General features: G+C 49.5%; 483 protein-coding genes, 1 tRNA gene and 6 pseudogenes (2 of these 490 only partly in view). 75 read left to right on the top strand and 415 right to left on the bottom strand.

The features are described 5' to 3' along the window. The 7 genes from metH to NYE33_RS21035 form a co-directional block, all read right to left on the bottom strand. Positions 1-3140, bottom strand: the 5' portion of a protein-coding gene (gene metH, locus NYE33_RS21065) for a methionine synthase (RefSeq protein ID WP_371916260.1). 238 nt of this gene lie to the left of the window's left edge; 3140 of the gene's 3378 nt are visible here — the first part of the coding sequence; the start codon lies at positions 3138-3140; the stop codon falls past the left edge of the window. Between the two features lie 178 nt (positions 3141-3318). Further along, entirely contained in the window at positions 3319-3741 is a 423-nt protein-coding gene (locus NYE33_RS21060; protein WP_341067378.1) for a FixH family protein, read from the bottom strand. A gap of 256 nt (positions 3742-3997) precedes the next feature. Further along, a complete protein-coding gene (gene ltrA, locus NYE33_RS21055; RefSeq protein WP_081969805.1) occupies positions 3998-5389 on the bottom strand; it encodes a group II intron reverse transcriptase/maturase in 1392 nt (463 codons plus the stop codon). Positions 5390-5848: 459 nt separating this feature from the next. Then, entirely contained in the window at positions 5849-6634 is a 786-nt protein-coding gene (locus NYE33_RS21050) for an HAD family hydrolase (RefSeq protein ID WP_341067377.1), read from the bottom strand. A 34-nt stretch (positions 6635-6668) separates the two neighbouring features. Beyond that, positions 6669-7196 carry a hypothetical protein gene (locus tag NYE33_RS21045; protein WP_042137873.1) on the bottom strand — a complete coding sequence of 176 codons (528 nt, stop codon included), beginning with the start codon at positions 7194-7196 and terminating at the stop codon, positions 6669-6671. A gap of 47 nt (positions 7197-7243) precedes the next feature. Continuing rightward, entirely contained in the window at positions 7244-7453 is a 210-nt protein-coding gene (locus NYE33_RS21040) for a DUF896 domain-containing protein (RefSeq protein WP_336101788.1), read from the bottom strand. Between the two features lie 110 nt (positions 7454-7563). Continuing rightward, complete coding sequence (locus NYE33_RS21035) at positions 7564-7977, bottom strand: LysM peptidoglycan-binding domain-containing protein (protein ID WP_042137878.1); 414 nt, start codon at positions 7975-7977, stop codon at positions 7564-7566. A 196-nt stretch (positions 7978-8173) separates the two neighbouring features. Here NYE33_RS21035 and lexA point away from each other — a divergent pair, with 196 nt between their 5' ends. Together lexA and NYE33_RS21025 are read left to right on the top strand one after the other, a co-directional pair. Then, complete coding sequence (lexA, locus tag NYE33_RS21030; RefSeq protein WP_039299199.1) at positions 8174-8800, top strand: transcriptional repressor LexA; 627 nt, start codon at positions 8174-8176, stop codon at positions 8798-8800. Positions 8801-8994: 194 nt separating this feature from the next. After that, positions 8995-9333: a L,D-transpeptidase gene (locus NYE33_RS21025; RefSeq protein WP_039299202.1), complete on the top strand. Its 339-nt coding sequence runs from the start codon at positions 8995-8997 to the stop codon at positions 9331-9333. Between the two features lie 86 nt (positions 9334-9419). Here NYE33_RS21025 and NYE33_RS21020 read toward each other — a convergent pair whose 3' ends face one another. From NYE33_RS21020 to NYE33_RS20995, 6 genes are all read right to left on the bottom strand, one after another. Continuing rightward, positions 9420-9977 carry a hypothetical protein gene (locus NYE33_RS21020; RefSeq protein WP_042137880.1) on the bottom strand — a complete coding sequence of 186 codons (558 nt, stop codon included), beginning with the start codon at positions 9975-9977 and terminating at the stop codon, positions 9420-9422. 188 nt (positions 9978-10165) lie between these two features. Continuing rightward, positions 10166-10387: a hypothetical protein gene (locus NYE33_RS21015; RefSeq protein ID WP_144026006.1), complete on the bottom strand. Its 222-nt coding sequence runs from the start codon at positions 10385-10387 to the stop codon at positions 10166-10168. Positions 10388-10467: 80 nt separating this feature from the next. Continuing rightward, entirely contained in the window at positions 10468-10653 is a 186-nt protein-coding gene (locus NYE33_RS21010; protein ID WP_039299211.1) for a hypothetical protein, read from the bottom strand. Between the two features lie 53 nt (positions 10654-10706). Beyond that, positions 10707-10931, bottom strand: a complete 225-nt coding sequence (locus NYE33_RS21005; RefSeq protein WP_305954185.1) for a hypothetical protein — start codon at positions 10929-10931, stop codon at positions 10707-10709. Between the two features lie 104 nt (positions 10932-11035). After that, complete coding sequence (locus tag NYE33_RS21000) at positions 11036-11395, bottom strand: hypothetical protein (RefSeq protein ID WP_341067375.1); 360 nt, start codon at positions 11393-11395, stop codon at positions 11036-11038. 15 nt (positions 11396-11410) lie between these two features. After that, on the bottom strand, positions 11411-11587 hold the full coding sequence (locus NYE33_RS20995; RefSeq protein ID WP_156118654.1) for a hypothetical protein: 177 nt from the start codon (positions 11585-11587) through the stop codon (positions 11411-11413). A gap of 1138 nt (positions 11588-12725) precedes the next feature. Between NYE33_RS20995 and NYE33_RS20990 the strand changes: the two genes are divergently transcribed. Next, on the top strand, positions 12726-13070 hold the full coding sequence (locus tag NYE33_RS20990; RefSeq protein ID WP_042137886.1) for a hypothetical protein: 345 nt from the start codon (positions 12726-12728) through the stop codon (positions 13068-13070). 322 nt (positions 13071-13392) lie between these two features. On the opposite strand, the gene NYE33_RS20985 is transcribed toward NYE33_RS20990, so the two are convergent. The 19 genes from NYE33_RS20985 to mutS all read right to left on the bottom strand — a co-directional run bounded on the left by NYE33_RS20985 (position 13393) and on the right by mutS (position 34634). Next, the gene (locus NYE33_RS20985; RefSeq protein ID WP_076243004.1) at positions 13393-13896 is read right to left on the bottom strand and encodes a hypothetical protein; all 504 of its coding nucleotides are present in this window, start codon (positions 13894-13896) and stop codon (positions 13393-13395) included. A gap of 367 nt (positions 13897-14263) precedes the next feature. Then, positions 14264-14494: a M15 family metallopeptidase gene (locus NYE33_RS20980; RefSeq protein ID WP_341067372.1), complete on the bottom strand. Its 231-nt coding sequence runs from the start codon at positions 14492-14494 to the stop codon at positions 14264-14266. Between the two features lie 2 nt (positions 14495-14496). Continuing rightward, complete coding sequence (locus NYE33_RS20975) at positions 14497-14640, bottom strand: hypothetical protein (RefSeq protein ID WP_197072940.1); 144 nt, start codon at positions 14638-14640, stop codon at positions 14497-14499. A gap of 147 nt (positions 14641-14787) precedes the next feature. Beyond that, on the bottom strand, positions 14788-15120 hold the full coding sequence (locus NYE33_RS20970; RefSeq protein WP_341067370.1) for a hypothetical protein: 333 nt from the start codon (positions 15118-15120) through the stop codon (positions 14788-14790). A gap of 148 nt (positions 15121-15268) precedes the next feature. Beyond that, positions 15269-15781 (bottom strand): hypothetical protein, encoded by a 513-nt coding sequence (locus NYE33_RS20965; RefSeq protein ID WP_042137893.1) that lies wholly within the window; start codon positions 15779-15781, stop codon positions 15269-15271. Between the two features lie 342 nt (positions 15782-16123). Next, a complete protein-coding gene (gene glnA, locus NYE33_RS20960; protein WP_039299225.1) occupies positions 16124-17452 on the bottom strand; it encodes a type I glutamate--ammonia ligase in 1329 nt (442 codons plus the stop codon). Between the two features lie 29 nt (positions 17453-17481). Continuing rightward, positions 17482-17892, bottom strand: coding sequence for a MerR family transcriptional regulator (locus NYE33_RS20955; RefSeq protein WP_019910684.1), 411 nt, complete (start codon positions 17890-17892; stop codon positions 17482-17484). A 278-nt stretch (positions 17893-18170) separates the two neighbouring features. After that, a complete protein-coding gene (locus tag NYE33_RS20950; RefSeq protein ID WP_341067367.1) occupies positions 18171-18707 on the bottom strand; it encodes an AAA family ATPase in 537 nt (178 codons plus the stop codon). Positions 18708-19056: 349 nt separating this feature from the next. Beyond that, positions 19057-20310 carry a methionine gamma-lyase family protein gene (locus tag NYE33_RS20945; protein WP_042137898.1) on the bottom strand — a complete coding sequence of 418 codons (1254 nt, stop codon included), beginning with the start codon at positions 20308-20310 and terminating at the stop codon, positions 19057-19059. A 178-nt stretch (positions 20311-20488) separates the two neighbouring features. Continuing rightward, entirely contained in the window at positions 20489-21778 is a 1290-nt protein-coding gene (gene hflX / locus NYE33_RS20940) for a GTPase HflX (protein WP_341067365.1), read from the bottom strand. A 35-nt stretch (positions 21779-21813) separates the two neighbouring features. Beyond that, complete coding sequence (locus NYE33_RS20935; RefSeq protein WP_042137900.1) at positions 21814-22785, bottom strand: AAA family ATPase; 972 nt, start codon at positions 22783-22785, stop codon at positions 21814-21816. 90 nt (positions 22786-22875) lie between these two features. Beyond that, a complete protein-coding gene (locus tag NYE33_RS20930) occupies positions 22876-23532 on the bottom strand; it encodes a YdcF family protein (protein ID WP_042137901.1) in 657 nt (218 codons plus the stop codon). Positions 23533-23534: 2 nt separating this feature from the next. After that, positions 23535-24089: a DUF402 domain-containing protein gene (locus NYE33_RS20925; RefSeq protein ID WP_039299253.1), complete on the bottom strand. Its 555-nt coding sequence runs from the start codon at positions 24087-24089 to the stop codon at positions 23535-23537. Positions 24090-24267: 178 nt separating this feature from the next. Further along, complete coding sequence (locus tag NYE33_RS20920) at positions 24268-26925, bottom strand: PBP1A family penicillin-binding protein (protein WP_341067363.1); 2658 nt, start codon at positions 26923-26925, stop codon at positions 24268-24270. Positions 26926-27064: 139 nt separating this feature from the next. Continuing rightward, a complete protein-coding gene (hfq, locus tag NYE33_RS20915) occupies positions 27065-27304 on the bottom strand; it encodes an RNA chaperone Hfq (protein ID WP_039299258.1) in 240 nt (79 codons plus the stop codon). A gap of 586 nt (positions 27305-27890) precedes the next feature. Continuing rightward, positions 27891-28847: a tRNA (adenosine(37)-N6)-dimethylallyltransferase MiaA gene (miaA, locus tag NYE33_RS20910; protein WP_042137906.1), complete on the bottom strand. Its 957-nt coding sequence runs from the start codon at positions 28845-28847 to the stop codon at positions 27891-27893. Further along, positions 28831-29616, bottom strand: coding sequence for a class I SAM-dependent methyltransferase (locus NYE33_RS20905; protein ID WP_042137908.1), 786 nt, complete (start codon positions 29614-29616; stop codon positions 28831-28833). The genes miaA and NYE33_RS20905 overlap by 17 nt, the downstream gene beginning before the upstream one ends. Before the next feature lie 42 nt (positions 29617-29658). Continuing rightward, positions 29659-31785, bottom strand: a complete 2127-nt coding sequence (gene mutL / locus NYE33_RS20900) for a DNA mismatch repair endonuclease MutL (protein WP_341067361.1) — start codon at positions 31783-31785, stop codon at positions 29659-29661. 107 nt (positions 31786-31892) lie between these two features. Beyond that, complete coding sequence (gene mutS / locus NYE33_RS20895; protein WP_042137914.1) at positions 31893-34634, bottom strand: DNA mismatch repair protein MutS; 2742 nt, start codon at positions 34632-34634, stop codon at positions 31893-31895. Positions 34635-34848: 214 nt separating this feature from the next. On the opposite strand from mutS, the gene NYE33_RS20890 reads away from it, so the two are divergent. After that, entirely contained in the window at positions 34849-35370 is a 522-nt protein-coding gene (locus tag NYE33_RS20890) for a hypothetical protein (RefSeq protein ID WP_042137916.1), read from the top strand. 376 nt (positions 35371-35746) lie between these two features. On the opposite strand, the gene NYE33_RS20885 is transcribed toward NYE33_RS20890, so the two are convergent. The 7 genes from NYE33_RS20885 to NYE33_RS20855 all read right to left on the bottom strand — a co-directional run bounded on the left by NYE33_RS20885 (position 35747) and on the right by NYE33_RS20855 (position 43526). After that, positions 35747-37357: a putative amidoligase domain-containing protein gene (locus NYE33_RS20885; protein ID WP_083705279.1), complete on the bottom strand. Its 1611-nt coding sequence runs from the start codon at positions 37355-37357 to the stop codon at positions 35747-35749. Between the two features lie 214 nt (positions 37358-37571). Further along, on the bottom strand, positions 37572-38129 hold the full coding sequence (locus NYE33_RS20880; protein WP_039310097.1) for an outer spore coat protein CotE: 558 nt from the start codon (positions 38127-38129) through the stop codon (positions 37572-37574). A gap of 245 nt (positions 38130-38374) precedes the next feature. Continuing rightward, positions 38375-39457, bottom strand: coding sequence for an HD-GYP domain-containing protein (locus NYE33_RS20875; RefSeq protein WP_231575150.1), 1083 nt, complete (start codon positions 39455-39457; stop codon positions 38375-38377). Between the two features lie 155 nt (positions 39458-39612). After that, positions 39613-40602, bottom strand: a complete 990-nt coding sequence (locus NYE33_RS20870) for an aromatic acid exporter family protein (protein WP_076242991.1) — start codon at positions 40600-40602, stop codon at positions 39613-39615. Between the two features lie 94 nt (positions 40603-40696). After that, the gene (locus tag NYE33_RS20865) at positions 40697-41449 is read right to left on the bottom strand and encodes an ABC transporter permease (protein ID WP_445669818.1); all 753 of its coding nucleotides are present in this window, start codon (positions 41447-41449) and stop codon (positions 40697-40699) included. Between the two features lie 80 nt (positions 41450-41529). Next, positions 41530-42309 carry an ABC transporter ATP-binding protein gene (locus NYE33_RS20860; RefSeq protein ID WP_341067356.1) on the bottom strand — a complete coding sequence of 260 codons (780 nt, stop codon included), beginning with the start codon at positions 42307-42309 and terminating at the stop codon, positions 41530-41532. A 209-nt stretch (positions 42310-42518) separates the two neighbouring features. Continuing rightward, on the bottom strand, positions 42519-43526 hold the full coding sequence (locus tag NYE33_RS20855; RefSeq protein ID WP_341067355.1) for an ABC transporter substrate-binding protein: 1008 nt from the start codon (positions 43524-43526) through the stop codon (positions 42519-42521). 411 nt (positions 43527-43937) lie between these two features. Here NYE33_RS20855 and NYE33_RS20850 point away from each other — a divergent pair, with 411 nt between their 5' ends. Further along, complete coding sequence (locus NYE33_RS20850; protein ID WP_340944982.1) at positions 43938-45674, top strand: alpha-amylase family glycosyl hydrolase; 1737 nt, start codon at positions 43938-43940, stop codon at positions 45672-45674. Here NYE33_RS20850 and NYE33_RS20845 read toward each other — a convergent pair. Further along, positions 45649-46317, bottom strand: coding sequence for a hypothetical protein (locus NYE33_RS20845; RefSeq protein ID WP_340944980.1), 669 nt, complete (start codon positions 46315-46317; stop codon positions 45649-45651). The two genes, NYE33_RS20850 and NYE33_RS20845, sit on opposite strands and share 26 nt — an antisense overlap. A 181-nt stretch (positions 46318-46498) precedes the next feature. Here NYE33_RS20845 and NYE33_RS20840 point away from each other — a divergent pair, with 181 nt between their 5' ends. Beyond that, positions 46499-46738 (top strand): hypothetical protein, encoded by a 240-nt coding sequence (locus tag NYE33_RS20840; RefSeq protein WP_039310083.1) that lies wholly within the window; start codon positions 46499-46501, stop codon positions 46736-46738. A gap of 146 nt (positions 46739-46884) precedes the next feature. Here the strand turns inward: NYE33_RS20840 and NYE33_RS20835 are convergent, their stop codons facing one another. Beyond that, positions 46885-47076, bottom strand: a complete 192-nt coding sequence (locus NYE33_RS20835; RefSeq protein ID WP_336101796.1) for a hypothetical protein — start codon at positions 47074-47076, stop codon at positions 46885-46887. Between the two features lie 274 nt (positions 47077-47350). Between NYE33_RS20835 and NYE33_RS20830 the strand changes: the two genes are divergently transcribed. Continuing rightward, positions 47351-47977 carry an FMN-dependent NADH-azoreductase gene (locus NYE33_RS20830; RefSeq protein ID WP_039310081.1) on the top strand — a complete coding sequence of 209 codons (627 nt, stop codon included), beginning with the start codon at positions 47351-47353 and terminating at the stop codon, positions 47975-47977. Positions 47978-48171: 194 nt separating this feature from the next. Here the strand turns inward: NYE33_RS20830 and rsgA are convergent, their stop codons facing one another. The 4 genes from rsgA to NYE33_RS20810 form a co-directional block, all read right to left on the bottom strand. Continuing rightward, positions 48172-49263 carry a ribosome small subunit-dependent GTPase A gene (gene rsgA, locus NYE33_RS20825; RefSeq protein ID WP_341067353.1) on the bottom strand — a complete coding sequence of 364 codons (1092 nt, stop codon included), beginning with the start codon at positions 49261-49263 and terminating at the stop codon, positions 48172-48174. 758 nt (positions 49264-50021) lie between these two features. Further along, positions 50022-50693 carry an HAD family hydrolase gene (locus tag NYE33_RS20820; protein WP_341067351.1) on the bottom strand — a complete coding sequence of 224 codons (672 nt, stop codon included), beginning with the start codon at positions 50691-50693 and terminating at the stop codon, positions 50022-50024. 153 nt (positions 50694-50846) lie between these two features. Further along, positions 50847-51305 carry a DUF3939 domain-containing protein gene (locus NYE33_RS20815; RefSeq protein WP_039304638.1) on the bottom strand — a complete coding sequence of 153 codons (459 nt, stop codon included), beginning with the start codon at positions 51303-51305 and terminating at the stop codon, positions 50847-50849. Between the two features lie 120 nt (positions 51306-51425). Next, positions 51426-52022, bottom strand: a complete 597-nt coding sequence (locus tag NYE33_RS20810; protein WP_039304641.1) for a DUF2087 domain-containing protein — start codon at positions 52020-52022, stop codon at positions 51426-51428. Positions 52023-52241: 219 nt separating this feature from the next. Between NYE33_RS20810 and NYE33_RS20805 the strand changes: the two genes are divergently transcribed. Continuing rightward, on the top strand, positions 52242-53225 hold the full coding sequence (locus NYE33_RS20805) for a YpdA family putative bacillithiol disulfide reductase (RefSeq protein WP_039304643.1): 984 nt from the start codon (positions 52242-52244) through the stop codon (positions 53223-53225). A gap of 20 nt (positions 53226-53245) precedes the next feature. Further along, positions 53246-53689, top strand: coding sequence for a DUF441 domain-containing protein (locus NYE33_RS20800; protein ID WP_042236951.1), 444 nt, complete (start codon positions 53246-53248; stop codon positions 53687-53689). Positions 53690-53800: 111 nt separating this feature from the next. Here the strand turns inward: NYE33_RS20800 and NYE33_RS20795 are convergent, their stop codons facing one another. Then, positions 53801-55549, bottom strand: a complete 1749-nt coding sequence (locus NYE33_RS20795) for an ABC transporter ATP-binding protein (protein ID WP_336101770.1) — start codon at positions 55547-55549, stop codon at positions 53801-53803. Between the two features lie 120 nt (positions 55550-55669). Here NYE33_RS20795 and NYE33_RS20790 point away from each other — a divergent pair, with 120 nt between their 5' ends. Next, the gene (locus NYE33_RS20790; RefSeq protein ID WP_039304650.1) at positions 55670-56185 is read left to right on the top strand and encodes a hypothetical protein; all 516 of its coding nucleotides are present in this window, start codon (positions 55670-55672) and stop codon (positions 56183-56185) included. A 128-nt stretch (positions 56186-56313) separates the two neighbouring features. Here NYE33_RS20790 and NYE33_RS20785 read toward each other — a convergent pair whose 3' ends face one another. Further along, entirely contained in the window at positions 56314-56631 is a 318-nt protein-coding gene (locus tag NYE33_RS20785) for a HesB/YadR/YfhF family protein (protein ID WP_042137938.1), read from the bottom strand. A gap of 522 nt (positions 56632-57153) precedes the next feature. Here NYE33_RS20785 and NYE33_RS20780 point away from each other — a divergent pair. From NYE33_RS20780 to NYE33_RS20770, 3 genes are all read left to right on the top strand, one after another. Then, positions 57154-58902 (top strand): ABC transporter ATP-binding protein, encoded by a 1749-nt coding sequence (locus tag NYE33_RS20780; protein WP_042137940.1) that lies wholly within the window; start codon positions 57154-57156, stop codon positions 58900-58902. A gap of 66 nt (positions 58903-58968) precedes the next feature. Continuing rightward, complete coding sequence (locus NYE33_RS20775) at positions 58969-61065, top strand: ABC transporter ATP-binding protein (RefSeq protein ID WP_341067349.1); 2097 nt, start codon at positions 58969-58971, stop codon at positions 61063-61065. A 141-nt stretch (positions 61066-61206) separates the two neighbouring features. Continuing rightward, complete coding sequence (locus tag NYE33_RS20770; RefSeq protein ID WP_341067348.1) at positions 61207-62463, top strand: winged helix-turn-helix domain-containing protein; 1257 nt, start codon at positions 61207-61209, stop codon at positions 62461-62463. 86 nt (positions 62464-62549) lie between these two features. Here NYE33_RS20770 and NYE33_RS20765 read toward each other — a convergent pair whose 3' ends face one another. The 5 genes from NYE33_RS20765 to NYE33_RS20745 form a co-directional block, all read right to left on the bottom strand. Beyond that, complete coding sequence (locus tag NYE33_RS20765; RefSeq protein WP_042137943.1) at positions 62550-63014, bottom strand: hypothetical protein; 465 nt, start codon at positions 63012-63014, stop codon at positions 62550-62552. 83 nt (positions 63015-63097) lie between these two features. After that, a complete protein-coding gene (locus NYE33_RS20760; RefSeq protein WP_336101766.1) occupies positions 63098-63808 on the bottom strand; it encodes a hypothetical protein in 711 nt (236 codons plus the stop codon). Beyond that, positions 63805-64773: an ATP-binding cassette domain-containing protein gene (locus NYE33_RS20755; RefSeq protein WP_076242980.1), complete on the bottom strand. Its 969-nt coding sequence runs from the start codon at positions 64771-64773 to the stop codon at positions 63805-63807. The genes NYE33_RS20760 and NYE33_RS20755 overlap by 4 nt, the downstream gene beginning before the upstream one ends. A gap of 213 nt (positions 64774-64986) precedes the next feature. Next, positions 64987-65334, bottom strand: a complete 348-nt coding sequence (locus NYE33_RS20750) for a four-helix bundle copper-binding protein (RefSeq protein WP_039304665.1) — start codon at positions 65332-65334, stop codon at positions 64987-64989. Positions 65335-65427: 93 nt separating this feature from the next. After that, a complete protein-coding gene (locus NYE33_RS20745) occupies positions 65428-66438 on the bottom strand; it encodes a CobW family GTP-binding protein (protein WP_076242979.1) in 1011 nt (336 codons plus the stop codon). Positions 66439-66619: 181 nt separating this feature from the next. On the opposite strand from NYE33_RS20745, the gene NYE33_RS20740 reads away from it, so the two are divergent. From NYE33_RS20740 to NYE33_RS20720, 5 genes are all read left to right on the top strand, one after another. Continuing rightward, positions 66620-67135 carry a MogA/MoaB family molybdenum cofactor biosynthesis protein gene (locus NYE33_RS20740; protein WP_076242978.1) on the top strand — a complete coding sequence of 172 codons (516 nt, stop codon included), beginning with the start codon at positions 66620-66622 and terminating at the stop codon, positions 67133-67135. Positions 67136-67685: 550 nt separating this feature from the next. After that, on the top strand, positions 67686-68714 hold the full coding sequence (locus NYE33_RS20735) for an ArsR/SmtB family transcription factor (RefSeq protein WP_341067346.1): 1029 nt from the start codon (positions 67686-67688) through the stop codon (positions 68712-68714). A 31-nt stretch (positions 68715-68745) separates the two neighbouring features. Beyond that, the gene (locus NYE33_RS20730; protein ID WP_341067345.1) at positions 68746-69543 is read left to right on the top strand and encodes an ABC transporter permease; all 798 of its coding nucleotides are present in this window, start codon (positions 68746-68748) and stop codon (positions 69541-69543) included. 30 nt (positions 69544-69573) lie between these two features. Continuing rightward, positions 69574-70587: an ABC transporter ATP-binding protein gene (locus tag NYE33_RS20725; RefSeq protein WP_076243174.1), complete on the top strand. Its 1014-nt coding sequence runs from the start codon at positions 69574-69576 to the stop codon at positions 70585-70587. 17 nt (positions 70588-70604) lie between these two features. Beyond that, a complete protein-coding gene (locus NYE33_RS20720) occupies positions 70605-71402 on the top strand; it encodes an ABC transporter permease (protein ID WP_341067344.1) in 798 nt (265 codons plus the stop codon). Between the two features lie 299 nt (positions 71403-71701). On the opposite strand, the gene NYE33_RS20715 is transcribed toward NYE33_RS20720, so the two are convergent. The 10 genes from NYE33_RS20715 to NYE33_RS20670 form a co-directional block, all read right to left on the bottom strand. Continuing rightward, a complete protein-coding gene (locus NYE33_RS20715) occupies positions 71702-71902 on the bottom strand; it encodes a hypothetical protein (RefSeq protein WP_341067343.1) in 201 nt (66 codons plus the stop codon). Beyond that, entirely contained in the window at positions 71817-72011 is a 195-nt protein-coding gene (locus tag NYE33_RS20710) for a hypothetical protein (protein WP_341067340.1), read from the bottom strand. The genes NYE33_RS20715 and NYE33_RS20710 overlap by 86 nt, the downstream gene beginning before the upstream one ends. Positions 72012-72044: 33 nt before the next feature. Next, positions 72045-72401, bottom strand: coding sequence for a NifB/NifX family molybdenum-iron cluster-binding protein (locus tag NYE33_RS20705; protein ID WP_341067338.1), 357 nt, complete (start codon positions 72399-72401; stop codon positions 72045-72047). Between the two features lie 353 nt (positions 72402-72754). Then, positions 72755-73276 carry a hypothetical protein gene (locus NYE33_RS20700; protein ID WP_341067337.1) on the bottom strand — a complete coding sequence of 174 codons (522 nt, stop codon included), beginning with the start codon at positions 73274-73276 and terminating at the stop codon, positions 72755-72757. 127 nt (positions 73277-73403) lie between these two features. Continuing rightward, positions 73404-74003, bottom strand: a complete 600-nt coding sequence (locus tag NYE33_RS20695) for a DUF1349 domain-containing protein (protein WP_341067335.1) — start codon at positions 74001-74003, stop codon at positions 73404-73406. Next, positions 74003-75211, bottom strand: coding sequence for an MFS transporter (locus NYE33_RS20690; RefSeq protein WP_341067333.1), 1209 nt, complete (start codon positions 75209-75211; stop codon positions 74003-74005). The genes NYE33_RS20695 and NYE33_RS20690 overlap by 1 nt, the downstream gene beginning before the upstream one ends. Positions 75212-75222: 11 nt before the next feature. Further along, positions 75223-76248, bottom strand: a complete 1026-nt coding sequence (locus NYE33_RS20685; RefSeq protein ID WP_341067330.1) for an ROK family protein — start codon at positions 76246-76248, stop codon at positions 75223-75225. Positions 76249-76401: 153 nt separating this feature from the next. After that, entirely contained in the window at positions 76402-78708 is a 2307-nt protein-coding gene (locus NYE33_RS20680; RefSeq protein ID WP_341067328.1) for a thiamine pyrophosphate-dependent enzyme, read from the bottom strand. 26 nt (positions 78709-78734) lie between these two features. Next, positions 78735-79745, bottom strand: a complete 1011-nt coding sequence (locus NYE33_RS20675) for a 2-oxoacid:acceptor oxidoreductase family protein (RefSeq protein WP_042137960.1) — start codon at positions 79743-79745, stop codon at positions 78735-78737. A 512-nt stretch (positions 79746-80257) separates the two neighbouring features. Next, positions 80258-80452 carry a helix-turn-helix domain-containing protein gene (locus NYE33_RS20670; RefSeq protein ID WP_341067326.1) on the bottom strand — a complete coding sequence of 65 codons (195 nt, stop codon included), beginning with the start codon at positions 80450-80452 and terminating at the stop codon, positions 80258-80260. A 215-nt stretch (positions 80453-80667) separates the two neighbouring features. Here NYE33_RS20670 and NYE33_RS36555 point away from each other — a divergent pair, with 215 nt between their 5' ends. After that, positions 80668-80901 carry a helix-turn-helix domain-containing protein gene (locus NYE33_RS36555; RefSeq protein WP_144026003.1) on the top strand — a complete coding sequence of 78 codons (234 nt, stop codon included), beginning with the start codon at positions 80668-80670 and terminating at the stop codon, positions 80899-80901. A 207-nt stretch (positions 80902-81108) separates the two neighbouring features. Here NYE33_RS36555 and NYE33_RS20665 read toward each other — a convergent pair whose 3' ends face one another. From NYE33_RS20665 to NYE33_RS20630, 8 genes are all read right to left on the bottom strand, one after another. Beyond that, on the bottom strand, positions 81109-81507 hold the full coding sequence (locus NYE33_RS20665; RefSeq protein ID WP_076242969.1) for a LytTR family transcriptional regulator DNA-binding domain-containing protein: 399 nt from the start codon (positions 81505-81507) through the stop codon (positions 81109-81111). A gap of 17 nt (positions 81508-81524) precedes the next feature. After that, positions 81525-81668 carry an AgrD family cyclic lactone autoinducer peptide gene (locus NYE33_RS20660; protein ID WP_144026002.1) on the bottom strand — a complete coding sequence of 48 codons (144 nt, stop codon included), beginning with the start codon at positions 81666-81668 and terminating at the stop codon, positions 81525-81527. Next, the gene (locus tag NYE33_RS20655; protein WP_076242968.1) at positions 81665-82192 is read right to left on the bottom strand and encodes an accessory gene regulator ArgB-like protein; all 528 of its coding nucleotides are present in this window, start codon (positions 82190-82192) and stop codon (positions 81665-81667) included. Before NYE33_RS20655 ends, NYE33_RS20660 begins: the two co-directional genes overlap by 4 nt. After that, positions 82189-82818, bottom strand: coding sequence for a hypothetical protein (locus tag NYE33_RS20650; RefSeq protein ID WP_076242967.1), 630 nt, complete (start codon positions 82816-82818; stop codon positions 82189-82191). The genes NYE33_RS20655 and NYE33_RS20650 overlap by 4 nt, the downstream gene beginning before the upstream one ends. 112 nt (positions 82819-82930) lie before the next feature. Then, positions 82931-83176 (bottom strand): DUF7667 family protein, encoded by a 246-nt coding sequence (locus NYE33_RS20645; protein ID WP_076242966.1) that lies wholly within the window; start codon positions 83174-83176, stop codon positions 82931-82933. Positions 83177-83293: 117 nt separating this feature from the next. Beyond that, positions 83294-83671, bottom strand: coding sequence for a hypothetical protein (locus NYE33_RS20640; protein WP_076242965.1), 378 nt, complete (start codon positions 83669-83671; stop codon positions 83294-83296). A 38-nt stretch (positions 83672-83709) separates the two neighbouring features. Next, entirely contained in the window at positions 83710-83907 is a 198-nt protein-coding gene (locus NYE33_RS20635) for a hypothetical protein (RefSeq protein ID WP_076242964.1), read from the bottom strand. A gap of 30 nt (positions 83908-83937) precedes the next feature. After that, on the bottom strand, positions 83938-84108 hold the full coding sequence (locus NYE33_RS20630; RefSeq protein WP_179093446.1) for a hypothetical protein: 171 nt from the start codon (positions 84106-84108) through the stop codon (positions 83938-83940). Between the two features lie 139 nt (positions 84109-84247). Here NYE33_RS20630 and NYE33_RS20625 point away from each other — a divergent pair, with 139 nt between their 5' ends. Continuing rightward, positions 84248-84418, top strand: coding sequence for a hypothetical protein (locus tag NYE33_RS20625; RefSeq protein ID WP_179093445.1), 171 nt, complete (start codon positions 84248-84250; stop codon positions 84416-84418). 17 nt (positions 84419-84435) lie between these two features. On the opposite strand, the gene NYE33_RS20620 is transcribed toward NYE33_RS20625, so the two are convergent. From NYE33_RS20620 to NYE33_RS20610, 3 genes are read right to left on the bottom strand one after another with little or no spacing between them, the layout of a single operon-like run. Further along, a complete protein-coding gene (locus NYE33_RS20620) occupies positions 84436-84915 on the bottom strand; it encodes a hypothetical protein (RefSeq protein ID WP_076242963.1) in 480 nt (159 codons plus the stop codon). A 14-nt stretch (positions 84916-84929) separates the two neighbouring features. Then, the gene (locus NYE33_RS20615) at positions 84930-85229 is read right to left on the bottom strand and encodes a hypothetical protein (protein ID WP_076242962.1); all 300 of its coding nucleotides are present in this window, start codon (positions 85227-85229) and stop codon (positions 84930-84932) included. Further along, positions 85222-85419, bottom strand: a complete 198-nt coding sequence (locus NYE33_RS20610; protein ID WP_076242961.1) for a hypothetical protein — start codon at positions 85417-85419, stop codon at positions 85222-85224. The genes NYE33_RS20615 and NYE33_RS20610 overlap by 8 nt, the downstream gene beginning before the upstream one ends. A gap of 157 nt (positions 85420-85576) precedes the next feature. On the opposite strand from NYE33_RS20610, the gene NYE33_RS20605 reads away from it, so the two are divergent. Continuing rightward, a complete protein-coding gene (locus tag NYE33_RS20605; RefSeq protein ID WP_076242960.1) occupies positions 85577-86083 on the top strand; it encodes a hypothetical protein in 507 nt (168 codons plus the stop codon). Positions 86084-86237: 154 nt separating this feature from the next. Further along, positions 86238-87101 carry an ATP-dependent DNA ligase gene (locus NYE33_RS20600; RefSeq protein ID WP_341067320.1) on the top strand — a complete coding sequence of 288 codons (864 nt, stop codon included), beginning with the start codon at positions 86238-86240 and terminating at the stop codon, positions 87099-87101. 356 nt (positions 87102-87457) lie between these two features. On the opposite strand, the gene NYE33_RS20595 is transcribed toward NYE33_RS20600, so the two are convergent. The 8 genes from NYE33_RS20595 to NYE33_RS20560 all read right to left on the bottom strand — a co-directional run bounded on the left by NYE33_RS20595 (position 87458) and on the right by NYE33_RS20560 (position 92046). Beyond that, positions 87458-87661, bottom strand: coding sequence for a hypothetical protein (locus NYE33_RS20595; RefSeq protein ID WP_341067318.1), 204 nt, complete (start codon positions 87659-87661; stop codon positions 87458-87460). Between the two features lie 152 nt (positions 87662-87813). Continuing rightward, entirely contained in the window at positions 87814-88680 is an 867-nt protein-coding gene (locus NYE33_RS20590) for a DUF3037 domain-containing protein (RefSeq protein WP_341067316.1), read from the bottom strand. Then, positions 88650-89636 (bottom strand): HipA family kinase, encoded by a 987-nt coding sequence (locus NYE33_RS20585; RefSeq protein ID WP_341067314.1) that lies wholly within the window; start codon positions 89634-89636, stop codon positions 88650-88652. Before NYE33_RS20585 ends, NYE33_RS20590 begins: the two co-directional genes overlap by 31 nt. A 165-nt stretch (positions 89637-89801) precedes the next feature. Continuing rightward, positions 89802-90017 carry a phage holin gene (locus tag NYE33_RS20580; protein ID WP_341067311.1) on the bottom strand — a complete coding sequence of 72 codons (216 nt, stop codon included), beginning with the start codon at positions 90015-90017 and terminating at the stop codon, positions 89802-89804. A gap of 2 nt (positions 90018-90019) precedes the next feature. Continuing rightward, on the bottom strand, positions 90020-90820 hold the full coding sequence (locus NYE33_RS20575; RefSeq protein ID WP_341067307.1) for a M15 family metallopeptidase: 801 nt from the start codon (positions 90818-90820) through the stop codon (positions 90020-90022). Then, on the bottom strand, positions 90807-91244 hold the full coding sequence (locus NYE33_RS20570) for a phage holin family protein (RefSeq protein WP_341067305.1): 438 nt from the start codon (positions 91242-91244) through the stop codon (positions 90807-90809). The genes NYE33_RS20575 and NYE33_RS20570 overlap by 14 nt, the downstream gene beginning before the upstream one ends. A 24-nt stretch (positions 91245-91268) precedes the next feature. Then, positions 91269-91475, bottom strand: a complete 207-nt coding sequence (locus tag NYE33_RS20565) for a hypothetical protein (RefSeq protein ID WP_341067303.1) — start codon at positions 91473-91475, stop codon at positions 91269-91271. 400 nt (positions 91476-91875) lie between these two features. Next, complete coding sequence (locus NYE33_RS20560) at positions 91876-92046, bottom strand: hypothetical protein (RefSeq protein ID WP_341067300.1); 171 nt, start codon at positions 92044-92046, stop codon at positions 91876-91878. 171 nt (positions 92047-92217) lie between these two features. Here NYE33_RS20560 and NYE33_RS20555 point away from each other — a divergent pair, with 171 nt between their 5' ends. Further along, on the top strand, positions 92218-92751 hold the full coding sequence (locus tag NYE33_RS20555) for a hypothetical protein (protein WP_341067298.1): 534 nt from the start codon (positions 92218-92220) through the stop codon (positions 92749-92751). A 77-nt stretch (positions 92752-92828) separates the two neighbouring features. Here NYE33_RS20555 and NYE33_RS20550 read toward each other — a convergent pair whose 3' ends face one another. From NYE33_RS20550 to NYE33_RS20315, 48 genes are all read right to left on the bottom strand, one after another. Then, positions 92829-93410 (bottom strand): hypothetical protein, encoded by a 582-nt coding sequence (locus NYE33_RS20550; protein WP_341067296.1) that lies wholly within the window; start codon positions 93408-93410, stop codon positions 92829-92831. A gap of 73 nt (positions 93411-93483) precedes the next feature. Beyond that, complete coding sequence (locus tag NYE33_RS20545) at positions 93484-95643, bottom strand: phage tail protein (protein ID WP_341067293.1); 2160 nt, start codon at positions 95641-95643, stop codon at positions 93484-93486. Between the two features lie 105 nt (positions 95644-95748). After that, complete coding sequence (locus NYE33_RS20540; protein WP_341067291.1) at positions 95749-95889, bottom strand: CD1375 family protein; 141 nt, start codon at positions 95887-95889, stop codon at positions 95749-95751. A 58-nt stretch (positions 95890-95947) separates the two neighbouring features. Beyond that, a complete protein-coding gene (locus NYE33_RS20535; protein ID WP_197074358.1) occupies positions 95948-96055 on the bottom strand; it encodes a CD1375 family protein in 108 nt (35 codons plus the stop codon). Then, positions 96055-96567 (bottom strand): XkdW family protein, encoded by a 513-nt coding sequence (locus tag NYE33_RS20530; protein WP_341067287.1) that lies wholly within the window; start codon positions 96565-96567, stop codon positions 96055-96057. The genes NYE33_RS20535 and NYE33_RS20530 overlap by 1 nt, the downstream gene beginning before the upstream one ends. 4 nt (positions 96568-96571) lie before the next feature. Next, positions 96572-99979, bottom strand: a complete 3408-nt coding sequence (locus NYE33_RS20525) for a hypothetical protein (RefSeq protein WP_341067283.1) — start codon at positions 99977-99979, stop codon at positions 96572-96574. Positions 99980-99993: 14 nt separating this feature from the next. Then, a complete protein-coding gene (locus NYE33_RS20520) occupies positions 99994-100797 on the bottom strand; it encodes a phage tail domain-containing protein (protein WP_341067281.1) in 804 nt (267 codons plus the stop codon). Then, complete coding sequence (locus tag NYE33_RS20515) at positions 100798-106077, bottom strand: phage tail tape measure protein (RefSeq protein WP_341067278.1); 5280 nt, start codon at positions 106075-106077, stop codon at positions 100798-100800. It lies immediately after the preceding gene. A gap of 109 nt (positions 106078-106186) precedes the next feature. Continuing rightward, complete coding sequence (locus tag NYE33_RS20510; RefSeq protein WP_341067275.1) at positions 106187-106498, bottom strand: hypothetical protein; 312 nt, start codon at positions 106496-106498, stop codon at positions 106187-106189. Further along, positions 106461-106811: a hypothetical protein gene (locus NYE33_RS20505; RefSeq protein WP_341067273.1), complete on the bottom strand. Its 351-nt coding sequence runs from the start codon at positions 106809-106811 to the stop codon at positions 106461-106463. The genes NYE33_RS20510 and NYE33_RS20505 overlap by 38 nt, the downstream gene beginning before the upstream one ends. Positions 106812-106883: 72 nt before the next feature. Then, the gene (locus NYE33_RS20500; protein ID WP_341067271.1) at positions 106884-107666 is read right to left on the bottom strand and encodes a hypothetical protein; all 783 of its coding nucleotides are present in this window, start codon (positions 107664-107666) and stop codon (positions 106884-106886) included. Between the two features lie 42 nt (positions 107667-107708). Continuing rightward, positions 107709-107897, bottom strand: a complete 189-nt coding sequence (locus NYE33_RS20495; protein WP_341067269.1) for a hypothetical protein — start codon at positions 107895-107897, stop codon at positions 107709-107711. A 66-nt stretch (positions 107898-107963) separates the two neighbouring features. Then, positions 107964-108398 (bottom strand): hypothetical protein, encoded by a 435-nt coding sequence (locus NYE33_RS20490; RefSeq protein WP_341067266.1) that lies wholly within the window; start codon positions 108396-108398, stop codon positions 107964-107966. Next, positions 108395-108973 (bottom strand): hypothetical protein, encoded by a 579-nt coding sequence (locus NYE33_RS20485; protein WP_341067264.1) that lies wholly within the window; start codon positions 108971-108973, stop codon positions 108395-108397. Before NYE33_RS20485 ends, NYE33_RS20490 begins: the two co-directional genes overlap by 4 nt. Then, positions 108970-109299 carry a hypothetical protein gene (locus tag NYE33_RS20480; protein WP_341067262.1) on the bottom strand — a complete coding sequence of 110 codons (330 nt, stop codon included), beginning with the start codon at positions 109297-109299 and terminating at the stop codon, positions 108970-108972. The genes NYE33_RS20485 and NYE33_RS20480 overlap by 4 nt, the downstream gene beginning before the upstream one ends. Before the next feature lie 255 nt (positions 109300-109554). After that, positions 109555-110118, bottom strand: a complete 564-nt coding sequence (locus NYE33_RS20475; RefSeq protein ID WP_341067259.1) for a hypothetical protein — start codon at positions 110116-110118, stop codon at positions 109555-109557. Beyond that, the gene (locus NYE33_RS20470; protein ID WP_341067256.1) at positions 110115-110408 is read right to left on the bottom strand and encodes a hypothetical protein; all 294 of its coding nucleotides are present in this window, start codon (positions 110406-110408) and stop codon (positions 110115-110117) included. Before NYE33_RS20470 ends, NYE33_RS20475 begins: the two co-directional genes overlap by 4 nt. 53 nt (positions 110409-110461) lie before the next feature. Beyond that, on the bottom strand, positions 110462-111463 hold the full coding sequence (locus NYE33_RS20465) for a hypothetical protein (protein ID WP_341067254.1): 1002 nt from the start codon (positions 111461-111463) through the stop codon (positions 110462-110464). A 3-nt stretch (positions 111464-111466) separates the two neighbouring features. Then, positions 111467-112516, bottom strand: coding sequence for a 3-oxoacyl-ACP reductase (locus NYE33_RS20460; RefSeq protein ID WP_341067252.1), 1050 nt, complete (start codon positions 112514-112516; stop codon positions 111467-111469). Between the two features lie 41 nt (positions 112517-112557). Further along, the gene (locus tag NYE33_RS20455; protein ID WP_341067250.1) at positions 112558-113895 is read right to left on the bottom strand and encodes a phage portal protein; all 1338 of its coding nucleotides are present in this window, start codon (positions 113893-113895) and stop codon (positions 112558-112560) included. A gap of 52 nt (positions 113896-113947) precedes the next feature. Continuing rightward, positions 113948-114154 carry a hypothetical protein gene (locus tag NYE33_RS20450; protein WP_341067247.1) on the bottom strand — a complete coding sequence of 69 codons (207 nt, stop codon included), beginning with the start codon at positions 114152-114154 and terminating at the stop codon, positions 113948-113950. Positions 114155-114580: 426 nt separating this feature from the next. Next, positions 114581-114985: a hypothetical protein gene (locus NYE33_RS20445; RefSeq protein WP_341067245.1), complete on the bottom strand. Its 405-nt coding sequence runs from the start codon at positions 114983-114985 to the stop codon at positions 114581-114583. Then, positions 114982-115548 carry a hypothetical protein gene (locus NYE33_RS20440; protein ID WP_341067244.1) on the bottom strand — a complete coding sequence of 189 codons (567 nt, stop codon included), beginning with the start codon at positions 115546-115548 and terminating at the stop codon, positions 114982-114984. The genes NYE33_RS20445 and NYE33_RS20440 overlap by 4 nt, the downstream gene beginning before the upstream one ends. A 115-nt stretch (positions 115549-115663) precedes the next feature. Next, positions 115664-116212: a hypothetical protein gene (locus NYE33_RS20435; RefSeq protein WP_341067241.1), complete on the bottom strand. Its 549-nt coding sequence runs from the start codon at positions 116210-116212 to the stop codon at positions 115664-115666. 72 nt (positions 116213-116284) lie between these two features. Then, complete coding sequence (locus tag NYE33_RS20430) at positions 116285-116938, bottom strand: DUF4145 domain-containing protein (RefSeq protein WP_341067238.1); 654 nt, start codon at positions 116936-116938, stop codon at positions 116285-116287. Positions 116939-117043: 105 nt separating this feature from the next. Beyond that, a complete protein-coding gene (locus tag NYE33_RS20425) occupies positions 117044-118465 on the bottom strand; it encodes a DEAD/DEAH box helicase family protein (protein ID WP_341067235.1) in 1422 nt (473 codons plus the stop codon). Then, entirely contained in the window at positions 118458-119189 is a 732-nt protein-coding gene (terS, locus tag NYE33_RS20420; protein WP_341067233.1) for a phage terminase small subunit, read from the bottom strand. Before terS ends, NYE33_RS20425 begins: the two co-directional genes overlap by 8 nt. 262 nt (positions 119190-119451) lie before the next feature. Beyond that, on the bottom strand, positions 119452-120003 hold the full coding sequence (locus tag NYE33_RS20415; RefSeq protein ID WP_341067231.1) for a tyrosine-type recombinase/integrase: 552 nt from the start codon (positions 120001-120003) through the stop codon (positions 119452-119454). A gap of 84 nt (positions 120004-120087) precedes the next feature. Further along, positions 120088-120420 carry a hypothetical protein gene (locus NYE33_RS20410; RefSeq protein WP_341067229.1) on the bottom strand — a complete coding sequence of 111 codons (333 nt, stop codon included), beginning with the start codon at positions 120418-120420 and terminating at the stop codon, positions 120088-120090. Between the two features lie 235 nt (positions 120421-120655). Next, on the bottom strand, positions 120656-120877 hold the full coding sequence (locus tag NYE33_RS20405) for a hypothetical protein (protein WP_341067225.1): 222 nt from the start codon (positions 120875-120877) through the stop codon (positions 120656-120658). Positions 120878-121307: 430 nt separating this feature from the next. Beyond that, the gene (locus tag NYE33_RS20400; protein ID WP_341067223.1) at positions 121308-121589 is read right to left on the bottom strand and encodes a hypothetical protein; all 282 of its coding nucleotides are present in this window, start codon (positions 121587-121589) and stop codon (positions 121308-121310) included. A gap of 12 nt (positions 121590-121601) precedes the next feature. Further along, positions 121602-122261, bottom strand: coding sequence for a hypothetical protein (locus NYE33_RS20395; protein ID WP_341067220.1), 660 nt, complete (start codon positions 122259-122261; stop codon positions 121602-121604). 24 nt (positions 122262-122285) lie between these two features. Beyond that, positions 122286-122447: a hypothetical protein gene (locus NYE33_RS20390; RefSeq protein ID WP_341067218.1), complete on the bottom strand. Its 162-nt coding sequence runs from the start codon at positions 122445-122447 to the stop codon at positions 122286-122288. Between the two features lie 18 nt (positions 122448-122465). After that, the gene (locus tag NYE33_RS20385) at positions 122466-122816 is read right to left on the bottom strand and encodes a hypothetical protein (protein WP_341067215.1); all 351 of its coding nucleotides are present in this window, start codon (positions 122814-122816) and stop codon (positions 122466-122468) included. Continuing rightward, positions 122788-123141 (bottom strand): hypothetical protein, encoded by a 354-nt coding sequence (locus NYE33_RS20380; protein ID WP_076242910.1) that lies wholly within the window; start codon positions 123139-123141, stop codon positions 122788-122790. The genes NYE33_RS20385 and NYE33_RS20380 overlap by 29 nt, the downstream gene beginning before the upstream one ends. Positions 123142-123213: 72 nt before the next feature. Continuing rightward, positions 123214-123495, bottom strand: coding sequence for a hypothetical protein (locus tag NYE33_RS20375; protein ID WP_341067212.1), 282 nt, complete (start codon positions 123493-123495; stop codon positions 123214-123216). 15 nt (positions 123496-123510) lie between these two features. Beyond that, positions 123511-123936 carry a YopX family protein gene (locus tag NYE33_RS20370; protein ID WP_341067210.1) on the bottom strand — a complete coding sequence of 142 codons (426 nt, stop codon included), beginning with the start codon at positions 123934-123936 and terminating at the stop codon, positions 123511-123513. A 457-nt stretch (positions 123937-124393) separates the two neighbouring features. Further along, positions 124394-124585: a hypothetical protein gene (locus tag NYE33_RS20365; RefSeq protein ID WP_341067208.1), complete on the bottom strand. Its 192-nt coding sequence runs from the start codon at positions 124583-124585 to the stop codon at positions 124394-124396. After that, a complete protein-coding gene (locus NYE33_RS20360; protein ID WP_341067207.1) occupies positions 124582-124770 on the bottom strand; it encodes a hypothetical protein in 189 nt (62 codons plus the stop codon). The genes NYE33_RS20365 and NYE33_RS20360 overlap by 4 nt, the downstream gene beginning before the upstream one ends. Next, positions 124760-125140, bottom strand: coding sequence for a hypothetical protein (locus NYE33_RS20355; RefSeq protein ID WP_341067205.1), 381 nt, complete (start codon positions 125138-125140; stop codon positions 124760-124762). The genes NYE33_RS20360 and NYE33_RS20355 overlap by 11 nt, the downstream gene beginning before the upstream one ends. After that, the gene (locus NYE33_RS20350) at positions 125137-125532 is read right to left on the bottom strand and encodes a hypothetical protein (RefSeq protein WP_341067204.1); all 396 of its coding nucleotides are present in this window, start codon (positions 125530-125532) and stop codon (positions 125137-125139) included. Before NYE33_RS20350 ends, NYE33_RS20355 begins: the two co-directional genes overlap by 4 nt. A 37-nt stretch (positions 125533-125569) precedes the next feature. Next, entirely contained in the window at positions 125570-125950 is a 381-nt protein-coding gene (locus NYE33_RS20345) for a hypothetical protein (protein ID WP_341067202.1), read from the bottom strand. 72 nt (positions 125951-126022) lie between these two features. Next, on the bottom strand, positions 126023-126253 hold the full coding sequence (locus NYE33_RS20340) for a hypothetical protein (protein WP_341067201.1): 231 nt from the start codon (positions 126251-126253) through the stop codon (positions 126023-126025). Further along, entirely contained in the window at positions 126250-126885 is a 636-nt protein-coding gene (locus NYE33_RS20335; protein ID WP_256703769.1) for a hypothetical protein, read from the bottom strand. Before NYE33_RS20335 ends, NYE33_RS20340 begins: the two co-directional genes overlap by 4 nt. A gap of 60 nt (positions 126886-126945) precedes the next feature. After that, a complete protein-coding gene (locus NYE33_RS20330) occupies positions 126946-127692 on the bottom strand; it encodes a hypothetical protein (RefSeq protein ID WP_341067200.1) in 747 nt (248 codons plus the stop codon). Between the two features lie 56 nt (positions 127693-127748). After that, positions 127749-128342, bottom strand: coding sequence for a sigma-70 family RNA polymerase sigma factor (locus NYE33_RS20325; protein WP_076242900.1), 594 nt, complete (start codon positions 128340-128342; stop codon positions 127749-127751). Between the two features lie 12 nt (positions 128343-128354). After that, the gene (locus tag NYE33_RS20320) at positions 128355-129032 is read right to left on the bottom strand and encodes an HNH endonuclease (RefSeq protein ID WP_341067198.1); all 678 of its coding nucleotides are present in this window, start codon (positions 129030-129032) and stop codon (positions 128355-128357) included. A 72-nt stretch (positions 129033-129104) separates the two neighbouring features. Beyond that, positions 129105-129278, bottom strand: a complete 174-nt coding sequence (locus tag NYE33_RS20315; RefSeq protein ID WP_156118609.1) for a hypothetical protein — start codon at positions 129276-129278, stop codon at positions 129105-129107. 167 nt (positions 129279-129445) lie between these two features. On the opposite strand from NYE33_RS20315, the gene NYE33_RS20310 reads away from it, so the two are divergent. Further along, complete coding sequence (locus tag NYE33_RS20310) at positions 129446-129652, top strand: helix-turn-helix domain-containing protein (protein ID WP_063779799.1); 207 nt, start codon at positions 129446-129448, stop codon at positions 129650-129652. A 26-nt stretch (positions 129653-129678) separates the two neighbouring features. Here the strand turns inward: NYE33_RS20310 and NYE33_RS20305 are convergent, their stop codons facing one another. The 13 genes from NYE33_RS20305 to NYE33_RS20245 form a co-directional block, all read right to left on the bottom strand. Then, positions 129679-131601 carry a DNA cytosine methyltransferase gene (locus NYE33_RS20305; protein ID WP_341067196.1) on the bottom strand — a complete coding sequence of 641 codons (1923 nt, stop codon included), beginning with the start codon at positions 131599-131601 and terminating at the stop codon, positions 129679-129681. Next, positions 131598-131771: a hypothetical protein gene (locus NYE33_RS20300; protein ID WP_179093439.1), complete on the bottom strand. Its 174-nt coding sequence runs from the start codon at positions 131769-131771 to the stop codon at positions 131598-131600. The genes NYE33_RS20305 and NYE33_RS20300 overlap by 4 nt, the downstream gene beginning before the upstream one ends. Positions 131772-131826: 55 nt before the next feature. Next, positions 131827-132372, bottom strand: a complete 546-nt coding sequence (locus tag NYE33_RS20295) for a hypothetical protein (RefSeq protein ID WP_042136358.1) — start codon at positions 132370-132372, stop codon at positions 131827-131829. Between the two features lie 2 nt (positions 132373-132374). Next, complete coding sequence (gene dnaN / locus NYE33_RS20290; protein ID WP_076242895.1) at positions 132375-133478, bottom strand: DNA polymerase III subunit beta; 1104 nt, start codon at positions 133476-133478, stop codon at positions 132375-132377. 2 nt (positions 133479-133480) lie between these two features. Further along, entirely contained in the window at positions 133481-134458 is a 978-nt protein-coding gene (locus NYE33_RS20285) for an ATP-binding protein (protein WP_076242894.1), read from the bottom strand. Further along, complete coding sequence (locus tag NYE33_RS20280) at positions 134458-135498, bottom strand: replication protein (RefSeq protein ID WP_076242893.1); 1041 nt, start codon at positions 135496-135498, stop codon at positions 134458-134460. The genes NYE33_RS20285 and NYE33_RS20280 overlap by 1 nt, the downstream gene beginning before the upstream one ends. A gap of 80 nt (positions 135499-135578) precedes the next feature. Then, positions 135579-135941 (bottom strand): hypothetical protein, encoded by a 363-nt coding sequence (locus tag NYE33_RS20275; RefSeq protein ID WP_076242892.1) that lies wholly within the window; start codon positions 135939-135941, stop codon positions 135579-135581. Positions 135942-135943: 2 nt separating this feature from the next. Then, positions 135944-136093, bottom strand: coding sequence for a hypothetical protein (locus NYE33_RS20270; protein ID WP_179093438.1), 150 nt, complete (start codon positions 136091-136093; stop codon positions 135944-135946). Continuing rightward, entirely contained in the window at positions 136090-136533 is a 444-nt protein-coding gene (locus tag NYE33_RS20265; protein ID WP_076242891.1) for an ORF6C domain-containing protein, read from the bottom strand. Before NYE33_RS20265 ends, NYE33_RS20270 begins: the two co-directional genes overlap by 4 nt. After that, entirely contained in the window at positions 136520-137653 is a 1134-nt protein-coding gene (locus NYE33_RS20260; RefSeq protein WP_076242890.1) for a ParB N-terminal domain-containing protein, read from the bottom strand. The genes NYE33_RS20265 and NYE33_RS20260 overlap by 14 nt, the downstream gene beginning before the upstream one ends. Positions 137654-137668: 15 nt before the next feature. Beyond that, positions 137669-137875, bottom strand: a complete 207-nt coding sequence (locus NYE33_RS20255) for a hypothetical protein (RefSeq protein ID WP_076242889.1) — start codon at positions 137873-137875, stop codon at positions 137669-137671. A 61-nt stretch (positions 137876-137936) separates the two neighbouring features. Next, positions 137937-138134: a helix-turn-helix domain-containing protein gene (locus NYE33_RS20250; protein WP_076242888.1), complete on the bottom strand. Its 198-nt coding sequence runs from the start codon at positions 138132-138134 to the stop codon at positions 137937-137939. Positions 138135-138149: 15 nt separating this feature from the next. Further along, complete coding sequence (locus NYE33_RS20245; protein ID WP_076242887.1) at positions 138150-138431, bottom strand: helix-turn-helix transcriptional regulator; 282 nt, start codon at positions 138429-138431, stop codon at positions 138150-138152. Between the two features lie 150 nt (positions 138432-138581). On the opposite strand from NYE33_RS20245, the gene NYE33_RS20240 reads away from it, so the two are divergent. Both NYE33_RS20240 and NYE33_RS20235 read left to right on the top strand, forming a co-directional pair. After that, positions 138582-139247 carry a helix-turn-helix domain-containing protein gene (locus NYE33_RS20240; RefSeq protein ID WP_083705271.1) on the top strand — a complete coding sequence of 222 codons (666 nt, stop codon included), beginning with the start codon at positions 138582-138584 and terminating at the stop codon, positions 139245-139247. A 31-nt stretch (positions 139248-139278) separates the two neighbouring features. Next, entirely contained in the window at positions 139279-140481 is a 1203-nt protein-coding gene (locus tag NYE33_RS20235) for a tyrosine-type recombinase/integrase (RefSeq protein WP_341067188.1), read from the top strand. Positions 140482-140647: 166 nt separating this feature from the next. Here NYE33_RS20235 and NYE33_RS20230 read toward each other — a convergent pair whose 3' ends face one another. The 13 genes from NYE33_RS20230 to NYE33_RS20170 all read right to left on the bottom strand — a co-directional run bounded on the left by NYE33_RS20230 (position 140648) and on the right by NYE33_RS20170 (position 155556). Beyond that, positions 140648-141877, bottom strand: coding sequence for a glycosyl hydrolase family 8 (locus NYE33_RS20230; RefSeq protein WP_076242885.1), 1230 nt, complete (start codon positions 141875-141877; stop codon positions 140648-140650). A 400-nt stretch (positions 141878-142277) separates the two neighbouring features. Then, positions 142278-143729: a nicotinate phosphoribosyltransferase gene (locus tag NYE33_RS20225; RefSeq protein WP_076242884.1), complete on the bottom strand. Its 1452-nt coding sequence runs from the start codon at positions 143727-143729 to the stop codon at positions 142278-142280. Between the two features lie 125 nt (positions 143730-143854). Next, entirely contained in the window at positions 143855-144397 is a 543-nt protein-coding gene (locus NYE33_RS20220; RefSeq protein WP_042137965.1) for a cysteine hydrolase family protein, read from the bottom strand. 48 nt (positions 144398-144445) lie between these two features. Beyond that, complete coding sequence (locus NYE33_RS20215; RefSeq protein ID WP_039304691.1) at positions 144446-145216, bottom strand: NUDIX domain-containing protein; 771 nt, start codon at positions 145214-145216, stop codon at positions 144446-144448. 136 nt (positions 145217-145352) lie between these two features. Continuing rightward, positions 145353-145805 (bottom strand): RicAFT regulatory complex protein RicA family protein, encoded by a 453-nt coding sequence (locus NYE33_RS20210; protein WP_039304693.1) that lies wholly within the window; start codon positions 145803-145805, stop codon positions 145353-145355. Between the two features lie 24 nt (positions 145806-145829). Further along, positions 145830-147413, bottom strand: a complete 1584-nt coding sequence (miaB, locus tag NYE33_RS20205; RefSeq protein ID WP_042137967.1) for a tRNA (N6-isopentenyl adenosine(37)-C2)-methylthiotransferase MiaB — start codon at positions 147411-147413, stop codon at positions 145830-145832. Positions 147414-147648: 235 nt separating this feature from the next. Continuing rightward, a complete protein-coding gene (locus NYE33_RS20200) occupies positions 147649-148032 on the bottom strand; it encodes a cytidine deaminase (protein ID WP_042137969.1) in 384 nt (127 codons plus the stop codon). 171 nt (positions 148033-148203) lie between these two features. Then, positions 148204-149202: a BclA C-terminal domain-containing protein gene (locus NYE33_RS20195; protein ID WP_081970042.1), complete on the bottom strand. Its 999-nt coding sequence runs from the start codon at positions 149200-149202 to the stop codon at positions 148204-148206. Between the two features lie 236 nt (positions 149203-149438). Continuing rightward, the gene (locus NYE33_RS20190; protein ID WP_076242881.1) at positions 149439-150533 is read right to left on the bottom strand and encodes an NADH:flavin oxidoreductase; all 1095 of its coding nucleotides are present in this window, start codon (positions 150531-150533) and stop codon (positions 149439-149441) included. Between the two features lie 171 nt (positions 150534-150704). Then, positions 150705-151550: a rhamnulose-1-phosphate aldolase gene (gene rhaD / locus NYE33_RS20185; RefSeq protein WP_340944928.1), complete on the bottom strand. Its 846-nt coding sequence runs from the start codon at positions 151548-151550 to the stop codon at positions 150705-150707. A gap of 72 nt (positions 151551-151622) precedes the next feature. Continuing rightward, positions 151623-152879: an L-rhamnose isomerase gene (gene rhaA / locus NYE33_RS20180; RefSeq protein ID WP_341067187.1), complete on the bottom strand. Its 1257-nt coding sequence runs from the start codon at positions 152877-152879 to the stop codon at positions 151623-151625. Positions 152880-152899: 20 nt separating this feature from the next. Then, complete coding sequence (gene rhaB, locus NYE33_RS20175; RefSeq protein WP_341067185.1) at positions 152900-154375, bottom strand: rhamnulokinase; 1476 nt, start codon at positions 154373-154375, stop codon at positions 152900-152902. Positions 154376-154404: 29 nt separating this feature from the next. Continuing rightward, on the bottom strand, positions 154405-155556 hold the full coding sequence (locus NYE33_RS20170; RefSeq protein WP_039294619.1) for an iron-containing alcohol dehydrogenase: 1152 nt from the start codon (positions 155554-155556) through the stop codon (positions 154405-154407). Positions 155557-155924: 368 nt separating this feature from the next. Between NYE33_RS20170 and NYE33_RS20165 the strand changes: the two genes are divergently transcribed. Next, complete coding sequence (locus NYE33_RS20165; protein ID WP_042137981.1) at positions 155925-156680, top strand: DeoR/GlpR family DNA-binding transcription regulator; 756 nt, start codon at positions 155925-155927, stop codon at positions 156678-156680. A gap of 216 nt (positions 156681-156896) precedes the next feature. Beyond that, positions 156897-157952 carry an ankyrin repeat domain-containing protein gene (locus NYE33_RS20160; protein WP_340944923.1) on the top strand — a complete coding sequence of 352 codons (1056 nt, stop codon included), beginning with the start codon at positions 156897-156899 and terminating at the stop codon, positions 157950-157952. Between the two features lie 20 nt (positions 157953-157972). Here the strand turns inward: NYE33_RS20160 and NYE33_RS20155 are convergent, their stop codons facing one another. The 4 genes from NYE33_RS20155 to zwf form a co-directional block, all read right to left on the bottom strand. Next, positions 157973-159241 (bottom strand): L-cysteine desulfidase family protein, encoded by a 1269-nt coding sequence (locus tag NYE33_RS20155; RefSeq protein WP_341067183.1) that lies wholly within the window; start codon positions 159239-159241, stop codon positions 157973-157975. Between the two features lie 162 nt (positions 159242-159403). Continuing rightward, a complete protein-coding gene (locus NYE33_RS20150; protein WP_039294632.1) occupies positions 159404-159610 on the bottom strand; it encodes a hypothetical protein in 207 nt (68 codons plus the stop codon). A 224-nt stretch (positions 159611-159834) separates the two neighbouring features. Then, the gene (gene gnd / locus NYE33_RS20145) at positions 159835-160728 is read right to left on the bottom strand and encodes a phosphogluconate dehydrogenase (NAD(+)-dependent, decarboxylating) (RefSeq protein WP_076242877.1); all 894 of its coding nucleotides are present in this window, start codon (positions 160726-160728) and stop codon (positions 159835-159837) included. A 45-nt stretch (positions 160729-160773) separates the two neighbouring features. Further along, positions 160774-162312 carry a glucose-6-phosphate dehydrogenase gene (gene zwf, locus NYE33_RS20140; RefSeq protein WP_341067179.1) on the bottom strand — a complete coding sequence of 513 codons (1539 nt, stop codon included), beginning with the start codon at positions 162310-162312 and terminating at the stop codon, positions 160774-160776. Between the two features lie 198 nt (positions 162313-162510). On the opposite strand from zwf, the gene NYE33_RS20135 reads away from it, so the two are divergent. After that, entirely contained in the window at positions 162511-162825 is a 315-nt protein-coding gene (locus tag NYE33_RS20135) for a winged helix-turn-helix transcriptional regulator (RefSeq protein ID WP_042137990.1), read from the top strand. A gap of 90 nt (positions 162826-162915) precedes the next feature. On the opposite strand, the gene NYE33_RS20130 is transcribed toward NYE33_RS20135, so the two are convergent. The 4 genes from NYE33_RS20130 to NYE33_RS20115 all read right to left on the bottom strand — a co-directional run bounded on the left by NYE33_RS20130 (position 162916) and on the right by NYE33_RS20115 (position 167253). After that, positions 162916-164145, bottom strand: a complete 1230-nt coding sequence (locus NYE33_RS20130) for an MFS transporter (protein ID WP_042137992.1) — start codon at positions 164143-164145, stop codon at positions 162916-162918. A 134-nt stretch (positions 164146-164279) separates the two neighbouring features. After that, positions 164280-164510, bottom strand: coding sequence for a hypothetical protein (locus tag NYE33_RS20125; protein WP_231575152.1), 231 nt, complete (start codon positions 164508-164510; stop codon positions 164280-164282). A 6-nt stretch (positions 164511-164516) separates the two neighbouring features. Next, entirely contained in the window at positions 164517-165698 is a 1182-nt protein-coding gene (locus NYE33_RS20120) for a Ger(x)C family spore germination protein (protein ID WP_341067176.1), read from the bottom strand. 46 nt (positions 165699-165744) lie between these two features. Continuing rightward, complete coding sequence (locus NYE33_RS20115) at positions 165745-167253, bottom strand: spore germination protein (protein ID WP_076246842.1); 1509 nt, start codon at positions 167251-167253, stop codon at positions 165745-165747. 183 nt (positions 167254-167436) lie between these two features. Between NYE33_RS20115 and NYE33_RS20110 the strand changes: the two genes are divergently transcribed. Further along, positions 167437-168537, top strand: a complete 1101-nt coding sequence (locus NYE33_RS20110) for a GerAB/ArcD/ProY family transporter (RefSeq protein ID WP_336103800.1) — start codon at positions 167437-167439, stop codon at positions 168535-168537. A gap of 9 nt (positions 168538-168546) precedes the next feature. Here NYE33_RS20110 and NYE33_RS20105 read toward each other — a convergent pair whose 3' ends face one another. Then, entirely contained in the window at positions 168547-170154 is a 1608-nt protein-coding gene (locus NYE33_RS20105) for a glycoside hydrolase family 43 protein (protein ID WP_341067175.1), read from the bottom strand. Between the two features lie 162 nt (positions 170155-170316). Between NYE33_RS20105 and NYE33_RS20100 the strand changes: the two genes are divergently transcribed. From NYE33_RS20100 to NYE33_RS20085, 4 genes are all read left to right on the top strand, one after another. Then, complete coding sequence (locus NYE33_RS20100; RefSeq protein ID WP_341067172.1) at positions 170317-171177, top strand: AraC family transcriptional regulator; 861 nt, start codon at positions 170317-170319, stop codon at positions 171175-171177. 102 nt (positions 171178-171279) lie between these two features. Next, on the top strand, positions 171280-172386 hold the full coding sequence (locus NYE33_RS20095) for a glycoside hydrolase family 88 protein (protein WP_042138003.1): 1107 nt from the start codon (positions 171280-171282) through the stop codon (positions 172384-172386). 316 nt (positions 172387-172702) lie between these two features. Next, positions 172703-173173 (top strand): DinB family protein, encoded by a 471-nt coding sequence (locus NYE33_RS20090; protein WP_336103796.1) that lies wholly within the window; start codon positions 172703-172705, stop codon positions 173171-173173. Between the two features lie 202 nt (positions 173174-173375). Next, positions 173376-173567 (top strand): hypothetical protein, encoded by a 192-nt coding sequence (locus NYE33_RS20085; protein WP_336103795.1) that lies wholly within the window; start codon positions 173376-173378, stop codon positions 173565-173567. 193 nt (positions 173568-173760) lie between these two features. Here the strand turns inward: NYE33_RS20085 and NYE33_RS20080 are convergent, their stop codons facing one another. The 3 genes from NYE33_RS20080 to NYE33_RS20070 form a co-directional block, all read right to left on the bottom strand. After that, positions 173761-173922, bottom strand: coding sequence for a hypothetical protein (locus NYE33_RS20080; protein WP_341067167.1), 162 nt, complete (start codon positions 173920-173922; stop codon positions 173761-173763). A gap of 286 nt (positions 173923-174208) precedes the next feature. After that, a complete protein-coding gene (locus NYE33_RS20075) occupies positions 174209-174346 on the bottom strand; it encodes a restriction endonuclease (RefSeq protein WP_445669785.1) in 138 nt (45 codons plus the stop codon). A 23-nt stretch (positions 174347-174369) separates the two neighbouring features. Then, positions 174370-175455 (bottom strand): L-dopachrome tautomerase-related protein, encoded by a 1086-nt coding sequence (locus NYE33_RS20070; protein ID WP_341068714.1) that lies wholly within the window; start codon positions 175453-175455, stop codon positions 174370-174372. Positions 175456-175745: 290 nt separating this feature from the next. On the opposite strand from NYE33_RS20070, the gene NYE33_RS20065 reads away from it, so the two are divergent. The 5 genes from NYE33_RS20065 to NYE33_RS20045 are packed head-to-tail and all read left to right on the top strand — an operon-like array spanning position 175746 to position 178060. Then, the gene (locus tag NYE33_RS20065) at positions 175746-175988 is read left to right on the top strand and encodes a hypothetical protein (RefSeq protein WP_042138009.1); all 243 of its coding nucleotides are present in this window, start codon (positions 175746-175748) and stop codon (positions 175986-175988) included. Between the two features lie 12 nt (positions 175989-176000). After that, entirely contained in the window at positions 176001-176387 is a 387-nt protein-coding gene (locus tag NYE33_RS20060) for a spore coat protein (RefSeq protein WP_341067165.1), read from the top strand. Further along, positions 176384-177520: a zinc-dependent alcohol dehydrogenase gene (locus NYE33_RS20055; protein ID WP_341067162.1), complete on the top strand. Its 1137-nt coding sequence runs from the start codon at positions 176384-176386 to the stop codon at positions 177518-177520. Before NYE33_RS20060 ends, NYE33_RS20055 begins: the two co-directional genes overlap by 4 nt. 31 nt (positions 177521-177551) lie before the next feature. Next, positions 177552-177752 carry a hypothetical protein gene (locus NYE33_RS20050; RefSeq protein ID WP_042138015.1) on the top strand — a complete coding sequence of 67 codons (201 nt, stop codon included), beginning with the start codon at positions 177552-177554 and terminating at the stop codon, positions 177750-177752. A gap of 11 nt (positions 177753-177763) precedes the next feature. After that, positions 177764-178060, top strand: a complete 297-nt coding sequence (locus NYE33_RS20045; RefSeq protein ID WP_042138017.1) for a spore coat protein — start codon at positions 177764-177766, stop codon at positions 178058-178060. Positions 178061-178228: 168 nt separating this feature from the next. Here NYE33_RS20045 and NYE33_RS20040 read toward each other — a convergent pair. The 4 genes and pseudogenes from NYE33_RS20040 to NYE33_RS20020 form a co-directional block, all read right to left on the bottom strand. Continuing rightward, positions 178229-178525, bottom strand: a pseudogene (locus tag NYE33_RS20040) (TetR/AcrR family transcriptional regulator); the annotation flags it as partial. A gap of 189 nt (positions 178526-178714) precedes the next feature. Continuing rightward, positions 178715-180125, bottom strand: a pseudogene (locus NYE33_RS36550) (IS1182 family transposase). A gap of 338 nt (positions 180126-180463) precedes the next feature. Beyond that, entirely contained in the window at positions 180464-181645 is a 1182-nt protein-coding gene (locus NYE33_RS20025; protein WP_341067154.1) for a YhgE/Pip domain-containing protein, read from the bottom strand. A 16-nt stretch (positions 181646-181661) separates the two neighbouring features. Further along, positions 181662-182441: a nuclear transport factor 2 family protein gene (locus NYE33_RS20020; RefSeq protein ID WP_341067151.1), complete on the bottom strand. Its 780-nt coding sequence runs from the start codon at positions 182439-182441 to the stop codon at positions 181662-181664. A 252-nt stretch (positions 182442-182693) separates the two neighbouring features. Here NYE33_RS20020 and NYE33_RS20015 point away from each other — a divergent pair, with 252 nt between their 5' ends. Continuing rightward, positions 182694-183299 (top strand): TetR/AcrR family transcriptional regulator, encoded by a 606-nt coding sequence (locus NYE33_RS20015; protein ID WP_042138025.1) that lies wholly within the window; start codon positions 182694-182696, stop codon positions 183297-183299. On the opposite strand, the gene NYE33_RS20010 is transcribed toward NYE33_RS20015, so the two are convergent. The 3 genes and pseudogenes from NYE33_RS20010 to NYE33_RS20000 form a co-directional block, all read right to left on the bottom strand. Beyond that, positions 183267-183428, bottom strand: a complete 162-nt coding sequence (locus NYE33_RS20010) for a hypothetical protein (RefSeq protein ID WP_341067148.1) — start codon at positions 183426-183428, stop codon at positions 183267-183269. The genes NYE33_RS20015 and NYE33_RS20010 overlap by 33 nt on opposite strands. 6 nt (positions 183429-183434) lie before the next feature. Further along, positions 183435-183840 (bottom strand): annotated as a pseudogene (locus NYE33_RS20005) (VOC family protein). Between the two features lie 144 nt (positions 183841-183984). Further along, the gene (locus NYE33_RS20000) at positions 183985-186102 is read right to left on the bottom strand and encodes a glycoside hydrolase family 52 protein (protein ID WP_042138027.1); all 2118 of its coding nucleotides are present in this window, start codon (positions 186100-186102) and stop codon (positions 183985-183987) included. A 175-nt stretch (positions 186103-186277) separates the two neighbouring features. Here NYE33_RS20000 and NYE33_RS19995 point away from each other — a divergent pair, with 175 nt between their 5' ends. Next, the gene (locus NYE33_RS19995) at positions 186278-187243 is read left to right on the top strand and encodes an AraC family transcriptional regulator (RefSeq protein WP_341067145.1); all 966 of its coding nucleotides are present in this window, start codon (positions 186278-186280) and stop codon (positions 187241-187243) included. Next, positions 187240-187593 carry a cupin domain-containing protein gene (locus NYE33_RS19990; RefSeq protein WP_042138030.1) on the top strand — a complete coding sequence of 118 codons (354 nt, stop codon included), beginning with the start codon at positions 187240-187242 and terminating at the stop codon, positions 187591-187593. The genes NYE33_RS19995 and NYE33_RS19990 overlap by 4 nt, the downstream gene beginning before the upstream one ends. Positions 187594-188062: 469 nt before the next feature. On the opposite strand, the gene NYE33_RS19985 is transcribed toward NYE33_RS19990, so the two are convergent. The 6 genes from NYE33_RS19985 to NYE33_RS19960 all read right to left on the bottom strand — a co-directional run bounded on the left by NYE33_RS19985 (position 188063) and on the right by NYE33_RS19960 (position 196258). Continuing rightward, positions 188063-188893 carry a carbohydrate ABC transporter permease gene (locus NYE33_RS19985; RefSeq protein ID WP_042141275.1) on the bottom strand — a complete coding sequence of 277 codons (831 nt, stop codon included), beginning with the start codon at positions 188891-188893 and terminating at the stop codon, positions 188063-188065. 7 nt (positions 188894-188900) lie between these two features. Then, on the bottom strand, positions 188901-189839 hold the full coding sequence (locus NYE33_RS19980; protein WP_341067142.1) for a carbohydrate ABC transporter permease: 939 nt from the start codon (positions 189837-189839) through the stop codon (positions 188901-188903). A gap of 83 nt (positions 189840-189922) precedes the next feature. Beyond that, positions 189923-191275, bottom strand: a complete 1353-nt coding sequence (locus tag NYE33_RS19975; protein ID WP_042141276.1) for an ABC transporter substrate-binding protein — start codon at positions 191273-191275, stop codon at positions 189923-189925. Between the two features lie 224 nt (positions 191276-191499). Further along, a complete protein-coding gene (locus NYE33_RS19970) occupies positions 191500-192828 on the bottom strand; it encodes an ABC transporter substrate-binding protein (RefSeq protein WP_256703984.1) in 1329 nt (442 codons plus the stop codon). A 38-nt stretch (positions 192829-192866) separates the two neighbouring features. Continuing rightward, positions 192867-194636, bottom strand: coding sequence for a cache domain-containing sensor histidine kinase (locus NYE33_RS19965; RefSeq protein ID WP_231575156.1), 1770 nt, complete (start codon positions 194634-194636; stop codon positions 192867-192869). Between the two features lie 23 nt (positions 194637-194659). After that, positions 194660-196258, bottom strand: coding sequence for a response regulator (locus tag NYE33_RS19960; RefSeq protein ID WP_042138034.1), 1599 nt, complete (start codon positions 196256-196258; stop codon positions 194660-194662). A 271-nt stretch (positions 196259-196529) separates the two neighbouring features. Between NYE33_RS19960 and NYE33_RS19955 the strand changes: the two genes are divergently transcribed. The 3 genes from NYE33_RS19955 (at position 196530) to NYE33_RS19945 (ending at position 198623) form a co-directional block, all read left to right on the top strand. Next, positions 196530-196874, top strand: coding sequence for a helix-turn-helix domain-containing protein (locus NYE33_RS19955; RefSeq protein ID WP_336099944.1), 345 nt, complete (start codon positions 196530-196532; stop codon positions 196872-196874). Positions 196875-196991: 117 nt separating this feature from the next. After that, positions 196992-197744, top strand: coding sequence for a YdcF family protein (locus NYE33_RS19950; RefSeq protein ID WP_336099943.1), 753 nt, complete (start codon positions 196992-196994; stop codon positions 197742-197744). 75 nt (positions 197745-197819) lie between these two features. Next, complete coding sequence (locus NYE33_RS19945; RefSeq protein WP_144026164.1) at positions 197820-198623, top strand: aminoglycoside phosphotransferase family protein; 804 nt, start codon at positions 197820-197822, stop codon at positions 198621-198623. A 63-nt stretch (positions 198624-198686) separates the two neighbouring features. Here the strand turns inward: NYE33_RS19945 and ybaK are convergent, their stop codons facing one another. The 4 genes from ybaK to NYE33_RS19925 all read right to left on the bottom strand — a co-directional run bounded on the left by ybaK (position 198687) and on the right by NYE33_RS19925 (position 202951). After that, positions 198687-199163 carry a Cys-tRNA(Pro) deacylase gene (gene ybaK, locus NYE33_RS19940; RefSeq protein WP_336099940.1) on the bottom strand — a complete coding sequence of 159 codons (477 nt, stop codon included), beginning with the start codon at positions 199161-199163 and terminating at the stop codon, positions 198687-198689. An 86-nt stretch (positions 199164-199249) separates the two neighbouring features. After that, entirely contained in the window at positions 199250-199501 is a 252-nt protein-coding gene (locus NYE33_RS19935) for a YolD-like family protein (RefSeq protein WP_039294685.1), read from the bottom strand. 144 nt (positions 199502-199645) lie between these two features. Beyond that, the gene (gene aspA, locus NYE33_RS19930; protein WP_341067134.1) at positions 199646-201070 is read right to left on the bottom strand and encodes an aspartate ammonia-lyase; all 1425 of its coding nucleotides are present in this window, start codon (positions 201068-201070) and stop codon (positions 199646-199648) included. A gap of 207 nt (positions 201071-201277) precedes the next feature. Then, positions 201278-202951: a hypothetical protein gene (locus NYE33_RS19925; RefSeq protein ID WP_341067132.1), complete on the bottom strand. Its 1674-nt coding sequence runs from the start codon at positions 202949-202951 to the stop codon at positions 201278-201280. Between the two features lie 297 nt (positions 202952-203248). On the opposite strand from NYE33_RS19925, the gene kduI reads away from it, so the two are divergent. From kduI to kduD, 3 genes are all read left to right on the top strand, one after another. Continuing rightward, entirely contained in the window at positions 203249-204082 is an 834-nt protein-coding gene (gene kduI / locus NYE33_RS19920) for a 5-dehydro-4-deoxy-D-glucuronate isomerase (RefSeq protein ID WP_039294695.1), read from the top strand. A 34-nt stretch (positions 204083-204116) separates the two neighbouring features. Further along, positions 204117-204872, top strand: a complete 756-nt coding sequence (locus tag NYE33_RS19915) for a DeoR/GlpR family DNA-binding transcription regulator (RefSeq protein ID WP_039294698.1) — start codon at positions 204117-204119, stop codon at positions 204870-204872. Between the two features lie 66 nt (positions 204873-204938). Then, complete coding sequence (kduD, locus tag NYE33_RS19910; protein ID WP_042138045.1) at positions 204939-205694, top strand: 2-dehydro-3-deoxy-D-gluconate 5-dehydrogenase KduD; 756 nt, start codon at positions 204939-204941, stop codon at positions 205692-205694. A gap of 212 nt (positions 205695-205906) precedes the next feature. Here kduD and NYE33_RS19905 read toward each other — a convergent pair whose 3' ends face one another. Together NYE33_RS19905 and NYE33_RS19900 are read right to left on the bottom strand one after the other, a co-directional pair. After that, the gene (locus tag NYE33_RS19905) at positions 205907-206425 is read right to left on the bottom strand and encodes a hypothetical protein (protein WP_341067129.1); all 519 of its coding nucleotides are present in this window, start codon (positions 206423-206425) and stop codon (positions 205907-205909) included. After that, entirely contained in the window at positions 206425-206850 is a 426-nt protein-coding gene (locus NYE33_RS19900) for a hypothetical protein (protein ID WP_341067126.1), read from the bottom strand. Before NYE33_RS19900 ends, NYE33_RS19905 begins: the two co-directional genes overlap by 1 nt. Before the next feature lie 152 nt (positions 206851-207002). Between NYE33_RS19900 and NYE33_RS19895 the strand changes: the two genes are divergently transcribed. After that, a complete protein-coding gene (locus NYE33_RS19895) occupies positions 207003-207632 on the top strand; it encodes an NUDIX hydrolase (protein ID WP_341067123.1) in 630 nt (209 codons plus the stop codon). 255 nt (positions 207633-207887) lie between these two features. On the opposite strand, the gene NYE33_RS19890 is transcribed toward NYE33_RS19895, so the two are convergent. Next, positions 207888-209966 (bottom strand): beta-galactosidase, encoded by a 2079-nt coding sequence (locus NYE33_RS19890; protein ID WP_341067120.1) that lies wholly within the window; start codon positions 209964-209966, stop codon positions 207888-207890. 188 nt (positions 209967-210154) lie between these two features. On the opposite strand from NYE33_RS19890, the gene NYE33_RS19885 reads away from it, so the two are divergent. Continuing rightward, positions 210155-211021, top strand: a complete 867-nt coding sequence (locus NYE33_RS19885) for an AraC family transcriptional regulator (RefSeq protein WP_081970044.1) — start codon at positions 210155-210157, stop codon at positions 211019-211021. 149 nt (positions 211022-211170) lie between these two features. On the opposite strand, the gene NYE33_RS19880 is transcribed toward NYE33_RS19885, so the two are convergent. The 3 genes from NYE33_RS19880 to NYE33_RS19870 all read right to left on the bottom strand — a co-directional run bounded on the left by NYE33_RS19880 (position 211171) and on the right by NYE33_RS19870 (position 215744). Beyond that, positions 211171-211746, bottom strand: a complete 576-nt coding sequence (locus NYE33_RS19880) for a histidine phosphatase family protein (protein WP_341067117.1) — start codon at positions 211744-211746, stop codon at positions 211171-211173. A gap of 522 nt (positions 211747-212268) precedes the next feature. Next, positions 212269-214008 (bottom strand): ABC transporter ATP-binding protein, encoded by a 1740-nt coding sequence (locus NYE33_RS19875; protein ID WP_341067114.1) that lies wholly within the window; start codon positions 214006-214008, stop codon positions 212269-212271. Then, positions 214005-215744, bottom strand: coding sequence for an ABC transporter ATP-binding protein (locus tag NYE33_RS19870; RefSeq protein ID WP_341067110.1), 1740 nt, complete (start codon positions 215742-215744; stop codon positions 214005-214007). Before NYE33_RS19870 ends, NYE33_RS19875 begins: the two co-directional genes overlap by 4 nt. Before the next feature lie 170 nt (positions 215745-215914). On the opposite strand from NYE33_RS19870, the gene NYE33_RS19865 reads away from it, so the two are divergent. Continuing rightward, positions 215915-216784 carry a LysR family transcriptional regulator gene (locus NYE33_RS19865; protein ID WP_042138060.1) on the top strand — a complete coding sequence of 290 codons (870 nt, stop codon included), beginning with the start codon at positions 215915-215917 and terminating at the stop codon, positions 216782-216784. A gap of 417 nt (positions 216785-217201) precedes the next feature. Beyond that, a complete protein-coding gene (locus NYE33_RS19860; RefSeq protein WP_042138062.1) occupies positions 217202-217708 on the top strand; it encodes a hypothetical protein in 507 nt (168 codons plus the stop codon). 82 nt (positions 217709-217790) lie between these two features. Here the strand turns inward: NYE33_RS19860 and htpG are convergent, their stop codons facing one another. Beyond that, positions 217791-219674, bottom strand: coding sequence for a molecular chaperone HtpG (gene htpG, locus NYE33_RS19855; protein WP_042138064.1), 1884 nt, complete (start codon positions 219672-219674; stop codon positions 217791-217793). 224 nt (positions 219675-219898) lie between these two features. Between htpG and NYE33_RS19850 the strand changes: the two genes are divergently transcribed. Next, positions 219899-220351, top strand: coding sequence for an AraC family transcriptional regulator (locus NYE33_RS19850; RefSeq protein ID WP_042138066.1), 453 nt, complete (start codon positions 219899-219901; stop codon positions 220349-220351). A gap of 1 nt (position 220352) precedes the next feature. Here NYE33_RS19850 and NYE33_RS19845 read toward each other — a convergent pair whose 3' ends face one another. Beyond that, positions 220353-221039 (bottom strand): MBL fold metallo-hydrolase, encoded by a 687-nt coding sequence (locus tag NYE33_RS19845; protein WP_076246892.1) that lies wholly within the window; start codon positions 221037-221039, stop codon positions 220353-220355. 60 nt (positions 221040-221099) lie between these two features. Further along, positions 221100-221996, bottom strand: a complete 897-nt coding sequence (locus NYE33_RS19840; RefSeq protein WP_076246895.1) for a LysR family transcriptional regulator — start codon at positions 221994-221996, stop codon at positions 221100-221102. Positions 221997-222115: 119 nt separating this feature from the next. Here NYE33_RS19840 and dapA (NYE33_RS19835) point away from each other — a divergent pair, with 119 nt between their 5' ends. Further along, entirely contained in the window at positions 222116-222991 is an 876-nt protein-coding gene (gene dapA / locus NYE33_RS19835) for a 4-hydroxy-tetrahydrodipicolinate synthase (RefSeq protein ID WP_042138071.1), read from the top strand. A 548-nt stretch (positions 222992-223539) separates the two neighbouring features. On the opposite strand, the gene NYE33_RS19830 is transcribed toward dapA (NYE33_RS19835), so the two are convergent. The 20 genes from NYE33_RS19830 to sleB form a co-directional block, all read right to left on the bottom strand. After that, positions 223540-225123, bottom strand: coding sequence for a DEAD/DEAH box helicase (locus NYE33_RS19830; protein WP_076246897.1), 1584 nt, complete (start codon positions 225121-225123; stop codon positions 223540-223542). Between the two features lie 173 nt (positions 225124-225296). Then, positions 225297-228245 carry an EAL domain-containing protein gene (locus NYE33_RS19825; RefSeq protein WP_340944835.1) on the bottom strand — a complete coding sequence of 983 codons (2949 nt, stop codon included), beginning with the start codon at positions 228243-228245 and terminating at the stop codon, positions 225297-225299. A 195-nt stretch (positions 228246-228440) separates the two neighbouring features. Then, the gene (gene pduL / locus NYE33_RS19820) at positions 228441-229013 is read right to left on the bottom strand and encodes a phosphate propanoyltransferase (protein WP_039294751.1); all 573 of its coding nucleotides are present in this window, start codon (positions 229011-229013) and stop codon (positions 228441-228443) included. 154 nt (positions 229014-229167) lie between these two features. After that, entirely contained in the window at positions 229168-230157 is a 990-nt protein-coding gene (locus NYE33_RS19815) for a dipeptidase (protein ID WP_340944833.1), read from the bottom strand. 221 nt (positions 230158-230378) lie between these two features. Continuing rightward, positions 230379-230639, bottom strand: a complete 261-nt coding sequence (locus NYE33_RS19810) for a stage V sporulation protein S (RefSeq protein WP_019910496.1) — start codon at positions 230637-230639, stop codon at positions 230379-230381. A 202-nt stretch (positions 230640-230841) separates the two neighbouring features. Further along, complete coding sequence (locus NYE33_RS19805; protein ID WP_039294761.1) at positions 230842-231636, bottom strand: TIGR00282 family metallophosphoesterase; 795 nt, start codon at positions 231634-231636, stop codon at positions 230842-230844. A gap of 262 nt (positions 231637-231898) precedes the next feature. Then, positions 231899-233440, bottom strand: a complete 1542-nt coding sequence (gene rny / locus NYE33_RS19800) for a ribonuclease Y (protein WP_039294762.1) — start codon at positions 233438-233440, stop codon at positions 231899-231901. Positions 233441-233748: 308 nt separating this feature from the next. Next, positions 233749-234483 (bottom strand): regulatory protein RecX, encoded by a 735-nt coding sequence (locus tag NYE33_RS19795; RefSeq protein WP_042138074.1) that lies wholly within the window; start codon positions 234481-234483, stop codon positions 233749-233751. Positions 234484-234617: 134 nt separating this feature from the next. Beyond that, positions 234618-235682: a recombinase RecA gene (gene recA, locus NYE33_RS19790; RefSeq protein ID WP_042138075.1), complete on the bottom strand. Its 1065-nt coding sequence runs from the start codon at positions 235680-235682 to the stop codon at positions 234618-234620. A gap of 285 nt (positions 235683-235967) precedes the next feature. Beyond that, positions 235968-237257, bottom strand: a complete 1290-nt coding sequence (locus tag NYE33_RS19785; RefSeq protein WP_042138077.1) for a competence/damage-inducible protein A — start codon at positions 237255-237257, stop codon at positions 235968-235970. A 64-nt stretch (positions 237258-237321) separates the two neighbouring features. Next, on the bottom strand, positions 237322-237909 hold the full coding sequence (pgsA, locus tag NYE33_RS19780; RefSeq protein WP_039294770.1) for a CDP-diacylglycerol--glycerol-3-phosphate 3-phosphatidyltransferase: 588 nt from the start codon (positions 237907-237909) through the stop codon (positions 237322-237324). Between the two features lie 150 nt (positions 237910-238059). After that, positions 238060-238551, bottom strand: a complete 492-nt coding sequence (locus NYE33_RS19775) for a YajQ family cyclic di-GMP-binding protein (RefSeq protein WP_042138080.1) — start codon at positions 238549-238551, stop codon at positions 238060-238062. A gap of 235 nt (positions 238552-238786) precedes the next feature. Beyond that, entirely contained in the window at positions 238787-238948 is a 162-nt protein-coding gene (locus NYE33_RS19770; RefSeq protein ID WP_167347618.1) for a hypothetical protein, read from the bottom strand. 83 nt (positions 238949-239031) lie between these two features. Beyond that, the gene (locus NYE33_RS19765) at positions 239032-239991 is read right to left on the bottom strand and encodes a RodZ domain-containing protein (RefSeq protein ID WP_042138082.1); all 960 of its coding nucleotides are present in this window, start codon (positions 239989-239991) and stop codon (positions 239032-239034) included. Positions 239992-240020: 29 nt separating this feature from the next. Further along, positions 240021-240788, bottom strand: a complete 768-nt coding sequence (locus tag NYE33_RS19760) for a DUF3388 domain-containing protein (protein ID WP_042138084.1) — start codon at positions 240786-240788, stop codon at positions 240021-240023. 147 nt (positions 240789-240935) lie between these two features. Continuing rightward, positions 240936-241196 (bottom strand): DUF3243 domain-containing protein, encoded by a 261-nt coding sequence (locus NYE33_RS19755; RefSeq protein WP_036692667.1) that lies wholly within the window; start codon positions 241194-241196, stop codon positions 240936-240938. A 115-nt stretch (positions 241197-241311) separates the two neighbouring features. After that, the gene (gene ymfI / locus NYE33_RS19750; RefSeq protein WP_042138087.1) at positions 241312-242079 is read right to left on the bottom strand and encodes an elongation factor P 5-aminopentanone reductase; all 768 of its coding nucleotides are present in this window, start codon (positions 242077-242079) and stop codon (positions 241312-241314) included. Then, the gene (gene yfmH / locus NYE33_RS19745; protein ID WP_042138089.1) at positions 242079-243359 is read right to left on the bottom strand and encodes an EF-P 5-aminopentanol modification-associated protein YfmH; all 1281 of its coding nucleotides are present in this window, start codon (positions 243357-243359) and stop codon (positions 242079-242081) included. Before yfmH ends, ymfI begins: the two co-directional genes overlap by 1 nt. A gap of 2 nt (positions 243360-243361) precedes the next feature. Further along, positions 243362-244642: an EF-P 5-aminopentanol modification-associated protein YfmF gene (gene yfmF, locus NYE33_RS19740; protein WP_341067103.1), complete on the bottom strand. Its 1281-nt coding sequence runs from the start codon at positions 244640-244642 to the stop codon at positions 243362-243364. Positions 244643-244826: 184 nt separating this feature from the next. Then, positions 244827-245693, bottom strand: a complete 867-nt coding sequence (sleB, locus tag NYE33_RS19735; protein WP_042138092.1) for a spore cortex-lytic enzyme — start codon at positions 245691-245693, stop codon at positions 244827-244829. Positions 245694-245839: 146 nt separating this feature from the next. Between sleB and NYE33_RS19730 the strand changes: the two genes are divergently transcribed. After that, complete coding sequence (locus tag NYE33_RS19730) at positions 245840-247843, top strand: AraC family transcriptional regulator (protein WP_341067100.1); 2004 nt, start codon at positions 245840-245842, stop codon at positions 247841-247843. Positions 247844-247917: 74 nt separating this feature from the next. On the opposite strand, the gene NYE33_RS19725 is transcribed toward NYE33_RS19730, so the two are convergent. From NYE33_RS19725 to NYE33_RS19330, 80 genes are all read right to left on the bottom strand, one after another. Continuing rightward, entirely contained in the window at positions 247918-250593 is a 2676-nt protein-coding gene (locus tag NYE33_RS19725; protein WP_341067097.1) for an FtsK/SpoIIIE family DNA translocase, read from the bottom strand. 94 nt (positions 250594-250687) lie between these two features. Beyond that, entirely contained in the window at positions 250688-250903 is a 216-nt protein-coding gene (locus NYE33_RS19720; RefSeq protein ID WP_042138098.1) for a YlzJ-like family protein, read from the bottom strand. Next, positions 250900-251634 (bottom strand): ClpP family protease, encoded by a 735-nt coding sequence (locus NYE33_RS19715; RefSeq protein WP_231575430.1) that lies wholly within the window; start codon positions 251632-251634, stop codon positions 250900-250902. The genes NYE33_RS19720 and NYE33_RS19715 overlap by 4 nt, the downstream gene beginning before the upstream one ends. A gap of 178 nt (positions 251635-251812) precedes the next feature. Further along, positions 251813-252832: an anti sigma factor C-terminal domain-containing protein gene (locus tag NYE33_RS19710; protein ID WP_340944820.1), complete on the bottom strand. Its 1020-nt coding sequence runs from the start codon at positions 252830-252832 to the stop codon at positions 251813-251815. After that, the gene (locus NYE33_RS19705; protein WP_231575157.1) at positions 252829-253326 is read right to left on the bottom strand and encodes an RNA polymerase sigma factor; all 498 of its coding nucleotides are present in this window, start codon (positions 253324-253326) and stop codon (positions 252829-252831) included. The genes NYE33_RS19710 and NYE33_RS19705 overlap by 4 nt, the downstream gene beginning before the upstream one ends. A 165-nt stretch (positions 253327-253491) precedes the next feature. Beyond that, the gene (locus tag NYE33_RS19700; RefSeq protein WP_039294807.1) at positions 253492-255171 is read right to left on the bottom strand and encodes a ribonuclease J; all 1680 of its coding nucleotides are present in this window, start codon (positions 255169-255171) and stop codon (positions 253492-253494) included. Between the two features lie 576 nt (positions 255172-255747). Continuing rightward, positions 255748-256623 (bottom strand): 4-hydroxy-tetrahydrodipicolinate synthase, encoded by an 876-nt coding sequence (gene dapA, locus NYE33_RS19695; protein WP_341067094.1) that lies wholly within the window; start codon positions 256621-256623, stop codon positions 255748-255750. Between the two features lie 16 nt (positions 256624-256639). Then, positions 256640-257860: an aspartate kinase gene (gene dapG / locus NYE33_RS19690; protein ID WP_039294812.1), complete on the bottom strand. Its 1221-nt coding sequence runs from the start codon at positions 257858-257860 to the stop codon at positions 256640-256642. A 135-nt stretch (positions 257861-257995) separates the two neighbouring features. Continuing rightward, positions 257996-258895, bottom strand: a complete 900-nt coding sequence (gene dpsA / locus NYE33_RS19685; protein ID WP_076246915.1) for a dipicolinate synthase subunit DpsA — start codon at positions 258893-258895, stop codon at positions 257996-257998. Positions 258896-259029: 134 nt separating this feature from the next. Then, positions 259030-259626 (bottom strand): dipicolinate synthase subunit B, encoded by a 597-nt coding sequence (locus NYE33_RS19680; protein WP_039294817.1) that lies wholly within the window; start codon positions 259624-259626, stop codon positions 259030-259032. Further along, on the bottom strand, positions 259627-260523 hold the full coding sequence (gene dpsA / locus NYE33_RS19675) for a dipicolinate synthase subunit DpsA (RefSeq protein WP_042138106.1): 897 nt from the start codon (positions 260521-260523) through the stop codon (positions 259627-259629). Positions 260524-260949: 426 nt separating this feature from the next. After that, positions 260950-261396: a dUTP diphosphatase gene (gene dut, locus NYE33_RS19670; protein ID WP_179093590.1), complete on the bottom strand. Its 447-nt coding sequence runs from the start codon at positions 261394-261396 to the stop codon at positions 260950-260952. Then, complete coding sequence (locus NYE33_RS19665) at positions 261374-262639, bottom strand: M16 family metallopeptidase (RefSeq protein WP_042138111.1); 1266 nt, start codon at positions 262637-262639, stop codon at positions 261374-261376. Before NYE33_RS19665 ends, dut begins: the two co-directional genes overlap by 23 nt. Positions 262640-262718: 79 nt before the next feature. Next, positions 262719-263705: a polysaccharide deacetylase family protein gene (locus NYE33_RS19660; RefSeq protein WP_042138112.1), complete on the bottom strand. Its 987-nt coding sequence runs from the start codon at positions 263703-263705 to the stop codon at positions 262719-262721. Positions 263706-263962: 257 nt separating this feature from the next. After that, positions 263963-266065, bottom strand: a complete 2103-nt coding sequence (pnp, locus tag NYE33_RS19655) for a polyribonucleotide nucleotidyltransferase (RefSeq protein ID WP_039294832.1) — start codon at positions 266063-266065, stop codon at positions 263963-263965. A gap of 222 nt (positions 266066-266287) precedes the next feature. Then, a complete protein-coding gene (gene rpsO, locus NYE33_RS19650) occupies positions 266288-266557 on the bottom strand; it encodes a 30S ribosomal protein S15 (RefSeq protein WP_019910460.1) in 270 nt (89 codons plus the stop codon). A 150-nt stretch (positions 266558-266707) separates the two neighbouring features. Then, positions 266708-267655, bottom strand: a complete 948-nt coding sequence (locus NYE33_RS19645; RefSeq protein WP_042138114.1) for a bifunctional riboflavin kinase/FAD synthetase — start codon at positions 267653-267655, stop codon at positions 266708-266710. Between the two features lie 37 nt (positions 267656-267692). Further along, positions 267693-268607 carry a tRNA pseudouridine(55) synthase TruB gene (truB, locus tag NYE33_RS19640; protein WP_336103215.1) on the bottom strand — a complete coding sequence of 305 codons (915 nt, stop codon included), beginning with the start codon at positions 268605-268607 and terminating at the stop codon, positions 267693-267695. Further along, complete coding sequence (locus tag NYE33_RS19635; RefSeq protein WP_039294842.1) at positions 268604-269584, bottom strand: DHH family phosphoesterase; 981 nt, start codon at positions 269582-269584, stop codon at positions 268604-268606. The genes truB and NYE33_RS19635 overlap by 4 nt, the downstream gene beginning before the upstream one ends. A 27-nt stretch (positions 269585-269611) precedes the next feature. Beyond that, positions 269612-269959 carry a 30S ribosome-binding factor RbfA gene (rbfA, locus tag NYE33_RS19630; RefSeq protein ID WP_039294844.1) on the bottom strand — a complete coding sequence of 116 codons (348 nt, stop codon included), beginning with the start codon at positions 269957-269959 and terminating at the stop codon, positions 269612-269614. A gap of 18 nt (positions 269960-269977) precedes the next feature. Beyond that, entirely contained in the window at positions 269978-272713 is a 2736-nt protein-coding gene (gene infB, locus NYE33_RS19625) for a translation initiation factor IF-2 (protein ID WP_341068711.1), read from the bottom strand. Then, the gene (locus NYE33_RS19620; RefSeq protein ID WP_039295273.1) at positions 272706-273029 is read right to left on the bottom strand and encodes a YlxQ family RNA-binding protein; all 324 of its coding nucleotides are present in this window, start codon (positions 273027-273029) and stop codon (positions 272706-272708) included. Before NYE33_RS19620 ends, infB begins: the two co-directional genes overlap by 8 nt. Beyond that, entirely contained in the window at positions 273022-273330 is a 309-nt protein-coding gene (gene rnpM, locus NYE33_RS19615) for an RNase P modulator RnpM (protein WP_036692616.1), read from the bottom strand. The genes NYE33_RS19620 and rnpM overlap by 8 nt, the downstream gene beginning before the upstream one ends. 30 nt (positions 273331-273360) lie before the next feature. Beyond that, positions 273361-274458 carry a transcription termination factor NusA gene (nusA, locus tag NYE33_RS19610; RefSeq protein WP_039295270.1) on the bottom strand — a complete coding sequence of 366 codons (1098 nt, stop codon included), beginning with the start codon at positions 274456-274458 and terminating at the stop codon, positions 273361-273363. Between the two features lie 26 nt (positions 274459-274484). Continuing rightward, entirely contained in the window at positions 274485-274952 is a 468-nt protein-coding gene (gene rimP / locus NYE33_RS19605; protein ID WP_039295269.1) for a ribosome maturation factor RimP, read from the bottom strand. Between the two features lie 180 nt (positions 274953-275132). After that, complete coding sequence (locus tag NYE33_RS19600; RefSeq protein WP_042138119.1) at positions 275133-279458, bottom strand: PolC-type DNA polymerase III; 4326 nt, start codon at positions 279456-279458, stop codon at positions 275133-275135. A 160-nt stretch (positions 279459-279618) separates the two neighbouring features. After that, positions 279619-281067: a proline--tRNA ligase gene (gene proS / locus NYE33_RS19595; RefSeq protein ID WP_042138120.1), complete on the bottom strand. Its 1449-nt coding sequence runs from the start codon at positions 281065-281067 to the stop codon at positions 279619-279621. Positions 281068-281166: 99 nt separating this feature from the next. Then, positions 281167-282441, bottom strand: coding sequence for an RIP metalloprotease RseP (gene rseP / locus NYE33_RS19590; RefSeq protein ID WP_042138122.1), 1275 nt, complete (start codon positions 282439-282441; stop codon positions 281167-281169). Between the two features lie 150 nt (positions 282442-282591). Next, positions 282592-283731 (bottom strand): 1-deoxy-D-xylulose-5-phosphate reductoisomerase, encoded by a 1140-nt coding sequence (locus NYE33_RS19585; RefSeq protein ID WP_042138124.1) that lies wholly within the window; start codon positions 283729-283731, stop codon positions 282592-282594. A 22-nt stretch (positions 283732-283753) separates the two neighbouring features. Beyond that, on the bottom strand, positions 283754-284557 hold the full coding sequence (locus tag NYE33_RS19580; protein WP_042138125.1) for a phosphatidate cytidylyltransferase: 804 nt from the start codon (positions 284555-284557) through the stop codon (positions 283754-283756). Positions 284558-284578: 21 nt separating this feature from the next. Then, a complete protein-coding gene (locus NYE33_RS19575) occupies positions 284579-285346 on the bottom strand; it encodes an isoprenyl transferase (RefSeq protein ID WP_039295253.1) in 768 nt (255 codons plus the stop codon). A gap of 78 nt (positions 285347-285424) precedes the next feature. Continuing rightward, positions 285425-285979 carry a ribosome recycling factor gene (frr, locus tag NYE33_RS19570; RefSeq protein WP_039295250.1) on the bottom strand — a complete coding sequence of 185 codons (555 nt, stop codon included), beginning with the start codon at positions 285977-285979 and terminating at the stop codon, positions 285425-285427. Beyond that, positions 285979-286707, bottom strand: coding sequence for a UMP kinase (gene pyrH, locus NYE33_RS19565; RefSeq protein WP_039295247.1), 729 nt, complete (start codon positions 286705-286707; stop codon positions 285979-285981). Before pyrH ends, frr begins: the two co-directional genes overlap by 1 nt. Before the next feature lie 107 nt (positions 286708-286814). Next, positions 286815-287465, bottom strand: coding sequence for a translation elongation factor Ts (gene tsf, locus NYE33_RS19560; protein WP_039295244.1), 651 nt, complete (start codon positions 287463-287465; stop codon positions 286815-286817). Positions 287466-287602: 137 nt separating this feature from the next. Further along, positions 287603-288304 (bottom strand): 30S ribosomal protein S2, encoded by a 702-nt coding sequence (gene rpsB, locus NYE33_RS19555; protein WP_036692565.1) that lies wholly within the window; start codon positions 288302-288304, stop codon positions 287603-287605. Positions 288305-288501: 197 nt separating this feature from the next. After that, entirely contained in the window at positions 288502-289137 is a 636-nt protein-coding gene (locus NYE33_RS19550) for a hypothetical protein (protein WP_042138128.1), read from the bottom strand. After that, positions 289134-289712 (bottom strand): hypothetical protein, encoded by a 579-nt coding sequence (locus tag NYE33_RS19545; RefSeq protein ID WP_341067091.1) that lies wholly within the window; start codon positions 289710-289712, stop codon positions 289134-289136. Before NYE33_RS19545 ends, NYE33_RS19550 begins: the two co-directional genes overlap by 4 nt. Before the next feature lie 62 nt (positions 289713-289774). Continuing rightward, positions 289775-290083: a hypothetical protein gene (locus NYE33_RS19540; RefSeq protein ID WP_042138131.1), complete on the bottom strand. Its 309-nt coding sequence runs from the start codon at positions 290081-290083 to the stop codon at positions 289775-289777. 66 nt (positions 290084-290149) lie between these two features. Then, the gene (locus NYE33_RS19535) at positions 290150-291553 is read right to left on the bottom strand and encodes a DUF342 domain-containing protein (protein WP_042138132.1); all 1404 of its coding nucleotides are present in this window, start codon (positions 291551-291553) and stop codon (positions 290150-290152) included. 30 nt (positions 291554-291583) lie between these two features. Beyond that, positions 291584-292372, bottom strand: coding sequence for a FliA/WhiG family RNA polymerase sigma factor (locus NYE33_RS19530; protein ID WP_042138136.1), 789 nt, complete (start codon positions 292370-292372; stop codon positions 291584-291586). Positions 292373-292449: 77 nt separating this feature from the next. After that, the gene (locus NYE33_RS19525) at positions 292450-292866 is read right to left on the bottom strand and encodes a hypothetical protein (protein WP_042138137.1); all 417 of its coding nucleotides are present in this window, start codon (positions 292864-292866) and stop codon (positions 292450-292452) included. A 2-nt stretch (positions 292867-292868) separates the two neighbouring features. Then, on the bottom strand, positions 292869-293366 hold the full coding sequence (locus NYE33_RS19520; RefSeq protein ID WP_042138138.1) for a chemotaxis protein CheD: 498 nt from the start codon (positions 293364-293366) through the stop codon (positions 292869-292871). Further along, positions 293359-293952: a chemotaxis protein CheC gene (locus tag NYE33_RS19515; RefSeq protein WP_216626453.1), complete on the bottom strand. Its 594-nt coding sequence runs from the start codon at positions 293950-293952 to the stop codon at positions 293359-293361. The genes NYE33_RS19520 and NYE33_RS19515 overlap by 8 nt, the downstream gene beginning before the upstream one ends. Positions 293953-293988: 36 nt before the next feature. After that, positions 293989-294450, bottom strand: coding sequence for a chemotaxis protein CheW (locus NYE33_RS19510; RefSeq protein WP_039295214.1), 462 nt, complete (start codon positions 294448-294450; stop codon positions 293989-293991). 27 nt (positions 294451-294477) lie between these two features. Further along, positions 294478-296562 carry a chemotaxis protein CheA gene (locus NYE33_RS19505; RefSeq protein WP_042138141.1) on the bottom strand — a complete coding sequence of 695 codons (2085 nt, stop codon included), beginning with the start codon at positions 296560-296562 and terminating at the stop codon, positions 294478-294480. A gap of 34 nt (positions 296563-296596) precedes the next feature. Next, positions 296597-298012 carry a protein-glutamate methylesterase/protein-glutamine glutaminase gene (locus NYE33_RS19500; RefSeq protein ID WP_341067086.1) on the bottom strand — a complete coding sequence of 472 codons (1416 nt, stop codon included), beginning with the start codon at positions 298010-298012 and terminating at the stop codon, positions 296597-296599. 35 nt (positions 298013-298047) lie between these two features. Continuing rightward, on the bottom strand, positions 298048-298929 hold the full coding sequence (locus tag NYE33_RS19495; RefSeq protein ID WP_341067083.1) for a MinD/ParA family protein: 882 nt from the start codon (positions 298927-298929) through the stop codon (positions 298048-298050). After that, complete coding sequence (flhF, locus tag NYE33_RS19490) at positions 298926-300338, bottom strand: flagellar biosynthesis protein FlhF (RefSeq protein ID WP_336103209.1); 1413 nt, start codon at positions 300336-300338, stop codon at positions 298926-298928. Before flhF ends, NYE33_RS19495 begins: the two co-directional genes overlap by 4 nt. After that, positions 300335-302317: a flagellar biosynthesis protein FlhA gene (gene flhA / locus NYE33_RS19485; protein WP_371916295.1), complete on the bottom strand. Its 1983-nt coding sequence runs from the start codon at positions 302315-302317 to the stop codon at positions 300335-300337. Before flhA ends, flhF begins: the two co-directional genes overlap by 4 nt. Before the next feature lie 71 nt (positions 302318-302388). Next, complete coding sequence (flhB, locus tag NYE33_RS19480) at positions 302389-303483, bottom strand: flagellar biosynthesis protein FlhB (RefSeq protein WP_039295197.1); 1095 nt, start codon at positions 303481-303483, stop codon at positions 302389-302391. A 22-nt stretch (positions 303484-303505) separates the two neighbouring features. After that, on the bottom strand, positions 303506-304297 hold the full coding sequence (gene fliR / locus NYE33_RS19475) for a flagellar biosynthetic protein FliR (RefSeq protein WP_039295194.1): 792 nt from the start codon (positions 304295-304297) through the stop codon (positions 303506-303508). A 4-nt stretch (positions 304298-304301) separates the two neighbouring features. After that, entirely contained in the window at positions 304302-304571 is a 270-nt protein-coding gene (gene fliQ / locus NYE33_RS19470) for a flagellar biosynthesis protein FliQ (RefSeq protein WP_036692523.1), read from the bottom strand. 22 nt (positions 304572-304593) lie between these two features. Next, the gene (fliP, locus tag NYE33_RS19465; protein WP_039295192.1) at positions 304594-305358 is read right to left on the bottom strand and encodes a flagellar type III secretion system pore protein FliP; all 765 of its coding nucleotides are present in this window, start codon (positions 305356-305358) and stop codon (positions 304594-304596) included. Next, entirely contained in the window at positions 305355-305885 is a 531-nt protein-coding gene (locus NYE33_RS19460; protein WP_039295189.1) for a flagellar biosynthetic protein FliO, read from the bottom strand. Before NYE33_RS19460 ends, fliP begins: the two co-directional genes overlap by 4 nt. Positions 305886-305894: 9 nt before the next feature. Beyond that, positions 305895-306260, bottom strand: coding sequence for a response regulator (locus tag NYE33_RS19455; RefSeq protein ID WP_019910416.1), 366 nt, complete (start codon positions 306258-306260; stop codon positions 305895-305897). Positions 306261-306286: 26 nt separating this feature from the next. Next, positions 306287-307597, bottom strand: a complete 1311-nt coding sequence (fliY, locus tag NYE33_RS19450; protein ID WP_042138148.1) for a flagellar motor switch phosphatase FliY — start codon at positions 307595-307597, stop codon at positions 306287-306289. Beyond that, complete coding sequence (gene fliM, locus NYE33_RS19445) at positions 307587-308585, bottom strand: flagellar motor switch protein FliM (RefSeq protein WP_042138150.1); 999 nt, start codon at positions 308583-308585, stop codon at positions 307587-307589. The genes fliY and fliM overlap by 11 nt, the downstream gene beginning before the upstream one ends. Positions 308586-308625: 40 nt before the next feature. Further along, a complete protein-coding gene (locus tag NYE33_RS19440) occupies positions 308626-309093 on the bottom strand; it encodes a flagellar basal body-associated FliL family protein (RefSeq protein ID WP_039295180.1) in 468 nt (155 codons plus the stop codon). After that, a complete protein-coding gene (locus NYE33_RS19435; RefSeq protein ID WP_039295177.1) occupies positions 309090-309314 on the bottom strand; it encodes a flagellar FlbD family protein in 225 nt (74 codons plus the stop codon). Before NYE33_RS19435 ends, NYE33_RS19440 begins: the two co-directional genes overlap by 4 nt. Before the next feature lie 122 nt (positions 309315-309436). Then, positions 309437-310255, bottom strand: coding sequence for a flagellar basal body rod protein FlgG (gene flgG / locus NYE33_RS19430; protein WP_076246937.1), 819 nt, complete (start codon positions 310253-310255; stop codon positions 309437-309439). A 124-nt stretch (positions 310256-310379) separates the two neighbouring features. Continuing rightward, positions 310380-310763 (bottom strand): TIGR02530 family flagellar biosynthesis protein, encoded by a 384-nt coding sequence (locus NYE33_RS19425; protein WP_039295171.1) that lies wholly within the window; start codon positions 310761-310763, stop codon positions 310380-310382. Continuing rightward, positions 310760-311245 (bottom strand): flagellar hook assembly protein FlgD, encoded by a 486-nt coding sequence (gene flgD, locus NYE33_RS19420; protein ID WP_341067077.1) that lies wholly within the window; start codon positions 311243-311245, stop codon positions 310760-310762. The genes NYE33_RS19425 and flgD overlap by 4 nt, the downstream gene beginning before the upstream one ends. A 26-nt stretch (positions 311246-311271) precedes the next feature. Next, a complete protein-coding gene (locus NYE33_RS19415; protein ID WP_341067074.1) occupies positions 311272-312732 on the bottom strand; it encodes a flagellar hook-length control protein FliK in 1461 nt (486 codons plus the stop codon). Between the two features lie 22 nt (positions 312733-312754). Beyond that, positions 312755-313711 carry a magnesium transporter MgtE N-terminal domain-containing protein gene (locus tag NYE33_RS19410; protein ID WP_231575158.1) on the bottom strand — a complete coding sequence of 319 codons (957 nt, stop codon included), beginning with the start codon at positions 313709-313711 and terminating at the stop codon, positions 312755-312757. A gap of 18 nt (positions 313712-313729) precedes the next feature. Then, entirely contained in the window at positions 313730-314173 is a 444-nt protein-coding gene (fliJ, locus tag NYE33_RS19405) for a flagellar export protein FliJ (RefSeq protein WP_039295167.1), read from the bottom strand. A gap of 6 nt (positions 314174-314179) precedes the next feature. Next, entirely contained in the window at positions 314180-315493 is a 1314-nt protein-coding gene (fliI, locus tag NYE33_RS19400) for a flagellar protein export ATPase FliI (protein WP_042141293.1), read from the bottom strand. Then, positions 315486-316334 (bottom strand): FliH/SctL family protein, encoded by an 849-nt coding sequence (locus tag NYE33_RS19395; protein ID WP_042138157.1) that lies wholly within the window; start codon positions 316332-316334, stop codon positions 315486-315488. The genes fliI and NYE33_RS19395 overlap by 8 nt, the downstream gene beginning before the upstream one ends. Next, positions 316327-317343, bottom strand: a complete 1017-nt coding sequence (fliG, locus tag NYE33_RS19390) for a flagellar motor switch protein FliG (protein ID WP_042138160.1) — start codon at positions 317341-317343, stop codon at positions 316327-316329. Before fliG ends, NYE33_RS19395 begins: the two co-directional genes overlap by 8 nt. Before the next feature lie 4 nt (positions 317344-317347). Further along, positions 317348-318937, bottom strand: a complete 1590-nt coding sequence (gene fliF, locus NYE33_RS19385; RefSeq protein WP_042138161.1) for a flagellar basal-body MS-ring/collar protein FliF — start codon at positions 318935-318937, stop codon at positions 317348-317350. 34 nt (positions 318938-318971) lie between these two features. Continuing rightward, a complete protein-coding gene (fliE, locus tag NYE33_RS19380; RefSeq protein WP_039295158.1) occupies positions 318972-319280 on the bottom strand; it encodes a flagellar hook-basal body complex protein FliE in 309 nt (102 codons plus the stop codon). Positions 319281-319304: 24 nt separating this feature from the next. Then, positions 319305-319751 carry a flagellar basal body rod protein FlgC gene (gene flgC, locus NYE33_RS19375; RefSeq protein WP_042138162.1) on the bottom strand — a complete coding sequence of 149 codons (447 nt, stop codon included), beginning with the start codon at positions 319749-319751 and terminating at the stop codon, positions 319305-319307. A gap of 6 nt (positions 319752-319757) precedes the next feature. Then, entirely contained in the window at positions 319758-320165 is a 408-nt protein-coding gene (gene flgB, locus NYE33_RS19370; protein WP_042138163.1) for a flagellar basal body rod protein FlgB, read from the bottom strand. 375 nt (positions 320166-320540) lie between these two features. After that, positions 320541-321941: an ATP-dependent protease ATPase subunit HslU gene (hslU, locus tag NYE33_RS19365; protein ID WP_042138164.1), complete on the bottom strand. Its 1401-nt coding sequence runs from the start codon at positions 321939-321941 to the stop codon at positions 320541-320543. A 33-nt stretch (positions 321942-321974) separates the two neighbouring features. Further along, complete coding sequence (hslV, locus tag NYE33_RS19360; RefSeq protein ID WP_039295147.1) at positions 321975-322517, bottom strand: ATP-dependent protease subunit HslV; 543 nt, start codon at positions 322515-322517, stop codon at positions 321975-321977. Positions 322518-322662: 145 nt separating this feature from the next. Next, positions 322663-324042, bottom strand: a complete 1380-nt coding sequence (gene trmFO, locus NYE33_RS19355) for an FADH(2)-oxidizing methylenetetrahydrofolate--tRNA-(uracil(54)-C(5))-methyltransferase TrmFO (protein WP_042138167.1) — start codon at positions 324040-324042, stop codon at positions 322663-322665. Between the two features lie 23 nt (positions 324043-324065). Then, positions 324066-326162 (bottom strand): type I DNA topoisomerase, encoded by a 2097-nt coding sequence (topA, locus tag NYE33_RS19350; RefSeq protein WP_341067071.1) that lies wholly within the window; start codon positions 326160-326162, stop codon positions 324066-324068. A 99-nt stretch (positions 326163-326261) separates the two neighbouring features. Beyond that, positions 326262-327380, bottom strand: coding sequence for a DNA-processing protein DprA (gene dprA, locus NYE33_RS19345; RefSeq protein WP_341067069.1), 1119 nt, complete (start codon positions 327378-327380; stop codon positions 326262-326264). A gap of 183 nt (positions 327381-327563) precedes the next feature. Further along, entirely contained in the window at positions 327564-328493 is a 930-nt protein-coding gene (sucD, locus tag NYE33_RS19340) for a succinate--CoA ligase subunit alpha (protein ID WP_341067067.1), read from the bottom strand. A 35-nt stretch (positions 328494-328528) separates the two neighbouring features. Further along, complete coding sequence (gene sucC, locus NYE33_RS19335) at positions 328529-329686, bottom strand: ADP-forming succinate--CoA ligase subunit beta (RefSeq protein WP_039295138.1); 1158 nt, start codon at positions 329684-329686, stop codon at positions 328529-328531. Between the two features lie 358 nt (positions 329687-330044). Then, the gene (locus NYE33_RS19330) at positions 330045-330512 is read right to left on the bottom strand and encodes a MarR family winged helix-turn-helix transcriptional regulator (RefSeq protein ID WP_042138172.1); all 468 of its coding nucleotides are present in this window, start codon (positions 330510-330512) and stop codon (positions 330045-330047) included. Positions 330513-330660: 148 nt separating this feature from the next. On the opposite strand from NYE33_RS19330, the gene NYE33_RS19325 reads away from it, so the two are divergent. Next, on the top strand, positions 330661-331089 hold the full coding sequence (locus NYE33_RS19325) for an organic hydroperoxide resistance protein (RefSeq protein WP_039295134.1): 429 nt from the start codon (positions 330661-330663) through the stop codon (positions 331087-331089). Between the two features lie 403 nt (positions 331090-331492). On the opposite strand, the gene NYE33_RS19320 is transcribed toward NYE33_RS19325, so the two are convergent. The 11 genes from NYE33_RS19320 to NYE33_RS19270 all read right to left on the bottom strand — a co-directional run bounded on the left by NYE33_RS19320 (position 331493) and on the right by NYE33_RS19270 (position 341356). Beyond that, entirely contained in the window at positions 331493-333223 is a 1731-nt protein-coding gene (locus NYE33_RS19320; RefSeq protein ID WP_341067065.1) for a YifB family Mg chelatase-like AAA ATPase, read from the bottom strand. Positions 333224-333436: 213 nt separating this feature from the next. After that, positions 333437-333946: a metallophosphoesterase gene (locus NYE33_RS19315; protein WP_042138178.1), complete on the bottom strand. Its 510-nt coding sequence runs from the start codon at positions 333944-333946 to the stop codon at positions 333437-333439. 35 nt (positions 333947-333981) lie between these two features. After that, positions 333982-334200 carry a hypothetical protein gene (locus NYE33_RS19310; RefSeq protein ID WP_156118658.1) on the bottom strand — a complete coding sequence of 73 codons (219 nt, stop codon included), beginning with the start codon at positions 334198-334200 and terminating at the stop codon, positions 333982-333984. Between the two features lie 328 nt (positions 334201-334528). Beyond that, positions 334529-334915, bottom strand: a complete 387-nt coding sequence (locus NYE33_RS19305) for a YraN family protein (protein WP_042138181.1) — start codon at positions 334913-334915, stop codon at positions 334529-334531. Next, positions 334912-335214, bottom strand: a complete 303-nt coding sequence (locus NYE33_RS19300; protein WP_042138182.1) for an EscU/YscU/HrcU family type III secretion system export apparatus switch protein — start codon at positions 335212-335214, stop codon at positions 334912-334914. Before NYE33_RS19300 ends, NYE33_RS19305 begins: the two co-directional genes overlap by 4 nt. Next, positions 335211-337415, bottom strand: coding sequence for a DNA ligase (locus NYE33_RS19295; RefSeq protein WP_341067062.1), 2205 nt, complete (start codon positions 337413-337415; stop codon positions 335211-335213). Before NYE33_RS19295 ends, NYE33_RS19300 begins: the two co-directional genes overlap by 4 nt. Before the next feature lie 68 nt (positions 337416-337483). Then, the gene (locus NYE33_RS19290; protein WP_340948925.1) at positions 337484-338095 is read right to left on the bottom strand and encodes a ribonuclease HII; all 612 of its coding nucleotides are present in this window, start codon (positions 338093-338095) and stop codon (positions 337484-337486) included. Between the two features lie 637 nt (positions 338096-338732). Next, positions 338733-339593: a ribosome biogenesis GTPase YlqF gene (ylqF, locus tag NYE33_RS19285; protein ID WP_039309356.1), complete on the bottom strand. Its 861-nt coding sequence runs from the start codon at positions 339591-339593 to the stop codon at positions 338733-338735. A 29-nt stretch (positions 339594-339622) separates the two neighbouring features. After that, positions 339623-340243 (bottom strand): signal peptidase I, encoded by a 621-nt coding sequence (gene lepB / locus NYE33_RS19280; protein ID WP_076246963.1) that lies wholly within the window; start codon positions 340241-340243, stop codon positions 339623-339625. A gap of 205 nt (positions 340244-340448) precedes the next feature. Continuing rightward, a complete protein-coding gene (gene rplS / locus NYE33_RS19275; RefSeq protein WP_039309361.1) occupies positions 340449-340793 on the bottom strand; it encodes a 50S ribosomal protein L19 in 345 nt (114 codons plus the stop codon). Positions 340794-341035: 242 nt separating this feature from the next. Beyond that, entirely contained in the window at positions 341036-341356 is a 321-nt protein-coding gene (locus tag NYE33_RS19270) for a hypothetical protein (protein ID WP_156118659.1), read from the bottom strand. A gap of 254 nt (positions 341357-341610) precedes the next feature. On the opposite strand from NYE33_RS19270, the gene NYE33_RS19265 reads away from it, so the two are divergent. Then, positions 341611-342561, top strand: a complete 951-nt coding sequence (locus tag NYE33_RS19265) for a hypothetical protein (RefSeq protein ID WP_076246966.1) — start codon at positions 341611-341613, stop codon at positions 342559-342561. Between the two features lie 52 nt (positions 342562-342613). Here the strand turns inward: NYE33_RS19265 and NYE33_RS19260 are convergent, their stop codons facing one another. Then, a complete protein-coding gene (locus tag NYE33_RS19260) occupies positions 342614-342871 on the bottom strand; it encodes a hypothetical protein (protein WP_341067061.1) in 258 nt (85 codons plus the stop codon). A gap of 229 nt (positions 342872-343100) precedes the next feature. Between NYE33_RS19260 and NYE33_RS19255 the strand changes: the two genes are divergently transcribed. Next, a complete protein-coding gene (locus tag NYE33_RS19255) occupies positions 343101-343295 on the top strand; it encodes a hypothetical protein (RefSeq protein ID WP_039309369.1) in 195 nt (64 codons plus the stop codon). 67 nt (positions 343296-343362) lie between these two features. Here the strand turns inward: NYE33_RS19255 and NYE33_RS19250 are convergent. The 9 genes from NYE33_RS19250 to NYE33_RS19210 form a co-directional block, all read right to left on the bottom strand. Continuing rightward, positions 343363-343441 (bottom strand) — tRNA-Pro (locus tag NYE33_RS19250). Positions 343442-344365: 924 nt separating this feature from the next. Next, complete coding sequence (gene trmD, locus NYE33_RS19245; protein WP_340948923.1) at positions 344366-345154, bottom strand: tRNA (guanosine(37)-N1)-methyltransferase TrmD; 789 nt, start codon at positions 345152-345154, stop codon at positions 344366-344368. After that, entirely contained in the window at positions 345154-345678 is a 525-nt protein-coding gene (gene rimM / locus NYE33_RS19240; RefSeq protein ID WP_039309371.1) for a ribosome maturation factor RimM, read from the bottom strand. The genes trmD and rimM overlap by 1 nt, the downstream gene beginning before the upstream one ends. Before the next feature lie 93 nt (positions 345679-345771). Continuing rightward, positions 345772-346002: a KH domain-containing protein gene (locus NYE33_RS19235; RefSeq protein WP_019910364.1), complete on the bottom strand. Its 231-nt coding sequence runs from the start codon at positions 346000-346002 to the stop codon at positions 345772-345774. 22 nt (positions 346003-346024) lie between these two features. Further along, positions 346025-346297, bottom strand: a complete 273-nt coding sequence (gene rpsP, locus NYE33_RS19230) for a 30S ribosomal protein S16 (protein ID WP_019910363.1) — start codon at positions 346295-346297, stop codon at positions 346025-346027. Between the two features lie 409 nt (positions 346298-346706). Next, positions 346707-348095: a signal recognition particle protein gene (ffh, locus tag NYE33_RS19225; protein ID WP_042138192.1), complete on the bottom strand. Its 1389-nt coding sequence runs from the start codon at positions 348093-348095 to the stop codon at positions 346707-346709. Between the two features lie 21 nt (positions 348096-348116). Beyond that, a complete protein-coding gene (locus NYE33_RS19220; RefSeq protein ID WP_039309377.1) occupies positions 348117-348473 on the bottom strand; it encodes a putative DNA-binding protein in 357 nt (118 codons plus the stop codon). A gap of 148 nt (positions 348474-348621) precedes the next feature. Next, on the bottom strand, positions 348622-349269 hold the full coding sequence (gene trhA, locus NYE33_RS19215) for a PAQR family membrane homeostasis protein TrhA (protein ID WP_039309379.1): 648 nt from the start codon (positions 349267-349269) through the stop codon (positions 348622-348624). A 93-nt stretch (positions 349270-349362) separates the two neighbouring features. Next, a complete protein-coding gene (locus tag NYE33_RS19210) occupies positions 349363-350880 on the bottom strand; it encodes a carboxypeptidase M32 (RefSeq protein WP_341067060.1) in 1518 nt (505 codons plus the stop codon). A gap of 276 nt (positions 350881-351156) precedes the next feature. Between NYE33_RS19210 and NYE33_RS19205 the strand changes: the two genes are divergently transcribed. The 3 genes from NYE33_RS19205 to NYE33_RS19195 all read left to right on the top strand — a co-directional run bounded on the left by NYE33_RS19205 (position 351157) and on the right by NYE33_RS19195 (position 352705). Further along, complete coding sequence (locus tag NYE33_RS19205; protein ID WP_039309384.1) at positions 351157-351735, top strand: beta-class carbonic anhydrase; 579 nt, start codon at positions 351157-351159, stop codon at positions 351733-351735. Positions 351736-351992: 257 nt separating this feature from the next. Continuing rightward, positions 351993-352418: a membrane protein gene (locus tag NYE33_RS19200; RefSeq protein ID WP_039309423.1), complete on the top strand. Its 426-nt coding sequence runs from the start codon at positions 351993-351995 to the stop codon at positions 352416-352418. Further along, positions 352418-352705: a YxcD family protein gene (locus NYE33_RS19195; RefSeq protein ID WP_039309385.1), complete on the top strand. Its 288-nt coding sequence runs from the start codon at positions 352418-352420 to the stop codon at positions 352703-352705. The genes NYE33_RS19200 and NYE33_RS19195 overlap by 1 nt, the downstream gene beginning before the upstream one ends. A gap of 151 nt (positions 352706-352856) precedes the next feature. Here the strand turns inward: NYE33_RS19195 and NYE33_RS19190 are convergent, their stop codons facing one another. The 3 genes from NYE33_RS19190 to NYE33_RS19180 all read right to left on the bottom strand — a co-directional run bounded on the left by NYE33_RS19190 (position 352857) and on the right by NYE33_RS19180 (position 354587). Next, entirely contained in the window at positions 352857-353027 is a 171-nt protein-coding gene (locus NYE33_RS19190) for a hypothetical protein (protein WP_341067058.1), read from the bottom strand. A gap of 165 nt (positions 353028-353192) precedes the next feature. Next, positions 353193-353546, bottom strand: coding sequence for a hypothetical protein (locus NYE33_RS19185; RefSeq protein ID WP_042138203.1), 354 nt, complete (start codon positions 353544-353546; stop codon positions 353193-353195). Between the two features lie 201 nt (positions 353547-353747). Further along, positions 353748-354587: a DegV family protein gene (locus NYE33_RS19180; protein WP_042138205.1), complete on the bottom strand. Its 840-nt coding sequence runs from the start codon at positions 354585-354587 to the stop codon at positions 353748-353750. Positions 354588-354827: 240 nt separating this feature from the next. Between NYE33_RS19180 and NYE33_RS19175 the strand changes: the two genes are divergently transcribed. Further along, on the top strand, positions 354828-355058 hold the full coding sequence (locus NYE33_RS19175; RefSeq protein WP_341067055.1) for a hypothetical protein: 231 nt from the start codon (positions 354828-354830) through the stop codon (positions 355056-355058). Positions 355059-355179: 121 nt separating this feature from the next. On the opposite strand, the gene NYE33_RS19170 is transcribed toward NYE33_RS19175, so the two are convergent. Next, positions 355180-356163 (bottom strand): aldo/keto reductase, encoded by a 984-nt coding sequence (locus NYE33_RS19170; protein ID WP_042138209.1) that lies wholly within the window; start codon positions 356161-356163, stop codon positions 355180-355182. Between the two features lie 86 nt (positions 356164-356249). Beyond that, positions 356250-357110, bottom strand: a complete 861-nt coding sequence (locus tag NYE33_RS19165) for an aminoglycoside phosphotransferase family protein (protein WP_042138211.1) — start codon at positions 357108-357110, stop codon at positions 356250-356252. Between the two features lie 153 nt (positions 357111-357263). Between NYE33_RS19165 and NYE33_RS19160 the strand changes: the two genes are divergently transcribed. Next, complete coding sequence (locus NYE33_RS19160; RefSeq protein WP_341067052.1) at positions 357264-358073, top strand: alpha/beta fold hydrolase; 810 nt, start codon at positions 357264-357266, stop codon at positions 358071-358073. Positions 358074-358193: 120 nt separating this feature from the next. Here the strand turns inward: NYE33_RS19160 and NYE33_RS19155 are convergent, their stop codons facing one another. Further along, complete coding sequence (locus tag NYE33_RS19155; RefSeq protein ID WP_341067050.1) at positions 358194-358880, bottom strand: metal-dependent hydrolase; 687 nt, start codon at positions 358878-358880, stop codon at positions 358194-358196. A 206-nt stretch (positions 358881-359086) separates the two neighbouring features. On the opposite strand from NYE33_RS19155, the gene NYE33_RS19150 reads away from it, so the two are divergent. Next, on the top strand, positions 359087-359875 hold the full coding sequence (locus NYE33_RS19150; RefSeq protein ID WP_042138217.1) for a PaaX family transcriptional regulator C-terminal domain-containing protein: 789 nt from the start codon (positions 359087-359089) through the stop codon (positions 359873-359875). Positions 359876-359942: 67 nt separating this feature from the next. On the opposite strand, the gene NYE33_RS19145 is transcribed toward NYE33_RS19150, so the two are convergent. The 26 genes and pseudogenes from NYE33_RS19145 to NYE33_RS19020 all read right to left on the bottom strand — a co-directional run bounded on the left by NYE33_RS19145 (position 359943) and on the right by NYE33_RS19020 (position 386616). Continuing rightward, positions 359943-362048 (bottom strand): thioredoxin domain-containing protein, encoded by a 2106-nt coding sequence (locus NYE33_RS19145; protein ID WP_042138219.1) that lies wholly within the window; start codon positions 362046-362048, stop codon positions 359943-359945. 200 nt (positions 362049-362248) lie between these two features. Further along, complete coding sequence (locus NYE33_RS19140; RefSeq protein ID WP_042138221.1) at positions 362249-362662, bottom strand: hypothetical protein; 414 nt, start codon at positions 362660-362662, stop codon at positions 362249-362251. 58 nt (positions 362663-362720) lie between these two features. Beyond that, positions 362721-363128 (bottom strand): hypothetical protein, encoded by a 408-nt coding sequence (locus NYE33_RS19135; protein ID WP_341067047.1) that lies wholly within the window; start codon positions 363126-363128, stop codon positions 362721-362723. Between the two features lie 585 nt (positions 363129-363713). Next, positions 363714-363899: pseudogene (locus NYE33_RS19130) on the bottom strand (DUF255 domain-containing protein); the annotation flags it as partial. Between the two features lie 995 nt (positions 363900-364894). Next, positions 364895-365096: pseudogene (locus tag NYE33_RS19125) on the bottom strand (DUF255 domain-containing protein); the annotation flags it as partial. A gap of 32 nt (positions 365097-365128) precedes the next feature. Next, complete coding sequence (locus NYE33_RS19120; RefSeq protein ID WP_341067045.1) at positions 365129-365332, bottom strand: hypothetical protein; 204 nt, start codon at positions 365330-365332, stop codon at positions 365129-365131. Positions 365333-365627: 295 nt separating this feature from the next. Further along, entirely contained in the window at positions 365628-367586 is a 1959-nt protein-coding gene (locus tag NYE33_RS19115) for a carbohydrate-binding protein (protein ID WP_081970047.1), read from the bottom strand. A gap of 71 nt (positions 367587-367657) precedes the next feature. Further along, entirely contained in the window at positions 367658-368668 is a 1011-nt protein-coding gene (locus tag NYE33_RS19110) for a glycoside hydrolase family 130 protein (protein WP_341067041.1), read from the bottom strand. 56 nt (positions 368669-368724) lie between these two features. Further along, the gene (locus tag NYE33_RS19105) at positions 368725-369561 is read right to left on the bottom strand and encodes a carbohydrate ABC transporter permease (protein ID WP_052421923.1); all 837 of its coding nucleotides are present in this window, start codon (positions 369559-369561) and stop codon (positions 368725-368727) included. Positions 369562-369574: 13 nt separating this feature from the next. Further along, positions 369575-370477 (bottom strand): carbohydrate ABC transporter permease, encoded by a 903-nt coding sequence (locus NYE33_RS19100; protein ID WP_341067038.1) that lies wholly within the window; start codon positions 370475-370477, stop codon positions 369575-369577. Between the two features lie 105 nt (positions 370478-370582). After that, positions 370583-371971: an ABC transporter substrate-binding protein gene (locus NYE33_RS19095; protein WP_042138230.1), complete on the bottom strand. Its 1389-nt coding sequence runs from the start codon at positions 371969-371971 to the stop codon at positions 370583-370585. Between the two features lie 201 nt (positions 371972-372172). Continuing rightward, entirely contained in the window at positions 372173-373807 is a 1635-nt protein-coding gene (locus NYE33_RS19090) for a response regulator (RefSeq protein ID WP_336101817.1), read from the bottom strand. Continuing rightward, complete coding sequence (locus tag NYE33_RS19085) at positions 373808-375616, bottom strand: cache domain-containing sensor histidine kinase (RefSeq protein WP_341067037.1); 1809 nt, start codon at positions 375614-375616, stop codon at positions 373808-373810. It abuts the gene before it with no gap. Positions 375617-376015: 399 nt separating this feature from the next. After that, a complete protein-coding gene (locus NYE33_RS19080) occupies positions 376016-377077 on the bottom strand; it encodes a DUF1648 domain-containing protein (RefSeq protein ID WP_341067035.1) in 1062 nt (353 codons plus the stop codon). Positions 377078-377103: 26 nt separating this feature from the next. Further along, entirely contained in the window at positions 377104-377793 is a 690-nt protein-coding gene (locus NYE33_RS19075) for a hypothetical protein (RefSeq protein ID WP_341067033.1), read from the bottom strand. A 26-nt stretch (positions 377794-377819) separates the two neighbouring features. Further along, the gene (locus tag NYE33_RS19070) at positions 377820-378080 is read right to left on the bottom strand and encodes a helix-turn-helix domain-containing protein (protein WP_336101820.1); all 261 of its coding nucleotides are present in this window, start codon (positions 378078-378080) and stop codon (positions 377820-377822) included. A 735-nt stretch (positions 378081-378815) separates the two neighbouring features. Further along, positions 378816-379553 (bottom strand): metallophosphoesterase family protein, encoded by a 738-nt coding sequence (locus tag NYE33_RS19065; protein ID WP_042138241.1) that lies wholly within the window; start codon positions 379551-379553, stop codon positions 378816-378818. A gap of 418 nt (positions 379554-379971) precedes the next feature. After that, a complete protein-coding gene (locus NYE33_RS19060) occupies positions 379972-380604 on the bottom strand; it encodes a serine hydrolase domain-containing protein (RefSeq protein WP_341067031.1) in 633 nt (210 codons plus the stop codon). Beyond that, on the bottom strand, positions 380597-380941 hold the full coding sequence (locus tag NYE33_RS19055; RefSeq protein WP_042138245.1) for a serine hydrolase domain-containing protein: 345 nt from the start codon (positions 380939-380941) through the stop codon (positions 380597-380599). The genes NYE33_RS19060 and NYE33_RS19055 overlap by 8 nt, the downstream gene beginning before the upstream one ends. A 972-nt stretch (positions 380942-381913) precedes the next feature. Next, positions 381914-382387 (bottom strand): hypothetical protein, encoded by a 474-nt coding sequence (locus NYE33_RS19050; protein WP_341067029.1) that lies wholly within the window; start codon positions 382385-382387, stop codon positions 381914-381916. An 823-nt stretch (positions 382388-383210) separates the two neighbouring features. Beyond that, positions 383211-383427: pseudogene (locus NYE33_RS19045) on the bottom strand (IS5/IS1182 family transposase); the annotation flags it as partial. Further along, the gene (locus tag NYE33_RS19040; protein ID WP_083705408.1) at positions 383409-383768 is read right to left on the bottom strand and encodes an NUDIX hydrolase; all 360 of its coding nucleotides are present in this window, start codon (positions 383766-383768) and stop codon (positions 383409-383411) included. The gene NYE33_RS19040 and the pseudogene NYE33_RS19045, both read right to left, overlap by 19 nt. Before the next feature lie 68 nt (positions 383769-383836). Beyond that, on the bottom strand, positions 383837-384364 hold the full coding sequence (locus tag NYE33_RS19035) for a hypothetical protein (RefSeq protein WP_076243214.1): 528 nt from the start codon (positions 384362-384364) through the stop codon (positions 383837-383839). Between the two features lie 279 nt (positions 384365-384643). Then, positions 384644-385615: a MerR family transcriptional regulator gene (locus NYE33_RS19030; protein ID WP_336101825.1), complete on the bottom strand. Its 972-nt coding sequence runs from the start codon at positions 385613-385615 to the stop codon at positions 384644-384646. Positions 385616-385934: 319 nt separating this feature from the next. Continuing rightward, on the bottom strand, positions 385935-386171 hold the full coding sequence (locus tag NYE33_RS19025) for a hypothetical protein (RefSeq protein ID WP_341067025.1): 237 nt from the start codon (positions 386169-386171) through the stop codon (positions 385935-385937). 154 nt (positions 386172-386325) lie between these two features. Beyond that, positions 386326-386616 carry a DUF6809 family protein gene (locus NYE33_RS19020; protein WP_341067023.1) on the bottom strand — a complete coding sequence of 97 codons (291 nt, stop codon included), beginning with the start codon at positions 386614-386616 and terminating at the stop codon, positions 386326-386328. Between the two features lie 113 nt (positions 386617-386729). Between NYE33_RS19020 and NYE33_RS19015 the strand changes: the two genes are divergently transcribed. Further along, the gene (locus NYE33_RS19015) at positions 386730-386948 is read left to right on the top strand and encodes a helix-turn-helix domain-containing protein (protein ID WP_042138254.1); all 219 of its coding nucleotides are present in this window, start codon (positions 386730-386732) and stop codon (positions 386946-386948) included. Positions 386949-387036: 88 nt separating this feature from the next. On the opposite strand, the gene ltrA (NYE33_RS19010) is transcribed toward NYE33_RS19015, so the two are convergent. Further along, positions 387037-388428, bottom strand: a complete 1392-nt coding sequence (ltrA, locus tag NYE33_RS19010; protein WP_081969805.1) for a group II intron reverse transcriptase/maturase — start codon at positions 388426-388428, stop codon at positions 387037-387039. A gap of 474 nt (positions 388429-388902) precedes the next feature. On the opposite strand from ltrA (NYE33_RS19010), the gene NYE33_RS19005 reads away from it, so the two are divergent. Next, on the top strand, positions 388903-389658 hold the full coding sequence (locus NYE33_RS19005) for an AMP-binding enzyme (protein ID WP_341067020.1): 756 nt from the start codon (positions 388903-388905) through the stop codon (positions 389656-389658). Between the two features lie 56 nt (positions 389659-389714). On the opposite strand, the gene NYE33_RS19000 is transcribed toward NYE33_RS19005, so the two are convergent. The 7 genes from NYE33_RS19000 to NYE33_RS18970 all read right to left on the bottom strand — a co-directional run bounded on the left by NYE33_RS19000 (position 389715) and on the right by NYE33_RS18970 (position 399585). Beyond that, positions 389715-392291 (bottom strand): glycosyl hydrolase, encoded by a 2577-nt coding sequence (locus NYE33_RS19000; protein WP_341067017.1) that lies wholly within the window; start codon positions 392289-392291, stop codon positions 389715-389717. Positions 392292-392488: 197 nt separating this feature from the next. After that, positions 392489-393340, bottom strand: coding sequence for a MurR/RpiR family transcriptional regulator (locus NYE33_RS18995; RefSeq protein ID WP_341067015.1), 852 nt, complete (start codon positions 393338-393340; stop codon positions 392489-392491). A 61-nt stretch (positions 393341-393401) separates the two neighbouring features. Continuing rightward, the gene (locus tag NYE33_RS18990; RefSeq protein WP_341067013.1) at positions 393402-394463 is read right to left on the bottom strand and encodes a DUF871 domain-containing protein; all 1062 of its coding nucleotides are present in this window, start codon (positions 394461-394463) and stop codon (positions 393402-393404) included. Positions 394464-394482: 19 nt separating this feature from the next. Beyond that, entirely contained in the window at positions 394483-395901 is a 1419-nt protein-coding gene (locus tag NYE33_RS18985) for a PTS transporter subunit EIIC (RefSeq protein WP_042138260.1), read from the bottom strand. A 26-nt stretch (positions 395902-395927) separates the two neighbouring features. After that, positions 395928-396815 (bottom strand): N-acetylmuramic acid 6-phosphate etherase, encoded by an 888-nt coding sequence (gene murQ / locus NYE33_RS18980; protein ID WP_042138263.1) that lies wholly within the window; start codon positions 396813-396815, stop codon positions 395928-395930. A gap of 375 nt (positions 396816-397190) precedes the next feature. Further along, positions 397191-398348 carry a copper amine oxidase N-terminal domain-containing protein gene (locus NYE33_RS18975; protein WP_341067011.1) on the bottom strand — a complete coding sequence of 386 codons (1158 nt, stop codon included), beginning with the start codon at positions 398346-398348 and terminating at the stop codon, positions 397191-397193. A 127-nt stretch (positions 398349-398475) separates the two neighbouring features. Further along, positions 398476-399585 carry a Gfo/Idh/MocA family protein gene (locus NYE33_RS18970; protein WP_341067009.1) on the bottom strand — a complete coding sequence of 370 codons (1110 nt, stop codon included), beginning with the start codon at positions 399583-399585 and terminating at the stop codon, positions 398476-398478. Positions 399586-399713: 128 nt separating this feature from the next. Between NYE33_RS18970 and NYE33_RS18965 the strand changes: the two genes are divergently transcribed. Continuing rightward, the gene (locus tag NYE33_RS18965; RefSeq protein WP_042138270.1) at positions 399714-400100 is read left to right on the top strand and encodes a winged helix-turn-helix transcriptional regulator; all 387 of its coding nucleotides are present in this window, start codon (positions 399714-399716) and stop codon (positions 400098-400100) included. An 87-nt stretch (positions 400101-400187) separates the two neighbouring features. Here the strand turns inward: NYE33_RS18965 and NYE33_RS18960 are convergent, their stop codons facing one another. From NYE33_RS18960 to NYE33_RS18945, 4 genes are all read right to left on the bottom strand, one after another. Beyond that, positions 400188-400547, bottom strand: coding sequence for a hypothetical protein (locus NYE33_RS18960; RefSeq protein WP_042138272.1), 360 nt, complete (start codon positions 400545-400547; stop codon positions 400188-400190). Between the two features lie 229 nt (positions 400548-400776). Continuing rightward, positions 400777-401694 (bottom strand): hypothetical protein, encoded by a 918-nt coding sequence (locus tag NYE33_RS18955; protein WP_042138275.1) that lies wholly within the window; start codon positions 401692-401694, stop codon positions 400777-400779. 41 nt (positions 401695-401735) lie between these two features. Further along, positions 401736-402749 carry a phosphotransferase enzyme family protein gene (locus NYE33_RS18950; protein ID WP_042138276.1) on the bottom strand — a complete coding sequence of 338 codons (1014 nt, stop codon included), beginning with the start codon at positions 402747-402749 and terminating at the stop codon, positions 401736-401738. 24 nt (positions 402750-402773) lie between these two features. Further along, positions 402774-403181, bottom strand: coding sequence for a hypothetical protein (locus NYE33_RS18945; RefSeq protein ID WP_341067007.1), 408 nt, complete (start codon positions 403179-403181; stop codon positions 402774-402776). A gap of 93 nt (positions 403182-403274) precedes the next feature. Here NYE33_RS18945 and NYE33_RS18940 point away from each other — a divergent pair, with 93 nt between their 5' ends. After that, complete coding sequence (locus NYE33_RS18940) at positions 403275-403799, top strand: GNAT family N-acetyltransferase (RefSeq protein ID WP_341067005.1); 525 nt, start codon at positions 403275-403277, stop codon at positions 403797-403799. A 64-nt stretch (positions 403800-403863) separates the two neighbouring features. Here the strand turns inward: NYE33_RS18940 and NYE33_RS18935 are convergent, their stop codons facing one another. The 9 genes from NYE33_RS18935 to NYE33_RS18895 form a co-directional block, all read right to left on the bottom strand. Beyond that, positions 403864-404232 carry a MerR family transcriptional regulator gene (locus tag NYE33_RS18935; RefSeq protein WP_171716163.1) on the bottom strand — a complete coding sequence of 123 codons (369 nt, stop codon included), beginning with the start codon at positions 404230-404232 and terminating at the stop codon, positions 403864-403866. 422 nt (positions 404233-404654) lie between these two features. After that, positions 404655-405440, bottom strand: coding sequence for a hypothetical protein (locus tag NYE33_RS18930; RefSeq protein WP_336101832.1), 786 nt, complete (start codon positions 405438-405440; stop codon positions 404655-404657). Between the two features lie 311 nt (positions 405441-405751). Further along, on the bottom strand, positions 405752-405928 hold the full coding sequence (locus NYE33_RS18925) for a hypothetical protein (RefSeq protein WP_341067003.1): 177 nt from the start codon (positions 405926-405928) through the stop codon (positions 405752-405754). 56 nt (positions 405929-405984) lie between these two features. Then, positions 405985-406086 (bottom strand): HAD hydrolase-like protein, encoded by a 102-nt coding sequence (locus NYE33_RS18920; RefSeq protein ID WP_341067001.1) that lies wholly within the window; start codon positions 406084-406086, stop codon positions 405985-405987. Positions 406087-406096: 10 nt separating this feature from the next. Next, entirely contained in the window at positions 406097-406720 is a 624-nt protein-coding gene (locus tag NYE33_RS18915) for a class I SAM-dependent methyltransferase (protein ID WP_341066999.1), read from the bottom strand. Between the two features lie 21 nt (positions 406721-406741). Beyond that, positions 406742-407374, bottom strand: coding sequence for a pyridoxamine 5'-phosphate oxidase family protein (locus NYE33_RS18910; protein ID WP_341066996.1), 633 nt, complete (start codon positions 407372-407374; stop codon positions 406742-406744). Positions 407375-407440: 66 nt separating this feature from the next. Further along, entirely contained in the window at positions 407441-407833 is a 393-nt protein-coding gene (locus NYE33_RS18905) for a VOC family protein (RefSeq protein ID WP_042138287.1), read from the bottom strand. Positions 407834-407879: 46 nt separating this feature from the next. Then, entirely contained in the window at positions 407880-408344 is a 465-nt protein-coding gene (locus NYE33_RS18900; protein WP_042138290.1) for a GNAT family N-acetyltransferase, read from the bottom strand. After that, entirely contained in the window at positions 408335-408802 is a 468-nt protein-coding gene (locus NYE33_RS18895; RefSeq protein ID WP_042138291.1) for a hypothetical protein, read from the bottom strand. Before NYE33_RS18895 ends, NYE33_RS18900 begins: the two co-directional genes overlap by 10 nt. Positions 408803-409004: 202 nt before the next feature. On the opposite strand from NYE33_RS18895, the gene NYE33_RS18890 reads away from it, so the two are divergent. Then, positions 409005-409376: an iron chaperone gene (locus tag NYE33_RS18890; protein ID WP_076243224.1), complete on the top strand. Its 372-nt coding sequence runs from the start codon at positions 409005-409007 to the stop codon at positions 409374-409376. An 80-nt stretch (positions 409377-409456) separates the two neighbouring features. Here NYE33_RS18890 and NYE33_RS18885 read toward each other — a convergent pair whose 3' ends face one another. The 14 genes from NYE33_RS18885 to NYE33_RS18820 all read right to left on the bottom strand — a co-directional run bounded on the left by NYE33_RS18885 (position 409457) and on the right by NYE33_RS18820 (position 421652). Next, positions 409457-409954, bottom strand: a complete 498-nt coding sequence (locus NYE33_RS18885; protein WP_042138293.1) for a YcxB family protein — start codon at positions 409952-409954, stop codon at positions 409457-409459. Positions 409955-410052: 98 nt separating this feature from the next. Further along, positions 410053-411174: a PTS transporter subunit EIIC gene (locus tag NYE33_RS18880; RefSeq protein ID WP_341066994.1), complete on the bottom strand. Its 1122-nt coding sequence runs from the start codon at positions 411172-411174 to the stop codon at positions 410053-410055. A gap of 115 nt (positions 411175-411289) precedes the next feature. Further along, positions 411290-412846, bottom strand: coding sequence for an ABC-F family ATP-binding cassette domain-containing protein (locus tag NYE33_RS18875; RefSeq protein ID WP_042138297.1), 1557 nt, complete (start codon positions 412844-412846; stop codon positions 411290-411292). Positions 412847-413007: 161 nt separating this feature from the next. Then, positions 413008-413919 carry an aminoglycoside phosphotransferase family protein gene (locus NYE33_RS18870; protein ID WP_042138299.1) on the bottom strand — a complete coding sequence of 304 codons (912 nt, stop codon included), beginning with the start codon at positions 413917-413919 and terminating at the stop codon, positions 413008-413010. A 170-nt stretch (positions 413920-414089) separates the two neighbouring features. Further along, entirely contained in the window at positions 414090-414332 is a 243-nt protein-coding gene (locus NYE33_RS18865) for a hypothetical protein (protein WP_042138301.1), read from the bottom strand. Between the two features lie 143 nt (positions 414333-414475). Continuing rightward, positions 414476-415264, bottom strand: coding sequence for an energy-coupling factor transporter transmembrane component T family protein (locus NYE33_RS18860; protein WP_042138303.1), 789 nt, complete (start codon positions 415262-415264; stop codon positions 414476-414478). After that, positions 415254-416114, bottom strand: a complete 861-nt coding sequence (locus NYE33_RS18855) for an ATP-binding cassette domain-containing protein (RefSeq protein ID WP_341066991.1) — start codon at positions 416112-416114, stop codon at positions 415254-415256. The genes NYE33_RS18860 and NYE33_RS18855 overlap by 11 nt, the downstream gene beginning before the upstream one ends. Further along, positions 416099-416899 carry an ATP-binding cassette domain-containing protein gene (locus NYE33_RS18850; RefSeq protein ID WP_341066990.1) on the bottom strand — a complete coding sequence of 267 codons (801 nt, stop codon included), beginning with the start codon at positions 416897-416899 and terminating at the stop codon, positions 416099-416101. Before NYE33_RS18850 ends, NYE33_RS18855 begins: the two co-directional genes overlap by 16 nt. Further along, entirely contained in the window at positions 416886-417722 is an 837-nt protein-coding gene (locus NYE33_RS18845) for an SDR family NAD(P)-dependent oxidoreductase (protein ID WP_341066987.1), read from the bottom strand. The genes NYE33_RS18850 and NYE33_RS18845 overlap by 14 nt, the downstream gene beginning before the upstream one ends. Beyond that, the gene (locus NYE33_RS18840) at positions 417719-418072 is read right to left on the bottom strand and encodes a MaoC/PaaZ C-terminal domain-containing protein (protein WP_341066985.1); all 354 of its coding nucleotides are present in this window, start codon (positions 418070-418072) and stop codon (positions 417719-417721) included. The genes NYE33_RS18845 and NYE33_RS18840 overlap by 4 nt, the downstream gene beginning before the upstream one ends. Position 418073: 1 nt before the next feature. After that, positions 418074-418448 (bottom strand): FAS1-like dehydratase domain-containing protein, encoded by a 375-nt coding sequence (locus NYE33_RS18835; RefSeq protein WP_042138311.1) that lies wholly within the window; start codon positions 418446-418448, stop codon positions 418074-418076. After that, positions 418445-419596, bottom strand: a complete 1152-nt coding sequence (locus tag NYE33_RS18830; RefSeq protein WP_341068707.1) for a thiolase family protein — start codon at positions 419594-419596, stop codon at positions 418445-418447. Before NYE33_RS18830 ends, NYE33_RS18835 begins: the two co-directional genes overlap by 4 nt. 5 nt (positions 419597-419601) lie before the next feature. Beyond that, positions 419602-421092, bottom strand: a complete 1491-nt coding sequence (locus tag NYE33_RS18825; RefSeq protein WP_341066984.1) for a class I adenylate-forming enzyme family protein — start codon at positions 421090-421092, stop codon at positions 419602-419604. An 8-nt stretch (positions 421093-421100) separates the two neighbouring features. Further along, on the bottom strand, positions 421101-421652 hold the full coding sequence (locus tag NYE33_RS18820) for a biotin transporter BioY (RefSeq protein ID WP_042138316.1): 552 nt from the start codon (positions 421650-421652) through the stop codon (positions 421101-421103). A gap of 221 nt (positions 421653-421873) precedes the next feature. Here NYE33_RS18820 and NYE33_RS18815 point away from each other — a divergent pair, with 221 nt between their 5' ends. Continuing rightward, positions 421874-422851, top strand: a complete 978-nt coding sequence (locus NYE33_RS18815) for a biotin--[acetyl-CoA-carboxylase] ligase (RefSeq protein WP_341066982.1) — start codon at positions 421874-421876, stop codon at positions 422849-422851. Between the two features lie 49 nt (positions 422852-422900). On the opposite strand, the gene NYE33_RS18810 is transcribed toward NYE33_RS18815, so the two are convergent. Together NYE33_RS18810 and NYE33_RS18805 are read right to left on the bottom strand one after the other, a co-directional pair. Further along, complete coding sequence (locus NYE33_RS18810; protein ID WP_042138320.1) at positions 422901-423425, bottom strand: GNAT family N-acetyltransferase; 525 nt, start codon at positions 423423-423425, stop codon at positions 422901-422903. 132 nt (positions 423426-423557) lie between these two features. Beyond that, positions 423558-424442, bottom strand: coding sequence for a LysR family transcriptional regulator (locus NYE33_RS18805; protein ID WP_042138322.1), 885 nt, complete (start codon positions 424440-424442; stop codon positions 423558-423560). Positions 424443-424592: 150 nt separating this feature from the next. Between NYE33_RS18805 and NYE33_RS18800 the strand changes: the two genes are divergently transcribed. Further along, positions 424593-425180 (top strand): LysE family translocator, encoded by a 588-nt coding sequence (locus NYE33_RS18800; protein ID WP_042138323.1) that lies wholly within the window; start codon positions 424593-424595, stop codon positions 425178-425180. On the opposite strand, the gene NYE33_RS18795 is transcribed toward NYE33_RS18800, so the two are convergent. The 10 genes from NYE33_RS18795 to NYE33_RS18750 all read right to left on the bottom strand — a co-directional run bounded on the left by NYE33_RS18795 (position 425177) and on the right by NYE33_RS18750 (position 432541). Beyond that, entirely contained in the window at positions 425177-425713 is a 537-nt protein-coding gene (locus NYE33_RS18795; protein WP_341066980.1) for a hypothetical protein, read from the bottom strand. The genes NYE33_RS18800 and NYE33_RS18795 overlap by 4 nt on opposite strands. 29 nt (positions 425714-425742) lie before the next feature. After that, positions 425743-426240: a hypothetical protein gene (locus tag NYE33_RS18790; protein ID WP_341066979.1), complete on the bottom strand. Its 498-nt coding sequence runs from the start codon at positions 426238-426240 to the stop codon at positions 425743-425745. Between the two features lie 509 nt (positions 426241-426749). After that, complete coding sequence (locus NYE33_RS18785; RefSeq protein WP_076243237.1) at positions 426750-427562, bottom strand: ABC transporter permease; 813 nt, start codon at positions 427560-427562, stop codon at positions 426750-426752. Next, positions 427559-428590: an ATP-binding cassette domain-containing protein gene (locus tag NYE33_RS18780; protein WP_076243238.1), complete on the bottom strand. Its 1032-nt coding sequence runs from the start codon at positions 428588-428590 to the stop codon at positions 427559-427561. Before NYE33_RS18780 ends, NYE33_RS18785 begins: the two co-directional genes overlap by 4 nt. Before the next feature lie 181 nt (positions 428591-428771). After that, the gene (locus NYE33_RS18775; protein WP_341066975.1) at positions 428772-429296 is read right to left on the bottom strand and encodes a hypothetical protein; all 525 of its coding nucleotides are present in this window, start codon (positions 429294-429296) and stop codon (positions 428772-428774) included. A 22-nt stretch (positions 429297-429318) separates the two neighbouring features. Next, complete coding sequence (locus NYE33_RS18770; RefSeq protein ID WP_076243240.1) at positions 429319-429846, bottom strand: hypothetical protein; 528 nt, start codon at positions 429844-429846, stop codon at positions 429319-429321. Positions 429847-429888: 42 nt separating this feature from the next. Continuing rightward, positions 429889-430470 (bottom strand): hypothetical protein, encoded by a 582-nt coding sequence (locus tag NYE33_RS18765; protein ID WP_341066973.1) that lies wholly within the window; start codon positions 430468-430470, stop codon positions 429889-429891. Next, positions 430442-430762: a hypothetical protein gene (locus NYE33_RS18760; RefSeq protein WP_341066971.1), complete on the bottom strand. Its 321-nt coding sequence runs from the start codon at positions 430760-430762 to the stop codon at positions 430442-430444. The genes NYE33_RS18765 and NYE33_RS18760 overlap by 29 nt, the downstream gene beginning before the upstream one ends. A gap of 167 nt (positions 430763-430929) precedes the next feature. Next, positions 430930-431550 carry an immunity protein Imm33 domain-containing protein gene (locus NYE33_RS18755; RefSeq protein WP_340944629.1) on the bottom strand — a complete coding sequence of 207 codons (621 nt, stop codon included), beginning with the start codon at positions 431548-431550 and terminating at the stop codon, positions 430930-430932. A gap of 109 nt (positions 431551-431659) precedes the next feature. Next, entirely contained in the window at positions 431660-432541 is an 882-nt protein-coding gene (locus NYE33_RS18750) for an AraC family transcriptional regulator (RefSeq protein ID WP_042138339.1), read from the bottom strand. 217 nt (positions 432542-432758) lie between these two features. Between NYE33_RS18750 and NYE33_RS18745 the strand changes: the two genes are divergently transcribed. Then, a complete protein-coding gene (locus NYE33_RS18745) occupies positions 432759-433292 on the top strand; it encodes a CDP-alcohol phosphatidyltransferase family protein (protein WP_341066968.1) in 534 nt (177 codons plus the stop codon). Between the two features lie 95 nt (positions 433293-433387). Here NYE33_RS18745 and NYE33_RS18740 read toward each other — a convergent pair whose 3' ends face one another. From NYE33_RS18740 to NYE33_RS18710, 7 genes are all read right to left on the bottom strand, one after another. Then, on the bottom strand, positions 433388-433912 hold the full coding sequence (locus tag NYE33_RS18740) for a DNA topology modulation protein (RefSeq protein WP_076243244.1): 525 nt from the start codon (positions 433910-433912) through the stop codon (positions 433388-433390). Between the two features lie 38 nt (positions 433913-433950). Beyond that, a complete protein-coding gene (locus tag NYE33_RS18735) occupies positions 433951-434694 on the bottom strand; it encodes an N-acetylmuramoyl-L-alanine amidase family protein (protein WP_042138343.1) in 744 nt (247 codons plus the stop codon). A 178-nt stretch (positions 434695-434872) separates the two neighbouring features. Continuing rightward, on the bottom strand, positions 434873-435226 hold the full coding sequence (locus NYE33_RS18730; RefSeq protein WP_341066966.1) for a DMT family transporter: 354 nt from the start codon (positions 435224-435226) through the stop codon (positions 434873-434875). Positions 435227-435229: 3 nt separating this feature from the next. After that, on the bottom strand, positions 435230-435553 hold the full coding sequence (locus NYE33_RS18725) for a DMT family transporter (protein WP_042138348.1): 324 nt from the start codon (positions 435551-435553) through the stop codon (positions 435230-435232). Between the two features lie 12 nt (positions 435554-435565). Further along, positions 435566-436099 (bottom strand): TetR/AcrR family transcriptional regulator, encoded by a 534-nt coding sequence (locus NYE33_RS18720; RefSeq protein ID WP_341066964.1) that lies wholly within the window; start codon positions 436097-436099, stop codon positions 435566-435568. Between the two features lie 856 nt (positions 436100-436955). After that, positions 436956-438086, bottom strand: a complete 1131-nt coding sequence (locus NYE33_RS18715) for an SGNH/GDSL hydrolase family protein (RefSeq protein WP_341066962.1) — start codon at positions 438084-438086, stop codon at positions 436956-436958. After that, entirely contained in the window at positions 438083-438337 is a 255-nt protein-coding gene (locus tag NYE33_RS18710; RefSeq protein ID WP_039293813.1) for a hypothetical protein, read from the bottom strand. The genes NYE33_RS18715 and NYE33_RS18710 overlap by 4 nt, the downstream gene beginning before the upstream one ends. A gap of 241 nt (positions 438338-438578) precedes the next feature. On the opposite strand from NYE33_RS18710, the gene NYE33_RS18705 reads away from it, so the two are divergent. Continuing rightward, on the top strand, positions 438579-440390 hold the full coding sequence (locus NYE33_RS18705; RefSeq protein WP_256703794.1) for an LTA synthase family protein: 1812 nt from the start codon (positions 438579-438581) through the stop codon (positions 440388-440390). A 75-nt stretch (positions 440391-440465) separates the two neighbouring features. Here the strand turns inward: NYE33_RS18705 and NYE33_RS18700 are convergent, their stop codons facing one another. Continuing rightward, a complete protein-coding gene (locus NYE33_RS18700; protein ID WP_052421929.1) occupies positions 440466-441341 on the bottom strand; it encodes an alpha/beta fold hydrolase in 876 nt (291 codons plus the stop codon). Between the two features lie 119 nt (positions 441342-441460). Next, positions 441461-441835, bottom strand: a complete 375-nt coding sequence (locus tag NYE33_RS18695) for a MerR family transcriptional regulator (protein WP_042138356.1) — start codon at positions 441833-441835, stop codon at positions 441461-441463. A 172-nt stretch (positions 441836-442007) separates the two neighbouring features. On the opposite strand from NYE33_RS18695, the gene NYE33_RS18690 reads away from it, so the two are divergent. Continuing rightward, positions 442008-442949, top strand: coding sequence for an SDR family oxidoreductase (locus NYE33_RS18690; protein ID WP_341066959.1), 942 nt, complete (start codon positions 442008-442010; stop codon positions 442947-442949). A 65-nt stretch (positions 442950-443014) separates the two neighbouring features. Then, positions 443015-443812, top strand: a complete 798-nt coding sequence (locus NYE33_RS18685; protein WP_042138359.1) for a lipase family protein — start codon at positions 443015-443017, stop codon at positions 443810-443812. Positions 443813-443841: 29 nt separating this feature from the next. Here the strand turns inward: NYE33_RS18685 and NYE33_RS18680 are convergent, their stop codons facing one another. The 13 genes from NYE33_RS18680 to NYE33_RS18620 form a co-directional block, all read right to left on the bottom strand. After that, positions 443842-445113 carry an ABC transporter substrate-binding protein gene (locus NYE33_RS18680; RefSeq protein ID WP_341066958.1) on the bottom strand — a complete coding sequence of 424 codons (1272 nt, stop codon included), beginning with the start codon at positions 445111-445113 and terminating at the stop codon, positions 443842-443844. Between the two features lie 78 nt (positions 445114-445191). Further along, positions 445192-446793 carry a response regulator gene (locus NYE33_RS18675; protein ID WP_336101847.1) on the bottom strand — a complete coding sequence of 534 codons (1602 nt, stop codon included), beginning with the start codon at positions 446791-446793 and terminating at the stop codon, positions 445192-445194. A 1-nt stretch (position 446794) separates the two neighbouring features. Continuing rightward, the gene (locus tag NYE33_RS18670; RefSeq protein ID WP_179093470.1) at positions 446795-448594 is read right to left on the bottom strand and encodes a cache domain-containing sensor histidine kinase; all 1800 of its coding nucleotides are present in this window, start codon (positions 448592-448594) and stop codon (positions 446795-446797) included. A 92-nt stretch (positions 448595-448686) separates the two neighbouring features. Further along, entirely contained in the window at positions 448687-449499 is an 813-nt protein-coding gene (locus NYE33_RS18665) for a carbohydrate ABC transporter permease (protein ID WP_042138366.1), read from the bottom strand. A gap of 13 nt (positions 449500-449512) precedes the next feature. Beyond that, complete coding sequence (locus NYE33_RS18660) at positions 449513-450436, bottom strand: carbohydrate ABC transporter permease (RefSeq protein ID WP_341066955.1); 924 nt, start codon at positions 450434-450436, stop codon at positions 449513-449515. 99 nt (positions 450437-450535) lie between these two features. After that, entirely contained in the window at positions 450536-451843 is a 1308-nt protein-coding gene (locus NYE33_RS18655; protein ID WP_341066953.1) for an ABC transporter substrate-binding protein, read from the bottom strand. Positions 451844-452419: 576 nt separating this feature from the next. Next, positions 452420-454063, bottom strand: a complete 1644-nt coding sequence (locus NYE33_RS18650) for a family 16 glycoside hydrolase (protein WP_341066952.1) — start codon at positions 454061-454063, stop codon at positions 452420-452422. Positions 454064-454201: 138 nt separating this feature from the next. After that, positions 454202-455971, bottom strand: a complete 1770-nt coding sequence (locus NYE33_RS18645; protein ID WP_341066951.1) for a glycoside hydrolase family 2 protein — start codon at positions 455969-455971, stop codon at positions 454202-454204. Between the two features lie 212 nt (positions 455972-456183). Continuing rightward, positions 456184-457125: an ArsR/SmtB family transcription factor gene (locus NYE33_RS18640; protein WP_341066950.1), complete on the bottom strand. Its 942-nt coding sequence runs from the start codon at positions 457123-457125 to the stop codon at positions 456184-456186. Between the two features lie 237 nt (positions 457126-457362). After that, positions 457363-458103 carry an MOSC domain-containing protein gene (locus tag NYE33_RS18635; protein WP_341066948.1) on the bottom strand — a complete coding sequence of 247 codons (741 nt, stop codon included), beginning with the start codon at positions 458101-458103 and terminating at the stop codon, positions 457363-457365. Positions 458104-458123: 20 nt separating this feature from the next. After that, a complete protein-coding gene (locus NYE33_RS18630) occupies positions 458124-458759 on the bottom strand; it encodes a hypothetical protein (RefSeq protein WP_341066945.1) in 636 nt (211 codons plus the stop codon). A 133-nt stretch (positions 458760-458892) separates the two neighbouring features. After that, complete coding sequence (locus NYE33_RS18625; protein WP_340944593.1) at positions 458893-460830, bottom strand: ABC transporter permease; 1938 nt, start codon at positions 460828-460830, stop codon at positions 458893-458895. Then, on the bottom strand, positions 460827-461373 hold the 3' portion of the coding sequence (locus tag NYE33_RS18620; protein WP_042138379.1) for an ABC transporter ATP-binding protein. Its footprint extends 209 nt past the window's final position; 547 of the gene's 756 nt are visible here — the last part of the coding sequence; its start codon lies beyond the right edge, outside the window; it ends in the stop codon at positions 460827-460829. The genes NYE33_RS18625 and NYE33_RS18620 overlap by 4 nt, the downstream gene beginning before the upstream one ends.

Here is a 461373-nt window from a genome sequence, read left to right as displayed (position 1 = left end):
TCCGGGAACCCCCAGGTATCCCGCATCATATGGTGAACGCGTTCAGCCAGGCCTTCTGCCACCTCCAGCGCTACTGCCTGCAGGGCATGGGAACGGAGATAATCTCCCCGGTCCTTAAGCTCCGTGGACAATTCACGTACACCATGGCCGGCGGTTACGACCAGGAACCCGACGTAATCCATAACCCCGCTGTCCACCGGCTTCAGGAAGTCGGCGAGGCAGAGATACGGCTCAACGTTTTGCCGCGGGAAGGTAAAGGTATGCAGCACATTGGCAGCATTCTGCGGGTCATAGATCAGGATATCATTCCCGCTCGACTGGGCCGGGAAGAACTGATACATGGCATGTGGAACAATGGTACCTTCCAGCATCGCCTGATGCAGAATATCGTCTACGGTTTCTTTCAATTCCACTGTACGCGCATCTCCCGCTGCCAGCTGCGCTTCCACGGAACCACGCAGCCCCAGATGATGACCGAGCAGCATCTGCATGTTCACATAAGGAATAATATGTCCAAGCGGATAATTGCGCAGGACATGACGTTCCAGATCCGGCGGGGAAAACACAGGGGCATCGGCTGAAATCTTGGAGCGGACGGCACGCGTCAGCTCGGGAAGCGGCTGCTGAGGAGCTACAGCAACGGCAGCCTCTGCCTCTTGGCGTACCTCTTCCTCAATCTTGCCCCGCTCCAGCGGATTCATCAGCCGGTTGGCGATATCCAGGCCGTCCATGGCATCCTTGGCGTATAGTACCAGGCCGTCATATTCAGGGCGGATACGGGTCTTGGTGAACTTGCGGGTTAATGCCGCACCGCCGACCATAATCGGCACATCGATACCGGCAGCGCGCAGATCCTGCGCCGTCAGTACCATCTGCTGCGCCGACTTCACCAGGAGGCCGGATAATCCGATGGCGTCAGCTTTTTCCTTGCGGAAGGCTTCAATTATATTCTCTGGCGGAACCTTTATCCCCAGATTGACGATCTCGTAACCATTATTGGAGAGGATAATCTCCACAAGGTTTTTGCCGATATCATGCACATCGCCCTTAACGGTTGCGAGCATAATTCTTCCTTTAACCGAGGTCTCATCCTTCTTCATAAACTGCTCCAGATGACCGACCGAGGCCTTCATCACTTCAGCGCTTTGCAGCACTTCGGCGACAATCAATTCATTGTTGTTGAACAATCTGCCGACTTCCGACATCCCCGCCATCAGCGGACCATTAATAATCTCAAGCGGACCGGATAACTTCAGTGCTTCGTCCAGGTCTGGAATGAGCCCTTCCTTGGTTCCCTCAACGACATACGAGGCGAGACGTTCTTCCAGCGAGAGATTGGAGATCTTCTCCTTCTTCTCGACCTTCTTCTCCCGGAAAGCCGCTACGAACGCAGACAAAGTATCGTCATTCGTATTATAAATCAGCTGTTCGGCAAGCTTGCGTTCTTCTTCCGGAATGGAGGCATAACGCTCCACCTTTTCGGTATTCACAATCGCATAATCCAGCCCGGCTTTGGTGCACTCATAGAGAAATACCGAGTTCAGCACTTCACGACCCGCTTCCGGCAGTCCAAACGATACATTGCTTATGCCCAGAATCGTATGAACGGAAGGCAAAGCTTCCTTGATCAGGCGGATACCGTCAATCGTCTCTTTTGCAGAACCGATATATTGCTCGTCCCCAGTTCCGACAGGGAATACAAGGGTATCAAAGATCAGATCTTCAGCGGCCAGCCCGTATTTGTTCACCAACAGATCGTATGAACGTCTGGCAACCTCCAGCTTGTCCTTAGCCAGGATCGCCTGCCCGGTTTCATCAATTGTGCCCACAACGATCGCAGCACCGTATTTATGAATCAGCGGAGTCACTAGCTCGAATTTCTCTTCACCATCTTCAAGGTTAATGGAGTTAATAATCGCCTTCCCCTGGCAATATTGCAAGGCCAGATCAATCACCTTCGGATCGGTGGTATCGATCATCAGCGGGACTTTGACCTTCTTCACTACCAGCTCGAGGAAACGTTTGATATCCTCCGTCTCATCACGGTCAGGGTCCTGCACGCAGACGTCAATGACCTGCGCTCCGCTCTTCACCTGTGCGCGGGCAATCTCTGAAGCTTCCTCATACTTGCCTTCGACAATCAGCCGTTTGAACTTCCGCGATCCCAGCACGTTGGTCCGTTCACCGACCATATAAGGACGGTTATCACTCTCAATGTACACAGGCTCTATGCCGGAGAGCGCTGGCGGATGAATGCCATCCAGCCCGCGCGGCGGATATGCCGACAGGGCTTCGGCCATCGCCCGGATATGATCCGGGGTTGTGCCGCAGCAGCCGCCGGCAATGTTCAGCCAGCCCTTCTCGGCGAAGCCGGCAAGCTTGCGGGCAAGTGAATCCGGAGATTCATGGTAGTTGCCGTTCTCGTCCGGAAGCCCGGCATTCGGATAGCAGCTTACCGCTGCTGAAGAAATGGCCGACAGCGAACGGATATGATCGCGCATGAATTCCGGTCCGGTCGCACAGTTTAATCCGACAGAGATCGGCTTAAGATGCTCCAGCGAAATGTAGAAGGCCTCGATGTTCTGCCCCGCAAGCGTAGTCCCCATCGGTTCGATGGTACCTGAGATCATCACCGGCAGTGTAATTCCGCTTTTCTCGAAGGCATTGTGGATGCCTATACTTCCGGCCTTCACATTCAGCGTGTCTTGGGAAGTCTCCAGCAGCAGGGCATCTACCTTGCCATCGATCAACGCGACCGCCTGCTCCTCATAGCTGTCCACAAGCTCCTGGAATGTTACTCCTCCGGTTACAGAGAGTGTCTTGGTTGTCGGTCCCATTGCCCCTATAACGTACCTTGGGCGCTCAGGTGTATCATATTTATCTGCGGCATTACGCGCCAGTCTGGCAGCCTCCAGGTTAATCTCCCGGGCCCGCTGCGGGATATCATATTCTGCAAGCACCACAGAGGTGGCGCCGAATGTGTTGGTCTCAATCAGATCCGCACCGGCTTCCAGATATTTCTCATGAATATCCTGAATCACCTCCGGCCGGGTAAGCACCAGCATTTCATTACAGCCATCTAGTTCATCCCCGCCGAAATCCTCGCCGGTAAGCGGCACCTGTTGAATCATCGTGCCCATGGCTCCGTCTAGTATCAATATGCGTTGCTGCAAGCTTTCTGCAAGTGTGAATTTGGCCACTTTCAATCCCCCCAGTAAAACATTAGAGTAAGTTTAGCAGAATAAAGGGAATTCGGAAAGCCTTCCTTTCCACCCTGCATTATTTGTATTGACAGTATAGCTACAGCTTACAAGCTCATCATGGCTGTACCGTGAGTTCTTTAGACGGCATAGAGTGCTGCGTCCGGGCAGTCACATGGGAAGTGACCGTATAGCTGCCGGCTTGCTCAAATGTACGTTCACTTATATAAGCTCCTTCTCCGTCACTTACCCCTTTCAGCTGAGTGCTCTTGCCTGGCTCTGCATTATCTACAATTTCGAAGATCACTTCTTTGGCGTCCTCAACAACTTCTCCGTCCTGACTAATGACTGCTTTAAAAATCACCTTGTCGTTAACGGATATTTCCTCCGGACTCCAGCTTAGCTCTACCTTAATAGGTACCATTGAGGAATCAGCAGCTGCATGCATATACATATCCTCTTCATTATTCCCTGCACAGCCGGCAAGCGTCATACCCATGACAATGCAAATGAGACCTCTAAGTATCTTTGGCTTAATCATCTGGAGCCCTCCCGGTTCATCGATAGATTCATCTTCATGTTAACAACGAAAGTCAGATTGCTTTCTTCCTTATTATACACATTTTATTCAACTTGTCGGAAATAAGCTTCGTTAACCGCCCTATCACATGAGAATAGTCATATACATGAACTACATTTGTCCAAATCCTCGCAGGGAATCGAGTAGGAGGGGGCGGCAAGCCCCCGTCCTCTCACACCACCGTACATGCGGGTCCGCATACGGCGGTTCCAAAAGGTTAACAAAGTTCCAGATAGCGTGAAAGTAAACTCTTCAGCCCTTTTGCTTCCCAATAGGAAGTCGAAAGGGCGTTATTCGTGTTCCGGGACATTTCCCACGCGCCTCGCCGCGAGTTGGCCATCTTAAAACAAGCCCACTTTGGAACCCCGAGTGCTCGAAGCTCGCGGATTCGTGTACGTACTCGTTTCCACTGTTTCCACAGACACATTCGAAGTCTCCTCCGAATCCACTGGTCCAGTGTTTGGAAGTGTGTCTTCGCCGAGGCTAGACGGAAATAACCGAGCCAACCCATCAGATAGCGGTTCAGTCGGTAAATCCTTTCTTCCATGGAAATGGACCAGGTACGTTTCGTTAGCTCTCGAATTCTCCCTTTAAAAGCTGCGAGACTCTTCGGAGCAATCCGAATCGTTGCCTGTTTCTGGCTCAGGAAACTGAATCCTAAGAACTTTCGGTGCCAAGGTCTCGCTACCGCACTTTTCTCCCCGTTTACTTTCAGTTTTAGCTTTCCTTCTACAAACCGACTTACCGATTCCATGACACGCTCGCCTGCTCGTTTACTCGCCACAAAGATATTACAGTCGTCCGCGTAGCGTACGAATCGCAAACCTCGCCCGGTCAGTTCCTTGTCCAGATCATCCAATAGAATGTTTGCTAGAAGCGGACTAAGCGGACCGCCTTGTGGCGTTCCCTCCCGGCTACGCTCCCATTTTCCATCCACCATAACTCCGGCGTTTAAGTAAGCACGGATTAGCGTCAGCACTCTTTTGTCCTCCACTTTCCGCGCCACTCTTGCCATTAGCATGTCGTGGTTTACCTTGTCAAAGAATTTCTCCAGATCCAAATCCACGACCCATCTGAGGCCGCCTTGGATATATCTTTGGGCTTGTTTAACGGCGTCATGCGCGCTCTTCCCCGGCCGAAAGCCGTAGCTGTACCACGAGAATTGTGCGTCAAAGATCGGGTTCATGACTTGTAAAAGTGCTTGCTGGAGGAAACGGTCCATCACAGTCGGGATGCCTAGCTGCCGTACACCGCCTCCAGGTTTGGGGATTTCCACCCGTTTGACTGGCGCAGGTCTGTAAGTTCCCGTCAGAAGTTCAGTTTTCACCGATGTCCAGTGCGTATTCAGGTAAACTTGTAGATTCGCTACCGTTACACCGTCCACACCGGGCGCTCCTCCATTTTGCACCACTCGTTTGTAAGCGAGTCGAAGGTTATCTCCTTTGAGCATTTGCTCCAGCAAGTTGTTCTGGTCTTCGCGAGAGGAAGGGACGACTTGTGCCGACGAAGAACTCGGCGCTCCGGCATACCCTGACGGCTTCACCGCTTCTCTTTGCCGCAAGCTCCCTTGCGAGATATTCTGCTGTCGTTGCTCTTCATGCGAACGCATCGCTTTCCTCTCTCCTTTCGGTTCAGCCCTTCCGTAAATTGTTGCAACAGCTTACGTACTATGGCTTCTGCTGACTCCTGCCAGTTCAGCGCAGCCTCTCAGCTACGGTTACAAGTTTTTTTTCTTGCTTATCTGACAGGTCTCCCCAGATAAGAACGTCATCTGTCTGCCCGCGACCACTGGAGTATACCGCGCCAGCCCTTGGCGGCTTTGGATTTCGTCATGTTTAGGTGACTCATCCGACTGACACAGCCTCAAATCCAGTTCGTGTACCTTGGCCCGTGCTTTTGCCTCCGGCTTCCTTCAGATTCCACCTCACGGTGGACACCCTTGCCCTTGGCTAACGGTAGGCGCTCGCCAGCCCCCGTTCGGGACTTTCACCCTAAAGATGACGCCCATGCTGGGCGTACTATCAAAAAAGCCAATATCCTATAAGGATACCGGCTTCATCTAATTCAGTTATAGGGAGTGTACCAATGGCAGAAGCTCCGAAAGATGGCTGATCTGATAATCCGGAGTAATGTCCGGGTCAGGAGTCTTGGCCGTCCGGTTGATCCAGACCGTCGTTAGACCTGCGGCCAATCCTCCGAGAATATCAGTCGTAAGCTTATCTCCGACCATGACCCCCTGCTCAGGCGTAATATCCAGCAGTCCGAGGGCATACTCGAAGATTGTCTTGTCCGGTTTCCCTTTACCGAAGCTTCCAGAAATGACAATATGGTCAAAATACGGAATAAGCTCAGGTACACCATCAAGCTTCTCCTGCTGAAGTGCAGGACAGCCATTCGTCAACAGCAGCAGCTTCACCTTGCCGCGCAGCTCATCCAGCACCTGAAGCGTCTCTTCATATATATAAGGACGGCTGCGGCGCTCAGCGGCGAACTTGGCCGCGAGGCGTTCCGCCAGCGCTTCATCGTCCACTCCAAGAGAGGCAAGGCCGCGGCGCCAGGATTCGGTGCGGTAGGCCGGAGCAAGCTGTTCCAGCTGCCGGAATTCCGGCTGGTCTCCAGCTGTGAAGTTAGCCCATAGTGCCTCAAAAGGATTAATCCCGATCAGCTTCGTGAACGGAAAAGTCTCGTAAGACTCATAAAGCGCACGCGCTTCTCTGCGCACCGCCTGTTCAAGCTCCTGCGGATCAATAGAATCCCCTGCAGCCTCAGAGGCGTAGCGGAATGCTTCTTCCACACTTCGATCATCCCATAGCAATGTATCGTCAAGGTCAAATAGTACGGCGGTAATCGGCATTTCGTTCTCCCACTCCCTATGCTGGTCTATCTTACTATTCGTGCACTACTTCAATGTTGTTGTTCTTGCCGAATTGTTCCAGGCGCGCAGCCATAGCGGCGGTGTCATACCGGTTAATCAGCTTGGAGAAAATCCACTGCTTGCGCTTGCCTTTATACTTAATGGTAACTACACTGCGCGACAAGGTAATCTTCTCGATTTCAGCTGCTGGCAAAAAGCGTTCACGGTTGTATTTAATAGTAGACAGACGGGCGCGTTCCACCTTAAGGAACGGACGGCGGAAGAATAGCAGCGCGGCAAGCAGGAAGTACAGCACTACCCCCAGCCAGTTGGCCAGTATTCCGCTTCCTTTCGCTTCATCAATGGAACCGACTACCCAGAACATAATGCCAAGCAACAGCAATACGACAGGGAATACAATATTCCGGCCTTTGAAAATATCGGTGCTCTTTGCAGCAGCTTTAGAGCTCGTTGCATAAATCGTCTCTTTTCCCTGCTTCTTTCTTTGCTGATTGATTTGCTTGGTGTTGCGTTGAACCATTCTTTCCCAAGAACGGGCCATGTTAGTTCCCCCTAGTCATCCTGTATTATCTATGAAAAGGCCGCAGACTAAGCTTTACGTCCGTCGTTGCCTTCTTCATGCTCCGGATTATCCACAATCTCAATGGTATCAAGCTGGGCCCGGAAATTGCTGCGGATATTGCCCAGATAAATCTCGCGGAGTTTGGCGCGTTCTGCCAATTCTTCCTCATTCAGGCCGCTTTCCTTATGTTTGCGTGCCAATTCATTGATGCGTGCGACCAATTCGTCAATATTCAATACTTTCCCCTCCCCTATAAATTCATTCTAACTTTGCCATGAGAAAAAGAGCTTGTCAAGGTCTACCCCCTGAAAGCTCTCTTAGTCGAACACCATTATGCTTCTTCCGGTTAATATACCGGCACGGACAGTATATCTCCTGCCTTAATTCCACTGTCCTTCAGACCATTTGACTTCTTGATTCCTTCTATATATACAGCAGTCCTCATATCATCCGGTTTATTCTTGAGGGCAATGCTCCACAAGGTGTCTCCGCGTTCAACTACGATCCGTTTCTCAGGCTTCATTAAAGTGACAGAACCAGCGAACACATTACCGACTACTGTAAATCCGGAGATCGTGAGTAATAGTATCAGAGATATCTTGATAAAGCTGACCTGGCGGAATATTGAGGTAAGTACAGACAGCAGGCGAAGGGTCTTGTCTCTGAATTGTGCCAATGGATTATGGGGTAATGGATTACCGGGAGCGGACACCTTGATATCCTCATTGTAGATACTATTGTAGGTACTGTATTTTAACATAAATATCGTCCTCCAAACACTTGTTCTTACTTTCGAAAATAATATAACACGAACATGTGTTTTGATCAATAGTTTTTTCGAACAACTGTTCCCTTTATTTTTCAGACTATAATTCTCACAATTTAGAACTTATGTTTGTACGAACGGCAGTTCTATGTTATAATTTTCCCAAACATAGTATATGGGGTTGATTCCGATGTCAAAGATTTCGAGTCGCCAGCTGGCGATCCTGGAATTTATACGTAACGAAGTCCGCAGCAAGGGTTATCCTCCGTCCGTTCGGGAAATTGGCGAAGCTGTTGGCCTGGCCTCCAGTTCTACAGTGCACGGTCATCTGGACCGGCTTGAGAAGAAAGGCCTGATCCGGCGCGATCCTACGAAGCCGCGTGCAATTGAACTGCTCGGCCAGGAAGATTCAGAGAATGTACATCAATTCGTCCAGACGGTTACCCGTATCCCTGTAATTGGCAAGGTTACTGCTGGTGTTCCTATTACCGCTACAGAGAATATTGAGGATTACTTCCCGCTTCCTACTCATTACGTAGGGGATAACAAGGTATTCATGCTTTCTGTACTCGGCGACAGCATGGTTGATGCCGGTATTATGAACGGCGATTATGTTATTGTCCGCCAACAGCAAACCGCTGACAATGGTGACATCGTTGTTGCGATGACTGAAGAAGATGAAGCAACCGTTAAGACCTTTTACAAAGAACGTGATCATATCCGGCTGCAGCCGGAGAACCCGGCTTACGAGCCTCTCCGCCTTAACCGCGTTACTATTTTGGGCAGAGTCATTGGATTATTCCGCGATATCCATTAATCTTTCTCCTCCATAATCAGGCTGCTCCGCATCACGCGAAGCAGCCTTTTTCCTCTTTAGATCCTGTTACGCTTGCCCAAAATGCCAAAAAACCAACATAGGAACATTTGTTCCTATGTTGGTTTTTTGGCATTTTTTACTCCGAACCGCTTTAGCTATCCGCACATATCCTGTTACAAAGGAGTGCTGATCCCATGCCCAACTATCGAATTATTGTCGACCTTTCACAGCGCATGCTTTATCTGCTTGATAATGACACCGTAACCAGAGGATTTCCTGTCGGCATTGGCCGGATGCTGACCGTCTCGCCGGTAGGCGAGTACACGATCATTAACAAGCAGCCCAACCCGGGCGGACCGTTCGGAGCCTTCTGGATGGGCCTGTCCAAGCCACATTATGGAATTCACGGAACCAATGACCCTTCCTCCATCGGCCACATGGTCTCCCACGGCTGTATCCGCATGTATAACCAGGATGTGGTCGCGTTGGCTGCTATCATTCCCATTGGCACCCGTGTAACCATCAGGGAGTAGCTACAGTCATGCAGCCGCCTATAAATTTCTATATTGAACACAAGAACCCCTCTGACGGGTTTTGACCAAAGGGGTTCTTCACAGCATTATTGCACAGTTTGCTCATAACCAAGCTCGTCCAGAATATATTCAGCCAGACTCCACTGTTCCGCAGGTGAGTCTTTGCTTTTTTTGGCGTAGACCAATGCACTCTTGGTAACTTTCTCGATCAGCCTGCGTCCCTGCTCTTTGGTGATGGACACTTCCATCCCGGAGCGGCCCACCACCTCAGACAGACAAAAGAACGCAATCCGCATCGCGTAATTGTCTCTGCTGAGGAAATAGAACAAATGAGGCACGTTCTTGAGCAGACGGTCAACCCAGTTCGTAATCTCCCGAACCTGATAGACTTCCCGGCGATCCTGCTCATACCCATTGAATATAATTATGATTTTGCCCCGTAGCCGCTTCTTCTCATATTTCTTAAATTCACGCAAATAGCTCTCCAGCCGTCCCTTCTCCACATCTTCTCTGGAGACATTCAGCACGGTGGATCCGGCTGCATCCCATTTTGAACTTTCTTCCATCACCGGATCTGCGTTAACAGACAGTGTACTATCCTGTATTTCCGGCAGTCCCAAACGCTGGCGTAATTGATCGTCCATTCTTCACACCTTCCTGTATCAAGCTCTTGTGCAGCTTGTTCACCATGTTATCCTGATATGTAGCTGTTCCTCAAGCCTCATACTCTTCATCGATTAATTATACTCTGAGCCTCCCACACTCTCAATCGCACGCCAAAAAGACATCCGCAAGGATGTCTTTGAGTGGATTCATATCCTTTGCCTACTGACTACAACACGCTGCGCAACAACCGGATAGCAATAGTATTTAAACGAATTGCTTCACGGATGGATGCTCTGGCAGCCAGCAATTCTCTTCTGGCACGTGAACCGCTTGGAAATCTGCGCAGGTTCTCATTAATTTCCTCAAGTCTTTCCAGCAGGATTGCTCTTTGTGCGAGCAGAGCATTAATTGCTCTGCGGATTCTGTTTCGTTCTCTTTGCGTCATCATTACACCTCTTTTACGTTTTATAGTATAAGAAATGCAAAGATTGGCTTCGGAGACTGTGTGATTTGGCAGTAATATTATAATTAGCTTTCTTTGACTTTGATGGAGATAATATTTACAGGATTAAGATACTTGCCTCCTGCTGGAATCCAGCCTGTCAAACCACCGGATGTCAGATAGGTTCTGGCTTCTGCCGCCGATTCAAACACAGATTCAAGCTCTTCAATTTGCCCATTCACATACTGAAGCTCAAAAATAACTTTACTCACTTGCGACCACCTCCTCAGCTTCTAATTCGTTACCCCGAAGCGTTTACCTGCTTTTACTTCTTGGGCAGCCTTACCCGGAACTCAAATTCGTCACGTCTATAGGTCATTCCGGCCAGCAATACATACTCCGGCGTCCATTTCTGTACAGGTCCGGCGTAATCAGCTATAACATGCGGTTTACCCTCGATCAGCTGAACGACATAGACCTTCACCTGGGCAAGTGCCGCCGCGAATATATCAGCATCACTTGAAAGAACTTTATACGCAGTATTCAACATCTTTCCTCCTTAGTGCACACGCAAGAATGATAAGGATTCATAGAGCACACAAATCAGTTCAATTATACCGGGTTCTGGAACAAAATGTATACCCTATTTAGAGCTTAGAGTTTGATGAAAATGATCTTAAACAGCCCGAGGTATTTGCGCTTTGCCTTAATATCACCGATAAATGTCTTACCGTCTTGAATATCAGGTATGCTGAAGGTGGAGAACAGAATGTGATTTTCCCGGATTGTAAACGATTCGACCATAGGCTGAGCGACCATACTGGTAATTCCTCCAGCTAGCCCTCCCCCCAGTGTTTCCTCCAGATGATTCACCGCGTATTCTCCAAAGTCCTCTTTGCCCGGATTCATGACTGCTAGTAAAACCAGTACTACTATAATTACGAAAGACAGTTTCGCCGCTGTTTTCTTGCGGGCTCTGGATTCAGGCTGCGGAGCATCATATCGTGGGTTCATGTTTATTCCCTCCAGCTATAATATTTCTTGAATCGTGAACACTAACGGACTCACAATAAACCTGCAGATTATAACCAGTACATCAACCGGCCCGCTTATCCCCACATCCATTCCGCTCCAGTCCGGACTACCTGCTACCGGTGAATCCAGCCCATATTGCTCTATAATCCGTTCCCTGGTTTCAGTTGACATGCCAGTTCCTTCTGCAGCTCCAGCCTGAGAACAAATTAGCGTTAATAATAGGATCATTGCAATAATACTTACATATTTATTTCTCATTTCATACCCCTATGTATCTTATTTATTAAAAAGGAAATACCGGCACCGCAACAACCACGGCCAGTATCAGCTGTAACAGCAATAGTCCCCAAGCCCAAACCCTCTAAACACATGCTTCACTTCAGCCTATCCTTAGTCATAAAAGTGATTCTCAGGGTAAGCACCTGCAAAGGGTTCCTTTAGTGTGTATATGATCTAGTATATAGGACATGGTACATTATGTAAAATAAACCATCCGGCTAACCATTGGGATGTAGATAAAATAACCCGTCAGCCATTAGTCCGGTGAGTCGCTTTAATTCAATAGCTCTATTAAATATCTATTATCCTAAATGAAAATTTTGTATTTTATGTGTATTTTGTAAAAAAAGGATTGAAATATATTCTCATATATTTATAATAATTACCAGATATATGAAGGGAGACATCACAAGATTGTCCACTAGAGATACTCTTCCCCTCATGTCTTACATTGAAATTGACCGTAGACTATATCCACGACCTATTCACACCTTAAGACAGAGATCGACCAGAAACCCTAAAAGCATTTCTCGTATTCTTAATTCGTTATATGATAGCAATTACATCACCGTGGGTGATTTGATGAAAGCTTCATTGGCTGAATTGCGTTGCTTAAGGAATTTTGGCGTCACGGGGCAAATGATTGTCGTCGAGTTGTTAGAGGCCCATACCAAACAGTTGTCTGAGATTTCCCGCTAAGGACCTTTTAAAGGTTCTTTTTTTATTATCTCTTTTCTCCAGCTTAATCTGCGCTGTTCCCGCAACAATTAATCCTACGATTATTAGCACAATGCCTTTTCTATTTTTCAAATAATGCTCTTAAGTTATTTTCATTCCGCTTCAAGCTCCGATCATTTAGTCCTAGGCAATTACAACCATTTTAATACATTTTATTATTTTTCGACCTATTTATATACCTTCTTACATAATACCGCATTTCAAATCATCCTTACTACTCATATACATTATTATCCATTAGGGGTATTGTTTTTCATGCAACTAAATACTTTTTTGGGAAGATTATCTATTCATGAAAAGGAAATTGCTTATTGGACTTTTAACTATTGCCGCATGTTTTACGGTAGGATCGACATCATTTGCTGCTGAAGCTCCATCTTCTACTCTTAGCTCTTCAACTTCAATTTCTCCAAATGCTGTAATAAAACCAATTGACGAGACTCAGGCTATTGTTAGAATGCAAGTAGGCGAAACTATATGGTTGACTGGCTATAATTTTTGGTATATTAATTATGACGGATCCATTGAAATAATACCGGCTGAAGGAAAGTTTACTGCCTTACATCCTGGAACCAGTACAGTCGCAGCTGACTTTGGGAATGGTATTACATTTTATTATATTATCTTAGTTAACTAAGTCTTGACGATGCTCAAGAAATGATAATTCTGTCATCCAAACCGACAATTATTAATTCAAAAAATAACCCGTCAGGCATAAGCCGGCGGGTTATTTTTTGTATGCTCTGAATTTAACAAAAAACACAGTTTTTCGAATAATTCCTATACATGAATGAACCATCCTTCTTCCCGCTCCCCTCTATTTCTAAAAGTATGTAATAAAAAGACGCCCAAATCGCTCCAAGACCAAACTTAAAACACCCTTAAAGCAGTTTAATGTGATAAATGAATTTTTAATAGAAATGCACCTCAAAAAATTCCGAGGTGCATCCATGTTAGATTTAAAAACTTATGTTGTAATGAGCAAAATTCAGATGATACTGCGTCATTGCAGTGAAGTTGGGATTATCTACGACCACATATATTGTTGCTCCAGGCGGAAGCAAAACATTACTAAACGATTGCGCTTCAGCAGTTCCTGCCTTTCCTGTGTAAAGTGGGCCCAGTTCAGCGAGACCATTATTGTAATTAATAATTATACCCGCTCTTGTAGGACCGTTACCACTAAATCCTCCCACATGAACACCAATTCTTTTGAGATTTGTTGTTGTATTTGTCCACTTAAACCAATCTTGATCGGTAGCACTTTGGATGAACAAATCATATATCGCACCACCGTATTCATTCGGTGTAATGGTAAGTGCATTCTCTCTACTATCACCAATTCCAACAACGTAAGGAGTGATTTCGGCCGCTGAAATGTTTTCTTCAGCAAATGCGGAAGCCGATGGGATCATTACTACAGCTGAGATAAGAAGAACAGAAAGAAACTTTTTGATTTTCACAATTCTTCCGCCTTTCCAACTATTGTTAACCGGCCGATTACACTTAAATAATACATCTTTACCTTTTGCTATTATATAGTCCATAAGTTGTCAATTTTTATAATATTCTACCGATATTTTATGTCTATTGTTGTTGAATTATGAACAAACCCCTCCATTCCTGTCATGTGGATTTTTACATGCATATTAATGTAGGGACAAAGCCTCGATATTCAAAGGGGAGCATGAGCTTTAGATGCACTGAGTAGGAAAAGTCCCCTGGCCTATAAACAAAAAAACTGGCGCTCAGAGCGCCAAGGGCTGAAGAACTTGTTTCAAACGCTTACCAAACTTGTATGAGGCGTATAAAGCTTTCACTTGAGACTGACTATTTACAACTGGTCCCGCCTTTGGCGTTGGTTACGATCTGCCCGGGATTCGTACGGTCCTGCGCGTATAATGCATCCTGCTCCGAGATAGTCCGCAGCCCCTGAGTAATGACTATATTGACTCTCCGGGCGTAGCAGCGCTCGATCAGCGCCACTGTAGCCGTCACCCAGGACCGTATGCAGCCCAGCCACGACAAGGATTTAAGCTTTACCTGTTCAAGCGTCAGCATCTTTATAGCCCCCCCTCTTTGACGGCCGGGAAGATCATAAACAGATCCTGCCGCCGGGTATACATGAGATACGTCAGGATCAGCAGGCCCAGGGTTGTGCCGGTTTGAGCTACGGCCAAGGCTGTGGACTTCAACGCAGCATACACCGCTGAATCACCGGAACCGTGTGTGGAATTACAAAAAAAAGCGCGGCTATAAGCAGCAGCGCACAGATGAATGAAATCCCATATGCATGTGCGATTGAAAAGGCAACCCTGCGGGATGCCTGCGCCAGCTCCATTTCTCTTTTTGTGCTAGGGCAATAGACGTTTGAACAATACTCCACACGGTTGTCCTACCCTATCCTCATCATTTCCGCTATTGGCGGAATGATCTGCCTTTAATCGCTGCAGTACTTCAAGAGTTGGCTGCGTAAAAGCTGCCCGTTCTTTGTCCAGGATATCCTGCAGGCGGTCATTGTCCTCCAGGGCACGATCCAGCATCGCACGCGGAACCAACTCGCCTTTTGAGACAGCCCGCCACTGAATATAAGCAAATATGATAAACAAGAACAGTAAGACAACCGACAGCCCACACTTTTCAACCAGTGGCAGCAGCTCTTGTATTGTGGATACCTCTGTGCCCATCCCCCGCTCCCCTTTCCTCTCTCTAATGTAAAAGCCCCCGGATCGACTCCGAGGGCAAAATAAAAACGCCTTCGCAGGCGCTCTCATCCATTCCATATTCTAAAAAATAAGCACCTCTTAAATTCAAGAGGCGCTTGCACTATAACCGTTAAAAAGTGTAGGCTGCAAAATTAAGATGGTACGAAGGAGGTGTTGTTAAATTAGGAGCATCAACTACTAAGTATACTGTGGCTCCAGGTGGGACAAAAATATTTCCCAAGACTTGAGTATTTGTAGTGTTTGCCTTATCAGAATAATACAAATCAGTCTCACCGAAACCGTTGTTATAATTGATTTTGAAGCCCGCTCTGATAGGGCCATTTCCACTATAACCACCTATATTAGCAGCAACCCTCCTAAAACTTGAAGATGTATTGGTCCACTTAAACCAATCTTTCTCGGAAGCGTCTTGTATAAAAAGGTCATAAATAACACCACCGGTGGCCACATCAACCCCATTACTTAGCACAAGCGATATTGCAGATGCCTGAGAATCACCAATACCTATAAGAAATGGTGTTACCTCAGCGGCATTTGCATTGGATTCTGCAAAAGCTGATGCCGAAGGTATCATAAGAACAGCTGAGACAAGAAGTGCAGATAGAATCTTTTTAAATTTCAATGATCTTCCGCCTTTCGATAATTTCGTTAATCGGCCGATTACAAAGTTAATATTATCCTTTTATATGTTTATTTTCCATGGTTCATTAGAATCCATTTTTTATCACAAATATGTAATTTATTGATAATTTAAAATGCCGAAATATGACTATTTTTGATATATAATGTCATTTCGTTTACAACCACTCTGCAAACAGCTACATGAAATCTATCCTCGAATAATTCCCACTATTTATTTGTGGGCATTTTGTGGGCACCACCATTAATTTAAGCAACCCCCACCACCCTCACGCCCACAAACAAAAAAGCCCCCGGCGCTTAGAGCGCCAAGGGCTGCTGTATCCTAGTAAAGCGTCATGTACTGATCTCTTTCCCATTCGTGAACCTGGGTCCGGTAAATATCCCATTCAATTTCTTTAAGTTCGTAGAAGTGGGCCAGCGCATGTTCACCCAGAGCTTCGGTAATAACATGGCTGCGGATCATTTCGTTGAGGGCTTCCTTCAGATCGGACGGCAAGCTTGGGATGCCTTCTTCAATCCGCTCTTCCTCAGACATCACATAGATGTTACGGTCGATTGGAGCCGGAAGATCAAGCTGGCGTTTGATTCCATCCAGACCTGCCTTCAACATTACAGCAAGTGCAAGGTAAGGGTTAGCTGCCGGGTCCGGGTTACGGACTTCAACGCGTGTACTGAGCCCTCTGGAAGCGGGAATACGGATCATCGGGCTGCGGTTGCTCGCAGACCAGGCCACGTAGCAAGGAGCTTCATAACCAGGCACCAGACGTTTGTATGAGTTGACAGTCGGGTTAGTGATCGCAGCAAAAGCACGTGCGTGCTTCAGAATCCCTGCCATGTAATAACGGGCTGTTTTACTCAGACCCAGTGTGTCACTTTCGTCATAAAACATGTTCTCGTTGCCTTTGAACAAGGATTGGTGTGCGTGCATACCGGATCCGTTCATGCCAAATAGCGGCTTAGGCATAAAAGTAGCATGCAGGCCGTGCTGACGGGCTACCGTCTTCACGACAAGCTTGAAGGTTTGAATCTGGTCCGCTGCCTTGATAGCATCGGCGTATTTGAAGTCAATTTCATGCTGGCCGGAAGCCACTTCATGGTGGGAGGCTTCCACTTCAAAGCCCATTTCTTCAAGCGTCAGTACGATTTCGCGGCGGCAGTTCTCCCCAAGATCCATCGGCGCCAAATCGAAATATCCGCCCTGATCGTTCAGTTCAGTGGTCGGGTTACCCTTCTCATCTGTTCTGAACAGGAAGAATTCAGGTTCAGGTCCAACGTTCATAGCAGTAAAGCCCATTTCTTCAGCTTCGAGCAGACAACGTTTGAGGATACCGCGCGGATCTCCGGCAAACGGTGTTCCGTCTGGCATATACACATCACAAATCAGACGTGCAACACGACTATCCGTCACCCAAGGGAAAATCACCCAAGTGCTAAGATCCGGATACAGGTACATATCGGATTCTTCGATCCGGACATAACCTTCGATGGAGGAACCGTCGAACATCATTTTGTTGTCGAGTGCCTTTTCCAGCTGACTTACGGGAATTTCCACATTTTTGATTGTTCCGAGCAGATCGGTAAATTGCAGGCGAATAAACCGGACGTTCTCGTCCTTGGCAATACGCAGAATATCCTCTTTAGAAAAGCTCACTTTACCCTCTCCCTTTCAAAATCTCTATGTTATTTATTAAAAAACCGGGATAGCTCGCCTTGGATTAGAGACACTTGTCCCGGTCTTTTACCGGAAACCAGTTCCTGCTTAAGCAGACGGTGAAGCTGTGAATCGGATAACTCTCTACGCCGAACCTCTGTATCAGGGGTAATGACTGTAGCTTCTTCGGATTCCTTCGAGACAGGATTCATCACCTGCTTAATGCCGGCAATATTAACACCCTTCTCAATCAATGCCTTGATCTCTAGCAGACGTTCAACATCATTAAAGGAGAACAAACGCTGGTTGCCGGATGTGCGCGCGGGTACGATCAGACTGTGCTGTTCATAATAACGAATTTGTCTGGCAGATAGATCGGTTAACTTCATTACGATTCCTATAGGGAATAATGCCATATTTCTGCGGATTTCATCACCCATGACTCATCCAACCTTCCAATGATCTTTTTCTCATCTCATTGTACATTTCCTTATATGGCGTGTCAATGGTATGTGAGTTTTTCTCACAAGATTTCTTTAAGCCAATGAGAGATTAAGTGAACAAAGTGTCAGCTACATGGGACCTGGCTTCCCGCAGTATATCACATAGATCAATCCTCAAGCAAAAGTTCCGTACTGGAAAACAGTTTCGCTCAAACGCGCATCATGCACGACTCCAACTTTTCAGAAACTCCTTATTCAAAAGAAAATGTGACTGGCTAACCTTCAATCACCAGCTCCCCTTCTCCTGCCGGGGTCTCAAATCCGCTCAAAAAACGGGTCAGGATCTCTTCCGTGATTGGAAAAGCGGCATTAGCATCAAAACGCCCGCTCCGGATCTGAAGCCTCCGGCGCAATTCGTCCGGATGGACTTTTAAATGGATCAGTGCCCATACGCCTCCATAACGCTCAATCAGTTGTTTATATTCATTCCGCTTCTGCCGCTGCCAAAAGCTGAAATCGATAACGACATGACGCTTCGCCTGAATCAGCTTCACCAGTTCCCCCCGCAGCCTGATTTCCGATTGTTCCTTAAAGGATTCATAAGCCTGCTCCGGATAATCTACACCAAAACGGCCATGTGTACTCCAAATATCCTCATCGATCGAGAGCCGGACGAATCCCGCTTTCTCCAGCTTCAGCGCAAAGGTTGTTTTCCCCGAGCCAGCCACACCGCACATCATCACTATAACGGGAGCTTCGCTCACATTGTTTTGTTGCGTTAAATATTCTATCGCTGCCGCTTCATTCAGCATAGACTTCATCTCCTCTTCACTTTGAGCATAGGGGAACGCTTCTCCTTAAACTACGTAGATATAGTATAAAACTACTACGGGGTGACTTCTATGAACCAGAATAATCTCATTTGTAAAGCTTGCGGAAATAACACTTTTGCTGAAGGAAAACTGTAGGGCTACGCTAATGTAAGGCCTGTAAATAACTACTTTTCTTTTGGTTCGAAGCTTACATTGACAATTTGCAAAAGATGCGGCGAAGTGGCTTCTATGAAAGTAGACAAATTTGAGAAATTCTAATTCAATCCACCAATGCAAATAACCGGACAGCCATCTGCTGAGTGTCCGGTCAATGTAAGTTCACAATTAATTAAAGTAAATTGCGCTCTCTCATGCTTTGCAGGGCCATTAGTACCCCGTACTTTACATGGGAATAAGTTAATCCGCCCTGCATATACCCGATATACGGTGCCCGGATCGGCGCATCCGCAGATAACTCCAGACTGCCGCCCTGAATGAACGTCCCTGCCGCCATAATGACCGGATGCTCATAACCAGGCATATCCCATGGCTCGGGAACAACGTGGCTGTCTACTGCCGCTGCACGCTGAATTCCCTGCACGAAAGCAATCAGATGCTCAGGTCCGTCAAAAGCTACTGCCTGGATCAGATCCGTCCGCGGCTCATCCCAGGCAGGCTTGGTCGTAAACCCGCAGCGCTGGAATACAGCGGAAGCGAAAATACTGCCCTTCACAGCCTGCCCTACGGTATGCGGAGCCATGAAGAGCCCCTGATACAGTCCGCGCGTCGTCCCCAGCATGGCACCGACTTCTCCGCCTATCCCGGGAGCAGTCAAGCGGTATGCGGCCAATTCCACCAGATCTGCCCGGCCGCAGATATACCCGCCTGTCTCGGCAATTCCGCCGCCAGGATTCTTAATCAATGAACCGGCAACGAGGTCAGCGCCAACCTGAGGGGGCTCCAGAGTCTCGGTGAACTCTCCGTAGCAGTTGTCTACGAATACAATTACATCAGGCTTTAGCGCTTTTACCTTCGCTACCATCTCACCAATCTCAGCAACAGTGAAGGAAGAACGCCAATCATAACCGCGGGAACGCTGGATTCCTATGACCTTAGTTTTATCGTTTACCGCTATTGCAACCTCGTCCCAGTCAATTTTACCGTCAGCCGTCAGTGCAGTCTCGCGGTAGCCGATGCCAAAGTCCGCCAGAGAGCCTGTCCCGTCGCCGGCCTTGCCAACTACCTTATGCAGTGTATCGTAGGGGCGTCCTGTAATGTATAGAAGCTCGTCTCCGGGACGAAGCACACCAAAGAGCGCCGTAGATATCGTATGAGTGCCAGAAGCGAAATGCGGGCGTACGAGCGCCGCCTCGGCGCCGAATACTTCAGCATAGACCAGATCCAGTACCTCACGCCCCCGGTCATTGTAGGCATATCCCGTAGACCCGGCAAAATGAAAATCACTGACATGCTGGCGCTGAAAGGCTTCAATGACCTTCCACTGATTATGATCTACAATTTTATCCAGCCGCTTAACGGCAACTTCAATTTCAAGCTCTGCAGCTTCCGCTGCCTGTAATAGATCCTCTGCAAATACTGCCATTTCCCCTCAATCTCTCCTTACCCTACTTTTACTTGTCAAAGCTGAACACATCTACGCGATTCCAAGAGGAACGGTGTGCGTTTCAGCGAGAAACCCCGCACAGCAGCGCCTGCCCCGAATGATACGAAGCAGAACTGAGGCTGTGCGGGGACTTGTAATGCCTGTACCTATCTTGCACTTATTGCGGTTCGATAAACTCAGCAAGCTTGTAGCTCCATTTATCGTAGTCCTCTTTATTCAGACGAACATTATAGAGTACGTCATTCCCGTCATAATTCTGCTCAAGTACTTCTCCAACCCGGTAGAGCAGTGATGACAGGTCTCCCCGGTCCCCGGGAATCCGGAAGATAAGGGTGTCCCCGGCCAGTTCATCGCTGATAATCCCCGTAATCCTGGTCAGGTCATCCTGATTAAAAGCACTGATCTTCAGGAAGCCCGGACCTGTAGGAAGCATTTCCAGCTGCTCCGGCTGGCACAGATCGGTTTTGTTGAACAAGACGATCTGAGGCTTTCCTGCGGCTCCCAGATCCTGCAGAATAGACTGGACAACATCCATCTGCTCTTCACGCATCGGCGAAGAGGAATCAACGACATGCAGCACCAGATTCGCTTCATTCACTTCCTCCAGTGTAGCCCGGAAGGAGGCTACCAGATCATGCGGCAGGTTCTGAATGAACCCTACAGTATCTGTAAGGACAACTTCTTTACCCCCAGGTAGCTGGAGCACGCGTGAAGTCGGGTCGAGGGTCGCAAACAGCTGGTTCTCAATATAGACATCCGCATCTGTAAGCTGCTTCAGCAGCGTGGATTTGCCGGCGTTGGTATAGCCAACAAGTGCCACCTGTACAGCGCCGCTCTTACGGCGGCGTTCACGGTGCAGCTCACGCGTCTTGACGACCTCATCAAGCTGGCGTTTCAGCTCGGTAATCCGGTCGCGGATATGACGGCGGTCAGTCTCCAGCTTGCTCTCCCCTGGACCTCTCGTACCAATCCCGCCGCCGAGCCGCGACAGATTCTTGCCGTGTCCGGACAGACGCGGAAGCAGATAGGAGAGCTGCGCCAGCTCTACCTGAATGATGCCTTCCCGGGTTTTTGCCCGGCCGGCAAAAATATCAAGGATCAGCTGGGTCCGGTCAATAATCTTCAGATCCAGAGACTCCTCCAGATTCCGTACCTGTGCTCCGGACAGCTCCTGGTCGAAGATCACCGTATTGGCACCCAGTCCGTCAGCGGCCATCCGCAGCTCTTCTACCTTTCCCTTACCGATGAACCATTTGGAATCCGGGGTTTCCTTGTTCTGCCGGATGACATCGAGCACCTCCACTCCGGCCGTTTCAGCCAGCTGGACCAGCTCCTGGAGTGAAAGCTCGGGATCAATGCCCGTGCGTTTGATTTTGTCCGTGACAAGACTGACGAGTATTGCCCGGTCCTGAACATTTGTTTGGGTATCATGTGTGGTGATTGCCATTAATTAAGTGCTCCTTATCTGTATGCATTCATATCTTACAATTTGAAATCCTCCGTCCGCAGGGTCATCAGCTCCTGCTTGCCGGGACTTGTGCTTTCATACTGATTCAGCAGCCGTACCGCCTGCGAGCGCACCGCCTTCTCAATACTGTTGCGCACGTACCTTGCGTTGCTGAAGGCATGCAGACTTTCTGTTTTTTCAAGCAGTAAAGCCTGCTTAAGTTTGAGTATGGCCTGCGGCATCAGAATATAATCGCGTTCTTTGGCCATTAGCTCGGCAATCTGCAGCAGCTGGTCAATCGTATAGTCAGGAAATTCCACCTGAATCGGAAACCGTGAGGGCAGACCGGGGTTGCTCATCAGAAAATAGTCGATTTCTCCGGAATAACCGGCCAGAATCAGCACAAATTGGCTCCGGTGATCCTCCATGGATTTCACCAGTGTGTCGATGGCCTCCTTGCCGAAATCCTTATCTCCCCCACGGGCCAGACTATAGGCCTCATCGATAAAAAGAATGCCGCCCAACGCCTTTTTCACCAGATCCCGCGTCTTCTGTGCAGTATGCCCGATGTATTCGCCCACCAGATCGGCCCGTTCCACTTCAATGAGATGGCCTTTGCTGAGCACACCCATCCGCTGGAACAGCTTCGCAACAATACGTGCTACGGTTGTTTTGCCTGTGCCGGGATTTCCCTTGAAGACCATATGATAGGCCTGGCCCCCGCTGGCGAGGCCGGCTTCACTGCGCATCTGCGCTACCTGCAGCAGGGCATATATCTCAAAAACTAGCTCTTTGATATTATCCAGACCTACTAACGCGTCCAGTTCCCGGCTGAGTTCCTGGAACAGTCCGCTGTGACTGTGATTTTTGGAGGGGGCCGGTCCGCTGGCACTGTCTGCGGGTGAGCTGGCCACCGGCGCCGGATCCTGATTCCTCAGCACAATATTGATCTGCCGTGACGGTCTTCCTTCATCCCGTCCACTTGCCGCCGCTACATGTCCGTTCACCTTGTTCACCTCATTATACAGGGCTGACTTGCTCTAAACAGTCTATTCCGGTACAGGGGGTGTTATTAGCAGTTTCCGAAATTAGCAGATTTATAAAGATAACTGCTGCATTTTCCATTTGGTATAGGCCAGAATTTCGCGTGTCTTGTACTTGAACATCGACATGACCTCAGACTCCGTAACCCCAAGCTCCGGGTTCGTGAACTTAAGCTCACGTGCAATCTCCAGCGCACGGCGGCCATGGAAATCATGCGTAATGATAACCGCAGAAGACAAGCCCTCCTGCTGCATGACAGCCTTACTGAACAGAAGATTCTCATAGGTGCTGGTAGACTGATTCTCCAGATAGATCACATCCTCCGGAACACCATGTGCCGCCAGATACCTCTTCATTCCTTCGGCTTCAGTATACTTGTAATCGGGGTGATCCAGACCTCCGGAAACCACAAAATGGGTGAATACTCCTGAACGATAGAGCTCAAGCGCATAATCCAGCCGCTCCCTCAGACCCGGACTGGGTTCATCCCCCCACATCGACATGCCCAGAATTACACCTGCATCCGCTTTCACCATAGGCGCGGTTGTTTCTGCACTGTTAATTCTGTTAAATGCCACAGCGCACCAGATCAGTCCGGCAACGATAATCAGTATCAGTGCAGCCCACAATATGCGCTTCATACGGTAGTGGCGCTTCCGGGTGACTCTGCGAATGGGAGATGATCCTCTTTGATAGACATACCATTCCATTATTATTTCCTCCTGAACTCTCCGTGATGAAACAATTCGGCACGGTGCTTCAGTGAAAGGGAGAAATAAGGGAAGGCATGAGCATCGATACTGCGCAGTATCGTATTCGCTGTAGACCAGGCTAAATTATAGTCACTGTCTGTAATATCATCCCGTTCCAGCGCTTCCTCCAGCTCATCCTCATCCAGCAAGAACACTTCACCGTTCCACAGCACCACAACATCCAGGTACAAATCATCAAACCAGGGAACCCCTTGGTCTGTTACTCCCTGAACCTTGCAGGTGTCGATATACCATTGTACAATATTCTGCCGTTCGTCAAACATGGCCGTCACAATATAGTGGCTGTCTTTGGGAAAATACTGCAGCCATGAATACCCTTTGTCCGCAATGCGGTATGTATGCCTGCCATAGCTCTTCCACAGCGGCTCCTTCAACCCGTAAATGGTATACAGTGTAATGTAACCGCTGAATTCCCGGGTTTCCACATAGCGGCAGGCAAAATGGCGGCGCGTAATCCGGCGCCAGTTGGCCCGGTCTCCGAATTTACGTTTCATATGAATAACCCTCTCAGATAATGGTGCCTTCAGCTTAACACATTTCGCTTAGACACTCAAAATATCACTGTGATCCCAGTCACCAGAAAACCCCGGCAGCCGGGAATTCTGCAACATGCAGAGCTCCCCGGGCTGCCGGGGTCAAATGGTTCCATGAATTTTATTAAACTACTGCTATCTACTGCGTAGTATTAACACCTTCTACAAAACCGGCATTCGGATCGCTGCCCGGATCTGTAGCGGGATCCGTTACAGGTTCGCCAGTAGTCGCGGTTGCTTCCGGAGCCGGCGTAGGCAGCGGTGTGCTTTGCACTGGAGGCGGTGTTATTTCAGGCGGAGGTGTTACTGTTCCGCCGTTATTGCCGCTGCCTCCATTGCCATTGCCATTGCCGTTGCCGTTGCCGTTACCGTTACCATTTCCGTTTCCGTTACCATTACCATTTCCGTTACCATTTCCGTTGTTGCCGGAGCCGTCATCACCCGGAATACCGCCGTTTCCGGGGTTGCCGCCGTTGCCAGTGTCATCCGTAGGCAGGTTCGGATCGAGTGTTGGTTCAGGTTCCGGCGTTTGCAGTTCATCCTGCACGGACACCGTTACGATATCCGAAGGCTCACTTTCCACATCAAGCTCCGGATAATAAGCTCTTACATAATATTCATAAGACAGTCCCGGCATCGCACTTATATCACCGACACTAGCAGTGCTCGTGTTAAGGAGCTGAGTAAAATCTGCTTCTGAGGTTTCCCGGCGGTATATGCGGTAGTCCACACCTGCAGCTTCAACCGGATTCCAGCTCAGGTTGACCGTCATGGTCGAGGCATCATAAGCCGCCTGCAGACCGGTTACAACCGGAGTCGCCTCAGGTGTCGGTGTAGCTTCAACCTCTGCCGAGCCTTTGGGAACCGGGAACGATTTGGCAGGAACGCCTTCCAGCGCTTCCTCCATGACCTTGCCCCAGAATGCTGCCGCGAGCGGACTGCTGTTCTTGAGCAGATGTTTCTTGCTCGGCTTGTCATAGCCCATCCAGACGGCTGCTGTCCATTCCGGTGTATAGCCGACGAACCAGACATCGCGGTTAGAGCTGATTCCTTCGTAGCCGCTCTGGGTGGTTCCTGTCTTACCGGCTACCGGACGGTTAATTCTCGCTTTTTTACCCGTGCCATCCTGTACGACCTTCTGCATCATCTCAGTCATCTGATAAGCCGTGTCCTCACTCATCACCCGTTCAGCGGTGGTATTGGCCTTGTAGACCGTCTTGTCATCGCTGTCGGCAATCGACTTAATGGAGTAGGCATCCCGCAGCTCTCCGCCATTGGCAAATGCGCTGTAGGCCTGGGCCATCTCCAGTGTATTGGTCCCTTCACTCATCCCGCCGAGGGCAAGCGACAGGTTCTTGTCTTCATCCTTCAGATTGATGCCAAGCTTCTTGGCGAACTGGAAGCCGGTGTTCACACCGATCTCATTCAGCAGCCATACCGCCGGAATATTCTCTGATTTCGTCAAGGCATCCGCCATGCTGATCGTTGTCGAATAGCCATGCAGATTGTTCGGGCAATATTTGCCGAAGCACTGCTTCTCATTGCTCAGTCTCGAATCATTCGTGAATTTGCCGGATTCCAGTGCTGGTGCGTACGCAACCAGCGGTTTGAACGCTGAACCCGGAGAACGCCGGCTGCCGTCAACGCGGCTGTAGCCTTTTTTCTCATAATTGCGACCGCCCATCAGCGCCACAATACTGCCGTTCTCCTGGTTGATGATCGTCATCGAACCCTGCACCAGCTCATCGTCCACGCTTTTCTCGAAATTATCACTGTCGGCAAAAGCATCCTCAATGGTCTCCTGGGCATGCTTATCCATCGTTGTATAGATTTTGTAACCGCCGATATTCAGATCATCTTCGGTAAGCCCGAATTTATCCTCAGCCTCGTCAATAGCATAATCAATGAAAGCCTGGTAACGCTGCTTGCTACTCTCAGGTGGCGTATAATTATAGTCAACAGCCTTTGCCTCATCCATCTGTTCCTTCGTGATCTCTTTCTGATCATACATAAGCTGCAGCACAACCGAGCGGCGTTCCTTGGACAGCTCTGGATTACGCAGCGGATTATAGCGGGAAGGCCCCTTCGGCATGGCAGCCAGAGTAGCGATTTGCCACAGCTCCAGCTTGTTCAAATTACTCTCACCGAAATAACGGATAGAGGCGGCCTTGATACCGTAAATGGTTCCCCCAAAAGGTATCCGGTTCAAATACATTGTGATAATTTCTTCTTTGGTATGCTTATTCTCCAGCGCAACAGCAATCGAAACCTCTGTCGCTTTGCGGAAGAAGGTCTTATCCCGGGTCAGGAAGATATTCTTCGCAAGCTGCTGGGTGATGGTGCTTCCGCCTTCAACCATGCTGCGTGCCGCAATATCCTTCACCGCCGCCCGTCCGATGGACCAGATATCTACACCTTTGTGATCGAAGAACCTTTTATCCTCGGTAGCTACAAAAGCGGTGATCAGCATCTTGGGAAGATCCTCGTATTCCACCGGATCACTTTTCTCCAGAGCGAGCTCTCCGATCAGATTCGCATTCCGGTCAAAAATCTGCGTAGGGGGATTCACCGTCAATTTACCCTGGTTCTCCTCCAGCAGCTTCTGCCCGTTCAGCATAATGAACAAATAGCCGCCCAGCGCACAAAAAATCGCCAGTGCCGTTGCAAAAAACAAACTCCACAATACACGTTTCTTGGTTAGAAATTTCTTCTTTTTCTTTGGTTTCCCTTTGGAATTCGGCGTACTGCTACCTCTGTTTCTATTGCCGCCATTCCTGGTTAGTTGGTCTCTGGACATGTTGCCTCCTGACTCCCTTAGCGGAAAAATCATGAATTATGGTCACGAATGAAAAGAACAACCTTCACAGGTTGCTCTCTCGCACTCTCTATTCAAACGATTGATAAACAAAAAGGTTTCGCTTCAAGGCTGTAAAATCTTAAATCTCGTTATTATTGTCCTGCATCAGCGATACGCTGCGCTGTGGTGTAAACGTGGAAATCGCATGCTTGTACACCATCTGCTGGCGCCCGTCGCTGTCGATGACAATCGTAAAGTTGTCGAAGGCTTTGATAATTCCCCGGATTTGGAAACCGTTAGTCAAATATACTGTAGCAGGGATATTCTCTTTGCGCAGCTGGTTCAAGAACGTATCTTGGATGTTAATGGACTTGTTCATATGACGTACCCCCAATGGTTCAATTAGATTGTTCGTAAGTATATTCAACACCTTAGAGAAACTTTCCTGCTATTATACCATGTATTCTGCAAGCACAGCAATGTAATAAAACAGGCTGAGATATGGTATGTAAAACGTTAACACATGGATGAAATCAGCTCATTTATAAAACCCTTTGAAAGTTAATAAAAGATAAACCCTGATTTTTCAGTTGTTTTTTCTCCCAATCCCCTTTAGTTGAAATGGTTATATTTATGGTTCCCTCCACTACATATTAAATCTTCGGAGCCCTTCCGGTCAATCTCAATAGCTCCAGTATCTGCTGCGGCCCCGCTTCAACAGGTTTATCCGGCACAACAATATCCTCTGAATCAGCAGTGACGCGGGAAGCTTCCGCATAGTCACTCTGGGCAGCTGCTCTGATCGAGCTTTTAACATTTGGTCCCCCCGGTTATCAGTACATTCGGCAAAAAGAGGCATGAAGCGGGATGTAAAAAGATGCTTCGGTAAAGCGCGAATACGCTTTGGAAGCATCCTACAATGTTCGTGCAGCAACCAATGGATTTAATGGGTATAACCTCAAGAGTTATATTGAATTTGCAAAGGTTTGCGCAATTTTATGCTGAATTATTGCGAAAATCTCATTATAGTCCGGACTCTCCTCCACGTCGATCCATTGAATTTCCTTCATGTGGCGAAACCAGGATAACTGTCTTTTGGCAAAACGGCGGGTATCGCGCTTCAGCAGGATCACAGCTTCCTCAAGCGTTGTCTCTCCCTCCAGATAGGCGGCAATCTCTTTGTAGCCCAGTCCCTGCATAGATACAAGGCTTCTGCTGTAGCCGCGCTCAAGCAGTCCCTGAACTTCAGCCACAAGTCCTTCCGCCAGCATCTGATCAATCCGTTCTTCAATACGTTTATATAGTATTTTACGGTCCATAGTCAGCCCTATGAGGCACAACTCATAAGGGGACTCCTTCTTTTGCCCTGAAAGAGAATCGGAAAGCGGAATGTTAGTCTGATGATAGATTTCCAGCGCGCGGATAATTCTTCTCCGGTCATTGGGATGCAGCCGTTCCGCACTGGCCGGATCTACCGCCGCCAGCCGGGCATGCAGCGCTTCCGCCCCATGCTCTTCAGCGTAAGCATCCTGCTCGCTGCGGAAGGCCTCATCCGCCACCGCCTCGGAGAAGCGGAATCCGTAGCACAGGGACTCAATATACAGTCCCGTCCCGCCGACAATAAAAGGCAGCCTGCCCCTGCTGCTGATCTCTTCGATGAGCCGGGTACCCTGCTCCTGAAATTCTGCGGTGGAATAGGCATCAAGCGGATCATGAATATCAATCAGATGATGGGGAATCCCCTTCATCTCAGCTTCGGTGATCTTCGCCGTGCCGATATCCATACCACGGTAGACCTGCATGGAATCCCCGGATATAATCTCGGCACCGAAAGCCCCGGCCAGCTCCAGACTCAGCCTGGTCTTCCCTACGGCGGTCGGACCGAGCAGCACGAGTACCTTGCGTTTAGTCTCTGTTGTCAATGGTGATCACCCCGTACGATGTTTTGGCGCTTGCTCTCAGCAGCTCCGTGAAGCCCAGGCGGGCAAACTCCCCGCTCAGCGCCTTCTCTTTCAGCACAACGGTCTTGCGTGCAACCCTGACCGCCTCAGCCACACTCTCCGCCGACAATGCGGCGGGATTAGCGAACTTACGCAGCGGGGAGATCGCCGCCGAATCCGTCAGCGGTACCCGGAACATGGGGTCGAAATAAACAATATCGACACTGTTGTCCGGCTGAGCCTTCAAATACTCCAGATGATCACCCCGCTGGACATTGATGCGTCGCAGGGCTTCATTCACCTTAATCTGGCCTGAAACATATTGGCTCATCCCTTCCAGCAGCAGCGCATACAGCGGCAGGGAGCTCTCCAGCGCCGTAACCCGGGAATGCTCACCTCCGGTGACGGCAAACAGCAGCGAGTCTCCCCCGAGACCTGCCGTACAATCCAGCACACTGTCGCCGGGCAGCATGCCCGCTGCATCAATCAGGGGGTCTGATTCGCCTCTAATGATCCGTTTCGCACGGACAAACCCCATGCTGGGATGGAACTCCATAGGCGGCATCTCCGGCGTTATCAGCCGGACCGCCTCCTGCAGAACGACCAGGACCTGCTCGTCCCCATATTGATCCACAAGCTTCGCCATGGATAACTTGGCACGGGGCGCATAGAGACAACCGGTGCGCTCAGCCAGAGTCCTGGCCCGGTCTACAATTTCCGGTATCGGGTTAAAGCCCGTGGTTATAATCATGTTGCCTCCGATCTTGCTCTCTTCAAATGTACAGTACTGCCACTACATCACGCGCTTAAACAGCTTCTCCAGATCATAGGAAGAAAAGGAGACGACTATCGGCCGTCCATGCGGGCAGGTATAAGGCTGGCGGCAGGCCGCTAGCCGGGAGAGCAGCGATTCCACTTCCAGCTCTGTGAGCTTCTGGTTAGCCTTGATCGAGGCTTTGCAGGAGCAGAGAATAGAGGATTTCTCGCGCAGCTTGGCGAGGTCAATGGACCGTTCGCTCAGCACCCACTCCGCCATCTCCTCGATGACCGCCTTCTCGTCACCTTCCGGGAACCAGTACGGCAAGGAACGGACCAGGAAAGTCTGTCCGCCGAAATGCTCAAGAAATACTCCCGCCTGCTGGAACCAGTGCAGCCGTTCGCTGAGCTGTCTGCTCTCCGAAGGCGTGAATTCCAGCGTGATCGGCAGCAGCAGCTCCTGCGATGCGTCTTCCGGCTTGCCGAATTTCTCATAGTAGAATTCATAATTCACCCGTTCATGCGCAGCGTGCTGGTCAATCAGATACAGACCGCTGTCATTCTGGGCGATAATATACGTTCCGTGATGCTGGCCGATATAATTCAGCTCGGGAAATTGCGGGAGTCCTGTGTCTTCGCTTCCGGCAGGAGCAACCGCAGGGGCGTATAACTCCTCTGCGGTTGGCATTTGTCCCCGGTCAGCCGCAGCTGCCTGCGGGCGGTAGCTGTCGCGCGGACGGGATGACGGCTGTGCTGCGGTCCCGTTCCGGTAAGGTGCAGGCGGCATGGTACCGCCGCCGTAAGCTGCAGCCGTCTCCCTGGTCTGAGACTGCGGCGGCAGAGAATTGCCGCCGCTTGGATAACGCTGCGGAGCCCCGGCAGCGGCCCCACCGCCGAACAGCGGAGCACTGCTGCCGGTTAGCGGGGCTGCGCCGCCGGGAAACGGAGCAACATTGTTCCCTCCCGGACGCGGCTGGCTGCTGCCTCCCTGCAGAGCATCAGCAGGCATCCCTTGGCCGGGACCGCGGCCAGCGGAAGCATCTGCAGGGTTAGATGGCTCAGCACCTTGCTGCGGAGCTCCCGGAACCGCCCCTTTGGAAAAGGCGAACTGCTCCTGAATGAAGGAGCTGCTATTCTTGCCCCCGATAATTTCCTTGGTTGGACGTGGTATCAGGCTCTGTCCCATGAGCAGGCTGCGGATCTGCTGCTCCACGAATGCATACAGCTCGGTCTCCTTGCTGAAACGGACCTCCAGCTTAGCCGGATGCACGTTGACATCGACCAGTGACGGATGCATGTCGAGCTGCAGCACCAGCAGCGGATAACGGTTAATCGGCAGCAGCGTATGATACGCACGCATGATCGCGGCATTCAGTCCGTTGCTGCGGATATAGCGTCCGCCGACAATCGTCGTTACGGCATTACGGTTCGAACGCGTCCATTCCGGACGGCTGATATAACCGGAGATCTTATAATCCGGGTCTTCAGCCGCGACCGGCAGCATCGCCTTGGCGGCGGAGGTGCCGTACACGGCGGCAATAACCTGCAGCAGATCGCCGTTGCCCAGCGTATGCAGCAGCTGATTGCTGTTATGCTGCAAGGTGAATGAGATATCCGGATGTGCCAGCGCCATGCGGTACATCGCATCCGAAATATGGCCCAGCTCCGTCTGGATGCTCTTCATATACTTCAGCCGTGCCGGGGTATTATAGAACAATTCCCGTACGGTGAGATCACTTCCCCGGCCGGAAGGCGCATCCTCACTCAGGATCAGCTTCCCGCCCTCAATCTCCAGCAGCCGTCCCTTCCCGTCATCACCGCTGGCAGTCAGCAGGGTTAGCTTCGATACCGCCGCGATACTCGGCAGTGCCTCCCCCCGGAACCCGAGGCTGGTGATCAGGAACAGATCACGGCCGTTGGCGATTTTGCTCGTTGCATGGCGGTAAAAGGCCGTCTCGCAATCCTCCGGCTCTATGCCGGAGCCATTATCCTTGACGCGGATGCTTTGCAGTCCGCCCTCTTCCACAGAGACTTCGATACGTGTGCTTCCCGCATCAATCGCGTTCTCCACAAGCTCTTTCACTACAGATGCAGGACGCTCCACTACCTCTCCGGCAGCAATCTGGTTGGCAATATGCTCGTCCAGCACATGAATCTTGGCCATATTCGTTCACCCCGCAATTTATAAATAATGTAGCTGCAAACTCATATTGATGTCTGAATAAGCCCGGTAAAATCTTAATTAGCCCACTCGCTTATATACTCTCAGGCTTATAGCTCCCTGGCCTTCATCTTCAGTTCATTAAGCAGACCCATCGCCTGCAGCGGTGTCATATTCATCAGATCCGCACCCTGTACAGCTGAGATCAGCTCTTTCAGGAGCGGATTTTCTTTGGCTGCCGGTGCTGCGACCCCGCCTTTGCGGTTCTTGCGGGGCTCGTCCTCACCAAATATAGAGAGCTGTACAACCTCATTGTCCTCTTCCTCCGCAGGGGAAGCAAGTGTAACAGCTGCTTCCTGCTGAGCCGCAGCCATGGAAACCACAGCCCGGTTCTCCTGAATCACAGGTCCGGAACGGTCATTATAGTCCGTACCGTAGTTCAGCGGCACGCTGCCCGGTGGAGATGCCTGTTCGATGCTCTGAAGCAGGCCGTACGCGCGGTCGATGATACCTTCCGGCAGTCCGGCCAGTCTCGCACAGTAAATCCCGTAGCTGCTGTCCGCCGCTCCCGGCACAAGCTTGCGCAGGAAGTTGACCTTGTCCCCGCTCTCCTGCACCGCCATGGAATAGTTGCGGAGTCCGCTCAGACTCTGCTCCAGATGAGCCAGCTCATGGAAATGCGTCGATACCAGCGCCTTGCAGGCGATAGTATCATGCACGTATTCAATCACCGCCTGGGCGATCGCCATACCTTCACTGGTCGAGGTCCCCCGGCCCAGCTCGTCAATGATGATCAGGCTGCGGGCCGTAGCCTTTTCGGTCATGACCTGGATATCGGCCATCTCCACCATGAAGGTACTCTGGCCGCCGATCAGGTCATCCGCTGCTCCGATCCGCGTGAAGATGCGGTCAATCAGCGGAACCTCAGCACTGGATGCCGGCACGAAGCAGCCGATCTGGGCCATGATGCAGATTAGCGCAACCTGGCGCATGTACGTGCTTTTGCCTGCCATATTCGGTCCGGTAATCAGCAGGATATTGCCCTCATCCTTGCTGAGCGTGCTGCCGTTCGCAATAAACGCGGAATCCTTCAGCACTGCCTCAACCACCGGATGGCGCCCGCCTTCGAGTCGCAGGTCATAGCTGTCGGACAGCTTAGGCTTCACGAAACGGTGCTCTGCACTAACCGCCGCGAGACATTGATACACATCAATCTCGGCTACCTTCTCAGCAAGCGCCTGCAGCCGGGGAACCTGGGCGCTAATCCGCTCGCGCAGCTCGGTAAACAGGCTGTACTCCAGGTCTGTCATTTTGTCCTGGGCCTCCAGGATCAGCGCTTCCTTCTCCTTCAGCTCCGGGGTAACATAACGCTCGGCATTGGCCAGCGTCTGTTTCCGTTCATATCTGCCTTCCGGAAGTGCAGACAGATTGGAGCGGGTAATTTCAATATAATAGCCGAAGATTTTGTTATAGCCGATCTTCAGGGATTTGATGCCCGTCGCCTGGCGTTCCTTCGCTTCCAGCTCGGCAATCCAGCGTTTGCCGCTGCTGCTGGCTTCACGCAGCTCGTCCAGCCGCTCATGATATCCGCCGCGGATAATTCCGCCGTCACGGACAGATACCGGAGCATCCTCAACAATGGCCCGTTCGATATCCTCGCGGAGCTCTGCGCACTCATCCATGGACGTGCCGATCTCCCGCAGGGTGGCCGAACCGGATGTCAGGCACATCTCCTTCAGCGCCGGAATCTGCGCCAGCGACAGCTTCAGGGCGTTCATATCCCGACCGTTGGCGCTGCCGAAGGCAATCCGTCCGACGAGCCGCTCCAGATCATAGATTTCTTTCAGTGCGCCGCGCAAATCCTCACGGACGATAAACTGGTTATACAAATAGTCGACAGCTTCGAGGCGGCGTTCAATCGGCGCACGCTGCAGAAGCGGCTTGTCGATCCGGCGGCGCAGCAGACGCCCGCCCATCGAGGTTTCGGTGCGGTCGAGTAGCCAGAGCAGCGAGCCTTTTTTGGAGCGCTCCCTTACGGTTTCGGTCAGCTCCAGATTGCGCCGGGTGAACGGATCAAGAATCATATAATTTCCGGGCTCGTAGGGGGAAATCTGGGTTAGCTGCCCAAGTGACCGGCGCTGGGTCTCGCTGAAATAAGAGATCAGCAGCGCCAGACAGCGGCCGCGTTCCTTCTCCAGCCGTACCCATGCCGCTTCGCCGAACTGGCGGCGGGCCAGTCCTTCCTCCTGCTTGTCCCACGGTGTATAAACTACTGGCTTAGCCAGCAGGGAGGCTTCACTGCGCAGCTGCTCCAGGAGCGCCTCGTCCCCGATAATCTCTGCCGGCTCATAGATGCCGATCTCATCCCGCAGCCATTCGGTGCTGGAGAGTACAGAGGTGACATACAGCTCACCTGTTGTTAAATCGCAGGCAGCCAGTGCCGTCATTCCATCTTCCTCAGTCACACAGACGAGGTAATTGTTGCTTTTGTCCGTTATAATTTTGCCGTCCATCACGGTGCCCGGTGTAACTACGCGGACGATATCGCGGCGGACCATCCCTTTGGTCACCGCAGGATCATCGAGCTGCTCGCAGATAGCGACCTTGTAGCCTTTCTCGATCAGGCGCTGTATGTACCCCTCGGCAGCATGATGCGGCACTCCGCACATTGGAATCTTTTCGCCGACCCCGCCATCACGGCCTGTTAGTGTAATCTCTAGCTCCTTCGAGGCAAGCAAGGCATCCTCAAAGAACATTTCATAGAAATCGCCCAGACGAAAGAAAAGGAAAGCGTCTTTTGCCCCTTCCTTCACTTTTAAATACTGCTGAATCATCGGCGTATAGTTTGCCATCGTCTACCTCCATGCCTACTTCATACTGTTCTCTATTATAGCAGAAACTTCCCTCTCAAAGTTACCCGCTGCCTCTTCCGGTCTCCTGCTAAAACCTGGTGTGCAGATTTTCCGGCGGCTGGCAGCAGCTTTTATCCCGGTAATAAAGCATTTATTCTATATTATGATCTATGCAATCGGCTGTACACTCTCTCTTATGTAAGGAGGAATAATCGTGATAAGTAAGCTCAATAAGGCTGACCGCTTCCCGCTGATGACAATGCTGCACAAAGACCCTATACTTCATATGTTTATTGTCGGGATGTGGAGAATTGCGGGTTCGAACGGGATTTCATGGAGCTGTGGGGGGGAGATGGATGAACCGGCCCGGACGGATCAAAGCGGTAATGCTGCCGTTCTATGGAAGCTTTTTTCCGTATGCGGAGGTTCTTTTGACGTGGAAGGGTTCGCGGAGCTGGTGAGAAAGAGCGGGAAGTCCGAAATGCTCTCGGGTTCATCACACGTACTGCGGGAGTTCGGCCAAGTGCCGGACTGCCAAGGTTTAGCCACAGAGGTGGTTGCCCGCTTATGCGCTGATGTGCTGATGTGCTGGAAGAGGGCAAGACGGATGAATCTGCAAAAAGCTGGGGTTCACCGATATCGGCACCTGGTCCGTGCTGTACAAATAGGAAACCGGAGCCCACTCTTTGAGAAGGGTAGTCCTTCCTGTTTAAGAGGCCGCTATAAAGCGGAATGATAGTGGAGTTTATAAAGCCGTGATCCAGTGAATCCCCAAAATCCTGCACATTATACAACATTTCGCTCATCATTGCGGTCTCAATCCAAAATTGTTGTAGAAAAGGCAGTATTTCGCCTTCTCCTTACAGCCTAGAGGGATGAATTCCTGTATTTCATACAACAATCTTCCGCACAGACAGCTATTTGGGAATCAACGTTGCATAATGTACAACATTTTAAGTCTGACAGTGCTAACTAAATAAGTCTCCAAGCTACCAGCATCGATTCAGGTGTGGATGTGACGTATTCTGCTGGACCCGCAGCGATTGTCCGGTAACTGAATAGACCGCTTCTCGCTAAAAGAAAACAGACAGCCGCCGTTATACAGACAGCTTCTATTGAAAAGTATCTTCCGGCCCGGCCGGGCGCGCCCCGGAGACTGACGGGGCGCTGCCGCACCACAAGCCGCGGATATCACGCGACTCATCCCAGGTCTGCTGCGCGGCTATAGAGCGCAGCAGAGGATCTATGTAGCTGGCGGCGGCTGCGTAGCCGCCCAGCGCGCGAAGCTGCGCCTCCAGGGGAGGCCAGGCTTCGCGGAGCGGTTGCTTGTCGCCGCTGTAGAAGGCGGCATGCAGCTTCTCCCGGTCGAGCGGACGCAGCGGCAGCTCTTCATAATGGCTCACGATCAGGTGAGCCAGGCAGACCGCGCCTTTGGCGATGACCGGGGACACCAGGAAGCTCGGCAGTGTCCGGTATTCGAAGCCGCCATGCGGCTGCCGCCGGAAATCGCCGAGCACGCCATAGCGGGGACGCCGGGCCGCAGCCCGGACGTCCTCGAGCAGCAGCATGGGCAGCGCGAGATAGTTGTCGAGCGCACGCAGCAGCGGCGCGCACAGCGTCACGCCGCTGAAGTGCAGGTGGCCGCCTAGGGCCCAGCCCCGCAGCGGCATGCCTCCCGCCCGCCAGCGGAGCGAGCGGTCGGCGATGAGCCGGTCCGCCTCGCGCGCGGCGGACATCAGCTGCGCCAGCAGCGCGCGCGGTTCCCCGCGCGGCGCAGGGCGCAGCTCCGCCACCGGGAACACGCCGCGCGTTCCCGGGGGTCCGGCGTCGCAGCCCGCGGCGCCGTCCATGGGCAGGTACCGCGACGCCGGCACGACGCGGCCCGTGGACTCCCGGAGCAGCAGGAACTCCGGGTCCATACCCATAAGCAGCCCGGCACGGCCTGGCTGCTCAAGGGCAAGGGAACGGGCCAGCTCCCGCGAGGCTGCACGGTACGGCTCAGGCAGCGGCTTGCCGGGAACCGGCATCAACGGAGTAATGCCCGTCACCACATAACGCCGCCCGCCCATGGCCCGCAGCTCCACCTCGCCGCTATCCAGCCCCAGGCTGTAAAGCGCCCGGACCGCCGTTACACGGACTGCTCCAGCCACCCCGCGCATCTCACTTACGCCACCCGCTCCGCCATAGCTGTTCCCGCTATTACCTCTGGCACCCGTTCCCTCATAGCTGTTCTCGTCACGCCCTTCAATTTCCGCTCCGCCATAACTGTTCCCGCTATCACTTCCGGCACCCGTTCCACCATAACCGCGCTCACCATACTCAGCAGCGCCTGCTACACCAGTACCATTCCCGCCATCCCTGCCGCCACCCGCTCCTGCTCCATTAACCCTGTTCCCGCTCGCGCCAGCACCCGCTCCGCCATACCCGCCCTCTCCTATCACCGGCCCCAAAAAAGCAGCATTCATAGCCGCCCCTGCACCCAGAGGCTGGCACTCCAGCACAGCCAGATTGAAAATAACCACCCGGTAGTGCTGCCTGTAACTTGCGGGGTCTTGTCCATGGGAATATGTATGACTCTCTCTTGCATCCTTCCGCCGTGCTGGTCTGCCTATAGCCCCGGGGTCCGCTTCAATCCCGCAGCGGCGGAGTCTGCGCATAATCTGCTCCGGTGCCAGCTGAAGGAATAAGTTAAGCCCTTCGTTCATCCTTATGCCACCGCCCATCCGAAATTCTTCATGCCGCGCCTACAGCTGCATCATCCTTCATAACCGGATAGCCCGCCCTTCTGCAGTACGCAGACGAAGCTTTTGGTGCTGAAACCTAACCCCAAAATATTTTAAAAAAAAGAGGGCATTCGCCCTCTACGCCGCTGCCCTCTCATCATATAATGGATCATAACCCAACACAGTAACAGAAAGGCAGCGGCGTATTCCTTCCTTACAGCTCATCATCCAGGGCGTCAGGGTCCAGATCATCGTAATCAAAACTCTCGCCGTCAAAATCATAATCCTTGTCTTCCAGATCATCACTCTGATCGCTGACATACACGCGGACCTTGGTCTCAGCCACCAGCTCCGCCTCGAACTCCCGTTCCACCCGGAGCGTCACACTGCCGCCGCCCGGCGATACCCCGGCTTCCACACAATTGGGTTCCTGCGTTGCCTCCGCAGAGACCTGTGCCGTGGAAGCACGGTGTCTCGGGTCCAGATACGACAATGGAATAAGCTCCACATAGGAGACCGTTTCCTTGGCAACCTCGGTCTGCTTGTTTTTGTCGTACGAGTACCAGATGTTCACATCATAAGTACCGATTACTTCGATTCCGTTCCCGGCGGCAACCGCTTCGTACTGGTGGTTGATAATCCAAGCCCCCAGAATACTAGTCGGATGATGTGGCGGAGTCACGGTATGGGTTGCGGTAGAGAACTTACGACCTTTGCCGCAAATTGCCTTCGTAATGATCTCCCTTGTTTGACGTTTATGGCTTAATGACATCTTTGAACCTCCTCCATACAATCATTCACTATCAAGTGTATGCACGTTCTGGGCATTTGTTGATTGTTAGAGTAGAAATAAATTTGGGTAAGCCCTCATGAGAGTCTAATTAAGCCTCCTGCTTCATTTTATTGCTGAAATTAGCCAGTTATGAGTCCCGCTTCCGAAAAAAACAAAAGGCAGCCCTTCCCCAAAATATGGGGAACCGCTACCTTTTTTTCGTTTTACGATATTGCACCCTGTGCTTATTGCGGAATTACACGCACAATCCCCAATTGCCTGTGACGGCTCAGATCAATGAAATCGTCATCGATATTCACCAGGGGACGCAGCGGATCATGGGCAAGAATCATGATGATTTTGCCGATTCGTCCGTCTGTGAGCAGTACCTCATTGCCGATCATCGATTGCATCAGCTTGTTGATGAACACACTGCAGATATAAGGGTCCAGCTTGCCGTAGACATTATCGTCCATCTGCCTGAGCACCTCATACAAAGGGGCGGCCGTGCGGTAGAAGCGGTCTGAGGTCATCGCATGAAAAATATCCGCCACAGCGACAATTTTGCTGAAATCGGTAATCCGGTGCCCCAGCACCCCGAAGGGGTAACCGCTGCCGTCCATCCGTTCATGATGCTGCAGCGCAACAAGCGCCTGCATGTGAGTGGTGCCCACGGTATCCCGGATCATTTCATATCCAAAGGTGGTATGCTTCTTCATCAGCGCATATTCTTCCTCACTCAGCGGACCGGGTTTGGCGAGAATTTCAGCCGGAATCATAATTTTGCCGATATCATGAAGAGTCGCTGCGATGGTCAGCATGCTTAGCTCGTCCGGCTTCAGCTTCAGCCATTTGCCTAGCAGCGTGGAGATAATACCAACCGCAACATTATGCCTGTATGTATAATCATCCTTGGACTGCAGTGCAGCCAATATTCCGTAGAAATCGTTCTTCTCACTTACCTGCTGGATAAAAGGAATGACTTCATTTCTGAGCTCTATCATCGGCAGCCTTTTGGTCTTGGTATAGCGGAGCTGGTCAAAAATGCTCTCCATCGCTGCTGTGCAGTCATCCACGGCCAGCTGATAGAATGCCGCATTGTCCAGCTGAAGCACATCATGCGGCTCCAGGAGGATCTTGTGCTGGGAGATCAGCCGGATATGTTCCCCGCTTAATAAGGTCATCGCCGGCAGAACAAACACACCGCTATGATTAAAAAGGTTGGCTGCAAGCTGTTTGCCGATATATTGTTCATTGCTGTTGTTCATGTTCCTCACCTGCCAGTGCAGCCGTCCACCGGAGTGAACCGCTGCTGTAATTGGAAGCATCGCGGCCTCATCTACAATCTTATCCTGAAATGTGTTTCTCTGTCCCGAACAGAAAATGAACATAACTATAGAGATAAGCTCACTTTAAGTGCTTATATATCTTATCGTTAATTCACACCGTAATGTTAATACCTGAGACATATTTACCTTCCTGCTCAAGCATTTCCCTTTGCGGGCAGCTTGTCCTTCACCGGCCTTGGATCGACCGGACTTTTATAGCGTTTGGCAATTTTGAGATAGAGCGCAAGCTCCCGGCATAACTGCAGAATAGCGGAGCGGATCTCGAATACCTCACGGGAATCCGGGAGCTCCATCTGCTGAAACTCCTGCTGCAGATCATCCAGCAGCTTCTCGGTCCGGCCCGTATATTCCTCAGCCAGCACATCGCCGCTAAGCTGATCGAACAGCTCCGCAACCATATCACCATGCGGCAGCTGGCGGTATACCTGAGAGAGAAGCTGCATCATATTCTGGATTGACTCCAGCTGCTCCTTGCGCATGTAGAAGTACACATTCCAGGCTTCATCCGGATGGATCACATGATTCTCCATCTCCCTTGAAGCCGCGGTCAGACCCTTCTGCACCGCTTCACCGGCTCCGATCAGTTCCTTTCCGTCCCATACATAAGCGGGATCACGCAGGGTTCTGGCAATCTGCCGGAAGATAACCGAGAAATAGCCGTCCACCTCTTTGCGGATACCGGCAATCATGTCTCCGGTCTGCGGCATATAGATGAAGTTGACGAGTCCGGCCGAACCCAGGCCGATAATCAGCAGCTCAATCTGCTGCAGCAGGATGTGAACGGTAATGTCAGCTTGTCCAAAAACACGGAACACAATAACGGAGCTGGTGACAATCCCCTCTTTGAAGCCGGATTTGACGATAAGCGGGAAGCCGAACAGTACATAAAGTCCAAGAACCCAATAATGAAAGCCCAGGGTGAAAAAGAGAATACAGCCCAAAAAGAGTCCCACCAGCGAGGCGAAGAAGCGTGCCGTGATCGTGCGGAGACTCCTTTTGCGCGTTGTTTCCACCCCGAGAATGGCCAGCAGTCCCGCGCTTTGCGCATTGGGAATACCTGCGGCGGCTGCCAGCAGAATGGACAGCAGAGTTGCAGCCGCCGTTTTGATAATACGAAATCCCATGTTAATACCTCTCCTACAAAGTTCAGCTTCAATATTCAGGTAAAGATATAGTCATGGTACAAGATTTTGCCGGGAGACACAATATTACATTATTCTACCTCCGCGACAATAACAGCTTCTCCACATATACAACAAGCTGATACATGGCTGTAGCCACCGCGGCGATGATAAGCAGACTGGACATGACGAGCGTGAAATTGAATACCTGAAAGCCATAGATAATCAGATAACCCAGCCCCGATTTGGCTACCAGAAATTCCCCTACAATGACTCCGACCCAGGACATCCCGACATTCACCTTCAGCGTGGAGACCACCGTAGGGAAGGACGCCGGAAGAATCACCTTGTTAAATTCCTGTACTCTGGAAGCGCCGAATGAACGGACAACCTTAACCAGATTCGGGTCCACACTGCAAAAGCTGTTGTACACCACCAGAGTGGTAATAATCACCGTAATGGATAACGTGGTGACCACAATCGCGGTGAACCCTGCGCCGAACATAACAATGAAGATCGGACCCAGCGCCACCTTCGGCATACTGTTGAAGACGACCATATAAGGATCAAGTACGGCAGACAGAAAAGGCGACCACCAGATGATCACAGCCAGCAGCGTCCCAAGCAGGGTTCCGAGAATAAAGCCGACTACTGTCTCTCCTACAGTCATCCCCAGATGCGGCCAAAGACTGCCGCTGACCATGTCATCCCAAATTTGCTGGAACACTTTCGTCGGGTAGCTGAAGAGCAGTTCATCAATCCAGCCCAGCCTGGCCCCCGCTTCCCAGAGCACAAAGAACAGGATCAGGATACTGCTTCTTACGATCAGAACCTGAGTCTTGCGGCGCAGCTTCTTCTTCCTGTAGTCCGCATGCTTTTGTTCCAGCCAAAGTGCACGGGATGCCGCCACTTCTGCGGGCAATTCCGTCTTCACACGCCTTCCCTCCCTGCCAGCTCCATTTCCTTCCACACTTCATGAAAAAGCTCCGCGAATCCGGGCAAGTCCCGCGCATACAGCGGCGGGGTACTGCGGATGGCTTCCGGAACCTGAAAAATCCTGCGGATCCTTCCCGGATTCCGCTGGAGCAGAATGACCCGGCTGCTGACGGCGATTGCCTCAGACAGGTCGTGAGTAACCAGAATAGCCGTTGTTCCCCGGCGCATCAGCGTCTCCGAGACCAGATCCTCCAGCTGCAGCTTAATCTGGTAATCCAGCGCGGAGAACGGTTCATCCAGCAGCAGCAGGCCGGGATCTGTCGCCAGCGTCCGCACCAGAGCGACGCGCTGGCGCATTCCGCCCGAGAGCTGAGCCGGAAAGGCAAGCTCCTTGCCCGCAAGCCCCATATCGGCCAGCAGCTGCAGGGTTTTGCTGCGCGACGCTTCATCCAGCCTTCCGGTCAGCTCCAGGCCAAGCAGTGCATTATCCTGAATGCTCCTCCAGGGAAACAGATAATCCTGCTGCAGCATATAGCCTACTTCAGGAGACGGCCCAGCCGCAGAGCGTCCGCTGAGCAGAACTTCGCCCCGCGAGGGCCGCAGCAGCCCGGCAATGATCGACAGCAGCGTCGTCTTGCCGCAGCCGCTGGGCCCGACGAGGCTGACGAACTCACCCTGGCCCACGCTGAGATTGAAATCCTCGATCGCAAGCGAAGCCTCGCGGTCTCCCAGATAGGCGTGCGTGATTTCCTTCAACTCCACTACTGGAAGCATATCAGCCCTCCTAAAAGTTTGTGAGCATTACTTCTCACGATTCTGCATCGAACAAACTAGCTTCGTAAGCATCAACTTAGTTTTGCGTAAAAATCACATCTTCGATTCTTCTCTGCAGCAAAACTAGCTTCGGAAGCATCAACTTAGTTTGTGAGCATTACTTCACACGATTTTGCTTCGAACAAACTAGCTCCGGAAGCATCACAACCCTACTTAATGCTGCTCTCCGCTTTTTCAGCAAAAGTGTTATCAACAATCTTACCCGAAGGGACACGTTCCTTCAGCTCACCGGCGTTGTCGATCACATCAAGCAGATTGTTCCATTCTTTATCATCAATAACCGGGTTTACCGCATAAGTGTCCTGTTCTTTATAGCGGCTGATGGCGGAGACGACAATATTACGGTCCGTTTTATCAAAATAAGGCATAACCGCATCAGCGATTTCTTCCGCGCTATGATCCTTCACCCACAATTGTGCACGCTGGATGGCATTGGTGAATTTCTGCACTGTGTCTTTGTTTTTGCTGATGTAGCTCTCCTTGCACATGAACACGGTATACGGGAGATAACCGCTCTCTACGCCAAATGAAGCGACAACCTGGCCCCTTCCTTCACTCTCGAAGATCGATGCCTGCGGTTCAAACAGCTGTACATAATCCCCTGTCCCGGAAGCAAAAGCACCGGCAATATTGGCAAAGTCAATATTCTGAATCAGCGTCAAGTCCTTAGCAGTGTCAATCCCCTTGTTCAGCAGAGTAAATGCGCCGGCCATTTGCGGCATGCCGCCTTGCCTTTGGCCCAGGAAAGTTGACCCTTTGACTTTGTCCCATGTGAAAGTACTGTCCGGTGTACGTGCAAATAAGAATGTTCCATCCCGCTGCGTGAGCTGGGCAAAATTAATCACAGGGTCATCCGCCCCCTGCTGATATACATAAATCGAAGTTTCCGAACCGACAAGCGCTACATCTATAGCTCCGGAGAGCAGTGCCGTCATCGTTTTATCCCCGCCCGGTATGGTCTGCAGCTCCACATCCAGCCCTTCATCCTTGAAGAAATTCTGGGACAACGCCACATACTCCGGCGCATAGAACACGGAGCGGGTAACCTCACCGATCTTCACCTTCACTACAGCCGAATCACCGCCACACCCGGCGAGTACTGTGAAACACGTGACAATCATCATGAGCGACAATGACAGTTTTTTCTTGAGATTCATCTTCATTCTCCTTTCTTCCCGGGTCTTTCGCCCTTGCTCTATGCATATGCGGTTGCCCGCCGAAAGGTTAAAGACCTGTATTGCTATCGTTTGCACAAAAAATCCGCGTTATCTAAAGCGATTTGAATATTTTTTCGGCAGTTTTTTCGGATAAGGATTAATCCAATGCTCATATCAGACAATAAAACAGACTAAATCAAAGAATTTAAGCGATAAATCCAGATTTCTATGGTCAAGACCGATCCTATGGATGTTTATCACAATATTCAGCTTGTGCAAACGTTTTACCAAAAGTGGAATTTCCAATAAGATGTAACAATAAAGCGCTTACGAATTTACATATTTTAATGAAGCAAAATATCCTGAATGCCTGAAAGGAGTTTTAATTCTATGTCTCGTTCTTCATCAGTTATGCTAACAACCCGTATACTGCATGCCTTAGCAATCACTGGTCTGGCTGCGGTGCTGCTGGCCGGTTGCAGCAGTACTGAGAGCACAGGCGGAAATCATGCTGCGGGTGTCTCATCGTCACAACCTTCCTCCCCCGTTCACAGTACAGAACCGCAATCAGGGGCAGGGATACAGAACAACAGCGCTGTACAACCTGGCGCTAATCCGAAGGCAGCTGTAGACGAGCAGCCTTCCACCGTATTTTATGAAATATTCGTCCGCTCCTTCTACGATTCAGACGGGGATGGTATCGGTGATCTGCAGGGGATCACGGAGAAACTGGATTATTTGAATGACGGCGACCCGGGGACCCATGAGGATCTCGGTGTAGGAGGAATATGGCTGATGCCGGTTAATCCCTCGCCCAGCTATCACGGGTATGATGTAACCGATTACCGGAGCATTAATCCGGACTATGGAACACTCGAAGATATGCAGACACTGATCAAGGAGGCACATAAACGGGGCATCAAGGTAATTATGGATCTGGTGGTGAACCATACGTCCAAGGCTCATCCCTGGTTTGTGGATTCAGCCAGGAATCCAGGCAGCCCATACCGCAGCTGGTATATCTGGGCCGAAGATCAGAACCGCCCGGTCAGTGGAACCAGTGCTGCCGGCAGCGGCAGTCCGTGGCATGCTCTGCGGGGAAGCCATTATATGGGGACTTTCTGGGAGGGAATGCCTGATCTCAACTTCGATAATCCTGAGGTCCGCCGGGAAATGAAGAGCATCGGAACCTATTGGCTGGAACAAGGCGTCGACGGGTTCCGTCTGGATGCTGCAAAGCATATTTATGAGGATCTTCTTTCGGACAAAAGTACGGCGACAACAGCCAAGAATGTAGCCTGGTGGCAGGAATTCCGCACAGCCATGAACGAGGTGAATCCGCAGGCTTATATCGTGGGTGAGGTCTGGGAGAATTCCGCTGTATCCGTAGGGGCCTATCTAGATCAGGCCTTCAATTCCGGATTTAACTTCGGGCTTGCTGAAACGCTGGTCCATTCGGCTCAAACGGAGAAGGACAGCGGAGCCGCGTTCACCCTGGAACGGACATACAAACTGTATTCTCAAATCTCAGGCGGTGCTTTCACAGATGCGATTTTCCTGACCAATCATGATCAGAACAGGGTCATGAGCCAGCTTGAGAATCAGCCAGATCATGCCGCAATGGCGGCAGCAATGCTGCTGACCCTGCCGGGTAATCCATTTATCTATTATGGGGAAGAGATCGGACTGCTGGGTGTGAAGCCGGATGAAGGCATCCGTGAGCCCATGAAATGGACGCCGGACGGAGGGGATACAGGTCAGACTTCGTGGGAGCCGGGCAGCAATAACGCTGCGAATCCCGGGGCCGATGTAGAGAGCCAGCAAAAGCGCAGGGATTCACTGCTGGTGCGCTACCGCGAGCTTATTCAGCTGCGGGAAGAGGTGCCGGCCCTGCGAGACGGGGACATACGTGATTACCCTTCCGGGAACGGGGGAATTATGGCTTATGAACGGATAACCGCCGGACAGCAGGTCCTTGTTATTCATAACTTAACGGGATCGGCACAGACGATGCAGCTTCATAGCGGAACTGGAGGCATTACATACGCTGGTATCCTCCGGTCAGTTGGCGGCAAGGCTGCACTCGGCAGCGGCGGACTCACGCTTCCTGCTTACACAACAGTTATTCTGGAGTACAAATCGGAGTAGAATGCATGACCCACTCATAAAAGGCGCAGCACAGCTCCGCCTTCGTGAGCGGGGCGGCGATCAGATAGTCCCGCGCGGGCTCGGCGCTCATCCGCAGGAGCCAGCCGCCAGAAGCGTTCTCAAAATATGAAGCCTGCTGAAGGCTCCAGCCGCTGCCGGCACGGGAGCATAACCGCAGTTCTCCGGTCATTTCCGGGCCTAACATAACCTTGGCCAGTTCAGTTGAACTGGCCAAATCACCTGTCTCCTCCCCCAGGTACTCAGCCAGCATACACAAACTGCAGGACCCTGCTTGTTGTTTAATCTCCTCATACCTGCTTCTGGACAGGAAGAGTGCCGGAACAGACACCATGCGGGTCTCTGCATATTCAAAGCAATTAAAAAGATAATAACAGGCCCGCTTCATCTCACTTGGCTCCTTCAATTCATAACCGAAGGGGTCTTCTTCCAGTATACCGGTAACAACTATTTTATCTTTATGTATTTGCATGCATACATCCTGCGAAGATTCGCCTTCCATGTACTTCACCCTGCATATTCCAACTGCACCAGAGACGGTCTGCAGAATATCCGCCACCACTTTACGCTCTGTTTCACCGGGGAACAGAAACTGTGCTAAACAGATTACATCTTGAGTTTTCACATCCATATATCCTTCCCTATTCCCATAAATCTGAAATTTATTGTCAATGAGTGGCTTTCAAAAAACGGTAAAACTATAAAACTTGCAATCTTTATGTTATCATAAGCTAATTTTAAGGTAAAATTAAGAAATGCAGGGTAAGATCAATACCATGAAATACTTTTAGCGAGGTGATTTCAAAATGAGAATGCTCATCACATTTCAGAACAAGCTTGTACCAGTATATTTCACAACAGAAAACAAACAGCCTACCCAAAAAGTACTTCGACTGCTTAACAGCACACTGGAGCTCAAAATTCAAAAGGGAAAAAACGCCCTGCAGAAATGTTTGAATTCTCTGATCAGTATCGAAATTAAAGGCTCAGAAGCTATATTGCACAGTTATAGTGAAAATGATTCACTGGCTTTATCCCTCTATTAATAGAGGGATATTTTTTTGCCGGAATAAATGCATGATGCATGATACAGCCCCGGAGAACTCCATACAAAAAAGCACACGCCTGCAGTCCAGGAATGTGCCCTCTTTATATAATGCGTGTTATCTGTATGATCGGGGTATGCTTTGCCTCAGCCAATCCTGAGATTCCGTTTCTCTTCTTTCTCGGCCTTTTGAATCCGCAGCTTGAACAACTTCACCAGGTTGCGCCGGGTATGCTCTTCGTGACAGTTGTCCAATTTCTTAATTATGAAACGGTCAATGGACATGTCAATCGCTCCTTTGGAATGGGATCGGAATCCCGTTGTAGAGTAGGAAATCATTTCCTTGTCTCCTTGTAACACCTATATAACCGGGTCCCAGATGGCTTAAACCAGCCAATATCACTGCGGCAAATAGCTGCGAAATTAGTCTTACTACATATTGACGGTTCTTCTGCGATTGGATTCCTTCAACAGGAGATATGGTATCTGTGCAAAAAACAGCCTGTTTGTGTCGGCAAAATAAAAATTTTATCCGACGGATATTTACAAACAATTTATTAAATGCTATATTATCTATAGTTAATATTAAATATATATTTAAGGAGAAATCATAATGTCTAATGTCCTGTTTATCAAAGCAAATAACCGCCCAGCCGAGCAATCTGTAAGTGTTCAGCTCTATAATGAGTTCCTGGCGAGCTACAAAGAATCTCATCCGCAGGATGAAGTTACTGAACTGGATTTGTTCGCTGAACAACTTCCTTACTACGATAACACGCTGATCACTGGCGTATACAAAGCAGCACAAGGCTTCGAGGCAACTCCTGAAGAAGCTGCCGGCGCCGCTCTTGTTAAGAAATATCTGGACCAGTTCCTGGCCGCTGACAAAGTGGTATTCGCCTTCCCGCTCTGGAACATGACTGTTCCGGCTGTACTGCACACTTATATCGATTACCTGAACCAGGCCGGCACAACCTTCAAGTACACTGCTGAAGGTCCTGTAGGATTGTTGACAGGCAAAAAAGCAGCTGTACTGAACGCCAGAGGCGGCGTGTACTCCGAAGGCCCGGCAGCAAGTGCTGAAATGGCTGTTAACTTCATCATGGGTAACTTGAACTTCTGGGGCTTCAAGGAAACTACACAAGTTATCGTTGAAGGACACAACCAGAACCCGCAGAAATCCGCTGAAATTATCGCTACCGGTCTGCAACTGGCAAAAACTGCAGCTGCATCGTTCTAATCCGCCAGCGTTAAAAGTCCGGTTTCACCTTTAGAGCTCCGCACTTTTATCAGGCATCTGCTGTAACATCAACCGGACTTTTATTTATATATAGTTCCGCCGGTGCATCCTCCGGGAAACCGCCGGACCCTACAGGAAAAAGCCCTGCAGCTGCTATGGTCAGCTGCAGGGCTTTTTTTGTGCTCCGGAGAGTCTTAATACTCTTCCAATACCCGCTGCCAGCTGTTGCTTTTGGCACGCGGAGGTGTGCTTTTGGAGGAGGCAGCTACGGTTTTGCGCTTCTGCTTCACTTCTTTGCTGTTCTGGAACTGCAGTTCCTTCTGCGTCTTGCGGTAATTGAGCAGCCGTTTCTCATCCAGTACACCGCTTGCTACTGCCTCAAGCACCGCGCAGCCTTCCTCCCGAACATGGCTGCAATCACTGAAGCGGCAATCTGCCGCGAGCGAGCTGATGTCACCGAAGGCCAGATCCAGGCCTCCCTCATCTTCCCACAGCTGCAGCTCACGCATCCCCGGCGTATCCACAATGATGCCGCCGTCCGGCAGGACAAACAGCTCACGGTGTGTGGTCGTATGCCGCCCGCGGCTATCCCCTTCCCGGATATCCTGGGTTAGCTGCAGATTCTGTCCGCTGAGCCAGTTGACCATCGTTGATTTACCGCAGCCGGAGGAACCGGTCAGGGCCACGGTCTGACCGCGGCCGATATAAGGCAGCAGCTCCTCCCGCCCATCGCCGAGCAGCGCGCTGACCGCATGTACAGCTACCCCGGGAGCCGCCCGCTGCATCTCGGCAATTTTATCCGCCGCATCGGCACAGAGATCTGCCTTGGTCAGCAGAATCACCGGATTCGCCCCGCTGTTCCAGGCCATAATCAGATAACGCTCCATCCGCCGTACATTGAAATCATCGTTCAAGGCGCTGACCAGGAACAGGGTATCGACGTTGGAGGCAACGATTTGTTCCTCTTGCGTCACCCCTGCCACCTTGCGCGAAATTACGCTGCGGCGGGGCAGGACGCCATGAATCACGGCATGCTCACCGCCGTCCTGCATGGCCAGAGCCACCCAGTCGCCAACCGCCGGATAATCACCGGACCCTGTCAAGGTATGTCTGAGCTTGCCGGATAACTCTCCCCAGATCTCGCCCGTGCTTGCGATGACCCGGTACTTGCTGCCGAAATCACCGACAATCCGGCCCGGCTCAAGTACCCTGGCCTCGAGCTGCTTCAGCTTCTCTGTCCACTTATTTTTCCATTCTTCATTCCAGCCATACTGTTCTATATTCATTCAATTCCTCCTGGTTTGTTGTTGTTTATGCTGAATATAAGAGTTAACTTAAAGCTCATTCGTCACTGCGGAGAAGATTTGGGCTTCCGGCCGCTGTTGTCCCCAGATTTCTTGATTTAAACCGCTGTTAGCGGTAGAAATCCGGTGACAAAGGCGGACGCTATCGCTCCTACAGCTCCAAATTTCCCCTCCGATCCTTTGTACTTTGTGTTTTATCTTTTATCCAGCTTGTTTGCTTTGCTTACCCTCTTAATCATTCACGTGTATTTCCGGGAGTTTGTACCCCTTCCAATCCTTTTAGCACAGCAGCATCTTTTACAGCGTGCAGCATATAATGGCTACTGTTTCAACAAAAAAACCGCCGGAACCCAAAGGTTCCGGCGGCGGAATCCAAACCAAAAGCTGAAGCACTCCCCTCGAACAAAGAAAGCTGCCTCAGGTTTCTGTGCGTGTCGCAGACCAGGATATATTCAAGCGCATGAATATACATCTGGCTATGCACGCAAAAAAGCCGCCGGAACCGATACGGTTCCCGGCGGCTCTAAAAGGCATGTTAGAGCTTACCTGCTAAGCTGGGAATCTTATTCCACAGCCGCTGTTCCCGGAAGACACGTATCCACAACAGTTGCAACTGATCCTGATAACACGGTATAAACTGTCATTTGACATCGTCTCCTTCCGAACTAATATGCTGTTATGATAAACGCGCTGCCAGCTGTTTGTCAACAGGCACTCTTGAATTTTTTAACAAAATCTAATTAAATAATGCCTTCAAGCTCATTCAGCTCATGAATGGTGGCAATCGGCTGCACGTTCAGCGACTCATCCCAGGCATGGTTACGCTTCAGCCAGATGGTATCCATTCCGGCCCGGACTGCCCCCCAGATATCATTCACCGGATGGTCTCCTATGAACAGGGTCTGGTCTGCGGTTGAACCCAGGCGTTCCAAGGCCAGCCGGTAAATCTGCGGGTCCGGTTTGCTGATTCCGACTTCACCGGAAATTACGATGGTACGGAAATAGGGACGCAGGCCGAGCAGATCAATTTTGCCGTATTGAATATCCCTGCTGCCATTCGTTACCAGTCCCAGCGGATAGCCGCGGCCTTGGCAATATTCCAGTGTCTCCACTGCATGCTTCATGATTGCCCCGTGGTGTATATAGGTTTCGTCGTAGTATTTCCGGATGTCCTCTGCCGACCGCACTGTCTGCCAAGGGAGAACCTCGCTTAGTTCTGCAAAAAAGCCATCCTTATCACGGTAGCCGTCAGCATCTCTGATTATCATATCTGCAACCACCCGGCCGGCTTCATCCTCATTCAGGTGTCCGAGGAAATCCTGTACAAATTTCATACTGAAGCTGCGGAAGGTCTGATCACGGTCCATCAGCGTATTGTCGAGGTCAAACAGTAAGGCTTGTACTTCCTTCATTCTTTCGTTCCCCTTATTTCATCAATTTCAATGATTCCTACACCAGAAATTCATTGTACTATGCACCGGGGAACAAAGAAAAGACCATTCTGTTAAGAAGAACAAACGTTCTTTCACAGGATGGCCTCTATTTTCAGATCAGGTCCGGGACGCTTAAGATTCAAAATGCTCTGCGCGATGCGTAAGCATCATTTCCTCTTCCGTAATGTAAAGCGGGAACGGCGGCGTTTCCTTGAGATAACGTTCCGTGGAGAGCAGCCGGTAATGAACTTCTGGCAGCCAGGCATCTTCAAGCAGCGGGAGCTTGCCCGTGTCACTGATATAGTTATCTACAGCCGACTGCACCATGTCGAGATAATACGGTACCAGCTTGTCAGCTTCCTCAAAGATTTCAAAGGTTTCGCGGGACATATAGAACTTCTGTTGCGGGACCCCGCCCAAATATCGTTTAAGCCGGTTTAGATCAATACTTTTATCTTCCATAATCAGAGCAGTGCGGTTAATCGGCGCAGGCATATCTTCTTCAAATTGCCTAACAGCCTGCTTGATCTGCGGCAAGGTAACGGTGAGATGAACAGACGGCATATTTTTTTTGGCGCGTTTGAATATCATACTGAAAGTCTCCTTTCGAAGTTTATGTCGGATAACGCTTACAATTCCATTTTATTCGTTATTCAAACATTTAATCAGCAGATTCGAACTTGTCACACAAAATCCCCATTTATTAGATCATTATTTGACATTTTCCCAGTGAGTCCACAACTCGGGCGGATTCAGCTCATACTTCTCGTTCTCCCGGTACATGAATTGATGCATAATGAACTCCCGGCGGATCGTCGCATAATCCTCGTGAAACGGCTTGATGAATTCATTGATCTCTTTTTCGGAATAGACTACACCCGGCTCCAGCTTCTCCACCATATACTGCAGGGCGATCAGCTTCTTCTTATACTGTGCGGGAATCTGCCGCAGGCGTCCGTCCTTGGCAAAAAAATTACGCAGCACCGATTCCTTCAGGCTGCTCTCCGGCGACTCTTCCTCCATCTCTTCCACCCCCTTGGCAAAAATAAATTTCAGCGAGGCCTCTGAGCCTGCCTGAATAAACTCAGGATTCAGCTTGAAATATACGGTATTCTTGTCTCTGCGCTCCATGATCAGCGCAGCTTCACGCAGTTTGGCGGCATGATGGGTAACAGTGGGCTGTGACAGGTTCAGCTTCTCGGCCAGCGCATGCCCGTGAACCTCGCCTTTGGACAAAAGCAGCAGAATCCGCAGCCGGGTCGGATCGGACAACGCTTTATGGTAAGCAACAATTTTATCTAACTGCATCGGAACACACTCCTATAGACATTTGAACATTCATAAACTCTGTTGTATGAAAATACATACCTTATCTGCTGCATTGCGTTTAGATATATATCTAATTATATACCTTTTTCAACGTTTGAGCAATGCTCTTGTTACTGGAAACACCGGGGAATGGCAAAAATCTAAAATATAAGGTACCATTTACTGAAAAGAATACTTACCCGAAAGGATGCAGCTATTATGAAAGACGTAATTATTATCGGTGCGGGTCCCTGCGGACTGTCTGCAGCTATAGAATGCCAGCGCCAGGGGCTCTCCAGCCTGATCATTGAAAAGAATTTTATTGTCCATTCTATCTACCTGTATCCGACGAATATGCAGTTCTTCAGTACAACCCCGCTGCTTGAAATCGGAGATGTGCCCTTCACCTCCCCGAACGACAAGCCATACCGCCATGAAGCCCTGGTCTATTACCGCCGCGCTGCCGCGCAGCATGGCCTCGACATCGCCGCCTATGAGGAGGCACTGTCCGTTCTGCCGCAGGAGGATGGCAGCTTCATCGTACATACACGCAACAAGCGCGGAGAAGAGCAGCACCATAGCGCCGCGAATGTAGTCATTTCAACCGGTTATTTCGACCAGCCGAATATGATCGGGATTCCCGGGGAAGAGCTATCCAAAGTAACCCATTATTTCGGTGAAGCCCATCCGTATTCCGGCATGAAGGTTGCCGTCATCGGGGGAAGCAACTCGGCGGTTGATGCCGCTCTGGAGCTCATCCGGGTCGGTGCCAAGGTGGATATGGTCTACCGTGGAAGCAGTATTTCGGAGAATATTAAGCCATGGGTGCGTCCGATTTTTGAGAGCATGGTCCAGAAAGGGAACATTACTCTTCATCTGGAGTCACGGGTAACGGAAATCACCCCGTCTTCTGCAGTGGTCACGGCAGGCAGCGGGGAGACCCGCATCCTTGATAATGACTTCGTCCTTGCCATGACCGGCTTCCGTCCGAGCAGAACCCTGTTATCCTCGGCAGGTGTGCTGATGGATGATTCCCTCGATAAACCTGCCTTCAATCCTTCTACGATGGAGAGCAATATTCCCGGTATCTATGTCGCAGGCGTTATCGCGTCCGGACGGAACGCCAATGAGGTATTCATCGAGAGCGGTCGGGGGCACGGCAAACTGATTGCCGATCATATTATGAGCAAAAGGCTTTCTTAGAGAAGGAGTGCTTCTAAGCTATGGATATGACCTCGTTACTGCTGCTGGGTCTCGCGGCACTGGGGATTATCAGCAGCAATTCTCCGGTCACGATTGCCATGGTCGTTCTGCTGCTGATCCGGGTGCTGGGCCTGCAGCAGGCTTTTCCCTGGCTGGAGAAATACGGGCTTACCGTTGGCATCATCATCCTCACCATCGGAGTGATGACACCGCTGGCCAGCGGTAAAATCTCGCTGCAGACGATCGGGCAATCGTTCCTGCACTGGAAATCGCTGGCCGCAATCGGAATCGGGATTCTCGTTGCCTATCTCGGCGGACGCGGCGCGGTGCTTATGGGCAGCCAGCCGACCATTGTGGCCGGGCTGCTGATTGGAACCGTCATCGGCGTCGCTTTTTTCAAAGGCGTTCCGGTTGGTCCGCTGATTGCGGCAGGTATCCTGTCGCTGCTGATTGGACGGATCTGAACCCCGCCGCAAGGATGAAACAGGCTGCATCTTCACCTAATCGGGTGAGTATGCAGCCTGTTTGTTGTCCTGCCTAATAAGTTGACGCCCTGCTGGCGCTTGGAGACCCTGTTAACCATCCAGCCGCTGCACATTGAACAAGCGTGCATAGCTGCCCTCCAGCGCCATCAGCTGTTCATGGGTTCCGCGTTCAGTAACGGCCCCGTTCTCCAGCACAACAATCTGATCGGCATAGGTTATGGTAGACAGTCTGTGAGCCACAATCAGTGTGGTCCGTTCTGAGGAGAGGGCCTGCAGCGACTGCTGAATCAGATGCTCTGATTCAAGATCCAGCGCCGAGGTGGCTTCGTCCAGAATCAGCACTTTGGGGTCCTTCAGGAATACCCGCGCTATCGCCACTCTCTGCTTCTGGCCTCCGGACAGCTTCACTCCGCGCTCTCCCACCTCCGTATCATAGCCTTCCGGCAGCTGCATGATGAAATCATGCGCATTAGCTGACACCGCCGCTGCAATGACCTCCTGCTCCCCTGCCTGCGGATTGCCGAACAGAATATTATCCCGCACGGAGCCGCTGAACAGGAAGTTATCCTGCAGCACCATACCCACTGCCTTGCGCAGACTCTCCTGGGTCAGCCCTCTGATATCCTGCCCGTCCATCCGCAGGCTGCCTTCACTGATATCGTAGAACCGCGGAATCAGGCTGATCAGCGAGGACTTCCCGCCCCCGCTCATCCCGACAAAAGCCACCGTCTGCCCCGGAGCAATACGCAGATTAATATCGCGCAGCACCCACTCGTTCTCATCGTTATACTTGAACCATACTCCGCTGAATTCAATCTCTCCTGCAGGTGCCAGCAGCGGCTTCGCCCCCGGGGCGTCTACAATATCATAAGGCTCGTTCATCAGCTCCATCACCCGCTCCAGCGAAGCAGAAGCCTGGGTCAGCACAGTCGAGGAATTAATCAGCCGGCGGAGCGGTGCATACATGCGGTCCAGGTACCCGAAGAAAGCTACGAAGGTCCCCAGAGTCAGATTACCCTGGATCACCTGATATCCCCCGTATCCAATGACGAGCAGCGGCGCGATATCCGTCAAGGTGTTGATAATCGCGAAGGTAAAAGCGTTCCAGCGCGTTTGCGCCATCGCTTTTTCCAGAAATCGGCCGTTAATGTCCTTGAACTGCTGCTGGTCCACCCGTTCCATGGTGAAGCTGCGGATCACCGCAATCCCCTGAATCCGTTCATGCAGATAGCCCTGAATAACCGCGAGAGCCTGGGACCGGTCCTTGGTGAGCACCTTAAGCCGCTTATAGAGGGTATTCACAGCAATGCCGTACAACGGCAGAATCGCAATGGAGACCAGCGCCAGCACCGGATTCAGGTAGAACATGAACCCTAGTGCAAAGAGCAGGGTGAACATGTCCAGCCAGACGTTCATCATTCCGACCTCAACCAGATTCTTCGACTGCTCCACATCGTTAATAAATCTGGAGATCGCCTCGCCCACTTTGGTATTCTGGTAATAACGCAGCGACAGGCGCTGCATATGTCCATACAGCTTATTGCGCATATCGAAGAGTATCTTACTTGTAATCAGCTGGGCAAAATACTGGCGGTAATACTCTACCGGACCTCTGATAATCACGAACAGCACAAATGCGCCGCTGAGCACGATCATCAGCTTGGACACCCGGTCAGCAATGGTTAACGCAGGATTGCCCAGCAGATCATCTACTACATACTTCAAAATCATCGGCAGCGTCAGCGGAATACTGAATTTGATCATCCCGATAATTAATGTGAGCACTATCCATTTCATGTAAGGCCGTACGAAGGTATAATAAGATTTCCATTGTTTCACAGCCTCTTACGCCCTTTCCCGTTAATTGGTTTACCCGGACACTGTTGACATTTGCGCTCCGCAGTGTTTTTATAATTTTATTAGTTACGATCGCAGTACCTGAAATCCAGGAGGATAATGATGCCCAGACAATTTGTGACGGAAGCCGTCATGATGGCGATTTACGGCCAGCTTCTCGCACCGCGGAGCCCTGTAGAATATATAGTGCCTTACACTACTATTATGGAATTGTACGAACTACGGGACAGTGATGAGCCGGTGATGAGCCACGCTGACGATGACCAGCATGTGAAGCTGAGAATCCGCGAGCTGATCAACTATTTCGAGGAACCGCTTAATTCCAAGAAGATCAACCGCTGTCTCAATGTCCCGTGGGCCAAAAGCTCCGGCATTCTGCTCGGCGGACAGGCGCAGATTACCATCATCAACAGCCTCGACAACGCTTCCTACGGGGAAACCTTTGATCCAATCGAGACGGAGCTGCTGCTGGCCTCCCAGCGTGAGCAGGTACCGATTCTCACCGACCAATTCGAGCTGATTCAGCGTATCATCGAAGGCGGAGTGCCGGTGCAGGTGTTTGATATTGATGATTTCGAGTTCGCGATGGAAGAAGAAACATTCCGCAGCTCACCCTGAAGCCGCAGCAGCTGATGTAGGCAGAATGCCTATCCGCTATGCGTTCTCACGTAAAATCCCTTGCCACTTGGCAAGGGATTTTGACATCTTTCACCGTAACGGGGCCTGCACCATTCCTCACTTCCGGGTTATTCCTTTACGCCTCCGGCGACCGGCACAGGCTCATACTTATACTCGATATCATCCTCAGCCTCCGAATAGACAATCGACAGGCTATACCCCTCCATGTACCACAGATCCTGCTCTTCCATATAGAAAATAAGGCTTCCCTGCTCAAACTGAACAGCGGGACGGCCCGGCGGTTCTGTAGCGATTCCCAGCGAGAATCCGGGATGCAGTCCGCCCCCTGAGCTATACCGGGGAAACAAACGGACATACGCTCCATTCTGGAGGCTCAGCTCTCTCTTGAACCAGGCGGCAGCTTCCGTGCTAATTAACATGTTCATCTCTCCACTCCTCCCGCATATCTCAAGTCTACTGACAAAACACAATACTCCAAATGACTTAAGTATATTTTATCATACAGCTTATTCGCAATTTGTTCAAAATTACATTTGACAATCCTTGAAGGGGGATGATAAACTCGGAACATAACGAAGCGTCTTCAAGTTATTACCAAATCAAAGAAAGGGTGAGCGCGGTGTTTACTATTGTTCCAGCATATTTCCTAACTATTGTCGGCAAATCCACACAACTGAATACCGAAGCAGCCCGAGTAATGGATAATTCCTGAGTATCATGCGTGTTACGCGTACCGTATGAATTCAGGCTAAGCAATTCTCTTCCATGTCTCTGTGCTGCGACAAGCACCGTGGACATGATAGTCGTAAATGACAGGCGTATCATCCGTTTTCGGATGGTACGCTTTTTTGCATGCTTTGAGAGAGTTATCCATTGTCCTGAAGCTTCATAATATCCTTACCCAAGCCGGCAAACAACATTCTCAACACGAAAGGAAGGGATTTCCCTTGTTCTCCGTTCTCCGCGATCTCGGCTGGTTCTTCCGCCGGGAAAAAAGGCGCTATGCTATAGGCCTTATACTGCTAATTGTGGTAGGTGTGCTTGAATTGCTGCCTCCCCGTCTCCTCGGTAACGCCATCGACGATATTGTCAGCGGCTCCATTACTGCAGGTTCACTAATGAAATATATAGGCATGATCGTGCTCATGCTGCTGGTAATTTACTGGATCACCTACATATGGATGCACAAGCTGTTCGGAGGTTCAAACCTGGTGGAGCGCCTGCTGCGCTCGCGCTTCATGAATCATCTCATGACGATGACACCGGCCTTCTTCGAGCGCAACCGCACCGGTGATCTGATGGCCCGGGCCACCAATGATATCCGTGCGGTATCAGCTACCGTAGGCTTTGGTATGCTGACCCTCGTCGATTCGACAGTCTATCTGACAGTAGTGCTGTTCGCCATGGGGTTCCTGGTCAGCTGGAAGCTGACACTTGCCGCAGTTATCCCGCTTCCGCTAATCGCGATAGCTATGGTCTTCTACGGCAAAGCCATTCACGACCGCTACAGTCTGGCGCAGGATGCTTTCGGTGACATGAATGATCAGGTGCTCGAATCCGTATCCGGTATCCGCGTTATCCGTGCCTATGTGCAGGAACGCCAGGATGAGAAGCGTTTCTCTGATATCACCGAAGATGTATACCGCAAGAATATGGCCGTAGCCCGGGTCGATGCCTTCTTCGAGCCGACGATCCGCTTTTGCGTAGGCCTCAGTTATATTATTGCACTGACCTACGGAATCTATCTGGTCTTCCGCAATCAGATCACTCTTGGAGACCTTGTCTCCTTCAATATGTATCTCGGCATGATCGTCTGGCCGATGTTCGCCATCGGCGAGCTGATTAACATTATGCAGCGCGGCGGCGCCTCGCTGGAGCGGATCGATGAGACACTGCATGCCATACCTGATGTGCAGGATGTTCCTCATCCAACCCCGGTAGAACATCCGTCATCTATTGAACTGAAGGATGTGACCTTCCGCTATCCGACCTCAACCATCGACAACCTGAGTGGAGTCAGCCTTTCCTTGTCGCAGGGCCAGACACTCGGTGTGGTCGGACGGACCGGCAGCGGCAAATCGACCCTGCTGAAGCAGCTGCTGCATGAATATCCGACCGGCCAGGGTGAGATATTGATCTCAGGTGTTCCGATCGGGCAGATTGCCCTGGATCAGCTGCACAGCTGGATGGGGTATGTCCCGCAGGAACAGATTCTGTTCTCCAAATCGGTACGCGAGAACATACAGTTCGGCCATTCGGGAGCCAGCGATGAGCTCATTATGCAGGCTATAACGGCTGCAGCATTCCAAAATGATCTCGGCACCTTGTCCGACGGGCTCGACACGATGGTTGGCGAACGCGGTGTCTCCCTGTCCGGAGGACAGAAGCAGCGGGTCTCGATCTCCAGAGCCTTCATCTCTAATCCGGATATTCTGATTCTGGATGATGCATTGTCTGCTGTTGACGCGAGGACAGAAGCCAAGATCATCGAGAACATCCGTGAAGAGCGCAGCGGTAAAACCACGCTCATCTCCACCCACCGCCTCTCGGCTATTGAACACGCCGATCTGATCGTCGTGCTTGACGGAGGACATATTACGGAGCGGGGTACCCACCAGGAGCTGCTTGAATTGAACGGCTGGTACCGTGAGCAGTTCGACCGTCAGCAGGTTGAGAATAACCTGACGAATGAATAACCCAAAAACAAGTTATAACGTGCATCATATCTATTATAATGTTCTGAAATATAGGAGGTGTCACCGTTGACACAGAGTACAGGCAAACGTCTGCTGCAGTACGCACTGACTGCCAAAAAAACATTCATAGCAGCCCTTCTGCTCCTCACCATCGGGGTAGCGGCTGAGCTGGCGGGGCCTTTCATCGCCAAGAGTATGATTGACAATCACCTGCTCGCGATTGAGAAGCCTTATTTCGAGACTGCTTCGCCTGAAGATGCTGCTGAATATAACAACAACTATTACAAGCGCGGTGACCGGTTTGCCGCAGATGAAGTCAAAGGCCGGGAAATCCGCCTGCTTCAGGCTGGCAGAAGCTTCTATTTCATTAATGAAGCTGTAGCCCAGACCGAAGGCGAACGGAGTTTCTCGGACGGGAACCTGCGTATCCAATATGGCGATCAGGCAACGGTCTATCCGGCCGTCAGACTGTCGGCTGATGACCTGTTTTCATTTTACAAACCGGAGTTCCCCGGGATTTATAAACTAGTCGCTCTATACGCCATGTTCCTCGTTATCTCCATAATTGCGGAGTTCGGCAAAACCTACTGGCTGCAATCATCAGCCAACCAGGTCATCCGCAAGCTGCGGACGGACGTGTATGCGCATATCCAGCGCCTCCCGGTGCATTTCTTCGATAATCTGCCTGCAGGCAAGGTGGTGTCCCGGGTCACCAATGATACGGAAGCGGTCAAGGATCTGTTCATTGCTGTATTGTCCAACTTCGCAACAGGGATTATTAATATTACGGGTGTATATGTTGCCCTCTTCCTATTGGACGTGAAGCTGGGTCTTGTCAGCTTGTTCATCGTGCCGATTATCATTGTCTGGATTGTGCTCTACCGCAAGATTGCAACGAAATACAATACGATCATCCGCTCACGCCTTAGTGAGATCAATGCCATTATCAATGAATCCATTCAAGGGATGTCCATTATCCGGATCTTCCGCCGCCAGAAGCAGAGTAGTGCGGAATTCGAACAGCTGAATGATGATTATCTGAAATACCAGAACAAAATGCTTAACCTGAATGCCTTCACGTCCCACAACCTGGTGAACTCCCTGCGCAGTCTCTCCTTCGTGCTCGTGCTGTGGTACTTCGGCTTCGGCAGTCTTGACGGTTCAACCTTCGTCTCTCTGGGCGTCCTTTACGCCTTCGTCGATGTACTGGGACGGATGTTCCAGCCGATTACAGGGATGGTCAACCAGCTGGCGAACCTCGACAGCTCGATGGTATCCGCAGGGCGCGTCTTCACCCTGATGGATGAGCCTGGAGAGCCGGTAACCGACGGTTCGATGCCGCGTTATAAAGGTGATGTTGTCTTCAAGGATGTATCCTTCGCCTACAAAAAAGACTTCGTCCTGCGCGATATCTCCTTCGAGGCGCGTCCGGGCGAGACTGTCGCTCTGGTCGGTCATACCGGCTCGGGCAAAAGCTCGATCATCAATCTGCTGTTCCGCTTCTATGATCCGCAAGCCGGAAGCATCACTATTGACGGCCAGGAGGTTAAGGATCTGCCGAAACAGTGGCTGCGCAGCCATATGGGCATTGTGCTGCAGGACCCTTACCTCTTCACCGGAACGATTGCCTCGAATGTCAGTCTCGGGGATGAGCGCATCAGCCGGGAACGTGTAGAGCGTGCCTTGCGTGAAGTAGGGGCTGACAAATTGCTGTCCCATCTGCCGCAAGGCTTCGACGAACCGGTAATTGAGAAAGGCAGCACATTGTCCGCCGGCCAGCGGCAGCTGATCTCCTTCGCCAGAGCGTTATCGTTCGATCCGGCGATCCTGATTCTGGATGAAGCGACCTCCAACATCGATACCGAAACGGAGAGCATCATCCAGCAGGCGCTGGAGGTGCTGAAGAAGGGCCGGACTACATTCATCATTGCCCACCGGCTGTCCACCATCCGCAGCGCAGACCAGATTCTGGTGCTGCACCGGGGTGAGATTGTTGAACGGGGCAGCCATGATGAGCTGATGGCACTTGGCGGACGTTACTTCCGCATGTATCAGCTTCAGCTGGGTGCCGGTGCCGGTAACGGTGCGGAGGCACCGGCCTCAGGCGCTGTCTCCTCTTCTACTTCCGCTGCCGGACTGCGTCCGTCACTGGAGCAGATTTAATCTTTGAGGATCAGCCAGCCTCTCTGCTGTTAACAAACCCTCCTGATGCTGTAGAAGCTTCAGGGGGGTTCTTTCGCTTGAGTTCAGAACATTTGTTCCGTATAATGGAAAGCAATACATACGGATGGGGTGAAGGACTTGATGACCTATAGTCTGAGCAAGCGGCAAGCCCGGCTGTTCCTGCTGCGTCACCAGCGGCTGGTCACGGGAGGACTGAAGGAGGGCAAGATGAGCATCCACGAGTTCGTCCGCCACGTGGGCTGTATCCAATATGATCCGCTCAGCATCGCCGGACATAATCATGAGCTTGTGCTACAGGCCAGACTCCCGGGATTCCGGCCGGAAATGGCCACGGAGCTGCTCTATAAGGACAGGCTGCTGATTGACGGCTGGGACAAGAATATGTCGATCTACTGCACAGAGGACTGGCCTTATTTCCAGAGGCGCAGAGAAGCCGCCGCCAGGCATCAGGACAATGAAGCTATGGCTGCCATGGTCACCCATGTCCGTGAGGAGCTGAACTCGCGGGGTCCGCTCTCTTCGCTCGATCTGGAGAGCAAAGAGAAGATCGACTGGTCCTGGGCTCCGGCGAGACTATCCCGGGCAGCGATGGAGAGCATGTATTTCTGGGGAGAGCTCTCTATTCACCACCGGGTGCATACCCGCCGTTATTATGATTTTACGGCTAAGCTGCTGCCGGCCGGACTGCTCAGTGCAAGCGATCCGAATGTAACTATGGATCAGCACCATGACTGGTATGTACTGAGACGGATCGGCAGCATCGGTCTGCAATGGAACAAATCCGGGGACGGCTGGCTCGGAATCTCCGGCCTTAAGAGCAAGGAGCGGACAGCAGCCGTGCAGCGCCTGCTGCTAAGCGATAAGCTCCGCGAGGTACGGGTCGAGGGCATCAAGCTTCCGCTGTATATGCGGACAATAGATGCTCCCGAGCTGGAAGCGGTACTGCAGCTGGAAGACGCCGCTGATACAGGCACTGGCACACAAGAGATTACATTCGCAGCGGCGCTGGCTCCGCTCGACAACCTGCTGTGGGACAGAGAGCTGATCCGCCAGCTGTTTGGCTTCCATTACCGCTGGGAGGTATACAAGCCGGTGCTTGAGCGGGAATACGGTTACTATGTACTTCCCCTTCTATATGGCGACCGCTTTATCGCCCGGCTTGAACCGGTGATGGATAAGAAGAGCGGAATTCTTACCATTGTCCGCTGGTGGTGGGAAACCGGAGAATCGCTTGTTCCGGGCATGCTTCCCGCGCTCGTCAAGGCTCTTACTTCACTTGCCCGATCAACCGGAGCATCCGGTATCCGGTTTGCGCCGGAAACTGTCCAGTCCTGCGGGCTGCAGGAGCTGGAATCCGCGCTGTCCTCTCCACAATAACCGCACAACGTAAAGAGACTCCTCTTATCCGCAGGGTTTATCTGCGTAAAGAGTGAGTCTCTTTGGTATGAACTGATAGGATGGCGTTACTTGATATGCTCTTCTTCAAGACCCAGCTTGCTGTACATTTCTGTACAATAGCCCTGCAGCTTAATCTCCAATCTGCTTGCCTTGTTCTTAAACCGCTTCAATTCGCGGATCATATGGGCCCGTCCCGCCGGAGTGAACGTTTCTTGAATCCGTTCCTTGAAATAATCATGGACAATGTGGTTGCGTTCTTTCCATACTGCCTGAAGCTGGCTCGTTTCTTCCTCCGAGAATGGAAAGTGATGCTGGATTTCTTTGATGAGCTGGCCGAGTGAATTGCTAAGCTTGCGTTGATACAATTCTGATATCTCTGCATCGGTTGGCGTTTTGCCCTGTGACAGCTTGGTCAGCAGCAGCAGATTGGTCAATTGCTGCTCCAGCGCCTGGCAATAATAAACGGCCAGCCCGAAATAAGCAAATAGCTCTTTGGATTGTTCACTCTCCGGTACTTGTGTATCCTTCATCTTTCCTCCCGTTCCTGATCTGTTTATTTGAGCTGTATAGATTGAAACTTTAACTGTAAATCTTCAAGTTCAAAGGATAGAGCTCATGTTATTTTGTTATAGTCCATGCGGCCGGAGCGGTAAATGTAGAATCCGGTCAGCAATATTATGTATACGAGCGCGTGGGCATAGGCGCCAAGCAGGGTCGGCACCGGCAGCGTATCCGCATTCATCATTGCATCCATCACCGGAAATACGGGCGGCAGCAGCACCGGGACAACGGGTCCGGGCACCAGCTCAGCAACCTTGCTGGCGCTGATGGACAAAATGATGGTGATCAGCATCAAGCCGGCGGCGTAGCTGGTTCTGGACACCCACGAGGACTGCAGGTACAGGGAGACCGCAATACCCAACATCCCAAGTAGAGCATGTCCGGTAAAAGCAAGCAGGATCCGGTCCAGCCCGGCCGGTTCATTGAAACTCCCGGTCAACACCGGGTAGATGACAATGAAGAGGTCCAGCAGCAAAGTGAGCAGACCCAATGTAAGTATACCGCCGAGACTGTAGCGGCGGGCACTGCGGAGCTGGACGATAACCACCTGCTTCTGTACCGCATGCTCATGATTCAGAAAGCTTAACCCCAGCCAGCAGCAGGCTACAAATAGAAAGACTGCCGTAGCGGAGTAGCTGTTCATTACAGGATTAGGCTTATAGGAATACAAAATTAACACGGCTATAATAATGCCGGCAACCGGACCGAAATACCGCTGGGAGACACTGTAGCTGCGCAAAAAATATCCGATGAGAGCCTTCACCCGCGTCCACTCCCGTTCTCTTCCTTCGGGTCCATCCACTCTGTTATACCGCTTAAGCCCCCGAGACGTTCAACCGAAACAATTGAACCTCCTGCGGCAAGAATCTGCTGCAGGCAAGTATCCGACATCTTCTGCTCTACAGTCAATCCTGTACAGGCTGCACCTGCAGAATCCGGCACTTGCAGCATATGGAGCACACCAGGCAACGCCATTACCGCTTGTTGTTCCACTGGCGGAAGGTCTGTGTAGACGATATGTACTGACGGCACCGTCCGCAGGTTCTCTGCTCCATGGATTGTCCGGATAATCCGCCCTTCCTGCAGCACATACACGGCATCCGCCAGAGCTTCTACGGTCTGGGGCTCGTGCACGGAGAAGACCAGTGCCGTCCCTTCCGACTTCAGCTCCTGCAGCAGTTCGGTCAGCGTATGCTGCGCCGGAAGATCCAGCCCGGACATAGGCTCGTCCAGCAGCAGAAGCTGCGGACGGATCAGCAGGCTCTGGATCAGATTGACCTTCTGCAGCATGCCCTTGGAGAAGCCTGCCAAAGGGTGGCTGCGGGACGCTCCCAGCTTAAAGATATCCAGAAGTTCGCTCACCCGCGATACCGCTGCCGCCCGGGAGAGCCCGGCAATACAGCCCATGTCGTGCAGATAATCTTCTGCTGTTAATTTCAGTCCCGGAAACGCTTCGGGCGCATAACCCGTAGTCAGCCCTTGACGGCCGTATGTAAGTTCACCGGAGGACAGCCTCAGCAGTCCCGCGAGAATGGAGAGCAGTGTACTCTTGCCGGAGCCGTTCCGGCCGATGAGCGCCGTGGCCGTGCCAGGGCGGACAATCATTGATATTTCATGAAGAACCGGGCGGCCTCCATACCGCTTGGCTCCCCGGGTGAGTGTAATAAGCGGCGGTGCATCCGCCGCATCTTCCGGCCTATTAATTCTGTCTGTACTCTGAAGGAACATCCGCTTAAAGCCTCCATCAATTTACTTTAGGACACAGGCCGCATGGAATCACAGCCAAAGTTCTCTATTTACTACATTCGCCGGAAGTCTCCTTTTCTCCTGTTGGATTTCGCAGATTACTGAATATCGGATACAAAAAAGCCAGACAGGTGCAGAATGATTCCCGCACCTGTCTGGCCCCTGCTTTTATATAAGGAAGTGCTTAAATCTGTATTATGCGTATACCTCAACAGCTCCGCTTACCAGTCTGCAGGCCATTGCCGCACTGCGGCAGGCATCGATGCATTTCTGGCAGTGTATATGCTCATGTCTGCTGCTCGCATCCGCACAGCGCTCACAGATATCAGCACATAACCGGAGAATCTCCACCACGAACGGGCTCTGCCGGGTCATTGCCTGGATTGCGAAAGAACACATGTCAGCACATTCGCGGTCAAGCTGGATAGTCTCCCTTAGTGCTGCCAAATCATATTCTTTCAGGCTTGAGACATAGCTATAGTTACAGGCATCCATACATTTCATACAAGCATCAATGCATTCCTGATATTGAATTCGGGTCATAGCCTTAAACCTCCTGCAATTATTATAGGGTATGCCTATGTATTAACCTGCAAGAAAAGGAACGAACCAATCCCCCGGCTTCAGGGGAAGGTATTACAGGCTTCTTTTGACGGCAGCCGGTCTTGCCAGCAGACGTTTCTCCAACCGCAGAAGTTCCGTGCGCAGTTCGCTGGAGGAGAAATGTTCACCGATAAATACGGCAACATCAGGCACTTCGCCCTGGGGGGTGATTTTCATGAAATCAGCTTCCCGGTATGCATACTGAAACAGAAACCGGCTGGAGGTATCGTTAAAGGATACAATTCCCTTAGCCCGGTACACATCACGCGGCAAGTCCTTAACAAACCGTTCGAAGGCCTCGCTGTTCACGGAATTCTTGAAATAATGCGTGTACGCCATCACATGATCATGCGAGGCATGCATCTGCCTGGCATCTCCATCCTGTTCACTATGCTCATTCTCTTCTGTTACACCACGTTCTTCCGAATAGACTCCACCGATATTGCCGAGCAGGGCATCCGGCTCCAGCTCACAGCGTACAGCGGGCATTATCTCTGCATACGCATTCCATTTGCGCAGCACAACCATGATCTCTTCAGCCTCTTCAGCACTGATCCGGTCTGTCTTATTCAGAATAAGCACGGATGCGCAGCGGATCTGCTCCTGCATGAGGCGGTAGGTAGCCCCCTGCTGGGAACGGTACAGCTCCAGGAGATGGGCGGCATCGACCACAGTAATCAGGCCTTTAAGCTCCACCTGCTGATACAGTGAGGTTTCAGTAACCGCATCGACAATCTCCAGCGGATTAGCTGCGCCTGTCGCTTCAATGACGACTACATCCGGTGATTCTTTTTTGACCAGAGTGGTCAGTTCTGTACTTAAATCTCCCCTGCTTGTGCAGCAGATACACCCGCCCAGCATCTCGGCCATCGGCACAGACTGCTCTACCAGCAGACCATCCAGATTAACCTCGCCAAGCTCGTTCATGATGACCGCCGGCCGGAGCCCTTGCGTCTTCCAGTGCTCCAGCAGCCGCTGCAGTAATGTAGTCTTGCCGCTGCCGAGAAATCCCGACAATATATAAACTGGTAATGACTGTTCCAAGTTCAATCGCTCCCCGCAAAAATCAGTTATGGTAGCGAGTGTACTACAATGACCGCCTCTGTGCAAGACACAGGCCCCCTCCGGCGCTTCTGCCTGTCCGGCACGAACTTGTCTTTGCTTCCTTCATCCCCTATCATGGGGGTTATAAAGCGTTCATTACAGACAAAAGGAGCTGGTTCGCATGACATCCGTAGAAGAACACCGGCGTGAAGCCCCCGATTCAGTAGCTTGTTATATCATTACGGTCTCGGACACCCGGACCCTGGAGACGGACACCGGCGGGCCGCTGATCCAGAATATGCTGGAGGAAGCGGGCTACACTGTTACCGGCCGCACGATCGTCAAGGATGATTATGAGGATATCCGTGAACTGGTCTACAAAAGCTCCGTCCATTCCGGCATTGAAGCCGTACTGCTGACTGGAGGGACAGGCATTTCACCCCGCGATACGACTTATGAGGCGGTTGCTTCACTGCTTGACAAATCGCTTCCGGGTTTCGGGGAGATTTTCCGGCTGCTTAGCTTCACGGAAGATATCGGCTCTGCCGCCATGCTTAGCCGGGCTATTGCCGGCACGATCGGCAGTACGGCAGTATTCTCGATGCCCGGCTCCACCGGTGCAATCAAGCTTGCCATGGAGCGGCTGATTCTTCCCGAACTGCGCCATGTGATGCGCGAGATCTACAAGCGTTCCTGATCTAGGGTACAGGATAGTCATACACCCAATTTCCGGTAATATGGACAAATGAACAAGCAGGCCCCTGTACTACGCGTATACTGGCATAAGTCCAATCGCGAAAGAGCTGAATGTAATGAGAAATTGTCCAAAATGCCCTGTTCAAACGGTTACAGACCCTACAGAGGTCGTATATGAAGATTACTATCACCCCCAGGTAGTCCAGGTAGTCCACCATGTTGAAGTGGTCCGGCGCCATGTGTTCCGGTCCCGCAGCATATCTACACTTATTCCGTCCTGGATGAAATGTGCGGTATTTCCGGAATTAGCACGGCAGAAGAAGATAGAACTCCCTCCCCGCTTATACTTTACCGTTAACAGCAGAAGGCAAACCTGCCAACCGCGTCTCTAATGAGGCGCGCGCTGGCAGGTTTGCCTTTTTTGAGCTGCCCTCAAATGACATTGACAACTTCTGGAGTTGTAATTATACTATTGAACACTTTACGCGAAAGTGGTTTTTGATTAACCATATGGTTAACCGGAAAGGAAAGAGATGAGCTCACTCCAACGATTGCAACGCAAGATCAAAACCGTTGTCTGCCCCTATCACGAAATGCTGTGCAGCCTGCATGTGCTCCATCAGCCGGAGCATCACCCCAAACGCCTGCACTGGGCTAAGGAACTGTTAAGCAGAATGTCCCCTTCCCTTGTGGAGGGAATACAGGCGATCGGGAGGCTGTCCGACAGCTGGACGGGCCTCACGCTTATGGACCGCCTTGGCTCTTTCTCCTCCAGCCAGGAAGGCATCCGGGTGCTTAAGGCGCTGCCGGACACTGAGCTTATTCATGTGATGCTGAACGGCAGGATATCACTGGGTACGATTCTGGAATGGCAGCATGGACTGCCGCCGGGGCACGGCAAACCTGTAACTCCGCCGGATGAACCTGCCCGCTACCTGCTGCAGCATCTGGAGTCTGTACGCAACCTGCTGATCACCACCCTGGAGGATTACGAACAGGAATACTTCCGCAAGGAGTGGGAGTATATTCAGCCTTGGATCCATACCGCAGCGGCACAGTTTCAGGAAGCAGCCTCACGCTCTGCGGAGAAAGCGCTGAATTCGCTGCATCCCCGGCTGCAGGCCGCCGATGGGACCATTACTGCACAGAAAGCGTTCACCTATCATTTTGAATATGAACAATTGCAGCAGATCTTTGTGCTATCCTCCACCTTCATTTTCCCCCATCTGCTGATCGATTGGACCGGGGACAAGGGAAGGCTTATGCTGCCGCTTGCTGTTGATATTCCCGGGCTGGCCTTCAATGAAGCGCCGCCGGAAGATCTGCTGCGCCAGTTCAGGGGGCTCGGCGATGCAACGCGCCTGCGCATGCTTAAGCTGCTCTGGCAGGCTCCGCACTGCACGAAGCAGCTCGCTCCGGTGCTTGGCATCTCGGAGGCTGCCGTATCGAAGCAGCTTAAGCTGCTCAGCGAAGCCGGACTCGTCACTTCGGAGCGCAAGGGAAATTATTTGTTTTACTCCAGCAGCAAGGAGGCGTTTGACAGCCTGATTGTTCTTCAGCGGCAGTATTTTGAACAATGAGTCTGATTCCCGAGTAAGGAGATGTCCGCCCGTGTGGCAAACCGCCATTGCAACCGCTGTAAGAAACCAGAGGTCCAACCTCAGAGCGTTTCCCTGGAATTTCACCCTGGGTCACATTATTGAAGGAGCCTATCTCGTCCTGGTCGCCTATTTCTCGTATGTTTATTTGATTCAAGGGGATTTGGATGACAAATTCGCCCTTTATACCGGAACAAATAACTATCTCGCATTTGCCATCATCGGCGGCACTTTGAATATTTTTTGCGTCAGCATGATGATGAATGTCTCCAGGTCACTAATCACCGAATGGAGGGAAGGCACTCTTGAGGCGCTGCTGCTCTCTCCTTCCAGCAGGAACGGCTATTTCCTCGGAACGGCCGTGCAGCAATTTTACCACAGCGGGTTAATCCTGGCGGCTGTTCTCGCTTTCGGCATTCTGGCCGGCTTGCGGCTTCCAGCTCCCCATCTGCTGTCTGTGTTGGCCGGAGCCTTCCTCTTTATCCTGTCTACCTATGCAATGGCACTGGTGATGGGCAGTGTGATGCTGCTTACACGTGATACATACATCGTGCAGAATACGTTGTTCACCGTAATGACCCTGCTCTGCGGCTTCCAGTTCCCGCGCCAGTATCTGCCAAGGTTCCTGCAGATGGCGGCGGAGGTCTTCCCGCTTACCACTTCGCTCCAGCTACTGCGCGGTGCACTGCTGACCGGGGAGACGGTATCTTTGACGGACCTCCTGCCTGCACTGCTGCTTAGTCTGGTCTATATTACTGTAGGGTTATGGTGCATCTCCAGGGTGGAACGACGTTTATTCGAGCAATTCTAAATAAGGGAGGCTGATGTCCAAGTGATCCGCATGAATGAGGTTACCAAAATCTATCAGACCAAAAACAGGCTTGGCCTGTTCCGCTCTGAAATTAAGCTTCATACCGCTGTCAAGGCACTGTCGCTAACCATTGAACCGGGTGAGGTTGTCGGACTGCTCGGCCTGAACGGAGCAGGCAAAACCACAACCATCCGCATGCTCTCCACCTTGCTCGATCCGACTTCGGGGAGTATAGAGGTGGATGGCCTCTCTATGGATGATAATCGGAAAGCTATCCAATCGAAGGTGAACATGATTCCCGGCGGTGAACGGATGCTGTACTGGCGGCTAACCGGCAGGGAGAACCTGGAGTATTTCGGCAGGCTGTATGGACTCAGCAGCCTGGCAATCCGCCGGGAAAGCAGCAGGCTGCTGGAGGAGGTCGGACTGGCTGAAGCGGCTGACCAGCCGGTCGAGCAGTACTCCAAAGGGATGAAGCAGCGGCTGCAGATTGCCCGCGGATTAATCAATGATCCGGCTTACTTATTCTTAGATGAACCTACACTGGGGCTGGATGCACCCATTGCACGGCAGCTGCGCGGAACGGTACGGAAGCTCTCCAAGGAACAAGGCAAAGGCATTCTGCTGACCAGCCATTATCTGCAGGAGGTTGAAGAGCTGTGTGACCGGGTGTATATCCTGCGCCGCGGCGAGCTGCTGCTCTGCGACAAACCGGAGGCTATCGTCTCGCAGATTGCCGGTTCGCAGACCGCGCATCTGGATGTAAGCGGATGGGACGAGTGCCTCCGGCCGTTGCTGCTTGCTCATCTGGGAGCACTGGGTCATCCGGCGAAGCTAGCGGGCGGGCAACACGCTGCCGGACTAATCTCTTCCAGCCCGGAAGAAGCCTATCGAATTTCTGTACAAACTCCCCAAGCGGACAGGCTCATTACAGAGCTGCTTCCCTGGGTGAGTGATCACGGTCTGCACATCCACAGCTTTTCCTGCGAAAAGCCCACCTTGGAGGATGCTATTATACTCCTCTCCGAAGAGCGGGCCTCATGAGACCCTGCGGCCTATGGATGACAATTGCCGCTGAACTTAAGAAGCAGCACAGAAACCGCCGGAAGGGACGGGCTACCTTCTTCTCCCTGCTCTTCTGGCCTATCATCAGCTTCTTGACCTCTTATTACACGATGAAGCCCTACCGGACCGGGGAAGGCTCTGTGTTATCACGGATCATCCCGGACGAACGTATCCCGTTGTTTTTGCTGAGCGGCTACTTAGTATTCCAGCTGTTCTGGACGGTGGTGGAAGCGGCCTGGATTTTTGAGCAGGAACGCAAGGACGGTACTGTTGAGACCGTCTTCCTCACTCCGGCATCCAAAATAGCCTTCCTGTATGGACGCTCCCTCTATTCCTTATTGCATGGAATATGGATGTTCGCGGCCTTCTCCATTCTGACGTTTGTGTTTGTTTCAGATACCGCTTCAGTTAATTGGACGGCGCTAACCCTTGCTCTGCTGCTGATTATAATTGCCGCTATCATCTGGGGGGCAATGCTGAGCGCGGTGTCGCTGTTCTCCCGGGAATCCTCATTTCTCTATTATATTTTTCAGACTCCTATGGAGCTGTTCGGGGGAGTCCGTATTCCTCCAGCCGTCTTCCCGGCCTGGGCAACGGGGCTGTCCGCCCTGTTCCCCGTGACATACAGTCTGATCCTTGTACGCGGAGCATTGTACGGCACTACCGGCCGGACCTGGTGGCTGGCGCTGACCGTTCTGGTGGCGGGCAGTCTTCTGCTTGCCGGATGCACCCGGTATATCCTGTACCGCGCTGAGCGCCATGCCCGCCTGAAGGGTAACTGGAGCATGTTCTAGACAAGATCCCCCCGCAAAGGGGGGCTTTAACTTCGAGGATGATCCAGGAACTTTACGGGGATCCCCAAACATAATAAGTCTTCACTTTCCGGTAGAAACGGCTACGCGTCCTTAAGAGGGTAGCCGTTTTCACCGAGTAATATAAGGAATCGGCTTCTGAGGAGGAATGAGATTCCGCTACTTGGCCAAATCTGCAGGAATTTGGGTGACTGAGATTCCCTTAAGCGTCTTGAAATGCCTCATTTCAAGCTCTTTAGAACAAGTTAAAGGATTCTCAGTCCGCTTCAACATCTAAGACCTTACAGGGAAATCGGACGGGAATCCGAATATTGACCTGAGCCATAGCTCGATAACCGCCTTTTGACCAAATTCAACATAGCCATTTCAAAAAACTGAGCCCTGACCGAATGGTTATCACGCAATGAATCCAGCACTGTAGGTATGTATTCGCCCCTCAGCGTATTGGTGGAATCGCTTTTGGGAGCACAGCCGAATTGCATGACCTTGTAGCCTGCCACCCAACAGCGCAGTACTGATATTGGAAGTGATTGTCGACTTGCCGATTCCTCCTTTGCCGTAAATTGCGATCTGCTTCAACTTCTTAGTCATGTCCGACACTCCTTTGATGTAATATGCAATCATTCACTGCAGAATAGCACCCCTGCCTGAGCGGAGAAAATGCACCAGACGCTTCAGCGCCTGTTCAATCGGAGCCTCGACCGCCATAGCCTGAATTCCCCGCTCGTAGAGCAGCGCTCTCGCTCCCGGTCCAATGTGGCTGACCAGGACAATACTGCAGTCTGCGAGGAGGGCGGCGGTATTCTGCAGCGAATGCGTGTCATGGCCTGCTGCTTCCGCTTGCCGGTCATAACTCCGGTCCTCTATAATGCTGTAACTTCCCTCCGGCTCCATCCTATAGATCAGGAACCGGTCACATCGCCCAAAATGCTGATTGATGTGGATGCCGTCCACACTTCCGATAGCAATCTTCCACGTCACTCCCATCTCCTCCTAATCTGCGATACACAAAGAGGCCAAACCGCTCACCTCCCAGGTGTATGGTTTGACCTCCGGATTGTGGTCCAGTCGGCCCAATCTCAGCAGATGCTGCGCTATACTCTTGGTGTATGCTTCCTGCTTAAGGCTGTGATGCAGTCATTGCTTTGTTGTGAACTTGTTCACATAGGTATATAAAAGAAAAGGCCGGCACCCCACCCGCTTACGGATGTTGAGACCGGCCTTCGGTGAACCGCTCGGCTAATTAAACAAATACCAATTGAATTACTTTGTATTAAAATACCTAACCGCTGCCTAAAGATCAATCCCCTGAATGGTGAATATTGTGTGATCTTTTAATGGGCGTGTGTACCCAGGTGCTCCAGAAGTCCGCTAAACAGGTCCTTTACCTTCTTCGAATACTTCCCCTTCTCTTTACCCATGGAGGTATACACCAGAGAAGTATTGTCCTTGTTATAGACCTCTGTTCTCGCCCCGGACGTCTCCGCCAGCTCTATACCGCCGTACCAATCCGTAATCCGGCTCACCCGCTCAGGGCGGCTGGTGAATACATGCAGCGTGATATTCTGCGCGGGCTGGTTGTTGATCAGGTACTGATAGCTTGTATTTCCGCGGTTGTCTTCGGTGAACTTCTCATCGGTCAGCGCAAGCTGTTCAATGGCAAAACCCCGCCGCATCGCCTTGCGGAACCGGCCGTCCAGCCCTTTTCCCTGCGAGTAAGCCAGCATTGACCCGTCCTGATACGCTTGCATCGTATAGCTTCCCGCTTCCTTCTTGTTCTGCTCCCCGGAGCAGCCTGCGAGCAGTGTTCCTGCAGTCAATACCGCAGCCAGCATACCTGCTAATCGGCGCTTCATAACTATTCCCCCTTCACAAACACTCAGATTCTTCCTGTTGGGTATAGGATGGCTGAGTACGTGAAAAGTATGCAAAGAGCCGATTGTCTTACCGCAAATTGCTGGAATGATTCCGTGCACCGGGAGATTAACGTACTGGCGGGTCCGTATGCACATCGGTATCAGGAGCTGAAGCAGCCCACCGTGTGAAGGTTACCTGAAATCCCGGCCGGGTTGGAGCACACAGGAAGGGTCCTGCCTGCTTACCGGTCACATACGGAAAACGGGCGACCCGGATCGTCCTCCAGGGATGATTCTCCGTTCTGGCTCTGAGGATTACGGCATCCTTCATCCGCGAAGCCCGGAGGGTGATCACCTCATCCGTCCATTCCGGAACAGGTGACAGCGACCAGTCGGAGTAGCCATCGGTCACAACGGCGCCCACATGCGGAATACCATCATTCAGCTCAATACCGGCTTTGATCCAGACTTCCTCACTATACCACAGCATAATGCCTGCCTGATCATACAGCTCTGTGAACCCGTCCAGCGAAAAGCTGACCTCTATAGCTTCCGCATCCCCCCAGGGTGCGAGCAAGGCGTGCCCATTGTCATGCTGGAAGCCGTACATCGTTTTTTGCCAATAATCACTGCCTTCTGCAGCTTCCGCCACAAGTGCTCCTGCTACAACTCTGCTGGACACCGGTTCGTTACTCCATGCTCCATCCTGCCACGCTACTATTCTCATTACAGGCTCACCTCTTCTTTCCGTTTTTTCATCATACTGTTGATCTGCTCAGAGCTTAGAATCATAACAATAATATACCCGATCATCACCAGCGGAAGAATCATAAAGCTGCTGCGCGCTGCCACCCAGCCCAGAAGCGGGGGCAGAAAAGCTCCGCCGGTATAGGCCAGAGCCATCTGATAGCCCATAATCTTCTGGGAGTTCGCTTGTCCGAACCGGGCCGGTGTCTCATGCAGCATACAGGGAAAGATCGGTGCCGATCCCAATCCAATCAGAATAAATGCAACCAGTGAAAAGACCGCCGGAAGCGGTAAAGCCAGCACCAGCGCACCCAGCATGGATATAACCAGACCGCCGCGGATGAGCTCCTTGTTGCTGAACCGGAAGGTAATAAACCCGGTAATCAGCCGCCCGGCCGTAATTCCGCCGTAATACAATGACACCCAGCCAGCAGCAGTTGCTGCTGAGACACCCTTGACATTAACCAGATAGCTGCTGCCCCAGAGTCCTACCGTGGCTTCCACTCCACAATAGAACAGGAAGGTAATCATCGCCAGCTTCACGCCTTTGATCCGCAGCACATTGCCGGAAGCAGCCTCCGCTGCCATTACCGTCTCTGGCTCATTCCTGACGTTCTCAGCCTGCGGACTGCTGCTCTTGCCTGCCCTTTTCCATAACGGCAGACTGATAAACAGCAGCACCACAAGCGCAAACTGGATCATGCTGACAGTAAAGTATCCCGTTCTCCAGGAATCGCCGCCTGCGATATAACGCGACATAATGATCGGTCCGAGCATTGCCCCGATGCCCCAGAAGCAGTGCAGCCAGCTCATATGATGCGCCTTATAGTGGGTAGCCACATAATTGTTCAGCCCTGTATCGATAGAACCGGCACCCAGCCCCAGCGGCAAGGCCAGCACAGCCACCCAAATTACAGAAGAAGAGTAAGAGAAGCCGAGCAAGGCCAGAGCCGTCACAGCCACGCTGATAAAAGTAACCATCCCCGTACCCAGCCGTTTCAGCACGGCACTGCTGGCTAAACTAGAAATAATCGTCCCCGCGACTACAATCATGGAGAGCAGCCCCGCCGTCTCAACCGGCGCCCCATAATCCAGCCTCATGATCGGCCAAGCCGCTCCCAGCATGGAGTCCGGCAGACCTAAGCTGATAAATGCCATATAAATAATGATCAAGAATACCGTTGCCATCTCTTCCCCGCCTAACCTTCTATTTTCGTTAAATACAGTCTTTGTTCCAAAGTGCCCAGCGTCTGCACAATCATGCCCTGAATATAGTCAGCAGCGAAATCGTCTGACATTCTCACCCTTGGAATTGCAGGATAAGGCAGCGAGGCGCTGCATTTCTTCTCCACGGATAGAAGATGCTCTTCCTTCAGGAAGCTGCCGTACAGCACAACAATATCCGGATTCAGCACACTGCTGACAGCAGCCGCCAGCCTAGCAATCGCATCCGTAAGTGCCTCAAAAGAAGCAATCAGTCCGCCATCTCCCCAGGCAATGCCGAGCGGAATGTTGGCTACCTCTCCGGCGAAGCCGCGTTTCCCCTTATACAGCTTGCCTCCTATAAATATGCCGGCTCCCGGAGCGAAGCGGTCCGGAAAATACAAATAGACAACTGAAGCTGTCTCCTCCTTCATCCTTCGGCAATAGCCAATCACGGCAGCGTTGACATCGTTCTCGATCACAACAGGTTTGCCGTACCGCTGCCGGAAATGCTCTGCCACCGGAACACCGCGCAAGGCTTTGTAATCGGATACAACCATTAGGCCTTCTACTTCCGCACCAGGCAGGCCCAGCCCGATAGCCTGTATCAGGGGGTACATCTGCAGCGAGCTGTCAATCACCGCTTCAAAGGCCGCCAGATCGACGCCTGAGACCGCTGTATTATCCTCAAACAGTGTACGTCCGGTCAGCGTAACAACCGTTCTGTGAATGTAGATCACATCCTGCTCTTCATGCGTGAACAGAATCAGCGCCAGGGCATACTCGTCATTGTATATGTATTGCTGTGCAGGCCTCCCTCCGCTGGAGGACACCTGTGCTCCAGCCAGCACCTCATTCTGCGCTTCCAATAGCTGCAGTACAGTGCCCACTGTAACGACACTAAGGCCGCTAACTCCGGCAATCTGCCGTTTGGTTGCCTGCCCGTGTTCCTTCAGCACCTGCCGCACCAGGTTCATATTCACTTCGCGAATGACTAACGCATTGCCGCCAATCTTCTGCATCTGCTTTCACCTCGTTATAATAATACTTTAATAAAGTATTTTAATAAATGGTTATTTTGAAAAAAATTATTGAAATGTTGAAATAGCCCGGCAGAGAATCTCTGCCGGGCGGGAATGAATGATGGCTAATTATAGTGGTGCTTAGGTTAAGCCTTACAAATCAGGATGCTCATGTTTCGCTTTGAGACGGCTCCAGCGGCGCTGTACCTCATTCTCGAAGCTGCGCAGCGCAGGCTCGTTCTCCGGCTTCAGCAGATGGCGGGTTTTGCCCATAGTCTTCAGCCAGGCGGAGACTTCGATCCGTTTCTCCTTGTCTTCCGGGTTATACGTAATGTAGGTCATGCCCTGCTCTACTTCATAGAGCGGGAAGAAGCAGGACTCAACAGCCAGGGAGACGATATCTGTTCCGTCTTTGTCTTCACTCATCCAGTTGAGCGGGCAGGCGATCAGGATCTTGCCGTAGACGAGACCTTCATTCTGAGCATACCACTGAGCCTTCGCAGCCTTCTTCAGCAGATCCTGAGGATAAGCTTCACAGCCGGTGAAGACATAAGGAATATTGGTCGCAGCCATAATCTGCGCAGTATCCTTATGCTGGGTCAGCTTGCCCTGCTGGGTTTTGCCGATGCTCGAAGTTGAAGTACGGTGTCCAAGCGGTGTGGAATAAGACTGCTGTGCACCTGTATTCATATAGCCTTCGTTATCGTATTCCACGATGATCATCTTGTGGCCGCGCAGTGCAGCGCCGATCGCCGGACCCATACCAATGTCCATACCGCCGTCACCCGTTACCATAACGAAGGTGAAGTCATCCTGCAGCCCCAGGCCGTCCAGCTCGCCGCGGCGTTTGCGTTCCCAGAACATTTCGACCACACCGGACAGTGTAGCTGCACCGTTCTGGAAGAGGTTGTGGATGAACGTTGATTTATGTGACGAATAAGGATAGCCGGTAGTTGTAACCATGGCACAGCCGGTGTGATACAGCGCTACGATATCCCCTTCAATCCCTTTGAAGAACAGCTCAAGGCCTGAGAAAATACCACAGCCCGGACATGCACCATGTCCCGGAGACAAGCGTCTTGGCTTCTTCATCAGGGAGCGGATCGGCGGAATCTTCACGGCCAGCTTACCAGTTTCTTCATTCTTATTCACCGTAATCAGGCCGGTCTTCAACAGATCAAAGTTCATCGGCTTCAGCAGACGCTTCGGCGCATTCTCCGGCGCTCCCGGATTGTGGCCGTAGTAATCAAACGGCACTTCTACGCGGTCTGCTACCACGGCATCCATTGCGAGCTGGAAGAAATGATGGCCGTCTTCAGCATAGAAGTCTTTACCGCCCAGTCCGTAGATACGGCTGATTACCTTAGTGGTCGTGTTGCCGTACGTGAACAATGCAGCCTTGATTTCGTTAACCATGTTGCCGCCGTGTCCGCCGACGGAATCCGCACGGTCACCGACAGTGATGGCTTTGACGTTCTTCAGCGCTTCAGCAATCTGCTTCTGCGGGAAGGGGCGGATCATGTTCGGGGAGATGGCACCCGCTTTAATTCCTTGCAGACGCAGCTGGTCGACCACATCCTTGATAATCTCCGAAGCGGAGTTCATCAGGAATACGGCCACATCGGCATCCTCCATCCGGTACTGCTCGATCATCGGATAATGCCGGCCTGTCAGTACAGCGAATTCCGCTGCGATCTCTTCAAACACTTCACCGGCATTGTACATGGCTACCGACTGCTGATAACGGTTGTTGATATAATCCGGTTCATTCATATAAGGACCTACAGTAACAGGGTTATTGCGGTCCAGCGTATCGGTGAAGCCAACTGGCGGCTGCTCGCCTACGAACTTGTGAACATCCTCGCGGTGGGCAAAAGCCTGCACACGGCGCTTCTGGTGAGAAGTGAAATAACCGTCAGAAGCAACCATTACCGGAAGGCGGACCTTGGCATGCTCCGCAAGCTTCAATGCCATCAGGTTCATGTCGTAGACGGACTGCGGATCACGGCACATCAGGATCGGCCAGCCGGTGTTCAGGGCGAAATACAAATCGGAATGGTCACCGTGAATATTCAGCGGACCCGAGATCGAACGGCAGATCAGGTTCATGACCATAGGCATCCGCGTACCTGCTTGTACAGGCAGCTGCTCCAGCATGAACATATACCCTTGCGCACTGGTAGCATTGAACACGCGGCCGCCTGCTGTGGAAGCGCCGTAACAGATCCCGGCGGAGCTGTGCTCACCATCGGAAGGCACCAGCATAATATCATGCTGTCCGCTGGCTTTCATGGTATCGAGGAACTGGGCAACCTCCGTCGACGGGGAGATCGGGAAATACCCCATAACATGATAGTTAATCTGATGGGCGGCATAAGCAGCCATTTCATTGCCGGATTCATATAGGAATTTCTGCTCCACTTTGGCGGAGCCTACTTCTTTTTCATAATCAATAGCCACAATTCATTCCACCTTTCTTCCGAAATTTAGACTTGAGTAACCAGATCAAACGTATGCTTCACGGTATGGCTGTCTGCATAGCCTTCCTTCTCCCGGGTGCTGGAGAGCGCCGAGGTCGGGCAGGCGCCGATGCATTTCAGGCAGCCTTTGCAGTATTGATAGTCAATGCCGAGCAGGAACATCTGCGAACGGCCCTTGCGGTCCAACCGCTCTTCCCAGACGAAGCATTGATCCGGACATACCGTGTCACACTGTGCACAATTGATACAGGACTCATTCTCATACACCGGAAGCATACCGGAACGGGAGATGCTGAGGTTCTTCAGGAAACTGCCGCCCGGGTTCGTGATGGTGCCGCCTATCGGCTGAGTCTCGTAGCCGAGAGCGGAAATATCGGAGCGGACATACACCGGCATGCTGTCACCGGCAGCGAGCTCGAAATGCATGAATTTCACTTCATTATAACCACGGTCAAAGGTCGTAATGGCCGACTGGACCGCCTGCGGATATTTCTTGCCGAGCGATTTCTCAATAACGCCCTTCATAATATCGGTATCCAGGAACGGACAGAGCCGGAACAGCGCGCCTAGCATCGCCATATTCACGCGGTTCTTCTCTTTCAGTGCGATGCTGGTGGCATCGATTACTGCAATCGTACCGGCCTTCATCTTCAGCAGTTCTTTGAGTTCTTCCGGCGTCTTGGCCGAGTTCACAAGAACGGTACTGTGTTCATGAATTCCGCTGGTTACGTTAACGGTCTTGGCAAGCGCTTCGTGAAAAACACCGACAACATGCGGACGCTCTACCGGGGAGGTATCACGGATATGAGTGTCCATATCGCAGAAACGGATATGAGCTTTAACCGCCGACCCCTTCTTCTCCGAACCATACGATGAAAAACTGACGCCATTGAGTCCTGCGCCGACTACACCCGCTTCCGCGAGCATTTTACCGGCAAGGTTCGCTCCCAGGCCCCCAATAGATTCGAGACGAATCTCAAAGAAGCCGAGCTCATTTACTTTTGGCAATTGTACCACCGACATAACCCCTTTCTTAGTGTCAAGAAGAATAACATCCTTTTGACTTTTTCAACGATTGTAACTTGAAATTGCAAGCCGCGAAGTGACATATCTTGCATTATCCACGCTTTGGGAATCACAATTCTTTATGGATTTCAATGGATTTCTTTATACGCGACAGCGCGGCGTTACTTCAATAGAAGGTAATCTGCCATAAAAACGACAAATTGTGAAAATTGTGTGTAATTCCGCGTTTTCCCAAGGATGATGTGGAACCAATGTCACCCTTAATTTAGCAATAAAATTAAAAATTAAGATGTTAAATTTGTCACAGATTTCATGGGTAAAGCACAGTATCAGCAACATCGTCAATGATCTTTATTCCTTTTAAACACTGTATTTATTGTATCGATTACGTATCAATAACATTGTTAAAAAATTGATAATTCGAATATTATTTTTGCTCCTTGTGGGGAGGATGTGGGGAACTAAATAAAAGGCCTTGAGATAATTATCTCAAGGCCTTTTATTTAGTTCCAATTAATTTCATCTAATGAAACATTATATAATATTGAAAAAGAGGTGGCCAATATCAGCCCAACTGAAAAAGGATGTTTTTCAAAAGCCTTAATGTCTGCCACTTGTATTCCAGTTTTTTGGGCAACAAGATCCACTGACAGGTTGCGCTGTTCTCTCAGTTCTTTCAATTCTAATTTTATCCCCATCTCGTTCCCTCTCTCTATGTATGTTTAAAATATCCAATCGCAAAAAGTATTGCAGTATGTGTTAATATTACAATGTAAAATTTCTAATGCATTCTTGAAGGGGAACGTCTGCCAGGGCGTCCCCCTTCTTTGCGTCTAATGCTTTTTGTTATTACTTATGATATAATTCGCTCGAACATCGTCTCCTTTCTTTGACATTCTAATTGGAGGTTGTTATGGCGCACCTTATACAAGGGATGTGCCTACTGCCAAATATCCGTGAGTCTTCTGGGGTAACTCAATCTGAGTTAACTAAAAATTTAAAGAAACTATACGGTGTTTCCATTTCAGTCAGCCATTTATCACGTATGGAAAGAGGCGAACGGCCTATGACAACGTTACAGAAACGAGCTATATGCTTAGCGCTTAACTGTACTGAGGCTGATTTGTATGATTGGAAACTGCAGTAGGACGGAGTGATATCTGCTCCCCCATGTTAAAACTCTCCATAACACGCAACAACACGACTGGTCAATACCCATTCAACTTGCGAATATATTTATATTAAAACCCATATTGTGTATTTTGTATATTGCAAATGGCTGGACAGATTGTATAGGAGAACGTGTGTATTTTGCTTTACATTTTATGAATATTGTGGTAATAAAAAAGAGCCTTTAATAAAGGCTCTCGCTCGTTGTAATTATTATATTAGGGTTGACTAACATCAAACTTTCTGCAACCTCTTTATAACGATATCCAGCAATCATGCAGCGCTTTGACTTACTTGTAAAGTTCTTTTCAAAGAAAGCAATTTTCAAGGTTTTATCAAGCACCGTTATTTTATTTAAGTTCACGCAGTTGCTTCTATCTGCTATTCCAAATCTATATCCGCTATTATTTAAAGCCTTATTCCAATACTTCAATGTTCCTACCATAAAGAAGACATCCTCCGCAGTATGAACAGCCACTTTATCTGAACTCATTTCAAAGTTCAACATCAATACATTATCAGCATCTATGTTGATCAGGCCAGATTCTCCCTCTGGATCACGAGTTACGGAGAGTTTCAGCATACCTACCACCTACTTCTCTAATTTAACAACTCATCAGGCACGTCCCCGTTATACACGTACCACGCGCTCGCAGTACTTACTGTAGATAAAGCTACGACTCCAAGTAGAGCCGCTGCGTTCATCAATAATAATCGTTTTGCATTTACCATAATTTTTTTCATTTGTTGTCACCTCCCTTCATGTGAATCAGCGAGATGCCCTGTGCAAAGAATGTCGCGCTGAGAACTGATGAAACCAATAAAAAATTAGTTGATACGATTATCAGAGAGACAACTTTTAAGAATGGATAGAATTTTCTGGGTATCCGCGATTGTCTCTCAATTTTCGATGGAGCAAATAATGCCACGAGTATAAAACTTACGATCCCTAATGTCACGATAGTCCAGTATCCGAAATTGGCAAGGGATATTGCAGTTATTAATATTGTCGAAAACACGATGCATTTCAATCCTGATTGCATGTGATACCCACCAGAAACCTGTCGTAGTAAAGGGAACGCCACAAGTGCTATTGCTACTTCAACTGTCTTCCCTGTAAAAATTGAGAACAGTAACGATAGAGAGATTATCATTGACGCGTTTATAATGATTGATAAAGCATACTTCATAACGGCAATAGATACTGTACTGTCAGGAGCGCCCTTCTTTATTCCTTGAGCGATCCTCAAGGAGAGAAAATCTATCATCTTTCCTTCTCCTTCTTTATTGCATAGTAAGTAAAGAAGATAAATGCAATCGACACTGATATAACATCAGTCAACGTGTTGCCTTTATATAGAAGCCATACTGTTAGTAAAAGCGCACTACCAATAAGTGTGTACACATAAATTGCTTCGCGTTTTAACCTCAACTTTTCAAAATCAAATGTAAATCCTCCGCCAAACATATAAAATAGATAAGCTCCACCAATACCAATCACACTACTCATAGCCTGCAGTAAGTACCCTTTTTCGGGATGTAATGCTAATTCATTTACAGATAAATATCCAAATGATAATTGGACTAATGCGACTTGCAGGAGCACGTAAGCAAAATACCCCATGACAGAAATAACAGCCGACCAGATCAGCGGTATACGCATCACGATTGTAAATAATAAGATGTACAATAAAATATTAATCAATGGCACAATTTCGGTTAATTGTAGATCCTCTCTGAAAATGAAGCTTTGCAAATCCATTAGCAGTATGATGAATAATGCAGGAAAAATAATTTCCGTTGGTTTGAATCTAAATAAAGCGCAAATGATACAATAAATAGCTACAAACTCTAAGGTTGAGAAAAAAACAAAACTTACAGGTTCCCACGACACGACACAACACCGCCTGACATAATTTTCATTCAATAGGTTAATTATATATCTGGTCCTGGTATAGCGTATACAACTTATTTACTACGATATAGGCCTATCAGGCGGCGTTCTTTCAATGTTTCTTAGTGACCTTCCCGGTAAGTTGTAATTCCTCAATCTGAGCACATATTTCGTGATGTAATCCCACGTCATTAGTCTCAGAAGCAATTACAGAAAAATGCTTAAGTCTTGCCCAATCCCAGCAGTACAGAGCATTTGCTTGATGGCAAATATCCATCTCCAATTTTTCCGAATTCTTCAGTGGCCGATTTTTTTGAATAGTCCATAACTCTGCCATTCGTTCATGAGCATATAACATTATCTATCACTCCTATGCATTGAGGACGCGCGCAGCCCTCGTATGACGGATTCCGCGACCATATTGCTCAAGGTTTCGACCAGTCCCGCAACCGGTCCGAGGCGCTCTCAGCGCTCATCAGGCGGATTCATCGATACTCTCTATTGCCTCACCTATGGTGTCATAGTAATACGTCAAGCATTCCGGGTTTGCGGCATACGGCAAGGGTGGCTCAATTCGGTATCCAAATGGATCTCCCGAGCCAACTCTTTTAAGTACCTGGATTTTACGTCCCTTATGCTCCAGCACTGTTGCCCAATCCCTGCTGTCCACACTCTGCTTATATACAAGGTCCAGAGCAGATAAGACATTTTCAATTCGCCGAAGTTTTGCAAATGGCGACTGATCACCGGTGATGGTTGCTCTAATTATCCCGACCGCAGTTGGGTAACGGTATCCATCCCCTTCTTCAATTATCATTTCCGCATATCGCTGGACCTCTTCTTGACGGCTCATAAGCTTCACTTCCTCCTTTAGAGGGGCCGTAGCCCATGTTATTTGCTTATTTCCTCATCAGCGCATCTTGCTGCAAGTTGGTTGGTGGTGAGTGTTTCCTTAGCATTATCGTAGTTGTACCAAACGTAGGCATCCACCTTTACGAAAGTCACACCATTTGGTGTTTCATACTGGTGTACATCATCTTCCATCAATAAACTCCGATATTGGCCGCGAATCTTCATTCTTTTGTCCATCCCTTATCCCTCCCGCGTATGCCCGCCGGCTTAGATTTTATGTGGATCTATTGAGATCACTGCAGAGTAACCGGGTTCGTTTTCGTAGTCACGTTCTGCGTTAAATAATGCTTCCAGCTGCGTTTTACCACGGCGAGTTATTTCCAGATACGGTGCATTCATGAAATGAACTTCAAATTCGTATTCGTTCTCTTCATCCAATCTCTTCACGCTCCTTTAAGGTTGCCTTGTTGATAAATCTAATTTAACATGCTTTTAAATGCTTGTAAATAGGTGATTTATAATATTGCTAAATATTTTTAAATGCTGTAAAATTCATTAGGACAAGGAGTGTGATTTCATGGCTGGAAGACCACCGAAAGCCGAAGGTGAAAAGAAAATTCGTGAGGCCATCTACTTTGAACCTGAATTGTTGGAATGGTTACGCGAAGAAGCCGACCGCGAGAAATGCACGGTCAGCGTAATTGTTAATAGAATAACTGCAGAAAAACGTGGAACCCCGCCAGTATAATCACTGACGGGGCTTTGTTATTTAAAATGATCTTTTAATGTCATTCCCAGCTCGGCAGTATACTGGGTCAACCGCAGGCTTATCTCTGTACGCATAACGTCACGGGTAAGACCGAACCTCTCCTGTCGTCCCCGGCAAAAGATTTTATGATAAACCAAGAATTCTTCCTGTTCATCCGGCACGACTTTTATGTTCCGCTGCTTCAGTTCCTTTTTCAGCTGATACGTATCCTGTGTGATCCGGCGCTGTATGCTCTGTCCAGCCATTAAATAGGCCCTCTTCAGTATGCTGCCAGAGAGCTCAATCTCCCGGAGGCTTTTATCGACCATAGTCTCGATATATGGCAGTAATATGAGGTCACGCACCATTGTCCGCTCCTCTACGGTAAGCATCTTGTTACCGGCCCCCTCCGCTTTAATCTCCTGCTCGTATTGATCCACATGTTCAGTCGAAACCATCTTAGTTTTCCATCGCTCATTCCCGTCCAATTTACTCATTATGTAAAGCCCCCTCAATGATACAACCAGTAATCTATGTTAGTACTGCGCCCTGGGCTCTGCGTGCCTCCTTGCGGCGTTGTGTCGTATGGTACATGCCGTTCCCACCCCTCAATAATTTCGGCTGTCTCGATTGGTTTGGTTGGGTCCCATGATATATAGTTCTCTGCAGCCAGCACTTTAAAACCCTTGATTATATCTGCAGGTCTGCGCCCGCTTAGGTTTCCAAGCTCCCGGATTGTAGGCATGCGCCGGAAATGATATCGATATTGGGCGATGATCCGCAGCAGCTTGCGCGGGGTATCATCAAGCATGTCGCCGCTCCTGCACAGGCTGCCACGATAAGATACTGGCCGCAAGGAATACGCGCGGCGCACTGGTAGTGAGACACGTAGCCCGGATACGGCCGTTGCGGATGCCGTTCACTTCAATCTTCCGCTGCGTAATCTTGCCCGCTTTGTCCAGGTATATAATTTCAATGGTTTGGCCGATGCTCATCTTCATGGATGATCGCCTCCGTAAAATAAGAACATTTGTTTGTATTATAACCGTACCTGCAATTTTTAAGCAATGGAAATAACTGAAACAACGTATAAAGGAAGTGCTTAAGGAAAGAGTAATATAAATAAATAAATAAATAGCAGATAGGTGTGATTTAAATATGCATTTAATTGGTGAAAAATCTATTCAAGGGGACAGTAACATTTCAATTGATCTGCCTCAAAACGAAACAATCGACCGTAAACTTAGAATCTCAGCATTTGGAGAGTTAAAGTCAGGTGAAATAACTCGCTACCTAATCTTAAGGATCAACAAAATTGATAAAGGTTATTATAGTTATGTAGATGTTGGCGGTGACGAACGAGAGGGCGAATGGGGGCATAAACAAGATGAAGTTAAAGATAGAGGTATATATGTTGGACGAAACGGCGGATATTTAGGTCGTTTTGACGCATCATTTACACTCGATTACACCCTCGCGGTTAATTCAAAATCAAAAAGAATTGTGGGCAATGGTACATCCACTTTTGGAGACATTGGCAATAGAACTTATGGTTGTCAAAGTCATGGATTTCTAGAATCCCGTGAACCTATACCTCTTAAAAACATTGAATTAATTTTCTCTGGTGGGATTGCTACATGGACATGTAGGATCTATGCATATTAAAGCCCATGTGTAAGAATTTGCAAAATAACATTATATAAATAGCAGAGGTAAATATTCATCCCGTCAACTAATCATGGTTGACGTTTTTTTTTGCCCAAGACTTACCTGCCCCCTCACCTTCCACTGGGATTTATAATTAGGTAGAGGTGAAACTATGTTTATAAGTCCTATGCTGCTGCAAACGGCTCCCGGGCCGTTTTCGCACAGCGATTATATATATGAGCCAAAGATAGACGGCCACCGGCTACCCTACTCTCAACAGGCCGGGAGGGTCCGTTTGTACACTCGTCATAACAATGACTGCACCCTGCAATACCCCGAGCTGCAGCTACCGTTTGATGACGACATTATTCTGGACGGGGAAGTTGCCTGTGTAGATCCGGCAACGGGTGTATCTGATTTCGAGTCGGTTATGAGCAGGTTCCAGGCCCGCCGGCCAGAAAAGATAAAGCAACTCACCATCACCCTACCAGCTTATTACGCCATCTTTGACATCCTACATTACAAAGGTCAGGACCTCACAGGACTGCCTCTGCTACGCCGGAAGGAGATACTTGCAGGATTATCCCTCCCCTCTTCCAATTTCGGCATTGTGCCTTATGTAGAAGGTGCAGGTGAAGCGTTATATGAACAGATTAAGTTGCGGAGTATGGAGGGAGTAGTCGCTAAACGGAAGAATAGTGTGTACGAGATTGGACGGCGCAGTAAAGCATGGCAAAAGGTGATTAACTGGACATATGCAGAGGTGTATATCACAGGTTATCGTAAACAGGAATTTGGGTGGCTCGCCGCTGTGCCGTCCGGTACGTCCGGTAAACTTCGTCCGGCTGGGATAATTGAGTTTGGTGCATCCCCGCTCCACAAGCAAGCATTCCGGGGAGTGGCCGGCCAACTCGTTACCGGGGAGGATAAGGAGTTCGTACACCTGGAGCCCTGCCTGCGGGCACGGGTACGAATGAGGAACTGGACAAAATCCGGAATGCTGCGGAGCCCAGTATTTACGGAGTTTATCGTATAAACAAAAAAGCCCGCCGACCAGTTAAGGTTGACGGGCTTTTTGCCGATGCTTTCGGACTGCACGCTTCGGTGCTTCCGATCCGTGTAACATTACAGTATCATAATTCTCACCTTATGTATGTGACGATATGGAAAATTTTCCTGAACTTAAAGAAATTCCTCGCTAATACTAAAAATATGTACTGTATTTTACTTTTCAGCATAGAATAAGCAAGTAAATGATTGATTTAGTAGTATATATTTTATCATCAAAACCAATTATAATTAATGATGTATTTCCATTCAAGACCAACGCCAATTGGCCCTGAATGGCACGAAATACGTTCAGGCTATAGTAACAGTCGATATCTCTGTAGCCTAATTATCGTTTTTATTGTTTTGAGAATCCATTTCACCTACAGTGGTAGTTGTGGATTCTTCTTTTTTTGTGACTTTGACTTTACGTAGAGCAATCAATAAATAACAATATTTAGTGATTGAGTCTATTGAAAAATCATGTAACTTTATTGCGACATCCCAATGGCGGTATAACCATTGTATTAACTGATCTATATGAGTCATTATAATCACCTCCTTTCATAACTTAGAATCTATCATCGTTTCACTCTCCTTCATTTTACTCACACTCATTAAATATATGCCTTATAGTAGGATTTAATTCCAACATAAAAAAGCCCACCATTAATAATCGGTGGGCTAAAAATTGTTGTAAATTAGATTACTTCCTCCAGAAGATGCGCCTCATGTTCTATCTTATTACATAATGTTTGAACTTTCCTTTGATCATCTAAATCCATTCCGAACACTCTTTCTTCATTATTGTTAAAATAATTAATTAAATCAATAGTCTCGTTCTTCTCGTGCAAAGCTGATTTCCTATACATTAAGTAAACTTTCGCATCATCTTTTACATTTTCAATTAAAAATTTCGTTTTAGCAAACCATTCGGTATTTTTAGAAGAATTTTTTATCTCGGGAGTTGCTTGCATATAGTTCCAAACTCCATTTTTGAAGCCAAAATCAACATTTATCTTTAATGGTAAGTCAGGAAAAGGGTATATGCCAATGTCCTGCTTAACTTTAACGTTCAGAAACTGATTATCTTCAAATATTTTTCTGGCAACGTGCTTCACATTTAATTCTTTGTCACTTATTGGATAGAACTTTTCACCTACATATGAACTAAACAAGGCCTTAAACAACCCATAAATATCACTACTTAATGCAAAGGTCGGTTCAGAAAGTTTCATTTTTTTATTATCAAAAAAAGATTTTAATTCCATGAGAAAATTCGAACTGTGTGGTGATGAAATATTTAGTGTTCCAACAGATCCATCCAAAGTATTAAGACATTCCTTCAAATAATAATCCAGTATATCCCTAAAAGATTTATAAGTCGATTCATCGGATTTCGTTCTTATTAAAGGCCTTACTTTAGGGGAGGTCTCCTCCAACAAAAAGTAATTTAATATATTTTCATGTATTACAGAATGAACAATCACACCTACATTCACAACTTCTCCAGATAATTCGTCCGGAGAGTAACGGACTATACTGTACCAGCAAGCCTGTCTTTCCATTGAAGTTGACCTCCTCTAAAATTTGTAAATGCTTGAGCATCAGCTAATGATTGAATATAACTTCTCATTAACATTTTCTGATTTATTAAAAAATGTTTATACAGGCCAATCTGAGCTGCTTTGTCAACAAACCACGCATCCGGAACATTGCTAAACCAATGGTCTAGGAGATCCTCGTTTATAGCTTCTATTTTAGAGACCACTCTTTGGAACGAGTGAACGTCTATTCTTTCTAACTTACAGTTCTCTTCTATCGACTTAAATACTTCGCCTAAACCACTCAATAATCCTTTATACGGAAAGTGACGAATATAATTAAGATAAAATTCGTAATACTCTTGAGTATATGCCGCCGCTTTAAGCTTAGCCATTTTTTCTGTGTGCCATACTGGCCCGAAAAAAGCATGACCATGATCAATACAAAATAATTTTCTCCCTTGAGGAGATTGTGCTACTATAAGGTTTCCGGTGTTGTTGTATCTGTCAAGATTTGAGATCAAGAGATCAAGCGCAATAATATTCGCTGCGTCTTCAGGATTGCATACACTTGAGAAGTGTCTCTTCCAACTCCGGTTTATGTATGGTTTCCCCATTTGTTTAAGCATTTCATAGTTTTCTAATAAATTCTCTTCTTTTTCCGGAACTTCTTTTGAGGCAAAAAATTCCCCTTCAGTAAATCTGTGAACAAATCTAAGTGAAGGTCCGTTTTCAAGTAGAGTTTTATCTAATTCAGCAACAGCAGATAACGGCACAGGAGCTTCCAGATAATCAGCTATTTGATATGCGATAATCTCATTTAGAAAAGAGCAGTTCAGTTTAACTTTCTTTCCTTCAATGATTGTGTCTTCGGTTTTTAAAATATATCGTTCATTTTTATCACTTAGAACCAATGCCGGTTGACTTATACCTTCACCAAGGTATTTCAAAAAAGAACTTACCTGGATTTTATCTACCACCAAGACCCCTCCGAAAACTCAGATGGTAAATATTCTATGTTATTTCACAAAAATGTACAATCGTTTTCTAAGAATATTGATAGATTAATAGCGCATCCTCTTTAATTGTGTCGAAAATAGTCAAATTGGAACAACCCACCAGCCGAAGCCAGTGGGCAGATGGATCTACTCCTTATCTGTGTACCCCTTACCTGCCTCCGGATTGCTCACAATCCCCAGGACCACCAGCACGCCCAGAACCGCATTGACAGCCACGGCAACTTGATCGTATTTGTCTGAAGTAAACTCCACACCGAAGATTACCCCCACTGTCTGCACACCCAGCAGTAGGGCTGCCGTCAAGGACACCCACAACCCATAGTTACGCCATTTGCTTTTCATGATTATTTCACCTCAGAATTAAAGTTTTTGAAAAATGAAATCAGAGATTTATTTGCCAGCCCTAAATTCACCAACATTGTGATTACATTAAGTTCAAGCTTGGACTTGTCAGCCGAGGTAGTAATGATCCCAGCATCCTTGGCTGCCTGTATGGCTTTCTCGTAATCTTTGGCATATGTTTCCTTGCCTGAGATGTTAAGACGCTTCTCCAGGGCTGCTATGCGTCCATCTTGCTTTGTGATAATGTCCTCCAGCTCCACGATCTTGTTCATATCCGCTCCTGCCTCCTCCACATATTTGTCTATTTTCGCTATTGCCTTTACCATAGCTGTTTCAGTTGGCTTCTGGCCTGCCCGCAGTGCCGCCAATGTTAGTCCAAATGTAAACTGAAAATGCGGATAGTCCTTAAAACTGGTCCAATCCCCACCCCACTCGAAACCGAGTGACTTGCCCTCTTGCACTACCTCCTGCCAGTCTGCTACCTTGTCACCATCTCCGTCCCGAGACATGTCCCATGAAACACTGGAACCGTCCGGCAGCAGCAGTGCGAAATCAATCGCCAGCCCGTAATTATGATAGCTGTAACCACCCCGGGCATTGGTGACGATGGCCCCTGGCTTTGTCCGCCCCTGCGCATACAGGGCGTCCTGCTCTGCGATAGTCCGCAGCCCCTGAGTAATCAGGATTGGAACACCGCATGCATAGCAGCGATCAACCAGCGCAGTAGCAGCAATTAATACAATAGGATGCAGCCCAACAAGCCGGGTCTTTGATTTAAGTTTTACCTGTTCAAGCGTCAACATCGTTTTGTTTCGCCTCCTCTTTCTTGCCGCCTGCCTTACTCTCAAGGACAGCGACAGCATCCCTCAGCACTGGCGGCATAGGTACGCCCATCTTCCCAGCATTTTCGATAATGCTCAGCAATTCATTAGCCATATAAAAAAACACTACTGCATCCCGCAAGTAGTGCATGTCTCCTAACACCATATCAATTACATGTGCCACGGTAATAAACATGAAAATAGAAATCTTTTTGGCTACGCCGATATAGCCCTTCATGCTTCGTAGCTCTCCATTGATCCAGGCGGCAGCCCATCCGGTTACAAAATCAACAATGACTAAAACAAGCAGCGCTTGTAACATAACGGTCCACCCTCCCCATAAGTAGCCTACAGTTGCCCCAGCAGCTGCAGACACAGCTTTTACGATGTGAGCCTTATCATCCATACTCCCCCTGCATCTCCTTTCTCTCTATGGTGATTCTTCTGTCTTTTCTGGTTCTGTATCTTCCTTCGGCTGCATTGCGGCCAGCATGTCGCCAACTGTATGATCAACCTGCTGTAGGATTTCTTGTTGTCTACCTGGGAAAAAGCTCAGAACCGATATAATTGAATCAACAAGCTCTTCTGCTGGTCTGGTGAGATCGATCGATAATTCCACTTTTTTTACAACTACCAATATGTTTCCTCCTTTCAGACAAGAGTAAAAGCCCCTCCAGTGAATTGGAGAGGCTTTCTTATATCTATAGTTTAGTTGATTGCGGATGCTGTAGTACTACGGGAATTCAGAAGTTGACTTCTCTGTTTATTAGAACTGGTGTTCCAAAGGAAAAACCTCCCATTCTGTCGAAACATAGTCTCAGGAAGGAGGTTGATTTATGTCAGAAATATTTAATTGTCCACGTTGTAATGTAAAGACTTACTACAAACACGAAGACCCTATACTGCTTCCGCGTTTAGTGAAAGCCAATGATGGAAATGGTCTAGCCACAGACATCCAACACGGGCTGGCAGTCTGGGCTATGGTTTGTGACACGTGTAAGCATGTTGATTTTACATTAATTCTAGGAAATGAGGATTTAAATATCTGATGAAACGCTGCCGGTAGCTGAGATAGTTCCTGATACAGTTCCTTTATTTAGAACAGATCCAAAGGTCTTCCTCTGAAAATCAAGAAATTGCTGTTGCTCTCGTCTCTTAGCTTCAGCAATTTCCTCCCTCACAATCTCCCTGATCCGTTGCTCTTCCATTCTTAATTCCTCCTATGAACAAAATAAGCCCCTCCACAGGAGAGACCTTCTTAGTTAAAGGATATAGTTGTTTATATACTGTAGTACTACGGTTTATTGGATATCATTTACTTTAACTAATAATGGCGCAATAATGATGAAGTAGATCATATATGTAAATGAGGTGTTTTGTTGATTGCATACCACATAGATAGATTAGGCAGTCTTAAAGCAGGCGAAACAATTAGGTTAAGGGACGTTAGTCTTAACCCAAGTATACTGAAAGATATTTTGGATCAAAGATATCCTTCCGGCTTGTCTATGCACGGAGATAAATATTATGCAACCCAAGCAAATGAAGGCGAACTTCAGGATATTCTGACAGAAAACATTTATGAGTATGAGAGAAGGCTACATTACCCAAATCTTCCGTCTCGTTTTCAGTCCTTTTTCGCATCAGAAACAATTGAAACAGCTATGTTCTGGGTTTCAAGAATAGGATTACATAATTATAATCTGTGGGAGGTTGAATTTTCGGAAGATAAGTATGTGAAGTTGGATGCCGCGTGGTTAGGGATTGACAAGAACAATCTATCATTCCCTGTTGCTGCTTATTTTTCGGAGAAATACTGGAGTGGAGTGGCAAGCGAAAATCCCCAATGGGAGTTACTAATACAACCTCCGGTAAGAATTATTAGAATAGTTAAGTCTTCTCAAAACATTTAAAATAAACACACTCCAATCGATTCGTAAAATCAATTGGAGTGTGTAGTTTCTTTAAAACTTGTTAGGCTTACAAATCATCATGGCTTTGTTGCATCTATCTGTTTTTGTAATTCACTTATTCTATTTTCTGCCGCATCAATTAAAGCCTGTTGTTGTGCTATCTTTTTCTTTTCTTCATCTATTTTTTTCTCATTAATCTCAACGCCAAGTGTATGGGTAGGATCTTTTACTAACTCTTCTTTGGCATTTGCAAGAGCCGCTTCAAGCGTTGGAAGGATTGATGTTTGAGATAGAGTTATATTGGATTTGTAAGTTGCGATATTATTTTTAAGCACGGTAATTTCAGACTTTGATTTTTCAATATCCTGAGTGTTAGGATACTCAAATTCAGGCACACTTAAGTCTTTTCCAGCTTGTTCTGACATAATAATCTTCTTCCCTTCTACAGTTAAACTTGCGCCGGCTGCATCAGCTACCGCTTTCACTGGAGCATACGCTGATCCTTTAATGATCACAGCGTCCGAAATCTTCTTGCCCCCCTTTTCAATTGCGAATAAGCCTTGGACCTTCTGACCAATGAGTCCCACAGAATCCGCGAAGACTGTAGCCCCGCCAAAAAGTAATGCACCAACGATAACGCCAGATATGAATTTTTTCAAAGATACCCGCTCCTTTGTTAAATATTTCTATCCTTATTATCATCGGCACTTTACTTTTATTCAATAGACTTGTTTAGACAGTATGAACATGGGCTGGAACTCCTGCCCATGTAACATATCCTCCACCAACGATTGACAATTGAGTTCCAATGGGTATTCCGCAATTATATGGTCCCGCACTGGTCGTAGTTGTACCTATTGGGACTTTGGAATTTATGTTAAACTGCAAATTGGATATTTGATCAGAAAGACCTACAATCCCACTCATTGCAATTCCTTCAACACTCGCATTATAAAATCTTACATTTCCGTTCATTGCTATAATGGGCGCGTATAAGTTCATGTAACTAGGTACATCGATATAAAAACCATCCCCAATCCCGTATACTCCGCCCTTGTAACTTCCAGATTCATCGAAGTATTCTGTACCCGCTACACCATATTTCCCGCTCGGGGAGATTGAGACGCGTATTCTACCGTTGCCATCCACAGACCTAAAACTCGAATAATCCATTTCTACGCGCTGCCCGCTGGCTGCGGTACGAATTAATGCTCCTGTGATTGTCCCTCCCGAAAATATACCACCTTGGGTGTAAAGGTCTCCAGATGAACTAACAGTAAACTTCCCACTTCCAACATTAATAGATGAACCGATAATAGCTCCTCCACCAAACGTAGAGTTATTTATAACTGCACTGTTAGCAGTCAATTTATTAGCTACCACATTCCCGGCCATATCCACACGAAATGGTGCTTCGTTAAAATTAGAATGTCCTGCAGATAATCCATTATGGTTGATTTGTGTAATGGAATTACCGCTTCCAATAGTCAAGGATTCAAAATTCCCGATCTGCCCGATAATCCGTTCTCCCAAAACACCATCCGCTGTTATTGCCCCCCGTATCGTATTCCAACCATCCGTTGAAATACCTATCCCTGCTGATGTAAGGCGGACCTGACGCAAATGATTGTTCTTGTCGCGGGCTAAGATACCGCCGTCTTCTGGATAGATCAATTCTGTTTTTGAGTTATTAATATCAGCTATGACTTGCTTTGCCACCGCTTCAAACAATTCAGTTCGGATGCGGCCATTGGAATACAGATTGTCTACAAGCTTTTTACTCTTATCCAAATCAGCAATAATATCATCCATGTCTTTGACTTCAACATTAGATAGTACCGCCTGAGCATGCTTTTCTTTTGTATACGGATATTCCGTCAATTCCATAATCCGAGCCTTGAGATTAACTAATTCGATGTCTGGGTCATAGCAATAGGCGGTATCACCGAGATCCGGTTTCACCGCATTTCTTCTGATCTTGTAAAGGTCAGCACTGTCTGCTGTGACTTCAAAACTTGGGATTTCTTTTTCCCTGAGTGTCTTTCTTGCAGCCTCTAAGAGATCGGCTACTGATTCAATATCCTGTTCAATTATTTCCCCATCAAAGTACGGAACCGAATTACTCCCCCAGCTCGCGGCATATGGAGAGATAAGATAATTGACTTGCAGAATACCATTAACAATTGCCCCTGGTACAGCCCCCAGCAGTGTTCTCTCTTCGTTGGTGAGGATCGATGCAGGTTGACCTATCCACGTTCTACCGTCCTTCATTTGGCAAAACAGGCGTGTCACAAGCGATGAAGCATCATCTTTAAATTGATCGGAGACAATGTTTTTCTGTATACGATATTGCATGCCTTCATCTTTACCGATTTGCTTTTTGAGGTGAATGACAAAGTTATCCGCTTCGATCTCACATCCGTACAATTCAATGACCTTATTTAGCGCCTGAAGGCAGTTCCCCTGTCCGAAATCCTTAACATCAGAAAGATCAAACGTATCATCAATCGAAAACGTAAACCGTCCACCGCTTGCAGCAGAGATGAGATTTGTAAGTTGTGAAATATGCACGCCATATGCTTCGGCAATGTACGAAGAGTATGGAAACTTGAAATCGGTAAGCTTGAAAATTACGTGCGTACACATGACGGACGCTGTGAGCTTTCGATCTTCCCGCACCCGGGATCGGCTGTTAATTACATAGAACTGGCCGCGCTCATCTTTAACGTGGCCTTTGATTAATATCTTTTCAAGATAGTCCCTTGAATTCATTGGGACCAGAAAAGAAATCTCGTTATCAGAGTTGATTCGGCGTTTTCTGGTAATGTCATAAGATCTGACTAAGGCCCCGGTTGCCACCAGATTTTTATCGTAAGATTCTAAGAAATCCAACTTCTAACCTCCTTATTAGCCAAGGAAAATATTCCTTAACAAAAAATAGCCCCCGAAACAGCTCCGAGGGCAAAATAAAAACGCCTCTATGGGCGCCAACAATATCTATTCTATAGGCAATGGATTGCCGCTCTCATCCAGATCAGATGCGGCCAGATAGGACTTAACTTCCGGCTGCAGTTTGACCGGCACTTGACCGAAGGTCTTCAATCCTTTGATAATCAGCAGCGCATAGATAACAGACATGGTATCACCTCCCCTCATAAGGCGTAGGCCACCGGACACCAGCAGCCGGGCCAACCAGTTACGCATTGTCAGCCAGGAGTGCCTGGACCTCATCACGGATCACAGTCGGCACTTGTTCAATCGTCTTAAGCCCTTTACGGATCAGGCTTGCATAAACTTGCGGCATTATACGTCACCCCCAATCAGGGGCAGTACCAGCTCGTACAGATCCACAAGGGCCAGCTGCGCGCTGGTTGCCTCATCCTGGGCGGATAGCAATTGCTCAAAGGTATCTGTTAAGGCCATTTGAGTTTGTGCCAGCTCCTCGCGGACCTGCTCGATTTCCGTCAGCTGCGGCGGCGTGTTGGCTTCTGCCTCCTGGTAGGCTTCCCAGGCTGCTTGCAGCTCTGCTTCCGTGGGCTGCGGCTCGTCCAGCTTCCACACTGCGATATACGGCCCACGCTCTACAAGGTCGTAATCCTCGCCCTCTATCAGCAGGTTATAGTCGATGCCGTAACGGTAGTGTATGCCCTCTATGGGTTCCTCGCCCTCTTCTGGTGGCTTGATCTCGTAGCGAACGCGGCCTTTGTCTTCGGCTCCTTCGTGCAGAACAGGTTCAGGGCCGTTATCCTGCACTCTGAAATCCTGCATTGGATCAGCGCCCGGGTATAGATGCATGACTGCAAGTGCTATATTCATATCTTTAACCTCCCGATACACAAATGATTTCAAGTCTGCTATATGGATCTCCTGCGACTACAGATGTGGCAGAGTTACAGTAAACATCGACATAAACTGTTTCTCCAGACGCGAGATAAATCAGTATGTTGCCTTCTACAGGCAAATCAGCAGCTAATGTAGATCGTGCGAACCCGATATCTCTTACGGCTCCACTACTATGGATTGCCCTTAAATAACATGCGGAACCAACTGCTACCGATTGCATTAAAAGACGGGATCTCACAATACGCCATCCAGGTTTAGCTGCTGTATATATTCCTGTCGCTGTATTATATTCAGACAAATTGTCTGCTGGATCTGCGTCAAAGAGGACTTTGGTAAACGTAGACGATGCAATTGTTTGGTTTGATCCTGCTCGATACGCCCACACTGTTGATCTTTGACTAGCTGTGTTATCTCCCCATGGGTTAATAACACCATTAAGTTGTGTTTGCACTTCAGTCATATCTACTCTCAGATTGTCTGCTTTAGCCTCAATATAATCATCTGCAAAATCCTGTCGGTCATTTTCCTGCCGCAGTTCTGCGGTGCTCTGCACCAGATCGGATACCACACCGCTTAAGCCCGTTCGCCAAGTTGCCGCAGTCTCAGTAACACTGGCGGTTAGGGCGTACTTGTCTAGCATCGAATACGTAACATAATATTCGGCCTCTGAATCATAATTAGCAGCTGCAATATATGCTCGTCCATTACCATAAGCCAGATAGTCAACCACCTGCCAAATGTGTGTGTCCTTATCTACACCTTTATAAATCTCAAGGATTCGATCCACTTTATGTTTTAAATAGGACGAGGTATACCCTAATAAGTTTAGGTCGTAATACCCGGGGGTCTGTGAGACTTGTGGATATGCCCTCTCCCTCAAGATTAGCCCCGTTTCCACATTGACCTGATTGTTGCCCGGATGCAGCGTAATACTGCCCTCAGCGTTTGGGATAACAACCGGAGCAGCCGCAGAACCCAGGGCGTAATCCAGTGTGTACGGCTGCCAGAATACTGTTATAGGAGCCTGCGCTGTTGGTACAATAGTAACTGCTCCAGTGTTACTGGTTGCTCCGATAACTACCCAGGTCTTTGTACCAGATCCATTATATGGAGTACCAAAGGTTCCATTGTTCATGCAGTACCCATAAAAATACGCCTTTACCTCAGACACGCTTGGAATGTAGTCCGCACCCCACCCCGAATCAACGTTTGATACTGACACATGAAATTCTCTCCTGTTTGAAGCCGCTGTAAAATATGCCTGATTTGCTGCTCCCATTTCATTTACAGGAGTTATTAAGGTTCTTCCAAATTTCATAGCAATAAAGGCGTAATCCCTAATCATTTGTGGCAGAAGCTCTGTTATATACAAGACCTTTGCGTTTCCTGGTGCATTAGAAACGTATTCCCAAGGTAACGCCCCTGATAAGACCATCTTCTTAATACGTTCCTCGTACACCCACTCTGTGCCAGCACTATACACAGAGTCTCTTACCCCTCCAACTTCTCCGAGAGTGACCGGAAGAATTACAGTTTGCGGCTCCGCAGAAGTGAATGGAGTAGCTATGCTGCCGAGTTCAAGTTTCCAGTTTTTAAATGTGAAGGTGCCTGCAACTGTATTGGCGAAATAAATGCGCATTTTATATATGTTCTCTGGCACTGGGGATGAGACAACCGTCCCTCCGGCGGTAGCATTTAGAGATTGACCTGATTGGTCACCCGCATCATTAATCCAGTTACCATCTGCATACCCCCCATTACCAATGGGATCAATAGAGAACACATAGGTCTGACCTGGGACGACTGGTATATCTATAAACGATGCGTCATAGGTAAATGCTGTAGTTAGAACTACGTCATAGGGGCCTCTTACTTGTATCCTACTGCTCTGTGATCCACTTATCACTCCTGGTAACAGGTTTCGCCCCTGCTTTGTAATGGCTACACCCTGTACATGCTGTTTGCCGTCTACATAAGGAAAATAGGCATCTATAGCTTCACCCGTTATCGTCGTACCGATGGAGGCATACTCAGAGGCCGTTACCTCATACAAACGAACCTCGTCATAATAGACCGTGCTTGCCCCGCCACTACCGTAACCCAGAAGAATGCTTGTTGTGTCGCCAACAAGTGTATTACTTTGAGGTATTTTAACGTAAACAAATTGCCAGCTTCCATTTGCAGATACAATGGGATTGTTTGCATACCTCGATGTGACTGTATCGTACAATGCTATCGCAGGGAATCCTCCAGAGTAAGCTTCAATGTACATCCAGCATCCGAGGAGGTATTGCTTTGCTTTATCCAGTGTGAAATTCAGGGGTCTCATGACATAACTACCACTAGATGTTCCAGCAACCATTTTAAAAGATGAAGACCCCGAGCGCTTCTGTGTCGTACTTAAAACTGGGGCCGCACCTTGCAGTGTCCATCCAGCTAGACTTTCGCATCCGCCCGCTGTTCCGAGCAAATTCACCAGCGTCCGCCCATTTACTGTCAGGTCCAACTCACTACCGTTAGCGTCTGCTGTAACCACGGATAGGCCCGGTCCCAGGGTTTGAGTAAGATCTACACGGCCAAGGCTGGTTTTGATAGTAGCAATGTCTGTCTTGTCAGCTGCAGCCATCAGCCCTGGTGCATTAGTTGTGGCTACTGGAATCGGGTCAGATCCTCCAGTTAAATGGCTGCTGGCATGTGCGCCAGGTGTGGCCGTCCCAGTAGCCGTTACCGTGAGCTTCTTGGTCGTTGGATTAGAGGTAACGGTGATCCCTGTTCCTGCTTCAATTGTTACGGTATCGCCTGTATTGCTTGCAGTAATGTCGTTCACCATGGAAAAGGCATTCTGATTAGCCTGAGCGCCTGTAGCAATTCCGGACAGCTTAGTCTTTTCAGCCGTGGAATAGTCCTCTGTGCTAAGCTGCTTGCCGGTGACCTTGTCCACCTTGCCGTTCCAGGTGGTACGCTCTGCGGCCGTGATATGCACTGTTGTATCGTCCACATGTGTCCTCGTAGCCTCCAGGGTTATCGCTGGTGCGGTTAACGCGTTGGACTTGCCGGTGATTCCCCTGATCAAAGTGAACAGACTGGAGAACAGCGCCGTAATGGTCCCGGTCAGGCTGGGAGCCACACTATCCGTTGCTGTCCGATTACCTATTACAGTATCCGTGGCGCTGTTATCCCCGCCAGCTCCAGCTGAAATCCCGGCCAGCTTAGTCTTCTCAGCTGCGGTAGTATGGATGCTACCGTCTGCTATATGGCTGGCTGATGTTGCAATGGCAATATCATGCGCATCTAATGTTGATTCGATATCCGCGTAATTGTCGTTGTGCTTATTAAGGTTTGCTATGTCGAGTTCTTTGTTGATTGTTCTTCGATTAAATGCCAAAACGATTCCTCCTGTCAATAGAGATATTTGTACCTGAATACGAATGCAAGATTAAACGATAATGAAGTTCCATTTGCAGTAAATACGGTGTTCCCAGGTTTGAGTTTAAAGAAAACAGCATTGCTCCTTGAATATGCACTCTGCCCATTGAGGAAAACAGTACATTCATCTGGATCACAATTAATTTCCCATACATCTGAAGCGCTGCTCGTGCCGTATAGTATTAGTGTTGATGCTCCATCGGAAAGACTAAAATTAGAGAACGCTCCGCTGATTCGAATGATCGGAAAAGCCTGAACGCTGCCCTCATTTCGAATAACGATGCTTTGACCGCTTGCGCTGATCCACATTGCATAATCGCTATACGAATACCCATGCCCATATTCTAATCCCTGTCCATACTCCCGAACGGTTGTATCCTGACTCGAATCAGGATATGGATTGTTCATTTTGATAGGTATTGTAACCTCTCCATCAAATATCAACTTTGTGATATCCATTGTTCCAGCGTATCGACCTATAAATCTCTTTCCTGGATGATCCTCAAAGGTAAATACAATATCCCCTTTTTGAATGTTAAAAAGAGCCGCTACAAGAGCGACTCTCCTTTGATAATCCAATGTCGGATCGTCAGCCATTATAATGCACTCAAGGTTGAATGGTCTGGGTCCGTAGGTACTGCCAAAATCTAAGGCACCGTCACGATCAGCCAGTTCTACTGTGTTATCCTTTGTCGGGGGCAGAACAGGGATATTGTGAGATTTCAGCCCCAGTCCGATACTTTCAAACGTTACACCATCTGCTGTTGCTGTAATCAATTATTTCGCCCCCGATCTGGATTGCGACCTCCGCACGAAATTATCCCTTTCAGTCCAATAAACCTTTGCTACGGCGTCGTCTGTAATATAAGTATCTCCTGAGAATGTTACGCTGGTGCTGCTTACCTGCTGCGGATTTGAACCTCCTGACGCTGCTGGCATAGAAAAACTTGGCATAGAGAAATCAATTGAAGGCATTTTAAAGTTAAGCATTCTAAAAAGGTTGTCCTGCTGCCGGTCATTGATGTACATCTCTCCGACTCTTGCATTGACTGTTGTTTCTTCACCGCGCCGCGCTCCTCGGACTACGCCACCATCATGAAATGTCTGAAGTTTTCCAGTGTCTTTAATTACGCCGTATTTCTGCCGTAACTCCTCATTACGTGCAGCCAATCTTTCCATTTCGGCTGTATTCTTTGCTGCTTTGGCTGCGTCCCAGGCATCCTTATTTGAGTTGTATTCAATTAAGTCTGCGTCCTTCTGACTTACACCTGTTGATGCCGCCAGTGTCACAGATCCGCTCACAGTAGGCGACAGCGTGGTAATTGCACTCATCTTGGATTGATAGTCTGAAATGAACTGATCTAACTGACTCAGGATCTCCGCGTTCTTCTCGGACTCCTTCAGCACTTGGATGTTCTTCAGAACCTCAGCACGGTTTGCTGTGTCAGATGAAAAGCTTTCGAAAGCCGATATCAGATCCTCATAGTGAGATTTAGCCGTTTCGATATCCTTATCATAGGCTGTCTTCTTTGCGTCCTTCTCGTCCTGGAGGGCTTGCTTCTGTTCTTCAAGGCTTCGTTTCGCTAACTCCCGTTCATGATCCAATTGCAGTTTTTCAATGTCCTTCTGGACCTGCACTCGTTCGGCAATCCCGTCCGGGCCAATCGCCGAAGCCAGCAGTGCTAACCGCGCTTGTTTCTCTGCTAAGGCACTCTCATAATCTTGATCCTCATTAAGTTCCTGTTGCTTACTTAGCAGATCATCAATCGCTTGAATCTCAGCGTCCTTTCCCGCAAGATATGCATCGCGCTCCACTTCTATTGCTTTCACTGCTGCGTCGCGTGTTGCTTCAATTTTGGATTTATAAGTAGATGCTAGAGTTTCAACCGACTTTGTTTCATCTTCAATTAGTTTCTGCCTGAGGGCGTATACCTGTTCATCAGCCTCCAGACGTTGATCTGTGCCTGCACGATACATTGACTGCACTTTCAGCCACTCTTGTAATTCCTGCGCTGTAGTGACCTCTCCCATGGCTTTACGATGGTTCAGGTCCTTCTGAAAATCTGAGTATCCTTGTTCGATCAGCGCCTTCTTTTGAGCATAGATGCTCTGTTCCAGTGAAAAACTTTGTTCTGCTGATCTGTTTTTGTCTGCGTACATTCGTTCATACGCCAGCAGCTCCATAGAGATAATGTCTCTCTTACTCTTCCCAGCCAACTCCATCTTAATGGATTCTTTGTCGATCCAATTAGATGAGTTTGTATAGCGAAGTTCGTTATACTGTTTGGTCAGATCGTATACCTGCTTATCTGCTTCGGCTTTCTGCTCCGCTGTTAAGTAAGTTTTCTTAGCTTCCTTGGTGTAAAAATCAAGCGAAGCTTTGACCATTTCGACTTCTTGGAGGTTCGCCTGACGCATGCGTTCGGTCTTCTTCTCCAGGTTGGCCACATCTTCGGTGTACCGGGCATCACTAAGAGCAACAACATCCCGGCTCCACTGTTTCATAGCATCTTTATCTTCGGCTAGGTATGCAGCATGCCGTTTCTTCAGTCGCTCATAGCCTGCAATTTGTTGGTCAATGGTCCAATTCTGGCGTTCGGCAATGTACTTAAAGTTGTCTAAGTCTTCTGCATAAGTCTCCTTACGCGCATCACTTGCGGCTTTGGCTGCTTTATCGGCACCTGAGGAACCATCTTTGCTTTTTTTGCTACTGTCGGCATTCACGCCAAATTTAGGATCTTGATACATACTTCCAAGAGCCGCTATCTTATCGTCATACACTTTAGCTGTCGCATCGTAATCATCGATAATCGTCTGAATTTCTGCCTCCGCTGCTGCCTGTGCAATACCAGCGTCTTTAAATTGGCTTTTGAAGTATTTAAGATCATCACCGGTAGTAGTTACATCGCTCCCGGTTATAGCTCTACTTCCATTCAGTTGAGCTTTTAGCTGAGCCAGACTCTTGATGGCATCCGCTTCAATCTTGTATGCTCCGAGTCTTTCGTCAGTAGCGACTTTCGTGTTAAAGGCGGATGCTTTCTCTGAATTCAAATCATCGATTGCTTTCTGAATCTTCATTTTACGGAGATTATTTACCGCGCCCGTTTCGAATGCCCAGCCGTCAGCCGTCTTATATATTGCTGATGCAAGTTCCGGATATTTATTGATCAGATCAGTAGCGTTAGAAGCATTTAGAGACTGTCCTTCTGCCAGATCATGTAATACGCCGTTCAGTTCTGAAACGGTTTGGCTATTCCCTTTAACTGTCGATTCCCATTCTTCTTGTGCCTTAATAAGAGTTTTGACTTCATCAGAGACTTCTTCGGTTGCAGCACTGGCAGTATCTGCGGAATCAGCAAAGCTTTCCATAGAATCCGCAGAGTCAGCTGCTGCAGTTGCTAGCCTACTATTTGCTGCTGCACCATCAGAAGTGACACCATTAAGAGCATCAAGAGCCTTTTGGCTGGCTAGAATCTTCTGTTCTTCCTGAGATAACTCGGTCCCAAGATTAATCATTTCTCGGCCCCACGCTTCACGTAAGGTCTGTACCGTTTTACCCATTGCCTTATCGACTATACTTAGATCCCTTTCTGATGCATTGTTGATAGCGTCATTGGTCGACTTCATCTCCGCTTCAAGTGAGGATTTCCGTTTCATTGCAGCATCAAGGTTGGCTTGTTCCACGATTCTAATGCTTTCGGAATATCGATTCTTCCATTCTTCGATTATTTCAATATCCAATTCCTTGGCTTTACCTAGTTCGTCCCATTGTGAGACCAGCCCGGGCATAGTTGCACTAAGTCGATCCATCACATTAATCAATTCGGATTTCGCAGCATAAACCTCTTTGTCAGATCTTGTATTGTCATCAACGATTGCCTTCAACTCATCGTATCGGGCCACCAATTCAGCCGTTTGTCGATTCTGTTGCATGGTTTCATCACTTACTTCGCTTTGCTTACCCTTGTAATACGCCCATGCAGTTGTAGCGACCCCGATGGCAAGTGCTATCCCTGTCAAAGCAGCGCCCAAGGGCGTTGCAATAAATGCCTTTTGTGAGACGTTAGCTGCATCGGTGGCAACCTTCATACCGAGCATTGCCTTGGCCGCTCCTGCTACACCTGTTGCTAAGGAAACAAGGGTTTGTCCTGTTAGGATTCTCGCACCGGTGTTTAGAACTGTGATTGCTCCACCGAGTAAGAGAATACTAGTCACAGTATTCTTGATCGGTGCTGGGAGGTTATTGAAGCCATCTAAAAGGATGGTTGCTTCGTGTACGATTAGTTTCAATCCTCCCAGCAACCCGCTTTCGCCAATAGAAACAATCAGTTCATCCCATGAGGCGCGTAGTTGCTCAGATTGCTTTGTTAACGTACCCATTGTCAGTGTATTTTCACGTTGCGCTGATCCGAAAGACTCCTCAGATACTTTTGCCACATCTACTACTTTGCTGTAATTGTTCATCAGTGCAATAAAACGGGATGCTTGATCACCGCGAGCAATAGCCTGCGTCACTTCATTACGTTCCACGTCCGAGAGATTATCCCATTGTGCTGCGATTTTACTGAGCAGTTCCGGGAAGTCCATCATTTCGCCGTCCGCTTGTTTCATTACGCCTACATACTTCTCCAGTTTGTCAATTGCAATGGGTCTGCTTGCATAACTGATAAAAGACTTAATGGCATTCCCAGCTACCGCGCCACTAAATCCAGCTTGGTTGAGTACAGTCAGGTAACCGATGAGTTCATCAATATCAACACCGGCATTCTTGGCTGTAGCGCCTACACGGTTAATCCCCTCCAGCAGCTTCTTGGAGGTCGTTGGGAAGTTATTGGATACTTCATTGAGTCGATCGAGCAGCCGTTCAGCATCTTCTGCGGCCATTCCATAGTTGAGAATCGCTCCGGTCATTAATTCTTGAGCCTGGGATGCGCTTTGGAAGGATTGTTCAACGTTCTTTGCCATAAGTGCCGTTCTTGCCAATTGTTCCGTCTGCTTCTCATCGAATCCGTTCTGAGCAATTAGCGTATAGACACCAGCCACTTCACGGAGTGCATACCCATATTCTTTTGCACTGGTGATCATGGAGTCTTTTACATAGTCAACATCTGCCGATGTACCCATGACTCGTTGTACGTTAACCAACTCATACTCAAAGTCTTTAAGGAGACTGATTGCCTCTGTAGCGCCTCGCGTAAAGGCGTAGTACAAAGTACCAGTCATTGCGAATTGTGCCGCCGTACCCGTAATTCCGTTGATTTGGGACTGTGTTTGGGTCAAGGATCTGCGAATGCGTTGTTCTTCCTGTAGTGCCTTCTCTCGGACCTGCGCTTCTTTACGCTCTCTTGACTGTAAAGCGTTGAGCCAGAACTTCTCATAACTTGCTGCGTTCTTTCTAGCTTCTGCACTTTCCTTTGCAGCGAGTTGAGCCGCTTTCTGTTCCCGGCTCCGAAGTGCTTTAAGCCAGAACGCCTCATAATCAGCCGCATTCTTTTTGGCTTGTTGGCTTTCTTTCTCGGCCATTTGCGCAAGTTTCTGCCGAATAGCCTGTTCCTGCATCAATACGCGTTCGCGAGTGTTATCTGTTGTTGTAGACGAAGACGTCCCGGTTGTTGTCTTCAGTGCGCTTGCAGTAGCCCTGTTTTGTAGAATTTCCATACGCTTTTGATGTTCTCGCTCTTGCTGCTCAATAGCGTCATACCTCTTACGAATGATCGCTTCTTGCGCGGCAAGTTTAGCATCAACCATTTTATTGGCTTGTTCTAGCTGACTCTTCTTCGTTTGAATCAATTCGGTCTGGGCCGTCCGTTGCTTTATCAGCGCTGCAGACTCTTCCATGATCTTTTTTCGCCGCTCATCCGATGTTAACGCAAGTTTATTTGATGCCGCAGCCAAAGCGCTGTAATTCTTCGTGGTGACTGATATTTCAGAGTTTAATATTTTAAATGTCTCGGCGTTTGCCTTTGCTCCCTGGTCAATTGCTTTAAATGCTGGGATCATTTTAGATGTATCAAGACTGATACGTGCTCCAACGACATCCCTATTTGTATCTGCCAATGTATTTTCACCCCTTATAATGGTTCAGGAAAATTTTCCTTACCGCTGAAATAGGTCTGCATACAGAAAAAGAGGTCCCCGGCATAGTGCGGAGACCTCTGTGTTTTTATTAAAGATAGATACCGAGATCAGAGAGATGCGTGGCCTTCTTCGGTTTCTTTTCGATTTCTCCGCCATGAAGGGCGATCTGAAATTCTTGATTCCTCTTCCTAATTCGCTTAAGTGCATAAATTTTTGGGAAAGTCATGTTCTCCCATTCACTGTCCGGAACGCCTAAGGTTACACACAAGGCCCAAGCATCAAGCAGTGACTGTTCTCGGACTTCATCCGTCCCTTCGCTCGCGCTATCTTCTTCGGCGTCCGGATCTGGTGGGAATGACTCCTCATAGAAATCGGGTGATGATTTTTTCCAACTCCTCAATTCCTTGCTCGTCTACCCGTTCGTATTCTTCTTCAGACAAGCCTCCGTCTAGGACAATGTTGAATGCCTGACGGTATGCCGCTTCCACAGCCGGCCAATCCAATTCAGGACCGGATTCGCTTCCAGTCCATTTCTCTCGACCGATTGATTCGGAGAACTTATATGGAGCATCCTTCATGATCTTACGAACCTGTTTGATCGATCCGATGGTTCCGATCTTCACGTTCTTGATCAGTTCTGGATGTTCTTTTGTCGCCGCCGCAAGCGTCACTTCACTTCCGATATTCAGTGTTTCATCAATTTGTTTCTCCAAGGCTTAGCCCTCCTAAAAATAGATAATCCCCCGCCATTTACAGCGAGGGATCTCTTACATATAAACATAAAATTAACCAACGAAAATAATAGTAGCAGCTTTTCCTTCCGGATTATCTGGAGTGACTTCAGCATCCAGAACCTCAAGATTGATAGTGCTAGTACTTGGAGTTTTCCGCGCAGCGCCAGCGTTTAGCGTCCCGCCACCGATAGCTTTATACACCGTTAATTGCACCTGAACCGGCTTGCCGGTGCGATCATTAATCAATTCGAATCTGTGAATGAACTTAAATGGTTTAGGACGCCGAGTTCCTTTGAAATCACTGGATGTTCCTTGTTTGGACCATTTGTATGTCACAATCACATTTTTGTTTTGATTGCCTGATGCAGATGTGATTACACCATCAGATGTGATTGAATACTGTTCAATTGTTGGCGTTGATGCTACTCTTTCGAGTTTAGTCAAAACCCCGTCAATCGATTTAAGGTAAACCTCATCACTTTCCGCAACGAAAGTGCCACCATACAATTCTATTCCTTGAATAGCATAGCCAGTCGAAGAAAGGATTCCTTCTTCGTTCTCATCGACTTCCATAGGACCTGTTTTCGTCTCTGCCCCTTGTGAAATCTCGGCGATAACCGGAGAAAAGCGCGGCAGTTCGATCGTAAGAACATCCTGCAGATCCTGCGCGGTCAAGTGAAATGCATAACCGGACTGACCTCCAAAAACCTTTGTCCATGAAAACTGTGGAGAAAACATCACGCTGTTGATTTTTTCATCAATGTATCTGAGAGCCCCGTCCAGTTCTCTCATCCAAATCTTACCGACTCCATCAAATACTAATGGCTCTTGCATTCGTTTATCCCTCCCTGGGTAATAAAAAAGGAACTGATCAGCTTATTTGATCAGTTCCCATAAACGCAAATCAATTTCAGCAATGCGTTTGTATTCATCTGTTTTTTCGTAACCTTCAACCGGCATTGCACCTCGATCCATCAACCCCAATTTCTTAGCCAGCGAAACCTTTTCTTTCACTAATTTCTCGACTTCGGAAAGTTCTTTCGTGAGTTCGGGCTTATCGGTCATCGATACACCTCATTTCTCATATTTCTTCACTTATACTTTATAATGTCGTTTATCCGGTAGCCCTGCTTAATTCATACGGATATAATCGACATCGAAGATCCCCTTATACCCTTTGACTCCAGAAATCCCTGTAGCAAAATCGCCATCATATGCCATTACGCATAAAAATGAGTGAAACCCCTGTTTGACGATTCTTTTATCATGCAGGAGTTTAAATGATTGCTCAAACATCAATTTGGCATCGTAACTGGACTTGGCGTAAAAGTCCATGCAAAATTTCCCCTGAAATACTAAGGGGTTCCGTCCGTATTGCCCAGGCATAATATACAGGCATACATGCGGAACGGTATCCCTTGATATCGTGATCTCAGGCTCTACGCCCTTTGTATAGCACTTAATGACTTCTTGGGGTGTCGGTGTGAGAGTAAGCCCCAACAACGCCATAAACTCCCCGTCAGATGTATGTGTGCTCTGGACAGCATCGATCAGTTTTAGGCTCATTGATTATCCTCCAGAAAGTATCGGTGGTACGGAAAATTTTCGATTACTTCAGCAATGCCTTGAAGGATTCGGTTTCGGTTGGACTGTATTGCGATACGTAGAAAATAGGTAGGCGGTGTTGGCTTGAACTTCGGATCAACATCCCCGCGTTCTGCCAACTCCTCCAAATCAACCCCAGCATAGCCACCACCCGAGAAACGCATCGTGCCATCAATGCTTTTGTAATTACCTTGTCCGCGACCGACAACCACTTTACTGCTCCGGGATCTCAACCGGTTCCAGGCATCGGAATTCATATAGGTCACCAGACCAGGGTTTTGTGAAGCATCGGCCATAAGAGAGCCTTTACCGAACTGCTCCAGCCATGCTTGCCAGTAGTCCGCTGTTATGTCTCCGGTAATCATCTGGTTAGCAAGCACAAACATGTTCATTTCGATCTTGTCTCTCACGGCTGGATAGTACCGTATACCACCCTTGGCGGTCAGCAGTACCAGCTTAGTGAGTCCGGTAATCTCAACAGCCAGCTTGCTTTCGAGATCCTTAGTCGCCCTAACAGCATCGTATCCGGTGATCATCGTCTATCCTCCGATAACTGAACCTGATATAGTCCCGGAAACTGGATATCATCTACAGCATCCACTTGATACGGACGACCATTGAGCACGATCCGATCCGGCGACATTAGAGAAGTATCATCCGGTCTCCGAACATCGACCGTCCGCTGCAGTCGTAGCAGGTGCGTTGAGGTAGCAAGTAAACCTGGGTCTTGCTGGCGGAGTTGCGCCGTTACGTATTGCGCAAATGCATTGACCTCTGTCGCAATGTCTTGGAAGTCGGGGTCTCCAATGGGATTGTAATGATCATCATACTCCTGGCTATAACGCTGAACTTGCACAATCATGTTTGTCTTCACCATCCCGCAGTATTTATCACGGTCCGGCGTAGGCCGGATGGAACAGACAAGAAACGTTTCTCCCGTCTCAATCAAAGCTCCTGGGAGGACGGACGATTCAGGAGCAAAACGTCCAATGTAATCCGACTCTCTCCCGAACTGAGAAGATCCGCTTGCTCCGCGAGACAATATAACCGCCTCCGGCACTCCATTCACTGTGCAGGGCGTGTGCCGGTGTGCGAATTCATGGAACATTCTTCTCACCTACCTGAAGGAACGATGCTGATACTCAGACAGCAGATCCGCTATCTCAGGAGTGATCATATCGTTCCCGAAGTATTCAATTGTGGAATCAACGTCTTTTCTCATTTTCACGTTTGAGTTAGAACTGCTGGATAGTTGAGCGATAAGCAAGCCGCAAGCCGCCTTTACCTTATCCGGGATGGGGTCCCATCCGCTGGTATAGGTAACCTCTAACTCTGCGTAAGGCGCTCCAAACGGAGAACCGCCGCAAAACACCGCACCGATTTCTTTATCCACGTCCAAGGCGCTCAGGTCTGCATCCGCAAACCCTGGAGCACCGAAGAAGTTATCACCGGTAATGCCGTATGCAGCTCTGCCCTTTACTGCCGTAACATCCTTGACAGGGTAATATGACAGGTGTCCTCGCTGGTCCGTCAGAGGTATGCGTTCTGAATAGGTTGTAACGCCGATCTCACGCTTACAACGTCCGTCTATGATGGCCGAAGCCCTAATGATTAATGGGGTGGTCAGCGCCACTCCTGCGGGAACGTAGTCGGTGTCGGTTGTCGCAAGGTATTGACTCATTCAATGTATCCGCCATTTTCAAGTTCCTCGGCGATTCCTTCCTGTACATCAGCTTTTCCATCAACAAAATTAACGATCTTAGACCCAATGAAAAGAGTGTGCGGACCTGTCTTCTGGCTGTCAGTTCCCTTGAGAGTAACGCCTTTGAGATTAAACACCTCTATCTGAGAATCGTTTTGCTCAGGTGTTCCAGAAGCATCAGGATCACCATCGTTAATCTCTGGCGCTGATTCTTCACTCAGTTTAACTTCATCCGTACCTTCACCTGTCGTTTCTTCTTTCTTTTTCATATCTTCGCCTCCTTATGTTTGCAGGGCGACTAACGCCGCCCTGCATCCGTTCACTAAGCTACTGCGGTAATTGTAGGGCGTTCAATGGTGCCATAGGCATGAGCATAACCAGGACCCTTAGCGACAGGAGCTCCGTATTTAATGGCAACATATTTTTCCTGAAGGTCTGTAACGGTGCCCATTTGGAACAAGTAGATGCCTTTTTCGCCTACATAGTGATATTCGATCATTGACTCAGTTACAATTGCGACGCCGTAGTCTGTATTAGCAGCTGTCGTTGCATTTACAGCCGATGGCATGAAAGGCTCAGGAATAATAGGCAACAGTCCCGCAGCAGTCATTACCGCCAGAACTTCAAGACCGGCCACAGTAGTCTTCTTCAGATTGCTGATTTGTGTGTTGTTGTTACCAGCAAGACGCTCTTCTTCCTCCAGGTAATGATGTGCAATTGGATGGATATAGATGGCTGATGGAAGCAATTCGTAAAGCTCACTGGCAATCATCGCCGCAACCTTAGCGCGTATAGCAGAAACAATTGATCCGGCAGCGCCAACGGTGAATGTGTTTGTGATCTGTTTAGGAATGCCCATGTATTGAAGCGTAGTTGGGACTGCAAGCGAGGTGTCAGTTCCTCTCCACAAAGTACGTCCGTGATGCAATGCAACGCCGTTCAACATATCATTCAAGTCTTTAGCCTTCAGTTCTGGGAAATTGGCTTGTTGCTGCCCAAGAATGACATCATAGTGACCAAAGTTCACTTGGTTGGTGATGGCTTTGATCTTCAATCCGTGAGGCGTGCGCGGATTGCTGGTTGCAGTCGCGGAAGGGTTTCGAGGATCAACCGATGCTCCGCCATTAATTGTGTTTTGCTCGTAATACGTAGAAATATCTCCTGTTGCCGGTACGTACTGCATACGTCCATCCAGAACCGATGTGCGGCGAAGTGCGTCTGTAATCTCACGTTGGAAATCATCGACGATAATCGCACCTGGTCCTTGGAATTGCGTTGCTGCTGCAACATCGATGGAATGCGCTTGGCCTACTCTGCTGTTCATTAATTACACACTCTCCTTTTCAAATTGCGCTTTGGCTTGGAATTTAAGTCTCATAGATTCGGAAGACGGCAGGTTTAGGGCATCGACAGAAGCGCAAAACGTCTTATAATCTGTCGCGCTATTTTCTTCTGTCTTTCCATATTTAGAAAGAAGATTAGCAGCAGAGACAGTCTTGCGTTCAGGTTCTGGAGGTGTTACGGTTGTCTTGCCAGCCTTCAAATCAGCGAGTTCTTTTTCGAGCGCTGTCGTTTTGTCCTGTGCGGCCTTGAGATCGGCTGCCGCTTGTTCTTCGACTGTTTTTTGTGCAGCCTCTTCCTTGGCTGCTTTCATATTTGTTAGATCGGATTTAATTGAGCCGACCTCTGTTACTACATTTTGGACACTGGCTGTGATGGTTGACATACTTTCGGCCAACGACTTCAATCCATCTTCCATTGCTTTGATTTGTTCTGGTGTCATTTCGACATCCTCCTTGATATATTTATTATTTTTTGCTGCAAAACTCGTTGATTTATAGGCAGCAGCGTCTGCGAACAAAATCGCCGCACCAGTACCACAGAATTCCAATACATCAAGCACGTTTTCCATATCGGCGGCGTTTTGCACTGATGCTTCCATTTCAAGCGATGCGCCGAACTGGTATTCAGACCAGTTGTATTCAGCCGCAAGGCCGTTGTAATAACGAATGGTCGCCACGACATCCGGGAAGTCCTTGCCGTAGATGTAGCCTTCCACCCATGCACAACCATCCATAGAACGGTAAGCCTTATCGATCACGGCCACCTTAAAACGCGGTTCATGGTCGGACATCCCTGCGGCGTAGTCGATGTTAAGCGCCATTCCCACGAATGTTTGAAGATATTGATCACAGACGCTTGAAGAAATGCGGATGAGCTTACCACCCGCCCCTGAAGGCGAACCGTCACTCGGCTGATCAACCGTGAATAATACGCATTTGAATGGCACCTTATTGGGGTGACTTCCGGCAGCATCAGAAAGTTTGAAATCCTGGACGCGCATTTTCGAATTACTCATTTTCAATGTCTTTAGCATTATTGGTTCTCACCTCCCTTCAGGGCAAAATAAAAACACCGTTACATTTCTTCGGTGTTTGGGTCTTCCTTATTCGGTTCGACTTCTGGAGGCTCTGGCGGTGGCGCTTTAGCAGCTGCGAATTCTTCCTGTGTTAGATTGATATCAATTACTCCCAACTTACTCGGCTGTAACAGCACTTCGCCATGCTGGTTAGGAAGTGCTTTCTTACCTTGCTTGTCTCTTACCTCATCCGGCGTGATGGTTCTTCGATCCAGATATATTGCGTCAATGTCCGCCTGAGTCTTTAAATCCTTTAAGGACGTAGCATATAGGAATTTAAACTCTATTACGCCACCCATTTTAAAAATGCCATCAATGATGTGATTGTTTATGTGCTCAACGATGTTCTCTGCAATGGATTGCACCGTGGCTTCCGTGTCATCGTCTTCGCTTTCCGCCGTGGTCCGATTAACATCCTTGGTCTGCCCCAGTTTCTTAGGAGAAACGCCGAATGATATTGCTATAATTTCAATGAGGAATCGCTGCCACTCAAGGAATAACGACTTATCATCTGTAGCACCTAAGTTAAGGACAGATGGATTGAACCCGCTGATAATAGGTATGATGCCCTTCCCTTGAACCTCTGAATTCCAGTAGGTCCGAAAGGCTTTTGCGTCAACACTGTTGCCGTCTTTTCCTGTTCCGAGGTTAAGTATTTTGTTAAGGATCGTGTTCTTTGTCTGATTTCCAGCAGTTTTATGGGATGAAACAAAGTTCTCCGCTGATTCCCATACGGTTTCTAATGGCGAAAGGCCAAAAGGAGTACTTGTTCTTGGATTCATTCGGATATACATCATTTCAGATGCCGTAAGGTGTACATATTGCCCGTTAATCCTCTGGGCAAATCGATATGAGTCAGGCTTCCCGTCCCATTGCGGGTAAAGATCAATAGAGAATGCATCCACTGGATACATACGGAATGGCCGAAGTGGATCTCCTGCCTTCAATATCTCTGAGCTACCGGCACTGCATACCAACATATCTTCAACCACTTGTTCCAACCAGGACCGGAATGAGTCTCCTGAATTGGGTTTTAGTAGTGACCGCTCAATGAGCTTGCATATGTCCTTATACTTTTCAGTATCATTCTCGTCAATGGCAGCTACTGACCAATTAAGTTTTGTAATGCCATCCTTGAGAACATTGATTGCTCTGCGAGGGATTGGAGATTCGCTCAATAACCTGAGATTTGTCGGTGTTCGCTTAACTGCAGGCTGATTATTTCCATTCCTACTTAAGTAGCCCCAAGATTGTGCATAATTTTCAGTTTGGCGATCCGGCTCATTCTTCGTTCGACCAGCTTCCAGCCAAGTAATAATTCGCTGCCTTACCCCCAAGGTGTTACCTCCTTTCCTTGCAGACTTCTATGCATTAAGAATATCATCTGTTTTATACAGTATCGCTACGGATTTTTGCTTGTACGCATGCATATGCATCTACGTAACACACAGCCATAAGGCACTCAGGAGGAAGGCTCTCGAATTCACCCTTTGCATATACTTCTTCAACATTGAGATTGTGTTCTCGGAACGCCGCATCTCTTTTCTCTCTCCATTGATTGATAGCGAACTGAACAAACTCAGCAGTTTCATTCATGATTCTCACCTCACTGATTAATGGTAGATATATTCGATGTTTGTCTTGTGGTCAGGTGCGATTTGTATTGGTACGCTAAAGTAATTTGATGCTTGATCATTCATCCCCGATGGACAAGTCTCAATTGGAATTTCCGTTATCAGGTTCTCAAATACTTCAGGCCGCATCTTAATCATTTTAAGAACGGGCACTCTTGGGATTCTGCTTGACATGTGATTAACCCACGTTTGAAAATCCTTCACTTGGCCTGACTTTAAATCTAAATCCGTCCATAATCGACCTTTTTCATTTGTACAACTCATGGGCAACATTCCTCCAGACATAAAAATAGAAGGCAGGAAAAGTTTCCTGACCTTCTTCGTTTATACTTCTATGCTTGAAATATATCATCTGTTTAGTTTCGTTTTACTGCGGTAATCTTAAAATTCACAGCCAATCACTATAGCTTCCAGAGGTTTTTTTTCTCGACAATTTTATCAATCTATACAGACGAGAAAGATTTAAACCAAAACTAAAATCTGATATCTCTTCATCTTTATCAAAGTGAGCAACCGGTTCATTAAAAGTGCTATCAGTTTCAACGATGAAAAAGTCATCTTCAAGATAGTATTCATCGGCATCTGTATACACCCTAATCTCCATTCGACCAACAACAGCAATATCATTACTATTTTTTTTCTTAAAATAATATGCGTCGACAATTTTACCATTGGAAATTGATCTTCCAAGTAATCTCGAATACTGTAATGGATTAACTTTTTCCCAATTCGCCTTTTTATCTTTTGTCCAGTTAATTAGCATCTCCACAAAATCTTCAATAGTTTCGTTCATCGAATCTTCCCCCTAATTTCTTCAACATGTTCATCAAGTTCCCTATTTATATATATTTTCAGTCTATACAACTCATCTGATAAAGTTTCATGTAATTTGCTATGTGTACCAAATATGCCTTTTATTTTTGTAAACCATGTTTTCTCCATGCTTTCGGTATTCATAAGTTTAACAGTCTTAAATATCTTTTTTATTATTTTCCTGGTGCTTTTAGTAAAAAATTTATTATACATTTCAATATCATAAAGGGTTTGTTTAATTAGATTAAAATCAATTTTATTATCTAGATTAATTAGGGCTATTGAGGTATCAAGAGATTTGACAATAGAAGACTTGGTCTTTTTAAAGTTAGTTTTATAAACATCATCTATTAAACCTTCACGAATTTTTTTAGTGGTTGAACTGATCATTATCGCAAAAAGAAATGATAAAAACCCTAACACGGTGCCACCGACAGTTATCCAAAAACCCCATACTTGATATATCTCATCCGACATGTAATAACCACCACTTCTTTTTTTTGCAATCAAAACTACTCTAAATGAACAGTAAAATATCTTCAATTAAAATTTGAGTTTGATAATCTATAACCATATTCTTAGGGTCTCTTATTGTAACACTACCAACAATAGACATTACAATGACTAATAAACTCTTTTTATAATATTTTATGATTACTTATTCTCGAAACATTTGGGGAATTCCAGTTTCAAACTCCACTTTATCATAGTCCATTCCAAGTTCTTTTCTCAATTCAGTGTAATCTTTGACTGCTATTTTTATAAACTTTTCAATAAGTTCTAATTGAAGTGGTCCAACTTTTGAAGAATACTTTGCCCAAGCATCAATTAACTCCGTAGATGCAAAAGCCATATTATCAAATAGCAATTTTTCAGTAAATTCTTTAGTTAGAAAAGGATGATCCTTGATGCTACCTAAAGAGATAGTATTTTTTGGAGAATTCCTCATTGTATCTTTATAAATATGACCTCTTGCAATAATCAAAGCATATAGTGGACTGTATAACTTATGTAATCTTTCTAGACTGAGTTTCCTCTTTTCTCTGTGTGGTTCCACAAAAAAATGAAGAACGATAAAGATAACAACTGCAACCGATGCCGAAATTAAGGCATTAACTATTTGAATAGGCAACTGATTCAAATTTAACCCCCAAACCTTTTCTTTAGTTTTATTATTTAAACTCCACTTTAATTGTACTGTTTCCAATACTAGGAGACACTCCATTTAAATATCTTTAGTAGATCACAAATCTCTAAGAATCCTGGGTATTGCTGTTCGTTAAGAATCTCTCTTTTCGATTGCATCTCTAGCTCCTTGAGGTAGTTCCTTAAAAAAGGTCTCAATCTGTTTAGGTTGTGTGACCATCGCATCGACTATAAAATTCAGCAAGCTAAAGAGTCTTGCTGAAATCTCAGTATTGTCGATTAAATCTAATTGCCCGGGATGAACGGCATTGTTTCCGGTCACTCGGACTATATCAAGCGACTTTTGAATTCTCACATCTAGTCCGCCTTTTACCAGTTTAGCTATATCGTCATTAATATTCTTACCATCTCCACCTAAATGTTGACAAAGGTGCTGAAGTGCCAATCTCAAGAGCGCAGCAGATGCTCTTGGCGATTTTGCGAAAACTTCTCTTGCCTCAAAATAGATTAGTCTTATTTCCTCTGGCATATCTTCTGATGGTAACGGAATTCCAGAGGAATCCGGCTGAACCATTCTACCTTTTATCCAAATATGGTATCTTCCACATGATTCGCAAGTGGAAGAATTAATTTCTTCGACAACTTCGGCCTGTAACTTATCGGTTTTAAGAAAACATACGTCGCCACTCTTATATAGATACACATTACTCCAATTTTGTTGAGATAGCGTGTTGCAATACGGGCAAGTAAATCTTACCAGGTGTACCTCTGGTACAATGTAATTCATTATTTGTTCATCCTTTCGCATGTCCATATATATAAATATACGATAACTTCAAAGATAAAACTGTATTATTTTTCTTGTTCAAACAGATATCATAATTATTTTTCTTTATCCAAATGCAAAACCAGTATCCGTCTGTACGTCGGCGAAAGCCAACACCAGTCCGTCAGCTCTATCCGGTGATTGCAGCCCTCTCTTCTTCATATCCTCTTTTCGCTCCAGATAGATCCTACCATTACTCCCCATTCGCCACTTGCGGCTTGTCAGCTGCGTAACCAGTTTTTCATCATCCGGCAGTTCGAACACTCCTGGAACGCCGAGCATAAAGTTACTCATATTTTCTTCTAACAGCTCCTTAATTTGGCCCCACATCTCAGAACCGAGATTTCCGTAGTGCTCATCCTCTGCCGATGATCCATTATTCACACCGATGATTGTGTATCCAAGATCCTTTTCGATGTTTATTTCATTTAATCTGTCTGTCACTCCTCCCCCAAGGCCAGTGTCATCAACTCTGATTTCAACTTCTTTGACTCCTGGGTGCTCAGATTTCACGTCATCAACAAGCCTTAGCACCCATCCTGTAGTGGTCATAGTATCTTGCTTATGATGAAAATGATGCCTAACTACCTTGCCACCTACCTGACCGTATATATTTGTTTCGTCATCCCCAAAACGTGCAACGTCTACGCCGACAGTAAGTTTTGACCCTTTAGCCTCAATACGGACTTCGTTCTTAGCGAACTCCGCTGCTTCCAGGGCAATGAAGGTATCCGATTCTCCGCGAGGAAACTCACCTTCAACACGCACGCGCCATACATCAGAGCCTTCGCCGTATTTACGCTTGAGCATGGCGATGTTCTCTTTGCTCGTCCTGGGGCTGTTTAAGCAGGAGACCTTACGTGTCTTATAATCTGCGCGGTCTCTGTTATGGGAATCGTAGAACACTCCGCTTGTGCGTGTTGGGTTACCGCACATTAGCAGCTTATTATATGGACCTGACAATGTACCAAGGATGGCCTCCATGATCCTGTCTTCTACGCCAGACGCTTCGTCTACAATGAACAACATGTAGTCCTCATGGAAGCCCTGCATGTTCTCCGGTTTAGTTGCGGTCCGTGCTGTCGCAAACCAACGCTCTTCATAATTCCGCATGTAAACCTTTGTCTTCGTCCATTTGAGTATGACCTTTAGTATTGGACTCTTATCCTGCCATTTGCTGATTTCAGCCCACAGAACGTCATGCAACTGCTGCCGTGTTGGAGCCGTACATACTACCTTCGGAAACGGAAAACAAGACAGGAACCAAAGCGCAATCGCCGCCTCAACTCCTGTCTTGCCCACTCCCTGCCCTGATCGTACTGAAACGCGCGGATCACTAGCTATGTCCATTAATACTTCTGCTTGCCATTCGTCTGGCGTGAAATTAAGCATCTCCTTGCAGAACAATACGGGATTCTTCCTGTACTCTGGTATTCGCTTCTTGAAGGCATTGTGACGGCGTTTTGTATTTGGTGTTTCTTTAGCCATTGTCTTCCACCGCCTTAACCCAATCTTCAATCACATCATCGTCCGTATCTCCTCCACCATTTTTCAGGTTTTCGATTTCGATACGTTTCTTCTCAATCTCGACTTTCATTCGTTCCAACTTCAATCGCCGTTCGTCTTTTTCCGGCGCAATCTCAATGAACTGCTTTATCGCCGATCTGAGCTCCTTCATGACGGTAGCCTCTGCTTTGATGGCGCTGTTATGTTTGTCCCAGGCTTGTTGATACTCCCATTCTTGCTCGGTTCCAAACATGCCGGGCTTTTTCTTGGTCAGTACCTTTGTGATATCCTTTTGATCTTTAACAAAGGTGATGCGCCGGCCCCAAATTAGCCGTTGATACAGACTGATCACGTTTTCCCAGAGCATATCTGCCGGACTCATGGTTTCCACAATTTCGCGGATCTCCATGAACTCAGGATCTTGGGGCATGAACTTACTGAAAAAACCGTGCTTTAGTGCTTTTTGATTTCCTTCAGGCCCACCCTTTCCACCTTTGTTCCCCTTTGCATTTTGATTGCCCTTCTTAGCTCCTCGCGGTCTGCCTGATGCCGGTATTTCATCCCACTTATCGGCGCTTTTCCACCTACGGACCATCGATGGATTGATCCCCAGTTCTGCGGCAATTTCGCTCAACTTCTTCTGCCTTCCACTCTTCAGCCATATCTTCAGCGCCTTTTCACGATCTGGGCTTTTCTCTCTTGTCAACTAACTTCACCTCGGCCTTACTACGTATTTGAGTTGGACCCTCTTTTGAAAGGTCTAAATTGGTCAAACGTTACTAATGAAAATAAGCCTCAGATTGAACTCAGGCTTGGGCTGCTTGCTGTATTCTACTAATATTTGTTAATTGAATTCACTTTAATATATATTGTATGTCATTCGTAAAGTGCGGATTTTCCTTGATGTGATTTGTTTTGTTCTTCATTCCCTCAAATGAATTCATCATGACCCCATTGTAGTTCATTCGTTAGAGCTCAAAGTCCTCTAAAGCATCGTCTAGGGTGTCCTGTAGTAGCCCTACATACCTCAGAGTCACCTTTTCCTCCGAATGATTGAAGTGATCCATTAGTAACGCTATGTCCTTCGTTTCGAGGTACAATCTGTAACCGAATGTCTTTCTCATGGAGTGAGTACCTATCTCTTCAAGATTAAGCTCTTTGGCAGCGCCTCTAATGATTTTGTACGCCATGTTTGGTGTGATTGGATATGCTTTACCTCTTTTACGCTTCCTGCTGGGAAACAGATATTCAAAATCGGCTTTATCCTTAACATAAGAATCTAGAGCTTTGCGGAGCGATTTTCGAATCAGCACACTCTTAACTTTCTTGGTCTTTTTTTCGGTAATCGTTATGTGTGTCCCCTTTACATCTCGGACTGTAAGAGGAAGAATGTCTGAAATGCGGAAGCCGGTGTTAATTCCAACAAAGAACATGATGAAGTCACGGATGTTCTTGAAATATAGGTATTTCTTCATAGCATCGAGTTTTTGGGGGTCTCGTATTGGTTGTACAAATTTCATTTCATCACCTCCATTTTAGAGTTAAGGAAAGGTTTCCTGAGCAAAAGAAAAGGCCATCCGGATTATGGATGGCTTTGAATCAACCTATGCTTTTTGAATTGTGATTTTACATCTACCGTGATCTGAAGGTCTTGCCTTAATAGGATCATTGTATCTGGTTATTGAAGCAGCAATGATATAATGCCCCTGCGATACAACTTCATCGTCACTTTCTTCAATGATGTGGACTATTGGAGAGACAGCCATATTACCAATCTCATCGATGCTAATATTCACGAAGTCTTCATCATCTATTGTGTACGACTTTGAATCAGAACTAATATGAACATCCACCTGAGACCAACCATTGTTCTTTAAATATTCAAGGATATTAACTCTGTCATCTGACGGTAGTTGCCAGGATTGATGATTCGTCATTTTCACATTCACCTCCTACACCTATTATACAGTGTATGGAAGATAAATCCTGCTATGGTTTGACAACGACTGTAGTCAAAGTCTTCCACAAAAATCCTACAAGATCCTCACCTTCTACGGATTCAATGATTCCTTCAGAATTAATAAGCAGCCAGCCTTCACCCCAGGCTCTTAATTCAAACGTCTCTCCGTAATAGGATAATAAGTCTATAAGGGCTGCTGTTGATATAAGAGGTCAGCACTCCTTATAGAAAGCGATCACCTTGCCGCCATCATAAATCGCATTTAAATCATCAGGACTGTCTTCTGCTTCAACGACCCATTCTCTGTCCGGCTGTTCTTTGATGAAAAAATATTCTCCTGCAGAGAAGTCGTAGAATTCAAATATTTTATCGAGCACCATTGGATCTGTCGCTTGTACCTCTGCGATAGTAACTCTCTCTCGTGGAAACCTCAAAAATAACCCCTCCCATATCTGATATAAGAGTATTCGTCATATCAGATTCATATCCTTCCTACTTAAGGCTCAGGTATTCAAACATAAAAACAGCCGATGGTGTTCAGGCCTCCGGCTTCTCAGGCCATCTCCTTCACACATACCCCCTAGGCGGGTCATCGACTGTTTTTATGATGTCCAGAACTTATTGGCGCGTCTGGACGGATTCGCTCTCGATCCATATCTTTAGCCGCTGAGATCACGGTTGCCCAGGAGGTGTCGGGTATGAGCTGCGGTGTGATATGCCCGTCACAGATTACCGCAACCAGATATGGAGTAGTACGGAAGCTCTCGCCTCGGTATCTTTATTATATTTGGGGTGTTGTGCTGCTACGCTACGGAATTTACGCCTTATTATGTTGTTGGGCAAAAAAAATACCGCTCCAGGTATCTACCCTTCGCGGTTGATGAAGTGTCCTAATCCTTCTTTTTTATACTTTTGTCCCCATAATTGATTATTAAAACATCGAATTGCACTATTAAGCGCTTCTTCACTATATATCATACCAACTAATGAAGAACGCATCTTCGCCCTAAAGTCGAGCAGTTTCTTCGCATGGTCGAACCCACCCATCAAACAATATCTCCATGCTTCTTCGACTGTAACGGTGTAAGACTTTACAAGTTCCTCTATTTCTTTTCTCATATAAGATGGTACATCGATTAATTCCATACCATTACCTCCTTACACATCCCGATTATTTAGTTGTCTTAATCCGATTTCGCCTTCTTTATTCCGTCCCCGCCCGTAATCGATCGTTACATAATCCAGCGTGCCGTTAAACAGCAGTGTATTTGTAAGGGAAGCGATGACTCGGCGGCGTTTCTCAGCGAATGTTGTAGCCTCTATACTATAGAGAGCCTCAGTGTAGCCCGCTCTCATATATTTAACGGCATCCTTGTACTTGACTTCCTTATCTCCAACGAAAAGCAGTTCAACAATCTTATGCTCATGTATGTTGGGAATGTTATTACTAGCATGAATAATTGCCTCTACTACAAATTTGTATATCTTGTAATTGGCTTGCCGTGTCTCTCGTGCAATCATTACATTCTCCGGGATGTTAGATATAAGATCATTTGTGCTGAGACGTTTGACTGCCCCACCCATTCCAGTTAAGTCGAAATCATCCAGGCCATCCGCCCATTTTCTCTTTTGAGCATCTTCATAACTTTTCTTCAGCCTATTGAATGTCCTGAAATTCTTCAGCAGCCATTTTGTTTTTCTAATATCCTCTTCATCTGGGTTTTCGAAGAACTGAACTTGATAGATTCTCGATATTTCTACGAGATCATCCTTTGGATCAAAATCACTTTCTACTGATGGTGACACATCGATTATCATTGGCATAACCTCCTTGCGGTTATCTTACATATTTACGATTAGTATAGAGTGGATTTCATACGTAGTTACTACGGATAATTGCGCTTCGGTTATGCCGTAGGCTTCCATGCCCCGGCGTCTGCATTCATCGGGATCTTTGTCGAGCAGATCATAATCGTCAATCATTGTAGAGTTGTTGTTTTGCATGGCTCTTTCCTCCTTGGTTTATTGCTGCAGTACGTATATTTTGCCGCCGATAATCAGTTTGGTTGAAATGCCCTCCTTTTCCTCCATGATTAGAGCTGCCACCCTTATACGCCTATACTTTGGTTTCTTCACTTTGATTTCTGCCGGCTCATCTTTGATTTTCCATACTTCTCTGGCTACCTCCATAGGATCTCGGACCTTCTGCCAGCCAAGCCCGTTCAGGTTCACCTTCCCCCGGGAATTTACTTTGATTAGCTTCGGCGTCCCGTCCCGACTGTTCCGACTGCTGTACACCACTCCGTCCCGGCTTACGCTGTATCCCGGATAGTTAGGGATGGGTTTAAGTGGAGGGAGGATTGGTGTTGGCATTATCTGTTTCCTCTCCTGGTAGGTTGATGGGTGCCCAATGTGTAACGTTGTAAACTCGGTTACCGCCAAATCTGTGCCATCCGTAACCAGGACTGTCTAATAATTTAGCGCGCTGGGCAAGTTGCGGTCCGTTTTCGCTGATAACCAAATGCGTTACATGGCTTTCTATGCCCCTGTCGTACTCGTCATACTTGATCCATGGAATAATTGGTTTGGATTCAGCAGCCAGCAGTACCATTGCTATGTCCAATGCTTCCCGCAGCATGGTGTAACGCTCATGTGGATAGTTGCAATTGATTGTGTGGATTGCTTCTTCATTTGTCATAGGTTTGTTGTTCCTTTCTTTATGGGGAGCCAGATGGCTATTAAACCTTCACCCGGCCCCCGCTGCGCTGGGTTATTCGGTCGCGTCTCGATGGCCTTCAGCCGTAAACTCGAATATTTCTTCCTCCCACTCGTAACCACCATCATCTTCATCGACGGGAACCGGATAAACGGTTCTTTCCACACGAGCGAGTATGACTCTCTCACTTAGGTCTATCGAAAACTCTCCTTCGTTCTGTACATAATCTTTCTGGGCTTCAACATACAGGACGTATTCGATCAGGCACTCATCGTAATTCCCTGAACATACCAATCCATCCTCACTGTCGTAAACAATCCAAATCCCGTCCTTCATATCCTCTTCTCCCCCTTATACCTCTACCAAATTCGGAAATTCATAACTGCAGCCTACTATCTCAAGTTTTAAAACGCCTGTATCCTCATCGAGATATTGCCAAAGAGGAAACGTCATTCCCTTGCACAGCACAGATTCCGTTTTAATTGTCTTGGCCCCATACCTCGCATTTTTTTCACCCCAGTCAATTCTGTAGAGCCTTTCCCCGTTCCGAACAAGGTCACCTTCATAACTTTGCTTTCCGTTCTTGTCCTTAAGGCCCACACGCCGGAGAAGAATGAATTCCGGATCATATCCAGCTAGATTTAACAGAGGCTCATAGTCTTCCTCACGCTCGGCCACATTCACCCGAATGCCATCAGGGAAGAATTTGATGTCACGTACTGCCCGGACTCTCTTCCGGCGTATGTCCCAGGCTTTGAACATCGGCGCTTCGCTCATGTGTATCCTCTCCCTTTGGGGTCTCTGCCCCCTTATAAGTTAAGTACCAGACCTTATACGGCCTCCGCTTCGCTGAGCTGTTCAGTCGATATGGAGGCCTGACGGCCGTTATAAGACAGTTACGACTCAATCACGTAAATAACGTTATCGCACTTCTCATTCAACTTTTTTGCCACACCTTCGGCTATCTTCTTCGTTTTATATTCTTTGGCCTCATGTCTTCTGTTTGTCGTGCAAGGAAATCTTTCTCCATGATGTGTATATGTTTTCCCCAAAAAATAATTACCATCTACATATATATAAAAAGGCATTTTATCCTCCAAGGTTACAGCCCTTCGGCTATGGTTTAGCGCGTCAGCGCCATCGTATCGACCGAATCCGCTTAGGCATTGCCGAGGGCCGCATCAAGGTTGTGTTGTATCTCTTCCCTTGTGAGTGTCATTGGTTATCTCCTTCCTCAAACTTGTACATTCAAGTTCTCCATTTGCTCTATTGCTTTTCCTAAGCCTTCCAATTTCTCGAAATTATCTTTTGCTTCAGCGATTTGTTTGTCTCTTACTTGGTCGGCAATCAGTAAGCGCAAATCATTGTAGCTGTCCTTGAGCTTATCCAAGGTCTCAATCGCATCTTTTAATTTCACTAGTTTCATGAGCTGCCCTCCTTGGGTGCTGGGGTAGACTCTATACGGCCTCCGGCTGTCGCCTGGGTGATTGCGAACGGATCGAAGGCCTTCGGCAAAAGCAACCCTTTACGTGCCTCAACTTCTCTTTTGTTCTCTTCCGTCCGAAAGTAGAATTGTGGTCGGTAACCCCTGAAGAACGGTTCACGCTTCATGATCGGCCTCCTTGGTGGATGTGGGTGCTGGGGTATCTGGGTATAGGGTGGATAACGTTTGGTCAATTAAATCATTCCGCAACTTAATAGTTCCGTTGTAATACTTCGCTTGATCCTCGTTTTCTGTTATCTTTTTTATCCGTTCAAGTGTCCATCTTAGTTGTTGTTCCCGGTCCTCTGCTGCGTCAGCTCGAGATTCGTAATCAACATCGAATAACTTGTCATTTATCGTCTTTTGAGCAATATACTTATGCATGTAATATTCCAGGGCTTTCACCAATTCTTGTGTTTGCTCGCCAGTCACTGGAACAATGGCTCCTGGTCTGCACATCTCCATATCCTTTTGCCAGTCCCTCGGTGTTTGTGTCATTGGGCTTCCTCCCCCTCCCTATTTATTTTCTCGATGACAACAAAGTCGCTTTTGTCGAAATGTAGTGCTGCTGCTGGCTCGTAATCTCCGGCTTTCCAATCAGTTTCAAAGCGGTTGCGATCATCATTGTAACTTCCGAAAAAATCATCTTGCTCTATCCAGTAAATAAGCTCCTTGAATTTTTCATCGTCGTTATCGTCCCATCCATATACACTGTAGGTATTTGGACTGTAATCCCATTCTGCTCCAACAACCTCAGTGTTGTTCAGATTACGAAACGCTTCAGCCATTTTCTCTAACACTTCAGTCGATGGATGATTCGAATCATAGCTAGCTTTAATTTCGTCAGCACTTTTACTCGAAGTATTGAATCTCAGTTTATAGATTTCCATGGTTATATCCTCCCTTAGTGGGAGAGGAGGGTTACTCCTACTCCCTTAATGATCTGGTCCGGCCCCCGGCTACGCCTGGGTTTATGCTGTCGGACGATGGCCTGACGGCCTCATGCAATACTTCTCGCGTGATAAACTCACTCACTCTATCCAGTTCAACTTTTTCTAAGACAACAAGATCAAACATATCAGCGGCGTGAAATTGGATAATTTCATTCGTGAATTCTCTGACCATTTCAGCAAATTCTTCAGGTCCGACATATGAACTCTCCCAATATTCGTATTCCGCCCAATCTGTCACATCTTCTGGTTTAATTGTGAACTGCTTGACCTTGCTAGTTTTAAGCTGTGGTAACCTCTGTTCGCAGCATGTGCAGTGCGATCTTTGTGTGACGTAGTTAACGGTTATTTCGCTCATTCTTCGCCCCCTGTAGTGTGATATATGCCGCCTCTGCCCTCTCTCGGGGGCAACTTGTTGTCTGTACCTGTGTCATGGCTGTGTCTCCCCTTCCTCAAGTGCGGATTTTGCAATGTGATAAAATGGATTTGGTTCTGCTGCTTTAATTTTCTCCAGCGCCTCCCGTTGCCGGGCTATGGTCTGTAGTGCCTCTTCTAGAACAACCAGCAAGCTCGTGAGTTCTTCTACTGTCATAAATGTAATATCCGTGGGCGATAAACCCTCGTACCGCCCCTTTAACTCTTGTATCCGTTCTGGTGTCATAGCACCTTACCTCCATGCCGCTGCGGCCGAGTAGCATTGTAGGCCATCTTCTCCCGGATCGCCTGCTCTAGATCAATTTCATAACGACCGCAAGCGTCAAATACGCGGATTACGATATCAGCCAGCTCGGAAGGTATGCCGCATGGTTTCCAGTAAGGTGTATGTTGCGCAGTTGAAATTGCCTTATGACCTGTGTCTTTATCCTTTGCTTCGAACCACATTTCTGTTGGCGCAGTTCCGTTACGATAATCTTCCAGCGCCTCTGATGCCTCTGAGTGGATAAGAGCAATAATCTCCCCGAAGCTCCGGTCCTCGTCCCACCAGCCCTTATCTACTGCATTACTATGAGCATCTTGAACAAGATAATTGATTGTTCCAGGAGCGTAATAGACCAATTTATCTTTTTGAAACCCGTTTGCGTAGCCCTCACCAAATGCCAGAGCCAAGATGCAAACTGTTTCGGCATCGCCGTATTTATGAAGGGTTTCTTGAGGAACCCCCACTACGCCAAGCTTATCTACCATTTCCGGCGTTACATCAACCAAAATATACGCATCATCTCCGCCCTGTTGATCCACAACTTCCAGGCTGTTCAAAACATCCAATATCGCTTGCTTTTTTTCATTACTCATTACTTTTCAGCTCCTTTATTAGGGGGCGATTTACGCCCCGACTTATCTCAGAATCAATAATTAAGAGAAACTTGCTTCTGGTTCTTTATCAGGTTTAATTTCATCGCCTTCAGAATCAGAATCAAGGATTAGCTTCGTCCCATTTTGGTTGAGTTTCATTAGGAGTATTGAAAACTCATCCAAGTATCTTAGTGAATTAATATCGTGAATTGAATTGCGTTCGATTGTCCATTTTCCTTTGTCGAATTCAGGCCATGTGTGAATTCGAATTTCGAAGTTCATTTTCTTGTCATGCTCACATTCAAAAACCAATACTGCATGTTTTACACTGCTCCAAGACCGTTCTTCGTTAAATTCAACTTCAAAACGTACATCCACATATTCGTAAGATGGCGGTCCGTCTTCGTAACAAACCTCAAGATCATCGGTTTCAACGTTGTGCTCTACGTATTTCTTCCAACGTTCAAACAAATCAGTTACTTTGATAGTTTCCATTTCTTCTGGAATCATTAAATCCTTGAAGTTTTCCAGCATCTTTTTGTTCTCAAGCGCCGAACTTTTCAGCACATCCACTAAAACAGAATCAAGCTTAGTGATGTATTCGCTATAATCGTAATTTTCCAAATAAGGAATCATTACGGATTTAACTTGCTTTTCGATGACCTTTGTTACATCGCCATAAGAACCGAGCAGATCCTTAAGAGCGTTCTTGATTCCGTTTTCTAATTGTTCTGCAATCAGTTTCTCGATCGTCCCGTCCTCAAGTTTCTTAGTGATAACGTCTTTGATGCTGTTTTCCAACGACATATAATTCGCTCCTTTTGATTGTGATTTAACGTTGTTATCCGAATTAAACTGACCCATTATTGAGCAATTTGAATGTATTTCAGTGCAATCCTATTTTTGTATTGGCCTATAGTATTCGCTGATACTCCTACCGCTTTTCCTATCTCACGATGTAAGTAACCGTCCATCATCATTCTTACAGTCTCTTGCTCCACCGGAGTCAGAGCACAAATGAACTGATTAACCGCAAGCTCCGTATCATCTTCTTCATCTGCGATTGTTTCCGCCAATCCAAGCTCAGTTCCATCCTTGAATTTGATCATTCGATCTAACCTTGTGATTGATTTGGGTTGCAAGCCTGAATGAAACGGGATGTGAATTAATTGTGCTCTGGTTTCCAGGTATCTAAGAATGAAGCCTTTAATATATGGATAGGCAAACGTTGAAAACTTCTTAGCCGATGTTTTGCCGGGGTCGAATCTGTCATAAGCCATCAATAATCCAATGGTTCCCTCGCTGACTAAATCGTCCGGATCAATGCCTTGGAATCTCAAGTGTCCGAATTTCTTCGCAACCTCATGAACCATCTTATAGTGATTCTGGTAGCACTCCTCTTTTGTACCAAGCTGAGGATGGCTATCCCTTATTCGTTTTGTTGGAAGCTTCTTCAATGTTGTACCTCCTTAGTCCTCGAACCGTTCACCGTAGCTATAGACCGGTGCAGGCTCTGCTGCTCTTCCCAATGCATCTGCCATCATACTGGCGAATATCGCCATGTCCTTATCCTCGAAAGACTGCAGTAAGCGTATTTCAGTTGCTTTGAGATTTCGTCCGGCTGCTGCTGAGAGCAAATCAACAACTGGTTTAATTTGATTCTGTCGTTCCTGTTTCTCGTGCTCTTTCTGCTGTAGAGCATTTTGCTTGTGGTTGAATTCTTCCCAGTCTTTTTCGTCAAAGTAAAAATGATCTCCATATTTCTCACGGTATACTGAAATCCAATATTGAAGGAGTTCATCGGTCGTTTGGATCTTGTCATGACAGGGCCAGCAGACTCTGAGGCCGTTTGTCTTGACTCCCCGACCCTTCCGGCCTCTAGGCCACACGTGGTGTGTAGTAGAGGATGCCGCAGTCTTACAGCACGGGCATATTTCACCTTGCTCTGCAATGAGCTCAGCAATTACTTCATCTGTAAAATCACACCGATCTTTCGAACTCTTTCCTGATTTGTGATGAGCAAGGAGATCCTTCTTCCATTCTGGAACTTCCTTCTTAGCCTTGGATTTATTTGACCCCAGACTGCTATAGCTCTTTTTCTCCTTAACTTCCTTGACCGGTTTCCAAAATGTCTGATGCTCTCCCATGCTCTTTTACACCTCCTATATTTCTATTTTAGGGCTATAACAATGTTGTTCCGCCGCGCTGTTACTACGGTTTCAATAAATTCCCTCCAAATAGCCAGCCTGTTCCAGCGTTTGATAATGCCGTTCGCGCTCAGCTGCGGTGAAATGAATTGGTAAGACGGTGTGAGCAGCATAAAATGCAATTGCTTCTCTGATTTCCTGCGGCTGATCGTCAAGTTCCGATAAATCAAGTTTCTTTTTAGTCAAAGCATTCACTCCCCTGCACCTAAGGAAAATTTTCCTCATGAATTTTATTCGTTATCGCATTTCGTATATTTGTCTGTAACTCAATAATATACGATATCGAATAATAGGTCAATGGATCTTGCGGAAAAATATTCGTTATCGTATACTCGCTATAAGAGGTGATATATTTGAAGAAAGTACGCCCTAAACTAAATGAGCTGCTAAAAGAACGTGATATGACTCAAATGCAACTGTCTGAAAAATCCGGCGTTCCTCAAGGATCACTGAGCCGGTTTGATAAGAACTCAAGACACGAGGCAAGTCATTTATTCTCTATATCAGAAGCTTTGGGAGTATCAATTGAAGATTTGTTTGATAAGGAGCAAGAGGAATAAATCCTCTATGCTCCTTTTTTTACTGATCAGTGAATAAGTGCAATTTCTTGTTTCAGTTCAGGTTGTACCCACACTAGATTCCAACTCATCTCAAAACTCACGCCATGCTCTGACATTACCATTGCCATGAGGATTACATTTGCCATCCCCTCTGCAGCATCCGGGGGAACGGCATTGCCCACATACTCTCTTGCCTTAGCATCGCTGCAACCGTCAATCTGAAACGGCCTACCGTCAAGCAAGTATTTCGGAAACCCTTGCAGACCGACCGCCAACTCATACGTTGTAAACGGCCTGTGCCAAGTCCCATCCACAGAAATGATCATCATTACACAACGCTCGTTATATTCCGGTATTCGCGGATCTGCAATAGCTGCATTACCGGAATGCACGTCTCCAGAACCTGTTACTGTAGTGCCCGTTTCATCCCACTTTTGTACACCATAAGATCCTGATCTCGGCTTGCATCCCAGTCTCGGATCATTAATCGATGCCGCGCCGCATTGAACGTCTGTCTGCCCAAGGACTGTATTTGCTGCTTCATCCCAGTCTTCCACTCGGAATGTTCCGGGATAGCGTTGACTCCTTGTATTCAGCCTCGGGTCTGCTACAGATGAAGCGGAATTCATTATCCTGGCTGCGCCTCTGACCGTCTTAGAGGTCTTATCCCAGTCCTGCACTCCATACACATCCACTCTGTTGTAATCACCATCGTAGTGATCCCCAGGGGTACGAGGATCGGCGATAGCTAATGCTCCACTACCAAATCTTGTTCCTGTTACGCAAGGGGCTGGTTCATCGCATCGCACAATCCGATAAACTCCGGGATGCCTTCCCTCTCGATCGTTGAGCCTTGGATCACCTACAGATAGTGCTCCATTGTTGGGACGCGCTGCGCCGGTTACTGTCGGGCTCACCTCATCATATTTTGACACACGGTATATAGTTGGGTGCGTGCCGTTCTTGAAGCCCGTTCTTGGGTCGTTTACCGCCGACAGGCCGTTACTCCTACCAACACCCGCGCCGCCCGTTACTGTTCTCCCTGGCTTATCCCATTCATCAACTGCCCATGCTCCGGCACGGGGTTCGTGTTCGAGCCTGTACTTTTCAAACTCAATGCCTTCAAGATCTCGCCAATCACCACCAGCCGGGATAAAGGCTAACCGTTCCCATGTCTTCCGCTGAAGCATTGGGAGGCGATTCATTGGTCCTCCGTTTACTTCATCCCCAGGCATCGGCAGGTGTCCTATTACATCACCGATAGTTTTCAAAGGCTTAACCTCTGGCTTATACACAAAGGCCGGCATGCGCTTCTCATTTCTGGCTATAAGCAAGTACCGCTTGCGATGTTGCCCTAATCCGCCGATTTCTCCGCAGTCGTGAGTTTCATCATTGACCGCATATCCGTATTTGATGAGAGTGTCCTTGATCTTTTTGAGGATGTGCTTCCCTCTCGTCATAATGCGCGGAACATTTTCAAGTAAGAACAGCGCAGGAAGTTCGCCGCCGTAATCCCGGCAGGCCCGCAAGGAGAGATCGATTCCTCGAATTGTTAAGAGATTCAGCGCCTGATACTTTTTGCTGCTGGCTGACTTCTCCGGGAGCAAACCACTGAACCCTTTACAAGGTGGTGAAGTGAAAATAACATCCGGAACTTCTTCGCCAAAAGCTTTCCAGATATCCCAAGCTTCCGCCTCATGCCAAACTGCTGGAGGCTCATCTACTCCGTGGAAATCAAGATATTGCTGTCGATTGAACAAATCCATTTGAACAGCCCTGCCTCCTGTAATCTGTTCGTAATTTCGGCAAACTATGGGATCGGAATCGATGCTGCATAGGCTGCGGAAGTGAGCGACTTTGTTCATGTACTCAGCTCTGGCCCCCTTGAACCCGAGCGCTCCCCCACCGATACCTCCGAATAAGTACGCTGCTGTATATTCTGTCTTCACTTGATCACCTCGGGTTCCGGTGTGGTCAATACATTCTCGTTAAGCACCAGCTGCAGTTGATTCGGATCATTATCAGCAGCCTTCAACTGCTCCATTTTCCATACTATCCGGGACAATTCACTCTTATCGTGCTCGTCCAGATATCTTTCAACATCTTGATTTATGAGCATTATGGATTCTTGATTAGGCATACCCTTCATGTTTACTCTTCCTTTCTCACGGTTATCACACATGCTTATCTCCGATCAGAACCGATAGCGTTGCAACATCTTTCGTCTCATGAACCCTATAGGGAAGTAATATGAGGTTTCGATCAGCAAAGTAGATCGGCGTCATAGGACCGTTAGTTGACACTGGTTCCGTATCATTGGTCATTTTCATATACTGTTCATTTACATAAGCGAAATGATCAGGGAACTGAATGACTCTAGCTTGAAGTTTATTTCCGAGATCCTTGATAAACGGGGCGACTTCGCCCTGTTCATTCTGTTTTTCTGGGATATAAATCTTCTCGAAGCTAATAGGCTTTTGTTTTTCGGTATCCTGGATCTGTCCGGCAAAGCAAGTTAATGTTTCTCCCTTCTCAGGTATTTTTAAAAAGATAGAGAAAAGCGCTATTAAGACTTCGGATGGTACTTCTTCTACTCTCAACAAGAAGTGTCGGTTCGTAATGAAATGTTGTTTCTCTTCCCGTGACCAGATCAAACTTCCACTCTTACCGGATGCTTTTATCTGTTTTGAAATTTCTTTCAAGTTTAGTCCGTTATTCATTCCTATACCTCCGTCCGGTAGGGTAATACAATACGATAATTACGTTCATCATCTGTTCCTCTAAACACGATGGGAGAGAACTTTCCTGTAAAAGTAATTGATATTTCATTTGTATTAATAGACTTCACTGCTTCCAAGACATATTTGCAGTTGAATGCAGTTGCGAAGGATTCTCCTTGAATTTCCAGAATGTCGATAAGTCGATTGGCTTTACCAACGCCTGACACATTTGCTTTAAGTTCAAGCATTTTCCCTACTGCCATTCTCACCATCTTGGTTTTGTCCACTTCCGCGATAATCCAAACAGCCTCTAATGCATCTAAAAACTGTTCTCTCTCCACCTTAACCTCAGATAGAATATTGTTAGGAATCAATCTATCCACATCTGGATATGCTCCCTCTAACACTCGTGAATAAAAAACAAATTTCGAAGTGTTCACGATTAATTTGGAATCAACAAGACGGATTGAAATGCGTTCTTTGGGTTCGATTATTTTCGTTAGTTCTTTCATAGTTTTTGCTCCAACTACAACCTGCATGTCCTGCAAGTTTTCTATGGTTCGAACAGATGATGAAAGCTTATGCCGGTTCGTACCGGTTACAGTGATTGTGTCTTCGTGAAATTTAAATCTCAGGCCCATTAGGATAGGGGTGGCCTCTTCAGTGGAAGCAGCATACTCTGTTTCCTCCACCAACCGGATGAGGGTTTCTCCTTCAATTTCAACAGTAGGTCCAGGTTGTTCGTTGATAAACTCCGGATATTCCTCGAAATCTAAGCTAGGAAGATCATAATCTCCACTTTTGCTTGTTATCTTGGTCTGCATGCGTTCCGATTCAATATCAATGACGCCTTTCATCTTTTTCACAATTTCAGCTATTCTCTTTCCGGGCATCGTGATCGTACCTGGTTCAATGAGTTGATAATCATCATCCGCAATTTTCGTTTGGAGGAATTGCACCCCATCACCGCCAGTAATGAAAAGACCTTCCGGTGTTGCTTGGATTAACACTTCCGACAAAATAGGAACGATATTTTTGGATGATATAAATTTCGTAGCCTGTTCAATCGGATTAGCTAAAATATGTTTATCAATTGATATTTTCATGTCTATCCTCCTGTGTTATGAGAATTGTCTCTACGGCGATTACGTCCGCCAACATGCAGCACTTCAACAAAAGGTTCAATCCGTTCAAATATACGTTCAACCTTCTTCTCGTTTTGACGCGGGTCCATAACCTTAGCATCCTTGACGTTTAATAAGTGTTGCTTTAATTCCTTCATTGATAAATTAGATGTGTAGATTGTAACTAACCTTTCCATGCGGCGCTGGAGGATAGGTCCAAGTATTTCGTCCCTTGTCCAAATAGTTAAGGCCTCCGCTCCGATATCATCCAAGATGAGCACGGTCACGTTCTGTAGCGCCTCTAGCTTTGACAGAACCGTTTCCGTCTTTGAACTAATCGCGTCCTTTGCCTCGGCCATAAAGTCCGGTACATAGACCATAGCAACGTCTATTCCCTGAGATGCCAGTTCTTGTGCAATCGCCCCGACAATCATGCTCTTCCCAACTCCGAACTGACCATGGAGATAAATGCCACGCTTAGTCTTTCCGGCTTTATAATTTGCACAGAATTCCATGCATTTTGTGATTGCTTTCACTCTGTACCCATCCGGTTCGATATCTTCAAAAGTTGCATTCACAATATGTTCTGGTATGAAATGGCTTTTGATCTTCTCCGTAACCTTCTGACGTTTCTCGTAGGAGAGAAGCAATGGGCATTTCTGGAGCCTAAAAATTAAGCCTTTGCCGTCCTTCGGATTCTCTTCTACAACGCTGCAATGCCCTATGTGGTCGTTCTGACATGATGATAATCCCTGACATGTCTTACAGTTATCCGAGACTGCGATATGCCGCGAAATTGATCCGTAATTTGTGGGGTGAGTCAACATGTCGGTTCGCCCAGGAAATTTTTCCTTTATGCGAATCACTTCCGGATGTTCCTCAAGTTTTTTCATTACTTGAGCTTGGAATTCTGCGAATCCTTTCGGAATTAATTTCTTAAGTTCATCGCCCATGCTTTCCATCAAGCCTCAACTCCGCGTTTGGCTTTTAGTTTCTCAAGTGTCTTACGATACTCATCTTGGCTGATTTCAGGAACGCTTTCCTCATGCGCTACCGTATTGGAAGACTTGTCCTCTTGCTTGGCAAGCAGTCCATAAATTGCTCCTTCGCAGTAACCCAGGCTTTTGATTGAGTCTTTTTTATGCTTGGGCTTGAATTTGTCGAATGATTGATTGATACCGTCAAGAGCTATTGTCAAGGGCACTCCATCGGCAATGAGTTCGCTTATGAATGCCTCATCCTTGATGGTAATAATCAGCCCACTACCTTTACGATCGAGGTAACGACTTGAAACTGTATTACGATACTCTAATTCAGCAGCTTTCCGGTTGGAGTCGGAATCCCCGGCAGGAACGGCATCCTGGCTAACTGGTTTAATTTCGTTTTGAGATTCTTGATTCATGATTGAGCCCTCCTTTAAACAACAACTATTACTACTGTCTTTAATATTGTTTTTAAAAGAACTGTCTTTAGAGACCTCCTCCGCCTTAGAGCCGCAAGGGTTTGAAGCACCTTCAACTTCATCTTTTGTGAAGTTTTCTTCTTCAATAACTTCATCTTTTGTGAAGTCAGGGTTCACATTTTGTGAAGTTTCATCTTCTTGTTCTGGTTCTGAAAAGTTCACGTTTTGTGAAGTTTTTCGTTTCAAATTCAGATGGATAAGCGCATTAAAACGTTCAGATTCCCAGCCCACGACAGGGGTAATTTGCCAAAGATCGTAGTCCTTATTTATAGAAAATAGCTTTTCTTTCCTGTCCCAATTGATTACATTCGCGTTCTCCAGATGCTTAAGTTCACTTTTAATGTGGGTCGCCGGTACTCCGCAAATCTCAAAATCTTTTAATTTCGATATGTGTGCTACTTTGAGATTGCATCCATAGGACATCCTCCAGACGAACAGCAGGATGTCCTTCTGACGCTTCGTGAAGTTCCGGCGTATCAGTTCATTTATTAAATCATTGGCAAGCCTGACATAGCCCTTCTCTGGCTGCGTGTCCGCCAATCACCTCACCTCTCCTGCCGAACCAGTTGACCGTATAAAAAGGCTGTGATACGATAAATTAAATATATTTTGATTTGATTTTAAATGGCCGCGTCCCTCAACGTGGTCATTTTTATTTCAATACCTTCGATTAACGCCTCTAATTCTCTCGCTGCATCTCTCAGTTGCCCACTAGCTTGATCGATTAAATTTGGAACATCTCCAATAACACGAATAAATTTACGCAAAGATCTGATGCGAATCTCTATGCTGCGCTTGCGAAAAAGTGCGTCTATGATTTCGGTTTCAGACGGATTGAGATCCAAACGAACAAGGTCAACTCGAAGCGATCCGTCATTCAGGCTATCATGCAAGATTGCCACTGCTTCAAAATGAAACTCTGCTTGTTGTGTCATTTCAAACTGCTCGCCTAAGGCGATAACGGGGATGCTAAATTCTTGCATCTCTACGCCTCCCTAGTTTGTAAAAAAATCTCCAGGATATTAATTTCCCGATCTATTTCGGCAGATTGCAATCCTCGCCCAATAAAGTTTTGAAGTTGATTCATTCTCTTCCATGCATCATGGCGCTGTTTCAGGCGTTCATCCGTCATCACATGTAGTCCTCCGGTTGAAATTTCTGGACAAATTCAATTGCGTCCTCGAAATCAATTCGCCGAAGATGACTATATTTGGCTACACTGAACTGTTCTTTCAATTTACTCCATATTGTTCGCCGATATTTTCCGACCATTTCTTTAAATTTCATGTCCGAGTCTTTAAACCGGTGTTTGGTCAGCTCATTTGATCTCAATCTGACTACTGCCTGCATCTGATCACATTCAGCATCGATCAGCGTAACGCTATCGCGAACCTCCTGAACCATGATCTGGCATTCTTCAAATTTTTCACTTACATCAAGTTTCATTTCTTGGATATTCTCATGCATTTGCTTCATTTCTTCAAACATCATCCGCACAGCAGCGCCTTGCGCTTCAGATTGCTTCAACTGGTTTTCCAGCATAGCCAATGTATTACCTTGATTAATTAATGACATCTGCCTCTACCACCCTTCTGCCGTTTACAGCCGGCCGCATTTGATCGATAAATGTTTGAAGCATGTCCAGGCTCTCGTTAAAGCGCTTTTTCTCACTGCTCGATGCCGAAGCTACGGACCCAAGGTTTAGAGTAGTAACAGCTGCCTTCTGCAGGAACTGCTTCACATGGATACTTAACTGAACTGTGTTCGAATCCGCCTCATAACGCAGCTTCTTTAACTGAGCCATTTTCTGTTGTTCATCCAGATCCTCAGGTTGCTGAAGTTTCAACGTCTCCAGTTCCTCTTGAATTCTTTTATAACCGGCATTAAGATCACGCACTTTCTGAGATTCTGCTTCAATATCCTTTTTCCACTTCACGTCACGCGCTTTAAGTGCCGCCTGAGCTTCTTTGTCCTTCTGAGCAATAAATACCTCATTCTCTTCTTGCTGTCGCTCTATGGCGGCGTTAACCGCCTCTTCGAGTTGATCAGCAGGTATAAAGTCCTTGTATTGCTTTCTAAGGTTCTCTTTCTCCTTCTCTGCGGCCTCAGCTCGAGCATTTGCTTCCGCAGCAGCCTTTTCAGCTGCTTCCATACGTTCCTTGGTTTGAGTAAAAGCTTTATGAGTGCTGATAAGTCCGGCATCAAGCTCTTGGATGATTTCAGCCGTAGCATGTTCGGCAATGAATTTTGCCTTATCGTAATTACGGCCACTGCCAAATCCGGCTTGTTCAGCGACAATATCCCTGACTTGGCCTTTTTCTCCCTCAGGCAAATTTTCCTTATCGGGTGCAGTCATTCGTTCCTTGGCCTTGATCCGTTCTAACTCTTCAATTTTTTTCCCGTAAGCGATTCGCTCCGAAAAAGTAAAATCCCGACGATGCTCATTCTCGCTGATTTCCAGTTGTAAATGATGGGCATAATTACGCACATCCATTACGTTCACTGCCACCTCTTGTCTCCTCAGGTGCTGATGCGCTCTCAACCGCCGTTCTCCGGCAATTAATTGATAATCTGATGTTACGACAATGGGATTGATTAAACCGTTCTCTGCAATGTCCTGGGCCAGTTCTTCGATGCCTGAAAAGTCTTGCCGGATACGATCCGTTACTTTGATCTTGCTGATATCAATGAGCAAGCTAATTCCCCTTTCCTAAAGTACTGGTAAGCAATAACTCTCCAAGCGGTTAAGTGTCACTCTTTGAGGCTTAGCCTCACGATGCTGAAGCATTGTCTTTAGCTCCAGCGTTTTCGCCCGAGCAAGACCGGCTTCTCTCAAAGCGACTTTGTCTCCCTCTGCCAACCCTGCGGCTACTACTCTTGATAGAGCTTCATAAGCAATCTGTAAATCTTGTTTCAATCGAATTCTCCTTTCGGGTATAAAACTCTATGTTTTGGTCATTATTGCTTATGGGGGATATTTAAGAGCTGCAACTGGCCTTCTCTTGCTTCTCTATCCAATCAATTAAAGTTGATTTTTGTATCCGACGAACTTTGCGAACTTTGATGCTTGGAATATCCCCCTCTTTACACCAGCGATAAACAGTGTTCCGAGTAACCCCTAAGTAATCAGCTACCTGTTCGGGCGTGCAAATTTCTGGTAAATCTTCAGATCGCATTTCAAATCCCCACCTCTAATTATTTTTAGAGTTTTGTTCAAAAAAAAGGATATCGCTGAGATTACATTCTAAAAAGTCAACAATCAGCACTAATTGACGCAATCTCATTTCTTCAGGTTTCAATTCCATTTTGGCATACGTGCTTGGGTGTACATCAAGTAGTTCCGCAAGATCTTGTTTACTTTTGAAACGCTTTACCCTCCACTCTCTTAAGGTTTTTTTGTTGTCTATCCCTCCGTTTAAATTGATGTCCGCAATCTTACTCGATTCATTTGCGGTTTCAGTATTTATATGCATTCTGCCTACCTCCCTCCGCTAACCAAATCGTATTCTAAATTTATTTAGATGTCAACGCTAAATTACAATACATCTAATAATAATTAGATTTTTTGTGGAATAATTAGATTTTACATGGTATGATAAATAAAAAACAATGAGGTATGAAACGTGAAAACAATAGCTTTCGCCACTAATCTAACAAAGTTTAGAGAAGCTCGGGGTTTATCTAAATCGGAATTAGGTCGGAGAATCGGAGTTTCCGATGTTTCTATCGGATATTGGGAATCAGGAAAAAGTGAACCTAAAATGGGTTCGGTGCAACAACTGGCAGATGCTTTAGGAGTAACTTTGGAGGAGCTTGTATATGAGTCTTCTGAAAAGTCTATTGATTTACCAGTAAACGCTATTAAAATCAAACCTAAATCCCACCTAATACCTTTATATGGATCTATTGCTGCGGGACTACCTCTTGAAATGCTGCCTGTTGAAGAATACATAGAAGTCCCTGAAGAAATCGGAAAAAACCATCCTGATGCCTTTTTACTAAAAGTGAATGGAGATAGCATGAACCGTATTATCCCAAATGGGGCATACGCATTAATAAGTCCTTCATCTGTAGAAAACATTTCCAATGGAGATGTAGTTGTAATTCAAGTAAACGGTTATGATGCTACACTAAAAAGATTTTATCGCCTACAAAATACAGTTGTTCTTGAACCTGATAGCTATAACCCTGATTTTGTTGCTCAGAACTTTACTGGTCCTGATTTGGAAAGTTTAAGGATCGTGGGGAAAATGGTTTGGTATATGTCTCCTCCTAATACCAAATATTAATTATTATTTATTTGAAAGGAGGTGAAATTAAATGGCTAGAAAACCAAAAGAACCTTTAAAGTATCCAGGTGTTCGAGAGAAAGATGGAAGATTCACCTATCGCTACAGCATCCCTGGAACCAGTAAAACAGGGAGAAAGCAAAAGGAGACACCTAGTTTCCCTACAGCCAAACAAGCATACGAAGCCGGTATTCGCATTAAAGCTGAATTGCTTAACGGCGTGTACTTCGAAGAAAAAAACATATTATTTGATGATTTTGCTACTGAGTGGCTTACTATGTACGCAGCACCAGGAAAAGTAAAGAATTCTACTGTCGACATCCGAAGATGGGAGTTAAAAAAATGTTCGTCTTATTTTGGTAATAAGAAGATAGGTGATATCACAAAATTAGACTATCAAAAGATGCTTGATGACCAGAAAAACAAAGGTGCTGCGAAGAATACAATATCCCTATTAAACACAACTTGTAGAATGCTCTTTAAAAAGGCGGTTGATTTAGGGATAATTAAAAACAACCCTACTAATGGTGCTGAGCTTCCAGCGTACACATTGACTGTAGAAGATTTAGAAAACAAAACCGAATTACCTCATTATCTTGAAAGAGACGAATTATCCAAGCTCTTAACTATTATTAAGATTCAGGGGGAATTGCAAGATTACAACCTTTTCTTTTTACTAGCGTATACGGGTATGCGAATAGGCGAATTGGCAGCATTAAAAACAAAAGATATTAATAAAGTCGAAGGTTTTATTTCCATTACCAAAACAATTTACATGAAGGGCAGTGCTACTGAATTTTCCCTCAACACACCGAAGACTAAATCATCTCACCGCGAAGTTGAAATTACGCCTAATGTTTTGTCTGTATTGGAAAATCAATTAGCTTGGCGCAATGAATTCAAAATGTCTCGCAGAAAAGAATATTACGATAAAGACGATTTTGTGTTTGTGAACAACAAAAACTTGCCAGGCTACCCTTTGAATATAATTTCGGTTGGCAAAAGATTTAAAGATTACTTGGAACTCGCAAAGCTTCCCTCGAACTTATCACCCCATAGTTTACGTCATACTCATGTTTCATTATTGGCTGAAATTGGAATAGATATTGAGACAATCCAGGAGAGATTAGGCCATAGCAACGCTGCGGTTACTAGGCGAATTTACTTACATGTGACTAAGAAAAGAAAGAAAGATGCCCCTATAAAATTCGATCTATTCATGAACAGAATATAATTGTGGGGAATCTGTGGGTAAAATGATAAATCTCCCTTATTCTATAAGGTGAATTTATCACAGATTTCATGATAAATGTCACAGGCGCCCATTATGAAAAAAGACGAAACCCGTGATCAGTGATCATCAGGATTTCGTCTTTGGATCATATCAAGAATAAAAACGTTTAGTAAGTCCACCAGTTGCCGGACATCACGATCATGGAGAACAGCTTGATGCTGTCTTCATAATAATCCTCTGCCGCGCTGCCTGACGTATGGCTCCAGAGTGAATTCAGCCAGCTCTGGTTCCCTGATGAGGTCATTGCGCTTACACCGAACGGTGCATAGAACGCACCGCTGTTGTAGCTGCCAAAGGTGGTTCCGTTCAGCTTGTAGCCGTCCTTGATGTTGCCCGGAGTACTGCTTACCTTGGTCTTGATCCAGCTGTTTAACTGATTCAGCTGTGACAAGGCGCGGTTATCGCCTGTGAGCAAATAATCGGTGGTAATCCGCCATGGTGTGCGGCATGAGTTGTAGTTATAATGGCCGTCGTTAGCATCCTCCAGAAAATTCGCTGCGGCCGGTTTGTAGGTATTGCTCGAGTAGACTACGAAATCCGGCAGCAGGCCAGTGGTAGAGCTATAACCGGTATAGAGGCTGTTAATAATCGTATAGGTCTTATCCGTTACATTCTGCCAGCGCGCATCCCCGGTAGCGGACTGGAAGGCCTTCAAATGGCTGAGCATGAAATCGGAAGGACGGGTTGCTGTATTGTATGAACCGCTGTTCGCCCAGTCCCCCAGGCGGATGGTCCACTGGGTCTGATTGATCTCATTATCCATGATTGCATTAATGATGCTGGTTGCTGCCTGCAAATAGTTAACTGATCCCGTGCTTCCCCATTGTCTGTGAGCCAGCAGCAGCGAGTACGCAATATCCATATCACCGTCCGTTGCGGAATCCTCGCCTTCGATATTCTGGAAGCTGCTGTTCTGTTTCCAGGACATCAGATAAGGATTGATGGAGCTTGGATGTGCTGTGTAATAATTGTAGAGTCCATTATAGTACGTCTGCGCATTGGTGTCGTAACCGGCCATCAGGACAGTGAACAGCATGCCGTAGCCATGCGCTTCGGAGACGGTCTCCCCGTCTGAATTATATTTGACATAATATTTGCCTGTCCCGGCCGGTTTGAGATAAGCGCCTTTCCAGGCATCCCATTTAGTCTTAACCGCATTATCCATAACCGTCTGTGTGACATTATTCGGTTTGATGGTTCCGGCCGTATAAGTCGTATGCTGCGGGAACGGTTTGTTCACTGCGGCGAAAGCGGACCCGGCAGGCAGGATAAAGAGCGCCAGACAAAGAAGCATCAGACTTTTCCAGTGCAGCTTGCGTTTCCCTTGCTTATTCATAACGCATTCACTCCTCATGATTTGGTGGATATGGCTTCGAATCCATTGCAATCACAAACGAACTGCCGTAGGAAAAGTTCACCCCCTCACATAGAGTATCCGCCTAACTGTCGCCGGGCTAAAGTTAAAGCGCTTTAACTTTAGCCCCAAAAAAATAATTATTCCTGTAAAAATTGTATTTAAGAACATATTTAATATATTATTCCAGAGAGTTCGTGTCAATGAGCATATGGTCCTGCGTATTACATGTCTATGAAGATATACGCAGGGGGCAGGGGGATGAGCCTGCCTGTCTTCTGCCCTTCTGTCCTCGCCCCGGCAAAAAGCCCTCCCGGTCGTGGATTATCCACCAACTGGGAGGGCTAAGTATTAATAAGTCTATGCTTCTGTGGCGATCAGGCTAGTCCACATCAGGCATCATATGCTCCGCAATCAGCTGCTGCTTGCGGTTCCACAGCTGCTCGCTGAGATTCACGCGGAATACTTCAGGGTTCAGCTTACGCAGGTACTCCGGCCAGAACAAATCAAGCTGCTCCTGATGGTAGCGGCGGATCTCGTTCAGATCCGGCAGCTGATAGACCTGGAAGCCGTTCACCACAATCGGCTCCAGCATCGGCAGCGCCTCGTAGTGCTCCACATGTTTTCTCATATACGGATGCAGCGGATTGAACAGCTTGAGCCGGACACCGTTACGCGGCGCCTCTTCCCCGGAGAAGCTGATGTAATCCGCCAAAGCTTTGCCGTTCTGCCCGATAATGCGGTAAACGGCCTTTTTGCCGGGAGTCGATACCTTCTCGGGATTGGAGGAAATCTTGATTGTTGGAATCATCTCTCCGCTTGGAGATTCAATCTCGACCAGCTTGTAGACTCCGCCCAGAGAAGGCTGATCGGAAGCTGTAATCAGCTGGGTTCCAACCCCCCAAGTATCAATAGCCGCGCCTTGCGACTTCAAGTTCATGATCGTGTTCTCATCCAGGTCATTGGAGGCAACGATCTTCACATACTGCAGGCCGGCTTCATCAAGCATTTGCCGGGCTTTGCGGGACAGATAGGCCAAGTCACCGCTGTCGAGCCGGATGCCGTTCATCCGTTTGCCCTGCGCCTCCAGCTTCTTGGCAGTATTTATTGCATTCGGCACACCGCTGCGCAGGGTATCGAAGGTATCGACTAGCAGGGTAACGCCGTCCGGCATGACTCTGGCGTAAGCGTCGAAGGCTTCCTGTTCGCTCGGGAAGCTCTGCACCCAGGAATGGGCATGGGTGCCCTTCGTAGGAATGCCGAACATTTTGCCGGCCAGCATGTTGGAGGTCGCATGGAAGCCACCCACATACGCTGCACGGGCTCCCCATACGGCCGCATCTGCTTCCTGCGCACGCCGCGTCCCGAATTCAAGCAGCGTATCATTCGGAGCCACCTGCTTGATCCGGGAGGCCTTGGTCGCAATCAGCGTCTGGTAGTTCATGAAGTTCAGGATGGCTGTCTCCACCAGCTGAGCCTCCATAATCGTGCCTTCCACGCGGATCAGCGGCTCATCCGGGAAGACAAGCGCGCCTTCCTTCATCGAATGAATGCTGCCCTGGAAATGGAACTGCAGCAGCTCCTCCAGAAACGCCGGGGCATAATTCTCCTCCTGCTCCGACAAGTAGCGGATATCATCCTCTGTAAACCGCAGTTCAGCGATATACTGGGCGATCCGCTCCAGGCCTGCAAATACCGCGAACCCGTTGCCGAACGGCAGCTTGCGGAAATAAGCTTCAAACACAGCCCGGCGTTTGTGTGTGCCGTTAACCCAATGGGCGTACATCATATTAATCTGATATTTGTCTGTATGTAGAGCAAGTTCTCTCCTCAAGTCCTCATCTCCTAATAGTTGCACTGCTGTAGCGGGATCTGCAGTTGCTGTTGTGTTATATAATCCAAATTTCCCCTTCGTTCCTTACAGCTTTTGATATTATCTACGTTCAATTATATTTTTATCTATGTGGAAGCGACCACCTTCGCTCCGAGGCTGCCCCGGAAATGTCCCAGCGCCCAAGTGTGGCCGTCCGGGTTGAAGCTGGCTACCGCATCCTCGTGAACAATAATGCTGAATCCCAGATTGTACGCATCTACTGCCGTATGCAGCACACAGATATCCGTACATACTCCGATCAGGTGCAGCTCGGTAATGCCGCGTTCACGCAGCTTCAGCGCCAGATCCGTGCCGCTAAAAGCGCTGTAACGGGTTTTGTCCATCCAATAGATGGCTTCGCGGTTCGCTTCGTATACGGCCTTCAGGCTGCCGTAGAGCTCACGCCCCTGACTGCCCCGCAGATTATGCGGCGGGAATAACTTACTCTCCGGATGATATGGATCATCTGCTTCATGCAAATCTACAGCCATCACAACATAATCCCCGCTCTGCACGAACTGTTCCGTGAGCTGGCTAACCCTTGGTGCAATGTCGATACCGGGCTGCCCAACCGGCAGACTTCCGTCAATGAAATCATTGGTGAAATCAATTACGATGAGTGCTCTCATAAGCAGACCGCCTCCTAAAAGTGTTGTGAGCTTAAGCTTTCCTGCAGCTTAGGTATAAATCGATAATAAAGGTTCATGGTCCGTGAACATATAGAGCTGTGCCGGACGCTGGGAGTATTGATTGGAGCTGAGCGGATTGCCCGCTTCATCACTTACTTCCTTTAATATACCCTGCCGGCTGCGTGTTGACGTAATTTTACGGATAAAATTCGGTTCTTTGAATTCAGGCACGACCGTCTGGATCACCTGATACAGCTCACTCAGTGTGAAATGGCGCGGCAGAAACTGCCGTGCAATCGTAGTCTGCAGCATTTGCTGCTGAATCCGCAGATAAGCATCGGTAATAATATCATGGTGGTCAAAAGCCAGCTCCAGCTCCTCCAGCGCTTCCTGCAGGGTGAACAGGCCAACCTCACCTGCATCATCAGAGGCCTGCCGCTGCTCCAGCATCCACTCCTCGACCAGTGCAAAAAACGCATGGCTGATGATCCAGCCGCGCGGATCGCGCCCCGGCTTGCTGTAGACACCGAGATATTCCAAATGGCCGCCGTCTACGCCGGTCTCTTCCTTCAGCTCGCGCGTAGCCGCATCATAGATCGATTCATCTTCCTGGCAAAAGCCGCCCGGCAAGGCCCACATGCCTGCATAGGGCCATTTCTTGCGCCGGATCAGCATAACTTTCAGCTCCCGCAGCGGGAGTGTCTTCGTGACCGTCTTCCGTTCGCGTTTGGTCAGCGTAAACATGACAATATCCGCCGGAACGCCGTCCGGAGTGCGGTATTTTTTGGCGTTATAGGTTTGTTCCACGTTCTCGCTCACTTTAGATCATCCTTTGCCGCAGCTATATTTGCTGTTCGTATCTTTTAATGTACCAAACCTGTCCTCTTAAAATCAACCGCAGTTCGCGCTATATATGAAAAAGGGACGGATTCTCATCCGCCCCGGGGGTATTCAATTAGTCACCGCAAGTGGATGGAGGCGCTTCTGTGCCTGCTTCCACATTGATTTTGTCCGAGACGGTATCCCTGATGACGGAGATGACCAGCTGCAGCAGGTAGTTAATGTCGCTCTGGCTCTGCTGGAACTCATTCACGACCGGAATACTGTCGATTTCATCCTGCAGCACTTCGATTTCCTGTTCAATCTTGGCGACCATTGCCTGATTCTTGAAGCTCTCAAAGGCCACAATCTCCTTCTGCTTCTTCTTAATGGTAGCTATCAAACCCTGCACACGATCGTGATTCAGAATCTTCTGCTCGGCCTGCTGGAAATGCCGGACCTCTTCACTGGTGGAGATGAGTGTAGCCAGCTCCTTCGCTTTGCCCATAATATCCTCTCTTACGATTAAATCACGGGTGTTGTGGGTCTGCATGCCGTATTCATTCAAACGCGCTTCTTCCTGGCTCATTCTTCTCGCCCCATTTCTCTATAATTAGACGACTGCTGCGGCTTCCGCCAGATAGTCCCCTTTGATGTACCATGTCTTCGTACTGGTAATTCTCACCTGCACCATCGTGCCGATCAGTGACGGCGGGCCTTCGAAATGCACCAGCTTGCTGTCACGGGTACGTCCGGCGAGTACATTGACGTTGTTCTTGCTCTCGCCTTCCACCAGCACCTCGACCAGCTTGCCGAGCATCCGCTCGTTCCCCAGCCGGCTCTGCTCTTTGATCAGATCGTTCAGACGCTGCAGGCGTGCGCTCTTGACCTCTGCCGGAACGTTATCTTCCATTGCAGCAGCCGGAGTACCTTCACGCGGAGAATAAATGAAGGTATATGCCATATCATACCCTACTTCGCGCACCAGCGACAGTGTCTCCTCGAACTGAGCTTCAGTTTCACCGGGGAATCCGACGATAATATCTGTAGTCAGCACCGCATCCGGCACACCTGCTTTGATCTTGCGGACCAGCTCCAGATAAGCTTCACGGGTATATTTGCGGCTCATCCGCTTCAGTACTGCTGTGCTTCCCGACTGCACCGGCAGGTGAATATGCTCCACTAGATTACCGCCTTTGCCGAGCACATGAATCAATTTATCGTCAAAATCACGGGGATGCGACGTCATGAAGCGGATACGCGGAATATCGATCCCCCGCATGTCGTCCATCAGGTCCCCGAATGTATAGTCTATGTCCGTAAAATCCTTCCCGTAGGCGTTTACATTCTGCCCCAGCAGCGTAACTTCCTTGAACCCCTGGCGGGCCAGCTCGCGGACTTCGGCAATGACATCTTCAGGACGCCGGCTGCGCTCCTTGCCCCGTGTAAACGGCACAATGCAGTATGTACAGAACTTGTCACAGCCGTACATAATATTCACCCAGGCGCGCAAACCCTCTCTTTTCTTCGGCAGATTCTCAATAATGTCGCCTTCCTTGGACCAGACCTCGATCACAAGCTCCCTGCTGAACACCGCTTCCTTAATCAGCTCCGGCAACCGGTGGATATTATGCGTACCAAAAATCATATCCACGAAACCATACCGGTTCATGATCCGGTTAACAACGCCTTCTTCCTGGGACATGCAGCCGCAGATCCCGAGCAGCAGCCCCGGCTTCTCCAGCTTGAGCGATTTGAGATGGCCCAGCTCTCCGAACACCTTATCTTCCGCATTCTCGCGGATTGCACATGTATTTAATAGAATAAGATCAGCATCTCTGCGGTCATCAGCCGGCCGGTAACCCAGTTGCTCCAGCATACCCTTCATCGTTTCGGTATCATGCTCATTCATTTGGCAGCCGTAGGTGGTGATATGATAGGTTTTGCCTTGGCCGAAATCCTCCATCTCCGGCGGAATCTCGAAATGGTAGAGCACCTCGATCTCTTCCTTGCCGCGGCGCTTGCCTTCCCTGTAATCGGGCTGGCTGTTTATCTGAACGTTTCTTCCTTTTATGCGATAGGTGGTCTTGCCCTCTTGCTCACTTATCACTTTAGCATCGGTAAAATCAAAATACTTGGAGTAATCCTTGCCCTTGGTGGAGTTGAAGTCCGCTGAGTTCCGGTTCTCCTTCGTCATCAGATTTACACTTCCTTTATAAGTAATTCATGAATTCAGATACACCCGCAATCAATTCAAAATTATATCACAGATAAGGATAATCTAACCATCTAATCCATTGATCCGATTCAGCCTTTTGTACAAAAATTCTGGATTTGGGCCGGCAGGATGAGGAAAATGTGCTATGCGAAAAAATTTCCTGAATGACAAAAAAAAGCCCGCGACAAGGCAGAGCTTTTCCTGAATCTTACGTTTAATGATGCGGCATAAGCTCTTGGATACTGTACTTCTCCACTCCATTTCCTGTTTGCACCAGAACCTGAATATCCGGCGCATAACGTACCAGCATCTCCCGGCAATTGCCGCATGGAGGAAGCAGAATCCCTCCCTCGCTTTGCGTTCTGGTTGCAACGATGGTCTCGAATTCCCGTTCCCCTGCCGTAATCGCAGCACCGATGGCAATAAACTCTGCACAGGAGCCATGAATGGAATAGAGATTCACTCCTGTATATACTTTGCCATTAACGCAGCGTACTGCTGCACCTACCGTGTGACGTTCATTCACTTCATCAAAGTTGCGGTCTATTACCTTAATGGCTTCCTGGATCAGTTCCAGATCTCTCTGCTCAACTTGCATTGTATTAGTCTCCTTATGTATCAATTTCACTCACTTCCTTATAATACTAAATATTCTTAATATTTCATCGAAGAATATCACTGCATCCTTCCATTCTATCCACAGCAATAAGCCCGGCCCAAGCTTATGGTTCCGGACTTATTCATTAAACACTGCTTGCCATAACCGGGCTCAGCCTCCAAGCCTATAGATCAGAATCGATGCATTGGAGTTGATCTGTGTTCCTCCAGCTAAGGTCTGCAATGTGACTGCTGCGGCACTGGAATGGTTCCTTAAAGTGATTACATCACCAGTGACTGCAGAGATAATCACCATACCCGGATTAGGCTGGGTTCCCGCTCCTGAACCGTAGACGCTGCCTCCTACTGGAGCACCATTCAGATACAAAGTGAACTGATTCGCTTCAACTGCATTGACAATGAAGATTACCGCATAATCTCCGGAATTCTCCACGTTAATAGCGGCTGTATTAGGGGTATGGCTGAAGCCGACAAGACTCTCATTGCTGTCAAAAGTAACATCCGCTTCGGTCGCGACACTCTGGGCACCTGTGTTGAAAATATAGGCATAGGACGATGAAACACTGCCTGTGGCTCCAGTAGCACCCGGTAATCCCGTCGCGCCTGTACCCCCTGTCAACCCTATAGCACCCGTCAACCCCGTAGCACCGATAGTCCCTGGCAATCCTGTAGCTCCTGTAGCTCCTGTAGCACCCGTAAACCCTGTAGCTCCCGTAGCTCCTGTAGCTCCCGGTAATCCCGTAGCACCCGTCAACCCCGTAGCTCCGGTTGCGCCAGTGATCCCTCCCCCGGTTTCACCCAGTAACTCCTGGGATACCAGCCGGTGTGCGGTCACCAGCTGTCCTGCGGCATTTTTGCCCCATACGGACACCTGGGCTTCGGGTTCTGCGCTTCCTGTTGTGCTGAACACAAACTCGAATGCGTCCAGATCCGCAAAGTAATCCCTGGTGATCACCTGAAACGGTCCGACACTTAATTCTTCTTGCACATACAAGGTACGGAATCCAATCAGGCTGTAGCCCAAGATAAGAACATCGAATTCTTCGGTTGTATTGCGGCCGTCTATTTTGACCGTTACCGATTGAGTCGGGCGGGCACCTGTGCTGTTTACCACATTGTTCTCGATAGGTCCCGTCGATAGAATCGCCATATCTCACTCTCCTTCTTCTGAATTTACAAAGGTCCTCCTTATAGCAATATTCGAGAGAAAGGTAAGGGTGCTCGGACAATGGCATTATTTCAGGAAATTGGACAGGAGTACAGCTTAATGGGGCTAATCTGCGCAAAAAACACCCGATGCGGATGGACATTAGCGGATAAACACGAGGTTCGCCGCAATTCCCAATACATCAGGTGTTCTAGCTCAAACTATATTAGTTAGTATTCTTAGTATAATGTCTTGGTTGCGTCGGAGGTGAAATGAATGATCTCACCAATTCTGCCAGCCTGCACTTTAGCAGCCCATGCCGGATCGCTGATCAGGGCTCTGCCTACCGCAACAAGATCGAACTCTGCCTTGTCCAGCCGCTCCAGCAGAAGGTCAATATTATCTTCCTGATTCTTCTCGGTTACCGGGCTGGGAAAAGCACTGTCGAGTCCTACAGAGCCTACCGTGATCGTTGGTTTGCCGGTTATCTTCTTCGTCCAGCCTGCCAGATTAAGATCAGACCCTTCGAACTCCGGCTGCCAGAAACGCCGGGTGGAGCAGTGGAAGATATCCACACCCGCATTGCTGAGCGGTGTCAGGAAGCGGGCCAGATCTTCAGGCGTCTCCACAAGTCTGGCGTCATAATGGCCGCCCTTCCACTGCGAGAAGCGGAGCACAATCGGGAAGTCCGGTCCTACCGCACGGCGGCAGGCATCGATCACTTCAACCGCAAAGGTGGTCCGTGCCTCAAGATCACCGCCATATTCGTCGTTACGGCGGTTAGTCTTCTCCCAGAAGAACTGGTCGATCAGATAACCGTGGGCCCCGTGTAATTCAATGCCGTCGAAGCCAATGGCCTTGGCATCTTTGGCCGCCTTGGCAAAGGCGCTGACAATCCCCTGGATTTCATTCTTGGTCATCGGCTCGGTAACTTGCTCTCCGGCCAGATTAAGCCCTGAAGGACCGATAGGAAGCGCTGAAGCATTAGGCAATTCACCGATGCTCCGGGCCATGCCGACATGCCACAGCTGCGGAATAATCTTGCCTCCGGCAGCATGCACTTCCTTGACTACCTGCGCCCATCCCTCCAGAGAGGCTTCGCCGTGGATATTCGGAATATCCGGGTGGCTGACCGCCGCCGGATGATCGATAGCTGTTCCTTCGGTAATGATCAGACCGACGCCGCCTTCCGCCCGGCGGCGGTAATAAGCCGCTACCTCCGGACTAGCCACGCCTCCCGGAGATTGCACCCGTGTCATCGGTGCCATTACTACACGGTTGGTCAGGGACAGGCCCCCTCCCTCAAAGGGTTCAAACAATTTATCGGTATTCATGATCGGCCTCCATTTCATACTTTGATTACTTTAAGTAAGTATAGTATGACTGTTCTCAGCGGCAAATGCAAATGAACTAGCACCGGAATATGCCAAAAAGCCGGAAACTAGCAGCCATGCTGCATTGTCCGGCTTTCGTAGCATTCTCAAGACTTCATGATCCTAATTAACCTACAGCTCCAGAACGCCGGCTTTCGGAGTTACACGGAATGCTGCGGCCAGATCAGCCAGCTGCTGATCCGTGATTTTCTGTTTGATTTCACGTCCGCCGATCAGGTTGTAGACAATTGCCGCTTTTTCAATGGTTTCTACCAGACCGAAGGTAGCATCCATGGTAGCGCCCGTAACAAAGATACCGTGCTGCGGCCAAATCACCACACGATAGTCTTTCATTTTATCCGCAGTAGCCCGGCCGATATCACTGCTGCCCGGAACCATCCAAGGAATGACACTGACGCCATCCGGGAAGACAACCAGACATTCTGTGCACATTTCCCACAGCGTCTTGGTGAACTTCAGTTCATCCAGATCATGGGTAAAGGTCATGGCAATCACATTCGTTGCATGGGTATGCAGCACGATGCGGTGCGAAGGATCTACCTTCAGCCGTTCAATATGGCTCATGAAGTGGGAAGCAAGCTCACTGGTCGGTACTGCACCATTCCGCAGACCCCACAGAACCTCTACACTCTCACCGCTGTCACTGACACGCAGCACACCTAGGTTGGCTTCCGGGTCCTTAATGACATTACGGAAGTATTTGCCGGAGCCGGTTACGATGAAGTATTTGCCGGACAGCTCAGTTACAGGGAAGGTAAGGGCGATTGTACGCAGCGGCTCGCGGATGTTAATATACTTGGCTACTTCTTCTTCATCCAGCAGATAACTGACGTTGCCTCCGTTCAGCTCATCCCAGCCCAGGGACCACATGTGGTGGGTGATTTCGGACATTTCCCGGATAAACGGTGCTTCAACGCCGGCGATATAACCTTTGGATTCTACTACTGAAGTACTCATATGTTATCTCTCCTCTATATGCACGTATAAGTGCGTGGATACTTGTCATTCGGTAATTACAAAAGTGCTAATCTATCTTGCAGCCAGTACTTCCTGCTCGTAGCTCTTCACTTCAGCCAGCCATTGCTCCCGGACCGGAGTGTCCTGTGATGCGCAGTAGTAATCCCAGACTGCGCCGAACGGATAGGACTTGAATTCTTCTACCAGCGCGAGGCGTGAAGTATAGTCACCTGCCAGTTCAATGGCGCGAAGCTCCTCAACCGGCTCCAGCATTGCGCGCAGCAAAGCCTTAATGGTGTTGCGCGTACCGATTACCCAAGCTGCGAGATGATTGATGCTGCCGTCGAAGAAATCAAGGCCGATGTTCGTACGCGGCAGCAAATCTCCGCGAACCAGTTCACGGGCGATTTCCAGCAGCTCATCGTCCATCGTGACGACATGATCGCTGTCCCAGCGTACCGGTCTGCTGACATGCAGCAGCAGCTGTTCGCTGAACATCAGGATCGAGCTAAGCTTATTGGAGATCACTTCAGTCGGATGGAAATGTCCGGCATCGAGGCAGATCGCTTTGCCGCGGGTCAGGCCATAACCCATGTAGAATTCATGTGATCCGACAACATAGCTCTCAGAACCAATCCCGAACAGCTTGCTCTCAAGTGCATCAATATTGTACTGCGGATCAATTTCCTCACTGAAAATATCATCCAGAGATTCCTTAAGACGCACACGCGGTGCCAGGCGGTCAACCGGAGTATCCTTGTAGCCGTCCGGTACCCAGAAATTCGTTACACAGGGCTGTCCCAGCTCGCGGCCGAAATACTCGGCAATCCGGCGGGAAGCCTTGCAGTGTTTGATCCAGAAATTGCGGATTTCGTCATTGGCATGACTCAGGGTGAATCCCTCAGCAGCCTTAGGATGCGAGAAACAGGTTGGATTGAAATCCAATCCCAGTCCCTGCTCTTTCGCCCACTCTACCCAGCTTGCGAAGTGGCGCGGTTCCAGCTCATCGAGATCGACCTGTTCGTCCGTATCAGCATAGATTGCATGCAGATTGACTTTATGTTTACCCGGAATCAGCGACAGGGCTTTCTCCAAATCCTTGCGCAGCTCATCCGGTGTGCCGGCACGTCCGGGATAGCTGCCGGTTACAGCAATCCCGCCGCTGAGCTCTTTGTCTTTGAACAGGAATCCTTGAACATCATCGCCTTGCCAGCAATGCACTGAAATTTTGATCTTCGCAAGCTTCTCCAGCACCTCATCTACGTTAATTCCATGGGCTGCATATAATTTTTTGGCTTCGTTATAGCTGTTTGTGATGCTCTGATCCATGTCGTTGCCTCCTAAAAGTTTTATATATTCTCATTCGTACTTGCCGCAGAATGGAGCTCATCCCAGCGGGCCAGCAGCTGATTCAGCCGGGGAACCGGCCGCGGCAGATACGACTTGATTGCAAAGGAAGTGCCGACGACGTCCCGGGCTTCATGGATGTCGGCCATACGGCCTGACTGAATCATCTGTACGGCCAGGTTGCCCAGTGCCGTTGATTCTGTCGGGCCTGCCAGTACTTCTCTGCCGATAATATCGGCGGTCAACTGACACAGCAGTTCATTATTGGCGCCGCCGCCGACGATCTGCAGAACTTCGATCTCTTGGCCTGTAAGGCCTTCAAGCTCGGCCAGATAGCTGCGGTAGGATAGGGCCAGACTGTCAAAGATACAACGGGCTAATTCACCCGGCGTCTCTGGAACAGGCTGGCCGCTCTCCGCGCAGGCCTGGCGAATTTCTTCTATCATATGGTCCGGATTCAGGAAACGCGGGTGGTTGCATGGAATCAGGCTGCGGAAGCCTTCGCTGCCCGCGGCCATTGACGCCAGCTCAGCGAAGCTGTATCTTCCCCCATCCAGTCTCCGTACTTCCTGGATCAGCCAAAGGCCCATAATGTTCTTCAGGAAACGGTAGGTGCCGTATGCTCCCCACTCGTTCGTATAATTGGCTGCCAGAGCTTTGCTGTCATTAATCGGGTGATCCAGCTCCACCCCGAGCAGTGACCAGGTGCCGCTGCTGATGTAAGCTGAGGATCTGCCTTGCTGCGCAGGCACGCCGAGCACGGCCGAAGCCGTATCATGCGTGGCGGCACAGATTAGGCGGCACTGCGGCAGATCATGCTGCTGCACCAGCTCTGCCGTAATGAAGCCGAGATCTTCTCCCGGCTCCGTAAGCGGTGCGAACTGCTCTCTGCGGAGATGCAGGAAGGACAGCAGCTCCGGATCAAAGTCACGGGTGGCAAGGTTCAGCAGCTGCATCGTGGAGGCATTGGTCACCTCGTTGATTTTGCGGCCGCTGAGTCTATAGTAGAGATAATCCGGCACCATCAGAATCTGATCGGCCGCTTCCAGCTCTACCCGGTCATGCGCATACAGCTGATACAGTGTATTGAAGCTCAGCTGCTGAATCCCTGTCTTGGCGTAAACCTTCTCAGGGGAGAGCAGCCTGCCGACTTCCTCCATAACCCCATCAGTGCGGCGGTCACGGTAGGCGTATACTTCCCTGATCCGCTTGCCTTCCGCATCCAGCAGTACATAATCCACGGCCCAGGTATCAATCCCGAGTGTACATTCAGTAATTCCCGCGGTTTTCGCTTGATGAAGACCGCTGATAATTTCATTAAACAAATACTCAATGTCCCAGAAGCAGGAGCCCTCCTGCTCGGTGAATCCATTGCTGAATCGGTGAAGCTCCTCCAGCTTGAGACTCCCGTCCACGAGGGTTCCGAGTACAAGCCGCCCGCTGGAGGCGCCGATATCGACGGCGATATGATTGTTCATAGGGAATCTCCTTATCTATAGAAGGTAAATTACAGAATTTTGCGGAACAAGGCAATAACCTCTTCTTTGGTAGGAATGAACGGGTTGCCCGGTGCGCAGGCATCCTTCATCGCATTCTCAGCCAGCAGATCCAAATCTACTTCATCTACACCAAGTTCAGACAGTTTGGCCGGAATGCCAACTTCCTTGGACAGGGCTTTGATCGATTCGATGACAAAATCCGCGCATTCCTTGTCGCTTTTGCCTTGTACCTGCAGTCCGATCGCTTTGGCAATCGCTCTGAATTTCTCAGGCACGTATTTGGCATTCTCTTCTTCCACATATGGCAGCAGCATCGCATTACAGACGCCATGCGGCAGATCATACACGCCGCCGAGCTGATGCGCCATGGCATGCACATAACCAAGTCCGGCATTGTTGAAGGCCAGGCCTCCCAGGAAGATCGCATACACCATCTGCTCACGTGCTTCAATATCATGTCCGTCTGTTACGGTCCGGGCCAGGTTGCCAAATATCAGTTCAACAGCAGCCAGAGCAGTAGCATCAGTTACAGGGTAAGCACCCGGAGTGACCAGAGCTTCGATCGCATGCGTCAATGCATCCATACCTGTAGCCGCTGTAAGTGCAGCAGGCTTGTCGACCATCAGTTCAGGATCATTCACCGAAATGGTGGCGATACTGTTCTTGTCGACCATTACCATCTTGATCTTGCGTTCTTCATCCGTAATGACATAGTTAATTGTAACTTCACTTGAGGTTCCTGCAGTAGTGTTCACGGCTACGATCGGCAAGGATTTGTTCTTGGACTTGTGAACGCCTTCATAGTCGGCAATGTACCCGCCGTTGGTCGCTACAATCCCGATTGCCTTCGCTGTATCCTGAGGCGAACCGCCGCCGATAGAGATCAGATAGTCGCATTCATGATCATTCAGGAAATCAACGCCGTCATGGACGTTTTTGCAGGTCGGGTTCGGTTTCACTTCATCATATACCACATAGTTAATTCCCGCTTCATCCAGCACAGCCAGCAGCTTGCCGGCGATTCCGCTCTTCGTCAGGAACTTATCCGTAACCACGAGCGCTTTCTTCAGGTTCAGTTCTTGAATATAGGGAGCGATTTCCTTCAGACAGCCCTTACCCATAATGTTGATAGACGGAACATAATAGACATGAGTACTCATTGCTTGACCAGCCTCCCAGGCAAATTAGTATAGAACGATTACAGAAAGCTAAGTATCTCCACTGATAGTAGGATGTACATTCTGGCTGTGGCGCCTCAGGCTGGTCACTGAGGTTAAGCAGCAGACCGGCTCCGGCGCTTCCGTTGGGAACCGGCATACGCTTTCAAAGGGATTATTAGCACCCTCATCGTATCGCCGATAATCTTTGTTGTCAACAAATAAAATATTAATTATGTTGTTTTTATTTGTTTAATGTCTGTTTTACAAAGATTATATTAGAATAAATGTTGTTTTTCTTAAATTCATTGTACAACACAGAAATAACGGTCTATATTTAAATATAAGAAGCTACCGGAAAGGTGATACCTATGCTTGCTGCCGAAAGACGCAAAAAAATAATAGATCTTGTCCATCAGGATAAACGTGTGCTTGTGTCTGATTTGAGCCGGATGTTCGAGGTCACAGAGGAAACGATACGCAGAGATCTGGAGAAGCTGGAGAAGGACGGAATTGTCAGCCGCACCTACGGCGGAGCCATGCTGAACAGACATACCAATGAAGATCTGCCGTTCCTGACCCGGGGGGCGCTCAATACGGATATCAAACGCAATATTGCGATCAAAGCACTCAATCTGATTAACGACGGGGATACGCTTATGGTGGACCCCAGTTCCACCTCGTTTGAATTCCTTAAGCTGCTGGGCAATAAAAGCAATCTGACAATCATCACGAATTCGATCAACATTCTGCATGAATTCGCGAATTCCAGCCTGAACATTATTTCCACCGGGGGTTCGCTGCGCCACCGCTCCCTGTCGCTGGTCGGCCCTGTAGCCCACGACACCACCCAGCGCTATAATGTGGATATCGCAGTGATCAGCTGTAAAGGCATTGATATGGAGCACGGAGTTACCGATTCCAATGAACCAGAATGCGAGCTGAAGAAATATATGCTGCGCCAGGCGGAAAAGGTAGTGCTGCTGGCCGACCATACCAAGTTTGACAAAACCGCCTTCGCCAAGCTGGTCGAGCTGAGCCGGATCGATGTGCTGATTACCGACCGCAAACCTTCGGATACATGGCTTAAGCTGCTGTCTGGGAAGAATGTGGAAGTGTTATATTAAGTAGACCTGGCGCAGGAATCAACAGACCAGTCCCCTATATAAGTGTATAAATGCAAAAGGCAAACCTTCTCTTCCCGGATTCGGGATCAGAAGCTTTGCCTTTTTGCATACTCTCCGTTACATTGCAGTCTATTCCTGACTCTATTGGAATTCACTTCCCCTATATGATAAACTTGCAGAAATTATCTGCTATTCATAAAGGAGCGGAAAAATGCTATGGGGAAAAAGAAGCAAACCTTACCCGCCGATTTTGGCGAGCGGGTCAAAACGAATGATATCGCAGCGCTCAAGGCCATCTTTGAGGAGTGCGAATGGGATGCCCGCGGGGGCTACAGCAAAGGAACCGCGCTCAGCTTCCGGCAAATCCCGGATGAGCTGGTCCGCTGGCTTGTAGAGCAGGGTGCCGACATCAACGCCCGGGACAAATATGAGCACACCCCGCTGCACTCCCAGGCTGCAACCTGGTCCGGAAATATCCCGTTACTGCTGGAATTAGGCGCGGACCCGGATGCCCTGGATTATCAGAATGAGACACCGCTGCACGCAGCGGCAGGTTATTACCGGACCCGGGCCATACAGGACCTGGTCGCCCATGGTGCAAACATCCATGCGGAGAATAAACGGAAACAAACACCGCTTGCTAAGGGATTATCCCAATGCCGGAATATCGATATTGCCCACATGGTGGAAATCTCAAAAATCCTGCTGGATGCCGGAGCCGCAATCACACCGGAGATGAAGGATTCCGTGCAGCGGATCGGCAAGGATCTGGAATTCGTCAGAGCCAGCCACAGTAACGATGAGCTGGATCAAAAAGCATCCGCACTGCTGGAGCTGTACCGGCTATTCGATGTCGAGCCTGTAGCGAAACAGGTGAAGCACGATGGAACCTCCCCCATCAAGGCTGCTACAGCGGCATGGTCCGCCCAGCATCAGGAGCTCTGGGATTACCTTGTCCCTGCTTCAGGGCACGCGCAAACTGTACAGGGAGAGGTTATCCGCATCACCGGACGGGTCTCTCATGAAATCCTGAATAACGGCGGAGGCAACTGGGATGACAATTTCCGTAAAATGCTGGATGCCCTTATCCGGCATCTGGGCACAGGTACACCGTTATCTCCTGCCCTCCTCCAGGAGGCAGCTTCATTAACCAATAGGCTGCGTAAGGGTTCCGGCTACGATGAACCGGCAAAATTAAGTGAACTGGCAGTGCAGTGGGTACTGGCCAATCCTCAGCCTGTCTCTATGGAACAACCGGATTATACCCGTTAAGTTTAATATATACGGACGTATTACGATACCGCTCCTTTGGAGAGCATAATGTTCAGGATGGCCTGGTCGGTTGCCGCAAGCCCTTCCTGGACCAGTGTCTCCATATTCTTGATTGTATCTTCAACCTTCTCAAAGATTACCCCGTCATTCAAACTGGCTGAAATGTCGTTCATCGCCAGTGTTGCGGATTGGATTGCCGCGTTCGTGGCGGTTGAGATTTTGAGCGCGCAGGTCGGTTTCGCACCATCGCAGATCATTCCGGAAGTAGAAGCAATAGTGTTCTGGATGGAGCGCTTGATCTGCTCCAGCGTGCCGCCCATCAGGTAGACAATACCGCTCCCTGCCCCTACTCCGCCGGCAATTCCCGATCCGCACAGCGGGGACAGACGGCCGATATAATGCTTGACATGAATGGTAATCAGATTGCTGAGCGCCATCGCTCTTGCCAGTGTCTCCTCATCTTTGCCGAGGAGCTCTGCAAGGGCAATTACCGGCATCGTGCAGGCAATGCCCTGATTTCCGCTTCCCGCAGTGGTCATGACAGGCATGGCGCTGCCGTCCATCCGCGCATCGGAGGCCGCTGCCGTCGCGGCAATAATCCGGTTCGCCACATCATTACCGAACAGATTGACAGCCGACTGCTGGCTCATCTTCCTGCCCACCTGCAGGCCATACTCTCCGCGCAGCCCCTCATCCGAAATCGCCTTATTCATCCGCGCTCCTTCCAGCAGAAACCGCAGCTCAGAGAAATCCGCAGTCTGGATGAACTCATATATTTCTTCTAATGAAACCGAATATACCTCCGGGTCCAGCGTGTCTGACTCCTCGCAATCCGCCTTGTCTATCCCCTGCTCCAGCTTAACGCCGTCTTTGGACAGGAATACTACATTCGTATGCTCTTTGGCTACAATTGCAGTCGCTGTATGATTCAAGCTGCATACCCTGGCTTCAATATACAATTTCTCAGGGGTATCCTTCAGTTCCACATAGAGCAGCTTCTGCTCGATCATCGCATTAGCCTTCGCCAGCTCTTCGGGAGTAAGTCCGGAGAGAATCTCCAGCTTGCGGTGAGAACGGCGGATCACTGCACCCAAGGCTGCCGCTATCGGCAGACCGGTCTGCCCGGTGCCCGGAATCCCTACACCCATCGCATTCTTCACAATATTCCCGCTGAGGAACAGCTGAATCGAAGTAATCTCTCCCTCAACCTGTTCAGCCGCCAAAGAGACTGCATAGGCAACCGCAATCGGCTCGGTGCAGCCTTCTGCCGGAACAATTTCTTTTATCAATACTTCCAGTAGGTTAACCATACGCGAATCACCATTCCTCTATCTCTCTCTATATAACTATTCCTATATAGTACCTCAGATTGATAGCCTGGGGGAATCCCCGTTATTAACCATTAACCAGCGGGTCACTTCATTTCCATCCGGCTGAAATCGTGAATTCTTTTATTTCCCAAGTAACAACCCGAGTTTTCCCAGCCGCTTCAGCCCTTCAGTACAGGCCCATCCCCCCGCACCTGCCAGAATAGCATTATGAAAAATCTTCAGTGCTAGTGAATACGTCATGCTGCCAATGACAATTTCAACTGCAATAAACCGGATGATATCACCCTTAGTGATCAGATACACTGTAAATTCCTGATTACGAGACACTGGTTCATCCCCCGTCTGCTTCGTGTTTCTGTACCTATATGCTCCGTGCGGGTTGTCTAATTCCGGATGCCGCAGGGTTGAGCCGCTATCAGCCGGCTGCCTCCGACTCAAAGACACTGCCCGGCCACCAAAAAAGCAGCAAATACCCTAAGGATTTGCTGCTCTTCACACTGCTATTATCTTATAGAACCAGAGTCAGGCAACTGCCGCCCCTGCCGCTTCCTTTACTTCGCTTCCACAGCATGGCCGCCGAATTCATTACGCAGCGCAGCAACTACTTTGCCGGTGAAGGTATCGGTCTCCAGCGACCGGTAGCGCATCAGCAGCGCCATGGCGATAACCGGCGTAGCCGCCTGCAGATCAAATGCGGTCTCCAGCGTCCATCTGCCTTCCCCGGAGGAATGCATGATTCCCTTGATCTCATCCAGCTTGGCATCCTTGGAGAAGGCGCGTTCAATCAGTTCCATCAGCCAGGAGCGGACGACCGAGCCGTTATTCCAGACGCGGGCCACCTGCTCGAAGTCGAAGTCATAGCCGCTTTTCTCCAGCACCTCAAAGCCCTCACCGATGGCAGCCATCATGCCGTACTCAATCCCGTTGTGGACCATCTTCAGGAAGTGTCCGCTGCCGGATTTGCCGGCATACAGGTACCCCTTCTCGACCGAAGTATCGCGGAAAATCGGCTCGACGACCGCCCACGCTTCCTCATCTCCGCCGATCATATAACAAGCGCCATTGCGTGCGCCTTCCATCCCTCCTGAGGTTCCGGCATCCATGAAATAAATCCCGTGGGCGCTAAGCTCATCGTGACGGCGGATCGACTCCTTATAATGAGAATTCCCGGCTTCGATGATGATATCGCCCTCCGACAACAGCGGCGTCAGTTCTGAGATCACCGAATCCACAAAGGTGTGCGGGACCATGATCCAGAGAATACGCGGCGATTCCAGCTTGCCTGTAAGCTCCGCCAGACTTCCCGCACCGGCAGCTCCTTTCGATTCCAGCTCCTGCACCGCAGCGGCATTCACATCATAAGCCACGACTTCGTGTGCGTGCTCCAATAGATTCTGGCCGAGATTGAAGCCCATTTTGCCTAGTCCAATTAAACCGACTTTCATTGCAAATCCCTCCGAATGTTATAGATTAGATGATTATGCCGCCGCTCACGCACCAGGCCGGACGGCTTCCGGATTCAGCTCCTGTGTCTGGCGGACCCCGGAATGCTCCACAGCCTCCGGTTCATCAAGCCACCAGTGATGCTCTCCAAGGAGTTCATCAGCAGCCTGGGGTCCAAAGGAACCGGCTGGATACAGATGAAGCGGAAGCGTCCCTTCTGCTGTTGCTTCGATTATAGGCTGAACCCACTGCCAGGACAACTCAACTTCATCCCAATGGGCAAAGAAGGTGGCATCTCCGAGTAAAGCATCATAAATCAGGTTCTCATAGGCTTCCGGCAGATCGGGGTTGCCCGACTCATGCTTAATGCTGACCGGCTCGAGCTGTCCGTGCTGGCGCGGATTTTTGGTATTCAAGGTAAGGGAGATCCCTTCGTTCGGGCCAATATCAATCACCAGCAGGTTAGGGTCCAGGGCAAGCTTGCTTCTGTTCTTATTATGCAAATCATTAAACGGCTCTTTGAATTCTATAACAATCCGCGTCGATTTCTCCTTCATGCGTTTGCCGGTGCGGATATAGAAAGGCACGTCCTTCCAAAGCGGGTCATCAATCCACAGCCGGGCGGCGATGTAGGTCTCATTCTGTGAAGAGGCCTCTATGCCGGGTTCAGCCGTATAAGCGGGAACCTGCTGCCCGCGCAGCTCACCCGCTGCATACTGGCCGCGTACCACATGCTGCGTCACTTCCTCACGGAGCAATGGCCGTACCGAACGGATCACATGGCGCTTCTTGCTGCGGACATCTTCCGGGGTGCTGCCTTTGGGCAATTGCATGGCCATCATCATAAGCAGCTGCAGCATGTGGTTCTGGAACATATCGCGCAGCGCGCCAGCCTTGTCATAATACCCTGCCCGCTCTTCCACACCGACCGTTTCACTGGCCGTAATCTGCACGCTCTCGATATACCGGTTCTGCCACAATGCCCGCAGTACAGGATTGGAATATTTCAGCACCTCAAGGTTCTGCACCATCGGTTTGCCGAGGAAGTGGTCAATCCGGAAGATCTCTTCCTCCTTAAAAGCAGCGTTCAGGCTTTCATTAAGCACCCGTGCCGACTGCAGATCCCGTCCGAACGGTTTCTCGATAATCAGCCGCTTCCATCCCTTCGTGTCACCAAGTCCGCTGAAGTTAATGTTACGGGCAATCTCACCGAAGAATTCAGGTCCGACAGATAGATAGAACATCCGGTTCTGCGGAAGTCCCAGCTCTTCCTCACGGCGCTGCACATGGCCCAGCAGCTTCACATAATCTTCGGGGCGTCCGACATCCAGCACGCTATATTCAAAAGCCAGCAGGAAATTCTGCAGCTCTGCTGAATCCTCAACCGGACGCCGCGAAAAGGTGCGCAGTGAATCCAGCACCTGATGCTGGAAGGTTTCATTCGACAGCTCTCTTCTGCCGAGGCCAATGACTGAGAGAGGACCAGAAAGCTTGCCATCCTTGAACAGGTTATATAGGGCGGGGTATATTTTGCGTTTGGCCAAATCCCCGGTTGCGCCAAATAGTACGAATGATGATGATTCCACTTTCATTCCTCCCGTAATTATCAAATGTTTATGTGGTTACTTATTATTACTCACAAACTTTATAACACTCATCATACGACTGCAGAATCCATTCGTCAACCTCATTTCGACATTTACGAAAAGTACTTATTTTCACGCACTTTTCACTATGTTATAGTAAGGTGGATATTAATAATAACTTTATAAGGTGGAATCCGCATGACACAGGAGCTTAAGCCCTTGCTCGCCAAAGTCGAGCATGTCCATCATATCATCGGCAAGAAGTGGGTGAATCTGATCATCCATGTGTTAATGGAGGGCACCAAACGGTTCAGTGAGCTGCACACGGTCATCCCCGATCTAAGCAAACGTATGCTCAACGAGCGCCTGAAGGAGCTTGAAGAATGCGGCCTGATCAGCCGCGAGGTCATTCCTGACCGACCGGTACGGACGGAATATTCGCTCACTGCCAAGGGGCAGGAGCTGGGTACGGCGCTCCTGCCCGTCGAGGCATGGGCGATGAAATGGCTGTAATGCCGCTGCCCTGAACACGCTAAACAGCAGATCTCCGGGAAGAAGACCTGCTGTTGTTAGCTTTTATAGTATAAATTAAGCCTCTCAGAATCAGGACACCAGTGTCTTCTCTCCGTCTGCTCCGCTGCCTGCCCGTACATACTTAGTGTTGAAATAGAGCAGCACGACATTGGATCCCAGCAGTGAGGCGGCCGCAAAGCACCAGATGAAGGCATACCCGAGATTCTTGGCCATGATCCCCAGGATCAGCGTAATCAGGAACCCGGCGAGTGATTTGAGTGCTGACAGTCCGGAGGAGAAGGTCGCCCGCTTGGCCCCGGGAATGAAATCCTGTACCCAGACACCTGAAGAAGACATATCCATCCCGAGCCCGAATTCAAACAGCACCAGACCGGCAATAAATACAGCCTTATGCGGAAACAATCCAACCAGCAGCAGTCCGAGTGCAGAGATTACAGTTCCGCAGACGATGATCCGGACGGCAGCAACCTCTTTTTTGGCCAGATAGGAGACCAGGAAGCTCGATACACTGATTACTCCCATGAACAGAATCAGAAGGACCCCGAGGGCACTGACCGGAAATTCCAGCTCATTCACCCCATATACCTGCCAGGACAACAGAAAGGCCAGCAAGGCGGTATGTGTCAGGATGCTGCGCAGAAGAATAAACCGCATCTCTGTGCTGCGGGCGAAATCGGCCGAGCTGGCATAGATCTCCCTGAGGATGCTGCTCTGCGTTCTGCTTCCGTAGTTGTCGCTGAAGCTGAGCCAGGTATAAATGCCCAGGCCTACCGCCAGCACGCCGGCAATTGCCACCGGAAGAACATAATGAACGCTGCTGCTCACCGTACCCAGCAATGCGCCGACGATGGCAAATGCCGAGACAAACCCGCTGATGCGGGGCAGGGCAATTTTTTTATAATCCGGCATTCCCAGCTCTTCCAGCTGATCAATGTACCAGGCCTGGGGAGAATCCGAGATCATCGCTACACCCAAAGACATCACTATGGAGGCGAGGATGAATAAAGCGAGACCCTCAGCAGCAGCAAAAAACCAAAGTCCCGCTCCCCACACTATGAACCCGGCCGCCGTCATGCGCTTTCTCCCATAGATGTCGGACAGATTCCCGCTCGGATAATCAAAGACAGCCATGGACAGTGAAGAAACGGCAAACACGATACTGATCTGAAAGGCATCCACGCCGCGCAAGCTCATCAAAATGATAAAAACCGCGCCATAGAGCTTATCAGCCACATTATACCCCGACAATATGACGCCCAGAAATACACTGTATTTCCGTTGAAGCTGATTGTTCTCCACTTTGCATCCCGCCTTTCACCTCGCTGATATTCCAGCCCGAGTTAATTATTGGGATTATATTATAATTGTTACCTTTTCAAAGTGAATTTTTGCACAGCTGGGCGGTCCTCTCATCCCGCTCCCGGGTCAACGGGTTAGAACCATGATGCCACGAGATCATTGATCGGCTTGTAGATGACTATAATGAGCAGCAGCGGGCTTGGGACCTGAATCCGCAGCAGTGTGCAGATCGTCGCCGCCAATCCGCCAATCCAGAGTACGCCGTAAACCATAAGATCACGCCGCTTAGCCCTGCCCTTCAGGGAGGGCAAATCCGCCGCAATACAGCCTGCGGCTATAATGACAAACAACAGCACCAGCAACATACAGGCTCACTCCTTGATATCGTCAAGAAAAGAATTGTCTATCGTACCGATCCGGTTGATTGTCACACTGGCATCGTAATGAATAGGCAGCGTTTTGAGGTAGCCTTCCTTGTTCTGCTCCAGCAGCTTGGCCCAAATTCGGGGGTAGGACCGGTAAATGGATTGGCCGAAGCCAAAAATATCAGCATTAAAGCGTTCGTTGACCTTCTCAACCGATCGCCTCATCCGCTCAATAATCCGGTCCTCCGATTCCTCCTCCAACTGTCTAATCTTGTTCTCCGAATCCAGCTTGCCGGAACCCTCTACTTCCTCCACATTGCTTACAGCTTCGACCTTCAGATAAATATGCGGCTCTCCGCCGATGATTTTCACTTTGCGCCTGGTTGTAGTCGACAGTGCCTCGATGATTACCAGGCTTCCGTTATCTTTGTCTTTGATGTGCCCTGTATTTTTGCTTACGTTATCAATAACATAGTTGTATCCTACAATCTCGTTGTCATCCAGCCAGCCAAGCATTTTCGCCCTTTTGAATACAGCCACCCCATTATAGCTAAGCCTTGCACGCGGAATGGTTTGTTCAATATTTATTTTCTCACCGCCTGCCTCGGGACTTCCCTGCACTTCTACTCCGGTCAACACCGGATTCTCTCCCTCGCAGAGCGCATCCTCTATGAATTTGTCCAGTGTAACCGCAGCTGTCTTGGCGGAGACCTTATAGGACTTGTCCAGTGCGTTGAATAATTTATTCGCCGGCAGCCTGTCCAGGGGCGTCAGGACTTTGAGCACATTCTCTGCGGTCGTATTCCGCGCCACAAGCATGAAGAAGTCCATACGCGGCTCGCGGCTTCTTTTGAGCACATCCAGCGTTTCACCGAGCCCTTCACGAGCCAGCTCTTCTCCGATAACGAGTACACGGATATGCCCCAGATAAGGCGAACGCGAACTGACCAGATTGAACTTGCGGAGCGATTCATAGATCGTCGGCACTGTAAAATCATAGGTGACTACCGGAACCCCGCCTGCCCCTGAACCCCCGGCCCCCTGTGATGTAATCGAAGACGGAATGACGACCTGCATCGATACCTTGTAGCCCGACTCGGCTTTATCCAGCCCCAGAGCCAGCACAAAAGCCAGTTCATTTAACTCCTTCCGTTCCCAGCAGCCGCTGAGCAGCATCGGAAGCAGCAATAGGGGAATGCATGCGGTCAAGACTTTCCTGATTCTTGTATACATATTAAGGTTCCTCACGCTTGGAAGTGTTCATCCGCTGCAGATTCTGCGTTTTATTCTCCTTCGGCCTTGTCTTCAGCAGCGGCCAGGGAAGCCTGAAGATGGAATCCTTAAGGTCTGCCGCCCTGAAGGGGCCAATCGGACTCATGTAAGGAACGCCGAAGGAACGCAGGCTGACCAGATGCAGCACCAGCAGGAACACTCCGCACAAAATTCCGTACAGCCCCATGAACCCGGCGAGTCCAATCAGGGCAAACCGGATAATTCTCGCGGCAATGGCCATCCCTGCTTCGGGAATGACAAAGCTTGAGATCGCTGTGATCGACACAATGATAACCATAGCCGAGGAGATGAAGCCTGCTGCAACCGCCGCTTGCCCGATGACCAGCGTGCCGACGATAGAGACAGCCTGACCGACATTCTTGGGAATTCTCACACCTGCTTCGCGCAGGATTTCATAGGTGAATTCCATCAGCAGCGCCTCGATAAAAGCCGGAAACGGCACTGTTTCCCGCTGGGCCGCAAGACTGATTACCAGATTGGTCGGGATCATCTCCTGATGATAGGTTGTAATGGCTACATAGAACGCAGGCGCAAACAAGGTAACAAAGAAGGCCAGGAACCGTACGCACCGCAGCAACGTGGAGATATCCGCCCGCTGATAGTAATCTTCCGCCGACTGAAAAAACGATACAAAAATCGTAGGCGCCAGCAGTACAAAAGGCGTCCCGTCAACCAGGATTGCCACCTTCCCCTCCAATATCCCTGCAGCAATGGTGTCGGGACGGTCACTGTTATAAATCGTGGGAAAAGGCGTCGCCGCCGTATCCTGAATGAACTCTTCGATATAGCCGCTCTCCAGGATACTGTCCGTATCAATGCTGTTCAGGCGCCGCTTAACCTCCTGCACCAGCTCTTCATTCGCGATGTGGCTGAGATACATAATCGACACACTGGTCTGCGTCACGCGGCCGATCTGGATGGTTTCCAGCCACAGCTGGCTATCTTTGATTTTGCGGCGGATTAAAGCAGTGTTCGTTCTGAGATTCTCTGTGAAGCCTTCCATGGGTCCCCGGACCACAGATTGCGAGATTGGTTCACTCACGTTGCGGTCTTCCCAGCCGGGCAGTCCGATCCGCAGCGCTGAAGCGCTCCCCTCCACCATGAGCATCACATTCCCGGATAACAAATCGTGAACGAAATTCTTATAGTCATGGATCACAGTAAGATCGCCGGCCATAAGCACGCGTTTTCTCAGCATCTCAATTTTGCCGTCAGGAACCAGTTCTTCCAGCAGACCGGAAACCCTGCCCTCCTGGAGCGAGTACAGAATTGAGTTATGCAGCAGCTGTGTATCTATCAGACCATCGATATAAAAAATAGCAAGCTCCGTACGTTCCCCCAGCTGCAGACGTTTCCGCACCAGATCTGAGCTTTGCCCAAGCAGTTTGTACAATTGATCATCATTGTCTTCCAGCCGGCAGGATAACTCACCGTTAACCGCATCTTTCAATGTCGTTCCCCTCCACTTCCCTATCCATTCACTCTGTTGTAGTTTGGTAGCACCGCTTGATAATTATTCCTGAATCGTTGCCAGCGCTTGAAACACATAATTCTGGAAGGAGATGCCATACTAAGATGGTTTCCGGGAAGATATAACCTGCGGGCTATAGTAAGGTGTAAATGGAGGGTAGACATGAGTATTGAAAAAGACCGGATCAGTACGGCGCAGATGGTAATCCTCGGACTTTTCACTTTTATTGGGGATATGGCCCTGGTCTACCCGGCAGCCATGACTGCTGTAGCTCATCAGGATGCCTGGATTGCTGCCCTGATCAGCATTCCGCCGGGAATCGCATTGGTCTTCCTGTTCGTCACTGTTGCGAATATAAATCCGGACAAAAACATTATTGAGCTCAGCCAGCAGATTCTGGGGAAGTGGATTGGCAGTGCGGTAGGCGTATATTATCTGTTCTTCTTCATCATCGCGGCCTCTACCTATGTCAGAGAGATCGAGGACTTCATGTGTACTCAGATCTATGAGGGAACTCCGGGCGGTGTCATCCGGTTCATGAGTATTGTTATACTTGTCTACGGGCTGCGTCTGGGCCTTGAGACGGTCGGCAGAGCGGCTCAGGTGTTTTTTCCGCTGTTCGCTTTATTCCTCGTTTGCCTGATGGTGCTCTTATTTCCGCAGGTCCAGCTGGAGCGAGTCCAGCCCATTCTGAATACGCCTTTTCCGGATATGCTGCATGCTGTCTTGTTCGGCGTGTTTTATCCGTTTGGGGAATTATGTGTATTTTTCATGGTCTATCCCTACACCCGCAAGAGCCGTAAGATCAACCGGGATATCTTCCTTGCCCTCATCCTTGGGGCGCTGGGTCTGAATCTGATTCTGTTCCTCTCTTTAACCGTTCTCGGCGTCTATTTCTCAGAGCATAATTTCTATGCAGCCTATATCCTGGCCCAGAAGATTAATATAGCCAACTTTCTGCAGCGTCTTGAAGCACTGATGGCTACGGCCTGGATTATCACAACCTATTTCAAAACAGCACTCTACTTCTATGCCTTCGTTCTCGGGACCGCCCAGCTATTCAAATTAAAAAGCCACCGTCCGCTGATCTTCCCTGTGGCCTTCCTGATCTACGGACTCTCCCAGCTCATCGCCAAGAACATTATATTCTATGTAAAAGAGATCCCGGACTACTGGGTAGACTGGGATCTCACGCTTTCGCTCGTACTTCCGCTGATAATGCTGATCGTATATAAAGTGAGACAGCGCGCGGCTGCCTCATAAGCTGTATAGCTATAGGCTATGCCCGCCTGAGAAGTCCAGTCCTGTATACTCGAAGTAGTCAAAATACGCCGCCTTCGCCTGCTGGTCCAGATCCTGGGCGCAGATTCCGGCATAAGAGCCGGTGAAGCCCAGCTTGCCGCCATGCTCATCCGAGAGGGTGCCGAAATCAAGCGGCGTACACATCGCCGTCCAGACCTCCCCGTCCGGTGAAGCGTAGAACATAATATCTCTGCCGTTAATCTCTGCCTTCAAAAAGTAACGTTCCCAGTCCTTCACCGAAATCTGCATGGAGGAAATTTCCCCATATTTGCCAGCCTGACACATTACGACTCCTAAAGCTACCCCTCTGAGTTCATCCGCCGTTACACGCAGATAATAGTAGTCCTTGTCATCGTAGTAGAGCACCAGTCCGGCCATCTGCATGAAGCTGTCCGGCTTGAATTCCAGGCAGGTAGTTACGGTGCAGGCAAAATGCTGAATCGGCCTCCCGATCAGACTCTGGTCAAACAGCGATGCCAGGGATTCCCGGCCGCGCAGCCGCAAGAAGCCGGGACGCTCCTGCAGGCTTACCCACGACTCCTCGAACGGCACGCGCAGACTCTGGTAAGGATAACCCAGCACGTGGCCGTCAAAATTATCGCGCTCCGGCAAGGCATCAAACGGATGCGAGGGAAGCTCCGGCGCTTCGGTCCGCAAAGCCGGCAGCTTCCCGCCATGCGCCAGGCGCAGCCAGCCGTCCTCGGTCCAGACGCAGTGCTGGATCGCCGTCTCCCGGCCCAGCGGATTCAGCTTGCCCGTACCCGGGATCGGGCGGGTGCACAGATGAGCCATATACCATTCCCCGGACTGCGTCTCCACCAGTGAGCCGTGCCCTGCCTGCTGGAAGGCATAGGTCAGATCATGAGCCGTAGTCATGACCGGGTAATCCGGATCGGTCTCATAAGGTCCGGTTAGGCTGCGGCTGCGGGCCATCGTGACCATATGATTCACTCCGGTGCCCCCTTCAGCAACCAGCAGATAGTAGTAATCTCCGCGCTTGTACAATTGCGGGCCTTCCGTTACACCTGTCGGAGTCCCCTTGTATATTTCATGAATAGGGCCGGTCAGCCTGCCGCTTTCATGGTCATACTCCTGCATCACGATGCCGGAGAAATTGCTGTGATTCTGCCGGAAATCCCAGCGCATATTCAGCAGCCATTTGCGTCCGCCCGTGTCATGAAACAGGAACGGGTCGAACCCGCTGCCGTTCAGCCGCACCGGCGGGCTCCAGGGCCCTTCAAGACTGGTAGCCGTAATCAGGTAGTTATGCAGATCCTTATACACACTGGAGCGGGACTTCACATCCGTAAACAGCAGATAGTACAAGCCGTTGTCATAGGATAGTGCCGGCGCCCAGATGGAGCCGGAGCTTCCGTTGCCGCGCAGGTCCACCTGAGACGTCTCGGTCAGCACACGGGTAAGCATATGCCAGTGCACCAGATCACGGGAATGATGAATCTCTACACCGGGGAACCATTCGAAGGTTGAGGTTGCGATATAATAATCATCGCCCACCCTAAGGAAAGACGGATCGGGATGAAAGCCGGTCAGCACCGGATTGACAATGGTTGGAGCCATAAATGTTACCCCCTGGTTAATGTAAGTTACAGATTGGATTGCACCGATTGGATTCTTAGAAGAACCCCTGTTTTTATTGTAGCGCCCGGGAGAACAGAAAGTTATAATGGGTTATAATAAAATGTTTGTATTTTGTCATGTTGGAGGCGTCAGCAAAGCGTTATGAAACAGCTATTCGAACCTGTTCTGTTTGCGAACCGGCAGTCTCTGATCTGGGACTACCGCATCTATACCGACGATCATTACAAGGGATATTACCACTGGCACCAGTGCTGTGAAATCATGTTCGTGCACGGCGGACAGGGCAGCATTGTGGTCAATCAGCAGATGTATGATATCCGGCCGGGCATGCTGTTTTTTTTCCAGCCGTATCAGCTGCACCGGATCTATTCCGAAGTTTCACCTGAGTGTCCATTCGTACGCACGATCTTCTATCTAGACCCCCATATTGCCGAGAATCTGCTGCAGGGCTTCAGCAAGCGCAAAGCGGTCTTCTCTGCTCTCTGGCAGGGGAGCAACCCGTATTGCGGCTTTGATCTCGGGAACCGGATTGAAACCATAGAATGGTTCTACCAGAATTACAATGAATTAAGGATGAAATCGTCTGAGGAAGACCCTGAGGATATCTCGATGCTGCTCCTGCAGCTGCTCAGTTGTCTCGGAACAGGCGAGCAATCGATGATCCATACCGGAGAACGCCGGAATCTCCGCTATTCGGAGCAGATCATGAACTGGATTGAGGCTCATTATCAGGAAGAGGTTAATCTGGATCAGCTTGCGGAGGAGACTCATCTGTCGAAATCCTATGTATCGCGGATCTTCCATCAGGAGACAGGCGGCCGGCTGGTTGACTATCTCACCGCCCGGCGGCTTAAGCAGGCCTGCCGGCTGCTCGGAACGACCGATATGCCTGTGGAGCAGATCGGCATTGCCGTCGGATTCCCGAACGCCTCCTATTTCAATCAGCTGTTCAAGCGGGTCCTCGGGACCACTCCGCTGAAATACCGGAAAGGGAACATGTAGATAAATGACAATATAACGATATTTCTTCATATCAAAGTGCAACTTTCCATAATCATAGGACGCTATACTGAGGCCATATTCTAATTAATGGAGGCATCAGTGATGAGTACAGCATATTGGCAGGAAGTTATGAACCGGCTGGATACGAAGGTTACGCGGATGATAGAGCAGATCGGCGGAAAATGTCCGCATTTCGCCGGAGAAGACGGTAAGTTCGATGATATCGCCTCCGACTGGTGGACGACCGGCTTCTGGCCGGGGATGCTCTGGATTATGCATGATATGACCGGCAAGGACCACTATAAGAATGCGGCCTGGCACTGGGATGAGACGCTGGAGCAATGGTTCGTTAAGCCGACCGTGGAGCTGCATCATGATGTTGGTTTTCAGTTCCTGCCTACAGCCGTAATCAAGAACGTTCTGACCGGGGACGAGGATGGCCTGCGCCGGGGCCTTGAGGCCGCTAACTTCCTGGCCGCACGCTATAATCCGGTTGGCAGGTTCATCCGCGCCTGGAATGAGGACAAACACGGCTGGGTAATCATTGACTGCATGCTGAACATCTCCCTGCTGTTCTGGGCAAGCAAGGTGACTGGCGATCCGCGCTATAGACATATTGCGGTCAGCCACGCGGAGACTGCGATGCAGTATGGTGTGCGTGAGGATGGATCGACCAAGCATATCCTCTCCTTCGATGCCGAGACTGGCGCATATATCGAGAATTTCGGCGGCCAGGGCTATTCCGCAGAATCCTGCTGGAGCCGGGGAGCAGCCTGGGGACTGTACGGATTCATTAATACTTACCGCCACACCGGGGATGAACGTTTCCTGAATACCGCGAAGCGGATTGCCCATTATTTCATCTCCGCCCTTCCGGAGGATCATGTGCCGTACTGGGACTTCCGGCTGGCAGACGACAAGCGGATGTTCCGAGACAGCTCCGCCGCATCGATCGCTGCCTCAGGCTTGCTGGAGCTGGCTGCCATCGTGCCGCTAGGCGAGAAAAGCCTCTACGCAAATGCCGCGGAGCGGATTCTGCGTTCACTGACCGAGAACTATGCCACCTGGGACCAGCCGGAGCATGAAGCGATTCTGCTGCATGGTACAGGCAGCGGCGACTCCTTCATCGATGTATCGCTGATCTACGGCGACTATTACTATGTCGAAGCCGTCGCCAAGCTGAACGGCTGGAAGCACCGTATTTTCTAGTCTGCGTATTGGATAACAACAAACAGCGGGCCCCCGCATGCTGGGGGACCCGTTGTTTGTTGTTTAGGATGCGCAGCAGAACAACCTGCTCACTCTGTCTGGCAATTGGACTTCAACGCAATTCTTTCGGAGGTTAACTCAGCTTTAACTGCTGCGTCCAATACGCTCCGATAAATTAGCACCATTACTGTGCCGTATGCGTCCACGCTCCAGTAATCTCGAACTGTGACGTAATGTTTAAACAAAATTGCTTTCTTTTATTCGAACATTCATTCGTATATAATTATTTAAACACCAACTAAAGGAGACTAAATTAGTGAACTCAATTGATTTAATTCTTTTAAATTTCAATGAAGTACGAAGAAGAAGTATTAAAGTTTGGACATCTATTCCTCAAGAAAAACTAATATGGAAACCGGACAACGAAGCAATGACTTGTATAGAGATGATTAGGCATGTTCTAGAAAGCGAATATTATTATCATCTCGCTATCCATAATCGAGGCAGTCTGGAGGTATTTGATTCTCCTTTCGAAAAACAACCTTTTTCTACCGTCAATGCGGAATTGAAATTTGCAGAACCATTTAGAAATCACTTCTTAGAATCTATTAAGTTATTTTCTGAAGAAGATTTAACAAGCATTAAAATTGATCGTTCTGATTCAGGTTATATAAGAAGTTTGGGTGACATGTTGCTAAGAGTCGCATATCATGAATCAGTCCATACCGGCCAATTGCTGGATTACTTAAGAACGGCAAACATTCCAAGAGTACGTGTTTGGGATTAATCTATCTCACAGGTGTAATCATTAAGGTGATACGCCTTTTCTTTTTTTAGTTACTACGCATTTTGCGTCTACTCTGCCTTTGGGAGAGAAGGGCTGCATCCCCTCTCTGTCCCTGCATCTTCGTACTGCGCAATACATAATCATTTTGTGTTAAACTTAATTTGGATATATTTAGCAATCCATTTTAGGAGGAATGAATGAGATGAGAAAAGTTACCCAAAAAGACTTAATAATTGTTTCTTTGATATTTGGAATAAGCATTGTACTAGGTAGTCTTCAAGTAATTTATTCATCTTTGGTATCTGTTAGATTGTTAAGTGTTATCTCAATAATTTCTCTTTCTTTTGCTGTTGGTTTTCTTATAAGAGAATTATTTATATTAAAAGAAAAATAAGCTCATTCGCATTTTGCGTCAACCGTGGATCAAATCGGTCTTTGAAATTAAAGTGTTGGTAGCATCAGACAAAAGCCCTCTCCTTTTTAGTTCTTAACCGTATCATTCTTCAAAGAGTCGTTTGAGTATGGAAGAGATACACCGGTCTGTAATGGCTTCCAGACGTTTAAGTTGCTGATGGTAGACCTGAGTGTCATAAACATCGGTATAATTTATTAAATCCTTGATTTGTTCTTGCTTCAAAACAACGAATGTCGCTCTTCTTTAATTGCGTCAATCTTTGTGCTTTTTTCACCAGACGCTGGGCAATACTTAATAATTCCCCCATTCCACTTGCCCCTGTTCTTCTTTCCAATGACTTCCAGACTCTGCTTCAGAATATTTCAATTTGAATGAGTTCAAATTATGAATGAGTTCCTTATATAAACAATTTGATTAGTCAGGAAAAGGATACAGTATGATCAAAATTCCTGATTTTGAATTATACATATATCTGATGGGTATCACCGGGATCGTCATGCTTTTGAAAAAAACAGGCTATAGCATGCGACTTCCGTCTCATATCATAGCCTATTTTCTCTTGATAAATAACACATCAAATCTAGGGATTTCAAAGTACCTGGCAAAGGGTTAGTCCTCTGTTATACCACTTCGATGTTGTTATCCTTCTGAATAATGAGATCCACCCCATAATCTCCAGCAGCTTTGGTTACTTCAGCCTTATACATTTGCGCCCGGAATAGATGACCTAAGTATTTCTCAAATTGAACACCTTCCACCTTGTCAATGTCAGAAATATTTACTAAATGGTAGGAGCAGGTCGTTCGTCTATTTTCATACGGAGTAAACTATAAGGCTTCTGCCGCAGGTCATTTCCATAATGAAATCTTGCCTGTCGATTTAATTGGTTCACGATGAAATATAAGTATTGATCTGGACCAATAGAAAAAGTATCCGGCCATAAAATTCTCGGATCATGTGCGATGGTTTCCATTATTCCATTCAGAAATATCTTTCGAATACTATTGTTTTCATAGTCTCCAGCGTAAACGTTTCCTTTTGCATCGGTGATCATTCCATCTGAAGCACCTTTTTCTCCCCAATACTTCACGTAGTACTGTAGATTCGTATCCGGTATCGTTCGGTCTCTTAGGGCTTCCGTTGAAATCGAGTACAGCTGACGACTGGAGAGAGGACAAAAATACAACATCTTGCCGTCCGGGGAAATCGCTATGCCATCGGATGCCAATCTAAAGGGTGAGGTAGATCCGTCTTTGTTTCGATTCATCAGGATTTCACCTTCAACTTTTGGTAAGAGACAGAGATCGGGCGAAGTTGAAATTGCTCCGTTTAACCGTCTCCAGGCATAACCGGTTTCTAAATCAACGACAATAATAGCACCTGGTCCTCGGGAAGACGAATCCGTTATATAAGCATAACCTGCTTTACCTACACGAAAATCAAATCGGACATCATTCAGATAAGTGGTCGGCAGGACAACATCTTCCGTAAATGTATATACACTTCTTATGGTATTTGAGTTTAAATCTACAGCGACTAACTTTGCTCCCCCTTTGATGGGTTCTGAGAAATTAGGAGCTCCTGTATCCAAAACCCAAAGCGTACCATTTCCATCAGCAACGACACTTTGGACACTAATGAAAGACGTCGAGATATCGAATGGGCTTACCACATTAGCGTCTAAACTAGGATAAGGCTGTAATGTATCACAAACGATTTCAGCCACCGTAAATTTAACGTCGTCCCCCCATTTCGGAAAGCAAATGAAAATACGCCCGGTTTCAGAAACAGCAACGCCTGTAGGCATGGCTCCGTAAAATAAAAATACCGCCTCAAACTTACCGAAATAATTTTCACTTGGTAACATCACTTGTATAAAATCCTCCTCCACAGGTTCGAGCTGCTATCACCTATTTATATGACTGAATGTGGTTCAAGTGCCTGGATAATTAAATATTTTCACGGAATTCCCCAAAGCTTCGGATTTGAATATCACGTGCGAATAAGTTGACAAAGTGTTTTTACTTTGCTGTCTGAAGGAAGCGAGCGTGCGATGAGTTTGCTGCTGCAATATGGATTTCCGGCAATTAATTTTAGTATAAAATCCGATGCGTCGGAAAATCTAACGTTGAAGAATAAGGAGGTGATCTTATCTCAATGAATACGCCAACACTAGCGCCGCACGAATCGATGGAACTTCATGAAGCCTTAAACTTTAAAACGCTCTGCCTCGCTAAGTCAAAACTTATGCAAGGCTTGGTCTTTGACCAAGAGCTGAAAGCGTTAATGCAGAAAGACGTAATTCAATCCATACAACAGATCTCCGAGCTGCAAACAATCTATGCAAGAGCTCCTTTCCAAGCACCTGTTCCGAATAGCCCGACACCTATCACACATTAAAGGGGAACGCCAATGAATGCCGATTATTTAGACCCGATTAATTCACTAAATATGCCGGAAATGGCAGACATGACTTTTGCAATGGACTTCCTTCTTCGTGCCAAGGAAGGTGTACGAAATATGTCCATCGCCCTAACGGAAGCGGCTACTCCGGATGTAAGAGCGCTGCTGCACAATCATCTTAAGCAGGGGATTGCAATGCACCAGGAAATTACAGAGCTCATGATTCGTAAAAAATGGTTCCATCCTTACGAGCTTAACGAACAGTACCAACTAGACCAACTTTCAGCGAATAACACGGTGATGATCGGGCAGATGAATTTGTTCCCGGATGATACGTCACGTAAAGGGATGTTTGACCGTACCCCAGATGAACATATTGGAGGACATAGAGCATGAAGGCTGTAACGTACCAAGGGATTAAAAATGTCGTGGTCAAAGAGGTACCGGATCCGAAGATTGAGAAACCGGACGATATGATCGTAAAGATCACCAGTACCGCTATTTGCGGTTCTGACCTTCACCTTATTCACGGGATGATCCCTAACCTTCAGGAGAACTATGTCATCGGGCATGAACCGATGGGGATCGTAGAAGAAGTAGGCCCCGGCGTGACAAAGGTTAAGAAGGGCGATCGTGTGATTATCCCGTTTAACATCGCGTGCGGAGAATGCTTTTTTTGCAAAAATCATCTTGAAAGCCAATGTGACAACTCAAATGAACACGGGGATATGGGCGCATATTTTGGCTACTCCGGAACGACCGGCGGATACCCTGGAGGGCAAGCCGAATATTTACGGGTTCCGTTTGCAAATTTTACCCACTTCAAAATTCCCGAAAGCTGCGAACAACCGGACGAGAAGCTAAGCTTGATCGCTGATGCCATGACGACGGCGTTCTGGAGCGTAGATAATGCCGGCGTAAAAAATGGAGATACAGTCATCGTGCTTGGCTGCGGTCCGGTTGGACTTCTGGCCCAGAAATTCTGCTGGCTGAAAGGAGCAAAGCGGGTCATTGCCGTCGACTATGTCGATTATCGCTTACAGCATGCGAAGCGAACGAACAATGTGGAAATCGTAAACTTCGAACAGGATAAGAATATCGGCAACACTCTCAAGGAAATGACCAAAGGCGGCGCCGATGTCGTAATTGATGCTGTAGGAATGGACGGCAAGATGAGCGATCTCGAATTTCTAGCCAGCGGTTTGAAACTGCAGGGCGGCACTATGAGCGCATTTATCATTGCATCTCAGGCTATCCGCAAAGGCGGAACCATCCAAGTCACTGGAGTATACGGTGGGCGCTATAACGGATTCCCGCTCGGCGATATCATGCAGCGCAACGTGAATATCCGTTCCGGACAAGCTCCGGTCATTCACTACATGCCGTATATGTACGAGTTGGTTACTTCGGGCAAAGTTGACCCTGGAGACATTGTTACGCACGTCATTCCGCTCAGCGAGGCCAAGCGCGGCTATGAAGTGTTCGATACGAAAATGGACGATTGCATCAAAGTCGTCTTAAAGCCTTGAATATGGAGAGATATATGGGAGGACAGTCCAAATGAATTCCAATTATGCTTTGCATGAGATGCTGGAGGTTCATGAGATAGCTGCGTTCAAGACCGTTTGCTTGACCAAATCCAAAACTATGCAAGCTCTGGTAACCGACCCGGAGCTCTTACAAATTTTGCAGCAAGATGTGCAATTATCACAGCAGCAGCTTCAGGAGCTCGGTGGAGTTCTGTCTAAAGTGAACCTATAGGAGATGATAGCATGAACCCAATCTTAGAACACATGACAGGGCTTCATACGTTAACCGACGACGTGATCGCAATGGATTTTCTGATGAACGCAAAGAGCGGGGTCAGAAACTACGCTATGGCCGTGACCGAATGTGCCACCCCAGAAATCAAGCAAATTTTGATGAAACAGCTCGACGAAGCCATAGACTCCTATGAAAAAATATCAATCTACATGATAGAGCGGAACCTTTACCATCCTTACCATATTCCAGAGCAAATTCAACTCGATCTGAATAATATTCAGACCGCTATGAACATTCCGTCCTGACACCGTATTCGTCCCCGACAAAACGCGCAAAACCACTATGGTTCAGGCGCGTTTTTTGATTTAAGCCGAAGACATTAGACTCTGTGAATCTCTGTTCTCTCGTCTACCCTTCTCTATTGGTATTCTTATGTTGCCAATCAATTGTGATTTTAATATACTCAATCCCCCTTATGAGATGGTTTGCAAAATATGAACGATTTCCCCCTCCATATTGGAGTTGTCTATCATCTTCAGGTATTCGGGTTTTAGCAATTGATACTGCTTCATGTGGTGGTAATCCATAATTGCTTGTTTCAAGGTGATATCATACTGAATCGAAAATGATGGCTCGATAAAGCGCCGCAGCACAGCGTCATCTTGAACCATAAATAATACGGCATTCAATCTGTTGAAAATCTGTTGCTCCATTCCGGATTCAAAAAAAGCTTGTAAGTTTTTATTCCGATTGTTCAGGGCAACTGACAGATTTCCGACATCTATAGCCGTGAGTTTCTTGACGGGAGTGTTCTTCATGGCTGAGTTCCAGAAGAACGTTGCTTAGAGGCCTCAACGCGGAATATCGCTTTAAGGGACTGTCCCAAAAGTAGTTTTTCTACGAGTAGAGGCAAATCCTTCTCATTTTCAAAACCGTTCAAAAGAGCAACAATTCTCCCGTCACTGGAGAATTGTTGCTCTTTGTTTTTGGTCATTTGCAGCTTGCTTCAATAGAATGTGCGCAAGCGAAAGCCAACCGACCTCAAGCGTCACTTTTTCCATGCCGCATCGCCAAAAGCGCCGGAAGCCCCGGTTATTCTTCAGTTGTCCAAATACACTTTCCGGTTCCGTCATTCGGCGTACAGCCAGAGCATAGCCTTCCTCGCTTCGCAGGATGTCCCGAGCCTGCTTCTGGTACCGCAGCCTCTCCAGACTGACAACCACTTCCCGATTTCCTGCAGCCTTGGTGCAGCGTTCCTTCAACGGACAGCCTTCGCAGCCTTCGCAGCTTTGGCTTCGGTAATGACGTTTCCGAATTTCATATCCACTCTCTAAGAGTTCCATACTTTCTTTGCGAAAATGCAGCATGCGTCCGGTGGGACAGGTCCACCTGTCTTCGGCTTCGTCGTACGTCCAGTTCTCAATCTTTCCGACATTCTCTTTCCAAGCTTTGCTCTTTTCTTTGTGGTAGCTGCCGTATTTTACGACCGCCTGAATCTATTCCTTTTCCAGGTAGGCGTAGTTTTCTTCACTGCCGTAGCCTGCATCCGCAATCACCGTTCTGGGAAGTTCCCAGGATCTGCCGCGCCTTTTCCATATGTGGCTGTAAACAACGGGTGTCCGTCGGTCTCGGGTGTAGACTGTAGGCTAAAATAAATTGGTTTTCCGTTCCTATTTGTATCCGCATGAAAGTCGCATCCGGGTCGGTCTTGCTGAAACTGTTCCGGTCCCCTAGCAGCTTTTGGTAGTGTTCGTACTTTAGTAATCGGGGCAGTAAATCCTTCCGAAGCTTCCAAACGGCTTTTTTCAGGGGTTTATCTTTGGGTTTGTCCAGGAGCTTAGACTCCAGCCCCCGGGTCAGGGTTTCCAGCTTCTCACTATTCATCTCGTAAGATTCACCGAGCTCGGTGAGGTCCTTTCCCTGGAACTCCTGTTCTTCTTGGTGCTCTGCCACTTGCCGTCCACAAAATAATGCCCCAGAGACACATATTTTTCGTCAGCCAGAAACTGAAGCACGGCGGTAAATACCGTTTCGAGGACATTTCTCATCCGCTGGGAACGGAAGCGATTAAGAGTGTGAAAGTCGGGTCGCTGCCGTCCGGCCAGCCACATGAAGGGAATGTTCTCCCGTACCGCTTTGGCGATTTGGCGAGACGAAACTATTCGCTGAGTGTAAGCGAAGATAATGACTTTGGTGAGCATTTTAGGGTCGTAGCTGTCACGGCCGCCACCAGGATAGGCATCGTCAAAGATGGAGTCGTCCAGTCGATTGACGGCTGTGTTAACGAGCGCGATCGAGGTGATGTTCCGGAATGTCTTCTTCCAGATCCATTGGCAAACAAAGTTGGTCCATGGTATATTGAATATACAAAAGAAACCTCTCCTTTGAAATGGTTGGTCGCACTTCCATTTTACCAAAGAAAGGTTTCTTTTTTTATGATTTTTAGAAGGATTGTCGTATATTTCCCGCTTAAACAGCGGAGAGGACGGACTGATTGTGGAAAAGCGGTAGCGGTCGCCTTGGTCTCCGGATTTTCACCGCTAAGGGAAATGAAAAAAATCTGGAGAGCACAGCGATTGGAACAACGGTCCGTTCGCGCAGCGTCCTCACCTAGCGCAACCGTCTATCCGACTCTAAAAACAATGGGCGTCCCAGCCATATCTTGGCTTTTGGGACAGCCCCTTTCATCGGTTATGAGTAGGCCGCATTTATCGCGGCGCCTCTTTCTTCTGCTCTGGTTTTCGTGAACCCTTAAAGGTAGATGAAAGTAAGACCAACAGGCTGCCAAATGCGATCCAGATTAAGACGAATGTTGGATGATTCATACTCAGGCCTTGTCCAAAGAACAACAACTCTCGTAGCCCATCAACCATGAAGCGCATCGGCAGCCATGACAGTATCCAATCACGGTAAAACAGAGATAATAACTCTGGCGCGAAACTAAGGAGTGGAGCACCGAAGAACAGCAACAACACAAAAATAATCATGCCTTTTAACCCAATCCAGGAGAAAACAGCAGCTATCATGAGGAAAAATGCTAAATAAGCAATTGCCAAGAATAAAGCGGTATCCGTGAAATGAGGAGTGTGTACGCCCCATCTTCCAGCAAACCAAGTGAAGCTAAAGCCAGCTGCCAAAGCAATGATTGCTCCCCAAAGGAATTGGACTATATTCGCCCAAAGCCGATCATTACGATTGACGTAATTTTGTTTATTTTTGACAAGCAAGAAAATTACGTTTCCGATTAGACAGGCCATCCACAAAGGTTGTAACATCAAAACCGGTGAATTCCCGTTTGCACTATGCGTACCGGTTGCATTCACATTGATGATTTCGCTAACGATTGGCGAAGCTAAAGCAGCGGCTTGTTTTGTCGAGAGCATAGCGCCCTTCTGATCAATAGCTTCTAATAGCTCAGCACACAGCTTCTTATTTATAGCATCAACCGCGTGGTTTAGCATTTGCCCTGCCACACTAGATGCCGATGCATTCATACCTTGGTTGATATACATCTGCATCCGGGGTGAAGAAGGGTCCAGCGTCATAAGCGATGCCTGCCTCTCGCTGAAATCCTTGGGAATCACCAATGCAGCGTAATAGTCTTGGTTATCGAGTCCTGACTTCGCTTCCACTTCACTACCAACTTCGATCCATTTGATCGCCGAATTTCCATCCGAATTTGCCAAGATTTCTGACTGAATATCAGACACTATCGTCTCGCCTATATTTACTTTTGGAGCCGTTAAGCCTTGATCCTCATTCACAATGGCAATAGGCAAGTTATGTGGAGCAGGATTGATGCTAGGAATCATAGCCAGACTAAAAATGAAGATGACTGCAATAACGATAATGGGTAATGTAACTATTAGTTTGTTTTTTAATAAGCTCATTTGTTTTCATCTAATCTCAAAATCTACTGTTCGAATTCTTTCGTTTTTCCACAGGCAATATGGCCTCGATTACGTCCCAATGCTCGGCGATTTTCCCGTCCTCAACACGGAACAAATCGTAGAAAGCAGTAGGTTCACCATCAAATAGACCTTCACTCGCCGTAAGCACAAAATCGCCTTGTCCGATAACCTGATGAACCTGAGTATATTGAAACTCAATATTCTTCTCCTTAAGACCCTGCAATGCAGCACCGAGGCCGGAAAGGCCATCTGCAATATGTGGACTATGCTGAATGTATTGATCTCCGGCAAAGTAAGAGGTAAGCAGGTCCGGGTTCTTCCCAAGCAGTATATTCTCGACATAGCTTTTGACAACTACTTTGTTCGCATCAGTCTTGTCGATATCCTTAATCATGACCGGTCCGTCAATCATCGTATGATGACTTGGTGTCTTTTCCACCCGATCTTGCAGATTGTCCCAATGTTCAACGATCAGTCCATTCTCAAAACGGAAAATATCAAAGCCAATTTTAGGTCCAAAAAAATCATATTCGGAATGAAGGGCAACATAATCTCCATCGGCTAAAATGCGCTTAATGCTCACCTTTGTACCTATCTCCTTTAAATGATCAAGTGCACCAAGCATGGCTGCACGGCCATTGGATAAGGCAAGGTTGTGCTGAACATATTGATCCGGATGAATGTAATTCGTAATCGCCTTGGGATTACCGCTCTCTAAACTTTCCAGCACTGCTTTAGCCTTTATAACTAACTCATTTTGATTGTTTAATGTCATTAGAATATCCTCCTTATTATCTCAACAGTTACCTTACTAGGCCTAACAATAAATGGTATTCACCTCTTTCAGTCACGAGTTTATAGGCATTAGATAAATAATGAACGTTATGTTGTTTATTTATCTTTCGCTCATTATAATTAAGATGAACTTTACGTTCAATATTCAATATTTTTTGTTTTGAGGGATAACATACAATTCATATCACTTTGTCGCTTAACGACTCTAATTTAATATAGGAGAGCGAAAATAATGAACAAGAAAACCGATCTAAGAATACTGCGCACTAAACAATCGATTCGAATGGCGTTTATTGCGCTTATTCAAGAAAAGGGATATGAAGCAATAACAATCCAGGATATTGCCGATCGGGCTATGATCAATCGAAACACCTTTTATCTCCATTACGAAAATAAACCTGACTTATTAAATACCTATATGGATGAGTTATTGGGCGAATTAAAAAATGCAGTCATTCTTTGTCCAATCAGCATGAATCCTTACAATATTTCTGTACTCGAGACAATCATGCAAACTATACTGGAACACATTTCGCATAACACCTCTTTTTACTACGCCATGCTAATTGAAGAGAATAGAATCTATCCGTTCCGCGCAAAAATGGAGAAAATCATTAAAGATAAACTAAATGAGGGGTGGAATCCGACAGCGGCAAATTTCTCTTTAGTGCTGTCCAAGGATTTGCTGTTCGAATACCTTGTATCGTCTTTCATGGGGATTATCATTTGGTGGGTTAAAAACGATCTGTCTATTCCTGCGGGTGAAGTTGCTTCTCAGTTCAGCAGACTCGTTGCCTATGGACATTTAAAAGCTGCCGGCATCGCCTTCGAGGAATAAAGTAAAGTTGCTCTGCTCGGCGACAATCGATGACCCTTCTTTTAACGACTTTGTACCGGAGAGCCAGTGGTGGACCAATGATACTGAGAGGCCAAATCGCTCAAAGCCTATCTGCGTTTCGGCTGACATGATTAATCAATGCCTGCCGCTAAACCGTTTAATCGCTTCCTCGGTCACCGGCTCGAAGAGGTTTACCAGGTTGCCGTCGGGATCACGGAACAGCATAGAACGGTTTTCCCCACGGCATCGTGGTCGGTTCTTTTACCCAATCATAGACAATTGGCTTCAAGCGTGCGTATTCGGCTTCGACATCGTCGACGCGGAACTTGATGATGACAGTGTGATTGCTCGCTGCCACTACGGAACCCGCGCCGAATAGCTGCGCCGTTTGGGAGTGGCCGATTGCCAGGGTACATGCCGGCATAACGAGTTCGGCAAAAACAGGCGCGGGGTGCACCGCCGAAACACACAGGACTTTTTCATAGAACTCGGCGAGACGATTCACATCGTCGGTAATGATGCGTACAGAAGCAAAATTCACAAAATACCCTCCTTCCTATACTCCTTTATGTTTACATACCCGATAATAAAACAACGCTACTGACAGCCTTATGTCAGTAGCGTTCTAAAATTTTTCGGGCTTCCTCACGAATCTTATTCCGGAATGATTCAGGCTCCAATACGATTACACCCGCTGCTCCTCCAGCCACAAGACCGCCGTCACTCCGCGCGGATAATATTTGCTGCCGGTGATCTCGCCGGAGATAATCTGGTCGCTCCAGCTCCAGATCGAGAGCTGCGGATGCGTAAGCCAGGTTACATGTGCCGAATCGGCTGCATGGCCTTTGTCCTCCCACTCCAGACCAAGAATTTGTCTGGCGATGAACTGGCACAGATAAATCTTGCTCAGCCAGCTGTTATTGCTGGTGGAGGAGATTTTCCAGCCGCCGTCTTCGAACAGGCACACCCCTTCAACTAGCACGGCCTGCAGATGCGTGTCTAGCGCCGCGATGTATTCGCCGAACCGCCCCCCGCGCTCCAAAGCTTCCTTGCAGCCGGTGAAGTAAGGGAAAACGAGGCCTTCAATCGCCGGAATAATCTTCGAGTCATTGCCTTCTCCGATTACCGCCGGGATATAGCCGCCCTCGGTAACACTGCCCACAATGGTTGCTGCGCAGAGCTCTGCCTGTCTGCCGGCAGTCTGTGACAGCTCCGTATTGCCGTTATCGCGGAAGATCTTCTCCATCGCCAAATACGCTGCCCAGCATTTACCCGCAAGGTAAATATTGTTGCGCGCCTGGCCCAGTGACACATCCAGACTGTCGTACGTAGTAATCTCCGCGCCGCCCATTGTCCGCGAGCTGTCGAGGGCCATCACACCGTTTCGTTTCGCCGGGTCCGGATGATCCCGGTTCAGCATACTCTGCAGGCAGCTCTCCAGTACTGTAAGGTTGCGTTCCATCCAGCTGAGGTCACCTGTATGCTCCAGATATACCGCCGCAGTAAGAATCCAGTTCACCAGCTGCTCATGGGTCATATGCGAGAAGCAACCGTCGATGCCGTACAGCTCATATGAGGAATACCCTGGACGCGAGACGGCATTGGCTACCCCCATATCATGGGTGAAGCTGAGCCCGCCCGGATATTCGGCCACGTCTCCCGGGAAACGGACAGTATCCACATAGCTGTACCGGTCCACGAACATATCCAGCTCATTGCGTACGGTCCACGGATTCATCTTCAGCTCATAGAATAGCTGATCCACCGTAAGATCGAATGTGTTCATCATCCGGTATTCGCCTTCGTTCACGACCCAGAACGGCTGGGCTTTGTACTCCAGCAGCTCGGTTGAGCCATAATAACTGCGGATGGCATGTGCCAGCATAAATGTCTGGTCTTCGCTGAGCCCTGTTCCTTCCAGCATGGAGTTAGCCTGCACTGCCTGCTGCTTCAGCTGATCGAAATGGGACAGCGCATATTCCGCTACCGCCTCTACATTACTGTAATAGCGGTTATAGTAATAACCGGCGTCCATTCCCGAGGTTACATAGCCGGACCGGTGGAAGCAGACTGCGAACCGGTAGACCTTGCGCTCTCCTGCGGGCACATCCATAACCAGAGCTCCAACCTGGCCCAGTCCGAAGGTCCAGTTCTCCTCCAGCTCCGTTGTCAGAATATCCTCCATGGTGAAATGCATAGCGGACTTGACACTCCCCTGTTCCGCTGCTATCGCCAGGAACCGCCCCTGGCCGACACCGGTCAGCTCTGCCTGGCTGCCCTCAAAGCGTCTCAAAGCGTTATACGGATCATTCCCCTGGAAGCCGAAGAAGGCCCGGCGGACAGAATCGCCCGAAGTATTGTCAACCTCCAGCTCTACCAATACCGCAGGCAGCAGCACTTCCTTGAGCTCCGCATCTGCAGCTGTTTCCGGGTCCGGAACCGGCCGGACCGGGGAGAGAATACGGAAGGTCAGATCCCCGGCCTGCCAGCTGTCCGTAGCCAGCCGGAAATCGCGGGTGATCTCTTCGTCCGCGTAATGATAAAGAATCTGCGGTTTATCCGGGTTCGGATCAGGGTTCTCGATGTCATAGCGCTTACTCTCATCGTCACTGCCCTGCTCATGGAAAGGCAAGGTATCGAAGCCGCGGCCATCCTTGCGTTCCAGGCCAATATATATATTCTGTCTCGGCGGCTTACCCGCTTCCAGGTCAAAACCGCCGGACGCTCCCTTAAACCCCAGAGTGAAGCTGGAAAATGAACCAATCGGTGAATGATGGGCATTAAAAAACTGATTTGTCGGCATATCGTAAATGCACTCCCTCCAGGCTGTGGCCCGGCAGTACCGGGCTCATAGCTCTATGTTAGCGCCAGCCCGGCTTATGCAACAGGCGTAAAGCCGCCAATTATTTGGACAAATCAATCGGACGCGGCGGCCTATGCTATAATAGAGCCAACTTTTAGTGAAAAAGAGGTTGAGTATGAACGTATTAGATCCCGGTACACAGCATTCCATGGACGGCCGGATGTCCCCGGATATACAGGCTGCCTTTCATATATTCGCTGCCCACTGGCGCAAGGTGAACAGGGAGTGGCAATATCCGGCCCACACCCATCCGATGTTCGAGATCAATATCGTCCTGCAGGGTTCGCAGCAAATGAACGTAGGCGGGCAGTCTTACATCCAGCACAGCGGCGACATTCTGTTCATCCGCCCAAGTGTCCTGCATTCCAGCCTGGGTACGGTTTCAGAGGATGAAATGACCTATTATTGCCTGCATTTCGACATTGATGATCTGGTTCTGCGCCGTTCCCTGATGACGATGGACACCGTCAGCCTAAGCGGCGACACTCCGGAGCTGCAGGCGATCCGTTCTTCGCTCGATGCAATTATCAGCTCGACGATCCTCCCTGATGCCAGCGATGCCCAGCGGGGCCGGCTGGTGACGCTCAATGCTTCGCTGCAGCTGTTCACCGCACTCAGCAGTTGGGTGCTGGCTGCATTGCCCTCCTCTGCCCGGAGCACACTGCCCGGTGTTACGGAGAAAACCGTTGCCCTGGCGAATGCCATCGAAGGACTGCTGCAGGAATCCGTATTCACCGCTGCGGCAACCGGCAGCCGGGCCGGAAGCATTGAAGACATCGCCGCAAGGCTTGGCTACAGCCCGAATCACTGCAACCGCGCCTTCCGGCAAATCTACGGATTGCCGCCGAGGCAGTATCTCTCTGACCTGATTATCCGCCATGCCAAGCTGCTGCTGCTGGATAACAGCCTGTCAGTGGAGAGTATCGCCTACCGGCTCGGCTACCGTGATGTCTCCCATTTCAGCAAGCAGTTCAAGCGCTGGACCGGCCTGCCCCCCATGGGCTACCGCCAGCTTACGGAGGAACCGGGGAAGACAGACGGCAAAGCGTTATCCGCTAATACGCAGGGAGGCACAGAATGAAGATATACCATTTCAACCAGGACACCGGCAAGCCAATCTCAGCCTTCAGCTCCGACTTCATTTTATCCCGGATTATCCAGACGGATGGAAAAACGCATATCGGCTGCGTATATCTGGGCCCGCAGGGAGTGATCGGTTATCATCAGGCGGCATGTCCGCAGCTGCTGCTGGTTATGAGCGGGGAAGGATATGTCCGGGGCGAGGAAGAGGAATTCACGGCTGTCCAGGCAGGCCAGGCTGTCTTCTGGGCGCAGGATGAATGGCATGAGACACGGACGGATTCGGGATTGACTGCGATTATTATTGAAGGTGATTCGCTGAATCCTGCCACCTATATGACACCGGTATGAACACAATTTCACATTAAAGATGATTCAAGGCTGAACTCATCAACTGCGTATGTCGCCACCATGAACTTGACGGGTCTTCATGACTCTCCAACTGGCCGTGAAAAGGACTGAGATTCCGTTATATGTCCTGACATGCGTCTTTTGGAGCCGAAAAGTACAAGACAAAGGAATCTCAGTCCGCTTTGGCCTTATCAGGTGTTATTTTGGCAAAATAACGGAATCTCAGTCCACTTCAGGCGCAAGGTCATCGAGAGGACCTATTGAGGGCGAATGAAGCACGAAGCAGCGCATCACCGAAACAGCAAACCAGCGAATTAGCAACCAGCGCATCACCAATCACCGAATCAGTGACTCACGAATCACCGGGGGCGGACTCCCCCAATTATAATCCCTATACACAAAAACTCCGCAAACCATTAACAATGGCCCACGGAGTTTCTTTATTTTACCCCAGGAGAACACACACCTCTTACCCTTTGGTGGCCCCTGACGCAATTCCCTTAACGAAATACTTCTGCAGGAAGATAAACACGATTAGCACAGGCACCACCGACATGGCGGTTCCGGCAAAAATCATATCCCAGCGCGAGGAGAATTCCCCGATATACCGGTAGATTTCTACTACCATCGTCTTGGCCTGGCCGGAAGGCAGCACCAGCATCGGCATCAGGAAGTCATTCCAGATCCCCAGACCGTTCAGCACCACCATACTTGCCGTAACCGGTCCGAGCAGCGGGAAGACGATTCTCCAGAAAATCCCGTAGCGGGAGCACCCGTCAATCTCTGCCGCTTCTTCAATCTCCCGTGGAATACCCTTGACGAAGCTGGTATAGAGCAGGCATCCGAAGCCTACGGCACCGGCGACATAAATCATGATAGGTCCCGCCAGACTGCCGTACAGGCCGAGTATTCTGAGCTCTTTGAACAGCGGAATCATATACGCCTGGAACGGAATCATCATGCCGGCCAGGAAATAGATGAAGACCAGCCGCGTCCAGCGGGCATTTCTGCGTTCAATCGCGTAACCTGCCATCGGAATAATCAGCACCTGGGCGACAATCGCCACTACGGTCAGAATAAGACTGTTAAGGATCGCACGCGGAAACTCGGTCTCCGTAAGCAGATATTTGAAGCTGTCTAAATACAGTGTCTTCGGAAAAGCAACCGCATCGCGCATAATCTCGGCGTTGCTTTTGAACGCGGACATCAGATTAAAGAAAATCGGGAAGAAAAAGATAACCGCTACCAGGAGCGTTATGACAAACAGGACAATTTCAGTGATTCTCCGCTTAGTCTGCATCGTCATCTTAGAGCTGCACCTCCCGTTTCTGTAGGAATTTAACCTGAATGACCGTAATGATCAGAATAATCAGGAACAGGACCATAGCCAGCGCCGTGCCGAACCCTTGTCTCAGCTCCCCGAAGCCTACTTTGTAGATAATATAAGTTAATGTCTCTGTCTCAAAGCCCGGGCCGCCGTCGGTCATTACGGCAATCTGGTCAAATATCTTCAGTGCGCTGATCATGGAAAGCACCATGCACACAGTCATCGAACCCGCAAGCAGAGGGAACGTAATATGCCGGAACTGCTGCCAGCCTCCTGCGCCGTCAATGCTGGCCGCTTCATTAAGCTCCTGCGGAATGCCCTGCAGTCCGGCCAGATAGATGATCATATAATAGCCCGCGCCTTTCCAGACCGTTGACAGGATAATCGACAGCATAGCGTATTTCGGATTGCCCAGCCAGTCGACGATATAGTCGCCCAAACCGACGGAGGTCAGGATCTGATTAAACACGCCGAAGTTGTAATTCAGAATCATTGCCCAGACAAAGCCCATGACGATCCCGCTGAGCAGGGTCGGGAAATAGAAGATGCTTCTGAATAAATTGCGGAACCAGCGTACCTTGTCGACCATTAAGGCCATGGCGATTGCAGCAATGTTCTCAAGCAGTACTAGCGTAATTGTCATAACCAAAGTGTTCTTCAAGGCGTTCTGCACCCGCGGACTCTGGAAGATCTCGACGAAATTGGCGAATCCGATATACCGGATATCGCTGCTGATCCCGTCCCACGATGTGAAGCTTAGGTAGACGCTGCCTGCTGTAGGGACTATGACAAACAGTGTGTATAAAAGGAATGACGGCAGGATGAACAACAGCGCGTAGGACTGCCATTTTTTCTTTTTTTTGCCAGGCTTCTCTGCGTCTATGAAAGACTTGTCTGTATTAACGATGGATGTAGCCATGGTTCCTCTCCCCTCCCTGGGACGCGCTTGTCTAGATAAGAGGAACCTCTGCCGGAGCAGAGGTTCCCTTCCGGCGCTTTTATTTACAGCGAATTGGCTTTGACCTGATTGTCATATTCGGTATCGGCCTTCTTCATATATTCAGTTACGTCAGCATCGTTCACCACCATATCCTGGAGCAGCTTATAGTACCAGTTGCGGAATTGCGGAGGAATCAGGTTATCGCCCCACCAGTTATTGATGGCCAGTGACTTGGTGACACTCGTGTCGGCAATAAGATCCAGTGCAACCTGCATTTGCTCACTTGTCTCATAGGTAACTTTCTCTTTGGTGGAAGGAATGGCATTGATCGAAGCCAGGTAGACCGAGTATTGCTCCGGTGCAAAGAAGAAGCGGATAAAGTCTTTGATCGCTGCCGTTTTGTCGGCATCCTTGGCCGCATCAACGGATAACGACCAGCCGGCCGGTGACGGCAGACCGATGACATTCACTTTACCTTGGCGGTCCGGGATCGCGTAGAAGCCGAATTCGAAGCCTGGATCAGCTTCAGCAATCTGGGTAAACATCCAGGTGCCGGAATACAGCTGTGCAGCTTTGCCGGATACAAGGATCGACGCGGTCTGATTATCTGCGGTGCTCAGCCAGCCTTTGTCCACATAGTTCTTGAACAGCTCTTTGAAATCAGTCATGCCCTGGACTACATCAGGATCTGCGAAGCTGACGGTCTTGGCCGTACGTTTGGAGTTCCAGTCCGGGTCTTTGCTGTAGACATCGTCGATCAAGAATTTATTGACCCAGAAGCCCATATGGAAAATATCCTTGCCGCCTACTACCAGCGGGGAGATACCTGTAGCTTTCAATTTTTCCTGGATGGCAATGAACTCGTCATAGGTTTGGGGAAGCTCGGTGATCCCGGCGTCAGCGTAAGCTTTTTTGCTGTAAATGATCCCTTGCGGTGCATTGACCTGCATGGGAGCGTTCCATACTTTGCCGTCCACCTGCGGTGGCGATTCGAACAGCTCCAGCAGATCGGCTGGAAGCTCGACAATTTTGCCCGCATCCGCGAATACCTGGGTGTCACGCATTTCCACCAGATCCGGGAATTCTCCAACAGCATCCTTCGTCTTCAGCCAATCCAGATAAGCAGCCGATGAGGTTTCACTTAGGTCTTTGATGGTGACGTTAGGATTCGCTTCCATGAATTTCTTAACGGTATCAGCAATGGCTTTCTTGGTCGCCGGGTCACCCGACGCATAACCGATGGTGAAGCTGACATCCTTCTTCGCAGCATCAGTAGCTGCAGTATTTCCTGCCGGAGCCCCGGTTGCCGCTGCGTTGCCGCCACTGGCATTGTTATTGTTATTTCCGCCGCATGCGGTAAGTACAGTGGTTGCTGCGAGCAGCATGACGGATAATTTCGTAATGGTGTTCTTCATATCTTTAGTAACCTCCCCTTGGGTATACAGCCCGGAAACTGCCGGCCCGATGTGCGCATCATCGTCCGTAAGCGTTTCCTTATGCTCCAAGAATAGCATTCAGCCTTCACGGTTAGAATGAACTAATTTAAGAGGGATGTGCGGTAAATTTAAGAAGATTCTCCTGAGCAGAAAAAAACGAAGGTCCAGGAGACCTCCGTTCTTGCACGGGCTATAGTGTAATGTCACTGCCAGTATTCCTGTACCTGCCTGTCGTATTCAGTATCGGCCCGTTTCATATATTCTAGTACATCCCCGTCCTTAACAACCATTTCCTGCAGCAGCTTGTAGAACCAGTTACGGAACTGCGGAGGAATCAGGTTATCTCCCCACCAATTGTTGATCATCAGGGATTTGGTAACGGCCGGATCGGCCATCAGATCAAGCACCACCTGCATCTGTTCACCGGCCTCCCGCCTGAATTCCTGCCTGGTCGAAGGAACCGAATCGATCCGGCTCAGAAATGCGGCATAAGGCTCCGGTGAGAAAAAGAACCGAATGAAGTCTTCGATCGCCTGCTTTTTGAGCGGCTCCTGCGCCGCCTGGGCAGACAGCGACCAGCCGGAGGGCGACTGCAGGCCGACCACATTCAGCTTCCCTCTACGGTCCGGCACAGCATAGAAGCCGAATTCGAAGCCGGGGTCGGCTTCCTGGATTTGTGAGAACATCCAGGAGCCGGAGAACAGCTGGGCTGCCTTGCCGGATACCAGAATAGACGCCGTCTGGTTATCCCCTGTGCTTAGCCAGCCTTTATCGACATCGCTTCTGAACAGCTGTTTGAAATCAGTCATGGCCTGGACTACATTGTCATCGGTGAAGCTAACCTCACCGGCCGTCCGCTTCGCGTTCCAGCCGGGATCAGCGGCATATACATCATCAATCAGAAATTTATTAACCCAGAAGCCCATATGAAAAATATCCTTGCCGCCTACAACGAGCGGAGTGATCCCGCTTGCCCGCAGTCTGTTCTGGATCTCCAGAAATTCATCGTAGGTTGCCGGAAGCGTCTTAATGCCTGCCTCGGCATACGCTTTCTTACTATAAATAATACCCTGCGGGGCAGCGACAAACAGCGGGGCATTCCATACCTTGCCGCCGATCCGCGGCGGCTGATCGAACAATTCCGCCAGCTCATCGGGGAGCGGAACAATCTTCTCCGCATCGGCGAAGGCCTCGGTATCCCTCATCTCTACCAGATCGGGGAACTCGCCCACGGCATCCTTAACCTTCAGCCAATCCATATAGGCAGAGGAGCTTGTCTCACTGACATCCTGGACGACTATGTCCGGATTCGCCTGCATGAAGGCCTTAATGGTATCCTCAATAGCCTGCTTCGTCGCCGGATCACCGGAGGCATAACCTATAGTAAAGCTTATTTTACCTCCCCCGGATGCTGTATCCGGGCGGCTCCCCTGATCAGCCGCATGATTCCCTCCGATTCCGCCTGATCCGGTTTTGCCTCCACAGCCGGACAGGATCAGCGCGGCCGCAAGCGGCACTATTGTTATTTTCATACATGATATCCTCGGCATTTGCACCACCTGTGTCCTCCTCATTCAGTGATAACCGGGAACGTCAGCGTAATGGAGGTCCCGACATGCTCTCTGCTGTTCACAGACAGGCCATACGCCTCCCCGAAGCTGGAGCGGATGCGCTCATGCACATTTTTCATGCCGACATTCTTGCTTGGAGCCTCCGGGTCTTTCAGAATCTTATTAATGCGGGACAGAGTCTCCCTGCTCATCCCCACGCCATCATCATATATCGTAATCGCCAGCACCTGCTCTCTCCGTTCGACCGTAATGCCGACGGTTCCTTTTCCCTGCAGGCGCAGTCCATGCTGAACCGCATTCTCCACCATCGGCTGCAGAGACAGCTTCAGGATAGGCCAGTCCAGATTAACATCCGGGGCAATATCCAGATGCAGCTCGAAGCGGTTCTCATACCGTACAGAAATAATATAGAAGTAATTCTGCAGATGGGCGAGCTCGCTGGCAAGGCTTACGCGGTCTTCCCCGTAATCGATGACATACTTCAGCTCATTGGATAACGCCAGAATCATATCCGCCACCTCGCCCGCTTCCTTATCCACGGCGTTCATCCGGATCACCTCAAGGGTGTTGTACAGGTAATGGGGCCGGATCTGGCTCTTCAGTGCATTCAGCTCGGTCTGCTTCTGCTTGATCTGGGCCACATAGGCCTCATCAATGTAGACCTGCAGCCGTTCCACCATCCGGTTGAACCCGTGGGCCAGCCTGCCCATCTCATCATTGCTGTTCACGGAGAGCTGGATATCCAGCTTGCCCGACTCCACCACGGCCATCTGCCGGATCAGCTCCCGGATGGGAGCCGCGAGACGTCTGGAGAACCAGGCCCCCATTACAATCATTACAAAAGCACACATGCCAATGGCGATATACACCGTTGCCCGCGCCGACAGCAGCTGTTCGAACAGGTTGCCGCGGTGGATTTTGGCGATGACCTGGCCATTCAAAAAAGGGATGGACTCACTGAGTACAATCATCTCATTGTTAGTTTGATCAGCAGCTCTAGCCCCCGCCGCACCGGCTGGCTGGTTGCTGAAATACGTCCGCCCCTCCCCGTCAAGCAGGTACAGCTCATCCTTCTCCCCGAGACTCAGCTCACGGAAGAACTGCTGGAATAACGAGGTATCGATATCCAGAAAAAGCGTTCCGACTACTTTGGGCTCTTTGGTCACCCGTCCGGAGGTATCAATCAGGCTGCGCCCGATCGTGAACACCTGGCGGTCTGAGCCATAGAAGTAACTGTCCTGATGGGTCGGGAAAATAGCCACCTTCGCAGGGTCACCTGCCATGGCGGACAGCCACTCCGCATTCGGAACCGTCTCCATGTTCAGCGACCGGTTGCCACGCTCCTGAACATACAACTTACCATCAGACTGGCGGATAAACTGGACACTGGAAATATAAGAATCACTGAACAGAACGGTCTTCAGGAAGGATTCTATCGGAATGGTGTTGATCTGCTCCAGCTCATTCACATTCTGTGTCTGATTCTGCGAATAGCTCTCAATGAACCCTTCATAACGCCCTGTATACATTAATTTGGATACTTCATTATACTGATTGAACGCTGAATTCAGATTATAGCTCATATAGAGTACCATTTGCTGCAGATTGCTGGTGGTATACCGCTCCACATAACCCGAGAAGGTCTGTACGGAGAAGAAACTCAGCGCAAAGAGCGGAATCAGCCCGACCAGCAGGAAGGATGCAGAAAATTTAACAAAAATACTCTTCGGTCCCCGTCCCCAGAACGGCACGGGCCATCGTCTTTTCACTCTATGATCTCCCTCCAATCCGCTTAGTTCCTGACCGATTGTTTGTATTCCTGCGGCAGCTTGCCGAATTGCTTCTTGAACATGTCGCTGAAATGCCGCGCATTGTTGTAGCCGACCCGGTCGGCAATCTCGTAGACCATCAGGTCACTCTGCAGCAGCAGCCGCTGGGCATGACCCATCCGCACTTCGGTAACATAATTCTTGAAGTTCTGGCCGGTATGCTTCTTGAAGAAGCTGCTGAAATAATAGGGATTCATATACACCATGGCGGCTATGGACTCCAGCGTAATATTCTCGGCATAATGCTCCTCCACATAGGTTTTCACCTGCGCGAGCTGCGGCATTTCCTTGCCGGAGATCCGGCAGCTCAGCTGCTCGGACATTTTGGACAGGACCGCTTCAAATTCCTGCTGCAGTGCGCCGAAGGTCGGGGCATCCGCCAGCTTTTCAAGCAGCGGCTTCTCTCCCTGATTCAACAGCCCCGCATCCGCGCCGAAATCAGCCATATCTTGTTCAAGCTGGATCACGGCATTATACACATAGGACACCGCCTGGTTCCGGCTATCTCCAGAGAGCAGACGCACGGTCTCCAGCAGCTCGCCGGTTAACGCCGTTAGCCGCTCCTTGTCGAGTGATTTGAGCGCTTCCGGCAGGCTGCTCTGGATGGCAGCAAGTGTAGATACAGGTATAGCAGTCTCCATTGGTTCGGCGGGATAGGGAATCACCCGGTTCAATCCGGCAAAATATCTGAATCTTAGCGCTTTCAACGCTGACTGGTAGGAATCCGCCGCCTCTTCAATACCGCTGGCCGGGCGGCCGATGCCTATTGAGACCTGCAGCTTCAGAAAGCTGTTGATTTTGTGATGCAGATCCTCCATTACTTGCTGCGGTTCATTCAGATGCTCATGCTGAAGCAGCACCCCGAAACGCTCTCCTTTGCGGAACACATACCCGTTGCCCCTGCCGTCCACCGTCTCCTTGATGATGTTCAACAAGGCGAATTCCACCAGCTTGCGTTCCCGTTCCTCCCAGCGAGAAGGCTGGCCGCCGTATTCATCCGTCTCGATGACACATACGCTGGCATAGCGGGTAATCGCCGTGTTGCCCATCCGGGCAAGCGTAGCTGCCGCAGCCTTATTGCCGTCGGTCAGCTGCTCCAGCTGCTCCTCAACCGTAACAGACAGGTTCTTCCGCTCATAGGATTTGAGCATTTCCTTGTTGCGCTCTTCTTCGGATTCCTGGCGGATCACCGTTACTGCGCGGATCACTACCTGCTCCAGCTGTCCCGTATTCACCGGCTTGACCAGATAATCCAGCGCCCCGTATTGTACCGCTTGCTGGGCATAACTAAATTCCTGATAGGCGCTGATAAAGACCACTTTGATCGGACGACCGGAATGATGAATTTCACGGATAATATCGATACCCGAATAACCCGGCATACTGATATCACTGATAATGAGATCGGGATGACAGCTGTCGATCATCGCCTTCAGCTCTATCCCGTCACATGCTTCCCCTACTATATTAAGCCCGAGGCTCTCCCAGGCTATGAGCTTCTTCAGCCCGCGCAGAATAACCGGCTCGTCATCCGCAAGCAGCACCCGTATGGTTCTGTTCATTGCTGCACCTCCGCATGGTTGTCATTGATATATTATTACAGGATTGCGGCTGTTTCAGTCTATAGTCGTTATTGAAGAGATTCATCCAATTATACTGTATCACGATAACCCCGGCGGCCGGGTGAAGCTTTTTAAGAGGAAAGCGCAGTTTTTTAAGAATATTGCCGCTTGGGTCTACGGCATTCAGGCTGAGAGAGAACAAATAAAAGAAAACAGCAGCAGTCATACAAGAGGGGAACCTCCATAGGCGGCCGGGCAGCAGGAGAGCAGTATGACTGTCAGCGGCAAAAGCGGGGGTACTGTGCGGAGAGTAACGGCTTATCTGATCAAGCACTGCGGCAAGCATTTCGCCGGGGAACAGCTTGCTTCACAGCTGAATATGAATTGCAGCTACCTGTCGGCCGCGTTCAAGCAGGCCACCGGACAGACGATTATTGAGACCCATACCAAGCTCCGGATGAACAAGGCTATCGAGCTGATGCGGACGAGCTTGTACAATGTATCTGAGATCAGTGAAACGCTTGGCTACCCCAACCCTTACTACTTCAGCCGCGTGTTCAAAAAAGTGCTCGGTGAATCCCCCTCCTCCTATATGAAGCATCTGTACCGCACCTGAGCATGGGCGAAGCTGGGAACACCGGCCGGACTCATGGTACAATACCAGAAATGACCTGCTATGCAGGGCAGGTGAACATGAGACTCTTATATAATCCTTGAAAAGTTGGTGACCTGCTTGATCTACCTCATTAAATTCGCATACAGCTTTGTTCTGCCTCCGGGAATTTTTGTGATCCTGCTGCTGGGGATGGTGGTCTGGCTGTGGAAAAGCAGCCGCCGGCCGGCGGTCGTACTGCTCGCAGTGAGCCTGCTGCTCTATCTGTCGATGACCTCTGTGGTCAGTGACCTGCTGATCGGCAGTCTGGAACGGCAATATACGCAGCCTTCTGCAGTAGAAGGTGATGTTATTGTTATCCTCGGCGGAGGCGCTACCTCCGGCACTCCGGATCTGGACGGGCAGGGCAATATGTCCGGTCCGGCGGCGAACCGGCTGCTGGCTGCCGCCCGGCTGTACCGGCAGACCGGACTGCCGGTTATTTTCTCCGGCGGCCAGGTGTATGCGGACAGCGGCAATGAAGCCGATATCGCCCGGCGGCAGCTGATCGGACTCGGCATCCCGGCAGAAGACATCCTGCCGGAGAACCGCTCGCTTAACACCGAGCAGAATGCGGTCAACACCGCTGCACTTATGCAGGAACACGGGTTTAGCCGTCCGGTGCTGGTCACCTCAGCCTTCCACATGCCGCGCAGCATGGTGCAATTTGAGCACGCGGGACTAACGCCGCAGCCCTTCCCGGTGGATTACCTGGCCAGCCGGCCCATGTCACTCTATTTCAACAAATTCACTCCCTCTGCCGGGGCCGTCTCCACCACCGGACTGGCGCTGAAGGAGTATCTGGGGCTAATGGCAGCGAAGCTGTTGCCTTAACTGCTCTAGCTGCAAGTAGTATCTGTGGTATCTGCACTATATTACATACATCCTTAGTGAAAGCGAGGAATGCCTGTGAATCAACACGAAGAAATATTGACCGGCGGAAATGTGAATCACATTGTCCGTAAGGCGGACACCGTCCGCCGTCCCACAGGGGATTGGAGTCCCAATGTCCATGCACTGCTGCGGCATCTGGAGAAGCAGAACTTCGGGGGAGCGCCACGTTTTCTCGGAATCGATGACGCCGGGCGTGAAATACTGAGCTATATTCCAGGAGAAGTCCCAGGCAATGCTTACCCTGAACTTAAGCCATATATGTGGTCTGGTGAGACACTTGCAGATGTAGCACGCCTGTTACGTCATTACCATGATGCGACTGAAGGATTCAACCCGCAACCAGAGGGAAGCTGGCAGCTCAGCTATGCCGATACCAGTGCGCATGAAGTGATCTGCCATAATGACGCTGCCCTGTACAATGTGGTTTTTCAGAATGATGCTCCAGTGGCATTGATTGATTTCGACATGGCCGGACCCGGTCCGCGGATGTGGGATATTGCCTATTCCATCTACACATCAGTTCCGCTGGCCAGCTTCGCACCTGACTACTCGTCAGGGTCCACTGCAGCTTACCAAACCCATTTACATGCATCAGACCGGCGCCAGCGGATACAGTTATTTTTTGAGGCTTATGGGATTCCCGTCCCTAAGGATCTGCATACGTGGATCATTGAGCGTTTGACTGTCATGTGCGACACGCTCAAGAATGGGGCCGCGAGCGGCAATCCTGCTTTTATGAAAATGGTTGATGAGGGGCATCTGGCACACTATGAGCGTGAAATCCAGTTTATAACCGGTCACTACGCAGAATGGAGTTAGCCGAAACCGCCAAATAAGCCGGAATCCCTAGACCTCCAGGAATTCCGGCTTCTTGTTCTACTGCTATTCTTTAATCAGATCCGTAAATACAGCTGACACCACATCTGCCAGCAGCTTAGGCTCAAGCTCCATCTGCATGCCGACGCGGCCTGCACTGACGGCGATGGTCTGCAACCCCTCCGCGCTGCTGTGTATGAACGTAGGATACAGCTTCTTCATGCCAACAGGCGAACATCCGCCGCGCACATAACCTGTCCACTTCAGCAGCTCCTTAAGCGGGAGCATCTCGATCTTCTTCGCTCCGGCGGCTTTGGCCGCTTTCTTGAGATCAAGCTCTTCAGCCACCGGAATAACAAATACATAGGGCTGCGGCCCGCTGTGTGATACCAGTGTCTTAAACACAGTCTCCGCCGGGAGGCCAATCTTCTCAGCAACAGCACTCCCGTGAATCTGGCCATCCTCATTATCATAAGTATGAAGGGTGTATCCGGCCTTTTTTGCATCTAGCATACGGATGGCATTGGTTTTGTTCACTTGCATGTCCCTGCTACCTCCAACCACTCTCCGGCGCGCCGGAGCTTTCTTCTGCCCTGCTATACTCTACCCTGCAAGACCTGCCTCCAAGGCTAATCCCGCGGGTAATTCACCTGCATAATATCCATGAACGGAACCTTGATAATTTCTTCGTTATATCGCAGATGTACCTTGCCGGTACGCGAATCCATCTCCACAATCACTCCGCGAACCTGTTCTTCCTTCCCCCAGACCGTCAGCAGAATCTCGGAATCCTCCTGTTTCGCCTCGACCAGCTGATTGCCCAGCTCTTCCAGCACGAATTCGTCGCGGGTTGGACGTTTTGCTACTTTTGCCTTCGCCACACTATGCCTCCAGTAAGCCATTACAAATTTATGATACTTCCGGGTGTAAATGCTCCCATATATTATAACACGACCTTTACCCCAGGTTTACAAAATAATACCGGTCTCTGCAGCCAATTTTCGCTATCCCCCGGATACTGCACTTTATTCTTTATTCAAAAGCGCTGCCCCCGCGATCCCGGGATGGGTCATTTCATACGGATCGAGGATCAGATTAAGCTCTTCCTCGCTAAGCACATTGTATTTCAGGCATAAAGCGCGCACGGATTCGCCGGTCAGAATCGCTTCTCTGGCAATACGCGACACCACTTCATAGCCCAGGTGCGGGTTCACCGCAGTAATGATGCCGACGCTCTGCTCGACTTCCCGCTGCAGCTTCTCCTTATTGGCCACGATGCCCGCCAGGCAGTAGTCCGTGAACACCTTGAAGGAATTGTTCATAATGCTGATCGACTGGATCAGATTGAATACCAGCACCGGCTCCATAACGTTCAGCTCGAGTTGGCCTGCCTGGGCGGCGAGACAGATCGTATGATCATTGCCGATGACCTGAAAAGCGACCTGATTGATTACCTCGGCCATCACCGGATTTACCTTGCCGGGCATGATGGAAGATCCGGGCTGGCGGGCCGGAAGCGTTATTTCATTAAAGCCGGAGCGCGGACCGGAGGCCATCAGCCGCAGGTCATTGGCGATTTTGGACATGTTCATCATGCAGACCTTCAGCGCTGCCGAAACCTCGGTGTAGGCATCGGTATTCTGCGTAGCATCCACCAGATGCTCAGCACTGACCAGCGGCAATCCGCTGATTTCAGCCAGGAGTTCTACCACCCGCGCGATATAACGCGGCTCCGCATTCAGTCCGGTGCCGACCGCCGTCGCCCCCATGTTCACCTGATAGAGATGATGCCGCGTATGCTCGATCCGCTGAATATCACGCTCCAGCACGCGGCTGTACGCCTCGAATTCCTGGCCCAGACGGATCGGCACCGCATCCTGAAGATGGGTCCGTCCCATTTTGATAACCGGATCGAATTCTGCCGCCTTCAGCACAAATACGCCATGCATGCTCCGCATAGTCACCAGCAGCTGCTCCAGCAGAGAGAGCGTGGCAATATGAATCGCCGTCGGAAAAGCATCGTTCGTGGACTGTGCCATATTCACATGCGTGTTGGGACTAAGCTGCAGATAATCGCCTTTGGCCCGGCCCAGCAGCTCCAGCGCGCGGTTCGCAATCACTTCATTCGCATTCATATTCAGCGAGGTGCCGGCGCCGCCTTGAATCGGGTCTACGATGAACTGGTCATGCCACTTCCCGGCAATCACCTCTTCCGCCGCCGCAACGATAACATCACCCAATCCTTTGTAGAGTCTGCCGATTTCCATATTGGCCAGTGCCGCAGATTTCTTGACAATGCCCATAGCTTTAATCAGCTCCTGATGCACCCGGTATCCGGTTATCGGGAAATTCTCTACTGCACGCAGCGTCTGTATCCCGTAGTAGGCGTGTTTCTCCACCTGTTTGCTCCCTAAGAAATCCTTCTCCAGCCGGTACTCTATCTCTGTCATAATGCTCCCCCCATGTCCTGTAGTCGATCATCGGCTTTCCCAATAGTTATCTTATTCTTTCCTTTGATCTACTAAGATATTACCATTCTTAACATATCATGCTCCAGCCCATCTTGATAGCGAAGCTGGCTGCAGACAGCGCAAAAGAACCCGGCAGACGCTTCAGCATCCCCGGGTCCTCTATAGGTTCATTAATTATTTACAAGCTTAGACAGAATAACTGTCAAAAGAAACCGGTTTGCTGTTAATCTCTGCTTTTACCTCTGTCAGGCCATTGTCTGTGCTTAGCTGCAGATGCGCTTTGCTGATCAGAGAGCTATATTCCGCGGACAGAATTTCTCCCGCTCCAAACTTAGGTGCCCGCTGTGCGGCGGCTGCGGCAAACTCATCAAGCCCGCTTATTCCCAGCTCCGCAGCCTGGCTGACGCTTAGCGCTTCAACAACGACTCCGCCCGGCATCCCTGCGGAGATCACCTCGAGATAATCCGGGCGTTCCAGCAGCTCATAGCCATGCGATAAGTAGACGGCAAAATACACATTGCCTGCATAACCGAACAGTGCCGAAGGCTGCTTGATCCATTCCCCTTTCGGAAGCACTCCTACTATTGCAGTGGCCTCCCCCTCGGGAACCGGGAACAGGGATATGACGGTGTTCTTATGATACAGGACTTCCATATAAGGGCTTTGGTGACGCGGATCGCCCGCGTTATACCCCTGGCCCGGATGGAAGAAGTACAGCCGGTTCACGCCTTCGGCTGCACCCACAGGGAGCGAATACGCCCAGCGCAGCTGCTCATTGTCGAACTCCTCTACCCGCTCCCACATGCCGCCTGCCGCATAATCCTCTGTGATGTAGGCATAGGAATGGAGCGGCGGCTGGCGGTCCGGATCTCCGGCAACCACCTTCTCGGTTTGCTTCTTGACCTCTACCGCTGCCTCGCGGTTCAGTGCATTCGAACGCCCCTGCTCCGGCGCTTCATAGAACAGGAAACCGGCATATTCGGTGCGAGGCATCTCCGCCGGCAGCTTGAAGTCTCCGAACTGCACATAGTCTTGCAGCACATTACCGTCAGCCGGCACATCATGCGGCCAGCCTCTGGAATGGGCACCTGCCCAGGCGCCCTGCAGATACCACTGGCTCCGCTCGTTCCAGAGATAATCCAGCATCTCGCCAAGGGTATGCTTAATGCCGCTGTCTGTCTCCAGCTCCCAGGCACAGGTGAACGCCTGCACCCAGTGCCAGAACCACGGGAGGCTGCCGTACTCCGGCATCCCTTTCTCCCGGATATGCGCCAGTGTGATGTCCAGACTGCGCAGTCCGTCTTCCAGCAGCTCATCATCCTCGAAGAAGTTGCCGAAGATCAGCTTGGCTGCCGTATATTTCGCTTCATGGTGGCCGAACGTCGTTACCGGCTTACGGAAAAATCCGCTGCGGTACACATGACCGATGGCCGTGTGGAAGGCAATACGCAGCCCCGCGCTAAACTGGGTCGAATATTGCTTGCAGAACCAGACCATCAGGCTGCCCATGATCTCCACCGGCAGCTCATGCGGCGGCGCTTCTCTGGGCTGCGGATTCAAGCCCAGCGGCCAGTGGCCATAGAGTTCTGTACCGGGCTGGCGGTTCTGCAGCAGGACCGTTTCCAGCATGACAGCTTCCGCCTTCCGTTTCGCTTCCTCCTTATCGAAAGGCAGCTCCAGCGTATCATCTACCGCAGCGGTAAATAAATAAGAAGCATAATAGAAGTTATTCCGCACATCATCATGGAACCAGAGGCCGCTCGCAAGCAGCGGACGCCGCTCCGCCTCCAGTGCGATTGAATTGATAATTTCCTGCCGGCGTATTTTATAAGAAGTCTGATCCTGAAGCCTGTCTGCCATTTCCCTCACCCTCCAATATATATTTTCTGTATCACGAGCCCCTAATCCGGGAGTCATGTCCGCGTGTGTATACATAGAACAACTATCCCTCTTCTATTAGGTATACTCCACCCTGGGAACTCACTGCTTTCCAGCTCTATTGTGCACGCTTTCAGTTCAGATGGCAATCTCTAAAACTAACAAACAAACTAAAATAAACGTACTAAAAAAGATTATCTCTTGCCAAATGAACGCAAATGGATTAAATTGTACCTATACGAACGAAAATACATTTTTCTTAAGGAGATTGAATATTCAATGGAAAGACGTTTTGCATCACATCCGAATGAAGTTAAGCAGTTTGACACTGAGCGCCTGCGCAAGGAGTTCCACATTCCGGTTATTTTTGCTCCGGATGAACTGAAGCTTGTCCTGACCCACGAAGACCGCATGATCGTAGGCGGGGCTAATCCGGTCAATGAGGATGTTGTACTTACAACGGACCTTAAGGAGCTTGGAGTGACTTACTTCCTGGAACGCCGTGAGCTGGGTATCATCAATGTCGGCGGCAAAGGTTCGGTTGTTGTAGACGGAACTGAATATGAAGTTGACTTCAAGGAATGCCTGTATGTAGGCCAAGGCTCCAAAGATGTTATTTTCAAAAGCGCGGATAGCGCTAAACCGGCGAAATTCTACCTGAATTCCGCTCCGGCTCACCAGTCCTACCCTACTACCAAGACAACGCTGGCTGAATCCGAATCCGGAGCCATGGGCGGACTTGAGAATTCCAATGAACGTACGATTCACCGTTTCATTCACACGAACGGCGTGCAGAGCGCACAGCTTGTTATGGGAATGACTCAGCTGAAACCGGGCAGCATGTGGAACACTATGCCATCCCACACTCACCCGCGCCGGATGGAAGCTTACTTCTACTTCGATCTGCCGGATGACTCTATCGTCTTCCACCTGATGGGCGAACCTACAGAAACCCGCCACATTGTAATGCACAATGAACAGGCTGTCATTTCCCCAAGCTGGTCCATTCACAGCGGCGTGGGTACACATAACTACACCTTCATCTGGAGTATGGCCGGAGATAATAAACGTTACGACGATATGGACCCCGTAGGCATGAAAGAATTACAATAGAAGCAAATCAACTACGGAAAGATGAGGCAGGCGGATGAACCCGATACGGCGGCACGAGATGATTATGGAAGTTATGCTGAACCAGAAGGATGTAACAGTGAACGAGCTGAGCGACAAGCTCCAGGTAACGGGAAAAACAATCCGCGAGGACTTAAGCAAGCTGGAGGAACAAGGACTGATCATGCGTGTACACGGGGGAGCTGTGCTGGCACAGAGCGATCAATTCGGGATTCTGCCCTCCAAAGACCCGCTGGATAAGTATTCCGAGGAGAAATCGGAGATTGCCCTGCGTGCGCTGGCACATATCGCCAAGGATGACATCATTGCACTCGACGGCGGGAGCACCACGCTTGAGATTGCCCGGCGGCTGGAGAATATGCCCCTGACGGTCATTACCAACGATGTGTATATCATCAGCGAGCTGGTCCCCAAAGACAACATACGTCTGGTCGTTCCCGGCGGTTACCGTGTCCGCAATATGCTGGCCGGCCCTGAAGCTGTCTCCTATGTACAGAAGCTTAATATTCAAAAAGCCTTTCTCTCGGCGACTGCCGTTCATATTGAGCATGGCCTGTCCATCTATACCGGAGATTTAATCGATTTCAAACAAGCCCTAGTATCCACGGCCCGCCAGGTATTCGCCGCTTGCGATCATCACAAATTCGGGCACACCGCTCTGCGCACCTTTGCTTCACTGCAGGAAGTCGATGTGCTGCTTACAGACAGCGGGCTTGCGCCCGAGACGGTGGAGCTGTTCCGCAAGGCAGGCGTCAACATCGAGTGCGGGTAGTTTAAATACCATTTAAGCCCTATAAGCGATACTCAATTATGCAACTTAAAAGGAGAGAATTATAATATGTCATCTTTATTCAGTTTGGCAGGTAAAACAGCAATCGTAACGGGTGCCGCACAGGGTCTTGGACAAGGGATCGCCCTTGCCTTCGCAGAAGCTGGCGCAGATGTAATTTCCGCTTCCCTTAATGGAAGTGAAGAAACTGTTGCAGCAGCTGAAGCTTTTGGCGTCAAGGCACTCAGCATCGCTACTGATCTGAGCGATCATTCCAAGCTTCAGGGCATGTTCGACGAAGCTGTTGCCTTCACAGGCAAAGTAGACATCCTCGTGAACTGCGCGGGTATGATCCGCCGTACTCCAGCCAAGGATCACAGCGAAAAAGACTGGTTTGACGTTATCAACCTCAACCAGAACACTGTATTCCTGCTGTCCCAGATCGCCGGCCGCCACTTCCTTGAAAGAGGCAACGGTAAAATCATCAACATCTGCTCCATGCTCTCCTACCAGGGCGGCATTAACGTACCAGGCTACACTGCAAGTAAGCATGCCGTAGCAGGTCTGACTAAAGCTTTCGCTAACGAATGGGCAGGTTCCGGCCTGAACATCAACGCTATCGCTCCAGGATATATGGCTACTGAGAACACAGCTCCAATCCGTGCGGATCAGAGCCGCTCCGATTCAATCCTTGACCGCATTCCAGCCGGACGCTGGGGAACTGCTGAAGATGTTAAGGGCCCTGCTGTGTTCCTGGCATCCGCGGCTTCCGATTACCTGAACGGACATATCCTTAATGTAGACGGCGGATGGCTGGCCAGATAATTCCGGCTTGGAATTTTTGAATAACAGTACCATGAATTGATTCGGCTTGCTCCAACTATATAGATAATAAGCGCCGTATATACAAACTGAGCGCGTATAGACAGAATTGTTCATAGTTTAGCAGAGGCTGTTCAGAGCAGTTGCTAAACACATCAAACCCCGGATGCTTCTTAGGCACCGGGGTTCTTTGTATGCTCAGTCCGGCCCAGCCCTTATCGGAACACGATGAACTCGTCAGGATTCGCACGAATGTAACCGGCGATGATCCGCAGAGTATGTGCTGTAAGCTCCTGATATTGTGCATACAGGGTGGCTACGGCTTTTTGCAGCTCCGGGTCCGCTTCCAAATCTGTAATTGCCGCTTCGTCCCAGCCCGTGCCTGCACGCAGGTTCCTCGCCCCGAACAGCTCTTTCGATTCCTCCAGCAGATGAATCAGCGGAGCATCTTCAAAAAACTGCAATCCCTCCAGCACACCGCTCCAGTATCCCGGCTGATCCAGCAGATAACTGAGCCACCCGTAGTATTCTTCTGCGGACTTAGAGCTATGGTCATACAGAATCCGGAACATACAGAGTGCCCTTTGTCCCCTGCTAAGCTGTGCGATTGCTTCATTCTTCACCGCCGGAGATTTGGCGCGGATCTTCATGAACGTGGGTTCCATGCAGGCATAGCCGAGCCGTTCATCGCTTAGCGAGTAGAATGTAGTACGCTCCATGGGTACTGGCTGCATTAGTCGTCCTCCCTGACAGTCAAGAATATAGAGCATGCCTGAACAATGGCTAAATACAAGAAATGCAGGATAAGTATCCCTATGAAGATTAGTCCGGTAACCGGCGTCGGCTTGTCCTCATGTACTGTCATAGGAAAGAGCGCAGCGAACAGGTAGACGAATAAGCTGAAATAGGCAAACCAGAGCAAGCTCGTAATCAGAGCTATTCTCCGGTTGTCCAGTATTCGCCGGGTTACATACACGATCAGAAATCCGGTCAGCAAAAAGCCTGCGATATTGATTAGCGTGACCGTACGCTCAACCTTCCCGTACTCCCATCCGGTGATCCGGCTAATCCTCAGTGCATTTCCAATCAGCTCAATGGCTGCAAAGACCGGCAGAGCCAAGATGATGCTGGCCAGATTTAGCTTAATCAAATATTTCATCGTTCTCCTCCTGAGCTGTACATTCCCTCTACCACACCTTCATTTGGATATTACTGTATTTCTGTATCTATGGTAAGCTGTAAAAAATATAATCGTCAAGACCCGCTGCATTCCGCATCCTGCTTTGACGCAATTGGTGAAGGAGCTTCTGTATGACCGAAGAGATACTAACTACATTTGATGAGCAAGGTAATAGAACCGGAACCGCTCCCCGCGATGAGGTACACCGCCACGGTCTCTGGCACGAGACCTTTCACTGCTGGTTTGTCCGTCAGGCTGACAATGGACTGATGATCTACCTCCAGCTGCGCAGCCGGCACAAAAGAGATTATGCCGGACTGCTCGATATCACCGCTGCCGGACATCTGCTGGCTGACGAGACGGTAGAGGATGGAGTCCGTGAGGTACAGGAGGAGCTGGGCCTTGAGCTGGCTTTTGACGAATTAAAGCCTTTGGGGATTATCCCCTACCAGATGGATACAGCCGGGTTTATGGACCGGGAGCGGGCGAATGTTTTTGTTTACGAGAACAATTATGCTCTAAGTGACTTCTCTCTGCAGCAGGAAGAGGTAGCAGGGATCGTCCAGGCCCGCTTCACCGAGTTCCGCAGCTTCATCGCTGGAGCTGGCAGCACTCTACATGTGCAAGGCTTCCGGGTAACCGATGACGGTGAACGGGCCGAAATTAATGAGCAGGTTGATCTCTCACAGCTCGTCCCGCATGAGATTGCTTATTATTTGCGGGTTATTGAGGGAATTGAGGCTCTTTATAGCAGGGCATGACGTCCGGATTTCAAAAACCTATTTGCTTACTCGGCTGCTTCCACGGCAAAATGTCAGGCGTAATGCACATACTAAATCCTTTAGATGGATTTAATACATTTATTTTCCTTCGAGCAAATGGTTTCCCGGGAATTAAGTAGATAAACAGCATCTGCTTCACTGCAAATTGGAGGCTTATCAGATCATTCAAAAAGGCAGAACCCGACTTTTAGCGGGTCCTGCCTTTTTTAACTCATTGCTTACATTTTCAGCAGATTATACCTTTGCAGTCTGGCGTTTCAGCATAACCAGCCCGTTGACCGGCAGCTTCAGCTCTGCAGGTGCAGCAGCACCGGATTCGAGGTCCGTATACTCCTGACCATCCAGCGTTACCACTTGCTCGCTGCCGCTGAAATTCTGCACAAATACATAATCATGCTCGCCGTCACTGCGCAGCTGAGCCGTTACTCCTGTAGGAAGCTCGGTGTTCAGGGAGCGGCTGAGGCGTTCTTTTCCGGCAATGGCAGCATACAGATCCACATAGAACTGCGGGTCCTTCACACGTGTGGCCAGATGATAGGCTTTGCCTGCCCCCAGCTTGTTCACGGTCAGTGCCGGACGTCCGGCGTAGAAGTCGCTGCGGTAATGGCCCAGCGCTTCAGCACCCTCCAGATGAATCAGCTCAGCGATTTCATGCGCATCGTAGTCTCCGGTCAGCTTCAGGGTGTTGCCAGGGTCCATCACAAGGCCGTTCAGATCGCGGCTGTGCAGTCCTTCTGTCTCTTCTGCCCAGATTCCCAGGGTTCTGCGCAGCGGTCCAGGGAAGCCGCCCAGGTGGCACAGGTCCGTCTCGCCAACGACTCCCGACCAATAGGTAGCCAGGAATGTGCCGCCCTGCTCCACATACTTCTCAATCCGCTTGCCGTTTTCTTCACTGATCAGGTACAGCATTGGCGCAATTACCAGCTTGTAGCCGGACAGATCATCACCAGAGCCGACCACATCCACAGGAATCCCCAGCTCCCACAGTCCACGGTAATGCTGAAGCACGGTTTCTTCATATTTCAGCCCGGAATTGCGGATACCCTGGGCATCCTTAACCGCCCAGCGGTTGTCCCAGTCGAACAGGATGGCTGTTTCGGCAGGAGTGGTTGTACCCACTACATCTGTTAATCCTGCCAGCGTACGGCCAACCTCAGCCACATCTCTGAATACACGGGTCTCCGCATGTCCGCTGTGATCGACAACTGCGCCGTGGAACTTCTCGCTGGAGCCGCGGCTTTTGCGCCACTGGAAGTATTGCACGGAGTCTGAACCATGGGCTACCGCCTGCAGGGAGGACAGCTTGTGCATACCCGGACGCTTCAGCTTGCTGACAATCTGCCAGTTCGTGAGCGAAGGTGTGCTTTCCATCAGCAGGAACGGTTTCTTTTTGAAGCTGCGGTACATATCGTGGTGCATCGCCGTCCAGGCTGCCAGCCGGGCATCATCATCGTCCTCGGTATACCCCCAGTCCGGATAAGCATCCCAGGAGACCACATCAAGGATCTTCGCCAGGTTACGATAATCAATGCCGTCGATCATATGCATGTTGGTTGTCACCGGCAGCTCAGGATTGAAGCTGCGCACCGAGTCAATCTCATGCTGGCAGAAGTTAATCGTCTGGTCACTTACGAAACGGCGCCAGTCCAGGTTAAGACCATGCACCTGAGTCTCTCCGTGCGGAGCCGGGGATTCGATCTGCTCCCAGGAGGTGTACGTATGGCTCCAGAACGTGGCCCACCAGGCATGATTCAGCTCGTCCAAATCTCCCTTGTATTTAACCTTGAGCCACTCTCTGAAGGCATTCTGACAGTAATCACAGTGGCATTCGCCGCCGAATTCATTGGAGATATGCCAGCCGATGACTGCCGGGTGATGAGCGTAACGCTCAGCCAGCTTGGAGTTCATCAGCGCGGTTTTTTCACGGTAGACCGGTGAAGTGAAGCAGTGATTATGGCGGACCCCATGCAGATTGCGCACCCGGTTACGTTCTACCCGCAATACTTCAGGATATTTCTCCGACATCCAGGCCGGACGTGCTCCGCTTGGTGTAGCCAGGAAGGCATAAATTCCATTATCCTTAAAAGTATCCAGCAGCTGATCGAGCCAATCGAAGGTGAATACTCCTTCTTCACGCTCCAGCGATACCCAGGAGAAAATCCCCACCGACATTACATTGCAGCCTGCCAGCTTCATCATCCGGATATCTTCTTTCAGCACCTCAGGGTATTTCAGCCATTGCTCGGGATTATAGTCGGCACCATGCAGCATTACAGGAGCCTTGCTGCTGATTGCAGGAACTTTGCTGTTCATATTATTACATTCATCCTCTCGTATAGGGTTCGATGTTAGAATGGGACTTTTCACTGATATAAGTTCTTCGTCAGCTCTATCCCTTTAGCTTGTAACCGTTTATACTATTTATAATAAAGGATAATCAGTTGCCAATGGTAGTATAATAATAGCGTTTCCATAGCACAAAATGAATATGAGGTGTTTACATGCTCCCCTTCTCCCTGATCGAAATGCCGCGCGACCTGAATGCGTTCCCCTTATACCCTTATTCGGTCGGCCGCCATATCCAGTATCACCATGTGCGTCCGGCCGGATTCCCGGTGCATCAGATATTCCTGATCCGCAGCGGCAGCGGACGGTTCCGCGACCTTGAGAACGGCACTGAGACCGTGCTGAAGCCGGGAATGGCCTATGCTTTTCCACCCGACCGCGGGCACGAGTATTATCCGCTGTCACATGAGCCGTGGCATGTAGGTTTCATCGGCTTCCATGGAAGCCAGTCAGCATCTGTGCTGGAGGGGCTCGGCCTGCTGCCGTCTGCACTGTTCCATCCTGAACGGTTCGAGGATTGCTGGGATATGATCGGCGGAATCTGGCATACGGTAAATGGAAACAGCACCGGCCGCCAGGAGGAGCAGTCGATGCAGGATCTGTCGGTAACCCTCTATAGGCTGCTGCTGATGCTGCGCAGGAGCGAATGCTCCGCCGGTACGGCGACCCGCCTGGAGAACGAAAATGTACGCAACGAAGCTCTGAATAAGGCCGTCAGCCTGATCAACGAGCATTTCACGGAGCCGCTGCTGATTACGAATCTGGCCGCTGCCGTCGGTTATTCTGTCCAGCATTTCCAGCGTCTGTTCCTACAGGAATACGGCGTGACTCCGCATAAATATCTGCAGAACCTGCGGCTGCAGCGCGCCGTACAGATGATCACCGAGGACCCTGAGCGTCCTGTGCAGGATATCGCCCTCAACCTTGGGATGGACACCAATTATTTCATCCGCGTCTTCCGCAAGGCGCACGGGGTGACTCCGGGGGTGATGCGGAGCCGGTTGCATGGGAGTGCAGAGTGAGCAACGTATCCGTGCTCCATCCGTTACGCCAAACTGCATAAGACGTCCAGAACCCCCAAACATATGAAAAATAGTCAGCTCAACTGTGACCCGAAGGTGTGCTTGGGGGGATGGGGTTATTTTCACGGACGAGTTCAGCCCGCAAATACTTAAACCAAATGCTCCACACAGTTGTACAGCTGGCAATCCCAGTTATTATTGGTTTTGGTGAGCAGGGTTAGCGAAGCATTATCTATGTAGGTGGTGGTGAACACTTGCGGCAGCAGGTGCTGGAGCGTCAAGCCGATTAAGGCACCGTGGCTGACAACCAGTATTTTTTTGTTACCATAGCGGTTATACAGCTCCTCCAGAACAAGCGCGCCTCTGCGTGATACATCCTCTGCCGTCTCCATCCCGAGCTCCAGGCTCCGCCAGTCCTGCCCCCATCTTCCGAGCCATTCTGCCTCATTCAGCCCTTCCAGCTGTCCGCAATCCATTTCACATATCCGTTCGTCAATCAGGTGCTCCCCTATCCCTGCAGCAGCAGCAATAATCTCTGCAGTCTCCCTGGCCCGGCACAAGTGGCTGGAAATCATGATGTCCCACCGCTCCTTACGCAGCCGTCCGGCAAGTTTAAACGCCTGTTCCCTGCCTTCCCTGTTAAGCGGGATATCCGCCAGTCCCTGAGCCCTTCCTGCGATATTCCACTCTGTAATCCCATGCCTGATTAAACCGATTGTTGCCATTCGAATGAACCTCCATCGTTATCGTCTATTGATTACTGCAATTTATCACCGAAATCTCTCGTTAGCTGTGGCACAGCGGATTGAGCTAATTACTCACTTTTGCATGGGGCACTATTGTTGTACGAATTACAACTTTAATCCCATAATAACCGGGTGTTCAAGCGAATTGTTGTACGAAATACAAGAATTGTCCCGCTCAGCCGCTTGGAGGTCGGGAAATCCTGCTTTTTATACAACAATTTCCGATTTGGGCCGAAATAATGAGGAGAATGTTGTATTATGTGCAGGATTATCCAAAAGTCACCGGTTCGCCGGATCTCCACCACTACCAGCGAGTTAACCGGTGAATTATGGCAACAGTAGCACCCCTTAGTAACCTAAAGCCCAAAGATCACCAAAGTCACAGCTGATTATTATGTAAATCTCCTAAGTTCAGCTTATCCCGCTGCAAAAAAAGACAGCCGCAAGCCAGCCTCCTCCTAAGAAGTCCTGACCGCAGCTGTCTTTCTGCATTTACCTTATCTACACCGCCATAAACTGGCTATTATACAAGCGGGCGTAATATCCACCGCTCCTCACCAGCTCCTCATGCGTTCCGCTCTCGACAATGTCGCCGTCCTTCATGAACAGAATCAGGTCCGACTCACGGATCGTGGACAGCCGGTGGGCAATCACGAAGCTGGTACGGCCGGAGATCATCGCCAGAAAAGCCTTCTGAATCCGCACCTCCGTCAGCGTATCAATACTGCTCGTGGCCTCATCCAGAATAAGCATCGGCGGATCGACGAGCATCACACGGGCGATGGTAAGCAGCTGCTTCTGGCCCTGGGAGAGATTATCTCCCGAGCCGCTTATTTTCGTATTATAGCCCTCGGGCAGACGTTTGATGAAGCTGTGTGCATTCGCAGCTTTGGCAGCGGCAATGACTTCAGCCTCCGACGCTTCCGGCTTGCCGTAAGCGATATTGTCGCGGATGGAGCCCCCATATAACCAGGTGTCCTGCAGCACCATCCCGAAGTTACGCCGCAGACTGTCCCGGGTAATCGAAGTAATGTCCGTACCGTCAATCCGGATGGTGCCGCTGTCGACTTCATAGAAGCGCATCAGCAGGTTGACCAGTGTGGTCTTCCCCGCTCCGGTCTGGCCGACAATCGCCACGCGTGTACCCGGCTTCACCTCCAGACTGAAGTTCCGGATCAGCGGCCGTTCCGGGGTATAGGCAAAGCTTACCTTGTCGAAGGTAATCGTACCCTGACTTCCCTTCATCACTACAGCACCCGGAGCATCCTGAGTCTCCTGAGGCAGATCCAGAATATTGAAAATACGCTGCGCCGATGCCGTCGCCGACTGCAGCTGGGTAATGACCCCGGTAATCTCATTGAACGGCTTCGCGAACAGATTCGAATAGATCAGGAAGCTGGACAAATCCCCGACGGAAAAATGCCCCCCGATCACAAGCGCACTGCCGATCATCGCGATCACCGAAAAGGTGATGTTGTTCACCAGACGTGTAGTCGGATTAGAGAGGGAGCCGTAGAATTGTGATTTGATCCCAGTCTTGTACAGCTCATTATTCCGCTCCGCGAAGCCTGCAAAAGAACGGTCCTCGTAGTGATAGGCCTGCACTACCTTTTGTCCGCCGACAAGTTCCTCCACATAACCGTTCAGCCCGCCGAGGATTTTGGCCTGCTCCCGGAACATCTGCTGGGAACGTATTGTAATGAAGCGGGCGACGAAGAAGGTCGCCGGTGCAGACAGCAGCACCACCAGCGTCATCACAGGGCTGATATAGAGCATTAGCCCGATAGCCCCGGCAATGGTCACGATCCCCGTCAGCAGCGTGGAGAAGCCCTGCAGAAGCCCGTCAGAGACAGCATCCATATCGTTCACGAACCTGCTGATGCTGTCACCTTGCGGATGATTATCATGAAATTTCAGCGGCAGCGCGTCCAGCTTGTCAAACAGCTCGCGGCGGAGATCGTAGACTGTCCGGTATGCCAGCTTGTTCGTATAGTAAGTAAGCAGCCAGCCGAAGAAGCTGCCAACCAGATATACGGCTCCCAGGATCAGCAGCAGGCGGAAAATCTCCGGGAAGTCCACCTGATCGGGCCCGATCATATGGTCAACCGCGCGTCCGATCAACAGCGGTCCGATCAGGCTGGCAATCACACTCAGAATGGCGCAGATGACTGCCCCTATGGTTATCTTCCGGTATTGGCTTGTATATCTAAACAGCCGTTTCCAGGTCTTTGTACTGTTCATTGTACGGCCTCCTCGCTTGAGAGCTGGGACATGCAGATTTCCTGATAGACCCCGCAGCTCTCCAGCAATTCTTCATGGCTGCCGATACCGGCAATCCGCCCTTCATCGAATACAATAATCTGATCCGCCTGTCTTACGGTACTCACCCGCTGGGATACAAGCAGAACTGTCATATCTCCGCTGTTCTTGTTCAGTGCACGGCGCAAAGCTGCATCCGTGGCAAAATCCAGCGCACTGGAGGAATCATCCAGAATGAGTACAGGCGGACGCCCTACAACCGCCCGGGCAATCGTCAGCCGCTGCTTCTGTCCTCCGGACAAATTATGTCCTCCGCGTGCGACAAGGGTATCCAGTCCCTCCGGCAGCTTGGCAATGAACTCTTCCGCCTGGGCTACCGCTGCTGCAGACATAATCTCTTCACGGGTTGCTGAGGCCTTGCCCCAGCGGATGTTATCGGCAATTGATCCTGTGAACAGCATGGCCTTCTGCGGCACAATGCCAATTCTGCTCCGCAGCTGCTCCAGCCGATACTGCCGCACATTCACACCTTCCACCAGAATTTCACCCTCTACTGCATCATAGAACCGCGGAATGAGGTTCACGAAGGTCGACTTGCCGGAGCCGGTACTGCCGATTAGTCCGACCGTCTCTCCCCGGTGAATGTCGACCGTGATATTCTCCAGCGCAAGCTCACCGGTTGTGTTATACCCGAACGAAACATTGCGGAAGGAGATCACCGGCGCTGAATCATCACGCTTAGCCGGCGGCGCATCTGCCGCAACCTCGGCAACCGATGCCGTCATTGCCAGTACCTCGTTGACACGGTTGGCAGATGACGAAGCTTTGGTGAATAGAATAACGAGATTGGATACCACAATCAGCGCCAGCAGGATCTGGGTCACATAGTTGATGAATGCAATAATCTCTCCCTGTGACAGCCGTCCGGCATCGATATGAATGCCGCCTGCCCACAGAATGGCGATAATCGCCGCATTAACCACCAGCGTGGTCATCGGGCCCAGCCAGGCGGATATCCGTCCGACCCGGATTGCGGTCTGCGTCAAATCCTCCGAAGCTTCATTGAAGCGCTGCTTCTCCCGGCGGCTCTCGGCAAAAGCGCGGATGACCCGGATACCGGACAGATTCTCGCTAAGCACCAGCGCCAGACGGTCCAGCTTGGCCTGATATTTGCGGTAGAGCGGTGAGCTGCGCGTAATGATGAAATACAGAATGACTCCGAATACCGGAGTAGCCGCAATCAGGATCAGCGACAGCCGGAAATCCAGAATCATCGACATGATGATCGCCCCGATGCAGATGAACGGCGCACGGATAACCAGCCGGATCAGCATGGCTACGGCCAGCTGGAGCTGATTGACATCATTCGTGATCCGGTTGATCAGCGATGGCGTGCCGATAATATCAAGCTCTGCGTAGGATAACGATGAAATATGCTTAAACATTTTGTTGCGCAGCGATGTGCCGAAGCCCTGTGATGCCCTGGCTGCGTAATACTGGCAAATCATGGAGCAGCCGAAGCCGAGGATGGCCATCAGCACCATCAGGGAGCCCATACGGTAGACATAGGCACTGTCCTGCCTGCCAATCCCGTTGTTGATAATCAGGGCCACAATCGTCGGCAGCAGCAGCTCCAGAATCGCCTCCAGCAGCTTGAAGATCGGCCCGATGATCACTTCTTTCCTGTAAGGCTTTAGAAAAACAGCAATTTTGAACACAGTAATCCTCACCTAACCTACGTAGTATGTATTCACTCTTGAAAAAATCAAAAGACCCGTTATGATTATGTCATACCTGCTTACATATTAATAATATTGGTTTCGTATCTTTGCCATATGAATTTCATATGGCATTTGATTGAAGACGCGGAACGGGAGGCTGTAATAACATGGATATCCGCCAATTGAAATATTTCCTGGCGATTGCCGAGGAAGGTCAAATCACCTCAGCCGCCAGGAAGCTGCAAATGGCCCAGCCGCCGCTCAGCCAGCAGCTTAAGCTGCTGGAGGAGGAGCTAGGGGTCAAGCTGGTTGAACGCGGTCCGCGCAGCATCCAGCTAACCGATGCGGGGATTATTTTGCGTAACCGGGCTCAGCAAATTCTTGAATTAACGGATTCGACCACGAGAGAAATCAATGATTTTGCCAAAGGACTGAAGGGCAGTCTCTCGATCGGCACCGTCTCCTCTTCCGGAGCGACCCTGCTGCATGACCGGCTGGGCGAATTCCACAAGAACTATCTGGGCGTTACTTTTGAAATCCATGAAGGTAATACATTTATGATCATCGATCTGCTGAACAAAGGCATCGTCGAAATCGGCATTATCCGCACCCCTTTTAATTCCAGCAATCTGGAATGTCTGTATCTCAATTCGGAGCCGATGATTGCCGTTATGACCCCCGATTATGACTGGAATTCAAGCGAAGCAGCTATTTCACTCGGAGAGCTGCAGCATAAGCCGCTTATTATCTACCGCCGTTTCGAACAGCTCATACGGGAGACCTGTCTGGAGCATGGCTTCGAACCGCAAATTTTCTGCATGAACGATGATGCGCGGACCACCCTGCTCTGGGCCAACGCCGGACTTGGCATCGGAATTATTCCCAAATCTGCTTTTGAGCTGGCGAATCACAGCAATCTGATCTTTAAGGAGATCCGGTGTGAAGCGCTGCATACCCGTGTAGCCGCCGTCTGGATCAAGGACAAGTATTTGTCGTCGCTGGCTACCAAGTTTATCGAGACTTTCCGGGCACGCTGAACCCTGAACATAACATTCCCGCTCGCGGCAGCAATGCAGTTACCCGGCCCGGACATTCTGGAGGATGTCCAATTTCTGCTTCCTTCATCCTATCCTTTCATCCTGCCCTTCAGGCCGCCTGCACCCTGTATCCCGCTGGCAGAATCCGGATTCTGACGTTTCACACCGCATCGACTAAATGTTGTACATCTTACAACTTGGCTACCTGGATACCTAGGTGTTCAGACAGATTGTTGTAAGAAATACAAGAATTGTCCCGCTAATCCGCCCGGTGGAGCATAAATGCTGCCTTTTATACAACAATCTTGAATTATATCCGGGATTATAGTGGAATTGTTGTATTTTGGGCAGGATTGTATAAGTGATAGTTTTAAGTTCCGCTTATTTAAATCTAATCAATCCGGAGGAGTGAAGCTAATGCTTCCCACAAAGAGATCATTAGTCACAGCGGTTATTTCCACTGTAATATTTTACTCTTCAGGAATTGCAGCTGGAGATATTTCAGACTTGAGTAGTAAGGAAGAAGGAGTAATAACCGCTCACGACACAGAACGATTGAAATCATTGGGAATTCAACTTCATCTGCCAACATCAAGTAATTTGGTAATTACAAAGGAACAAGCTATTTCCTTAGCGCACACGAGTGCACCAAAATTTGCTTCCGAAGCCCCTGAGGTAATTATAGAATATCAGCTGCTAACCTATCCATATTTGACTGCATTCTCAGAACAGGCGCTGAATAAGAATGCAAACCTTAGAGCAGATGGTTATCTAAACAACACACCCGTTTATATCGTGACCTTCAAAGGGATTCATGGTACCGGCCATGCTGCAAGAGGGCAAAAGGTGCCAACGTATAAAGAATTCAATGTTGTAATCGATGCCAGCAGCGGTGAAACTTTATTTTCATTTACTTACAAATAAATAAAAAAACACCCCGCACTGGTCTGCACCAGTAGCGGGGTATTCTTGTATCGCAGGTCCTCTGGCCGGCGCGAACGCCGGTTTAGACCATGATTTTGCAAATATCGTTCGTGAACTGCACCGGATCGTTAACCTGCAGACCTTCGATCAAGAGCGCCTGGTTATACAGGAGATTAGTGTAAAGACCCAGCTTCTCCTTGTCGCCTTCGGCTGCAGCCTTCAGCGATTTGAAGACATCATGGTGAATATTGATTTCCAGCACCTTGTCCGCTTGTACATCCTGGCCGCCGTTAGGCATAGCCTTGAGGATTTTCTCCATTTCGATGGTCAGCTCGCCTTCGGTGGACAGGCAGACCGGATGGGACTTCAGCCGCTTGGATGCTTTGACTGCCTTCACTTTGCCGGACAGGATGCCCTGCATCGCTTCGAACAATCCCTTGTTCTCATTCTCTTCCGCTTCAGAAGGCTTGTCCTCGGCGCTTTCTTCGATCCCTAAGTCACCACTGGAGACGTTCTTGAATTCCTTCTCTTTGTAGGACATGATCATCTTGATTGCGAATTCATCGATATCGTCGGTGAAGTAGAGGATTTCGTAACCCTTGTCCAGCACCATTTCCGTCTGCGGCAGCTTCTCGATGCGTTCCACCGATTCACCGGAGGCATAGTAGATGAACTTCTGGTCTTCCGGCATTCTTTCCACATATTCAGCCAGTGTAACCAGCTTCTTCTCCTTGGAGGAGTGGAACATCAGGAGGTCCTGCAGCGTTTCTTTTTCCATACCATAGTCATTGTAGACCCCGAACTTCAGCTGTCTGCCAAAAGATTTGTAGAACGTCTCATATTTCTCACGCTCATCCTTCAGCAGGCTCAGGAGCTGGCTCTTGATCTTGCTCTTAATGTTCTTCGCAATCAGCGTCAGCTGGCGGTCATGCTGCAGCAGCTCGCGGGAGATGTTTAGCGACAGATCCTCGGAATCCACCATCCCCTTGACGAAGCTGAAGTAGTCCGGCAGCAGATCCCCGCATTTGTTCATAATCAGCACACCGTTGGAGTAGAGCTCCAGGCCTTTTTCATATTCCTTGGTGTAGTAGTCGAACGGTGTATTCTCCGGAATGAACAGGATTGCGTTATAGACCACAGCGCCGTCGGCACTGATATGGATATGCTTCAGCGGCTTGTCGAAGCCGTAGCGTTTCTCCGCATAGAAGTTGTTGTAGTCTTCTTCGGTCAGCTCGTTTTTGTTCTTGCGCCAGATCGGCACCATGCTGTTCACGGTCTGTTCTTCAATAACATCGACGAATTCATTCTCGGCGTCCTCTTTAGGCTGTCTGCCGGTAATGTCCATCTTGATCGGGAAGCGGATGAAGTCCGAATATTTCTTGATGATCGACTTCAGGCGGTACTCTTCCAGGAACTCATCGTAGTTATCGTCTTCGGTGTTCTCTTTGATCTTCAGCGTGATTTCGGTTCCGACCGCATCCTTCTCACAAGGCTCAATCGTGTAACCGTCCGCACCCTGGGATTCCCACTTGAACGCCTGGTCGCTGCCCAGCGCTTTACTGATCACTGTCACATCGTCAGCCACCATGAATGCGGAATAGAAACCTACCCCGAATTGTCCGATGATGTTGTGTCCGTCCTTGGCTTCATTATCCTTCTTAAAAGCAAACGAGCCGCTGTTCGCGATAATCCCCAGATTGTTCTCCAGCTCTTCCTGCGTCATCCCGATTCCGGTATCGGAAATGGTTAACGTACGGCTTGCCTTATCGGCGGTCACTTTAATGTAGTAATCCTCTTTATTGAACACCAGGCCTTCGTCGGCCAGTGCTTTGTAATAGATTTTGTCGATGGCATCGCTTGCATTAGAAATCAGTTCCCGCAGAAAAATCTCCCGCTGTGTATAGATGGAGTTAATCATCATTTCCAGCAGTCTTTTGGATTCGGCTTTAAACTCTTTTTTGGCCATGAATAAATAAATCTCCTTTCAAAAATAACCTTCGAATTGCGGATCATCGTTTAGCACTCCACTCACCTGAGTGCTAACACTACCTTTTATATAACATATTCTCGTTTTTGATGTCAATATCTTGCTGCATATAGAGGTCCGCTCAAAAAAGAAATGAATTCTATTTTAGTCCATGTTAGCATTCGGAATGTACTCATTACAGCGAAAGAAAGGACAATGAAACGATGAAAATCCAGCTCCAAACGCTTCCTGTAACACGCATTGCTTATGTGCGCCAGACAGGCCCCTATGGTCCCGGTAACAGTAAGGCTATGGGGGCCTTAAAGGAATGGGCACGGGCCCACCGGCTGCTTACCGGATCAGCCATCCTCTTCGGGATTCCCCAGGACAACCCCGACACCACCCTGCCTGAACATTGCAGATATGATGCCTGTATCAGCGTGCTTGAGAATGCCCCAGCGGATAAGTCTATTAACTACGGTGAAATTCCCGGCGGTACCTATGCGGTTGTTACTATACAACATACGGCTGAGGCAGTTCAAAAAGCATGGACGGAGATCCTCCCCGCCCTCTACGTCAGCGGACATCAGCTCGATTACCAGCGCCCGGTTATGGAGAGATATACAGGTGATATGATCAGCAATCATCTTTGCCAGTTATGTTTTCCTGTGCACTAATTTAGAAGCCGAGTTTTCCGCCATGGTAGCAGTAATAGGATCGTGCGTTAAGAGCTTGTAACCGGTTCAGCGACTGCTCTGCACTCTCCAGGTCGAAACAATACTGCGGATTCGCGACAGCCAGTTCATTCTCCTCGCTCACTGCCGCGTCACCTGTAATAACACTGCTTAGCTCAGGAAAATACAAAGAAATATGACCAGACGTATGCCCCGGGGTGGCAAGGACCTGACACTTACCATCCAGAATACACTGGCCCTCCCGGACCGTCTGATTCACCGGAACATGCCGCAAATTCTTCAATAGCTGTACAAACTCTTCACCGGACGCCTGCTCTTCTTTAGGCATCTCCACTAGCAGAGCTTCTGCTTGGACCAGACGCTCAGATTTCACCAAGCCTGAGATCGATGGGGTCTCCACTTCGCTCGCCATGACCGTAACTGACGGGTATTTCTCCACGAACTCGTACAAGGCGCCGATATGGTCATCGTCGTAATGGGTGATAATGATATTTTTCAAATTCAGGGGGTCGTATCCCAGCTCCAGGATCTTCTTCTCTATCAAAGGCATGAAAGTTGGATAACCGGTATCGACCAGGGTTAACTCTTCCCCGGATACAATGAGGCTCGGATAAATGTAATAAGGCTGTCCTTCATACTCAAACTGAATAGGTAGTTCAATAATGTCCATATGATCCTCCGCGTGTCTCTATTAGAACATTGCATACTGCGCTTACTCAGGCTTCCACCTTCACAGTATAGCGGCTTTAGCCTTCGCATCCTCCCGCAGCATCTGGATCAGTGACTGGAGCGGCAGCGACTTCCACTTCTTCGGATGGAGCAGGAGCTGCAGATCGAAATGAATCTCCGGATGGGCAAAAGACAGCTCGGCGAGATTCCCCCGCTCGATCTCCTCCTCAGCCACAATTCTCGGCAGCAGCGCGATGCCCAGGCCGTTGCGTACACAACGCTTGATCGCTTCCAGATTCGACAGCTCAAAACCGATCCGGAACACAATCCCGTGCTCCCGGAGCAGGTTCTCGAACAAACTGCGGTAGATACAGCTCTCCTCGGAGACGATCAGCTCGCAGTTGTTGAGGTCCTGCAGCGTCACCTGCGCCACGCTTGCCAGCGGATGACTGGCAGGGGCCACGAGGACGAGCGGCTCCTCCCGGATGATTGTACGCTCAAGCAGGGTATCCGCTGTGCTGCGGTCCAGGAGGAGGCCGATATCGACCTCGCCGTCCCTGATTTTGGAGACCAGATTGGCCTCCTGCTCCGTTTGCAGATGAATGTTCAGTCCGGGGAACATGGTCCGCAGCTGCTGCAGGAACGGTGGCAAATAAAAGGCGGCAAGTGAATCAATCGTCCCGATCGTCAGCGTCCCGCCAATCTGCTGGGCGATCGTTTCTTTGGAGCGGTCGTACAGATCTAGAATCTCCACGAACAGCTTCAGCAGCTCTTCCCCCGGAGGAGTCAGGCGCAAGGCCCGGCCATGCCGTTCGATCAGCGGTACGCCGTATTCCTTCTCGATCTTCTGAATCTGCATCGTTACACTGGACTGGGCATAGCCCAGTTCTTCAGCCGCACGGGTGAAGCTCTGCCGCTTCGCGACCTCGCGGAAGGTCCGCATATAGGTTAAGTCCATATCATCACCCTAACATCAATATTATTGATAACCTTCATCATTTATTATAGCTAACGACGATGCAATAATCCATGGTACAGTAGGATAAAAGGATTTTACAATTTTGGAGGACGATATTCATGTTAACAGAAGAACAGATTTATGGAATCTATGTTCCCGTGGTAACCCCGTTCCATGCCGCCGGCGAGATTGATCTGGAGTCGTATCAGCGGTATGTGAACAACATCATCAAGAACAGTATTCATGGTCTGGTCGTTAATGGAACCACTGGAGAATCGCCGACAGTCAACATACAGGAATTGCAGACACTCGTGGATGCATCACGTGAGCTTTTGAAGAACACTTCCATCCCGCTCGTGGTTGGCACGGGTACCAATGATACAATGTCCACTGTCACCCGCACAGAGCTTGCTGCGAACTCAGGTGCCGATGCCGCACTGGTTGTTGTCCCTTATTACAGCCGTCCTTCGCAGGAAGGCATTATCGCCCATTTCCGCAAGGCAGCTGAGGTCGGCCTTCCGATCATCGCCTACGATATTCCCGGCCGCGCCGGAGTCGGCATGTCCGTAGACACCGCCCGTACGATCCTGGAGATGAACAACGTTGTCGGGTTAAAAGACTGCTCCGGCTCTCCGGTGCTGGTCTCCGAGCTGTCCCGCCACGGCTCCAAGCCCGTGCTCTGCGGCGATGACTTGAACTTCTTCGATATGCTGGGCTGCGGAGCTGCCGGTGGCATGCTGGCCTCGGCCAATGTACATACCGCCTCCTATCTCAGCATCTATGAGCAGTACAGAGCCGGCCAGGTAGAGGCCGCCCGGGCTGCCTTTGATCAGCTCGTGCCGCTGATGAAGCTGCTGTTCAAGGAATCCAATCCGGCGCCGATCAAATGGCTGCTCAGTGCACGCGGCGAGATCTCCTCCGACACGCTCCGCCTGCCGATGACCTCCATCAGCGCTGCGCTGCGCGAAGAGCTGGGTGCTTATCTCGCCGGGTAACTTCTTCTGCTCATTATAGTAACAATAAAGGCAACATCGGCGAAACCGCCGCTTCTCAGTCAGGGACTGGAAAGCGGCGGTTTTTGCGTGCTCTTCTACTAATAATGATTGACGAGTAAGTAATGTTTTACGAGACGCTTCCTTACAGTTTCTCAATACGCAATGGGTGAAGGGAATATGGCTAAAGTATGCAGAAAACCACGAACGGTAGAGTTAATGAACCCATTGTATGCGATAATCCGAGTACATTGCGCATCCGCAAAGGTAAACGAGCCCATTGTATACGATAAACCGAATACATTACGCATTCGCAAAGGTAAACGAACCAATTGTATGCGATAAACCGAATACATTGCGTCACCGTAAAGCTAAATGAACCCATTGTATGCGATAAACCGAATACATTACGCATCCGCAAGGGTAAACGAACCAATTGTATACGATAAACCGAATACATTGCGCATCCGCAAAGGTTTTACCTCAAATCAAATAAAGCAGCCTCCCAAGGGAAGGCTGCTGTTTATCTTTACATTATTCATCTCAAAAAGTTATTGAGATCTGCCTGCTTTGGCCGCAGGACGGTTGCCAGGTCTGTTGCCGGACTGGCTGGAACGGCCGTATTGGCCTCCAGCCGGCTTGCTGCTCTGGTTGCCGCCTGGACGGGCAGCAGATCTTTCGCCCGGCCGGCTGCCGGAGCCTGCTCTATTGCCGGACTCGCCAGCAGGCCGGCTGCTGCCAGCCCCGCTGCCTGCATAGCTACTGCCCGACGCGCTTTTCGCTCCGTTGCCCGCATAGCCACTACCCGACGCGCTTTTCGCTCCGCTGCCCGCATAGCCACTGCCCGATGCGCTTTTCGCTCCGCCGTTACCGCCGCCCTGCTTGCCTTGCGAGAACCATTCCGATTTCGGCTTGCGTGCCGGATTCGTTTTGGCTTTCTGCGACGGTTTGGCCGGTGCTTTGCCTGGACGGTCTGCCAGCAATGCCAGATTGCTCTTGGACATCGGGTAAGCATGATCCTTCACTTCCGGAATCACCTTGCCGATCAGCTTCTGGATATCCTTCAGGTATGGAATTTCCTCAGCTTCGCACAGCGAGATGGCAACTCCGCTCATTCCCGCACGGCCGGTCCGGCCAATACGGTGAACATAGGTTTCCGGAATATTCGGCAGGTTGAAGTTGATGACATGGGACAGCTCATCAATATCAATCCCGCGGGCGGCGATATCTGTAGCCACCAGCACACGTGTCGCGCCGCTCTTGAAGTTTCTCAGCGCATTCTGGCGGTCATTCTGCGATTTGTTGCCGTGAATGGCCTGAGCGGTAATATTGATCCGGGTCAGATCGCGGGTTACCCGGTCAGCTCCGCGTTTGGTGCGGGTGAAGACGAGCGCGGACACGATCGAAGGATCCTGCAGCAGACGGTTCAGCTGATTCTGCTTATTGCCGTTCTCCAGCAAATAAATCGATTGCTCGATTCTGTCTACGGTCGAAGATACCGGAGTAATCTCAATTTTCACCGGGTCCACCAGCAATGTCTTCACCAGCTGGGAGATCTCTGCCGGCATCGTTGCCGAGAAGAACAGCGTTTGCTTCTTGGCCGGCATCTTGGCAATAATCCGCTTCACGTCATGAATGAAGCCCATGTCCAGCATGCGGTCCGCTTCATCCAGCACGAGGATCTGCACATGCTGCAGATCCACATGTCTCTGGCTGATCAGATCGATCAGTCTGCCCGGTGTAGCAATCAGAATATCTGCACCCTGGCTAAGCGCCCGTTCCTGGGCCTTCTGGGATACCCCTCCGACAATCGCTGTCGAGCGGATCGTTGTGAACTTGCTGTACGCCTGAATATTCTCGGAGATCTGCAGAGCTAGCTCTCTGGTCGGAGTCAGAATCAGGGAACGGATACGTTTCGCTCCGCCGGTTCTGGCCGGCTGCTGACTGAGCAGCTGAATAATCGGCAATGAAAAAGCTGCGGTTTTTCCGGTACCCGTCTGGGCGCAGCCCAGAATATCTCTGCCGGCCAAGGCCGCAGGGATGGATTCCTCCTGAATTGGAGTCGGGGATGTATAGTTTTCCAGGCTCAGTGCCTTGAGAATCGGGGGAATCAAGTTCAAATCGTTAAATGTCATTTTATCTCCTTAATTTTGAGTACATATATTAGCAAGCCATTAATCACTGTATATATCATCTGCGGCGTCTCCACATAGCGCTCGTCAAAGTCATAACACATAATGATAACACGTTTAGCCATTAAAAAGAAGCGATACTTTCATCGCTCCTCTTCCAAACCAATATTTATCTGTTACAGCCGGACTTTTTTCAGCTGTTCTTTAATGCTTTTCACCGGGTCGCCCAGGAATATCCGGGTATGCGCAGGCGTGCCTTCACGGATTTGGATCGCCAGGTTATTCAGATTCCGGATCAGCCCGAGCCGTTCACTTTCCTCCATCTGAAACTGGACACCGTACTCATACACCGCGCCATTCTCCAATTCGTGGGTCCAGGCAATTTTGCCCAACAGATGGGTTGGCTGATGCAGAATCTCGGTTTCAAACTTAAGCAGAATATTGTCGTTCACCGGCAGCTTATAGCCCATCACGAATTTCAATCCGCCCGGTCCGATATTGGTCAGATATACCTCGGTACTTCCGAGATCTACCTCCCTGCCCTTAAACGTACTTATCGTCATTCCGGCAACAAGCGGATTGGCTAAATCTACGCGGAAGTATTCCCGGCGGTTACTGACTGGCGGGATTTCTGTTACTCCCGGGCTCGTGTTGGCCATATGCTTCTCGCGAAGCAGCATTCCCAGGGCTTCCGGTTCAACCGGACGGCTGAAATAATAACCCTGTATCTCATCACAATGCTGCTCCTTTAAATACTCATATTGCGCCTCCGTCTCCACACCCTCAGCTACAACATTCATTTTTAGCGCCTTGGCCAGATTCAGAATGCACTCAATAATGCTTTGGTTTACAGGGTCAGTCAAAATTTCTTCCACGAAGGCCTTGTCAATTTTCACCGTATCCAGCGCTAACCGCTTAAGCATATATAAAGAAGAATAACCCGTTCCAAAGTCATCAAGTGAAACTTTAATCTTCCGTTTTCTAAGCTCCTCCAGCAATTGAATGACTTCCCTCTCATTGGTCATGAAGGAGCTCTCCGTGATTTCAATCTCCAGATATTCGGGAGCCAGCCCGGACCCAGCGAGAATTTCATCAATCGTCTGCAGAATATTCTGCTGGAACAGCTGCTGCACCGAGAAATTAACAGATACCGTAATATGCGGCAGCCCCATCTCCTGCCATTGCTTGTTCTGCCGGCAAGCTTCCCGGAGCACCCATTCTCCGATAGGCACTATAAGTCCGCTCTCTTCTGCAATCGGGACGAACTCCGCCGGCGACACCAGCCCCCAGTCCGGATGATTCCAGCGGATCAGCGCCTCGGCACCGAGAATTTCCCGGGTCTGCGTATCCACTCGCGGCATATATTGCAGGAACAGCTCCTGTTTCTCCAGGGCTTTGCGCAGATCATTGGTCATGGTGAATATTTTGAAAGACTGAATGTTCAGCGATGAGGAATAGCACTGGGCCTGGTCCCTCCCCTGTGACTTGGCATGATATAGAGCCGAATCTGCATTCAGCAGGAGCCTATCAACCGAATCCCCATCCTCCGGGAAAATACTGATCCCCATACTCAGCGTGATATTAAGCTCAAAGCCTGCTATTAAATAATCTTCCTTGGTACGGCTGATAATGGACTCGGACAGAAAAATCGCTTCACGGTGGCTCTCCACTTCCGGCAGAATAATACAGAACTCATCCCCGCTTAACCGGTACGCCACCCATCCATTTTCAAGGCTTTCCTGCAGTTTGACGGCAAACTGTTTGAGCAATGTGTCACCTATAGTGTGCCCCAGAATATCATTGACGGCCTTAAAGCGATCCAGATCAATCAGGAGCACCGCAAGCTTTTTATTATAAAATGATGCCAGTCTTAACTGTTGATCCAGCTGCTCTTCAAACATCCGCCGATTGGGAAGCCCCGTCAGATAATCGTGATACGCCAAATACTCTGTTTCCTGCTCCGTTTCCTTCCGCTCGGTAATATCCAGGACAGTGCCAACGATTGCATCCTCATTGATGTGTAATATCCGGGTGTAATGTACTTCACAATAAATAAGGCTGCCATCCGGCTTGACGGCTCTATGTATCATAGTGCGGTTAAATTGCCCTTCCGTTAAACCCAGCATCTTGGTGGATACCGTATCGCGGTCCCCCGGGTAGATGGAATCCAATACCTGCCGTCCCATCAAATTAACGTTCCCCAGCATTCGTTCAAGATGAGGATTAGCATAGATATATATTCCATTTTGAACAATAAAAACACCTACTATCGACTGCTCCACTATACTCCGGTATTTAGCCTCCGCTTCCAGCAGATGCCGCTCCATGGACTTTTGTTCCGTTACATTTTTGGCTATGCCATAGATACCCACCAGCTCATTAGCAATCATTACAGGAATATTCGTTACAAAAATATCAATAGCCGTGCCATCCTTATGCCTGGCTGTCAGCTCATAGCTTCGCGGGCTTACGGTATTTATCACTTCTGCAATAACCTTTCTGGAGAGGCTGACCTGCTCCGGATCAATCAGGCGTTCAAAGCTGGCATGGACCAGCTCGCCCTCGGTATATCCAAACAGTCCGTTCATAGCTGCATTGCAGGACAGAATCATACCTTCAAGATTGCTGGAATATACCGCATCCGTATTATTTTCAAACAGTGATTTGTAGTATTGGCCTTCTTCAATCAGTTGAAGCTGCAAAGCTGTCTTTTCCGTGATATCCTGAACAGTCCCAATCGCCTCGTTGTCCCAAAACCGCGCACTTTCAGCGACATAACGGACCTCTCCGTCCGGGCGGATAATTCTATATTCTATTTGATAGGACTGCATGGACTCCAGGGAATTAGAGAAAGCCAATTTTACCCGCCCTGCATCCTCCTCATGGACCCTGGCAAATACATTATCTAAATCCACTCCGGAAGACAGCGCCTGACCATAAATCGCATACATATGTTTCGACCACGTTATTTTTTGCAAAATCCGGTCATATTCCCAGTACCCCACATTTGCCAGTACCTGTGCTAATTCAAACCGCTTGTTTCTTTCCGCCATAAATTCCGATAACACCACTGTTCCGGCTGCTGCCTCATCGGTTGAAGTTGAACTCGATTCCTTCTGGTTCATTGCTCCGCCTTCTTTCTGAATGCATTTTGGCAACCACCCGCTGAACACCAGATACCGGCTTTTGGTACATACAAGAATATTTTCCCAGATGCTACTCTTATTCCACAACAACAACGAAAACCCTTTATTCGACAAAAGCACAAAAAAAGCAGAGGATTTCTCCCCTGCCCGTTGCCTTGCAATAATATTATAAGACTAATCTACGATTTCAGCAGTATCGCCGTTATTGGCACCTGCAGCGTTAGCTTCGTCGGTGTCGATATGCATATCAAGCTTGAAATTGTCGGATACACGGGCGATTACGTTCTCCAGCACCAGGCCGCGTTCGCCGCCAAGGCGTACCTTCAGGAGCTGCTTGTCGGCAATGCCCCAAGCTTCTGCTTCAGAAGTGTGGAAGTGGATGTGACGGGCTGCCACAATGACACCTGTCTCCAGTTCAACTTCACCGGCTGGACCTTTGATAGTAATGCCTGGTGTTCCTTCAATATGACCGGATTCACGTACAGGTGCCTTCACGCCGAGGCTGAATGCGTCTGTGCGCGATACTTCCAGCTGGGAAGCCGGACGGGCCGGGCCGAGAATTCTCACTTTGTCGAACTTACCTTTGGTACCGATTACTGCTACTTGCTCATTTGCTGCGAATTGTCCTGGTTGGGAAAGGGGTTTGAACTCAGTCAATTGGTAACCTGCGCCAAACAATGCTTCCACATGCTCCTGCGTAAGGTGAATATGTCGGGCCGACACACCTACGGATACAGTCTTGCTCATTTTTAAGTCACTCCTTGTATTTTCTCTAGTATCTGTACAAGCCACTGAACATTATACATCTTATTACCCTTAAAAAAAAAGACCCTCATCACAATGAGCGCCTTTTTTTCGACATTTTACGATCCGAGAAACGGATTGTCATAGTTTTGCCATTTTATAATCCCTCTGGTGGGGACAGCGGATTCACTCCCGCAGAAGAAGGCAGATGCGTTCTTAGGTAAGTCAGCGCATTCCCGCACAACCAGCCTTTCACCTCATCCTCGGGATAGTACCTCAGCAGCAAGTCAGTAAACTCCGCATATTTGCCCGGATGCTCAAGGCCCTCGACCCACATCTCAATGCCGTCAAAATCTGAGCCGAACATCAGCTGCTTCGAGCCTCCCAGCGCGCAGACATGTTCAATATGCCTCCGCATATCATCAATCTTCGCCCCTCCCCCGTCACGTACAAACCAGGGGACAAAGGTTAATCCCATCCGCCCGTCCACCGCAATCAGCGCCTGAATCTGCCCGTCACTCAAATTGCGGGGATGGCCGCAGATGGCCGCACTATTGGAATGTGAAGCTATGAACGGGCGTTTACTGCGTTCCGCCAGCTCCCAGAAGCCTGCCGGTGCCAGATGGGACACATCCAGCAGCATACCGCTTCCGTTGCACCACTCGATCAGCTTCCTCCCCTTCTCCGTGAAACCGCCGTTGCGCTGCTCCAGCACACCATCCGCAGCCCAGTTGGCGTAGTTCCAGGTTACCCCCAGGAAACGCACTCCCAGCTCAAAGCACAGCTGTGCATAGAACAGATTGCCCTCCAGACCGTCCACGCCCTCCAAAGAGAGCATCCCGAAGGCAGGGGCTGTAAGTATCTGTTCATCTGCCTCTTCCTTCCAGCGGAGCCACTGAAGGCCCCCTGGGCCAACTACCTTCTGCCGGAATAATTCAATTTGCCCGAGAACATCCTCAAACTTCGCTCTCCCGCGGTCCGCCGACAAATAAACCGCAAAAACCTGAAGTTCGACATTCCCCTCCACCATCCGCTCTGCCGTCACGTCCAGACGGGGGTCATTCTTGAAATCTATCTCCGGACTGGCCTGCAGCTTGCTTAAGGCATCGCAGTGGAAATCCGCCACTCTCAGCTTCTTGACACTCACTGTAAAGATCGTCTCCCTTCTCTTGAAGAACTGAATAACGGTGGAATCTCTTATTTATAAGTGTATGCCACAGCATCAGGGATGAGACGGGACAGTAAGTGGGAACGGCTACGAAGCATATACATTCTTATATATCAAAATAACCCCACAAAGTGGGGCACCCCAAAAATACAAAAACCTGTTTACAATGTAAACAGGCTCAATCTAAAAAGGTCATATAATTATCTGGGTTCAACAATAAGTTTGATCGCCGTCCGGTCTTCCCCATCAATCACTATATCCGTAAAAGCCGGGATACAGATCAAGTCGACTCCGCTAGGTGCGACAAATCCCCGGGCGATGGCAACTGCTTTGACTGCCTGGTTCAGTGCTCCTGCTCCAATAGCTTGTAGCTCGGCCGATCCACGTTCGCGAAGAACACCTGCTAGTGCGCCAGCAACGGAATTTGGATTGGATTTAGCTGATACTTTTAATACATCCATAGTAAGTACCTCCCCTGGGAAAATGATGGTGTTCTTCTTCCACTACAGTAGATGTTATTCGCGAGAGAAGATTTAATTCCTTCTTTTTGCGGACCTCTCTGGAGAAATTAGTTCAAAAGATACTCTTTTTCGATATAATAAATATCACACTTCACCCAAAACAAGCGACTTTTCCCGAAAACCCTGATTCTTTGTAAATCCTCTAGCTCATCACCCATTCATCTTCACGCAGCCGGATCTTCTCCAGTCGTGTCGCCTTACCCGTAGCTTCATCAAGTTCTGCAAATAAACCGTGCAGCTGCCATTTGCCTTCGTCGACTACAAACCGGGAGGGAAGCTGAGTTGTAAATTTATAGATGATCGCATCCTTTTCCATACCCAGAATTCCTTCTCTTGAACCAACCATGCCCGCATCTGTCAAATAAGCCGTGCCTCCAGGCAGGATCACATCGTCATTGCTCTGTACATGAGTGTGCGTGCCTACAACGATCGAGGCGAGGCCATCCATGAAATAGCCCATTGCTATTTTTTCGGAGGTGGCTTCAGCATGGAAATCAACCAGAATACATTTATGCTCTCTGCGCAGCTCTTCCACAATCTCCTCGCCAATGCGGAAAGGATCATCAATCGCCGGAAGGAAGGTGCGGCCCTGCAGGTTCACAATTGCCAGCTGTTTGCCGTTGCCTTTAACCACAGTGTACCCTCTGCCCGGAGTCCCCGGAGGAAAATTAGCCGGACGGATGATCCGCGGCTCGTCATCAATGAACTCAAAGATATCCTTGTTGTCCCAGGTGTGATTGCCCATCGTAATCCCGTGCACACCCCAGTTGAAAAATTCATTGGCTATAGCCGCTGTGATCCCTCTTCCGGCTGCTGCATTCTCACCATTGGCAATAATAATATGCGGCTGATATTTACTTTTCAGAGATGGCAGCATTTCACGCAGTGCCTTTCTGCCCGTATTGCCAACGATGTCACCGATAAATAAAACTTTAATGATTTTCTCCTCCTAAAAGTTTTGTAAGCATCAGCTTCTTGGAATTTTACTTCGTACAAAACTCGCATCGAAAGCATACTCTTAAGTTTTGTAAGCATCAGCTTTTGAGAATACTCTTCGTACAAAACTTATTTATAAGTTTAATTTCACCGATTCTGCATGGTTCCAAACTCAGGGCTTACCCGTCTGACTATGATTCAGCTCATGCGGCCGCTAGCGGTATGCAAGAAAAAAGGCCCCGCAGGGGGGCCGATTTCCTTGCTTATTTAGCGTATTCTACAGCACGTGTCTCACGAATAACGGTAACCTTGATATGACCCGGATAATCCAGCTCACTCTCAATCATCTTCGTAATGTCACGGGCCAGACGGAAAGCTTCCGCATCATCAATCTTCTCAGGCTGTACCATTACGCGGACCTCGCGGCCTGCTTGTATAGCATAGGATTTCTCAACGCCTTCGAAGGACTCGGAGATCTCCTCCAGCTTCTCCAGACGTTTGATGTACGTTTCCAGGGTTTCGCGGCGTGCGCCGGGACGTGCAGCTGACAATGCATCAGCAGCTCCAACCAGCATAGCAATCACCGAGGTAGCTTCGACATCTCCATGATGGGATGCGATACTGTTGATAACCACCGGGTGTTCTTTGTACTTCTTCGCCAGTTCGACGCCGATTTCAACATGCGAGCCTTCTACTTCATGATCAAGCGCTTTGCCGATATCATGCAGCAGTCCGGCACGTTTTGCAAGCACGATGTCTTCCCCAAGCTCACCGGCCATAAGTCCAGTCAAATAAGCAACCTCCATGGAGTGCTTAAGTACGTTTTGACCGTAGCTCGTACGGAATTTCAGACGGCCCAGAATTTTGATCAGATCCGGATGCAGACCATGAACGCCAACCTCGAAGGTAGCTTGTTCACCGTATTCACGAATCCGCTCATCCACTTCTTTACGGGATTTCTCCACCATTTCTTCAATCCGTGCCGGATGGATACGTCCATCAGCCACCAGTTTCTCAAGTGCTGTACGGGCCACCTCACGGCGGATCGGATCAAATCCTGACAGTATAACCGCTTCCGGCGTATCATCAATAATAAGATCAATCCCCGTAAGAGTTTCCAGGGCGCGGATGTTACGGCCTTCGCGGCCAATAATCCGGCCTTTCATCTCTTCATTCGGCAATGTAACAACAGAAACCGTGGTTTCTGCCACATGATCAGCTGCACAGCGTTGAATAGCCAGTGTAATAATCTCGCGGGCTTTCTTGTCCGCTTCTTCCTTGGCCTGCTGTTCTATTTCCTTAATCATCTGAGCAGTTTCATGGCGAACTTCCTGTTCAACATTGCTGAGAATGATACTTCTGGCATCATCGATGCTCAGATTGGAGATACGTTCCAGCTCAGTAACCTGATTCTTGTAAATAACATCAATCTGCTGTTGGGTTTCATCAATTCGTTTCTCTTTGTTAGCTACTTGTTCTTCTTTTCGTTCAAGCGATTCCATTTTTTTATCCAGCGATTCTTCCTTTTGCAGCAAACGTCTCTCTTGCCGTTGGATTTCATTCCGACGTTCACGAGTTTCTTTCTCAGCTTCGGTACGGATTCTATGAACTTCGTCCTTAGCCTCGAGTACCGTTTCCTTCTTCAGCGCCTCCGCCTCTTTCTTCGCGTTCTCCACGATGACTACGGCTTCTTTCTCTGCGCTTGAAATCTTAGCTTCTGCAAGGGATTTACGAATAAAATAACCGAATCCAAAGAATGCTGCAGCTACAACGAGAACGATAATGACCCAGATCACTGTTTCCATCTGTTCACCTCCTCGTTGATATCCTCCAAGGCTTACCCTTGGGTATTTGTGCAGTTGTTAAACTATCCGTTCATCACCATACAAAAAACCGGTAATACACCGATTGCCATACTGCACATGCTGCACATGCACACTGCCCGCCTTATCCGGCGATTACATTTCATATGAGTTGTACGCGAACCGGATCATAAGAGTCTGCTTTTTGGGAAGGAAAAAGGATTCTTAGTTTATGCCGATTCATGTTATATTTTATTATTTATAAAAAGACATTGTCAAGAGAGTCGATAAACGCATTAAAGTCAAGAGAATCAATCCAGATCGAAAATCTCCACTTCTTCCCCCGCAGAATCCTCTTCCGCACGTAGAATCTGGATCACCTGGCGTACCATTTCACCGGAGAATCCTCTGCGCATCAGAAAGGCTCCCGTCTTGCGCCGCTTCTCATTTATATCTCCCCGGAGCAAATTCCATTTCTTCCGCCCGGTCTGCAGTGCGCTCTCCATTTCCTGCTCAGGGGTGATCTGATCCAGTGCTTCAGAGATCAGCGATTTATCAATCCCCTTCTCGCGAAGCTCCTGGCGGATCCACATTTTGCCCTTACGCTGGTTCGTTATGCGCTGTTCCGCCCACTGCTTGGCATACAGGGGGTCATCCAGAAGCCGCTCCTCCTGCAGCCGCAGCAGAACTTCGGCAATAACAGTCTCCCCTATTTCCTTCTCCCGTAAACGGCGGGCCATTTCCTGTGCCGTTCTGGGCTTGCGTTCCAGGTATTTCAGACCTTCTACATAGGCCCGCTGGCGTTCATCGGCAGCAACAATTTCCTCCAGATCCGCCTTCACAAACGAGCTTCCGGAAATCATCCGGTATTTAATCATGACATCTTCATGAACAGTCACGTTATAGGCACCGAAATGAATCAAATAACGGTAGTTCGACTTCTTCAGACGCTCTACACGCGTAATTACCAGTTCCTCATCTTCGGGAAAATCGGCCAGAATCTGTACATCCTGTTCATCCGGCTCAGAATCCAATTGTATCACCATACTGTCACTCACCTCGTTAACATAGACATAATGCCTGTTTAATTTACGAAAAAGCGCCCTGCTCATTCATCACAGGGCGCCTTATATCTTATCTTCATTATTAAAATTAAATTGCTAAGGACCTGGAGCTTACATTATTCAATCTCAAGCAGCAATTTCTCTTCTTCCTCTTGCTCTGCAACCACATCAGCTTCTGTTGGTGCAGCTACCAGAGTAGATAAGTTACTTGCTTCGCGGATCTTATTCTCAATCAACAGAGCAATATCCTGATGTTCTTTCAGGAACTGCTTAGAGTTCTCACGGCCTTGGCCAAGACGCTCGCCCTCATAAGAATACCAGGCGCCGCTCTTGTTGACGATATCCATCTCAGTACCGATATCCACAAGGCTTCCCTCTCTGGAAATCCCTTCGCCGTACATGATATCCACATCCGCTTGCTTAAACGGAGGCGCTACCTTGTTCTTCACGACTTTGATCTTGGTGCGGTTACCCACAACATCGTTCCCCATCTTAATGCTCTCTACCCGGCGTACATCGAGACGAACGGAGGAGTAGAATTTCAGAGCGCGTCCACCCGGAGTGGTCTCAGGGTTACCGAACATAACTCCGATCTTCTCACGAAGCTGGTTAATGAAGATGGCAATCGTGTTGGATTTGTTAATGGCACCCGAAAGCTTACGCAATGCCTGGGACATCAGACGGGCCTGCAAACCTACGTGGGAATCTCCCATGTCGCCTTCAATTTCGGCCTTCGGTACCAATGCTGCAACGGAGTCCACAACGATGATGTCTACAGCTCCACTGCGAACGAGAGCTTCAGCAATTTCCAGTGCCTGTTCGCCCGTATCCGGCTGGGATAGCAGCAATTCATCAATGTTAACGCCAAGCGCATTCGCATACTTAGGGTCAAGAGCATGCTCCGCATCGATGAAAGCAGCTTGTCCGCCAAGCTTCTGTACTTCTGCGATAGCATGAAGTGCAACGGTCGTCTTACCGGATGATTCCGGTCCGTATACTTCAATAATGCGTCCTTTGGGAAGTCCGCCAATACCTAGTGCAATATCAAGTGCCAAAGATCCGCTAGGTACAACTTCCACTTTCATGTGAGTGGATTCTCCCAGTTTCATGATCGAACCTTTACCGAATTGTTTTTCTATTTGACGAAGCGCCATATCAAGCGCTGCACGACGATCTGACAATCAGACCACTTCCTTCACTGTTTATAGTATTATAATAACGTGTTTTGGAGGTCTTGCCAAGCTTTTTTTCGAACATACATTCGTTTTTTTTGTCTCCCGGGTTAATACTCCCTTTTATTGTAAGCCTCCTTCCGGATGATAGACACACAGGGCTTAATCCTCAAAAGGTCTCACGCGGTGGATCATAGAGGTCACGCCAGCGGGGAATATAAACAAAGAACCGCAGCAGAGAATTTCTATGCCACGGTTCTTCCGTATGAACAAATTATATACCGGCCCGGTTGATTATTGCAAGGCCGATCCTTCAAGCGGGGTAGCCACCTTGCGTTCCTCCAGCCGGCGCCAGAGGCGGTACAGCAAAGCCTTGACTGTACGCAGGCGGATATTCTCGCGGGTTCCCTTGAGATTCAGCTCGTATACCTCCGTCTTCCGGCCGCGTTCGGCCAGTCCGACGAATACCAGCCCCACAGGCTTCCGTTCAGAATATCCCGGCCCGGCTACACCCGTAACAGACAAGCCAAAGTCACTATCCCCGATCATCCGCACCTGCTCTGCCAGCACTTCGGCTACCTCACGGCTGACCGCACCGGGTGCGTCAGGCCCCTCCAGCATAGCTGCAGGCACATTCAGCAGCTTCTTCTTCAAATCGTTCGAATAACAGACGATTCCACCGGCGAACATGGATGCACTGCCCGGGATGTTCGTAATGCTCTCCATCAGCAGTCCGCCCGTGCAGCTCTCAGCAGCACTAAGCGTCAGGCCTGCATCCGCCATCCAGTCGACAATCAGCTGTTCAAGCGGCACATCAATATTGGCATACAGATTCTCCGGCAGAATATCGGCAATCTTCTTCTCCAGCACATCAAGCTTAACCATAGCCTCACGCTCAGACGGAGCTTTGGTGGAAATACGCACTGTCACTTCGCCTTCCTTGGCGTAAGGAGCAATCGTAGGATCGCTCTGGCCGCGGATCAGGTCAATCAGCTTGTCCTCCAGCAGTGATTCGCCAATGCCTGCAAACTTAAGCATCTTGGAGTAAATCGGCATTTCGCTGGTAAGTGCATGCTGCTGCAGCCAAGGCTTGGCTTTATCTGTGAACATCGGCTTCATCTCCCGGGGAGGACCCGGCAGTACGATGTAATACTTGTTATCTTCTGCAAAAGCAATACCTACCGCAAGTCCGATTTCATTAGACAACGGTGTCGTTCCTTCAATCACCAGCGCCTGCTTGCGGTTATTCTCGGTCATGACAATCTTGCGGTCATCGAAGAAGCGCTGCACATGATCCATAGCAAGCTGGTCGATATGAAGGGTACGGCCAAGCGCCGCAGCAAGTGCATCTTTGGTCAGATCATCCTCCGTCGGTCCGATTCCGCCGGTGAACAATATAATATCCGCACGGTTCCGTGCAATCTCAATTGCTTCCAGAAGACGGTTCTTGTTGTCCCCGACTACGGTCTGAAAATATACATCAATCCCTAACGCAGCCAGCTCTATTGAAAGAAACTGGGCATTGCTGTTTACTATCTGTCCAAGCAAAAGTTCTGTTCCAACGGCAATAATTTCCGCTTTCATAGCTGGCGTTCTCCTCCTGATTGTAGAAATGATGCAAAACAAAAATCAAGCAGCTTAGCAAACTTCAGGCATTATGAAGCTGCAGCAAGTCCTTGTTCTTCACGAAATAATCAATACCCGAATAGATGGTGATAATCGCTGCAGCCCAAATCGCAATATCATCCACCGGGATGCTGACGAACTGGAACGGGAAATTGTTAAGCAGAAGCAGCGAAATCGCGACAATCTGAGTGACTGTCTTTATCTTGCCCCATTTGCTCGCGGCCACTACTTTACCTTCAAGCAATGCCACCTGGCGCAGGCCGGTCACGGCAAATTCACGGCTGATGATGACAATGGCAATCCAGGAATCACATCTTCCCAGCTCAACCAGCGAGATCAATACTGCAGAGACCAGCAGCTTGTCTGCAAGCGGGTCCAGCAGTTTGCCGAGATTGGTGACCATGTTATACTTTCTGGCTATGTACCCGTCTATTCCATCTGTACTGGCGGCAAGCAGGAAAATAACAGCTGCAATCAAATGATTAATTGAAAGCTGAAATGAGCCCCAATGTATCGGTTCCGGATAGAAGCTGAAATCCACCAGCAGAAAAAACATCATAATCGGGATAAGACAAATACGTGCTAGCGTGATGCGGTTGGGCAAATTCACTGAAGTTCCTCCCCTGATCCATACGAATCCGATATTCCACAATTTTCTTCAAAACTGCTTTAGCTAGTATATTATAGCCATAAATAAGTGTCAAAAAAACATAAAATACCCCGCAAAGTAAGGTGCGTATACACTGCGGGGTACGTAAGCTTACTTTAAATTGTTAAACTGCAGATCGAGCGGCAAATCAGCTTTGCGCAGGAGCTGGATAATTTGCTGGAGGTCATCGCGGCTTTTACCGGTAACACGGATCTGATCCCCTTGAATGGTGCTCTTCACCTTTAGTTTGGAGTCACGGATCAAGATATTAATCTTCTTCGCGTTCTCCTGATCAATTCCCTGCTTCAGGCCCAGACGCTGGCGTACAGTGCCCAGTGAGGCGGGTTCTACTTTGCCAAAATCCATATTTTTCAGTGTAATTCCTCGCTTAACCATTTTCGACTGCAGGATATCAATAACCGCATTTAGCTTGTATTCATCCTCTGAAGCGATGATCAGCGCATCTTTTTCCAGCTTTAGACTGCTTTTGCTGTTCTTGAAATCGAAGCGGTTATCAATTTCCTTCTCCGTCTGATGGACCGCATTGGTCAATTCCTGCATATCCATTTTGGATACAATGTCGAATGAACTTTCCGAACTCATGATTCCACGTCCTTTGCTTACATTTAGTCTGTTCCTATTATATGAGAAAGGGACTCCTAAGTCTAATACTGGAAAGAAAAGCACCACAGGCATTACAAAACAACCCCACAAAGTGGGGCCCTGGCTTCCAGAGATAGAACGTAAAAGAGATAGAGCGTATAACTATGTATTAAGGATTACATTATAAAAAACACGTCTCCCGAAGCAAACTCCGGGAGACGCTCACATCCAGGTATTATCTGCTGCGTGCAGGAGCCCGGAACATATCCAGAATCCCGAGCACAATATGTGCCAGTCCGAAGCCCAGAATACCATAGCCCCAGGCACTCGGTGTCAGATAATAACCGAGGAGACTGACAATAATGCCAAGTCCTGTTACGATCCAGCTGACGGTCATGAGAGAATACACCTCACTTTGGAGTAAGAACTGTAAATCATTCCTAGGTTCTCCAATCCGCCGAAACCTATACATTGGATTTGCTATTCGGTTGTGGCACTCTCACCGTCAGAAGCAGCATTAGCTGCATCATCAGTGCCGGAGGCAGAAGTTCCGTCATCCAGCTCCAGGAGCAGCCGGGACGATGTTTTGCCATCGGTGATAACTTGTCCGTTTACTGAAATTGTGGTAGCCGGGGAATATCCGGATTTGATGTACATTCCTGCACTTCCGAGCGTAAAGCTCATATTATCGCCAGCCTTAGTGTTCCCGAAGCTTAGCTTCTCCCCCTTGGAGTTCTCACCCTGGTAGACTTCAAGCCAGCTGACTCCCGTCGCGGCAATCTCTACCTGAACCGAGCTTCCCGCAGGTGCCGTAACCTTATAGATTGTCGTTTTGCCCGACTTGCGGTCCTCTGTAACCGTTATGGACTGCGTGGACGGAGTCGGGGAAGGCACCGGAGTAGCAGTTGGTGCAACAGTCGCAGTTGCTCCAGTATCCGTAGTAGCTGTAGCTGCTGCACCGCCGCCGGCCGCTGTGGCTGAAGGCTGAACCTTCGCCGGATCTTGCGTAGCGGCAGTCAAACTCCCCGAATCCGTTTTGTCCGCCTCTTCTTTATTCATCGTTGAAGATGCATACAGATAGATGACCACAAGGATTAAGACAGGAAAGGTCCACATCAGCAAGGTAGGCAGCCACTTGGCATTCCGTTCCGTTTCAGGCTTGCGGCTCCGCTTCTGGATCACTGTCTCCATGGTGGTATCGACCGGAGCCGCAGGCACATTGCCGTGCTCCTCCATCAGTTCATCCGGGTTTACCCCGACCGCTTCAGCATAGGTTTTGATAAAGGCCCGGACATAGAAACTTCCCGGAAGCACTTTATAATCACCTGCTTCGATGGCTTCCAAATATTTTTTGCGGATCTTTGTTACTTCCTGGACATCATCAAGACTCATCCCTTTTTGCAGACGCGCCTCCTTCAAATGCCGGCCCAGTTCCGACATACCATCACCCCCTAAAAATATAATATATATTAAAGATCATCACTGTAGCTTGTCGTAAACGACTCGTACAATATCTCTTCGTTCGGCGTATTGCGCAGCTCGATAATGATATCGAAATCATCAAAGGTGTATTCGGATTCCCGCACAAAAATATCCGGGTGCTCAATCACCTTGGTGCTCGGCATACTCATAACGTTCTGCAGCAGGTTGTAATGCTTCTCATTCGAACGTATAGTGCTGACAATTCCGTCAATGATGAATACATTATTCGGGTTCAGCTCATCATCCGCCAGTTGGCTCCGTACCGTCTGCCGCAGCAGCGTCGATGAGACAAAGGTCCAGCGCTTCATGGCACATACACTGCCGGCAATAATAGATTCCGTCTTCCCTACACGCGGCATGCCTCGTAGACCTATAACCTGATTCCCTTCCCGCTTAAACAATTCACCGAGGAAATCCACCAGCAGTCCGAGCTCATCGCGGGTGAAGCGGAAGGTCTTGCGGTCATCCGAATCGCGGTCAATATATCGTCCATGACGGACGGCAAGCTTATCCACAAGGCGCGGAGAACGCAGTGCCGTAACCGTTATATTATCAACTTTTTTGAGCATCTCGCCCATCAGCATGATCTTCTCATCGTCACTGGTTTCCAGCAGCATCCCGCGGGTTTTGCCTTCAACACCGTTAATCGTCAGGATATTGACTTCCAGCATTCCCAGCATTGAAGCGATATCTCCAAGGAGACCGGGTCTGTTCTTATGTATCTTGTACTCCATATACCACTGTTTATATTCCACTTTAGCGCACCTCATAGATTCCTTTTCCCTGCATGTCACTTTCGCTACACGGGTCATGTTAATGATATATAAAAAAATTTTGAAAGGCAAGGACACTGTTGTAATAATTGCAGAAAAGCTCCCGCAAGGGGAGCTTCTTCCGCATGCTTATGCGTTTTTCTTTGCCAGTTTGACCATGAGTCCAGCAATGGTATGCTTCTCATCATCCGTTCCGACATCCCAGAGCTCTTTGATGGCCCGGTTGGAATAGTTGCCCGGATCGACCTTCTTATCGAGGAATTCCCCGATTTCAAAAGCCAGCTTGGTGATGGTCTCGTCGCTCATCCCCATTTTTTCGGCCTGAATGACCCGGTCTCCCAGAAAGCTTTTCCAGGTATCAAAGTTCTTCACTACGGAATCTGTTGACATCTTAAATCCTCCTCAAGTTGTAATGATATTGAGATTTAAAAGCAACAGTTATAATATGTCTCAAGCCGGAAGTTCTTATGCTGGAGCATTTCTCCAGAACTCATGCTGCCTGGCCTTAAGTAATCCAGCCGCCGTTCGGACTGATGATCTGGCCGGTAATATAGCCCGATTCAGGCAGCGCCAGAAAATAAACCAGCGATGAGATATCTTCAGGAGAAGCAAGCCTCCCCGCAGGGATCTCATCCTCCAGCATCTTCACCTCATCCGCCTGCAGATTGGCCAGCATGGCTGTTTGGACCGCTCCCGGCGCAACGGCATTGACCGTAACCTTGGAAGGTGCCAGCTCCTTCGCCAGCGCCTTGGTGAAAGCATTCACTCCGCCCTTGCTGGCCGAATACGCCACTTCACAGGAAGCGCCCGAAATCCCCCATACGGAAGAAACATTAATAATCCGCCCGTAACGCTGGGAGACCATATAAGGCATAAAAATCTGGCTGCACATAAAGGTGCCCTTCAGATTCACCGCCATAATATCGTCCCACTCTTCCTCCGTTACATCGGCCAGCATGCCATAATGCGCCTTCCCGGCATTGTTGACCAGGATATCCGGCATCATGCCGCTGGCCTCAAGCCGTTCGGCCATACGCACAAGCTGGCTGCGGTCCTTCATATCCGCAGCCACAGTCATCACCTTTGCCCCCAGCGCCATGCACCGCCGGGCAACATCATTCGCCGCTTCATGCGAATTCATATAATGAATCACAATGTTCATGCCTACCGAAGCAAATCGCTCGGCGATGGCTCCGCCGATTCCCCCGCTGCCTCCGGTAATGAGCACTGTCATTTCGCCTATCGCTTTGCTGCCCTCTCCCGGTAATGCCATTAAGGACTCACCACAAGCGACACAGCCAGCTGCTCCCAGTCCACATGATTACGCAGCCGGTCATTCACTTCCTCCAGCGTGATCGATTCATAGAGGGGAAGCACTTCGAACAGATCTCCGCCGCGGAACTGGTAACGGGTGAACTCATGGGCAATGCTCTCCGGCGAATTTAGCATACGCAGATAGCCACCGATTTTCTTTTTGCGGGCACGCTCGAAATCCTTCTCTGCGAAGCCCGTCTCCTGGATATGACCAACCTCTTCTTTGATCCGGTCAAGCAGAAGGCCCGGATCTTTGGTATCACCGCCGATTGCCGAGAACGCATATTGCGGGGAGCTGTTAAATTCATGGCCGAAGCTGTCCGAGATCAGTTCCTCATCATAGAGCTTCTGATACAGCGCCGTACTGCTGCCGAGCAGCAGATCCAGCATCAGTCTGGTGGTCAGATCACGGCGAACTGCAGCCTCACCCGTGAGGCCATCCACCTTTTCCTTGAACCCGAACATCATTTTGGGAATGGAGACCGCGAGCCGGCTCTCCACATGCTTCGATGCCACCTCATGCGGCTCGTGCTCGAAGATACGGGTGATTTCACCCTGCTTCTCATAATTTTTACCCTTTTGATTGTTGCGGATCAGTTCAAATACCTTCTCAGGATCGACACCGCCGACAATGAACAGCAGCATATTGCTGGGATGGTAGAAGGAGTTGTAACAGGTATACAGCGTTTCTTTGGTGATGGTTGCGATTGACTCGATGGTTCCGGCAATGTCAATATGAACCGGATGTTTGGCATACATCGCTTCGATCAGCCCGAAATACACACGCCAGTCCGGGTTATCCGCATACATGTTAATCTCCTGGCCGATGATCCCTTTTTCCTTCTCCACATTCTCATCCGTGAAATAAGGACGCTGCACAAAATCAACGAGCGTACTGAGATTCTGCTCAATGTTCTCCGTCGCCGAGAAAAGGTATACCGTCTGGTCAAAGCTGGTGAATGCATTCGCAGATGCGCCGTTGGAAGCAAAGGTGGCAAAGATATCGCCTTCGGGCTCTTCGAACATTTTGTGCTCCAGGAAGTGGGCGATACCGTCAGGCACGGTGGTTTCTTCCCCGCCCGCTACCTTAAAGTGATTGTCTACAGAACCGTATTTGGTCGCAAAGGTAGCGTAGGTTTTGAGAAAAGACGGCTTCGGCAGCACATACACCTGCAGACCGTTATCCATAACCTCATGATAGAGTGTTTCTTGAAGTCTTTCGTAATGGAGCTTTTCCACCGCTATTCCTCCTTCCCTGTCAGGAAATAAATCGTATCAAGCTGGAAGGTGTCAGCCGCAGCCTTCACTTCTTCCGCCCCGATGTGGTCAACCTGGTCCATCAGTTCCTGTGCAGAACGGTCTTTGCCGGATATCTGGCGGTTGAAATCAAACGAGATCATCTCAAATGCGGAATCCTGAATTTCGGACAAAAGGTTGCGGATCATCGCTTTGGTCTGGCTCAGCTCCAGATCACTGATATTGCCGGCCTTCAGCTCATCAAGCTGCTTGCGGATGATATCAACGGCCTTGCCGTAATTCTGGGTCTCAATTCCCGATTGAATCGTCCCGATGCCCTTATGCCCGTCGTAGCGGGAGGAAGCATAATAGGCCAGGCTCTCTTTCTCGCGCACGTTGACGAACAGCTTCGAATGCGGATATCCGCCGAGGATGCCGTTGTACATGAGCGCAGAAGCGTATCTGTCATCCTTGTACGTGATTGAGGTACGCAGACCCATATTCAGCTTGCCTTGATTGACATCCAGCTTCTCCTCCACCGTCCGCACTTCCGTAACCGTTACCGGGGTGAAGTCTGAGGTGTACGGCGCAGATTCGGAATGATGCGCGCGGCCGAAATTGGCAATGACCAGCTTCTCCACTTCTTCCGGTGTAGTATCACCTACCACGTACAGATCAAGGGTCGCTCTATTCAGCCAGGAATTATAGGACTGGTATAGCGATTCAGAGGTAATGGCATCCAGATCGGCTCTTTGTCCGAGCGGATGCAGACGGTAGGGTTCAAGGCGGCACATTTCCTCAATGCAGCGTTCTGCCGCGTAACGGATTTTATCGTTCACAATCGCTTCCAGCTTCTTGCGGACGGTCTCGCGTTCAGTCGCCACATAGGACGCGCGGAAGCTTCCGTCCTCCAGCAAAGGCCGGGTCAATACTTCTCCCAGAAAAGCAAAAGATTCTCCAAGCAGGCTCTCCTTGCTCTGTACGAAGGAGTCATTGATCGTGTCCATCCGGAACTGCACGATCTGATAATCGCCGCGTTTGTAGATGTCGAAGCCGAAACCTGCACCATAAAGCTCCTCCAGACGTTCGCGGAACTGGGTGGTTTCAGGGTAGGAGGCTGTGCCCCGGCGGAGCACAAAAGGAACCAGAGCTGTAGGGGTGACGGTACTTTCGTCAAGCGGAACGCCGGCATAAAGTGAGATGGCGAACGTCTTGAACGCCTTGGTCGGCAGAACGTGTATGCGCATGCCTGCGGCGCTGCCATGTTGAAATCCATTATTTGTCAAGTCCAAAACTCCTTTGCGGCGTGGGTAGATGCTATACAACAAGTTTATGAAGTATTATCCATTCTAAACCATTCCAAAGTAAGGAAGCAACCGGAAGACAGCGTACCGGTTGCTCTCAGAAAGGATTTATACGGACGCTGTCATGCTGCCATTAATGCCTTGCTGTGCAAAAACATTCCTTCAGCTACATACAGAAAATATGCTCACCGATCGTCTTCACCTGCGGTCGGCTCCAGATCCATTTGGAAGTAGCTGTCTTGGGATTGAAATAATAGAGGCAGCCGCCGGAAGGGTCCCAGCCGTTAAGCGCCTGCTGCACTGCCTTGCGTGCCTGTTCATTAGGCTCCAGATAAATTTGTCCGTCAGCTACAGCCGTAAAGGCTCCGGGTTGAAAAATCACCCCCGAAGGCGTGTTGGGAAAGCTCGGCGATTTAACCCGGTTTAGAATAACCGCCGCCACCGCTACCTGTCCTTCAAACGGCTCCCCGCGTGATTCACCGTAAACGGCATTAGCCATGATTTTCAGGTCATTTTCGGACAGCCCCATCGTATTGCCGGAAGACAGCTCAGCTGTATTCGTTTTGGCTGTATCATTCTTTTTTGCCGCCGTTCCGGATGATGTATCCTTATTGGCGGTCGATGTCTTGGGGGCTGTAGGTTTCCAGGCTGTTGTTGCATTGTACAGTTTGAGCTTTGTTTTGGCACCAACAACTCCGTCGGATTTCAAGCCGAATTTCCACTGGAACCAGGTGACGGCATTTTTGGTTTTGGCTCCGAACTGGCTGTCAATGGGACCGGCATAATAGCCAAGATGCTTAAGTCTCCCCTGCAGCTCATACACATCCTGTCCGGAAGATCCAAGCTTCAGCGGCGTTGTGCCAAAAGCGGGTAATGCTTCTTCCCCTTCGTCAGGAATTTCAGTTATAACCGGCTCTGCTGCATACGATTGGGCGTACGTCACGCCGCGTTCTTCAAAGAATACGCCGGCAAATGGTGCGGCGGCCAAGGCAAGGGTTAGTGCGGCAAAGATCCACTGCTTATGTTTTGTCATGGGGGTTCGCTCTACCTTTCTCTTGTAAGTTCTGCATGAATGGCTAAAGTTATTATGACGACTCACAAGACATCCTATGCATTACCGTAAGACTGGCAAGAGCAAATCCATTGCAACTGAGAACGATTATCAACTATACTTGGGTTATGAACCAACAGGAGTTGAGAAGAATCATGAATCTGAAGGACCATATCATACTGTGGAACCACGCTTTAATAGAAGTTATTGATATCCGCAAGGCCTCTTTCACTTCGGGAGAACCTCCGCTGCTGTACCGCCTTCCAGCCAGTACATATATGTATGTCGTACGCGGCAGTGCAACTGTGCTTATAGATGAGATTTCATTTGAAATCAGCGGCTCCAGTGTCATTCATGGCGGCAAAGGCATGATGATCAAAGTGCTCAAGACACAGGAAATCCTGGATTATTACTTAATTTTATACAGATCCACACTTACGCTCCCCGGACGGCGGAATCTTACAGCACTTATGGAGCGCAGCCGGCCTTTTAGCAAAATTTACAATTTCACTCCAGGCAATCCGCTTCCGCTGTACGAGATCCTGATCCAGATGTATGGCGAATGGCAGCAAGGCGGCGTACTCGAGCATCTGCATGCCAAAGCCTTGTTCTATCAATGGGTCCATGAGCTGCTCCGTCAGCTCCATGCGCAGGATATTCAGCCCCTCAAAGCGGATTCGCTGGACCAGGCAGTACGCTACATGCACGACAGTTACAGCAAACCATTCACGCTGGATGCACTCGCCGGCACACTCGGGATGAGCCCGAGAACCTTGTCGAGGCTTTTCCGGATGAGGCTTCAGACCAGCCCTGCCCAGTATATGATACAGATCCGTATGGACAAAGCCCGGGAGCTGCTACTGAATACAGAGTCCACGCTGCATGATATTGCGCTTGCCGTCGGCTACCCGGATGCATATCATTTCGGCAAAATGTTCAAAAAGCATTTCGGCACCTCGCCGGTAAGGTACAAAAATTCCCTGCTAACCGTGTCAAACTGGCCGGAAATACCATCCGCTGTGTCCGCTTATGACATTGCCTGGGAAGACACTCTCCGATATATTGATGATGATAATCATTATCAATATAACCCAAAAGGAGCGTCACCCATGTTCAGAACGGCTAAACCATCCCTAATGCTCACCTTGTTGTTATGCTTCACCATAGTGTTAAGCGCGTGTTCCGCAGGAGGTGCCAACAACACTACAGCGGGCAATGCCAGCAACTCAGGAGCCGCTTCGCCTGCTGCGACTGCAGCCGCTACAACATCCCCTGATAACACTGCAGCCGAGGCCCAGACCCGGACCATCTCCACCGTCAAAGGAGACGTAGAGGTTCCAGCCGATCCCCAGCGTGTGGTAGTACTGTATCTGCTGGGCGATGTCCTCGCACTTGGTATCAAACCCATAGGTGTATCTGATGTATCCGAAGGCGCAGCCTTTGAGAATGAATTGAAGGATGTACAGAAACTGGGCACCTGGTTTGAGGCTAGTCCTGAGGCTGTACTCTCGCTGGATCCCGATCTGATCATTGTTCCTTCTGAGGAGACCTATGCAGCACTGCATGACATCGCACCGACAGTGCTGGTCCCTTATGAGAAGATGACGACCGATGAGCGGGTAAGGTTCATTGGACATATTTTCGGCAAGGAAGAACAGGCTACCGGCCTTTTGAACAGCTTCAATGCCAAAGTGGAGGACAGTAAGCAGAAGCTGCAGGAAGCGGGAATTCTCGGTTCAACGGTCTCCATCATGGAAGGCGGCGCAGACCGCAGCATGGTAGTGGTCATGAGCAAACAATATGGCCGGGGTTCACAGGTCATTTATGAATATCTCGGAATGAAGGCGCCTGAGATTCTCCAGCAAAAAATTGATTCCAAGAGCGATATGGGCGGTGATTCCGTATCCTTTGAAGTTCTGGCCGATTACAGTGGAGATTATATCTTCCGTTCTTCCTACGATGGGATGGCTGATCTGACTACCGATCCGCTCTGGAACAGCATTCCGGCAGTCAAAGAAGGCCGCCTGATGGAGATTGACTTCGGATTATCCTATTACAGCGATATCTATTCGCTGAACGCACAGCTTGATTTCATTGTGGACAAACTGCTTGCAGCACCCCGGGTGAAATAATTTTAGATTGACCACAAATTGCCTAACTTAAAAAAGATGACCCGTATCTACTTCTACGGGTCATCTTTTTTGGGTTATGAACTGATTCTGTTATGCTGATACTGTTCAAGGGACATCAGCACCTCACGGGGCTTGCTGCCCTCGTAAGGCCCGATCACGCTTCTTGCCTCCATGGCATCAATTAACCGTGCAGCACGGGTGTAACCGACCCGCATGCGCCGCTGAAGCAGAGACACCGAGGCTTGCTTGGCTTCCAGCACAATCTGGACGGCTTGTTCATATAATTCATCCTGCGGATCCTGATCCTCCGATAGGGTATCATCCACTTCAGGAACAAGGGATTCATCATAATTCGCTTCACCCTGGCTGCTTACATACTGTACAATGGTTTCGACCTCCTGATCGCTCATGAAGGCCCCCTGGACACGAATCGGCTTGGAAGCTCCCATTGGCAGGAACAGCATATCCCCCCGTCCCAGCAGCTTCTCTGCACCCGGCATATCCAGAATGGTCCGTGAATCCACATTCGAAGATACTCCAAATGCAATCCGCGAAGGAATATTCGCCTTAATCAGTCCGGTAATGACGTCCACGGAAGGACGCTGTGTGGCGATGATCAGATGAATTCCCGCCGCCCGCGCCATCTGGGCAAGCCGGCAGATCGCATCTTCGACATCATTCGCCGCCACCATCATCAGATCGGCAAGCTCGTCCACAATTACTACAATGTAGGGCAATACCGCTGCCGGATTATCTTTCATTAATGTATTATAGCCTTCCATATTACGCGTGCCTGACTTGGAGAACAGCTCATACCGCTTCTCCATCTCCACCACTATCTTCTTCAAGGCAAGACTGGCCCGCTTGGGATCGGTAACCACCGGCGCAAGCAGATGCGGAATGCCGTTATATACATTCAGCTCAACCATCTTAGGGTCAACCATGAGGAACTTTACTTCATTAGGCTTCGCCTTATACAGGATACTGGTAATAATGCCGTTAATGCAGACGGATTTACCGGAACCGGTAGCCCCCGCTACCAGCAGATGGGGCATCTTGGCCAGATTGCCTATAATCGTCTGACCGGAGATATCCCGTCCGAACGCAATCGACAACCGTGACTCTGCCTCCTGAAAAATCTGCGTCTCCATTACTTCACGCATGGTTACAATTGAGACCTCGGAGTTCGGCACTTCAATACCGATGGCTGACTTGCCCGGAATCGGCGCTTCCATCCGGATATCCTTGGCTGCCAGCGCCAGCGCGATATCATCGGTAAGATTGACAATCCGGCTGACCTTCACGCCGATATCCGGTTGAATCTCATACCGGGTAACAGCCGGTCCCCGGACAACCTCAAGCACCTTCGCCCGGACACCGAAGCTCTCAAGTGTAGCTTCCAGCTTACGGGCCGTCTGCATGTAGTCATTCTGGTCTCCGGCCTTGGCTCCGTTATTAGGCTTGGCCAGCAGCCGGAAGGATGGAAGCTTGTACGGCTTGGGCGGAGGAGGTGGCGGAACTGCCGGAACCACTTCACCATTCTCTGCCGTTCCCAGCAGCCCTTCCAGCTCTACAGGAAGTCCGTCCTCTGCAGCTTCATCCGCAAGTGCAGGATGTCCGGCAGCAGCAGGGAGAGCCTCATCGCCCGCTCCTGTAACACCGCCGCCGCGTGCAGCCGGCGAGAACTCGCTCCACTCCTCCCGGTCCTCCGCATTCAGACCTTCCGAGCGGATGTGCTCGAAGAAGTCGCGGATGATCGGGGTAACCGGCTCCAGATCTTCTTCGGGGAATTCATCCTCGCCGAAATCTTCCGGCGGCATTCCCCTGCCGGCCGCAAGCCCGGATATTATCGGACCGTTCCGCGGTTCTGTCAGGATTACATCCGGCAGTTCCCCGTCATCATATTCTTCCGTCCCGGGCTGCTGCTGATTACGGGCGGAGCCGCTGAACCAGCCGACCACTCTTCCCAGCAGGTTCGGCTGTGCACGTCTAGGCAGCTGATTATTGTTCTCTTCATCGTCTTCGTAGTAGTCATCATCATCTGCCGGCTGCGGTGCAGCAGGTGTGCTGTTTCTTGCAGCTCTGGGCACTACCGGAACCGCTGCAGGGCGGTTGGCTGATCTGAGCTTTATTCCTTCCACCAGCTTAACCGCTCTTACCCGGAGCAGCGTAAACAGCTCCACATACGACAGATTGGTAATCAGCATGAAGCTGATCGCCAGCAGAACAATCATAAGCAGCTTGGCGCCCAGATTGCCGAACAGCCACAGTAGAGCTGCATACTCCAGCGCTCCGATGTACCCTCCGCTGATGTCCTTGCCGAGCATGTACACGCTGCTCTCACCAGCGCCCGGAGACAGTGAACCCGAGAGGTCATTATGTATTTGGGCCAGCACATTGCCCGGATGCAGCATTCCGATCGGTCCCAGCTTCTGCTGCATAGCCGAAATCGTACTCATCAGGCACATGGACAGCAGCAGCAACAGCCCGCCGGTATACCGGCTGTTCCAGGTGGACGGCCATTTACGGTGAATCATGACCATCAGTCCATAGAAAATGCCGGCCAGCGGCAGCACAAAATAGAATCTGCCGAGTAAGTATCCCGCCATACTTGAAAGAGAGCGCCCTACAGCCGCTTCACCTGACAAAGCAATGACGGAGATCGTAATAAGCAGAATTCCATAGATTTCATATTTTAAAACGCTGCCCAGCAGCGCTTTTTTCTTTTTCTTTTTTCTTTTTTTAGCCACGCCAGCCACCCCCACAACATTATACCATATAATGGCGTGGCGTACCTATGTTCTCTTTTGTCAGAAAATGCATCTATAGGCAGTATGTTCGCATTTATTTGTCTAATTGAATGACCGATCCGGGGGACAGGGCTGCCTCCAGATACCTGTGCAGCGGACACTGAAGCAGCCTGACAATCCGCGCCTGACCGCCTTCAAGCGGTTCGACCTGCATCAGCATCCCTTGATAGCTGACCTCCTGCACCGGCAGCGCATAATTAAGTGCACCCTCAAACACCTGCTCCATCGGCAGAATCGTATAAAAGGTCATTGAGTCAGTCCTCCCGGCGCCAGATGATCAGGCGAAAGCGAAACGTTTCCCGCAATCATTTGGTTCAGATGGGCCAGAGCAGCTCCTATACCGCCCACCTCATCCATAAGACCATATTTCACGGCATCCTGTCCGCCGACAGCGGTACCGATGTCACGGTTCAGCTCTCCGGTTTTGAACATCAGGTCTTTAAATTGCGACTCTGTAATACGGGAATGCGAAGTTACAAATTTAACCATCCGCTCCTGCATCCGCTCCATATATTCGAAGGTTTGCGGCACTCCAATCACGAGACCGTTCATCCTGATCGGATGAATCGTCATCGTTGCACTCTCGGCAATAATGGAATAGCTGGAGGATACCGCGATCGGGACGCCAATGCTATGGCCGCCGCCGATTACCACTGTCACAGTTGGCTTGGACAAGGAGGCAATCATCTCGGCAATGGCCAGCCCGGCCTCCACATCCCCTCCGACGGTGTTCAAGATAATCAGCAGCCCTTTAATATTCTTATTCTGCTCGGCGGCAACCAGCTGGGGAATGATGTGTTCATATTTCGTAGTTTTATTATGCGGCGGCAATACGAAATGTCCTTCGATCTGGCCGATAATCGTCATGCAGAAAATATCCGGCTCCCCTGTAGGAACCGCCGTTTGCCCCAGCTCCTTCAGCACCCCCACCGGTCCGGGCAGCACAGGTTCACTGACCCCGGGTTTGATCTCTCCAGGCATAATCTCTTCGTTCTTGCCGCTGTTCATGCTTGCTTCTGTGAAGTCCATTGTGCGCAGCTCTCCCTTTCTGCTTACAGCACCCATCCGCTGCAGCCATACTATCTCCTGGTAGTATGACATTCCGGGGGACTCCCTTATGCAAATCCGGTTATAAAATATCAGTCTGTGTTTGTTCAAGTTAATAGGGATCTGCTACGGCACCAAGCACTGCCCCCCGGATATAGGGTTGTCCATTCAAGCTCTTCAGACCTGCGGCAGAGCCGGTGACAACAACTCCCAGAATCCGGACATCTGCCGCGTCAGGCTCAGCCTTATCCTTTTTGAGGTACCGGCTGATCCGGCTGTATTCGCTATAATAATTGTCTTTATACTCCAGCCCGGATTGAAGCCATCCCAGAAAATCCACCGGCGATACCTCACCGCCATTATCATTGGGTCCGGTGCCGAACCCATAAATGCCTGAGGAAGATGATACAGGCTGCGGACTTATCATTACGCCATCCCAACCCTCGTGGGATTTCAGATAGAACCCGGAACTTTCGTCATACGTATCCACCCAATACCATACAGGTCTGGCCTCTTTAGGAAGCATTCTTTTCACCTCCTCGAAGGAATAGGGTTGATCAAAAGACAGCGCCATCTCAGCCAATTCATCCGGTTCCATCGCGGTAAGCAGGTTAAGGTCATTGAGGATTGAACTGTCGTATTCCACGCCCGGAATGTAATAGGCCATCTCCTTTTGCCCATTGTGCGGGTTATACTGCCGTCTGAACGCCTGGCTGTCCGGATTTCCCGGGGGCGCTGACTCCTGCAGATTGGTTGTTCCCCCATAAGCTCCGGTAGCAAACGGAAACCACCACTCGTTATAATTGAACCATTTCTCATTCCACGGAACAGGTACGCCTTCAATGATCTTATAAGTATTCATTTCCAGCACTCCAGATAGGAATCCGCGGTTGTCTCTATAGCTGGACGTATATTCATTGGGACTGCTAATCATCAGATATTTCCATTCACTCATCTTTGTCTCAGCGGAGCGGTGGGCCACCAGCTGTGCCGCACCGAAAAATATCGCGGTCAATGTAATAAGGGTAACGAGCAGTGAAATAACAATACTGCGGATTATGCTTTTACGTTTAGCTTTTTTTAGTGTCAGGGCCAGATTCTGATCCTCTTGTCCTTCCCATGGGGCTGTCATTCAGCCTCACCTCCGTAAATGTGTTGAAACTGCTGCCTGGCACGGTACAGAGAAGCCTTCACTGTACCTTCTGTGACTCCCAAGAGCGCAGCAATTTGTTTATAGGAGAACTCCATTTCATACTTCAGCAGAATCAGCTGGCGGTTCGCCGGGTTCATCCTGCCGAGGATCTTCTCAATAAGTATTTTTTGCTCCTGCTGCAGCAGCATGGACTCCGGGAGTTCGCTCTCCGGCGCTTCATAATCCTCCATTTCATCAGAATACCGGAACCGTGTCTGCCTCCGGCATAAATCATAGTAGCTGTTAATCGCTACCTTATAGAGCCAGGCACTGTACTTATGGCCGTCAATCCCGTCAATATACAGCAAGGCTTTGTAGACTGTATCCTGTACGATATCTTCCGCATCTGCACTTCCGGCACCCAGCCGGATTAAATATCTGCGTATTTCTGCCATTTTGGATTGGAGCAGCTGCTCTTTGTTTCCAGCCCCCACTTTCACACCCCCTTGGCAGTATAACGATTGAGCTCCTTAAATGTTGTGTCCGCCAGCAAAAAAATCTTATAGCTGCACAAAAATCCCCTCCTCCCCAGGAAACCGTCCAATATTTCCGGGGAGAAGGGGCTATTGCCCTGCATATATTCTAAATGAAGCTTTGAATTATACTTCCATGATGATCGGCAGGATCATCGGTCTGCGGCGTGTCTGCTCGTAGAGGAAACGGCCAAGCGAGTCTTTGACACTGGTCTTCAGAGAAGCCCACTCATTGACCTTCTCACTCATCAGACGCTGCAGCGTACCGGATACAATCCGGTTAGCTTCGTCCAGAAGACCTTCAGACTCCCGCACGTAGACAAATCCGCGGGAAATGATATCCGGTCCGGAGACAATAGCTCCATTCTGCTTGCTGAGTGTTACCACTACAACCAGAATTCCGTCCTGGGACAAGAGCTTACGGTCACGCAGTACGATATTGCCGACATCGCCGACACCAAGTCCGTCAATGAGCACGTTGCCTGCAGTAACCTTGCCGGCTCTGCGTGCTGCTCCTCCGGAAATTTCAATCACTTCGCCAAGCTCTGTGATGAAGATGTTGCTTGGTTCTACACCGACGGACTCTGCAAGAATTGCATGCCTGCGCTGCATACGGAACTCACCGTGAATCGGAATGAAGAATTTCGGCTTCATCAGGTTGAGCATCAGCTTCAGCTCTTCCTGGCTGCCGTGACCGGATACGTGAACACCGGAGTTGGAGCCGCTGTAAATTACATTGGCGCCAAGACGGAAGAGTTCATCAATGGTACGGCCTACATACTTCTCATTACCCGGTACTGGTGTAGCTGCAATAATAACAGTATCGCCCGGCATAATGTCTACCTTGCGGTGACTGGAGCGCGCCATACGGGTCAGCGCGGACATTGGTTCGCCCTGGCTGCCTGTGCAAAGCACAACTACACGGTTGCCGGCCATTCTGTTCATTTCTTCCGGTTCAATCAGCATACCGTCAGGAATGTACAGGTAACCGAGCTCGGAAGCAATGGAAACAACGTTTACCATACTGCGCCCGATGACAGTAATCTTGCGGCCTGTCGATTCTGCAGCATTCACCACCTGCTGGATACGGTGCACGTTGGAAGCAAAGGTTGCTACAACTACACGCTGTTCAGCTTTACGGAAAATATCTTCCAGAACAATACCGACATTCTTCTCCGAAGGTGTAAAGCCCGGCTTCTCGGCATTGGTACTGTCAGACAGCAGTGCAAGCACACCCTTCGATCCGATTTCGGCCATCCGGTGCAGGTTCGCAAATTGACCGTTAACTGGCGTGTGGTCGAATTTGAAGTCACCTGTGTGGACAACATTGCCTTCCGGCGTCTCGATGCATACACCGACGGAATCAGGAATACTATGGTTGGTTCTGAAGAATGTTACCTTAAGCGAGGTGCCAAGCTCAATTTCCGAATCTTCGTTGATCAGAATCCGTTTGGTTTCACCCAGCAGGTTCGCTTCCTTGAGCTTGTTATCCACAAGGCCAAGTGTAAGTCTTGTTCCATAGACTGGAACATTCAGGTTCTTGAGCACATAAGACAATCCGCCAATGTGATCTTCATGTCCGTGGGTAAGCACAATCCCTCTTACTTTGTCACGGTTCTCAGTCAGGTACGAGATGTCAGGTATTACAATATCAATACCGAGCATATCTTCTTCCGGGAATTTCAGACCGGCATCCACGACTACAATGTCGTTGCCGTACTGAATAACGTACATGTTTTTTCCGATCTCGCCGACTCCGCCTAATGCGAATATCGACAATTTATCGTTGTTGTTTTTTTTCGACAAATGAATCTAACCCTCCTATGATGTTGGACGTCATACTTTTATTTGTAAACAATGAGCTTCAATTATTTCAGCGGCGCTGTAGACTTTCTTCAATTTGCTGTTAACTTCCCTTATTCGACAAAGAAATTCCGATAAGTCTATATAATTGCGCAAGGCGAAACTCCCGAACCGGGCAGTAACATCGTCTTGAAGCGGGCAAACGCCGTCAAAATTTCATCACCGCGCCCCTCGCGCGAAAATCCGGCATGTTTAGCACAGACTTATCCAAGGACCTATCCTGTCTCACAATGTAAAATTACATTGACGGAAGATTACCGCATATTTTATTTTAACCGCACCGAATCACTTAAGGACATTATACATGATTTTTTTGGCAAAAGACAAGTCATCCTGATCCTAGTCCTATTCTTTCCTTAACAAACAGCCATTATTTGAGGAAAAGACAAGCAAAAAAGCGGTTTATGGCTTGCGTTTTTTTACATAGTCTTTATACGGATCTGACAAAATAAAAAACCGCCCGCTCTTTAGAGCGGACGGTTAGCGATATAAATCTGCTTAAGAATACTGGGTTGATACCTACTTAAGCAAAGCTGCAATAAAGGCCGCTTCCTCATCTGTCGGAGAAACCAGCGGCAGCCGGACTGAACCTACGTCGATCCCGCGCAGACCCAGCGCATATTTCACCGCCGAAGGATTCGGCAGCGGCTGCGGGCATTCGAACAACCCCTTGAACACAGGAAACAGCGTCCGGTGGAGCTCACCGGCACGGCGGACATTCCCGGAAGTGAAGGCTTCGATCATCTCCAGCATCTGCGCCCCGACAATGTGGCTGGCTACGCTGATAATACCGTGGCCGCCCACAGCAAGCGTGACCAGACCCGCAGAATCATCCCCTGAGTAGACATGGAAATCATCCGGGCAGGCCGAGGCAATCAGGGTGATCTGATCCACCGAGACGCATTCCTTCGTAGCGACAATGTTCGGAATCTCGGCCAGACGCAGTGTGGTTGCGACACTTAGGCTCACCGTAGTGCGGCTTGGTACATTGTATAAGATGCAAGGCAGCGAAGTCTCGGCGGCAATGGACGAGAAATGCCGGTAGAGCCCTTCCTGATTAGGTTTGTTGTAATAAGGGACGACCAGAAGCACACCGTCCACGCCGATTTTCTCGGCTTCCTTCGTGAGCTCGATGGAATGTCTGGTACTGTTGCTGCCGGTTCCGGCGATGATTTTGCAGCGTCCGCCTGCCTGCTTTTTGACAAAAGAAAACAGCTTCAGCTTCTCATCATCGGTTAAGGTAGGCGATTCACCCGTTGTTCCGCAGACTACCAGCGCAGCGGACTTCTGTTCTTCTATCAGGTAATCGACAAGCCTTGAAGTTGCTTCCCAGTTGATTTCTCCGTCCCCGTCAAACGGGGTTACCATTGCGGTTATTAGTCTTCCGAAATCCACTTTGAATTCCTCCTTGTCAGCGGTGCAATTCAAACTTGGCATGCAGGGCGCGAACCGACTGCACCATATCTTCCTTCTTCACCAGAACCCAAATCGTTGTATTGGAGTCTGCGGATTGCAGAATCTGAATATTTTGCGAGCTGAGCGCTTCAACAATACGGGCCATGATTCCCGGCACCCCATTGATGCCTCCGCCGATAACGGATACTTTCGCACAGCCGGACAAGCTCCTAGGACGCAGCCCCAGCTCCTGCAGCACAGAGATTGCTTTCTCCGATTTGTCATCAAACACAGTGTACAGAGCCTCGGATGGAGTCACATTAATGAAGTCTACGCTGATCCCGTTATCCGCCATGCTTTTGAAAATCTGCAGCTGTACGCCTGTTCCGTTGCCGTCAGGACATTCCACGGAGATCTGTGTAATGTTACTGACATACGCAACGCCCGTGACAAAACGGTCAACGACTCCGTGCGAAACATCGCTGAAGCCTTCAGGATGGGTAACAAGCGTCCCTTCCGCTTCGGAGAACGTTGACCGTACACGTACCGGAATCTGAGCCTGCATAGCGATTTCTACAGCCCGGGGATGAATTACCTTGGCTCCCTGATAGGCCATATTACAGATTTCCGTATAACTGACATAAGTTAGCTGCTTGGCATCTTCGACAATCCGCGGATCAGCGGTCAGAATGCCGTCAACATCGGTATAAATATCCACCATATCCGCACGCAGTGCAGCACCGAGCGCTGTAGCCGAAGTATCGCTTCCTCCTCGGCCAAGGGTTGTGAAATCACCGGCTTCGGTTTGACCCTGGAACCCGGTTACTATTACTACTTTATGCTCACGCAGTTCGCGTAGAATGCGTTCTGTCCGCACATCCAGAATTCTTGCGTTGCCGTAGCTGCTGTCTGTTACAAATCCCGCCTGCGCCCCCGTAAGCACGGTAGAACGGATTCCTTCCTGCTCCAGCAGTCCGCAGAGGTTGGCCGCCGAGATAATCTCCCCGCAGCACATCAGCAGATCACGTTCGCGGTCGGGCAGCGAGTTCCCGCTTTGAGCCGCCAGATCCAGCAGTGTATCTGTAGCATAAGGCTCACCTTTGCGGCCCATTGCCGAGACTACAACCACCAGGCTGAACCCGCTGGCCAGCTCCCGTTTGACATGACGGATTACATGTTCTCTGGCCACCGGTGTGGAGAGCGAGGTTCCGCCGAATTTTTGCACCAAAATACCCATTTATAATTCCTCCATTACTTCTCTAAGCAAGCGCTGATAAATACGCAGAATAGCTGTTACCTTCATAGAGAACGGCTCTTGCTGCGCTGGGTGCATACCTTGAAATACTGAATACAAGTGTTAATCTCTAACGGTTCATTCATTGCCTAGCGTATGCAGAACCTCGTCCGAAATCGACTGCAGCAATGCGCCAGCCATAATCTTCCCTGCACTTGCCGGTGCGACAATTCCTGGAAGGCCCGGAGCCAGGATTGCCTTAATCCCGCGCTTCTCCGCGTACCGGAAATCACAGCCGCCCGGAGCCGAAGCCAGATCAATAATTACACACTGCCTGGGCACACGCGAAAGAACCTCTGCCGTAAGAATCATGCCGGGAACGGTATTGAAGATAAGGTCAATATCATCCACATGAAGCTGCAGTGTCCCGGTCATAAAAGGCTTCCAGCCCATTTCTTCAGCACGGGCGTAATGCTCCGGCTTCCTGACCCCCACGGATACTCTGGCTCCAAGGCCTTGCAGGGTTCTAGCCATCGTGAAACCGGTTCTGCCCATGCCCAGCACCAATGAATTGGAGCCATGTATGGTGAAATCGGTATTCTGAATAGCTATTACCAGCGCGCCTTCCGCTGTAGGGATAGAATTGTATATCGCCACATCATCCCTGTCCAGCAGCTCCACTAGCTTCAGTGAATGCCTGGAACACAAGGCGCGCAAATAACTTTTGGCCATACCAGTATATACTATACAATCTGCCCGCAGCGCCGCGATATGTTCATCCAGCAGCTGCAGCGGACCGGAGGAATACAGCGCGTTAAGCTTTCCTTCCTCATCGCATCCTGCCACGGGCAGCACCAGTACATCGGCTGTGCCGAGCAGTTCTGCCGACATCGGTTCCAGACTCACCCCCGGAACCGGAGTCTCCCACTGGTCGAACCCCGCGGCACTTACCGCCGCATTCATCTCTACGCATCTGCGGATCACTTCGAGCTGTCTTGCGTCCCCGCCCAGGAATACGATCCTGATGCCAGTAAGCATAAGGAAGATGCCCCTTTCCTCAACCCTGATCAATGCTCCAGCCTTAACCTGCTGAATAAAGTGTTGAACCGCCCTCAAGATGAGGACGGCAGATATGTTACGTATGTGCTTGGCTGCTGTGAAGAGCCGTAATGCTATGCTGAATGAAACCGTTCGATAATCATAGGCTGCAGCTGGCTGCCTTGCAGGGCTGCATAACAAGCCTCAGGAATAAGGTCCATCCGGGCGACAAGCGAGTTAGGCTTTGCAACCGGATTATCCTGGCCGAATGGCACAAAATAAATATTCTTAGTTACCAGCAGCTTAGCTATATTCGCCGCATTCAGGCCCAGCCCATCGTTGGTGGAGATCGCCAGCACCAGCGGACGCCCGTTGCGCATCTGCGATTTGGCAGCCATCAGCACCGGACTGTCCGTCATGGCATTCGCCAGTTTGCTTGTTGTGTTCCCTGTGCAGGGAGCAATCGTAAGTACATCCAGCAGCTTCGAAGGACCCAGCGGTTCCGCTTCAACAATTGTAGAAATGATATCATTCCCCGTTATATCTTTCAACTGTTTTAACCAATTTTCCGATGTGCCAAAGCGCGTATCCGTGTTCAGCACAGATGCCGATACAATCGGCACCACGTTGGCGCCGCCATCCATGAACCGCTGAATCTGCGGCATTACCTCGGCAAAGGTGCAGTGAGAGCCGGTAATTGCATAACCAACTGTTTTTCCATGCCAATCCATTTATTCGTCCCCCCTGATTGAAGTCTCGCCTGATAACGACTGTACCAGTGCATTAGCCATAATGATTCCGGCGCTCTTGGGGGCCACAATACCGGGAAGTCCCGGTGCCAGCATCGCCTTGATCCCGCGCTTCTCGGCATAGCGGAAATCGCACCCGCCCGGTGCGGAAGCCAGATCGATGATCACGCAGTGCCGCTGAAGACGCGATAGAACCTGTGCGTTAATAATCATGCTCGGAATGGTATTGAAGATCAGATCCGCTTCCGGTACGTGAAGCAGCAGATCTCCGGTCATAAACGGCTTCCAGCCCATTTCCTCTGCCCTTGCGTAATGCTCCTGTTTCCTTACACCTACTTTTACACTTGCACCCATGCCTTGCAGTGCCCTGGCCATGGTGAATCCCGTCCTGCCCATTCCGAGCACCATGGAGGTAGAACCATGGATGGTGAAATCGGTATTCTGTATGGCCATAACCAGTGCACCCTCAGCTGTGGGGATTGAATTGTAAATAGCCACATCGTCCCGGTTCAGCAGCTCCACCAGCTTGAGTGAATGTCTGGCACACAGGCCGCGCAAATAGCTTTTGGCCATGCCGGTATACACGATAGCCCGGGACGGCAGCGCAGCAATATGCTCTTCCAGCAGCTGCAGGCGTTCTGAAGCGAATACCGCATTAATATAACCCTCATCATCGCAGCCGACAGCCGGCAGCACCAGCACATCTGCGCTGCTGAGTAATTCTGCCGACATTTGTTCCAGGTTAACCCCCGGGCTTGGGGCATCCCACTTGTCGAACCCGGCAGCGCTTACCGACCCATCCATTTCCACACATTTCCGAATCACTTCAATTTGTCTCGCGTCCCCGCCCAGGAACACGATCCTGATGCCAGTAAGCATAGGGATGACGCTCCTTTCCACATACACATTCGACTATAGAGCATCTTATGCCGTGTGGTGCGGATGGGTGAAGAGCGGAGATGAATTCCAGCCAGCGCCGAAATAAATCACTGGGTTTCTGCAATATTCAATCTGTAATCAACTAAAAATTTAAAATCCACCCTCCCCGACCCCAGCCGCGATCCGGCTAATGCAATTCCCCCTGATATCGAAGCCTATACAACGGTTCAGGATATTATCGATCACCGGGATAACCCGCGGGAGAAGCAGTATGAGATAGCTGTGCAAGACAGACTAACGGCTCAGCCAAATAGAAGCTAAATCATCTATGCATATGACAAAATATAAAAAAAGCTTGCGGTTACGCACCAGGAAAGTGCAGTTCCGCAAGCTTTTTAAATTAATCATAAATATTGATCCCGCTAATTATTTACCCGTATGTCCAAAGCCGCCGGCGCCGCGCTCCGTTTCAGAGAGCTCACTGACTTCCACCAGCGTTACAGATGGCACAGCCTGGAATACCATTTGGGCAATCCGCTCATTGCGGGCAATCGCAAACGGCTCCTGACCCAGGTTGATCAGCAGCACCTTAATCTCACCACGGTAATCCGCATCGATGGTACCCGGGGTATTCAGGCAGGTGATGCCGTGCTTCAGGGCCAGGCCGCTGCGCGGACGGATCTGCGCCTCCAGCCCGTCCGGCATGGCCAGGGAGATTCCAGTGGGGATTAATGCACGCTCGCCCGGAGCAAGCACCACAGCCTCTGCTACAGCGGCATACAGGTCATACCCTGAGGCCTGTTCGGACATTTTGCAGGGCAGCTGCACATCCTCATTCCCGGGAAGCTTGTTAATTTGAACGTAATAAGACAAGATCATCTCTCCTAACATTGGCTATCGCTTTATCTGTTGAGCCTACCATAGCCAGAGACAACGGCTGTGCGAACATAAAGTCCAGCAGCGCATTGATATCCTCCATGGTCACGGCCCCTATTTTGGCAATCATCTCATCGAGGGTATCCTGCCGTCCAAGCATCAGCTCGTTTTTGCCCATCCGGTTCATCCGGCTGCTGGTGCTTTCCAGACTCAGAATCAGACTGCCTTTCAGCTGCTCCTTGCCTTTGCGGAGTTCATCCTCACTCAGGCCGTTCACAGCAAGATCGTGCAGCATTTCTTTGATCAGCTCGGTAACCTCTTTGGTCTGCTTCGGCGCTGTGCCGGCATATACGGTGAACAAGCCGCTGTCGGCCTGGGCACTATGATACGAAAATACTGAGTACGCCAGACCGCGCTTCTCACGGATTTCCTGGAACAGCCGCGAGCTCATGCCGCCGCCGAAGGCATTGTTTAAGAGAGCCATGGGATACTGCAGCGGGCCGCCGCTCTTCACACCGGGCAAGGAGATGCAGATGTGATTCTGCTCTGTTTTCTTCTTGTGGAAGACCAGCTCCCCCTGATAATCCGGTTCAGTCAGCGAAGGCGATTCACCGTGGTTCGCGAATGAGCCAAAATGCTGCTCCAGCAACTCAATCAGCCCGTCATTAATATTTCCGGCTACGCTGATTACTGTATTCTCGATCGTATACTGCTCTTTCATGTATGCACGCAGGTCATCCGGCGTCATTTCCAGCAGACGTTCTTTGAGTCCGAGTATCGTGTAAGCCAGCGGGTGTTCGCCGTATGCAGCGGCACACATCAGCTCATGGACCAGATCATCCGGCGTGTCCTCGCACATGGAGATTTCCTCCAGAATGACATTCTTCTCCTTGGCCAGCTCTTCGGCATCCATCCGTGAACGGAAAAACATATCCGCAAGCACATCCACAGCAATCGGCAGATGCTCATCCAGCACTTTGGCATAATAGCATGTATATTCCTTCGAGGTAAACGCGTTAACGTTGCCGCCAATCGCATCAAACTGTTCGGCGATCTCCTTCGCGCTGTACCGGTCAGTTCCCTTGAAGAGCATATGCTCGATAAAATGGGAAATCCCGTTGTTCAGCGGGTTCTCATTGCGTGAGCCTGTCTTGACCCAGATTCCGAAGGATACGGATCTTCCGGTAGGGATTTTCTCGGTAACCACCCGAAGTCCGTTCGATAATAATATTTTGTCCAATGTAAAATCCTCCTGGCACAGCCCCTGTATCTGTCTGTATTTATTATTCGCGCCTCTTATCCTATCAGAAATAATCCGTTCACTCAACTTCCCGAGGTGTAATACGCTCTGTTGAGAGTGTCTGACTGACGGTTCCCAGCTGCAGACCCTTGGCTCTAATCCCCCGGATCATTCCCCTCAGCGCCTGGGAAGAGGAGTCTGTAGGGTGCATCAGTACCAGGGTTCCGGGCTCCGCTTTGCTGCTGATCTTGGCAATAACCGAATCCGGAGAAGGATGTCGCCAATCGACCGTATCAAGCGTCCATAAGACCGTTTTTAGTCCCAGCGAAGCTGCAATCTCCACCGTCTGCTGATTAAAATCACCTGAAGGCGGAGCAAACCATTTGTTGGTTACCCCCAGGCTATCCTTCAGCAGCTTCTGTGTCTTCTCAATCTCGGCCGTTGCCCGCGCGCGGCTGAGTGTACTCATGTTGGGATGGGTGTAGGCATGGTTCTCCACTTCATGTCCGCGCTTCAGCATTTCGGCTGCAAGCTCCTTGTTATGACTAAGCCAGCTTCCATCCAGAAAAAAGGTTACCTTGACCTTCTCCGCATCCAGAATATCCAGCATCGGCACAATATACTCGTTCCCCCACGCTACATTAATCATCAGCGACACCATCGGTTTGGCCGGATTGCCCCGGTAGATCGGCTGCGCTCCCAGATCACTCAGCGATACCTTCGGCTCTGTCTGGCGGTACACCAGTTTAAGGCTGTCCGCCGGCCCCCGCAAAAGCGCGTTCCGGTAGGTTGCCTCCACATCCACCTCAAGTCCGTTGTACCCCGGTATGGCTTTCCACACCCGGTCAACGACAGCATCAACAGGCTGCGCATTCAGCTCCGCTGCCTTTCCGGCAATCTGCGCGCGCAATTCATCGTTCGTTTCCTTTGGCGCATAGCTCAGCACAGCCTTATCGGCCTGCGGCTTAAGCCCGGCAATCATCTCTTTGACCGGTCCATTCGTGCTGCCGATCCCGATTACTACTGCAATGCAGGCCAGCACAAGCGCTGCTTTGTCCGTCTTCATTGACGTCTTTCCTCCCCGGCAGAAACGGTCTGATCCGTCCCGGCACAAGGGTAAAAGTGCAAGGACGCTTTGTCCCAGCCTATGTATGAAAAGCGCCGAATATGCATAAACGCATAGAGGCAGCCCACTGCCATATACAATCCGCACCTGAGTACTGCCGGTTAATTGCTAGAAAAAAAGAGCCAGAACGGTAATGCTTCTGTCTCTTCTTCATACATTTAATTAGATTACCGGAAAACCGCAGGCGATGCTATTTCTTACGCCTTCGCTCCACTTTCCGAAGTCAGCACAGCTTTGCGCGACAGATTGACGCGGCCCTGCTGGTCGATTTCGGTTACCTTAACGGTAATGGTATCGCCGATGGCAACAACATCTTCCACTTTAGCCACACGTTCTGTGGACAGCTGGGAAATATGCACGAGGCCGTCTTTACCAGGAATCAGTTCAACGAATGCGCCGAACTTCTCGATACGTCTAACAGTACCGACATAAATTTCGCCGACCTGTACTTCACGCACAATGCCTTCGATAATGCCGCGGGCCTTCTGGATCATCTCTTCGTTGGAGGAGCCGATGAAGACACGGCCATCCTGCTCGATGTCGATCTTTACGCCGGTTTCTTCAATGATTTTGTTAATGATCTTACCGCCAGCACCGATAACATCGCGGATTTTGTCCGGATTGATGTTGATGATAATGATTTTTGGAGCATATTTGGACAGGCTTGTTCTAGGCGCAGAGATTGCTTCATTCATTTTACCCAAGATGAACATACGTCCTTCTTTGGCCTGCTGAAGCGCATCCTGCAGAATTTTACGGTCGATGCCGTCGATTTTGATATCCATCTGAATCGCCGTTACGCCTTCCGCTGTTCCCGCTACCTTAAAGTCCATATCGCCGAGGTGATCTTCCATACCCTGAATATCTGTCAGGATGGAGACATGCTCTCCGTCTTTGATCAGACCCATTGCAACACCGGCTACCGGCGCCTTGATTGGCACCCCTGCATCCATCATCGCCAGGATACTGGCACAGATACTCGCCTGGGAAGTCGAACCATTGGATTCGATGGCTTCCGATACGAGACGGATGGTGTACGGGAATTCAGTTTCACTTGGGATCACTTTGGACAATGCGCGTTCACCCAGTGCGCCGTGGCCGATTTCGCGGCGTCCCGGTGCTCTCAGCGGACGGGCTTCCCCTACGCTGAACGGAGGGAAGTTGTAATGATGCATAAAACGTTTGGTTTCAGCCGGATCGATTCCGTCAAGAATCTGTACATCCCCCAGCGCGCCCAGTGTACAAACGCTAAGGATCTGTGTTTGTCCGCGTGTGAACAGACCGGAACCGTGTGTACGCGGCAGCAGCGCTGTATCGCATTCAATCGGACGAATCTCATCCAGCTTACGGCCATCCGGACGTACCTTATCATGGGTGATCAGACGTCTTACTTCGTCCTTCACGATATCATGCAGCACTTCCTTAACATCTTTAAGAAGTTCTGGTGTCTCTATGTATTTCTCTGCGAAATACTCCACCGTTTCATTATTAACCAGATCGATAGCATCCTGACGGGCATGCTTCTCGGCAATCTTCACGGCGTCAACCAGACGGCTCTCCGCATAGGCACGAACCTGCGCGTTTACATCAGCGTTAACCGCATGCAGCTTCACAGCCATCTTTTCTTTGCCGGCAACGGCTACGAGCTGTTCAATCACAGCTACGATCTTGCGGACTTCATCATGTCCGAACATGATCGCTTCTAGCATTACATCTTCAGTAACTTCATTGGCTTCAGCTTCAACCATCATGATAGCGTCCTTAGTACCGGCTACAACGACATAGATATCGCTGATTGCCTGCTGGGCTACATCAGGGTTGATGATGAATTCACCGTTAATACGTCCTACAGCTACGCCTCCGATTGGACCGTTGAAAGGCACATCGGAAATACTCAGAGCAGCGGAAGTACCGATCATAGCTGCAATATCAGGCGCACAGTCCTGATCCACGCTCATAACCAGGTTCAAGACTTGCACGTCATTGCGGAATCCTTCAGGGAACAATGGACGAATCGGACGGTCGGTCAGACGGCTCGACAGGATCGCCTTTTCACTTGGACGTCCTTCACGCTTGATGAATCCGCCCGGGATTTTACCCACTGCGTACAATCTTTCTTCGTAGTTAACCGTAAGCGGGAAGAAATCAAGATCTTTAGGCTCACTGGATGCTGTAACCGTACACAATACTGAAGTATCTCCGTACCGCACCATAACGGCTGCGTTCGCTTGTTTGGCCAGACGGCCTGTTTCCAGCACAAGGCGTCTTCCGCCCAGCTGCATTTCCACACGTTGTTCCATAAAACCCCTCCTTGAATGATAGTAATTTGTTCTGTATGTTCTACAAGCAAAAACGGCTTGTCCTCCATGAGGTGATCTAGCCGTTTTTGCGAATAATATCCACTTATCTACTGTAAAAGTTTACCCTAAATTTTCAAAAAGCAACCCGGCTGTCCCGCTGTCGCTCGTAAGAAGGACATACGGTATACAACCAGGCTGCTTTAGGGTTCTACTTATGGAAAATTAACGACGCAATCCCAGTTTTTCGATCAGGGCGCTGTAACGTCTGATGTCTTTGTTCTTCAAATACGCCAGCAGTTTACGACGTTGTCCAACCATCTTCAGCAGTCCGCGACGGGAATGATGATCCTTCTTGTGCGTACGCAAGTGGTCAGTCAAATTAACGATGTTCTCCGTAAGGATAGCAACTTGCACCTCAGGGGATCCAGTATCGGATTCGTGAGTTTTGTGCTCGTCGATCAATTGGTGTTTACGTTCTTGAGTCAATGCCATCCTGTTCACCTCCTTCATTATAATCGCCAGTAGCCTCGTCACCGTCGGTGAGAACAAGCAACCAAGCTAAGGTTATGCTGCTGTCATTCCAGCAACGTTAATCAGTATAGCACCTTCATAGACAAAAGTAAACGGCATGTCCGGGAAAGATTAGGAATGATATCCCAGAAGCCCTTTGGCTGTCTCGGCATCTGCGCCGATCTGGGCGATCAAGGCCTGGATGGACTCAAACTTGCGTTCAGAACGGATAAAGGAGACCAGCTCTACCTTAAGCTCCTGCCCGTAAATATCTCCCGCAAAATCAAACAGATGCACTTCGAAGCTTGGAGCAATCATCCCGTCATGAAACGTAGGCTTCACGCCGACATTCATCACACCGTACAATACATCTTCCTTGTAAAATACCTTGACGGCATACACGCCTTTGGCCGGAATGACATAGCGGTCTTCGAGCTGCAGGTTCGCCGTTGGAAACCCGATGGTCCGGCCCCGCTTCTCTCCATGACCTACAATTCCGCGCAGGTGATAACAACGTCCAAACCAGGCATTGGCTTTATCCAGTTCCCCGGTCAGCAGGCACTTGCGGATGCCGGAGCTGCTGACCTTCTCCCCTTCGAGAAGAAACGGGGAGACCGTTTCTACATTCATAACACCCTGCCCCAGCTCCCGAAGCGTATCCGCATCACCTTCGCCCTTGTAGCCGAACCGGAAGTCGAAACCGACAACGGCGGTTACAATCTGCAGCGGCAGCAGCATTACAGAGACAAAGTCCACCGGGCTAACCCGGGAGAGTTCTTCATTAAATGCAATAATATATAAAATATCAACGCCCATCCCGGCAAGCAGCTCCTGCTTGTCCCTGGAAGGTGTCAAATATCCTTCATAGTCACCTTTACCCATAACATCCTTAGGATGGGGGTAAAAGGTCATGACAGCTGCAGGTACACCTGCCTGGCGGGCAAGAGCTACAGCAGATGTTATGACGCTGGCATGTCCGCGGTGCAGTCCGTCGAACTGCCCCAGGGCAACTACTTGAGGCTGCGCCCACTCTGCTGCCGTCTCCGGCAACATAGGATAGCTTAAGGTTACGGTTCTCACGCTGTTTCTCACCTACATTCACAAATAAATTAAAAGTTTAAGCCTGTGCAAACACTTTAACAGGAGCAATCGCACCGGTAGCTTCTAAAGCATAGATGCCCAGAAACTCCCCTTGCAGATCATAGAGCCGGAAATCTCCGCTGCCCTTCACTTCAGGTGCCACAAAGCGGGGCGACAGACGCTGCCCTTGCAGGGCGGCTTTCTTCTTCTCCTCGGCTACCGTATGTTTGGGCAAATGCGAAATCGCCTCATCGGCGGCAATTAAATGCTCTTCCAGCGTACCTGCTTCCTTATGTTCAGCAATTTGCTCCAGGGTCAGGCAATGACTGGCAGATATCCCTGCCGACATGGTCCGCTCCAGCTTCACCATCACACCCGGCACTCCTAGCGCACGCCCGATATCCACGCATAGGGTACGGATGTACGTTCCTTTGGAGCATAATACCCGGAACGTGATATCGGGATAATTGCCGCTCCAGACCATATCCTGCATTTCAATCTCATAAATTTCCACTTCACGGCTCTTACGTTCCACCGTCTTGCCTTCTCTGGCTAACTCGTACAGACGCTTGCCATCCACCTTCACTGCGGAATACATCGGGGGAACCTGTGAAATCACACCTTTGAAGGAATTCAGGACAGCCAGCACTTCAGCTTCCGTAACCTGAACCTCTTCAACTGATTCCGTAATCGTCCCTGTTAAATCCTCTGTATCACTGGCAAGTCCCAGCCGCAGCGTAGCAACATACTCCTTGGGAAGCTCCTGGATGTACTCAACCACCCGCGTGGCCCGTCCCAGGCACAGCGGCAGCACTCCGGTCACCTGGGGATCAAGTGTACCGGTATGTCCTATCCGCTTCATGCCGAGAATCCGCCGCGCCTTGGCCACAACATCATGTGAAGTGAACCCTGCCGGCTTATATACGGCCAGAACACCTGTAAGTTCACTCATAGATGACGTTTAACCTCCTCAAGCACCTGCGCCACCGCCTCTTCAAGACTTCCGTTAATGCGGGCTCCCGCAGCACGCGTGTGCCCGCCGCCGCCGAAGACCTGCGCCAGCGCCGCGACATCGACCTTACCTGCTGAACGCAGGCTGGCCTTCACCGCATGCTCATCGATTACCTTGAACAGAATGCCTACTTCAACACCGCGGATATTACGCGGATAATTGACAATCCCTTCAAGATCCTCGTTGGCCGCATTACAATCCAGCATATCCTGCGGTGTGACGTACACCCAGGCAATATCCCCTTCAGGACTGAGCTGCAGTGTACTAAGTGCCCGGTTGAGCACCTTCACCTGCGGGAGAGTCATCTCTTCAAGCAGGGTCTCAGCCAGTTCAGGTCCATTCACGCCTAATGCCAGCAGTTCGGATACAGCTGCCATCACTTTAGGAGAAGTGTTGTTATAACGGAAACCGCCGGTATCTGTTAAGAGTCCGGTATAAATGGCCGTGGCAATATCGATATCCCATTCCACCTCAAACGTCTTCAGCAGGTCGAACAGAATCTCTGCTGTCGCAGCCGCATCCGGCTTGATGAGCGTTACGGCACCGTACCCATTATTGGTGGGATGATGATCTATATTTACGATAAGTGCATCACTGGTGAAATGACGCTGGGTAAGTCCTACACGCTGAAAATCCGCACAGTCGACACAAATGACATTGCTGTACTGGCGCGGCAGTTCGCCCGCAGCAGACAGATTGACAATTTGATCGGCATGCCATAAATATTCCATACGCTGCGGAATCTGGCCCTCGTTCAGCATACAATATTTTTTGCCCAGACATGAGAGAAGCCAGCCCACCGCGAGGGTGGAGCTGACTGCATCTCCGTCCGGCTGAACATGCGACACTACAAGATAATCGTCGTGTTCCAGCAGAAACTTACGGGTCTGCTGGAGACTTTGTTCATAGCTCTGCATTCGCCGTCTCCTTTATGTTCCGTAGCTCTATTCGGTTTTGCCGATTTCTCCGAGCAGCTTCTCAATATGACTTCCGTAAGCAACGGATTCGTCAATCTTGAAGATCAGCTCTGGAGTATGGCGCAGGCGGATTGCTTTGCCAAGCTCCGAGCGGAGAAAGCCGTTAGCTTTCTCAATCGCCTTGAGCGAGTCTGACTTCTGCTCCTCGTCCCCGAATACGCTCAGGTATACCTTGGCCTGTGACAAATCATTTGTCACATCTACGCCAGTTACAGTTACGAACCCGACGCGCGGGTCCTTTAGTCCGCTTTGGATGAGCTGGCTCAGTTCTTTCTTAATCTGTTCGCCAACCCGTCCGGCTCTGATTTTAGACATCTATATTCACCTCTTCGCTTAGCGCTCTACCGTTTCCATAATGAACGCTTCGATAATGTCGCCTTCAACGACATCATTATAGCGTTCCAAAGTTATGCCGCATTCATAACCCTGCGCCACTTCTTTAGCATCATCTTTGAAACGTTTCAAGGTGTCGATCTTGCCTGTGAAGACAACGATACCGCTGCGGATCAGGCGCATTTCAGCGTTGCGGGCAATTTTGCCGGAAGTAACCATACAACCTGCAATGGTACCCACTTTGCTGATTTTGAACACATTGCGCACTTCAGCATGGCCGATAACATTCTCTTTGTAGATGGGATCAAGCATCCCCTTCATGGCACTTTCAATTTCTTCGATTACATTGTAGATGATGTTATGCAGACGCACATCCACTTTCTCCTGCTCCGCTGCAGCTTTCGTCTGGGTATCCGGACGAACATTGAAGCCGATGACAATAGCGTTGGATGCTGCTGCCAAGGTAATGTCGGATTCCGTAATCGCTCCGGCACCGCTGTGAAGGATCTTCACGCGAACACCTTCAACTTCGATCTTGGCCAGGGAGCCTTTCAGCGCCTCTACCGAACCTTGTACGTCACCCTTGATAATCACGTTGAGATCTTTGATCTCTCCGTCCTTGATGTGCTTGAACAGATCATCCAATGTTACACGGGTGTTCGTGTTCAGCTCAGACTGGCGCTGCGTAGTCGAACGTCTGTCCGCAATCGCACGGGCCTTGCGCTCATCTTCAAAGGCCATAAACGGATCGCCCGCCTGCGGCACTTCAGTCAAACCGGTAATTTCCACTGGTGTGGAAGGTCCCGCTTCTTTGATTTTGCGTCCCTTGTCATTGACCATGGCACGTACGCGTCCGAAGCAGTTACCTGCTACAAAGGCGTCGCCGACTTTCAGCGTACCGTTCTGTACGAGAATACGGGCAACCGGTCCACGGTTTTTGTCAAGCTCAGCTTCTATAACAGTACCGCGTGCCCGTTTGTCCGGGTTCGCTTTGTACTCATTTACTTCAGCAACGAGCAGAATCATTTCCAACAGCTCTTCCAGGTTGATGCGCTGTTTGGCCGACAGGTTGACGAAGATCGTATCGCCGCCCCACTCTTCCGGAACCAGCTCATAGCTTGTAAGCTCCTGCTTCACCTTGTCAGGGTCCGCACCTGGCTTGTCGATCTTGTTAACTGCAACAATGATCGGAAGTCCGGCCGCCTTGGCATGGTTGATTGCTTCTACCGTCTGCGGCATAACACCGTCATCGGCAGCTACAACGATAATCGTCATATCCGTAACCTGGGCACCACGGGCACGCATAGCGGTGAACGCTTCATGGCCCGGTGTATCAAGGAACGTGATTTTCTTGTGGTTGATTTCGACTTGGTAAGCACCGATGTGCTGCGTAATTCCGCCTGCTTCTCCGCCAGTTACGTTCGTGGAACGGATGGCATCGAGCAAGGTTGTTTTACCATGGTCAACGTGACCCATGATCGTTACAACCGGAGGACGGGACTGCAGATCATCGTCGGAATCGTTCTCTTCCACGGTTTCGAAGCTGTCTTCATCTACCGGGATCTTCACTTCTACTTCTACACCGAACTCGCCGGCCAGAAGAAGGATCGTGTCGATGTCAAGCTCCTGATTGATCGTGGCCATAACGCCCATCGAGATCAGCTTCTTAATCACTTCCGAAGCATCCTTGTGAAGCAGCTTCGCGGTCTCACCAACCGTCATGCTGCCGCGGACAATAATCTTCTTCGGTGTGTTGTCAATCTTCTCACGGTGTACCATCGGCTGGTTTCTGCCGCGGTTGTTCTTGCCGCCACGGCCGCGGAAGTTGCCGCCTTTGCCGTCATCAAAACGTTTCTGGCCGCTGTTATTGTTCGGTCTGCCGCCAGTAGCATTCTTCTTCGGACCTCTGTCACCGCCGCGGGAGAAATCTCCGCCTGCGTTGCCTTGACCCTGCGGGCGGTCGCCCGTGCGTGGTGCAGTACCTTGACCTTGTGGACGGTCACCTGTACGGGGTGCGCCGCCTTGACCTTGCGGACGGCTGCCAGTGGTGGAGCTGCCCTGCGGACGGCTGCCGCCAGTGGAGCTGCCCTGCGGACGGCTGCCAGTGGTGGAACTGCCCTGCGGACGGCTGCCAGTGGTGGAACTGCCCTGCGGACGGCTGCCGCCGGTGGAGCTGCCTTGTGGACGGCTACCGCCAGTCGAGCTGCCTTGCGGACGGCTGCCGCCGGTGGAGCTGCCTTGCGGGCGGCTGCCAGTGGTTGAGCTGCCTTGCGGGCGGCTGCCAGTGGAACTGCCTTGCGGGCGGCTACCAGTGGAACTGCCTTGCGGGCGTGAATTCTGAGCTGTACCTGTTGTTTGTGTTCTGCGGGAATCTTGTCCGCTTTGGGGCCTTGGGGACGTCGTCGATTGGTTGTTGTTTTGGTTACTGTTCATACCTACCTGCTTTTCCGGTTGATTTTTGTTGGCATTCTGAGCACTTTGGGGTTCGGCTGTTACCGCGCCGGTGGTTACCGGACGGCTGCTGGTGCCGGTGTCCCGCTTGGCTGCAGCGTTTGACTTGATGTCCTTGAAGAACTGTTCAACTTTGTTCACGGAGCCATTCTCCATGACACTCATATGATTATTCACAGGGACATTCAAACGCTTCAGAATTGTAATGATTTCTTTACTGCTCATGTTCAGTGACTTCGCGTATTCATACACGCGCAGTTTATCCTTATTGTCTTCTTTAGTCAATAACTCCACCTCCGACAGTATCTCCAAGCGTTCTGGAGATCATTTCCGCGAATCCTTTATCCGTAACGGCCAGCACTACGCGCTGGTCTTTACCAATACTTGCACCGAGTTCATCCCGGTGAAATGCGATTACTAGTGGAATATCGTAGGTCCCGCACTTATCGCGGAACTTCTTTTGGGTATTATCTGAAGCGTCACCTGCCAGGACGACCAGCCTCGCCTCTGAAGACCGCACTGCCTTAAGCACAGCCTCGTCGCCGGTGACAATCTTGCCTGCTCTCATCGCAAGCCCTAAATAAGAAAGAGTCTTACTCATTGTCCTCACTATCCTTCGCTGCCAAAAATTGCTCCTCCACGGATGCAAAATCCCGGGCAAGCTGGGCGTAGATTTCAGGACTCACTTGACATTTCAATGCTCGGTCAAGTGCTTTGGTCTTTTGTGCCAGCTTAAAGTATTCCAGTTTACCGCAGATATAAGCACCACGGCCCGACTTCTTGCCCGTCAGGTCAATGAGCACTTCACCCTCAGGCGTTCTCACCACGCGAATCAGCTCTTTTTTGGGCATCATCTCTTGGCTGGCAACGCATTTGCGCAGCGGCACCTTTCTTTGCTTCATAGTAGCGCCTCCCGTCAGTCAGCAGATTCATTAATCGATGGAGACGGAATCCTGATGCATTTCATCATTAGAAGTTCTGGGTCTGCCGTATTCCTGCTCTGCCTGAGTCTCACTCTTGATATCAATTTTCCAGCCGGTCAGCTTAGCAGCAAGACGGGCATTCTGCCCTTTGATGCCGATCGCCAGCGACAATTGATAATCAGGAACGATGACACGCGCCATTTTCTCAGCTTCAAAGACCTGAACTTCAAGCACTTTGGACGGGCTGAGCGCATTGGCCACATACTCCTGCACGAGCTCGGAATACCGTACGATATCAATCTTCTCGCCGCGAAGTTCGGTTACGATGGTCTGAACACGTGTACCTCTAGGGCCTACGCAGGAACCAACGGGATCGACTTCAGGGTTACGCGAGAACACGGCGATTTTGGAACGGAAGCCGGCTTCGCGGGCAACGGAACGAATCTCCACCACTCCGTCAAAAATCTCCGGCACTTCCAGCTCGAACAGACGCTTCAGCAGACCCGGATGACTGCGGGACAGCATGATCTGCGGTCCTTTGGTCGTATTCTCCACCTTGGTGATATAAGCCTTGATACGCTCGCTCTGCTTGAATTTCTCGCCCGGCATAAGCTCGCCCAGCGGCAGAACCGCCTCGATTTTACCAAGATCCACATAAATGTTGCGCATATCCTGACGCTGGACAAGGCCGGTAACAATATCATCTTCCTTGTCAATAAAAGCGTTATAGATAAGTCCGCGTTCCGCTTCGCGGATACGCTGTGTAACAACCTGCTTGGCAGTCTGGGCAGCTATGCGCCCGAAATCACGCGGTGTAACTTCGAGTTCGGCAATATCCTCCAGCTGGAAATGCGGGTTGATCTCCCGGGCTCCCGGCAGAGAAATCTCTGTCCGTGAGTCCAGAACCTCCTCCACAATCAGCTTGCGGGCAAAAACCTTGATTACACCTGTGTTGCGGTTCATATCCACACGCACATTCTGCGCCGCATTGAAATTGCGTTTATAGCTGGAGATCAGCGCAGCTTCGATGGCTTCAAACAGCACATCCTTGCTGATGCCTTTCTCCCTTTCCAGTTCATTCATAGCTTCGATAAACTCCATACTCATGAAATTCCGGTCCCCCTTTCAAGACGTTAAAAAATAATGGCCAATCTCGCACTGGCGACCTTGGCGTACGGTACTACATGTTCTTTTTTGCCCGCGGAGATGAGCAGTTCCTCGTTCTCGAACGAGAGCAAACGACCTTCGAATTCTTTGAGTCCTTGAATCGGCTCATACACCGTTACATATACATCCTTGCCAACCGCTTTGGCAACATCTGCAGCTTTCTTGAGCGGACGTTCAGCTCCGGGCGAGGAAACCTCAAGGAAATAAGCTTCGGGAAACGGATCATTCTCATCCAGCTTCTGGCTGATATATTCGCTGATGGTGCCGCAGTCATCGATATCGATGCCGCCTTCTTTATCTACGAATACCCGCAGGAACCAATTGGAGCCTTCTTTCACGTATTCAACGTCCACCAGTTCGAAACCATTGTCCTCGAGATAGGACCCAAGCAGTTGCTCTACCGTCTGTTTAATTTTGGATTTGGGTGTGCTCAAAAGAAGATTACCTCCACGAACTTGTCTTTTGCTATATACCAAAGATAAAGAGTGGGTTTCCCCACTCTTTACACAACGGACTTATCTCATTATTACCAAAAAAATTATACCATAGTGAGTCTGCACTGACAAGTACCAGCCCTTGACTCCCTTATTTCAAAGCATGATTTGCAGCGAAATTTAGAATAATGACAGCTGGTTGCTCTCCGGCAATCCGCGGAAGCAGCCCATTCCGTTAAGCAGCTCAATCACCGTTTTACTGGCTTTGGATTTCTGCTGGAAGTCCTCAATGGAGAGGAATTCGCCGGCATCCTTGGCTGCCGCAATATTGATCGCGGCATTGTCACCAATACCCGCAAGCGAAGAGAACGGCGGAATCAGGCTGGTGCCGTCAACGGTGAATTTGGTGGCATCGGAACGGTACAGATCGATATTTTTGAAGGTGAAGCCGCGGGCAGTCATCTCCAGTGCCATTTCCAGTACCGGAAGCATCGCTTTTTCCTTCGGCAGCGCCTGGAAGCCTTTTTGCTCGATCTCTACAATCTGGCGACCAATGGCCTCATATCCCTTGCAGCAGAGTTCAATATCGAAATCAGCGGCACGGACAGAGAAGTAAGTCGCATAATATTCAATCGGATAATACAGCTTGAAGAAGGCGGTCCGCACTGCAGAGATGACATACGCTGCCGCATGCGCCTTCGGGAACATGTATTGGATTTTGAGACAGGAATCAATGTACCACTGCGGCACCTTGCATTTCTTCATCTCTTCGATCCACTCGGGCGGAAGCCCCTTCCCTTTACGCACACTTTCCGTAATTTTGAAGGCCAGGCTGGCATCCATATCGGCCTTATAAATCAGGTAGAGCATGATATCATCACGGCAGCCGATAACCGTCTTGATGTTGCAGGTATTGTTCTTGATGAGCTCCTGGGCATTCCCCAGCCACACACCGGTCCCGTGGGACAAGCCTGAAATCTGCAGCAAGTCGGCAAAGCTGGAAGGCTTGGCTTCCACGAGCATCTGGCGGACGAATTTCGTCCCCATTTCCGGTACTCCGTAGGTAGCTACAGGGGTCCGGATCTGATCCGGTCTTACCCCGAGCGCATCTGTGGAGTTGAACATGCTCATCACCTTCGGATCATTCATCGGAATGGTGGTCGGGTCCACGCCGGTCAGATCCTGCAGCATGCGCATCATGGTCGGATCATCATGGCCCAGAATATCAAGCTTCAACAGGTTGGCATCGAAGGCATGATAGTCAAAATGGGTTGTTTTCCACTCAGCCGTAACATCATCCGCCGGGAACTGCACAGGGGTAATATCTTCAATCTCCATATAATCCGGCAAAACAACGATACCGCCGGGATGCTGCCCCGTACTGCGCTTCACACCCGTGCAGCCTGCCGCCAGACGGCCTATCTCGGCTCCGCGCCAGCGTTTCTGGTGATGCTCTTCATATTTCTTTGTGAACCCGAAGGCGGTCTTCTCAGCTACGGTACCGATGGTGCCTGCCCGGAATACATTGTCAGGTCCAAACATTGTTTTGGTAAAATTGTGGGCATTCGGCTGATACTCCCCGGAGAAGTTAAGGTCGATATCGGGAACCTTATCCCCCTTGAAGCCCAGGAACGTCTCAAACGGGATATCCTGGCCTTCACCCTTCAGATTCCCGCCGCAGTCCGGACAGGCCTTGTCCGGCAGGTCGAAACCGCTCGGCACGCTGCCGTCAAGGAACCATTCACTATGCCTGCACTCCGAATTCGTGCAGATATAGTGGGCCGGCAGCGGATTAACCTCAGAAATACCAAGGAACGTTGCAACAACGGACGACCCTACCGATCCACGCGAGCCGACGAGATATCCATCCTGGTTCGACTTTTTAACGAGCCGTTCCGAGATCAGATAGTTGGCAGAGAAACCGTATTTAATAATCGGGGCGAGTTCCTTCTCCAGACGGGCTACTACAACCTCCGGCAAATCCTCGCCGTAAATTGATTTGGCTGTCTCATAGCAGGTATTGCGGATCTCATCATCCGCTCCTTCAATAATCGGGGTGAACAGCTCGCTCGGGAACAGATCATATTCCTCGAAACGTTCGGCCAGCTCCACGGTATTGGTGACCACGACCTCCATCGCTTTTTCCGGGCCCAGGAACTCAAATTCCGTAAGCATTTCCTCGGTGGTCCTGAAATGGGCATCTGGTTTACGCTGGTCCTTCAGCGGACTGAAGCCGGTAATCCCGTGAATTGTAATATCACGGAACAGCTTGTCACGCGGCTCCAGGTAATGCACGTTGCCGGTGGCAATGACCGGCTTGTTCATCTGGTCGCCGATTTCACATATCTTGCGCACAACACCGCGTAAATCCTCGGCGCTGGCCACGAAGCCTTTATCCACCAGATGCATGTACATGGTCAGCGGCTGAATCTCCAGAACGTCATAGAACTGGGCGACCTCAATGGCCTCCTCCACCGTCTTGTTCAGCACCGCTTCAAAGAACTCACCGCGCTCACAGCCGGAGATGACAATCAGCCCGTCCCGGTGTTCCTCAAGCTTCGATTTGGGGATACAGGGTACCCGTTTATAATACTCCGTGTGCGACATGGAGATCAGCTTGTAGAGATTCTTTTTGCCGGTCGGATTCAATGCATAAATGCCGCAGTGAAACGGCCGTACATTCGAGAGGTCATTGCCTACATAATCATTCAGCCGGTCAAGCCGGGTTAACCCTTTCATCTTTTCCGCATCCGCGAGTAATCCATTAAGGATACCGCCCAGGGCAATCGTATCGTCCACCGCCCGGTGATGGCTCTCCAGCAGCACTTTGTACTTGTCAGCGAGTGTATTGAGCCGGTGGTTCTTCATCGTCGGGAAGAGCAAACGCGCAAGCTCCAGCGTATCCAGCGAAGGATTCGGCAGCTGCGGCTGTCCCAGCTTCTTCAGGGAAGCCTGAATGAACCCCATATCAAACCGTGCATTGTGGGCTACCAGAATGCTGTCGCCTATAAACTCAACGAACTCTTTGAGTACAGGTTCCAGATCAGGAGCGTCTTTGACCATTTCATCGGTAATGTTGGTCAGCTGCTGGATATGGTAAGGAATCTTTTCATGCGGATTAACGAAGGTTGTATAACGGTCCAGCTCTTTGCCTTCGCACATTTTAATTGCTGCAAGCTCTGTAATATTGTTGCGCGTGATCGACAGACCGGTGGTTTCGATGTCAAATACGACATAGGTTGCTGTTTTGAGCTCCAGGGGCTGTGCATTCTCCACGATGTTTACAGCATCATTTACGACGTTGGCTTCCACACCATAGAGCATTTTGAGCTTATGCTTATGTGCAGCATGGTTCGCATCCGGGAAGCTCTGGACATTACCGTGATCCGTAACAGCCAGTGCCGGGTGTCCCCATTTCGCAGCGGTTTTGACATAATCGGTGATGGTTGCCACTGCATCCATCGTACTCATTGTGGTATGCAGATGGAATTCCACCCGCTTCTGCTTGGCATTGTCCTTACGCGCCGGCGGTGCAGAGACTTCCGACAAATCCGACGGGATCATCACCAGTTCCGGAATTTGCATGAAGCGGTCGTATTCAACTTTGCCGCGTGCCCGCACCCACTTACCGTTGGCCAGCTGCCCCATCACTTTAAGGTCTTCCTTGGTCTTCGCAAACATCTTCATCTGCAGTGAGTCGGTGAAGTCGGTGATGCAGAAGGTATAGAGCGTGTTGCCGTTACGCAGCTCTTTGGTGTCGAGTCCAAAAATCGTACCTTGAATCGTGATCTTCTTCTCTTCATCCTGGATGTCCAGAATCGATACGGCCTGCTCTTTGATCTCATATCCGATCTGAAGCTTAATTACCTCATTCGGATCACCGGGTTCCTCAGGCTCGTCCGGTTCGCTGGCCATCATCATCATCTCTACCAGTTCACGCTGTTCCTGCTGGAGTTTCTGCTGGAATTCCTCGTAGGCATCCGCTTTGCTCTCGTTCTCGGCAATCTGCAGCTTCACCTTAAGGGAAAGTCCGAAATATTTATCATAATATTTAATAATGGCTGCTTCGATGCCTTTTTTACGGGCCAGTTCAAGAGACATGGAATCGCTCAGGCTAAGCAAAAGCGTGCCGTCCTGCAGGTCCTGACTGGAGCGCGTCAGCCATCCGTTAACGGATGGAATCTCACGCTGGACCCACTCGAGGAACATTCCCCAGTACTCCTGTACAATATCCGCTCTGTTGATTGTGTCATCATATAGGAACAAGAAGCTGACTTTGGCAATATGCTGCAGCTTCTCACGCATTCTAAGGACAAAGGTCCGGTAGGTCTGGGCCGGAACCAGGCTGTCTTTCGCAATTACAATATGCCAGTCACGGTTACCGCGGCTGATTTCCACACGCTCGATCTGCCCGTCCAAAAAGTAGGGATCAATAATGGCCGGTGGAATTTCCCCCTGCTTCATTAACAGCTCGAACCTTTTTCTTCTCTCCACGTTTAGCTCCATGGTTTCCCCACCTAACTCGGCAATAATTAGCTATACCCATAACATAATTCTAATATAGTAAGAAAAGCTTCCGGTTCAAAAAGCATTGGGTAATTGCGGCCCGCCGACTCCTCTCGCCAGAAGCTAATATAAAGGATCAAATAAAAATTGAAGTTGCCGCTTAATACGCTTTGGCGAATACAACTGTATGCAGGGCCGGCTCACCGCAGCAAATACAAGTCTCTTTCGTTTCGGACGGATTGAACGGAATATTACGGCTGCCTGCGCCTGTTTCTTCCTTCACCTTGGATTCACATTCCTCCGAGCCGCACCAGCCTGCAAGTGCAAAGCCGCGCTTCTCTTCCATGGATTCCTTCATTTGCTCTAAGGTATCTACAGAATAGAAATGATCCTCACGGAACTTCAGAGCCCGCTCGAACATTTCCTGGTGAACCTGCTTCAGCATAGCCTTCACTTCTTCAACCAGATTCTCCTGCTGGATAATCTTCTTCTCTCCGCTGATCCGGGATACGATTACGCAGACTCCGTTCTCCATATCACGCGGTCCAAGCTCCAGACGTACCGGTACACCGCGCATTTCGTATTCATTGAACTTCCAGCCCGGTGTAACATCAGCGCGGTCATCTACACGTACGCGGATTCCGGCACTCTTCAGCTCTTTGAACAGCTCATCTGTGCGCCCGATCACTGCTTCACGGGTCTTAGGCGGCCCGATCGGAATCATAATGACCTGAGTAGGCGCTACCTTCGGCGGCAAAGCCAGTCCGCGGTCATCCCCATGCACCATGATCAGTGATCCGATTAGACGTGTTGTAGAGCCCCATGAGGTTGTATGTGCATATTCCAGTACATTATCACGGCTTAAGTATTGGATATCAAAGGCAACTGCGAACTTGGTACCCAGATAATGCGAGGTAGCCGCCTGCACAGCCCGTCCATCTTTCATCATTGCTTCAATGGAATACGTATCTACCGCACCAGCGAACCGCTCGGATGGTGTCTTCTGTCCGGTAACCACCGGAATCGCCAGAAAAGTCTCTACGAAATCACGGTAGTTATCCAGCATCTTCATCGTTTCTTCACGCGCTTCCGTCTCATTCTCATGCGCGGTATGGCCTTCCTGCCAGAGGAATTCCGTAGTACGGATGAACGGCAGTGTACGTTTTTCCCAGCGGACTACATTAGCCCATTGGTTAATCAGCACCGGAAGGTCACGGTAGGACTGAATCCATTTGGAATACATGTGGCCGAACATGGTCTCGGAAGTAGGACGGATTGCCAGACGTTCTTCCAGCACATCGCCACCAGCTTCAGTCACCCAAGGCAGCTCCGGATTGAAGCCCTCAACATGTTCTTTCTCCTTCTGGAAAAAGCTCTCCGGAATAAACAGCGGGAAGTAGGCATTGCGGTGTCCGGTTTCCTTGAGGCGGCGGTTCATCTCCTCCTGGATATGTTCCCAGATCTCGTAGCCGTCCGGTTTGAACACAATACAGCCGCGGACCGGAGAATAATCCATCAGGTCCGCTTTTTTGATCACATCAATATACCAGCGTGAGAAATCTTCGCCCTGCGGCGTGATTTCCGTAACGAACTGCTTGTCTTTTGCCATGTAAAGAGATCCTCCTAAATTCGCCCCGCAAAGCGCCGGTTAACAAGTGAAGCTGTCAAGAGCTTTGCGGGGACCCCAAAAGAATGTAATGTGAACAAATCAGCCGCTTATGAGGCGTAATATATCATTATAAGTCACAGCAATCATCACCAGGAACAGCAGCGCAAAGCCTACGAAATGGACCATGCCTTCGCGGTTCGGGTCCACCGGCTTACCGCGCAGCGCCTCCACGCCGAGAAACACGAGCCGGCTTCCGTCAAGTGCAGGAATCGGCAGCAGGTTGAAGATCCCGAGATACAGGCTGAGAATAGCCGCCCAATAAGTCAAATACTGAATCCCCTGCTGGGCAATCTGTCCGGTCAGCTGGAAGGTTCCCACGGGTCCGGAGATATCATCCATATTGAACTTGTTGATCAGCTGCTTGAAGCCGATGAAGATCAGCTTCGTGGTATCCACCATGGCAGTTCCTGACTTGGTGATAGTCTCACCAACCCCGGCCTTGCGAGTAGGAAGTTCCGGAGTGATCCCGACTTTGCCGCCTTCCTCCCCTTCCATACTGCGGGGAATCATAGCTACATTAAGCGTTTCATCGCCGCGCTGCAGTGTCCACTTCATCTCTTTGCCCTTGGACGCAGAGGTGAGCGAGATCATTTTCTGGTAATCTCCACCGATAGTTTCGCCGTTAACGGCTACGACAATGTCGCCTTTCTGCAGACCGGCTTCCTGGGCCGGCATTCCTTCACTTACATCACCGATCTTCACATAGGTCGGATTCTCCACCTGGATACCGGCCATTTGCAGATGAAGTGCGAACAGCACAAAAGCCAGAATGAAGTTCATCACCGGACCGGCCAAGATCGCCACCGCGCGCTGGCCCACGCTTTTACTGCCGAACTGGCGGTCTTTGGGCGCGATCTGCGTCTGCTGGCTTCCCTTAATCATCATCGCCTGCGGATGTACGTCGTATGTGGTTACTTCACCATCCACATCGAGACGGATTTTCAGCTCATTCTCAAGATCCGTGAATTGTGCTTCACCGCGGATTACATTTCTGCGTGTATCCAGTGAATCCAGGTAAATATTCTTCACCTTATTATCCTGGCCCAGTCTGACCGCAATGGTCTGTCCGGGACCGATCTCAATCATTTCCGGATCCTCTCCGGCCATCCGGGCATATCCCCCAAACGGCAGCAGGCGAAGCGTGAACTGGGTTTCATTGCGTTTATAAGAAAACAGTTTCGGACCGAAACCGATAGCAAATTCCCTCACAAGAATTCCGGCGCGTTTGGCAAAATAATAATGTCCCCATTCATGGACGGTCACCAGAACAAAGAACATAAATACCGTCAAAAAAACGACTCTTACCATCTCCATTGCGAAACATTCCCCCCTTTAGGTGTAAGACCGAAGTATGTCCTCTTAATTTATCATTATTCCAAGGTAAGGCACAAGAGAATCAACAGTCCACCCCTATTTTTCAGGGCATAACAAATATTTCCGGTATACAAAATGCGCCTTGTCCTCTTACAGCACAGCCGCAAGTTCCCGGGTCACCGTATCACAGTGCTGAATCTGCTCCAGATTCGGATGAGCCGCATTCTCATGGCGCTGAAGGACTTCATCAATAATCTCGTCAATCCGCAGGAACGGAATCTCGCCGCGCAGGAAACGGGCAACGGCAATCTCATTCGCTGCATTGAAGGCGGTTGTAGCCGTACCTCCCATGGTGCCGCAGTCGATAGCCAGCTTCAGGGCGGGGAAGCGCTCATAGTCCATCTCACGGAAAGTGAGACTGGCTACTTTGGCCAGCGACAGCCGCTCAGCAGGCGACTGCCAGCGGTCCGGATAGGTGAGTGCATATTGAATCGGAACCCGCATATCCGGCGTTCCCAGCTGCGCTATGATACTGCTGTCACGGAATTCCACATAGGAGTGAATAATGCTCTCCGGATGCAGCAGCACATTAATCTGTTCATACGGGAGGGCAAACAGATGATGCGCTTCGATTACTTCCAGCCCTTTGTTAACCATGGTTGCCGAATCAATCGTAATCTTGGCCCCCATGCTCCAGTTCGGGTGGCGCAGCGCATCCTCTACAGTAACATTCTTAAGCTGTGCTCGCGTATAATCACGGAAAGATCCTCCGGATGCTGTGATGGTAATCGAGGCAACATCTTCGCGGTTCTCGCCGTTTAAGCATTGAAAAATGGCTGAATGCTCGCTGTCAACCGGCAGCAGCTTGACGCCTTTGCGGCCCGCCAGCTCCGTAACCAGGTGTCCGGCGGTAACCAGCGTTTCCTTGTTGGCCAGTCCAATATGTCTGCCGGCTTCAATAGCCGCCATTGTAGACTGCAGACCCACACTGCCCACGAGGGCAGTCACAACCGTCTCAGCGTCACCGCCGGCGGCAATCTCCACCAGACCTTCACGTCCGCTGTAGAGCTCTACGCCGGCAGGCAGACTGGATCTGATCTCCGCTGCAAGCTCCGGTGTAGATACAGAAACGCGGCGCGGATGGAAGCGGCGGACCTGCTCCAGCAGCAGCCGGGTATTCGTTCCCGCTGCCAGCCCGTCCACTACAAAGGCTTCCGGATGCATGGCTACGACATCGAGTGTCTGGGTGCCGACTGAACCCGTAGAGCCGAGAATACTGATTCTTTTCACAGTTGAAACCTTCTTCCTGTCGTTAATAGTAAGGCATCAGCATTACGATATGTACGAAAGGAAATACGATAATCCAGCTGTCACAGCGGTCCAGGATGCCTCCATGACCAGGCAGCAACGAGCCTGAATCCTTAATACCGTACACCCGTTTATAAGCAGACTGTACAAGATCTCCGAGCTGACCCAGAACGGCGCAGGAAACCCCGATAAGCAGTGCGCGTCCGATTGTCAGCAGATCAGGAACCAATAGGGCAAAAACAATTGAAATCACGGCAGAGATTAATACTCCGCCAAGGGCACCTTCGATAGTTTTGTTAGGACTAATCGCCGGCCAGAGCTTATTGCGTCCGAAGCTTCGGCCGACAAAATACGCTCCGGCATCACTTCCCCAGATGCAGCACAGCAGCAGAAACGTCCAGAGAAGCCCATGTCCATCTCCCGCACCGCGGGCGATAGCCATATAAGAGAAGCCCATCCCTATGTATACAATGCCGGTGAACATCAAAGCGGTGATCTTAATATCCAGCTTGTTCTTGCTGAAGACCGTAACCAGCAGGAATAACAGCATAAGCAGCCAGATTCCCTGCTCCCACGATAATAACTCGGAAGTCCCCAGCAGGTTCCAGGGGATCATGAAGCATACTACGGACGCATAACCAAGTACAGCAGTCCCTCCGAAGGTTGCTGTACCTGTCATTTTTACAAATTCATAATAGCCGATGAGGGCCATGGCAGTCAGCAACAGCTGATACGGCCAGCCTCCCAAAAGGCACAAGCCCAAAAACAAGGCTCCGGCAACAATTCCGGTAATCAATCGCTGCTTCAAAGATTCCCATCTCCCATCAGGCTACTTCAATCCACCATAACGGCGTGTGCGGCGTTGATATTCTGCCACAGCCTGCATCAGATGCGTCTTGTCAAACTCCGGCCAGTACACATCTGTAAACCATAATTCACTGTAGGCAATCTGCCAGAGCATAAAGTTACTGAGGCGCATTTCGCCGCTCGTACGGATCAGCAGATCAGGGTCAGGCAGTCCGCCGGATAAGAGTCTGCTGTCAATCAGTGCTGAAGTAATCTCATCAGGTGTCAGAATACCTGCCTGGATATCCTTGCCCAAGCCGCGCATACAGTCTTCAATCTCTTTACGGCCACCGTAGTTCAGTGCAAAATTAAGTATAAGTCCGGTATTCCCTTCGGTCCGGGCAACCGCTTCTTCCATCGCCCTGCGGGTATGGGAAGGCAAAGCCTCGGTATCCCCCATTACACGTACCTGTACATTCTTCTCAATCAGTTCATCCAGTTCAATGGCCAGAAATTCCACAGGCAAGCGCATCAGGAAATCAACCTCATCCTTCGGCCGCTTCCAGTTCTCCGTGGAGAAAGCGTACATGGTCAAGAACTCTACTCCCAGGTCATTCGCCGCGATTGTCGCACGTTTGACCGCCTTCATCCCGTTCTGATGACCCACAATACGGGGCAAGCCGCGCCGTTTCGCCCAGCGTCCGTTGCCATCCATAATTACAGCTACATGCCGGGGAATATTATCCGGTGAAATCTCGACTGGCTCCTGCCTGTCTTTACGGCTCAGCCATTCTTGAATCCGTTTGATCATTTCCGTTTCCTCCAAGCTCTTATCAGAAAGAGACAAACCCCACCATAGACGGAGGGGCCTGAAGTCTCTTGAATTTCATTATACTTCCATAATCTCTTTTTCTTTGGACAAGAGCACTTTATCGACTTCAGCTATGAACTTATCCGTTGATTTCTGGATATCTTCCTGATGTCCATGTGATTCGTCTTCCGAAATGCCGTTCTTCTCCATCTTCTTGATGTCATCGTTCGCATCGCGGCGGATGTTACGGATGGCTACCTTCGCTTCTTCTCCGAACTTCTTGGTGAACTTTACAAGCTCGCCGCGGCGTTCTTCAGTAAGCGGTGGAATGGACAAACGGATGATTGTACCGTCATTGGCTGGCGTAATCCCGATATCAGACTTCATAATCGCCCGCTCGATGTCAGACATCGATGTTTTGTCCCACGGCTGGATCAGCAGTGTCCGGGAATCCGGTGTGCTGATGTTAGCCAGCTGATTAAGAGGAGTCGGAGCACCGTAGTACTCCACTTGAATGCGATCCAGCAGTGACGTCGAAGCACGTCCTGCCCGCAGTGTAGCCAAATCGCGTTTTAGCGACAAAATCGCTTTTTCCATACGCTCTTCGGCATTTTTCTTCACCGATTGTGGCATTAATTTACACTCCCTTTAACAATCGTCCCGATCTTTTCGCCGAGAACGACACGTTTAATATTGCCTTGCTCTGTAATAGCAAACACAATGAGCGGTATATTATTATCCATGCAGAGAGAGGAAGCGGTGGAATCCATAACACCCAGGTTCTTGTTCAGAATATCCATGTAAGTAAGCTGCTCGTATTTCACGGCAGTGCTGTCCTTGAACGGATCCGCGGAATAGACACCATCCACCTTGTTCTTCGCCATCAGAATCACTTCGGCTTCAATCTCGGCCGCTCTGAGCGCTGCCGTTGTATCCGTCGAGAAGAACGGATTCCCTGTTCCTGCGGCAAAAATAACTACACGGCCCTTTTCCAGATGCCGGATTGCCCGGCGGCGGATATAAGGCTCAGCAATTTGCTGCATGGCAATGGAGGTCTGAACCCGTGTAGGGACATCAATCTGCTCCAGGGCATCCTGCAGTGCCAGCGAGTTCATGACGGTTGCCAGCATTCCCATATAATCCGCTGTCGCCCGGTCAATGCCGCTTGCACTTCCCGCGATTCCGCGCCAGATGTTACCTCCGCCGCACACAATGGCAACCTGAACTCCAAGCTCAACGACTTCCTTGACCTGCTCCGCGATGGAGATGATCGTTTCGGCATCGATGCCATAGCCATTCTGTCCGGCAAGTGATTCACCGCTAACCTTAAGGACTACTCTCTTAAATACCGGCTGTTCCAATTGTATACCCTCACTTTCTTACAAAAGACGGAACACTACGTGATATGTGTTCCGCTCTTTTGATGCTTGCCTTTATTCAGTTCTTATTACAAAATGCTTCTCAGCTATTATTGGTTCACTTGTGCCATTACTTCTTCAACAAAGTTATCGACTTTCTTCTCAAGACCTTCACCCAGCTCGTAACGAACGAAACGGCGGATGGAGATGTTTTCGCCAATAGTGCTGATTTTTTCGTTCAGCAATTGGGAAATAGTCTTGTCCGGGTCTTTAACGAATGGCTGTTCAAGCAGGCAATATTCTTCATAGAACTTGCTGATGCGGCCTTCAACCATTTTTTCAACGATTTTTTCAGGCTTGCCTTCGTTCAGCGCCTGGTTCTTAAGAATTTCTTTTTCTTTCTCAACATCTGCAGCCGGCACTTCTTCACGGCGAACATACAGCGGGTTCGCTGCTGCGATTTGCATTGCGATATCGCGGGCGAAATCTTTGAAGGAATCTGTTTTACCAACGAAGTCAGTTTCGCAGTTGATTTCTACCAGAACGCCGATACGGCCGCCAGCGTGGATGTAAGATTCTACTGTACCTTCAGTAGCGATACGACCAGCTTTGTTAGCTGCTGCGGACAAACCTTTTTCACGAAGCAATTCAGCCGCTTTTGTGATATCGTTGTTTGCTTCTTCAAGGGCCTTTTTACAATCGAGCATTCCTGCTCCTGTTCTTTCACGAAGTTCCTTTACTGCCTTTGCATCTACTGCCATTGTTATTCCCTCCAGATAATTGTCGTTGTCATACGCGGGCTCAAGGCCCATTATCCTAAAAAAAGGGCAGTGAGAGGTTATCCACCTGCCAACCACCCTTTTCATTTAAGTTCTTGTTTATGTCCCCCGGATACTACTTAAGCAGTAGTTGTGTCTTCGCCCTGATGAGCTTCAACAACAGCGTCAGCCATTTTACCAGTCAAGAGCTTCACGGCGCGGATAGCGTCGTCATTGCCTGGAATTACGTAGTCGATTTCGTCCGGATCGCAGTTAGTATCAACGATAGCTACGATAGGAATACCCAATTTGCGAGCTTCTGCTACAGCAATACGCTCTTTACGCGGGTCAATGATGAACAGCGCGCTTGGAAGACCTTTCATGTTCTTGATACCGCCCAGGAATTTCTCAAGACGATCTTTCTCTTTGCGGAGAAGGATAACTTCTTTCTTAGGCAATACTGCGAAGGTACCGTCTTCTTCCCAAGCTTCCAATTTCTTCAGGCGGTCAATACGCTTCTGAATAGTCTGGAAGTTAGTCAGGGTACCACCGAGCCAACGTTGGTTAATGAAGAACATACCTGAACGTTCAGCTTCTTCTTTTACGGAATCCTGTGCTTGTTTCTTTGTTCCTACGAATAGGATTGTGCCGTTGTCGCCAGCGACGCTCTTTACAAAGTTGTAAGCTTCCTCTACCTTTTTGACTGTTTTCTGCAAGTCAATAATGTAAATTCCGTTTCTTTCAGTGAAGATATAACGATCCATCTTTGGATTCCAACGACGAGTCTGATGACCGAAGTGTACCCCAGCTTCGAGAAGCTGCTTCATGGAAATTACTGCCATCTTCACACACCTCCTAATTTTGGTTTATTGTGTGTCTCCTCCGCCGCGTGTCATCTTTCTACAAGACTTTCTTCAGAAGAAAGCACCTCTTGTCGAAATCAACCGGCGTGTGTTTTAACACCGTCAATTACTATACCATATTAAAACATTCTATGCAACGATTACTGTGAATTTATAAATTTCTTATCGTAAAACACTTATTTCTTCACAGTAATCAGCTTATCAATAATAGAGTCCACGCTCTCTCCCTTAGCAAAACTGTAGCTGCCGTATTGGATAATCTTGTTCACTTTACGGCTGTTCGCCTTCTTAAGAAACTCCGCTTTATCTTGAATAACTCCGGCACCGGCCAGCACATCCGCAGTTTGGGCGAGTGTAATTCCTGTAGGAATCCGCACAGAAATATCGCCGTTCACTGCAACCGCAGGCGCTTCCGGACTGGCTGGAGCTACAATGCCCGTGTCTGCAGCACTGCTCTCCGGCTGTACTGGCGCTGACGGCTTGCCGGGAGTCACAGCTGCACTCGGCTCCACTGCGGCTTTAGGTGTGGCCGCAGGAGCCGGAGAAGCAGTTGCCGCCTCCTCTGCTGGGACCTGGGAAGACTCGGGCGTTCCCGCAGAATTGCCTTCCTGTGCTTCCTCTTCCCCGCTGGCCGCCCCTTCATCTGGGGACTGCACATGATCCACCACGGTCAAATTCAGTCGCTCCGCTTCCTTGATCAGCTGTTCTTTGGTGAGCGGAGCAGCCTTCCCGGCAATCATCAGCTGCAGCAGCAGTGCGCCGGCAATCAGACCGATGCCTAACCCGAGCATGAAGAACCGGTTCTTGATCATACCGATTCCTCCTGATGGGCCAACTGCAGAATCAGCTGGACCTCGCCCCGCTGGAGACCTGCAGTCTTGGCGATAGAATCTATCGATTTTCCTTGTTCATGCAGTTCGAACAATCGCGGATATCTCAGCTTTATGGAGCTGACCGGCTTTTGCCTGGCAGGCTGAATTTCAGCTTCAGCAGTTGGGGCTGCAGAAGCATTCTCCGCAGACTGGGCAGCCGAAGGCTCCCTTGAGAAGGTTGCGGCAAGCTGAAGCAGGCCTTTCTCTTCAGCGGTCAGCCGGGCATCCAGAAGCAGCAGGCTCTTACTAAGCTCAGCCACCTGCTTACGCAGTGTGCCAATCTCTTCCTGCAGGGCTGTTTTGTTACTCTGCGACTGCGCTTTGATGCTGCCGACCAGCTGAAGCAGTTCTGTATTCTCATGTTCGATATCTGCCATATATAACTCCAGCGCGGCCTCCGTCTCCTTGAGGCTCTTCTTCTCATCCGAGTCTTCCTTGCTGGCCTTTGCCGGCAGTCTCAGGGCATAAACGATAGCGACAGCGCCTACCAGCACGATATATACCCATGGGTCCAAGTGTCTAATCTCCTTTTACATTCAATTCATAGAAGCTTACTCATTCAATAGTTTAACTGGACTCAAAGACTGAAATCTATCCGGTGTCCCTTATAAGGATGCTCCGCATCGTGGACGGTCTCCGGCTTCCTTGACTGACGCGGATCAGCGTGGCTGTCCGGCTGCTTCTCCTTACCCCCGTCCCGCAGTGCTGATTCCGAAGATTCGTCCACCTCACTGCTGCGCATGGCGATTTCCTGGCTATGCTTGACGTTCTGGCCTGCCAATTGCTGCTGGTCAAGCGCCGGACGCTGCTGCTGGCTGTTCTGAACTTTAGCTGCATCATGTGTCCGGGGCAGGGCGATTTGTAGTTCCACCGGTTTCAGACTCATCAGATCTCATCTCCCATAGTCCATATAGAATCAAGGAATAGCAGGCCGCTCCCGCTGCCTGCCTGCTTAAATGTACGGTATTATCGATATATCCCCTTCACTGTAAACAAAGGATACCCGTTCTGTAGGATCTTTAACGAATCTGGTATACCTGCCAATAACAATCTTTGATCCTCCATAGATTGTTTTGATCACATCCACCCGTGCCCTGCCTGTATCCTCAAGCATCCGCTCAATCTCGAGTACGCGTTCCTTAATTCTCTTTTCATCACGCATATGGGATTGCTTGGTCGCATTGAGCTTCACGCGGAGCGCCACCTTATCCGGGGAAAGCTGACCGTTGTTCGCCAACTGATTGAGAAGGTATAATGCCTTATTGGTCTTGTCTTCATTCTCAAGAAGGTGACGCAATTCCTGGCGCAGCTCATTAATCTCATTTCTCAGCTCGGGAACAACGCCCACCTCAACCGCTGTAGCCGTCGACATTGTATTGCCGATGGTTCGTGCGACAACTTTATCGCCTGCCTGTACTATCCCGCCTACAATCAAACCTTTGGCACCGTTACAGAGCACATCACGGCCTGCGCGAATGTTGGAATGCATAATGCTTTGCGAGACAATTACATCTTCTCCGGCCACCACATTGCCATCCTGGATAAATGAGACTTTGACATTTTTCCCGGCGCTTACGAGGCCTTTGTTATAGCCGATAATTCCGCCGGTAATTTCGATGGAGCCGCCGGATATCAGCTCGGCACCTTCCACCCCGCCAACCACTCGGATATCTCCGGCGGATTTGACGGTGAAGCCGGTAAGCACATTGCCGCGAATGACAACCGTCCCGACAAAATCAATATTCCCTGTACTGTAATCCACATCACCATTGACCTCATATACAGGAAATACATTGATCTTGCCCTTGTCTGTCAGCGTAACCAATCCATCTATCGCCGAATACATAGAGGTCTCTTCCTGATCCACCAGTACATTCTTGCCAACCTTGAAATGGGCTTGCTTCCCTGCTCTATACGGAAGCTCCTCCCCGGTCACTGTCTTTCCGCTTACACCATTCTCTGCCGGTATGATTCTGGCTATAAGCTGGCCCTTCCTCACATTGTGAAGCCGGACCAGATCCTTATAGTCAACCTTGCCATCTTCTTTCTCCAGCGGCTTACGGTCTTCCTCCAGATCCACGGTCAGTACCATCCGTCCATCCTTGCCGTTGACAGCAGGCTGGCCGATTGCGATCGGCACCCTGTTCCAGAAATATTCTTCCGGGTTGCTGCAGATCCGCTGAACAATATCCCGCTGGATGCCAAATCGAATGTTGTGACTGACCAGGAAGCTTTCAAGATCTTCTATTGTACAGGAGAAATTCTCATCCTTCTTGATGAACTGGAGGTAAGCAATCCCTTTATCATCCGAAAACGTAATACTCAGGTATTGGCCCAAAACATATTGACCGATCAAATTCTGCTCCCCCTTGTCACCGGCGCCCGGTTAATCATTTTGCATAAGAAGATCACGGTTCTTCTCAAGTGTTCCTCTTAGCCGCAAAATAGCCTTCGAATGAAGCTGTGAGATCCGCGAAGGAGAGAGTGACATCACTTCAGCGATCTCGCTCAAAGATAAATCCTCATAATATAAAAGGGACACGACGGTCCGTTCTTTCACTGTTAATTTCTCGATGCCTTTAGTCAGCGTATCACGCAGATAGAACTCATTTACTTTACGGTCCGGATTCTTAGCCTTATCATCCACCAGAATAGACATACGTGTCTCTGATTCTTCTTCACGAATAGGATCTTCTAATGAGCAGAGCGACATGACTGCAACATCCTGCAGCATAGTCTGAAACTCCGTTTCAGTAATGTTCAGATACTGGCTCATTTCATCGTCACTAACGGATCTCAAATACTTCTGTTCCAGCTGCTGGTAGGCATCCTCGATTTTTTTCGCTTTTTCTCGCACTGATCTGGGAACCCAGTCACTTTGCCGCAGAGAGTCAAGGATCGCTCCTCTTACCCGCCAGGAAGCATAGGTCTGAAATTGCAGTCCCCGCTTGTAGTCGAATTTCTCGATGGCATCAATCAGTCCCATCACACCATTGCTGGCCAAGTCATCTTTGGATACATTTTTGGGCAGTCCCACTGCCAGACGGCTGGATACGTAATCTACAATATGGAGATAACTCTCAATCAGCTTTTTTTTGGCCTCAGGATCACCTTGCTCTTTCCATTGTTCCCATAGTCCATCTGTTTCTGACTGAGCAGCTTTATGCTCGTTCAACGGCTTTCACCCTTCCCAAAGTTTAGTCAGCGGGTACCATGCGGCGCAAGATTACGGACTTTCGCCGCAGCACTCGCTTATTCTTCTTTCAGGTGACGAACGGCCTTGGCCAATTCTTCAGGATCTTTCATAGAGACCAGTTTTGGAGGCTGCAGAGGTGTGAAACCACTCAAGTCCACACTTCCCGCTTCCGGCTTCGGTGTCAGCAGGTCCTTCAATTCCTGATCCTCTTCCGGCGTCTGAATATCAAGCTTGGCACCAAGTGCCTCACCGTTATCTTCAAATCCGGCTTCAAGGTCTGAAGATTCAGAGGATTTCCCAATAATAACACCCAATACCCATCTTAGAAGGAAAGCAAGCACAAACCAGATAATAAATCCATATATTCCCCGGATCAGGCTGGTTCCAACTAAATTATGTCCGTAGTTTGTAAGAAACGTAAATAGAAATCCAATCAACCCGAGACCTGTGCTTAATAATATTTTCTTGCTCATGGCTATATTTCCTTCGGGCCTTTTTGAACGCTGCGGATAAAGAGCACCCCGGTATTGCAGGCGATTTCTATCGTACGTCCATAATTGCCACCCGTGTCCTCCGCGATCAGCGGAATGTTCAATGCGTCCAATGCTAGTTTGCAGGATTCCACATTACGAGGCCCGATCCTCATGGTGTCACTCCCCCCGGCAAATGCGAACATCTGCGAGCCTCCGGCCATCTTGGCCACAATCCGGCTCCGGACCGCCCCTAGCGCCAGCAGGCGGGATAAAAGCTCAGGCACAGCGGTATCGGCAAACTTGGCAATATTCAGCTGTCCTTCCCGGGCAATATCTGACGAGGGCAGCATGACATGTGCCATGCCTGCAAGTCTTTTGCCGGGATCAAACAGTGTCAGGCCAACACAGGAACCAAGACCGGTCGTACGGATAAGACTGTCCTGGCTGCCTATGTTAAGATCCGCCATGCCTACTTTAATAATGCTCTGTTCTTCAATCATTATCAAACGGTACTCCTAATGCCTTGAATATTTTGGGGAATGATTCGGGATCGGGAATAAGGAAAAATTGCCCTTCAATCTCATTTTGGCCTTCCAGGAACGTCGTATCGATCAGCAGCGCATCATCACCCATCTGACCGAACTGCAGCAGCCCGTATCCAAGAATTGCCCCGGCCATATCCATAGCAAGCGCCGGTACTGTCGGATACATGGAGAGTGAGGTAAAGTCAGCCAGTGATGAAAGGTAGGAGCCGGCAAGGATATTGCCGATTTCGCTCAGTGCGGATAACTCCATTTCACTGAGCTCTTCACCGCCTGAAATCTCAATTCCGGCAATCCGGCTGAGCAGGTTGGTCGCAGCTTCCGGAGAAAGAATGAAGAACAGGTTGCCCGGAGCTTCACCTTCTACACGGAGGAATACAGCATACACCAATTCTTCAGCTCCGCCGACCTTATCGGTAATCTCCTCAAAACTGAGAAGCTGCACCTTGGGTACAGCCATATCAATCGGCTTATTAAGCAGCTGAGACAACGCGGTGGCGGCGTTACCGGCTCCAATATTCCCGACTTCTTTCAGCACATCCATTTTGAAATCCTTGAAGTTTTTGAATAGCTCCACTGGCTAGCCCTCCAGGCTTTCCAGTTGCACGATTTCGCCCTTGTTCAGCACTTCGGACAAGTTAAGCATAATCAGCAGACGGTCTTCTCCAATTTTGGCCACCCCGTCCAGATACTTCGCTTTGATTCCGCCTACGACATCCGGTGGTGTATCAATAATGTCACGGTTCAAATCAATAACATCATTCGCAGAATCGACGATGAAGCCTACTTCCATCTCATTCACATTCACAATAATGATCCGGGTCTGGTCTGTATGCTCTGCTTCCTCAATACTGAAACGGCCGCGCAGATCAATAACGGGGATGACTACACCGCGCAGATTGATTACACCTTTGATAAAAGAATAGGTCTTGGGCACGCGGGTAATGGGCATCATACGCTCAATGGTCTGGACCTTCTCCACTTCAATGCCGTATTCTTCAGTGCCAAGCTTAAATACTATGACTTTGATATCTTCAGCCATGGAATGAACCTCCCTGTTCTATCCTGATTATTTAATAAAAGCATTCGGATCGATAATAAGTGCAACTTGTCCATCACCAAGAATAGTGGCTCCGGAAATGCCTTGAACATCCGGCAGATACTTGCCCAGATTCTTGATGACAATCTCATTCTGCCCGATAAAGTCTTGAACCGCCAAGGCAACAAGACGCTCTCCCTTGCGTACAACCACAATCTCTGTTTCCTCTTCGGTGCTTTCATCATAGTCCGGAATAGAGAAGATCTTGCTCAGTGAAACGAGCGGAATATGGCTGCCCCGGAATTCCAGCATTCTGTTACCGTGAATGGTACGGATCTGAGACTGTTTGACAATCCCTGTCTCTACTATGGAAGAGAGCGGAATTGCATATTTCTCTGAACCCAGACGAACCAGCATGGCTGCGATAATCGACAGGGTCAGCGGGAGCTGAACGGAGAAGTTCGTCCCTTTACCCGGTGTAGAGTAAATGGTGACGTTGCCGCCCAGGGAGGAGATCTTTGCTTTGACTACATCCAGACCGACGCCGCGGCCCGATACGTCAGAGATTACCTCTGCCGTACTGAAGCCCGGTGCAAACAGAAGCTGATACGCTTCATCATCAGACATCGCATTGGCCTGCTCCTGGGTAATGGCGCCTTTCTTAACTGCAGACCCCAGAATCTTCTTCGGATAGATGCCTCTGCCGTCCTCTTCAATCTCGATGAAGACATGGTTGCCGCTATGGAAAGCCCGGAGGTGGACGGTCCCTGTCTCCGGCTTGCCGGCAGCGACACGGTCTGCTATGGACTCAACACCGTGGTCTACTGCATTACGCAGCAAATGCACAAGCGGATCACCAATCTCATCAATTACGGTACGGTCCAGCTCTGTTTCAGCACCGGTAACGATCAGATCAACTTTCTTGTCAAGCGATTTGGCGAGATCGCGCACCATCCGCGGGAACCGGTTAAATACGGTATCCACCGGCACCATGCGCAGCTTCATCACTATGTTCTGCAGATCCCCGCTGACCCGGCCCATATGTTCAACCGTTTCGGTAAGATCCCCGTTCTGCACTTCGGAAGCCAGCTGTTCCAGCCGAACGCGGTCAATGAGCAGCTCACTGAACAGATTCATGAGTACATCCAGACGCTCGATGTCCACACGGATCGTGCGGGAAGGAGAAGGCGCTCCACCTGCTCTGGCCGGTGCTGCCTTACTCTCTTCCTTGCCATGTGCGGAAGCAGCCGGTGAAACATTAGAGGCAGCAGGAGCAACCTCCGGCGCCGGAGCAGAGGCAGGCGCTTCTGCGGTAGCTGCAACACTTTCCTGCCCCATCTGGCGCAGGGATTCCTGATCAAGTGCTACGGCTGTAACCGTATCGATCTCCGACAAATTCAGGATCATCTTCTGAATTTCACTGGCATCCTTTTGGGTTATGTAGTAGAGGGAGAATCCGTAATCGAATTTCTCCTGCTCTATGTCCTGAACCGAAGGGAAGGACTTAACAACTTCTCCTGAACGCTCCAGAAGGTCGAAGACCATATATGCACGCACTGCCTTGAGCTGACAGTCCTTGCGGATGGCAACATCAACATACAGCACCTGATGGCCTTCCTGCAGAGACTGCTCCAGCACAGAGTACTGGAATTCATCCAGAAACACCTGGGCATCCGTGGCATTGCCGGCAGCAGCCGCAGTGACTTCAGCAGCAGCTCCGCCGGCAGCGGGAACCTCTCCCCGGACGATAGCCTGGAGAGAGGATACAATTGCCGATACATCAGCCTTCCCCTCTCCTCCGCCTGTGATGTCCTCCACCATGGATTCCAGAGCATCAATACTCTTGAACAGGGTGTCAAAAATGAAATCCTGCATCCGCAGTTTATTGTTACGCACCAGATCAAGCACATTCTCCATTTGGTGCGTAAGCGAAGCCAAATCCTCAAAACCCATCGTAGCCGCCATACCTTTCAAGGTATGGGCAGAGCGGAAAATCACCTGGACAATACTCAGATCTTCAGGATTTGCTTCCAGCCCCATCATGCTTTCGTTCAATGACTGCAGATGATCATTTGACTCATCAATAAACATGGATAAATATTGGTTCATGTCCACTAACGAGCACCTCCCCTTCGAGTTCGCTTTTCCTTTATTTAACGGCTTGCACCAGCCTTGGAGCAATTTCTTGCAAAGGCAGGATATGTTTCACGCACTGTAGCTCCACTGCAGACCGCGGCATTCCGTAAACGACACAGGTCTCTTCACTCTCGGCAAAGGTTGACGTCACACCCGAGTCATAGAGTGCCTTCATCATACGGGCCCCGTCGCTGCCCATCCCGGTCATAATGACCGCATGACGTTCAAGCGAGGTAAGCCGCAGTACCGATTCGAACAGCGTATCTACAGAAGGCCGATGTCCGTTGCGCGCTTCTTCCTTGGTAAGCTCAATCACATATTGGCCGCCGGCTGCCGGAGCAACCTTCAGATGATAACCGCCGGGAGCAATATACGCAGCTCCCTGCCGCAGAATCATGCCATGCTCCGCTTCAGCAACCTCCAGTGCGCTGAAGGTATTCAGCCGCTGGGCCAGCGATTTGGTGAAATTAGGCGGCATATGCTGAACAATGACAATCGGTGCCGGAAAATCACCGGGAATGTTCTCCAGGAACGCCTTCAGCGCCCGGGGACCGCCGGTAGAGCATCCTACAGCAACCAGCTTGCGCAGACCCCTGTTTCCGTTCACAGGGCCTGCATGCGCTACAGGAGGATCAATGAAGCCTCCTGCGGCCGTCTCAGCGGCAGCAGCCCGCAGATCAGGCAATACTGCTCCCGCATCCCCTCGGGTCCGGCTTCTGAAGCGTCCGGAGGCAGGTGGTGGCACTGCCGGAGCCGGCTTGCCCAGCCGCTTCGTAACTTCACTGCCAGGGCCTTTCACTGGCGGATTCTTGTCTGCCGCCAGCTCCAGAGGTGCTTTCCCTTTTGGCTTCAGTGTACTCTGGACCGGCTTGCGCAGGGATTCCGTTTCTTTCTTCATCGGCTCTGCCTTCCGTTTCACTGGTTCTATGACCGTTCGCGGAGCAGGAGGCGGCGCTGGCAGAACCGTCTGATCAGCAGGCGGCAGTTCAGGAGCCTTGTGAGCAGAAGCGCGTGCTTCACGCTGTTCGCGCGCCAGCATGGCTTCCTTCATCTGCTCACGGAGTGACTCCCCGACTGCGATAATATCCTGGGAGTTTGAAATGGACGGCTTTCGGATGAAATCGAAAGCCCCCCATTCCAGCGCCAGAATTGTTTCCTTCATCCCCTCTTCATTAATGCCTGACAGCATAATGACTGGAAGCGGCCGCTGGGCCATAATTATTTTCAGCGCCTCCAAACCATTCATTTCCGGCATTTCCACATCCATGGTTACCAGATCCGGCCGGAGCTCATTCACTTTCTCGATAGCTTCACGGCCGTTGGACGCCGTTGCTGTTACCTGAAAGTCAGGATCATTTTCAATTAAATCGGAAATGATTTTACGCATAAAAGCGGAATCATCAACGACCAAAACCTTGTATGGCCTCATAGCATTTCCACCTCTGTCCCTCAAATTCAGAACAATTATTTGTTTCGTTTCAACCACTTGCTGATAAATCCCTTGATGCCCTGTACTTTAGCGGTTTCTACTGAATCAACAGCCAGATAGCTCAGCGCAAGCCGGTGCACATCTTTAGCTGCTATACTGTTCGGAAAAGCCACTGAGAATGGAATTTGTTTCTTCACTGCCTGAACTACATGGGGATCACTGCTTATATAGCCCAAAAACGGGAGTTCGAGCTGCAGAAACCGGCTGGCGGCCATGCGGATTTTATCACTGGTCACTCTTGCTTCCCGTTCATCCCCCGCCTGATTGACAATCAGCCGGAATGAAACCTCAGGATGCGAATTATGAACAACTTTCATCAGCGCGTATGCATCCGTAATGGCGGTTGGCTCAGGCGTCGTGACAACCATGCAGTCATCTGCAGAAGTGATAAACTTCATCGTTTCCTTCGACAATCCAGCCCCTGTGTCAAAGAGTATAAAGTCCATCGTGTCGGCAATTTGCGCAATCTGAGCGGTAAAGTAGTCCAGATCAGCTTCTGAGAGTGAGAACAGCTCATCCATACCGGAACCGCCTGCGATAAAAGGTAAAGAATCCGGACCCAACTGAATGATCTGTCCGATATCGGCTTCCCGCTTAAGCAGATGGTACAGATTGTATTTCGCTGACACGCCCATTAGCACGTCAATGTTAGCCATGCCGATATCGGCATCGAACAACAGAACTCTCCGCCCCAGGGATTTCAGTGCAAGTGCAAAGTTAAGGGTGAAATTCGACTTTCCGACTCCCCCCTTTCCGCTGCATACGGTAATGATCCGGGCAGAGACTCCGCTGCCGGTGAGCTGCCTGGAATCCTGGCTGGATACTAACCGTCTTAAAGCTTGCGCCTGATCCATCACTCGCCCCCTGTTCCCAGCAGCATTCCGGTAATCTGCTCTCTGGTAGCCATCAGAAGATCATCAGGAACATTCTGGCCATTCGTAATATAAGAGAGCTTTAGCGGAAAATCATTCAGAACATTGAAGAGCGGGCCAAAGCTGCCTGTTTCATCCAGCTTCGTGAAAATAACCTTATCCAGCGGGTATCTGCCAAAGTGCTCAGCGATCTTTTTCATGTCGCGGCTTTTGGAGGTCAGGCTGAGCACCAGGAAGGTTTCGCTTTTGAGCTCCTTGGCAAGCAGACTCTGCAGTTCGGCCACCAGCATTTCATTGCGGTAGTTCCGGCCTGCAGTATCCATAAGTACCAGATCACAGCCCTCCAGGCGGAACATGGCTCTTTGCAGATCCCCGGGCGACTGGACAACCTCCAGCGGCATATTCAGAATGGATGCGTATGTTCTAAGCTGCTCGACTGCTGAAATCCGGTAGGTGTCCGAGGTAATCAGGCCCACTTTGCGGCCCTGCTTAAACAGCTGCTCCGCCGCCAGTTTGGCAATGGTCGTTGTCTTGCCTACACCTGTAGGTCCGGCAATGTATACGATCTTTGTATCCGGAGCAATTCCTTTGCCGATGCGTCCGGCCAGGAATTCACCGATCTGCTCTTCCAGCGCCTCGCCAAAGCGATCAGCACTCCAGCCGCTGCCTTCTCCCCGGTAGCGCTCCAGAACATTTCCAATCCATTCATCCACAAGTACAGCATCTGTTTCCTGATCAATCAGACGGCCTTTGAGCACTTCCAGCGCATCCGGCAATTCAGCTGCCCCGGAGGAATAACGCGCGATACGTTCCATCCAGTGCTTCATATCCCTGATTTCACGAAGGACATCGCTCTCTTGTGCAGGAACACCGCCAGGGGCAGGCTCTTCAGCGGCAAGTGAATCATAGATTGCCGAGAGAGCTCTGCGGCTCTCCTCCGGAGTTGAAACCGGCTGCGGCACGTTGGCGGGTTCGACTGCCGTAATGTCCGGCTCATATGTCTTCGACAGTGCCGGGAGCACAGCAACCCCTCCGCCGCCCTGATCACCATGATCAGAAAGTGCAGCGGCAATCTCGGCAAATGATCGGGCTGATGTTGTTTCTTTCACCGGCCCAGCCTGAGGAGCAGATGCTGAAGCCGCCTTTTGGTAAGCTTGCGGAACAGCGCTTCGTGGTATATTCATCGGTTGAGCAGGTGCTTTCTCCGGCACGGCCGGCTTCTGCGTATTCTCAACGGCTGCCACGACTTCAATTTTCTTTTTGGTGAACATGCCCATAAATCCGCCGACTTTAACCTCTTTGGTGCTTAAAATGACGGCGTCGCTTCCAAGTTCGCTGCGGATGGAATGCATGGCGTCAGGCATCGTATCGACCACATAACGCTTCACTCTCATAAATTCACCACCCCAACGCTTTGAATTTCAATATTTGGCTCGAGCTCGCTGTAAGACAATACCGGGATATCCTGCATCGTCCGTTCAATCACCTGCCGCAAGTACATTCTAATGGTAGGAGATGTTAAGACGATCGGCTGCTGTCCGGATTGCAGGAGACGGTTGATCTGCTCCGTAAGCCGCTGATAGACGGTTTGAGTGGAAACAGGATCAAGTGCCAAATAGCTGCCTTGCTCTGTCTGCTGAACACTTTCGGTAATCTTCTTTTCAAGTGTGGGACCTACCGTAATTACACGCAATGTTTCACCCGATTGTGAGAATTGCTGTGTAATCTGCCTGGACAGGGACTGCCGGACATATTCCGTCAGAATATCAGGATCCTTGGTGTATGTGCCATAATCCGCCAGAGTCTCGAAGATCGTTACCAGATCCCGGATGGAAATCTTCTCACGTAGCAGCTTGCCAAGGACTTTCTGAATATCACCAACCGCCAGTATGGAAGGAATGAGTTCGTCCACCAGAACGGGATAGTTCTCTCTGAGATTATCGACCAGCTGTTTGGTCTCCTGGCGTCCCAGCAGCTCATGACCGTGACGTTTGATTAGCTCTGTCAAATGCGTGGCTACAACAGAAGGCGGATCCACTACGGTATAACCGGATAATTCCGCACGTTCTTTAACAGATTCATCAATCCATAATGCAGGTAATCCAAACGATGGTTCGATAGTCTCAATCCCGCTAATCGACTCGTCATCATAACCGGGACTCATGGCAAGATAGTGATTAAGTAATAATTCACCGCCGCCAACGTTATTTCCTTTAATTTTGATGACATATTCATTCGGTTTTAGTTGAATATTGTCGCGAATACGAATAACCGGCACGACTAGACCCATCTCAAGCGCACATTGCCGTCGAATCATGATGATACGGTCTAGCAGATCGCCGCCCTGTCCCGTATCCGCCAAAGGGATCAGGCCATAGCCAAATTCGAACTCGATCGGGTCAACCGTCAGCAGATTAATGACACTTTCGGGACTGCGCACTTCTTCAATCTGCTTCTCCTCTACCAGCTGTTCATCGGCAATCTGCTGCCTGCTGGCCTTCTGCCCCATGCTGTAGGCCGCATAAGCCATCAGACCCGCCAGAGGCAATGTAGACATCACCGTGATCGGGGTGAAGAAACCCAGAAAAGCAATGGTCACTGCTACAATATATAGAAGCTTCGGATAAGACAGCAATTGTCCAGTCAGATCCTCAGCCAGATTGCCTTCCGAAGCCGCCCGGGTTACGATCAGACCGGAAGCGGTGGAAATAAGCAGTGCCGGAATCTGGCTGACCAGGCCATCCCCGATCGTCAGTATGGAGTAGGTTGAAAGTGCATCCTGGAAGGACATTCCGTGAATTGTCATCCCGATAATAAAGCCGCCGATCAGATTGATCAGCAGGATGATAATACTGGCAATGGCGTCACCTTTAACGAATTTACTCGCACCATCCATGGCTCCGAAGAAATCCGCTTCGCGCTCAACATTACGCCGGCGTTCACGCGCCTGCTGCTCATTGATCATCCCTGCATTCAAATCCGCATCGATACTCATCTGTTTACCAGGCATCGCATCCAGTGTAAAGCGTGCCCCCACCTCTGCAACGCGCTCAGAGCCTTTGGTGATAACAATGAACTGCACAACAACCAGAATCAGGAAGACGATGAAACCTATAGCGATTTGTCCCCCTGCAATCCAGCTTCCGAATGTAGCTACCACCTCACCTGCATGACCATCACCAAGAATCAGTTTGGTGGTGGAGATATTCAAGGCTAACCGGAACAGTGTAGTGATCAAGAGTAATGAAGGGAAAATCGAGAACTGCAGCGGATCCTTCGTATTCATTGCGACCAATATAATGGTCAGGGCTATTGAGATATTGACAATTAACAGTACATCCAGAAGCCAGACAGGGATGGGCAGAATCATCATAAGCACAATGCCGATAACGCCCAGTAGAACTGTTAGATCTCTAGCTTTCAATGTCCTTAACCTCCCCCGGCTTATCTCCTCTTACCTTTAAGCTTGTATACATAGGCCAGCACTTCGGCAACAGCCTGGAACAAATCGGCCGGAACCACATCACCGATTTCCGCTCTCTGGAATAGCGCCCGTGCCAGCGGCTTATTCTCCATAGTCACAACACCATGCTCCTTGGCCAGCTCCCTGATACGGAGCGCCACATAATCCTGGCCCTTGGCTATAATCTGCGGAGCCTCCATTTTGGAACCGTCATACTTCAGGGCAACCGCAAAGTGGGTCGGGTTTGTGATGATAACATCAGCCTTAGGGACCTCCTGCATCATCCGCTGCATCGCCATTCTGCGCTGGCGTTCCCTGATTTTACCTTTAATGATGGGGTCGCCCTCCATCTTTTTGTACTCGTCCTTAATATCCTGCTTGGACATTTTCAGACTTTTCTCATGCTCGTATTTCTGATAGATATAGTCCAGAACGGCCATGATAAAAAGAGCCGCCGCAATCTTGATGCCCAGGCTCATGGTCAGCTTCGCAGCGAAGCCGAACACACTTTCAGCACTAACACGTGCGAGGGAAGCGAAGCTCTCCTTCTCCCCCCAGAGCGTGCTGTAGACCAGATAGGCTATCAGCACCAGCTTGAAGATCGACTTGAGGAACTCAACAAACGAACGCATGGAGAAAATATTCTTGAAGCCTTTGATCGGATTGATCTTCTCGAACTTAGGTGTAATCCCTGCACCGCTAGCCATAAAACCCACCTGCGCGAAGTTGGCCACAAGCGCCAGAAGGAAGGTGATGCCCAGCAGGGGAGCCAGCAGAATCAGAATCTGCAGCCCGTACTGGTTGAACAGCTTGGAGATATTCTCCGCTGTTACTTCCATCATCATCCGGTTCTGAAACACATCTGTGAACAGCTTGACAAAGCGTTCTTTCATGAAACCGCCGAAAATGCTCAGCGACAACAATGCCGAGAACAGCACCACTGCGCCAGACATCTCCGCGCTCTTGGCAACCTGCCCTTTCTTGCGGGCGTCCTGCCGTTTCTTCGGGGTGGCCTTCTCAGTCTTATCTCCCCCGAACAGCTGAAGATTTAATTTATATCGTTTTGGCTTAGCCATGACACTCTCTCCTTACCGTTACCTAAGGACTCTTCCCCACGAGGCCAAGTAAGTTATGCATGGACTCAAACATAATGTCGAAGAGATTCTGGAACAGCACAGCCAGCCCCGGCATCAGTATAAGAAGCAGCGCCAGACCTACAATGATTTTGAGCGGAACCCCGATGACGAACACATTATATTGCGGAGCGGTTCTCGCCAGAAAGGCCAGACCCACATCCGTTAAGAATAATGCGGTAACCAGCGGCGCCGACATTTGAAAGGCCAGCATGAAGGATTGTGCGAAGGTGCGTATCAGGAATTCCGACAAGCTTCCGTCGATCATTTTGAGGAACAGGTCATTGTCGATCGGCACCCATTTATAACTGTAAACAATGGCATCCAGCAAATAGTGATGTCCGTTCATCGCCAGAAACAGCAGCAGCGCAATCATATACTTGAAGTTACCGATGATAGGAGCAGATGCACCAGTCATCGGGTCAATTACATTGGCGATACCAAACCCGATCTGAATATCGATAAAAGAACCCGCCGTCTGAATCGTCATAAACATCAGATACGCGACAAATCCAAGCAGCAGTCCGATTAAAGCTTCTCTGACGATCAGCAGAATAAAATTGAGATCCTGCGGAACGGTGACGTTCATCCCGCCTGAACTGAAGATAACCATGGAAACAAAAAAAGACAAACCAATTTTGAATGTTGTCGGCACACTTTGCGAAGAAAAGACAGGGACGACAACAAAAAAGGCTGTAATTCGACAAAAAATCAGCAGAAAGACAGGAAAACTTTGCAGCAGGGTCTCTATATTCATAATCTCAACCGATATACATATAGAGGCTGCCCAAAATTTGACTGGTGAAATCCACCAGCTTCGTTATAATCCACGGACCGAATAGCAGTAATGCGAGCAGTACGGCAACGATTTTGGGAACAAACGCCAGGGTTTGCTCCTGAATCTGGGTTGTGGCTTGAAATATACTGACGATCAGTCCTACCACCAGACCAAGAATCAGCATGGGTGCGCTGGTTTCCAGCACCAAATATACGGCTTGGCCGGCTAGACCGATAATAAACTCCGCATTCATCCCTTACGCCTCCTCTTAAGGGTCAGGTGTTAAAACTTAGCAGCAGTGATTTGACTACTAGGTACCAGCCGTCCACTAGCACAAAGAGCATAATTTTGAAAGGCAAGGATATCATGACCGGCGGCAGCATCATCATCCCCATGGCCATTAGCGTACTGGATACTACGATATCAATAATGAGAAAGGGTATAAAAATCATAAAGCCCATCATAAATGCTTTTTTCATCTCACCAATCGCAAACGCCGGTACCATAACTGTCAAAGGGATATCATTGTAGCTGGCCGGTTTGACCGTTGCATTGTTGCCGGTATAGTTCATGAACAGCAGCAGGTCCTTGGTATTGGTCTGCTTGAACATAAATTCCTTCAGCGGTTCCTGCGCTTTATTGAGCGCCTCGCTCTGGGTCAGCGTGCCTTTCATATACGGCTGTAAGGCCGTTTCATTCACTGTTGCCAGTGTCGGTGACATAATGAACAGGGTCAGGAACAAAGCCAGTCCCACAAGCACCTGGTTTGGGGGCATTTGCTGCGTACCGAGCGAAGTTCTTACGAACCCCAGTACGATCACTATCCGGGTAAAGCTCGTCATTAACACCAGAAATGAAGGAGCTATGCTCAGAACCGTTACCAGCAGCAGTATGGAAATTGAACTCGTGCCACCGCTTGCAGTATCGTTATCACCGACCTGAATACTAATGTTGGGAATAGGATCCGCGTGAACCGGATGCAGAAGAACAATACTGAATATACCTAGAAGCAGTAACGAAAGAATCAGCTTTTTTTTCATAAATCCCTCGACTCATTCTTAAGGTCTTCATCCCGCAGCAGCTCTTCGAGCTTCTCTTTACGCTCAGGCGCAAGCGCAAGCTTGGACTGCAGCGTCTCATAGAAAGACGAAGTCTCATTAAGTTCAATTTCCTGGGACGGGACTTCACCGCGCAGCTTGGATTTGATTTTGGCGATAAGCGGTGTAATAAAATTGTCAGTTCCTGACGTTTGATCTTCGAATGCGGAAATGATTAAAGCAACTTCTGCCGGATCGGTAATTTTATCCATCATGGATATATTCTCACCCACTCCGATCAGATAGAGGCTGCCGCCGAGTTCGATGATCTGAATCGACTTATTCGGACCGAGCCCCATCGCACCAAGTGTACGGATGGAACGGCCGCTCATCATTGTCTGATTGCGGCGTCCCAGAAAACGGATCAGCAGCACGATAAGAATGACAATTACTGCAAGAACAAATACAACTTTGAGCAAATTCAGCAGGGCATTACTACCGTCTCCGAGCGTTCCGGAATTGGCTAACATACCTGATTCCTACACACCCAACGTTTTGTTGATAGCTTCAATTACACGGTCAGCCTGGAAAGGCTTAACGATAAAGTCCTTCGCTCCGGCTTGAATTGCATCAATGACCATAGCCTGCTGACCCATGGCTGAACACATGATGACTTTGGCATTGGCATCTACTTTTTTGATTTCTTTTAGGGCGGCGATTCCGTCCATTTCAGGCATGGTGATATCCATCGTGATCAGATCCGGACGCAGTTCCTTAAATTTCTCTATAGCCTGTGAACCGTCCTGGGCTTCACCCACTACCTCAAATCCGTTCTTCGACAAAATGTCCCGGATCATCATTCTCATAAATGCTGCATCGTCCACGATTAGAATTCGGTTAGCCATTTTTACAAAATCCTCCCTAAGTATGCTTATTGTAATTTTTGTATACGGTCCCACTGGCTGACGATATCCGTAACGCGGACACCGAAGTTTTCGTCTATAACTACGACTTCCCCTTTGGCAATGAGCTTGTTGTTAACCAGAATGTCAACAGGCTCGCCCGCCAGTTTGTCCAGTTCGATAATCGAACCTTGCGACATTTCCAGAATATCTTTGATCTGCTTCTGGGTCCTTCCTAATTCTACGGTCACTCTCAGTGGTATGTCCATCAATAAATTTAAATTATTTTCGTCAATATTGCCAAAAGCCCCTGCACTGAGGTTGGCAAATTGTACCGGCTGCACATTCACATTGCGATTAGGTGCAGAATTCTGCGGCGGCGCCTGCGGATATGGCATTCCTTGAGGCGGCATTCCGTAAGGCGGCATACCCGGCATTCCATAGGCTGGCATACCGGCCGGAGGATAATAATAGCCACCTTCAGGCATTCCCGGATATGGAGGCATCCCCTGCGGCGGATATTGAGGAGGGATCCCTCCAGGGTCAGGTGTCGGCATCTGCTGCTGTACCGGAGGTGCTGCCGGAGCAGGTTCTGGTGCGGCGGCGGGTTTGGGAGGTGTTGCGGTCGACGTAACGGCCGCTTCCTGGTCAGCCTGGCTGACATCGCCCAATAGCATGGTCACCATGTCTTTGGCGAACGGCACAGGCAGCAGCTGCATAATCGTGGAATCGATCAAATCGCCGATCTTCAGCCGGAACGAAATCTGGATTAATGTTTCATCATCCGGCAGGCTTCCAACCCCTTCTCCACTGGACATATTTAGAATATCGATGCCCGGAGGAGAAATATTGACGAATCTGTTAAATATAGTCGACATGGAAGTAGCGGATGAGCCCATCATCTGATTCATGGCTTCCTGCACGGCGCTGATATGAATTTCATTCAATTCTTCGTCTTTGGGTTCTCCTTCACCGCCAAGCATTAAATCGGCAATGACCTGTGCATCCCTGATCTTGATGACCAGTGAATTGATCCCCTGGAAACCGTCCACATACTGTACATGAACTGCGACATGAGGTTTAGGGAACGCTTCCTCGAACTCACTGCGGGTAATAATCGATACCTTAGGAGTCGTGATATCAACCTTTTTGCCGAGCAGAGTGGACAGCGCAGTCGCTGCACTGCCGAATGTAATATTTCCAATTTCTCCCAGTGCATCCTGTTCAAAAGGTGTTAAATAATCATCCACTGTCTTCGGCGAGGGAGCCAGGTTACCTTCCGCAGACTGTCTAAGAAGAGCATCTATCTCTTCTTGGGACAAATAATCTTTACTCGTCAAACTCTTCAACCCCTTCGCTGACAATCTCGTCTATTTGCACAGCCACACGTTCTTTGATTATCCCAGGACTTCCGATGAATTTCAGCTTGTCCCCTACCTTGATTGACAGTCCGGAATCCACAGTCTTGTTAAGAGAAATCACGTCGCCGACACTGAGCCCGAGAAATTCAGCAATAGATAACCTCGATTCACCCAGCTCTGCTACTATCGGAAGCTGAGCCCGGTGAACTCTTGCCCGGATGGCTTCAAGCTCTATCTCATCCCGCACCTTCTTCTCGGATACAAACCACTGGTGAACAGACAGCCTCGACATAATCGGCTCAAGAACAACGTGAGGGATACAGAGGTTGATCATCCCGGTGGTATCTCCAATTTTGGTGCTGAGGGAGATAAGGGCAATCGTTTCATTTGGCGATACAATTTGCATAAACTGCGGATTCGTTTCCAGTGCTTCCATCCGTGGATGGATGTCCAGAACTGTCTTCCAGGCTTCCTGCAGACTTTCGAAACATCTGCTGAAAATTCTCTCCATAATTGTCGTTTCGATTTCAGTCAGGGCGTTAATCTTCGAAGGTGCTGTACCAAATCCGCCAAGCAGTCTGTCCAGCATGGCAAAGGCAATATTCGGATGCACCTCCATAACCATTCGGCCCTCTAAAGGTTCGGCTTCAAAAATATTCAGTATCGTCATTTTGGGAATGGAGCGGATAAACTCATCATAAGGGAGCTGCTCTACTTGAACGACACTGATTTGTACAAAAGTGCGCAATTGGGCCGAAAAGTACGTTGTAAGGTAGCGGGCAAAGTTATCATGGATCCGGGTAAGACTGCGGATATGATCTTTGGAGAAGCGTACGGCCCGTTTGAAATCGTAAGAGCGGATTTTTTTCTGGGTTTCTTCTTTTTTTAGTTCATCGGCATCCATTTCACCGGATGAGAGTGCAGCGAGCAGAGCATCAATTTCATTTTGTGATAGTACATCAACCAATTTCAATCACCCCCCCATCAAAGAATTATCCCGCCAGCAGTTACATTGGTGCCAAGATGAATTTGGTGAATTCGATCTGGGTAATCGTGCCTTCAGTCAAATTCTTATTGATTATGTTCACCAGTTTGCTGCTGAATTGATCTTTGCCGCTGGCCCCGTTTAAATCCTCAGGCCGGGCATCGGCAATCGCTTTGATAATAAGCGGTGCAATTTTAATAGCTTTTATCTTTTCGAATTCTTCCTTGGACTTCGCTGAATCTAGCTGAAACGCGATGTCAACTGAAAGGATATAATCGGGATCGGCAAGATTAGTTTTGATATCAGTGATCTCCGCCGTCAAGGCGACGATTTCATCCGCGCTTAGTCTCTTGGCTTCCACGTTCTGGACAGCCTGATTTACATCATTCGCATCACTGGGGAAAAACCTGTCCATTAGTAAAAATGCGGCTACTACAATGAGCGTAATCGCCAGTAAAATCGTAATGAGCCATGGCATCATCTTCTTCATGAAAGCTCCTCCATCGATTGGACTTTAATGGTGGCAGCATGTGTGCCTATGTCCCTGTTGTATTCCTTAATCTTCTCAATGACTTCATCAGCCTTTTCAAGCACAATCAGCCTTTTGCCGGTTACGAGCGTGATATACGTATCCGGGGATTCTTCAACCATTTCAACCAGCAGGGCATTTAACCACATCGCCGCCCCATTCAATCTTGTTACCGAAATCATAACAGGCCTCCTAACAAAATAGGGGGAGGAGTCCCCCCCACGACTATAATAACAATACCGCCTCAGGCGGAAAGTTACTATTATACAGCAAGTTTATGACTAACCCTCATATTCTCAAAAACTTAACGCTTGAGGTTAACAACTTCCTGGAGTACTTCATCTGAAGTTGTAATAATACGTGAGTTCGCCTGGAAACCACGTTGTGACACGATCATCTCCGTGAACTCGTTCGTCAGATCGACGTTAGACATTTCCAGCTGGCCGGCAACAATTGAGCCTGTTCCTACTTCAGCATTGTTGGCAGTAGTCGGTTCCAGCGCTCCCTCTGCGTTGGCATTCAACGTCATCCGGTACAGATTGCCGCCGATTTTCTCAAGACCTTGCGGGTTGCTAACTTTGGCAACGGCGATTTGAACCCCTTGTTCAGTCGTCCCGTCAGCCATCGTCTGAACAATGGTACCGTCACTGGAAATAGAGAATGCGGTAGCCTCTTCAGGCAATTGAATGGATTCCCCATCAACACTCACGACATGAAGGCCATCGGAAGTAATGAGATTACGGTTAGAATCCACATGAAAATCTCCTGCGCGCGTAAGGAAAGGCGTCTCCTGATCATCCGTGAGTTTTACCAGGAAGAATCCGTCTCCGTCAATCCGCAGATCCGTAGGGTTATTAGTAGTCATGGCACTGCCCGCCAAATGCATCGTGTCCACAGAACCAATGCTTACCCCTAGCCCGATCTGTTTGGCATTAACCCCGCCTTGTCCGCCTTCAACAGGTGCCGTAACACCGGATACCGTCTGGCTCATGATGTCCTTGAACATTACGCGGCCTGATTTGAAGCCGATGGTGTTGACGTTGGCAATATTGTTACCGATAACGTCCAGCTTAGTCTGGAACCCGCGCATACCTGATACTCCTGAATACATAGATCTTAACATTATTTGTCGTCCTCCCGGATTTAGAGTCTTTGTAGACTCTTAAAATTAGAATGATGGAAATTGGAGTGATGCCCGCGTCAGTCGGTCGGCGGACATTCCGGCTCTCCAGTTAGGACCAGCCGGTTCATGAAATAATTACTGCACTGTCAATCTGCGTAAATACATTATCTTTCATAGACTTCCCATCCATAGCTGTAACTACGGTACGGTTCGCAACACTTACGATTAACGCCATATCTTTCATCAGGATCAGCGATTCTTTGCTGCCCTTGGCTGCTGCCTTGTCTACCGCAGACGAGATTTGGTCTAATTGGCGGCTGCCAAGCTCAATCCCCCGCTGTTCAAGCCGCTTTGCCGCATGATTGCTGAACTTCAGCATATTCTTCTGCAGCACGCTCTCAAATGAAGCTTCAGAGCTTACAGAGCTCTTGGCTGACTGCTGACGTTGCAGCGTTGAAGGGTGTACACTCGCCGGATACAGCTGGCCTATTGTCAGTCTGTCGCTCATGTGGTCGCCCCGCTCTCCCCGCCGCCCGTTGAAGTACCACTGCCCGCTGCCGGTTCAGCAGAGGGATTCTGAATTTGTGTGATATCTGATAAGGCGATCCGCTCACTGCCTACAACCGCGTACTGTACACCGCTGCTCACAACAATGGATTCTACATTGCCTGATTTCGGTAATTTGGTTTGGATATCCATCCAAGTGACATCTTTGCCGATCAGACCGGATACAGAACCTAGTGACTGATTCAGTGCCGTAAGCTGGGTGGAAATGTTCATTAGCTGTTCGACAGATGAGAACTGGGCCATCTGGGCGATAAATTCCTTATCCTCCATCGGCTGCATCGGGTCCTGATTCTGCAGCTGGGTAATCAATATTTTAAGAAATTGATCCTTGCCCAGTGTCGAGCTGCCTGTTGTCTTGGTAGTTGAATTATCCGAAACGTAATTCCATGAGTTACTGCCGGAAACGGGATTCGTTGTTGCCATTTCATTTCACCTCGCTTGTCCAGTTATTATACTTTGGCCGAAAAACTGCCGTTCTGATTATTATCTTGCTGCGTTGCCGAGACCCAATCTTTCCATTCTCCATTAAGCTCTGCGGCAAGCACCGCATCTGCTGATTCTTCCTGGCGCTCTCTAGAGCGTCTGCCCTGCTGTTGTCCGCCAGCTCCCGTCTGTTGACCCTGCTGTCCGGTCCATTGTGACTGAGCCGATGGGTTGTTCTGGGTTACCTCAAGCCTTTCTACCTGAAGGCCTTGGGACTGTAAAGCTAAACGAAGCTGGTTCATCTGCTGCTCAAGAATATCCTTCGTCCCGCTATGCTGGGTCAGGAATTGGGCAACCAGATTACCATTTTGCATCGATATTTTCACATCGACTTGTCCAAGATTCTCCGGGAATAAGGTGATTGTAGCCTCAGCAACTCCGCCCTTTTTGACGATCTCCAATTTACCGCTGATAAAAGTGTTCATTTCCTGAGCGAATTGCTGAACCGGCACTGGAGAGGATGGTGCTTTCAGTGGTGCGGAAATTCCGTTACTGATTGACAACTGGCCTGCTGTAACGATTTCAGGTTCGCCAGCTGATGTTTTGACGGCAGGCAAAGCTTCCTCGGCAGTTGCCGTCTCCTTCACTGGAGCTATACCAGTGGCAGGAACCTGAGGGCTCTCTTCTGCAGTTACGGTTGTACCGTTTACTGCTGCTGGTACTGGAGCAGATTCCGTCTTAACTGCGGCATCTAAAAATGTACGGATGTTTGAAACTACTCTTCTACTATCATCAACATTCTGTTTGGTTTCTGTTCCGGATGCCTGCTTAAGCGATGATGACGAAACCTCTGTTGTACTTACTGTCTTAAGCTTGGGTTTGTTATCGGCAGGCACGCTTTCAGCCAGAATAGCCGAGAATTGATTCAACAGTGCAGCACCTTTGGCTGCTGTTTCTTCACTTCCGCTTACAGCTGCATCCTGAACCAGTTGGACCAGGCTGTTCAGCTCATCCTGGACTGCAAAGCGCAGGGTTTCCGGGTTCTGGGCAAGAGGCGACAGACCTGTTGATGCTACTGCTCCAGTGTCTGATGCATCTGTCTGTTCAGCCGGAGTATTACCGGATAAGAGCGCCGACACTTGAAGAATCCACCCTTGAAGAGCAGCAAGCAGTGCGGGATCAGCCTCCAGACTTGCATCCAGATTCTCCATGTCCTGAGTTAGACCTTCCAGAAGTTCTGATTTCTTGGCGTCCGTACTGGCGGACTCTTCACCCTTGGTCTGTACCGCGTTCAGAAGACCCTGCAGCAAGGAAGCCAGATTGCCTAATACAGGTGCTTCCGTCCCTTTAGCAGTAGTGCCTCCCATGCTTTGTACAAGCGTCTGGGCAAAAGGTGTAGCCGTACTGGCAGTTCCACTGGTACCCGTTGACGTTCCACCGGCAGCAGCCAGGTTACCTGCACTTAATGATTGTACGATTAAACTCATCTTTTTCACCTCCCTTCAAGTGTTATTTACCGCCCATCAGCCGGTTTACAATTTTGGCTGTCTGTGCGCTGTCATTCTTGGTCATCTCCCCCAGGATAGAGGAGCGGACAGTATCACTGACTGTATTCAGTATGGTGATGACCTTATCCGGGCTAATGCTGTACATTGAACCCAGCAGTGTAGCCGCGTCAGCAGCAGGCATTGAGGTAAAAGTCTGGCTGAGCTTCTCCTGATCAAGATTGGCTGAGGCTGCAGCCTTGGTTGTACCGGCTTCATCCTGTTTCAGTCTCGATTGAAGGGCTGCAATAGCCATATCGGTTGAATTCGTTGTTTCTTTTAGCTTTATAGATACATCCGCAGCTTTTTTCGGGTCCATTTTTTCCAGGATGGCCGTTTTGCTGGCATTGCTCATCACACTGAAGATTTGGACCATTTCATCTGTGGTCAAGTTCTCCATAATCGGTGCAGCTTTGGAGGCCTTCATTCCCGCATACAGCTTGGCCAGATCCGTAACCTGCTTGAGATATGGATCTTCCTCTTCCTCCGTTGCTGCAACTGCCGCCGCTTCTTCCTTCATCCCGTCAATCTGCTTCTGAAGCGCCTCAGCTTTGTTAGCCTCGGACGCCTTGTCTTCTTCTGCCTGTTTCAGCTGCGCTGCCTGCGCGTTAAGCTGAGACTTCAGCTCTTTAATTGTGCTCTCCGAACTCGCAGCCTGCTCTTTACTTTCAGCTTGCGGATCATCTGCGGTTTCTCCGGCGGTATCTGAATCCGGATCCGGGGCAGGTTCTGGCACCCATTTCTCCACCACAGGAATCTTGTTCGCAATCTCAAGGACATTATTCCGGATGTCCATATTAAATAGGGTCAACAGTACTCCAAGCAGTACAAGCGTGAAGATGATCGGAATCATCAAGAATAAAAAACGCTCGAATTTACCTGCCGACCCTTCATCTTCAAGTTCCATTTGATTATTTGCCACTAGCGGAAACCTCCCAGGTTAGAGGGATTTCATCGCGAAGCGGACGGTAGCCATCTCATCCAGTTCGTTTTGTTCCCGTAAACTCATATTCTGCAGAAATGCTGTTTGTGCTTTGTCTTTGGCCTTGAGCCATACCTTCTCATCCAGAACCTTGGTACTGAGATGATCCTGCTTGCTCTGAACCTCTATATGCGCCCGGCTGATATCGGAATGCTTGCGGGCAATGCACTTATCCAGATAATCCACATAATCCTGCATTTCGCGAAGCTTAGCCATAGGTGTCTTTTGCTCAGCTGCACTCTGTAAAGACGACATTACCGCATTGCGCTGTATAATTAATTCATCAAGGCTTTTTTCCTGTGCCTGCAGTTCTCCGAGCGCGCTTGAGAGCATCCACTCTGCCTGTGTTTTTTCGTTACCCTTCAAGTCCACCACTTTTTGAAAAGTATAATGGAATCTCATGATCAATCAACTCCTCGAGAACTGTGAAATTAAAGACTGCTGCACATCGCTAAGGGTTACCTTCTCATTCACTTTTTGCTTGGTGAAATCCCAGATGCTGTCGATGTAATGCATCGATTCATCAATTTGGGCGTTCGAGCCTCTTTGGTAAGCTCCGATATTGATCAGATCCTCGGAATCCTTATAGACTGCCATAAGGCGCTTTACATTCTCTGCTGCAGCAATCTGCTCTTCCGGTGCTATATCCTTCATCACACGGCTGATGCTGGAGAGAACATCGATTGCCGGGAAATGTCCTTTATTCGCGATATTCCGGTTCAGGACAATATGTCCATCCAGGATACCGCGCACAGCATCGGCGATCGGCTCGTTCATATCGTCACCGTCAACCAGCACTGTATAAAATGCGGTGATGGACCCTGTGGGGCCAGTTCCGGCCCGCTCCAGCAGTTTAGGAAGACTGGCAAACACCGACGGGGTGTACCCTCTCATTGCAGGAGGTTCACCTACCGCCAGCCCAACCTCGCGCTGAGCCATGGCATAACGGGTAACCGAGTCCATCATCAGCATGACATTCAGTCCGCGGTCTCGGAAATATTCGGCGATTGTAGTGGCAATCAAGGCACCTTTGATCCGGATCAGCGCCGGCTGATCCGAAGTAGCCACGATAACCACCGAACGCTGCAGCCCTTCCGGCCCCAGGTCGCGCTCAATGAAATCAAGCACTTCTCTGCCCCGCTCACCGATAAGGGCAATAACATTCACATCTGCCGAAGTGTTACGGGCGATCATTCCCATCAGTGTACTTTTGCCGACACCAGAGCCTGCAAAAATGCCGACCCGCTGTCCTTTACCGATGGTGAGAAGTCCGTCAATCGCTCTGACCCCGATGCTGATAGGTTCAGCTACTCGCGGACGGTTAAGCGGGTTGGAAGGAATGTTGAAGGTCGAGCTGTGCGGCATTCGGGCAGGAATGAGTGAGCCGTCAAGCGGCTGGCCCAAACCGTCAAGCACCTTGCCCAGCAGCTCCGAGCCTACCTGTACACTCAGCGGCTTGCCTGTGCCGACAACATCACAGCCAGGCCCGATGGCCTGCAGTTCTCCAAGCGGCATCAGCAGCACCTTGTTGTCACGAAATCCGACGACCTCTGCCTGAAGCGGCTTAGTTCCTTTGGCGGGATAAATAAAGCACACATCACCGATGCTGGCATCCGGGCCTTCCGACTCCACCATCAGTCCGATGACCTGGGTAACCTTGCCGTTAATCCGGACCGGGTCAAAATTACGCAGCTGTTCTTTGTATCTTCCGCTGTCAAGCATCGTCTTCCCCATTTCTGTGTTCACCTACGTCCAGGGCGATTCGCAGCAGTTCTTTTTTGATCTCAGCCAGCTGGGTATCCACACGTGCGTCGATGCTGCCAAAGGAGGAGCGGATGACACAGCCCTGATCCTTAACCGTTGAATCCGGAAGAATCTGCAGCTCAGCCTGTGAGTCCACGGCGAGTGAAAGCTCTTCTCGCGCTGCGTTGACAAACGCGAACTGTGCCGGAGAGACACATAAGGAAATCAACCCCTGCTCGCGCTTGCGGGCCAGATTCTTGCGGATCAGCTCCATTGCAAATTGCGGTTCCACGGTCAGCTGCTTGTCCACTATTTTCTCGGCGATATCGCAGCTCAGCTCTACCAGAAAAGGTTCAGCTTCCTGAATAATCACATCTCTTGCCCGGTACGCTTCCTGAAGTACAGTTCTTGCTTCCTCCATCATCTCGGCAAGCCGCTGGGACATCTCCTGCTCCGCATGGGCGAGACCTTCCTGGTAGCCTTGCTGAAACCCTTCGGACTTGACGGCTTCCACAAGATGCTCGTCCTGCTCCCTGCGCTGCCGCCACCATTCTTCAGCTTCATTCCGTGCTGATTCCATAATATTCTCAGCTTCCTGAGATGCACTGCGGACCTGCCCTTCAGCAAACTCCTGGGCATCTTTCAGCATTTGCTTGCGTGCCTGCTCTGCCGCTTCCCTGGCGGGATCCTGATAGTGGACTTCGCCAGGAGCCTCCTCGGCAACAGGATCTTCGGTAAGTCCTGCATGATGTCTGGCCTGCTCCAGCCGCTTCAGCACATCTACCGGAACATATTGAGAATGTTTGATCAGCTTAGACAATAATGTCATCTCCTCCGCCACGGGCGATGATAATTTCACCAGACTCTTCGAGTCTGCGGATCGTGCCTACGATGCGGGTCTGTGCTTCTTCCACATCACGCAGCCGCACAGGACCCATGTATTCCATTTCTTCACGGAAGGTTTCGGCCATACGCTTGGACATATTGCGGAAAATAACATCCCGCACTTCCTCGCTGGCCACCTTGAGCGCGAGCTGCAAATCAGCATTGTCGATATCTTTGATGATGCGCTGGATTGAACGGTTGTCCACATTGACGATATCCTCGAAGACGAACATCCGCTTCTTGATTTCTTCCGCCAACTCCGGATCCTGTATTTCCAGCGAGTCGAGAATGGTACGTTCCGTACCACGGTCAACACCGTTCAGAATCTGTACAATCGATTCAATACCGCCCGCATTTGTGTAATCCTGGGTAACTGTAGCCGACAGCTTCTGTTCCAGAACCCGTTCAATCTGGGTGACCACCTCAGGAGAGGTGCTGTCCATAATGGCTATTCTCCGGGCAACCTCGGCCTGCTTCTCTTGAGGCAGGGAAGACAGGATAGAGGCAGCTTGTTCAAACTGCAAATAAGAGAGTACTAGTGCAATAGTCTGGACATTTTCGTTCTGGATAAAGTTGAGAATCTGGTTCGGGTCTGCTTTGCGCGCAAAATCGAACGGTCTTACCTGCAGCGTCGCCGTCAGTCGGTTAATAACTTCAAGCGCTTTGGCTGAACCCAGTGCTTTCTCGAGTATCTCCTTGGCATAGTTAATACCGCCTTGAGAGATATATTCTTGAGCAAGACAGATTTGATGGAATTCTGACATGATCGACTCTTTCTCCACGCTGTCCACCTTGCGGACATTCGCAATTTCCAGAGTCAGCTGCTCGATTTCCTCATCTCTTAAATGTTTAAAAATTTGTGCCGATACTTCAGGCCCTAGTGTGATAAGCAGGATCGCCGCCTTTTGACGGCCGCTAAGTCCCTGCTGGCTAGCTTTTGCCATTCCTTCACCTCTGTTCTTCAGCAAGCCATGTACGCAGCAGGTTTACGAATTCATCCGGCTTTTTCTTCGCCAGACTTTCCAGCTGCTTGCGGACCTGACTTTCATTCGTCACGCTCTCCATATTAATAGAAGGAAACTCGGTAGGAACCTGCAGCGGAATATCATCTTCCGCTTCTTCCTCCTGCTTATTCTTGCGGCTGCGGTAGATGAGGTAACCGCCGCCCGCACCGACCAGCAATGCGGCTCCGCCAATTGCCCAGATCATCCAGTTAGCCAGTCCGCCGGATGCTGCATCCGCCGCCGTACTGCCAAATTGTTGCGAGAACACCGAAACTTTTTTGGTTAAATCGGCGTCTGTATAAGTAATACCTGAATCTGCCAACGAAGCACGGACAATATTGACCAGAATATTCTGGATCGCCGCTGAAGTTGTATCATCCAAAGTTGTTTGCCCATTAGGTGGTTCAACTGCTACATTAATGGTTAAATCTTTAACAGTATATGGGCTTGCAATAATATCTTTGGTGATTCGATTCACTTCATAGTTCCTGGTCTCCGACGATTCCTCAGAAGAAGAAGTACCCGAGTCAGTCCCCGAAGGATATCCAGAGACATCTTCCGACCCTGTACCAGCAACCCCACCGGATGTATTCCCTTGACCCGAATAAGTATTGCTGATAATTTGCGAACTGATCTCAATCCCTTTCATATTCTCCGCATCTACCGGCAGTACGATTTCTTCCTGACGGTTTTCCTTATCGAAATTGAGCTTGGAGAACACCAGAACATCCACTTTATCGGGACCCGTGAGCGTACTCAGGAATTGCTTGACATCTTTCTTGACATCATCTTCGAATTTCTTCTGCAAAGCGAAGTTCTCTTCAACCTGGCTGGACACGCCAGCTTGTCCGCCTTTGGATGTCGGCATCAATTCGACTTCATTATTAGTAATCGTAATGTTGTCAACCGGCAAATTCGGCACAGCGGTCTTTACGAGATTGAAGTACCCGTCGATATTATCCTGTGTAGGCCTAAATCCGGGATTGAAGCTAAGCACCACGGAAGCCAACGCTTTCTCCTGATCCTCCTGAGAGGCAAACACAGTTTCCTTCGGCAGGGTAATCAGAACCTTGACATCTTTAATCCCCTGCATTCTTCTCATCAGCTGCTCAACTTCGCCGTTAAGGGCATTATTATACTTCACGTTGAATTCACTGTCTGTAGTCCCAATCATCGAAGAAGATTCATCAAATACTTTGTACCCGATCGAACCTTCCTGTACGATCCCCTGCGAGCCAATGGCTATCTTGATGCGCGCGGCGTCAGTACTGGGTACTGATATACTCTTTCCATCCGGACTTAAACGGTAAGGAATCCCCGAAGTATCCAAATAAGTCATAACTCCCGCGGAATCGGTACTGTCCAGATCCTGAAAAGCAACTTCATATTCTGTCTTTGATAATTGCATGGTCAAAACTACGATTATTATTATGATGATAAACAGAGTGGAGAAAAACAATATTTTCTGTTTACCGCTGAATCTGTTCCAATACAGGGTGATCTTCTCCCGGTACTGGGCCAATCTTTCATTCACAGTGTCACCCCATCCGAAACGTAGCTAGGATCATTTAGATTTGAGTTCTCATAATTTCCTGATAGGCTTCAATTACTTTGTTCCGGACTTGTGTAGTCAACTGCAAACTCAGCAATGCCTGTTGGGACGAAATCATAGCTTCATCAATGTTGACTTCTCCCAAAACAAATTTGTTACTCATGTCTTTAGCCTGCTGCTCCTGGTCCGCCACCTGATTAAGGGCATTCTCCAGGTATGAACCAAAGCTTTGTCCCGTTTCGGAGACGGCTGAAGCCTCTGATGCTACGGGTTTCATAGCCAGCGGCTGTACAGCCTGAGTTCCAATCAATAAGTTCTGTATCAATTATTCTCCTCCTAATCAATTCAATTAACGGCCGATTTCGAGCGCCTTACCCACCATCGCTTTGGACGCATTAAGCATCGTTACATTCGCTTCATAAGAACGTGAGGCAGACAGCATGTCCACCATTTCCTTCGTAAGATCCACATTCGGCATGTACACATATCCGTCAACATCAGCATCCGGATGACTTGGATTGTATACGGGCTTCAGCGGTGAAGTATCCTCAATAATCGATTTCACTTTAACACCTTCGCTGCCGCCGCTCATTTTTGAATCTAGTATGTTAGAGAAGCTATCAGCCTGGGCTGTTTCCAGCACTACAAGCTTCCGGCGGTAAGGTACGGCTTTGCCGTCAACCACGGAAGCCCTGGTTGTCTCGGCATTTGCGATATTGGAGGAGATCACATCCATCCGCAGGCGCTGGGCAGTCAATGCCGAGGCGCTTATTCCAAAGCTGCTACCAAAGTTCATTATTTATTACCCTCCCTGCACAACTGTACGCATCATAGTAATCTGACTGTTCAACTGTTCAACGTAAGAGTTATACCTCAGCTGGTTCTCGGCGCTCAGTGCCTGTTCGCGGTCCATATCCACATTATTGCCGTTGTTGTTCATAGAAGTAGTCTCATCTGTGCTGACAACAGCAGTTGGCACGCCGGTTACTGTTCCAAATTGGAAATGCCGGGAGTCTGATACTTTCGCACTCAGCGTAGGTTTCACACCGCTCTCCTGTTGTCTCAGGAAACTTTCAAAACTGACATCAGAGCGTTTGAAATTCGGCGTATCAACATTTGCAACGTTATTAGCCAGAACACTTTGTCGTTTGGTGGCGGCATCTAGGCCTCCCTGTAATCTTTGAAAACTGACACTGTTCAGCAAACCCATGGTAATCCCCCTTCCAAACCTATCATAATGAAAAGAATTCCACAACTTCCCCCGAATTCCTGCTTACTTTCGACAAAAAAAGCTAAAATTTTCATTAATTTGTCGAGTGCAGGTCGAACGCTGTCGATGGATGATTCTTATGTCAATCTCACATACATTGATTCTCTTAGAATTTGTATATTATTACAATAAGAAATAAGCCCTATCTTTTCTGAAAAGAGAGGGCTTAAAGCATGTTTTTACAATTTTCTACCTTTTTTATTCCAAATAATTCTTTTAATTACCATTATTTAACTCTTCATGCACGTTTTTCGAATTAAATTTGCATAGCTATAATTCTTAATACCTAATTTAGCGGGATATCGCACTGTCGCTTTAAAGGATATATTGACTTAAATCGCGATCCTGGGCGATTCCTGCCAGTTTTTCGCGAACATACTCCGGAGTAATGACCATTGTCTCCAGTGTCAGCTCCGGCGCTTCGAAGGATAGGTCCTCCAACAGCTTCTCCAGAATCGTATGCAGGCGACGGGCCCCGATATTCTCCATATTCTGATTCACGGAAGCGGCGATTTTGGCAATTTCCTGAATCGCTTCCTTCTGGAACTGAATTTCGATGTTCTCGGTCTGCAGCAGATGAACATATTGCTTCGTCAGCGCGTTCTCCGGTTCGGTCAGAATAGAGACAAAATCCTCAAGAGTAAGACTACTCAGCTCCACACGGATCGGGAAACGTCCCTGAAGCTCAGGAATTAGGTCCGAAGGCTTGGCAATATGAAAAGCTCCGGCAGCGATGAATAATACGTAATCCGTCTTCACAGGCCCGTATTTGGTCATCACAGTGGAACCTTCAACGATAGGCAGGATATCGCGCTGCACCCCTTCACGGGATACATCCGGACCGGAGCCTTTACCCTGGCTGGCTACCTTATCAATCTCATCGATAAAAATAATACCGGACTGCTCTGCGCGGGCTACCGACTCCTGAATCATATCATCCGTATCAATCAGCTTGGCAGCCTCATCCTGAATCAGCACCTTACGGGCTTCACGGATTGGCAGCTTGCGCTTCTTCGTACGCTTAGGCAGCAGGCTGCCGAACATTTCCTGCATGTTCATGCCCATCTGGTCATTGCCTTGGCCGGCAAACATATCCATCATCGAAGGAGTGGTGTCTTCCACATCGATTTCAATGATATCGTCCTCGAGCTGACCCGCCAGCAGCTTGAACTTAATGCCTCTGCGCCGCTCGCTCAGACTACCGTCCTCCGGCTCTTCTTTGGCTTCCTCCCCACCGCCGTTATTGCCGCCAAAAATCATCTCGAACGGATTGCGCTGCGATTTGCCCTTCGAGGTCGAAGGAACCAGTATTGCTACAATGCGGTCGTTCGCCAGTTCTTCAGCACGGTCCTTGACCTTCTCGGTGCGTTCCAGCTTCACCATACGGATTGAGGTCTCTACCAGGTCACGGACCATCGATTCCACATCACGGCCTACGTAGCCGACTTCGGTAAATTTAGTGGCTTCCACTTTGATGAACGGTGCATTGACCAGCTTGGCCAGACGCCGTGCGATCTCCGTTTTGCCGACACCTGTAGGACCAATCATGAGAATATTCTTAGGAACAACCTCATCCCGGAGCTCTTCGGATAAAAGGCTGCGCCGATACCGGTTGCGGAGAGCAACGGCCACCGATTTCTTAGCCTGTTTCTGACCTACGATATATTTATCCAGCTCTGCTACGATCTGGCGGGGTGTAAGCGATTGATTCACCATTGTGACTTCCTCCCTCTTTCTATGGCACCATGCCTATAATTGTTCGACAATAATATTGGAGTTGGTATACACACAGATCTCGGAAGCGATCTGCAGAGCTTCTCTGGCAATATCCGCTGCGCCCAGGTGCGATGCATGACGTTTGAGCGCGCGACCGGAAGCCAGCGCAAAGTTACCGCCGGAGCCAATTGCCAGCACGTCATCATCGGGTTCAATAATTTCGCCGTTACCGGAAATAAGCAGCATGCCTTCCTTGTCCATCACGATCATGAGCGCTTCCAGCTTGCGCAGGATACGATCCTGGCGCCAGTCCTTGGCCAGTTCTACTGCAGCCCGCTGCAGATTGCCGTGATGCTCTTCCAGCTTACCCTCAAACTTCTCAAACAAAGTAATCGCATCCGCTACGGAGCCCGCAAAACCGGCAATTACTTGTCCTCTGTACAGGCGGCGGACCTTCTTGGCCGTCGTCTTCATAATGACACTCTCTCCGAATGTAACCTGACCATCGCCGGCAATCGCGGCATGGCCGTCATGTCTTACCGCACAAATCGTAGTCGCATGAAAGCTGGGTAACATAATGGGCACCCTCCTAAAGTTTTGTGAGCGTTAGCATCCCGAAACAGCTTGGAAGAAACCTGATCCGGAAGCATACACTTAGTGTTATGGCATAAGCTTCCGGACCAGCTTCGGACAAACCGTCCCGGAAGCTTGCGTTTAAGTTTTATTGTGCCGGACTTTCCGCTTCGGTAAGCTGAGGTTCTACGACCTCCGGCTCAGTATAGGCCAGGCCTTTGTCTGCAGCATAGGCAGCAAGAATGTCCAGCGCACGGTAAGCCAGGCGTTCGTTTTTCTCTTTTTTACTGCGGAATCTCGTTTCAAGCTTTGGCAGCAAGCCAAAGTTGGCGTTCATCGGCTGGAAATGCTCGGGATCTGCGGAAGTAATGTAGGCCGGCATGCTGCCCAGCACAGTATCCTGCGGGAAGACCAGACCGTCCTCACCGAGTGCCGCTCTGGCAGCATTCATACCGGCGATCATACCTGAAGCCGCAGACTCCACATAACCTTCAACCCCTGTCATCTGGCCGGCAAAGAACAGTCTTTCCCGTCCCTTCATTTGATAGGTAGGATGCAGAAGCTTGGGAGAATTGATAAATGTATTGCGGTGCATGACACCATAACGGACATACTCTGCGTTCTCAAGCCCGGGGATAAGTGAAAACACGCGTTTTTGTTCGCCCCACTTCAAATGGGTCTGGAAGCCAACCAGGTTATAAAGCGTTCCCGCTGCATTATCCTGACGAAGTTGCACAACCGCGTAAGGAAGCTTCCCTGTATGAGGATTCATCAGACCTACGGGCTTCATCGGCCCGAAGAGCGCTGTCTGCTTGCCGCGCTTCATCATAATCTCGATCGGCATACAGCCTTCGAAGTAAATCTCTTTCTCAAAATCTTTGAGTGCGGCAGTCTCAGCCGAGATCAGTGCATCATAAAAAACATCGAATTCCTCTTCCGTCATCGGACAGTTCAGGTATGCAGCTTCACCTTTGTCGTATCGGGAGGCCAAATACACCTTGCTCATATCAATGGTGTCCTTCTCGACAATCGGGGCAGCCGCATCATAGAAGTAGAAATACTCCTCGCCAAGCAGCCCTTTAATCTCAGCGGAGAGTGCCGGAGAGGTCAGCGGGCCTGTCGCAATGACAACAATCCCTTCCTCCGGTATATGCGCAAGTTCTTCATTTATGACTTCTACCAGAGGGTGATTATGCAGCATTGATGTAATCTCACCGGAGAATCCATCGCGGTCTACGGCAAGTGCGCCTCCGGCCGGAACCGCATGCCGGTCGGCTGCCCCTAGTACCAGCGAGTCCAAACGGCGCATTTCCTCCTTGAGCACACCTACCGCATTGCCAAGGCCGTTGGCCCGCAGAGAGTTACTGCAGACCAGTTCGGCGAACTGGTCCGTATGATGCGCCGGTGTCTTCACAACCGGACGCATCTCATATAATCTGACCGGAACCCCGCGCGAGGCAATCTGCCAGGCGGCTTCACTGCCGGCAAGTCCGGCTCCAATCACAGTTACTTTAGCTATATCAGTCAATTTCCTTTCCTCCTGTAACACAATTATTCTGCCAGCTCTTCGTTGTCCAGCACTGCCTCGGTATGATCACAAGATGTGCATTGCAGCTTAGTCCCCTGTTTGTTGCGCTTCTCTACCATCCAGGAGCCGCAGACAGGACATGGTTTAACCGACGGTCTATCCCAGGATACAAAGTCACAGCCCGGATACTGATCGCAGCCGTAGAAGACACGGCCTTTCTTGCTGCGGCGCTCCACAACCTTACCCTCATGACATTTCGGACAGCTTACTCCGATATCCTTGATGATCGGCTTCGTATTACGGCAGTCCGGGAATCCGGAGCAGGCCAGGAATTTACCGAAACGGCCCAGCTTGTAGACCATCGGCTTCCCGCATTTATCGCATAGCTCGTCGGAAACTTCATCTTCAATCTCAATTTCCTTCATTTCTTCTTCGGCGTAGAGGAGACGTTTCTCAAAAGATTCATAGAACTGGGCCAGCACTTTCACCCAGTCCTCAGCACCTTCCTCCACATGGTCAAGATCCCCTTCCATATGGGCTGTGAATTCCACATCCAGAATTTCCGGGAAGAACTCTTCCATTTGCTCTATGATCAGCTCACCGAGTTCGGTCGGCATGAACTTCTTCTCTTCAATCGCTACATATCCGCGCTTCTGGATCGTCTCCAGTGTTGGCGCATACGTACTCGGACGGCCGATCCCCAGTTCTTCCAGCGTTTTGACCAGACGCGCTTCCGTATATCTTGGAGGCGGCTGAGTGAAATGCTGCTTCGGCTCGATATCATGCTTGGTTAAGTCATCGCCGGCCTTAAGCGGCGGCAGATACTTCTCCTCATCCGTTGTGCCGTCATCATTGCCTTCTACATATACCTTCATGAAGCCCGGGAAAGAAACCTTGGACCCGACGGCTCTGAAAATCGCAGTGCCTGCTGTAATATCCACAGACAGCGTATCAAGCAGGGCTGAAGACATTTGACTGGAAACAAAACGCTCCCAAACCAGTTTATACAGGCGGAACTGGTCACGGCTCAGGAATTCTTTGACCATGTCAGGCTCACGGAGCGCCGAGGTAGGACGGATCGCTTCATGCGCATCCTGGGCTCCCGCAGCTTTCTTGGAATACTGGCGCGGTGTCTCGGGAACGAACTTCTCACCGTATTTGGAGAGGATCAGCTCCTTAGCTTCTTCCTGGGCCGTAGCAGACAGACGGGTGGAATCCGTACGCATATAGGTAATTAAACCGACAGTGCCTTCCTTGCCCAGCTCAACCCCCTCATAGAGCTGCTGAGCAACAGACATGGTCTTGGATGCGCGGAAGCCCAGCTTACGCGCAGCTTCCTGCTGCAGTGAGCTTGTTGTAAACGGAGCGGAAGGATGCCGTTGTCTTTCTTTCTCTTTTACCTCTTTAACCTGGAAGGCGGAATTCTTAATAGCATCCAATACTTCCTGTACATCGCTCTCCTGGCCCAGCTCTTTTTTGTCGCCATTGAGCTTGTGGAACTTGGCTTCGAACAGGGAATCGCGGATGCCCAGCTTCGCAGTAATACTCCAGTATTCTGTGGGAACAAAAGCAGAGATTTCGTTCTCGCGGTCCATAATAATCTTCACAGCTACCGATTGTACCCGTCCTGCGGACAGGCCTTTTTTGACTTTCTTCCATAATAGGGGGCTAATCTTGTATCCGACGAGCCGGTCCAGAATACGGCGGGCCTGCTGGGCATTCACAAGATCCATGTTAATTTTGCGCGGAGTCTTGAAAGCATCCTTCACTGCCTGCTTCGTAATCTCATTAAAGACAACCCGGCATTCCTGTGTGTTGTCCAAATCCAGCGCATGCGCCAAATGCCAGGCAATAGCTTCACCTTCGCGGTCCGGGTCAGCTGCGAGATAGACTTTTTTCACTTTTTTGCTGGCATCCTTGAGTTCCTTCAAGATAGAGCCTTTGCCGCGGATCGTTATATATTTGGGGTTGAAATCATTCTCCACTTCCACACCAATCTGACTTTTCGGCAAATCTCTGATATGTCCCATTGATGCCTTTACAATATATTTACTGCCCAGATATTTACCAATCGTTTTTGCTTTTGCCGGTGACTCTACAATAACCAACGCATCTGCCATAGGTTTTCCTCCCAAAAGTTTGTAAGCATATATCCTCCTGAACCTGCCCTCAGGCCCGGCGGAAATCAAGAGTCTATGCTTAACACGGTTACTTCTATATTAAATTACCTTATAAATTGCACCCGGCAATTGTGTTACCGCTTTTTTTATGATTAAAGATAACAGAACTGAATGCAAATGTCCAAAATCCCACCTCGTGGACGCCAGGAGCTCATCGAGTGTAAAGGGGCCTTGATGCAGTATATGGTAAAGGTGTAACTCCTCACTTGTCAATTTCTTTTCGATTAACCCGTCTCCGGCGGAAGGCCCGGAACCGCTTGCCGGAGTCCCTGAAGTACCCTTTCCAGGCAGATAAGCTATGTATTCTTCCACGATATCCGCGGAGCTTGTTACCACCTTCGCACCTTGTTTAATCAGCTCTAATGCGCCTCTGCTCTTGGGCGAGGTGAGCGGACCCGGGACAGCAAACACATCCCTTCCTGCTTCTAGCGCAGCGTCGGCGGTAATCAGGGAACCGCTTCGGCTATCTGCTTCGACCACCACCGTGCCGAGCGACAGTCCGGCGATAATCCGGTTGCGCTGCGGAAATAACCCGGGATGGCTCGGGGTGCCCAGCGGATATTCGCTAAGCACAAGCCCGACACGTGAAATCTGCTGCTCCAGCTCACGGTTCTCAGGCGGATAGACCTTATCCAGCCCCGTTGCGACCACCGCAATGGTACTTCCGGCTCCCGTCAATGCAGCTTCGTGGCAGACACTGTCAATCCCTCTCGCCAGGCCGCTTATAACCGTGAGACCGGCCGCACTGAGCTGTTCAGCCAGCATTTCACCAATCTTGCGTCCATAGGCAGTAGGCACACGGGTACCAACCATAGCTACAGAAGGACGGGAAGCCAGCTCCAGACGGCCGCGATAATACAAAACCCAAGGCGGCTGAGGGGTTTCCTTTAACTGGACAGGGTACCCTTCATCCAGCAAAGTCACCATCGAAACCCCGCTTGCTTCCATTAAAGAGCGGCGCTGCAGAATCCATTCTTCATTAAAGACAGCGTTAAGTCTGGCCGACATTTTGCCGCTGATTCCGGCCCGCTCCCAATCTGTAACGGAACAGGACAAAGCTTCATTCGTTAAAAGGCCCGCCTGGCGTATTCTGTCCATACTTTTCCATCCAATGCCTTCTACTTCATTCAAACCGAACAGCAGATCCCGCGTTTCCATATGCACTCTCTCCTATACGGAAGGGCCAGCCTTCCTTAATGATTACATAAACTGCCGAAAAAAGACAAAAAAAGCAACCCTTCACCCCGGTACTCCGGGACAAAAGGTTGCTTACCTTTAAAATGATTATACATGAATCAGCGGTAAAAGCAGTGATCTTTGTGTGATTCTGCAGACTGAGCTCTAGTGGGTGGTGAAAGCATTCAGAATGCCGCGTTCCTCAAGCACACTGACGAGCGTAGAGCCCATCTCCGCAGGAGTTGGCGCGACCTTGATCCCGCAGGACTCCAGCACAGCGATCTTCTCGCTGGCCGTTCCTTTGCCGCCTGAAATAATCGCCCCGGCATGGCCCATCCGTTTGCCGGGAGGCGCAGTAACGCCCCCGATAAAGCCGACTACAGGCTTTGTCATATTCTCTTTAATCCACTGAGCCGCTTCTTCCTCTGCCGTCCCGCCGATCTCTCCGATCATGATGACAGCTTTGGTGCCCGGGTCATCATTAAACAGCTTCAGAATATCAATGAACTCCGATCCCTTGACCGGATCCCCGCCGATACCTACAGCCGAAGACTGGCCCATACCACGCTCCGTCAGCTGATGTACAGCTTCATAGGTCAATGTTCCGCTCCGCGAGACAACCCCTACATAACCAGGCATATGAATATAACCCGGCATAATCCCGATTTTACATTCTCCTGGCGTGATAACCCCCGGACAGTTGGGACCAATCAATACAGTAGAACGGCCCTCCATATATCTTGATACTTTAACCATATCCAGCACAGGAATGCCTTCTGTGATACAAATGACAAGTTCCATTTCAGCATCCACAGCTTCCATTATGGAATCAGCCGCGAAGGCAGGCGGTACATAGATCACACTGGCGGTTGCACCTGTAGCTGCTTTGGCGGCAACGACCGTATCAAATACCGGGAGACTGGCTTCCGTGCCATTGTCAAGCGTGATCTGAACAAAGGTTCCTCCCTTGCCCGGGGTTACCCCGCCTACCATCTGGGTGCCGTAATCCAGTGCCCCTTTAGTATGAAATAAGCCCGTAGCGCCCGTAATTCCCTGTGTGATGACTTTCGTATGTTTATCTACAAGAATGCTCATGCGTCAGGTCACATCCTCACTTTTATTGTCGAATATTACACCAGAGCAACAATTTTACGGGCACCGTCAGCCATGGAATCGGCAGCAACTATATTCAGTCCCGACCCGGCGAGAATTTCTTTGCCCAGTGCTACATTCGTGCCTTCAAGACGTACAACCAGCGGCTTCGTTAACCCGAGCTGTCTTGCTGCCTCAACTACACCGGTAGCAATGACATCACAGCGCATGATTCCACCGAAAATATTAACGAAAATCCCGCTTACCTTATCATCCGAGAGGATGATCTTGAAAGCTTCGGTTACCTTCTCTGTGGTTGCACCGCCCCCTACATCCAGGAAGTTGGCCGGTTCTCCGCCGTAATATTTAATAATATCCATGGTAGCCATTGCGAGCCCCGCACCATTCACCATACAGCCGATGTTGCCGTCAAGCGCAATATAGCTAAGATCGTATTTGGAAGCTTCAATCTCTTTGGCATCCTCTTCGTCCAGATCACGGAGCTCCAGAATATCCTTATGCCGGAACAGCGCGTTGGAATCGAAATTCAGCTTGGCATCGAGCGCCATCACATTTCCGTCAGCCGTTACAACCAGCGGATTAATCTCCGCGATGGAGCAATCTTTATCCACAAAAGCCAGATATAGCGCTTGCATGAACTTGACAGCTTTATTTACCAGCTCTGAAGGTATGGCTATGCTGTAAGCCAGTTTACGCGCCTGGAAGGTCTGTAGTCCCACTGCCGGATCAATGATTTCCTTGAAAATCTTCTCCGGATGTGTGGCCGCCACCTCTTCGATCTCTGTACCGCCTTCCTCGGAAGCCATCATGACTACCCGCCCGGAACCACGGTCTACAACCAGTCCGATATAATACTCTTTAACAATCTGGCAGCCCTCTTCAATCAGCAGCCGCTTCACTACCTTGCCTTCGGGTCCCGTCTGGTGGGTGACCAGCGTCTTGCCGAGGATTTCAGCCGCATAGGCACGAACCTCATCACTGTTCTTCGCCACCTTGACGCCGCCGGCTTTACCGCGTCCGCCTGCATGAATCTGGGCTTTGACTACAACTACCGGTGTACTCAGCGCTGCGGCAGCTTCCACTGCTTCCTCCACTGTATAAGCTACTTTTCCGTTCGGTACGGCTACACCGTACTTCTTAAGTACTTCTTTTCCCTGATACTCGTGGATATTCATACCGGAAGCCTCCTAAAGTTTTGCGGTGGCCGTGTAGCAGGCAGCCTGCAGCCATTCCGCATTCCGTTTTGATTGTCCAAAGCCGGGTCCAGACCGGTGAAAACTGGCAATATCCCGGCACATGCAGAAAACCGCCGCCTGAATACTAAATCCGTTAACGGTACAGTTTTCTGCTAGTGGCATATAGAACATATTACAGAGTGATATCTATAATTACCTATATGCCAGAATGTGAAACCCAGAATATTGTAACATGTTTTATAAGCGCTTTCCTTAAAAACTTTCACTATTTATACATACATTTTCGCTCAATTTCATGCCGGAATGCGAACGATTGCATTGACTTTGTGCTGATAGACTATTTCGAATTGCTAATATTGCTCTCATGAACACGGGCGAGCAGGTCTTTGAACTGGCCAAGCAGTCCAACAAACTCCTCGGGGGAGAGCATGGTGCCTTCGGCCATTTTACCGGGAATGCACATCGCATCCTGCTGTAGTGCCAAACCTTGTGCGGTTAATGAAATTAACACCTTCCGCTCGTCCTGCAAGGAACGTTCGCGCAGAATCAGGCCTGCAGCCTGCAGTCTCTTGAGCAGAGGAGTCAGCGTACCGGAGTCCAGGAACAGAGCTTCACCAAGCTCCTTGACCGTACATTGCCGTCTCTCCCAGAGGACAAGCATAACCAGGTACTGCGAATACGTTAATCCGATCTTGTCCAGGTGAGGCTGGTACAGCTTCGTAAATTCACGCGAACAGGCATAAATCGTAAAGCAGAGCTGATTCTCAAGCATTAGCTCCGGAGGGGTCATAGTTTCTTCTTGCATATCTTCTTCACCTGCCTTTGTGACATTAGTTTATCACAATTCATTCATAATATCATGTTAATAGCGGAAAATAGATTGACTTTTATTTTAATTGTGTTAAATTAAGTTGTGTACAATACATCATGAAAACGAACGGGAGCGATTTATAATGATGACTATTCAACAGAAAATGTATGAAACTACAGTAAAAGCGGTTGGCGGAAGACAAGGATATATTGAATCTGAAAGTCCTAAGCTGAACCTTACCATCAGCACACCACGCGAAATGGGCGGCGCCGGCGGTGAAGGCACTAACCCTGAGCAGCTGTTCGCAGCAGGCTATTCCGCATGTTTCGACAGTGCACTGAATATGGTTGCCCGTATGGGTAAAATAAAGATTGAGGGCAGTGAAGTAACAGCAACCGTAAGCTTCGGTAAAGTTGAAGACGGCGGATTCGGCATTGCCGTGAAGATGGATGTTCTGGTCAAAGGCGTAGATCACGACACTGCAGTACAGCTGGTAGAAGCAGCTCACGGCGCATGCCCTTACTCCCGCGCTACCCGCGGCAATATTGAAGTTGAACTGAATGTGCTGTAAGACATACTGCTGCTCAGTATAATTACAAGACCGGGTATACATGTTCTATCCCCAGCCTGCCCTTTATATAGCCATACTTTCTTTAAAGTAAACGCCCTGTCCGGCGGCCCCGGGCAGGGTGTTTGCCGTTGATCGGCAAACTTTATGCTTTGGGTCCCGTGTTAATCTATCCATTTGTCTTCGAGTATTCTATCTAACCCGCACTACAATTAACTTTCAAAAGAGTTAATGATGTGCGTTTCCCGGCGGAAACTCAGCACGACTCTTGGGTGACTACCAGCTGATGGAGTGAAATTCCTTTATATATGCAGATACGGCAGATTTGTATGTCAAACAGACTCAGAATCCTTTAGATAACCAGTTCCCGATCATTTCAGGCTTGAATGAACAAGATAACGCTCACTTAGTATTCCTCCTCTGCCGTCACCTGGCGGTCCAGATTACGGTACTGGACAGCTTCGGCAAGATGCGCAGAACCAATCTCCTCTGCCCCTTCCAGATCGGCGATGGTGCGGGCCAGCTTAATGATCCGGTCATGCGCCCGCATGCTGAGGCCTAGACTCTCCAGAATATGGTTCAGCAGCATACTCTCTTCATGCCTTAGATCTGCGTAACGGCGTAACGCCGCTCCGGAAAGCTCACTGTTCCAGGAGATCGGCAGGTGCCGGTAACGCTTAGCTTGAATAGCCTGAGCCCGCAGAACGTCCTCACGCATCCGCGCTGTAGACAACGCCGGCACATTCCGGTCCCATTCTTTCGGGCGGGGGACATCAACCTGCATGTCCATCCGGTCCAGCAGCGGTCCTGAGATTTTGGCCCGGTACTGGGCGATTCGGGCCGGACTGCAGGTACACCGCTGCTGTGAGCTGCCGTTCCCGAGAAACCCGCACATGCAGGGGTTCATGGAGCAGGCGAGCAGAAACTGGGCGGGAAATGTGAACGACGCTCTGGCCCGGCTGATGGTCACTACCCCGTCCTCCAGCGGCTGGCGGAGCACCTCAAGCACCGTACGGGAGAATTCAGGCAGCTCGTCCAGAAACAGAATTCCGCGGTGTGCCAGACTGACTTCTCCCGGCTTCGGTATTCCCCCTCCGCCAATCAGTCCGGCAGCCGAAATCGTGTGATGCGGGGAACGAAAGGGGCGGAGGCGCATCAGGCCCCATTTGCTGTCCCTCAGCTTACCGGCGGCACTGAATATCTTCATCACCTCCAGCGATTCATCATCGCTCAGGTCAGGGAGAATGCCGGGAAGGCGTTTAATCAGCATCGTTTTGCCTGTCCCCGGAGGGCCGATCAAGATAATATTATGCATTCCGGCAGCGGCAATAGTGAGCGCGCGCTTCACGTGATTCTGTCCAATTACATCGCTGTAATCCTCCTTCATCAGATGATCCTCCCGGCTCGGCGCAAGAACCTTGTTCCCTACCGGCTGATATCTCAGATGGTCCAGCGTCAGCACCTGAACTGGCGGGCGGTTCCTCGGGGACGGCTCATTGCTAACCGATACCGGAAACGGCAACTCTGTCTGCGGCATGGGTAGTTCCTGAACTTCCGAATCCGGCACTTCTGTAGGTAATCGCGGCTCCAGTCCTGGAGCTGGCTCTACCGCAAATGGAGAAGCCTGAACACCGGCAGCTGACGGTGACAACTCGCGCAAATGTCCGGCTGTATATACACGGATTCCCGTTATCAGCGCTGCTTCGGCCGCATTTCCCGGTGGTACGAGGACTGCCTGAAACCCTGCCCGGCGCGCTGCCTCTACCATAGATAACACCCCATTCACCGGACGCAGACTGCCGTCCAGCGCCAATTCTCCGATGAGCAGCATTTTCCCGGCATCCGGCATAATAAGCTGGCCGCTTGTTGTCAGAATCCCCAGGGCGATGGCCAGATCGAACGCCGATCCCTCCTTGCGCAGATCTGCAGGTGCCAGATTGATCGTAACGCGCTGCTGAGGATAGCTGTAGCCGCAGTTTTTAACCGCAGCCCGGACTCTCTCTACCGCTTCCCTCACAGCAGAATCCGGCAATCCGATGATTATCGTCTGCGGCAGCCCGTTCGCCAGATCAATTTCCACGCCGATCATTACGCCTTCAATACCGTACAAACATGCACTATGCATCTTTCCGTACACAAAAAAAACACCTCTCCTCCTGAAATACGCCCGGAACGGGCGTTTATTTCCAAGAAAAAGGGTGCTTCCTCTTTTTTCCGTTAGCTTTATTATGTTGAGTATACCTATTGCCCCTTCTATCATGCAAGGACTATTTCGCACAAGCCGCTGCACAAATCCCAATTCCCATCCGTCTTGCATAATTGTGCATCTATGACTAGAGAATCAATTTGTTCAGCCTTCCTCACTGGCCACAACGGCATCCCTGATCTGTTCAAAGGACAGCGGCGCATAATTCCAGTGCTCTACACAAATGTTAAAATGGCTGTTTCCTTCATATTTCTGTCCATGAATATGGCCATGCACATTTACGTAAGGCATATGCTTGTTCATATACATAGGTTCATGGGAGAGCATAAAAAACTCTTTATAAATGATCGGGTATTCACTGACCTCGTCAAATCCGGCTTCCAGCCACCAATTACGCCCGCGTCCGCGGTCATGATTACCGAGAATCAGGATTTTGTAGCCGTTCAGCGCAGAAACGATATTCCGGGTAGCCTCCTGATTCAAGAAGGAGAAATCCCCCAGATGAAATACCTTATCCCCTTTGCCCACCACAGCGTTCCAGCTGGCAATCATCGACTGGTCCATCTCCCCGGCACTGCCAAAGGGACGGGATTCGAAATCTATGATCAGCTTATGGCCAAAATGATGATCCGAGGTGAAAAAGACATTAGTCAAAACAGCTCCCCCATTTCAAGTACTTCAGGAATGGTTCATTTATTCCAGTTTCTCTTGGACGAACGCCGATTCACGTCAACCTGAATTAACTCGGCCAAAGGAGGGGTTTCCTCATGCTCGATCAGCCATTGACGCATTTCCTTAATGGCCTCTACCTGACCGTTCCCCTTATCCTTCCAGGTAAGCAGCTCGATGACATTGATGACAAGTGACAACAGGCTGCTGTTGCTGCTTTCCGTTTTTTCCGCACGCATTTTATGGAATAAAGCCTCATGCTCCCAGTCAATTAATATCTCTTCCGCTATTGCAGGCCGCATAACGGTAAATGTCTTATTACAATTGCTGCAGCAGACAACGGACAGAGGCTCTCCGCCCAATTCCGCTACGACTCTGTGCTCGCAATGCTGGCAAGTAAAACTTACCTGTATATCAATCGGTTGATTTCTCACTCGGACAGCCCTCCTCATGGTGACATTAAAAGTTACACTAATGTTTACCCATTTCTTTCAAGAAATGACCCATGGAGCCCATGATATGTCAAGGATAAATAAGCAGAATCGTTGAATACAGGCAAAAAAAGAGCTAAAAGGCCTCACGGATATGCCGTAGTGAAGCAATACTTAAATCTCTATTTAGCTGTACGGCGATTACATCAAAGGAAATCACCGGGTTATTCAGACCCCGCATATGTAAATACACCTGGGCTGTATTTCTCACCTGGCGGATTTTGCGTTCATCCACTGACTCCTCCGGGGTTCCCTGCACACCAGCCCCGCTCCGGCTGCGCACTTCAATGAAGACAATCCCATCTTCATATTCAGCAATAATATCAAGCTCTCCGCTGCGGCAGCGCCAGTTGCACTCCCTGATTATGTATCCCCGGGAGGACAGATACAGACTTGCCGCCTGCTCGGCAGCAGCCCCTTTTTGCCTGCGGGTATAATTCGTCCTGTCCGCCCCGTGACTCACTTCGGTCTCCGTTCCCCGGCAGAACGGTCACTCTGATATACATAACTCAGAATTTCCGCGACCAGCTGGTATAGCTGAGGCGGAATCTGCTGATCGAGATCCAGCTTAGAGAGGACCTCTACCAGCGCGGCATCCTCCTGTACAGCAACCCCGTTTTCTTTGGCTTTTTGCAGAATGATATCGGCTACCGCGCCTTGTCCTTTAGCCACAACAACCGGAGCTTCGCTTTGGCCGGGGATATATTTAAGGGCAACCGCCTTTTTGAGGTTCTGCGCAACCTTATGTTCAGACTCACTCATATGCGGTAATCGACTCCTTTGTAGGAATCTGGAACATAATCGGACTGTTTGGCGGGAGCTGCAGCCGTACTCAGCTCGGGTAACGGCTCCGTGCGCAGGCTGGACAGCTGATACCCTATAGATTCAACCGCTGTCTTAATGTCCGCACGGCGCCCTTCCAGCAGCTCCAGCACCCAGGGTTCATTATTATGCAGCTTAAGACTGACAATCCGGTCAACGACCTGCACGTCCACCATAGTCTGGCCGAGCTGCTTCATATCCAGATCGAACCACAAGCGGCAGTTCGCCGCATCCAGCTCGCCTTTGCGGCCGCGCCTGGACTGGATATGGACGGAAGCCGTCTCCTGGCCGTCCTGCCCCCGCAGCGGCAGGAACATCGTCACCTGCGCGAACGGCGCGGTGCGGTCTGAATTCAGCAGCAGCTGCTGGCCAGTCAGCTGCTGCACCAGCTGGCCCGCGGCTTCCTTGACCGCGGGCGGGACCTCGCTGCTGCCGAGAACCTGCAGCAGCACGCCCTTGAGCGTACCGGCCGCATCCTCCGCGCCGCCGGACGCCCCTTGCAGCGCCGCAGCCGGCAGCGCTGCCTCACGCCCGTGCGCAGCCGCGGCAACGCCGCCGCGCACGGCCTGCTGCTCGTGCTCCGCACCGAGCAGCTTCAGCACCCGCCCCACCCACGACTCCGTGTCGGGGGCGGGCGCCGTGCCCTGCTGCGGCTGCGCAGCCGCAGCAGAGGTGTCCCCGCGCGGCGCAGCGGGGACTTGCCCTTGCTCCGCCGGTGCTGGCGGGGCGGCATTGCCCTGCGGCGGCTGCGCGGCCGCAGGGCCTTCGCCCGCCGCGCCGGAGGCGGGCGGGGCTGTAGCGAGCTGCGGCAGCGTGACGCGCAGCTCGGTGAGCACGCCCTGCAGCTTCGCGAGCAGGGCAGTGCCCGATGATGTGCTCTGCGGCTGCGGAGCACTGCTTACCTGCGCAGCGGCTCCAGAGCCTTCCCGCACTCCTGCAGCTTCGTTCCGGCCAGCCACAGCCGCCCCCGCGCCTTCCCGCGGTCCTGCTGCTTCGTTCCGGCCAGCCGCAGCCGCCCCCGCACCTTCCCGCACTCCTGTGGCTTCGTTCCGCCCAGCCGCAGCAGCACCTGAGCCTGCCGGGTCAGTGCTGCCGTTTCCTTTGGCCGCTGCTGCTCCCGCAGGCTCTGCATCTCCTGCGGATACAGCCTTATTGGCGGACGCCGCCTCGGACAACGGCAGTTTCTGCGCCAGGCCTCCAGGCACTTCCCCCTCTGCTGCAGCATCTGCATTCAAAGCTGCAGCAGCCTGTCCAGCACTTCCTATTGCTTGCGTATTGCCAGCATTGACGTTACCATTATTACTCCCAGTGTTACTTACCATTCCTGATTCAGACTGGGTCTCTACAGAACCGGCTGCCCCCGAAGGAGCACTATTACCTGTTGTGCCAGCTTTCGATGCCGGAAGGTCAGCATCTGCATTGACTCCCGGCAGCACACCAGCCGTTACCGTATTTCCGGTAACAGGAGCTGTGGTGCCGCCTGTGAGCACTCCTGCCGCAGATTTATTCCCTCCTGCCGTTTCTGCACTCTTACCAGCATCACCCTGCTGGGCCCACACGTTCAGCTCCGATTCCAGCGTAGCCAGCAGCTGATGCAGCTTCGGACCGAATACCGCCTGCTGCAGCCCCTTCACCGTCTCAGCCGTAACCGGCAACCCGCGCTTCACGGAGATAACGGCCGCTTCCAGCCATTCCGAGGCTGGCACACCAGGCGGCTTGGCATTCATGACCGCATCCAGCTTCGCCGCCGTCTCTTTGGTCAATGCCAATCCGCCGGACTGCATCGCCTCAACAATCTCCCGCCCTGCCTTCGAATTCGTAAGGCCAAGCGATTCAATAGCTTCCCCCATACTCTGCGGTGAGGCCAGGGCCGCTTCACCCAGTGAGACAGGCTTCAGCACCGGCAATCCGTTCTCACCAGGTGTACCCACTTGCAGGTTCAGGGTCTGTCCAGGCGTAAGCGGTGTTTCCAGCTCAGCACGGACAGGCGTCCCCTGAATCTGCACCACGGCTTCCTTGCCTGAATCAGACACACTGAGTACAACGCCGCGAACAACCTGACCTTCCTTAAGCTCTACAGATTTAGGCTCTCCCGCCTTGCTGTCCCCGAGCAAGCCGCGAATGAGTGATCCGATATTCATGTTGTCCGCCTCCTGTCTCTTCTATATAATATCGGAATTATTTGTCCTTTTGATAACTGCATCTATCCTTAGAACAATGTCTGCTGCTCGGCAAGAATATTACCGATGAAGCTGCGCCGGTGCATAGGCGTTACACCCAGCGTCTTGATCTGTTCCCGGTGCAGCTTGGTTGCGTATCCTTTATGTAATTTGATCCCGTAATCCGGGTATAATTCCTCCCACAAGCCTTCACAAAGCCGGTCGCGTGTAACCTTAGCTACAATCGAGGCGGCAGCAATAGACTGGCTGCTGGCATCCCCCTTGATGATCGAACGCTGCGGCAAAGGCAAGTCCACTTTCTCTGCATCAATCAGCATATAATCGGGCTGCTGGATTAATCCTTCAACCGCCTTGCGCATAGCCAGACGCGAAGCCTGCTTAATATTTATTTCATCGATCACCGCCGATTCTACATGCCCTACACTTACCGCCAGTGCCTGATCCATAATAATCTCATACAAGGCGTCACGCTTCTTGGCCGTCAGCTTCTTGGAATCATCCACACCCTCAATAATCAGCCCGGCCGGCAAAATTACCGCAGCAGCCACCACATCCCCGAACAAGCAGCCCCGGCCCACTTCATCTACACCGGCAATGTGCTGATAAGACAGCTCCCAGCCTTCTTTTTCATACAACAGCATATCTATTGTGCTCACTTCTATCCACCTGCCAATCAGCAATTTATCCAGTTCCTCTACTAGCCAGCTTAACATACGCGGCCATTATGGTCATCCGTCATTATAATGATTTTTTGACTTGAAGCTCAGCTCTCCCTGCGTTGGATATTTCGATTTCCGGCCGCTTGGTAACACGGGATTACTTGATCTAATCCTCTATCCGCAGTTGAAACTGATTAACACAATTGCTCGCTGTCGCTCCTTCAAGTCCAAAACACTTCTTTTCGCTTTCGTTATTCTTTTGCGTTTCTATCTATCCTTGCTTGCCATTAAATAGCCAGGTTAGCCGCTGCATCGTAACAGTCCCCCAATTAACATTCTTGCAGCAAATACAACTTTTCCTTCATTAGTTCCGCTCCAATCCCAAAAATGTTGTATAGATTGCAGCATTCCCCCTCCTCCAAGCGGCTTAACGGGATTATTATTGTATTTCATACAACAATCCAGCGGAACACCCAGTTATCCATAACCCATAGTTGCATTAAGTACAACAGTTCTCCGCACTTACCCGTCCCCATCGCCAACTCCCCGTCCTGCCACGCAAAAAAAGAGCCAGTCCACAAACACGGATGGCTCTTCCATTCCAAAATTCATTCTTTAGTTAAGGCGTCTCCAGCGTAAATCGTCCAAGCTTGCCGGCGCGCAGCTCATGCAGGAGTGCGCGTGAAGCCTTCTCCAGATCTACGCGTCCGCCGCTGAGCAGACAGCCACGTTTACGTCCTACCGCTTCCATCACAGCAACGATCTCGTCCGGGTTCTCCAGATCCTCAGGCAGCTTGTCGATGCCAAAACGCTCCTGGAACCGGCTGCCGTAATCCTTCACCAGATATTTTACCGCATAGAACGCGATATCCTCAATGTTCAGGATTTCTTCCTTGATCGCTCCGGTTACCGCCAGCTTATAGCCTACAACCTGGTCCTCGAACTTCGGCCAGAGGATACCCGGGGTATCCAGAAGCTCCAGATTCCCGCCTGTCTTAATCCATTGCTGGCCCTTGGTGACCCCTGGACGGTCTCCGGTAATCGCGATACTTCTGCCCGCCATCCGGTTAATGAGTGTCGATTTGCCTACGTTGGGAATACCGACGATCAATGCGCGCATTGCCCGCGGGTTAATTCCCCTGGAAATCTGCCGGTCAATCTTTTCCTTCAGCAGCAGCTTGACCTGCTCAGGAATCTCCTTAATGCCTGTCCCGGTAGAAGCATCCACAGGATAGGCAACATGGCCCTGTTCCTTGAAGTAAGCAAGCCACTTCCGCGTTGCTTCCGGATCGGCCAGATCCGCTTTATTCAGAATAATCAGCCTTGGCTTATCCCGCAAAATATCGTCAATCATCGGATTGCGGCTGGAAAGCGGCAGACGGGAATCAAGCAGTTCTATTGCAATATCAATCAGCTTCAGCTTATCCTCAATTTGCCGTCTAGCCTTCGTCATATGACCAGGAAACCATTGAATGGCCATTGCCGTCACCTCCTTTGACTTCTGTCAGCTTAATGGTTAATTACTGTAATATCTTTGACCGGCCAGAAAATAAGGTCCGCACGGCCGACAATATCACCCAGCGGCACATAACCGATCATCCGGCTGTCTGTACTGTCTGAGCGGTTGTCCCCCATCACAAACACATGTCCTTCAGGCACTGTGCCATCCGTAAAGTCTTCATTCGGGAAGTTCTTATTGTTGTACAAAGAGTTGTTATTATGCGCATCATCAATTGCACCCTGGATATACGTTTCATTTACCGGTTCGCCGTTCACAGTTACGACATCCCCTTCAACTTTCACCGTATCGCCTGCTACACCGATGACACGCTTAATGAAGTCTCTGCCTTCAGACGGCACATGGAATACGATGACTTCACCACGCTGAGGTGTACGAATATCATAGAGAATTTCATTAACAATAACCCGTTCGCCAGTATGGAAGTTAGGCTGCATGGAAGGTCCGTCCACGATAAACGGTTTGAACAAAAGCCAGCGTATTAGAATAACCAGAACCAATGCAATTGCTATCGCTTTAATCCATTCCAGGACTTCATTTTTTGGCTTCCGGGGGCTTTGGCCGTCAGATTCTATGATCTCACCTTGCCCGGGCTGCAAATCCTGCTGCATAGTTCACCGTCCTCTCCATATGTTGTTATCTCCACTATACAATACAAAAAAACTCCTGCCAAAAACTCCCCCGCGATTACTCCTTCAGGAGGCCTTTTCGGAGAAGCTGTTCCTAAGGCACATATTTCTTAAATCAATGTTTTCATTACATAGTAAGAATAAACGAAAGGGGCTTGAACTCAAGCCCCTTTCACTTGCCGCTATTCTAGCGACGGATTTCTTTAATTCTTGCAGCTTTACCGCGAAGTTCACGAAGATAGTACAGCTTCGCACGACGAACTTTACCACGGCGAGCCACTTCAATTTTCTCGAGCTTAGGGGAGTTGATTGGGAATGTTCTTTCCACACCAACACCATAAGAGATTTTACGAACTGTAAAAGTCTCACCGATACCACCGCCGCGACGTTTGATTACAACGCCTTCGAACAACTGGATCCGTTCACGAGTTCCTTCGATAACTTTTACATGCACCTTCAAAGTGTCACCCGGGCGAAAACTCGGGATATCTTTGCGAAGTTGCTCTTGCGTAATTGCTTGTAGGATATTCATTTAGGACTTCCTCCTTCCGTACAGGTGTTCTTGCCTCTTCCGGAGAGCCATTGCTCTCCCTCATTATCCGCAGAGGACCACCGTATTCCACACAACAGAAATAATATTACCACACGGCAGAAATAAAGACAAGTATAAAATTCAATATAGAAGAATATATATGCTTCGCACTATAAATTCCCATTCTATTTCTCGCTGAAACGGTACCGTCCTGTTAAGGACGGCATAGCGTTGCTACTTGTTTAGAGTGGCAGCATATCCCGTTTCTTCGCTTTGACCTTGCAATCCTTGCAGAGTCCGACCACACTTCCGTTATCCTGGGCATAAAAAACCAGCTTGCCGTTTCTCTTCTTACAGGAAGAGCAAAGCTGATCTGCAGCGTTCTGCTTAGCCTTGCGGTGCCCTTCCATAGATATTACGTTGCTGGCTTTAACCGTTATTGGTGCTTGAGGCTGCTCCCTGTTCATCCGGTTGCGGGAAATTACATAAACAACTGCACCAACCAACAAAATAATGAAGACCGCCGCATATTGCATTTGGCTCATCCGCTCCTCTGACTTCATCAGTCAAAATAGTAAACAGACCTGGTTCCGCCTTACCTTCTGTGCCGGTCTGTTCCAGCTGCCAGGAATGATTATTCCGGTCTTTAGATCTAACGCTAGTTTAACATATTGCATCATCAAAATGTAGTCAACAGGCTTACTGGACTATGGTCCAGTACAGCAACCCGCCGCCAGCCCGTTATCCATATATTTTCCATAATATATAATAATAAATATACATAAGCAAATTACTAACCTTCAGGAGGGTATATATATTGAAGAAAAATCACAACACCGCAATTGTTGCAGCAGTAGCCGTCTTTTCCATCGCTTTACTGGCCGGATGCAGGGAGCTTCCCGGTAAAGAGGCAGCAGATCATCAGCTGGAGCAGCGTCTGTCCGGAAACTTCCAGCAGGAAGCCGCAGAGGCGGTTAAGCAGAGCATCGGAAAGGCAACCGTCTCGCTAGGAGATGCAGTCCAGACGACAACAGACAGGATTGAACAAAAGATTAATGATGAGGGTATCAGCAGAGAATTCTCCACCTCCCTGCCGGCGGGTTCAGCCTCTGAATTTAAGCTTGATAATGTTCTGGGTGAAATCAGCTTAGTTCCCGCTTCCGGGGACGAGATTGTTGTCAAAGCCACCGTTGTTGTCCATGATCGTTCGTCTAACGACGACGCTTCCGAGGTACTTGACCACGCTGAAGTATCGATTGAACATAAAAGTGGCGTGCTGACCGTTTCCACTCACGGAGAGGATAGCCCGAAGAAGAATCTTTGGGACTGGTCACAGAAGGAATACGGGCATTCAGACTTCAGTATTAATTATGTAGTTGAGCTTCCGGATACAGTGAACTATGTTGAGATCAATAATAATGTAGGCTCCACACAGCTCCGCGGTCTGCAGGGTACCTTTGATATCGTCAGCAATGTCGGAAGCATCATTTTTCAGGATACTGTTTTCACAGGCAAATCTTCAATTAAGTCTAATACAGGAAGTATCGAGCTTGGTATTTCCAGTATGGATAGCGGCAGTAGTCTTAAAGCTGAAAGCGATATAGGTAAAATATCCGCCGATCTTGCCAGTTCAGTACAATGTACTGTGGAAGCTGAGAGTGAGCTGGGCCATATAGCCGGCGCTGCAGGCGGCAAGCAGGATTATAACGGCGGCGGTCCGCTGGTAACGCTAACTACCCAGATTGGAGCAATATCCGTTAATAATTAGAAAAGTGGGCGTTCCTGTTTTCCAGGAGCCCACTTTTTAATTTGTGCTCTTATCAGATCAGCGCAATGGCCAGCAAAGTAAACAGGCTGAGTGTAAGGATTTCGCTGCCATAACCGAAGTACCCCCCATAATAATTCCCTGCGCCCCCCGGATAGAATGCCGAGGTTTTCATTTTGCCGTTGCCTTTTGTTTTCAGATACACATTGTTCCGGTCCACATCCACAATAACCCCTTCATGACGTTTGCCGTCAGTGGTCATAATGCGCACCCGCTTATTTTTACAATGGAGACAATTATAATAAGCTTCCATCTGCTGATTCCTCCTCAATCGTGTTTCTGTATCTTATGAGGGGAGGGATAAGCCGGTAACGGCAATAGCCATGAGGCAAATGTCTATAATTATTGCAGCTGTGAATTCAAGAACTTGTGAACATTGTGTATCATTTTTCGAAGAAAAGGGGTATTATTAAGATAATAATACGAATTGAAGCGCTTACGATTGTGAACAATAATCTACAATTCATAAGGAGGCAGGAATCATGAGCACAGCAGGCAGACGTTTCATTAATGAAGGAGTACTTCGTATCGCCTGGTTCATCATATTCACATCGCTCACCTACACGGTGCGCAATTATACTTGGGCTATTGTACTGCTTATGGTTGTTGCTGTATATTCACTGGTCACCGGGATCATCATGCTTACCCGCCAGGATAGGGACAGGGGCAGAGCTTAACCGGCGTTATTCGCATAAAAGTTAAAAACACTTCCACAGAGCTAACGGCCCTGACGGAAGTGTTTTTTGGATCGGAGTAACAGGATTCGAACCTGCGGCCTCATCCACCCCAAGGATGCGCGCTACCTGGCTGCGCTATACCCCGACATCTATGTATGCTTGCCTACAAAATAAGATACGCGCCCTCTTTTAACAATATGCCCGAAAACGGTTACTTCCTGTTTATATTTTATATATACCGCAGAATTATTTTACTTTCAAGTACATTTTATATTTATTTTTTTAAAACTATTATTCAAATTTTATGGATTTTTCATATAAGCTATGCTATACTCTTGGCACAAGGAAAGGAGGTGCGTTCACATCAAGCATGACATGCTGAACGTATCCCTTACCCGGACCAACGGCTGAATCACTGGCCCTGGTGGCGCGGGATACGGATCAAAGGTACAAACTAGCGCCTCGGGTAGAAAGACCGTCTACGGACGGTCTTTTTTTATGGGATCAGAATGTAGACGGGTTGTTTTGTGTCTATAGATCTGTTTCTCTACACTCCATCACGAAATAAATAACCGCTAAAGCCAGCGAACTTAGGGTCCGTCTGTCTTTAGCGGTTATTTGTGTGCTCTGCTACAGTATCACCGAGCCTATGGAACCTGCTTCCAGGGTCTTGTTCATTCCTTGAGTTAGAGGGTTACGATTTACGATTCTTATAGAAATCAATAATATCGCTTACTGTGCGGAGCGGCTCCGCCTCCTTGTGGACAGTGTCCACGGCTGGCTTGAAGGGTTCATGCGTATTCGTAGTCACTTTCAGTCATTCCTTTCGATAATTAAGCTAGCTGCGTCTAAAGCTGCATGTATGATCGCGGCACCTCTATTCATTACCCTAAAAAAAGGGCATTAACGCACATCCGCTCTTATTTTTTGTGTGAATCTTCTGTGTCTGCTAATTTGTTCTATGGATTTGATCAGTCTCCACTTCTCAGCACATAGCAAAAAACGCCTCCCTAACGTAATATACGTTAAAAAGACGCTATCTATGACTCTTCTCCGGGCCCAATTTTCATTTATTTGTTATTCAGGCTTGCCTGCTCCTGCAGCCGCTTCAGTGTCAGCTTGTCTTTCGCCGAAAGCTCTGCTGTCTCCAGCAGGTCCGGTCTGCGCTCAAGTGTGCGCTGCAGCGCCTGCTCGCGCCGCCATACCTCAATGTTGGCATGATGTCCGCTCAGAAGCATATCAGGCACCTTCCAGCCGCGGAATTCCGCAGGACGGGTATAATGGGGATATTCCAGCAGCCCCGTGCTGAAGGAGTCGGTTACTGCAGAGGTCTCGTTACCCAGCGCCCCCGGCTGCAGCCGCACGACCGAGTCAATGACAGTCAGGGCAGGCAATTCACCGCCGGTCAGTACATAGTCGCCAATCGATAGCTCGTCCGTCACCAGATGCTCGCGGATCCGCTCATCATAGCCTTCATAATGCCCGCAGATGAAAATCAGATGCTGCTCCTGCGCCAGCTCCTCGGCGATCTGCTGATTATACGTCTGGCCCTGCGGACACATGAGAATTATCCGTGGCTTCGCCGGCGGGTCTATAGCGGATTCAGCCGCACCTGCTTCAGCGCTGGTCTCGGCCAGCACATGCTCAACCGCCGCAAAGATCGGGTCTGGCTTAAGCACCATCCCTCCGCCTCCGCCATATGGCGTATCATCCACGCTGTTATGCTTGTTTCCTGAGAAATCACGGAAGTTCACGGCATTCAGCGATACGATGCCTTTGTCACGGGCTTTGCCGAGTATGCTTGTGCCGAATACACCTTCACACATCTCCGGAAAGAGTGTCAGCACATCAATCCGGATCATGGAAGCAGCCCTTCCATAATGTGCACCGTGATTTTTTTGGCCTCGATATCCACGTCAAGCACTACATCATTGATGACCGGAATCAGGATATCCTGGCCTTTGGCCGGCTTCACCACCCAGACGTCATTGGCACCAGGCTGCAGAATCTCCGTGATTGTACCCAGCGGCTGGCTGGCGTCTTCATCGGTGTACACTTCACAGCCAACGATTTGGTGGAAATAATATTCATTCTCCGGCAGTTCCACCAGGTCATCGCTTGGCACTTTAAGCATACTGCCCTTATATTTCTCAACCTCATTAATATTGGTATAGCCCTTCAGCTTGGCTATATACATACCTTTGTGTTCTTTCGCGGATTCTACCGTCACCTCGAATTTCGGGCTTCCGTCCGCCGGAATCAGCAGCAGCTTTTTGCCGGGTGCAAAGCGCACTTCCGGGAAATCGGTATGCGACAGGATTTTGACCTCTCCGCGGATACCGTGGGTATTCACCAGTCTGCCTACTGTTAACTCTTCCGTCATGTGATCCTCTCCTTTGACAAGTTTCGACTATCTATATATTTCAACAAAAAGGAGCCGGGATATACTATCCCTAGCCCCTCATTGTACGCACACTTAAGATAAAATATCTACGGTAACGCGTTTATCGCTCTTGACTGCTGCAGATGTAACTACGGTACGAAGCGCTTTGGCGATCCGCCCCTGCTTGCCGATGACCTTACCGACATCATCAGGATGTACGGAGAGCTCATAGACAATCAGGTGATCCTTCTCCACGGTCCGTACGGTCACATCCTCTGGATGATCCACTAAAGCCTTAGCAATAACACCAACTAATTCTTCCATAGAGGACCCTCGCAATCAGTCATTATTTCTGTTGCTTCAGCTCATGGAACTTCTTCATCACGCCAGCCTTAGAAAGCAGGTTGCGGACGGTATCAGATGCTTGTGCACCTGTTTGAAGCCATTTAAGAGCTTTTTCCTCATCAATCTTAACGACTGCCGGTACTTCAATCGGATTATAATAACCGATTTCCTCGATAAAACGACCGTCACGAGGGGACCGGGAATCGGAAACCACTACACGGTAGAAAGGCGCTTTATGTGCTCCCATTCTTTTCAAACGAATACGTACTGCCACGAAATTCACCTCCTTATAAGAATATCGGAATTATTATTAACCTTTGGGACAAACCTTTATCAAGGCTTTTCGATCCCTCCCAAACCCTCCCTTCCAAGGGAGGGCCCCAAGGGCTCTGCCCTCTGGACACCCGGCTAAATGCAACTGGCGTAGGCGTTCAGACTGGAGGGCCTGGGGTTGTTCGGGATAAGACCGCTTTTCCTCCCTGCGGGATACGCTTGACTGCGGCGTTACCTTGATACAGGGTAGAGATTAAAAGATTAAAAGATCAAGAGACTGAGATCAAGAGACTAGGATCAAAACCACTCTCGATCATCTGATGTTGTACTATGTCTGATGGATAAAGATCAAAACTCTTGCAATCATCTGATGTTGTACTAAATCTGATCTATGGTAAACCTTATAGAGATCAACGGAAAGGGAACTTCATACCGCCCTTGCCGCCAAGGCCTTTAAGCTGCTTCATGGCGTTCTTCTTGCCGCCCTTGCCTCCGCCGCCCATCATGCCGGAGAACTGCTTCATCATCTTGCGCATTTCATCGAACTGCTTGATGAGCCGGTTAACCTCGGCGACGTTGGTACCGCTGCCGGCAGCAATACGCTTGCGGCGGTTGTGGTTGATGATCTCAGGCTGGGCTTTCTCGGCCTTGGTCATGGAATGAACAATGGCTTCGACGCGTCCCATCTGCTTATCGTCAACTTTCAGATCCTTCATGCCTTTGGCTTTGTTCATGCCAGGCAGCATATCAAGAATCTGGTCGATCGGGCCAAGCTTCTTGACCTGATCCATCTGCTCCAGGAAATCGTCGAACGTAAATTCCGCATTACGCATCTTACGTTCCATTTCCTTCGCTTTCTCGGTATCGATATTGGCCTGAGCCTTCTCGATCAGCGACAGCATGTCGCCCATGCCGAGTATCCGTGATGCCATACGTTCCGGATGGAACGGCTCCAGCGCATCGATCTTCTCGCCAAGAGCAGCGAACTTAATCGGGCAGCCGGTTACGGCCTTGACGGACAGCGCAGCACCACCACGGGTATCACCATCAAGCTTCGTCAGTACTACGCCGGTAAGCTCCAGCTGTTTGTTGAAGCTGTCAGCCACATTCACGGCATCCTGACCGGTCATGGCATCGACTACAAGCAGCACTTCGTCAGGAGTTACGACGTTATGTATCTGCTTCAGCTCTTCCATCAGCTCTTCATCGATATGCAGGCGGCCTGCAGTATCGATAATGACATAATCGAGGTTATTGTCCTTCGCATGCTGAACACCTTGTCTGGCGATTTCCACCGGACTTGTCTGATCACCCAGCGAGAAGACCGGAACCTTGATTTGCTCTCCCAGCACCTGCAGCTGCTTGATCGCCGCAGGACGGTAGATGTCAGCCGCTACGAGCAGCGGGCGGTGATTGCCCTTCTGCAGCAGCTTCGCCAGCTTGCCCGAAGTGGTTGTCTTACCCGCACCTTGCAGGCCCGTCATCATAATGACAGTCGGCGGCTTGTTCGACTTCGCCAGCTTCGCCTGGCTTCCGCCCATCAGCTCAGTCAGTTCCTTGTTAACGATGTCGATAATGACCATGCCTGGCGTGAAGCTGTCCATCACTTCCTTGCCGACGGACTTCTCTTTCACCTTGGACACGAAGTCCTTGACGACTTTGAAGTTAACATCGGCTTCCAGAAGGGCCAGCCGCACTTCGCGCATGGCTTCGTTTACGTCTTCTTCGGATACTTTCCCTTTGCCGCGCAGTTTGCTGAACACATTCTGCAATCTTCCGGTTAAACCTTCAAATGCCATATGCGGCTTGCTCCCTTCATGCTACTCTAACCTCTGCAAACGATCCACGATGTCCGTGAACCGCAGTTTATATTGCTCAGGCAGCATCCCATTGTCCGGCAGTCTGCGCAGTTCTTCTAAATATCTGTTGCGGTCTTCATGTTTGGACAGCAGTCCAAGCTTCTCTTCATAATTCTCAAGAACTTGCTCCGCCCGCTTAATATGCTCATACACAGCTTGACGGCTGATTTCAAATTCCGCAGCAATCTCTCCCAGGGAGAAATCATCGTGGAAATAATATTTGAGAAACGTTTGCTGCTTGTCAGTAAGCAGCCGTTCATAGAAAGCAAATAGCAGGTTGATCCGGTTGGTTTTCTCGAGCCTATTCTCCTGACTCATTAAGGGCACTCCCTTCGTCAAGGAAAAACACTTTACAGCTTCACAACGTCCCTTATGATACCGAAAACAAAGAAAGATGTCAAGCCTTTTTGCTTGTCATCTTTTTCTTTGCCTGAAACCGGCATTTCGGAGGTAAATTCCGGCCTGCTTAGTGAATCGGCAGGATGTATAAGAATACAACGAAGAAGTGAAGAATCGTCCCTGCAAGCACGAACAAATGCCAGATGGCATGATGGTACGGGAAGCCGCGCCACACATAAAAAACTGTGCCAAGCGTGTACAGCAGACCGCCTACCATCAACAGAGTCATGCCGCCGCTGGCCACGACTTCAGACAGGGGGCTCCAAGCGATCACGATCATCCAGCCCATGGCGATGTAGAATATGGTCGACATGAACAGGAACTTTTTGACGAAAAACGCTTTGAAAAAGACGCCGAATACCGCTACTCCCCAGGCGATTCCGAATAAAGTCCAGCCCAGCGGCCCCCGGATCGCCACCAGCATAAAGGGTGTATACGTTCCAGCGATAAATAAATAAATTGAAGAGTGGTCGAGGAATTCAAAGAAGTCCTTCGCCTTGCCGTCCCTGAGACTATGCACCATTGTTGAATTAAAATACAGCAGCAGCATAGTTACCCCATATATGGAGAAACTGACAACATGCCAGGCCGTACCATTCTGGACAGCATATACGACCAGCAGAACCAGCGCAGCAATACTTAATACTGCACCAATCCCGTGTGTAATCGCGTTCGCAACCTCTTCCTTGCGGCTGTAAGTGTGAGTATTAGCCATCCCACTATTCCTTCCATTTGCGGTTTCCTTCTATTATAGCTCTTTCCCTGAGGTCCTTCCAGCTTACGGCAGCCGCAGGGAATACTTCTCCGTTTACAGCTTGTACAGGTCAGTGTACTTTGCTTCCAGATAATCCGCCAGATAATCCGGGTTCAGCGGTTCCCCTGTTACCTGCTCGATAATCTGCGAGGGTGTCAGGCTCTGACCGTAGCGGTAGATTTTGTCGGTGAGCCATTCTTTGATCGGCAGCAGGTTTCCGGCAGCAATCAGCTCCTCGAACTCCGGAAGCTCCTTGCGCAGCGTATTGAGCATTTGGGCTGCGTACATGTTGCCCAGTGAATAAGAAGCGAAATATCCGAAGTCTCCTCCCGACCAGTGAACATCCTGCAGTACGCCAAGCGCATCCGTAGGAGGGGTTATACCGAGATATTCCTGATACTTCGCGTTCCAGGTCTTCGGCAGATCCTTCACTTCAAGCCCTTCATTGAAAATAAGCTTCTCGATTTCGTAGCGTACAATAATATGCAGGTTGTAAGTCAGCTCATCGGCTTCGATGCGGATGAAGGAATTGCCTACACTGTTGATGGCGCGGTAGAAATCCTCCATTTCCACATTTGCAAGCTGTTCCGGGAAATGCTGCTGCAGATCGCCGTAGTAACGCTGCCAGAAGGCCCGGCTGCGGCCGATCATATTCTCCCATAGTCTGGACTGGGACTCGTGAATCCCCATGGATGCGCCTTGAGCCAGCGGTGTACCAATAATCTCTTCACCGAAATTCTGCTCGTACAGGGCATGTCCGCCTTCATGCAATGAGCTGAAGATCGAACTGGTCACATTATCCAGCAGATAGTTTGTTGTGATGCGCACATCGCCGGGATTCAGGCCCGTAGCGAACGGATGCACACTTTCATCCAGACGTCCTGCATCAAAGTCGTAGCCCATCTGCTCAAGCAGGAAGAGGCCGAACTTCTCCTGCTGCTCTTTGGGGAAAATTTGACTCAGGAATTCCGTATCCGGCTTGTTCGGCGACGCGCTGATCGCTTCGGCAAGAGGAACAAGACGGCTGCGCAGACGGCTGAAGATGTCGTCCACTTTGGCCACCGTCAGATCCGGTTCATACATATCCAGCAGCGTATCATAACGGGATCCTTCTACTCCCCAATAATCGATAAACTCCTGTTTGAACTCAACAATCTTGGTCAGGTAAGGCTCGAAGGAGGCAAAATCATTGTTATCCTTGGCTTCTTCCCAGATGGTCTGGGCATGGGCGGTCAGGACAGAGTACTCCTCGAATTTTTTGGAAGGAATGCTCTTGCTGCGGCTGTACTCTTTGCGGGTATCCTTCACGATCTTGTTCTCATTATCGCTTAACTGGCTCATCACTTCCGGACGGCTGAAGAATTCGGTAAAAGCACCGATCTCCTCCGATACCTGCAGTTTGAATGCTTCTGCACTCAGCATGCCAAGCGTGGCTGATCGCATCTCCACACCTTTACGCGGCGCACCTGTACGCAAATCCCAGCCCAGGAGCCCAATAGCTTCATAATAGCCTCTGATTTTGGATAATAGCTCTTTAAATTTATCCCACTCTTCTTTGACCAATTGTTCCATTGGTTGAGCACCTGCCCTTGTCTAATTTATCCACTCCTCTTGATGATACTTTTATTAATGGCTATAATCAAATTCAGAATAGACATCTTCAATTTGAAATACTTATATTCTAATGAATACCGTGAACCCGGGGAATTCTGATTACTGACTTTAAGTTCGCGGCAAGAAGATGTAGAATGAATAACAACTTATTGCGTAAGCTTCCCAAGGGGGGGCTGTACGAAGGGATTTCAGAAGAAGTCTATTATCATTTAACTTTGAGGAGGCAGCATGCTCATGAGTCAGGTCACAGAAATTATGAAATTTAACAAGCATTTTGTTGAGGAAAAAGAATACGAAGCCTATCTGACCAGCCGCTTTCCGGATAAAAAAATGCTGATCATCACCTGCATGGATACCCGGTTAGTTGAGCTTCTGCCCAAAGCGATGAATTTCAAGAACGGCGATGTCAAAATCATCAAAAATGCCGGAGCCGTCATCTCCCAGCCGTTCGGAAGCGTAATGCGCAGCGTAATGGTTGCACTGTATGAGCTGGATGCGGATGAAGTTATCGTCGTCGGGCATTATGAATGCGGCATGGCCTCCCTGAATGCGGACCGGATGATCAATTCTATTAAGGAACGCGGTGTTTCGGAGCAGGTGCTCGATACTTTGGAGAATTCGGGAATTAAGCTGACCAAATGGCTGCGCGGGTTTGACAATGTGGAGGAAGGGGTAATTCAGACTGTGGAGCTGATCAAGCGCCATCCCTTACTCCCCCCAAACGTACCTATTCACGGCATGATCATCGATCCGGCAACCGGAGCGCTTGAGCTTGTCTCGGATGGATACGCGGAGCATAAGGCAACTCTCTGAAACTGCTGTTTGCGTGGATCCTGGATCCACGCACTTTTTTTGGCCTGCCGGAACCTTGAAGCCAGTTAACATTTCTATTTGTGATTATTAAAAATTGAAACCTCCTGAGGGTAACCTGCGTATTACCGGGCAGACACACAGAAACTAATGTGAACAAGACGGATGCTACTCGTTAAAAGAATGGTTTTGTCCGCTGCAGATTCTGGAATGTCTGTATTTACCACACTTCTGGGAGGTTCTCGTACTAAATGAAATCAATGAAACGTGTAATGATGATCGTCATGGCCTTCACTCTGTTCTTTGCCGTAACTGCTCCTGACTTTGCAGATGCCCGCCGTGGCGGCGGCTTCAAATCGGGAAGCCGGGGATTCACCACTACCCCGAAGAAATCAACAACAAATAATGTGAAACAAAGTGATAGCACCAAAGGCACCACAGCCGGAAGCACAACGAATGCAAACCGCGGATTCTTCAGCGGCGGCAGTCTGATGAAAGGCCTGATGATCGGCGGGATCGCCGGCTTCCTCTTCGGCGGAATGTTCTCCGGCATGGGCGCTTTCGGCAATATCATCGGCCTCTTCATTAACATGCTGGCCATTTATCTTGTCGTTATGATGATCATGTCCTTCTTCCGGCGCAGACAGGAACGGCGCAGAATGCAGGAAAGAGACGGGCGTTACTAATGAGTGTTACCGTACTCAGTATGGACGAGATTATCAATGCAATCTGCCTGCATATGGCTGAACGCAAAGCTGTACGGGTGGAGGAAGTCCGGGTGGAGCTTAGCTGGGACGAAGATACCGGTTACACCGCAGAGGTCTGGGTCCAGGGCCGCAGCCAGTTCCTGGTCGAATCCAATCTGATTGAATCGATTCTGCGTTATCTGCACAGCGAATACGGCATCCGCGCTTACCGTGAAAATGTACGCCTGGAGCTGGACGAGGAAATCACCGCAGTTGTCACTATGTAGAACTCATACGCCGTCCGCTGATGCATTAAGCGGGCGGTTTTTTTGTGCTTGCGGGTTGGGGTTGGGGTTGTTTACCGATGGCAAGCGTACAGAGGTTACAATCGCCTTGTCCACACTAAAGGCAGGCGACATCATCCAGTACACGCTGAAATCAGGCACAGCTCAAGCCGATAGCATCAGCCTCAGCAGCGGTGATTCCGGCAGCAAATAAGTAATACTGCCGGGAACTTCGCAGCATTCCACCCTGCTGGTTCCAGCCTGTCCTCACATCAGGTTCTGCGCTGAAGCCGGTCAGCAGCACTTCAACTGCCAGATAAATCATCCGGCAGCTTGTTACATGCAGAAACCGCATCACAATAACCGGATCGGCAAGATGCTGATCCGGTTATTTTTGCATGAGCAGGTTATCCCCTCTACTCACTGTACTTATTACAATAGCCGCAGCGGTCAAGCGCGCATCCGGGCAACTCGCCGGCCCGTACCCGCTTCAGATTAGCGAAATAGCCAGCAGTTCGAATAATACCAGCGGCAGGATGACGTTATTATTCACCGGCCCCGGATACGGATAACCTGGACCTGGATAAGGCTTGTAATACGGGTTGTAGTATCCGCGTCCCGTTTCTGTAGTTATAGTCACCGTGAGGTACAGATGTTTGCTGTCCATGCCGGCAATGGTGCCTTCATGCATCTGTCCGTCGATGGTCTGTACCTTCACATTATGGTTCAAATAAGGCTTGCAGGACTGGTGCAGAGAATCGCGGACACCGTGCAGATGCTGGACCACCGCTGGGTCAGCCTGATAGATAACCGCTGTTTGCGGGCCACTATGATATGTCGACATGAATGTTTAACCTCCGTATAAATGGATTTGCTACATTCTATGCACATGCCCAGCCCAGGGTGCCTAGCCCGCTGCCGTCCCTCCACCCCGCTTGCTGTAATTCCTCCGCCTCTATACCAAAGCAAACTAAAAAGCCGTACACCAGAAAGTCCTTGTATACGGCTTAGCTATTCACTTATTCTCCATTAAATCTGCAGCAGCCTAAAAAGCAACGCCGATTCCGCCCTGTCCTGCATATGTACCCATCACAGGTCCCATGGTGGACAGCAAAATTTCTTTGAAGGGATGCTTCTCCAGAATACGCTCCTTGATTTCCAGCGCCAGCATCTCGCAATTGCTATGGACTATGGCGATTACCGCCTGTTCATAATCATGCTGCTTCTGATCAAGCTTGGCCAGCAGATGACTCAGCGCCTTAGGAAGTCCACGGGTCTTCTCGACCACTTCAACGGTTCCCTCTTCGCTGATCTTCAGCAGCAGCTTGATGTTCAGCACAGAAGCCACGGCACCGGAGATCCGGCTCAGCCGTCCGCCTTTGATCACATTCTCCAGAGTATCCAGTGTGAAATAAGCGGTGGTCTCTTCAACCTTGTGCATCACTTTATCTTTCAATTCAGCCAGACTTGCTGCCGTCAGCGACCATTTCGCTGCCATAGCCACAATCAGTGTCAGTCCGCCTGAAAAAAGTTTGGAATCTATAATTTCAATCGCATTCGGATGTCCTTCTTCCTCGTACATCTCCTTGGCGATCATTGCGGTCTGATAAGTACTGCTGATATTGGAGGACATGCAGATGACCATAATGTCAGTGCCTGCTTCCACTTGTTTGAAATTGTCCAGGAATACCTGTGGACTTGGACTCGCCGTAGTCGGCAATTCCTTCGCTTCATGCATCTTCGCATAAAAAGTCTTCGCGTCCGTATCATAAGGCATGAGTTCATGTCCGAAATGAACCGGCAAATGGACAATAGAAATGTCGTACTGCTCTACGTAATCTGGGGGTAAATCGGAACCGCTATCCGTTATAATCTTGATGGGCATCAGAGTGCTCTCCTTTCAATTCTATACTAGTATAGTCACCTTTTATGTAAACCAATAGTACAATTTATAACTTGTCAAAAGCGTTTTTTTGTGCTTAGAGCTATTTTTCACAGCTCAGCAGACTATTCTGCCTGAAGGATTGTTACTCTCTGCGACTATTATTAGCTGCATCAGGTTCTTTCTTAACTTCCCGTCTTATGATATGGTTTATGCATAAGTGAATAGAAATGGAGTGTAACGATGAGCAAGAACAAAGTGTGGAACAGAGGCAAACATAATGGTGCCGGCCTGTCCAAAAAGACCCCCGCTAACGTAGAATCCGAAGGTACAGCAGAGACGGCTGCGGCAGAGAACATCAGCGCTGAGGAAACTCCGAATCCGTGGATTGATACAGTGAAGCCGATGAACCGCAGCAATTGGGTATCCAGACCCGCCCGCGTGAAGCCGCAGAACCCTGAACGGAATAAGTAGCTTGCCCTTTATAGGGAGCAGCTGAACATTACCGCATCCAAAAAAGAGGAGCCGCATACCTTACGCGGCTCCTCTTTTATCATACAACGCACACTCTTAGCTGGTTCCCTAAGTGCAGCTGCTACAGATTCAAGCTTCGCATACTCTGCTCCGGATAACGCATGCCCGAGGCAGCCCCTTGAGGCGCAGCCTCATCAATCTGCTGCAGCTCCTCAGAGGTCAGCTCTATTTCCAGTGCACCTACGTTCTCTTCCAGATACTTCGTCCGTTTCGTTCCCGGGATCGGCACGATGTCCTCCCCTTGCTTCAGCAGCCAGGCCAGCGCAAGCTGAGAGGGCTCGCAGCCCTTCCCGGCAGCAATCTGCTTGATGCGTTCCACCAGATCCAGATTCTTCTTGAAATTATCCCCCTGGAAACGGGGGGAGTTGCGGCGGTAATCATCCTCAGCCAGATCCTCGAAGCTCTGAATCTGCCCGGTCAGGAAACCGCGCCCCAGCGGACTGTACGGAACGAAGCCAATACCCAGCTCGCGGACAAGCGGCAGAATTTCGTCCTCCACCTCACGGCTCCACAGGGAATATTCGGTCTGCAGCGCCGTTACCGGATGAATGGCATGAGCGCGGCGGATGGTAGCCGTCCCTGCCTCAGACAGCCCTATGTAGCGGATTTTGCCTGCTGCAACGAGATCGGCCATCGCACCAACGGTTTCTTCAATTGGCGTGTTCGGATCTACCCTGTGCTGATAGTATAGATCAATATGATCTACGCCAAGCCGCAGGAGACTGGCATCGCAAGCTGACTTCACATAGTCCGGACGGCCATTTATGCCGAGCATCTGCCCTTCCGGACTGCGTACATTGCCGAATTTGGTCGCCAGCACAACATCGTTCCGTTTGCCTTTAACGGCTTTGCCGACCAGATCCTCATTCCTTCCCACACCATACATATCTGCCGTATCCAGAAAAGTAACTCCCAGATCAATGGCCCGGTGAATCGTGCGGATGGACTCCGCTTCATCCCGGCCGCTGTAGAAATCGGACATCCCCATACAGCCGAGTCCAAGTGCAGACACCTGCAGCTTACCGCCTAACATTCTAGTATTCATTCCCTGCTTCCGCCTCCCGATTTGAAATTGAAGCCTTGTCTTCCCTGATCATACCACAGTCAAATTCCAATATCATTTATGGCACCTTAGAGCAGACCTTCCGGCAAATACCCGTTGCGCTCCAGAATAGCCTGCATCATCGCAAGCGTATCCGGCTGCAGCGGAATACCTGTAGTTCTATACAGCTGGAGCCAGCGCAGACAAGCCAGCGCCTCGAATAGCTCAAGCTCAGCTGCAGTGTAACTGCTCTTTGCAAGAAATGCTGAACGGTAGACTTCTGCGTAATGCTCCCCCGCATAGACCCGGATAATTAGAATAGACCACGCTATATCATATCTCGGATCGCCCAGCTGGACATTTGTCCAGTCAATAATGGTGTAGGCTCCGGCAGCCTCCAGGATATTGCCCGCATGATAGTCTCCATGGATCAGATGATGCGAGGTTATTCCCGCCTTGTCCGCCAGCCCCAGCGCCAGCATTCTGATCTCCGGCTGACCTCCCCACTCCGGGAAGAAGTAATCTGCGAAATCATATGCGGGTACTTCTATACCGCTTAAGGAATCGAGTGGAAGCCTATGTATATCCAGCAGATTTTCTGCTATTGCTGTAAGAACGGTGGTATTCGCTTCCGTGAGAGGCACACCGTCAAAGCTGGTTAACAGCACCTGATTGTCCCCGGGGTCCAAACCCCAGGCATACGGCTGTGACACCGCACGGCCCTGCCGGTACATCTGCTCCAGCACTTTATATTGGATAGAGATATCCGGCCGTGAATCCCGGTTCCATATTTTGAACACAAGCTCTGTATCCGGCAGTGTAACTCTGTATACCTCGGCTTCCAGCCCGCCCTCTAGCGGGGTTATGACCGCCTCATCTGCCCTTTGCAGAATCGCCTCATATTCCGCACTTTGCTCTTTCCAGCGGATATTGCTTAGAACATTATTCATGGTTATGAATCTTCCTTTCCGTTGACTGATTCTTGTTCGCTTGTCATTATGCAGCTGCTGTCAATCCAATTGCTTGTATTCTAGGCACTTTCCTCAGATACCTGAATAATATAAACCAATTAAACCATACAACGGATAAATGAGGGAAGCTATATGGAACATTGGATCAGAGTCGAACCGAACGTGAAGATTTATGTTAATGATATCAACCCGCTGGGCAGCAGAACGATTCTCTTCGTCCATGGCTGGCCTGCTAACCACCAGATGTTCGAATATCAGTACAACCAGCTGGTGCCTATGGGCTACCGTTGCATCGGGATGGACATGCGGGGATTCGGCAATTCGGATAAACCGCTGGGCCGGTACGATTATAACCGCTTAGCTGATGATATCCGCTGCGTGATCGGGGCACTTGGGCTGCAGGATATTACACTCGGCGGACACTCAACCGGCGGAGCCGTAGCCATCCGGTATATGGCCCGGCACCAGGGATATGGTGTCTCCAAGCTTGCGCTATTCGCTTCGGCAGCCCCCAGTCTGATTCAGCGGCCGGGCTTCCCTTACGGAACGACCAGAGAAGCTATCGAGCAGATCATTCAGTCTACCTACGATGACCGGCCCAAGATGCTGTATGATTTCGGCGAAATTTTCTTCTATCAAAAAGTATCCCAGCCGTTCTCGGACTGGTTCTTCCAATTAGGGCTTGAGGCAGCAAGCTGGTCGACCATCGCTGTCTCCAAGGCTTGGCTCGAGGAAGAGTTGTTTAATGACCTCCCACGGATACAGGTGCCTACGCTGATTCTGCACGGTATTCATGATCAGGTATGCTTCTTCCCGCTGGCCGAGGCACAGCATCAAGGAATCCGCAATTCGGTACTGATCCCCTTCGAGAATAGCGGACACGGATTATTCTATGACGAACGCGACAAATTCAACCTGGAGCTGTCCCGGTTCGCCAAGTAGAAATCATCCGCCATATAACAACAGCCGTTTCTTTGCGGAAGCAAAAAAACGGCTGTTTAGTCATTTTACATTTTAAATCACGTATCAGTTAGTTCATCCTTAATCCTTCTGTATACAACCTTACAGCTCCAGCGTCTCACCATAGGCAAGCGCCGAGCCTCTGATTCCCGCTTCTTCCAGCGCCTGAACGAAAGCACCTGCATCCTGACGGATCGGCGGGAAGGTATTGTAGTGTACCGGAAGTACATGTCTCGCTCCCAGCCACTTAGCGGCGATGAGTGCATGCTCAGGCCCCATCGTGAAATGTCCGCCGATCGGCAGAATGGCCAGATCAATCTCGTACAGCTCCCCGAACATCTTCAGGTCTCCGAACAGACCGGTGTCCCCTGCATGCAGAATGGTGCGGCCCTCAGCTTCAATAATGAAGCCCGCAGGCGTCCCCCCGTAGATCCTCTGTCCATCTTCGAGTGTAATGCTGGAGGTGTGGAAGGCATGGATCATCGTCGCTTTGGCAAAACCAAGATCCACCGTCCCCCCGATGTTCATGCCAATCGTCTGGGTGCCCTTCCCCTCCAGGTAAGAGGCTAACTCCACATTAGCTACAATCGGAGCATTATTACTTTTGGCAATCGGCGCGGCATCCAGAATGTGATCCATATGGGCATGTGTTAATAGCACCGCATCTGTCTTAATATCCTCAACCTTCGTCACCGCTGCAGCATTGCCGCTAATGAAAGGATCGATAATCAGCGATTTGCCGTTTACCACGATTTGAACACAGGAATGGCCATGATAGATAATTTTCATTGATTTTCTCTCCTCTTCGCTGTTAAATTCAATGGGCTTTAAGGGATTGAATCGTGCAAAAACCCAAAGTTTACGTTACAATGACACCAAGCTGCTCTGAAGCCAGACATGCTACTGAATTTTTACAATATAACAAATTATAATACGTTCGTTAGTTTTTATGATATATTCATTTCTGCCAGCTGTCAAGAGAGGTGTGAAGAACATTGCTGTCCGTTGAGAAAACTATGCTGTTCCTGTTGTCCAAGGTGGAGCAGATGGGCGCCCAGCAGTTTGTTGAGATTTACGAGCAAAGGGGGTACACCTCCACCTATATCCGCAATGCCCTGTCCCGTCTGAAAAAAGAGGGCTATATCGCTTCCCCGTCACGCTCCTGGTACAGCGTCACCGCCGAGGGCCTCGCCTACATTAAGGCGATTAACAGCAAGCCCGCCCGGTATCAGGAAAAGTGGGATCACACCTGGGATGTGGTCATGCTGGAGGTTCCTGAGTCTGAACGCAAGAAGCGCGACCAGTTCCGTACGGCGCTCGGCCAGCTGGGCTATGGACTTCTATATAACAGTGTGTACATTTCACCGTGGAACTATCGCGACGAAGTCGCAGCATATATCCAGAAGCTGGAGCTGGAAGGCAAGGTGTCCATCCTGCAAGGCCAATTCCAGGAAGGCTCCATTACGCCACAGAAAGCACAAGCGATCTGGCAGCTGGATGAAATCGAAGCCTTATATCAGAAGAAATCGGACTGGCTGCAGGAAGAATTCGTTCCATCTTTGCACGAGGCACTTCAGGCGGGGCAGCCTCTACAGCTATTCCTGCTATATTTGCAGATGGGTGAGGAATTAAGCGGGCTGTTTATGGCCGACCCGTATCTCCCGGATGAGCTGCTGCCGGACCATTGGCCGGGTAAAGTGATTATCGCCGCAATGAACAAGCATATGCGTAGAGCCGCACAGGCAATTCCTGCGGATTCGTTCTATGCCCCTTTCGTCAGATAAGATGATCTTGGAAGGATGCTTAACACAAAGAGCAGCCCAAACCGCAGGCTGCTCTTTGTGTTATATACTAACCCTCGCGATTGCCGGAGGCCAAAAGCTCCCGGACCGCCTCCATATTCGTAACCGGCGCACGGCAGGCAAAATTCCGGCACACATAGGCCGTCGCATCGCCGCGGACCGCCGGTTTGTCCGCCAGATGCGGCAGGAGGCGGAGAATGCCTTCGCTATCCCCTTCCCAGTTAACGATCAGCGCAGCGTCAGGCAGATAGGCCTGCTGAACCTGAGCCAGCATGCCGTGCAGCGCCGGGTCCTCTTTTTTGCCGGAGAGCACCCATTCCCTGCCGCCCGAGGTCATCGCCAGATGGGCCTGCAAATACATCGCATAACCCGGCGGATACTCCGCTGCTGCAGAGGAGAGCACCGCAGCGGTACGCTCGGCGATGCCTTTGAGCTCCACGTCCTGGGCAATCACCGACAGCTTCCAGAGCAGCTTCGCCGCTACCGAATTCCCGGATGGAATAGCCCCGTCATACAATTCCTTCGAGCGGATAGGCAGTTCTTCCCCGTCATGGCCGGTGAAGAAGAAGCCGCCGCCTTCGGAATCGTAGAACAGCTCCAGCAGTCCATCCTTAAGAATCAGAGCGCGTTCCAGATAGACCGCCTGACCCGTAGCTTCATATAGTTCGCTGAGTCCCCAGATCAGGAAGGCATAATCATCCACATAAGCGGGAATCGCTGACTCCCCGTCACGGTAACGTGCCAGCAGCCTGCCATCCTCGCGCCGCAGCTTGTCCCAGATGAAGTTTGCTGCCGCTTCGGCGGCCTTGGCATATTCAGGCTTTTGCAGCGCTTTGGCTCCTTGAGCCAGCGCCGCGATCATCAGCCCGTTCCACGAAGTAAGCACCTTGTCATCCTTGAGCGGATGAATGCGCTGCTCCCGGTACTCATACAGCTTCCCGCGCCATTCCTCCATCCGGGTCCGCAGGCCCAGCGGGTTCATGCCCAGGCGTTCCGCCATTTCTTCCGGCAGTCCCTGAAGCAGATTCGGAATATTGGCACCCTCGAAGTTGCCTTCCGGGGTAATCCCGTAGACATGGCAATATGAATGCATGTCTTCCAGTCCCAGGGCTTCCTCGATCTCATCACGGGAGAAGACGTAGAACTTCCCCTCCACGCCTTCCGAATCCGCATCCTCCGCAGAGTAGAAAGCGCCTTCGGGAGAAGTCATATCGCGCAGGACATAGGTGAAGATCTGCTCGGCAATCTCCGCATACAGCGGTTTCCCGGTAATCTGGAAGGCCTCCAGATAGACGTTCGCCAGAAGTGCGTTATCATAGAGCATTTTCTCAAAATGCGGAACCAGCCATTCCCGGTCCGTAGAATACCGCGAGAACCCGAAGCCCACATGGTCGTACATGCCGCCCCGGTACATCGACTCCAGCGTCTTCTCCACCATGCGGAGCGCTTCCGGCTGATTGTGCAGCTGGCTGTACGCCAGCAGGAAGGACAAATTATGCGGCGAAGGGAACTTCGGCGCATTGCCGAACCCGCCATATTCCTCGTCGAACTGGCGCCGGTACAGCTCATACGCCTCATGCAGCAGCTCATCGCCCGGGATACCGCCGTCTACATCAGCCGAGTTATATGCATTCTTACGGTCAAGTGTATGCAGCTCTTCAAGCAGGTCATCGCCCAGCTTATTGAGCGCCTCCCCGTCCTGCTCCCACTTCGTGTGGATCTGCTCCAGCACATCCATCAATCCGATCCGGCCAAACATCTGCCGCTTCGGGAAATACGTCCCGGCATAGAACGGCTTCTTTTCCGGCGTCAGCAGCACCGTCAGCGGCCATCCCCCGCTCCCCGTCAGCGCCTGACAGACCGACATATACAGCGCATCAATATCCGGCCGCTCCTCGCGGTCGACTTTGATGGCTACGTAGTTATCGTTAAGGAGCTGCGCGACTTCTGAATCCTCGAAGGATTCGCGTTCCATTACGTGACACCAATGACAGGTGGAGTAGCCGACTGAAAGGAAGACAGGCTTATTGTCGCGCTTGGCGACTTCAAACGCCTCTTCAGACCAAGGGAACCAATTCACTGGGTTAAGTGCGTGTTGGAGCAGATATGGCGACTTCTCCTTGGCTAATCTATTGGGTACTTTATGAGTAGTCATGGGACATCACCTCGTTTCGTTGTAGGATTGTTTGTAAAATAAAGCTTAGGGGTATTTTACCCAAATGGGTGGGGAAAGTCGCAAGGGAGAGAAAAAATGTAACTTCTTAAGAAGAGGGTTCTTTAAATTGGTTTGAACAGAAGGCGTTGTTCTCAAGTGGTGATTGATTAATTCAGCGACTTAACACTCTTTATGATTTTTCAACTTATTCCATAGTATCCTTTGTAAAAATTTATTAGGTTATCTCTACTGAATTCAACAAAATCCCTTGTTAGTTCTGCCTTTTTCAAATATGCAATTTCATCCAGGGCATCAATAGTTATTGTATTTTCCAGAAAGATTTTGGTTTGCTCTAGTCCTGCCCCACAAAGCAATTGAACATCAATATAAATAAATGAATCGAAGTTTTTCTTTTTCGCCTTCCAAATTAACAAACTATCCTCTACTTGACCAAGAATAAACAATTGAATACATAACGTCTTTATATACTCATTGTCTTCGGACTCCTGATTGTCCAGTTCAATAAGCAACAACTTGCGAATATCATCTATATCACTTTGCTTTGGGATTAATCCGTGTATACGCAATAATTCATCAGTTCTATCTACGGTCATTGTTCATGCTCCATTCTTCAATCGGTGAATGAAATTGCTCTCTTATCTGTTCTTTGGCTTAGTCCCACCAAGCATATAAATCCCCTTCCATTTCACACTCATCAGTTTTAGTACAGAACGCAACAAAATCGTGTTTCAATGTCCTTGTTACATGTTCTTTGGGTACAAAAAGCGTATCTAATGTCACTCTATAATCTTTACGCAATGGGCTGGTGGCATAGCCTTTAGTCAATACATTGGGGTATGTAGCCATGAAGTTAAACATTTTTTCTACACTAGGAGAACTATTATGGGCTTCAAGTGGGTCAATATAGTTGTTTTCAATTAGTTGCTTTAAGACTCTTACGTCATTAAACTCAAAGCGTCGGACACTTCCTGTGCCCCTTTTTGCAATCCACTCTCCAGTGATTCCTAGTAACCTGTCCCTCCTTTCATAATCCATATTGAAAATGAAGTCGCCATTCATTATATGTCCTCCATTCAATGAGATCTTGCTTTCATTTATGTAATAATGTTTAGTAAAAGTTTTACGATTTCATGAATGATAACTGTTATCCCTTGATTCAAGACTAAAAATTGGGCATACCCAAATATCATCTTTAATAAGTACCAACAAGTAGTTCTCTTCGATTCTACACTCTTGATACCATCCCAAGTCTACAGAAGTTCTACCCATATGAAGTTGCAATAAGTCCCTCTGTGAAGTTCTAACGAAATGGTGTATCTTCTTCGACAAATTGAACAGGGTCGGTTTCATCAAACTAAATAATACCATATACTGGGACAAACTTCTTTATTCGTATCGCTTCAAATTTCACTTTATCGAGCGATATAAGTGCTATAGGAGTTTCACCATTCAAACAACTGAAATACGAATTCAGCAAGTCAACTTGATAGACTGAGAGATAATTTATAGTGGTGCATATCTAGTTTAAAACTATATGAATTCAAGTACAGCAAGAGATTAGTGAAAACAGACCTAATGAGAACAAAACAGGAAGCAACTTCGGGGTGGGACGAAAACGTAGAGATTAAACTAGTGGAATTCACCGACATGACACCAATGACATGTGCTGTATCCAACTGAAAGGAAAATCGGCTTGTTCTCGGCTTGCGCCTTAGCAAAAGCCTCTTCTCCCCAAGGGAACCAGTCCACGGGGTTGTGGGCGTGTTGCAGTAGATAGGGTGATTTTTCGTTTATTAGTCGATTTGGCTTTTGGCCTTCTTTTATCTCCATTCATGTAGCCTCCTTGAGCACGTATGTTGCCATTTTCATTATTACCCATTGGTGAACAAAAAGACACTAACCTCGTTAGTGTCTTTTTTATAAAGTATTGCTTGACTCAACTACCGAAACTTAATCAGGACCTATGACAACCCTTGCTCTTTGAATTGACTTTAAAATACATAATCTTTCAGTGAGGTTAATTCGTTAGCTGTAATTCTAGCATTAAGAGATAGGTTTACTCCACCTCGATCAGGTTCCGTTACAGAAATTAACGTGCTCCCTACTTTGGGACAGCCTCTTTAAAACCATAACATTTTCGGAATGGATTGTTGCGTTTAAGCAGTAGAAAAAGGAGCCCTTTTACAGGCTCCCTTCGACGGTGTTTGATCGTTCGAGTATCTTTAAAAGGCACACTTCACATCATTAGAAATACTTGGGCACCGCTTGTTCACTTTCCGTTTTAAAGGAATGCTACTAGGCGTGTGTGTTCAGAGATGCTCTGCGACACAACCCCTCGCTTTCAGTTGACTTAGTGATTAGTTAAATTCCTCTTGTAGCCCTAGCACCGAATGGTCCAACGGAACCACACCTCTCTTCACACCGTCAAAAATATCTTGCACAGACTTCAAGCTTCTTATACATCGTACACTCAAACAATTTTAAATCGGGATCGAACCGACGGCCTCATGCATGCCATGCAAACGTTCTACCAGCCGAGCAAGTGTGTTCTCATCATCCCGATATGTAAATAAACATCATCTTCAAATACTCCATATCTATGGAATTTATCATATTTTGAAGTATATTAAAGCCCCATTTGCCACTATGAAAATATATCCTTCATCGTTTTGTTATACGCTTTCCTATCAAAAACGCTTAGAAAACCTATAGCATAGTTTATCAACAAATGAAATGCGAATTCAGCAAGTTAATTCGATAGACTTGGAATTTAACAGGAATCTGACTCAGGGGTGTGACAAAAACGTTGAGATTAAACAAGTGGAATTCACCGACCTGACACCAATGGCAGGTCGAATAGCCGACAGATAAGAAGATCGGCTTTTTCTCGCCCTGCGCCTTGGCAAAGGCCTCGTCTCCCCATGGATACCAGTCCACGGGATTGTGGGCGTGCTGTAGGAGATAGGGTGATTTTTCGTTGGCTAATCTATTGGAAGATTTGTGAGTTGTCACGGGGCGTCCCCTCATTTCGGATAATTTGGGTAAAGTGTTGTCTACGGTTAGTTTACCCAAAAAAGTGAGGGAAGGCGCAGGTAAAGGAAAAAAGGTACTTCGTAATAAACACCTAATTTATATCTACACACATGCTCAAGAAGACTTGTCCCATCAAATGACCAAACCATATCGAATGTATCTTTAGTTAGAGCAATTAAACGGTTCTTATCCTTTATCTTTTCGGAATTTCTATTTGTAGATTTTTTCATTTCTATTGCAATAAATCTCTAATCTCATCAAACCACTTTGCCAAATCATAATTGTGAAAAACATTTGTCTGTCCCAACTGAACTGCTAAATGGTATCTTGAACGTATGGCTCTAAGCATATCGACTATGCTGTCTATTTATTCTCTGCAGTAAACGGCTTCAACTGCGCGAACTTCGTTAATCGTGCGGACGAAACCCAGCTCCAATTCATAGCTTTAAGAATTAATTGAAACCTCAAACAGCAAGTCCCTATTTCACTTCACTTAGGAGACTTGCTGTTTTTTGTGTTAGTTGGCTATTTGAACTGGAACCAAGTTAAATTTGCAACTGTGGTTGAATCTGACTTCACAAAAGTAACATATACCGTATGAGTTCCTACCGCTGTCCCGGCATTAAGCGGGATATTCTTGAGGGACCATGTCTGCCATCCGCCTGTGGTTTCTGCCGTCCAATAACCCAGCATAGGGCCTGTAGGGCTATCCAGGTGGAATTCTACCCTTCCGCCGGAGTTAGCGGATGCAACCTTCATATCAATACTTGTTTTAGCTGTACTGCCAAAGTCTACATTTTTAAATGCTATATAGTCGCCATTACTGCCTCCACCCACATCCAGCCCGCCGTCCGTGCTTGACTCATAGGACATAACACCTGAACTAAGGTTATAGCCTTCCGCTTCAAATTTCAATGTGTTGAATTTTGGCTCTGCAGCATAGCTGTTCGTATCTGTTATTTTCAAATCTGCCAAATTATTTACCGCAACTCCACCGACGCGAACATTGTTTAATGTAACTCCGGAGACCGTAGATGTATCACTCCAACCCTTCATTATTGAAACTTCACCTAAAGCGCGTAAATTGATATTATTATAGACCACATTTTTGATCGGACCGGTTTTTGCAGAAAGATCAAACCATCTGGAGTGAACACCGGATCTTGGCCAGAAGCCTTCTACGTCTATATTATCAAATATGATGTTTTGTGCTGCTGGAGTCCCATAAAGATGACCTACCGCTAAAGCGCGCCAGCACCGGTATACATAAGAGTTTTTAACAACGATGCCATCCTGAAGCTGTTTCACTCCATCTCCGACCTTGAATGCTCCACATCTGCTCCAGGCCAAAGCATCATCCACCACTACATTTGACTGGTTTTCAGGAGTTCCAGGCCAGTTTGCAGCTATATCGGTAGTTGCTACATCCCAGGTCTTAAATGAGTAGGTGTCATCCTCCGATACTGCTACAGTGTGCTTAATGAGTACATTCTGGCTCTCTTGAATGTCTATTGCATCATTCTCATAATCAAGTTCATTGTTGTTGAAGTGCTTGGTATTCTGGAAGGTTACGTTATTGGATCTTGTAACGATTGTAGCCCAGCCACCACTGTCTCTGATGGTTATGCCGTCAACCGTGAAGTTGCTGCACTGCAAGGGTACAAGAATATTGTTCAAATAATTGTTTGTATTTCTCATATAATGGCCATTGCCGTCAATCGTTCCCCTGCCGTATATCTTAATATTGTTTGCATTGGTTTCGGTATAAATAAACCAGGTTCCATCCTTATTCAGAGAATTCTTATGGAAATGGGTAGTGTAATCGCTTGGATTTCCTGAACCCCTTATCACAGAACCACCCTCCAGATAAACCGAAACGTTGCTTTTTAGAACAATGTTACCGCTCTTGTACACGCCGGCTGGAACGTATACTATACCGCCGCCTGCTGCGTTAGCCGCATTAATGGCGTTTTGTATGGCAGTTGTAGCCAAAGTGGCACCGGTACTGTCGGCACCGTACCCGGTTTTAACATTGTATATCCCTGTACCGGATGAAGCCGGAACATTGGTTTCAAGAGCATCTGCCGCAATCACCAGATCTTTCAGGTTATTGATTTTAACGATAAGATAGGTTGGTGATGAAAGTGTAAAGGTAAGTGTATTTCCGCTCTTGGCTGCAGTGATTCCCAAAGCTTTGGGAGAAATATTATAGGTATTGATTGGCTCGCTTGCTGTAATTGTGATTGTAGTCGTACCTGAAAAAGAGAGATTACAATAATTATAGTTTACAAATACCTCTGAAGTGTCGATTACCGGTATATTGGTAGAGTCTGCTGTTACCGTGTATTGATTGGTCGTGGTATAGATCGACGGTAACGGATAACTTACAATTGTACCCGCTGCACTTGCTGTCAAAGGAACGACAGCTAAAAGACTGGCGAGCATACAAACAATTAAACTTAATAAGTTTAACTTTTTTAGCATAAATAAACACCCCTTTCATATTTTCAGGAAATAATCGTCTCCGCATTTCCGCCCTCAGCCTGCTTCCAATCTTATCTATGCTCCGGCTCCAGACAGAGCCGGAGCAGATCGTCCACATGGGCCGTTGCCAGACATTCCACCGTATCCGCAGAGCCGTAATAGATCTTGACCTCGCCGTCATCCTCCAGAATCATTCCTCCCGGAAAAATCACATGATTGCGGAATCCCCCGCCAATCTCATAGTCTGTCTCCGGTGCCAGCAGCGGCTGCTTGCTCATGCCGATCACCTTGCGGGGGTCCTCCAGATCCAGCAGCATAATTCCGGCGGTATAGCGCTTCTTCCATGTGTCCTCCCAACCTTGCTTGCCTCTGGCCGGGTCCACATCCACCGCATGGAAGGTGGTCAGCCAGCCCTTATCCGTCCGGACCGGAGGTGCGGCCGGGCCAACCTTGTCATTGGCAAACGGCACCTGCTCGACGGCGAGCAGCAGGCTGGAGTTGCCCCAATGCTTCAGGTCCGGCGACTCGGAGATCCAGGCATCGAAGCGGTCCCGTCCGCCGCGGCTGTATACCGTGAAGGGACGCTCCAGCCGGACATACTTGCCGCCGATGGGCTCGGGAAACAGTACCATATTGCGCAGGTCCGGTGTAGACAGGCTGAGCACCTCGAAGTGTTCCAGATCATCGGTAACGGCAATTCCGCCGCGAATGCCATGGTGCGTATCCACGGCAAAACACATATAACAACGGCCGCCGATCACGGTCAGGCGCGGGTCGTAGGCGCGGATAATTTCCTCGTCATGCATTTTGAACACTGGCTTCGGGCCGGCGGACCAGCTCAGTCCGTCGTCACTGTAAGCAATGCCGAGATCCGTGGTGTGGTGCGGCTCAAGCGTCTGATCGACCAGTGAGCCGTAATCATTACGGAAGATCATCACATACTTGCCGTTAAATTTCGTTACACCGGCATTGAATACCAGTGCGGTGGGGTAAGGAACCTTCGTTGCATCCAGCACAGGATTGCCCGGATACCGCCGGATGAACGGGGCAGATTGCAGAATTGCCGGAGCGTGTTGAGTCATGGGGTGTACCTCCTTGAATGTTAAATATGGAATATGGGTTGCGCAGGGCCGGACCGTTACCCTTTGAGTGAACCGGCCGTCATCTGCATGAAGGATTTGTTGGCGAACAGATAGGCCACGAGAATCGGCAGAATGGACAAGCAGGCGCCCGCCATCATATAGTGGGTCTGGGAAGCGGCCGAAATCCCGTATTTCAGGTTCGCCAGCCCGACAGTCAGCGTCTGCAGCTCCGGCTTCGTCATCGTGAACACGAGCGGCAGCAGATATTCATTCCACGCACCGCGGAAGGTGAACAGCGCACCTACGCCGAGTCCGGGTCCGAGCAGCGGCAGAATAATCCGCCAGAAGGTCCGGCCGAGCGAACTGCCGTCGATCAGCGCCGCCTCGTCCAGCTCCCGGGGAATTCCCTTCATGAAGCTGAACAGAATGAAGAATATCGACGCGTGTGCGGAGATCAGGATCAGAATTACGCCCCAGAGGCTGCTGTGCAGATGAAGCTTAACCATCAGATCGAATTGCGGACGCAGCACCACCGCCCCCACGGCCACGAACATGGTGAAGGATTGCAGGCCGATATATATTTTTTTGCCGAAAAAGTCCATCCGGTCCACCACATAAGCTGCCATGGAAGAAACCAGTAAAGTGCCTACTACCGCTGACAGTGAAATAATCAGGCTGTTCAGTGTATATTTGGAGAAATTCGCCTGTGTCCAGGCTTCAGCATAGTTAGAGAAGTGCCAGCTGCTTGGCAGGAAGGTCGCTCCGGTGGTCAGCTCGGCATTCGTTTTGAAGGAGCCCAGCACGGTGATGACGACCGGAATCAGGGTGATAAAAGCAAAGGCCAGCAGAAAAATCCACAGTACAGTGTTGCCCAGTATGGTTCTTATTCTCATCTCGCGTCTCTCCTCAATCGGTCTGATTCATCCGCCGGGAGGCGTAGAAATAAATGAGTGATATGATCCCGACGATTATCGCGGACACAAAGGCGACCGCACTTCCATATCCGAACTCCTGTACCTGAACTCCTGCACTCCCCCCGCCTACAGGAAAGAATAATTTGTATAAATACAGGAACATTACTTCCGTCTTGCCTACCGGACCGCCTTCGGTCAGAACCATAATGCTCTCGTAGCCCTTCAGGGCTGTAATGATCGCCAGCATAATAACCATCTGCATGACAGGTCCGAGCATCGGCAGCGTCACGTAGCGGAACTGCTGGATTTTGCTTGCCCCGTCCAGGGCAGAGGCTTCATACACATCCTCAGGAATATTCTGCAGACCGGCGAGGAAGAGCAGCATATAGTTCCCGACCGCGCCCCAGGCCGCAACCAGAATGACGGTGAGCATGGCATACTTCGGACCCAGCCAGTCAATCCCGGAATTGCTTAGACCGAGTTTGATCAGGAACTGATTGAGAATCCCGTTATACGAGTTGAAAATGGTAAAAAAAACGACAGCCATAACGGCTGTACTGATGACGGTCGGCATGAAAAAAATCCCCCGCAGCAGCTGTCTGCCCCGCAGCCCCCGGTTCAGGATTGCGGCCAGCAGCAGAGCCAGCGGAATCGTGATCAACAGCTTGCCGCCTGCATAGACAAAGGTATTCACCACCGAATCCCAGAATTGGGTATCCTTCAGAATGCGGCTGAAATTGTCCAGACCGGTAAACCGGGCCGTTCCATAACCCTTATAGTCATAGAACATGTAGCGGAACGCCCAGGCAATCGGGTAGATTCCGAGCACAATGGTCAGAAGGGCGCTTGGAAAGATAAAGCTGTATGAGAATAAGGCATTTTTTGTTTTATTCATCTGATTTCTTCCGGCTCCTTTCCCTTACGGTCAGAGCAGAGGGGTGGAGAACGCAGCTTCCCCATCCCCGTCATCTGACCTGTTTCTCTATGTTTCGCCTTCCGGTTACTTGGCGAACTTGCCGCCCAGGCCGGCCGGATCAAAGCCTGCATCCGGCTCAGCCTTGATTCCGTCATTGGCAATAGCGCTGTCCAGCGCAGCATTATAACGCTTGTTCAAATCCGCGATGACCGCCTTCAGATCGCCGCCATTGAGCATATATTTGAAGAAGGCGTCATCCGACTTCATGCCCTCCGGTGCAACCGCCGGATAGATCGGCCATACCCCGTCATTTTTATTGGGAAGGAAGCCTTCGATGCCGTTGACATCCGGTGTTGCGGCAACCGCACTGATGGATGGAACCATGGAGATGCCGAAGCCTTTCTCCTGATAATCCGTCAGCACCTGATCCCCGTACATGAACTGCATGAACTTCCAGGCCGCTTCCTTATTCTCCGATTTCGAGCTGAGACTCAGCCATTGGCCGCCGAGGAAGCCGGAAGCGCCCTTCACCATGCCGTCAATTGTAGGTGCCGGAGCCGCAGCCCAGTCGATCTTGGCCGGGAACTGGTTCTTATACACACCAGGCTCAGAGGAGTAGGAGATATACATTCCGATCTTGCCTTCGGCAAATTGGGCCCGCAGCGGATCGATATCCAACGATTCCACACCCGGAAGCATGCTGCCGTCATCCTTGATCTGCTTGAAGGCATTAATAATCGGCTCGAGGCCGCTGAAATCGTAGCGGGCAGTCTTGAAGTCATACCCGAAGCCGCCATAACCGCTCATTTCCGCAATGACCCGTGCCGAACGTGCGAATGCACTGGAGGGACTCTTGAAATTCAGTGCAAAGCCGTAAGCGCCGTCAGCTTTACCCGCTTCGGTCAGCTTTTTGGCTGTATCCACCAGCTCCTGCAACGTGGTTGGCGGATTCTCGACGCCCGCTTTGGCGAACAGGTCCTTGTTGTACACCAGGCGCATCGTCGTTCCGTAGTTCGGCAGGCTGTAACGTTTGCCGTCAAATTCATTCAGATCCGGCATGGCCGGGAACTTCGCCTTCAGCTCATCGGTGAGGAATTCATCAATGGGCGCGAGAAAGCCCTTCTTGTAGAACGTCTGGATGGTGTTCTCCTTCACCCGGATCACATCCGGGGCATCCGAGGTCTGGAAGGACAGATCCAGTGCGGTATCGAAGTCATCGCCCTTGACGACCAGCTCCACCTCAATACCGTCCGTATTGGCCCTGTTGAACTCGGCCACCTTCTCTTTCACGAAATCGGCGTCATGGCGGTCGCCCGTCCAGTAGCTGATTTTGGTTTTTTCCCCTGAACCGCCTGTCGCTGCATCTCCTGAGCCTTCTGCTGCATTGCCGCCGCCACTGTTACCGTTGCCGCAGGCTGCCAGGCCAAGTGCCAGAACCAGGCTCATTGATGTCATTAGCGTACGCTTCATCATTGGTAGTGCCCCCTTATTTATCGCTGCTGAATTTAACTTACAACCTGATTATAGAATGGGTAACGCTTTCACATAAGGCGGGTAAGCCCACATTGAGGGCAGGTTTCTGCGGGAGTTGCCGGCACACTGCCGGTCGGAAGCTGCCCATCATATAAAAGGGAGTGACTCTCCGCTTGGCGGAAGCCCCTCCCTTGTCCTTCTTTATTCTTTTCCAAGGTAATGCAGCTTAAACTCCGACGGGGTCATTCCTGTATACTTCTTGAACACCTCGCTGAAATAGCGCCTGTGCTCGTAGCCGAGATCCTGGGCAATCTCCTGTACCTGCAGGCCGCCGATCAGCATTGCCTTGGCCTTCTCCATCTTCTCATGCATCACGTATTGCTGAAAGGAACCCCCCTGCACCTTCTTAAACAGGTTGGAGAAATATCCTGGGCTGAGGTTAATCTGCTTCGCAACCTGCTCCAGTGACAGCCCCGTATCCAGATGACTCCGGATATAAGCGATCGCCTGATGGATAATCCGCGTGGATTCCAGGGAACGGGCTTCCTCCACCAGCGCGCAGGCCTCCCGGCACAGCCCGGACAGCAGGCTCCGGATATCCTGAAGGGAAGGATGCACCCGGTTCTTCATTGCCTCAATTCCGCGCTCCAGCGGCTCCACCTGCTCATAGGGAAACTGCTCAAGCAGAACCCGGCAGATCTTGGAGCTCAGCTCATAGCCGACGCTTTCGACATACCTTGGCTCAGGCAAAAGCTCGCTGTCCAGCAGCTCCGAGAACAGCTGGTCCAGCACCTGCAGGCTTTTGCCGGAATTGCCGGAACGCAGGGCAAACAGCAGCTCCTGCTCGGCGGCGGCGGAATAGCTGTGAAGCGAGAGCGGCTTATTCTCGATATTGCCGTAATGATATACACCGTTGCCTCCGGTATAGAAATGATAACCCAGAGCGCTCAGCGCCTGCCTGTAGGCGGTAGCCAGCTCATGAATCGCTGATACACCAGGCCCCACGCCAATAGAGAGTGTATTACGGGAGAATTGGCTTACATTCGTGCAGCAGGCTTCCGTAATCAGCGCAGCGGTATCCGGGGCCGAGCCGTTCATGATGCAGACATACCGGTCTGTAGCCTCACGGATAATCACACCGCGGGTCCAGGCGGAAATCGTCTCTTCGAGAATATTGTGCAGGCTGAACCGCAGCAGCTCCACCTCCTGCACAGGCTGGCCCTGAAGCTTCTCGGCGAAATGATCGATCTCTGCGACAAACACGAAGAAGTCATGTTGCGCAAGCGGGATATCGAGATATGCCCACCTGGACCGGGCATCCGCCTCTGTCGTCTGGTGATGCAGCAGGAAGGTCAGATACTCCTGGCGGAGGATGGGCAGGCTCTCCCTGATTTTGGACTCCATCACCGCCAGTCTCGCAGTCTCCTGCCGTTCTTCCCGGCACAGCTCCTTGGCCTTCAGCACCACATTCACAATCTCATCCAGCGAAAAAGGCTTCTTCACGAAATCGAGCGCCCCCAGCCGGATGGCTTCCTGAGCGTAAGCGAATTCCGAGTAAGCGCTAAGGATAATAATCTTGCAGTCCGGCAGATCTTCCAGTATCGCCCGGGTCATCTTCAGCCCGTCCATTCTCGGCATCCGGATATCGGTCAGCACAATATCGGGCCGGGTCTCGCGGATGATCCGCAGCCCCTCTTCACCGTCGAGCGCCGTGCCGGCGACCTCAATACCGTGCTCCTGCCACGCCGGCTTGCGAGAGATCATCTCCACCACACTTTTAATATCGTCGATGATACATAACTTGAACCTTCCCGGCTCCAGCTTCTGGTCCATCATCTATCGCTCCTCTCTTAACGGAATCCACAGCTCCGTCTGCGACCCCTTGCCCGGTTCTCCGTCCACTTCCATGAGGGCTTCCTCTCCGTAGTAGAGCGCCAGGCGATGTCTGATGTTGAACAGGGCGTAGCCCTTCTTGGACTGCGGGGCGCTGCTCATTCCCTGCCTAACCTTCCCGGCATCGAGCCCCCGCCCGTTGTCGGTAATAGTAATATGCAGCATCTCCAGCTCCCGGCTGACCGTGATGTCAATCCGGCCTCCCCCGGACCGGTCACTGAACCCGTGCTGGATGCTGTTCTCCACAACCGGCTGCAGGATGATTTTGGGAAGCGGGCAGGACAGCAGCTCTTCATCCTCAACCGTAATGCTGTATTCAAACAGTCCTTCATAGCATTTCTGCTGAATGGAGAAATACTGCCGCACATGGGACAACTCATCCTCGAGGGTAATCAGATCCTTCCCTCCGCTAAGCCCGATCTGGAACATCTGCGATAATGACAGGATCATCTCATTCACATCCTCATTCACGCCCAATACCGATTTGCAATAAATCGTATTCAGCGTATTGTACAGGAAGTGCGGCTCCATCTGCGCGGTAAGGGCCCGGATCTCCGCATGCCGCTTGTCCTCCTCCTTCGACTTCACATCCTCAATCAGTGCCTTAATCTCCGACATCATCCGGTTGAACTGAAAGCCGACCTGGGCGACCTCATCCTCATAGCGGCTCTCATAAACTACACTAAGCTGGTTCTCTTCGACCCTGCGCATCAGCCGCCGCAGCTTGAACAGCGGCCTCAGCAGCACAGACGTCAGCTGATTAGAGATCAGCCAGGTAGTCAGCAGAAAGACACCGATTACATACAGGGTGATGCGCTGCACCCTCTCCAGCTTGCCCAGCAGCTGGTCGCGCGACTGCATGCCGGAGATGATCCAGTCAGGAGATGCTGCAGAGCTTTTATAATTGACCAGATACTCCTTGCCGCCATAGCTGTAGGTATGCTCCTGCGGTTCGGCTGCTGCGCCGCCTTCCGCAAGCACCGGCTTCCAGGGAAATCTGCCGCGGAACGGCCAGCGCGACTCCACCACTGCATCCCCCTCCCCGCTCATCAGGTAATAATTCCGGCCGGGCTGCTGCCCGCCCTGATTCAGCAGTTCGTCAATCCGGCTCTCCCGGATATTGACGACGATAAACACATTGCTGACCGGCGTATACGGGTATTCATAGATTCCCCGGACCACGAAGGAGACGACCCGCTGGCTGCCCGTGAACAGCCGGTCATAATGCCCCTTGGCCCAGTAGCCGCCCGGCTGCTCCTTGCTGAGATCATATAATTCCGAGCCGTAAAACGAGTTATCCTGCGCGCGGATTTGCGTGGTGGAGTAGAAGTCGCCTATCGGCGTGACGATCAGCACATTCTCGATAATCGGTTGATTAAACGTCGCCTGTGAGAGCACATATTGCAGATCCGACAGATGCACATAATAATTCGACACATCATGGCTGAGCACATCCATCATCATCTTCCGGTACGCATCGCTCAGCATCAGGGACTGCACGGACAGTGCCACATCATTCAGGCGGGAATCCAGCAGCTGGGTAGTTTTGCCGACCGTTTCCTGGCTGCTGGCGTAAGCATTATCCTCAATCTCCTGCGCGGCGATCCAATACGAGAAGCTGCCCATCGCACTGATGGACAGTGTGATCAGCATGATGAACGAGAACAGAATCCGCTGCTTGATGGATATCCGGTAATACCTGCTGGCGATCTGCCGCCGGATCTGCCTTGCATAGGCTGTGAATGTATTCATAGTTCCCCCTTCTTGAGCATGTACCTCCCTATGTTTGTATGTTCTTGTCACTTGTACCATACGGCTGCTCCAGCCCGGCGTCAAGACAGGGCATGATTATTTAGCGGATTCCGTCCCTTATTATCAATAGGCAGGGGGCCCTCCGCATAACATGGTGATGATTATATTCCCACCGCGATTCTGATTAAACTGGCAGATTTTCATATGACGAGTACTGACTATTTACTTAACCGAACGAACCAAAAGAAACCTTACTCCAAAAGTTAAATTAGAATAATGATCATTGCATACAAAAATCCGCAGTTTAGACGGAGACAAAGATCTTAAGCAGCACAAAAACAAGCCCGGTGACGAACCACATGAGCTTGTTTTACGCTAGTCCCATCACTTAAAGCTTTCTTACCGCACCACAACTAACACTACAATAACTCCGAGCAAAATCAGCCAGACAACCGGGTGACCGAAATTTAATCCCCAGCCGACTCCGAACCTTTTCTCGACAATTAGGTTTGGATCTTTGCGATTGAAATAAATCATACCTAATTTCCATTTATCTTCATCATGGACAGGTCTGACATTGGCGCTATCGGCAGATCGCTCCAAGCGGCTTTCGACCTGACCCGCCCAGAACGATAAGGCGAGGGCGTATAGGATGATAAAGGCTATTATGATTAGGATAACGGGGATAGCGAAATTGATGTTAAGCAGAGATATCATATTGAGCTGCCCGACGGCTAACAGGATCACTATTAGGAAGCTGGCTGTAATCATAAAACACGACCAAGCCCGGCGGTAAGTTACGTCTTCTCTAACCTGCTGTTTCTCTCTGCGAATACTCCAATTCTCAAATAGGAACAACAGTATTACGAGCCCTTGAATTAGCGTAGTCATAAACACAGAGGTATACGATTTAGCTGCATAGCGGTCTATGCTCAAACTGCTGTTATAATGAATTGGAAGCTGATCAGGAATCAGATCGTAGTTGCGGAGCACAAATACAATATTAACAACCATAATGACAACATGAATGAAGAACCAATAATTAGATAAGCCCCTGTTTCTGTTTGGCAATTCAGTGTCCACGGTCATGATCGATGGTTCAGGAGCAATAGTCAGCGTGGGCAGTACACTTTTCATTTTTAAATGATAGCTAATATTAATGACAAGGGAGATTACGAGCATGGCGAGTGCATAGGTAATAATAATCCAACTGACTTGCTTCGAATGTTCATCACTGTAGATTAGGCATAGGATGCCAACAATGAATAGGATGGTATATAGAATAGCACTAATCCTGGCATATGACCTCCGCATCTGGCGCAGCGGCTCACTGAGGAATTGTACAGCGCTGACGGTGACTCCGAAACTAATCGTCTCTTTTGTTAAATACGGCATACTCACGATGAGTACAATGGAAGGTACAAATACTAGGATAAATATTATAACAGGCAGTATCGTCATACCATTCACCTCATTCTACATGGATATTATTTCACATAATCCTCGAAAGCGATCTTATACTCTGCATATTTTTCAGGATTACTTTTTTCAAATATTTTCAAAGAAGCAGGTTCCCGAAAATCTATATCATTGACTGAAAAATTGACACTCTTCATATCTCCATTCGCATTATTTTCAGTCTTGTATGGTTGTAATATTCTACCTTCCTGTATCATTTCAATGGCTAACATCTTAGCCCATCCACGCATCACATAAGCAGAGAATGAAATATGATCATAGCTGATAAATTTCCACACTTCTTCTATAGATGACGTCCTATCATATTTTGCGTATTGATTACTTGAATGTATTGCCACAAATCTGTAAGGTGTATTAATAAATACGTCCCTGTATTCAAATGTACTATCGTTGCTGGTCGATGATAATAAAGGTAATTTGAAGTCTTCACCAAAATATGCACCATCTTTTTTTCCTTCATTGATCGCTTTCATGATTTGATCATCCGTTAAACTATAGATATATCCGTAACCAGATTTTACTTTTTCTTCTATGTCAACTTTATTTTCTGTTAATTTCAATGAATCTGCTGCCATACTTGTTTTAGGTAATTGAGTACTTCCTTTTTCAACTAAATCATATTTAGATAATCCATAAAATATCACAGCATTTATTGCTAACGAAACTGTCAATAAAATAAATAAAATCTTAACCTTCATTATATATGCCACCTTCAATATTTTAACTAACTCATGCCTATAGCTTCTTTAATTTGCGGGATAGATAAACCGTTCGCTTTCAGCTCTTTTATCCAAATAATGCGTGCGACGGTTTCCTCTCTTTTATACCTGCGTGTTAAATTCTCTTCAGCCTGTTCAAAGGGCAGCATACCTTCTTCGGTGTAATGTTTCAGCGTGCTATAACGGGAACCTGTGATTCTTACCAATTCACCTATTGACACATGCTCTGAGGCCAGAATCGCCTCCATGGAACGTTGCCTAGACATGGATACAACTCCTTTACATTGGGCGCTTCGGAACAAGACGCACACCTTGAATCGGTACTCTCATCATCACATAATGCGGCATCGCATCGTATAACAAATTATCTATTTTGACAGTCGCAAATGAACCTCTCTCAATCACCTTACCTCATGTCCATAGGATTTTAGCCTTGTAAGGACGGAGTTTAGCCTTTTATTAGAATTATCGAACCAAGCCTCTGTCTCTACAAAGACAGCTTGTGACCGCTCAAGGAAAGGGAAGAAAAAATTGATACTGCTGCCCGCATCTGTCTTCATAAACGACGACTTCATTTGCAGGAACTGTTTGACCCCTAACTCTATTCCATGGCGATCAGTGAAAACTTTGTGCTAATTTTAAATCCATCATAGCCATCCACCCCTACTCATGATTTAGATAAGCCGGTTCGTGATTCGTGTGTATGAAGAACCTTTTGAAATCGTTTTACTTACTACTTACTACTTATCACTTACCGCATACAGTACGCCATTTGCAAAATATTGTCAAGGATGACTCCGTGCCTCGTTCAACGAAAAAGTATGTAACTACAACAAATGGCTGAGCTTTTACATAACAAGCCACCTACTCCCGCTATGAGAGCGGTAATTTGGATGTTCCGATTGCAAGCGCAAACAAGCTCGTGTGATAATCACAGGAGCTTGTTCTCATTCCGCTTTACCAGGTTCAACACCAGCTTTTTCACTCCTTCTTTTCTGTTTTTACTGATTGCTGTGAAATACTTTGATAAGAAAGTCACGTTCTGGAACCTGCAATAATTCATATGACTCTAAAAATTTTGTGTTATCATAGGAGACTTCCTCTAAACTGACTGTAATTTTGTCCTTTGCTATATCTACTACTGAATATCGGGCAGTTGGTTGTGAATTGCATCCTAAAGAACCGGGATTTAAAAAGATAGTATCTTTACCCTCAAAAAAATGAATTGGATGATGATGCCCAAAACATATTAATTTGTCTTCGCTTCCTTTGAATAGAGAGAGTAAATTATCTAAACTCGGCTCAACAATTTCACTAAAAGGATCTTTGCTTATATGTTCATTTAATTGGGTCTGCTCAATATGATAATGGATAAACAATATAGACTTGCCTTCGATTGTTAAAGTGATTGTCCGAGGCAACTGTTCTAATCTGGTGATGAAGCCTTTGTCCATAAGATCTGCTATCCATTGGTGATGCTCTTTAGCGTGAGAGTGGCTTAATGGATAATCTTCCCCTTTTTGAAGTGCTAAAACTGCTTCATCGTGATTCCCGGTAATCATTGAGACATCACTTCTGGCAAATAAGATTGTCAGAACTTCATTTGTATCTGGTCCAATCCCTATCATATCTCCTAAGCAATAAATATGTTCAATGTCCCGCCTCAGGTCAAACTCATTAAGAACTGCCTTTAAGGCAGGAGCATTACCGTGGATATCAGCAATTACTCCAATCTTCATAATCTATCGACACTTCCTTTGTCTATTTTATAATGATTCAAAGAGCGGACAGCCAATAAAATGGATAACACGCAGTTAATAGCAGTAAGCCCCATCCACAACAATACCGAATAGGACATCCATACGGTAAGCATAGGGTAACTATAGTTCAACAGATAAGGCCAGATCAGTGTCAAAACTAACAGCAGCATTCTAAAGAGTAGAGTAATACGAACCCTGGTCTTTTTCCTGCGTCTATCTTGCTCATCTATTATGTGTCGGGGTGTCCCTACGGCTAGTATCATTACCTTAAGAATGATGCCAATAGCGGCTAACAGAACTAACAACGATGATACCAGATCAGTTATGATGTAGATATCGTCATATTTATAGGTGTTCATAGGGCTCTAATTCATTTGCCCATACCTGTTCTGCGCAATCAACGAGGGTGCCGTTGAGGAAGGAATAGTTGGTTTACAGACTCATATCCGGCTGCCCGGATGTCAACCTCATGTGTTTGATAAATTGCGTTCTTCAGATTATCCGGTAGATCGCCTATTTCCATCTGGGCAGTGATCCAGTGCTCCAAATCCTTGAAATTCGTTACCAAATATCCCGCTGCAATATCTCCATAATATCTGGGGGCGTTGTATGCTAAGCTTTTCCCGAAAAACGCGCGATAACCTTGAGTAAGCTGCTCCAGCTTCTTTTCCTGTCCTGTTGAAAAATAACTGTCAGTCATCCCCAGCGGAATCAGTATGTGCCCAGTTACATAATCCTGATAATTTATACCTGTAACTTGTTCGATAATCATTGCTAAAATATCATAATTAACAGTTGCATACTGATATTCAGTCCCCGGATTTGTATCTAGCGCAATATTAGAAATCTTATGTATGGTTGTTCCAAGCATTTCTTCCGTTGTACCTTCAGGAATTAACCTGATGCTCCATGACGGTATACCGCTTGTATGAGCCAATAGTTGTCTAATAGAAATCTCAGTTTTCTCCCCTTGTAATCTGGAGCAAACCAGAGAAGATAATCTGAAATATAATCGGAATAAGCTAAGCACCCTCTTCTTGTAGCAAAATAACAGCTAGAGCCGTAAACGCTTTGGTGGTCGAGCCCAATTCGAAAAGTGTTTCCTCAGTGACCGGCTTTTCTTGTTCCACATCGGCGTAGCCGTACACCCTAAATTCTGTCTCGCCCTGTTTGGATGATACGATGGCAACGCCTGGAGTCGCTGTTTTGCTCATAATGGTTTTCACCATGTTTTGCTCAATAGCATAATTTCCCGATCCAAATAAATTTCCAATCGAATGCCAACATGCAGTAGTAGCGATGAGCACGATCAGCAGGACTGCACTTACTGTTACAATAGTTTCCTTTCTCCTAGTACTCTTCTGCATTGTCGTTCTCCTTTGAATTCGTATATCAAATTCAAAATCCCTAAGTCACTATGCTGTTCTTAATTTAGACGTTCATTCCATCCCGTTCCCTGCGAATATATACCTTGCTTCCAAATAAAAAACTCCTGCCAAATTATTAGCAGAAGTTTCATTAAAAGATTGATTCACACGGACATCTCATCAATGGCTAGAAGTTACTGCCTTTTTATCTTCTTTCTCGACAAAGTTTCCATGTTAATCTTGCACTTAATAGCCCATTATCAGGTAGCTGTTTAATTATCATCGTGTCTTGCACATTTAAAGAAACAACAAAAGTATATGTCTTTGAAGGTGCAAAAACTACAATGAAACTCTGGGGATGATTATTCATATGACTCGACGGATAATTCTTAGATAAAGACTCTCCAGTCGATAAGGGAATAGCACTATTAAAGGATATTCTAGAGAAAGATGATCACGACTGTAGCGGATTGCGGAGTTTTGTTAAAGATGTTCATTTATAAACGTTAATTAAGTCTGAGTTCTTAATGAAATATATTTTTATCAAAATATGATAAACAAGCGGCAGAAATGACAACCACCGCTTGTTTGTGTGTTAGATATTAGTGAACCTTGGCAGCAATATAAACCGTAGAACTGTTATAAAAATTATAGTAGATACCATTGCTCCAGATAAAATTACTTGGATCAGTAATTCCAGTATTTTGTGATGGATTTGGACCGTGTTTTTCAGACCAGGTTCCTGTGCTATTTTGAAGCATAAAATGATAATCAACATTATCTCCACCAAAACCATACTGGTCAGGAAGTCAACTTTACCATTACCATTGGTATCAATCCAACCAATTCTTAAAGCTATTCGATGTTCATCGGCGTTAACGGCCGCAGTTCTGCTACTTAGTATTCGCCAGCCAGGTATAAAATATAATGAATTTGTATTTCCATCTTGGACTACCAGGTTAGCAACATAATTCACATTCGTAAAATATTGTGAATCTGCTTTGAAACGCCATCTCCATCGCCAGGATTCATTTTCCATGGGGCTTTGGTAGCATAACCATAGCAGTTAACTGCAGAACTATTAACAGCCGAATAGGGCCATGCATGACCATAATCGGATGCCAAGGTGGCAAAAGATTCGTTTGGGAGTTCAAAAGTGGGAGTTAGTAAGTCCGGTTGAATTAATACGTCTCGGATAGTTGTGGATTCTGTTGGAAATACTAAACTTGATGTTTTTTTGAGTTCACCAGAGGTAGTAACATTGCCAAGGGAGTCAACGATAATTGTATCCTCTCCCTGCCATTCACCGACCCAAGTCTTATCTGCCCCAGATGTTTGCACCTGTCTCAATGTACTATTATCAATTGGAGCTGCCAAAACTACCGAAGAGAGAGAAAGACTCGCAATTAATGCAAATGAAAATGTATACAAGGATAATTTTCTCATTAATACCAATCCCTTCTTTTTTGATATAAGAACTTTACCATAAATTACTAATATATTTCATGAAAAATGTCACTATATAAGCTGAACTTAACAATGATGGCGAGCTCGTGAGCGAACCTCTTACGGAGCAAGGACTTCACTGATGCAGTAAGTAAGATTTAAAGCCGCTTTGTAACTAAGTTAGACCAAACTAAACCAGTAAGCGTAATTGAAAATTAAATCAACTATTAAAATATTTTTAGGTTGATTAATATAAAATGTGTAATTGCACATAAATCTGCCCCAGTTATCATTAATGGTGATACGGTGTTATTGATCTGGGATTATATTAAATGAAGAAATTACGGAGGTAAGGAGAATGAGTAACATGAAAAGGTATGTACTATTATTATTTATGATATGTCTAGTTTGATCCGACGCCTATCTTTGCATCCACGTCCAGTCCAAAGTTTGTGAAAGTATCGTTTCTATCGAATCATGGTCTTATATTAAAGGATGACGAAAGCTTCGGACCCTTGGGGGATGAATGACATAGGACAACTAGGCGACGACGTTTCGCTCTTCGCCTGTACAAGTGCAAGGGCTTTCGAGAAGTAAATGAATTTTAACAGGATATGATTTTTCTGCAGTACTTGCCGAAGACGGGGATGTGTATACATGTGCAACGAACGATCAGGGCCAATTGGGGACATCCAGAAATACTAAGTTTGAAAAAACTGCTCTCGCCATCTGAGGCCACTGAAAAATGTATCAAAAAAAACGACGCCTATTCGGTCCCTCCGAATGGTCGTCGTTTTTTCTCACCTAATTCTTCGACTTTTATCTACCCCATAAGTTTCAATATTCGTTTTAAACTAACAGTGAATATCGCCATAGCTCCCTGAATTCCCATGCCAACTGAACCCGAGGAGATGCAACATCGTACCCGTGTCTGTGATTGATTCGCTATTTTCGGCTCCAATTTTGTAGCGTTCTTTAATTTTGGCTTTAAAGGCTTCTCTTTGCTGAAACGCAGCTTGCTTTACATGTTCGTTGCTCTTTCACCCTTTGCCTTACATCTAAAATAATACCCGATGGAATCGACCGGACCTTTAACCGTATGATAGGCTGCGAATGGTTGAAGGCATTCCACATCAAATTCTGGATTAATCCCTAGGGTATCAATTCTTGTCTCATTTCCTTCTATTTCGTATACATCTAATCCAGTCTCTTCTTTAACCTCTCTGATCAGGGCTTGGATCAACGACTCAAAGGGTTCAATTCTCCCCCCGGGAAGTTCGAACTTAAAGGAGGTATCTGTTTTCATTCTTCTTTGTATGACGATCTCAGGTTCTCCATCATTGAATCGTTCAATGAATGCTCTTGAATTAACGTAGAACATCGAACCCACCCTTTCTTAGATATGTGACACCCACGGCATAACGAATCTTTGCGATTCTTAATATTTCATTAGCTGCCAAACTTTGCTTCCCATTGCTCTAACCAAGCTTTATAACTCATAGAATGCACTTCTTCTAATGTTCTTCCATCTAATGACCATACGCCGCCATCCATGGCCTGATCGATTACTGGATAAGAATGTCCGCCTACTGCCTGGTTATCCACGACATAGATCCAAATTGCGGTTTTCCCTTTAGATTTAACAATATTCTCCGGTTTGGCGCTTGTGGATTTCCAGTTATCCAATGGATGGTTTGTTACTATGAACTTCTGTACGTTAACCTCTTTGTCCAGATAAACACTGGGATCTTCGGTTTGCAGCCCCCAGTAATTGGAATATGGTAAATTCATTAACTTTTCTTTTGTTAAGGTGTAGACTTCACTGGAGCCTTCATACGAAGAGACCTTGTAACCCTTAGATTCCAAATAATCTTTTGCCGCAGTAGCATTGTGGTCTAATGTTGTGGCATTATGCGAAGCGGAACAGCCCGTTAGACTGAATAGAAGCGTCATTAATGTTAAGACAATTCTGACCAAACCGTCCCCTCCTCCATTGTTTTCTCGCTCTTATTGGGAACCATTACTCATTGACTATAACGAAATGAATTCAGCTTTTGTTACACGTACGCAGATATATATGGAGTAGTTGTTCATGGTTTGGGAGGATTATCGTATGTAAGAGGAAATACCGATTGGAATTCACTGGCGCATTGTTCTATAATATCTGCGGTTATAATCACAGCTGTGTAATTTTGTATGTCGGGACACCCAATTATAACCGCCGATTTTAATCTGCCTTACCCGGCGATCTTACTCTTATACCTTCTCCTTAATCGGAAACAATAAATCAAGCTGTAAATCGTCCATTTTACCGCCATTTTGTACGTAATTATAAAAATTCAATGTTTCCTCAAATCCTTGCCCTGCAACCGTTTCAAGCGATGCCCAGCGCGGAGAATCCCAATCATTATCATATTTATTGCTTGCGTTAACCCATTCTTTTAATAAACGCCAGTCCTCGAAGTCCCATGCCCTGAGCACATGTGCGGCATATAACCCGCCGTCAAACGTACGTTTGACTAAAGGCGCGGGAACCTCTGTGTCGCCCGGAATGGATACCCACACCTCATATACATGGGAGGGTTCTCCGATTCCTGCTGCCCCTTTAGAGCAGTCAAAACCAAAACTCCGGGCGTCGGGTTTAATTGTTAGCAATCCGCTTTCTGTTACAAATTGCGTGATCATATCCAGCGCTTTGCCTTCGCAGCCTTCTCCCGTTGCATAAGCAGCAGCCACAGTCATGGGCGGCAGATAGACAATCCGCACATCTTTGTCCGCCAGCTTGTTTAAATTTTCATTTGCCTTGTTTAATTCTTCCATTGACTTTTCCTCCTTGAAGTTGATTTTCGAGACAGTCAAGGAATCCACAACCTCCAGTAAACTTGCGTCGTCAGGCAGTGCGAATTTCGCACCTCTGAGATTCAGATATTCGACAAAGGCTTTGATAACACTGCGAATGGTGGAGAGCGCGGTGATCTCGTCCTCAATATCCGCAAGGTTACGCTCAAAAGCTTCGATGGCAACACGCGCTTCCGCGCTTTGCAGAATTTCGGCAATCTGTCTGAGCGGAATCCGCAGTTTACGCAGAACGATAATCTGACGCAGACGTGTGATGGCTTCGGGATCGTATGCGCGGTATGCGGAATCTTCCTTTTTCGCAGGCGTAATCAGCCCGATTTGCTCGTAATACCTAAGGGTACGGGTGGAGACTGAAAAGTGCTTTGACACCTGACTGATGGTTTGCAGTTCGATGACTATCCCTCCTTCATGAGAGTAAATATACAGGTTTACGCGACGTTAGAGTCAAGAGACCTGGTACCGGAAGCTTATGTAATTATCCTTAAGTATTACGACGTTACTCTACCTTCATCCATAGAGCATTCTGCCGGTCATCTGGACTTGATAAAACCATCATCCCAGATGGATGACCTTCAGGAATTAAGGTTTTTCAAAACATCCTTTCCCGTATTCGCTTCTTCAATAGAGACTGAACCAATGAATTTATCAAAATTTTCATTCATTTCGAAATATGCTTTTGAACCAAAAATTAATGGATTGGACTCATTGTATTCGACTCAGGCATGACATGATATGACCCTCCCATCCCTTCAATAACTGTACGCAAAGGTACATAGGTCACTCCATCAATGACTTTAGCTTCCCCTTTAATGGCAGCCCCGTTTACCCTTAAAGAGTATGCTGCAGTGGCTGCATAGACCGTAATGGATAGACATACCACTGACAACATAATAAGAAAACTTGATGCGATTAACTTTTTGTTCACTATTGGCACACTCCCTGACCGATTTGCTTCCCAATAATCTTTTTAATATTCGACAATATCCCCTTCTGCCCTTCCAAAAGAACTTCCCCATGTGATTTTTTTCCAACAAAGAAACCGAAGCTTTATTTTCACCCCGGTTTCCATTACTAACGTACTATAGACCTTCGTAAACAGAATCTTTGTCACTAAATACATCGATCATCATTAAAGCTCCTATTTTATAGCCTTGGATAAAAGATAACGCTGAATGCAACGAGCTTGAGTCACTCTGTAAATCATATAGCATTTCGACTAGGTCAAAATCTTCTTCGGATAACCTCGCTTTTAGCATTTGTAATAAATCAATGGTTTTCTGATTAATCTTCTGCAATTCCGGATCATTTGGCTTAATCAACTCATTCGGGTGCAATCTTCCATAATAGAAATCCTCCAAAATGATTACCACCAGGCCTCCTTTCACAAACTAATACTTCAATCATGTATAAATTTTATGCGAAAACTGCATAAATAACAATATGCATTTTTCGCATAAAGTAAACTTGGCTTGGGTGATGAGCATTGTACACAAGAATCCGCGATTTACGCGAAGACAAAGATCTGACGCAGCAACAAATGGCTGAGCTTTTACATATCACACAAGCCACCTACTCCCGCTACGAGAATGGGAATTTGGATGTTCCGAGTGCCGTTTTAATTACGCTGGCGAATTTCCATAAAGTAAGCATCGACTACATTTTAGGGCAGACCAATAATCCCAAGCGCTATCCGCAAAAATAAAATAGTATTATCGAGTAGGAGGGGGCGGCAAGCCCCCGTCCTCTCACACCACCGTACATGCGGGTCCGCATACGGCGGTTCCAAAAGGTTAACAAAGTTCCAGATAGCGTGAAAGTAAACTCTTCAGCCCTTTTGCTTCCCAATAGGAAGTCGAAAGGGCGTTATTCGTGTTCCGGGACATTTCCCACGCGCCTCGCCGCGAGTTGGCCATCTTAAAACAAGCCCACTTTGGAACCCCGAGTGCTCGAAGCTCGCGGATTCGTGTACGTACTCGTTTCCACTGTTTCCACAGACACATTCGAAGTCTCCTCCGAATCCACTGGTCCAGTGTTTGGAAGTGTGTCTTCGCCGAGGCTAGACGGAAATAACCGAGCCAACCCATCAGATAGCGGTTCAGTCGGTAAATCCTTTCTTCCATGGAAATGGACCAGGTACGTTTCGTTAGCTCTCGAATTCTCCCTTTAAAAGCTGCGAGACTCTTCGGAGCAATCCGAATCGTTGCCTGTTTCTGGCTCAGGAAACTGAATCCTAAGAACTTTCGGTGCCAAGGTCTCGCTACCGCACTTTTCTCCCCGTTTACTTTCAGTTTTAGCTTTCCTTCTACAAACCGACTTACCGATTCCATGACACGCTCGCCTGCTCGTTTACTCGCCACAAAGATATTACAGTCGTCCGCGTAGCGTACGAATCGCAAACCTCGCCCGGTCAGTTCCTTGTCCAGATCATCCAATAGAATGTTTGCTAGAAGCGGACTAAGCGGACCGCCTTGTGGCGTTCCCTCCCGGCTACGCTCCCATTTTCCATCCACCATAACTCCGGCGTTTAAGTAAGCACGGATTAGCGTCAGCACTCTTTTGTCCTCCACTTTCCGCGCCACTCTTGCCATTAGCATGTCGTGGTTTACCTTGTCAAAGAATTTCTCCAGATCCAAATCCACGACCCATCTGAGGCCGCCTTGGATATATCTTTGGGCTTGTTTAACGGCGTCATGCGCGCTCTTCCCCGGCCGAAAGCCGTAGCTGTACCACGAGAATTGTGCGTCAAAGATCGGGTTCATGACTTGTAAAAGTGCTTGCTGGAGGAAACGGTCCATCACAGTCGGGATGCCTAGCTGCCGTACACCGCCTCCAGGTTTGGGGATTTCCACCCGTTTGACTGGCGCAGGTCTGTAAGTTCCCGTCAGAAGTTCAGTTTTCACCGATGTCCAGTGCGTATTCAGGTAAACTTGTAGATTCGCTACCGTTACACCGTCCACACCGGGCGCTCCTCCATTTTGCACCACTCGTTTGTAAGCGAGTCGAAGGTTATCTCCTTTGAGCATTTGCTCCAGCAAGTTGTTCTGGTCTTCGCGAGAGGAAGGGACGACTTGTGCCGACGAAGAACTCGGCGCTCCGGCATACCCTGACGGCTTCACCGCTTCTCTTTGCCGCAAGCTCCCTTGCGAGATATTCTGCTGTCGTTGCTCTTCATGCGAACGCATCGCTTTCCTCTCTCCTTTCGGTTCAGCCCTTCCGTAAATTGTTGCAACAGCTTACGTACTATGGCTTCTGCTGACTCCTGCCAGTTCAGCGCAGCCTCTCAGCTACGGTTACAAGTTTTTTTTCTTGCTTATCTGACAGGTCTCCCCAGATAAGAACGTCATCTGTCTGCCCGCGACCACTGGAGTATACCGCGCCAGCCCTTGGCGGCTTTGGATTTCGTCATGTTTAGGTGACTCATCCGACTGACACAGCCTCAAATCCAGTTCGTGTACCTTGGCCCGTGCTTTTGCCTCCGGCTTCCTTCAGATTCCACCTCACGGTGGACACCCTTGCCCTTGGCTAACGGTAGGCGCTCGCCAGCCCCCGTTCGGGACTTTCACCCTAAAGATGACGCCCATGCTGGGCGTACCAATAAAAAGAAGCTCTTGTGATTATCACAGGAGCTTCTTTCATTTGTAGCCCACTCTCGCCCGTTGAATACTATCCAAGCTTTCTGCCTGAAGGAATTCTTCTATCAGCATAGGCTGTTTGGAACACATTTAATCGCCATTCCGGCTCACCTTCAAGCGGATTACATTATATTTGCCGGGCATCTCATATCCAGCGCCGGGGATGCTTCAGCTGTAGGGTTACCGCCCGCCGGAACGGAAGCTGCTTATTGCTCGCGGAGATGGAGATTCACCGTTATCTCTCCTTCGGGGAGCTTAGCGCAAAAAAGCTGCGGTCTCCTGCAGACTCATGAGATTGCGGCGGGTGAACTGCTTATCGCGTCTGCCTTTGTAGCTGAAGGATACTTTAATGCCGCAGATTCATCGGAGGAAGCATTTATTACCTCCCCTACATTCGGTACCATCTATCGGACCGGTGATATGGCCGAGATGGACGATACCGGCAGGATCATGTTCAGAGGAAGAAGAGACGCGCAGATCAAAATCCGGGGATACCGCATTGAGCCGGGAGAGATCGAGTCGCATATTTTAACCATGGCAGGAGTGAAGGAATGCGCGGTGCTCCCCATAGTGCGGGACGGGCAGACCACATTGACAGGATTCATTCAGGCCGACCGCGCCCTGTCACTTGCCGCGGTTAATCTTTGGTTGTCCCAACAGCTGCCTGATTATATGCTGCTCTCCGAAGTTATAATGAAAGAACAATTCCCTCATACCTTAACCGGCAAGATTAACCGGAGAGGTCTTGCAGATAAATGCGGCCAGATGATTATTAACTAGAACATAAAGGGCTGGACCAGGGTATCCCCCAATCCAGCCCTTTTGCCTAACCAGTGTTAAGGCTCAATCCCCCACACCAGCTGGTCATTCATATATCCGGTCACCTGCTCATTGTTAACAAATTGACTGGCGGATGCCTTGAACGAGTAATCGTTAGCCTGATTGTAATTGGACCAGTCGGTTTTGGAGAAGCGGGTCTGGATTTCTGCGCTCTGGCCGGGGTTTAGCGTTCCAGCCGAACTTGCGAAGCCAATTTCCAGAGCATAATCTGCACCGGCAACCGGGGTTGCCAGCTTCACGAATCTGCTGGTTACATTCGCGCTACCGACACTGGACCAGTCGATCCAGAAGCTCTGATCTTTCTCGCCGTCAATCGTGTAGTAATACCGGAGCTTCACATCACTGAGCTGAACTGCCGAATTACCGCTATTGACGACTTTGAATTTGGCCGAAATCCCGTTAGTAGAGGCACTTGTGTTGCCATTAAAAGCCTGGATCGTCAAGCCGCCCGCTGGTAGCAGAACGCTGCTATCCGCAACATTCACTGTAAGTACAGCGTTATTTCCTCCGTTAAAATGGAAGGTGATCGGATTCTGGCCGAGCGGCAGCGTAGAGAGATAGGATTTCTTCAAGACAATCGTTGCGCCTGATGCCGTATAATCCTGGCCCGATACAAGCGTGTAGCTTCCATTCGTCAGGTTTGTAAGCTGATGTCCATTTAAGGTTAGAGCTGCGGAAATATCCTGCGCTTGAGCCGGCGCTTTATCAAAGGCCGCGCTCACCGGTGCAATAGATGCACTCGGTGTGGTATCGACAATTGTAACTTTCAATACGGGATCTTGTCCCTGATTGAAATCAAAGACAATCGAATGCTCGCCAACCGGGAGCGTTGCCAGGAATGACTTTTTCAGCAGCAGCGTATTTCCGCTTACAGTATAATCCTGCGTCGCGGTCAAGGCATTGCCCCCAGTCCGGAGGGCAGTTAACGTATTGCCGTTAGCATTCACGGTTATGGCTTTGTCACTCTGAGCCGCTGCATACTTGTTAAATTCGATACTTGCAGGTGTAATGGATGCACTTGGGTTTGGATTATTGACACTCAAATCGGGCAGCTCATCCAGTGTAATGACATAATTGCTCTGATATAGCGTGGTCAGTGTGGCCGGATAATTAAAGGCAGAACTCATGAGATGCTCACCATACCACGGCAGGAAATAGAGCCAGCCCGACTTCTCCTCGGTCAGATTCTGTACGCTCGGGACAGTATCGTTCTCGGTCATGGCTACCATTTTGGTGCCGCCGGTTAGATCCACCAGCTGATAGAATATCGAGGTAATCGCATCCTCATTGGGCACACCGGACAAACCGTCATAGCGGTTGTAGACGGTGTTGTATTTATCGTACCCGACAATATCCACCTGATCGTCACCGGGATACCAGGCGGGAGAAGTGCTGTACACATAGCTGTTATAAGTCCAGATCAGATTGTGGAGGTCGTAGGTTTCTGTAAGTTCGGTATATAACTGATCCCACAGCTGCTTATATACCTCTGCGCCTGCCGATGCCCACCAGAACCACGCGCCTTGCCCGTTCAATCCGCCGTTGCCCTCGGCCTCGTGATAGGGTCTGAAAATAACCGGCACGTTGTTATCCTGCAGAATCTGCAGCTGCTCCGCCAAATCAGCTATGGCCAGCTGTACGTATTGGTACTCTTTCGTCCCGGGAATGACTGCATTCGCTGTATTAAAATTAGTTTCCGTCGGCTTGTAGGTCGCTTCCTTCCAATCCACAAATTCCCCCAGCTGATAGGCAGTGAAATCCCGGGGAACTGTGAGATGCCAGCTGTTGGTCGCGATCCCGCCCCGGTTGTTCACCCAGTCGATCATCCGCGCGGTTGTACCGTCCTCCCAGCCGTAAAGCGGATTATAGTTCATCAGATCGAACCCGCGGATGGCCGGATATTTGCCGGTTAAATTGTGAATCCAGTCGAACTCCAGCTCGGAATTCCCGTCATTGCCTCCCCCGTAAATCTCCTGCTGGCCGGAGATCATGTGATTGCCGTACACTTCTGTCAAATAATTCATCAGCAGCTGAGTTTCCGGTGTAGCTTGAGCATCACTGAGAACAGGCTGCACATCCAGGGGATCCAGATCGGCAACATCCACACTGAAGCTGTCAAAATAAGCGAAGCCCCAGCCCGCCTTCAGCTGGATGGTGTTACTGCCCTGATTCAGCTTGTGATAGCCAAAATCGAAATCCGACCATGTGGTCGTGTAAGGCAGCATATACGAACCTTTCGTAACGCCGTTAACGTTCAACGATTGAAGCCGGCCGTCTGCGCTAAGCTCCTGCATATAACGGGTGGAGATCGTGTACATGCCTGTTTCCGGGACCGTCACATTGAAGGTAATGGTGCCTGAATTCTGCATCCAGACAAAACCGCTCCCGGTGTAGCCGGGCTTAGGTTGTCCGTAAATTTGGGTCGTCACTTGAAGATCGGAGGTGAGCTGAGCATTTTCGCTTTCAATTGTGAAAAGTGCGTTGTCTGCATGAACGGGCGGCGCTGTCATCACTCCAAGCATCAGAGTAAATGCCAGGATCATTGTGCTTGCCTTCTTGAGCAAATTTTTCATTTCCACCTTTCCTCCCCATGATAAAATGGTAAATACTTTATCAATCTATCAAGTCTTGGATGCGCTTTCATAGCAAAGATAACATACATTCCATATTTTGTAAATCGTTGAATATTGAAAATAATGTACCCTGCTGCAGGCGCACTAAAAAACTCCCGCTAATAGATTAGCAGGAGTTTCTATAGAGAGGTTCAACATTAATCATACAAGACTTCAATCATCTGCCTTGTCTTCGCCAGCTGCTCCACCGTTAAATCATGCTGGGCAGAGGCATATACGCTAAAGACAATATCGAGTACAAATAACTGGGCGAATCTCGAGCTAGTTGCCGCACTGCGAAGCTTAGCTTCCGGCGCGCGTGATGTAAATAAAGAGACATCCGCAAGCTGGGCAAGCTTGTTATTTCCGGGGCGGGTGAGACTGATCGTTTTGACCCCCTGCTCCTTGGCCCGTTTCGTTAATTGAATGACCTCTCTCGTCTCACCGCTATACGAAATCCCCCAGAAGACGGCGTTTTCTGATTTCGTAGCCATGGCTGCTGCCAATAAATGACGGTCTGAAATCGCATATACATTTTTGCCGAGCCTAAGCCATTTCTGTGCTGCATCCTCTGCAATGATAAAAGAGGCGCCAATCCCATACACATAAATAACCTCTGCCTGTTGTAACAGGCGCACAGCCTGCTCAATGGATTGCGCGTCCAGCTGGCTGGCCGTATTCTGAAAGGTCAATATGGTATTTGACAGCATTTTATCAATGATAGAATGCACGGTTTCATTCGATTCAACATCAAAGTAGCCCACATAATTCGTGTTCTCTACTTCAGCGGATAAACGGATCTTCAGAGCGGGGAAACCCTCGATACCCACTGACCGGCAAAAACGGACAACCGCCGCACTGCTTGCCTCCGCTTTGGCTGCTAACTCATGTATGGTCATATGCATCACTTCTTTAGCATTGGCAAGAATGTACTCAGCTACTTTTTTTTCTGATTCCGGCAGTTCATTTAATACCAGTTCAATTTGGGAAATCATACTTCCTGCTGCCAAGTTCCAAGCTCCTCTCCTCAGGCTATTCTCCTTATTGTAACAAAATAGAGGGGATTAATCATTAAGTAGCAGCTGTGAAGCTAAAGCGCCTTCCGCCTTGTCTGACGTAGTCCAATAGAGGAAGGTCCTCTTCTATCACATGACCAATTACATTCACGCCTTCATGTGCCGGCAGGTCCGTTAATGTGATCTGCAGCTCATGTTCATAGCGGCCATACAAATAATTATCGACGGTAACCGTTCCTCTAGGCCGCTTGTTCGTATGCATAGGCGCAATACTTCGGGTCATTACAAAACGTTCCTGATCTGTCCTCGCAGTTTCCGACCGGACCACATCACGGGCAGCGTCAAGGCGGTTCCGGTGAACCGTATCCCATAGGGCATAAGGCAGTTCTTGGGTTACCCGCAAAGGAATAATCCCATCTTCATACCGCTGAAATTGAACCTGAGACCCTTCTGAAAGGGTTAAATCGCCAACGAAAATTTTGTCCACCGCACAATCCTTCTCTAATTCCAGATAAGCTAGAAAAGAAGATTGATTCCTGTGCTTCTCTAAGGTAGGCAAGCTTTGAAATAACGGTTTTCGCTTCAGCCCGTCTCCCGGAATAAAGGCCATTGTCGTAATGCCTTCCGCCTGCAGCCATCTGTTCTTCGCTATAAATGCTTCTTTATCCAGACCTGTCTCCGGGCGGGGATAATAATTATGCCAGGCCTGGGTATTCTCAAGACAAATAGGATGCTCTTGTAAGGCAGTTAAAAATTCTGGTGTTAAGGTGCTGGCGTTTAAGGCGATTTTCAGATGTTGTGAGTAGGCTGCAATTTCATCGGCGCTAAAACCAAAATCCGTCCGCAAACCTGTAACACCAGCATCCAATAGAAAGGGAAATGAAAATTTCTCCAATGCTTTTCCGGAAATATCCGCCATCAGGTCCATTCCTAACCGCCGGGCAGCGTTGGCGATCTCCAGCAATTTCTCCTTCAATTGTCCGATGTCATCCTCCGGCATATGAAGGGATGTGAATATTTCCGTACAGCCTGCAGCCTTCATTTGTTCCATATACTTGACATTATCTTCTAACGTGCGGTCCGCCACAAAAATTGAAATTCCGAGCACTGGAATCACCTCATTATTTCAGTTCAAGTTAATCCTGTTCTGCCATAGCCTCTTTGGGTGTGCCGAAGAGATAAGTGGCAATAAATCCGCCAGCGTAAGCTGCAATTAAGCCTATGACGTATTTCAGCCATAATCCATTGGCAATCAAGGGAATTAACGCAACCCCGGAAGGCCCAATGGCAATCGCTCCAACGTTGCCGAATAAGCCAATGACCGCACCGCCAATCCCTCCGCCAATACAAGCTGTAATAAACGGCCGGCCCAGCGGTAAGGTAACCCCGTAAATTAAGGGCTCGCCGATTCCCAGAATACCTACCGGAAGTGCGCCTTTAATCATGTTCGTTAATGATTTATTCTTCTTGCAGCGAATCCATAATGCAATGGAAGCCCCAACCTGACCCGCACCAGCCATAGCCAGCATCGGAAGCAACAGCGTCATCCCTGAATCATTGATCATCTCAATGTGAATCGGCGTCAATACCTGATGCAGTCCTAACATAACAAGCGGAAGGAACGCTGCTCCTAATACGAAGCCTGAGAATGCACCGCCAACCTCTAGCGTCCAGTTGATAGCTCCGATTAAATTGGTGGAAATAAATCCGGCGAATGGCATAATGAAAAATATCGTAATCAGACCCACGACTAGTAAAGCTATTGTAGGCGTAACAATAATATCAACGGCATCCGGAATCACTTTACGCAAATATTTCTCCACGATGGATAGAATCCATACGGCGATTAGAACGCCGATAACCCCACCTTGCCCTGCCGTTAAGGGTGCACCCGTAAATATATTAAAAATGGGCAGGTCAGCTGTAACCCCTGTTAAGAGCGTCACCCCGCCGATCACGCCACCAAGCGCAGGAGTAGCTCCAAATTCTTTAGCTGCATTAATACCGACATAAATCACCAGGTAACTGAAAATTGCGTTTTTGATAACATTTAAGATCGTTACATACTGCTGCCAGGTTGCAGTGTCTAAGTTGCCCGCTGTAATATTGTTAGCTAGAATTGAGCCAATACCCGCAATTAATCCGGCTCCAACGAACGCAGGGATAAGCGGAATGAAAATATTCCCGATCTTCCGTAAAAAGTTTTTGAATGGAGTATCATTCTTCTTTTTAAGCTGCGCCTTCATTTGTGCGCCTTTGGCCTGTAATTGTTCAGCCGAAATTGTACTTTCGCCCGCTGAAGCACTTTCTTCAAGCACGATACCGAACTCTTCTGCTACCTTGGTCACGACCCCAGGTCCGAGAATGACTTGATACGTATCATCATCCACTACACCCAGAACCCCGTCGATTTGCTTCAACTCTGCTTCAGCGATCCGGCTGCGGTCCACAACAGTTACACGAAGACGGGTCATGCAATGGGTATATGAGGATACATTGGAACGGCCACCGATCGCCCCTAGTATTTTGACCGCTAAATCATGATATTTACTCATGTTTGTGCCCCTTTCTTCTTATCGTATTATTGAATCGCCTGACGGACGAAGCCTTGTGATTCTTCGAGCCGTTGCACAGCTTCTTCTTTAGTTAGCCCCGCAAGAATCATCACAATAGCAATTTTCGGTTTCTGATCTGCCTGCTTCAAATAACTCTCTGCTGTTTCAGCATCACAATCTGTCGCATCCATAACAATCCGTTTAGCACGTTCTACAAGCTTTTCATTGGTTAGCTGTACATCCACCATAAGATTTCCATACACTTTGCCCGTACCGATCATCGAAGCTGTAGACAGCATATTGCAGATTAATTTCTGCGAACTACCGGCCTTTAAACGTGTTGACCCGGTCAAAACTTCCGGCCCGTTTACGACTTCTATCGCAATCCTGGCTATTTTACCAATCGCTGAATCCTTGTTGCAGCTTACGGCTACAGTTGGTGTACCTATAGAATTGGCATATTCTAATCCGCCGATAACATATGGAGTGCGTCCGCTGGCGGCAATTCCGACGACAACATCTTTGGCTGTCAGCTTAATATCCTGTAAATCCTGCACCCCTAATTGTTCGTTGTCCTCTGCACCTTCGACCGCCTTGATAAACGCCCTCTCTCCCCCGGCAATTAGCCCGATGACCTCCTCTGGCGTTGTTCCAAAGGTTGGCGGACATTCAACAGCATCCAGTAAGCCGATACGTCCGCTTGTTCCAGCCCCCATATAAATTAAGCGTCCGCCTTGTTTGATCGCCATGGTAATCACTTCTACTGCTTTGGCAATTTGCGGAATCTCTTGTTTAACCGCTTGTGCGACCTTGTGATCTTCTTCATTCATCACTTCCAGAAGTTCAAGAGGAGTTAATTCATCCAGGTTCATTGTTTTCTTATTGCGGGTCTCTGTTGTCAAATGCTCTAACATGATTTCCTCATCATCCTTTTCTGTTTATGAAATCGCTCTCTAAGTGAAGAATAGCATTACTGAAATATTATTTCAACATTAATTTTGTTTAATTGAAATTAAATATCAAAAAGAGATTGGGTACGCAAAAAAGAGCCTGCCCCAAAAGCTACTATTGGCATCAGGGAGGCCTTCATTTTTTGAGTAAGATCAAACGTGTGCACTTGAGTGGACGCTCCGCGAACGGACTGTTTAAGCGGAAAGCGAATCTTCAATCTTTTAAAAGCACAAAAAAAGAAACCGCTCCTGTGTAAAATGGAGGCACTACCCAACCATTTCAAATCAAAGGAGAAGTTTCTTACTTTTATACATTCAACAAACCATGGACCAACCCAATTACAAACCACCCAACCGGTACGTATAAGTCTTGCTGTCTTTCTTGCTGCTCGTAAATTCAAATCGCAATTCTGATTTATCATCGCCACTGTCAATGAATTTAATCCCATCATATTTGAATCCCGGCATATCCATAGGGTTAATTCCGAACTCTTTGTAGAGAAGGATCGCCCGGTTAGCTCCGGTATCAATTAACGTCAGCAGGCCTTCTTGTGAAGAGCGGGCAACCAGATAATTCTCGCCTATGGCTTCAATGGCGTAGGTTTGATCCGGGGTACCTGCCAGCTTCGAAACGTTCCAGGTTTGCAGGACCGTTGCATCCGGGGCAATTAACCGGACAATATGACCGTCATTCATAACGGCGTTCCCGGCATACGTCTTCAAGTCCTCAGGAGAGAACTGCCAATAATGCGCTGTAGACTGGCGCAGGATGGCCCCTTTTTTGACAAACAGATTGTATACCGTCAGGTTGACCGAAGGTTCACCGCTGGAATTCTGAATGGTCACCAAATCCGCATCTTCTGAAATCTTCACCGATGTCAGCTGTGTTCCCGCAATATAATAAGGTTCAAGCTTGGCTGTAGAGGCGCCCATAGAGTGAACCACTCCGGCTGCATCCCTCTTATATAAAGTGCCGTCCACCCCGTTTAAGAAATACGCGTCTTTACTGGTCTGGCCGTCGCCGACAAATTCAGGATAGCTAATGAGCGCTTCACGGCTGTCCGCATTCCATTTCAGCGAGCCGCCAATAGCATCATTCACGAACCGCAGAGGGATGTAGAGCTGCTTATTCACCTGCTGGAAGGCTGCGGAATACGTGTTTTGCTTCCCGTTCACCGTTGCAATACGGCTCCCGATCTTCATACTGCCCTTCGTGAACAGATTCCCGATGGTGATCATTTTGGAATGTTCATCATAACTGACCGTTGCCCCCCTGACATAGAGCATGTCCAGCGAGAGCATTACCGTTCCATTCATTAGGGTGGCTCCTCCTGCTGAAGAGGTGATCTGCGAGTTGTTCAAATAGATACGGATAGCCGGTAATTTCGCGGTCTGTGCTGTACTAGTAGCTGCTGCTTCCATAACGGGGGGATGAACAACACCTGTTACAAGAACACTAAGACCAATGATCTGCAGAATTTTTTTGAAAGTAATCATAAAGAGCCCGCCCCTTCCTTTCTCAGAAAATACCATATCTCAAATCATAGCATATAGCGGATAGAATACAAAAATTAAATGGTGAATTGAGAAAAGTCAGGAAAGCGGGACGGGCAGTAAGTATTAGTTATCTCACTTCTTGACGGACACCCGAAGCGCTTGCCTTACGGATCGCATCCATCAGACGATGCACGCGGACCGCCTGGGTGAAATCGGGCAATTCCACCTCTTCCCCGTCAAGCCGCTGCGCCAGTCGGGCATAGAGATGAGCCACATTGTACCCGGGACCGGGAGGCAGATGCCGTACCAGTGAGGTATACATTTCTGGTGTTTCCAGTATCTCTGTCTCACCGGAAGTTCGGACGAGCTGAAGCTTCAGCCGGTCCATCTGAAACATCAGCTGATCCCGTGGGGTGATGACCAGTTCACCCCCGGTTCCTATGATCCGCAGCGTAAATCCGGGGGCACCGCCATTAACAAACTGGGCCGAAATTAGTGCATTCTGTGCCAGCTTGCCGTTAACAAGCACGTGATCCGGTGCAGTTGCGGCCACTGATCCACCAGTCTCCAGTATGTGAACTTCAGGATAATGCGTGTCCAGCTTACCGGATACCTCAACAAACGGTGCGACCATATATTCAATCCCATCAAGCACATGCGCTGCCCCGATCGTCAGTTGATCTGCCCCGTTAGCTTCATCCAGCAGATAGACATGCGCCTGGTCCACTGTTCCGTTCGAGGTTGGAAATACAGGCAGGGTAACTATTGTATTCACAGCCAATATTCGGCCAACAGCACCTTCAGCGACTAAGTCCCTGATATAGCAGACAGTTGGATTGGCCCGGGCCTGTAGGCCCGTCACATGCTTCACTCCCCGTTCTTCCGCAAGTTCCAGCAGCGCTTCCGCCTCCGCAGTAGTCCGGGCCAGCGGCCACTCACTGTATACATGCTTACCGGCATCCAAGGCTTCGCGGAGCAGCAAATCATGTTCGGGCACTTTCACAGCTACCACTACAACATCAATTCCAGGCTGCCCTGCCATCTCTGATGTACTTGTATAATAAGAGCCAATGCCGTGGAGCTCAGCTGCCGCCTGTGCGCTTTCTGCACGCGTGCCGGTCACTGCCTTCACCTCATAATTCTCAAGCGCTGCAAGTGCGGGAATGTGAGCCAATCCACCCCATCCGCCTGCTCCGACGATTCCTGCTCCCCATGATGCTTTTTTTAACATAGCCATATATTGTTACCTCCACATTTAGCGTTGTACTGACACGATTGAATATAACCGTTATAATCAAAACAAAAAAGTACGCACTTATTCGTAATATAGTTACCAATCGGGTACGTTGAAGGAGATCGATGATTATGACATATGAGCCGAACGAGGGGAATGCTAACGCTATACCCGGCAATACAAAGTACCAGAACCCTACCGAAGCCACCCTGGAGCGGATCGGCGGCAAGTGGAAGACAGCGATTCTCTGCCTGCTGGCCGAGCAAGGAAGCATGCGCAATGGAGAGATGCTTCGCACGCTGTCACCCGTCACCCAAAAAATGCTTACCCAGCAGTTAAAGGAGCTTGAAGCAGACGGGCTTATTCTCCGGACCGTATTCTCGGAAGTGCCTCCTAAAGTGGTGTATGAGCTGACGGATAGCGGACGGTCAATTAGGATGGTTCTTGATCCGCTTTGTGAATGGGGCAAACGGTTTGTTAATACAGTAAACCGGGACACCCGCACGGGGATTGAATAAATCAAAAAAAGCCTCTGTCATCTAAAATGACAGAAGCTCCTTCATCCGGCAGACCGCACTGCTCCAGTACAAATAACTTTATGTATCTCAAGCCTTAAATAAGATAACAATTTCGGTAATCAGAATTAGCCCGGCAGCAGACACGCCCAGTGAATTAATGATTGTCAGTGCGTCCGGGTAGTTCTCTTTCCGGAACTGAGAACAGAGCGAAACGGTCCATAACACGCTGAAAAAAAGTCCGGCAGACCCGCAGCCATGCTCGTTCAGCACCTGTCTTCTGCGTTGAAAGAACCGGCCCAGCCCGGCAAAAGTGAACACCATATAAATAATAAGCTCAGCCGATGATATCGCAATGACCTCGCCTGCAGAAAAAAGATGCATTAATGCGTACTGAATGCTAAAACCCATAATTACAAGCATGTTAAAGGAAACCTTGTGCAAACTCAAGTCTTCTTCCTCCCTTTGCGTAATAATGTAAACAGCATTTAGATAACGCTTACATTATAATTGTAATCGTTTTCCTTTTCTGTGATTAATGACGCTTCCGGCCTATTGGATACTATGCATTGTGGGTCTTATCAGCCAAAAATACATACAAAAAAACCGGAGCTGCGACGGTAACAGCCCGGTTTTTCTATAAATCCGTAAATTGATCATGATTATTTTACCGCTCACTTCACATAGCTTCCAGAAAATCAATCACCGCCTGCGTTTTCTTATCGCCGTTCTTCTCAAGTAGCAACAGGAAATCACCAAGCTGTGTCAGCAGCCTGCTGCCATCGGTCTGCTCTGGACCGGCTTCGGAAAGTGTATTCTCATAAGCGATAACTGCTTCTTCCTTGATGACCTGTGTCTTCTGGTCGAACAACGGGGTATTGGGGGTTCCGTAGAACACATACCTTTTGGATACTTCAAAAGCTTTTTTCATCGCCGCATTACGGTTAGAGTTCTTGTAAGTCTGTACAAAGGCTTCATATTGCACTGCCCGTTCCACGACTTGGTACCAGTCCACCTGTAAAGTCCCGTTAATCACAGACGGCTGCTCCGACTCTGCTGCCATCAGATCAATGTAAGCCTGCAGATCTTTGCTGATGTACGGCTTGAATACTTTGAAGCTCTTGTACTGAATGAGCGGAATAAACCGGCCGCCGTCCGTTCCCAGCTTATAGTCCATGGCCGTCAAGTCCTGCAGTACCACGCGGGAATCGTACTGCTTCACCTTGGAGCGCGCCAGCACCATGGTCATGCCGTAGGTGTATATGCTTTTGATATCTTTTTGAATGGCAGGTGTATTCATGCGTTTGGTGGCTGTGGGCAGATAAGCTTTCAAAGCATTTTCCAGATACAAAACGGCCAGATTGGCCTCTGCCTGCGTCATTTGACTAATACGGTTAACTAAGGTCGCCTGGGCCAGACTGAGCGTGGAAGGATTCTTCACTCTTTGCTCAAATAAGCTGAAGGCTTCCGTAGGCTTCACCGCCGCTGCCTCTGTATATTGAGGGAAGGCACCAAAGACGGTAATACCGGCACCCGTCAATAGCATTGCTGAGCCGAGTGCGGCTGCTATGCTTTTCGTAAATATAGTTTGTCTCATGAACACACACCTTTCAGAGATCCTGAGATATAACTATCATTTTACCACACATTAACAATAGGTTCGTTATGCTCAAGCCTCTCTCTGCTTTCGCTGATCCAGTCCTTGAACCATTCATTATCTGATGAACTGAATGTTTCGTCACCGTCGAAATTCCGGTATGCCCCGATGTAAACAATCAGCTCTCTAAGCTTGAGGAATACAGGGATTTGCTCCAGCCAATACTGCTCCAAGGTGTTCTCCCGGCTGTACCCCTTCATGAAATGATCCATAAACCGAAGTGCCTGTTCCTCACGGTTGTCCCGGCCCTCTTCTCCGCCGTATACATAGACCAGATAATATAGCTGAATGGCGATATCCTCTACAAACCAGCTGTACTGCGCCTCATCGAAATCGAATAACGTGATCTTGCCTTGATCACTCACATGGAAATTCCCGAAACCCATATCCCCATGGATAAGTCCGTAAACCTCTCTGTCCTTGGGTAACTCTTGGAGAGTATCGATGATGCTGTAATACGTCTCTCTTACGCGATGGTGCGAGGGGGGCAGGATATCTATATTTTGCAGATAATAATTAAGATTCCAGTCATGCCGCCGCACAGTAGCATCCTGATTGTCATACCGCTTGGCAAGCGCATGCATCTTCCCTGTAATCCGGCCCAGCTCCTCATAGGTTGCGTTATCGTTCAGGCATTCGGGATAACCGATCCTGTTGCCATTGGCTTTGTCAAAGCAGACAGCTGTAAAACACATCTCCACCGTCTCAATAGCTTCAGTCAAGTTACCATTAGTAGAAAGAATCGGGCCCGATGCCGAAATTCCGTTGCGGGTCAAATACATAATCCAGTCCAGCTCTGCCCTAACCTGCTCTGCAGTACGATGGATTCCTGGAGTAATTCTTAGAATATACATTCCACCGCTCCGCTGGTATTCGTACACGAAGTTCTGAAACCCGCCTATGTAAGTTAACTCATCAGGGTTGATTCCATAGCGGTTTGCGGCAATACGCATAATATCTTTCTGTTCAAATATGTCCTTAATAGCATTTTCCATTTGTGTAACCCTCCGGTGACTTAGTTAGACTGCAGTAGCAACTATTAAACTAGTAATAAGCATCATCACACTGACCGGTGCCCAAATTCTTCTCTCCCACATACTCCGTGTAATGATATTCAGGATCGAAGCAAGCACTGAAAAACCAACAACAAACCAAATGGCCGCAGCTGCAAATCCAAGCCACCCAGGAAGTATAATCTCCGACTTGCTCAGCACAATCAGCGCCAGGAATGCCAAAACCGTAATCTGGACCAGGCAAGCGGCACGCATTGGCGCTGGAAGCTTCCCTGGGAACTTTCCACCCATCGCGAATTCTCCCCACGGCATACCAAGAGCCAACGCAGCCTGAAAAAGAATGATGATACAAATCAACGCGGAAAATACTATTGCTGAGCTGAATAAGAGCATGATCGCTTTCCTCACTTCCATTAAGTAGCGTCTTGTGAATTATCATAGACAATATAGAGGCAAAAAACCATAATGATTGTATATTAATGGTTTTTTATGAACAGGAGAGCAATTATGAAATTATCAGAAGCGTTTAAGACGGAGCGGCTGCACTTCCGCTTGCTGAAGGTAGAGGACATTGAGGTAGTGTATAGACAATTCTCAGACCCGGAGATGTGCAAACTTTTCAGCGAACCGCCCTGTAGCTATGAAGAAGCCTTAGAAATCATTGAACATTATGCCAACCCAGAGGGAAAAGGCCATCACCGTTACGGCATGTTCGATATTGAAACGGATGCATTCATCGGGACCTGCGGCTATCATTACTGGGATCGTGAGCTGAAGCAAGTCGAGATCGGCTATGATATCTGGAAAGAGTATTGGAGACAGGGGTATATGTCCGAAGCCTTGCCTGTACTCATCAAGCTCTGCTTCGAGCATCTTAACGTGGATTGCATTTATATCCTGACCCATCCACACAATGCTGCATCAATAGCCAGTGTGCACAAGTTTGGATTTGAGGTGTGTGAACCCTGCAGAAGCGTTGATGAGGAATCCCAGGTGTGTATGAGTTTGATGCGGGGGAAGTGGAGTGATTAATGAGGAGCGGATATCTTCTAAATCTCTCCCGGCAATCCGCAAGCTATGAGCATGAGTTGCACTATTATTCCACCCGCCCCAGCACCGCCTCCACCTCAGCCAGATTCACCAGAACCCCTTCCCGCTGCCTGCCCAGCTCCGCAATACTGCTGTCAATGGCATGCACACGTTCCTGCAGCATGTCACGGGCGAAGCGGAGCACCTCTGCTGTCCCGCAGCCGGATTGCGCCTTATGTCCGAACAGACATTGAATCTCCTTCACCGCAAAGCCCCACTGCTTCAGCTGTGCGATGGCCTGGAAATCCCGGACTTCCTTCTCTCCAAAAGAATAACGCTTCCCCTTCAGCTCCGGTGCCAGCAAAGACAGCTCCATGTAGTAGCGCACGGTATCTGCCGTTGTCCCCATCTCTCTGACAAACGCTCCAATCTGCATTTTCCTCCGCCCCCTTGCCATGGGGTTAACCCCATGTGATTAACTCGTATTATATCCCACTGCAAGGAGGAACAAGAATGATCTATCTCCTAATTGTATTGTACGCACTACTCATGGGTGCCGCCGCTATCATCAACCGCCGGAACCTTCAACTATCACTGACAGCGGCTAACCTTCTTGGTTCATTAGCGCTGCTCTGTACACCGTTTCTTTCGCTTTTTCTACCGTTTGGGCTAATCGTGTTACTTTGCTGCGCACTTCGCAACGGATACGTGCTTCAGGGGCATATCCATCTGCTTCATGTGCTTGTCCGCTGTGTACTCTCGCTATGTTTATATTTCAGTTATACCCTCCTATAAAAAAGCAAGCGCCGGTACCTGCGGATACTCCCGCTTCCCGGCGCTTGCTATGTTACACTCCTCTTACTCTTCACGCTCTTTTCGCTTCCGTATTTGCTGTGACCAGAAATCCGGCTGTGCGTAGCCGATGTATGAATAATCCAATTCATCACCTTGCCGAGTGGATAACTGAATGAGCAATGCCTTCTTGAGATCAGAGGGATGCAGATCACCTGTTTTGATAGTTGCGACTTGAACGCCACCATGTTTGGGGGTACCTGTGACAACTACCTGATTGCCTTTGGTATACACAGCTGTAATCTCCGTTTGAAAAGCAATGATATACAGATCCAGATCCGTTTTGTTCTGGAACAGCGGGAATTGAATGCCTACATTTTGCTGGAAATCGTATTGGCTGGATAGACCAATGTCGTAGGTTGTAAATAACCGGTGGAGTGCGTATTGTATCCGCGTAGGCATGTAACTCCATCTTCCTCCACTATAGGTGCTATGCCAGTGCTTTTCGTACACAGGTCTCTGATAGAGAGGGTCATTCTTTATAATAAAGAAAGGAATCCTCGTGCCTTCATGTATTACTCTGGAAATGGATATTGTATCTGTAGGCTGGTGAGCCGCAGCCGCTGCTTCCTCTGGCGAGTTCATAATGGTAACGGGTTCGCGCGGCTCCAGCTGCTTCAGGCGAAATTTCAGCTGTTCCATTTGTTTAGCGGTCTCTTCGGGATTGCTGACCCCAGACGTTGGTAAATTTTGAGCATTAATAGTTATGGGGGATGTAGCAAGCGCGAGTAACAGGGATAAGATTATTGCCGGACCTTTGCTTAATAATGGCATATGGACCACCTCATCCATAGCTTGTTCATCATCCCATGGATTTATGTAGGCTGAACGTAAGATCACCTATTGAAATCCTGCACATAATACAACATTATCCTGATTTAATCGGCCCAAATTCAAAATTGTTGTACAAAAGGCAGGATTTCTCTTCTTCCAAGCAGCTTAGCAGAATTATTGTTGTATTTCATACAACAATCTTCCCTAGTACCCGGGTATCTAAGCATCAAAGTTGCAGAACGTACAACAATTTTGTTTATAGCGCTTAATTTGTCTATAGTGCTTAATAAAATGTATCCTTCTGCCGATGTGTTTTCGCCCAGCCTATACTATTCATCAAACAACCCCAAGAACCCATCCAGACGATCAATCACATAATCATAGCTGCTCACTTCGCCAAATCCGTAACTTGCGTACACAAAAGGAATCCCGGTAATCTCCGCCGCCCTCCTATCTCCCTCCGTATCGCCCACATAGACAGGACTGCTTAAGTGATTCCGCTCCATCACCAGCTTGATGTTCTCAACCTTGGATAGTCCCGTTCTCCCCGGATTCTCGTAGTCTATGAAATACTTCTGCAGCTGAGCACACTATTCCATCCCACCACTACTACATCCGAAGAATCCCATAACGTGCCATCCAGATCAAAAATAATGCTATCCATTCCACTTCTCCTAACGTTCAGTTCGTAGTTGCTGCTGCGGCCGGGCCCAAATCAAATGAATCATATTCAGCGAGTAGCTCTCTACCCTGCTAATCTGCATCCCGGACGCCCGGACCAGTCCAATAATATCCCGGGTGTGATGGCATCCATAGACACGGTACAGCAGCGGATTCAGTGCCCGTTGCAGCGTTGACACCACGAAGTTAGAACTGATCCCATGCTCCATCAGCAGGATGGTTCCGTCCGGCTTACACCAGCGGTTCATCTTCTTCAGCATCTCCAGGGGATTCTGATAGCTGCAACAGGATAACGTAGAAACAATAGTATCGAAGGATTGCCCGGGGAAGCTCATTTCTTCCATATCTGCACATACAAAATTGGCGTTCACGTGGTAATGCTGTGCTGCCTGCCGCGCTTTCTCAAGCATTGCACTACTGAAATCCGCTGCAGTAATCTTGACCTCCCGGGAATAGTAAGGGAAGTTAGCCCCCGCCCCCACTGCCAGCTCAAGCACATCCCCCTCGGCATGACCTATAAGATTCCGGCGCCAGCGTTGCTGTTTGGGATCTTCTCTTTTGCGGGCATAGTCTGTGGCCTGTTTATCAAAAATACGGATCAGCTTCTGCTTATCCATCTGCGCCGGTCACCCCATTCATTAATAGAGTCGTTTCTCGTAGCTCTCCTGTATGCCTTGCCGGACTACTTCCACAGTAAACTCGGCAGAATTCACATGATCCGCGATAATCGCCGGAGCAGACGGAAGCGAGTTTTCGGCAGGCCAGGATCCGCTGTCCCATAGCTGCGATCTTTTAAAAGCCTTGGCACAATGCATATAGCACTCCTCCACCTTCACACCAATTCCCAAGGTTGGCCGTTTATCCCGGGCCTTCATCCTATCCAGAATATGCTCATCTCTGATCACGTAAGCTTGCCCGTTAATCCGCAGGGTCTCTTCAAGCCCCGGGATGATAAAGATTAGTCCTACATTGGGATTAGCGAGGATATTTAGCAAGGAATCAAATCTGCGGTTGCCCGGCCGCTCCGGAATCACCAAATGACCGTCATCCAGCACCACTACCGATCCGGGTGCATCCCCGCGTGGAGAGACATCGCAAGAGCCGTGTTCATCTGCGGTGGACAGGAATAAGAGCGGTGACATAGCGATTAAATTGCGGCAATTATGATCCAGATGATGGATCGATTTACGCTTCACCACCTCACTGGGATAGCCCAGGAGTTCTCTAAGCTCAGCTTCTGAAGTCAGAATTTCTGTAAAAGGATTATTCATCTAGCGTCCTCGATTCTGGTTTGGCTTCTATAAATATATTCTATAATCATATACCCGAAACGTTTCTCAGCGCCAGATCTTCATCCGCTCATCGAGGGTAGAAGTATGCAGTTCTAGCTGGATTCCATCCGGATCCAAGAAATTAACGGACCAGCCTACTCCACGCTGTATCGGGCCTCTTACAATGGTTACATTACTTTGCTTCAGGATGCCCACAGCTTCATTGAAATCGTTCTCTGCGATATAAAAAGCCACATGATCCATCCCGGCAAATCCTTCTGCGTGGTCCTCAGTACCCGCACGTTCAACAAGGCAGACCCAGGCACTTCCCCACTCCAGATAAGCATCCGTTCTGCCTCGGTGTCTTAAGGTCATACCGAGAATGCCATGATAGAAATCAAGGGACGTCTGCAGGTCGCGAACATTGAGTGTCATATGGCTAAATCCGGTTACTTTCATTGCGGTGCCTCCTTTATGTTTTAAAGAGTTACCTCTTCAGATGATTTTAGCACTTGTATACCATGCTCATAAACTCGTAAGTGCTTCCGTTTGTATTCTGCATGTAGGTATCTGCTGCGGTAAATCCGGCTTTTAAATACACTTTGATAGCCCTCGCATTAAAGGTTGCTACAGCCAGCGTTATCCGTTCAGGATGGAAATTCACAGTAACATAATGCAGCACCGACTTCAGGAAAGCTTGCCCTGCGCCACGCCCGGTTAGATCGGGTCTCATGCCTAAACCTATATCACAAATGTTACCCTCAACCGGCTGAACAGTAAAATACCCTATAAACTCATCGTCTTGCGATACAGCGTATGTATGATCCCCACGTCCGGCCGGGTCCAGGAATTCGATTAAATCATCCTCGTCTGCATCCATATCATAAAAAGAATATTCACCTGCATAATGCCAATGGTATGCAATATCTTCAGCTTGAAGCTGTGTTAATGGTCTAATAACTACAGCCATCGCGTAAACCGTTTGTGCAACACTTCAATCTGATGCTGATCTGCCCATTCCTTCAGGTCCTTTATCCCTTGATCCTCTTTGGCTGAGAAACAGAAGCAGTACTTGTACGGCACCAGCAAATTAGCTTTGGGCTTAACCGCGATTACGGGCTTAAAGTATCCTTTGATAAAAATCTTCTTAACCTTGCCCGCTTCTATCTCAATATTCTTGATCTGAAGGGCTTCAGGTTTAATCTCAATGACGAACACTCTGCGACATGTCAACAAGCGATAAATTAATATCCCCATGATAATTCCACCTGATATTATGATGAGTAAATAAAACAAGAAAAGATCAAATCGGTTAGTTCTATTATATATTATTAATAAGTATAGCCAGGATAATATCAGTAAAGTAAAGCTTATCGTCACCCCAATTTCAGCAGGACGTTTGCCTTGATGTGTGATCAACTTTTCCATTCACTTCCCCCACTACGTTCATAATAAAAATCTATTGGATTCTTATTATAATACAGGTAAAAGATGGTATGCAGCACTCTGTCGTAACATTCTTTGACGGATAGGCGAATCCCTTAATTTGTGTATTCATTTTTTTGACTAACCGGGTACGAAACTATAAGATAGATGGCATGAGAGTGATTACAGATCAGGAGGGACAGCCGTGGAAGAGTTTGCAGAGTATTTAGCTAAAATCGATAATCCGGTACACCGCGCTGCGACGGAAGAGGTACTGGCTTGGGTGATCCAGGAATTTCCCCAATTAACGCCGAAAATCGCCTGGAATCAGCCGATGTTCACCGATCACGGAACCTATATTATCGGCTTCAGTGTATCCAAAGCGCATATAGCGGTTGCCCCCGAGAAGGCGGGAATGGATCATTTTGCCGATGCCATTAAGCAGGCTGGCTTAGATCATACCAAGCTGCTGGTGCGTATGAAATGGACGAGCCCGGTTGATTACACCATACTCAGACAAATGATCGAGTACAACATTGCGGATAAGGCTGACTGTACAACTTTTTGGCGGGCATAGAAGCCAGGGATGAAACACCGGGATCAGCCAAGAAAAAAGGACGTGCAGGATAGCACGTCCATCGTATGACATATCATTTTTTACAGGATAACCCCAGTGACAATCTTGCGGTGATCCGATACATAAGCTCTGAATTTATTCTCTTGTGCTGCATCCTCGAACGATTGCTTAGCAATGAACCAGTATTCCTGCTGACCATGGAACAATAAGTAATAGCCTTTATTCTCCCACACCCGGGTGAAGGAGCCCCATTTCATGATGGACTGATCTACTTCCGGGCTGAAGTTGATCCCTTCTGCATCGAACAAATATTCGAATTCCTTGTTGTACCTTGTATCTGCCGACAGGATCTTTGGCAGCAGCAAGGTACGCATAACCATCGACATAGCGATCGTAAGCACAAGTGTTATCGATATCCCGAGGAGTATGATCGATTCGTTCTTAACATATAGAATCATACAAACGGCTACAAACACCGCTTGAACCCCAATGGAGAGAATAGATTTCCACGAATGGAAATATAGTGCCCGCGCAACCTTTTGAATATGTTTTCCGTAATGAAAGCTGATTTTCTCCATCTTGTCACCCTTTATCTGTTCACTTAATAACCTCTAGTAGTATAGCATTCATTACACGAAACCCATAGCGGATAAGATAGCTTGGTGCCTTCTGCAATCTACTTGGAGCTAGGCTCCACCGCCGGCACCGGTCCCAGCTTCACGAACAGCGTAGCAGCCAGCGCGATCAGAAATCCAGTCATGCAGGCGAGCAGGAAGCCGACGAATCCGTCCCCCAGATAAGCGGGTAAAGTCGCCAAGCCCGGAAAAGCGAAAGAAATCGCCGACGAGCCGGATAGGCCGACCATTCCGCCCCCGATCGCTCCCGCGCAGCAGACAATGACCATCGGCTTGCGCAAGGGCAGGTTCACACCGAACATCGCGGGCTCGGTCACTCCGAACAAGGCCGAAATGGACGCGGACAAGCATAAGGTTTTGAACTTCTTGTCCTTGGCTTTGATGAACACGGCGAGCGCCGCTCCTGCCTGCGCGAAGGCGGCTGGTCCCATCAGCGCGAGGATGGTATCCGAGCCATGTACGCTGATATTGTTGATTGCCAGCGGTACCAGACTCCAGTGCAATCCGAAGATAACCATCGGTTGAATAATCGCGCCAAGCACCATTCCCGCCCCTACCGAACTGAGGTTGTATACAGAGCGGTATCCTTCAGCAAGCATGTCTCCGGCAAGTGAGCCAATTGGACCGAACACCAGCAGTGTCACAGCGGACACCGTCACAATCGAGATCAACGGTGTAAAAAACTCCCGGATCACCTCAGGCAATATTTTAACGCAGAATCGTTCTACATACACTAAGAGGCCTACCGCAAGGATGATCGGAATGGCGCTCGAAGGATAGTTAACGGGAGTAATACTCATCCCGAGAAAATGTATGATTTCCTGGTTGTCAAACAGCGTGGTCAGGCTCGGGTACAGCAGCACCCCGGCAATCACAACGGCAGTAAAAGGGTTAGCCCCGAATTTGCGGGCGGCTGTAAAGGCAAGCAGCAGCGGGAGATAGTAGAACAGACTGTCCGCCATCGCATTGAGCACCGTATACGTGCCTTCTGTCTTGCTGATGATTTCCAGTGCAGCCGCGCCGGCGAGTAAACCCTTCATAATGCCTGCCGCACTCAGAATATTAACGATTGGAAGAAAGATTCCGGAAATGCCGTCAATGATGACATTGACAATACTTCTCCTGACTTGCTTCACAGGTATTTCCTCATGTTTCTCTTCCATATGTTCCTCCTGAACCTATACTAACTTCTTGACATAAATGACCCGTAAGAAGGGGCACTTTGTTCAAAGCTGTCCTCTTACGGGTCACAGTTAGACCGGCATTATTGCCGGCTTTTTAAAATACTTTTGTCGTCCACGATTCGCAGTTCCAGATATCCGTCACGATATCGCGGTAAAATTCAGGTTCATGGGAAATCAGCAGGATGCTGCCTTTATAAGCTTTGAGCGCACGCTGCAGCTCTTCCTTGGCATCTACATCGAGATGGTTGGTAGGCTCATCCAGTACAAGCAGGTTGCTATCACGGTTGATCAGCTTGCACAAACGTACTTTGGCTTTCTCGCCGCCGCTTAAGACCGCAATCTTGCTCTCGATATGCTTGGTCGTCAGGCCGCATTTGGCCAGTGCCGCCCGGATTTCAAATTGGGAGTAGGACGGGAACTCGTTCCAGATCTCTTCAATACAGGTGTTGTAATTCGATTCCTTCATTTCCTGTTCGAAATAACCGATCTCCAGCAGATCCCCGAGTCTCACCGAGCCTGAAATGGCTTGAATCTGGCCGAGAATGCTGCGCAGCAGCGTCGTTTTACCGATCCCGTTCGCACCTACAAGGGCAATCTTCTGTCCCCGCTCCATGCTCAGATCAAGAGGTCTGGACAATGGGGAATCGTAGCCGATCACCAGATCCTTCGCTTCAAAAATCACCTTGCCGGAGGTCCGGCCCTGCTTGAAGTTAAATTGCGGCTTCGGCTTCTCCTTGGCAATCTCGATGACATCCATCTTATCCAGCTTCTTCTGCCGGGACATTGCCATATTCCGGGTAGCTACGCTGGCCTTATTGCGCGCAACGAAGTCCTTCAGATCGGCGATTTCCTGCTGCTGGCGTTTGAAGGCCGATTCCAGCTGCGATTTCTTCGCTTCATATACCTGCTGGAAATACTCATAATCGCCCACATAACGTGACAGCGACTGATTCTCCATATGATAGATCAGGTTAATTACGCTGTTCAGGAACGGAATGTCATGCGAAATAAGAATGAAGGCATTCTCGTAATCCAGCAAATAACGCTTCAGCCAGTTGATATGCTGTTCATCCAGATAGTTCGTAGGCTCATCGAGCAGCAGGATGTCCGGCTTCTCCAGCAGCAGCTTAGCCAGCAGAACCTTGGTCCGTTGACCGCCGCTGAGATCGTTAACGTCTTTGTCCAGACCGATGTCGGTAAGACCCAGTCCGCGGGCCGTTTCATCGATTTTGGCATCGATCATATAGAAATCCTGGCTGGTCAGCATGTCCTGAATCGTTCCAACGTCCTCCAGCAGCTGCTCCAGCTCCTCCGGGGTGACCTCGCCCATCTTGCCGTACATATCGTTCATCTCTTGTTCCATATCGAACAGATATTGGAAGGCTCCGCGCAGAACATCACGGATGGATTGTCCCTGCTGAAGTACAGCATGCTGATCCAGATAACCGGCGCGCATGCGTTTCGCCCATTCCACCTTGCCTTCGTCCGGCTGCAGCTTGCCGGTAATGATATTCATGAAGGTCGATTTACCTTCACCATTGGCACCAATCAGACCGATATGCTCGCCCTTCAGCAGGCGGAAGGATACATCGGTGAATATGGCCCGGTCTCCGAACCCGTGACTCAGCTTTTCTACATTTAATATGCTCATGAAATTAACACCTTTTCCTTTATTCTATATTCTCGTCATATTATAAAGGCTAAAGCGCCACAACTCCAGACGGTTTGCAAAAAAAGGCGAAAAAACACTAACATGAGGTTAGTGTCTGCTTACGCTTTGACTTCACTTGGAACATAAGTATAGTTCTTGGCTCAATCCAGGCATTTGGCGAAAAGCTCTGTTAACTGGATACCTCTGTGCCAATCTGTCCGTCCGCCTTCAATCGTCCAGCATGCCTCAAGCACGCCTCGTACCACGCCCCACATCGCGATTCGGCGGGGGTCCAGGCCAAGGCGTTCGGCCATAATGGCAATCCGGCCCCGTAGTACCTGCTCGCAATCACCACCCCGATCCATATAGTTAAGCAGATACTGGACAGTATCAAAATGAATGTCACCGATGATGCCCTTAGGATCAATAACAACCCATTGCTCTTCTCCTTGGCGGAGGATGTTGTCATGATGCAGATCACCGTGCAGCAGAAAATTCTCTTCCGTGGTGTTAATGAGATACACCAGACATTCTTCGGCATTCTCCACCCAGCTCTCAGGCAGCGGCGCTGCAGTTTCTCCATCGCCGAACCGCTCACGGTATCGCTCTATGGCCGCGAAGTGCTGCTTCATAGACGGGTACCGGCTGCCGGCTGGTGCAGGAAGCTGAAGGCGCTGAAATACCTCACAAAAGATATTCGTCGCCTTCGCATCATCCTCAATGGCCGACAACGGTGTGCCGGGGTCGGCTCCTTCCAGCAGGGCCACACCCCAGTCCTCATCTGCATCCAGTACATGAATCGCCCCCCTGCCCTCATAGGCTCGAAGCACACTAACTTCCTTAGAAAGCTCCTCCTTCATGAAGGATAATTTTAGGACTGCCGGCTTCCCGTTACTGAGCTTTGCCCGGAGTACAAAGTTATAGGATAAATTGGAAAAGGGAGCTTCCGGACTAAAGCCGAAGCGGTCTGCACAGTCGGTAATCAGATCAGGCAGCGCCTCCGCCCATGCTACGCCCTGCTTACCATAGAGTTCGTGCATTCTTTTGGTAAAAGGTTCAGGTATTACAATCATGCCGCAACGGCTCCTTTCAGCAATGTAGCCAGTCTGCTCTCCATTCCGCTTGGGTCAACTCATAATCGATAAAACTCTGCCTTTCTCCAAGCTGATCTGTACACGCATCCGTTCGCACCGCAATTTTCCGGAAGCCGAGTTTCTCATATACATGCTGTGCTCTGATGTTCTTAAGATTGGTATCGAGGATGATTATGTGATATAACACCGCTGATCTCCAGGATCAATCGGCCTCGCCGTTCCGTGTCCGCCCCGCTCTGCAGTTTGCTTCGTACCTCTTGTTCAGTAGTGCCTATCCCGTTAGGAAACCCGGCATGCGCCATAATCTCCCCGTCGTTCCACCAGCCGCATAACAGCTTTGCATCGCCTATAGCCGCATCCCGGATGAACAGGTTCCCTTTGTGCAGATACATTTCTTCCCCCTCTGTTCCTTCGGTCTGAATAATCGCAAGCTCATTATATCATGCAACCATTGCCAGATTAAGGGAGGGATTCGTTATACATAAACTATACGGAATTGAAGTTAATTAAGCTCTAATCAAGTTCTCTGGTCATGCTACAGGTACAGAAGCAGCAGCACGTAAGCAAGCGTGACTCCCCCGGCGGTATAATCGATTCGCGATAATCTTAGCTCTCTATAAGAAGTACGGCCCTTCCCGTTCCCATAGGCTCTTGCATCGATCGTCATTGCCAGCTGCTCTGCCCGTTGAACCGTTGTTATTAGCAGGGGAACCACCAATGACAAATATGCAAACACCCGCTTATGGCCTTTGAACGCTATAATGTCATACCCTCTGGCTCTTTGCGCCAGCATAATGCGGTCCAGCTCTTGAATAATTGTCGGGATAAAGCGGACTGCAATCACGAGCATCAATGCAGTAGCCTCAACCGGAACGCCCCGGCGGGATAGCGGCTTGCACAGTTGCTCCAGGCCTTTTGCCAGATCCAGCGGCTTGGTCGTCAAGGTCAGCAGCGAAGCAAGCGACACGAGCAAGAGAATACGCCAGACAACAAAGAGGCCCTTCTCTATTCCTTCTTCTGTCACTTGAACGGCCGAACCCGGCCAGAGCGGTACCCCGCTGGTATTGAAGAGATGGTAGGCAAAAGTAAAGGACAAGAGGAGCGCAACCGGCTTTAATCCTCTAAGAAACATCCGTACCGGAACCCGGGACAACAGCATCTGGCTTCCCGCAAAGACAGTTGCTATAGCAAATCCGCCATAATTATTGAGTAAAAGAGAGCAAATTGTAAAGGTTAGCATGCTTAACAGCTTGGTACGGGGGTCTAGCCGGTGGAGTACTGAATCTGAAGGGATATACTGGCCCAGCAGGATGTTATCCTTCATGATGAAGACCTCTTGACTTCCAGACGTTCCTCACCAGCTGCATAATATCTTCTTCCCTGCAACTCGCCGGTTTAAGAGTCCGTCCGGAAATCCCCTCAATGAATCTTAAGAGCTGTATAGGCTCCGGCAGAGGCAACCCGGCATGCTCCAACAAAGCTGCACGCTTCAGAAATAACTCATCCGCCTCCAAATGGGCTAATAAACGTCCCTTCTGGAAGACCATCACCTCGTCCGAATAGTCGGCAACCTCCTCAAGCTGATGAGAGATGAGCAGTACTGTCCGGTTCTTCTCCCTCTGCCATGCCTTGAGCTGTCTCAGCAGCGCTGTCCTGTGCACGGAATCAAGTCCGGCGGTGGGCTCATCCAGAATAAGGAGCTCCGGCTCCGTAATCAGCACGGAAGCGACAGCGACAAGCCGCTTAAGCCCCCCGCTAAGCTGGAACGGCTTCTCCTGGAGAAGATCCGCCGGGAGTCCCAGCTGCTCCATAACCGTCTTGACTGCTGCTTCCACTTTCCCTGGTGATTCCCCCTTCACAGTAAGAGCAAAGGCCAGCTCCCTATAAACCGTCGTTGCGAAAAGCTGCTGCTCCGGATATTGAAATACATAACCGATCTGTGGGACGGCCTTCGTATTCCCTTTACTGTCCCTGGGCAGAGGTTGGCGGTCATGCGTATATTCGCCTCTGTAGAAAGGAACCAGCCCCTTTATTACTTTGGCAAAGGTGGATTTCCCTGCTCCGGTATGGCCAGTCACCGAAATCCATTTCCCCTCCTGAAGCGTGCAGCTTACGGATTGAAGAATCTCTACCCCGTTCAACTTTACACTTACGTCATTTAACTCGAAGGCCATAAGGCAGACACTGTCTCCTTCCAGTCCGCACGCAGGGGGGCATTTAATCCGAGCGCTTGATGCAGTCTTACCGCAAAAGGGGGAGAGATCTGATGCTCTGTAATGGATACGCTGCTAAACAAGGCGGAGGGTGATCCGTCAAAAGCAATTTCTCCTCTGCTCAGAAGCAGAACACGGTCAGAGGAAAGAATCTCATCCATATGATGCGTGATCTGAATAATGGTCTTACCCTGCCGGTGAAGGGAGTTCATCAGCTCGAGGATGTCTCTTCTTCCCTGCGGATCGAGCATGGAGGTCGCTTCATCAAAGATGATTATCGAAGGTTCCATTGCCACAACAGCAGCAACCGCAACCCGCTGTTTCTGGCCGCCTGACAGTTGATGCGGCATGGCTTCCGCATAATCTTCCATGTGAACTGCTTGCAGAGCCATATTCGCCCGCCCGGCCATATCAGCTCTCGGCACGCGCAGATTCTCCAGTCCGAATATCACTTCATCCAGAACAGAGGTTGTGATGAACTGATCGTCGGGATTTTGAAATACCAGTCCGGCCTGCTCCCGAATCTTCCCAAGGTCATCAGGAGTCCGTGTATTCAAACGGTCCAGCATTGCTTGTCCTTCTCTTGGCTGCAGTAGCCCGTTCATTAACTTGGCGAGCGTGGACTTTCCGCTTCCGTTCCCTCCAATGATGGAGAGAAATTCACCTTGGCGGATTCCAAAGCTTAGCTGGCGAAGAACCGGATTCCCGCTCCGGTAATAATAATCGACCTGATCAAAAGTAAGCATCTGCCCCACGCTCCCTCCGCTGTTTCCTTAATTCAAAAAAATCTTCCGGCGCAGAAGTGACTGTAGCAAGCGGCCGTGGCTTCTCCCAAGGTGTAATCTGCTGTCCGTTAATGCCGAACACTTGCCCCGTCAGCTCCGGGTCCTTGTGATCCAGAAGCGCACGCACGAACCGGGCCACATCGTCCGCTTCACCCAAGCTCCACGCCTCAGGAAGCGGCTCATTAAGCTGTGCATATTTTTCTGTCAAATGTTGAACAACCGGCAGGGTCATATCGGTTAAGGCAGCAGGAGCAATGCCGTTAACCCTGATCCGCTTGGTCTTCAGTTCATCGGCAAGCGTCCACAGCATCCCGAGAAGTCCGGCCTTGGCCGCACTGTAATTGACCTGCCCCGCCGAACCGGTGAGTCCCGCGGTTGAGGTCATCAGCAGAATATCGCCTCCGTGCCGGCTCAGATGGGCAATTGCACGCCGGATGCAGTAGAATGCCCCATTCAAATGAACGCCGAGGACAGCCTGCCACTCCAGATCCGTCATGAACTCACATCTGCGGTCATGAAGAATGCCGGCGTTATGAATTAAAATATCCAGGGAACCCATCTTCCCGGCCACTTCGTCCATCATTGCCGTAACGGCAGCGGGATCGGCAACATTGGCACAGAATCCCTCCGCGAAGCCGCCTGTCCCCCGGATGTCCTCGACTACTTGCTTAACACTCTCGCCATTTAAACCATTAACGGCGACCTGATATCCGCAGCGTCCCAGTTCAATAGCCATGCTTCGTCCAATCCCTCTGGTTGCCCCTGTAATCAATACCGTCTTCATATATCCATGATCCCCTTTACAACGCAAAAAGAGCCTTTAGCGATGATTTCCCCGTGATCTGTCACTACCGTTACCTGGATCTGATCATGCTTCAAATCGTTATACCGGAAGCATACGGCTGAGCCTTGAACACACGGCTTCTCAAACCGCATAGTAATGGACTGAATCCAATGGGAGAGGTGTTCTTTCATATATAAAGACTGCGCCAGCCCCATGATGTACATTCCATGGGCAATGGGAGCTTCGTAACCCGCTTCTCTTGCGGCTGCGGCATTCAGATGAATCGCTGCCTCATCCTTGGTGACAGCAGCATATTGCCGGATATCCGCCTCAGAAATCCTGATTCTCATATCATTCACCTCTCCCGATCAAGACGGTTTCTGCTACAGCGATGGGGCTGCCCCGGTGACAGCAGAATAGAGAATGGGTATAGAAAGTCAGCACGCCGCTCCGGCCGTTTTTGTGCTCTACAGCAAGTAAGGTTAGTTCGCACTCCAAATTCATACCCGCCATCAGCGGAGCATGATAAGTAAACTGCTGCGTTCCGTGAATCATTGCCGCTTTCAGGGGAAGCCAGGGGACATCTGCTGTCTTCCAGAATGTGACCGGCATAGTCGAAGGAGCAACGGCTGCTCCTCCTATTCTCTGTAGGGGCGAAGCTATGCTGTGTGCATACTGCACGATATTTCCCGTCGTGAGCTGAACCTGAAAGCGGATCTTGTTCATATAACCGCCTCCATCAGAACGGCCAGCCCCATCACGCCGCCAATGCCAAGTGTAGCTATCCCCCGTTTGTAGGGGGTCTGCAGCATCTCCGAATATAGACGCGTCATAAGGATCGCACCGGATGCGCCGTAAGGATGACCCAGAGCTAACGCGCCTCCACCGGGATTAACCTTATCCGCTGGAAGCTGAAGCTCCTGCAGTGATGCTAATACCTGAGCGGCAAAAGCTTCATTAAATTCAACGATATCCACATCTCCGATGGTCAGACCCTGGCGGCATAACAGTTTCCGGACCGCCGGAACCGGTCCGATCCCCGGATAACGGGGGTCCACTCCGGCAGCCTGAGAGTCAACAAAACGGAGGATGGGCGTCAGGTTAAGCTGTTCACACTTGTCACGCGACATGATGAGCACCAGAGCGGCACCGTCATTAATAGGACAGGCATTCCCGGCAGTCACAGTGCCATTCTCCGCAAATACAGGCGGCAGGCTGCGCAGCTTCCCCAGGCTTGTATCCGGTCTCGGACATTCATCCTCTGCAATCCGTAAACCGTTGAATTGCAGCGGTACAAGCTCCGGTACATATCTGCCTGTACTTTGAGCCCGGACGGCTTTAAGGTGGCTCTCCAGCGCATACAGATCCTGCGCTTCACGGGTAATCCCGTATTTGGACGCCACATTCTCTGCAGCAAGCCCCATGTCAGGATCTCCGTAAGCAATGGGTGTGAACGGTGCGCGTGTATATAGGGTTGGCGTCCCCGCCAGCGTGCCGGGTCTGAACATTCGCCAAGGCGCCCGGCTTACACTCTCGGCTCCGCCTGCCAGGAATATCTCTCCGGCACCGCTCTGAACGAGGCGGGCCGCCATGATGATGGCTTCAAGCCCTGAACCGCATTGACGGTCGACTGTGACTCCCGGTACCGTAACAGGCAATCCTGCTTCAAGCACAGACTTACGGGCAATATTCCCGCCAGGTCCCACTACATTGCCGATGATAACATCATCAATCCATTCCGGCGGCAGCTGTGCTTCAGTAACGAGGAGGCGAATCAGCGGGGCAAGCAGCTGCTCCGGTTCAAGCGTGCTTAGCTGTCCACCGATTTTGCCGACAGGTGTACGCCTGGCCATAACCAGCACGGCCTCTTTGATTTCTCTCATCTCAACCCTTCTCTCACATTGTCCATCATCCGCTGGCGTGCGATTTTTCCGCTGCTGGTATAGATGAACTGTTCCACAGTAACGAGCTGCCTGGGCAACTTATGGCCTTCAAGATATGGACGGCAGTAATCCCTGATCTGCTCCAGACTAAGCTGCTGTTCTCCGTTCCACTCAATCAATGCCGTTACCTGCTCTCCCCACCGCTCATCCGGCTTGCCGAATACCATAACCTCGCGGACCGCCGGAATACGTCGCAGCACTGTCTCCACTTCTTCGGGAAACACCTTGAGTCCCCCGCTCTTGATCATGCTGCCGGCGCGGCCGGCCAGGTGCAGATCCCCTTCATGATCCAGGAGCACGTAGTCCCCCGTGCGCAGCCAGCCCCCGCGAAACACGCCTGCCGTCTCTTCCGGCAGCAGGTGATACCCGGTGAACATCATTTCACTCCGGATATACAGCTCACCAACCGCACCCGGAGGCAGCTCACGAAACTGTGCATCGCGGATGGAAATATGCACGCCGGTGAACGGTTTACCTAAGGAATCTGCCTCCTCCTCCCCGGTTATTTCAAGATAGCTGATGTAGCTGGCCTCCGAGGAGCCGTAATACTCATAGAGCTTCGTCTCCTTGAACAGCTCACGACATCTTTGTTTCAACGTCACTGGCCACTTGCCCCCAGAGCTGATTATGGCCTGTATCGATACCGGGGCCGTAGTTGCAGCGGCCTGCCGGACCAATGCGTCAATCATCGCAGGCACAACGAACAGGACCATATCAGGTTCATGGGAGCAGAGATTCAATACGCTCACAGCATCGAATGCGGGCAGCAGATGAAAAGTCGCCAGACTATACAGGGATTGCATCATGGCAAACAGCGACAGGGAATGCACGAACGGCCCGGGTGCAAGTACGTGCTTCATACTATTCAGCCTGAATGCCTTCTCCGTCGCCTCAAAGCTTGTTAACCAGGACTGGTGAGTCCGCATGTACCCTTTGGGGAGACCGGTTGTGCCTGATGTATACCCGATGAACAGCAGCCCGGGGTTCTCCTCTGCAACAGCATCAGGCCCGAAGGCAGACAGCCAGGAGCTATAGCTGCCGGTGCTCTGCTCCCCGCCAAAGTATAGCTGCGGAATTTCTTTATAACGTTCTGTGAAATCAGCCGCAAAACGCGCTTCACCAACTATCAGTCCGGGCTCACACTGCCGGATAACCTTATCCATCTCCTCCGGATGCCATTTGGGGTCCAGCAGCACGGGGACGCATCCCGCATAGATGGCGCCGAGAACAAACTCGGCGAACTCCATACGGTTACCGGATACAACAGCAATATTCCGCTTTATGTGTCCGCCATGCCGCAAACCGTTTGCAACCTGTTGTACCAGCCTCATCAGCTGGGCGTAGGAGCGTTCTTCCCGGCCGTCTGAGATCGCAATGCGGGAAGGGGCAGCCTGGCCACGTTCTAAAATGCGCTGTACAAGGTTCATGGGTATGCTCACACCCCCGCTTGATCTTCAATGGGGCTGATTTCTTTCAGCTGCATCGTTATGACAGCCGCAATAACCGCTTTGATCATGTCTCCGGGAAGAAAGGCCAAAGCCCCAATCAGTCCGGTCCAGACCGGCGTATCTGTAATTAAGGCCATGACAGGTGCGCCAATCAGATTCACCAGCAATACGCCAAAGATCAGGTTGACGGCTATCAGTTTCCAGATGCGGACCCTGCGCCAGATTTTCTCGGAACACCAGCCAATGAAGCCTGCCGCGACCAGCCAGCTGAATATGTATCCGGCAGACGGTCCAACGAGCAACGCCAGTCCGCCGCGCCCGCCGGTCAGTACCGGCAATCCGAGGGCTATGAGAATGATAAAAACAACCAGGCTGAGGGTACCCATCCGCCTGCCCAGAAAACATCCGGCCAGCATGACCCCAAGCGTCTGGGCAGTGACCGGAACAGGAATGAAGCCAAGGGGCAAGGGCGGAATCATGCCGAGCACCGCGATGAGTGCAGCGAATAATGCGGCATATACAAGTTCTTTTGTCTTCAAGATATTGACCTCCATTGGATAAAATAAAGGTTGTGCTCTGGTTAAAGAATACAGCCAGTACGCTGAATTATAATGGAGACCTTCTCTATTGTAAACCAATTTAATTTTTAGAGTTCACAATAGATCGAAAATAACACCTTCGTTTTCCTATTGTTATCTAAGCATGTTAATATAATCGAATAGGATTGATCTGAACGTAATATTTCTGGAGGGTTATTTCCATGACAGTTAAAGAACAAATTCTAACCTTGCTGGGCAGCAACAAAGGCGGGTATATATCCGGCGAGGAGATCGCAGGGCAGTTATCCGTAACACGCAGCGCAGTCTGGAAAGCCATCAAGTCGCTGCAGACAGACGGTTACTCCATACAGGCTGTAACCAATAAAGGGTATTCCTTATCCCCACTAACGGATATTTTATCTGCCGGTGCCATTTCGAAACACCTGAATCTCCAGGGTCAACAGCTGCGCCTTGAGGTATACAAGACTATACCTTCAACGAACGAAGCTGTAAAAATCCTGGCCGCAAATGGAGAGGCTGAAGGGAAAGTGATCCTCTCGGAAGAGCAGACTGCCGGCCGCGGAAGAAATGGCCGGCCCTTCTTTTCCCCGCGGGGAACGGGCATATACATGAGCATCCTGCTGCGCCCCAAGCTATCTGCGGCAGAATCCATTCTTCTGACGACCTCCGCTGCAGCCGCCGTTGCCCTGGCCATCGAGAGCGTATCCGGTAAAGACACGCAGATTAAGTGGGTCAATGATGTATTCATGGATGGCAAAAAGGTGTGCGGAATTCTCACCGAGGCTTCCTTATCATTGGAGAATGGCTTGCTGGATTATGCCGTTCTCGGCATTGGCATCAATGTAACCCTACCGGCGGCCGGCTTTCCTGACGGGCTTGGCGGGATTGCAACGTCTGTATTTTCCGAAAGCAATCATTATGATGATCTCCGCTGCCGGCTCGCGGCAGAAGTGCTGAATCATTTCATGGAATACTATGCGCATTTAACGGACAGACCGTTTCTCTCCGAATATAGACAACGAATCCTTTCCCTTGGTAAGCCTGTAACGGTGATGAAGGATAACAAACAACGCGGGGCGACAGCCATTGACATTGATAACGACTGCCGTCTGAAGGTCAGATATGAGAATGGTGACGAGGAGTATCTTTCAAGCGGAGAAGTCAGCATTAAAATCTAGGTCACGGCTGTAATCACACGTTATAGTGAACCTTCAACCTTCAACCTGTTCATTCTCTCCATTCCGCTTCTATTAGCTCATAATCGATGAAAGTTTGCCATTCTCCTAGCGGATCTGTCCAAGCATCCTTACGCACCGCAATTTTCCGGAAGCCGAGTTTCTCATAGACATGCTGTGCCCGGGTATTCTTAAGATTAGTATCGAGTATGATCTTGTGATATCCCAGCTCCTCAAATAAATAATTAATCAGCATCACCAAAAATTGCGTGCCTGTCCCTCTATTCTGCTGGTTGAAGTCACAGATTTTGATACCAATCTCTGCTACAGCATCTGCAACTGCACTGTAACTCATTTCCCCTGCAGGAATAGCATCGATCTCCAGAATCAAACGCCCTTTCCGCTCAGGGGTTGCCGTGGCCTGCAGCATGTTTCGTACCTCTTGTTCAGTAGTGCCTACGCCTTCAGGAAAGCCGGCATGTGCCATAATTGCCCCATCGTTCCACCAGCTGCATAGCAGCTGTGCATCGGCCGCAGCCGCATCCCGGATAACCAGGTTCTCTTTTTGCAGAAACATTCCGTTAACCTCCACATCTATCCTGGGTAAGATAATCGCAACTTCATCTTAGCATGCAATGATTTCCAGATTAATGGAGAGTTTCATTATATACAAACTGTACGTCTTGCCATTCACATCCCAAGTTAAACTTTAAGCCTCCGCCTTCCATATTTTCTCCACAATTGACCCGATCTCAACGAGAGCGCGACTGCTCTTCTTCACTTCGGGAACTCCAAAATGCAAATCAATCTGAAGCTCAATCTCATCCCAAATCTGTAGCCTGCCCGCTTCTGCAAACCGCCTGGCAATGGGTTCTGCCAGTAATGAACATCCGGCTTCGCCTTGAACCAGATTCCCGATTAGAGATTCGTCATCGGCATATATGATGGTCTGCGGGACGATACCCTTCTTCAGGAAGTAATCTATGGATTGTTTATAGAAAGGACAGCCTTGTGTAGTCCAGATCCATGGCTTCGCGGCAAAATACTCCAGTGTAAGTCCGTTCTCAGGCACAGCCCAGCTGCCGGGATAGACCACAACCATTCTGACGGAATCGAGTCTGATGGAGTGCACGGACTGATGCGGAACTTCCCCGTAGTAGAACCCCGCATGTATCTTTGAGCTGTTCAGTTCCTGGATGAAATCCTCACTTCTTATGTCGATAAAATGCAGTTCTATCTGCGGCAAGCCCTCCGAAATCCCCTGGATCAATTGCTCTATACGAAGAAGCTGTCCGTCAGTGTTCAATCCGATGCGGATATTCTCCGTAGGATTTGCCTGCAGTTCAAGCACTTTATTATGAAAATCTGCTGCGGAGGCGAGTATTTTCTGTGCTTCCACAAGCAGCTCCACTCCTTTGTCCGTAAGGGTCATTCCTCTGGATGTCCGGTGGAAGAGAAGAAATCCGACCTCTGTCTCCAGGGCTTTGAGATGAGCGCTTGCTGATGGTTGACTCGTGTTAAGCAGCCCTGCCGCCTCCGTTAAATTGCCTGTCCGGGCAATTTGGACAAAGGTGGTCAATTGATACAGTTCCAATGTTTCTCCCCTCCTTAATATGTCTCCTGATTTGTCTCCAGAGTAATCATCCGTTTTTCAGATGGAGCCGATCAGAACTTCAAATTGGACCGGTTAATGTTCCATAAATTATGATAACGGCAGAACGAAGCTATAGGGAGTGTTGTATTTATGTCTATTTTTATTGCCATGTTCTTCTTTTCGTTATCTATGTCGATTTCACCCGGACCCGTGAACCTGACGATTCTCTCTGCTGGAGTCAACTATGGTTTTAAACGCTCATTTTCTTTGGTATCCGGTGCAACGGCCGGGTTTACGATTCTACTGATTGCCGTTGGACTAGGGCTATCCAATCTCGTAGCGCAGATGCCGCTATTTTACGACATACTCAGGTATGCAGGGACAGGATATATGTGTTATATCGGTTACAAAATTATTGTCTCACGCCCGGAGATCACCTTCAAGGAGGAGCAGCTGCCGCGTTATCGTCACGGGTTTCTAATGCAATGGCTTAATCCGAAAGCTTGGATTGCCTGTCTCTCCGGTGTTTCCGCCTTTAGTCTGAATAATTCTCCTAATTTGCTGCTTAGCTTTGTGTGTATTTATTTTCTTATTTGCTATCTTTCATTGGCTGCCTGGGCTCTGTTAGGCTCGAAACTGCAATTCCTCACGCAAAGAAGGAAAGGGATTAAGGCTTTTAACATTGCGATGGGAGGGACGTTAATGATTGTTGCTGTCTACCTCTTATGCTCACACTAATAGAGCCAGCTAACCCATTCCTTGAATACAAGGAAATGCAGTACTAACACGGACAGATTAAGCAGCAGTCCAAGTATAGCCCATTTATTTCTCGAAATAATTCCCAGCACACTAATGCAAATGGCGAAAAACAGGAAGAAGTATACCAGATAGATTAAAAAGTCTGCGTTAAGCGCCAAGACTTCCGAACCTGAGTTATTTAACCAGATATCGTCATACAGGCTCTTGTTCTTGCTGATTGTATATATCAATAGACCGGTGATACCAACCGATGACAATAACACGGGAACAGCCGTTAAGCCTTTGATGCTCTTCTTGTGTCTTCCCGAAGTGACCGACCATATACCATATACAACGAACACTACAACAAGACAGACCAAGTACAGCCGATAGAAATATAACCCTTCTTCCCGGTCCCCGGTTCCGCCGCCATCCGGACCTGAAGCATATAAGAGCAGATTAGTAATGAATAGAATGAAATTCAGGATTGCGTATTTGATTGTGCTGCTTCCGATGCCTTCATACTTTTTCATGATTACGTCCTTTCTTAAGTACGTAATTTTCATTTCACCAATAGAACTCTCGGATTTCCTAAAACAATCCAATAATTCACTTCATCATACCCTATAATATTAGCTGTTACATTTAGACCTTTATGTATGTTACGGTTCTTATAGTTTGCAGCACATTCTTCATAATCAGCTATAGCCAAAGCATCATATACAGCAATACTGACAATTACTCCTTGAGGATAGAGGACCTCTATAGGGCCAGTAATTTTGGACCCCAATGGAAGTTTGCTTTTCAATTCAACCCAACGCTCCGTTTGATCTCTATTTATCCTGCTCCATACTTCTTCAAATTCTTCTTGAGTAATTCTTAATAATGTCCCGTCATCTAAGGGTAATTCTGTCTCAGATAAGAAAAAATCATATTTCTTTTGATTAGATATCTTACTCTCTTTACCTTCCTCCAACAAAATCTGTCTGAACGCCCAGCCGTCCTCATCTACTTCGAAATACCATATTTCCCTTCCGTTATCATTAAGCAAATATATCATTAGAACTCCTTCTCCTTATATAGATTGAACTAAAAATGTACGTGGCCTGCAGCAGATAAGACGCTTGCGCAGCATTAATCTTTAGGAGCAGCGTGGAGCGAGTAGCGGATAATAATTGTATTTCATACAATTAAAAGGCGGCAAAAAACCGGAGGTCTAGGGATAACTGCATTCTGTACAATTAAAAATAGGGAAATTGCTCTTTTACAGCAAAGAAGCCATTTATAAGTGTACAAAGTGCAATTAAAACTGTTCCTGCGCTGAAATGTAGCATTATAGTTGTACAAATTACAGTTATAACATGAGCGGTAGTCTCATAGCAGACCACCCGTAACTTGCAATTCGGGCAAGACGTGCTGCGAATCAGAAAGTTCTCCAGTTCAAGCTAAATAGTTAAATAGTTAAATATAGAATAAACTTCAACATTTGATCTAGGATTTCCTGCCAAAAGCAAAAAGACGCTAACCCGATGTATCTCTACATCCGTTAACGTCTTTCAGTGAAGTGGATTACGTACGGCGCATATACGCACGCACCGTGATCGGAGCGAAGATAGCGACAATGACTGCGGCACCGATAAGAGAGTAAACCAGGTCGCTGCCTACCGTTCCATTGTTGACCAGATTACGGACGGCGGTGACCAGATGCGAGATTGGATTGATATTTACAAACCACTGCAGCCATTTCGGCATCGTATCAACCGGCACGAACGCATTCGAGAGGAAGGTTAACGGGAACAGTACGATCATCGATATCCCTTGCACGCTGGAAGCTGTCCGGGCGATTACACCAAAGAAAGCGAAGATCCAGCTGATCGCCCATGAGCATCCGATTACAAGTACAGCTGCAAGCGCAACATTTCCGATGCCGCCTTCTGGACGCAAGCCCATGATGTAACCCATAACAAAGGTGAGCACAGTAGCAATGGTATAACGGATAGTATCTGCGAGCAGCGCGCCCGCCAGAGGGGCAATCCGCGCAATCGGCAGGGACTTGAAGCGGTCAAACACGCCCTTCTCCATATCCTCCCGCAGTTGGACTCCCGTGACGACAGACGTCGTAATTACGGTCTGCACTAAGATACCGGGGATAATCACCGGCAAATAGCTTGCTACATCACCGGCAATTGCCCCTCCAAAGATATAGGTGAACATCAGCGTGAAAATGATCGGCTGGAACGTGACGTCAAACAATTGCTCCGGTGTCCGCCGGATCTTGAGCAGCCCTCTATAGGCCATCGTTAATGAATTGCGCACCGCCTGGCCGAAGCTGGTATGATTCTTCAGACGGCGTTCTGTACCCGGCTTGATTACAGTACTCATGCCAATACCCCCTCTTTATTCTTGGCTGATCCGGATGCATATCCGGCCTCTTCCTTCACGCCATCACCGGTTAAGGTCAGGAACACTTCATCCAGTGTCGGCTTCTGCACACTCATCTCCAGCAGCGGAATTCCCGCCCCGCGAAGCGCGATCAGCAGGTCGGTTACCCGGTCAACATCGCCCATCGGCGCCATGATTTTTGCGGATTCTGACGATACATTGGACCGCACCTGAAGCACCCGCTCGACGATTAGACGGGCATTCCCCATATCCTGCGGGTTCAAGACCTTCAGATGCAGCGAGGAGTTGCCGACGGAAGCCTTCAATTCATCTACGGTGCCCTCTGCAACCACCTTTCCGGTGTCGATCACGGCAATCCGGTCAGCCAGCTGATCCGCTTCTTCCAGATACTGCGTGGTTAACAATACGGTTGACCCGGTCGATACAAGCCGCCGGATGGTGTCCCACATTTGATTGCGCGTCCGCGGATCAAGTCCGGTCGTTGGTTCATCCAGGAAAATGAGCGGCGGCTGCGCAATCAGACTGGCAGCCAGATCCAGCCGCCGGCGCATCCCGCCGGAGAAATTCTTCAGCGGACGCTTGGCCGCTTCCGTCAGGCCGAACTCTTCCAGCAGCTCTCCAGCCTTATTTCTCGATTCGGCGCGTCCCAGTCCGAGCAGTCTGGAGAAGATAATCAGATTCTCTGTTGCACTGAGTGACTCATCCACTGATGCATATTGACCCGTTACTCCGATTAACTGACGCACGATCTGCGGTTCTTTAACCACATCATGTCCGAAGATACGCGCCGAACCTGCGTCAGGCCGCAGTAAGGTGGCCAGCATGCGGATTACGGTTGTCTTGCCGGCCCCGTTCGGACCCAGCACACCGTAGATCATGCCCGTGCCCACTTTGAGGTCCACACCATCGACCGCGCGGTTGCTGCCGTACGTTTTGACAAGCCCCTGCGCTTCGATGGCATAGCTGCCAGTCTCCTGCGCTCTTCCTGATTGTTGTACTTGTTTCATCCCTTATTCCTCCTAGACGACTGAATGTATTAGGATGGTACCCGACTTTTTTAAACTGAATATAAACTTGCCTCTCATCCGCCAGGTTGCTTTTCCCACGTCTTATTAAAACAAAAATCCGATCCCTTGGGATCGGACTGAAGAAGTACGCTTGCAGACGTACACCTTAAATACAATATTCTTAATCATAACCGCCCTCGGCTTCCGGCAATGCCTGGTACGCATCCTTACCGGCTACGATGTCCGCGATGAAGGTCCGCAGCTCCAGCAGCCGCCCGGCATCTTCTGTAAGCTCACAATTCTCACCGGACCAGCTCAAATCACGGGTAACTCCGTCTACAGTAATCTGCCAGCTGTCTTCCTGATAGGGGGTGACGGCACAACTCTGCCTGGCGGGTTCAAGCTCCATCGTCCCCATAATGTTGATTTCCTTCATCTGGTCATAGATGCTGCGCATCTCATCCCCGGTCAGAGTAACATTTGCCGTCGCTGTCCCATTCATGATCAGATCCTTTACCACTATATCCTGATACGTATTGATCTCATTCTTGGTAGCTTCTCCATAGCCGTACCGGACCAGAAAGTCGAAATCTCCCGGCATTTCTTGCGGCATAACGTTCTGCCCAGCAGCGCGCTCTGCCTCCTTATCCGTACTACAGCCATTTAGGAGCAGTACTGCGAGCAGCAATAAGCATAATTTATTCACTGTATCCGCCTCCAGCATGTTCTTAGGTATTATTACACAATATACAGCCGTGGCAAGACAAGTAAATATCATGAATACCGCATTTCGGGTACCCGATAGGGATCGTAGGATTATTATCATCTTCTTCAATTTTTGACCATTCTAAATAACTTTCCATCTTAATGCTGTCTTTATCAAAAGCAAAAATCATCCGCTGAAACTTTAATAAGCATTCTATGATCCAATCTTCCCGGGGTTCATACTTCAGCCGCTCCCAACCATGACGTTCCATTGCTCCTGAAATCGTGTGTAAGATAAAATTCCTTTCCCGTTCAAACGATTCTATAGTCCACGGCATATCATCGATATCAAAACCGACAGTTCCTATGCCTACCACTGACTGGTCCTGCTGAGCTAACCAGATCACCATTTCTTTCTCGCGGTTGTTTTCTGCAAACATAGACCCGCTGAGCGCCAGCACCTCAATAAAAAAGGAGGTCAGACTATTCGACATTTTTAACGACTCAATGCTTTCGCCAAAGTGCTCTGGCATAGATATCCGGTTGCCCATATGTATGTTCCCTTTCCGCTTCCCTAAACTTCCGGTACAGAATTATATCGGACTCAAAGCATCCCAGAGCTGCGTAGCGAATTCGTTATCGATTTGGAAATACATTCTGGCAAATCCGTAATCAATGTAGCCGCCTTTGATTATTATCAAAGTAACCTCAGTGCCATCTTTTAAATGAATTGTAATTCGTCTGTACCGTTCATCATTGTCATAGTCGCCCAATTGTCCATCCATGCCCTCATGTACAGATAATCTGGCATCATACAGCTGATCAACCAGGGTATTGATCAGTTCCAAATCAGGAACCGGGTGTAACTGATCTATACCTGTTCTCCACTCTGAGTAGCTTTGATATTGGGCACTAACCACATTTCCGGCCATTTTAAAGGGTTTGAAAAAATCTCTGCCCTCACTTAACGGCAACCCGCCCGTACACTCATAAAATGCAGTTTGAACATACGAATGCTCTTCAGAATATGTCATTATTCGGAAATTCTTATTATAGCCTTTCACAGCATAGACATCTGCCTTGTCAACTGTTGAAGCTAGATTAGTGTCCTTCTTCCCCTGCTGCTTCCAACCGTTAAGATTGCCTTTAGCCGTTCCGAGCTTCTTCCCTCTCAAAATTTATTGCTTGTTCGGGCGGGATTTCCGTATACGTTTGAGTGTACACTTTGCCGTTATAATATATCATTCCTAACATCGTTGCATTGAGAATCCCCTCCGTATGTGACGGCAAGTTAAAGACTGGCGATATTATTCCTCCCTTTGGGGCTACGGGTTCCTGATCTTTAACAGGGCGCAGAAAGAGTGCACCGCCAATAAGGATCACCAGCACTGCTGCTGCGATCCCGGCTTTTAACCAGCCGTGTCTGGTGCGGAGAAAGGATACTATCATGGTTTGGAATCTCAACAAAATATTGCACTCCCTCATTTTACATTATTTAACTAAACAGCAACAAAGGCGCGGTAGAGAACTGTTGTCCCCTCCGCACCTTTGCCCATGCTTATGCACAGCCTATACCTGATTCCAGCATCTGCCGGTTACAGATTTCTATGAACCGCCAGCCCCGCATATTTTGCTTACCGCCAATTCTTCACTTCTACCCATGCTGCATCCGGGCCGCTCCGTTCAAATGCCGTACCTACAGCTCCTCTAAAAGGCTCCAGTAAGCCCGGGTCGCGGTCAATCAGATCGTACACATTCATGATCGCGGTATTCTTGGGATCACTCAGGTATGCTCCATCCTCATCCCCGGTGAATAGCCTCCATCCGCTGTCCTGCTCCCGTGTGGCTGCTTCACGGTACATCCAGCGAACCCCGCTGCCGGGCAGCATGCATTTCATGGTTACCAGCGCCGCCTTCTCGCCTGCCTCGACCCACGCCGGGTCTCCTTCTCGCAGAATTGTCCGGGCAATATGTCTGGGCTCGAATTCCACGGTATCTCCAGGTTGCAGTGTCTGTATCACTCCGGGCACATTGGTCAGCAGCCCCGTATAACGTCCGGTAACCGGATCTTGCCCGGTAATCTCCACCCACATCCGTTCAGCGCGGGGTTCTCCTTCTTTCGGGTTCGTCAGGATGAAATGCAGCCTAACCATTCTTCCTGGGTTCTGGGTCATCCGTTCTTGCCGGGAGGGAATAAAGAAAGAATTAGGATGCTGCCGGCTCACTTCTTCCACATCTTCCAAAGTCCATTCCATAACGTGTGCCTCCTAGTCTGTAGTGCTAGACTACCATTACCCCATTGCGGGAGACACGATTCATTTGGATGGGAAAATCCACCCATCTTAAGCTCAGGCACAGGGACAATTAAAGGAGTTTCGATTCCTGTACAGGTATCCATATTTCACTTCTGTACGCTGGCGAAGTTGTATCCTTGCTCTCATTCCAGAGGATCTCCGGCCCTTCGACCTGCTCGTAATTGGAGGAGGGGAACCATTCGGAATAAATCCGGCCCCAGATATTCTGGAGCGTATCCGGAAACGGCCCCACCGCTTCAAATACAGCCCATGTAGACGCAGGGACTTCAAGCTTGGCATAGGAGGGAGGACAGTCCAGTGTGGTAGCTACACCAATATAATGATCGAGCTCCCCCCGTTCCTCCATCCGCCCTTCGGAGAAATTCACCGATGCGCTGATCATCCCTGCAGGAACGATGTTGGACAGCTGCTTCAGTTCAGTAATGATCTCCATATTGAGACTCTGCCACATCGCTGCGATTTCCGGATTCACTCCGTTGAACTGGATAGGCACCCTTTTCTTCAGTCCGACGATGCTAAAAGCCGCTTTCTCTTCCATACGGTAATTCATTTCACTGCCTCCTCTGATCGTTAATTGAAAAGTCATCCGGGGAAAGGCCTTCAGCGGTGTCCCTGCACTTCTTGCTTCCGACGGCGTCACGCCGTGAACCAGCTGGAAGGCCTTGGTGAAGGCATCCGGTGAACTATAACCAAATTCCAGGGCCAGATCAATAATCCGCTGCTGGCTGCCCTGCAGCTTGAATGCGGCCAATGTGAGACGTCTGCGGCGGATATATTCCGACAGCGGAATACCTGCCAGAAAGGAGAACATCCGCGTGAAATGATACTCCGAGCATAACGCCCGCCTCGCTGCCTCCCTGACATCCACCTCACCCTCCAGCTGCTCTTCAATATAGGAGAGTGCCGCGTTCATATTTTCGAGCAGGTTCATCGTTTATCACCCTTTCCTCACCATCAGATTAACAGCTATCCCAAGACCGGGTCCGACAGTTCCTGCACCAGATTGACGGGTACTGCCCCTGACGCAGCAATAATTCTGCCATAATATAGTTGATATATATGAAGACAATCGGCTCTATTTTAATGATAATGAAGCATAGATACTATATAAAAAGCAATTTCCCCCGGCGGGAAGACGGAGGCTTGAAATGAAGCTTATACCCAACTGCATAACGCTCAGCCGGACCTTGCTGGCACTCCTGCTGTTTGGGCTTGAGCCGCTGGGCGCGGGCTTCACCGCTGTCTATATCCTGTGCGGAATCACAGATATGCTGGACGGGCCGATTGCCAGAAAAACCGGAACAATCAGCAGTCTCGGCGCCAAGCTTGACTCCCTGGCCGACATGACGCTGGTAGGCGCCGCATTATATACATTGTATCCGTTTCTTGGACTTACACCCGGGGTTCTCCTCTGGATCATGCTGATCGCCTTAATCCGGGGTGCCTCCATGCTGACCGCACTGCGCAGATTCCGGACCTACGGCAGCATTCATACTTATGGCAACAAGCTCGCCGGACTCCTGTTATTTATCACACCTCTGCTCCTTCCTTATATTCATCAAGGTGTCTGGACTGCTGTTGTATGCACCGTAGCTACTATATCCGCTGTGGAGGAATTCATCATCCTTCTGAGCTCAAGCCAGCTGCAGCTGGACCGGAAGGGGCTGCATCGGCGGCGCTAATCTTCTGTTCATACACCCCAAAGAACCCATAACACACACAACGGGTTCTCCGGTAATACTGCCTATTCTTCTATAATCCCGCACACCACGAATACTTAGCCAACAGGTCCGGCATCCGCAAAGCTTCTGATTAACGCCTTGACCTGTCGTCTGGAGGTAACGGTGATGACTTGCTGATGAGCGCCGGCCTGCCGGAGTCTTGCAATGGTGTTGTCGCGGCTTCGTGTCTTGTAGCTCCAGACCCATTTCACGAACGCCCAGTCGAGCTTCTCCGGACAGCCTTCGTTCATATCGGGTCTGGTTTGGTTATGGTACATTAGACGCCGCTTCACAATCCGGTACATACATAAGAGCCTCGGCAGATCCAGAAAAATGATGACATCCGCCCGCTTGATCCTGATATCCATCGTCCTTGAGTAGTTGCCATCCATAATCCACTGCTCTTGATCCGTATATTGCCGGACCAGCCCGTCCCATTCCTCATCCGGCTTGGGAATCCAGCCCGGGCTCCAGAAATGGGAATCCAGATGCACAACCGGAAGATGGAGCAGACCGCCGAGCTGCTGTGCCAAGGTGGATTTGCCCGAGCCTCCTGATCCGAGAATTAGAATCCGGTTCATAAGTTCTCCCTGTCCAATATGACGTAACTACTATCCCTTCAATCCAGCTGCAAGTATTCCTTGATTCCATCCGCGATGGATGAGGCAACTGCTTCCTGAAACTCATTGGTCCACATCTTCGCCTCATCGCCCGGGTTCGTCAAATACCCCAGTTCCAGCAGCACGGACGGCATCTCCGTCTCCCGCAGCACAAAGAAGTTCGCAACCTTAACTCCGCGGTCTTTAAGCCCGGTAGCTTGAATGACATGCTTATGTATAGTCTCGGCAAAAGCCAGTGATTCGTCATGATAATAAAAGGACTCCGTGCCCGATGCAGACGAATCCTCATAGGTATTACCATGGATGGAGATAAATAAATCTGCCGGGAGGTTATTCGCGAACTCCGGCCGGTACAGCTCATGCGTGGAAATGAAAGCATCCCCGGTCCGGGTAAGCTCAATCTGAAGCTGCGGATCATCCGCCAGCTCCGCAGCTACCGCCTGTGACACGCTGAGGTTGAACTCCTTCTCAAACCGTCCGCTCACAGAAGTCGCGCCCGGGTCTTCACCGCCATGCCCCGGATCGATTACGACCTTGTATACAGGTCCGGAATACACCGGATCACTGCTTCCAGGCCCGCTTGTACGATCTGGTTCATGAATTGCCCGATTACCCGCCGCCGGAGCCGCAGCCAGACTTGAATCTGCGCTGTTCCCGCCTGAACCGTTACTGACGCCATCACTGCATGCCGCAAGCAGTAGCAGACTGAGCCATGCGGCAGCTATAATGTACATCTTCCTCATTCCGGTCTCTCCTTATCGCTACTTCATTTCGTATCCCCTTACATTTCAGCATACTGGAGGCTGGATAGGCAAGACCTAATTCTGTAACGATACACGGACACCTATAGATTCTTATCCTTGCAAAAAAACTGATGGAGGCCTTTGTCATGGCTCCAATCAGTCTTTTATTATTTCCATGCTATTTGGCGGGTGTATGCTCTGCTCCCTGCCCGGCATGACTGGAGGAATTCAGCAAGACAAGCCCCCCGATAATGATAAGCAGACTAATACCGGTAAGCAGGTTGAAGGGATCATTCCAGATCAGGATGCCGATGAGTGCAGTCAGCGCCGTCCCTGCCCCGGACCAGATGGCATAAGCCAGGCTTAACGGTATGGTTCTGAGACTAATGGACAAGCTGTAAAAAGCCACACCCATTCCAATCACTACCCCGATAGACGGCAGCACACTGCTGAATCCGTCGGAGAGCTTGAGCATCGTCGTGCCAAAAATTTCCGAGATGATGGCAATACTTAGTGCAAGATAACTTTTCACAGTTCAACCCTCCGTTGAAAGCTTCAGGAGCACCACACCGCCAATGATGAGGAGCAGTCCTGCTACTTTTTTGACATTCAGACTTTCTTTATAGACCAGTACTCCAACCAATGCGGTTAACGCCGTTCCCACACCTGACCAGATGGCATAAGCCGTCCCGAGGGGGATCTCTTTCAGCGCGAGTGACAGATTGAAGAATGCCAGTCCCATGCCGGCGACCACCGCAATGGATGGAAGCAGTCTTTTGAAACCGTTCGATGCCTTAAGCATGGAGCTGCCGAAGACCTCACTCACAATAGCTAACGACAATAATACATAAGAATTCACTTGGGTTGCCTCCTAATTAATCATCTCCAGCAATTTGCTGACGACCTTGTCCCGCATTTCACCGCTGATTTCACCGATTCCAAATACCTCCGATAACCACAGGCCGTCTACAGCCAGCCGGACAATTGAGGAGATCACCGGATCAAGTCCATCGTTCTCAATGTTCTCCTGCCAGACGGAGTACTGTTTCCGAAGGTCCTCCAGCAGATCCCCGTTGCTAAAAAGCGCTGCGTTAAGCGCTACGTTCATGCCCTGCGCTTCCTTATCTGCTTCGACGGTGGACTGCAAATAGGCCCGGCTCCATTTCCCTTGATCCCGTGTATCCCGGGCCGCCCTATTCTGAACATCTGTTATGAATTCATTGGTTATTCCTGACACCATGCTTTGAATTAAGGCGTCCTTATTCGGAAAATGATGCAGCAGACCGCCTTTGCTCACCTCTGCTTCGGCGGCCACCGCTTCAAGCGTAAGCTTCTCAATTCCTTGATGCTTCACGACGTTTGAAGCGGCTGCCAGAATCAAATTGCGTTTGGAATTGCTGTTCATGTGAATCACCTCTGTATTTACTATACCGTCTGGACGGTTTGTATGTCAAATGAAGAACAGGAACAAAGTCGCCCTGCAGAAAAATCCAACAGGAGTTTATGCATTATGCGGCTTATCCGGCCTTTAGCAACTTTGGAGATTGTAGGCCACCACATTGCTCCCTTCAGACTTCTTCTGGGGCAGCTCCCTCTGTACAGTTTCCCGGGGAAATCAAGCGCAATACTGATCCTAATCTATGCCTCCCGCCCACTTTCAGCGCATTCAGGGGCACTTTTTCCCCTCATTCGCATTCAGCTCATTTCCCCTATCGCTGGCATATTGTATTCGGTTTTTCGCATACAATCGGCTCATTTACCTTATCGTTGGCACATTGTACTCGGTTTTTCGCATACATTCGCCTCATCTACCCTATCATGGGCACATTGTATTCGGTTTTACGCATACATTCGACTCATTTACCTTATCATTGGCACATTGTATTCGGTTTTTCGCATACATTCGATCAGTCTCTCTCGTTCTCTAAAGTCCTTAATCAAGACATACGAATCAACAGATTGCATCCAGGGCCGGCGGCTCAGATACGCTTCTAAAAACTAGCGTGCCCAAGTTCAGTTTTTGGGTATACCAGTCGCCGAATAACAACCTGACTTTCGCTTCTAAACATGGGATCATTTGACCTAACACAAAATCAAATTCATCCTTCAGACGGAGAAGGATCTGCTCCAAATTCCACTGAAACTTATCCCCAACAGACGAATATAATAATTACAGGTACGCCCTACACAGCAAAAAACGCCCATCCGCTGATGAGCGTCCCGCAACCCTTTTGAATATGGAATTAGTCTATTTGACGTTCTTATGATCCTGATAACAATCCCTTAATATAGCCGCTTAACTCTTGAGCAGTCTGCTGGTGGGCCGGTAAGCCCGGATGGGTTCTTGCTCCCGCCGTTTCGTCCGTCATATCCGGCAATTGAAACACTGACACTTTCTTGTCGCCAGTGGACTGGATATAAGCATCCACAGCACGATAAATCGCCGGCATCAGCGGAATGCCCAGCATGCCATACGCCCAGAGAATATGGGCAGTGTTGTTATACCGTCTCAGCTTGCCCAGGAATTTCACCACTGCCGTCTCAAACGCTGACAGATCGTCTTCATGATAACTGCCGTCTTCCTTCAGCCGCTGCTTATATCTCTGCCCGGTACCTTCATCCACCCATTCCGGGGAATGAAATGCACCGTTATCATTGGTGCCAAGATTAACGACCACGACATCCGGCTGCCAGGATTCGAAATCATTCACCTTATGCGCTCCGAGCGCTTCATTACGCTCTCCGGTGAGCAGGCCGCAGACCTGTTCGTAGATATCTGGAATATTACCATTTGGATTGTTATCCCAGCTGGTGAGCACGCCCCAGCCGCTCTGCGAAATCACCCGGTAGTCTGCATTTACGGCTTCTGCGGTCAGGGCCGTGTAATTATGTACACCGCTGAACCAGGCCGGTATCCAGTCCAGCTCCTCCCGGGCTCCGATAACGCCTTCACCTGAAGTGATGCTGTCGCCGATGAACTCAAGCCGGTAGGGCTTCGCTTCAACCGGCAGGAACGCTCCGTCTGTCCGGACCGCATGGAACTGCAGATAGCAGCCCGGGTCGCCGCTCATGGCCTGGACCTCTTTTACAATCCGGATATTCTTCACGGTGTCAGGGTTCATTCCGCGGAATACACAGATCCAGTACCTTCCGGCATTCAGCATCTGTCTGCTGACCGGAACGGAGTTAATCAAGATACTGATCCAGGATTCGTATTGGTCATAACCGGATTCCACCTCAATCCATAGCCCGGAAGCCTGGACATTCAGCTCGATGGCACTGCCCGTCCAGAATAACGTAACCGGGTCCAAGCCGCCGGTCGTTCTGCCATGAATCTTCAAATGCTCGATCTCAGCCAGCCGCTGTACCTGTAAATGGGCATTCCCGCTCATTCTGATCCCTCCCGCCCTGTGGCAATCGTGAAGCTGCGGACCTTCATCCATTTACCGCCGACCCACTCGTCGATGGTTCCCTTCTTCGTCCGGACACAGAATTTATGCGCCGTCCCGCGGTCAAAGCCCGTTGCTTCATACAGCAGATCGTCGCCTTGCTGCCCTTTGAAGTACACCTGCTTCAGTCCGAGTCTGTTCAATAATTCCAGCTTCACACTTTCGGTATATTGCCGTGAGAATTCTTTTGACATCTATGTTCCTCCTGCGCTAATTAAGTTCTTTAGTGTTTTTTCGGATCGCTTATATGAGGATAACGTAAAAGCTGCGGATTTACATCTTTATTTTAAATCCCGCTGCCTTAAATCTAGTTGATTTTGAACTCTCCCATGTAATAAAATGAAAAGATTAAATAGAAAAGGATGCGCATACGCAATGCCGTTTAAGGAATCACGCTCGCTCAGTAAAAGATCGATTCTATTCTTCTCCCTAATTATGCTAGTTAAAAGCTATTTCGCCTGGTATTACCTGTTCGAGGACGGTCCAACCTGGACCACATGGCTGAAAGAGATTCCTTTTGTGCTGCTGCTGTTCTGCCTCATCGAATGGTTCGCCACGAAGCGGAAAATTGCCATCTATATGCTCGTCAATCTGCTTATTACCGTTTTATTCTTCTCTCTGATTGTCTATCATAATCATTTTGGCATTATTGCTACTTCTCAGGTCTTCGGCCAGGTCAAGCAGGTGGGAGCCGTCAAGAAAAGTATATTCGCCGTCGTTCACCCTCAATATATGCTTATATTCGTAGACATTATTATTATCAGCCTGGTTATGCTCAGACGCAAGAAGGCGCTGGCTTGGAAGCACTCGATGTCCCGCCCCAGTAACCGCAAGGCGGTCGCTGCCCTGTTCTGTGTCTCACTCGTCATGTGTATGATGAATATTTTTCCGAATAAGGCCAGTATGAACGAGAATGTCAAAGCCGAACAAATGGGGATCCTCAATTATGAAGCTTATGCCCTGCTGGGTGAGCCGGAGGAAGAGCCGATTAATCAAGCGGAAATCTCACAGGCAGGCATTGATAAGACCAAAGGCATTCAGACCCTAGCCAATCCGGTCATGTACGGGGCCGCCAAGGGTAAGAATCTGATCATCCTGCAAATGGAGTCTTTCCAGAACTTCCTGATCAATCTGTCGGTTGACGGAACAGAAATTACACCTAACCTGAATAAGCTTGCCGCCGAGAGTTATTACTTCCCCCGGTTCTTTCAGCAGGTGGGTCAAGGTAACACATCGGATGCCGAGTTTATCGTAAATACTTCCTTCTATGTTCCGCCGGATGGTCCGGCTACAGAAATGTACGCACCGAAAGATCTGCCCAGCTTGCCGAAGCTGCTGCAGGCCCAAGGTTACGATACCGCAACCTTCCATACGAATGAAGTCGATTTCTGGAACCGCGGCGAGCTGTACGATGCGCTTGGCTTTAACCGTTATTATGACAAAGCCTACTTCGGTGAAGAGGATACTGTCTTCTATGGTTCATCGGATGAGGTCCTGTACAACAAAACATCGGCAGAGCTGGCCCGGATGGACCAGAACGAACAGCCCTTCTATTCACATGTGATCTCGATGTCATCGCATAACCCGTTCACCATTCCAGAGAGCAAATACAAGATGACCTTGCCGGAACGTTATGAAGGTACACTCGTTGGAAACTATATCCGGGCCGAGAACTATGCGGATTATGCACTGGGTCAATTTATGGATGAACTCAAAAGCAGCGGGGTATGGGATAACAGTGTGGTTGTGCTTTATGGCGATCACCGGGGACTTCCTATTTTCTCGCTCAAGGATGATGATAAGGTCTTAATGGAGGAAATTCTGGGGCATGAATATAATGAACGCGATCTGATTAATATCCCGCTCATCATATCAGCTACCGGCATTACGTCTCCAAGTGTGAAGGAGCAGCTAGGCGGACAGGTTGACATTCTTCCTACCGTAGCGAATCTGCTCGGTGTGCCGCTGGACTATCATATTCATTTTGGACAGGATTTATTGAATCAGACCCATTATAACCTGCTGCCGCAGCGCTATTATCTGCCTACGGGCTCCTTCGTTAATAACGAAGAGCTCTTCTTATCCGGCAGCGGGTTCGAAGACGGACAGCATTATACGTTATCCGGTGACGGGGCGGAGCTCCTGCAATCGACAGAGGATGAGTTCACCCGCGCACTTGAGCTTCTGCGGATGTCGGACAGTTATGTTACACAGCTGCCGGACAGGATAGTAGTTGAGGAAGAATAGGTCAGAACCAGAATAGGCAAGAATATTAGAGCCCGGCCCAGGAGAATCCTCCAGGACCGGGCTCTTTATCTGTGATCACAGCTGCTTGTTCAGGAAGTCCTTCACAGCCTGGCCTGCCGGAAGCGGCAGCTGCATCCAGACATAAGCATGGAGAGAGTCAGGAATCCGCGTAATTTCATAGCTGTCCAGCAGCCCTGCGAAGGCCTCCAGACTGCGGCGGATGGACTCGTCAGCCCACTCTTCTTCGCTGGGGAGGAATAGTACCGGACACTCTATTTTCTGATAATACTGCTCAAATGACAGATCCCAGAACTTCACGATATATTCGGTCCTTACACGGTTCAGATAACAGTAGGTGTACTTGCCGTCCGGCAGCTGCTGCAGACTATGCTCATAGAAGGCCGAGAAATATTCATTCCACAGCCCCTCCGCTGTCAGCTCCGCCCGTTGTTCGGCAACATACTCCTCTATACTGCTAAAGATTCGTTCTTCCCGTTCACCCAATTCTGCACGCAGCTGTTCTTTTCTCTGCACAATTTCTTCTGCTGTACCTTGGAATATTCCGTATTTGCCGAATTCATTATTAAGTGCGCCTTCGCAGACCAGGGATAACACTTTCTCCGGATGCGCCGCCGCCAGACTCAGGCCAACCTCTGCTCCCATCGAGCTGCCGACGATATGGCACTTGTCTACCTGCAAATGCTGCAGCAGCCGATACATATCCTCTGCCATCTCATCGATATGATAGCCGGTTTCCGGTTTGTCCGATTGACCATGTCCCCGGATATCGGGAGCAATGATGCTGTAGTCCTGTGCAAACTGCGGGAGAACCCCCTCCCACATGTTGAGGTTCCCGCCGCTGAAATGAAGAAACAGAATAGCAGGCTTGACGTTTAATGAATGCCTCACGTTTATCGCTAACTGCCCCAATGAAATACGTTCCTCGATCAAAATTCAAACCTCCATGTTATGTATGATCGAACTGTTAGCGGCTGAATCTTCTTATGTTCATCTTATTTATGTATTTTTTTGGTTATAACCACTTAGAGATGACTCTAACTAGTAAGGGGTTAAAGCTCACGAAGCAGGTCCATATTATTGGTTTCGTATAAGGCAACCTTCAAATCAATAATGTTCAGATTTTTCTTCAATTCATCCATCTGCCGCACCACTTCCTTACGGTGCTCGATCATAATGCTGCGCCGTGTTTCCTTGGTCGAATCACCTTCCATAATCAATTCGATATATTTTTTGATATCTTTAATCGGCATTCCGGTGTTTTTCAGGCAGCAAATCACTTTGACTAGTGATAAATCACCATCAGAGAAAATGCGGTTTCCCGCTCCATTGCGTCCCACAAAGGGCAATAATCCCTCCTTATCGTAAAAGCGGAGTGTATGCGCCGTCACCTCGCAAATCGCAGCTACTTCATTGATACTGTACATCCTCTTTCACCTCGAAATGGTATTTTAAAGACTGCTTGACTTCGATAAGCCTCTAAGTATTAGCATTAAGTATATCGAACGGCTGGTCAACTTACAATTCAGGCGCCGGAGGTTAAGTATTTCGGTATGGGCCATAGATACAGTCAAACAGGGCAAAGGAGAGAAAGAAAAGATGGACAAATTCCCTAAATGGACAGCTTCAAATATTCCTTCACAGCGGGGCCGCTCAGCCATCGTTACCGGTACAGGAGGCATCGGCTACGAAACGGCGCTGGAGCTGGCGAAACATGGAGCAGAAGTCATACTCGCGGGCCGCAATGCCGCAAAGGGAGCAGAGTCGGTGAAAAAAATCCGCAGCAGTGTTACCTCAGCCAATATCCGTTTTGAAGAGCTGGATCTTGCCAGCCTAGAGTCGGTACAGGCGTTCGGCGCAAGGATGAATAAGGAGCGGCACAGTCTTGATCTGCTAATCAATAATGCAGGGGTAATGACACCGCCTACCCGCAAACTCACGAAAGATGGCTTTGAGCTTCAATTCGGTACGAATTACCTTGGACATTTCGCGTTGACTGCACATCTGATGCCTTTACTGCGCAAAGAAAATAAACCGCGTGTGATAAGCCTGGGCAGTGTTGCCCACCGGAGCGGCTCAATACATTTTGACGACCTGCAATTTGAACGCCGTTATCATGCCATGGAATCTTATGCGCAATCGAAAATTGCCATGATCATGTTCGCACTGGAGCTGCAGCGGCGCAGTGACGCATCGGGCTGGGGCCTATTGAGCCTTCCGGTTCATCCGGGCGTTTCACGCACGGACCTGCTTCTTAATGGGGCCGGGCCGAACAGCACAGCGGGGATTCTACGCAGGTTCCTGGGGCCGATCTTGTTCCAGCCGGCCGCGCAAGGCGCGCTTCCGACTCTGTTCGCCGCGACATCGCCGGACGCGAAGTCCGGAACTTATTACGGACCCGGCAGACTCTCAGAAACGAGAGGCTTGCCAAAGCCCGGCAAGATCGCTCCGCAGGGGCTGGATGCCGCTGTGGCAGCCAGACTGTGGGAAGTATCCAAACAATTGGCACAAGTGGATTTCGACGCAATCGCAAATTCATAAAGGTTCCATAGGCACCAATCCTGCCTGCTGATCATACACAGATAGAAAGAAGGGCGGGATGCGGGATGGGTAACATGCGGAATGAACAGGACTGGGCCATCTTTCTGGCTGCCGTCTGCGGGCAGACCTATGTACAATTTGAACATGCGGACGGTTCGTTCGTGGTTCCGGCGGACTTCTCGGTCGTGCATAATTTCCGGGCGAAATCCATGGGCGGTATCTCCGAGCCGTTTGGTTTCATTCTGGAATCACCACAGGAGATCATTATTGCCTGGCGCGGAAGCAGCTCAACCACCAATTGGCTCTCCAACATGAATGCTGCGCAAAAAAAGTTCAAATATATCAAGGAAGATTGCCTGACGCACAGAGGCTTCACAGACATTTATTCGTCAGCAAGAGAGGAAATCCTCTCCATACTCAGCACCTTGTCACCGGAGAAAACGCTATACGTTACAGGCCACAGCCTCGGCGGGGCACTAGCAACCTTATGTGCTATAGATCTTGCCGCTAATTCAGCCTACAGGTCTCCCCGCCTGTATACGTACGGATCTCCGCGTGCGGGTGATCCTGCATTTGCCAAAGCATTCAGCAGCTATGTCCGCAGCAGCTTCCGTTATGCCAATCTCTTTGATGTCGCCACCTACGTTCCGCCTACCATCTACAAGCTGCCCCGGCATGAGAAAAAATATTATTACACCCATGTGCAGACGCTGTACTCATTATCCTTCCAGAACGGGACGGTTGAGCTCAATCATGTGCTTAGAAGCTACTTCGCAGTACTGTCGAAGCAACGGCCAGAATTCACAGCAATGTTATGTTCCACGAATCCCGGCTTCTGTCCGGTGCTTGAATTGATTACCTGATCACCGGGGGAGCCCCTGCATATTGTTAATTAATTCGCCAAAATTTGATTCAGGCTCTTCTCCAGCACTTTCAATCCTGCTTCCGGCTGAATCCGGTTACGGATAATATTCTGCAGCTCCTCCGACATTGCAGTGAATAGTGCCGCATATTTATCGGTTTGCGGGGCGAACTTCACCTGATCCCTCGACTGGATAAACAGCTCGCGGTAAGGCAGCTCCCGGTAAGCCCGGCTCTCTGCGATATCAAGATTGGCCGGGACATGACCCGCCTCCCCCCAGATATGTCCGCCCACCTCTGAGAAATACTTCATGAAGTCCATCGCTCCCTCCTGCTCCTCCAAGCTTACGTAAGCCGGAATAACCAGCGTATGTGAGCTTCCCCAGTGGGCGGCGCTGCCGAAGATCGGCGGGAGAGGCATAATACCGATTTCGGTATCCTCATTGCCCAGATGATGCCCCGCTTCCCATACTCCGCCGAACCACAGTCCAGCCTGGCCGTTATAGAAGGAGTCCCAAGGTGTATTATCATTCAGATCACTTAATCCCTCTTCGAACAGCTGCTGGTAGAAGGTCAGGACCTTCACCGACTTCTCATTATCGACCGCTGCATGCTTCATATCGGGACTGAACAGCTCTCCGCCTGCCTCATAATACAGATCCAGGAACGATTCCTGAAAATAAGGGGTGTTGACCGCCATCGGCTGTACCCCCGGAACCTGCTCAGCGATCTGCCGCAGCATACGGATGAACCCTGCGGGAGAATTCTCTTCGAGCTTCGGTGTTCCATCTGGAGTAAGCAATCCGGCCTTGGCCAATATTTCCTTGTTGTAATAGAGCATGTGAAAATGGGTATCGAGCGGGACTGCATAATATTGTCCGCTGTAGCTGATGCTCTGCAGGTTCTGTTCACCGATTTGACTCCACTGGAATCCGTCCTGCTCAGCCAGAGCATTCAGCGGAACAATTTGCCCCGCTTTAATGAACGGCGACAACCGGTCCGCATGGACAACGGCTACATCAGGCCCTTTGCCGAAGGACAGAGCAGTGCTCAGCCTGGCGTAATATTCGTTAGATTCAAGTCTGAGCTGCTTCACAAACACTTCACTCTGGGAAGCATTATAATCTTTGATAATTCTCTCTACGAATTCGCCTTCGCCGCCTCCGAACGGATTCCAGAAGGATACCTCGACAGGCACTGTACTCTCCTGGGGACTCTGATTCCCGGAAGAGAGCTCTGCACAGCCCGGCAGCAGGAACAGATACAGCAGCAGAACGGGCAGCATACGGCCCATGGTTTTCATCTCACTCCCCCTTTCCGGAACAGGTTCACTTCAGTCATATTTTGTAAGCGTTTGCACAAAATCCCACCCTCACAGCCCTCATTGGCCGCTCTTACGAACCAGCCCGCGATATTCCGAAGGAGACACGCCAGTGATTTTCTTGAACACCTTGGAGAAATATTTCGGGTCCTGAATCCCGACCAGGGTACCGACATCTCCAGCCTTCAGTTCTCCGGTTAGCAGGGTCTTGGCCTTCTCAATTCTGATCCGGGTCAGATACTCCAGGAAGCTCTCGCCTACTTCCTTCCTGAACAGGTTGGCGAAATAATTCTTGCTTAAATGTACAAGCCGGCTAATCGACTGCAGTGTGATTTCCTGATCATAGTACTGCTGAATATACTGGGTTGCCTTGATAATGCTGTTCCGGTCGCTGTTATACATCTCTATCATATGCTCTACCAGCGCTTCGAAGGCCTGCATGAACCATAGCCGGCTCTGTTCAAGCGTTTCCAGCATCGACAGCTCGTCGAAGTACTGCTTCTTGAGCTCCAGAACCTGTTCAGCATCCCTGGATACATCGGGCCACAAGGTTGTTAGGATCATCAGCAGCTCAAGTGAGATAATCTGCACGAGATCCGCATCCCGGCGTACAGCCAGCTGCCCGAACAGCTGATTCAGATACTCCTCCAGCTCTCTGGACTGGAAGGCGTACACCATAGACTGGATCTGGCGGCTGCTGATCTGAAGTGCCTCAAGCGGAGGTACTTGCGCCTTCAATTCTTCGCTGCCGTGAACCAGAACACGACCGCTCCCCATAAACAGCTTCTGCCTGGCAGCTTCCACGGCCTGGACATAAGCATTCTTCAGCTCTGCCCACTGCCCGTTCACTCCGCTTAGACCAATCGTTGCAGTCCAGCCGTATTGGGCCGATAAGCTGCCGATAAGCTCTTCACTACAGCTGTGCACGAAGTCTAACCAGGCTAATCCTGCGGGCTCTGCGTTTACGTCTGTGGTCACTACAATATTAAGCTCCCCCTGTCTATCCGGGAACATCTCATAGCCGAGGGTTCGCTCATCCCACATCTGCTCCAGCAGCCTGCGGATCGCGCTCTGTCCTTGCCCATACCCCGGCTCAGCACTGCTGCCCAGGCTAATATGCAGCAAATATAGCGGCCGTGAATCCGCAAGTCCCGCCTGTGCGAGTCTACTTCTGTCTATCTGCCCCTGAGCCGCCCCCCGCTCCATGAGCTCCAGCAGGAAATTCTCCTTATGCACCGGCTCCGGGGGAGCAGCCTGGGAAGAGACGGGCATATTCTTCTGCACCGCCTCCAGGCTTTCCTTCAATTTAAGCAGCACCAGCTCAAAGTCACGCGGCATCATATCCGATTTGATCATATACTCGGATACACTATGTCTGATCGCCTCCTTGGCATACTGGAAATCTTCGAGGTTGCTGAGGATAATAATCCTGATATCCGGTGAGAGCTTCCGTACCTCGGCAATGAGCTCGATGCCGTCCATCACGGGCATTTTGATATCGGTAATCAGGATATCAGGCAGCCCGGATTCCATCACCTCCAATGCCTCCCTGCCGTTCGACGCTTCGCCTATGACCTCCATCCCGATGGACTCCCAATTAATCATCGACCGGATTCCATATCTTACGATAAATTCATCTTCTACGATAATGACCCGGTGCATCTCAGCGGTTCCCCCTTATATCCTCTGTCATGAGTGGCAGCTTGATTCGTATGGACGTTCCTGTACCCGGCTCACTGTGAATCTCGATGCCGTACATTTTCCCGCAAATCAGCTTAATCCGTTCATCCACATTGGCCAGTCCAATGCCTCCCGGCTTCTCCTCCTCCGCCGCTTGCCCGGCCAGCAGACTGCGCGCAAGCGCCGGGTCTATCCCCTTCCCGTTGTCCGCCACTTCGAACCATACCAGATTGCCCGGCGCTTTGCTGCACGATATGCGGATGCAGCCGCCGGACTCCATATCTCCAAAAGCATGGATAACCGCGTTCTCCACAATCGGCTGCAGAATCAGCTTGGGCGTCCGCAGGTGACGGACTTCATCGTCCATCTCAACAACGGTCTCAATATTGAAGTTGAAACGGAACTTCTGAATGCCCAGATAACACTGCACATGCTCGATTTCCTCCTCCACCGTAACGGTCTCTTCCCCTTTGCCCAGACTGATCCGCAGCAGCCGCGACAATAAGCTGACCATCTCTGCCGCGTTGTTGGCTTTCTGAATCAAGGCCGTCCATTTAATAATATCCAGGGTGTTGTAGAGAAAATGCGGGTTGATCTGCGCCTGCAGCGCCTTGAGCTCCGCCATCCGTTTCTGATCCTGCTCCAGATATACCGCTTTCAAAAGCTCGTCGATCTGCACAACCATGTAGTTGAAATTATCGCCGAGAATATCGATTTCGTCATGCCGGCTTTTGGCTTTGTAGCGGACGCTGAGCTCGCCGGACATCACCTGCCGCATCAGACGGATCATCTTCAGAATCGGATTCGTAATGGAATTCGCCAGCACCAGTGCAGCAATGACCGAGAAGACAATGCAGAGCAGCCCGACGAAGATGAAAATCTGCAGCAGACGGTTCGAATCCTGGTACAGCGCCGCCTTGGAAATGACATTCACCACCACCCAGTCATTGGTGTGCAGCTTCTTGGCATTCACAATCAGGCTGTCGCCCTTGTACGTGAGCGGAAATCTCGTCTCCTCCGGGCCGGAGCCTATGAGCTTCTCGTAACCCGCCTCACCCAGCACCTCAGTCACACTTCTGCCAATCAGACCACTGTCCGGGTAGGAGACCAGCATGCCACGTCCGTCCATCACGAAGCTTTGCAGATCCCGGTTGTTGCTCACCGCCTTCGAGACCAGCTCCTTAATGACATCCTCCCGGATATCCAGAACTGCCACAATCCCCAGCGGACTGTCATCGGATATTTTGTACAATTGCTTGGCTACCGAGAAGACGTGGGTGCTCTGCGAATTCAGACTGTCTACATAGGTCCCGTAGCGGGTCGGATACCAGCGGAAGTTGCTGCCGCCCTCAAGCGTCTGCAGGAATGGCTCTACCTCGGCTGGCGTGCGCTTGTTCCAGCGGTAGATTCCTTTGATATAATGCCTATCCGATACAAAAGAAATCGACTGCACATCCTGATTGATCGCCACAATCGTGGACAGCTTCGTCGTTAGCGACAGACTATCCACATCATAGCTGGCCGTGTCTGTCCGATCAAGGGTCCGCAGCATGCCCACGATCTCGTTATTGTTCAGCACCTGCATCATCATGTCCTTGTACACACCCAGCCGCGTATCCAGATTATCAGCGGTCTGGTACAGCAGATGCTCGGAATATTCGGTTACTTTGTGGTTAATCGTTGATTTGGAGATCGAAAATGAAATAATCCCCATGACCACCAGCGGTGTCAAGGAGAAGAGAACAAGAAGCAGCATCCACTTATAGCGCATGCTGCTCTTCATAATTTTGATCCAGGATATCAGGCGGAGCCGCATGGGCCTGGCAGAACTCTCAGGAGATGTAAGCATGCCCACTATCCTTTCGCGTTTAAGAATTAACCTTTGACACCGGACATCGCCACACCCTGGACAATATGCCGCTGAAGAAGAATGAACACCAGAATCGTCGGTATCGCCGCAATGGCACTTGCCGTCATAATCAGATTGAGCGACATGTTATTATTCGACAAAAAGGTGGGCAGCCCTGCCGAAAGAATCATATTCTCTTCTGAGGTAATCGCCAGATAAGGCCACAGGAAGTTATTCCAGGAGAGGATAAAGAAGAAGATTCCCACAGAGACCATGGCTGAGCGCGTAAGCGGCAGACAGATACTCCACCATAACCGGAAGCTGCGGCTGCCGTCAATCTGCGCGGCTTCAATATAATCCCTGGGTACCCCGTCCATGAATTGCTTCAGCAGCAGAATGCCGATCGGGTTGGTCAGCCCGGGCAGGATAATCGCCCAGATGTTATCAATCAGCTGCAGATGCAGCGCAGTTTCATAGAGCGGAATCAGTATAGCTTCTGTCGGAATCAGCAGACCTGAAACGATCAGCACATAGAATATCCCCCGCGTCCGGAAAGGCAGCTTGGAGAAGGAGAATGCCGCCAGCGAGCTGAGCAGAATGGATATGACGGTGGTGAGGACACCTATGACCAGACTGTTCCACGTCCAATGCAGAATTTGCGAGTCCCGGATGACTTTGACATAGTTATCGGTATTCAGATCTGACCAATTCACCCAATCAGCCAGCGTATATACGTTCACACCGTCAGGCTTCAGGGAGGTGAGGAACATCCAGATCAGCGGAAAAACAAACAGCAGCGCAAGCAGAACAGCAGCAATATTTAAAGCAAGCTTCTTCATGAACGTCTCCCTCCTATCCGTCTTTGCGGTCTGTGATTTTGAATTGAACCACGGCGATCAGCAGCATGATGAAGCAGAAGATCATTGATTGCGCTGCGGCCAGGCCGAACATATCCTTCTTGAACCCCGTGACATAGATATAGCGGATCATGGTATTGGTGGAATCTCCCGGCCCGCCGCCGGTCATAATCTGTACCTGTCCGAACAGCTTGAGGCAATTGATAATCTGATAAAAGATCTGGATCTTCATCACACTGGACAGCCCCGGCAGGGTGATGCTCCAGAAGCGCTGCCAGGCATTCGCGCCGTCGATCTTCGCCGCTTCATAATGATCTGTAGGGATTTCCTGCAGTCCGGCCAGAAACAGCACCATCACAAACCCGACGCTCCACCAGTCTGTCGCTATCGTAATCGCCCACCACACGAACCTGTGATCGGTGAGCCAGTTGATATCCGTGTTCATACCGAGGGCATGCAACAGAGCATTCACCGGGCCGTTCTTCGCATCGAACAGCTTCAACCAGATGAAGCTGACCACAGAGACGGACAGGACATAGGGCAGGAAGAACACGGAGCGGATCAGGGTCCGTACCCAAATTCTCTGATTGATGATCAGCGCCAGTACCAGTCCAAGCACCAGTACGGTTGGCGCGCACAGCAGTACGAAATAAAAGGAGTTCCACAAATACGAATAGAAATCCGGATTCTCTAAAATTTTCTTATAGTTGGCCAATGCAACATACTTCTGCATCCCCTGAATGCCCCAGACATGCAGGCTCATCCAGGCTCCGTTGATTACCGGCCACAGGTAGAACACCGTAAACGGTACCAGAAAGGGGACCAGATAAAAAATAGCTTTCAGTTCCTTCAGTAGGTGTATGGGCTCTCTCCTGCGAAGAGGCGTTGCCGCTTTATTCTCTATTACACTCCGCTCCATCGGTCATTCTCTCCTTCAATTAAGTTTGCACATGGGCTGGAAGGACAGGCCACCCGCCCTTAGCGGAGGCGGGGGGCCGTACCTTTCCTGCAGAGGGAGCTAGTTCTCCAGCACTTCGTTAATCTGTTTCTCCAGCTTCGCCAGCCCGTCTTCCGGACTCTCACTGCCGAAGATGATGTTCTGCAGCTCTTCGGAGATAGTGGTAATGATGGTTGTATACTTATCTGTCGGCGGAGCAAATTTCACGGTCTTCTGGGCCTCGATGAATTCGCTGCGGTAAGGCAGACTCTTGTAGGCATCGCTGGTGGTTACTTTGCTGTTCGCAGGCACATGACCCGCCTGTCCCCAGGTTTCTCCGCCTATTTCAGAGAAATACTTCATGAACTTGGCTGCCGCCTCCTGCTTCTCAGGAGTGACGTAGGACGGAATTACAAGCGTATGGGAGCTGGCCCAGTGCGTCTGGCTGCCAAAGATCGGAGGAAGCGGCATCGCGCCGATATGCAGGGATTCATCTCCGAGGAGCAGCCCCGCTTCCCATACACCGCCGAACCAGAAAGCAGCTTTGCCGTTATGGAAGGTATCCCAAGGTGTTTTATCATTGAGATCGGCATATTTGTTGTTGAAGACGTCCAGATAGAATTTTAGAACTTCCAGCGCCTGCGGATTGTTGATACTGGCTTTGGTCATATCGGAATTCAGGATATCCCCGCCGGCTTCATAATAGAGATTAAGGAACGGCTCCTGGAAGTAGGGGGTGTTCACAGCCATCGCCTGCACATCCGGCACTTTGGCCTGAATATCCGCCAGTGTCTGCTCGAAGCCCGCCGGTGTCAGGTCTCCAAGCTTAGGGGTGCCGTCTTCATTCAGCAGACCGGCCTTCTGTAGGATGTCCTTGTTGTAGTAGAACATATGGAAGTGGGTATCCAGCGGGACAGCGTAAGGCTTACCCTCGTAGGACACGCTCTGCATGTTGGAATCAGAGATTTCCTTAAGGTCAAATCCGACCTTGGAAGCCAGCTCATCTACAGGTACAATCTGCTGCGCCTTCACGAACGGGGAGATCCGGTCCACATGGGCAATGGCAATATCCGGTCCTTTGGAGGAAGACAGCGCCGTACTGAGCTTCGCGTAATATTCATTGGATTCGAGGCGGAGCTGCTTCACAGTTACCTCTTTCTGCGAGTCATTGAAGTCCTTGATAATCTGGTCTACGAATTCCCCTTCCCCGCCGCCGAACATGTTCCAGAACGAGATCTCTACCGGACTGCCGCCTGCACTCTCTATCTTTGCCGGTTCATCCGATGCCTTGACGGCTTCTCCGTTCTCTTGGTTTCCGGATGAGCACCCCGGCAGAATCAGGGCTAACGCCAGCCCGGCCGATACCAAACCTGTGTACTTCTTATTCATCCTCATTTGAACAACCCTCTCGTCAAAAAAGTTTGTGTGCGAGAGCCCTTTCAAGCATTCATGTAAGGGCTTTCTTATCACTTACTCTACAGGGGATGCGGCAACGGTTGAACCGACAAACCGCCGCTCCTTGGTGAACAAATGACAGGTGTTAATGGCACGGAGCCGCCGTGAGGGTAGACGATCTTAAGGAGGGTGGAGAATCGAAAGGTGCGGAAACGGGGCTTCCAGTTCCCCATTAAAATTAGCTACTGCTCGAATGGCGGTCATTCTCGCATCTGCCGCATCTCTCTGGCTCTGGCTCTGGTTCTAGCTCAGCAAATATTAGTTGGATAAATGTATCTTAATTTGGAGGTTTTGGAGGTTTTGAGGTGATTAGATGGATAAACGTCATTTAATTTCATGCATTCCCCCTACTGTGGACTAATACCGCCATATTAAGTGCTGTTTTTCCAACTGTTGCCCGGCAAGGGCGCCTCCGTTCATAAGCAAGTGGAGAAAATCCAACTGCTATATAGATTGGTACTTGTACCAATAAAAAAGAAGCCCCGAAGGGCTCCAGAAAGGAATTGCAGATTAGTTCACTGTTATATTATCGAAGGCTACGCTGTTATTGAAGCCGCCGCGTACTCCGATGGTGCCCGAGGTAAACACCGCGTCATTCAGGTTAATCTTAGGCACAGCCATATCACCAGCATATACCTTGATGTTACCGCTGTTCACGACAATCTTCATATGATACCAGGTATTTACCGCAATGGGTGTGGCCACGGTCTGGAGCGGGGTCCAGTTATTGTTGAAACGTCCCAGCCATACCTCACCGGCAGAGTCAATGCCTGCGGCGTAGCCCTTCTGAGAATCGGCACCGGTACCCGGACCCGTCAGATTGAAGACCAGACTGCCCTGGCCGGCATTATTCAGCCTGATGTCTCCTTCGAGCGTATAGTTCATTTTAGATGGGTACGGGGTAAGCACGGATTTGTCCGCATTGACCGAACTGAGGTTATAGGTTCCGCCGCTCACGGACCAGGTTCCCCCATAACGGGCCCATCCGTTGTCATTCGCCGCAAAATCGTTGCTATACGAGCCGCTGAGCGTGCCGAACCGGACCTGGACATTATGCCCGCCAACACTCCGCTCGACCGAATCCACAAAAGCAATCTCATTCGCCCCGGTCTGGTACATCGCTGTCCACCACGAATTCCCGAACGCCGGAACATCATTATCCACCCATGTGGTCCCGTAATCATTACTTAACGAGAGCACATTGGTGTTGGAGCTGAGCAGCAGACGCCCGTCGGTTAAGGAGAGGAGATATGGCCCGCCCTGCTGATTGGTCGATACCTGGGTGCCGATGCCGCTGGACCATGTCTTGCCATCCGTACTTTTTTTGGTGAAAATCCGGCAGTTCTGCGTTCCGCACACCTCAAAGGCGACAATATACTGTCCGTTCGCCATCTTGCTCCAGACCGGCATGCCTGGACGAGCCCCGGCGTTAGACGGGTCCCAGGCCACATAAATCTCATTTCCCCAGCTGGCTCCGCCGTTGGTAGAAATTTTCTCGGAGATGATCTGGCTGTAGGAAGGGTTCTCGGTCACATGCTTCTCACTCGCATACATGACAGCTACCGAGCCGTCATTCAGCAGCTGCATATGCGGCTCATATACCCCTTTATCCGGGTTCCCCAGGGAACCGGCGGTGCCGTTGTTCTCATCGATTGTGCTCAGGAAGCTCCAATTCGCGCCGCCATTCACACTCTTATACACTCTCAGCTTGTACGACTCCTGCCAGCGGACCGAGCGCATGGCCAGCAGAATATCGCCATTGGCCAGCTGCACGAACTGCCCGTTGTCCAGGTCACGCCCGTCTTCCCACAGGGTGGACACCAGCGACCAGGTGCGGCAGTTGTCGGTGCTGCGGAAGACCTGCAGCCGGGTGCCGCCCCAGGAGACCTTGGTATAGCCGTTGTTGTCGTAAATAGCAGTGACGGCCAGCCAGTCCCCGTTCGCCAGCTTGATCATCCGGGCATATTCCGCCCCGAACGTTCCGGGTCTGAGCCCGCGGGCATCAGTCCCCGCATCTGTGAAGGTGTTAATATCGGTAATCGTGGATGAGGTACCCCACACCACCGGGCCATTCGCGGCAAATGCCGGAATGGCGGTCAGGATCAGAAGCAGACACAGGGAAGCCGACAGCGAGGTGAATAGTTTTTTTAACAAATAAGCCCCTCCTCTTCATCTTCAATTATGAAACCTGTTGACCGCACCTACATGTAAGTGCTTTCACTGAAGATTCTAAAGGGCTTCTTCTTGTCATTGAACCGATAATTCACCGCTTTTTGGGTACCAATGTTACGATTATTCCGTCAACTGCAAATTGGCCTTCCGGATCACTTCCAGCGGAATCTTCGGCGTCCGGTCCGCAGTGAGCAGCCCGTTCACTTCCTGCTGGACATCCGTAATCTGCGTATAGCAGTAGCCGCAAATATAAGGAGTGTCCTTGATAGCCTGCGTAATCTTGCGGAACCGTTCAATGAAGGCATCGGTGCTGCTTACCTGCTCTCCATACCCCCAGTCGTCACCGGAATCAAAGGCAATGCCGCCGAACTCACTGACGATCACCGGCTGGCCGCGGTATTCATAGCCCTGAGCCATGGCATATTTCCAGTTGTTGAATGAGGCTGCCCTGCCAAGTACGCTGCCGGAGTCTGCATAACGTTCAAGCAAGGCATCTCCGCTCTCTTCATAATCATGCAGGGTGATGATATCGCTGATGGTGTGCTCCCAGCCGTCATTCACAATGACCGGACGGTTCGGGTCGATGGATTTGGTCAGGTGATAAATCCCCTCGGTGAATTTCTGCTGCAGCTTGCTCGTGTAGACCTGCGGAATCCCCCAGGATTCGTTAAAAGGCACCCAGGTGATAATCGAAGGATGATTATACTGCTGCCGGACAATCTCCGTCCATTCGTTCGTGAAGATCTCCACAGCCTCATCATTGAACTCAAAGGTCGCCGCCATCTCCGACCAGACCAGCAGGCCCTTTACATCGCACCAGTACAGGAACCTGGCATCCTCGATCTTCATATGCTTACGCACACCGTTGTAGCCCATCGCCAGAATCGCGTCGATATCGGCAATCAGTGCTTCTTCGGACGGCGGGGTCAGATGGCTCTCCGGCCAGTAGCCCTGATCCAGAATGAGGCGCTGATACACCGGTGTATTGTTAAGCAGCACTTTGCCTTGTTCGACCGAAATTTTGCGCAGTCCGAAATAGGAATATACCCGGTCAATGACCTGATTATCTTTATAGAGAACAAACTCTACTTCGTATAGGGTCGGCGCAGCAGGTGACCAGGACTGCAGCTTCCACGGTCCATTCGCTTCGTGAGTCAGCTCCACATCCAGCTGCAGCCAGGCCCGGTCTACATGGAGCGAGACCTGCTTGAACGTCTTCTGCCCCGTGCTGATCTTAGTCTCCAGGCTTAGATTGTCGTCCGCTGCCTGTGTCTGATATTCGAAACGGACAGAGCGGTTATCGAGATCCGGAGTGATTTTGACAGCTTTGAGATAGGAGGGCGACACATACTCTACCCACACACTTTGCCAGATTCCCGTTGTCTGCACATAGAAGCATTCGAAATTCTCATCCACCCAGCGCTGCTTGCCCCGCGGCTGAGTACAGCTCTGGCTGTCTTCCACCTTAACCACCAGACGGTTGGACGCTGCCGTATCCGTGTTTACATAATCCGTAATATCCAGCGAAAAGGCCGCATAACCGCCTTGATGACCTCCGGCATAGTACCCGTTTACCCATACCTTCGCGGTATAATCCACCGCCTGGAAATTCAGCATCACCCGCTTACCGTTCAAGTCCGCAGGTAGCTGCAATTCCCGCTCATACCATACATAAGGATGGAAGGTCGTCTCACCGATCCCGCTGGCCTCCGTCTCATAAGTAAAGGGAACCTGTATCTTCAGATCCCCGTGCAACTGCTCATTCCACCGCTCCCGTTCACCAACGTTGCCATCGTCAAACCGGAAACTCCATTCCCCGTTTAAGCTCTGCCATTCCTTACGGACGAACTGCGGACGCGGATAATCCTTAATATAATGCTCGGTTGCCATAGTATTGCACACGCTCCTTAAGAACAATATTTTTGTTTTATTACAATAAATATGTATTAATTATTGCAGAATCTGCTGAAATGTCAATCACCGATTGTACAGCATGAAGAACCTGCGCCTAAGGCGTCAGGTTCTCTGCATAAATATCGTAGGTTCATCGCAAATGCTACTCCGTCTATCGCTTGTCGTTGAAATTCCGTGACTCAGGTTTCTTATACTGTATAGAAGATCTTCATCACCAGATCCTGCTCATAATCGCCGAACTTCCGCCCGAACAGATTCATTCCGCCCTTGAAGACCGCATTCTCCTTCACACCCAGCCGCAGATCCACATGGTTCTGCTCTGTAAGCTTCAGCTGGCTCAGATTGACGGCGGATATCTCTTTGTGGTCGATCGTGCTGCGGGTATTGTCTACGCTCCAGGTCTTGAGCGAGCCGAACTGGGTACCCGTATCGATCCACCAGGAAGGATTCAGCTTCCCGCGTCTGCCGCCGAAGTCGCCGGGCGAGGTCCAGGTGCCAACCTCCACATTGTTGATCCACAACGTAATATCCGAAGGCCAGTCGTTCTCATAATTCGGCGCCTCGGAGCAGATCTCCATCGAGAACTGGATCAGGCGGACCGCTGCCCCCTGCGGGATTTCCAGCGGATAGCGGTATTCAAGATACCCCTTTCGCAGCCAGAGCAGCTGGGCATGAACACGGTCCGGATGGAAAAAGCCCGCCGGTGAGTCCTCCACAATAATCGGCCCAGCCTCACTGACCATGCCGCAGGTGGGCGCCACTTCACAGGCCGTGAAATTGCCGATCGGCATTGCAATCTCGTAGCAATAGTCCCCTTGCTCCGCCTTCGCGCGGCGTTCCGGCACATTAATGATGATCTTGATATCATCATAGATGCGGCTGCAGACCTTCATGGAGCCGCGCGAAGCCGGCAGCAGCTCGGTCTCAATCAGCCCCGCCTGCTCCAGTACCTTCACATTCGAGGCGGAGGTGGATACCGGTATCTCCAGCGCCTCCGCCAGCTCCACTACATTCATTCTCCGGCTGTTGAGCAGCTCCAGCATTCTTAGTCTAAGCTCCGTAGACAGCGCATGCGTCACTTTCACCAGTTCCTCAGGATGTTCCATGGATAATTCCAGAATATCGATCACCGCTTTACTGTCTATTTAAGATCTATTCCTATTCCTGCACAAAATACAACATTCTCCTCATTAAATCAGCCCAAATTGAAAATTGTTGTATAAAAGGCAGCATTCCCCCGCCTTCAAGCGGCTTAGCGGGAAAATTCCTGTATATCGTACAACAATCCTCCCGAATGCCCGGGTATTCAACAGTCAGTGTTGTATTATCTACAACATTCATGCCTAGTCAGCGCCAACTTAAGAAACTCACTCGGCTGCGGACCCTTCCGGCAGCAGAACCACCTGATCCCCCAGCCGGACCTCCCCGGTCCGGATCACAGAAGCATATACGCCAAAGTTCAGATTGAACTCCTTATTCACTTGTTTGAGCAGCGAGCTGTCCCGCTCCAGGGTATCCGGGTTCATCGTAATCATAACGCAGCGGTCACAATAGCTGTCTACCTGCAGCTCTGCACCGCCTATCGATAAACGCCGGCCGAGCCATTCCTCTTCCCCAAGGGAATCCTCACTCACTTCCACGACAAAGTTCCCCCGGAAGCGGCGCTGATCAACAGGCTTGCCCCATAAAGCCTCCAGCTTCTTCAGGCTCTTATCGGTCACAAGCAGGATACTGGCCCCGTCCACAGATAACAGCTGCGGGTGTTTCGCTTCCGGGTGAGGCGCTTTGAACTCGGACATCGTAATTTGCGTGGAGGTCAGGCTCTGGATTTCATTAAGCAGCTCCGCATCCCAGCCGAAGACTCTGCCGTCTGCCGCCGTTACCCGGATATCCCCCTCGATATATTCTGCTTGATAACTAAGCATATTGGGGATCTTTCTGGCCGTAACATACTGCCACCAATCCTTCTTCGTCATGTCATAGAAAGAGCAGTACCGGTCCCCCTGCACCCCGTATGATTCTATCTGACAAGCTTCCAGCTCTTCTCCCGCAAAGGATTTCACCGGATAGCGGTTAATCGCCATAATTTCACCAACTGTAATGGACACTAATTCCGCACCTCTTCTGTCTATAATGTAATGTTCCATCCATTCTCCGAATCTTCAATTATCTTTCTGCTCTTATCCGATAATGCCTTCTGCAGTAAGGTTTCATTGTAGCCCTGATCCTTAAACACACGGAGTATGGCTTCTGCCCGGTCCATCCTGTTTCTCCGGATATTCGACTCCAGCTGAATCTCCAGCGGGACTACAGGAACGGTATATCCGGCAAAAGGCAGCAGCTTAGCATAGCTCCAGATCGCCTGCCCGCCTTCCCAGATTCCCTCACCGTCTTCGGAATCAGGAATGCCCGCTGAATCAGAAATATGTACCACTTCCACATCAAAATCCTCAATGATCCATTTTCCTTTGGTCCAGGTGAACCCTGAAGCAAACGACTGCGTGAACAACGGTTCCTCGATTGACGATAACCAGCCCGGTTGTTCCCAGGACAAGAGAGGTTTAACCTTTAAGCTAAAGGGTTCAAGGACAGAAGCGATAACCGCCGCATCCCCTGCGTTCTGTGCATACAAATCGAGATCCCCCGGGGTCATCTCCGCTCCTTGCAGTACCGAAGCGACTGAGCCTACGATGATCCATTTACAGTCTGCGCCTGATTTGGCGTAACGCTCACATACTGCTGTTAATGCTTCACTATAACTCATAGATGCCTCCTGCAATATAAACAGTATAGACCATACACTTTACCGTTTCGGCAAACACCTGTCCAGTTCCTTCCACTACAAAAAGTTTCGCAAAATAGCCCCACAAAGTGGGGCCTTGGCTTCGGGTGATGACTTATAGTGATTCCCGGATCACACGCTTGTAATACAGTACGGACAGCAGGCCGAAGATCGAATACAGCACAGTGTAAACCGCCATTACCACGAACATCGGAGTAAGCATTTCGGTGCCGAAGAAGAACCAGCCGGACTTCACCGCGAAGTAGCTGTGGCACAGGCCGATGACAAGCGGAATGCCGAAATTGAACAGCTGCTTGAACTGGATACCGCGCAGCAGGTCTCCCTGAGTGAAGCCCAGCTTGCGCAGAATCGTGTATCCGTCCTTCTCCTCCTCGCCTTCATCCATCTGCTTGAAGTAGAGAATGCAGCCGGAGGTGATGAGGAAGGTCAAACCCAGGAAACCGACGATGAACATAATGAGGCCCATATTCGTACGCTGGTTCAATTCATATTCATATTGGGCGAAGCTTGGTGCTTCCGGCTGCTGGTCCACATAGATTTGATATGCTTTCTCTTTCTGCGAGCGGTCAAGCAGTTCAATGCCGTAATAGTTGTCCGCTTCTTTCTTCATCTGCAGCTTCGGGTCCAGCGACTTAGCCAATTCCTGATACACGGACTCATCGACTACAAACACACCGGCGCCGCCGCTATAATAAAAGGGAAGGATCGCATCCGCAGATAAGCTGATTAACTGCTGCTTAATGCTGCCGTTAGCAGTTATTAGCCCGACTTCTCCGGGATCAAGGCCCATGAATTTGTCCAGCGTGCTGTCATAACCCATAATCCGGACTTCCCCGGGTAATACGTCGATACCTTCCACACTGCTGTCGCTGACAACAGAGGTGCTGAGGATGCGGTCATCGGGATTGTCGAAATTATTTTTGCTCATGATATGCTGTGCGTCCACTTCGATCTGAAGCGGATGCATTTCAACCTCTGTGTACTTAATGTGCTGCTCATCCAGGGCCTGGACAAACCGCTCCTTCACGGCCGCTCTGGCGAAGCCAAAATCATCCGGGGAGCTCTGCTTGGCTGTGGCCTCCGCCGAATAGTACGAAATATAGCTGAGGGACAGCAAACCGATGGCAAGCGCAGAGACCGTTGTGATGATTGTCAGCAGCAGCGAATTCGACTTCATCCGGAACATAATGGACGAGAGCGACAAGACCTCGTTGATGGATAAGTAGCCTTTTTTGCTATTGCGGATCGTATTAAATATGAAGCTGACTGAGCCCTTATAGAACAGATAAGTGCCGGCAATCACCAGAGCGAGGATGACAATCATAGCGGCCATCAGACCAGTCATAGTGACAAATTTGCCGCTGAACAGCTGTGTGGATACATAATAACCGCCAGTAATGAATCCGATGCCGAGCAGTCCGAGAATAATCTCCCACACCGGCATTTTACGGATACGCTGCTGGGTGGTGGATGTCGCCTTGAAGAGGGACAGGATGCTTTGCGCTTTAATGAAGGTGTAGTTCATGATCATAATCAGCACGTACACGGCAGCAAAGACCAGAATCGTCCGCACAAGCGCCTCCGGAGAGAAGCGGAGCTTCGCCTGGGCTTCTACGGCAAGAATTTTGTACAGGATCATCAGAATCAGCCGTGACATCACAAAGCCCGCACCCATGCCTAGAATCATAGACCCGAAATACAGAATCAGGTTCTCCGCACTCAGCAGCCGGAAGATCTTCCCCTTCGTCAGCCCGATCAGCTGGAACAGCCCGATCTCCTTGCTGCGCCGCTTGATGAAGATCGTATTGGCATACAGCAGGAAGATCGCGACAATGGCAATCAGCAGTATGGAGGAAGCGCCAATGGCTGCACCGCCTTTGATTGAACCGCTGACGGCATCCATAGCCGGATCGAATTGCAGCGTCACGAACGAGAAATACAGGGCAACACTGAACACAAGTGCGAAGACATACAGATAATAGTTTTTGATATTCTTCTTCAAATTACGGAAGATAATATAGTTCAGACTCATTGCGCAGCACCGCCAAGCACGCCCTGGGTATTGATAATATCGTTGAAGAAGGACTGCCGCGATTCATCGCCTTTGTTCAGCTGCGTGTAGATTTGCCCGTCGCGGATGAATACTACCCGGCTGCAATAGCTCGCGGCAACGGCATCATGGGTGACCATGACAATAGTAGCCTGGCGTTTCAGGTTCATATCGGCGAGCTTGTTCAGCAGATCGGAAGCCGACTTGGAATCCAGAGCCCCTGTAGGCTCATCGGCAAAAATAATACTCGGATCATGCACAAACGCCCGCGCCGCCGAGGTACGCTGCTTCTGCCCGCCCGAGATTTCGGCCGGATATTTGTCCTTCAGCTCATATATTCCCAGTTCGCCCGCCACCTGCTCGAACTTCTGGTGAGCCTCCTTCTTCGGGATCCCGGTGATTGAGAGCGGCAGCAGCACATTTTCTTTAACAGTCAGCGTATCCAGCAGATTATAATCCTGAAAAATAAATCCGAGATGTTGCTTGCGGAACTCCGCCAGCTGCTTCTCCTTCATCCCTGTGAAT

Source organism: Paenibacillus sp. FSL R10-2199, from assembly GCF_038000235.1.
Lineage (GTDB): Bacteria > Bacillota > Bacilli > Paenibacillales > Paenibacillaceae > Paenibacillus_AQ > Paenibacillus_AQ phytohabitans.
The sequence above is the reverse complement of the archived record's forward strand: the minus strand, read 5'-3'. Positions and strand labels throughout refer to the sequence as shown.

Excerpts from the sequence above, each read along its gene's own strand:
- NYE33_RS21060 (WP_341067378.1), bottom strand. The coding sequence starts at position 3,741 with ATGATTAAGCCAAAGATACTTAGAGGTCTCATTTGCATTGTCATGGGT.
- ltrA (WP_081969805.1), bottom strand. The coding sequence starts at position 5,389 with ATGCGTTCGCATGAAGAGCAACGACAGCAGAATATCTCGCAAGGGAGC.
- NYE33_RS21050 (WP_341067377.1), bottom strand. The coding sequence starts at position 6,634 with ATGCCGATTACCGCCGTACTATTTGACCTTGACGATACATTGCTATGG.
- NYE33_RS21045 (WP_042137873.1), bottom strand. The coding sequence starts at position 7,196 with ATGGCCCGTTCTTGGGAAAGAATGGTTCAACGCAACACCAAGCAAATC.
- NYE33_RS21035 (WP_042137878.1), bottom strand. The coding sequence starts at position 7,977 with ATGTTAAAATACAGTACCTACAATAGTATCTACAATGAGGATATCAAG.
- lexA (WP_039299199.1), top strand. The coding sequence starts at position 8,174 with ATGTCAAAGATTTCGAGTCGCCAGCTGGCGATCCTGGAATTTATACGT.
- NYE33_RS21025 (WP_039299202.1), top strand. The coding sequence starts at position 8,995 with ATGCCCAACTATCGAATTATTGTCGACCTTTCACAGCGCATGCTTTAT.
- NYE33_RS21020 (WP_042137880.1), bottom strand. The coding sequence starts at position 9,977 with ATGGACGATCAATTACGCCAGCGTTTGGGACTGCCGGAAATACAGGAT.
- NYE33_RS21015 (WP_144026006.1), bottom strand. The coding sequence starts at position 10,387 with ATGATGACGCAAAGAGAACGAAACAGAATCCGCAGAGCAATTAATGCT.
- NYE33_RS21005 (WP_305954185.1), bottom strand. The coding sequence starts at position 10,931 with ATGTTGAATACTGCGTATAAAGTTCTTTCAAGTGATGCTGATATATTC.
- NYE33_RS21000 (WP_341067375.1), bottom strand. The coding sequence starts at position 11,395 with ATGAACCCACGATATGATGCTCCGCAGCCTGAATCCAGAGCCCGCAAG.
- NYE33_RS20995 (WP_156118654.1), bottom strand. The coding sequence starts at position 11,587 with ATGTCAACTGAAACCAGGGAACGGATTATAGAGCAATATGGGCTGGAT.
- NYE33_RS20990 (WP_042137886.1), top strand. The coding sequence starts at position 12,726 with ATGAAAAGGAAATTGCTTATTGGACTTTTAACTATTGCCGCATGTTTT.
- NYE33_RS20980 (WP_341067372.1), bottom strand. The coding sequence starts at position 14,494 with ATGCTGACGCTTGAACAGGTAAAGCTTAAATCCTTGTCGTGGCTGGGC.
- NYE33_RS20970 (WP_341067370.1), bottom strand. The coding sequence starts at position 15,120 with ATGGGCACAGAGGTATCCACAATACAAGAGCTGCTGCCACTGGTTGAA.
- NYE33_RS20955 (WP_019910684.1), bottom strand. The coding sequence starts at position 17,892 with ATGGGTGATGAAATCCGCAGAAATATGGCATTATTCCCTATAGGAATC.
- NYE33_RS20950 (WP_341067367.1), bottom strand. The coding sequence starts at position 18,707 with ATGCTGAATGAAGCGGCAGCGATAGAATATTTAACGCAACAAAACAAT.
- NYE33_RS20945 (WP_042137898.1), bottom strand. The coding sequence starts at position 20,310 with ATGGCAGTATTTGCAGAGGATCTATTACAGGCAGCGGAAGCTGCAGAG.
- hflX (WP_341067365.1), bottom strand. The coding sequence starts at position 21,778 with ATGGCAATCACCACACATGATACCCAAACAAATGTTCAGGACCGGGCA.
- NYE33_RS20930 (WP_042137901.1), bottom strand. The coding sequence starts at position 23,532 with ATGGAATGGTATGTCTATCAAAGAGGATCATCTCCCATTCGCAGAGTC.
- NYE33_RS20925 (WP_039299253.1), bottom strand. The coding sequence starts at position 24,089 with ATGAAACGTAAATTCGGAGACCGGGCCAACTGGCGCCGGATTACGCGC.
- NYE33_RS20920 (WP_341067363.1), bottom strand. The coding sequence starts at position 26,925 with ATGTCCAGAGACCAACTAACCAGGAATGGCGGCAATAGAAACAGAGGT.
- hfq (WP_039299258.1), bottom strand. The coding sequence starts at position 27,304 with ATGAACAAGTCCATTAACATCCAAGATACGTTCTTGAACCAGCTGCGC.
- NYE33_RS20905 (WP_042137908.1), bottom strand. The coding sequence starts at position 29,616 with ATGATTATAACCACGGGCTTTAACCCGATACCGGAAATTGTAGACCGG.
- mutL (WP_341067361.1), bottom strand. The coding sequence starts at position 31,785 with ATGGCCAAGATTCATGTGCTGGACGAGCATATTGCCAACCAGATTGCT.
- mutS (WP_042137914.1), bottom strand. The coding sequence starts at position 34,634 with ATGGCAAACTATACGCCGATGATTCAGCAGTATTTAAAAGTGAAGGAA.
- NYE33_RS20885 (WP_083705279.1), bottom strand. The coding sequence starts at position 37,357 with ATGGGCGGTGGCATAAGGATGAACGAAGGGCTTAACTTATTCCTTCAG.
- NYE33_RS20880 (WP_039310097.1), bottom strand. The coding sequence starts at position 38,129 with ATGTCATTAAGCCATAAACGTCAAACAAGGGAGATCATTACGAAGGCA.
- NYE33_RS20875 (WP_231575150.1), bottom strand. The coding sequence starts at position 39,457 with ATGCTTCCAATTACAGCAGCGGTTCACTCCGGTGGACGGCTGCACTGG.
- NYE33_RS20870 (WP_076242991.1), bottom strand. The coding sequence starts at position 40,602 with ATGGGATTTCGTATTATCAAAACGGCGGCTGCAACTCTGCTGTCCATT.
- NYE33_RS20860 (WP_341067356.1), bottom strand. The coding sequence starts at position 42,309 with ATGCTTCCAGTAGTGGAGTTGAAGGAAATCACGCACGCCTATCTGGGA.
- NYE33_RS20855 (WP_341067355.1), bottom strand. The coding sequence starts at position 43,526 with ATGAATCTCAAGAAAAAACTGTCATTGTCGCTCATGATGATTGTCACG.
- NYE33_RS20850 (WP_340944982.1), top strand. The coding sequence starts at position 43,938 with ATGCTAACAACCCGTATACTGCATGCCTTAGCAATCACTGGTCTGGCT.
- NYE33_RS20840 (WP_039310083.1), top strand. The coding sequence starts at position 46,499 with ATGAGAATGCTCATCACATTTCAGAACAAGCTTGTACCAGTATATTTC.
- NYE33_RS20835 (WP_336101796.1), bottom strand. The coding sequence starts at position 47,076 with ATGATTTCCTACTCTACAACGGGATTCCGATCCCATTCCAAAGGAGCG.
- NYE33_RS20830 (WP_039310081.1), top strand. The coding sequence starts at position 47,351 with ATGTCTAATGTCCTGTTTATCAAAGCAAATAACCGCCCAGCCGAGCAA.
- rsgA (WP_341067353.1), bottom strand. The coding sequence starts at position 49,263 with ATGAATATAGAACAGTATGGCTGGAATGAAGAATGGAAAAATAAGTGG.
- NYE33_RS20820 (WP_341067351.1), bottom strand. The coding sequence starts at position 50,693 with ATGAAGGAAGTACAAGCCTTACTGTTTGACCTCGACAATACGCTGATG.
- NYE33_RS20815 (WP_039304638.1), bottom strand. The coding sequence starts at position 51,305 with ATGATATTCAAACGCGCCAAAAAAAATATGCCGTCTGTTCATCTCACC.
- NYE33_RS20810 (WP_039304641.1), bottom strand. The coding sequence starts at position 52,022 with ATGCAGTTAGATAAAATTGTTGCTTACCATAAAGCGTTGTCCGATCCG.
- NYE33_RS20805 (WP_039304643.1), top strand. The coding sequence starts at position 52,242 with ATGAAAGACGTAATTATTATCGGTGCGGGTCCCTGCGGACTGTCTGCA.
- NYE33_RS20800 (WP_042236951.1), top strand. The coding sequence starts at position 53,246 with ATGGATATGACCTCGTTACTGCTGCTGGGTCTCGCGGCACTGGGGATT.
- NYE33_RS20790 (WP_039304650.1), top strand. The coding sequence starts at position 55,670 with ATGCCCAGACAATTTGTGACGGAAGCCGTCATGATGGCGATTTACGGC.
- NYE33_RS20785 (WP_042137938.1), bottom strand. The coding sequence starts at position 56,631 with ATGAACATGTTAATTAGCACGGAAGCTGCCGCCTGGTTCAAGAGAGAG.
- NYE33_RS20770 (WP_341067348.1), top strand. The coding sequence starts at position 61,207 with ATGACCTATAGTCTGAGCAAGCGGCAAGCCCGGCTGTTCCTGCTGCGT.
- NYE33_RS20765 (WP_042137943.1), bottom strand. The coding sequence starts at position 63,014 with ATGAAGGATACACAAGTACCGGAGAGTGAACAATCCAAAGAGCTATTT.
- NYE33_RS20755 (WP_076242980.1), bottom strand. The coding sequence starts at position 64,773 with ATGTTCCTTCAGAGTACAGACAGAATTAATAGGCCGGAAGATGCGGCG.
- NYE33_RS20750 (WP_039304665.1), bottom strand. The coding sequence starts at position 65,334 with ATGACCCGAATTCAATATCAGGAATGCATTGATGCTTGTATGAAATGT.
- NYE33_RS20740 (WP_076242978.1), top strand. The coding sequence starts at position 66,620 with ATGACATCCGTAGAAGAACACCGGCGTGAAGCCCCCGATTCAGTAGCT.
- NYE33_RS20725 (WP_076243174.1), top strand. The coding sequence starts at position 69,574 with ATGAATGAGGTTACCAAAATCTATCAGACCAAAAACAGGCTTGGCCTG.
- NYE33_RS20720 (WP_341067344.1), top strand. The coding sequence starts at position 70,605 with ATGACAATTGCCGCTGAACTTAAGAAGCAGCACAGAAACCGCCGGAAG.
- NYE33_RS20715 (WP_341067343.1), bottom strand. The coding sequence starts at position 71,902 with ATGCAATTCGGCTGTGCTCCCAAAAGCGATTCCACCAATACGCTGAGG.
- NYE33_RS20710 (WP_341067340.1), bottom strand. The coding sequence starts at position 72,011 with ATGACTAAGAAGTTGAAGCAGATCGCAATTTACGGCAAAGGAGGAATC.
- NYE33_RS20700 (WP_341067337.1), bottom strand. The coding sequence starts at position 73,276 with ATGAAGCGCCGATTAGCAGGTATGCTGGCTGCGGTATTGACTGCAGGA.
- NYE33_RS20695 (WP_341067335.1), bottom strand. The coding sequence starts at position 74,003 with ATGAGAATAGTAGCGTGGCAGGATGGAGCATGGAGTAACGAACCGGTG.
- NYE33_RS20690 (WP_341067333.1), bottom strand. The coding sequence starts at position 75,211 with ATGGCAACGGTATTCTTGATCATTATTTATATGGCATTTATCAGCTTA.
- NYE33_RS20685 (WP_341067330.1), bottom strand. The coding sequence starts at position 76,248 with ATGCAGAAGATTGGCGGCAATGCGTTAGTCATTCGCGAAGTGAATATG.
- NYE33_RS20670 (WP_341067326.1), bottom strand. The coding sequence starts at position 80,452 with ATGGGGATAAAATTAGAATTGAAAGAACTGAGAGAACAGCGCAACCTG.
- NYE33_RS36555 (WP_144026003.1), top strand. The coding sequence starts at position 80,668 with ATGGCGCACCTTATACAAGGGATGTGCCTACTGCCAAATATCCGTGAG.
- NYE33_RS20665 (WP_076242969.1), bottom strand. The coding sequence starts at position 81,507 with ATGCTGAAACTCTCCGTAACTCGTGATCCAGAGGGAGAATCTGGCCTG.
- NYE33_RS20660 (WP_144026002.1), bottom strand. The coding sequence starts at position 81,668 with ATGAAAAAAATTATGGTAAATGCAAAACGATTATTATTGATGAACGCA.
- NYE33_RS20655 (WP_076242968.1), bottom strand. The coding sequence starts at position 82,192 with ATGATAGATTTTCTCTCCTTGAGGATCGCTCAAGGAATAAAGAAGGGC.
- NYE33_RS20645 (WP_076242966.1), bottom strand. The coding sequence starts at position 83,176 with ATGTTATATGCTCATGAACGAATGGCAGAGTTATGGACTATTCAAAAA.
- NYE33_RS20640 (WP_076242965.1), bottom strand. The coding sequence starts at position 83,671 with ATGAGCCGTCAAGAAGAGGTCCAGCGATATGCGGAAATGATAATTGAA.
- NYE33_RS20635 (WP_076242964.1), bottom strand. The coding sequence starts at position 83,907 with ATGGACAAAAGAATGAAGATTCGCGGCCAATATCGGAGTTTATTGATG.
- NYE33_RS20625 (WP_179093445.1), top strand. The coding sequence starts at position 84,248 with ATGGCTGGAAGACCACCGAAAGCCGAAGGTGAAAAGAAAATTCGTGAG.
- NYE33_RS20620 (WP_076242963.1), bottom strand. The coding sequence starts at position 84,915 with ATGAGTAAATTGGACGGGAATGAGCGATGGAAAACTAAGATGGTTTCG.
- NYE33_RS20615 (WP_076242962.1), bottom strand. The coding sequence starts at position 85,229 with ATGCTTGATGATACCCCGCGCAAGCTGCTGCGGATCATCGCCCAATAT.
- NYE33_RS20610 (WP_076242961.1), bottom strand. The coding sequence starts at position 85,419 with ATGAAGATGAGCATCGGCCAAACCATTGAAATTATATACCTGGACAAA.
- NYE33_RS20605 (WP_076242960.1), top strand. The coding sequence starts at position 85,577 with ATGCATTTAATTGGTGAAAAATCTATTCAAGGGGACAGTAACATTTCA.
- NYE33_RS20600 (WP_341067320.1), top strand. The coding sequence starts at position 86,238 with ATGTTTATAAGTCCTATGCTGCTGCAAACGGCTCCCGGGCCGTTTTCG.
- NYE33_RS20595 (WP_341067318.1), bottom strand. The coding sequence starts at position 87,661 with ATGACTCATATAGATCAGTTAATACAATGGTTATACCGCCATTGGGAT.
- NYE33_RS20590 (WP_341067316.1), bottom strand. The coding sequence starts at position 88,680 with ATGGAAAGACAGGCTTGCTGGTACAGTATAGTCCGTTACTCTCCGGAC.
- NYE33_RS20580 (WP_341067311.1), bottom strand. The coding sequence starts at position 90,017 with ATGAAAAGCAAATGGCGTAACTATGGGTTGTGGGTGTCCTTGACGGCA.
- NYE33_RS20575 (WP_341067307.1), bottom strand. The coding sequence starts at position 90,820 with ATGTTGACGCTTGAACAGGTAAAACTTAAATCAAAGACCCGGCTTGTT.
- NYE33_RS20570 (WP_341067305.1), bottom strand. The coding sequence starts at position 91,244 with ATGGATGATAAGGCTCACATCGTAAAAGCTGTGTCTGCAGCTGCTGGG.
- NYE33_RS20560 (WP_341067300.1), bottom strand. The coding sequence starts at position 92,046 with ATGGAAGAGCAACGGATCAGGGAGATTGTGAGGGAGGAAATTGCTGAA.
- NYE33_RS20540 (WP_341067291.1), bottom strand. The coding sequence starts at position 95,889 with ATGTCTGTTATCTATGCGCTGCTGATTATCAAAGGATTGAAGACCTTC.
- NYE33_RS20535 (WP_197074358.1), bottom strand. The coding sequence starts at position 96,055 with ATGCCGCAAGTTTATGCAAGCCTGATCCGTAAAGGGCTTAAGACGATT.
- NYE33_RS20530 (WP_341067287.1), bottom strand. The coding sequence starts at position 96,567 with ATGAATATAGCACTTGCAGTCATGCATCTATACCCGGGCGCTGATCCA.
- NYE33_RS20500 (WP_341067271.1), bottom strand. The coding sequence starts at position 107,666 with ATGCAAGAGCCATTAGTATTTGATGGAGTCGGTAAGATTTGGATGAGA.
- NYE33_RS20495 (WP_341067269.1), bottom strand. The coding sequence starts at position 107,897 with ATGACCGATAAGCCCGAACTCACGAAAGAACTTTCCGAAGTCGAGAAA.
- NYE33_RS20490 (WP_341067266.1), bottom strand. The coding sequence starts at position 108,398 with ATGAGCCTAAAACTGATCGATGCTGTCCAGAGCACACATACATCTGAC.
- NYE33_RS20485 (WP_341067264.1), bottom strand. The coding sequence starts at position 108,973 with ATGATCACCGGATACGATGCTGTTAGGGCGACTAAGGATCTCGAAAGC.
- NYE33_RS20480 (WP_341067262.1), bottom strand. The coding sequence starts at position 109,299 with ATGATTGTGCAAGTTCAGCGTTATAGCCAGGAGTATGATGATCATTAC.
- NYE33_RS20475 (WP_341067259.1), bottom strand. The coding sequence starts at position 110,118 with ATGAGTCAATACCTTGCGACAACCGACACCGACTACGTTCCCGCAGGA.
- NYE33_RS20470 (WP_341067256.1), bottom strand. The coding sequence starts at position 110,408 with ATGAAAAAGAAAGAAGAAACGACAGGTGAAGGTACGGATGAAGTTAAA.
- NYE33_RS20465 (WP_341067254.1), bottom strand. The coding sequence starts at position 111,463 with ATGAACAGCAGAGTAGGCCAAGCGCATTCCATCGATGTTGCAGCAGCA.
- NYE33_RS20460 (WP_341067252.1), bottom strand. The coding sequence starts at position 112,516 with ATGCTAAAGACATTGAAAATGAGTAATTCGAAAATGCGCGTCCAGGAT.
- NYE33_RS20450 (WP_341067247.1), bottom strand. The coding sequence starts at position 114,154 with ATGAATGAAACTGCTGAGTTTGTTCAGTTCGCTATCAATCAATGGAGA.
- NYE33_RS20445 (WP_341067245.1), bottom strand. The coding sequence starts at position 114,985 with ATGAACGAAACTATTGAAGATTTTGTGGAGATGCTAATTAACTGGACA.
- NYE33_RS20430 (WP_341067238.1), bottom strand. The coding sequence starts at position 116,938 with ATGAATTACATTGTACCAGAGGTACACCTGGTAAGATTTACTTGCCCG.
- NYE33_RS20425 (WP_341067235.1), bottom strand. The coding sequence starts at position 118,465 with ATGGCTAAAGAAACACCAAATACAAAACGCCGTCACAATGCCTTCAAG.
- NYE33_RS20415 (WP_341067231.1), bottom strand. The coding sequence starts at position 120,003 with ATGAAATTTGTACAACCAATACGAGACCCCCAAAAACTCGATGCTATG.
- NYE33_RS20410 (WP_341067229.1), bottom strand. The coding sequence starts at position 120,420 with ATGACGAATCATCAATCCTGGCAACTACCGTCAGATGACAGAGTTAAT.
- NYE33_RS20400 (WP_341067223.1), bottom strand. The coding sequence starts at position 121,589 with ATGGAATTAATCGATGTACCATCTTATATGAGAAAAGAAATAGAGGAA.
- NYE33_RS20395 (WP_341067220.1), bottom strand. The coding sequence starts at position 122,261 with ATGATAATCGATGTGTCACCATCAGTAGAAAGTGATTTTGATCCAAAG.
- NYE33_RS20390 (WP_341067218.1), bottom strand. The coding sequence starts at position 122,447 with ATGCAAAACAACAACTCTACAATGATTGACGATTATGATCTGCTCGAC.
- NYE33_RS20385 (WP_341067215.1), bottom strand. The coding sequence starts at position 122,816 with ATGCCAACACCAATCCTCCCTCCACTTAAACCCATCCCTAACTATCCG.
- NYE33_RS20380 (WP_076242910.1), bottom strand. The coding sequence starts at position 123,141 with ATGACAAATGAAGAAGCAATCCACACAATCAATTGCAACTATCCACAT.
- NYE33_RS20375 (WP_341067212.1), bottom strand. The coding sequence starts at position 123,495 with ATGAAGGACGGGATTTGGATTGTTTACGACAGTGAGGATGGATTGGTA.
- NYE33_RS20370 (WP_341067210.1), bottom strand. The coding sequence starts at position 123,936 with ATGAGCGAAGCGCCGATGTTCAAAGCCTGGGACATACGCCGGAAGAGA.
- NYE33_RS20365 (WP_341067208.1), bottom strand. The coding sequence starts at position 124,585 with ATGAAACTAGTGAAATTAAAAGATGCGATTGAGACCTTGGATAAGCTC.
- NYE33_RS20360 (WP_341067207.1), bottom strand. The coding sequence starts at position 124,770 with ATGAAGCGTGAACCGTTCTTCAGGGGTTACCGACCACAATTCTACTTT.
- NYE33_RS20355 (WP_341067205.1), bottom strand. The coding sequence starts at position 125,140 with ATGACACAAACACCGAGGGACTGGCAAAAGGATATGGAGATGTGCAGA.
- NYE33_RS20350 (WP_341067204.1), bottom strand. The coding sequence starts at position 125,532 with ATGGAAATCTATAAACTGAGATTCAATACTTCGAGTAAAAGTGCTGAC.
- NYE33_RS20345 (WP_341067202.1), bottom strand. The coding sequence starts at position 125,950 with ATGAGCGAAATAACCGTTAACTACGTCACACAAAGATCGCACTGCACA.
- NYE33_RS20340 (WP_341067201.1), bottom strand. The coding sequence starts at position 126,253 with ATGACACCAGAACGGATACAAGAGTTAAAGGGGCGGTACGAGGGTTTA.
- NYE33_RS20335 (WP_256703769.1), bottom strand. The coding sequence starts at position 126,885 with ATGAGTAATGAAAAAAAGCAAGCGATATTGGATGTTTTGAACAGCCTG.
- NYE33_RS20330 (WP_341067200.1), bottom strand. The coding sequence starts at position 127,692 with ATGTCGTTGGAAAACAGCATCAAAGACGTTATCACTAAGAAACTTGAG.
- NYE33_RS20320 (WP_341067198.1), bottom strand. The coding sequence starts at position 129,032 with ATGGGAGAGCATCAGACATTTTGGAAACCGGTCAAGGAAGTTAAGGAG.
- NYE33_RS20300 (WP_179093439.1), bottom strand. The coding sequence starts at position 131,771 with ATGCTCATAAATCAAGATGTTGAAAGATATCTGGACGAGCACGATAAG.
- NYE33_RS20295 (WP_042136358.1), bottom strand. The coding sequence starts at position 132,372 with ATGAATAACGGACTAAACTTGAAAGAAATTTCAAAACAGATAAAAGCA.
- dnaN (WP_076242895.1), bottom strand. The coding sequence starts at position 133,478 with ATGAAAATATCAATTGATAAACATATTTTAGCTAATCCGATTGAACAG.
- NYE33_RS20285 (WP_076242894.1), bottom strand. The coding sequence starts at position 134,458 with ATGGAAAGCATGGGCGATGAACTTAAGAAATTAATTCCGAAAGGATTC.
- NYE33_RS20275 (WP_076242892.1), bottom strand. The coding sequence starts at position 135,941 with ATGCAAGAATTTAGCATCCCCGTTATCGCCTTAGGCGAGCAGTTTGAA.
- NYE33_RS20265 (WP_076242891.1), bottom strand. The coding sequence starts at position 136,533 with ATGTCATTAATTAATCAAGGTAATACATTGGCTATGCTGGAAAACCAG.
- NYE33_RS20250 (WP_076242888.1), bottom strand. The coding sequence starts at position 138,134 with ATGCGATCTGAAGATTTACCAGAAATTTGCACGCCCGAACAGGTAGCT.
- NYE33_RS20245 (WP_076242887.1), bottom strand. The coding sequence starts at position 138,431 with ATGCATATAAATACTGAAACCGCAAATGAATCGAGTAAGATTGCGGAC.
- NYE33_RS20235 (WP_341067188.1), top strand. The coding sequence starts at position 139,279 with ATGGCTAGAAAACCAAAAGAACCTTTAAAGTATCCAGGTGTTCGAGAG.
- NYE33_RS20230 (WP_076242885.1), bottom strand. The coding sequence starts at position 141,877 with ATGAATAAGCAAGGGAAACGCAAGCTGCACTGGAAAAGTCTGATGCTT.
- NYE33_RS20220 (WP_042137965.1), bottom strand. The coding sequence starts at position 144,397 with ATGAGAGCACTCATCGTAATTGATTTCACCAATGATTTCATTGACGGA.
- NYE33_RS20210 (WP_039304693.1), bottom strand. The coding sequence starts at position 145,805 with ATGAGCCAGGAAGAAGCGCGTTTGAATGAATACGGCATGCAGACCCAC.
- miaB (WP_042137967.1), bottom strand. The coding sequence starts at position 147,413 with ATGACGAAGGAGAACCGGAACTCAGCGGACTTCAACTCCACCAAGGGC.
- NYE33_RS20200 (WP_042137969.1), bottom strand. The coding sequence starts at position 148,032 with ATGCAAGTTGAGCAGAGAGATCTGGAACTGATCCAGGAAGCCATTAAG.
- NYE33_RS20195 (WP_081970042.1), bottom strand. The coding sequence starts at position 149,202 with ATGGCGATTCTATCGACGGGACCTATCGAGAACAATGTGGTAAACAGC.
- NYE33_RS20190 (WP_076242881.1), bottom strand. The coding sequence starts at position 150,533 with ATGAATACCGATAAATTGTTTGAACCCTTTGAGGGAGGGGGCCTGTCC.
- rhaD (WP_340944928.1), bottom strand. The coding sequence starts at position 151,550 with ATGAGTACTTCAGTAGTAGAATCCAAAGGTTATATCGCCGGCGTTGAA.
- rhaA (WP_341067187.1), bottom strand. The coding sequence starts at position 152,879 with ATGGATCAGAGCATCACAAACAGCTATAACGAAGCCAAAAAATTATAT.
- rhaB (WP_341067185.1), bottom strand. The coding sequence starts at position 154,375 with ATGAACAATCATATCGCCGTCGATATCGGCGCCTCCAGCGGGCGGCTT.
- NYE33_RS20170 (WP_039294619.1), bottom strand. The coding sequence starts at position 155,556 with ATGAGTACTCATGTCTATTATGTTCCGTCTATCAACATTATGGGTAAG.
- NYE33_RS20165 (WP_042137981.1), top strand. The coding sequence starts at position 155,925 with ATGCTTGCTGCCGAAAGACGCAAAAAAATAATAGATCTTGTCCATCAG.
- NYE33_RS20160 (WP_340944923.1), top strand. The coding sequence starts at position 156,897 with ATGGGGAAAAAGAAGCAAACCTTACCCGCCGATTTTGGCGAGCGGGTC.
- gnd (WP_076242877.1), bottom strand. The coding sequence starts at position 160,728 with ATGAAAGTCGGTTTAATTGGACTAGGCAAAATGGGCTTCAATCTCGGC.
- NYE33_RS20135 (WP_042137990.1), top strand. The coding sequence starts at position 162,511 with ATGACACAGGAGCTTAAGCCCTTGCTCGCCAAAGTCGAGCATGTCCAT.
- NYE33_RS20125 (WP_231575152.1), bottom strand. The coding sequence starts at position 164,510 with ATGTTGCTGGTGCTGTTGTTTGTCATTATAGCCGCAGGCTGTATTGCG.
- NYE33_RS20110 (WP_336103800.1), top strand. The coding sequence starts at position 167,437 with ATGAGTATTGAAAAAGACCGGATCAGTACGGCGCAGATGGTAATCCTC.
- NYE33_RS20105 (WP_341067175.1), bottom strand. The coding sequence starts at position 170,154 with ATGGCTCCAACCATTGTCAATCCGGTGCTGACCGGCTTTCATCCCGAT.
- NYE33_RS20100 (WP_341067172.1), top strand. The coding sequence starts at position 170,317 with ATGAAACAGCTATTCGAACCTGTTCTGTTTGCGAACCGGCAGTCTCTG.
- NYE33_RS20095 (WP_042138003.1), top strand. The coding sequence starts at position 171,280 with ATGAGTACAGCATATTGGCAGGAAGTTATGAACCGGCTGGATACGAAG.
- NYE33_RS20085 (WP_336103795.1), top strand. The coding sequence starts at position 173,376 with ATGAGAAAAGTTACCCAAAAAGACTTAATAATTGTTTCTTTGATATTT.
- NYE33_RS20070 (WP_341068714.1), bottom strand. The coding sequence starts at position 175,455 with ATGTTACCAAGTGAAAATTATTTCGGTAAGTTTGAGGCGGTATTTTTA.
- NYE33_RS20065 (WP_042138009.1), top strand. The coding sequence starts at position 175,746 with ATGAATACGCCAACACTAGCGCCGCACGAATCGATGGAACTTCATGAA.
- NYE33_RS20060 (WP_341067165.1), top strand. The coding sequence starts at position 176,001 with ATGAATGCCGATTATTTAGACCCGATTAATTCACTAAATATGCCGGAA.
- NYE33_RS20055 (WP_341067162.1), top strand. The coding sequence starts at position 176,384 with ATGAAGGCTGTAACGTACCAAGGGATTAAAAATGTCGTGGTCAAAGAG.
- NYE33_RS20050 (WP_042138015.1), top strand. The coding sequence starts at position 177,552 with ATGAATTCCAATTATGCTTTGCATGAGATGCTGGAGGTTCATGAGATA.
- NYE33_RS20045 (WP_042138017.1), top strand. The coding sequence starts at position 177,764 with ATGAACCCAATCTTAGAACACATGACAGGGCTTCATACGTTAACCGAC.
- NYE33_RS20025 (WP_341067154.1), bottom strand. The coding sequence starts at position 181,645 with ATGAGCTTATTAAAAAACAAACTAATAGTTACATTACCCATTATCGTT.
- NYE33_RS20020 (WP_341067151.1), bottom strand. The coding sequence starts at position 182,441 with ATGACATTAAACAATCAAAATGAGTTAGTTATAAAGGCTAAAGCAGTG.
- NYE33_RS20015 (WP_042138025.1), top strand. The coding sequence starts at position 182,694 with ATGAACAAGAAAACCGATCTAAGAATACTGCGCACTAAACAATCGATT.
- NYE33_RS20010 (WP_341067148.1), bottom strand. The coding sequence starts at position 183,428 with ATGTCAGCCGAAACGCAGATAGGCTTTGAGCGATTTGGCCTCTCAGTA.
- NYE33_RS20000 (WP_042138027.1), bottom strand. The coding sequence starts at position 186,102 with ATGCCGACAAATCAGTTTTTTAATGCCCATCATTCACCGATTGGTTCA.
- NYE33_RS19995 (WP_341067145.1), top strand. The coding sequence starts at position 186,278 with ATGAACGTATTAGATCCCGGTACACAGCATTCCATGGACGGCCGGATG.
- NYE33_RS19990 (WP_042138030.1), top strand. The coding sequence starts at position 187,240 with ATGAAGATATACCATTTCAACCAGGACACCGGCAAGCCAATCTCAGCC.
- NYE33_RS19985 (WP_042141275.1), bottom strand. The coding sequence starts at position 188,893 with ATGCAGACTAAGCGGAGAATCACTGAAATTGTCCTGTTTGTCATAACG.
- NYE33_RS19980 (WP_341067142.1), bottom strand. The coding sequence starts at position 189,839 with ATGGCTACATCCATCGTTAATACAGACAAGTCTTTCATAGACGCAGAG.
- NYE33_RS19975 (WP_042141276.1), bottom strand. The coding sequence starts at position 191,275 with ATGAAGAACACCATTACGAAATTATCCGTCATGCTGCTCGCAGCAACC.
- NYE33_RS19970 (WP_256703984.1), bottom strand. The coding sequence starts at position 192,828 with ATGAAAATAACAATAGTGCCGCTTGCGGCCGCGCTGATCCTGTCCGGC.
- NYE33_RS19960 (WP_042138034.1), bottom strand. The coding sequence starts at position 196,258 with ATGAACAGAACCATACGGGTGCTGCTTGCGGATGACGAGCCGGTTATT.
- NYE33_RS19955 (WP_336099944.1), top strand. The coding sequence starts at position 196,530 with ATGACTGTCAGCGGCAAAAGCGGGGGTACTGTGCGGAGAGTAACGGCT.
- ybaK (WP_336099940.1), bottom strand. The coding sequence starts at position 199,163 with ATGCAAGTGAACAAAACCAATGCCATCCGTATGCTAGATGCAAAAAAG.
- aspA (WP_341067134.1), bottom strand. The coding sequence starts at position 201,070 with ATGACAGAGATAGAGTACCGGCTGGAGAAGGATTTCTTAGGGAGCAAA.
- NYE33_RS19925 (WP_341067132.1), bottom strand. The coding sequence starts at position 202,951 with ATGGCAGACAGGCTTCAGGATCAGACTTCTTATAAAATACGCCGGCAG.
- kduI (WP_039294695.1), top strand. The coding sequence starts at position 203,249 with ATGGAAAGACGTTTTGCATCACATCCGAATGAAGTTAAGCAGTTTGAC.
- NYE33_RS19915 (WP_039294698.1), top strand. The coding sequence starts at position 204,117 with ATGAACCCGATACGGCGGCACGAGATGATTATGGAAGTTATGCTGAAC.
- kduD (WP_042138045.1), top strand. The coding sequence starts at position 204,939 with ATGTCATCTTTATTCAGTTTGGCAGGTAAAACAGCAATCGTAACGGGT.
- NYE33_RS19905 (WP_341067129.1), bottom strand. The coding sequence starts at position 206,425 with ATGCAGCCAGTACCCATGGAGCGTACTACATTCTACTCGCTAAGCGAT.
- NYE33_RS19900 (WP_341067126.1), bottom strand. The coding sequence starts at position 206,850 with ATGAAATATTTGATTAAGCTAAATCTGGCCAGCATCATCTTGGCTCTG.
- NYE33_RS19895 (WP_341067123.1), top strand. The coding sequence starts at position 207,003 with ATGACCGAAGAGATACTAACTACATTTGATGAGCAAGGTAATAGAACC.
- NYE33_RS19890 (WP_341067120.1), bottom strand. The coding sequence starts at position 209,966 with ATGAACAGCAAAGTTCCTGCAATCAGCAGCAAGGCTCCTGTAATGCTG.
- NYE33_RS19885 (WP_081970044.1), top strand. The coding sequence starts at position 210,155 with ATGCTCCCCTTCTCCCTGATCGAAATGCCGCGCGACCTGAATGCGTTC.
- NYE33_RS19880 (WP_341067117.1), bottom strand. The coding sequence starts at position 211,746 with ATGGCAACAATCGGTTTAATCAGGCATGGGATTACAGAGTGGAATATC.
- NYE33_RS19875 (WP_341067114.1), bottom strand. The coding sequence starts at position 214,008 with ATGAACAGTACAAAGACCTGGAAACGGCTGTTTAGATATACAAGCCAA.
- NYE33_RS19865 (WP_042138060.1), top strand. The coding sequence starts at position 215,915 with ATGGATATCCGCCAATTGAAATATTTCCTGGCGATTGCCGAGGAAGGT.
- NYE33_RS19860 (WP_042138062.1), top strand. The coding sequence starts at position 217,202 with ATGCTTCCCACAAAGAGATCATTAGTCACAGCGGTTATTTCCACTGTA.
- htpG (WP_042138064.1), bottom strand. The coding sequence starts at position 219,674 with ATGGCCAAAAAAGAGTTTAAAGCCGAATCCAAAAGACTGCTGGAAATG.
- NYE33_RS19850 (WP_042138066.1), top strand. The coding sequence starts at position 219,899 with ATGAAAATCCAGCTCCAAACGCTTCCTGTAACACGCATTGCTTATGTG.
- NYE33_RS19845 (WP_076246892.1), bottom strand. The coding sequence starts at position 221,039 with ATGGACATTATTGAACTACCTATTCAGTTTGAGTATGAAGGACAGCCT.
- NYE33_RS19840 (WP_076246895.1), bottom strand. The coding sequence starts at position 221,996 with ATGGACTTAACCTATATGCGGACCTTCCGCGAGGTCGCGAAGCGGCAG.
- dapA (WP_042138071.1), top strand. The coding sequence starts at position 222,116 with ATGTTAACAGAAGAACAGATTTATGGAATCTATGTTCCCGTGGTAACC.
- NYE33_RS19830 (WP_076246897.1), bottom strand. The coding sequence starts at position 225,123 with ATGACATTTAACGATTTGAACTTGATTCCCCCGATTCTCAAGGCACTG.
- NYE33_RS19825 (WP_340944835.1), bottom strand. The coding sequence starts at position 228,245 with ATGAACCAGAAGGAATCGAGTTCAACTTCAACCGATGAGGCAGCAGCC.
- pduL (WP_039294751.1), bottom strand. The coding sequence starts at position 229,013 with ATGAGCAAGACTGTATCCGTAGGTGTGTCGGCCCGACATATTCACCTT.
- NYE33_RS19810 (WP_019910496.1), bottom strand. The coding sequence starts at position 230,639 with ATGGATGTATTAAAAGTATCAGCTAAATCCAATCCAAATTCCGTTGCT.
- rny (WP_039294762.1), bottom strand. The coding sequence starts at position 233,440 with ATGGAAACAGTGATCTGGGTCATTATCGTTCTCGTTGTAGCTGCAGCA.
- NYE33_RS19795 (WP_042138074.1), bottom strand. The coding sequence starts at position 234,483 with ATGGTGATACAATTGGATTCTGAGCCGGATGAACAGGATGTACAGATT.
- NYE33_RS19785 (WP_042138077.1), bottom strand. The coding sequence starts at position 237,257 with ATGAAAGCGGAAATTATTGCCGTTGGAACAGAACTTTTGCTTGGACAG.
- NYE33_RS19775 (WP_042138080.1), bottom strand. The coding sequence starts at position 238,551 with ATGAGTTCGGAAAGTTCATTCGACATTGTATCCAAAATGGATATGCAG.
- NYE33_RS19770 (WP_167347618.1), bottom strand. The coding sequence starts at position 238,948 with ATGACCGTCAGCTGGATCGTAACAGGACTTGGCATTATTGTCAGTCTC.
- NYE33_RS19765 (WP_042138082.1), bottom strand. The coding sequence starts at position 239,991 with ATGTCGGAACTGGGCCGGCATTTGAAGGAGGCGCGTCTGCAAAAAGGG.
- NYE33_RS19755 (WP_036692667.1), bottom strand. The coding sequence starts at position 241,196 with ATGTCAACAGATTCCGTAGTGAAGAACTTTGATACCTGGAAAAGCTTT.
- ymfI (WP_042138087.1), bottom strand. The coding sequence starts at position 242,079 with ATGGCATTACCGGGAGAGGGCAGCAAAGCGATAGGCGAAATGACAGTG.
- sleB (WP_042138092.1), bottom strand. The coding sequence starts at position 245,693 with ATGACAAAACATAAGCAGTGGATCTTTGCCGCACTAACCCTTGCCTTG.
- NYE33_RS19730 (WP_341067100.1), top strand. The coding sequence starts at position 245,840 with ATGAACCAACAGGAGTTGAGAAGAATCATGAATCTGAAGGACCATATC.
- NYE33_RS19720 (WP_042138098.1), bottom strand. The coding sequence starts at position 250,903 with ATGACCTTTTATACGATTCTGCCGATGGAGCAGGTGTTTGAGGGTGCA.
- NYE33_RS19715 (WP_231575430.1), bottom strand. The coding sequence starts at position 251,634 with ATGCCTGGAGAGATCAAACCCGGGGTCAGTGAACCTGTGCTGCCCGGA.
- NYE33_RS19710 (WP_340944820.1), bottom strand. The coding sequence starts at position 252,832 with ATGACAGCCCCATGGGAAGGACAAGAGGATCAGAATCTGGCCCTGACA.
- dapG (WP_039294812.1), bottom strand. The coding sequence starts at position 257,860 with ATGGGTATTTTGGTGCAAAAATTCGGCGGAACCTCGCTCTCCACACCG.
- dpsA (WP_076246915.1), bottom strand. The coding sequence starts at position 258,895 with ATGCTTACTGGCATCAGGATCGTATTCCTGGGCGGGGACGCAAGACAG.
- NYE33_RS19680 (WP_039294817.1), bottom strand. The coding sequence starts at position 259,626 with ATGGATTGGCATGGAAAAACAGTTGGTTATGCAATTACCGGCTCTCAC.
- dpsA (WP_042138106.1), bottom strand. The coding sequence starts at position 260,523 with ATGCTTACTGGCATCAGGATCGTGTTCCTGGGCGGGGACGCGAGACAA.
- NYE33_RS19660 (WP_042138112.1), bottom strand. The coding sequence starts at position 263,705 with ATGAAGACGGACAAAGCAGCGCTTGTGCTGGCCTGCATTGCAGTAGTA.
- pnp (WP_039294832.1), bottom strand. The coding sequence starts at position 266,065 with ATGGAACAACGTGTGGAAATGCAGCTGGGCGGAAGACGCCTTGTGCTG.
- rpsO (WP_019910460.1), bottom strand. The coding sequence starts at position 266,557 with ATGGCATTGACTCAAGAACGTAAACACCAATTGATCGACGAGCACAAA.
- truB (WP_336103215.1), bottom strand. The coding sequence starts at position 268,607 with ATGAGTGAACTTACAGGTGTTCTGGCCGTATATAAGCCGGCAGGGTTC.
- NYE33_RS19635 (WP_039294842.1), bottom strand. The coding sequence starts at position 269,584 with ATGCAGAGCTATGAACAAAGTCTCCAGCAGACCCGTAAGTTTCTGCTG.
- rbfA (WP_039294844.1), bottom strand. The coding sequence starts at position 269,959 with ATGTCTAAAATCAGAGCCGGACGGGTTGGCGAACAGATTAAGAAAGAA.
- NYE33_RS19620 (WP_039295273.1), bottom strand. The coding sequence starts at position 273,029 with ATGAGTAAGACTCTTTCTTATTTAGGGCTTGCGATGAGAGCAGGCAAG.
- rnpM (WP_036692616.1), bottom strand. The coding sequence starts at position 273,330 with ATGAAGCAAAGAAAGGTGCCGCTGCGCAAATGCGTTGCCAGCCAAGAG.
- nusA (WP_039295270.1), bottom strand. The coding sequence starts at position 274,458 with ATGAGTATGGAGTTTATCGAAGCTATGAATGAACTGGAAAGGGAGAAA.
- NYE33_RS19600 (WP_042138119.1), bottom strand. The coding sequence starts at position 279,458 with ATGGAGCTAAACGTGGAGAGAAGAAAAAGGTTCGAGCTGTTAATGAAG.
- proS (WP_042138120.1), bottom strand. The coding sequence starts at position 281,067 with ATGGCAAAAGACAAGCAGTTCGTTACGGAAATCACGCCGCAGGGCGAA.
- rseP (WP_042138122.1), bottom strand. The coding sequence starts at position 282,441 with ATGGAGATGGTAAGAGTCGTTTTTTTGACGGTATTTATGTTCTTTGTT.
- NYE33_RS19575 (WP_039295253.1), bottom strand. The coding sequence starts at position 285,346 with ATGATCAAACGGATTCAAGAATGGCTGAGCCGTAAAGACAGGCAGGAG.
- frr (WP_039295250.1), bottom strand. The coding sequence starts at position 285,979 with ATGCCACAATCGGTGAAGAAAAATGCCGAAGAGCGTATGGAAAAAGCG.
- tsf (WP_039295244.1), bottom strand. The coding sequence starts at position 287,465 with ATGGCAGTAGATGCAAAGGCAGTAAAGGAACTTCGTGAAAGAACAGGA.
- rpsB (WP_036692565.1), bottom strand. The coding sequence starts at position 288,304 with ATGGCAGTAATTTCCATGAAGCAGCTTCTCGAAGCTGGGGTACACTTC.
- NYE33_RS19550 (WP_042138128.1), bottom strand. The coding sequence starts at position 289,137 with ATGATCAAGAACCGGTTCTTCATGCTCGGGTTAGGCATCGGTCTGATT.
- NYE33_RS19540 (WP_042138131.1), bottom strand. The coding sequence starts at position 290,083 with ATGAGTCTGAAACCGGTGGAACTACAAATCGCCCTGCCCCGGACACAT.
- NYE33_RS19525 (WP_042138137.1), bottom strand. The coding sequence starts at position 292,866 with ATGAGCAAGAAAATATTATTAAGCACAGGTCTCGGGTTGATTGGATTT.
- NYE33_RS19520 (WP_042138138.1), bottom strand. The coding sequence starts at position 293,366 with ATGATTGAAGAACAGAGCATTATTAAAGTAGGCATGGCGGATCTTAAC.
- NYE33_RS19515 (WP_216626453.1), bottom strand. The coding sequence starts at position 293,952 with ATGGATGTGCTGAAAGAAGTCGGGAATATTGGAGCCGGTAACGCCGCC.
- NYE33_RS19510 (WP_039295214.1), bottom strand. The coding sequence starts at position 294,450 with ATGGCTGAAGATATCAAAGTCATAGTATTTAAGCTTGGCACTGAAGAA.
- NYE33_RS19500 (WP_341067086.1), bottom strand. The coding sequence starts at position 298,012 with ATGAGGCCATACAAGGTTTTGGTCGTTGATGATTCCGCTTTTATGCGT.
- flhF (WP_336103209.1), bottom strand. The coding sequence starts at position 300,338 with ATGAGAGTGAAGCGTTATGTGGTCGATACGATGCCTGACGCCATGCAT.
- flhA (WP_371916295.1), bottom strand. The coding sequence starts at position 302,317 with ATGATGATTCTGCCCATCCCTGTCTGGCTTCTGGATGTACTGTTAATT.
- flhB (WP_039295197.1), bottom strand. The coding sequence starts at position 303,483 with ATGGCTAAGCCAAAACGATATAAATTAAATCTTCAGCTGTTCGGGGGA.
- fliR (WP_039295194.1), bottom strand. The coding sequence starts at position 304,297 with ATGAATATAGAGACCCTGCTGCAAAGTTTTCCTGTCTTTCTGCTGATT.
- fliQ (WP_036692523.1), bottom strand. The coding sequence starts at position 304,571 with ATGAATGCGGAGTTTATTATCGGTCTAGCCGGCCAAGCCGTATATTTG.
- fliP (WP_039295192.1), bottom strand. The coding sequence starts at position 305,358 with ATGAAAAAAAAGCTGATTCTTTCGTTACTGCTTCTAGGTATATTCAGT.
- NYE33_RS19460 (WP_039295189.1), bottom strand. The coding sequence starts at position 305,885 with ATGTTAGCCAATTCCGGAACGCTCGGAGACGGTAGTAATGCCCTGCTG.
- NYE33_RS19455 (WP_019910416.1), bottom strand. The coding sequence starts at position 306,260 with ATGGCTAACCGAATTCTAATCGTGGACGATGCAGCATTTATGAGAATG.
- NYE33_RS19440 (WP_039295180.1), bottom strand. The coding sequence starts at position 309,093 with ATGAAGAAGATGATGCCATGGCTCATTACGATTTTACTGGCGATTACG.
- NYE33_RS19435 (WP_039295177.1), bottom strand. The coding sequence starts at position 309,314 with ATGATTTCGGTAACAAGATTGAATGGGGCGGCGATGTGGTTAAATGCC.
- flgG (WP_076246937.1), bottom strand. The coding sequence starts at position 310,255 with ATGTTAAGATCTATGTATTCAGGAGTATCAGGTATGCGCGGGTTCCAG.
- NYE33_RS19425 (WP_039295171.1), bottom strand. The coding sequence starts at position 310,763 with ATGAGCGACAGACTGACAATAGGCCAGCTGTATCCGGCGAGTGTACAC.
- flgD (WP_341067077.1), bottom strand. The coding sequence starts at position 311,245 with ATGGCAACAACGAATCCCGTTTCCGGCAGTAACTCATGGAATTACGTT.
- NYE33_RS19415 (WP_341067074.1), bottom strand. The coding sequence starts at position 312,732 with ATGAGTTTAATCGTACAATCATTAAGTGCAGGTAACCTGGCTGCTGCC.
- fliJ (WP_039295167.1), bottom strand. The coding sequence starts at position 314,173 with ATGAGATTCCATTATACTTTTCAAAAAGTGGTGGACTTGAAGGGTAAC.
- fliI (WP_042141293.1), bottom strand. The coding sequence starts at position 315,493 with ATGCTTGACAGCGGAAGATACAAAGAACAGCTGCGTAATTTTGACCCG.
- fliG (WP_042138160.1), bottom strand. The coding sequence starts at position 317,343 with ATGGCAAAAGCTAGCCAGCAGGGACTTAGCGGCCGTCAAAAGGCGGCG.
- flgC (WP_042138162.1), bottom strand. The coding sequence starts at position 319,751 with ATGAACTTTGGTAGCAGCTTTGGAATAAGCGCCTCGGCATTGACTGCC.
- flgB (WP_042138163.1), bottom strand. The coding sequence starts at position 320,165 with ATGGGTTTGCTGAACAGTGTCAGTTTTCAAAGATTACAGGGAGGCCTA.
- hslU (WP_042138164.1), bottom strand. The coding sequence starts at position 321,941 with ATGGTGAATCAATCGCTTACACCCCGCCAGATCGTAGCAGAGCTGGAT.
- hslV (WP_039295147.1), bottom strand. The coding sequence starts at position 322,517 with ATGTTACCCAGCTTTCATGCGACTACGATTTGTGCGGTAAGACATGAC.
- topA (WP_341067071.1), bottom strand. The coding sequence starts at position 326,162 with ATGGCAGATGCGTTGGTTATTGTAGAGTCACCGGCAAAAGCAAAAACG.
- dprA (WP_341067069.1), bottom strand. The coding sequence starts at position 327,380 with ATGGAAACGCGGGATCTGCTGTTCGGTTTGAATGAAGTAGAAGGCATT.
- sucD (WP_341067067.1), bottom strand. The coding sequence starts at position 328,493 with ATGAGCATTCTTGTAGATAAACATACGAAAGTCATCACACAGGGAATT.
- sucC (WP_039295138.1), bottom strand. The coding sequence starts at position 329,686 with ATGAATATCCACGAGTATCAGGGAAAAGAAGTACTTAAGAAGTACGGT.
- NYE33_RS19330 (WP_042138172.1), bottom strand. The coding sequence starts at position 330,512 with ATGCAAGAAGAAACTATGACCCCTCCGGAGCTAATGCTTGAGAATCAG.
- NYE33_RS19325 (WP_039295134.1), top strand. The coding sequence starts at position 330,661 with ATGATGACTATTCAACAGAAAATGTATGAAACTACAGTAAAAGCGGTT.
- NYE33_RS19310 (WP_156118658.1), bottom strand. The coding sequence starts at position 334,200 with ATGCGTGCGGAAAAAACGGAAAGCAGCAACAGCAGCCTGTTGTCACTT.
- NYE33_RS19300 (WP_042138182.1), bottom strand. The coding sequence starts at position 335,214 with ATGAGTGAGTCTGAACATAAGGTTGCGCAGAACCTCAAAAAGGCGGTT.
- NYE33_RS19295 (WP_341067062.1), bottom strand. The coding sequence starts at position 337,415 with ATGAATATCGGATCACTCATTCGCGGCTTGCTCGGGGACAGCAAGGCG.
- NYE33_RS19290 (WP_340948925.1), bottom strand. The coding sequence starts at position 338,095 with ATGCTGTTGTATGAAAAAGAAGGCTGGGAGCTGTCTTATCAGCACATT.
- ylqF (WP_039309356.1), bottom strand. The coding sequence starts at position 339,593 with ATGGCCATTCAATGGTTTCCTGGTCATATGACGAAGGCTAGACGGCAA.
- lepB (WP_076246963.1), bottom strand. The coding sequence starts at position 340,243 with ATGCAGCAGGATTTGCAGCCCGGGCAAGGTGAGATCATAGAATCTGAC.
- rplS (WP_039309361.1), bottom strand. The coding sequence starts at position 340,793 with ATGAATATCCTACAAGCAATTACGCAAGAGCAACTTCGCAAAGATATC.
- NYE33_RS19270 (WP_156118659.1), bottom strand. The coding sequence starts at position 341,356 with ATGAAGTCAGAGGAGCGGATGAGCCAAATGCAATATGCGGCGGTCTTC.
- NYE33_RS19260 (WP_341067061.1), bottom strand. The coding sequence starts at position 342,871 with ATGGAAGCTTATTATAATTGTCTCCATTGTAAAAATAAGCGGGTGCGC.
- NYE33_RS19255 (WP_039309369.1), top strand. The coding sequence starts at position 343,101 with ATGAGCACAGCAGGCAGACGTTTCATTAATGAAGGAGTACTTCGTATC.
- rimM (WP_039309371.1), bottom strand. The coding sequence starts at position 345,678 with ATGACGGAAGAGTTAACAGTAGGCAGACTGGTGAATACCCACGGTATC.
- NYE33_RS19235 (WP_019910364.1), bottom strand. The coding sequence starts at position 346,002 with ATGGAAGAATTAGTTGGTGTTATTGCTAAGGCTTTAGTGGATCATCCA.
- ffh (WP_042138192.1), bottom strand. The coding sequence starts at position 348,095 with ATGGCATTTGAAGGTTTAACCGGAAGATTGCAGAATGTGTTCAGCAAA.
- NYE33_RS19220 (WP_039309377.1), bottom strand. The coding sequence starts at position 348,473 with ATGAGTCAGGAGAATAGGCTCGAGAAAACCAACCGGATCAACCTGCTA.
- trhA (WP_039309379.1), bottom strand. The coding sequence starts at position 349,269 with ATGGCTAATACTCACACTTACAGCCGCAAGGAAGAGGTTGCGAACGCG.
- NYE33_RS19210 (WP_341067060.1), bottom strand. The coding sequence starts at position 350,880 with ATGGAACAATTGGTCAAAGAAGAGTGGGATAAATTTAAAGAGCTATTA.
- NYE33_RS19205 (WP_039309384.1), top strand. The coding sequence starts at position 351,157 with ATGAGTCAGGTCACAGAAATTATGAAATTTAACAAGCATTTTGTTGAG.
- NYE33_RS19200 (WP_039309423.1), top strand. The coding sequence starts at position 351,993 with ATGAAACGTGTAATGATGATCGTCATGGCCTTCACTCTGTTCTTTGCC.
- NYE33_RS19195 (WP_039309385.1), top strand. The coding sequence starts at position 352,418 with ATGAGTGTTACCGTACTCAGTATGGACGAGATTATCAATGCAATCTGC.
- NYE33_RS19190 (WP_341067058.1), bottom strand. The coding sequence starts at position 353,027 with ATGATTTATCTGGCAGTTGAAGTGCTGCTGACCGGCTTCAGCGCAGAA.
- NYE33_RS19185 (WP_042138203.1), bottom strand. The coding sequence starts at position 353,546 with ATGTCGACATATCATAGTGGCCCGCAAACAGCGGTTATCTATCAGGCT.
- NYE33_RS19180 (WP_042138205.1), bottom strand. The coding sequence starts at position 354,587 with ATGCCCATCAAGATTATAACGGATAGCGGTTCCGATTTACCCCCAGAT.
- NYE33_RS19175 (WP_341067055.1), top strand. The coding sequence starts at position 354,828 with ATGAGCAAGAACAAAGTGTGGAACAGAGGCAAACATAATGGTGCCGGC.
- NYE33_RS19170 (WP_042138209.1), bottom strand. The coding sequence starts at position 356,163 with ATGAATACTAGAATGTTAGGCGGTAAGCTGCAGGTGTCTGCACTTGGA.
- NYE33_RS19165 (WP_042138211.1), bottom strand. The coding sequence starts at position 357,110 with ATGAATAATGTTCTAAGCAATATCCGCTGGAAAGAGCAAAGTGCGGAA.
- NYE33_RS19160 (WP_341067052.1), top strand. The coding sequence starts at position 357,264 with ATGGAACATTGGATCAGAGTCGAACCGAACGTGAAGATTTATGTTAAT.
- NYE33_RS19155 (WP_341067050.1), bottom strand. The coding sequence starts at position 358,880 with ATGAAAATTATCTATCATGGCCATTCCTGTGTTCAAATCGTGGTAAAC.
- NYE33_RS19145 (WP_042138219.1), bottom strand. The coding sequence starts at position 362,048 with ATGACTACTCATAAAGTACCCAATAGATTAGCCAAGGAGAAGTCGCCA.
- NYE33_RS19140 (WP_042138221.1), bottom strand. The coding sequence starts at position 362,662 with ATGACCGTAGATAGAACTGATGAATTATTGCGTATACACGGATTAATC.
- NYE33_RS19135 (WP_341067047.1), bottom strand. The coding sequence starts at position 363,128 with ATGAATGGCGACTTCATTTTCAATATGGATTATGAAAGGAGGGACAGG.
- NYE33_RS19120 (WP_341067045.1), bottom strand. The coding sequence starts at position 365,332 with ATGAAAAAATCTACAAATAGAAATTCCGAAAAGATAAAGGATAAGAAC.
- NYE33_RS19115 (WP_081970047.1), bottom strand. The coding sequence starts at position 367,586 with ATGCTAAAAAAGTTAAACTTATTAAGTTTAATTGTTTGTATGCTCGCC.
- NYE33_RS19110 (WP_341067041.1), bottom strand. The coding sequence starts at position 368,668 with ATGACTCAACACGCTCCGGCAATTCTGCAATCTGCCCCGTTCATCCGG.
- NYE33_RS19105 (WP_052421923.1), bottom strand. The coding sequence starts at position 369,561 with ATGAGAATAAGAACCATACTGGGCAACACTGTACTGTGGATTTTTCTG.
- NYE33_RS19100 (WP_341067038.1), bottom strand. The coding sequence starts at position 370,477 with ATGAATAAAACAAAAAATGCCTTATTCTCATACAGCTTTATCTTTCCA.
- NYE33_RS19095 (WP_042138230.1), bottom strand. The coding sequence starts at position 371,971 with ATGATGAAGCGTACGCTAATGACATCAATGAGCCTGGTTCTGGCACTT.
- NYE33_RS19090 (WP_336101817.1), bottom strand. The coding sequence starts at position 373,807 with ATGATGGACCAGAAGCTGGAGCCGGGAAGGTTCAAGTTATGTATCATC.
- NYE33_RS19085 (WP_341067037.1), bottom strand. The coding sequence starts at position 375,616 with ATGAATACATTCACAGCCTATGCAAGGCAGATCCGGCGGCAGATCGCC.
- NYE33_RS19080 (WP_341067035.1), bottom strand. The coding sequence starts at position 377,077 with ATGACGATACTGCCTGTTATAATATTTATCCTAGTATTTGTACCTTCC.
- NYE33_RS19075 (WP_341067033.1), bottom strand. The coding sequence starts at position 377,793 with ATGAAGGTTAAGATTTTATTTATTTTATTGACAGTTTCGTTAGCAATA.
- NYE33_RS19070 (WP_336101820.1), bottom strand. The coding sequence starts at position 378,080 with ATGTCTAGGCAACGTTCCATGGAGGCGATTCTGGCCTCAGAGCATGTG.
- NYE33_RS19065 (WP_042138241.1), bottom strand. The coding sequence starts at position 379,553 with ATGAAGATTGGAGTAATTGCTGATATCCACGGTAATGCTCCTGCCTTA.
- NYE33_RS19055 (WP_042138245.1), bottom strand. The coding sequence starts at position 380,941 with ATGCAGAAGAGTACTAGGAGAAAGGAAACTATTGTAACAGTAAGTGCA.
- NYE33_RS19050 (WP_341067029.1), bottom strand. The coding sequence starts at position 382,387 with ATGAGAAAATTATCCTTGTATACATTTTCATTTGCATTAATTGCGAGT.
- NYE33_RS19040 (WP_083705408.1), bottom strand. The coding sequence starts at position 383,768 with ATGTTCTACGTTAATTCAAGAGCATTCATTGAACGATTCAATGATGGA.
- ltrA (WP_081969805.1), bottom strand. The coding sequence starts at position 388,428 with ATGCGTTCGCATGAAGAGCAACGACAGCAGAATATCTCGCAAGGGAGC.
- NYE33_RS19000 (WP_341067017.1), bottom strand. The coding sequence starts at position 392,291 with ATGAAAAATTTGCTCAAGAAGGCAAGCACAATGATCCTGGCATTTACT.
- NYE33_RS18985 (WP_042138260.1), bottom strand. The coding sequence starts at position 395,901 with ATGAGTAAATATCATGATTTAGCGGTCAAAATACTAGGGGCGATCGGT.
- murQ (WP_042138263.1), bottom strand. The coding sequence starts at position 396,815 with ATGTTAGAGCATTTGACAACAGAGACCCGCAATAAGAAAACAATGAAC.
- NYE33_RS18975 (WP_341067011.1), bottom strand. The coding sequence starts at position 398,348 with ATGATTACTTTCAAAAAAATTCTGCAGATCATTGGTCTTAGTGTTCTT.
- NYE33_RS18970 (WP_341067009.1), bottom strand. The coding sequence starts at position 399,585 with ATGGCTATGTTAAAAAAAGCATCATGGGGAGCAGGAATCGTCGGAGCA.
- NYE33_RS18965 (WP_042138270.1), top strand. The coding sequence starts at position 399,714 with ATGACATATGAGCCGAACGAGGGGAATGCTAACGCTATACCCGGCAAT.
- NYE33_RS18955 (WP_042138275.1), bottom strand. The coding sequence starts at position 401,694 with ATGAGACAAACTATATTTACGAAAAGCATAGCAGCCGCACTCGGCTCA.
- NYE33_RS18950 (WP_042138276.1), bottom strand. The coding sequence starts at position 402,749 with ATGGAAAATGCTATTAAGGACATATTTGAACAGAAAGATATTATGCGT.
- NYE33_RS18945 (WP_341067007.1), bottom strand. The coding sequence starts at position 403,181 with ATGGAAGTGAGGAAAGCGATCATGCTCTTATTCAGCTCAGCAATAGTA.
- NYE33_RS18940 (WP_341067005.1), top strand. The coding sequence starts at position 403,275 with ATGAAATTATCAGAAGCGTTTAAGACGGAGCGGCTGCACTTCCGCTTG.
- NYE33_RS18935 (WP_171716163.1), bottom strand. The coding sequence starts at position 404,232 with ATGCAGATTGGAGCGTTTGTCAGAGAGATGGGGACAACGGCAGATACC.
- NYE33_RS18930 (WP_336101832.1), bottom strand. The coding sequence starts at position 405,440 with ATGGATGAGGTGGTCCATATGCCATTATTAAGCAAAGGTCCGGCAATA.
- NYE33_RS18925 (WP_341067003.1), bottom strand. The coding sequence starts at position 405,928 with ATGGAGCGGAATCACTTAAGCAGTCCTGTCTATGTGGGCGATACGGAG.
- NYE33_RS18920 (WP_341067001.1), bottom strand. The coding sequence starts at position 406,086 with ATGGATAGCATTATTTTTGATCTGGATGGCACGTTATGGGATTCTTCG.
- NYE33_RS18915 (WP_341066999.1), bottom strand. The coding sequence starts at position 406,720 with ATGGATAAGCAGAAGCTGATCCGTATTTTTGATAAACAGGCCACAGAC.
- NYE33_RS18910 (WP_341066996.1), bottom strand. The coding sequence starts at position 407,374 with ATGAATAATCCTTTTACAGAAATTCTGACTTCAGAAGCTGAGCTTAGA.
- NYE33_RS18905 (WP_042138287.1), bottom strand. The coding sequence starts at position 407,833 with ATGAAAGTAACCGGATTTAGCCATATGACACTCAATGTTCGCGACCTG.
- NYE33_RS18900 (WP_042138290.1), bottom strand. The coding sequence starts at position 408,344 with ATGGCTGTAGTTATTAGACCATTAACACAGCTTCAAGCTGAAGATATT.
- NYE33_RS18895 (WP_042138291.1), bottom strand. The coding sequence starts at position 408,802 with ATGGAAAAGTTGATCACACATCAAGGCAAACGTCCTGCTGAAATTGGG.
- NYE33_RS18885 (WP_042138293.1), bottom strand. The coding sequence starts at position 409,954 with ATGGAGAAAATCAGCTTTCATTACGGAAAACATATTCAAAAGGTTGCG.
- NYE33_RS18880 (WP_341066994.1), bottom strand. The coding sequence starts at position 411,174 with ATGGAAGAGAAACATGAGGAAATACCTGTGAAGCAAGTCAGGAGAAGT.
- NYE33_RS18875 (WP_042138297.1), bottom strand. The coding sequence starts at position 412,846 with ATGAGCATATTAAATGTAGAAAAGCTGAGTCACGGGTTCGGAGACCGG.
- NYE33_RS18870 (WP_042138299.1), bottom strand. The coding sequence starts at position 413,919 with ATGATTGTAATACCTGAACCTTTTACCAAAAGAATGCACGAACTCTAT.
- NYE33_RS18865 (WP_042138301.1), bottom strand. The coding sequence starts at position 414,332 with ATGTATCTGCACAAAGGGAACCTGTTCATCCGGGATGCGGCTATAGGC.
- NYE33_RS18860 (WP_042138303.1), bottom strand. The coding sequence starts at position 415,264 with ATGAAGGATAACATCCTGCTGGGCCAGTATATCCCTTCAGATTCAGTA.
- NYE33_RS18855 (WP_341066991.1), bottom strand. The coding sequence starts at position 416,114 with ATGGCCTTCGAGTTAAATGACGTAAGTGTAAAGTTGAACGGGGTAGAG.
- NYE33_RS18850 (WP_341066990.1), bottom strand. The coding sequence starts at position 416,899 with ATGCTTACTTTTGATCAGGTCGATTATTATTACCGGAGCGGGAATCCG.
- NYE33_RS18845 (WP_341066987.1), bottom strand. The coding sequence starts at position 417,722 with ATGAAGACGGTATTGATTACAGGGGCAACCAGAGGGATTGGACGAAGC.
- NYE33_RS18840 (WP_341066985.1), bottom strand. The coding sequence starts at position 418,072 with ATGAGAATCAGGATTTCTGAGGCGGATATCCGGCAATATGCTGCTGTC.
- NYE33_RS18835 (WP_042138311.1), bottom strand. The coding sequence starts at position 418,448 with ATGAACAAGATCCGCTTTCAGGTTCAGCTCACGACGGGAAATATCGTG.
- NYE33_RS18825 (WP_341066984.1), bottom strand. The coding sequence starts at position 421,092 with ATGAACCTTGTACAGCGCATTTTAGAACGTGGCCAGGCTGCCCCTTCC.
- NYE33_RS18815 (WP_341066982.1), top strand. The coding sequence starts at position 421,874 with ATGACAGTTAAAGAACAAATTCTAACCTTGCTGGGCAGCAACAAAGGC.
- NYE33_RS18810 (WP_042138320.1), bottom strand. The coding sequence starts at position 423,425 with ATGTTTCTGCAAAAAGAGAACCTGGTTATCCGGGATGCGGCTGCGGCC.
- NYE33_RS18800 (WP_042138323.1), top strand. The coding sequence starts at position 424,593 with ATGTCTATTTTTATTGCCATGTTCTTCTTTTCGTTATCTATGTCGATT.
- NYE33_RS18795 (WP_341066980.1), bottom strand. The coding sequence starts at position 425,713 with ATGAAAAAGTATGAAGGCATCGGAAGCAGCACAATCAAATACGCAATC.
- NYE33_RS18790 (WP_341066979.1), bottom strand. The coding sequence starts at position 426,240 with ATGATATATTTGCTTAATGATAACGGAAGGGAAATATGGTATTTCGAA.
- NYE33_RS18785 (WP_076243237.1), bottom strand. The coding sequence starts at position 427,562 with ATGAGTACTGTAATCAAGCCGGGTACAGAACGCCGTCTGAAGAATCAT.
- NYE33_RS18780 (WP_076243238.1), bottom strand. The coding sequence starts at position 428,590 with ATGAAACAAGTACAACAATCAGGAAGAGCGCAGGAGACTGGCAGCTAT.
- NYE33_RS18770 (WP_076243240.1), bottom strand. The coding sequence starts at position 429,846 with ATGGGCAACCGGATATCTATGCCAGAGCACTTTGGCGAAAGCATTGAG.
- NYE33_RS18755 (WP_340944629.1), bottom strand. The coding sequence starts at position 431,550 with ATGGAATGGACTTTGGAAGATGTGGAAGAAGTGAGCCGGCAGCATCCT.
- NYE33_RS18750 (WP_042138339.1), bottom strand. The coding sequence starts at position 432,541 with ATGAACCTGCTCGAAAATATGAACGCGGCACTCTCCTATATTGAAGAG.
- NYE33_RS18745 (WP_341066968.1), top strand. The coding sequence starts at position 432,759 with ATGAAGCTTATACCCAACTGCATAACGCTCAGCCGGACCTTGCTGGCA.
- NYE33_RS18740 (WP_076243244.1), bottom strand. The coding sequence starts at position 433,912 with ATGAACCGGATTCTAATTCTCGGATCAGGAGGCTCGGGCAAATCCACC.
- NYE33_RS18735 (WP_042138343.1), bottom strand. The coding sequence starts at position 434,694 with ATGAGGAAGATGTACATTATAGCTGCCGCATGGCTCAGTCTGCTACTG.
- NYE33_RS18720 (WP_341066964.1), bottom strand. The coding sequence starts at position 436,099 with ATGAACAGCAATTCCAAACGCAATTTGATTCTGGCAGCCGCTTCAAAC.
- NYE33_RS18715 (WP_341066962.1), bottom strand. The coding sequence starts at position 438,086 with ATGAGCGGGAATGCCCATTTACAGGTACAGCGGCTGGCTGAGATCGAG.
- NYE33_RS18710 (WP_039293813.1), bottom strand. The coding sequence starts at position 438,337 with ATGTCAAAAGAATTCTCACGGCAATATACCGAAAGTGTGAAGCTGGAA.
- NYE33_RS18705 (WP_256703794.1), top strand. The coding sequence starts at position 438,579 with ATGCTAGTTAAAAGCTATTTCGCCTGGTATTACCTGTTCGAGGACGGT.
- NYE33_RS18695 (WP_042138356.1), bottom strand. The coding sequence starts at position 441,835 with ATGTACAGTATCAATGAAGTAGCTGCGATTTGCGAGGTGACGGCGCAT.
- NYE33_RS18690 (WP_341066959.1), top strand. The coding sequence starts at position 442,008 with ATGGACAAATTCCCTAAATGGACAGCTTCAAATATTCCTTCACAGCGG.
- NYE33_RS18685 (WP_042138359.1), top strand. The coding sequence starts at position 443,015 with ATGGGTAACATGCGGAATGAACAGGACTGGGCCATCTTTCTGGCTGCC.
- NYE33_RS18680 (WP_341066958.1), bottom strand. The coding sequence starts at position 445,113 with ATGAAAACCATGGGCCGTATGCTGCCCGTTCTGCTGCTGTATCTGTTC.
- NYE33_RS18675 (WP_336101847.1), bottom strand. The coding sequence starts at position 446,793 with ATGCACCGGGTCATTATCGTAGAAGATGAATTTATCGTAAGATATGGA.
- NYE33_RS18670 (WP_179093470.1), bottom strand. The coding sequence starts at position 448,594 with ATGAAGAGCAGCATGCGCTATAAGTGGATGCTGCTTCTTGTTCTCTTC.
- NYE33_RS18665 (WP_042138366.1), bottom strand. The coding sequence starts at position 449,499 with ATGAAGAAGCTTGCTTTAAATATTGCTGCTGTTCTGCTTGCGCTGCTG.
- NYE33_RS18660 (WP_341066955.1), bottom strand. The coding sequence starts at position 450,436 with ATGGAGCGGAGTGTAATAGAGAATAAAGCGGCAACGCCTCTTCGCAGG.
- NYE33_RS18655 (WP_341066953.1), bottom strand. The coding sequence starts at position 451,843 with ATGAATAAGAAGTACACAGGTTTGGTATCGGCCGGGCTGGCGTTAGCC.
- NYE33_RS18645 (WP_341066951.1), bottom strand. The coding sequence starts at position 455,971 with ATGGCAACCGAGCATTATATTAAGGATTATCCGCGTCCGCAGTTCGTC.
- NYE33_RS18630 (WP_341066945.1), bottom strand. The coding sequence starts at position 458,759 with ATGAGTTATAGTGAAGCATTAACAGCAGTATGTGAGCGTTACGCCAAA.
- NYE33_RS18625 (WP_340944593.1), bottom strand. The coding sequence starts at position 460,830 with ATGAGTCTGAACTATATTATCTTCCGTAATTTGAAGAAGAATATCAAA.